At 46.3% G+C, this 461,373-nt stretch carries 398 protein-coding genes, 5 tRNA genes, 1 pseudogene and 1 other annotated feature (2 of these 405 running past the window's edge); of the genes and pseudogenes, 288 read left to right on the forward strand and 116 right to left on the reverse strand.

Annotated features, from left to right (window positions below):
• The 3 genes in view from dptH to NST38_RS05135 are tightly spaced (at most 7 nt apart) and all read left to right on the forward strand, a layout consistent with a single transcriptional unit that may run on beyond the window.
• Window positions 1–4,823: the 3' portion of a DNA phosphorothioation-dependent restriction protein DptH gene (dptH, locus tag NST38_RS05125; protein ID WP_341343828.1), read on the forward strand. 397 nt of this gene lie to the left of the window's left edge; the window shows 4,823 of its 5,220 coding nt (coding positions 398–5,220); the start codon falls outside the window, past its left edge; the stop codon is at window positions 4,821–4,823.
• A gap of 7 nt (window positions 4,824–4,830) precedes the next feature.
• On the forward strand, window positions 4,831–6,162 hold the full coding sequence (locus NST38_RS05130) for a DNA sulfur modification protein DndB (RefSeq protein ID WP_341343829.1): 1,332 nt from the start codon (window positions 4,831–4,833) through the stop codon (window positions 6,160–6,162).
• A gap of 1 nt (window position 6,163) precedes the next feature.
• Complete coding sequence (locus NST38_RS05135; protein WP_341343830.1) at window positions 6,164–7,477, forward strand: hypothetical protein; 1,314 nt, start codon at window positions 6,164–6,166, stop codon at window positions 7,475–7,477.
• Between the two features lie 53 nt (window positions 7,478–7,530).
• Here NST38_RS05135 and NST38_RS05140 read toward each other — a convergent pair whose 3' ends face one another.
• The 6 genes from NST38_RS05140 to NST38_RS05165 form a co-directional block, all read right to left on the reverse strand.
• On the reverse strand, window positions 7,531–8,664 hold the full coding sequence (locus NST38_RS05140; protein WP_341343831.1) for a cysteine desulfurase family protein: 1,134 nt from the start codon (window positions 8,662–8,664) through the stop codon (window positions 7,531–7,533).
• Window positions 8,665–8,681: 17 nt separating this feature from the next.
• Window positions 8,682–9,059: a DndE family protein gene (locus NST38_RS05145; RefSeq protein WP_341343832.1), complete on the reverse strand. Its 378-nt coding sequence runs from the start codon at window positions 9,057–9,059 to the stop codon at window positions 8,682–8,684.
• Window positions 9,056–11,062 (reverse strand): DNA sulfur modification protein DndD, encoded by a 2,007-nt coding sequence (gene dndD / locus NST38_RS05150; RefSeq protein ID WP_341343833.1) that lies wholly within the window; start codon window positions 11,060–11,062, stop codon window positions 9,056–9,058. Before dndD ends, NST38_RS05145 begins: the two co-directional genes overlap by 4 nt.
• 17 nt (window positions 11,063–11,079) lie before the next feature.
• Entirely contained in the window at window positions 11,080–12,582 is a 1,503-nt protein-coding gene (dndC, locus tag NST38_RS05155; RefSeq protein WP_127547359.1) for a DNA phosphorothioation system sulfurtransferase DndC, read from the reverse strand.
• Window positions 12,575–13,669 carry a DNA sulfur modification protein DndB gene (dndB, locus tag NST38_RS05160; RefSeq protein WP_338020314.1) on the reverse strand — a complete coding sequence of 365 codons (1,095 nt, stop codon included), beginning with the start codon at window positions 13,667–13,669 and terminating at the stop codon, window positions 12,575–12,577. Before dndB ends, dndC begins: the two co-directional genes overlap by 8 nt.
• A 194-nt stretch (window positions 13,670–13,863) precedes the next feature.
• Window positions 13,864–14,211, reverse strand: coding sequence for a helix-turn-helix domain-containing protein (locus NST38_RS05165; RefSeq protein WP_076332993.1), 348 nt, complete (start codon window positions 14,209–14,211; stop codon window positions 13,864–13,866).
• Window positions 14,212–14,404: 193 nt separating this feature from the next.
• On the opposite strand from NST38_RS05165, the gene NST38_RS05170 reads away from it, so the two are divergent.
• From NST38_RS05170 to NST38_RS05210, 9 genes are all read left to right on the forward strand, one after another.
• Complete coding sequence (locus NST38_RS05170) at window positions 14,405–14,824, forward strand: HEPN domain-containing protein (RefSeq protein WP_341343834.1); 420 nt, start codon at window positions 14,405–14,407, stop codon at window positions 14,822–14,824.
• 238 nt (window positions 14,825–15,062) lie between these two features.
• Window positions 15,063–15,242, forward strand: coding sequence for a hypothetical protein (locus NST38_RS05175; RefSeq protein ID WP_341343835.1), 180 nt, complete (start codon window positions 15,063–15,065; stop codon window positions 15,240–15,242).
• A 160-nt stretch (window positions 15,243–15,402) separates the two neighbouring features.
• Window positions 15,403–16,518, forward strand: coding sequence for a WXG100 family type VII secretion target (locus NST38_RS05180; RefSeq protein WP_339285724.1), 1,116 nt, complete (start codon window positions 15,403–15,405; stop codon window positions 16,516–16,518).
• A gap of 12 nt (window positions 16,519–16,530) precedes the next feature.
• Window positions 16,531–16,842 (forward strand): hypothetical protein, encoded by a 312-nt coding sequence (locus tag NST38_RS05185; protein ID WP_047841781.1) that lies wholly within the window; start codon window positions 16,531–16,533, stop codon window positions 16,840–16,842.
• Between the two features lie 203 nt (window positions 16,843–17,045).
• On the forward strand, window positions 17,046–17,681 hold the full coding sequence (locus NST38_RS05190; RefSeq protein WP_341343836.1) for a hypothetical protein: 636 nt from the start codon (window positions 17,046–17,048) through the stop codon (window positions 17,679–17,681).
• A gap of 207 nt (window positions 17,682–17,888) precedes the next feature.
• Window positions 17,889–18,380, forward strand: a complete 492-nt coding sequence (locus NST38_RS05195) for a hypothetical protein (RefSeq protein WP_341343837.1) — start codon at window positions 17,889–17,891, stop codon at window positions 18,378–18,380.
• A gap of 49 nt (window positions 18,381–18,429) precedes the next feature.
• Window positions 18,430–18,927: a hypothetical protein gene (locus NST38_RS05200; protein WP_047841784.1), complete on the forward strand. Its 498-nt coding sequence runs from the start codon at window positions 18,430–18,432 to the stop codon at window positions 18,925–18,927.
• A 227-nt stretch (window positions 18,928–19,154) separates the two neighbouring features.
• Window positions 19,155–19,481, forward strand: coding sequence for a nucleoside triphosphate pyrophosphohydrolase (locus NST38_RS05205; protein ID WP_047841785.1), 327 nt, complete (start codon window positions 19,155–19,157; stop codon window positions 19,479–19,481).
• Window positions 19,465–19,752 carry a hypothetical protein gene (locus NST38_RS05210; RefSeq protein ID WP_341343838.1) on the forward strand — a complete coding sequence of 96 codons (288 nt, stop codon included), beginning with the start codon at window positions 19,465–19,467 and terminating at the stop codon, window positions 19,750–19,752. The genes NST38_RS05205 and NST38_RS05210 overlap by 17 nt, the downstream gene beginning before the upstream one ends.
• On the opposite strand, the gene NST38_RS05215 is transcribed toward NST38_RS05210, so the two are convergent.
• Genes NST38_RS05215 through NST38_RS05225 form a run of 3 tightly spaced genes read right to left on the reverse strand, consistent with a single transcriptional unit; the run spans window position 19,710 to window position 22,697 of the window.
• A complete protein-coding gene (locus tag NST38_RS05215) occupies window positions 19,710–20,480 on the reverse strand; it encodes a MerR family transcriptional regulator (RefSeq protein ID WP_341343839.1) in 771 nt (256 codons plus the stop codon). The genes NST38_RS05210 and NST38_RS05215 overlap by 43 nt on opposite strands.
• Window positions 20,455–21,381 carry a DUF2268 domain-containing protein gene (locus tag NST38_RS05220; RefSeq protein ID WP_341343840.1) on the reverse strand — a complete coding sequence of 309 codons (927 nt, stop codon included), beginning with the start codon at window positions 21,379–21,381 and terminating at the stop codon, window positions 20,455–20,457. The genes NST38_RS05215 and NST38_RS05220 overlap by 26 nt, the downstream gene beginning before the upstream one ends.
• A gap of 59 nt (window positions 21,382–21,440) precedes the next feature.
• A complete protein-coding gene (locus tag NST38_RS05225; protein ID WP_341343841.1) occupies window positions 21,441–22,697 on the reverse strand; it encodes an MFS transporter in 1,257 nt (418 codons plus the stop codon).
• A gap of 276 nt (window positions 22,698–22,973) precedes the next feature.
• On the opposite strand from NST38_RS05225, the gene NST38_RS05230 reads away from it, so the two are divergent.
• Window positions 22,974–24,272, forward strand: a complete 1,299-nt coding sequence (locus tag NST38_RS05230; RefSeq protein WP_341343842.1) for a galactokinase — start codon at window positions 22,974–22,976, stop codon at window positions 24,270–24,272.
• A gap of 165 nt (window positions 24,273–24,437) precedes the next feature.
• Complete coding sequence (locus NST38_RS05235) at window positions 24,438–24,719, forward strand: hypothetical protein (protein ID WP_341343843.1); 282 nt, start codon at window positions 24,438–24,440, stop codon at window positions 24,717–24,719.
• Window positions 24,720–24,822: 103 nt separating this feature from the next.
• Here NST38_RS05235 and NST38_RS05240 read toward each other — a convergent pair whose 3' ends face one another.
• A complete protein-coding gene (locus NST38_RS05240; protein WP_341343844.1) occupies window positions 24,823–25,359 on the reverse strand; it encodes a hypothetical protein in 537 nt (178 codons plus the stop codon).
• A gap of 250 nt (window positions 25,360–25,609) precedes the next feature.
• Between NST38_RS05240 and NST38_RS05245 the strand changes: the two genes are divergently transcribed.
• Window positions 25,610–25,939 (forward strand): hypothetical protein, encoded by a 330-nt coding sequence (locus NST38_RS05245; RefSeq protein ID WP_340027393.1) that lies wholly within the window; start codon window positions 25,610–25,612, stop codon window positions 25,937–25,939.
• 90 nt (window positions 25,940–26,029) lie between these two features.
• Here the strand turns inward: NST38_RS05245 and NST38_RS05250 are convergent, their stop codons facing one another.
• Genes NST38_RS05250 through NST38_RS05260 form a run of 3 tightly spaced genes read right to left on the reverse strand, consistent with a single transcriptional unit; the run spans window position 26,030 to window position 29,785 of the window.
• On the reverse strand, window positions 26,030–27,193 hold the full coding sequence (locus NST38_RS05250) for a Ger(x)C family spore germination protein (RefSeq protein WP_341343845.1): 1,164 nt from the start codon (window positions 27,191–27,193) through the stop codon (window positions 26,030–26,032).
• Entirely contained in the window at window positions 27,190–28,692 is a 1,503-nt protein-coding gene (locus tag NST38_RS05255) for a spore germination protein (RefSeq protein WP_341343846.1), read from the reverse strand. Before NST38_RS05255 ends, NST38_RS05250 begins: the two co-directional genes overlap by 4 nt.
• Window positions 28,664–29,785, reverse strand: a complete 1,122-nt coding sequence (locus NST38_RS05260) for a GerAB/ArcD/ProY family transporter (RefSeq protein WP_341343847.1) — start codon at window positions 29,783–29,785, stop codon at window positions 28,664–28,666. The genes NST38_RS05255 and NST38_RS05260 overlap by 29 nt, the downstream gene beginning before the upstream one ends.
• Before the next feature lie 195 nt (window positions 29,786–29,980).
• On the opposite strand from NST38_RS05260, the gene NST38_RS05265 reads away from it, so the two are divergent.
• From NST38_RS05265 to NST38_RS05365, 21 genes are all read left to right on the forward strand, one after another.
• The gene (locus NST38_RS05265) at window positions 29,981–30,874 is read left to right on the forward strand and encodes an NAD(P)-dependent oxidoreductase (RefSeq protein ID WP_036606250.1); all 894 of its coding nucleotides are present in this window, start codon (window positions 29,981–29,983) and stop codon (window positions 30,872–30,874) included.
• Between the two features lie 277 nt (window positions 30,875–31,151).
• Window positions 31,152–31,883, forward strand: coding sequence for a nuclease-related domain-containing protein (locus NST38_RS05270; protein ID WP_017690394.1), 732 nt, complete (start codon window positions 31,152–31,154; stop codon window positions 31,881–31,883).
• A gap of 265 nt (window positions 31,884–32,148) precedes the next feature.
• Entirely contained in the window at window positions 32,149–33,039 is an 891-nt protein-coding gene (locus tag NST38_RS05275; RefSeq protein ID WP_101314686.1) for a hypothetical protein, read from the forward strand.
• Between the two features lie 185 nt (window positions 33,040–33,224).
• Entirely contained in the window at window positions 33,225–35,042 is a 1,818-nt protein-coding gene (locus tag NST38_RS05280) for a cache domain-containing sensor histidine kinase (protein ID WP_341343848.1), read from the forward strand.
• On the forward strand, window positions 35,039–36,103 hold the full coding sequence (locus tag NST38_RS05285; RefSeq protein ID WP_341343849.1) for a response regulator: 1,065 nt from the start codon (window positions 35,039–35,041) through the stop codon (window positions 36,101–36,103). The genes NST38_RS05280 and NST38_RS05285 overlap by 4 nt, the downstream gene beginning before the upstream one ends.
• A gap of 272 nt (window positions 36,104–36,375) precedes the next feature.
• Window positions 36,376–37,293 carry an ABC transporter permease gene (locus NST38_RS05290; protein ID WP_243391250.1) on the forward strand — a complete coding sequence of 306 codons (918 nt, stop codon included), beginning with the start codon at window positions 36,376–36,378 and terminating at the stop codon, window positions 37,291–37,293.
• Window positions 37,294–37,307: 14 nt separating this feature from the next.
• On the forward strand, window positions 37,308–38,177 hold the full coding sequence (locus NST38_RS05295; protein ID WP_036606256.1) for a carbohydrate ABC transporter permease: 870 nt from the start codon (window positions 37,308–37,310) through the stop codon (window positions 38,175–38,177).
• Window positions 38,178–38,237: 60 nt separating this feature from the next.
• Complete coding sequence (locus NST38_RS05300; protein ID WP_341343850.1) at window positions 38,238–39,893, forward strand: extracellular solute-binding protein; 1,656 nt, start codon at window positions 38,238–38,240, stop codon at window positions 39,891–39,893.
• Window positions 39,894–40,236: 343 nt separating this feature from the next.
• Window positions 40,237–40,683: a tellurite resistance TerB family protein gene (locus NST38_RS05305; RefSeq protein WP_076253393.1), complete on the forward strand. Its 447-nt coding sequence runs from the start codon at window positions 40,237–40,239 to the stop codon at window positions 40,681–40,683.
• Window positions 40,684–40,718: 35 nt separating this feature from the next.
• Complete coding sequence (locus NST38_RS05310; protein WP_036672556.1) at window positions 40,719–41,312, forward strand: TerD family protein; 594 nt, start codon at window positions 40,719–40,721, stop codon at window positions 41,310–41,312.
• Window positions 41,313–41,402: 90 nt separating this feature from the next.
• The gene (locus NST38_RS05315) at window positions 41,403–41,978 is read left to right on the forward strand and encodes a TerD family protein (protein ID WP_036606264.1); all 576 of its coding nucleotides are present in this window, start codon (window positions 41,403–41,405) and stop codon (window positions 41,976–41,978) included.
• A 93-nt stretch (window positions 41,979–42,071) separates the two neighbouring features.
• Window positions 42,072–42,653 carry a TerD family protein gene (locus tag NST38_RS05320; RefSeq protein WP_036606267.1) on the forward strand — a complete coding sequence of 194 codons (582 nt, stop codon included), beginning with the start codon at window positions 42,072–42,074 and terminating at the stop codon, window positions 42,651–42,653.
• Window positions 42,654–42,683: 30 nt separating this feature from the next.
• The gene (locus NST38_RS05325; RefSeq protein WP_076253392.1) at window positions 42,684–43,940 is read left to right on the forward strand and encodes a TerD family protein; all 1,257 of its coding nucleotides are present in this window, start codon (window positions 42,684–42,686) and stop codon (window positions 43,938–43,940) included.
• Window positions 43,941–44,149: 209 nt separating this feature from the next.
• Window positions 44,150–45,352, forward strand: coding sequence for an HpcH/HpaI aldolase/citrate lyase family protein (locus NST38_RS05330; protein ID WP_076253391.1), 1,203 nt, complete (start codon window positions 44,150–44,152; stop codon window positions 45,350–45,352).
• Window positions 45,353–45,419: 67 nt separating this feature from the next.
• Window positions 45,420–46,715, forward strand: coding sequence for a phosphoribosyltransferase family protein (locus tag NST38_RS05335; RefSeq protein ID WP_445933723.1), 1,296 nt, complete (start codon window positions 45,420–45,422; stop codon window positions 46,713–46,715).
• On the forward strand, window positions 46,712–47,863 hold the full coding sequence (locus tag NST38_RS05340; RefSeq protein WP_341343852.1) for a cysteine protease StiP family protein: 1,152 nt from the start codon (window positions 46,712–46,714) through the stop codon (window positions 47,861–47,863). Before NST38_RS05335 ends, NST38_RS05340 begins: the two co-directional genes overlap by 4 nt.
• Window positions 47,863–48,711, forward strand: coding sequence for a hydrolase (locus tag NST38_RS05345; RefSeq protein ID WP_101314728.1), 849 nt, complete (start codon window positions 47,863–47,865; stop codon window positions 48,709–48,711). Before NST38_RS05340 ends, NST38_RS05345 begins: the two co-directional genes overlap by 1 nt.
• Entirely contained in the window at window positions 48,712–49,761 is a 1,050-nt protein-coding gene (locus NST38_RS05350) for an ATP-grasp domain-containing protein (protein ID WP_101314693.1), read from the forward strand.
• A gap of 147 nt (window positions 49,762–49,908) precedes the next feature.
• Entirely contained in the window at window positions 49,909–50,661 is a 753-nt protein-coding gene (locus NST38_RS05355) for a hypothetical protein (RefSeq protein WP_036606279.1), read from the forward strand.
• Window positions 50,662–50,672: 11 nt separating this feature from the next.
• On the forward strand, window positions 50,673–51,776 hold the full coding sequence (locus tag NST38_RS05360) for a toxic anion resistance protein (RefSeq protein WP_036606281.1): 1,104 nt from the start codon (window positions 50,673–50,675) through the stop codon (window positions 51,774–51,776).
• A 138-nt stretch (window positions 51,777–51,914) separates the two neighbouring features.
• Window positions 51,915–52,481 carry a hypothetical protein gene (locus NST38_RS05365; protein WP_101314694.1) on the forward strand — a complete coding sequence of 189 codons (567 nt, stop codon included), beginning with the start codon at window positions 51,915–51,917 and terminating at the stop codon, window positions 52,479–52,481.
• A gap of 64 nt (window positions 52,482–52,545) precedes the next feature.
• Here NST38_RS05365 and NST38_RS05370 read toward each other — a convergent pair whose 3' ends face one another.
• Genes NST38_RS05370 through NST38_RS05385 form a run of 4 tightly spaced genes read right to left on the reverse strand, consistent with a single transcriptional unit; the run spans window position 52,546 to window position 55,515 of the window.
• Window positions 52,546–53,208 carry a DUF2642 domain-containing protein gene (locus NST38_RS05370; protein WP_101314695.1) on the reverse strand — a complete coding sequence of 221 codons (663 nt, stop codon included), beginning with the start codon at window positions 53,206–53,208 and terminating at the stop codon, window positions 52,546–52,548.
• A 13-nt stretch (window positions 53,209–53,221) separates the two neighbouring features.
• Window positions 53,222–54,568, reverse strand: coding sequence for an arsenic transporter (locus NST38_RS05375; protein WP_101314696.1), 1,347 nt, complete (start codon window positions 54,566–54,568; stop codon window positions 53,222–53,224).
• The gene (locus NST38_RS05380; RefSeq protein WP_161799422.1) at window positions 54,569–54,706 is read right to left on the reverse strand and encodes a hypothetical protein; all 138 of its coding nucleotides are present in this window, start codon (window positions 54,704–54,706) and stop codon (window positions 54,569–54,571) included.
• A 53-nt stretch (window positions 54,707–54,759) separates the two neighbouring features.
• Window positions 54,760–55,515: a hypothetical protein gene (locus NST38_RS05385; protein WP_101314697.1), complete on the reverse strand. Its 756-nt coding sequence runs from the start codon at window positions 55,513–55,515 to the stop codon at window positions 54,760–54,762.
• Window positions 55,516–55,859: 344 nt separating this feature from the next.
• Here NST38_RS05385 and NST38_RS05390 point away from each other — a divergent pair, with 344 nt between their 5' ends.
• The 4 genes from NST38_RS05390 (at window position 55,860) to NST38_RS05405 (ending at window position 61,395) form a co-directional block, all read left to right on the forward strand.
• Window positions 55,860–56,912, forward strand: a complete 1,053-nt coding sequence (locus NST38_RS05390; RefSeq protein WP_341343853.1) for a CotH kinase family protein — start codon at window positions 55,860–55,862, stop codon at window positions 56,910–56,912.
• Window positions 56,913–57,157: 245 nt separating this feature from the next.
• On the forward strand, window positions 57,158–58,966 hold the full coding sequence (locus tag NST38_RS05395) for an ABC transporter ATP-binding protein (RefSeq protein WP_101314699.1): 1,809 nt from the start codon (window positions 57,158–57,160) through the stop codon (window positions 58,964–58,966).
• Window positions 58,947–60,785, forward strand: coding sequence for an ABC transporter ATP-binding protein (locus NST38_RS05400; RefSeq protein ID WP_100526568.1), 1,839 nt, complete (start codon window positions 58,947–58,949; stop codon window positions 60,783–60,785). Before NST38_RS05395 ends, NST38_RS05400 begins: the two co-directional genes overlap by 20 nt.
• A 274-nt stretch (window positions 60,786–61,059) precedes the next feature.
• Window positions 61,060–61,395 (forward strand): hypothetical protein, encoded by a 336-nt coding sequence (locus tag NST38_RS05405; RefSeq protein ID WP_101314700.1) that lies wholly within the window; start codon window positions 61,060–61,062, stop codon window positions 61,393–61,395.
• A 92-nt stretch (window positions 61,396–61,487) separates the two neighbouring features.
• Here NST38_RS05405 and NST38_RS05410 read toward each other — a convergent pair whose 3' ends face one another.
• A complete protein-coding gene (locus NST38_RS05410; RefSeq protein WP_101314701.1) occupies window positions 61,488–63,092 on the reverse strand; it encodes a bifunctional metallophosphatase/5'-nucleotidase in 1,605 nt (534 codons plus the stop codon).
• A 258-nt stretch (window positions 63,093–63,350) separates the two neighbouring features.
• On the opposite strand from NST38_RS05410, the gene NST38_RS05415 reads away from it, so the two are divergent.
• The 5 genes from NST38_RS05415 to NST38_RS05435 all read left to right on the forward strand — a co-directional run bounded on the left by NST38_RS05415 (window position 63,351) and on the right by NST38_RS05435 (window position 67,553).
• The gene (locus tag NST38_RS05415; protein WP_373865020.1) at window positions 63,351–64,349 is read left to right on the forward strand and encodes a phosphate/phosphite/phosphonate ABC transporter substrate-binding protein; all 999 of its coding nucleotides are present in this window, start codon (window positions 63,351–63,353) and stop codon (window positions 64,347–64,349) included.
• A 177-nt stretch (window positions 64,350–64,526) separates the two neighbouring features.
• Entirely contained in the window at window positions 64,527–65,324 is a 798-nt protein-coding gene (gene phnC / locus NST38_RS05420) for a phosphonate ABC transporter ATP-binding protein (protein ID WP_101314702.1), read from the forward strand.
• On the forward strand, window positions 65,321–66,172 hold the full coding sequence (gene phnE, locus NST38_RS05425) for a phosphonate ABC transporter, permease protein PhnE (protein ID WP_036672541.1): 852 nt from the start codon (window positions 65,321–65,323) through the stop codon (window positions 66,170–66,172). The genes phnC and phnE (NST38_RS05425) overlap by 4 nt, the downstream gene beginning before the upstream one ends.
• Window positions 66,169–66,975 carry a phosphonate ABC transporter, permease protein PhnE gene (phnE, locus tag NST38_RS05430; protein ID WP_101314703.1) on the forward strand — a complete coding sequence of 269 codons (807 nt, stop codon included), beginning with the start codon at window positions 66,169–66,171 and terminating at the stop codon, window positions 66,973–66,975. The genes phnE (NST38_RS05425) and phnE (NST38_RS05430) overlap by 4 nt, the downstream gene beginning before the upstream one ends.
• 317 nt (window positions 66,976–67,292) lie before the next feature.
• Window positions 67,293–67,553, forward strand: coding sequence for a hypothetical protein (locus NST38_RS05435; protein WP_101314704.1), 261 nt, complete (start codon window positions 67,293–67,295; stop codon window positions 67,551–67,553).
• 96 nt (window positions 67,554–67,649) lie between these two features.
• Here NST38_RS05435 and NST38_RS05440 read toward each other — a convergent pair whose 3' ends face one another.
• Together NST38_RS05440 and NST38_RS05445 are read right to left on the reverse strand one after the other, a co-directional pair.
• Window positions 67,650–70,436 carry a DUF5689 domain-containing protein gene (locus NST38_RS05440; RefSeq protein WP_373888076.1) on the reverse strand — a complete coding sequence of 929 codons (2,787 nt, stop codon included), beginning with the start codon at window positions 70,434–70,436 and terminating at the stop codon, window positions 67,650–67,652.
• 222 nt (window positions 70,437–70,658) lie between these two features.
• Window positions 70,659–71,135 carry an RNA polymerase sigma factor gene (locus tag NST38_RS05445; protein WP_036606312.1) on the reverse strand — a complete coding sequence of 159 codons (477 nt, stop codon included), beginning with the start codon at window positions 71,133–71,135 and terminating at the stop codon, window positions 70,659–70,661.
• Window positions 71,136–71,351: 216 nt separating this feature from the next.
• On the opposite strand from NST38_RS05445, the gene NST38_RS05450 reads away from it, so the two are divergent.
• From NST38_RS05450 to NST38_RS05485, 8 genes are all read left to right on the forward strand, one after another.
• Complete coding sequence (locus NST38_RS05450; RefSeq protein ID WP_036606313.1) at window positions 71,352–72,065, forward strand: response regulator transcription factor; 714 nt, start codon at window positions 71,352–71,354, stop codon at window positions 72,063–72,065.
• Window positions 72,062–73,528 (forward strand): sensor histidine kinase, encoded by a 1,467-nt coding sequence (locus NST38_RS05455; protein WP_101314706.1) that lies wholly within the window; start codon window positions 72,062–72,064, stop codon window positions 73,526–73,528. Before NST38_RS05450 ends, NST38_RS05455 begins: the two co-directional genes overlap by 4 nt.
• Window positions 73,525–74,688, forward strand: coding sequence for a hypothetical protein (locus NST38_RS05460; RefSeq protein ID WP_101314707.1), 1,164 nt, complete (start codon window positions 73,525–73,527; stop codon window positions 74,686–74,688). Before NST38_RS05455 ends, NST38_RS05460 begins: the two co-directional genes overlap by 4 nt.
• Window positions 74,689–75,071: 383 nt before the next feature.
• A complete protein-coding gene (locus tag NST38_RS05465; RefSeq protein WP_036606319.1) occupies window positions 75,072–75,755 on the forward strand; it encodes an ABC transporter ATP-binding protein in 684 nt (227 codons plus the stop codon).
• Between the two features lie 18 nt (window positions 75,756–75,773).
• Window positions 75,774–77,144: an ABC transporter permease gene (locus NST38_RS05470; RefSeq protein WP_101314708.1), complete on the forward strand. Its 1,371-nt coding sequence runs from the start codon at window positions 75,774–75,776 to the stop codon at window positions 77,142–77,144.
• A 28-nt stretch (window positions 77,145–77,172) separates the two neighbouring features.
• Complete coding sequence (locus tag NST38_RS05475) at window positions 77,173–78,249, forward strand: efflux RND transporter periplasmic adaptor subunit (protein WP_047841820.1); 1,077 nt, start codon at window positions 77,173–77,175, stop codon at window positions 78,247–78,249.
• A gap of 568 nt (window positions 78,250–78,817) precedes the next feature.
• Complete coding sequence (locus NST38_RS05480; protein WP_180361862.1) at window positions 78,818–81,262, forward strand: glycoside hydrolase family 6 protein; 2,445 nt, start codon at window positions 78,818–78,820, stop codon at window positions 81,260–81,262.
• A 694-nt stretch (window positions 81,263–81,956) separates the two neighbouring features.
• Window positions 81,957–84,293, forward strand: a complete 2,337-nt coding sequence (locus tag NST38_RS05485; protein WP_076253498.1) for a rhamnogalacturonan lyase — start codon at window positions 81,957–81,959, stop codon at window positions 84,291–84,293.
• Window positions 84,294–84,500: 207 nt separating this feature from the next.
• Here the strand turns inward: NST38_RS05485 and NST38_RS05490 are convergent, their stop codons facing one another.
• Window positions 84,501–85,133: a histidine phosphatase family protein gene (locus tag NST38_RS05490; protein WP_076253372.1), complete on the reverse strand. Its 633-nt coding sequence runs from the start codon at window positions 85,131–85,133 to the stop codon at window positions 84,501–84,503.
• 181 nt (window positions 85,134–85,314) lie between these two features.
• Here NST38_RS05490 and NST38_RS05495 point away from each other — a divergent pair, with 181 nt between their 5' ends.
• From NST38_RS05495 to NST38_RS05535, 9 genes are all read left to right on the forward strand, one after another.
• On the forward strand, window positions 85,315–86,328 hold the full coding sequence (locus tag NST38_RS05495; protein ID WP_076253371.1) for an AraC family transcriptional regulator: 1,014 nt from the start codon (window positions 85,315–85,317) through the stop codon (window positions 86,326–86,328).
• 189 nt (window positions 86,329–86,517) lie between these two features.
• Window positions 86,518–88,023 (forward strand): alpha-glucosidase/alpha-galactosidase, encoded by a 1,506-nt coding sequence (locus tag NST38_RS05500; protein WP_076253370.1) that lies wholly within the window; start codon window positions 86,518–86,520, stop codon window positions 88,021–88,023.
• Between the two features lie 452 nt (window positions 88,024–88,475).
• Window positions 88,476–88,835: a PadR family transcriptional regulator gene (locus NST38_RS05505; RefSeq protein ID WP_076253369.1), complete on the forward strand. Its 360-nt coding sequence runs from the start codon at window positions 88,476–88,478 to the stop codon at window positions 88,833–88,835.
• Window positions 88,832–89,527 carry a permease prefix domain 1-containing protein gene (locus NST38_RS05510; RefSeq protein ID WP_076253368.1) on the forward strand — a complete coding sequence of 232 codons (696 nt, stop codon included), beginning with the start codon at window positions 88,832–88,834 and terminating at the stop codon, window positions 89,525–89,527. Before NST38_RS05505 ends, NST38_RS05510 begins: the two co-directional genes overlap by 4 nt.
• On the forward strand, window positions 89,524–90,081 hold the full coding sequence (locus NST38_RS05515) for a DUF4825 domain-containing protein (RefSeq protein ID WP_076253367.1): 558 nt from the start codon (window positions 89,524–89,526) through the stop codon (window positions 90,079–90,081). Before NST38_RS05510 ends, NST38_RS05515 begins: the two co-directional genes overlap by 4 nt.
• 132 nt (window positions 90,082–90,213) lie before the next feature.
• Window positions 90,214–90,984 (forward strand): amino acid ABC transporter substrate-binding protein, encoded by a 771-nt coding sequence (locus NST38_RS05520; protein WP_036672520.1) that lies wholly within the window; start codon window positions 90,214–90,216, stop codon window positions 90,982–90,984.
• A gap of 111 nt (window positions 90,985–91,095) precedes the next feature.
• Window positions 91,096–91,755: an amino acid ABC transporter permease gene (locus tag NST38_RS05525; protein ID WP_076253366.1), complete on the forward strand. Its 660-nt coding sequence runs from the start codon at window positions 91,096–91,098 to the stop codon at window positions 91,753–91,755.
• Between the two features lie 33 nt (window positions 91,756–91,788).
• Window positions 91,789–92,544, forward strand: coding sequence for an amino acid ABC transporter ATP-binding protein (locus NST38_RS05530; protein ID WP_076253365.1), 756 nt, complete (start codon window positions 91,789–91,791; stop codon window positions 92,542–92,544).
• 570 nt (window positions 92,545–93,114) lie between these two features.
• The gene (locus tag NST38_RS05535; RefSeq protein WP_101314709.1) at window positions 93,115–93,456 is read left to right on the forward strand and encodes a DUF4190 domain-containing protein; all 342 of its coding nucleotides are present in this window, start codon (window positions 93,115–93,117) and stop codon (window positions 93,454–93,456) included.
• A 129-nt stretch (window positions 93,457–93,585) separates the two neighbouring features.
• On the opposite strand, the gene NST38_RS05540 is transcribed toward NST38_RS05535, so the two are convergent.
• Both NST38_RS05540 and NST38_RS05545 read right to left on the reverse strand, forming a co-directional pair.
• Window positions 93,586–95,772, reverse strand: a complete 2,187-nt coding sequence (locus NST38_RS05540; RefSeq protein ID WP_076253363.1) for a YhgE/Pip domain-containing protein — start codon at window positions 95,770–95,772, stop codon at window positions 93,586–93,588.
• 77 nt (window positions 95,773–95,849) lie between these two features.
• A complete protein-coding gene (locus NST38_RS05545; protein WP_076253362.1) occupies window positions 95,850–96,431 on the reverse strand; it encodes a TetR/AcrR family transcriptional regulator in 582 nt (193 codons plus the stop codon).
• Window positions 96,432–96,736: 305 nt separating this feature from the next.
• On the opposite strand from NST38_RS05545, the gene NST38_RS05550 reads away from it, so the two are divergent.
• Window positions 96,737–97,099 carry a hypothetical protein gene (locus NST38_RS05550; protein ID WP_076253361.1) on the forward strand — a complete coding sequence of 121 codons (363 nt, stop codon included), beginning with the start codon at window positions 96,737–96,739 and terminating at the stop codon, window positions 97,097–97,099.
• Window positions 97,100–97,204: 105 nt separating this feature from the next.
• Window positions 97,205–97,717 carry a hypothetical protein gene (locus NST38_RS05555; RefSeq protein ID WP_076253360.1) on the forward strand — a complete coding sequence of 171 codons (513 nt, stop codon included), beginning with the start codon at window positions 97,205–97,207 and terminating at the stop codon, window positions 97,715–97,717.
• Window positions 97,718–97,844: 127 nt separating this feature from the next.
• Here NST38_RS05555 and NST38_RS05560 read toward each other — a convergent pair whose 3' ends face one another.
• Complete coding sequence (locus NST38_RS05560; RefSeq protein WP_036606543.1) at window positions 97,845–99,581, reverse strand: methyl-accepting chemotaxis protein; 1,737 nt, start codon at window positions 99,579–99,581, stop codon at window positions 97,845–97,847.
• Between the two features lie 457 nt (window positions 99,582–100,038).
• Here NST38_RS05560 and NST38_RS05565 point away from each other — a divergent pair, with 457 nt between their 5' ends.
• The 3 genes from NST38_RS05565 to NST38_RS05575 all read left to right on the forward strand — a co-directional run bounded on the left by NST38_RS05565 (window position 100,039) and on the right by NST38_RS05575 (window position 104,779).
• Window positions 100,039–102,039 carry a CotH kinase family protein gene (locus NST38_RS05565; RefSeq protein WP_076253359.1) on the forward strand — a complete coding sequence of 667 codons (2,001 nt, stop codon included), beginning with the start codon at window positions 100,039–100,041 and terminating at the stop codon, window positions 102,037–102,039.
• Window positions 102,040–102,410: 371 nt separating this feature from the next.
• Window positions 102,411–104,099 (forward strand): methyl-accepting chemotaxis protein, encoded by a 1,689-nt coding sequence (locus NST38_RS05570; RefSeq protein ID WP_076253358.1) that lies wholly within the window; start codon window positions 102,411–102,413, stop codon window positions 104,097–104,099.
• A 35-nt stretch (window positions 104,100–104,134) separates the two neighbouring features.
• On the forward strand, window positions 104,135–104,779 hold the full coding sequence (locus NST38_RS05575; protein ID WP_017690335.1) for a Vat family streptogramin A O-acetyltransferase: 645 nt from the start codon (window positions 104,135–104,137) through the stop codon (window positions 104,777–104,779).
• Window positions 104,780–105,110: 331 nt separating this feature from the next.
• Here the strand turns inward: NST38_RS05575 and NST38_RS05580 are convergent, their stop codons facing one another.
• Window positions 105,111–105,383: an HU family DNA-binding protein gene (locus NST38_RS05580; RefSeq protein ID WP_036606368.1), complete on the reverse strand. Its 273-nt coding sequence runs from the start codon at window positions 105,381–105,383 to the stop codon at window positions 105,111–105,113.
• Window positions 105,384–105,482: 99 nt separating this feature from the next.
• Window positions 105,483–105,683, reverse strand: coding sequence for a cold-shock protein (locus NST38_RS05585; RefSeq protein WP_017690333.1), 201 nt, complete (start codon window positions 105,681–105,683; stop codon window positions 105,483–105,485).
• Between the two features lie 168 nt (window positions 105,684–105,851).
• Here NST38_RS05585 and NST38_RS05590 point away from each other — a divergent pair, with 168 nt between their 5' ends.
• The 7 genes from NST38_RS05590 (at window position 105,852) to mglC (ending at window position 115,640) form a co-directional block, all read left to right on the forward strand.
• A complete protein-coding gene (locus NST38_RS05590; protein WP_076253357.1) occupies window positions 105,852–106,754 on the forward strand; it encodes a tyrosine-type recombinase/integrase in 903 nt (300 codons plus the stop codon).
• Window positions 106,755–107,088: 334 nt separating this feature from the next.
• Window positions 107,089–108,822, forward strand: coding sequence for a response regulator (locus tag NST38_RS05595; RefSeq protein WP_076253356.1), 1,734 nt, complete (start codon window positions 107,089–107,091; stop codon window positions 108,820–108,822).
• The gene (locus NST38_RS05600) at window positions 108,819–110,636 is read left to right on the forward strand and encodes a histidine kinase (RefSeq protein WP_143781291.1); all 1,818 of its coding nucleotides are present in this window, start codon (window positions 108,819–108,821) and stop codon (window positions 110,634–110,636) included. The genes NST38_RS05595 and NST38_RS05600 overlap by 4 nt, the downstream gene beginning before the upstream one ends.
• A complete protein-coding gene (locus NST38_RS05605) occupies window positions 110,623–111,801 on the forward strand; it encodes a substrate-binding domain-containing protein (protein WP_076253355.1) in 1,179 nt (392 codons plus the stop codon). The genes NST38_RS05600 and NST38_RS05605 overlap by 14 nt, the downstream gene beginning before the upstream one ends.
• Before the next feature lie 162 nt (window positions 111,802–111,963).
• Window positions 111,964–113,025, forward strand: coding sequence for a galactose ABC transporter substrate-binding protein (locus NST38_RS05610; RefSeq protein WP_036672480.1), 1,062 nt, complete (start codon window positions 111,964–111,966; stop codon window positions 113,023–113,025).
• Between the two features lie 74 nt (window positions 113,026–113,099).
• Complete coding sequence (locus NST38_RS05615; protein WP_076253354.1) at window positions 113,100–114,605, forward strand: sugar ABC transporter ATP-binding protein; 1,506 nt, start codon at window positions 113,100–113,102, stop codon at window positions 114,603–114,605.
• Between the two features lie 15 nt (window positions 114,606–114,620).
• Entirely contained in the window at window positions 114,621–115,640 is a 1,020-nt protein-coding gene (gene mglC / locus NST38_RS05620) for a galactose/methyl galactoside ABC transporter permease MglC (protein WP_076253353.1), read from the forward strand.
• 276 nt (window positions 115,641–115,916) lie between these two features.
• Here mglC and NST38_RS05625 read toward each other — a convergent pair whose 3' ends face one another.
• Window positions 115,917–116,252, reverse strand: coding sequence for a hypothetical protein (locus NST38_RS05625; protein WP_341343854.1), 336 nt, complete (start codon window positions 116,250–116,252; stop codon window positions 115,917–115,919).
• A gap of 274 nt (window positions 116,253–116,526) precedes the next feature.
• Between NST38_RS05625 and NST38_RS05630 the strand changes: the two genes are divergently transcribed.
• Window positions 116,527–118,083, forward strand: coding sequence for an ATP-binding protein (locus NST38_RS05630; protein WP_036606550.1), 1,557 nt, complete (start codon window positions 116,527–116,529; stop codon window positions 118,081–118,083).
• Between the two features lie 678 nt (window positions 118,084–118,761).
• On the opposite strand, the gene NST38_RS05635 is transcribed toward NST38_RS05630, so the two are convergent.
• The 7 genes from NST38_RS05635 to NST38_RS05665 form a co-directional block, all read right to left on the reverse strand.
• On the reverse strand, window positions 118,762–120,594 hold the full coding sequence (locus NST38_RS05635) for an ABC transporter ATP-binding protein (protein ID WP_341343855.1): 1,833 nt from the start codon (window positions 120,592–120,594) through the stop codon (window positions 118,762–118,764).
• The gene (locus tag NST38_RS05640) at window positions 120,587–122,371 is read right to left on the reverse strand and encodes an ABC transporter ATP-binding protein (protein ID WP_341343856.1); all 1,785 of its coding nucleotides are present in this window, start codon (window positions 122,369–122,371) and stop codon (window positions 120,587–120,589) included. The genes NST38_RS05635 and NST38_RS05640 overlap by 8 nt, the downstream gene beginning before the upstream one ends.
• Window positions 122,372–122,454: 83 nt before the next feature.
• A complete protein-coding gene (locus tag NST38_RS05645; protein ID WP_341343857.1) occupies window positions 122,455–122,889 on the reverse strand; it encodes a MarR family winged helix-turn-helix transcriptional regulator in 435 nt (144 codons plus the stop codon).
• Window positions 122,890–123,155: 266 nt separating this feature from the next.
• The gene (locus tag NST38_RS05650; protein ID WP_253506027.1) at window positions 123,156–124,103 is read right to left on the reverse strand and encodes an iron-hydroxamate ABC transporter substrate-binding protein; all 948 of its coding nucleotides are present in this window, start codon (window positions 124,101–124,103) and stop codon (window positions 123,156–123,158) included.
• 60 nt (window positions 124,104–124,163) lie between these two features.
• Window positions 124,164–125,180: a FecCD family ABC transporter permease gene (locus NST38_RS05655; protein WP_036606388.1), complete on the reverse strand. Its 1,017-nt coding sequence runs from the start codon at window positions 125,178–125,180 to the stop codon at window positions 124,164–124,166.
• A 2-nt stretch (window positions 125,181–125,182) separates the two neighbouring features.
• On the reverse strand, window positions 125,183–126,256 hold the full coding sequence (locus NST38_RS05660; RefSeq protein ID WP_081745833.1) for a FecCD family ABC transporter permease: 1,074 nt from the start codon (window positions 126,254–126,256) through the stop codon (window positions 125,183–125,185).
• A gap of 99 nt (window positions 126,257–126,355) precedes the next feature.
• Window positions 126,356–128,086, reverse strand: coding sequence for an AraC family transcriptional regulator (locus NST38_RS05665; protein WP_341343858.1), 1,731 nt, complete (start codon window positions 128,084–128,086; stop codon window positions 126,356–126,358).
• 489 nt (window positions 128,087–128,575) lie between these two features.
• Here NST38_RS05665 and NST38_RS05670 point away from each other — a divergent pair, with 489 nt between their 5' ends.
• Window positions 128,576–129,577 carry a Gfo/Idh/MocA family protein gene (locus NST38_RS05670; protein ID WP_036672452.1) on the forward strand — a complete coding sequence of 334 codons (1,002 nt, stop codon included), beginning with the start codon at window positions 128,576–128,578 and terminating at the stop codon, window positions 129,575–129,577.
• A gap of 21 nt (window positions 129,578–129,598) precedes the next feature.
• A complete protein-coding gene (locus NST38_RS05675) occupies window positions 129,599–130,222 on the forward strand; it encodes a pyroglutamyl-peptidase I (RefSeq protein WP_076253346.1) in 624 nt (207 codons plus the stop codon).
• 1,219 nt (window positions 130,223–131,441) lie between these two features.
• Here NST38_RS05675 and NST38_RS05680 read toward each other — a convergent pair.
• Both NST38_RS05680 and NST38_RS05685 read right to left on the reverse strand, forming a co-directional pair.
• Window positions 131,442–132,284, reverse strand: coding sequence for a 1,4-dihydroxy-6-naphthoate synthase (locus NST38_RS05680; RefSeq protein WP_017690309.1), 843 nt, complete (start codon window positions 132,282–132,284; stop codon window positions 131,442–131,444).
• Window positions 132,281–133,186 carry a futalosine hydrolase gene (locus NST38_RS05685; protein ID WP_076253345.1) on the reverse strand — a complete coding sequence of 302 codons (906 nt, stop codon included), beginning with the start codon at window positions 133,184–133,186 and terminating at the stop codon, window positions 132,281–132,283. Before NST38_RS05685 ends, NST38_RS05680 begins: the two co-directional genes overlap by 4 nt.
• 773 nt (window positions 133,187–133,959) lie before the next feature.
• Between NST38_RS05685 and NST38_RS05690 the strand changes: the two genes are divergently transcribed.
• The 12 genes from NST38_RS05690 to NST38_RS05745 all read left to right on the forward strand — a co-directional run bounded on the left by NST38_RS05690 (window position 133,960) and on the right by NST38_RS05745 (window position 146,352).
• On the forward strand, window positions 133,960–134,172 hold the full coding sequence (locus NST38_RS05690; protein WP_179087868.1) for a hypothetical protein: 213 nt from the start codon (window positions 133,960–133,962) through the stop codon (window positions 134,170–134,172).
• A 271-nt stretch (window positions 134,173–134,443) separates the two neighbouring features.
• A complete protein-coding gene (locus NST38_RS05695) occupies window positions 134,444–134,833 on the forward strand; it encodes a GntR family transcriptional regulator (protein ID WP_036606399.1) in 390 nt (129 codons plus the stop codon).
• Window positions 134,826–135,728, forward strand: coding sequence for an ABC transporter ATP-binding protein (locus NST38_RS05700; RefSeq protein ID WP_076251238.1), 903 nt, complete (start codon window positions 134,826–134,828; stop codon window positions 135,726–135,728). Before NST38_RS05695 ends, NST38_RS05700 begins: the two co-directional genes overlap by 8 nt.
• A complete protein-coding gene (locus tag NST38_RS05705) occupies window positions 135,703–137,730 on the forward strand; it encodes a hypothetical protein (RefSeq protein ID WP_076251240.1) in 2,028 nt (675 codons plus the stop codon). The genes NST38_RS05700 and NST38_RS05705 overlap by 26 nt, the downstream gene beginning before the upstream one ends.
• Window positions 137,731–138,016: 286 nt before the next feature.
• On the forward strand, window positions 138,017–139,120 hold the full coding sequence (locus NST38_RS05710) for a hypothetical protein (RefSeq protein ID WP_076251242.1): 1,104 nt from the start codon (window positions 138,017–138,019) through the stop codon (window positions 139,118–139,120).
• Between the two features lie 92 nt (window positions 139,121–139,212).
• Window positions 139,213–140,226: an alpha/beta hydrolase gene (locus NST38_RS05715; RefSeq protein ID WP_341343859.1), complete on the forward strand. Its 1,014-nt coding sequence runs from the start codon at window positions 139,213–139,215 to the stop codon at window positions 140,224–140,226.
• 52 nt (window positions 140,227–140,278) lie between these two features.
• A complete protein-coding gene (nikR, locus tag NST38_RS05720) occupies window positions 140,279–140,812 on the forward strand; it encodes a nickel-responsive transcriptional regulator NikR (RefSeq protein WP_076251243.1) in 534 nt (177 codons plus the stop codon).
• A gap of 291 nt (window positions 140,813–141,103) precedes the next feature.
• A complete protein-coding gene (locus NST38_RS05725; protein ID WP_076251245.1) occupies window positions 141,104–142,762 on the forward strand; it encodes an ABC transporter substrate-binding protein in 1,659 nt (552 codons plus the stop codon).
• Between the two features lie 42 nt (window positions 142,763–142,804).
• The gene (locus NST38_RS05730; RefSeq protein ID WP_076251247.1) at window positions 142,805–143,800 is read left to right on the forward strand and encodes an ABC transporter permease; all 996 of its coding nucleotides are present in this window, start codon (window positions 142,805–142,807) and stop codon (window positions 143,798–143,800) included.
• Window positions 143,797–144,798 carry an ABC transporter permease gene (locus NST38_RS05735; protein ID WP_143781246.1) on the forward strand — a complete coding sequence of 334 codons (1,002 nt, stop codon included), beginning with the start codon at window positions 143,797–143,799 and terminating at the stop codon, window positions 144,796–144,798. The genes NST38_RS05730 and NST38_RS05735 overlap by 4 nt, the downstream gene beginning before the upstream one ends.
• 2 nt (window positions 144,799–144,800) lie before the next feature.
• Entirely contained in the window at window positions 144,801–145,757 is a 957-nt protein-coding gene (locus tag NST38_RS05740) for an ABC transporter ATP-binding protein (RefSeq protein ID WP_076251249.1), read from the forward strand.
• Window positions 145,747–146,352, forward strand: a complete 606-nt coding sequence (locus tag NST38_RS05745) for an ABC transporter ATP-binding protein (protein ID WP_076251252.1) — start codon at window positions 145,747–145,749, stop codon at window positions 146,350–146,352. The genes NST38_RS05740 and NST38_RS05745 overlap by 11 nt, the downstream gene beginning before the upstream one ends.
• A 192-nt stretch (window positions 146,353–146,544) precedes the next feature.
• Here NST38_RS05745 and NST38_RS05750 read toward each other — a convergent pair whose 3' ends face one another.
• Window positions 146,545–147,738, reverse strand: a complete 1,194-nt coding sequence (locus NST38_RS05750; protein ID WP_076251253.1) for a MalY/PatB family protein — start codon at window positions 147,736–147,738, stop codon at window positions 146,545–146,547.
• A 410-nt stretch (window positions 147,739–148,148) separates the two neighbouring features.
• Between NST38_RS05750 and NST38_RS05755 the strand changes: the two genes are divergently transcribed.
• Window positions 148,149–148,838 carry a stalk domain-containing protein gene (locus NST38_RS05755; protein ID WP_076251256.1) on the forward strand — a complete coding sequence of 230 codons (690 nt, stop codon included), beginning with the start codon at window positions 148,149–148,151 and terminating at the stop codon, window positions 148,836–148,838.
• Between the two features lie 130 nt (window positions 148,839–148,968).
• On the opposite strand, the gene NST38_RS05760 is transcribed toward NST38_RS05755, so the two are convergent.
• On the reverse strand, window positions 148,969–150,978 hold the full coding sequence (locus tag NST38_RS05760; protein WP_076251258.1) for a S9 family peptidase: 2,010 nt from the start codon (window positions 150,976–150,978) through the stop codon (window positions 148,969–148,971).
• Window positions 150,979–151,483: 505 nt separating this feature from the next.
• Here NST38_RS05760 and NST38_RS05765 point away from each other — a divergent pair.
• The 6 genes from NST38_RS05765 (at window position 151,484) to NST38_RS05790 (ending at window position 155,642) form a co-directional block, all read left to right on the forward strand.
• Complete coding sequence (locus tag NST38_RS05765) at window positions 151,484–152,041, forward strand: STM3941 family protein (RefSeq protein ID WP_076251260.1); 558 nt, start codon at window positions 151,484–151,486, stop codon at window positions 152,039–152,041.
• Window positions 152,042–152,088: 47 nt separating this feature from the next.
• Window positions 152,089–152,952: an aldo/keto reductase gene (locus tag NST38_RS05770; protein WP_076251697.1), complete on the forward strand. Its 864-nt coding sequence runs from the start codon at window positions 152,089–152,091 to the stop codon at window positions 152,950–152,952.
• Window positions 152,953–153,147: 195 nt separating this feature from the next.
• Window positions 153,148–153,534 carry a GntR family transcriptional regulator gene (locus tag NST38_RS05775; protein WP_036606428.1) on the forward strand — a complete coding sequence of 129 codons (387 nt, stop codon included), beginning with the start codon at window positions 153,148–153,150 and terminating at the stop codon, window positions 153,532–153,534.
• A complete protein-coding gene (locus NST38_RS05780; RefSeq protein ID WP_076251262.1) occupies window positions 153,527–154,225 on the forward strand; it encodes an ABC transporter ATP-binding protein in 699 nt (232 codons plus the stop codon). The genes NST38_RS05775 and NST38_RS05780 overlap by 8 nt, the downstream gene beginning before the upstream one ends.
• Complete coding sequence (locus NST38_RS05785; protein WP_036672426.1) at window positions 154,222–154,962, forward strand: hypothetical protein; 741 nt, start codon at window positions 154,222–154,224, stop codon at window positions 154,960–154,962. Before NST38_RS05780 ends, NST38_RS05785 begins: the two co-directional genes overlap by 4 nt.
• A gap of 179 nt (window positions 154,963–155,141) precedes the next feature.
• Window positions 155,142–155,642, forward strand: a complete 501-nt coding sequence (locus NST38_RS05790; RefSeq protein WP_076251264.1) for a hypothetical protein — start codon at window positions 155,142–155,144, stop codon at window positions 155,640–155,642.
• Window positions 155,643–155,768: 126 nt separating this feature from the next.
• Here the strand turns inward: NST38_RS05790 and NST38_RS05795 are convergent, their stop codons facing one another.
• Both NST38_RS05795 and NST38_RS05800 read right to left on the reverse strand, forming a co-directional pair.
• Complete coding sequence (locus NST38_RS05795) at window positions 155,769–156,653, reverse strand: WYL domain-containing protein (protein WP_076251267.1); 885 nt, start codon at window positions 156,651–156,653, stop codon at window positions 155,769–155,771.
• Window positions 156,601–157,956, reverse strand: a complete 1,356-nt coding sequence (locus NST38_RS05800; protein ID WP_076251269.1) for a helix-turn-helix transcriptional regulator — start codon at window positions 157,954–157,956, stop codon at window positions 156,601–156,603. The genes NST38_RS05795 and NST38_RS05800 overlap by 53 nt, the downstream gene beginning before the upstream one ends.
• Window positions 157,957–158,301: 345 nt before the next feature.
• Between NST38_RS05800 and NST38_RS05805 the strand changes: the two genes are divergently transcribed.
• From NST38_RS05805 to NST38_RS05825, 5 genes are all read left to right on the forward strand, one after another.
• Window positions 158,302–159,795 (forward strand): TROVE domain-containing protein, encoded by a 1,494-nt coding sequence (locus NST38_RS05805; RefSeq protein WP_076251271.1) that lies wholly within the window; start codon window positions 158,302–158,304, stop codon window positions 159,793–159,795.
• Between the two features lie 26 nt (window positions 159,796–159,821).
• Window positions 159,822–160,622: a nucleotidyltransferase domain-containing protein gene (locus tag NST38_RS05810; RefSeq protein WP_076251273.1), complete on the forward strand. Its 801-nt coding sequence runs from the start codon at window positions 159,822–159,824 to the stop codon at window positions 160,620–160,622.
• 434 nt (window positions 160,623–161,056) lie between these two features.
• Entirely contained in the window at window positions 161,057–162,679 is a 1,623-nt protein-coding gene (locus tag NST38_RS05815; RefSeq protein WP_076251275.1) for a 3' terminal RNA ribose 2'-O-methyltransferase Hen1, read from the forward strand.
• Window positions 162,680–162,744: 65 nt separating this feature from the next.
• Complete coding sequence (locus NST38_RS05820) at window positions 162,745–165,354, forward strand: polynucleotide kinase-phosphatase (protein ID WP_076251700.1); 2,610 nt, start codon at window positions 162,745–162,747, stop codon at window positions 165,352–165,354.
• A 95-nt stretch (window positions 165,355–165,449) separates the two neighbouring features.
• The gene (locus NST38_RS05825; protein WP_036606441.1) at window positions 165,450–166,079 is read left to right on the forward strand and encodes a copper amine oxidase N-terminal domain-containing protein; all 630 of its coding nucleotides are present in this window, start codon (window positions 165,450–165,452) and stop codon (window positions 166,077–166,079) included.
• A gap of 131 nt (window positions 166,080–166,210) precedes the next feature.
• Here NST38_RS05825 and NST38_RS05830 read toward each other — a convergent pair whose 3' ends face one another.
• Window positions 166,211–166,603 carry a RidA family protein gene (locus NST38_RS05830; RefSeq protein ID WP_076251277.1) on the reverse strand — a complete coding sequence of 131 codons (393 nt, stop codon included), beginning with the start codon at window positions 166,601–166,603 and terminating at the stop codon, window positions 166,211–166,213.
• Window positions 166,604–166,879: 276 nt separating this feature from the next.
• Here NST38_RS05830 and NST38_RS05835 point away from each other — a divergent pair, with 276 nt between their 5' ends.
• Entirely contained in the window at window positions 166,880–167,131 is a 252-nt protein-coding gene (locus NST38_RS05835) for a hypothetical protein (RefSeq protein ID WP_076251279.1), read from the forward strand.
• A 61-nt stretch (window positions 167,132–167,192) separates the two neighbouring features.
• Here the strand turns inward: NST38_RS05835 and NST38_RS05840 are convergent, their stop codons facing one another.
• Complete coding sequence (locus NST38_RS05840) at window positions 167,193–168,113, reverse strand: AEC family transporter (RefSeq protein WP_017690279.1); 921 nt, start codon at window positions 168,111–168,113, stop codon at window positions 167,193–167,195.
• Window positions 168,114–168,234: 121 nt separating this feature from the next.
• Here NST38_RS05840 and NST38_RS05845 point away from each other — a divergent pair, with 121 nt between their 5' ends.
• From NST38_RS05845 to NST38_RS05855, 3 genes are all read left to right on the forward strand, one after another.
• Window positions 168,235–168,750 carry a mismatch-specific DNA-glycosylase gene (locus tag NST38_RS05845; protein ID WP_036672422.1) on the forward strand — a complete coding sequence of 172 codons (516 nt, stop codon included), beginning with the start codon at window positions 168,235–168,237 and terminating at the stop codon, window positions 168,748–168,750.
• 259 nt (window positions 168,751–169,009) lie between these two features.
• Entirely contained in the window at window positions 169,010–169,585 is a 576-nt protein-coding gene (locus NST38_RS05850) for an RNA polymerase sigma factor (protein WP_036606450.1), read from the forward strand.
• Window positions 169,563–171,176, forward strand: a complete 1,614-nt coding sequence (locus NST38_RS05855) for a DUF4179 domain-containing protein (RefSeq protein WP_076251281.1) — start codon at window positions 169,563–169,565, stop codon at window positions 171,174–171,176. The genes NST38_RS05850 and NST38_RS05855 overlap by 23 nt, the downstream gene beginning before the upstream one ends.
• A gap of 236 nt (window positions 171,177–171,412) precedes the next feature.
• On the opposite strand, the gene NST38_RS05860 is transcribed toward NST38_RS05855, so the two are convergent.
• Window positions 171,413–172,471 carry a LacI family DNA-binding transcriptional regulator gene (locus tag NST38_RS05860; RefSeq protein WP_076251283.1) on the reverse strand — a complete coding sequence of 353 codons (1,059 nt, stop codon included), beginning with the start codon at window positions 172,469–172,471 and terminating at the stop codon, window positions 171,413–171,415.
• 114 nt (window positions 172,472–172,585) lie between these two features.
• On the opposite strand from NST38_RS05860, the gene NST38_RS05865 reads away from it, so the two are divergent.
• Window positions 172,586–173,905, forward strand: a complete 1,320-nt coding sequence (locus NST38_RS05865; RefSeq protein ID WP_076251285.1) for a glycoside hydrolase family 125 protein — start codon at window positions 172,586–172,588, stop codon at window positions 173,903–173,905.
• A gap of 351 nt (window positions 173,906–174,256) precedes the next feature.
• Here NST38_RS05865 and NST38_RS05870 read toward each other — a convergent pair whose 3' ends face one another.
• Together NST38_RS05870 and NST38_RS05875 are read right to left on the reverse strand one after the other, a co-directional pair.
• The gene (locus tag NST38_RS05870) at window positions 174,257–175,312 is read right to left on the reverse strand and encodes a Gfo/Idh/MocA family protein (protein ID WP_076251287.1); all 1,056 of its coding nucleotides are present in this window, start codon (window positions 175,310–175,312) and stop codon (window positions 174,257–174,259) included.
• Window positions 175,313–175,360: 48 nt separating this feature from the next.
• Entirely contained in the window at window positions 175,361–176,248 is an 888-nt protein-coding gene (locus NST38_RS05875; RefSeq protein ID WP_076214488.1) for a sugar phosphate isomerase/epimerase family protein, read from the reverse strand.
• A 129-nt stretch (window positions 176,249–176,377) separates the two neighbouring features.
• Here NST38_RS05875 and NST38_RS05880 point away from each other — a divergent pair, with 129 nt between their 5' ends.
• The 3 genes from NST38_RS05880 to sigJ are packed head-to-tail and all read left to right on the forward strand — an operon-like array spanning window position 176,378 to window position 179,553.
• Window positions 176,378–177,274, forward strand: a complete 897-nt coding sequence (locus tag NST38_RS05880) for an AraC family transcriptional regulator (protein WP_076251289.1) — start codon at window positions 176,378–176,380, stop codon at window positions 177,272–177,274.
• 58 nt (window positions 177,275–177,332) lie between these two features.
• On the forward strand, window positions 177,333–178,652 hold the full coding sequence (locus NST38_RS05885) for a phytoene desaturase family protein (RefSeq protein ID WP_076251702.1): 1,320 nt from the start codon (window positions 177,333–177,335) through the stop codon (window positions 178,650–178,652).
• Complete coding sequence (gene sigJ, locus NST38_RS05890) at window positions 178,642–179,553, forward strand: RNA polymerase sigma factor SigJ (protein WP_076251291.1); 912 nt, start codon at window positions 178,642–178,644, stop codon at window positions 179,551–179,553. The genes NST38_RS05885 and sigJ overlap by 11 nt, the downstream gene beginning before the upstream one ends.
• Before the next feature lie 20 nt (window positions 179,554–179,573).
• Here sigJ and NST38_RS05895 read toward each other — a convergent pair whose 3' ends face one another.
• Window positions 179,574–180,257, reverse strand: a complete 684-nt coding sequence (locus NST38_RS05895) for a serine/threonine protein kinase (protein WP_076251293.1) — start codon at window positions 180,255–180,257, stop codon at window positions 179,574–179,576.
• Between the two features lie 512 nt (window positions 180,258–180,769).
• Here NST38_RS05895 and NST38_RS05900 point away from each other — a divergent pair.
• A complete protein-coding gene (locus tag NST38_RS05900; RefSeq protein ID WP_076251295.1) occupies window positions 180,770–181,687 on the forward strand; it encodes a PD-(D/E)XK nuclease family protein in 918 nt (305 codons plus the stop codon).
• Window positions 181,688–181,854: 167 nt separating this feature from the next.
• Here NST38_RS05900 and ald read toward each other — a convergent pair whose 3' ends face one another.
• On the reverse strand, window positions 181,855–182,988 hold the full coding sequence (gene ald, locus NST38_RS05905; protein WP_076251296.1) for an alanine dehydrogenase: 1,134 nt from the start codon (window positions 182,986–182,988) through the stop codon (window positions 181,855–181,857).
• Between the two features lie 189 nt (window positions 182,989–183,177).
• Here ald and NST38_RS05910 point away from each other — a divergent pair, with 189 nt between their 5' ends.
• Entirely contained in the window at window positions 183,178–184,848 is a 1,671-nt protein-coding gene (locus NST38_RS05910; RefSeq protein WP_076251298.1) for a PucR family transcriptional regulator, read from the forward strand.
• 59 nt (window positions 184,849–184,907) lie between these two features.
• Here the strand turns inward: NST38_RS05910 and NST38_RS05915 are convergent, their stop codons facing one another.
• Entirely contained in the window at window positions 184,908–185,198 is a 291-nt protein-coding gene (locus NST38_RS05915) for a hypothetical protein (RefSeq protein WP_133120414.1), read from the reverse strand.
• A 318-nt stretch (window positions 185,199–185,516) separates the two neighbouring features.
• On the opposite strand from NST38_RS05915, the gene NST38_RS05920 reads away from it, so the two are divergent.
• Window positions 185,517–187,586 (forward strand): nSTAND1 domain-containing NTPase, encoded by a 2,070-nt coding sequence (locus tag NST38_RS05920; protein ID WP_076251300.1) that lies wholly within the window; start codon window positions 185,517–185,519, stop codon window positions 187,584–187,586.
• Between the two features lie 46 nt (window positions 187,587–187,632).
• Here NST38_RS05920 and NST38_RS05925 read toward each other — a convergent pair whose 3' ends face one another.
• Window positions 187,633–189,342: a sigma-54 interaction domain-containing protein gene (locus NST38_RS05925; RefSeq protein WP_076251303.1), complete on the reverse strand. Its 1,710-nt coding sequence runs from the start codon at window positions 189,340–189,342 to the stop codon at window positions 187,633–187,635.
• 450 nt (window positions 189,343–189,792) lie between these two features.
• Here NST38_RS05925 and NST38_RS05930 point away from each other — a divergent pair, with 450 nt between their 5' ends.
• On the forward strand, window positions 189,793–191,346 hold the full coding sequence (locus tag NST38_RS05930) for a collagen-like triple helix repeat-containing protein (RefSeq protein WP_076251305.1): 1,554 nt from the start codon (window positions 189,793–189,795) through the stop codon (window positions 191,344–191,346).
• 225 nt (window positions 191,347–191,571) lie between these two features.
• On the opposite strand, the gene NST38_RS05935 is transcribed toward NST38_RS05930, so the two are convergent.
• Window positions 191,572–192,495 (reverse strand): proline dehydrogenase family protein, encoded by a 924-nt coding sequence (locus NST38_RS05935; RefSeq protein ID WP_076251307.1) that lies wholly within the window; start codon window positions 192,493–192,495, stop codon window positions 191,572–191,574.
• 408 nt (window positions 192,496–192,903) lie between these two features.
• Between NST38_RS05935 and pruA the strand changes: the two genes are divergently transcribed.
• Both pruA and rpoN read left to right on the forward strand, forming a co-directional pair.
• A complete protein-coding gene (pruA, locus tag NST38_RS05940) occupies window positions 192,904–194,451 on the forward strand; it encodes an L-glutamate gamma-semialdehyde dehydrogenase (protein WP_076251309.1) in 1,548 nt (515 codons plus the stop codon).
• Window positions 194,452–194,579: 128 nt separating this feature from the next.
• A complete protein-coding gene (gene rpoN, locus NST38_RS05945; protein WP_076251311.1) occupies window positions 194,580–195,884 on the forward strand; it encodes an RNA polymerase factor sigma-54 in 1,305 nt (434 codons plus the stop codon).
• A gap of 120 nt (window positions 195,885–196,004) precedes the next feature.
• Here rpoN and NST38_RS05950 read toward each other — a convergent pair whose 3' ends face one another.
• Complete coding sequence (locus NST38_RS05950; RefSeq protein ID WP_047841890.1) at window positions 196,005–197,438, reverse strand: aspartate ammonia-lyase; 1,434 nt, start codon at window positions 197,436–197,438, stop codon at window positions 196,005–196,007.
• Between the two features lie 335 nt (window positions 197,439–197,773).
• On the opposite strand from NST38_RS05950, the gene NST38_RS05955 reads away from it, so the two are divergent.
• The 3 genes from NST38_RS05955 to NST38_RS05965 all read left to right on the forward strand — a co-directional run bounded on the left by NST38_RS05955 (window position 197,774) and on the right by NST38_RS05965 (window position 201,073).
• Window positions 197,774–199,051, forward strand: coding sequence for a methyl-accepting chemotaxis protein (locus NST38_RS05955; RefSeq protein ID WP_036672371.1), 1,278 nt, complete (start codon window positions 197,774–197,776; stop codon window positions 199,049–199,051).
• A 198-nt stretch (window positions 199,052–199,249) separates the two neighbouring features.
• Entirely contained in the window at window positions 199,250–200,095 is an 846-nt protein-coding gene (locus NST38_RS05960; RefSeq protein WP_076251313.1) for a hypothetical protein, read from the forward strand.
• A 270-nt stretch (window positions 200,096–200,365) separates the two neighbouring features.
• The gene (locus NST38_RS05965; protein WP_036612085.1) at window positions 200,366–201,073 is read left to right on the forward strand and encodes a stalk domain-containing protein; all 708 of its coding nucleotides are present in this window, start codon (window positions 200,366–200,368) and stop codon (window positions 201,071–201,073) included.
• Between the two features lie 150 nt (window positions 201,074–201,223).
• Here NST38_RS05965 and NST38_RS05970 read toward each other — a convergent pair whose 3' ends face one another.
• On the reverse strand, window positions 201,224–202,198 hold the full coding sequence (locus NST38_RS05970) for a ring-cleaving dioxygenase (protein ID WP_076251315.1): 975 nt from the start codon (window positions 202,196–202,198) through the stop codon (window positions 201,224–201,226).
• A 262-nt stretch (window positions 202,199–202,460) separates the two neighbouring features.
• Between NST38_RS05970 and NST38_RS05975 the strand changes: the two genes are divergently transcribed.
• Window positions 202,461–203,222, forward strand: a complete 762-nt coding sequence (locus tag NST38_RS05975; protein WP_076251317.1) for a YwaF family protein — start codon at window positions 202,461–202,463, stop codon at window positions 203,220–203,222.
• Between the two features lie 135 nt (window positions 203,223–203,357).
• On the opposite strand, the gene NST38_RS05980 is transcribed toward NST38_RS05975, so the two are convergent.
• The 3 genes from NST38_RS05980 to NST38_RS05990 all read right to left on the reverse strand — a co-directional run bounded on the left by NST38_RS05980 (window position 203,358) and on the right by NST38_RS05990 (window position 205,768).
• Complete coding sequence (locus NST38_RS05980; RefSeq protein ID WP_036612094.1) at window positions 203,358–204,152, reverse strand: SDR family oxidoreductase; 795 nt, start codon at window positions 204,150–204,152, stop codon at window positions 203,358–203,360.
• A 208-nt stretch (window positions 204,153–204,360) separates the two neighbouring features.
• Window positions 204,361–204,624: a YqkE family protein gene (locus tag NST38_RS05985; protein ID WP_076251319.1), complete on the reverse strand. Its 264-nt coding sequence runs from the start codon at window positions 204,622–204,624 to the stop codon at window positions 204,361–204,363.
• Window positions 204,625–205,117: 493 nt separating this feature from the next.
• Window positions 205,118–205,768 (reverse strand): peptidylprolyl isomerase, encoded by a 651-nt coding sequence (locus NST38_RS05990; protein ID WP_076251321.1) that lies wholly within the window; start codon window positions 205,766–205,768, stop codon window positions 205,118–205,120.
• Window positions 205,769–206,024: 256 nt separating this feature from the next.
• Here NST38_RS05990 and NST38_RS05995 point away from each other — a divergent pair, with 256 nt between their 5' ends.
• Window positions 206,025–207,239, forward strand: a complete 1,215-nt coding sequence (locus NST38_RS05995) for an MFS transporter (RefSeq protein ID WP_036612104.1) — start codon at window positions 206,025–206,027, stop codon at window positions 207,237–207,239.
• 102 nt (window positions 207,240–207,341) lie between these two features.
• Here the strand turns inward: NST38_RS05995 and NST38_RS06000 are convergent, their stop codons facing one another.
• The 3 genes from NST38_RS06000 to NST38_RS06010 all read right to left on the reverse strand — a co-directional run bounded on the left by NST38_RS06000 (window position 207,342) and on the right by NST38_RS06010 (window position 208,228).
• Window positions 207,342–207,533 (reverse strand): hypothetical protein, encoded by a 192-nt coding sequence (locus NST38_RS06000; protein ID WP_036611535.1) that lies wholly within the window; start codon window positions 207,531–207,533, stop codon window positions 207,342–207,344.
• A 39-nt stretch (window positions 207,534–207,572) separates the two neighbouring features.
• Window positions 207,573–207,944 (reverse strand): hypothetical protein, encoded by a 372-nt coding sequence (locus NST38_RS06005; protein WP_036611534.1) that lies wholly within the window; start codon window positions 207,942–207,944, stop codon window positions 207,573–207,575.
• 122 nt (window positions 207,945–208,066) lie between these two features.
• On the reverse strand, window positions 208,067–208,228 hold the full coding sequence (locus tag NST38_RS06010; protein ID WP_017690239.1) for a hypothetical protein: 162 nt from the start codon (window positions 208,226–208,228) through the stop codon (window positions 208,067–208,069).
• Between the two features lie 144 nt (window positions 208,229–208,372).
• Between NST38_RS06010 and NST38_RS06015 the strand changes: the two genes are divergently transcribed.
• Window positions 208,373–208,654, forward strand: coding sequence for a hypothetical protein (locus tag NST38_RS06015; RefSeq protein ID WP_036611533.1), 282 nt, complete (start codon window positions 208,373–208,375; stop codon window positions 208,652–208,654).
• Window positions 208,655–208,843: 189 nt separating this feature from the next.
• Window positions 208,844–210,706, forward strand: a complete 1,863-nt coding sequence (locus NST38_RS06020; RefSeq protein WP_341343860.1) for a HAMP domain-containing sensor histidine kinase — start codon at window positions 208,844–208,846, stop codon at window positions 210,704–210,706.
• A 78-nt stretch (window positions 210,707–210,784) separates the two neighbouring features.
• Here NST38_RS06020 and NST38_RS06025 read toward each other — a convergent pair whose 3' ends face one another.
• Together NST38_RS06025 and NST38_RS06030 are read right to left on the reverse strand one after the other, a co-directional pair.
• The gene (locus tag NST38_RS06025) at window positions 210,785–211,027 is read right to left on the reverse strand and encodes an NHLP leader peptide family RiPP precursor (protein ID WP_091015589.1); all 243 of its coding nucleotides are present in this window, start codon (window positions 211,025–211,027) and stop codon (window positions 210,785–210,787) included.
• Between the two features lie 54 nt (window positions 211,028–211,081).
• Window positions 211,082–212,029, reverse strand: a complete 948-nt coding sequence (locus NST38_RS06030; RefSeq protein WP_076251325.1) for a hypothetical protein — start codon at window positions 212,027–212,029, stop codon at window positions 211,082–211,084.
• A 219-nt stretch (window positions 212,030–212,248) separates the two neighbouring features.
• Between NST38_RS06030 and NST38_RS06035 the strand changes: the two genes are divergently transcribed.
• Window positions 212,249–212,986 (forward strand): hypothetical protein, encoded by a 738-nt coding sequence (locus NST38_RS06035; protein ID WP_076251327.1) that lies wholly within the window; start codon window positions 212,249–212,251, stop codon window positions 212,984–212,986.
• A gap of 36 nt (window positions 212,987–213,022) precedes the next feature.
• Here the strand turns inward: NST38_RS06035 and NST38_RS06040 are convergent, their stop codons facing one another.
• Together NST38_RS06040 and NST38_RS06045 are read right to left on the reverse strand one after the other, a co-directional pair.
• Window positions 213,023–214,276, reverse strand: a complete 1,254-nt coding sequence (locus tag NST38_RS06040) for an acyltransferase (protein WP_076251328.1) — start codon at window positions 214,274–214,276, stop codon at window positions 213,023–213,025.
• A 138-nt stretch (window positions 214,277–214,414) separates the two neighbouring features.
• Window positions 214,415–215,410 (reverse strand): LCP family protein, encoded by a 996-nt coding sequence (locus tag NST38_RS06045; RefSeq protein ID WP_076251331.1) that lies wholly within the window; start codon window positions 215,408–215,410, stop codon window positions 214,415–214,417.
• Window positions 215,411–215,594: 184 nt separating this feature from the next.
• On the opposite strand from NST38_RS06045, the gene NST38_RS06050 reads away from it, so the two are divergent.
• From NST38_RS06050 to NST38_RS06070, 5 genes are all read left to right on the forward strand, one after another.
• The gene (locus NST38_RS06050; RefSeq protein WP_076251333.1) at window positions 215,595–216,146 is read left to right on the forward strand and encodes an undecaprenyl-diphosphatase; all 552 of its coding nucleotides are present in this window, start codon (window positions 215,595–215,597) and stop codon (window positions 216,144–216,146) included.
• A gap of 207 nt (window positions 216,147–216,353) precedes the next feature.
• Window positions 216,354–218,093: a methyl-accepting chemotaxis protein gene (locus NST38_RS06055; protein ID WP_083684457.1), complete on the forward strand. Its 1,740-nt coding sequence runs from the start codon at window positions 216,354–216,356 to the stop codon at window positions 218,091–218,093.
• 342 nt (window positions 218,094–218,435) lie between these two features.
• Window positions 218,436–221,429 (forward strand): glycoside hydrolase family 9 protein, encoded by a 2,994-nt coding sequence (locus NST38_RS06060; RefSeq protein WP_083684505.1) that lies wholly within the window; start codon window positions 218,436–218,438, stop codon window positions 221,427–221,429.
• Window positions 221,430–221,515: 86 nt separating this feature from the next.
• Window positions 221,516–224,791 carry a glycoside hydrolase family 48 protein gene (locus NST38_RS06065; protein ID WP_076251337.1) on the forward strand — a complete coding sequence of 1,092 codons (3,276 nt, stop codon included), beginning with the start codon at window positions 221,516–221,518 and terminating at the stop codon, window positions 224,789–224,791.
• A gap of 525 nt (window positions 224,792–225,316) precedes the next feature.
• On the forward strand, window positions 225,317–226,111 hold the full coding sequence (locus NST38_RS06070; RefSeq protein WP_047841902.1) for a C40 family peptidase: 795 nt from the start codon (window positions 225,317–225,319) through the stop codon (window positions 226,109–226,111).
• 120 nt (window positions 226,112–226,231) lie between these two features.
• Here the strand turns inward: NST38_RS06070 and NST38_RS06075 are convergent, their stop codons facing one another.
• A complete protein-coding gene (locus NST38_RS06075) occupies window positions 226,232–227,137 on the reverse strand; it encodes an ArsR/SmtB family transcription factor (RefSeq protein WP_076251706.1) in 906 nt (301 codons plus the stop codon).
• Window positions 227,138–227,319: 182 nt separating this feature from the next.
• On the opposite strand from NST38_RS06075, the gene arfA reads away from it, so the two are divergent.
• Window positions 227,320–228,825: an arabinosylfuranosidase ArfA gene (gene arfA / locus NST38_RS06080; protein WP_076251339.1), complete on the forward strand. Its 1,506-nt coding sequence runs from the start codon at window positions 227,320–227,322 to the stop codon at window positions 228,823–228,825.
• A gap of 530 nt (window positions 228,826–229,355) precedes the next feature.
• Here arfA and NST38_RS06085 read toward each other — a convergent pair.
• Window positions 229,356–230,108, reverse strand: a complete 753-nt coding sequence (locus NST38_RS06085) for an MBL fold metallo-hydrolase (protein ID WP_076251341.1) — start codon at window positions 230,106–230,108, stop codon at window positions 229,356–229,358.
• Window positions 230,109–230,239: 131 nt separating this feature from the next.
• Here NST38_RS06085 and NST38_RS06090 point away from each other — a divergent pair, with 131 nt between their 5' ends.
• Window positions 230,240–230,671, forward strand: coding sequence for an Lrp/AsnC family transcriptional regulator (locus tag NST38_RS06090; RefSeq protein WP_036611514.1), 432 nt, complete (start codon window positions 230,240–230,242; stop codon window positions 230,669–230,671).
• Between the two features lie 34 nt (window positions 230,672–230,705).
• On the opposite strand, the gene NST38_RS06095 is transcribed toward NST38_RS06090, so the two are convergent.
• From NST38_RS06095 to NST38_RS06105, 3 genes are all read right to left on the reverse strand, one after another.
• On the reverse strand, window positions 230,706–231,206 hold the full coding sequence (locus NST38_RS06095) for a hypothetical protein (protein ID WP_076251342.1): 501 nt from the start codon (window positions 231,204–231,206) through the stop codon (window positions 230,706–230,708).
• A gap of 104 nt (window positions 231,207–231,310) precedes the next feature.
• Window positions 231,311–233,128, reverse strand: coding sequence for an ABC transporter ATP-binding protein (locus NST38_RS06100; RefSeq protein ID WP_076251344.1), 1,818 nt, complete (start codon window positions 233,126–233,128; stop codon window positions 231,311–231,313).
• Complete coding sequence (locus NST38_RS06105) at window positions 233,121–234,863, reverse strand: ABC transporter ATP-binding protein (protein WP_076251346.1); 1,743 nt, start codon at window positions 234,861–234,863, stop codon at window positions 233,121–233,123. Before NST38_RS06105 ends, NST38_RS06100 begins: the two co-directional genes overlap by 8 nt.
• 361 nt (window positions 234,864–235,224) lie before the next feature.
• On the opposite strand from NST38_RS06105, the gene NST38_RS06110 reads away from it, so the two are divergent.
• Window positions 235,225–236,148: an S-layer homology domain-containing protein gene (locus NST38_RS06110; RefSeq protein ID WP_076251348.1), complete on the forward strand. Its 924-nt coding sequence runs from the start codon at window positions 235,225–235,227 to the stop codon at window positions 236,146–236,148.
• A gap of 451 nt (window positions 236,149–236,599) precedes the next feature.
• On the opposite strand, the gene NST38_RS06115 is transcribed toward NST38_RS06110, so the two are convergent.
• Window positions 236,600–238,114: a glycoside hydrolase family 43 protein gene (locus NST38_RS06115; protein WP_076251350.1), complete on the reverse strand. Its 1,515-nt coding sequence runs from the start codon at window positions 238,112–238,114 to the stop codon at window positions 236,600–236,602.
• A 173-nt stretch (window positions 238,115–238,287) separates the two neighbouring features.
• Between NST38_RS06115 and NST38_RS06120 the strand changes: the two genes are divergently transcribed.
• On the forward strand, window positions 238,288–239,157 hold the full coding sequence (locus NST38_RS06120) for a helix-turn-helix domain-containing protein (protein ID WP_370511424.1): 870 nt from the start codon (window positions 238,288–238,290) through the stop codon (window positions 239,155–239,157).
• A gap of 80 nt (window positions 239,158–239,237) precedes the next feature.
• Here the strand turns inward: NST38_RS06120 and NST38_RS06125 are convergent.
• The 4 genes and pseudogenes from NST38_RS06125 to NST38_RS06140 all read right to left on the reverse strand — a co-directional run bounded on the left by NST38_RS06125 (window position 239,238) and on the right by NST38_RS06140 (window position 242,521).
• Window positions 239,238–239,807 (reverse strand): annotated as a pseudogene (locus NST38_RS06125) (YdeI/OmpD-associated family protein).
• Window positions 239,808–239,818: 11 nt separating this feature from the next.
• Entirely contained in the window at window positions 239,819–240,328 is a 510-nt protein-coding gene (locus tag NST38_RS06130; RefSeq protein WP_076251353.1) for a DinB family protein, read from the reverse strand.
• 83 nt (window positions 240,329–240,411) lie between these two features.
• Window positions 240,412–241,329 carry a helix-turn-helix transcriptional regulator gene (locus NST38_RS06135; protein WP_076251355.1) on the reverse strand — a complete coding sequence of 306 codons (918 nt, stop codon included), beginning with the start codon at window positions 241,327–241,329 and terminating at the stop codon, window positions 240,412–240,414.
• Window positions 241,330–241,603: 274 nt separating this feature from the next.
• Window positions 241,604–242,521 (reverse strand): ArsR/SmtB family transcription factor, encoded by a 918-nt coding sequence (locus tag NST38_RS06140; RefSeq protein WP_076251357.1) that lies wholly within the window; start codon window positions 242,519–242,521, stop codon window positions 241,604–241,606.
• Window positions 242,522–242,918: 397 nt separating this feature from the next.
• Here NST38_RS06140 and NST38_RS06145 point away from each other — a divergent pair, with 397 nt between their 5' ends.
• The 8 genes from NST38_RS06145 to NST38_RS06180 all read left to right on the forward strand — a co-directional run bounded on the left by NST38_RS06145 (window position 242,919) and on the right by NST38_RS06180 (window position 251,895).
• Window positions 242,919–243,830: a glycoside hydrolase family 43 protein gene (locus NST38_RS06145; protein ID WP_076251708.1), complete on the forward strand. Its 912-nt coding sequence runs from the start codon at window positions 242,919–242,921 to the stop codon at window positions 243,828–243,830.
• Between the two features lie 132 nt (window positions 243,831–243,962).
• Window positions 243,963–245,303: an ABC transporter substrate-binding protein gene (locus NST38_RS06150; RefSeq protein WP_036611486.1), complete on the forward strand. Its 1,341-nt coding sequence runs from the start codon at window positions 243,963–243,965 to the stop codon at window positions 245,301–245,303.
• Window positions 245,304–245,460: 157 nt separating this feature from the next.
• The gene (locus NST38_RS06155; RefSeq protein WP_036611613.1) at window positions 245,461–246,351 is read left to right on the forward strand and encodes a carbohydrate ABC transporter permease; all 891 of its coding nucleotides are present in this window, start codon (window positions 245,461–245,463) and stop codon (window positions 246,349–246,351) included.
• A gap of 26 nt (window positions 246,352–246,377) precedes the next feature.
• Window positions 246,378–247,220 carry a carbohydrate ABC transporter permease gene (locus NST38_RS06160; RefSeq protein ID WP_036611483.1) on the forward strand — a complete coding sequence of 281 codons (843 nt, stop codon included), beginning with the start codon at window positions 246,378–246,380 and terminating at the stop codon, window positions 247,218–247,220.
• 56 nt (window positions 247,221–247,276) lie between these two features.
• Window positions 247,277–248,698, forward strand: a complete 1,422-nt coding sequence (locus tag NST38_RS06165) for an arabinan endo-1,5-alpha-L-arabinosidase (protein ID WP_076251711.1) — start codon at window positions 247,277–247,279, stop codon at window positions 248,696–248,698.
• A 629-nt stretch (window positions 248,699–249,327) separates the two neighbouring features.
• A complete protein-coding gene (locus NST38_RS06170; protein WP_076251359.1) occupies window positions 249,328–250,308 on the forward strand; it encodes a glycoside hydrolase family 43 protein in 981 nt (326 codons plus the stop codon).
• Between the two features lie 194 nt (window positions 250,309–250,502).
• On the forward strand, window positions 250,503–251,348 hold the full coding sequence (locus NST38_RS06175) for an EcsC family protein (protein WP_082218996.1): 846 nt from the start codon (window positions 250,503–250,505) through the stop codon (window positions 251,346–251,348).
• Window positions 251,349–251,406: 58 nt separating this feature from the next.
• Window positions 251,407–251,895, forward strand: a complete 489-nt coding sequence (locus tag NST38_RS06180; RefSeq protein WP_076251361.1) for a prolyl-tRNA synthetase associated domain-containing protein — start codon at window positions 251,407–251,409, stop codon at window positions 251,893–251,895.
• Window positions 251,896–252,315: 420 nt separating this feature from the next.
• Here the strand turns inward: NST38_RS06180 and NST38_RS06185 are convergent, their stop codons facing one another.
• The gene (locus NST38_RS06185; protein WP_036668794.1) at window positions 252,316–253,590 is read right to left on the reverse strand and encodes an MFS transporter; all 1,275 of its coding nucleotides are present in this window, start codon (window positions 253,588–253,590) and stop codon (window positions 252,316–252,318) included.
• A gap of 253 nt (window positions 253,591–253,843) precedes the next feature.
• On the opposite strand from NST38_RS06185, the gene NST38_RS06190 reads away from it, so the two are divergent.
• A complete protein-coding gene (locus NST38_RS06190) occupies window positions 253,844–254,047 on the forward strand; it encodes a hypothetical protein (protein WP_340936741.1) in 204 nt (67 codons plus the stop codon).
• A gap of 339 nt (window positions 254,048–254,386) precedes the next feature.
• Here the strand turns inward: NST38_RS06190 and queF are convergent, their stop codons facing one another.
• From queF to NST38_RS06220, 6 genes are all read right to left on the reverse strand, one after another.
• Window positions 254,387–254,878: a preQ(1) synthase gene (queF, locus tag NST38_RS06195; protein WP_036668798.1), complete on the reverse strand. Its 492-nt coding sequence runs from the start codon at window positions 254,876–254,878 to the stop codon at window positions 254,387–254,389.
• 148 nt (window positions 254,879–255,026) lie between these two features.
• On the reverse strand, window positions 255,027–255,800 hold the full coding sequence (queE, locus tag NST38_RS06200) for a 7-carboxy-7-deazaguanine synthase QueE (protein WP_341343861.1): 774 nt from the start codon (window positions 255,798–255,800) through the stop codon (window positions 255,027–255,029).
• Window positions 255,793–256,284: a 6-carboxytetrahydropterin synthase QueD gene (gene queD, locus NST38_RS06205; protein ID WP_341343862.1), complete on the reverse strand. Its 492-nt coding sequence runs from the start codon at window positions 256,282–256,284 to the stop codon at window positions 255,793–255,795. The genes queE and queD overlap by 8 nt, the downstream gene beginning before the upstream one ends.
• The gene (gene queC / locus NST38_RS06210; RefSeq protein ID WP_076251714.1) at window positions 256,281–256,961 is read right to left on the reverse strand and encodes a 7-cyano-7-deazaguanine synthase QueC; all 681 of its coding nucleotides are present in this window, start codon (window positions 256,959–256,961) and stop codon (window positions 256,281–256,283) included. Before queC ends, queD begins: the two co-directional genes overlap by 4 nt.
• A gap of 386 nt (window positions 256,962–257,347) precedes the next feature.
• A complete protein-coding gene (locus tag NST38_RS06215; protein ID WP_036668803.1) occupies window positions 257,348–258,052 on the reverse strand; it encodes an AIM24 family protein in 705 nt (234 codons plus the stop codon).
• An 18-nt stretch (window positions 258,053–258,070) separates the two neighbouring features.
• Entirely contained in the window at window positions 258,071–258,526 is a 456-nt protein-coding gene (locus NST38_RS06220; RefSeq protein WP_036611459.1) for a hypothetical protein, read from the reverse strand.
• A 330-nt stretch (window positions 258,527–258,856) separates the two neighbouring features.
• Here NST38_RS06220 and NST38_RS06225 point away from each other — a divergent pair, with 330 nt between their 5' ends.
• The 3 genes from NST38_RS06225 to NST38_RS06235 all read left to right on the forward strand — a co-directional run bounded on the left by NST38_RS06225 (window position 258,857) and on the right by NST38_RS06235 (window position 261,059).
• On the forward strand, window positions 258,857–259,024 hold the full coding sequence (locus NST38_RS06225; protein ID WP_017690196.1) for a hypothetical protein: 168 nt from the start codon (window positions 258,857–258,859) through the stop codon (window positions 259,022–259,024).
• A 207-nt stretch (window positions 259,025–259,231) separates the two neighbouring features.
• Window positions 259,232–259,936, forward strand: a complete 705-nt coding sequence (locus NST38_RS06230; protein WP_017690195.1) for a hypothetical protein — start codon at window positions 259,232–259,234, stop codon at window positions 259,934–259,936.
• Between the two features lie 97 nt (window positions 259,937–260,033).
• Entirely contained in the window at window positions 260,034–261,059 is a 1,026-nt protein-coding gene (locus NST38_RS06235; protein WP_083684463.1) for a helix-turn-helix transcriptional regulator, read from the forward strand.
• A gap of 57 nt (window positions 261,060–261,116) precedes the next feature.
• Here NST38_RS06235 and NST38_RS06240 read toward each other — a convergent pair whose 3' ends face one another.
• Window positions 261,117–261,788 carry a 3'-5' exonuclease gene (locus NST38_RS06240; RefSeq protein WP_017690193.1) on the reverse strand — a complete coding sequence of 224 codons (672 nt, stop codon included), beginning with the start codon at window positions 261,786–261,788 and terminating at the stop codon, window positions 261,117–261,119.
• 436 nt (window positions 261,789–262,224) lie between these two features.
• Between NST38_RS06240 and NST38_RS06245 the strand changes: the two genes are divergently transcribed.
• Both NST38_RS06245 and NST38_RS06250 read left to right on the forward strand, forming a co-directional pair.
• Window positions 262,225–264,171: an FAD-dependent oxidoreductase gene (locus NST38_RS06245; protein ID WP_256720027.1), complete on the forward strand. Its 1,947-nt coding sequence runs from the start codon at window positions 262,225–262,227 to the stop codon at window positions 264,169–264,171.
• A 368-nt stretch (window positions 264,172–264,539) separates the two neighbouring features.
• Window positions 264,540–266,324: a proline--tRNA ligase gene (locus NST38_RS06250; RefSeq protein WP_076251368.1), complete on the forward strand. Its 1,785-nt coding sequence runs from the start codon at window positions 264,540–264,542 to the stop codon at window positions 266,322–266,324.
• 599 nt (window positions 266,325–266,923) lie between these two features.
• Here NST38_RS06250 and NST38_RS06255 read toward each other — a convergent pair.
• From NST38_RS06255 to NST38_RS06265, 3 genes are all read right to left on the reverse strand, one after another.
• Window positions 266,924–268,738: a 5'-nucleotidase C-terminal domain-containing protein gene (locus NST38_RS06255; RefSeq protein ID WP_076251370.1), complete on the reverse strand. Its 1,815-nt coding sequence runs from the start codon at window positions 268,736–268,738 to the stop codon at window positions 266,924–266,926.
• A gap of 172 nt (window positions 268,739–268,910) precedes the next feature.
• Window positions 268,911–269,327 carry an ImmA/IrrE family metallo-endopeptidase gene (locus NST38_RS06260; protein WP_036668810.1) on the reverse strand — a complete coding sequence of 139 codons (417 nt, stop codon included), beginning with the start codon at window positions 269,325–269,327 and terminating at the stop codon, window positions 268,911–268,913.
• Between the two features lie 42 nt (window positions 269,328–269,369).
• On the reverse strand, window positions 269,370–269,813 hold the full coding sequence (locus tag NST38_RS06265; RefSeq protein WP_082219000.1) for a helix-turn-helix domain-containing protein: 444 nt from the start codon (window positions 269,811–269,813) through the stop codon (window positions 269,370–269,372).
• Between the two features lie 707 nt (window positions 269,814–270,520).
• On the opposite strand from NST38_RS06265, the gene NST38_RS06270 reads away from it, so the two are divergent.
• The 7 genes from NST38_RS06270 to NST38_RS06300 all read left to right on the forward strand — a co-directional run bounded on the left by NST38_RS06270 (window position 270,521) and on the right by NST38_RS06300 (window position 276,563).
• Window positions 270,521–271,003, forward strand: coding sequence for an ArpU family phage packaging/lysis transcriptional regulator (locus NST38_RS06270; RefSeq protein ID WP_017690187.1), 483 nt, complete (start codon window positions 270,521–270,523; stop codon window positions 271,001–271,003).
• A 42-nt stretch (window positions 271,004–271,045) separates the two neighbouring features.
• The gene (locus tag NST38_RS06275) at window positions 271,046–272,770 is read left to right on the forward strand and encodes a GAF domain-containing sensor histidine kinase (RefSeq protein WP_338707964.1); all 1,725 of its coding nucleotides are present in this window, start codon (window positions 271,046–271,048) and stop codon (window positions 272,768–272,770) included.
• Window positions 272,771–272,788: 18 nt separating this feature from the next.
• On the forward strand, window positions 272,789–273,523 hold the full coding sequence (locus tag NST38_RS06280; RefSeq protein WP_036611442.1) for a response regulator: 735 nt from the start codon (window positions 272,789–272,791) through the stop codon (window positions 273,521–273,523).
• Between the two features lie 187 nt (window positions 273,524–273,710).
• On the forward strand, window positions 273,711–274,286 hold the full coding sequence (locus tag NST38_RS06285; protein ID WP_036611439.1) for an NADPH-dependent FMN reductase: 576 nt from the start codon (window positions 273,711–273,713) through the stop codon (window positions 274,284–274,286).
• A 47-nt stretch (window positions 274,287–274,333) separates the two neighbouring features.
• The gene (locus tag NST38_RS06290; protein WP_036611437.1) at window positions 274,334–274,792 is read left to right on the forward strand and encodes a VOC family protein; all 459 of its coding nucleotides are present in this window, start codon (window positions 274,334–274,336) and stop codon (window positions 274,790–274,792) included.
• Complete coding sequence (locus NST38_RS06295; RefSeq protein WP_036668820.1) at window positions 274,789–275,424, forward strand: VOC family protein; 636 nt, start codon at window positions 274,789–274,791, stop codon at window positions 275,422–275,424. Before NST38_RS06290 ends, NST38_RS06295 begins: the two co-directional genes overlap by 4 nt.
• Window positions 275,425–275,603: 179 nt before the next feature.
• Window positions 275,604–276,563 (forward strand): hypothetical protein, encoded by a 960-nt coding sequence (locus NST38_RS06300; RefSeq protein WP_076251380.1) that lies wholly within the window; start codon window positions 275,604–275,606, stop codon window positions 276,561–276,563.
• A gap of 100 nt (window positions 276,564–276,663) precedes the next feature.
• Here the strand turns inward: NST38_RS06300 and NST38_RS06305 are convergent, their stop codons facing one another.
• Window positions 276,664–277,158 carry a hypothetical protein gene (locus tag NST38_RS06305; protein WP_341343863.1) on the reverse strand — a complete coding sequence of 165 codons (495 nt, stop codon included), beginning with the start codon at window positions 277,156–277,158 and terminating at the stop codon, window positions 276,664–276,666.
• Window positions 277,159–277,288: 130 nt separating this feature from the next.
• Between NST38_RS06305 and NST38_RS06310 the strand changes: the two genes are divergently transcribed.
• Together NST38_RS06310 and NST38_RS06315 are read left to right on the forward strand one after the other, a co-directional pair.
• A complete protein-coding gene (locus NST38_RS06310; RefSeq protein ID WP_341343864.1) occupies window positions 277,289–277,423 on the forward strand; it encodes a hypothetical protein in 135 nt (44 codons plus the stop codon).
• Between the two features lie 67 nt (window positions 277,424–277,490).
• Window positions 277,491–279,341 carry a DUF4127 family protein gene (locus NST38_RS06315; RefSeq protein ID WP_036611433.1) on the forward strand — a complete coding sequence of 617 codons (1,851 nt, stop codon included), beginning with the start codon at window positions 277,491–277,493 and terminating at the stop codon, window positions 279,339–279,341.
• Window positions 279,342–279,345: 4 nt separating this feature from the next.
• On the opposite strand, the gene NST38_RS06320 is transcribed toward NST38_RS06315, so the two are convergent.
• Window positions 279,346–279,690, reverse strand: coding sequence for a YfjL-like protein (locus tag NST38_RS06320; protein ID WP_036611431.1), 345 nt, complete (start codon window positions 279,688–279,690; stop codon window positions 279,346–279,348).
• Between the two features lie 434 nt (window positions 279,691–280,124).
• Between NST38_RS06320 and NST38_RS06325 the strand changes: the two genes are divergently transcribed.
• The 41 genes from NST38_RS06325 (at window position 280,125) to NST38_RS06525 (ending at window position 320,902) form a co-directional block, all read left to right on the forward strand.
• Window positions 280,125–281,048: a hypothetical protein gene (locus NST38_RS06325; protein ID WP_143781248.1), complete on the forward strand. Its 924-nt coding sequence runs from the start codon at window positions 280,125–280,127 to the stop codon at window positions 281,046–281,048.
• A 392-nt stretch (window positions 281,049–281,440) separates the two neighbouring features.
• Entirely contained in the window at window positions 281,441–281,641 is a 201-nt protein-coding gene (locus NST38_RS06330; protein ID WP_083684466.1) for a hypothetical protein, read from the forward strand.
• Complete coding sequence (locus NST38_RS06335; RefSeq protein ID WP_036611427.1) at window positions 281,641–283,104, forward strand: phage tail sheath subtilisin-like domain-containing protein; 1,464 nt, start codon at window positions 281,641–281,643, stop codon at window positions 283,102–283,104. The genes NST38_RS06330 and NST38_RS06335 overlap by 1 nt, the downstream gene beginning before the upstream one ends.
• Window positions 283,105–283,153: 49 nt before the next feature.
• Window positions 283,154–283,561 carry a phage tail tube protein gene (locus NST38_RS06340; RefSeq protein ID WP_036611426.1) on the forward strand — a complete coding sequence of 136 codons (408 nt, stop codon included), beginning with the start codon at window positions 283,154–283,156 and terminating at the stop codon, window positions 283,559–283,561.
• Between the two features lie 169 nt (window positions 283,562–283,730).
• Window positions 283,731–284,165 (forward strand): phage tail assembly chaperone, encoded by a 435-nt coding sequence (locus NST38_RS06345; RefSeq protein ID WP_017690174.1) that lies wholly within the window; start codon window positions 283,731–283,733, stop codon window positions 284,163–284,165.
• Between the two features lie 182 nt (window positions 284,166–284,347).
• On the forward strand, window positions 284,348–286,024 hold the full coding sequence (locus tag NST38_RS06350; RefSeq protein ID WP_076251386.1) for a hypothetical protein: 1,677 nt from the start codon (window positions 284,348–284,350) through the stop codon (window positions 286,022–286,024).
• Between the two features lie 56 nt (window positions 286,025–286,080).
• Window positions 286,081–286,713, forward strand: a complete 633-nt coding sequence (locus NST38_RS06355; protein ID WP_036611596.1) for a LysM peptidoglycan-binding domain-containing protein — start codon at window positions 286,081–286,083, stop codon at window positions 286,711–286,713.
• On the forward strand, window positions 286,710–287,696 hold the full coding sequence (locus tag NST38_RS06360) for an XkdQ/YqbQ family protein (RefSeq protein WP_036668838.1): 987 nt from the start codon (window positions 286,710–286,712) through the stop codon (window positions 287,694–287,696). Before NST38_RS06355 ends, NST38_RS06360 begins: the two co-directional genes overlap by 4 nt.
• On the forward strand, window positions 287,689–288,099 hold the full coding sequence (locus tag NST38_RS06365) for a hypothetical protein (protein ID WP_036668841.1): 411 nt from the start codon (window positions 287,689–287,691) through the stop codon (window positions 288,097–288,099). Before NST38_RS06360 ends, NST38_RS06365 begins: the two co-directional genes overlap by 8 nt.
• Window positions 288,092–288,547: a DUF2634 domain-containing protein gene (locus tag NST38_RS06370; protein ID WP_036668842.1), complete on the forward strand. Its 456-nt coding sequence runs from the start codon at window positions 288,092–288,094 to the stop codon at window positions 288,545–288,547. Before NST38_RS06365 ends, NST38_RS06370 begins: the two co-directional genes overlap by 8 nt.
• Before the next feature lie 4 nt (window positions 288,548–288,551).
• Window positions 288,552–289,691: a baseplate J/gp47 family protein gene (locus NST38_RS06375; RefSeq protein WP_076251391.1), complete on the forward strand. Its 1,140-nt coding sequence runs from the start codon at window positions 288,552–288,554 to the stop codon at window positions 289,689–289,691.
• Window positions 289,692–289,828: 137 nt separating this feature from the next.
• Entirely contained in the window at window positions 289,829–290,419 is a 591-nt protein-coding gene (locus NST38_RS06380; protein ID WP_036611410.1) for a YmfQ family protein, read from the forward strand.
• Entirely contained in the window at window positions 290,419–291,372 is a 954-nt protein-coding gene (locus NST38_RS06385) for a pyocin knob domain-containing protein (protein WP_036611408.1), read from the forward strand. Before NST38_RS06380 ends, NST38_RS06385 begins: the two co-directional genes overlap by 1 nt.
• A 21-nt stretch (window positions 291,373–291,393) precedes the next feature.
• On the forward strand, window positions 291,394–291,981 hold the full coding sequence (locus NST38_RS06390; RefSeq protein WP_036611405.1) for a hypothetical protein: 588 nt from the start codon (window positions 291,394–291,396) through the stop codon (window positions 291,979–291,981).
• 15 nt (window positions 291,982–291,996) lie between these two features.
• Entirely contained in the window at window positions 291,997–292,344 is a 348-nt protein-coding gene (locus tag NST38_RS06395) for a hypothetical protein (protein ID WP_076251393.1), read from the forward strand.
• Window positions 292,328–292,465 carry a hypothetical protein gene (locus NST38_RS06400; RefSeq protein WP_179087869.1) on the forward strand — a complete coding sequence of 46 codons (138 nt, stop codon included), beginning with the start codon at window positions 292,328–292,330 and terminating at the stop codon, window positions 292,463–292,465. The genes NST38_RS06395 and NST38_RS06400 overlap by 17 nt, the downstream gene beginning before the upstream one ends.
• Before the next feature lie 21 nt (window positions 292,466–292,486).
• Window positions 292,487–292,711, forward strand: coding sequence for a phage holin family protein (locus NST38_RS06405; RefSeq protein ID WP_076251394.1), 225 nt, complete (start codon window positions 292,487–292,489; stop codon window positions 292,709–292,711).
• Window positions 292,712–292,792: 81 nt separating this feature from the next.
• Window positions 292,793–293,221, forward strand: a complete 429-nt coding sequence (locus NST38_RS06410) for a phage tail terminator family protein (RefSeq protein WP_047841946.1) — start codon at window positions 292,793–292,795, stop codon at window positions 293,219–293,221.
• 127 nt (window positions 293,222–293,348) lie between these two features.
• A complete protein-coding gene (locus NST38_RS06415) occupies window positions 293,349–293,558 on the forward strand; it encodes a hypothetical protein (RefSeq protein WP_076251396.1) in 210 nt (69 codons plus the stop codon).
• Entirely contained in the window at window positions 293,558–294,874 is a 1,317-nt protein-coding gene (locus NST38_RS06420) for a phage tail sheath family protein (protein WP_076251398.1), read from the forward strand. The genes NST38_RS06415 and NST38_RS06420 overlap by 1 nt, the downstream gene beginning before the upstream one ends.
• A 1-nt stretch (window position 294,875) precedes the next feature.
• A complete protein-coding gene (locus tag NST38_RS06425) occupies window positions 294,876–295,334 on the forward strand; it encodes a phage tail tube protein (RefSeq protein ID WP_017690162.1) in 459 nt (152 codons plus the stop codon).
• A gap of 170 nt (window positions 295,335–295,504) precedes the next feature.
• Window positions 295,505–295,927, forward strand: a complete 423-nt coding sequence (locus tag NST38_RS06430; RefSeq protein ID WP_076251400.1) for a phage tail assembly chaperone — start codon at window positions 295,505–295,507, stop codon at window positions 295,925–295,927.
• Between the two features lie 201 nt (window positions 295,928–296,128).
• On the forward strand, window positions 296,129–298,102 hold the full coding sequence (locus tag NST38_RS06435; protein WP_076251402.1) for a hypothetical protein: 1,974 nt from the start codon (window positions 296,129–296,131) through the stop codon (window positions 298,100–298,102).
• Window positions 298,103–298,798, forward strand: a complete 696-nt coding sequence (locus tag NST38_RS06440; RefSeq protein WP_036668863.1) for a LysM peptidoglycan-binding domain-containing protein — start codon at window positions 298,103–298,105, stop codon at window positions 298,796–298,798.
• Window positions 298,799–298,811: 13 nt separating this feature from the next.
• Complete coding sequence (locus NST38_RS06445) at window positions 298,812–299,822, forward strand: XkdQ/YqbQ family protein (RefSeq protein WP_076251404.1); 1,011 nt, start codon at window positions 298,812–298,814, stop codon at window positions 299,820–299,822.
• Window positions 299,823–299,828: 6 nt separating this feature from the next.
• Window positions 299,829–300,086: a DUF2577 family protein gene (locus tag NST38_RS06450; protein ID WP_017690156.1), complete on the forward strand. Its 258-nt coding sequence runs from the start codon at window positions 299,829–299,831 to the stop codon at window positions 300,084–300,086.
• The gene (locus tag NST38_RS06455; protein WP_076251406.1) at window positions 300,083–300,496 is read left to right on the forward strand and encodes a DUF2634 domain-containing protein; all 414 of its coding nucleotides are present in this window, start codon (window positions 300,083–300,085) and stop codon (window positions 300,494–300,496) included. The genes NST38_RS06450 and NST38_RS06455 overlap by 4 nt, the downstream gene beginning before the upstream one ends.
• Entirely contained in the window at window positions 300,489–301,547 is a 1,059-nt protein-coding gene (locus tag NST38_RS06460; RefSeq protein ID WP_076251408.1) for a baseplate J/gp47 family protein, read from the forward strand. Before NST38_RS06455 ends, NST38_RS06460 begins: the two co-directional genes overlap by 8 nt.
• Complete coding sequence (locus NST38_RS06465; protein WP_076251410.1) at window positions 301,544–302,089, forward strand: putative phage tail protein; 546 nt, start codon at window positions 301,544–301,546, stop codon at window positions 302,087–302,089. Before NST38_RS06460 ends, NST38_RS06465 begins: the two co-directional genes overlap by 4 nt.
• The gene (locus NST38_RS06470; protein WP_076251412.1) at window positions 302,090–303,127 is read left to right on the forward strand and encodes a phage tail protein; all 1,038 of its coding nucleotides are present in this window, start codon (window positions 302,090–302,092) and stop codon (window positions 303,125–303,127) included.
• A 268-nt stretch (window positions 303,128–303,395) separates the two neighbouring features.
• Window positions 303,396–303,893: a phage holin family protein gene (locus tag NST38_RS06475; RefSeq protein WP_076251413.1), complete on the forward strand. Its 498-nt coding sequence runs from the start codon at window positions 303,396–303,398 to the stop codon at window positions 303,891–303,893.
• 251 nt (window positions 303,894–304,144) lie between these two features.
• Window positions 304,145–305,092, forward strand: a complete 948-nt coding sequence (locus NST38_RS06480; protein WP_076251415.1) for a glycoside hydrolase family 25 protein — start codon at window positions 304,145–304,147, stop codon at window positions 305,090–305,092.
• 933 nt (window positions 305,093–306,025) lie between these two features.
• Entirely contained in the window at window positions 306,026–307,672 is a 1,647-nt protein-coding gene (locus NST38_RS06485; RefSeq protein WP_076251718.1) for an ABC transporter substrate-binding protein, read from the forward strand.
• Window positions 307,673–307,880: 208 nt separating this feature from the next.
• Entirely contained in the window at window positions 307,881–308,885 is a 1,005-nt protein-coding gene (locus tag NST38_RS06490) for an ABC transporter permease (RefSeq protein WP_341343865.1), read from the forward strand.
• 230 nt (window positions 308,886–309,115) lie between these two features.
• On the forward strand, window positions 309,116–310,015 hold the full coding sequence (gene nikC, locus NST38_RS06495; protein WP_076251417.1) for a nickel transporter permease: 900 nt from the start codon (window positions 309,116–309,118) through the stop codon (window positions 310,013–310,015).
• Between the two features lie 1,159 nt (window positions 310,016–311,174).
• Complete coding sequence (htpG, locus tag NST38_RS06500; protein WP_074093900.1) at window positions 311,175–313,055, forward strand: molecular chaperone HtpG; 1,881 nt, start codon at window positions 311,175–311,177, stop codon at window positions 313,053–313,055.
• 300 nt (window positions 313,056–313,355) lie between these two features.
• Window positions 313,356–314,459 carry an IS110 family transposase gene (locus NST38_RS06505; RefSeq protein ID WP_341343866.1) on the forward strand — a complete coding sequence of 368 codons (1,104 nt, stop codon included), beginning with the start codon at window positions 313,356–313,358 and terminating at the stop codon, window positions 314,457–314,459.
• Window positions 314,460–315,110: 651 nt separating this feature from the next.
• Complete coding sequence (locus NST38_RS06510; RefSeq protein ID WP_076209597.1) at window positions 315,111–316,526, forward strand: deoxyguanosinetriphosphate triphosphohydrolase family protein; 1,416 nt, start codon at window positions 315,111–315,113, stop codon at window positions 316,524–316,526.
• 21 nt (window positions 316,527–316,547) lie between these two features.
• On the forward strand, window positions 316,548–317,573 hold the full coding sequence (locus tag NST38_RS06515; protein WP_370511426.1) for an MsnO8 family LLM class oxidoreductase: 1,026 nt from the start codon (window positions 316,548–316,550) through the stop codon (window positions 317,571–317,573).
• A gap of 298 nt (window positions 317,574–317,871) precedes the next feature.
• The gene (locus NST38_RS06520; protein WP_076251419.1) at window positions 317,872–319,584 is read left to right on the forward strand and encodes a methyl-accepting chemotaxis protein; all 1,713 of its coding nucleotides are present in this window, start codon (window positions 317,872–317,874) and stop codon (window positions 319,582–319,584) included.
• 340 nt (window positions 319,585–319,924) lie between these two features.
• Window positions 319,925–320,902, forward strand: a complete 978-nt coding sequence (locus tag NST38_RS06525; RefSeq protein ID WP_256720030.1) for a TRM11 family SAM-dependent methyltransferase — start codon at window positions 319,925–319,927, stop codon at window positions 320,900–320,902.
• A gap of 123 nt (window positions 320,903–321,025) precedes the next feature.
• On the opposite strand, the gene NST38_RS06530 is transcribed toward NST38_RS06525, so the two are convergent.
• On the reverse strand, window positions 321,026–321,982 hold the full coding sequence (locus NST38_RS06530; RefSeq protein WP_076251421.1) for a D-2-hydroxyacid dehydrogenase: 957 nt from the start codon (window positions 321,980–321,982) through the stop codon (window positions 321,026–321,028).
• A 207-nt stretch (window positions 321,983–322,189) separates the two neighbouring features.
• Between NST38_RS06530 and thpR the strand changes: the two genes are divergently transcribed.
• Both thpR and NST38_RS06540 read left to right on the forward strand, forming a co-directional pair.
• Entirely contained in the window at window positions 322,190–322,792 is a 603-nt protein-coding gene (gene thpR / locus NST38_RS06535) for an RNA 2',3'-cyclic phosphodiesterase (protein WP_076251423.1), read from the forward strand.
• 130 nt (window positions 322,793–322,922) lie between these two features.
• Entirely contained in the window at window positions 322,923–323,780 is an 858-nt protein-coding gene (locus NST38_RS06540) for a cell wall hydrolase (RefSeq protein WP_076251424.1), read from the forward strand.
• Between the two features lie 275 nt (window positions 323,781–324,055).
• On the opposite strand, the gene NST38_RS06545 is transcribed toward NST38_RS06540, so the two are convergent.
• Window positions 324,056–325,270, reverse strand: a complete 1,215-nt coding sequence (locus NST38_RS06545) for an MGDG synthase family glycosyltransferase (protein ID WP_076251426.1) — start codon at window positions 325,268–325,270, stop codon at window positions 324,056–324,058.
• A gap of 382 nt (window positions 325,271–325,652) precedes the next feature.
• Between NST38_RS06545 and NST38_RS06550 the strand changes: the two genes are divergently transcribed.
• The 4 genes from NST38_RS06550 to NST38_RS06565 all read left to right on the forward strand — a co-directional run bounded on the left by NST38_RS06550 (window position 325,653) and on the right by NST38_RS06565 (window position 334,379).
• Window positions 325,653–326,234: a TetR/AcrR family transcriptional regulator gene (locus NST38_RS06550; RefSeq protein WP_036611349.1), complete on the forward strand. Its 582-nt coding sequence runs from the start codon at window positions 325,653–325,655 to the stop codon at window positions 326,232–326,234.
• A 206-nt stretch (window positions 326,235–326,440) separates the two neighbouring features.
• On the forward strand, window positions 326,441–328,723 hold the full coding sequence (locus NST38_RS06555; RefSeq protein WP_076251724.1) for a YhgE/Pip domain-containing protein: 2,283 nt from the start codon (window positions 326,441–326,443) through the stop codon (window positions 328,721–328,723).
• Window positions 328,724–329,394: 671 nt separating this feature from the next.
• Window positions 329,395–333,993, forward strand: coding sequence for a glutamate synthase large subunit (gene gltB, locus NST38_RS06560; protein WP_076251428.1), 4,599 nt, complete (start codon window positions 329,395–329,397; stop codon window positions 333,991–333,993).
• Window positions 333,994–334,223: 230 nt separating this feature from the next.
• Window positions 334,224–334,379 carry a hypothetical protein gene (locus NST38_RS06565; RefSeq protein WP_017690128.1) on the forward strand — a complete coding sequence of 52 codons (156 nt, stop codon included), beginning with the start codon at window positions 334,224–334,226 and terminating at the stop codon, window positions 334,377–334,379.
• 97 nt (window positions 334,380–334,476) lie between these two features.
• Here the strand turns inward: NST38_RS06565 and NST38_RS06570 are convergent, their stop codons facing one another.
• Complete coding sequence (locus tag NST38_RS06570) at window positions 334,477–334,845, reverse strand: helix-turn-helix domain-containing protein (protein WP_076251429.1); 369 nt, start codon at window positions 334,843–334,845, stop codon at window positions 334,477–334,479.
• A 378-nt stretch (window positions 334,846–335,223) separates the two neighbouring features.
• On the opposite strand from NST38_RS06570, the gene NST38_RS06575 reads away from it, so the two are divergent.
• The 28 genes from NST38_RS06575 (at window position 335,224) to NST38_RS06710 (ending at window position 362,614) form a co-directional block, all read left to right on the forward strand.
• The gene (locus NST38_RS06575; protein ID WP_127551237.1) at window positions 335,224–335,628 is read left to right on the forward strand and encodes a hypothetical protein; all 405 of its coding nucleotides are present in this window, start codon (window positions 335,224–335,226) and stop codon (window positions 335,626–335,628) included.
• 155 nt (window positions 335,629–335,783) lie between these two features.
• Entirely contained in the window at window positions 335,784–336,542 is a 759-nt protein-coding gene (locus NST38_RS06580) for a tyrosine-protein phosphatase (RefSeq protein ID WP_036611338.1), read from the forward strand.
• A gap of 32 nt (window positions 336,543–336,574) precedes the next feature.
• Window positions 336,575–337,330, forward strand: a complete 756-nt coding sequence (locus NST38_RS06585) for a YveK family protein (protein ID WP_235193748.1) — start codon at window positions 336,575–336,577, stop codon at window positions 337,328–337,330.
• The gene (locus tag NST38_RS06590) at window positions 337,311–337,988 is read left to right on the forward strand and encodes a CpsD/CapB family tyrosine-protein kinase (RefSeq protein ID WP_076251431.1); all 678 of its coding nucleotides are present in this window, start codon (window positions 337,311–337,313) and stop codon (window positions 337,986–337,988) included. Before NST38_RS06585 ends, NST38_RS06590 begins: the two co-directional genes overlap by 20 nt.
• 187 nt (window positions 337,989–338,175) lie before the next feature.
• A complete protein-coding gene (gene galU, locus NST38_RS06595) occupies window positions 338,176–339,078 on the forward strand; it encodes a UTP--glucose-1-phosphate uridylyltransferase GalU (RefSeq protein ID WP_036611572.1) in 903 nt (300 codons plus the stop codon).
• Window positions 339,075–339,773 carry a sugar transferase gene (locus NST38_RS06600; RefSeq protein WP_036611331.1) on the forward strand — a complete coding sequence of 233 codons (699 nt, stop codon included), beginning with the start codon at window positions 339,075–339,077 and terminating at the stop codon, window positions 339,771–339,773. Before galU ends, NST38_RS06600 begins: the two co-directional genes overlap by 4 nt.
• Window positions 339,774–339,807: 34 nt before the next feature.
• A complete protein-coding gene (locus NST38_RS06605) occupies window positions 339,808–341,184 on the forward strand; it encodes an O-antigen ligase family protein (RefSeq protein WP_051449614.1) in 1,377 nt (458 codons plus the stop codon).
• The gene (pssD, locus tag NST38_RS06610; RefSeq protein ID WP_036668906.1) at window positions 341,181–341,639 is read left to right on the forward strand and encodes a PssD/Cps14F family polysaccharide biosynthesis glycosyltransferase; all 459 of its coding nucleotides are present in this window, start codon (window positions 341,181–341,183) and stop codon (window positions 341,637–341,639) included. The genes NST38_RS06605 and pssD overlap by 4 nt, the downstream gene beginning before the upstream one ends.
• Window positions 341,636–342,115 carry a PssE/Cps14G family polysaccharide biosynthesis glycosyltransferase gene (pssE, locus tag NST38_RS06615; RefSeq protein WP_036611327.1) on the forward strand — a complete coding sequence of 160 codons (480 nt, stop codon included), beginning with the start codon at window positions 341,636–341,638 and terminating at the stop codon, window positions 342,113–342,115. Before pssD ends, pssE begins: the two co-directional genes overlap by 4 nt.
• 38 nt (window positions 342,116–342,153) lie before the next feature.
• On the forward strand, window positions 342,154–343,221 hold the full coding sequence (locus NST38_RS06620; protein WP_076251433.1) for a glycosyltransferase family 4 protein: 1,068 nt from the start codon (window positions 342,154–342,156) through the stop codon (window positions 343,219–343,221).
• 21 nt (window positions 343,222–343,242) lie between these two features.
• Window positions 343,243–344,187, forward strand: coding sequence for a glycosyltransferase family 2 protein (locus NST38_RS06625; RefSeq protein ID WP_076251435.1), 945 nt, complete (start codon window positions 343,243–343,245; stop codon window positions 344,185–344,187).
• Between the two features lie 11 nt (window positions 344,188–344,198).
• Window positions 344,199–345,221, forward strand: coding sequence for a glycosyltransferase (locus tag NST38_RS06630; protein WP_076251437.1), 1,023 nt, complete (start codon window positions 344,199–344,201; stop codon window positions 345,219–345,221).
• Between the two features lie 46 nt (window positions 345,222–345,267).
• Complete coding sequence (locus NST38_RS06635; RefSeq protein WP_076251438.1) at window positions 345,268–346,170, forward strand: glycosyltransferase; 903 nt, start codon at window positions 345,268–345,270, stop codon at window positions 346,168–346,170.
• An 8-nt stretch (window positions 346,171–346,178) separates the two neighbouring features.
• Window positions 346,179–347,555: a lipopolysaccharide biosynthesis protein gene (locus NST38_RS06640; protein ID WP_076251440.1), complete on the forward strand. Its 1,377-nt coding sequence runs from the start codon at window positions 346,179–346,181 to the stop codon at window positions 347,553–347,555.
• On the forward strand, window positions 347,542–348,570 hold the full coding sequence (locus NST38_RS06645) for a polysaccharide pyruvyl transferase family protein (RefSeq protein ID WP_036611316.1): 1,029 nt from the start codon (window positions 347,542–347,544) through the stop codon (window positions 348,568–348,570). Before NST38_RS06640 ends, NST38_RS06645 begins: the two co-directional genes overlap by 14 nt.
• A complete protein-coding gene (locus NST38_RS06650; RefSeq protein WP_076251442.1) occupies window positions 348,567–349,949 on the forward strand; it encodes a sugar phosphate nucleotidyltransferase in 1,383 nt (460 codons plus the stop codon). The genes NST38_RS06645 and NST38_RS06650 overlap by 4 nt, the downstream gene beginning before the upstream one ends.
• 32 nt (window positions 349,950–349,981) lie before the next feature.
• Complete coding sequence (locus tag NST38_RS06655; protein ID WP_036611311.1) at window positions 349,982–351,313, forward strand: UDP-glucose dehydrogenase family protein; 1,332 nt, start codon at window positions 349,982–349,984, stop codon at window positions 351,311–351,313.
• Window positions 351,314–351,326: 13 nt separating this feature from the next.
• Window positions 351,327–352,247 (forward strand): LCP family glycopolymer transferase, encoded by a 921-nt coding sequence (locus NST38_RS06660; RefSeq protein WP_036611307.1) that lies wholly within the window; start codon window positions 351,327–351,329, stop codon window positions 352,245–352,247.
• 39 nt (window positions 352,248–352,286) lie between these two features.
• Window positions 352,287–354,428: a sialidase family protein gene (locus tag NST38_RS06665; RefSeq protein ID WP_179087870.1), complete on the forward strand. Its 2,142-nt coding sequence runs from the start codon at window positions 352,287–352,289 to the stop codon at window positions 354,426–354,428.
• 10 nt (window positions 354,429–354,438) lie between these two features.
• Entirely contained in the window at window positions 354,439–355,023 is a 585-nt protein-coding gene (locus tag NST38_RS06670) for a VanZ family protein (RefSeq protein WP_076251446.1), read from the forward strand.
• Between the two features lie 84 nt (window positions 355,024–355,107).
• Entirely contained in the window at window positions 355,108–355,629 is a 522-nt protein-coding gene (locus NST38_RS06675; RefSeq protein ID WP_036611303.1) for a hypothetical protein, read from the forward strand.
• A 251-nt stretch (window positions 355,630–355,880) separates the two neighbouring features.
• Entirely contained in the window at window positions 355,881–356,132 is a 252-nt protein-coding gene (locus NST38_RS06680) for a hypothetical protein (RefSeq protein WP_127551208.1), read from the forward strand.
• Between the two features lie 32 nt (window positions 356,133–356,164).
• Window positions 356,165–357,073, forward strand: a complete 909-nt coding sequence (locus tag NST38_RS06685; RefSeq protein WP_076251448.1) for an ABC transporter ATP-binding protein — start codon at window positions 356,165–356,167, stop codon at window positions 357,071–357,073.
• Entirely contained in the window at window positions 357,066–357,857 is a 792-nt protein-coding gene (locus tag NST38_RS06690) for an ABC transporter permease (protein ID WP_076209619.1), read from the forward strand. Before NST38_RS06685 ends, NST38_RS06690 begins: the two co-directional genes overlap by 8 nt.
• A gap of 299 nt (window positions 357,858–358,156) precedes the next feature.
• Window positions 358,157–359,230, forward strand: coding sequence for an AI-2E family transporter (locus tag NST38_RS06695; RefSeq protein WP_083684469.1), 1,074 nt, complete (start codon window positions 358,157–358,159; stop codon window positions 359,228–359,230).
• 215 nt (window positions 359,231–359,445) lie between these two features.
• Window positions 359,446–359,841: a GntR family transcriptional regulator gene (locus NST38_RS06700; protein ID WP_036611299.1), complete on the forward strand. Its 396-nt coding sequence runs from the start codon at window positions 359,446–359,448 to the stop codon at window positions 359,839–359,841.
• 24 nt (window positions 359,842–359,865) lie between these two features.
• Window positions 359,866–360,966, forward strand: a complete 1,101-nt coding sequence (locus tag NST38_RS06705) for a DUF1648 domain-containing protein (RefSeq protein WP_076251450.1) — start codon at window positions 359,866–359,868, stop codon at window positions 360,964–360,966.
• Between the two features lie 58 nt (window positions 360,967–361,024).
• Window positions 361,025–362,614: an alpha/beta hydrolase family protein gene (locus NST38_RS06710; protein WP_076251452.1), complete on the forward strand. Its 1,590-nt coding sequence runs from the start codon at window positions 361,025–361,027 to the stop codon at window positions 362,612–362,614.
• Window positions 362,615–362,732: 118 nt separating this feature from the next.
• Here NST38_RS06710 and NST38_RS06715 read toward each other — a convergent pair whose 3' ends face one another.
• Window positions 362,733–364,091, reverse strand: a complete 1,359-nt coding sequence (locus tag NST38_RS06715) for a hemolysin family protein (protein WP_036668939.1) — start codon at window positions 364,089–364,091, stop codon at window positions 362,733–362,735.
• Between the two features lie 376 nt (window positions 364,092–364,467).
• On the opposite strand from NST38_RS06715, the gene cls reads away from it, so the two are divergent.
• Together cls and NST38_RS06725 are read left to right on the forward strand one after the other, a co-directional pair.
• Complete coding sequence (gene cls, locus NST38_RS06720) at window positions 364,468–365,907, forward strand: cardiolipin synthase (protein WP_076251454.1); 1,440 nt, start codon at window positions 364,468–364,470, stop codon at window positions 365,905–365,907.
• Window positions 365,908–366,255: 348 nt separating this feature from the next.
• The gene (locus tag NST38_RS06725) at window positions 366,256–367,167 is read left to right on the forward strand and encodes a YitT family protein (RefSeq protein WP_036668942.1); all 912 of its coding nucleotides are present in this window, start codon (window positions 366,256–366,258) and stop codon (window positions 367,165–367,167) included.
• Window positions 367,168–367,222: 55 nt separating this feature from the next.
• On the opposite strand, the gene ligD is transcribed toward NST38_RS06725, so the two are convergent.
• From ligD to ku, 5 genes are all read right to left on the reverse strand, one after another.
• Window positions 367,223–368,113 carry a non-homologous end-joining DNA ligase gene (ligD, locus tag NST38_RS06730; RefSeq protein WP_076251456.1) on the reverse strand — a complete coding sequence of 297 codons (891 nt, stop codon included), beginning with the start codon at window positions 368,111–368,113 and terminating at the stop codon, window positions 367,223–367,225.
• A 71-nt stretch (window positions 368,114–368,184) separates the two neighbouring features.
• Window positions 368,185–369,135 (reverse strand): ATP-dependent DNA ligase, encoded by a 951-nt coding sequence (locus tag NST38_RS06735; RefSeq protein ID WP_076251458.1) that lies wholly within the window; start codon window positions 369,133–369,135, stop codon window positions 368,185–368,187.
• Window positions 369,136–369,170: 35 nt separating this feature from the next.
• Entirely contained in the window at window positions 369,171–370,283 is a 1,113-nt protein-coding gene (locus tag NST38_RS06740) for a GerAB/ArcD/ProY family transporter (protein WP_076251460.1), read from the reverse strand.
• 177 nt (window positions 370,284–370,460) lie between these two features.
• Window positions 370,461–371,330: a VOC family protein gene (locus NST38_RS06745; protein ID WP_076251462.1), complete on the reverse strand. Its 870-nt coding sequence runs from the start codon at window positions 371,328–371,330 to the stop codon at window positions 370,461–370,463.
• 316 nt (window positions 371,331–371,646) lie between these two features.
• A complete protein-coding gene (ku, locus tag NST38_RS06750; protein WP_076251464.1) occupies window positions 371,647–372,561 on the reverse strand; it encodes a non-homologous end joining protein Ku in 915 nt (304 codons plus the stop codon).
• 202 nt (window positions 372,562–372,763) lie between these two features.
• Here ku and NST38_RS06755 point away from each other — a divergent pair, with 202 nt between their 5' ends.
• The 8 genes from NST38_RS06755 (at window position 372,764) to NST38_RS06785 (ending at window position 379,057) form a co-directional block, all read left to right on the forward strand.
• Window positions 372,764–373,060 carry a hypothetical protein gene (locus NST38_RS06755; RefSeq protein WP_036668952.1) on the forward strand — a complete coding sequence of 99 codons (297 nt, stop codon included), beginning with the start codon at window positions 372,764–372,766 and terminating at the stop codon, window positions 373,058–373,060.
• A 4-nt stretch (window positions 373,061–373,064) separates the two neighbouring features.
• The gene (locus NST38_RS06760) at window positions 373,065–373,241 is read left to right on the forward strand and encodes an H-type small acid-soluble spore protein (RefSeq protein WP_026081228.1); all 177 of its coding nucleotides are present in this window, start codon (window positions 373,065–373,067) and stop codon (window positions 373,239–373,241) included.
• Between the two features lie 266 nt (window positions 373,242–373,507).
• Complete coding sequence (tsaE, locus tag NST38_RS06765) at window positions 373,508–373,990, forward strand: tRNA (adenosine(37)-N6)-threonylcarbamoyltransferase complex ATPase subunit type 1 TsaE (RefSeq protein ID WP_036668953.1); 483 nt, start codon at window positions 373,508–373,510, stop codon at window positions 373,988–373,990.
• A 2-nt stretch (window positions 373,991–373,992) separates the two neighbouring features.
• Window positions 373,993–374,841 carry a tRNA (adenosine(37)-N6)-threonylcarbamoyltransferase complex dimerization subunit type 1 TsaB gene (gene tsaB / locus NST38_RS06770; protein WP_036669213.1) on the forward strand — a complete coding sequence of 283 codons (849 nt, stop codon included), beginning with the start codon at window positions 373,993–373,995 and terminating at the stop codon, window positions 374,839–374,841.
• A gap of 17 nt (window positions 374,842–374,858) precedes the next feature.
• Window positions 374,859–375,380: a ribosomal protein S18-alanine N-acetyltransferase gene (gene rimI / locus NST38_RS06775; RefSeq protein ID WP_076251466.1), complete on the forward strand. Its 522-nt coding sequence runs from the start codon at window positions 374,859–374,861 to the stop codon at window positions 375,378–375,380.
• Complete coding sequence (gene tsaD, locus NST38_RS06780; protein ID WP_076251469.1) at window positions 375,377–376,432, forward strand: tRNA (adenosine(37)-N6)-threonylcarbamoyltransferase complex transferase subunit TsaD; 1,056 nt, start codon at window positions 375,377–375,379, stop codon at window positions 376,430–376,432. Before rimI ends, tsaD begins: the two co-directional genes overlap by 4 nt.
• Window positions 376,433–376,819: 387 nt before the next feature.
• Window positions 376,820–376,966: a hypothetical protein gene (locus tag NST38_RS31610; RefSeq protein WP_422395246.1), complete on the forward strand. Its 147-nt coding sequence runs from the start codon at window positions 376,820–376,822 to the stop codon at window positions 376,964–376,966.
• Window positions 376,941–377,279, forward strand: a binding site (T-box leader). It overlaps the preceding gene by 26 nt.
• A 218-nt stretch (window positions 377,280–377,497) precedes the next feature.
• Complete coding sequence (locus NST38_RS06785) at window positions 377,498–379,057, forward strand: 2-isopropylmalate synthase (protein WP_076251471.1); 1,560 nt, start codon at window positions 377,498–377,500, stop codon at window positions 379,055–379,057.
• A gap of 652 nt (window positions 379,058–379,709) precedes the next feature.
• Here the strand turns inward: NST38_RS06785 and NST38_RS06790 are convergent.
• Window positions 379,710–381,668, reverse strand: a complete 1,959-nt coding sequence (locus tag NST38_RS06790; RefSeq protein WP_076251473.1) for an ABC-F family ATP-binding cassette domain-containing protein — start codon at window positions 381,666–381,668, stop codon at window positions 379,710–379,712.
• Window positions 381,669–381,947: 279 nt separating this feature from the next.
• Between NST38_RS06790 and NST38_RS06795 the strand changes: the two genes are divergently transcribed.
• The 11 genes from NST38_RS06795 to NST38_RS06845 all read left to right on the forward strand — a co-directional run bounded on the left by NST38_RS06795 (window position 381,948) and on the right by NST38_RS06845 (window position 390,638).
• Window positions 381,948–382,586, forward strand: coding sequence for a 5-formyltetrahydrofolate cyclo-ligase (locus NST38_RS06795; RefSeq protein WP_076251475.1), 639 nt, complete (start codon window positions 381,948–381,950; stop codon window positions 382,584–382,586).
• Window positions 382,587–382,613: 27 nt separating this feature from the next.
• Window positions 382,614–383,105, forward strand: coding sequence for a cyclic pyranopterin monophosphate synthase MoaC (moaC, locus tag NST38_RS06800; protein WP_306068493.1), 492 nt, complete (start codon window positions 382,614–382,616; stop codon window positions 383,103–383,105).
• A 37-nt stretch (window positions 383,106–383,142) separates the two neighbouring features.
• Window positions 383,143–383,628: a MogA/MoaB family molybdenum cofactor biosynthesis protein gene (locus NST38_RS06805; protein ID WP_017690080.1), complete on the forward strand. Its 486-nt coding sequence runs from the start codon at window positions 383,143–383,145 to the stop codon at window positions 383,626–383,628.
• A 208-nt stretch (window positions 383,629–383,836) separates the two neighbouring features.
• The gene (gene tatA / locus NST38_RS06810; RefSeq protein ID WP_036611264.1) at window positions 383,837–384,085 is read left to right on the forward strand and encodes a twin-arginine translocase TatA/TatE family subunit; all 249 of its coding nucleotides are present in this window, start codon (window positions 383,837–383,839) and stop codon (window positions 384,083–384,085) included.
• Window positions 384,086–384,163: 78 nt separating this feature from the next.
• Window positions 384,164–384,946, forward strand: a complete 783-nt coding sequence (gene tatC / locus NST38_RS06815) for a twin-arginine translocase subunit TatC (protein WP_017690078.1) — start codon at window positions 384,164–384,166, stop codon at window positions 384,944–384,946.
• A gap of 399 nt (window positions 384,947–385,345) precedes the next feature.
• Window positions 385,346–385,627, forward strand: coding sequence for a co-chaperone GroES (groES, locus tag NST38_RS06820; protein WP_017690077.1), 282 nt, complete (start codon window positions 385,346–385,348; stop codon window positions 385,625–385,627).
• A gap of 73 nt (window positions 385,628–385,700) precedes the next feature.
• The gene (gene groL, locus NST38_RS06825; RefSeq protein ID WP_017690076.1) at window positions 385,701–387,335 is read left to right on the forward strand and encodes a chaperonin GroEL; all 1,635 of its coding nucleotides are present in this window, start codon (window positions 385,701–385,703) and stop codon (window positions 387,333–387,335) included.
• Window positions 387,336–387,636: 301 nt separating this feature from the next.
• A complete protein-coding gene (locus NST38_RS06830; RefSeq protein ID WP_076251477.1) occupies window positions 387,637–388,356 on the forward strand; it encodes a hypothetical protein in 720 nt (239 codons plus the stop codon).
• 153 nt (window positions 388,357–388,509) lie between these two features.
• Complete coding sequence (locus NST38_RS06835; protein WP_017690072.1) at window positions 388,510–388,746, forward strand: hypothetical protein; 237 nt, start codon at window positions 388,510–388,512, stop codon at window positions 388,744–388,746.
• Window positions 388,747–388,965: 219 nt separating this feature from the next.
• Window positions 388,966–390,024: a flavin-containing monooxygenase gene (locus NST38_RS06840; RefSeq protein ID WP_076251479.1), complete on the forward strand. Its 1,059-nt coding sequence runs from the start codon at window positions 388,966–388,968 to the stop codon at window positions 390,022–390,024.
• Between the two features lie 266 nt (window positions 390,025–390,290).
• Window positions 390,291–390,638: a hypothetical protein gene (locus NST38_RS06845; protein ID WP_076251481.1), complete on the forward strand. Its 348-nt coding sequence runs from the start codon at window positions 390,291–390,293 to the stop codon at window positions 390,636–390,638.
• A 282-nt stretch (window positions 390,639–390,920) separates the two neighbouring features.
• Here NST38_RS06845 and NST38_RS06850 read toward each other — a convergent pair whose 3' ends face one another.
• Both NST38_RS06850 and NST38_RS06855 read right to left on the reverse strand, forming a co-directional pair.
• Window positions 390,921–391,655 carry a hypothetical protein gene (locus NST38_RS06850; RefSeq protein WP_341343867.1) on the reverse strand — a complete coding sequence of 245 codons (735 nt, stop codon included), beginning with the start codon at window positions 391,653–391,655 and terminating at the stop codon, window positions 390,921–390,923.
• A gap of 103 nt (window positions 391,656–391,758) precedes the next feature.
• Entirely contained in the window at window positions 391,759–394,878 is a 3,120-nt protein-coding gene (locus NST38_RS06855; RefSeq protein WP_076251485.1) for a glycoside hydrolase family 2 TIM barrel-domain containing protein, read from the reverse strand.
• 93 nt (window positions 394,879–394,971) lie between these two features.
• On the opposite strand from NST38_RS06855, the gene NST38_RS06860 reads away from it, so the two are divergent.
• Window positions 394,972–395,838, forward strand: coding sequence for a helix-turn-helix transcriptional regulator (locus NST38_RS06860; RefSeq protein ID WP_256720034.1), 867 nt, complete (start codon window positions 394,972–394,974; stop codon window positions 395,836–395,838).
• 5 nt (window positions 395,839–395,843) lie between these two features.
• On the opposite strand, the gene NST38_RS06865 is transcribed toward NST38_RS06860, so the two are convergent.
• Window positions 395,844–397,898 (reverse strand): helix-turn-helix domain-containing protein, encoded by a 2,055-nt coding sequence (locus NST38_RS06865; RefSeq protein ID WP_076251489.1) that lies wholly within the window; start codon window positions 397,896–397,898, stop codon window positions 395,844–395,846.
• A gap of 495 nt (window positions 397,899–398,393) precedes the next feature.
• Between NST38_RS06865 and NST38_RS06870 the strand changes: the two genes are divergently transcribed.
• From NST38_RS06870 to NST38_RS06900, 7 genes are all read left to right on the forward strand, one after another.
• A complete protein-coding gene (locus NST38_RS06870; RefSeq protein WP_076251491.1) occupies window positions 398,394–399,614 on the forward strand; it encodes a metal-dependent hydrolase family protein in 1,221 nt (406 codons plus the stop codon).
• A gap of 61 nt (window positions 399,615–399,675) precedes the next feature.
• Window positions 399,676–400,842, forward strand: a complete 1,167-nt coding sequence (locus tag NST38_RS06875; protein ID WP_036668987.1) for a hypothetical protein — start codon at window positions 399,676–399,678, stop codon at window positions 400,840–400,842.
• Window positions 400,843–401,097: 255 nt separating this feature from the next.
• Complete coding sequence (locus tag NST38_RS06880; protein ID WP_076251493.1) at window positions 401,098–402,033, forward strand: helix-turn-helix domain-containing protein; 936 nt, start codon at window positions 401,098–401,100, stop codon at window positions 402,031–402,033.
• Window positions 402,034–402,060: 27 nt separating this feature from the next.
• Window positions 402,061–402,549 carry a DinB family protein gene (locus NST38_RS06885; protein WP_076251495.1) on the forward strand — a complete coding sequence of 163 codons (489 nt, stop codon included), beginning with the start codon at window positions 402,061–402,063 and terminating at the stop codon, window positions 402,547–402,549.
• Between the two features lie 190 nt (window positions 402,550–402,739).
• Window positions 402,740–403,027, forward strand: a complete 288-nt coding sequence (locus NST38_RS06890; RefSeq protein WP_076251496.1) for a hypothetical protein — start codon at window positions 402,740–402,742, stop codon at window positions 403,025–403,027.
• Window positions 403,028–403,212: 185 nt separating this feature from the next.
• Entirely contained in the window at window positions 403,213–403,893 is a 681-nt protein-coding gene (locus NST38_RS06895) for a hypothetical protein (protein ID WP_341343868.1), read from the forward strand.
• Between the two features lie 121 nt (window positions 403,894–404,014).
• Window positions 404,015–404,536: a GNAT family N-acetyltransferase gene (locus tag NST38_RS06900; RefSeq protein WP_083684475.1), complete on the forward strand. Its 522-nt coding sequence runs from the start codon at window positions 404,015–404,017 to the stop codon at window positions 404,534–404,536.
• Window positions 404,537–404,589: 53 nt separating this feature from the next.
• Here the strand turns inward: NST38_RS06900 and NST38_RS06905 are convergent, their stop codons facing one another.
• Window positions 404,590–404,940 carry a hypothetical protein gene (locus NST38_RS06905; protein ID WP_076251498.1) on the reverse strand — a complete coding sequence of 117 codons (351 nt, stop codon included), beginning with the start codon at window positions 404,938–404,940 and terminating at the stop codon, window positions 404,590–404,592.
• Window positions 404,941–405,377: 437 nt separating this feature from the next.
• Between NST38_RS06905 and rhaD the strand changes: the two genes are divergently transcribed.
• The 8 genes from rhaD (at window position 405,378) to NST38_RS06945 (ending at window position 419,763) form a co-directional block, all read left to right on the forward strand.
• Window positions 405,378–406,223, forward strand: coding sequence for a rhamnulose-1-phosphate aldolase (rhaD, locus tag NST38_RS06910; protein WP_076251500.1), 846 nt, complete (start codon window positions 405,378–405,380; stop codon window positions 406,221–406,223).
• 278 nt (window positions 406,224–406,501) lie between these two features.
• A complete protein-coding gene (locus NST38_RS06915; protein WP_036669004.1) occupies window positions 406,502–408,319 on the forward strand; it encodes an APC family permease in 1,818 nt (605 codons plus the stop codon).
• Between the two features lie 439 nt (window positions 408,320–408,758).
• On the forward strand, window positions 408,759–409,625 hold the full coding sequence (locus NST38_RS06920; protein WP_370511427.1) for a carbohydrate ABC transporter permease: 867 nt from the start codon (window positions 408,759–408,761) through the stop codon (window positions 409,623–409,625).
• A complete protein-coding gene (locus tag NST38_RS06925) occupies window positions 409,622–410,443 on the forward strand; it encodes a carbohydrate ABC transporter permease (RefSeq protein ID WP_036669010.1) in 822 nt (273 codons plus the stop codon). The genes NST38_RS06920 and NST38_RS06925 overlap by 4 nt, the downstream gene beginning before the upstream one ends.
• A gap of 378 nt (window positions 410,444–410,821) precedes the next feature.
• Window positions 410,822–412,180, forward strand: a complete 1,359-nt coding sequence (locus NST38_RS06930; RefSeq protein WP_143781084.1) for an ABC transporter substrate-binding protein — start codon at window positions 410,822–410,824, stop codon at window positions 412,178–412,180.
• A gap of 187 nt (window positions 412,181–412,367) precedes the next feature.
• Window positions 412,368–413,522: a copper amine oxidase N-terminal domain-containing protein gene (locus NST38_RS06935; RefSeq protein WP_076251502.1), complete on the forward strand. Its 1,155-nt coding sequence runs from the start codon at window positions 412,368–412,370 to the stop codon at window positions 413,520–413,522.
• A 571-nt stretch (window positions 413,523–414,093) separates the two neighbouring features.
• Entirely contained in the window at window positions 414,094–419,250 is a 5,157-nt protein-coding gene (locus tag NST38_RS06940; RefSeq protein WP_076251504.1) for an S-layer homology domain-containing protein, read from the forward strand.
• A 294-nt stretch (window positions 419,251–419,544) separates the two neighbouring features.
• Window positions 419,545–419,763: an immunity 17 family protein gene (locus NST38_RS06945; protein ID WP_017690054.1), complete on the forward strand. Its 219-nt coding sequence runs from the start codon at window positions 419,545–419,547 to the stop codon at window positions 419,761–419,763.
• A gap of 623 nt (window positions 419,764–420,386) precedes the next feature.
• Here NST38_RS06945 and NST38_RS06950 read toward each other — a convergent pair.
• Both NST38_RS06950 and NST38_RS06955 read right to left on the reverse strand, forming a co-directional pair.
• Complete coding sequence (locus tag NST38_RS06950) at window positions 420,387–422,975, reverse strand: glycine betaine ABC transporter substrate-binding protein (RefSeq protein WP_036611221.1); 2,589 nt, start codon at window positions 422,973–422,975, stop codon at window positions 420,387–420,389.
• A complete protein-coding gene (locus NST38_RS06955) occupies window positions 422,941–424,170 on the reverse strand; it encodes a quaternary amine ABC transporter ATP-binding protein (RefSeq protein WP_036611218.1) in 1,230 nt (409 codons plus the stop codon). Before NST38_RS06955 ends, NST38_RS06950 begins: the two co-directional genes overlap by 35 nt.
• 501 nt (window positions 424,171–424,671) lie before the next feature.
• Here NST38_RS06955 and NST38_RS06960 point away from each other — a divergent pair.
• Window positions 424,672–425,247, forward strand: coding sequence for a GbsR/MarR family transcriptional regulator (locus NST38_RS06960; RefSeq protein ID WP_036611216.1), 576 nt, complete (start codon window positions 424,672–424,674; stop codon window positions 425,245–425,247).
• Between the two features lie 127 nt (window positions 425,248–425,374).
• Here the strand turns inward: NST38_RS06960 and NST38_RS06965 are convergent, their stop codons facing one another.
• Complete coding sequence (locus NST38_RS06965; RefSeq protein ID WP_036611214.1) at window positions 425,375–427,006, reverse strand: helix-turn-helix domain-containing protein; 1,632 nt, start codon at window positions 427,004–427,006, stop codon at window positions 425,375–425,377.
• Window positions 427,007–427,193: 187 nt separating this feature from the next.
• Window positions 427,194–428,480 (reverse strand): hypothetical protein, encoded by a 1,287-nt coding sequence (locus NST38_RS06970; protein ID WP_036611212.1) that lies wholly within the window; start codon window positions 428,478–428,480, stop codon window positions 427,194–427,196.
• A 242-nt stretch (window positions 428,481–428,722) separates the two neighbouring features.
• Here NST38_RS06970 and NST38_RS06975 point away from each other — a divergent pair, with 242 nt between their 5' ends.
• The gene (locus NST38_RS06975) at window positions 428,723–429,736 is read left to right on the forward strand and encodes a Gfo/Idh/MocA family oxidoreductase (RefSeq protein ID WP_076251506.1); all 1,014 of its coding nucleotides are present in this window, start codon (window positions 428,723–428,725) and stop codon (window positions 429,734–429,736) included.
• Window positions 429,737–429,768: 32 nt separating this feature from the next.
• Entirely contained in the window at window positions 429,769–430,755 is a 987-nt protein-coding gene (locus tag NST38_RS06980) for a Gfo/Idh/MocA family protein (protein ID WP_076251731.1), read from the forward strand.
• 3 nt (window positions 430,756–430,758) lie between these two features.
• Here the strand turns inward: NST38_RS06980 and NST38_RS06985 are convergent, their stop codons facing one another.
• The 3 genes from NST38_RS06985 to NST38_RS06995 all read right to left on the reverse strand — a co-directional run bounded on the left by NST38_RS06985 (window position 430,759) and on the right by NST38_RS06995 (window position 433,421).
• Complete coding sequence (locus NST38_RS06985; protein ID WP_341343869.1) at window positions 430,759–431,553, reverse strand: MurR/RpiR family transcriptional regulator; 795 nt, start codon at window positions 431,551–431,553, stop codon at window positions 430,759–430,761.
• A gap of 136 nt (window positions 431,554–431,689) precedes the next feature.
• Complete coding sequence (locus NST38_RS06990) at window positions 431,690–432,523, reverse strand: ABC transporter permease subunit (RefSeq protein ID WP_076251509.1); 834 nt, start codon at window positions 432,521–432,523, stop codon at window positions 431,690–431,692.
• Window positions 432,516–433,421 carry an ABC transporter ATP-binding protein gene (locus NST38_RS06995; RefSeq protein WP_076251511.1) on the reverse strand — a complete coding sequence of 302 codons (906 nt, stop codon included), beginning with the start codon at window positions 433,419–433,421 and terminating at the stop codon, window positions 432,516–432,518. Before NST38_RS06995 ends, NST38_RS06990 begins: the two co-directional genes overlap by 8 nt.
• A gap of 446 nt (window positions 433,422–433,867) precedes the next feature.
• Between NST38_RS06995 and NST38_RS07000 the strand changes: the two genes are divergently transcribed.
• Entirely contained in the window at window positions 433,868–435,703 is a 1,836-nt protein-coding gene (locus tag NST38_RS07000; RefSeq protein WP_036669028.1) for an HSP90 family protein, read from the forward strand.
• A complete protein-coding gene (locus NST38_RS07005; RefSeq protein ID WP_036669030.1) occupies window positions 435,703–436,752 on the forward strand; it encodes a hypothetical protein in 1,050 nt (349 codons plus the stop codon). The genes NST38_RS07000 and NST38_RS07005 overlap by 1 nt, the downstream gene beginning before the upstream one ends.
• Before the next feature lie 153 nt (window positions 436,753–436,905).
• Here NST38_RS07005 and NST38_RS07010 read toward each other — a convergent pair whose 3' ends face one another.
• From NST38_RS07010 to NST38_RS07025, 4 genes are all read right to left on the reverse strand, one after another.
• Window positions 436,906–439,113, reverse strand: a complete 2,208-nt coding sequence (locus NST38_RS07010) for a serine hydrolase (RefSeq protein WP_076251513.1) — start codon at window positions 439,111–439,113, stop codon at window positions 436,906–436,908.
• Window positions 439,114–439,163: 50 nt separating this feature from the next.
• Window positions 439,164–439,934, reverse strand: a complete 771-nt coding sequence (locus NST38_RS07015) for a DUF3169 family protein (protein ID WP_076251515.1) — start codon at window positions 439,932–439,934, stop codon at window positions 439,164–439,166.
• 1 nt (window position 439,935) lies between these two features.
• Entirely contained in the window at window positions 439,936–440,145 is a 210-nt protein-coding gene (locus NST38_RS07020; RefSeq protein WP_017690042.1) for a helix-turn-helix transcriptional regulator, read from the reverse strand.
• A 174-nt stretch (window positions 440,146–440,319) separates the two neighbouring features.
• The gene (locus NST38_RS07025) at window positions 440,320–441,570 is read right to left on the reverse strand and encodes an MFS transporter (protein ID WP_076251517.1); all 1,251 of its coding nucleotides are present in this window, start codon (window positions 441,568–441,570) and stop codon (window positions 440,320–440,322) included.
• 123 nt (window positions 441,571–441,693) lie between these two features.
• On the opposite strand from NST38_RS07025, the gene NST38_RS07030 reads away from it, so the two are divergent.
• Window positions 441,694–443,577: an ABC transporter substrate-binding protein gene (locus NST38_RS07030; protein ID WP_076251519.1), complete on the forward strand. Its 1,884-nt coding sequence runs from the start codon at window positions 441,694–441,696 to the stop codon at window positions 443,575–443,577.
• Window positions 443,578–443,820: 243 nt separating this feature from the next.
• Here the strand turns inward: NST38_RS07030 and NST38_RS07035 are convergent, their stop codons facing one another.
• Window positions 443,821–445,314, reverse strand: a complete 1,494-nt coding sequence (locus tag NST38_RS07035; protein WP_076251520.1) for a serine hydrolase — start codon at window positions 445,312–445,314, stop codon at window positions 443,821–443,823.
• 248 nt (window positions 445,315–445,562) lie between these two features.
• Between NST38_RS07035 and NST38_RS07040 the strand changes: the two genes are divergently transcribed.
• From NST38_RS07040 to NST38_RS07065, 6 genes are all read left to right on the forward strand, one after another.
• Complete coding sequence (locus tag NST38_RS07040; RefSeq protein WP_036611189.1) at window positions 445,563–446,759, forward strand: outer membrane lipoprotein-sorting protein; 1,197 nt, start codon at window positions 445,563–445,565, stop codon at window positions 446,757–446,759.
• 394 nt (window positions 446,760–447,153) lie between these two features.
• Window positions 447,154–448,341 (forward strand): alanine racemase, encoded by a 1,188-nt coding sequence (gene alr, locus NST38_RS07045; protein ID WP_036611187.1) that lies wholly within the window; start codon window positions 447,154–447,156, stop codon window positions 448,339–448,341.
• Between the two features lie 260 nt (window positions 448,342–448,601).
• Window positions 448,602–448,883, forward strand: a complete 282-nt coding sequence (locus NST38_RS07050; protein WP_017690037.1) for a CopG family ribbon-helix-helix protein — start codon at window positions 448,602–448,604, stop codon at window positions 448,881–448,883.
• Window positions 448,884–448,886: 3 nt separating this feature from the next.
• Entirely contained in the window at window positions 448,887–449,237 is a 351-nt protein-coding gene (locus tag NST38_RS07055; protein ID WP_024630714.1) for a type II toxin-antitoxin system PemK/MazF family toxin, read from the forward strand.
• A 234-nt stretch (window positions 449,238–449,471) separates the two neighbouring features.
• Window positions 449,472–451,661, forward strand: a complete 2,190-nt coding sequence (locus tag NST38_RS07060) for an alpha-galactosidase (RefSeq protein WP_076251522.1) — start codon at window positions 449,472–449,474, stop codon at window positions 451,659–451,661.
• A gap of 463 nt (window positions 451,662–452,124) precedes the next feature.
• Window positions 452,125–454,347, forward strand: a complete 2,223-nt coding sequence (locus NST38_RS07065) for a Tex family protein (RefSeq protein ID WP_076216896.1) — start codon at window positions 452,125–452,127, stop codon at window positions 454,345–454,347.
• A gap of 180 nt (window positions 454,348–454,527) precedes the next feature.
• Here NST38_RS07065 and cmpA read toward each other — a convergent pair whose 3' ends face one another.
• Together cmpA and NST38_RS07075 are read right to left on the reverse strand one after the other, a co-directional pair.
• Window positions 454,528–454,671: a cortex morphogenetic protein CmpA gene (gene cmpA / locus NST38_RS07070; protein WP_017690033.1), complete on the reverse strand. Its 144-nt coding sequence runs from the start codon at window positions 454,669–454,671 to the stop codon at window positions 454,528–454,530.
• A 182-nt stretch (window positions 454,672–454,853) separates the two neighbouring features.
• Window positions 454,854–455,210, reverse strand: a complete 357-nt coding sequence (locus tag NST38_RS07075; protein ID WP_047842018.1) for a hypothetical protein — start codon at window positions 455,208–455,210, stop codon at window positions 454,854–454,856.
• Window positions 455,211–455,329: 119 nt separating this feature from the next.
• On the opposite strand from NST38_RS07075, the gene NST38_RS07080 reads away from it, so the two are divergent.
• From NST38_RS07080 to NST38_RS07090, 3 genes are all read left to right on the forward strand, one after another.
• Window positions 455,330–455,791 (forward strand): SprT family protein, encoded by a 462-nt coding sequence (locus tag NST38_RS07080; RefSeq protein WP_036669054.1) that lies wholly within the window; start codon window positions 455,330–455,332, stop codon window positions 455,789–455,791.
• A gap of 93 nt (window positions 455,792–455,884) precedes the next feature.
• Window positions 455,885–455,960: transfer RNA gene (locus tag NST38_RS07085), tRNA-Asn, on the forward strand.
• Between the two features lie 6 nt (window positions 455,961–455,966).
• Window positions 455,967–456,055, forward strand: a tRNA-Ser gene (locus NST38_RS07090).
• Window positions 456,056–456,277: 222 nt separating this feature from the next.
• Here the strand turns inward: NST38_RS07090 and NST38_RS07095 are convergent.
• Window positions 456,278–456,976 carry an ArsR/SmtB family transcription factor gene (locus NST38_RS07095; protein WP_076251524.1) on the reverse strand — a complete coding sequence of 233 codons (699 nt, stop codon included), beginning with the start codon at window positions 456,974–456,976 and terminating at the stop codon, window positions 456,278–456,280.
• A gap of 107 nt (window positions 456,977–457,083) precedes the next feature.
• Here NST38_RS07095 and NST38_RS07100 point away from each other — a divergent pair, with 107 nt between their 5' ends.
• Window positions 457,084–457,743, forward strand: a complete 660-nt coding sequence (locus NST38_RS07100; protein ID WP_076251526.1) for a flavin reductase family protein — start codon at window positions 457,084–457,086, stop codon at window positions 457,741–457,743.
• A gap of 93 nt (window positions 457,744–457,836) precedes the next feature.
• A complete protein-coding gene (locus tag NST38_RS07105; protein WP_017690026.1) occupies window positions 457,837–458,508 on the forward strand; it encodes an MgtC/SapB family protein in 672 nt (223 codons plus the stop codon).
• A gap of 64 nt (window positions 458,509–458,572) precedes the next feature.
• On the opposite strand, the gene NST38_RS07110 is transcribed toward NST38_RS07105, so the two are convergent.
• Entirely contained in the window at window positions 458,573–459,469 is an 897-nt protein-coding gene (locus NST38_RS07110) for a Cof-type HAD-IIB family hydrolase (RefSeq protein ID WP_036610865.1), read from the reverse strand.
• 4 nt (window positions 459,470–459,473) lie between these two features.
• Window positions 459,474–460,250, reverse strand: a complete 777-nt coding sequence (locus NST38_RS07115) for a DeoR/GlpR family DNA-binding transcription regulator (RefSeq protein ID WP_076251528.1) — start codon at window positions 460,248–460,250, stop codon at window positions 459,474–459,476.
• 306 nt (window positions 460,251–460,556) lie between these two features.
• On the opposite strand from NST38_RS07115, the gene NST38_RS07120 reads away from it, so the two are divergent.
• The 4 genes from NST38_RS07120 to NST38_RS07135 form a co-directional block, all read left to right on the forward strand.
• Window positions 460,557–460,628: transfer RNA gene (locus NST38_RS07120), tRNA-Glu, on the forward strand.
• Window positions 460,629–460,734: 106 nt separating this feature from the next.
• Window positions 460,735–460,810 (forward strand) — tRNA-Lys (locus NST38_RS07125).
• A gap of 17 nt (window positions 460,811–460,827) precedes the next feature.
• Window positions 460,828–460,910 (forward strand) — tRNA-Leu (locus tag NST38_RS07130).
• 169 nt (window positions 460,911–461,079) lie between these two features.
• Window positions 461,080–461,373 carry the 5' portion of a helix-turn-helix domain-containing protein gene (locus NST38_RS07135; protein ID WP_076251530.1) on the forward strand. The gene runs 132 nt beyond the window's last position, so 294 of the gene's 426 nt are visible here — the first part of the coding sequence; the start codon lies at window positions 461,080–461,082; the stop codon falls past the right edge of the window.

The following is a 461,373-nucleotide window of genomic DNA, read 5'->3' on the forward strand; positions in this document are numbered from 1 at the left end:
TCCACATTGATTCAATTGAAAAAGATTTGCAAGAAATGATGAAGCAAACCAATCTATCCTCAGAAGAGAAACAAATTCTTAACTTCTCAATTGAGTCAATGAAAGCCCAACAGGGACTTCATGAAAGAGTAAACTTATTTGATTACGAAAATATACTTACTGTGCTTAACAATGAGAAATTAGAAAAGCATGAATATAAAAACTTTGGACTTTTTTATGATGCCGAACTTTTTAATACGCCTAGAACTCCTAAGGAAATTAAAGAGAGACTGAAGGAAAACCATTCACTCTATAATGACGTTGAAATAGCCCATCAATATGGTTCTGCTGAAGTCAGTCTGGAGCGGCACTTTGATGATCAGGGGGTTAAGATTTTATCGGAGTCTGAAACGTGGCAGGAAGTTGATTTTGGTTCAGTACGAAGATCGAATCAAAAGAAATTAGAAGGAAAAGGTCTAGAGTATGTAGAGGTTGGTAAGAAGATGACTTTGGAAGGGTTGGAGTATTGGGAGAGAGCCGATGGCGAAACCAAGAGTAAGCAACGTAAACGAAACATTATCGTGTTCAATCCTGACCAAAAAGAAAATATCACGTTAGAATTCACATTTAATGATTTTATCAAAAATCAGTACATCAATGAAACTAAAATTAAACATTCGATACTGACGGAGCAAGCAGGCAAAAAGATCCGTGTACACTTAAAGCATGAAGTTGGACAAACTACATTTTATGGTGTGAAATACAAAACAGAGGTATCTCCAGCTTACGAATTTAGAATTACAGTGGTTGAGACACAGTCCAAGCTTCTTCAGACGATACAAACGGCCTATGCCATCACGTTATCAAAATCCAAGAGTTCGTATATTTTAATTAATTCAGATGCGGAACATTGGTTTTTCAATAAAGATGCATCAGAAATCACTCAAGTTAATTTAACAGAATCTCATAGCACATTTGAGATTACTGAGAACCAGGAATTAGAAGTATCTCGTAATGATGAGAATAATAGTGATGAAGAAATGATTTATTTTAATATTCAACTTCCTCACACAAGTATTCCATTTGCTGTGCAGGATTTAGTTGAACGTCCTGTTCCTATTGGTGGATTTAGTGTGTGGAAGCTAAAGCGTGAAAAGCAAGAACACTTTACCTATCGCATAGAGAATGAAAAGATGAAGATTGTGCAAGGCACGAGGGAGACTTATGCTCAAGGAGAATTTAAACGTAATTTAGAGAGGGAACGAAAACTCTTAGAAACCAATCATTTGTTTTTTCTAGAAGATAGTTTAGGAGAGATGGTTCCTCAAGCGATCTCAGTTTCTGAACCTTTAAAAGAGGCATACTGCGATTTATTGCGATACTTCAGGACTAACGGTTTACTCCCGAGTTTAGCATATTTTGATAAAGATTATACTGCACTAGCTCGTAACTATATAGATGTGTACTTACAGGAGCTTGAACAATTACAAAACGGACAGTCATTAAACCAGACCCAAAGAGATCTTGTTTTGATTGGAACGATTCAGAAAAATCACATAAATCCAGAATGGATATATACACCATTACATCCTCTTCATTTAGCGTACCAATTACAATTAAATCAATTGGTTGGTGATGAGTTAATAAATGATGAATTGTTGCATTCCATGAGACCTACTAATTTATTGCCGTATGTTAATTTCACTTCCAAACTCTATAAGGCAATTGAAATGATTGATTCATATGAGTGGGCTTCTTACATGGATCAAAGTTTACCAAGATTCGAGTCATCCAAAACCTTTGTGAATAAATTGGTTCAAGAAAAAATCGAAGAATTTACTGGTCATTTTGGATATCTTTTTGAATTAGATCGTCGAGCTCCGCTTAAAATTAATACGATTAATATGGGAGACTGTCAGGAAATCCTTCAAGGTCTTTTTGAATACTACAAGAAGCAACTTAAAGATAATTTGGAAAAAGGGAATCTACTCCCTATTGAAATTCACATCTATGCTGAAAAAGGAATCAACAATGTTTTTGAGGAGATGTCACAATATACAGATGCAGAAGAGATAGCCAAACAGTTCAATCTCAAATTGGAATTGGATGGATATCACGCAGAAGAATTGTTAAATGTTTTCCGAGACAAAGTGAAGTTTTATTCTAAAAATGTGGATACGGATCGGTACGAGTACAGTCATGTTACTTTCTATCAGATGAATAAAATCGAGCAGATTGCTACTAGCAATGCTTCAGAGATTATTACGGGAGTTTCCTTATTCGGACTTGTTTCAGGTATTCCTTCTGTATTCATCAACGAAGATTACAAAACGGGATTCGGAACGAGATATTATCCGACACAAGAAGCTCCACTATTGAAAATGGTACCGAAATTAAATTCTTTACTGAGAGTTGCCCGAACTCTTGATAATTACCAAGAGGATATTAATATTGTTACTGCGATCTCTGCTGATCATAAACAGCAACTAGATCAAGTCTACGATTCAGCCCATTGGGTTACTTTTATTGAGCCAAAAGTAGACCTGAGTTTTTTCAAGAATAGTGATGCTCAAAAAGAGTTGCTTGTTATTCATTACAGTGATCAATATACATCTTCTAGTGGTTTTGATGCGATCACTGTTACCAGAAGATCTAAACAATATCAGCGATTAATTAAAGAATTCCTTGGACATCAAAGGCTTTATGTAGACGATCATGTGTTGCCTCCAATTATTAATTTCTTTAATGCGATTAATGGGAATTGGCTGCTTCGTCTCTTAGCTCAGAAAAATTATTTTCCAAAGGAAAAAATCAGTATTCTTTCTGCGGTAAAACTATCCCTTGCTGCATATGCACATAGCGATATTATATGGATTCCAATATCAATGGAAGAAATTCTTAGAATTTCAGGTGGAACTGGCCTAAGACAATCTGAAGGTTTATTTTCCGCTAAAAAATTGGGTAGATTCGGTTCCTATAGTGATGATCTGTTATTGATTGGAGTCGAACCTTCTGAACAAGAGATGTTTGTTCACCTTTACCCCATTGAGGTCAAAATAGGATATAACGGTGCTAACGTGCAAGATAAAGCGATAAAACAAGTAAAAGAAACCAAGCAGCTATTAATGGAGTTCTTAACAGGAGATGAGAAGAATTTTCAAGCTGTACTATATCGTAATTTCTTTATTCAACTAGCGATTGCAAGTGCGGAGAAAATGAAGCTCTATTCAGTGTGGCCTGAACAATCATGGAGTCAAATTACGGACCATGATGTTCGCGAACGTCTTCTTAATGATAAGTATACGATTGTAGATAAGTTAGATCAGTATATTGGTCAAGGTGCAGTAATCTCATTTAAGAAGGATGTCGTATTTACCGATATCAAAATGAACGATAATGTGATGATCTATGACTATCCTGAACAGAGTGGATATGAATTCATACTCAAAAGTGTTGAAGAGATGAAGGAATATATACAGAGTAATCAAGGGGATTTGTCCCCTGAGCAATTGCTGAGTAATTTATATAATTCTTCTAAACAGTCTGGAATGACTCAGGTTACCGACCAGGTGTTACTTGTTGCTGAAACTCGTGAGCATTATGAAACAGGACTTGGTGAAGTAGCAGCTACCACGCACTTAGCTGATGATCAACCAGTTGAGTTAGAACCTGCTGGAGATTACCATAGTTCTGTGAATCATCAAGAACCGATGAAGCCGCTTGAAGTTTTGTTTGGACATAATGCAACTTCGAATGAAGAGGTTAAATGGTTTCCTACTTCAACGGATAAAATTATGCACACCAATACAGGAATCATTGGAACGATGGGAACGGGGAAAACACAATTCACGAAATCATTGATTACGCAGTTAAGTCGTAATAGCTATGATAACGTGAATCAAACTCCCATAGGTATTTTGATTTTTGATTATAAAGGTGATTATATCAAGCCTGATTTTACTGAAAAAACAAATGCTAAGGTATATAATCTATTTCATTTGCCGTTTAATCCCTTATCTTTGTATATGGCAGAACCAATAAAACCTTTATTGCCCCTTCATACAAGTAACTCTCTTACAGACACAATTGTAAGGTCTTTCAACCTTGGACAAGTTCAAGCAATTACGTTGAAGGATTTAATGATGGAGGCATACGCCAATAAAGGCATTATAAAAGGGGATCCTATGACTTGGAATTTACCCGCCCCCACTATGAGTGATATATACGAACTTTATGCTGGCAAAGAAAATTCTAAAATTGATTCCCTGTATGCGGCACTGAAAGAGCTATATGAAACCGAAGTTTTTGAAACGGATTCCTCCAAAACTATCTCATTGTTCGACATGATTGATGGGATCACGGTAATTAATTTGTCTGGATACAGTGAGAGTATTCAAAACCTTGTAGTATCCATTACACTCGATGTCTTCTACAACCAAATGCAAATGTTTGGACATAGTGCAATTGATGGAGCTTATCGTGAAATTACGCGAATGATCTTGGTTGATGAGGCGGATAATTTCCTCAGTAAAGACTTTACTTCGATTAAAAAGATTCTGAAAGAAGGAAGAGAGTACGGTGTAGGCACAATCTTATCTACACAGTTCTTGAGCCATTTTTCAACATCAGATAACGACTATGCGAATTACATTTTGACCTGGATTGTGCATAATGTGTCCGAAATGTCTGCCAAGGAAATTCGAATGGTGTTTAGCACTCAGAGTAAGTTAGAAGAGGATAATATTATGAGCCGGATTAAATCGCTTCAAAAACATTACAGTATTGTGAAGGCTGGATCAGGGCAACCGGTTTGGATGCGGGATAAGGCATTTTGGGAATTGTAATAATACCATGGAGTTGTGCTACTTAAGCACAACTCCAAATAAGAACATGAAGAGAGGGAATTATATGGGAGTAAAGCTTGATGTTGTACCTTATAAATGGAATGATCATATGTGTTATATTGGTAAAGTAAGATATAGGGAACTGGAAAGTATAGTGGATATTCGATCAGATATCTCAATGAATAGAAAGATAGATGAGAGGAGAGTAGATAAAATAAAACAGTATATTTTAAATGATATACCAGCAACATTCTTTCCGCCCACTATACTTAATAGCAAAGCTGTAATTTCATATAAAGATCAAAATGTTTTGGAAGTTAAACGGGGAAGTTTTACTGTTATTGATGGGCAACACAGAATAAAAGCAATCATTTCACTTATGAATGAAATAGGAAGTGAGCAAAAAGATTTACTGAATAGAATGGAACTTCCCATTTTTATTGTTGAGGGATTAGAGGATTATCAGCATAGAGATCTTTTTTATATGATTAATGAAACGCCAAAAAATGTAGAGAGCAATGTCTCGGAACGATTTGCTCCCAAATTGGAAAATCTGTTGGGATTAAAGTTTATCTCAAACAATAAAATATTTCTTAATTGCATAGAATGGAATGAAAAACAGTCAAGGGAGAAAATAGTATATTTACATATGACGGACTGTATTCGAGAATTAAATCTTATCTTATATCCTTTATTAAAAGATTGGTTTGATTGTGATAGGGATCTAATTTATCAAGAGGTAGGATACTATAAAATAATTGAAGAATATTGGCTTCGTTATTTCGAATTAATTAATTCTCTTGAGCCAGATGAGCAAGGTTTTTATAGGAAGAAAATCACTTTAAGAGCATTAATTGAAAACTTATCAATCAGGATAAGAGAGAGTCAAGATGAATTACAAGCAAGAGTAGAGGATAAAGAAATCCTCATGGACCAAATAAAGCGAATTATTACAATTTCATTAAATGAAATGATTAACAGAATGCCAATTAGATATGCAGGAGTGGAGAATGTCCGGAAAGATGTATATAAATCATTAAGGAATTATCTTTATTTTAATAGCTTACTCCAACCATATTCTGAACAGATAAGAGATAACCTTATCATCCAGCAGATTTTGGAAAAAATCTTCGAAGCGTTTTATGATGAGAGAAAACTTTTAACTTTATCTACCATTGGACATGTAAACGACGAACAAATATTTGAGGAATATATCACAAAAATAATAACAAATAAAGAGGGTTTCATTGAATATAATATTAACGCAATTAAAGAAATAGCAGCTACTAAACAAACAATAATGGATGAGATTTTAAGATTGAGCAGAAAGGAAGAGTGACATGCCAAAGACTAAGAAGAGTTATTTAATGGGATATAAAGAATTTCAGACAAGTCTGGTTGTTTCGTGTAAACCAGGCTATAGTGAGAAGACTTTACACGATATATTTGAGACCGGAAATTTTAATGAAGAACTTCAAGTTCTACTTGATAAAGATAGTAATATAATATTTATTACAATGTATCCGAAAGATAACAAAGAAAAGAAGTTTGATACAAATAAAAAAAGATATTTAGAGAAAATAAAAGTTGTTTGTGATTACATTTCAATTATTTATGATAACCAAACTATTGATTATATGAGAAAAATTTCTGAAAGTGTATATGTATTAGAACGTGAGTTTCGTACCTTAATAGAAATTATTTTCTTAAAGGCAAAAGGAGCAACTTGGTATAAAGATTATTTCCACAATAAGGAAAATGAAAAGAATAGAACGATTAATCGAGATAATATTTTAGATCTAATTGATAATCCACTCGATAATTTAGATTTTGTCCATTTGAAAAATTTTGTGGAAGAAAGAATACGATTTTCTAGTTCTAGCATTTCCGACAGATTGAATATTATTGAAGATGTATTGACCTCAAATAATGCGATCGGTGGCACACGGGATGACATAGATACTATGTTAGATGAGTTGAATAAAATAAAAGAGCTAACATATTCTAAAAAAACAGAACTTAAAGTTTCCGAATTGTACAAACATATCACTTCAGATCTAGCAAAAGAGTGGGGAGAGCTTTACAATTTCAGGAATCCTTGGGCTCACAATCATTGCTTGATGACAAAGAGTGATCTTGTAAAGTATGAGGATCTAGCCTCTTCAGTGTTGAAGAAAATAAGAACTGAAATAACTTTATTGAGTTTATTGAATTCAGACAAAGAATTCGTGTTAGGAAATGATAAGTTGAAACTTTCCATAGCTCATTTTCCGAGTTTAGGAACTTCATTCTGTAGAATGAAGTTGGAGTTTAACAGTAGAGGAACTCAGCATATCTTGGAAGTTCATGAAGCTACATATGTGGAGTTTTTCGAAATTGTTGGTATATTATCGAAATTCTCCGAATTCAGCGATAGCCTCGATTTAGAACATCTTAAGATGAACCCTTTTATTTTAAATAAAATTAAGGAATATGGTAATAAACTTTTCTGTGATGAGGAGTTGTTGTCAAAGATAGATGATAATCTCATAGAACTAGAGAAGTTATTGAGTGAATATGATGAGAAATATGAACTAAAGAAGTTAGAAGGAGCAATGTTCACCATGAAAAATGACGTCGATCAACTTTTGAATAAAATTTTTAAACAAAACTGATAAAAGGTCACGAGTTAGAGAATCATGAACTAATCTCTAACTCGTGACGAGAGTTACTTAATCTCACTAAATAAGTCCAATTCAGCTTCGCCTATATCAGCACTCAACGTAATTCTTATTGTCTGACGAACCTCTTCCAATGTTTTCCCAGCGGCACTTAGGACGTGGCTTGGTTTACTCGAACTGCAAGCCGAACCGGAAGAAAGTGCGATGAAGTTAGATAATTTCTTCAGCAACAACTCATTGTTTACTCCGATAAATTGAAGGCTAATTAATCCTGGAATTTTGTCGTGATTGTCGCTATTAAAAGCAATCTTGTTACCTAGATTAGTCTTAAGTAAGTCAACAAGATAGTTTTCTAATTGAGTTAGACGCTTGACGTTTTCCTCTAGCTTCTGTGATGCTAGCTCAGCAGCTTTTCCCAATCCAACAATATTGTGTACAGCCAGAGTTCCACTCCGATAGTTGTTTTCTTGTCCTCCTCCGTGAAGTAGGGGCGTTAAGCGAGTGAAAATCTCTTTAGATTGTTTCCGAATGATGGCGGCTCCGATTCCTTTGGGGCCGCCTATTTTGTGTGCTGACATAGAGAGGAATCGAATTCCACTATGCTTCCGCAAATTAACTGGTATTTTACCTATAACCTGAGTTGCGTCAGTGTGGAAGAATAAATTATTAGCTGTAAACAATTTAGAAAGTTCACCAATCGGATTCAATGACCCAATCTCATTATTTCCCCACATAAATGAAGTAAGAAGAGGCTGGAGTTGAGTAACTGTTTCTTTGACATTTTGAAGATCCACTCTTGCAAAAGTATCGACATCAAGGAACCTCGTTTTGTACCCGCGTTCACCCAAAAATTCTACTGTTTCCAGTACAGACGGATGCTCAGCAGAAGAAGTTAGCAAATAATTAGAAGAGCTACCTTTAGGACTGTAATAATCAGCTACACCTTTAATAATCATATTGTTACTTTCAGTAGCACCACTTGTAAATACAACCTCGTCTTGATCGCATCCTAATAGTTGAGCGACTTGTTCACGTGCTGTGGCTACAGCTGCTTTAGCGTTCTCTGCCAGAGAATAAAACTTACTGGATGGATTACCATATTCCTCTTGAAGATAGGGAAGCATTGCTTCCAAAACCTCAGGATGGATCTTAGTTGTGGCGCTATTATCCAGGTATAACATTGGGATCACTACTTTCGTTAGATTAACAAATTACGAATCAATTTTTCGTAATTTCCTGCGCTTTTATACTCTGAAGCCAAAGCGCGTATGCCGCGTTCCAGATGAGCGTTAAAATAAGAAGGAAAGAATTCTTCATCTGTTAATTCGCGACCAGCGGCTTGTGTAACCATTGCACGAAAGGCGTAATCAAACTCTCCTGTAACTGTGCTCCGATTCAATACAAGACCATCTGTAAAATCTTTTGTAATAGGTACAATTGGATTACTTGAGTCATTATTTCTCAGAGATAGAGCAACTGCATACCGGATCAAAATGTTGGGAGTAATACCGGTTGAGGCATGAAGTTGTGTTAGTGTCTCTTTAGCATATTTGGATGTTTTTAATGTAAAGTTCATGAATTTTGTCCCGCCTCTCTAACGATATCAAAGTAGCGGTCTTTTACTATTACTGCGCTTTCTTGAGAGGCATCATATTCTAGCGTGTAAGAACGAGCCGTAATCTCTTCAATCACATGAAACTGTTCTGACGTGATTTCAGAATCGGTTGTGAACATAAGGACTTGTTCTCCACAACGCGGGATAAAATGTTGAATAAGGGACTTTTTGTGGTCCTGGTCAAGTCTTCCCATGAGGGTATCGAATACAAACGGCAGTTTCCAACCTGAAACTCTAAACATAGCTATTATTACTGTTAACATCAGCATTTCTTTTTCACCAGCAGAAAGACGTTCTTTTGAAATTTCTTGGTTCATCAAGTTATATAGCTTTAATTCGAAAGTCGTGTGATCAATATGAATTCGTTTTATGAAATCTTTCTTACGGAAGAGTACGTCAATCATACGCACAGTTTCATTAGCAACGTCATCAAGTTTTTTACGCCATTGGCGTTCTCTAAAACGTTGACTAACTTTTAGTAATTTCTCAGTCATTTCATATGACTTTTCAGATTTATGATATTCTCGAATCTTGTCTTCTACTTTTTCTTTTTGCAGTATTTTAGCATGCAAGCTTTCAGACAGGGCTTGAATTTCAAATTCAATTTGTTCCATCATCATATTGTGTTGCTCAGCTTGTTTTGTTTTCTGTTCAATTCGTTCCAGAAGTTCTTTGAATTCGCTGGCTTGATCATTCGTTTCTAATTGAGTCCTTAATTCTTGAGATTCTTTTAACAAGATAGCATTTTCATCAAAACGGCTAACATATTCGGTTACATTAAGTGCTTGAATTTGTTTATTCAAATTATGAATCTCGCTACGCTGCTCAAACGATGCACGATGAATTAATTTGGTTTGATCGGGTTTTATTAAATTCAGTAGACCTTCAAATACAGATGTTACTTCACGTTCATCAACCTCTTTGCTTGGCCCAAGTACATTATTAAGAAGAGAAGCTAGCTTTTCTTCTACTAGTGAGTTTGCAACATAATCGTATGACTCAAATTGTTTTTCTCCATTTAGCTGATGATATACTTGTCTGAGTTGTTTCCTCGCTATAAAGAAGGGAAGAAGAGATGAGACGAAATGCCGTACATGTTCTGAATTCGTTTTGCGTTTGTTCTCAATAACGTTTATTCTAGAAACAATTTCTTGTCTTTTTTCCTGAAGTAAGCCACCGTGAATTTCGAAATCCTTTTTATCTTGTTTAATAGCATCATTCAGATTGTTTATCTCTTCTTCATGCAGCACTGTAAGCTGTTGTTTTTCGTCGATTGTTGCTTTGAGTTGATCAATCTCCATCTCGAGTTTTTCATACTGAGCAACTTCTTCTGCTGCACTGGCATTTTGCTGAGCATATTGTATTCGGTATGTGTTCAAATCCTTTTCCAAATTTACGAATAGATCCAGATTAAATAGAATCTTACCTGACTCTTTCAAGTACTCTGGAATTTTTTCTTCAGAAACAATACGCGAAATATCCTCACCATCAAAAAGGCAAAGTTCAAATAATTTTGGAGGCATTTCTTCACGTAATCGACTTTGGAAATCAGAAGTTTGTTGAGCAGATAAGAATTGATTATCACGTTTAACTGCAAAACTCTCACGAATACGATCATTTTTTATTCGCCAGCTTCTTACTAATGAATATTCATGTAATTCGAAATCCTCAGTGGAACTGTAATCAAGAGTAATCTGAAATGCGTCAGTCACATTCTCATTAATTGCTTTACGATTCAGTAATGTTCTAATTTTACGATAATAAGGTTCATTCTCAGTAACAAAACCATATGCCATAGAGCCAAATAAAACGATTCTTAAAGATTCTAGTATTGTCGTTTTACCAGCACCATTTTTCCCACCAAGTAGTATTACGTTACGGTTAGTCGTTGTACGGAAATCAAATTTATTGAGCTCTCCATAGTAAGCACCTATATTTCGGAGAGCCAGTTTTTGAATGTGCATTGATTATTTATCCACCTTTATAAATGTAAGAAATCTTGTCTGAGTGTTTTATCAAATGCCTGGAATAGTCCTCTTCTTACTTTTACACCGGAGTATTCTTTCTCAACAGATATTAATTCTTTAAGAAGGTTAAGGTTGACTCCTTCTTCTTGACAAAGAGATTCAAGATCGGTAACTTGGTCTTCTTTGAATACAGGACGATCATTTTGATGCCAATCGTAAACTATACCTGTTTCTTCTTCGACGATCAGAGGAAGTCGATCTTCCCACTGTAGGTCGTCATGCCAATATTTCCGAATCGCCTTAAGCTCTTCAAATGTGATTAATTCAACGTTAGGGTCATGCATTTGGCGAATTTCTTCTTGAGTTTGTAATAATTTTCGAAGAATTTCTTCCCGAGCTTTCATTGTGAAAGGACCGACGCCAAAACGTTTAGGAAGAGCATCTGGATTCTCATCATCAACGATTAAAATATCCAATTCCTCCACAGAAGCAAGGTTAATTTTATTTTCTTCAATATAATGCTTCATTTCAGATTTGTAGATTCTCGGATGACTCAAATCATCAGGATCTATTCCGCCTAAATTTGTTGTCAGATAGACTTCGCCATTCATACGATGTTTTTGTCTTTTCGTACGGTCTTCACGTATTTGAACAAGGAAATTTCTAAAATCATATAATGGACGTAACCAATCTACACCGTTATTAATAAATCCGCTTAACGCCTTATCTTCATTAACAACTGTACATGTCCAACACCCAAAACGACTGTTTCCACAAGAACCTGCACTTTCTTTTATCTCTTTGTCTACCACGAGAGGGCATTCACTACTTGAATCTTGATAGAGCTGAAGCAGTTCATTATTATCATCGCCCCATGGTGACTCATACTGCAATAAAAATTCCCATACATCATCAAGAGTGTAGGAGCGAATCGGAGCAAAAACAAATGCGTTTCGAAGTGTAGAGTGACGCATTAAATTTGAACCTTCTATAGTATGAGACTGCATTACTCCTGCTCTTGTAGAACTTTCGGAATCTCGAACTCCTAGTAACATAACCACTTCACCAAACTGATCTACTTTATCAAGAATGAAGCGGTTAGCAGGCTCGATTTTCAAACGATCCGTACACCATCTGAACTTTTGACGAGGAGTAGGATAACCTTTTCCAATAATAGAGGCCCAAAAGGTTTGCTCAACTTTTGGACGTACCTTGTGTGTTTCAATAGGCAAACCTACAGCGAGTGCTTTATTTTGTATGCGTCCAAGAGTTCGCGTGATTTTGTCTATAATTAAAGGAGTTTCTACTTGAGTATCTGATGAAATGACGTACACTTTTTTCTTCAGAAGAGAAGGTTCTAGCTCAGATAAGGCTTGAAAGACTAGTTGTACAACTGCCGTTGAGTCTTTTCCCCCACTGAAACCTACGACCCAAGGCTTCTCATCTGCTAAATAGACTTCTTTGACTAGTTCTTTGGCTTCAACGAACTTGCTTCCAGTATTAAATATATTAAACATCAGTAGATGTACCTTCTTTTATTTTATTTTCAATTTTCTGCTCGGCTTCTGTTAAGGGGAGCCCTAATTTAAATTTTATGAGATTTGCAGTCAATTGAATGGTCTCATTTGTCTTGTTAATACGTCCGGTTTGTCCATAAGCACGACCTAACCAATCCGCTTTATTATCGCGGCTCCAGTCGATTTTGGATAGTTCTTTTACGTACAATTCCCATTGATCTGCATGATAACGATAAAGATAGTGCCCAACTATACCAATAGCTTCGAGAAATACACCATGCGCTACAACCGAACCAATACGAAGATCTCTTGGCGAGGTTCGCTTATTGAGTACATCTTGCCATTCCAATATAGAAACACAAAGTAGAGCCCAGAACTCAGAAACAAATTTTTTCTCCGGTTCTGAGATTAACTCACCTTTGCGCTTACCTAACAGTTTACAGATCGTATTGAAAATGTGATTCAGAGCAAACAATTTAGGAGAGTTTTTGGACAACGACACTTTCTCACGATCCGTATATCGCTCCAATAAAGGAATTTCATTAATTAAACTTTTAGTGATCAAAGATAGTTGATCACGGTGATCGTATAGAATTCCGATTGAAGATGTGGTATTCACTGCATGACGATTCAAATCCGAAAACATTTGCTGAGAGCGCAGAAGTCCAAGGTCATGAAAGAATACTACGGATATTGTTTCGTCACCAAGTTCAGGCGAAATTTTGAGAGCTTCTTCAATAGCTGCACGTCTATGTTGACCGTCATTAATGAGAAATTGAGCATCTAAAGAAATATTCAAATAACCAAGATCTTTAAACTCTTCTGATTGTGGCTGGAAAATTAGCTCGCCGTTTACTGATGCAGTTAACGAAGAGAAAATATAATCTTTAGGATTCTCAAGAATATAGTTCGTAATATCCGGAATTCTTGATTTATTCATTAAACGTTGTGCACGGTGGTCGGCCGGAATTTCCTCCTCATCAAAAAGGAATATCCGAGGTATTAATTTCAATGGGCACATTACTGTATAAAAATCTCTTCCAGCTTGAATCCCGCGAATCGCTGGAAAACTATAACTGAAGTTCATAGGCATCCCCCTGTTTTACGTACGTAATAACGTAGAATGTATATTGATTTTATCGTAAGACGAACAAATGTTCAATGTCTAAATTACATAATAAAGTAAATATAGTACGTAATTACGTGAATAAAAGATGAAGGAATAATGAAAATAACGAGGTAACATTCCGGTCGTGTACGATCGGCGTGCTCCTCGTTATTTTAGTTTTTATCATAAGTATCGAAGATCTCAGTAATTATATTAAGCACCATTAAAATGTGCTTAGGTTCATGGGTTCTTAATAGAGAAATGATCTTAGTAATATTGGAATCATCCTGCGAGAGATCTTCACGCTCCTTAACGTATGTAAACAGTTCATATACACCGACATCTAAAGCGGCAGCAATCTTTTCAAGATTTTTTAAAGATATATTTCGTTCTGCTCGTTCAATAAAACCAATGTAACTTGGATTAAACCCCGCATTTTCAGCTAATGCTTCTTGAGACAGATCTCTAGATTTTCTTAGATCTCTTATTCTCGCGCCCACTAATTCTAAAAGTTCGGACATATGAACACCTCTCTTTAATTAGAAGTGTAGAGAAAGAATCATCGTTAATTAACCGATAGATAATAAGTAATTTGTATTTAAAACTACTATGTAGTAATATTTGTTTGTATCTTGCCCAAAAGTTTTAAAAAATTATGCAGAGTGTTCAAATGTAGTGTGGATTCTAAACTAAAATATTGAGGAGTTGATTACCTTGAATCACGCTTACTCCTACACGAATCGGCAGAATGATGAATTTGAATATCAACGACTTTCCCAGTATCACATCAAACTTGCTGCAATTATGCATAATCACAATCAGTTCAAAGCCTGCCTGATTCTCTGCGATTGGGCTCTAGCCTCCATGATCAAGGCGCTTTATATCCATAAGTATCATTCAGTTCATCCACCCAAGGAACTCACCATGAACGTAATCTTGCCTTTAGTGCATACGGACACTGAACCCGGATTGGATATTGCCTTGTTCATCGGTACGATGCAACATATGTCATCCCTAGCAGATTACCCACATGACCAGCCAATAGAACTGAACAACATCGAAAAGCTTCTTCAACGAACAGAAGAGATATTGGACGAGTTAACCACTCGATTGAAGGATGATTCATCAGAGTAAGATGTTTTTTTTATTGATCATATGGGTTAAATGTTTGATTTATCTGTGTTACGCTTACAAGATGACATCATCCAAATAAAGGATATATGATGCAGAGAAAACAAAGGAAGCTCTTTGCTTTGCATCTGGAAAGTAGGTGTACATTTTGAAAAGAGTGATTGCTATCGCGTTTTTTATATTATCTATATTGGAATTGGTCACTTTAATCCTAATTGGTAAAAGTATGATGAATGGGTATATGGAACCGAGTACGTTTAGAGAGATGATTACATTCCCGCTATTCGCTGCGTACCTCTCGATCTGGATGTTCTTTTCACGGCAAGAGTTTACCGGAGGACGAGTCGCGGGACAGATCAGTTTGACAGCGGCATTGTTGACTTTGTGCCCATTGGTGTGTTTATGGATTGTTTTCTATTAAATAAAGAGATTAAGAAGATTTCCTTTGAATTAGGACCTATGAAGTACGTTGTTGGAAATATTGTTATGGTGAGAAAGGAAAAATCAGGATGTTAGAAGGATGTATATACATCAAGCTTCTGCTAACATGGTAAAATCCTATTTCAAACGCGGAGAATGATATGAGTACAATTAAAGTAACACCGGAGGAGCTGCTGCATGTATCTAAACAGATCGAGCAGGGCAGGCAGCAGTTGGAAGGTATACGTAATGACCTGACTGCAAGGATCGGATTCATCCAGTCTCAGTGGGCGGGAGCAACGCAAGAACGATTTTTTTATGATTTTCAGCAGTCACGTTTTATACTGGATCGAGCACTGGAAAGTATGGTGAAGTCCTCTCAGGATCTAATGTCGATTGCCGAGAGATTCGAACAAGCGGATCAGGAACAGGTGAGCTTGGGGGCCATTGCCGGGCAGGTTGCTGCCCATAAAATGATGAACCACAATACAGGTAACATAGAGAACGAAATACGAATGGTATACAATCCTTTGTTTAGAGTTAACATGCCTGCCAGTGAAGCGGAGGATGGGATGCCAGGGCAAAAAGAGTTTGTTAAGTATTGGGAAAATGGTGGCAGTTATGAAGAAATGAGAGCTGGACCGAAGCAACCTGTGTCAAGTGGTGGGGATATATATGATGAACAGATCAGCGCATTTAAGGAAGGTCATCATCCCGTAACTGGAGAATCCATACCAGCATGGCAAGCAGCAGTTTCTATAGGAGGTCTACAGACTGCTAAGCTCGTATTGGCTTTTACTGGAATGTATAATAGGGGTTATAAGGTTCCGAAAGAAGGATTAGGATTCCCAAAAGGTATGATCGGTGGAAGAATTACAGTAAGTAATGAGAGAATTCACCATGCTTCACTTGGAGATTTTAATTCTAAAAATAGATTGATCAATGGTGGTCACGGTCAAGATAATATTAATTACTTACTTAAAAATAAGATCGCATTTAACATTACTAAAGAATATGAAAACGGTGTACGAGTTGGTAATATACCTAATCACAAAAATAAAGCAAAGCGAAGTGGAGAGGGCCAAGCATGGTTCCCTAAGGAATGGACATCGGAAGATATCAAAAAGTCAGGTGAGCATGTAGCAAATCTGCCTGAGAATAGAGTTAAGGGTGACGGTGAATGGATGTTTGGAAACTATAATAACGTTAGAGTAGGAGTGATCAAGAACGATGGACAGATCGGAACGATTACTCCAGATAACTCAAGACAACCGTGAGGAGAGTAAAACTTGGTAGACTACAGTGAAAAAGTTATCTCATTAGTAAAGAAGAGAAAAGATTTACACCCCGACGATCCAGCTATTCAAACGATATGGAATGAGATGGTAGACATTCTAAAAGAGAATGAGCAGAGCGCCATATCATTTCTAAATCAATGCGGAGAAGAAAATTTATATTGGCTGAGTGAGATATTTGAAGATCTATCTTCTGAATTCCAAAGTCCAGCATTTATAGATTGTCTCATTCAACTGCAAAAGAAGTATCCTGATCTGGATATGGAGCAGGATATAGAATATGCGATTCAATCCATTGAAGAATAATGTTAAAAACATAAGCCTATTTCAACTCCTATACGGAGTAGTCATGGGCTATTTTTATCTCCTCAATCCAATCGACTACTTTACAAAATCACCCCATCCCTTCAGTTGAAAGTATCCAAGCCCAAGAAGCTTAGGGCAGACGAAGATGATTTGTATTGGATCATAGATATAGATGGTGACTTTAACATAATTGGAGTGAGATGATGAGAGTTCAGCTTAAAGATACATTAGCATTACAAACCAATTTATCATTTGATCAAAAATATATCGTATTTGAAATAGAGTCTGCTCCTTCAGGAGATACGTATTACAGGATTGAAAATGATGCTATGCGGGTTGTTCCTTATGATTCGTCACTATTTAATGTAGTTTCAGATAAGTTAAATGGTGACTGGACTATCTTAGATAAGCCTAATCAATCATCAGCCAGATTGCCAAGAGAGATTGCATACATGACATTTTGGGAAGAGTTTTACAATGATGAACCCAAGGCTCTACGGGCGTTTAATCAATCTAAGGCTAGATTATATCTTGAAGAGTTAGATGATACCGAAATCAAAGATATTCTGGAGAGTAACAAAGAGGAAGAGATTTACTTTGTCTTAAATACGTTAATCAGGACGAAGTGTGACACGTTTACGAACGACATGATCCAGGTTGCCAAAAAGAGGCTGGAAGAAAATCGTTACTCACAGGACGACATGTTATTGGCTACATTTCAATATTTGAGTTTGTTTCAAGAAGAACATATCAATGAATTCTTTATATACTACTTGACCAACATCGAGCTTGGAAATGATGAATTAACAGAGATCGTGAGTAATTACTTTGCCTCATAACAGATATGGTGAGTGGATATGGGGCAGACCTTAAAGAATATCATCTTTGTTTTTAAGAAGAAACTTTTTGAGATGGTTACTTTTTCAGATGTAACAGGAATTTTTTTTATTGTTAATCATGATGGAGAATAAAAATGTGCTGGCAGGTAAGCAAGAATAAGATCATTGAAAGTAATCAGGAAAACATAGTTTTCAACAAATGAATAAATGGACTCTCAAGTGGGTGGCATGATGTCAAAAAGTATTTATATGAAGAACAAAGAAGAGGTGCTTGCACCGGAACTTATGGCTTATACCTTGGCCAAATTAGGTTCGTATGAATGGAATAGAACAGAGATGTATAATCCGAATAGGATCTATGAGAATCCTGCAGGTTTTTATTTTAGATTCCACAACTCTGATCAGCTTTACGAGCAATTAAAGCCTTGTATTCAGCACTTTAAGGGCAACCTTGAGTGGATGATCCATGTTAGTCCGTTAACCAATAACCAAAATTACGTTATTGAGCCGGCGGATGTACACTATGCTAAACAAACTGAGGCATATCAGGTGAATTTGGAACTTGAAGAAGTGCTTCAAGATTCATATAAAGAAATCTGTGAGCAAGCCATCCAGGACATTCCATTGTTATATAATCATATTGAGCAATGGTTCGACTTGAAACATAAACAACAATATCAACCTACAATACCGAATTAAAAACATTAGGATAGAATGAAAGAATTATATGATGTAAGAAGGTTTGGCTATGGAAAGTTTAGAAATTATTTTAATTGATTTTAACAAAAACAATCTAGATCGATTCATTAAAAATGATTTGAACATTCAGGTGGATCGGATCAAAAGTTCTCACTTTTATGATAACCGTAGTGAAAACGATATTGAATTTCAGCAAATAGAGAGCCTTGAAGAGATTCTTTCTCCTAAGGGAACGGGGAATATATTATTTTCTCAGCTTAACCTAGGTCATACCTATAACGACGTGATGATTGTATTTTCATTCGATGAGGAATTTGGAGATATCGTTATGAATTTTCCTGAAGAGGAGTTGTTCAGCGGAGAAAATTCAGAGACAACGTTAAATGCTCAGAAGTTAATAGAGTATATTCTTGATATTAAGAAGAAGTATGCAATTGAAAAAGTTAGAATCGGTTATGAACCAGCTATGGATGATGACACTTGCTTGGTCGAGATTGATAAAGAAATGATGGATACGAATGTTATTGTCTCGAAACTGTTGGCTTAAAACCCTTCTGAACCAGAGTTTGATGCAGAAAAATAGACATTAATAATGGCAGAAAGCCCATTTCAACTCGAATACGAGTTGAAATGGGTTATTTCTATCTCCTCATTCCAATCCAATTGCTTTGTAAAATCAACCCATCCCTCCCAATAGCAAGTGGTATGATGGCAAAAAGGGAGATTCTGGCGCGAGGCTCGAAGGCTCTCACAGCAGAAAGGATGTTATACCACATGCCTACATACAACAAATTGGTGCGGGACAAGATTCCGCATATTATCACATCCAGCGGTAAGGAATGCCGCACACGCATTCTGGACCCGGAGGAGTATAAGCAAGAGTTAAGAACGAAGCTGCAAGAAGAATCGGATGAGTATGTAAAAGCAGCAAGCGATCAGGAAGCGCTGGAAGAATTGGCAGACATGCTCGAAGTGATTCGGGCGCTGGCGGAGGTGCATGGTGCGAATGCGGGGCAGCTGGATAAGCTACGGGCAGACAAAGCCGAGGCGCGCGGTGGATTCCAGGAACGGGTGTATCTGATCGATGTCGACGAAGCTTAACGTTAAACTCATTATAGATAACTTGGCAGACGAACTGATTGCCCGGATGCAGCATGCATCCGGGATCTATATTATGACGTCCTTTATCATGCAGTCCGGGGTGCGGATGCTCGCGGGAGATTATTTGTATATCACTCAGCCGGAAGGACTACGGGCGCTCTGTGAGGTTGATCCACGAATTGAGACACGTTTGTGGCGAAGTATGGGTACTTCTTTTCACCCGAAAGCTTATCTGTTCGATGCCGATTGTATAGAAACCATAATCGCTTGATACAAAAACCTCAAAAAATTCTCATCGTCAAACTGATCAAAATAACCCGCATAGCGACGATCCGTCGTATAGGCTTCAGCAATACACCTCAGAATCTCAATATCACAGACCATAAACTGCTCCAGACAACTCTTCCATTTACGCACTAACGCTTGTACCTCACCAGAAGCAGGGGACAGATCCTGATGTTTCGCCAATTCCCGAAATACCTGCTCTACGTTGACCGAGAACTGCTGGTAGGCTATTTCTTGCTCTTCCGCAGACAGCTCGCTCACATTAGCTTCGAATTCCTGATATTTCTCGGTGTCTCCATAGACAAACTTTGCCTCGGATTCATATTGCTCTTGAATAGACAGAATGGAAGAGTCATCAAACAGATTAAGATGAGAGATATCCGTTCCATCCACATACTCGTCCAACTGGTCGATGATGGTTTCGAGCTTTTGTTTTCGTTGAACGAGTGTACTGCGGTGCTCTCTCAGGATTTCTTTCTGTTCGTCTTTGGAGAGTTGCATCATGGCTGCAATGTCTTTTAATGAGAAATTCATTTCTTTGAACAAGAGAATCATCTGCAGATTCCCCAGTGCCTCTTGATCATAATAGCGATAGCCGTTGTCCTCGACTTTGCTCGGTTTCAATAGATCCGTTTTATCATAATAATGTAATGCGCGTTTGGTGATGCCAGTAATCTGAATGATATCTTTAACGGTGAAATAGGGTGTCTTCATTCCAAAATTCCTTTGTTTCCGCAAGAATGACACTTGCCGGAGTGATGGTTGCTTGGGTAATCGGTGTACCTGTTTTGTTCAGATAATATTGGATTAAGTGATAACCGCAAGAATAGCCAGCCGCATAGGGCATACCTACGGGCGTGAAGTTTTGCATGATGGCAAGTTCATCGCCGTATAGATACGGATTAATTTGGTCAAAACCGGTGACATGCAGCTGGTCTTTCATCTTCGGTTTGATTACTTTATTCAAAGTCTCCATATCCGTTTTAGCTACCCAGGGGCCTAGCAACTCTTCTCCATACAGGGATGTCGCAAAGCTCTCGGCCAGCCCCTCACTAACAACCATTTCCCCAAGCGTAATCTGTGGATTCCACTGGATATATTGATACCTTACGTTATGATTGCATTCATGGGCTAACACGGATTGCATACGAGGTAGAGTATACCTATTGGGGATCAGGTTCGCAATAATATAACCCGGGATTCCACCATCTCCGCTGATGCCTTCGTTCATGGTGAGTGATGGACTGTTCTTGTCGCCTAATAAAATCGTGTATAGATATTCGGAGACCGATAGCTCAATCCCATGATCTGTAAAGGTGGATAGACTCGTACGAACAGCTTCATGACACTGTTGCCAAAATGCCTCAGACGAAATCGCTGCTAACGATTCGTTAATCTCAGGTGTGATATCTGCTGGAGCGATATTCATAAAGTTATTCATCATGATCACATCGAAGCCGTGAGGCTCTTGAGAGCGAAACGGGATCTGTTGAATGTTCCATTTGTTCATGAATGGACTCATCATTCGTTCGCGGTATAACTCCAATTTCTCATCAGGTGCAGCTTGCATGATCTCCTCATAGATTTGATCTGAACGTAACGCGGTAATCTTCATCCTTAATCTCTCCTTCATGTAAGCTTGAGATCATTATCAAGTATGACCTAACGTAACAGTCAAGCGTTGATGTTACGCTGCTGGCTCTCAGAATGATTCTGCATCTTCATTGCGAATATCAGAGCAGACAGGATATAGATCAGGCTTAACAAGAGATAAGGGAGTTGCAGCGAGAATACGCGATCGAAAGTCGTTTCACTAACCCTCACCAATAATCCGCCAAGAAGCGTACCAATGGCACTGATCCCAAAGGACAAAAAGCGAAACACACTTCCGACCCGGCCAAGCATCTCATTAGGAACGGAACGTTGCAGGATGGAGGAACGGGTAACATTGTAGACAATAATGAAAAATGCAGCACAGAAGTACAGGCCGCCTACCATATACGCATTTGTAGAAAGACCCACCACACCGTAGATCATTCCCATGCACAAAATGGAGGAAATAATCAATTGTTTTGTACTCCATCTCTTACGCATATAAGCAACAGCCTGGCTCCCTACAATGCTGCCGATTGTTGCAATGGAGATGAGGATACCAAATGCAAAAGCATCCAACTGAAGCACATCTCGTACAAAGAAAATCTGAGTAGCCAGAATGATCGAATACATCAGCGTAACGGTGACAGACAGAATGGCTAATCCGCGGAGAAAACGATCATGATAGACATATTGAATACCGGACCACATCTCACGTTTCCAATTCTTCATCGGGCGAACTTCCTTCTTGGTTGTTTCCGTATCCCCGGGGTAGAAGTTTCCCTTCAAACTGATTAAAAAAAGCAGAGCAACTACAGCCGTTACGGCGTCTATGGCAAAAGGAAATACAATATGCAGGGTTATGATAAACCCTCCCAGAGCAACGCCCAGAATATCACTTGTGATTAACTGTCCGGCGGTGAACTGCCCATTCGCTTTCTCCAATTTACTTTGATCTACAAGTTGTGGGATGACCGTCTGCACCGTACTGTCGAATACAACTCGGCTCAGGCCAATCCCAAACATGAACAGAGCTAGAATCGGAATGCTCACCCATCCTCCCCAGATGCATAACGTCAGTCCAAGCAGAAGGATCATTCGCGTAAAGCCTGCCCCAATCAGCATATGTTTGCGTGAGTAACGGTCGATGAGGACACCTACAGGAAGACTGAATAGTAGCCAGGGTAAACGAAGTGCCGTCATGGTGACAGAAGCATACAGTGTATTGCTTGTAAGGGTTGATATGAGCCAAGGAACCGCAGCGAGTGTAAGTCCATCACCCAAAAATGTAAGCGAAAATGCACCAAATAACTTGGTATAGTTCGATTTGATTTTCATCGTTCCCTCCATCAATAAGATGTAAAGCATAGCAAATTTAAGATTGGAAGATAATGTGTGTTTACTTAAACCAAATTTAAGTTATTCTAAAATGGTTTTCAATCCTATTTTTACAACAAATAACTTCACAAAACGCTTACAAACTTTCAATTCTACCCTACCTTTTCCGCTACGAAGCTGAGATAATGGGAGAGGAATAAGGCATGAAACAGACACAACAACCATGTTCACCAACAGTCTAAAAATAAAAGCTGCATATCCATAGGAGGATTATTAATGACGACACAACCATTGAATCTGATCCAATCCACGGAGGGCCAAGCGTTGCTTGCCCAAATGTATGGACAATCACAAGTAGAAGAACAGACTGCACGTTACACAAAGCTGAACGCAACGTTTGAAGAGTACTTCAGCCCGCAAGAGGGAAGCAAGTTGTTCAGCGCAGCAGGACGCAGCGAGATTGGCGGCAATCATACGGATCATAACCATGGTAAAGTGCTGGCGGGCAGCATCACGCTGGATACGATTGCAGTGGCAGCACCAACTGCGGATTCCGTTATTACGTTTTACTCAGAAGGTTATGACAAGAAATATGTAATCGATCTCACGAATCTTAAGCCAAATACGGAAGACGATGGCACAACAGCATTGATTCGCGGTATGGCTGCGGGATTTGGAGAATTCGGATATAAGGTAGGCGGCTTCCAGGCGTACCTCTCAAGTAACGTGTTTTCGGCATCTGGGGTGAGTTCCTCGGCGTCATTCGAGATGCTGATCTGTACGATTTTGAATCATTTCTATAACGATGGAGCACTGGATGTTGTGACCTTGGCCAAAATAGGTCAGTATGCGGAGAATCACTATTGGAACAAACCTTCCGGTCTGCTGGATCAGATGGCTTGTGCGTACGGCGGACTGATTGCCATTGATTTTGAGAATCCTGCACAGCCGGTTATCGAGCCTGTTCAATGGGATTTCCAACAGAACGGTTACTCATTGGTCATTGTGAATACAGGTGGTAACCACGCTGATCTGACGGAAGATTATGCTGCTGTGCCATATGAGATGAGAGCGGTTGCTCAGGCGTTGGGCAGTGAGTATGTTCGGGAAATTACTGCTGACGCCATCTATGCCAACCTCAAGAAGGTTCGTGAAGCTGCTGGGGATCGTGCCGTGCTGCGTGCGCTTCATTTCCTGGAGGAAAACAATCGTGTCGATGGTCAGGTTCAGGCGTTGCGTGATGGACGTTTTGCTGATTTCTTGAAACTGATTACGGCGTCTGGTAACTCGTCATGGAAGTGGTTGCAGAATGTATATCAGAGTGGTGCTGTGAAGGAACAAGAGATTGGCATCGCGCTGGCACTGACCGAGAATTATCTGCAAAACCTGGGTGATGGCGCTTGTCGTATTCATGGTGGTGGATTCGCAGGGGTTATTCTGACGATCCTTCCGAACGAAAAAGTAGAAGAGTATATGTCTTGGATGCACGACATGTTGGACACACCGATTATTGTCGTTAATGTGCGCGCACAGGGTGCAGTATGTCTGAATGCATTAATCGCTAACGCAGGCTAAAAGCACTCAGATAAATAGTTCTAACATGATTCAACGAAGTCCGGGCTATGCCCGGGCTTTTTGGATTGTCCATTTTTTTTTAAAACTTCAAACTTTGAAGGTCTGTAATGTGTTATTTAAGTAGTGGCTATATCTCAATAATGTACTCATGGGAGGAAGGATCAGATGATTACACCTACAGTGGCTGGTCAGGAAGAGGCTCAATTATACGAGGAGTTGCGGCGTGCGATCGATGAATTCGAAGAGGGTGAGCAGCGGCAAAAAGTTCTGAGTCGGATGGTCAGACAGCTCAGGTTCGCCAAGTGGCGTAAAGATCGGATGCGCAAGGTTGATACATACTGCCAAAAGATCAAGCCCGCGACACTTTGGATCATATTAGCCACAGGAGCACTTACGCCGGTCTTGTTATTTAGCGTGTTTATCTGGGTGTCGTTATGGGTGGAATGAAGCTGTAAAGAAGAGGGATAACAATATGAAGTTAATAAAAAGAACCGTTAACCATCGGATTATCGTATTCCGACTGTAACGATTCTCTGAACTATCTTTAGGCTTAGTGGGACATTTGCGTAGATTTATCGTCTAAAGATTGCACTTGTCCCTGAATATATTGGTGGTAATCGCGGAAGCTGCTGATGTGATGCAAGGAATCGGAATTCTCAGACTGAATCTTAATTTTACCGTCCTGAGGCAATTTTTTCATCTCAGCAATGACGGATTTGGAACCTTGGATATCACCGGACATGTCTTGAATTCGCTGTAATAATGCCGGATGTCCTTCATGTTGGAGCATTTCGGCGAGCGGGCGCATTTCCTCCAACTTTTGGCTCGACCGTTCAAGTGTGGTCATCACTTTGTCTCCATCTGTACTTGCGCTAAGCGAGACCATTCGGTGGATATGATCTTTCTCCATACGTTCAAGCGCCTCAAGATGGGAAGCTTCCAGTCGTTTGGGATCGCTCCAACTCTCTGATCGAACGGTGTCATTCTGTTGCTGGGATGCATTATTCGCAGTGCCATTACCACAGCCCCATAACAGAGATGAGCAGGTTAACACGGCTCCAACGGCGATGATACTTTTTAACCTCATGCTGTCACTCCTTCGATAATTTACTTATGGTAGTATGAGCCGTAAATTGGTAATTATGCATGTAAATAAATCGAAGAGTAGTGACTAACATAAAGGATTTTTAATTCCTATAGGAGTATTAAGGCCAATGGTTGGAGGCCTTTTCAATAATCAATAAGGAACGAAGTATTTATATTTCCATATATATACTGTAAAATCTTCTGATAAAGATATTAAGCTGAACGATACGATCAGGAAATCGGGAGGGTACATGAGTAAGAGGAAGAATGAGAAGTTGTTCAATTATTTATTGTTATTTTTAGTTTTGTATGGAATTAGTTTGTTAATTTGGCCTATAGCTCTTTTCGGACTAGGTATGTCTCTAGCTGCACCGTTTCCGCATACATACGATACTTCCCGTGATATATTAGGTGAAATTCTTTTTACATATCCTTTGGGCGTATTATTTGCAATTTTCTATTGTGGGATTAGTTACGAGAACGGAAGATTCAAAGCCCCTTACTGGGTTGTTCATGTACCATTGCTTTGGCCTGCTTCATGGAGCATAGTCGAATACTTAGGATTAACATTTGGTTTTTAAAGAAAAATGGATTTTTTCTTATCAACAAGTAAAAAACACAAACACCCCTTATCCGGCTGCATACCGGACAAGGGGTGTTTCGCGTTCTGGCTACACTTTCCTTTTATATTTCCCTGTATACGGGATGGTGAGATGGATTTTCAGATCCTTAATCGAGTCTTCCGTAAGCATCATCTTGCTCCCGTTGTTTGATAACTTACGCCAGAGCTTTGGATTTTTGCGATACAGCTTCTCCTGAAGACCGTAAATATCCACACCACGCTCAAGGCCGTGACGATAGGTCTGCATGATCTGCTCCCGCAACTTCACTTCACTAATCTGGATCATCTCCTCATAAGAGGTGGGCACCAGGTATTCGTACAGGGCGGTGAGGTAGTGGGCATCAATGTTGAACGTAACGTCTTCACCCTGAATGACAGGTTTAATTTTGATCTTTGGTAATCCTACACTGAGCGCCCCGTAGATCGTTCCATCTTTCTGCACAAGCAAGGGAGCCCGCCGCATGTCTTTGATTAACCAATGATAACCGGGAAGCTGACTGCGTGGAAAGTATTCAAAGTCATAGCCAGTCTTTTCAAAAAAGGCCCCTTCCACCAGAAACAAATCATGTTTCTTCTCATTCTCAGCCCACTGAGTATCGTTCAATGCAATACTTGGCAGATACGTCGTGGTAGCGGGATCATTATGTGTTGCAATGAGCTTAAAGCTAAGCACAGGCGGGTACAACGATTCTTCCATGTACGTGGGAAGTGGATTGTGAAGAATGCTGTCCAGTGGCGACATATTATAGATGGACGTTGCACTTAGGATTTTCTCCAGAGGCTCTCGTGTTCCGTACACCCAGGTTGTATAACGGGATTCTGGGAACCGTCCCAGCATGTCGAACACTTCTTTGATATGTTTGCTGGTCAGCACACCTTCCGCCATAACAATGGCTGTCACATGCCCCCAAGCCATGTGTAATTGAGCCGTACGGAACAGTTCGTTCAGCGCCAGACTCATAGTTTTCCCTTCGGCATGTCCGACCCATACAGGCGGTGTATCTGCACTTTTGGTTGAACTTTCACTTTTGGCGACACTGGCAAAATCCAGCGTTTGCACATACAGGTGATACATGCCGTCCTTATAATCAATCCCAAAGGCTTTGGCGTAGTCTACCTGTTGAATCTCAAAGGCACTCCAGCACCCACTCGTCATCACGCACATCGATAGGCTTAACAAACCCAGCATATATCGCCGTAACAAACGCTTCATCGTTCGTTCCCTTTCTTGCGGGGCTCCTGGGTCTCGAGATAGACGGGTCTTCGTTTACCTAACCCCTTTGGCAGTTTGAATAATGAAGCTATCGCTTGTTTGAAATGAAGCGGTGTTAACGGCGTGAGATATGGAATACCAAATGATTTGAGATCGGTCAGGTAGATGAGGAACATAATCAACGACAGGATGAACCCATAGATGCCGAGGGATGCCCCCAGGACAAAACAAAGGAACCGCAGGATCAGTACAGAACTGGTCATGACCTGATTCACAATGGTTGCTCCAGCTACGACGGTAACTGCGATGATGACAATCATGAGGGGAGAGACCATGCCAGCTCGAATGGCGGAATCTCCGATAATCAGACCTCCAACGACAGTTAATGTCTGGCCGATGGCACTTGGCAAACGTACCCCTGCCTCACGGAACAGCTCCATCAGCAGCATAATGAGAAACATCTCCATTCCCGATTCCATCGGAAGTCCCATGCGTCCAACCGAGATCGTTGCGACTAGAGGAAAGGGGATCTGATCCATATGAAAGGATGTCAGCGCAATATAAAAGCCAGGCAGGAACACGGTGATCATCAGGCCAAGAAAGCGCAGCATCCGTCCTACGTTCACAGGCAAGAAGGGAAAGCTGGCATCCTCCGGGGATTTGAGCAAAAGAAACAGATTGACTGGCCCAATGATGACGCTGGGATTGCCGTCGACAATGAGGATAAAACGTCCATTCAGGAGACATTCTGCAGCAAAGTCAGGCCTGCCCGTATAATGGGTGACGGGAAACAAAGTAATCTTCGAAGGCGACAGTAATTCTTCCAGTTCATTGGCGGTCAAGATGCGTTCGGTCTCAATCTTACGCAACCGATCCTGGACTTCTTCGATTAGCTCCGGATTGGCGATATTCTTGATATACATCAATGCCACCTTGGTTGCAGAACGTGTACCGATCAGTTCGATATTACAGGCCAGTTGGTTCGTACGCAGACGGGTGCGTATCAAGGCAACATTAACGGCAAGTGGTTCAATGAATCCATCTCTTGCCCCGCGGATCGAAACTTCGGTGGTCGATTCCTCCGGTGTCCGAGTAGGGATGTTAGATATATCAATACTCCACATGGTTTGCAGGGATGGTATACAGACTAACATATGACCTTCAAAAACACGGAGAGACATCAGTTCAGTTCCAAATGCCGGATCTTGCAGATCCATTCGGGTCCAATCCAGGCTGATGCACTTTTCAATGTCGGATGTACGGATAAAGTGTGTATTTTCATATGTTCGTCTGAGTTCAGGGAGAATAATATCGTAGATCGCTTCACTATCTACCATACCGCTGCAATAGGTCATAAGGAGTTGCATCGGAGGTTCTCCGATCATATGACTATTGATGATGACATCATCAGATCCGGCAAAAAAGGTATTCAGGTTATGCTCGTTCATTCGGAACGGTTCAACGTCAGGATTATTCTTGGGTTGGGTTGAGATCGGCACGTTTGGGAGCCTCCTTGTCCTTTTTGTGGATTAATGCGGCAATGGTTAGTATTACGGTAACGACGGATACATAGGCGAGCATGACCGGAAACTGAATATGGTCCACATAATAATCCACGTAATCAATGCGCCACCATTGCATCGCCATGAAGCTCATGATGACGGTAATGGTGAGAATCGCGATATATCGTTTCTTCGGTCTGCGGAAATTCAGCAGATCCACGATGAGATACATGGATATGGCGACCCTTGCAAAGGAACCACTAAGCCACTGATAGATGGACAAAAAATCAACGTGTTGCAGCAGCTTGCCGATATTCACAAGTTTCCATTGCTCATAGGGACTGTTCCGTTGTTTGGCTGCTTCTTCAGGACCAAACTCCACGATGGCTCCGATCGTGGGACCGATCGCCATACTGAGCATAAACACGCCAAGGATCAGAACATGCCACCAACGAATTTTGCCTTTTACTTCATGTTGGAACAACATAAGAATCCAGATTTCCATAAGCCCGGCAAGAGAGTAGATCATGCCCCGCCACACGGGACCCATACCGTTCTCCATAATCGGGAACAACAGACTGTAGTCTTTATATTTCATATTGGCGGACATTACAAAATAACCAAGCAAAATGACAAAGGGCAGCAGCAGACTGGAAGTCATCGCAATGGAGCGTATGCCTTTAGCCGCTGCCCACGCAGCAACCAGTGCTCCGCCCCCTGCCAGAACATAGGGAGGTGTGAATTGAAGATACGTGGATACGGTCCAGTTGGTTGTCTCATACAACGTATGCGTGCCAAGCGTGAATAGCAGAATAGAAGCGGAGATCCGGAAGATCCAGGAAGGGACCGCCCCGAATTCTCGCGTAATCCAATCTGTTAATCGCTGTCCACGTACTCGCCGAATGATGATATACATCATGCATAGAAACAACATGAAAAAAGGGCCAGCCGCTACGACAGACAACCATCCATCCCTGCCTGCTGCTTCGAGAATTCCTGGAATGGACAAGACATGGCAGACCAGTCCGGCACTTAATAAAATGATGGAAAAGGACAACCAAATGGTAATTTGACCTTTTTCACGACTCATGCGAATCCTCCTTTCCAATGAAGGAAGTTTCCGTTAGGTTGTACAGCATACAGGAAGTTGATTCCTTTTTCAGATTTTTTCACAGAAAGCTGCAAGCGATATGGACGGACTACGCAGAAAGCTTTAACATACAGATATAGGAATGTCGAAGACAAGCACTGAGCGAAGCATAGAGAAATAGGGAGGAAACCTGCGATGACAAATACAACGAAGGCACCTGGAGAGACAAAAGTTGGCTTTATTGGTACAGGCGTGATGGGTAAAAGCATGGCTGGGCACATCCAGCAAGCGGGATATCCGCTGCATGTGTACACGCGAACTGCTGCCAAAGCGGAAGCATTGGTGAAGGAAGGTGCCGTATGGCATGACACACCAGGCAAACTGGCTGCCGCGTGTGATGTCATCATCACAATGGTGGGGTATCCGAAAGATGTAGAGGAGATTTATCTCGGTGAGGATGGTCTCGTAGCCAATGCCAAACCGGGTTCATATCTGATTGATATGACAACATCCAGTCCGTTACTGGCTGCACGAATCTTTGAAGCTGCGGAAGCCAAAGGACTGCATGCACTGGACGCGCCTGTATCGGGCGGTGATATCGGAGCGCAGAACGCGAAGTTGTCCATTATGGTTGGTGGTAGTTCGGAGGCCTTTGAAGCTGTGCGTCCGCTGTTTGAGCAGATGGGCACCAACATTGTGTTGCAAGGCAAGGCGGGAGCCGGGCAGCATACCAAAATGTGCAACCAGATTGCCATTGCCTCTGGCATGATGGGCGTATGCGAAGCACTTGCCTATGCCAAGACGTCTGGTCTGGACGCGGAGACCGTGCTGAAGAGCATTGCTACCGGTGCAGCCGGAAGCTGGTCGCTCAGCAATCTCGGTCCGCGCATGATCGCAGGCGATTATGAGCCTGGATTCTATGTGAAACATTTTATCAAAGATATGGGAATTGCACTGGAGTCTGCAAAAGCGATGGGCATGAAAACGCCTGGGTTGGCTTTGGCCGAATCTCTGTATCAGGAAATAGCGAATAATGGTCTGGAAGAGAAGGGTACTCAGGTGCTCTACACCTATTATCTTCAGGCTTAACAACCAAGAGAACAGCAGCGTATTCTTTTTCTATTCAGGAAAGGGTTGCGCTGTTTTTTTCAATTTTGCGGTTTATTTATGCGTCTAAAGTCACGAAATTGGTTAAATGTTCATATGTACTTTACGTCTTGGAGAGATTTTGATCGTTTTCCCTTTATTTTTACCCCGCTTTATCCGACATAAGTAATAGAAGTTTACATAATGAATGTGTCAAAGGATGTTATTCCTCCTGTAATGGTCACCCGTAACCCACACTATAATAGAACGGAGCTTGCCCATGTTCAAGAAAATCCTGTCTCTGTTCAAGACACAACCAGAGCTTGCGAACCAGATTACAGCCTCCGCTTCAGCGTTACCATCCACGACAACCATTCCCCCGCGTATGGTCCGAAGTAAGCGCAAGAAAAAAGCGGAAGGGGATTGGACACGTCAGCCGGAGGAGCCTAGTACAGCAGATCAGCTGATAGGTCTTCCAAGTCAATATAAAGTGCTGAACGACCTGCTCGTTACCAATCCGAAGTCACGCTCCGGTTATTCGCAGATTGATCATGTTGTGATCGGCCCTCGGGCAATCTTTGTGATCGAAACCAGAAATCTGACGACAGGTGAGATTCGCGGTGGAAGAAGAGAGGCCAATTGGTCGGTCAGCAGCAGCCGGGTCAAAATGTACAATCCACTTATGCAGCATCGTGCACATGTGGAAGCCATCCATGCACACCTTGGAGACTACAAAAGAGTACGTCTCGTCTCTATGGTGACCTTCACCAACCGATGCCGCATCAGTGTTGATCCTGCTGTGAGGTATGTGAATTCGGATGAACTGATCATCTACGATCATGAATTGGTGGAAACGATTCAGCGCAAGACGGAACGACTTGAGACTGAGGTTCCCGAAACCGTATTTCAAGAGAAAGATATCCAGGCGATCTACGCTCTGTTATCATCGGTTAATTCCACCGATCCTCAGATTCGGTCAGAGCATATGGAGAAGGCTAAAGGGATCAAATAATTACGCTTCACAAACACTGTTGTCCATATGGGCGGCAGTGTTTTTGCGTTGCGGTGGTAGTTAATGCGCGCCTAGTAAAAGGCTTTAGACACAGGTATATCGTCGTATACAACCGGTTTTTAACTTATGATAGAATGTAGACCATATCCAATTGTGTGAATCAAGCATGTTATATGAAAGGATATTTTTGTAAGTAAGTGTTCAAGTCTTGGAGCAGAGGTTAATGGTTCTCAGGAATATACATACGATAGGGGAAGATTATACGATGAAATGGAATTATACGATAAAGACGTTCACAGTTATGCTTGGTTTGGCAGCGATTCTGACAGCTTGTGGTGGCGGAGCGAAAGAGACGTCATCGCCGGAGTCTGCTTCCGGTACAGAAGTTGCTTCATCAGAAACAAGCAGCTCGAATGCTGCCGTAACAGAAACCACAGCAACCGGTTCGAATGGGAGTGATGAGATAGGTTCAGCTACAGAAGAAGCTTCTTCAGCTGACGACGGCAAGATTGGAAAGGACTCCACATTGGAAGAGTTGAAGCAGCAGTATGCGGATAAACTTGGTTATATCCGTGTCCCTCTGAATGATTATCCGGTGCGTCGGGTCAGTGAGGCAGGTTCCAAAAATATTAATGTAGCCAATTATAGCGATGCCGTTGTGGACATGAATGCAGGGGTGCCGATTCATTCCGATTCGCAGCGGTTAATTGATGATGCCTTTCCATTTTTCACAACCGTACAAGCACCTGACGAATCTTATATAACTTGGGAAGAAGCAACCAATCTGGAGCGTGCCATGGTGAAAACACTGTTTATCGCCCGTGAAGGTCTACTGATCACTGAAGATGCGATGAAAAATAAGGATTATAGCAGTACATCGTTCCAGGATTCCAAGGATTTCTTCAGGGTCACAGCGAAATTTGAATCCATGGCACCTGTTGCACAGCATCCGCGTGACATTACGTTGAGTACGCTATACGACAAAGCACGCACGTCATGGGGCAAGCTTGCTGCGATGGACCCGGAGCAGGATGAAGCGGCGTTTGCTGAGATGTACAAGACGACGAGAACCGATGCCAATAATGCCATGGGGTTGCTTAATGTTCTGTTGTCTACGAATGAGGAAGAACGGATCAAAGAGATTTACGGGGAATAAAAATGCCGTGATCCAGAGTTAATCTGGATCATCCCGGTAACATGTCTGGATCACATGCCTTCAAACTCTGACTACCGATTGAAGCGGGGTCAGGGTTTTTCTGGTTTTTTCCAATAGGTGTATGATATGTTTTTAGGAGTAAGACATGTCCGGAATATAGGTGAGGTGTGGGAAAGATGTGGTGGATGAACTTTTGTAAACGCTTTAAATTTAAAACGAAGCTAATCTTGTTTTTATCTACCGCAACGGTCTTAATCTCCGGAATCACAGGGTTGATCACCTATCGCATCCATATCGACCTGTTCAATGAAGAGGTCAGTCGCCAGTATAGTCTTACCGCAGAGCAGATTCTTGCACGTCTGGATTCCAGGGTACACGACATGTATAAAGTCACCGATTATATCACACTGAATCCCTCCGTAAAAAATGCCATCAAAGCACAGACCTCTGGCATCTCGTCCTATGATCAGATGAAGCTAGAAGATGAACTGGATGATCAGTTGTATCAGGTAAGGCTGGATGCACCGGAGATCATGGGGCTCCGCATATATGACCTGAAGGAAAACATATTTAATCTCGGTGCCTTTGCTGGCTCATTTCAACAGATGGATCCTTCCTATCTGGCAGAGATGGTTCATAGACTGGAAGGAACGGGCGGCGAATATGGTTGGAATCGTTTGGGGCCGGATGCCTTCTTGCAGGAGGAACAATCCAATTGGATTCTGGCGGGACGATTAATGCGGTCTGTTGATCTGGAGACCTATGGCGTCATGTTAATTCTGTTTAACACCTCGTTGTTCGAATCGTATCTCAAAGATCTGCGACTGAACGAGGAAGTTGCTGTCTACTTGTTTGACGCAGATGGTGAGCTTCTATATGCCTTTCATAATCAGGATGCGGATCCACCACCACTTACCGAGCTAAGCCTAGGGGCGACGGAGATCAGGGACGAGCAGGGAACAACCCAATTGTATACGAAGCAAACGTCAGACAAAGCGGGCTTCACCCTGGTCAGCAAGGTCTCACTGGCTCAGATTCAGAACAAGGGAAAGATTATTGTAAAAGTTGCTGTGTTCTCTGCAGTAGCCAGCATATTATGCTCCTGGTTCATCATTACCGTAATTAGCGGCAGACTGTTGCGTCCACTTGCGAGTCTAGTCAACGCGATGAAAAGAGTGCGTGATGGACAGTTCGATACACGGGTACGGATCGAGACAGGGGATGAGCTCGGTTTCATCGGTGAACGATTCAATGCAATGGCTTCCCGGATTGATACGCTTATACATGAAGTGTACGAGCGCGAACTCAGTGAAAAAGAAGCTGAACTCAAAGCTATTCAGGCCCAGCTGAATCCCCATTTTCTGTATAACACCTTGAGCATGTTTTTCTGGAAGTTCTATATGCTTGGTGATGAGAAATCGGCTCGCCTGGTCACTGCCTTGTCCGAGATGCTGCAGTATACGCTGGAACCCGTGCAGCAACTGACGACCGTGCAGGATGAGATGAAGCAAATAGATCACTACCTGCAGATTCAGCAGGCCCGGTATCAGGAAGCCTTGTCGATTGAAATTGCCGTTCCTGCTGAATTGTTTCGCTGTCAGGTGATCCGACTGTTGCTTCAGCCCATCGTGGAGAATGTTTTTGTTCATGCCTTCTCGGACAAAAGGAACAACCGCCATCTGGAAATTCGTGGCTCGCGGCATACCGGGCATGAAGGAGAGCCGGATCTGCTCATCATTGAAATTTCAGATAACGGCTGCGGCATGCACGCATCGGTCATTGAACGCATTATGACGCCAGTGGCACATGCAGATGAGGAACGTCAGCACATTGGCATGCGGAGTGTACTTCGAAGAATTGAATTGATTCACGGTGAACCCTACGGTGTACAGATCGAGTCGACTGTGGGAGAGGGTACGCTAGTACGTCTTCGTTTGCCTTATCAGATCGGTGAGGACTTATGCCGGGAAATTCAGGTGACTGAGAGGAGTAGGTTCTGTTGAATGGACGTATGCTTGTAGTGGATGATGAAGCATTATTTCGTCAGGGTCTGATTCATCTGGTTCGCAATAACCCCCTCGGTTGGGAGGTCGTTGGGGAAGCGGCCGATGGAGAAGAAGCGATACAGGCTGTACACAGCTACACACCTGATCTGATCATTACGGACATCAACATGCCTGTGATGGATGGTCTAGATTTGGCTGAACGCATACACGAGAGTGGACTGGACATTATGATTATCATTTTGACAGGTTATCGTGAGTTCGAATATGCACAGCGTGCCATCCGATATGGAGCAATTGAATTTTTGTTAAAGCCGTTCTCGCTCGATGAAGCATGTCAGGTGTTACAAAAGGCACATGAACGATATCGCCGAAAACAGTCCGACATTCGGATCAGGGAACAATACAGCCAGGTGGACCGTACCGAGAGACTGCGAGAGGAACTGACTTTGTTGCTACTCCACCATCAATTCGGATCGATAATGAATCGGATCGAGATGTTGCTAGAAGAAGCGTCCGAGATGAGCTTGTCACAAGGCAAAGCGGAGATTCATATGCTTATGAAGGTCATGACGGACTTACTGGTACAACAGCTTCAGCCTCAGGAATCCAGTGGTATGGACTCAACTGCCCCAGATCCACTACTCTGGATTCATACCATACCTGAAGTCATCGCTTGGGCCAGATGTAAGAGCGAAGAGTGGGTGGATATGCTGATGCGGCTAACTCAGGAACAGCAGGATCATGTCGTTACACGTGTTATACAGTATATTGAAATGAACTATTCCAGCACATGCACGTTGCAGGCCGTGGCTGCCCATGTTCATGTGACACCCAACTACTTGAGCCATTTGTTCAAAAAAGAAACAGGACAAGGCTTCAGCCAATATGTCAGCAAGCGCCGAATTGATAAGGCGAAGCTGCTGCTGCACAGCACTCGGCAGAGCATGGCAGATATCGCGGAACTGACCGGGTTCGATAACTCCAGTTATTTTACAACCGTATTCAAACAGATGACGGGGGTATCTCCCCGCGAATATCGCAAGCAAGTAGCCAAGTGAAGTGCCCGGTAGCAATCCCCCTTGAACTGCTGCAGGGTCTCAAATTAAAGAGAAGCCTCCTCTTAATATCTGTTCGTTTCCAAGGTCAACCCCACCATGTGGGGTTATTTTTGCGTAGAAAATTATAAAAGGATCGTTAAATAACAAATGTTTACGCTTACATTTTTATCTAAAATACAACTATAGTACATCAACAGCAGAGAGGAGTGATGGATGTGAAGGGGGAACTGACCGCAGGTCCGCCGTCTGGATTACAACCGCCGGACAGTGAAATGAAGCAACGGATTCGGCAGCAGCGGCTTCGACGATTCAAGATGAATATTCCGTTAATCTTGATGTTTGTTCCGGTGATTATGTTCTACCTTACCTTTCGTTATGCACCCATCGGAGGGCTGGTCATGGCCTTTAAGGATTACAACTTCTATGATGGGCTGTGGAACAGTCCATGGGTGGGCTTTCAGCATTTTCAGACGCTGTTCAGTGATCCGCGCACGGTGGAGATTATTCGCAACACCTTGTTCCTCAGTCTGTTAAGCATCATTATCGGGTTTCCCATTCCGATTATTCTGGCCATTATGCTGAATGAAGTGCGAAATATGGCCTTTAAGCGAACGGTGCAGACGGTGGTCTATATGCCACACTTCTTTTCCTGGGTCATCATTGCGATGATGATCATGACGGTGTTCTCTTTGGAAAATGGGATCGTAAACCGCTGGGTCGAGGCCTGGACGGGAGCGCCTTATCCGTTCATGTACAACAAGGGTTCGTGGGTTGCGGTGTTTGTTGGCTCAGGGATCTGGAAAGACATGGGCTTCAATGCCATCATTTTTCTCGCGGCACTAACGACCATTGATCCGAGTCAATACGAGGCTGCACAGATGGATGGGGCCAGCAAAATGCGCCAGATCTGGCATGTCACCCTTCCGGGTATACGCTCCACCATTATTCTCCTGCTGATTCTGTCGATGGGGCGGGTGATGGAGGTCGGATTCGACCAGGTGTATATGCTTCAGAATTCCAATGTCAATGAGATAGCAGATGTAATCAGTACCTATATCTACCGCACCGGTCTTCAGGGAGCACAGTTCAGCCTGACAACGGCGATGGGATTGTTCGAATCACTGGTTGCATTTATCCTCATTTTTAGTGCAAATTATATCGCGCGGCGATTTAACGAAGGTTTGTGGTAGGGAGGGAGAACAGCATGAGAAAAACCAAAGGAGAAAAAGTCTTTTATCTAATCAATTATGTATTGTTGTCATTGGTTGCCGTCAGCTGTATCCTGCCCTTACTGAACATTGTTGCCTTGTCATTTAGTGATGCGAGAGCGGTTGTTTCAGGTCAAGTGGGGTTATGGCCCGTCGATTTCACCTGGTTCTCCTATCACAGCCTAATTACGGGAACGCCGATTCTGAATGCATTCTGGAACAGTGTGGAGATCACATTGATCGGTACAGGGCTCAGCATGGCGGTGACGATTATGGCGGCATATCCGCTGTCACGTAGACATTTTTATCACCGGCGCTTCTTTACGATGGCGATGGTGTTCACGATGATTTTTAACGGTGGACTCATCCCAACTTATTTGGTCGTGCAAAATCTCGGTCTTGTGAACAGTTACGGCGCGCTTTGGCTACCGGGTCTGGTGAGCACGTACAACATGCTGATTATGCGATCTTATTTTGAAAATCTGCCGGGGGAAGTGGACGAGGCTGCGCGCATCGATGGTTGTGGTGAACTGGGGCTTTTGTTCCGAATCGTGTTGCCATTATCCAAACCTTTGCTGGCGACTATTGCTCTCTTTTACGGCGTGGGTTACTGGAATTCGTTCATGAGTGTGATGATTTATATCAATGATACGTCCAAATACAACATGACCGTGCTCGTCCAAAATATGATTATGTCTAATCTGAATGTACAGGATTTTACCGATCCAACGATGATATCGAATCTGACCCCGGAAGGCATCCGGGCAGCAGCTGTCATTGTGATGGTCATACCCATTTTGGCAGTGTATCCGTTCTTGCAGAAGTACTTCGTTAAAGGGGTCATGCTTGGATCAATAAAAGGTTAAAGCAGGCTGTGGGTTAACCCGCATGGGTTCATAATACAGGAGAGAAAGAGGGTCTTATCTATGGCGTTAACGATGAAGGCATGGATGAAGTCGGGTCTCGTTCTGGGCTTGATCGGTGGTTTGCTGGCGGGATGTACAGGAGGTAACGGCAGCGAACAGGCGGAAGGCGAAGGCAACAGGGGGAACATCACGTCAACGATCTATGATCGGGGTGCGGTCCCAAGCGGCATGGGTACGATCGAAGATAATATGTGGTCCAAGTGGATTAACGAGAATGGCCCGGCAAATGTAAAATATACAGCAGTTCCCCGCTGGGAATCTCAGTCGAAACTTAACGTATTATTCGCTTCTGGCAGTGCACCGGATATCATTTTTGAATTCGGTACGCCGATCCGTAACACACTGTTTAATCAGAAACAGCTGATGCCGCTGGATGAGTTGATCGAGAACTCGAGTGTGGAATACAAAGCCTTGATGGAGAAATATCCCCAGCTCAAGAAGGCCGGCATCAAAAGCGATGGTAAGCTCTATGAAGTGGGACGTATGAACGAGGTGTTTCCACTAACGAGCTTTTTCATTCGGGAAGACTGGTTGGAAAAGTTGAATCTGGAGGTACCGACTAATGAGGAAGAGATGCTGGCGGTAGCCAAGGCCTTCACGGAGAATGATCCCGATGGAAACGGAGCTAAGGATACATACGGCATCGGTGGATTTCAGTTCGGCGATACAGCGGGTCTGTTTCGCTATATGTACAACGCCAACTGGGTGAATGTGGAGGACGGGGAGATGGTGGTTGGTCCCAACAACATGAAAGAAGCCACGGTATTCAAACGTGCATTATATGAAGCAGGAGTGGTGGATAAGGACTTATTGACCGACAAGGACGGGGCCAAGGCGAAGCAGGATTTCCTGAATGGCAAAATCGGTATGTACGCAGCCATGACTTCGGATTATACCGGGTTTGCAGCGAAGGAACTGGATACACTGATGCAGAATGTTCCTGAAGCCAAATTAAAGGTCATCGCTCTGCCAACCACGTCCGTAGGACAGCACACGATGGTGTGGAATAACCCGGTTCAGATGACTGCAGCTGTGAATGCACGAGCCAAAAATCCGGAAGCAGTTATGCAATATATCGATTTTCTGACCAAAATAGAGTCAGGTCGAACCTTCAAAAATGGATTTGAAAACACGCATTATACGCTGAACGATCAAGGCTGTCCGCGCATCTCGGATCAGGAGAAATATAAGCAGGAGATCAGCTGGGCAGGCGATTACGCCATGTTGTACAGCCGTCTGGAGGAAGGCAAATGCGGGTACACAGAAATGCTGTTCAGCGAAGAGATCCCATCGCAGAAGGAAGGACTTCGACTATTCAAGGAAGCGCGTGAGGTATACATGACGGATCTTCCGGTAGGAGAGGGTGTTACCCATTCAGAACATATGCCGCAGCTACCCAAGGAGCTTCAGGTGAAGTTGACCAATGTGACAACAGCGATCAACGATATCTTTACCCGTTCCATCATTGGCGGAAGCAAATATACAGTCGAACAGGCTGCAACGGAAGCACAGCAGAAGTGGGAGCAAGGCGGGGGCCCGGAGATTGAAGCATGGTACAAAGACTGGTGGGGCAAGGAAAAGGATAATGTACTAGTCTGGGATGACTTCTATGAAATTTATGAACAACAACAGGCTGATTTTGAAAAATCGGAATAAATTCACGGATTCAAATCATTCATGAAATTTATAATTTTGGTGTTGGTAGAAATAAGCGCTCTGATCCCCTGATCAGAGCCTTTTTATGTTTGGGCTTCAAATAGGGGAATATTTGCCTGAAAAATGAAGTGAATAGAAAGTTCTCGCATCTTGCTTGAAACTATATCCAGAACGATGCGTATCATAAGGTATTAATTGTTTTTTAATGTAGAAAATTGCCGTATTTCAGAGTATAGTTAAGGAATAATTTAACTTATATTCAACATGATGTAGACATGAAAGTTACTGAAAAATCTTGAAAAGAATGTACGGAACATCAGGTTGAAACTATTGGAGGTTGAGTATGAGTTCATTTAAAAGCTGGTTAAATTCAACAAAACAAGGACTTGAAGAGCAAGTCAAAAAGTTTAAAAATAAAGATTTTATGGATGCCGTGGTTGCAGGTTGTGCACTGGTTGCTTTTGCAGATGGTTCCATTGATGAAGCGGAAAAGAACAAGATGGCCGGTTATATCAACCTGAGTCAGGAATTGAAAGTATTTGATATGGCTGAAGTGATTACACGTTTTAATCATTATGTCGCGAACTTTGAGTTCTCTCCAGAGATCGGGAAGCAGGAAGCGCTGAAAGCTATTGGGAAATTCAAAGCCAAGCCAGATGTAGGACGCGTTATTGTGGGTGTATGCAGTGCGATTGGTTCAGCTGACGGCAACTTTGACGATCAGGAGAAAAGAGTCGTTGCCGAGATATGCATTGTACTTGGACTGAACCCGGGTGAATTCAATCTCTAAGTAGCTATTTTACATATGAAGGGAGGTGAAAATCAGTGGCAAGCATTAATTTGGTCAAAGGACAGAAGATTGATTTAACCAAAGGCAATGCAGGACTTACTGAGGTGATTGCTGGTCTCGGTTGGGACCCGGTAACTGCCAAAGGTTTCTTTGGAAGAAAAAAACAAGCGGATATCGATTGTGATGCATCGGCGATCATGTTGAATGAGGAAGGTAAGTTGGTCAAGGACTCCAACCTGGTTTGCTTCCACAACAAGCAAAGTGCATGTCGTTCGGTTATCCATTCTGGTGACAATCTAACAGGACAGGGAGACGGTGACGACGAACAGATCAAAATGGATCTGTCCCGTATTCCTGCTGATGTTCATAAAGTATTAATCGTTGTTAATATCTACGATTGTGTCAATCGCAAGCAAGATTTTGGCATGATTGAGAAGGCTTATATTCGTATTCTGGATGGTAAAAATTCCAGTGAGCTCGTGAAGTTCAATCTATCCGAAAACTACACAGGTTCAACGGCGTTGATCTGTGGTGAATTGTATCGTCATGGAGGCGAATGGAAATTCTCGGCAATTGGAGAGGGTTCCCATGCGGTACATATCAATGAACTCGCTCGCAGGTACTCCTAAGTACAAGATTTAACCTAAATCGACAATAATCCTGATATTCATATGTCACGATAACTACAATACACTTAAATAAGCGAGGATGATCATACGATGGCAATTAATCTCTCTAAAGGTCAAAAAATCGATCTGACTAAAACGAACCCAGGTTTGACAAAAATCACAGTAGGCTTGGGCTGGGATACCAATAAGTATGATGGCGGAAAAGACTTTGACCTGGATGTATCGGTATTCTGTGCCAATGCAAACGGTAAAGTAGAAGGCGAGAAAAACTTCATCTTCTTCAACAATCCACAAAATGAAAATGGTTCTGTTGTTCACACCGGTGACAACCGTACAGGAGATGGCGATGGTGATGATGAGCAGATCAATATCGACCTGCCTAACGTACCCGCGAATGTAGAGAAAATTGCATTCTCCATTACAATCTACGAAGCTACAGAACGTAGCCAGAACTTCGGACAAGTCTCCCGTGCTTATGTGCGAATCGTCAACGAAGCAAACAGCGAAGAACTGATTCGTTTCGACCTGGGAGAAGACTTCTCCATCGAAACAGGTGTAGTTGTTGGTGAATTGTATCGTCATAGCGGCGAGTGGAAGTTCAGTGCCATCGGTAGTGGTTACCAAGATGGATTGGTTGGATTGACACGCGACTACGGTTTGCAATAGGACGTACAGTACGACTTACAGGATGGGAAGAACCGTCTCCTGGACGGTTCTCCTTTTCATTTAATCACATATTTTGGAAAGGTGGAAAAACAAATGACGATCAGTCTTGCCAAAGGACAACGTATTGACCTGACTAAGACGAATCCGGGCCTTACCCGTGTGGTGGTTGGTTTGGGTTGGGATACAAACAAATATAGTGGTGGAGTCGACTTTGACCTGGACGCTTCGGCTTTTTTGTTGTACGAAGATGGAAAAGCCAAAGGTACGGATGACTTTGTTTTTTACAACAATCCAAGCGGCGGTGCGGGTTCAGTAACACATACTGGTGATAACCGTACGGGTGAGGGTGACGGCGATGATGAGCAAGTTGTTGTTGATTTCAGTAAAATCCCTGCGCACATTCACCGGATCGGTATTACCGTAACCATCTATGATGGAGATGGACGAGGGCAGAATTTTGGACAAGTCTCCAATGCTTTTGTTCGTGTTGTAGATGCTGCAAGTGATCGGGAAGTGCTTCGTTTCGACCTCGGAGAAGACTACTCTACCGAAACAGCTGTGGTATTCTGTGAGTTTTACCGTGCAGGTGCGGACTGGAAATTCCAGGCGGTAGGCAGCGGCTTCACTGGTGGACTATCTGCTTTATGCAAAAATTACGGGCTGGATGCACAATAACATAACTTGGCATAGAAAGGTGAATCTGCTATGGCGATTTCTGTCGTGAAAGGCCAGAAGAGTGATCTGACCAAAACCAATCCGGGCTTGTCCCGTCTAACGGTAGGCATTGGTTGGGAGGCAGCCTCGGGTGTAGAGCTGGACACATCAGCATTCCTTCTGGGTTCAGACAATAAAGTGGCTGGAGATGAGGATTTTATCTTTTATAATCAGCCCTCTACCTCGTTCATCACGTATATGGATGGTGGACAGGTTGGTGGCGAGAAGAAACAATTCGCCATTGATCTTGGCAAAATCCCTGCCCGAATTGAGAAAATCGCCTTCAGCCTGACGATTCATGACGGTGAAGCACGACGCCATCATTTTGGACAGGTTCAGCATGGTTTTCTACGGTTTGCCAATGCAGCTACAGGTCAGGAAGTAATGAGATATGATCTGGGAAGCGGTTTTACAGTGGAGACCGCGATTGTCATCGGTGAATTGTATCGTCATAACGGAGAATGGAAGTTCAATGCAATAGGATCGGGTTTTGCAGGCGGATTGAATGCACTCTGCGCTAACTTTGGTGTGGATGTGGATGGTGGATCGGACCCTGCACCAACGACTTCAACCGTTCCTCCGACAGCTGTACCGACTCCACCACCCCCGGCGCCCGCACCAGAACCGACGCCTGCTCCTGTGAATTCGATCAATTTCAGCAAAATTGAATTGAAGAAGAAGGGCGACACCATTAACCTCAAGAAAAATGCGGGGGGACTTGGTGAAATCCTGATTAACCTGAACTGGAATCAACAGGGTAGCAAAGGGTTGTTTGGTCGCAGCAAGAGTGTGGATCTGGACTTGGGCTGTCTGTTCGAGATGAAGGATGGTACACGAGATGTGATTCAGGCATTGGGACAAACGTTTGGTTCACTGAATCGTTTCCCTTATATTGCACTGGATGGGGATGACCGGACGGGATCGGTTAAGACGGGAGAGAATCTGCGGATTAATGGTGCCCGTATCTCGGAAATTGAGCGCATCTTGGTATTTACCTATATTTATGGTGGTGTGGCCAACTGGTCTCAAGTAGACGGTGTGGTAACTATCCAGCAGAAGGATGGCCCGGATATCATTGTCCGAATGAATGAATACGGGAGCCCGCTTGGCATGTGTGGCATCGCGATGTTACGCAATGTGAACAATGAGACATTCAGTATTGAACGAATCGTGCAGTTCTATAATGGGCATCAGGCGTTGGACGAGGCTCATGATTGGGGAATGCAGTGGGTTGCGGGAAGAAAGTAATCATTTGTATTTATTCAATATATAAACGCTGTATCGGTCAGCGCCATTGCAAGGATACTGTTGACCAACGTTATCCTCGATAATAGACCATCAATCCCTCCAGACTAAGGAGGGATTGGTTTTTATGCCCCGACAGCTGGAATCAACTATTGCAGATTGGCTATTGCCAAAGGTGCGAGGAGGAGACAACCCTGAAATATTTTAACTTTTTGAGTCTGGAAGAAGAAGATACTTTATTTTTCTCTTCACCCGTCTCGTTCAATCACCGGACTTCCAAAGATCTACTGGCATATGCTGTTGGGGCTGCTCTATATATGCCCGCGACGCGCACACATATCGCGGACGACATTATGAATGGTAAACATGAAGGTCTGACGACCATTATTATTGATCTGGAGGACGCTGTGGGTGACGACCAAGTAGAGTTTGCCGAGCAGTGTCTGGTACAGCATCTAACTCAACTGATGACTTATATGGAGACAGGCATGCTGAGTCAGGATCAAATGCCTCTTCTGTTTGCTCGTGTACGTTCACCACAACAGTTGGAACGTCTCATTGATACGTTGGGAGCATTGGTGTCCATGCTGACAGGCGTGGCATTGCCCAAGTTTTGTGTGGGCAATGGAAGAGCCTATTTCGACCAGATCCGCAGTTATAATCAACGGAAACCGGATCATTATCCCGTTCTCTATGGAATGCCTATATTGGAAACGGCTTCAATTATATATCGGGAGACACGTTGGGAGACCTTACTGGGCCTTCGTAACATCCTCGATGAAAATGTTGAATATGTGCTCAATGTACGCATTGGTGCGACCGATTTCTCCAGCTTGTTTGGACTACGCCGAAGCCCGGAATTGACCATATACGATATCGCCACGATCCGTGACTGCATCTCGGATATTATCAATCTGTTTGGACGAATGGACAAGCCGTATGTGATCTCAGGTCCTGTCTGGGAATATTTCAGTCAGCGGGAGCGTGTGTTCAAACCTCAATTACGACAGACTCCATTCGAAGAAACCCTGGGCAAATCAGGGCTGCATCTGAGAATGAAATATATTACGAACACAATGGATGGATTGATGCGTGAAGTCATGATGGACAAGGAAAATGGAATTGTAGGCAAAACGATCATTCATCCTTCTCATATTAAGCCCGTACAAGCGATGTACGTTGTTACACATGAGGAATATTCCGATGCCCAAGACATCATCGCCCGTAATGACGGTAGCCTGGGTGTGTTCAAAAGTAATTACTATAACAAAATGAATGAGATTAAACCACACTTGAGCTGGGCGAATCGAATTCTAATCCGATCACAAATATATGGGGTGTTACATGAACAGCAGCATTTTGTCGGGCTCTTGCCCAAGCACGAACAACAACATAACTACGTTCCCAATTCTTGATCAATTCAGTCTGAACGTTCAGGTTACACATAACCCGCTGCAACTTCCACTAGAATCTCTATTTTCCATGGCTGCACGCATCAATAAGAAACGTTCATTTCTGTTTGTAAGCAAACTGCTGGGCAAGCACATCCCGGTTAACCCGTATACCTCGCTTCTGAGTGGCGCGGCATTGGCTGTTCTGTTATATGAGCACCTGACTGAAAAGACGGAAGAGACGAAAGTTCAGGTAGCCGAGTGGAAACGGGGAATGGTCGAGGGACTGATTGATCCCCAACAAGCCCGGCAAGTGTACAACATGCTGTTGCAAGAAAGCTTGAGTTTGCCGGAAACGATTCGTTTTGTTGGTTTTGCCGAGACAGCGACAGCGCTGGGTCACAGCATGTACGAGATGTTTGCTGATCAAGCTTCCTATATTCACACCACTCGCGAATATGTTCCAGCGATGCATCCAGATATTCAATTTGAAGAAGAACATTCCCATGCGATGGCTCATCGTTGTTATGCGTTGGATCATGAAGCCTTTGCAGGAGAGGGCCCGATTGTTTTGGTGGACGACGAGATTACGACGGGCAAAACGACGTTGAATATCATTCGGGATATTCAGGCCAGATACCCCCGGAAGCAATATGTGATTGCTTCGCTGTTGGACTGGCGTACGGAAGCGGACGAACTTCGGTTTGCCGAACTGGAAGCTGAACTGGGGATTACCATTACACCGTTAAGCCTGTTGAAGGGCCGTATTGAAGTGGTGGGTACTCCACAGTTGGAACCAACACAGCAAGATGAGCAGCTATCTCATCCTGCCGTAACGCTTCAAACCTCTACCGTTGCCGATGCCTTCGATCAGCTGCACGCTACTTCGGAGGATGGTGAAGGTAAACGTAGCACAGCGAGCTACGTCCAGCATACGGGCAGGTTTGGTATGCAATCCCGTCATAATGGCGAATTGCGCCAGGAGATTAGTCGGATTGCAGAACGGCTTCGGACGCAGCGTACGGGAGAACGGACTTTGGTGATGGGAACAGGGGAGTTCATGTACATTCCGATGCGTATTGCTGCCGAGATGGGAGAAGGCGTGTTGTATCAATCCACTACCCGCAGTCCAATCCATACACATCCGGCTCCAGGATATGCTGTTCGTAGTGGTGCCGGATATGCCTCACCGGAAGACGCATCCGTTCGTAACTTTATCTATAACATCGCTCCGGGACAATATGATGAGATTTTTGTTCTGCTGGAGAGACAGATGTCCGAAGAACGAATGGAACCGATGTTGAAGGTACTGGGGCAGTTGGGGTGTGGACACATTCATATTGTATATTGCGGCTTGCCAGAGAAGACAGGGGACAACGAGCAATGAACTTAACTACACTGGAGCTAATCAGACAACGTGAGATTCCGTCTCCCGAACCGATGGGCAGTTATGCTACATCGGACGTTGTTTTCCTACTGAAGGATATCAGCCATGTGGATCTGGAAAAGGGAACGGGTGAACGGGAGCAGGCGATCCAATCCGGGGTTCATTATTCGGAGATGCTGCCCGTGGAATACCAGCCCACAGCAGAATACATCGAGCTGTTCCATCAGACGCTGGAACAATCCGCTGCAAGAATCGCACGTCATACCGCCATCGTGGCTGAGAAGATTGTAGAGCGCAGGGGACTGAATCTGGTGCTGGTATCTCTGGCTCGAGCCGGAACACCTGTGGGCATCCTGATCAAACGTTATATTGAATTGAAATACAAGGTGACGATTCCGCATTATAGCATTTCAATTATTCGTGGCAAGGGTATGGACGAGAACGCAATTTTATATATTTTACAGCAGCATGGTCTGGAAACAGCCATTCAGTTTGTAGATGGTTGGACAGGCAAAGGGGCTATTCGCAAAGTGCTGAAAGAATCCTGTGACCAAATGGAACGGACTTATGGCATAAGTCTCGATGATGATCTTGCCGTGTTGGCCGATCCGGGGCAATGCTCAGGCACCTTTGGGACAAGGGAAGATTATCTTATTCCTAGTGCTTGTCTGAATTCCACGGTATCGGGACTGGTGAGCCGTACAGTACTTCGCGATGATCTGATTGGACCGGCAGATTTTCACGGGGCCAAATGGTATCGTGAATGGTCCTCTGCGGATGTGTCGATCCAGTATGTGGATACCATCGCTCAGCATTTTCCGCAGATGATGGAACAAGTGGTGATTCGCTCGGACGACAATGCTACCAGTACTTCGGAAATCACCTGGAAAGGCTGGCAGGATATCGAGTCCATCCAGCAATCCTTTGGTATTGCGAACATCAATCTAATCAAACCTGGAATCGGAGAAACAACCCGAGTGTTATTGCGACGGGTCCCCTGGAAGATTCTTGTGGACCGTCTGGATAATCCGGATTTGCAACATATCATGATGCTCGCCAGAGACAGAAATGTGCCGGTTGAGGTATATCCGGGATTAACCTATTCCTGTTGCGGCATTATTCAATCCCTGGGAGGTGGAGGAGAATGATGATCTACGCAAGTGATCTGGACCAGACGCTGGTGTACTCCCGTCGTGCGCTCCGTATTCCCGAAAATACACCGGGACTTGTTCCCGCAGAGTGGATTAACGGCAAGTTGTCCGCTTTTATGTCAGCATATGCACTGGAGCGATTGCAGTCTTTGCCACAAGACATTGTATTTATGCCTGTGACGACACGTACCGTGGAGCAGTATCGGCGCATTCACATTTTTCAGAGCGAATGTATTCCGAAATATGCGGTGACAAGTAATGGTGGCAACATCATTGTTGACGGTCAGGTAGACGATGAATGGAATCTGCATATTCGTTCTTTGCTTCGTCAGCAGGCAGCTGCTCCCGAAGAGATCCTGGATTTATTTGACGACGTACTGAGCCCGGACTGGGTGATTAATCAACGATTGTGTGATGAGCTGTTCTTTGCATTGTTGATCGAACGTGACAAGCTTCCCATGGAGCGTATTGCGGACAAGATTCGGGTGTTAGAGACGCTGGGATGGGAGAGTTCGATTCAGGGCCGGAAGCTCTATCTGGTGCCTTCGGCCGTGAACAAACGAGCTGCAGTGGAGCATATTAGGCAACGCATTGGCGATGTGCCTGTGATTGCTTCGGGCGATTCCTTGCTGGATCGTTGTTTGCTGGACTTTGCGCAGCATGCCATTGCTCCGTCCCACGGAGAGTTACATGTGGAGAGACAGCGTGCACCTGAGCTGGTGCCATATCAATTTACGGAACAATTCGGTGCTTTTGCAGCAGATGAGATTCTCGATTACGTTCACCGTATTCATAACGATCAACAGACCCAGATAGACCATGCCGAGATAAGGGAGACCGTATAAATGAAAAAAATGAAGATTTACTTCAACCGTTGGTTCTCTGTAACGTACCATTATATGAATGCGATTCGGGACAATGAGGACGGTATGGAATTTGAGATCTACGGTACTCATCCTGATCCTGGACATATGGCATTACAGGGCTGTGATGTTGCAGAAGTTGAACCGCGTCTAACGGGCCGGGAATATGTTGATTTTTGCCTCGAATTTTGCCGTCGTCATCAGATTGATGTGTTTATTCCACGCTGGAACATGCTGGACATCAGCAGACATATCTCCCTGTTCGAAGAGATCGGTACACGGGTTATCGTATGCTCAGATACGGAATTACTGGAACAATTGATGGAGAAAGACCGGTTCTACGAATCGGTGCGTGAGAAAGGCATTATGGAGATTCCGGATTATTTCACGGTTAATAATGCCGCCCAATTCCAGCAAGCCTATGAGGCGCTGCGTGCGCGTGGACACGATGTATGCTTCAAACCATGTAATGGTGAGGGTGGTATGGGATTCCGAGTGATTAACAATGAACGTGATCCGTTGCAGGAGTTGTTCGGATACGCGCTTAACTCCATTTCGTATGAAGATGCTCTGCGTGCGTTCTCTTCTGCTCCGTCCTTTCAAAATGTCATGGTGATGGAGGTACTGGAAGGATATGAATACAGCATTGATTGTCTTTCGGATCGCAATGGGAAACTATTAACGGCTATTCCGCGTAGAAAAGAAAGAGGACGTTTGCGCTTGCTTGAAGAAAACGAGGAATTGCTGGCGATTGCCCGCAATGTGGCAGAAGTATATCGGATTCCTTATAATTTTAATATACAGATGAAATATCGCAAGGATACACCGAAGTTGCTGGAGATCAATCCGCGTATGTCGGGTGGGTTGCACATGTCTTGTCTGTCGGGCGTGAACTTCCCGTATCTGGCGGTCAAGTCTGCACTTGGCCATGATATTGGACCACTTCATCCGAAGTTTGGCATACTGGGAAGTCATATCGAACAACCATTTATAATCGACGTTCAGAAGGTAAGCGGAGTACACCACGTCTAGCTGAGAATTTCCCTCAACATTGACACCTTCTGGATGGTTTTTTTACAATACGGATGAGAGGTTATTCAAAAAGTCCATCTTCTCGGTACTGAAAATCAGACTTTTTGAATATGCACTGTATGTGTTGTTAAGGCAGGAGGACAAGTAATGTTACGGAAAACGAAGATAGGTATAGGCGCATTGGTTGGTTATGGTCTCGCGGCGATCACGAGTCCCTTTCTACCGGATGTCATCACGTGGGCAATTCCGGCACTGGCAACTGTGGTCGGAGGATTGATTCCTTCACGTTCCACGCCACGTACACAGGTCCAGGGTTCGTCATCAGCCCCTGTACCCATTACAGATATCGGAAATGAACCATCCCGCTTGAATGGTGGACAAGCACCGAGCACAGTGCCAACAGGGGCACGAGAAGCTTCTCTGGCAGAGCCCCAACCGAGTTCCACTCCCGCACAGCATGCAAGCACAGAACAAGCGAAGCCTTCCCGGACTGAACCAGATCCTGTATTTGATCCGGTGATTGAATACCTGGAAGTTCTGGAGGATATGATCATCTCCGAAGGTCAGAAGAACGAGCTGGATAATGAGATCGTGGAGAAATCATTGGCGTTGTTTGCCCGTTTGCAGCGTGTGATTCCTTCCCTTCAGGAACTAAATAACGGAGATATCAACCATACGGTGCGCAGACTTATTTTGAAAGACCTGAACGGTTTTATTAATCCATTTCTGCGTTTAAGTGGAGAAGCCAAACGCAACAATCGGCGTATGCTGCTGAATGGTCTTCGAGACGTGGATTCCAAGATATCGGATATTGTATCAACGATTGAACATAAAGACTTAATGGAGCTCCAGAACAAAGCGGAACTAATACATCAACGGTATAACAGCTCTGAATTATAGGAGGGATTGGCATGGCAACGGAATGGGCTCAGTTGAAGCAGGAAGATGAGCAACGAATTAACCAGGAAGCAACACAGCTTATTCAGAAAGTGTCCCAAAGTGATCCGGCTCATCTGGATACCTTAATGGATGATATCGGCAAGTTGGGCGTGAAAACACAAGAGAGAGCAGGACAGACTCTCAAGTTGCTTGATCGCCCAGTCAATGAATTGATGTCCGGGAACCGGGCAGAGGTATCCAACATGATCCTGAAGCTCCGTGATGAATGTGAGAGTTTGCAGCAGAGTAAAAATGTGAGTTTTGTCGGGAAGTTGTTACGTAAAAGCCCGCTGAAAAACTATGTATACCGTTATCAATCTGTTCGCACGAACATTGATGCGATCATTAACGGGTTGCGGGACGGCAAGGACAACCTGGAAGAAAGCATCGTGAATATGCGTCAATTGAAACGTTCCTCCATTCAGGAGATCTACAATCTGCAGACCAAAATCTCTTTTGGTAATCAATTGAAAGCATTGTTCGAAACCGAGATTGCCAAGCCTGAGAACGAGAATCGTAAAGCACATCTGGAGCGTGGGTTGCGCAAAGTGGTAACACGTACTCAATCCATGACAGAGATGATCATGCTGTACAATCAGGCAATCGCAGCTACCGACATCATTAATGATAACAATGACAAGCTGATTGATTCCGTTAATAATGCCATTGATAAAACAGCGAATCTGATCACCGTTTCGGCCATGATTGCGATGGCTCTCAATGATCAGGAGAAGGTCATTTCTGCTGTGGAAGCTACGAATAAGACGATTGAAGATCAATTCAAGGAGAACGCCAGATTGTTGAAGACAACGACGGAGAAAACAAATGAACTGTTGTCCAAACCGGCCATGTCTCTTGAAGCAGTCAATCAGGCGATGGGTGATCTGATGTCTGCGCTGGATCTGTCCGAGCAGTCTAATCGCCGGATTATCGAGAGCTGTAATGACTATACCAACAAGATGACAACCCTTAACGCCAAAATGAGTGATCGACTGGGTCTGGAAGGACCGAAGGCTGCTGCCATTCCGGAGAAAAACAAACCGGATTCCAGTGCATTAGGATCTTTCCTGGATTAGGGTAGGACACGCTGCATATCGTATCGAGATTGCTACATGGTTTTATTTTCTACGAGGGACGCTGAGTGCGTCTCTTTGTTTCATTTATTTGATAGAATAAAGCTAAAATCTGGGGTTATACGAAGGAGCTTGCTGAACATGCTGGACTTTTCATTCGAGATTATTGATGAGACCAAGATTAATATTCAATACAAATATGGCAGTGAGTTCTTTAACTTTAACCTGTATTATGCAAACGGGGAGTGGACGCTACATCCATTTGACGGCATACTGATCCAAAACCGTGAAATGTGCAGTCTGATTGTATCGGAGCTGCTCCGTAACAAAGATTTTCATGTCATGTTGGCTAAAGAGAAAATCATCTTATCCCAATTACGCACCAGTGTTAACCTTCAGTCCAATGAGCCAGATGAATGGGTTGCAGATCGAAGAAACGCGGATTATTCCAGTCCTGATGACGAGTTGATGGATTACATAGGGAACCACAGTTTCGAAGACATAGTACAGCTTGAGCAAGAACAGATTGAGGCCAGAGTACAGTTCTTCCAACAGATTATTCAGAGAATGTTTATGGAGGGGCTTGGACCGGAAGATGCTGATTTTATCAAAGTTCAGGCCGTGATTCGGATATATAAGGATACGTACGATCGCCTGGGCGAGTTGAATGATGACTATCGGGGTGATCGTGGACGCAGAAGATGGTAGGATGTAAAGTTGAAAAAAAGGTTCATCAGCCATAGGCAGATGAACCTTTGTGTTCTTCTGATACTCAAGGGAGATGAATGGTTTGGATATGATCGGTATGCATAATTAAAGAAGTCCCATCTGCTTCTACCAATGCAAGCAAGTGGTTGTCTGCATTCTTCAATAACCCTGCTCGGTAAGGCTTGCAACCGAGGTTGAGTACAACAAGTTCACCTATCATTTTATGAAGTTGCTGATCGAGTGTACGGGAGAGTGACATGGACGAGGGTTGCATAGGGAAATGTTGCTTACTAAGGGAGTAGGGTGTGCTGTTAGTAGGGGAAGGAATAATATACTTCAGATGATTAATGGAAACGTAGATAGAATGATATAAAGGAGAGTAGAACATAAAGTAGTCATTCATAATATTTGTAATATAACCATGCAATGTTTTCCCTCCGATGGAGATTTCACTGAATCGTCCACGGGCGTTCATCAGCATTTTGCGGTAAGAGATGTTGGTGTGATCCATCTCGGGGTCAGGTGTTGGCAAAACTATACTTGAATCATCTGCTGTGCTGACATGCATGGATTGAACATGATGAAGCGGAATATAAACAAATCGCTGATTTCCGTAGACTACAATCAGATCCTGGCCTACATCAATGATCTCACCCTGGATCGGTAGTTTACAGCCAGACAGCTCTAATTCGACGGATTTACCCAGCCAATGCGTAAGAAGTTCCACAGTATACCTCCTCTCAGTAGATTATAGACGTCCAAATATATAGTGAAATTAGACTAACAATTAGACTTATCGGTATCACAATAAAGGTAACTTTCATATACTGTTTCCAGGAGATTCGAATATGATGGGTCTTTAATATATACATCCAAATTAACGTTGCTAAGGTGCCAATAGGCGTCAGCAAGGCTCCGATATCACTTCCCAGAATATTAGCAAGATACGCAAGATGCAGTTGGGATTCACTTAGTGGAAGGTCTGTAACAGCAAAGGTCCCAATCATCACGGAGGGCAAATTGTTGAACAGATTGGAAAGCAGAGTGAGCATTAACCCCGACACAGCAATGATGCTGGCATTTCCTCCTTCTATTATCGGTTTCATCCACTGAATGATCCATGCGGTCATGCCTGCTCGGTGAAGACTATCTACAATAACATAGATGCTGAAGGCGAAGAGTAAAATGTGCCAAGGCGTTTGTGTTATCACATCTTTGAGTCCAGTCCGGGTGCGATACCAACGCACAGCGAGCATGAGAATAACACCAGTGATTGCAACTACCTCCATGGGTATACCAACTTGCTCAGCTAGAAAATATCCTGCACGGATAAATACAACGATGCCTATACAGACACGGAACAGCCACCAGTCTACTTTATTCTCGGATTCAGTCGTCTGTAGCGGATGATATCCTGAACCTGATGAAGACTGCAGGGATACAGGGAAATGATGAATAACTTTGGGAATACTTCTACGAAAATAATAGAACAGCAGTACGGTCATCACCATGATCGCAAGCATGGATGGCACAAACATCATCTGAGTATAAGTATTCAGATTTAAGCCAACCATTTGCAAAGCAATCAGATTTGCCAGATTACTAAGTCCAATTGGCGCACTGGAAGCCGTAGCGATTAGCGCACCGGAGATCAGGTAGGGTAACTGTTGATGCATTTTCAGACGAAGTATAGAACAGATTCGAATAATGATCGGAGTTGTGATCAGAATACTGCCATCATTGTTGAAGAAGATGGTCATGAGAAAACAAAGTAATAGAATTAGCCAGAACAATCGAAAGCCGGAACCTCTTGCTTTCTCAATCATATTCAAAGCGATCCAGCGAAAAAAACCGATGCTATCTAGAATAATCGACATGACAATGGTAGAGAGGATTGTTACGGCTGCACCAGATACGATCCCGAAGATTCCAACAATGTGAGCATAGCTGCTCACTCCAGTTAAAATAAGAAGAAGGGCGCCAAGCGAGGTGGGTATAGATTCATTCAATCCGCCAGGACGCCACATCAGGAAAATGACAGTGATGATAAAGACCCCGAAGGTTAACCACAACTGGTAGTCAGGCATTTACTGTGATTCACCTCCCAGGGGGAGAAGTCCTGACGAAGCCTGAAGCAGATGTTCATGGGATGGAGTGGGCCTTCCGGGTGCAACGATCCAGTAAAAAGGCACACCAATCAAGACTAATGCGACGAAGATCAACATGATAATTCCCCCCTTTAAGCTGGTAGATAACTTAAGTTGTCAGTTTATTTCAGTTACTTCTTTTTACCGCCGGATTTGTTACCACGGGATTGACTGCCTTGGTTGCCTTGATTGCCTCGCGACTTGTTGCCACCTGACTTGTTACCACCAGATTTATTGCCTTGGGATTGGTTGCCTTGAACTCGTTGCCCCTGAGAACGATTGCCTTGGTTGCTCCGTGACTTGTTGCCGCCGGACTTATTACCCTGGGATTGGTTCCCCTGAGCTGCTTGGTTCCCTTGAGAACGGTTGCCACGAGACTGGTTGCCTTGAGCCGCCTGATTACCTTGGGCTGCTTGGTTCCCTTGACTTGTATTACTACTGTTATTGTTATTGTTGTTGTTGTTCCCACCACCACGTACGAGGGATACAGATTTCACATGTTGCATCGGAATACGAACAATCTCCTGATTTTTCAAAGTCATGATCAATTGGTTCTGGTTGGCATCGGCCAGGATGCCTTCCACTTTTTCAGGTCCTCCCCGGTTAATCTGAACACGGCGGAAGCGGAGTGCTTGCATAACGCCCAAAAACGTGTTGGAAGGAATAGGATTCCCCATGGCTGCATTTCGGTTACCACCGGAACGGCCTGTATCTGTTATGCTTTTGACATGTGATTCATTAACGTAGACAATCCCTTCTTTGCAGTTCATCGCCATATAGTCCCAGCGTACGTCCGTGAGTGTACCTTGTACTGAATCAGGTCCTCCCCGGTTAATCTTAATCTCTCTTCCCAACAAACCTCTCATTCCTTGACCATTCATAGACATTGTGTTTGACCCCTTCCATGGTATAAGTTCAGATGGACAAAAATGGTGGATGTAATTATGATCCCTTCCATTCGTCATTCGTGTCTGTCTGTAGTTTAAGCATATGTGACATGCCTCTTGGAGGGACTAGCCAGTTAACTATATTTATACCATTTCAGCTATAATCTATGAAAATGATGTAAATTTATAGATTAATAACCCGGTTATTCCGCATTATGACAAGTGAATTGGGATGCGATAAGTATCAGGACTGTGCATTCGCCCGTACGACTTTCTGTGCATCTGCATAGGATGATGTAAGAGCCTACGGGCGAATCTTACAGGTACTCGAAAGGCGGATGGAAATGGCTCTACCTGTCTACCATATCAGCTTGTCTCCAACCGAATATCAACAGTTAACGTCCAATATATGGTCAGAGACGTTTGTGAACAGCACGATGCAGATGGACGGTAAGCCGTTTCCGATCCGGCTTCGATACCGTGGAGGACATACACGCGGTTATCCCAAAAAATCATTTGAGATTCGTACATCCAGCCGAACGTATCATTTTAATGCGGAGTATGATGATCCTTCGTTGTTGCGCAATGCACTTTCTTTTCGTTTTTTTGAGTCGATTCGTGTACCCGCACCGTCTACACAACACTGCGTACTCTATCTGAACGGGCAGCTTCTGGGTGTATACCTGAGGATCGAAGGAGTGAAATCCTTCTTTTTTCGCCAACGGAAAATCCCTGTGCGCAGTATCTTCTATGCGGTAAATGATCATGCTGGTTTTATGATAAATTCGAATTCCTCTTCAACAAGTACCGATCTATTGTCAGGGTACAGCTTAATTCGTGGTAAAGATGTGGATCGCACAAGGCTACGTAACTTTATTCAGCAGTTGAACATAAAGTCCAGGCTGGAATTGTTTCGTTTTTTACAGTCGAGGGTGGATACAGACAATTATTTACGCTGGTTAAGTGGAGCTGTGCTTACAGGGAACTTCGACGGATTTCATCAGAATTACACATGGTATGAGAAAATCAAAAGCGGAAAATATGGCATCCTGCCTTGGGATTATGAGGGTACTTGGGGGAGGAACTGTTATGGAACTCGAGTTGATCCCAATCTTGTTCGAATTCAGGGGTATAACAGACTTACCGGACGATTGCTGGCATTCCGCAGTTTCCGTCAACAATATAAAAAGCTGATGCGCCAGCATCTGATGAATGCTTTTACAGAGAAGCGAATTATGCCCTTGGTGAATCGGTTACACAATGAGATTCGTGAAGATGTCAACAAAGATCCTTACATGAAATGGCCCATGGATGTATTTGCAGGTGAACCGGAAAGAATTCGCGAATATGTGCTGAAACGTCGGGAGTATCTAAGTGAAAAACTACGTCAGCTGTAAGCACTTAACTAGTGTGGGGGAGGGAGACCTTCCTTTTTTTACTGCCAAAATGAAGAGAAGTTTATTGTATTGGGAAAAGTAGGGTAATAAGAATAGAAGCGGCATTGTAAAATACGCTATAATAACCATATGTGTACATAGAAATGATTACATATTGGACGCTGTGGAGAAAACAACATGTCTAATGGAGGCTCTGAGCTGGAACGTGTTATCGGTTTAGGGTGCTCCGAGCCGGAGGAATGCTTATGATCAAGCTGTTGTACTACTTGAAGAAGTACCGAGTTGCCGCGATTGCAGCCCTGGTCATGATGTTAATTGAGCTTGCGGTGGAGCTGGCTCAGCCTTATCTGATCTCCAAGATCATTGATAACGGGATTCAGCAGGGAGACCTTTCTGTCGTCTGGTTGTGGGGCGGTGTGCTGGTTGGCAGTACTGTTGTGGCTTTTGCTGCCGGAATTGCGAGTTCGTTCTTTGCATCCCATGCAAGTCTGGGGTTCGGATACGATCTGCGGGAGAAGTTGTATGAGAAAGTGCAAACGTTCTCTTATGCCGTCTTTAACCGGTTCGCGACGTCGTCCCTGATTACCCGATTAACGGGGGACGTGACCCAGGTTCAGGACACCGTCTTCATGAGTCTGCGATTCATGACACGTGTGCCCCTGGTGGTGATTGGTAGCATGATTATGGCAGTAATCGTGAACCCGAGGTTGGGTCTGCTGCTGGTTGTCATGGTGCCTGTACTGCTCATTGTTGTAGTGTGGATGATCAAAAAGGCAGCGCTGCTGTTCCGCAATGTGCAGCGCAGACTGGATGCCGTCAATGGAGTCATCCAGGAGAATCTGACAGGCATTCGGCTGATCCGTGTCTTCGTACGGATGAGCCATGAGATCGAACGCTTTGCCGGATTCAGCGGCAAGCTGATGAAAGGCACAATTTCCGCGCTGCGCTTGACGGAGACCACGATGCCGTTCATGCTGCTGATGATGAACGTTTGTATCATCGCCGTGTTATGGTTTGGACGAGTCGACATTGCCTCCGGTAATGCAACCGTGGGTGAAGTGGTCGCGGTGATTAACTATCTGCTTCGCACAATTGGTGCCATGTCTGCGTTGTCATGGATTCTGGTAACCTTCTCCAGAGCAAGCGCTTCGGCGCAAAGGCTGAATGAAGTGTTTAATACGGAGGACACGTCGGAGACTGAACAGAATAAGGCAGAATCAACGTCTGCACCATCTGCTGGATCTATGAAATCTTCGCATTTTCCGCAATCTGTATTCCCGGCGAAGAAACAGCGCGCTGTTCAGGGAGCGGTCGAATTCCGCAGTGTAGGCTTCAGTTATCCGAATAGTGAAATTACAGTACTGGATAACATCACATTTACGGCAAAAGCGGGGGAGCGTATTGCCATTATGGGAGCAACAGGCTCAGGCAAATCCTCGCTGGTACAGCTTATTCCGCGTTTATACACAGAGGATCAAGGAAAGGTACGGATTGATGGTGCCGATGCATCAGAGCTGGATCTGTCCATGCTGCGTGGTGCGATTGGTTATGTGCCTCAGGAGGTTGTCCTGTTTACCGGTTCCATCCGGGAGAATATTGCCTGGGGTCAGGAAGATGCTACCTTGGATGAGATCGTGGAAGCCGCGAAGCGCGCGCAGATCCATGAAACAATTGAGAATTTACCAAACGGTTATGATACATTGCTGGGTCAACGGGGAGTGAATCTCTCCGGTGGACAAAAGCAGCGACTTTCCATTGCACGAGCACTGGTACGTAGACCAAGAATTTTGATTCTGGACGATAGCACAAGTGCGCTGGATGTGGCTACAGAAGGCAGACTGCTCGATGCGCTGGAGGAATTGTCGTGTACCACGTTTATCATCACCCAGAAGATCAGTTCAACCACTTCGGCGGACCTGATTCTGCTGCTTGATGATGGACAACTCATTGGGCAAGGAAAACATGAAGACCTGATGGAGTCGTCAGAGCTGTATCGTCGAATCCATGAATCACAATACGGGGAGGGTGCACAGCATGTTCAAAGCATTCATTGAGCCTTTCCGTCAGCCGCCACCGCCGATTGATCCGGAGACGTTACGATCAGGCGGTGGTCGCAAACCCAAGGCACGGGCGAAGAACTGGTCAGGTACGCTAGGTCGTATCTGGACCTATCTGGCACGGCGCAAGGTTAAGCTGTCCATGGTACTGTTGATGGTGTTTGCCAGTTCCGCACTCGCTTTGCTTGGCCCTTACATGGTAGGGGTGGCCGTGGATGATTTCATCGCGGGCGAAGCCGGGGCAAGCTGGACTCGGTTTCTGATTGGATTAACCGCAGTGTATGTCTTGTTCTCTCTTACATCCTGGTTACAAAATATATGGATGATCGAAATTGCACAGGAAACCGTGTTCCGCATGCGGTATGATCTGTTCTCCCATCTGCACAAATTACCGATTCCATTCTTCGGTAAACGCCAGCAGGGGGAGATTATGAGCCGGGTGACCAATGATATCGAGAATGTCAGCGGTACGTTGAACAGCTCGGCGATCCAGATTTTCTCGAGTGTATTAACACTGCTCGGAACGTTTGGGGTTATGCTCTGGCTCAGTCCGCTACTGACCCTGCTTACCTTTATCGTTGTGCCTTTGATGGCCATCGGCATGCGTTGGATTACGCGCAGAACGGGACCGCTCTTCAAGGAGCGGCAGCGCAATCTCGGTGAACTCAACGGTTATATCGAAGAGACGTTATCCGGGCAACGGATCATTAAGGCATTCTCCCAAGAGGAGCGGGTGATTCGCGGTTTTGAGGAACGAAATACCCGCATCCGGATTTCCGGTTTCTGGGCACAGACGATCTCTGGTTTTATCCCGAAACTGATGAATGGATTGAACAACCTGAGCTTTGCGATTGTGGCGGGCATCGGTGGTATTCTGGCGATTCAGGGTTCCGTTACGGTTGGGGTGATTATTATCTTTGTGGAATATGCCCGTCAATTCACTCGTCCGCTGAATGATCTGGCGAACCAGTGGAATACGTTATTGTCCGCGATTGCGGGGGCTGAGCGTGTATTTGAGGTGCTGGACGAAGATGAGGAAGCGAAGGATGAAGGGGCAGCGATATCTCTGGACAAGGTAGAGGGAGCCGTTCGCTTTGACAAAGTATCCTTTGGATACGATGAAGGACGTAACATTTTGCATGACATCAGCTTTGAAGCCAAACCGGGGGAGATGATTGCCCTTGTCGGTCCGACCGGAGCGGGGAAAACAACATTAATTCAGCTGTTATCCCGTTTCTATGATCCAACAGGTGGCACATTAACGGTAGATGGACGCGATATGACCACCATTCGGCGTGAGAATCTGCGGTCACATATGGCATTTGTATTACAGGATTCATTTTTGTTTCAGGGTACGATTCGGGAAAATATTCGGTTTGGCCGTCTGGACGCGACGGATGAAGAGGTGGAAGCAGCCTCTCGGCTGGCGAATGCCCATTCCTTCATTGTGCGTATGAAGGATGGGTACGACAAAGTGCTCCAGGCCGATGGAAGCGGCATTAGTCAGGGGCAGAAGCAATTACTCGCCATTGCCCGGGCAATCTTGGCAGATCCATCCATACTTGTACTGGACGAAGCGACGAGCAGTATTGATACTGTTACGGAGATTAAAATCCAGGAAGGGTTGCAACGCCTGATGCAAGGCCGTACCAGCTTTGTCATTGCCCACAGGCTGAACACGATCCGTCAGGCAGACCGAATTCTGGTGCTGAAGGATGGGCAGCTACTGGAGCAAGGCTCGCATGATGCCCTGCTGGAACAAGGCGGTTTCTACAGCGAGCTGTATTACAGTCAGCTGCGTAAAAAGGCGCAATAGTCATTTTGGATAATATGGGACATGTATTAGAAAACTTGTAGGTATGTAAAATGAGCAGGGATGAGGGCACGATGCTCCTCACTTCTGCTCTTTTTGCATATTTTATTGAATAAACGTGGGAAATGGAACTGTGATTGTATGTTAAAATAAGGATATATTGGAATAGGTCCGTTTTTGGACGGTTGCCAGCGGTTTTGAAGCATGAGAATGAATTTTTACACGTATGCCTGTAGTCAGTCATGTGATGCATTAGAAGAGAGGAGGGCAATGCGGAATGGAATTCAAATTTGGGAATGCTGCTCTTCTTTTTCCCCCTTTACACATTACGATTATCGCAATCATTATTATTTTCATTCTAGTAAGGTGGAGCAAGCAGTTAGAAACAAGACGTTTTACGGTTTTCTTTTACTTTTTGATTAGTACGTTCATTACGCCAATTTATTCTCAAAGTACAACAAATGGTGTCTTTGAGCTATGGATCCCCGCAGGGTTTATTTTGGTTTTCTTTTATTTGATTCGCAGCGAAAGAAATCATCCATCTAAAATGAAAGCGAGTATCTTAGGATTTGCCATAGCCTTATATCAGTTAATTCTTCAATATGTCGGATAACGGGACAGGACAGGATAATTCAACAAGAACAAGTAAGCAATAGGTTGAAAACAAAAGAGCAGATCCTGATCACAGGACCTGCTCTTTCTCATTTAACTTTCAATAACTTTCCAGTTATTTGGCTGTTCAACCGTTAACGGTTGGTGTCTGCGAATATAATCCTCCACCAGTGCGGCCATGTCCGTGGCACCTTCGTGCAGTACCTTTTTGCCCGGATACATTGCATAATCCCCGCCGCCAGCAGCGCGGTAGCTGTTCATCACCACAGAGTACATGCCATTCATGTCCATTGGCTTGCCTTCATGTTCCAACTTCACAACTCGACTGCCAACAGGTTGGGAGATATCCAGCTCGTATTCCATGCCAGCCCACATATCGTAATTATAATGTTGAGGTTTGGGTTCTATATAAGCCGGATTAACTGCCACCTCACCAGAAGCATTCACTTCAAAGTAACGTGCCGTTTGTTCCAGTGCCTCCCGGATATCCTGACCACTCAACTCCAGCACCGTCAGAGTATTAGGATAGATGAAGTTGGATAACACGTCCCGAACGGTGATGTGACTCCCGAAACCGCGAGCTTCTTCACTCAGCATGGCGGTATTGGAGAGCTGCGCTCCAGTCGCTTCCATCTGCACTTGATGTACAAAAGCAATGAATGGATGTGCCTTGAGTCGCAGAGCCGTAGCATTGGTGATGGATAAATCCCCAGCCACCTCGCCAATGGGTTGATCAAGCCATGCTTGTGCCTCAGTTTCCAGCTCTTCCGTCAGTTTCATGACGGTTGCATTAGGTTCAACCTCATGATGTTCATCCAGAAGTAACAACCGAGCCTGCTTATCTGTAATCTGCCACTTGCCGCCCGATGATTGTTCCAACTGAAGGGATACATGCCCCGCACCATTTCCACTGAAGCCTGGCTGAATGACGGTTACACCATGAATATTAGCGGTAAGCTGACGATGCTGATGTCCGGTAAGCAACACATCGATGCCTTCGATGTCCCGACAGATGGCATAGCCTTGATTTTCTCCAGTTAACCGTTCTGCGGGCTCGCCTGTCTCCAGATCACTCTCAAATCCACCGTGATAACTGACAACCATTACATCTGGTTGTTCATGCTCATGGATATAGCTGACCCATGTACGAATCGTCTCCAAGGCATCAAGGAACTGTAAACCCTCAATATTTTTCGGGTGCTCCCAGTTCGGTATGTAGTGCGTAGTTGCGCCCAAGAGGGCTACTTTGACACCCGTAGACAAGGTTTTGATTAGATACGGAGGACCGAAGGTAGGTACATCTGGTTGCTCATCTTTTACAATATTGGCAGACAGCCAAGGGAAATTGGAAGCTTCAACTGCTCCGCGCAACAGATTCTGACCATAGTTAAACTCGTGATTGCCCATCACCGCAGCATCATAACCGAGTTCATTCAGTACCGTTATGAATGGATGCACCTCGTTTTTGGAAACCTGTGAAGCTGCATAGGAGGCCAAGGGTGATCCTTGCAGCAGATCCCCGTTATCCACCAGCATCAATTCAGGTGAACGTTCACGTTCCTTCCGAATCAGGGAAGCCAGCAGCGCAAGCCCAGCCGGGCGGTAGGCATTGGTATTGTAATGAATGGGACGGATCGCCCCGTGCAGATCACTGGTATACAGAATATCGAAGCTTGCCGTATGGTTTGTGGATGTCATTTTACAATCTCCTCTAATATATAAGTTCAGATATATGGAATTACTATAAAACGGAGAAGAATGAATAGCTTGAAGAACCGAAGTATGCGCCGTTATCTCCGATGTTCTTCCTATATCTTCAACCATAATGAGCCTATTCTAACAGATACAAGTCGCGCTGACAGCCTGACAGGAAACTTTACAAAACTCCAAATTTCGTTTCACATCGCGCTAATATTTGGCAACTATAGTAGATAAGTACTGAAAAATAGAAACTCTTTGGAGGGTGTTCGTTTGAAGAAGTCTGCTTTATTTTTACCATTGTTGATTTTGGTTCTGTTTCTGAGTGCTTGTGGGTCTAGCAGTAGTACAACAGGTTCGGCTAACGGGGATAATTCGAGTTCGAATGCATCCGGTACGTCTACGGCAGAGACAGAGAAAGCTGTCGAAGGTTATGTGCCAACTGAACTGACGGTTCAATTTGTTCCTTCCCAGAACGCAGATACGCTTGAAGCCAAAGCGAAACCGCTGGAGAAGTTGCTTGGTGACAAACTGGGCATTCCGGTAAAAGTCAGCGTATCCACCGACTACAACACAATTATTGAAGCAATGGCTTCCAACAAAGTAGACGTAGGTTTCTTGCCTCCGACAGCTTATGTACTGGCTAAAGAAAAAGGCGCTGCGCAGGTTATCTTGCAAGCACAACGTTTCGGTGTAAATGATGAGACAGGTGCTCCAACCGAAGAGTTGGCGGATTCCTATAAATCCATGTTCATTGTGAAAAAAGATTCGCCGATTCAATCCATCGAGGACCTTAAAGGTAAAAAAGTCGCTTACCAAAACGTAACGTCTTCCGCAGGTTATGTATGGCCAGCAGGTCTGTTGCTAGACAGAGGCATTGATCCATTAAAAGATGTAACACCTGTAACGTTGAAAGGTCATGACCAAGGTGTTATCGCTGTATTAAACGGTGACGTTGATGCAGCAGCTATTTTCCAAGATGCCCGCAACACGGTAGCTAAAGACTATCCGACTGTATTTGAAGATACACGAGTACTGGCGTTCACTGAGCCTATTCCTAACGATACCATTGCCGTTCGTACAGACATGAATGCAGATTGGACTGCGAAGATCAAACAAGCCTTCATCGATATCGGTAAAGATACTGAAGGTCACCAGATCATCAAAGAAATCTATACGCATGAAGGTTATGTAGAGTCCGATGATAGCAAGTTTGAGATCGTTCGTCAGTATGGCGAAAAAGTGAAAGGTGAATAATTTTGATCCAAAAGTAGTTCGGGATCTGTTCACATTGTAGTAGCTTTCTTGGATGGGAACAGCTTAATCGTAGCAATGGACAGGCCAGTTCAGCGTGATCTACGCTGCGCTGGCTTGTGCCATTATAGCAAGGACTCATGTATGGTTGATCATTATGAATGAAAGAAGGATATTGTCATGATTGAGCTTCATAACGTTACCAAAACTTACGCTAACGGCACCAAGGGCCTGGATAATATTAATCTGAAATTTGAGCAGGGTGAATTCATTGCTGTAGTGGGTCTGTCCGGTGCGGGTAAATCAACGCTCTTACGCTCCATTAACCGACTGCACGACATTAGTGAGGGCGAGATTCTGATTAACGGAAGTTCCATCACGAAGGCACAAGGCAAACGGCTGCGCATGATCAGACGTGACATCGGCATGATTTTTCAGAGCTTCAATCTGGTAAAACGGTCCAGTGTACTACGTAACGTACTCGCTGGACGGGTTGGATATCATTCCACTATGCGTACCATTATGGGTCGTTTTCCAAAAGAGGATATTGAACTGGCATTCACTGCGCTGGATCGTGTGAATATTTCGGAGAAAGCTTATTCCCGTGCAGATCAGTTGTCTGGTGGACAACAACAGCGTGTGGCTATTGCCCGTGTATTGGCACAGGAAGCAAAAATCATTCTGGCCGACGAACCGGTTGCTTCACTTGACCCACTTACAACAAAACAGGTCATGGATGACCTGAAACGCATCAATCAAGACCTTGGGATTACGACGATCGTCAATCTTCACTTTATTGATCTGGCGAGAGAGTATGCGACCCGTATTGTCGGATTGCGTGCAGGTGAGGTGGTCTTCGACGGCCCGGTAGAAGAGGCAACGGATGAGCGCTTTGCAGAAATTTACGGCAGACCAATTCTGGCTGACGAATTGCTAGACAAGCAGACTGTGCATGAGCAGGGAGAAGTTGTGGTATGAAGGGGCAGTCCAACGTTCCACTTCAGAATTCAGGCGGAGTGGGGAAGGAACCTGGTTCTAGCCCGGCTCAGGTTGTAAATCGCCCGAAACCGCCTGGGCGTACGAAACATTTGCTCACCTTAGTGATCATACTGCTCCTTCTGTGGGCCAGTGCCAAACAGACGGATGCCAGCTTCACGGAGTTGTTTGAAGGTTTTCCCAACATGCTGGATCTGCTGAAGGAGATGTTCCCGCCCCGGTGGAGTTACTTTGATAATATCGTGCAAGGCATGCTTGAAACGATTCGAATGGCCCTGATTGGGACAACCATTGGTGCGATTATTGCAATTCCAGTCTCGATTATCTGTGCCGGTAACCTGATGCCAAGTCGCTGGATCTACTATCCGGCGCGCTTTCTGTTGAACCTGATTCGGACCGTGCCGGATCTGTTGCTTGCTGCTTTGTTCGTTGCTGTGTTTGGTTTGGGGCCAATCCCCGGAATCTTGGCACTGGCTGTGTTCTCGATAGGTCTGATCGCGAAGCTGACGTATGAGACGCTGGAAACCATTGATCAGGGGCCGCTGGAAGCGATGACGGCTGTTGGTATGAACCGGATTCAGCTCATTGTATATGGCGTGGTGCCGCAACTGGCTGCCCAGTTCACATCCTATGTGCTGTATGCCTTCGAAATTAATATACGTGCTGCTGCCATTCTGGGACTGGTGGGAGCCGGAGGGATTGGACTCTACTATGAGGCAACACTTGGGTTCCTGGAGTATGACAAGACCAGCGTAATCATTCTGTTTACCCTCGTCATTGTTCTGGTCATTGATTATGTAAGTACTAAGCTGCGGGAGAAATTGCTATGATGAAAAATGAAACAAGCCGCATCCGGCCTAAACCACGGAAGAACCCGCTACGCTGGGTCATTGTGTTACTGTTAATCCTTATGTATGCCTGGGCGCTTGCCGGTGTACCGTTTACTGGTTTCAAGGAAACTGCCGCTCAGATTATGAAAGCCATTGTAGCCGGGATTTTCTCACCGGACTGGGAGTTTGTATATTTGCCTGAGGGAGAAGACCTGCTGCGCGGACTTCTAGACACGTTGGCAATCTCCGTACTAGGTACTGTAATCTCGGCCGTGCTCTGTATCCCGTTTGCCTTCTGGTCTGCCCGTAACATGAGTGGGCATCGTTCCATCTCGGGTGCAGGTAAAATGGTACTCAGCTTTATCCGCACGTTCCCTGAGATTATCATGGCCTTGTTATTCATTAAGGCAGTAGGTCCCGGATCGTTTGCAGGGGTACTCGCCCTTGGATTACACTCCATCGGCATGTTAGGCAAATTATACGCGGATGAAGTTGAAAATATCGACTATGGCCCATCTGAGGCGCTGCTTGCCTCCGGAGCCAATCGTATGCAGCAGTTGTGGTTTGCCATCCTGCCGCAGGTTATGCCTGGATTCCTGAACTATACGTTGTATCGTTTTGAGATCAATGTACGTTCCGCGACTATACTGGGTGTAATCGGAGCAGGGGGAATTGGTACACCACTGATCTTTGCATTGAGCACCCGGAACTGGCCGCGAGTAGGTATAATCCTGCTGGGTATTATCGTGATGATCACGATTATCGACCTGATCTCGGGGTATATTCGTAAGAAGCTGGTGTAGAATTAAAGTGGCGCTACGAATATATTAGATGATAAATTAAGATAAGTTGATAGCGTAAGAAGAGAGGGCTATTCGGTGCCAAAATATTGGCAAGGATAGTCTTTTTTTGTGTGTCAGACAATAAACAAAGTAGCGTTCTTGATGGTCTGCTAACGGCTGAGGAATAAGAGTATTCCAAGAATTGTATAATAATGATTGAATAATTTTCCAATTACATATAAGATTAATATGTTTCTATATAAAGGGAATTAAGGATATTAATTAATACTCTTTATAGATACCGATACAAGAAGTGAGCTTTAAAAGGAAGGTGACCTATGGAAGTATTTTATTTTATATGGATTGGGTTTATGGTACTCCTATTACTCTACAGAATGTTCTTTCAGAAGTTTAAAAAGCATAACATAGAGAATATTGGACTCAGTGCAATCCTGATCGTTTTCACGGGGAGAAGTTATCCGTATCCCCACATAAACTGGATTTTTGTCATCAGTGTTATCGCCGTGGCTGTTTATGCTGCTGTATGGAACAGTATTCTAGGTTGGAAGAAATGGAATGAGCTGGAACGTTTGAAATGAACCTAAAAAACCGAAACCATGTTACCCTGTGAATCAGGCAATGTTGGTTTCGGTTTTTTAGTTGCTTGGTTAAACGTTAGGCTTCTTTACTGAGACTTAACTAGCCAAAGGCAAAGCTTTAGTAACTTGAACCGTAATTGTCTCGGTGCTGGTTACGCCTGCAGCGTTGATCAGCTCAGCACGGTACGTGTACGTTCCGTTAGCGCGACCCGACAATTCAGTTGTAGCACTTTGGGAAGCTGGTGTTGCTGCGTTCAACGCTTGTGTATCAATCAATACATCATTCTCATAGAGACGATATTCGGTTGCATTTGTACCCCACCAGAGGTTCATGGATACGTTGTAGTTGCCGTCACCATCCCAGTTGTTTTGGGACAACGTAGCTTTGCCCGGAGCAGCATTGGTTACTTGTACCGTCAGCACGTCACTGCGTGTTGTGCCTTTGTCATTGGTCAGCTCAGCTACATAAGTATACGTGCCGTTGGCTTTGCCTGTAATGGCGGTTTTGGAGGACTGAGCCGATGGCGAAGCCGCAGTCAACTTCTGCGTATCGATCAGAACGCCATTCTCATACAGTTTGTACTCAGAACCGTTTTCACCCCACCAGAGGTTCATGCTTACGTTGTACGAACCTTCGAACAGGCCAGTGGTATATCCATTATCAGAAGAAAGCACCGGTTTACCCGGTGCTCCTGCAGCTGGAGTGGAAGGCACTTCGCCGCCACCTTGCTCTTCAGCAGGTACAAAATCATTCAAACTTCTAGGTTTCAATTGATATACATCTTTGAAAATAGCGGAAACGCCTGTGATATCGATTTTGTCACCAGCAGCATAAGGGAAGGAAGTCTCCGTCACACCTGTACGGGTGTCTACACGGATGTGTGTGCTCGTTCCATCTGCTGCTACCGCGTCGAATTCAAAAGATCCAACGGGTGTAGCACTGATGATATTCTCAATCGTTACATTTTTCAATTGAACCAGTTGACCTTGGTTCGCATCTGTAATTGCAGTAACCTCGATTGGAGTAGGTACGGAAGCCGTACCTGTTTTCTCAATCGCAACGATATCGGTAAGCTCGAACTCGCTGTTATAGATGGTTGTTGCTGCTGTTACTTTCACCTTGTCACCAGCATGGAAGCCGCTAGTGTGCTGGAATACGTAGATTCCGGCAGTTTCATCTTGAAGATAGAAGGCTTGTCCACCGAATGCACCAGGCTCTGTCGTCACAACACCTTCGATGGTTACGGTAGTGCCAGCAGCTTTGGTACGTGCTTCAGCAACTGTGATAGCTGCTGGAATCGGTCCTTCTTCTTCCGGAAGCTGTTCTGCTGGCACATTGCCAACAGTCACGGCATTGGTGATCAGGTTGCTACCATTCAGACGCAGACGCAAGCTGGCAGCGCCAGTTGTACCTGGTTTGATCCGGACGTCCAGATCTTTGATCCCGCGACCTTGGCTGTCCGAGGTTACACTGAATGTGGAGCTATACCCGTACGAAGTTGGCCAAGTACCACTTTCATTCTGGATCATGGCGACCTGTGTTCCGCCAGTCAGATAGATACCGGCACTATAACCGGATACGGTTGTGTTCGGAGCCATGTTCTCCACAACTACACGAATCTGGAAGTCTTCTGCATTCGGAAGAGTATCCTGTTTCACGAAGCTGTATGCAGCGTTCGCACTGGATGCAGGGCCACCGTAAGAACCAGCCTTGAACGTGGAACGATCGTACCACTTATATCCGGCAGCAGGTGCGGACCAAGGTTCAGCCTGTGGTTCTGTGGAAGCAGCCGGCTCTTCGAATGGCAACAGCGCTGTAGCTGTGTCCAGTTCAAGTCCGTTCACTTCAGTCAGGCTTGTGTAGTTCTCTTGTGTAGCAAGCCAGTTTACGGTGTTCACGAGCAACACGGCATCATCGGCTTCTTTAAAACCGTCATAAGTTGTTTTGCGTGTGCCTGTCTCTTCACGCAAGTATTTTGGTGATGCATCTTCTACTGGAGAGGAGTCACCGATGAAGGCAGCTTTACCTGCGCCCAGCTTGGATACAGCCACGTAAGGACCTTCTTCAATCCCGCCGCCGTTGTAGACACCTTGGTCTACCGCGTTATTCCATTTTGCGTTGGTTTTTGGCAGGTACACAATACCTTTTGCCTTTTCCGGATCGGTGATTGCAAGTGTTGAACCGGCGTGCATGGCTACAGCCGATAAGCCTTCTGTGATGCCGAAGGCTTGATCTGCCGGTACAACGATATTGGCGTTGATATCGCCAAGTGCGTTATAGCGGAAACGTACGCCGAAGTTATCGGACAACCAGTCCGAGCCGGTTACATTTTGCATCGCTTCAGAATTACGCTCATCGGTGCTCATACCTTTGGCCGGATCTTCGAATGCTCCCCGACGATAGCCGTTGATGACTTCAGAGCCATCCCAGCGGTTTTTATTACGGTCTGCATTATAGTGATCTCCAACAAAGAAGATGCTGCCGCCCGTTTCAACATATTGTTTGAGTGCTGCTTGTTCGGATGTTTTGAAAGGAATTTGAGGCTCTGCAATAACGAATACGTTATACTCTTTCAGATCATCATAGGTAAATGGAGTTGTCTTGCGAAGTTCTTTGACATAGTAACCATCATTCGCGAGTGCATTCCCGAAGTCGGAGAAACCTCCATCAATGACCCAGTCTGCAGCTCCAGCCGTTTGGCCGTGAGAGTTGTCGAACAATACTTTTTTACCTGCATTTTGGTTCACAACCTTTGCCTGGATGAACGGTGCCGGGTCTGTCGGTCCTTCCGCATGAACCGATGCATCTCCGTTCCATAATCCGACCTGAAGCGGCAAAGCCATGGACAATGCGAGGAGTGATTTTAAAACTACTCCTCGCATACCTGTTAATTTACCCAACCAAATCCCTCCCAAATATTAGTTGATTCATGAGTTCGTCCATATTCTACCACATGAAAATCTCACATAGTCATAACAATTTGTAAAAATTAACTCGATATTTGTAAAATTGGGTCTTTTGACATATCCATAGGTATTTCGGTCCCGTCATAATCCATCCAATTCTGCGTACATATTGATTTTACGCAAATAAAAAGCCATCTCTTATGAGATGACTTTGGCCCGAATTCGATTGACGGCATGGAAGACAGAGGATTTAATCATGCCTTCACTGCGATTCACCAGCTCTGCCGTTTCCTTAATGGAGTATCCATGGATGAGGCGAAGTTCTAATATTTTACGATGTTCGGTGTTGTTAATATGGGAAACAAGATCATGAACACCTTCGCTAATTTCAAGGTGGGAAGTATCGACGTGGTGGGTAGGTACCTCCAGACGGCTGTCTCGTCTGAGTGTACGGGTCCGCCTGCGGAAGCTGTCCATCGCCAGGTTACGGGCAATGCGTTTGAGATAATAGAGAATGCGATCTTCAGGGATATCCACGGTAACGTTCATTAGTCGAATGAAACAATCCTGTGCCAGATCTTCTGCATCTTGCGGTTGTTTGACAATATGGGATAGATACCTTGTGATTTCTGATTTATAGTTGATATAAGCATCATTAATTTGTGTGCTGTTCATATGATGTGAATCCCCCTTGGATACAGATCAGGCTTGGGTCCGGTCTGGTATGAGTCTCTTTATTATCCAAGTATATCGGGTGGTTGTTTCCAAAAGGTTCAGAGTTGTATCGGAGTTGTAACATTTCGTGCTTCCCTCTATTCAAGCATACCGCTTGGGATACAAAATAAAGGCAGATGAAGGAAATTCATAGAGCAGGGAGATTACGAAAGTATCATGAGACAAAAAGAGATTTTAATTATTGAGGACGAGGAGTCCATTCGCGATATTTTGTCCTATTCGTTACGTAAGGAAGGATTTGAGATCAAGGAAGCAGCTACGGGAAAAGAGGGTCTGGATCTGCTTCGGGATTCGAAGCCGGATCTGATCCTGCTGGATCTGATGCTGCCAGATATGAGCGGTTTTGATGTGTGCAGGCAACTATCTGTGAACTCCAAGATACCTGTCATCATGATCACTGCGAAGTCGGACATGCTGGACAAGGTACTTGGCATGGAGCTTGGGGCGGATGATTATATCACGAAGCCTTTTGATATCCGTGAAGTGGTTGCACGCATTCGGGCGATCTTTCGCCGGATTGATCTGATCAGCGAGACACTGGAGAATCAGTCCTATGAGGTGGTAAGGCTTGGCAAGCATATTGAGATCCGCAAGGATGAACGGGAAGTGTGGAAAGACGGGGAACGGGCAGGGCTTACGAATAAGGAATATGATCTATTGTTATTTCTCGTGACCCATCATCGTAAGGTTCATACACGTTCTGAACTGCTGGACAAGGTATGGGGATTTGATTTTGCAGGGGATACCCGAACGGTGGACATTCATGTGCAACGGATTCGCAAGAAACTGGATAGTGGTGTGCAAGGCATTTCGATGATTGAAACGGTATTCGGTGTGGGGTACAAGCTGAATATTCAGGTACAGACATGAAGTGGACGATCCAGTTCAAAATGGTGGTGTTATTCTCGGTCATTGTATTTATCGGATTCTCCGTCCTGCTGATTCTGTCCAATAAGGTAGCCCAGGAGAATATGTACCGGGAAGTGCATGAGGATATGGTGCAATCCAAAAGAAATCTGGACATTGCGCTGAATCAGTACTTTCTGATACATAACAAACGCATGAGCAGAGACTCGCTCGAAGCAGGGAGTCGCGAGCTCGCGGAGCAGATTGGATCAGCCGTTGGTGGGGAGATTATAGTATATCGCCCCGATGCTTCGCCATACGAATCTGTTGGCAGCGAGGTTAACGTTGCTAAGCGGTCTGACCATCCTGATGTGGAGGAAGCCGTACATTCCCGGATTGCTTACACCACAGTTGTGGATAAGGGTCGGGTCACAGCCAGTCTGTCCTTCCCTCTCCAGATGGATCAACAATTGATTGGAATCGTACAGATGAAGAAGGATTACACGGAATTGTTCAAACGCAACCTTCGTTTTCAAAATACAATCAAGTTTTTTGCAGCAGTTATTTTCGTATTTGTATTTATCGCATCCATCTTTATTTCCCGGAAAATTACACAACCCATCCGTGTACTCACGAAACGTTCTGCGGAAGTGGCCCAAGGAAGTCTGAATGCGGACATTCAGATTACAACCAAGGATGAGATCGGTGAACTGGCTTCAAGCTTCACCGTCATGATTGATCGGGTTCGGGAGCAGATTGATGTGATTGAGCGAGAGCGGGACGAAGTGAAGCAAGTACAGGCCAGAAGCAAAGTCTTTTTTGACAATGTGACACATGAATTGAAGACACCCTTAACGACGATTCTGGGATACGCCCAGATTTTACGGGATAACGGATTTACCGACCAGGACTTTTTTGACAAGGGCATGAATTATATCATCAAGGAAAGCCAGCGTCTCAACACGATGGTTGCGGATATTCTGGAGGTCTCGGTCTCCTCTGCGGTCATTCAGGCATACCGGTTCGAACGTATCGATATATCAGATATTATTCGTGAAGCTTGTGAGGACATGTCGATTAAGGCGAGCAAGTACAATATAGGCATTCACTATGAGCTGGAGGAACATCAGTATGTGCAGGGAGATCGGGATAAGTTGAAGGAGGTCTTCCTCAACATCCTGGATAATTCGGTCAAGTACAGTGATGTGAACTCCATTATCGAAGTACAATCCTTCAGGTTAGGTGATTCCATTGCTATTGTGATCCGTGATCAGGGGGAAGGAATCGGTGCAGAAGCGCTCCAACATGTATTTGAACCCTTTTACCAGGATAAAGGAATCAACAGGGCCGAGAAAGGCAGTGCCGGGCTGGGTTTATCTATTGTGAAGAACATCGTTGAGCGTCATGGAGGAACAGTGGAGATGAAGAGCATCATGCGGGAAGGGACACAAGTGAATATCAGTCTTCCGGGGGAAATGAACGCATGAGACATCCTGGATTTTGGCGTAAAAATCGTGACAGATTGATGCTGTCAGGGTTGTTGATCGCATTTGTCAGCGGGATTTTTGGGATTGGGAGCCTGTTCAGTCTCGGAAATCTCAAACCAAGAACGGTGATTTTGCCAAGTGAGCAGTTCAACAGCCGTCTGGCACCACCACCGAGCAGTACGATTCAGATCGAGTCGGCTACCAAGATTCCAAATAACTTTGCGATCTTTGATTTTGAAGTGTTAGACCGGAATACGATTATATTTAATCAGCCGGAATTTTCCTATTCAGGGCTCAAGCTGTCTCTTCTGCATCTGGATGATAAGGAAGTGAAGAACATTGCGGCTAATACGGATTACGGTGTAACGATCAGCCCGGATCACAAGAAAATCATTTACTCCCAGTATCGGGCAGGTCAGACGCAGAAGACAACGTATGAGTATATAATACAGAGCGGGGAACGTCGCAAGCTTCCGTACGACAACTCGTATTATCGAGTGTTTGTAGGGAACGAATCCTACATCGGTCAGGATGATCTGTTATTTAAACAAGTTGATTTGAGCCAGGGGACGAGTCATGTCATCTACACGTATGAAGAGCTGATGAGCATGTTCACAGGACCAAAACAAGGGAAAGGTTCGAGTGATACGTTTATCGTTATGGATGTGTTGCAGGTCAGTGAGGATCACCAACAGTTTTATATACTGGTGATGCTGAAAGACAAGTATGCTATCTATCGTGTATCGCTTGAGGATGAGCATGAAGTGAAGGCGTATGCTGCAATGGAGGATATTCAACAGTACAAGTTGCTGAAAAATGGTGACATGCTCATCCAGGGAACGATGAATAAGGTACAGGGGCTGTATCGGTATCATGCAGCAGAGGAGCAGTATGATCTGTTATTACAAGGTTCGATCTGGAGTTTCGATCTGGATGCAGATGAATCCCGAATAGCTTACTTTTTCCCGATGGACAGTCAGAATCAGAAAAATGAGTTGCATGTTGCCTACCTGAATGACAGCAAGATTTCGTCGGATACGGTGATCTATCGCAATATTGATAACTTCATCAGTCTGAAATGGAATGACGATGAATTATTTGCTGTAAGCAGCTCAGTGGATAAAAGTGAAATGTACCGCTTTAGTTTCAGAGCCTGGTAAGCTGCGGAAGGTATACGAATATAAGGCCTTGGTCTGATGGAGCGATAGCTGCTCTGTGGACAAGGTCTTTTTGTTATGACATGTTACAAGTTGGATACAACTCCGGCCAGCCCGGATACATCTCCACCCTATAATGATAAGGGAATGTGCTACACGAATCTATACATACAAGTTCAAAAAAACTGGTTTTCAGTACCGAGAAGATGGGATGAAGCTAGAAATGGAGTAGCAGAGCGTAGGGAAAACTACGTGAGCAACGGACATTTCGGCTGAATTCTATATTCGATGTTGATGATGTCATTAGACATCCTTCGTAATCAAAAGCGGGTTTTTTTGAACAACCTCTGTACATATTTAGCAAGTAGAAAGGAAGACATGTAGCAATGCTTCAAGTTGAACAATTATCCCACTCGTTCCGCAATGGCCAGGGAACTGTGCCGGTGCTTCAGGATATCAACCTGACGATTGGAGAAGGCAAGATGGTAGCCCTGCTGGGCAGTTCTGGTTCGGGTAAATCCACACTGCTGAATCTGATGGCGGGGCTGATGAAACCGGATCAGGGCAAGATTCTAATTGCGGGACAAGATATTGTACGTTTCAGTGAAAATCGCCTGGCTGAGTTCAGGCGCAGTCATATCGGGTTTATTTTTCAATCCTATGAATTGCTGTCCAATCTTACGATCCGGGAAAATGTAGAGTTACCCTTGGTGTTTATGGGGATAAGCCCTTCGAAACGCAAAGCTAAAGCATTAAAGCTGTTGGAACAGGTTGGACTGGGTGAAAAAACAAAATTGTTCCCGTCCCAGTTGTCGGGCGGTCAACAACAACGTGTCAGTATTGCACGTTCGCTCATTACCGAACCCTCGGTGATCTTTGCAGATGAGCCAACGGGAAATTTGGATACCGAGACGGAGGAAGAGATTATTGCGATTTTGCAGCAGCTTAACCGGGATATGAATACAACCTTTGTCATTGTGACACATGAAGCAGAGGTCGCGGAGCAGATGCAAGTTGTGCTTACACTGCAACATGGAATATTGGTTGAAGAGGCTGTAAGGGAAGTTTGAGGCAAAAGGAGAGGAAATGTGAGAATACGGGATGTAGCACGTATGGCCTGGGGACAGATCATTCGTAGAAAAATGGTCACGCTGCTGTGTATGATGGGGCTGTCCATCGGTTCTGCCGCCATGATCATTGCACTTAGTGTGGGGCAGTCTGTACAGACCTATAGCGAGAAAACATTAAACGACAATTACAAGATGGATGAAATTACGATTACGCCTAATGAGGGCATTCGTACCGGCAACGGCAAGGGGAATGGTCAGACATCGAAGTTTGAACGGGGAGCATTGACGTTGGAAAAGATTCAGATTATCCAAAGACTTCCCCATGTGGTTGCCGTGGCTCCCATGTTAAAGCTGGATTCGCTGGAAATGGTGCTTTCGGATGGTCGCAGCACGTATGTTGAGGTCATTGGTACCCAGCTGGAGACCCTGGGCGGGTTTGGATACAAGTATGCTGAGGGACGTGGGGCAGAGGATGGTCGTATGGCGGTAACCAGTTATGGGGCTGCATTTGGACTCGTGGACCCCAAAGTAACTCAGAAGTTATTTGAGCAGTTGAATGCTGATCCATATAACAATGAGCTTTTGGAGCAGTTTACGGAAATGTCTGCGAAGCAGGATCAGTTGGTTCAGCAGCTGGTTCAGTTCCGATATGAAGATTATGCGAATGCGAGCAAAACCAAAATGAGTGGTTCTATACGCGTGTCTGGAGAACTGATGAAGCCTTCCAACATGGATGATATGAGCGCTCAAAACGATAAAAAAGTATATCTGCCGCTCGATACAGCTCGTGCATTGCAGGATGAGCTTGGATTACAGCAGGCCGACAGCAGTGCGGCCAAGCATCTTAACTCGGCTCTGGTCAAGGTTGAGGACAAACGTTATGTATCCCAGGTGGAAGAACAGATTAAAAAGCTGACGTTAAACACACAGAGTAATCTGTTCCAGGAGGAAGCGATGGCAGGTCAATTGGCGATGTACCAAAAAGCGGCATTGGGGATCGGTGGTTTTATCATGCTGCTGGCCTCATTATCCATTATTGTAGCGATGATTATGTCTACGCATCAGCGTCGTAAACAGATCGGTGTGATGAAGGTGCTGGGCGCAAATCTGTGGCAGATCCGTCAGATGTTTATTACGGAAGCAGCGATGCTTGGATTAATGGGCGGCGTGGCTGGTGTGGGGATTGCCTTTGCTGCCCTCGGCGGGGTGAACAGTCTGCTGGCGAGTCAGATGGCAGATCAGATGAATGGTCCGATGACCGTCGTTATTCAGCAGTCGGCTCTGCCACTTGGCATCGTTTTTGCTATTCTGGTTGGCATTGTATCAGGTATATATCCGGCAATCAGCGCATCTCGGACCAATGCATTAACTGTGATCAAATCAATGTAATTTTATCAGCGAAAGGGAAATTGGGCACATGAAGAAATGGATTAAAATCATCATCACTGTTGTACTTTTGGCAGGTGCAGGATACTGGCTGTATGAAAAGTACAAGCCAAAACCGGAGGCACCTATAGAGATTCCGCCCCCGATTACCTTTGATGTGACACAGGAAACAATGACGCAAACGATACAGGTGAAGGGGAAATCCGTATACACCGATCAGACGGATATCTTTGCTCCGTATGCTTCCAACATCAAGCAGTGGCATGTGAAAAGTGGTGAGCAGGTGAGCAAAGGTGATATCCTGTTTACCCTCGATACTTCCACGTTACAAACGGAAGTAGAACAGTTGCAGAGTGATCTGGAGAAAGCTCAGCTGGAAAACAAGATGAATCAGGTTACCCTGGATCAGGCGAATATGAGTGAGTCCCTTGGCGTGACGGAAGAGGAGCGCAAGAAGGCATTTGCAGATCGGGAAGGTAAACGCCTGACGAATGAATTGAATCAAAAAGCGCTGGTCCTCAAGGAGAAGGAGATACAGAAAAAGCAGGCAGTTATAAGTAAGTCTGTTGTGTATGCTTCCGCTTCCGGTATATTTCAGATGAATGAAGAGGATAGCAAGACACGTGCGGTGACGGAAGGACAGCTGATCGGGTCCATTACAAACATCAGCAAACTGAAATTTATGACGATTGTTGGTGAGGAAGAAATGTTCAGGCTCAAGGTGGGCATGCCGGTTAAGGTGCGAATGACAGCGCAGAAAGACCTGCAATTCACCGGGAAGGTAAGTAAGGTGTCCAAATTCGCCCGCAAGAGTACCGATACGGACCTCAAGCAAGCTTCACAGTTTGACGTGGTCATTGATCTGAAGCCGGACGCCAGAATGTATGGAGGCGTGAGTCTGGAAGGCGATATCGAGACGATGCGGAAGGATAAAGTGACGGTAGTGTCCAGTCTCGCGATCATGCGGGATCAGACCGAGCCTTACGTACTGTTAGACAAGGGCAATGGACAAACAGAGCCGCTGACGATCCAGGCTGGAATGGAATCGGGGGACAAGACGGAAGTGGTTAGTGGCTTGAAACCGGGAGACATTGTCGTTTTGCCTTAGATGTAGAATATAAGAACAAGGCATATATGTAATGATTAGCTAGACGAACGGTTAATTCGGCATTGAAAAACACGAGGTTCATTGTGGCAGATTGCCACGATGGACCTCGTGTGTCTTTTGGAGCAAGGGATGTCCAGATTCCTGCCTGAATTATGGAAAAAAATATAATTAAATTTATATAATTCAATTTACAGTAAAATTTACATGTCGTATAATCAGAACATAAGGAGGTGACACCGAACATCATGTTTGTAGATGGATAGGCGAAGGCCTTTTTTTTAACCGTTTGAAGAAAGCGCTTACCCAATTTAGGATTCAGACATCCCATAAGTCATTGTTCACACTTCTTCATGTCTAACACACGTTCAACCACACCCACCATATTATACTCATTCACATGATTCGCCCTCACACACCATTTGTTTGCTCAAGATTCCAGTGATACAACCATTTCTTTTGGAGGTGATACAACCAACTCATCCGAACGTTCTCTTCGTGCTAAGCATCATAATGACACAGAGGATCAGACATGAGTACAACCCAATCTAACTAAAGGAAAGGTGGAACTATGAAGACTAAATTGAAAACCAAATCGAGAGGTAAGAAGATCCTGCGCAAAGGTGTAAAACAAATGCTTGCAGCAACGCTGCTCGCGGCGGGGATTTTCCCTGGACTGTCTCCAGGCTTGACTCAGGCGGCTGAAGCACATGTGGATAATCCATTTGTAGGGGCAACCGCGTATCTGAACGAGGACTATTCAGCTCTCGTGGATACGTCCATTGCATTGACCAACGATGCGTCGTTGAAGGCCAAGATGGAGACGGTCAAATCGTATCCAACCGCAGTATGGGTTGACCGGATTGCTGCAATCTATGGCGGGACGGACAACGCTGGTCGCAAAAGTGTAGAGCAACATCTTGATGCCGTTCTCGCTCAAAAGAAACCGGGTACGCCTATAACGGCTTCATTTGTTATCTATAACTTGCCTGGACGGGATTGTCATGCACTCGCATCGAATGGTGAGCTTCCACTAACACAGGCGGCACTGCAGACATATAAAACGGATTATATTGATGTGCTCGCAGATATCTTCGCAGATCCGAAGTATCAGGATATTCGCATTATTGCTGTCATTGAACCGGACAGTCTGCCTAACCTCGTGACCAACCTGAGTACACCAGCTTGTGGTCAAGCCAGCTCAACAGGTATCTATGAGGCGGGTGTGAAGTATGCATTGGACAAGCTGCACGCCATTCCTAATGTGTACAACTATCTGGATATCGGCCACTCCGGCTGGCTTGGATGGGATAACAACCGTTCTGCAGCAGTCGCGCTGTATACAAGTGTTGTGCAAGGGACAGCCGCAGGTCTGAGCAGTGCAGATGGCTTCATTACAAATACAGCAAACACTACACCGCTGGGGGAGCCGAACCTGTCTAACCCTGATCTCAATATCGGTGGACAACCGATTAAATCTGCCAAGTTTTATGAGTGGAATCCTTATTTTGACGAAACCGATTTCACTGCTGCGCTGTATGCCGATTTCGTACAAGCTGGCTGGCCAAGCAGCACAGGTTTCCTGATTGATACTAGCCGGAATGGGTGGGGCGGGGTAGACCGTCCAGCATCTGCTACGGGCAGCAACATCAACGATTATGTGAACTCCGGACGTGTAGATCGCCGGGAGCATCGGGGGAACTGGTGTAATGCCAGTGGCGCAGGTATTGGTGAAGCACCTAAGGCTGCACCAGGACCAGCGCATCTGGATGCTTATGTATGGGTGAAACCTCCGGGTGAATCCGATGGCTCCAGCTCCGAAATTCCGAATAACGAAGGCAAAGGTTTTGACCGGATGTGTGATCCAACCTTCACAACTCGGGATGGTGTATTAACAGGTGCGTTGCCTAATGCTCCGGTATCGGGTCACTGGTTCCATGATCAATTCGTGGCACTGGTGAAAAACGCATTCCCTGTACTTCCTGCAAGTAACGGTGGAGGTAATCCTCCGGGCGGAACAACAGCTCCGGCAGCACCAGCAGCATTGACAGCTTCTGCCGGTAACGCTCAGGTCTCCTTGACGTGGACTGCTTCCACAGGGGCTACAAGTTATAGTGTGAAGCGGGCACTGAGTGCATCAGGTCCATTCACAACAGTTGCAGCTAATGTAAGTGGAACATCTTACAGCAACACCGGTCTGATCAATGGTACAACCTATTATTATGTGGTAACGGCAACAAATGCAGTAGGTGAAAGTGTTAACTCTGCAACAGCAACAGCTACACCTGTTGCAGGTGTAACGGCGCCAGCTGCACCGACTGCTCTCACAGCAACTGCAGGCAATGCACAGGTGAGCCTGACGTGGACCGCTTCTATAGGTGCAACAAGTTATGATGTGAAACGCGCACTGAGTGCAACAGGTCCGTTCACAACGATCGCGGCGAATGTGAGTGGTACGTCCTACACCAACACTGCCCTGACGAACGGCACAACGTATCATTATGTGGTAAGTGCAGTGAATGCAGCAGGGCAAAGTGCCAATTCCGCTGTAGCTTCCGCGACACCTCAAAGTGTCGTTGTACCAACGAGTGATCTTGTCGTGCAATATCGTGCTGGAGATACCAATGCTCAAGATAGCCAGATCAAACCGTATTTCAACATCAAAAACCTGGGCAGTACTGCTGTGAATCTGAGTGATCTGAAGATCCGGTATTACTTCTCCAAAGAAGGCTCGGCTGCGATGGATTCTGCCATCGATTACGCTCAAGTTGGCGGAGCCAATATCCAGCGGACTTTCACAGACTCGTATGTAGAGCTGAGCTTCACATCTGCCGCTGGCAGCATTCAGGCTGGTGGACAGACTGGAGACATCCAGCTTCGCATGTACAAAACAGACTGGTCCAACTTTGACGAGACTAATGACTATTCCTTCGATCCAACGAAAACATCCTACCAGGATTGGAACAAGGTAACACTCCACCAAGGTGGAAACCTGGTATGGGGTATTGAGCCTTAAACTTTAATTGTAACTGTCTTAACCGCGATCCTCTGTGTGTTAGAGGATTGCGGTTTTTTGCTATGCATTACAAGGAGTCATTCTAGATTGAAGTTCTTGATCAACTGAGGAACGTAGTGGAGGGGACGAAATCGATTCTGAAGAAGCGAAGCTGAAAGCTTTCTGCAAGAAAGCTACTTCGTAAGCATCATCTCGCCTTTATCAACGGATTTTTCCCTTGGAAAGGGGATGGAAGAAAATCCGGGGATAACAGCGATCATAAGGACGATTCGTAACCGGAACGGATAACCCTCAGAGTTGCAAGTACTTATTTCCTAAATGACTCCTAAAAACACTGATTATTAATCGTTTTGGACGGATATTTGCCTAGGGTCTGGCAGACAGGATGTCTATAATAGAACCCGATGGGCGGGATCACCTCGCTCGGATTGGAAAGAGAATGGAAGGGGGACCGAACTCTGGTAGTCGGGCAAGCTGATTTCTCTTTTTTAATTTTGTAAGCGTAATCATTGCGGGTTGAAACCTTCTTTCGAAGAAGGCCTCTATGAATTATCGAACGTCTAATCATCATCGATGTGTACAAGCGTTACCCATTCTGTCTCAAGGAGCGTGAAGGTGGATGAACTCAGGAACAACAGCGCCGGTACATAAGGGATCGGTGTCAGGTCGGCAATCAGGTCGCAGAAAGGCTCGTATGCCACTTGCAGCCAAGGTGCTCTCTTCGGCACTTAGCGTAGCTTTGCTCATTGGAGGAACGGCTGGCGTTACGGGAGCGGAAGCTTCGAACGGTAATGGGGCGACGGAGGCTGGCCTGCAATCACATAAGGGGGGCAGTCACGTGAAAGAGATTCAACTGGAATATCTGAATCGGGGTTTGGTGGCTGCATCGACATCTGAAGGTGTTTTTCTCAGTTGGAGATTGCTTGGTGACGAGGCCACAGGGTATAGCGACAAAGGGCTGACAGGTACGGACTTTAACGTCTATCGTGATGGTAAAAAGATCGCTACCGTCACCGACAGCACCAACTATGTAGATACCGCGGGCAAATCGTCTTCCCGTTATGAAGTGGCAGCGGTGAACAAGAAGGGCAAGGAGAGCAAACGCAGTGCATCAGTCAAACCTTGGGCGAACGGGTATGTGGACATTCCACTGCAAAAACCCGCCGATGGTGTGACGCCTGCGGGAGAAGCTTATACGTATTCCGCCAATGACATGAGCGTGGGTGATGTGGATGGGGATGGTCAGTATGAGTTTTTCGTCAAATGGGATCCTTCCAACGCCAAGGACGTATCGCAAAAAGGGTACACCGGTAAAACCTACATTGATGCTTACACCCTGGACGGTCAGTTGTTGTACCGGATCGATCTTGGGGTCAATATCCGTGCAGGTGCTCATTATACACAGATGCTAGTTTACGATTTTGACGGAGATGGCAAGGCCGAGATGATGTTCAAGACCGCTCCGGGCACGAAGATTATCAAATATAACAAAAAAGGAAAAGTGACATCCGAGAAGTACATTACACTTCCGAAGCAGGATCGCAAGGCAGGGTACTCGAATGAAGATGATTATCGTTTAAGTGCGGATGGTTACTACGATCACGTGGTGGATATGTTCAGAAACTGGCATAAACACGATGAGGTTGTGAAGGGGAACTGGCCTGCGACATTGGAAGAGGCTTTTGGAATTGAGAAAAAATATAACTACCCATTATCTCAGCAAGATGCGGAGAGTCTGGCCGACTACTTCATTGATGTGTACGCAGTAGAGCGCAGTAACCGCAATGAGCTGCGCAAGTTTGAAGGTTTTATTGTGGATGGACCGGAGTATGTTACGGTATTTGAAGGTAAATCAGGCAAAGAGCTGGAGACCATTCCATATGAACCCGAGCGTCATGATGATGGTCTGATGTGGGGCGATTATGCCATGGCACGGATTGAACCGGGGAATCGGGTGGACCGTTTCCTGGCAGGCGTGGCGTATCTGGACGGCAAGAAACCGTCTGCAATCTTTGCACGCGGATACTATACACGTTCAACGATGGTTGCCTACAATTGGGACGGCAAGAAGCTGAAAAAGGAATGGAAAGTGGACAGCGGCTGGACGCCAATGAAGAACCCATTCAATGACGGACCGCATGGTGTGGATGGCACAGATCCGCAGTATGGTTCCATCACCACTCAAGGTGCACACTATTTCAGTGTGGCGGATGTGGATGGAGACGGCAAACAGGAGATTATCTATGGCTCCGCTACAATTGATCATGACGGCAGCGTGCTGTACAGCTCCACAGACCTGATGCCAGCCGAGAGTGCTGCACCGGGAACGATTGCCCGTCTGGGTCATGGGGACGCACTTCATGTGGCAGATATTGACCCGGATCGTCCGGGACTTGAGATTTTTATGGTACACGAGGGTGGGCCTTGGGCGCCATATGGTTATTCCCTGCGTGATGCGAAGACCGGAGAAGTAATCTATGGTGGGTACACGGGGAAAGATACCGGTCGCGGCATGGTGGGTGATGTTGATCCGACTCGGCGTGGACTTGAGACATGGGCTGTAGGTTTGTGGACAGCTAAGGGTGAGAAAATCAGTGATCAGATGCCGGGAACGAATATGAATATTCGTTGGTCTGCCGATATGACGACACAGATCGTTGAAGGTGCCATCGACGTCACACCTACAATCAAAGACTGGAATCGTGGCACGTTGCTGACGGCAACAGGCACACTGACCAACAATCACACCAAAGGTACACCTTCTCTCGTAGCTGATATCTTCGGGGATTGGAGAGAAGAGATGCTGGTGAGAACCACCGACAGTTCAGCGATTCGTATCTATCTGAGTACCGAGAAGACAGACCGCAAGCTGTACACGCTGATGCATGATGCGATGTATCGTGTGGGCATTGCCGGACAGAACAGTGGATACAACCAGCCGTCCTATCCGTCCTTCTACATGGCATCGGATATGGACTGGTCCAAAGTAACGCTGCCTAAGTTCTACACACCAGGTAAGGGCGGAAAGTAAGCAGGCCGGAGTAATAATAGCTAGCAATAGCAACATAACATGTGTTCATGATCAGGCTGTAACGTAAGGAAGCATCAGTTTTTAAGAGTTAGTATTAAAGCTTAGAAGCTCTGGAATCCCCATGTGTCTCGGCACATGGAGGTTTCAGAGCTTTTTTTACATTAGGATCTGCGAAATAGAGCTTGGTGTGTTCCAATCCATTAGAATTTACGTCACTCCATTTTCATAATTGGAGTCTAGATGCACGGTAGAAGCGAACGCTCCAATCGTGTGGTTACCTTGATCATGGATCAAGGTGGTGATGGAGCACTCGGGAATAAGTTGGTTCTGCATAGCTATAAAATCGGAATGCCAGACGTTAAGCTCGCCCTCGGTAAAGGTTTGCACCAGAAAATCAGTAATGAGTCCACCATGTGCAACCACAATAATGTTACTGTTCTCTGGCTCTTCATTAGCTAATTCGGTTAGGAGGGAGGCCAGCCGTTCACCAGCCTGTTTGGCCGAGTCACCCACGGGTGGAATGTAATCTGGGTCAGACGTACATCGATCCCACATCGCAATGAATTCTTCGAATGACTGATCCGGGCAATCGCCCCAATTGGCACGTTCGCGCAGGCGAGGATCTTCGGTTGTATGGGAATGGGTGTGGCGGGCAATCATGTTGGCGGTTTCTTGGGCTCGTCGAAGTGGGCTGGTAAGGATTTTAGTAACGGGAAAGGTAGCTCTGGCAAAATGAAGTGCTGTGGCTTCGGCTTGTAAAACCCCTTCGGAAGTGAGGGAGACATCACCGATTCTTCGTTCTTTGAGACCATGTCTCACCAAATGAAAGGTGGTACTCATGATTGGAAACCTCCTTAGTTATAGACAGTTCACATAAATGATTAGATGATAAACTAATTATATATTCATCTAATTAAATATTGCAATGAGGCTTTTAAGCAAGACAGTTTATATTCAACCTATAGAATTGCTACAATGGAGAAAAGTGAGGATCGATCGTTGAAGGAATGGAGGTATCGACATGAGCATAACAAAGCCTTGGACAGGAAGCCTGTATCAGGAGGGTTTGCGAACAGAGGATTGCGGGCCGCGATTTTACGCGTACTACTACAAGCAATGGGACAACTATCGTATGTCCTATCACAATCATGATTCGACAGAGATCATGTATATTATTTCGGGAATGTGCCGGGTGGATGTGCAGATGCCGGATGGGAGTTCAGAGCAGGCCGTTTTGAAAAAAGGGCAGTTCATTATGCTAGATGCAGGTGTCCCGCACCGTTTGCTGGTGGAAGATGGCGTGCCTTGCCGGATGCTTAATGTGGAGTTTGCATTCTCAAACTCGCCTACTGGACAGCTATCCATCCGCCAGCTCGCTTTGGAAGAGGAAGAAGTCCACACTCTACTCACTAATGCTTCGCCATATCTGGTACTGCCTGACCCGGAAGAAGTGTATCACATTATGAAAAGTCTGGTGTTGGAACTCGACCAGCGCGGTCTGCAGGAGCAAGGAAGGTCGTCTTTACCGATAGGAGTTATTCCTACAGAGGAAAGGGCACAACATCGCGAAGCCCGGAATCTGTCGTCTCCTGAACAGGGTATGCTGGTGCGTACGCTGTTTATCCAGTTGCTGGTTCGTGTTGCACGTCTGCGCGGAGAAATGAGCCGGAGTGCGCCAGATCAGGCGGAACTGTACGTCAAACGAACCATTGAATTCATGCATCACAATATGGATCGCAACATTCAGATGAAGGATATTGCGGCAGCCGTCAATCTGCATCCAGGCTATTTACATCGTATTTTTCGTCAGCACACGCAGCGCACACCTACCGACTACCTGACGATGCTTCGCATGGAGAAGGCCAAGATGCTGCTTCAGCAGACGAATATTCCTATTTCGGAAATCTCCGACTATGTTGGAGTAGGCAGTCGTCAGTATTTTCATATGTTATTCAAGAAGACGACGGGCATGACTCCGGTCGAATTTCGCTCCTCTATGGAACGACATGTTAGTCAGTACCCGTCGGATGAATGAGCCGATTGCAGTTATTTTCGAATACATATCGATTATTGGAGCTAGCGCGTAAAAGTTAGGATTTTTGACAACAAGATCTTGAACAGGTCATGATTTTGATAACGCTTCCCTATAAGCGGTTGGTACAATGATTTCATGAAGAGAGTCATTAACCGAAGCGAAAGATTCGGATTAAGGGAGGACATAGGGATGTCTTTTAAAGTGGCGTTTATCGGGGCAGGAAGTATCGGATTTACACGGGGATTGTTAAGGGATTTGCTCACGGTACCCGAGTTTAACAACATCGAGATTGCGTTCTGCGATATTAACCAGCACAATCTGGACATGGTGACGGAGCTGTGTCAGCGGGATATCCGTGAGAATGGATTGAATATTCAGATTCAGCCGACAACAGATCGTAAAGAAGCATTGAAAGATGCGAAGTATGTACTGTGTACGATTCGTGTTGGGGGACTGGAAGCATTTGCAACAGATGTAGATATTCCACTGAAATATGGGGTAGACCAATGTGTCGGCGATACGCTGTGTGCAGGCGGCATTATGTACGGACAACGGGGAATCGCCGAGATGCTGGACATCTGTAAGGATATTCGTGAACAGAGCGCACCCGACGTGCTGCTCTTGAACTATTCCAATCCGATGGCGATGCTGACATGGGCTTGCAACAAGTACGGTGGTGTACGGACGATCGGACTGTGTCATGGCGTACAGCATGGTCATCATCAGATTGCGGAAGCTTTCGGATTGAAAAAGAGTGAAGTGGATATTGTCTGTGCCGGCATCAACCATCAGACCTGGTATATTCAGGCTTCTCATGAAGGTAAAGACCTTACAGGTGACCTGCTCGAAGCCTTCGAGAAACATCCGGAGTATAGCCGTACTGAGAAAGTGCGGATCGATATGCTACGCCGGTTCGGATATTACAGTACAGAATCGAATGGTCATCTGAGTGAATATGTGCCGTGGTACCGCAAACGTCCGGAAGAGATCAACGAATGGATCGACCTGGGCAACTGGATCAACGGAGAGACGGGTGGATATTTGCGGGTATGTACCGAGGGGCGCAACTGGTTTGAAACTGATTTTCCAAACTGGATGAAGGATGAACCGATGCAATTCATTCCGGAAAAACGGGGCGAGGAGCACGGTTCATACATTATTGAAGGGCTGGAGACGGGACGTGTCTATCGTGGACATTTCAATACCGTTAATAATGGAGTAATCTCCAACCTTCCGGACGATGCGATTATTGAGGCACCGGGATATGTGGATCGCAACGGCATCTCTATGCCACATGTAGGCGATCTGCCCCTTGGCCCGGCTGCGGTATGTAATGTGAGTATTTCCGTGCAACGGCTCGCGGTTGAAGCTGCGGTGAACGGAGATGACAAATTACTTCGTCAGGCGTTCATGATGGACCCGCTCGTGGGTGCCGTATGTAATCCAAAAGAAATCTGGCAGATGGTCGACGAGATGCTCGTTGCACAGGCCGAGTGGTTGCCGCAGTACGGAGATGCGATTGCAGCTGCAGAAGCAAGACTTGCTGCAGGTGACCTTATTCCAACAATGGAATATGAAGGAGCGGCAAGACTCAAGGTGAAAACGGTGGAAGAAATGAAACAGGATCGCGATGCTGCGAACAAAAATGCGGGGGAATCGGATAAAGGGAAAGATCGCGAGAAAGTGCAGCAATAGATAAAAATGCGTATGGGCCTCTCCAAAATTGGAGGGGCCCTGTTTGTTTTTATTTTTTTTCCACACCACGGATAACAAAGGCAAAAGAGGTATCACCCAAGGAAACCTGCGAATTTTGAGAGGAAGTCCAGCGGGCAAAGGCTCCATAATAATGAGTACCTTTTTCCTGCGCTAACTGGAATGAACCTTCTCGCAAAGAGTTGAGGGTGAGGCAGTTTTGTTTGTACCATGACTTGGAGTAGGATTACAGCCGGATAATATCAGCAAAGTTGAAAGAAATACCAATGTGGTCAATGTTCTTATCGTATTGAAGAATTTTATTTGCAAGAGAGGAATGTTGCTAGTGTTACTCTTGCGATGCATATTTACCATGTGATACATACTACCTTTACAGACATAGTAATGTGTCTTATAGTATACACAGGACGGAAGAAAGTCGGTGAAACTCGTAGATGGATGTGCAAGTGATTAACAGTGATCTGATTCGGGGCAATATTGACCCCATCATTCTGAGTGTACTTATACCCGCAGATAACTATGGCTACAGCATTATTAAGGAGATCTATCGCAAGAGCGGAGAGCAGTTTGAATTGAAGGAACCTACGCTTTATTCCAGTTTGAAGAGGCTGGAGAAGAGTGGATATGTGGAGTCCTACTGGGGGGAAGAGACGCAGGGAGGACGACGCAAATATTACCGAATTACAACGCAAGGCCTTAAAGCCTATAGAGAGCAGGTTCATGCTTGGCAAGCAGCCAAGGCACTGATTGATTGCATGATTGTCACTGGAGAAAAAGGAGATGAAGACCTATGAGATTGGAAGCTCGCATCACTCGTCATGTGAATCGTTTGTTCGCTCACGCACAAGATACATTAGACAATCGAGAATTAAAAGAAGAGATTCACAGCAATCTCGCTGCGCGGATTGAAGATTATATCTCGCAGGGTATGAGTGAAGAGAAGGCGTTCCAGACCGCCATTCAGCATATCGCTGGTATGGATGAAGTGATGAGTGACCATCGAAGGGTACAACGTGTTCCTTACTGGACAGCGTTGTTTCAGTCTGCTCTGATTTACAGCCTCATAGCCTGGATCATTACCATTCCAATGAGAGTGCTGATGCAAGGCTCCGCCATAAACAATCTGCTTATGATCGTGAGTCTCATTGTTGGTGGCATGTATATATTGTATCTGTTGATCAACAAGACGAACGATTCTGCAACTTCCGTGAAAACCACGGTTATTCGAATCCCTGCCTTAGTGCAGTGGAATCGCAGAATATGGTGGTTGTGGGCGGTATTAATACTCGTACTATGGGGAACGCAGGCAGCATTGCGATTCGGAAGCAACATCTGGTTTAATCGACCCATTCAGGTGGATGGACCCTATCAGTTTGCAGTGATCGTCATTGCCTTTGCCATCCCATTACTAAGTGTTATTATTCCTTTGGTTGTGCATCGCGCGTATCGGATCGTTAGTAAGTATGAAGTGAGTGATGCGTTATGAGAATTAGAAACATATGGATTATAACACTTGTTGTGTTGGGCATCATTGGCTTAGTGATTGTTGAAGGTTTCGTTAATCCGAAGATCGAGGCGAAACAGGCTCGGTACGAGGAAGAGCAGCAGAATCCGCTGACACATGATTTTGCCGCTTTAGCCAAATATCGCAGTCCCTACATGGGTGATAATTCAAACCTTAGTCATCTGAATCAGGCTTTACCTTTACGTGAAAGATTGAATGGTTACCAACTGTACCCGGAGACGTTCACGGTCCAAGTGAATTATAGCTTGGATACGCGTGGGATGGATGCAGAGGAACTTGAGCGGATACTTGTATATAATGCGGTTGCGAACTTTGTTATGATCGATAATCTGGAGCAGATCGTCTACCAGTTTGAGAATACCAGCCATACCTTACGTCGTGAATCTGCCCAACAATGGACAGGTACGGAATTAAAGGAGCTTCAGAACCCGGAGCTATGGAATTCGACTGTACGCGAGAAGCTGGTGGAACCGGCACAAGTGAAAGAGGTTTTTTCACAGATTGTTGACAATTAAGCTGCATGAAATAGAAGGAAATAGGCAAGAGACTCGACTCTTCTCCCATGCTATGTTATTATAAATCTCTGATAACGTGGTAACGAACTAAAGCGTTTGGGTTTTGGTTATAGACTTGGAGGGGTTCGAGAGATGAGAAAAAAAGCGATTTTACTATTATTCATTAGTATATGTGTATTGATTGTGGCTGGTTGTTCCAGTTCCGCAAGCAAAGACGATAACACGATTGTTGTAGGAATTGATGACAAGTTTGCTCCAATGGGTTTCCGGGACGAGCAAAATGAAATTGTTGGTTTTGATATTGATTACGCAAGAGCTGCAGCGGAGAAAATGGGTAAAGAAATCACATTCCAGCCGATCGACTGGTCTTCCAAAGAGTCAGAGCTGAACAGTGGCCGGATCGACATGATCTGGAACGGGTACACCATTACGGATGAGCGTAAAGAGAAAGTACTCTTCACGAAGCCGTATCTGGAAAACAGTCAAGTAGCTATTACCTTGGCAGACTCGCCAATCACAAAGCTGGATGAACTTGATGGTAAAAATGTGGGATTGCAGGCGCTGTCCTCCGCGGCAGATGCATTGGCAGCAAGTCCTCTGAAGGATAAAGTGAAAGCTTCTGAATTTAAGGATAACGTGCTTGCACTGACGGATCTGAAGACAAAACGTCTGGATGCGGTCATCATTGATGAAGTGGTAGCTAGATACTACATGTCCAAAGAAGAGGGAACATTCAAACTGCTGGATGAATCTCTTGCACCGGAACAATATGGCATTGGTATCAAAAAGGGAAATGAAGAGCTTCTGAATCAGCTACAAAAAGCGCTGGATGAGCTGAATGCAGACGGAACAGCGGCTAAAATCTCCACCCAATGGTTGGGTGAAGATAAGGTTCTGAAATAAGCAGGTTACACACCTGATATATAGTTAGAACAAAACGGACCCCGTATTCCATGCTGGAGCGATTTATGCCCCAGAGGAATGCGGGGTTAACAGATTAGAGGAGACAAAACAATGAGTTGGGATTATTTATCGACCATTTTAAAACCTATGCTAGAGGGTGCGCAGACCACCATTTTCATGTTCTTGCTAGCGATCGTGTTATCTGTACCGCTTGGGTTTGCGGTCACGCTTGCGATGAGAAGCCAGATTAAACCACTGGCATGGATTGCCCATACGTATGTATATGTGATGAGAGGAACACCGCTACTGCTCCAAATTCTATTCTTCTGCTTCGGTTTACCGTTGCTTCCGGTGATTGGAGAGTATCTGGTGTTTGATCGTTTTGTTGCAGCGGGGATTGCGTTCATCCTAAACTATGCGGCGTACTTCGCTGAAATCTTCAGGGGCGGACTGCTTTCCATTGATAAGGGACAACATGAGGCAGCGAAGGTACTGGGGTTAACAAAGTGGCAAACGATGACTAAAGTCATTATTCCTCAGATGATTCGTGTAGTATTGCCCGCAACGGCCAATGAATCCATTACGCTCATCAAGGATACGGCACTGCTCTATGCCGTGGCTGTACCTGAGCTGTTGTATTACGCCCAAGCGGCGGTAAATCGCGACTTACAGCTGACACCTTTCTTCGTGGCGGCGGTTATGTATCTGCTCATGACACTCGTACTCACCGTGCTGTTCAAGGCACTGGAGAAGCGGTTTTCATTTGAATAAATTAAATCTGATCAATCAAAGGACTGTCTGCATATGACACATATAATAGAAGTAAATCAGTTGAGAAAATCATTCGGTGCACTTGATGTACTGAAACAGGTATCCTTCAACGTGGAACCAGGCGAAGTGATTGCCGTGATCGGGCCTTCGGGTTCGGGGAAAAGTACGATGCTGCGCAGCCTGATTCATCTGGAGGATATTTCGGGCGGAACGATTCGCATTCAGGATCAGACGTTGGTTGATAATGGCCGTTACGCGGGTGCCGCAGATATTCGCAAGATGACGGATCGTATGGGTATGGTATTCCAGCATTTCAACTTGTTCCCGCATCTGACCGTACAAGATAATCTGGAACTTGCACCGAAAACTTTGAAAAAAGAAAGCTCAAGCGTCATTCGGTACCGCAGTCTGGAATTACTCGGCAAAGTAGGGCTGTCGGACAAGGCTGATGTCTATCCAGCCAATCTGTCCGGTGGACAGAAACAGCGTGTTGCCATTGCTCGGGCACTGATGATGCAACCGGACATCCTCCTGTTCGATGAGCCGACATCGGCACTTGATCCGGAGCTGACCGGGGAAGTGCTGCGTGTCATCAAACAACTTGCACAGGAAAATATGACCATGATGATTGTCACGCATGAGATGGGCTTCGCCCGTGATGTTGCGGATCGCGTATTCTTCATGGATAACGGGGAAATCGCAGAGGCGGGACCGCCAGAACAAATCTTCGGCAATCCAAAGCTTGCACGTACTCGGACATTTTTGCAGCGGGTGGAAGTGGAAAGATAGAAGAAACTTCAAATCTAAGAAATGTTGAAAGAACGCAATCCTATGAGTAATAAGGGAGTGCGTTCTTTTTTTTGAAAGTAATAGCTTATGTCCAAAGGTATATGTTCCAGATAATCAGTACAAGGGTCAAAAAGATATAAGTTACTACATTCCAACGTGTTCGAATTCGATAAGTGGTGTAACTCATGATTCCAAACAAAACAATACTAAAACATAGTACAGCTACATTATTTCGATAAAGAGCAATAGGTAGAAGCATCACAATCATAAGTATGTTCATTACTTTATCGATTTTTATCTGAGTTAATCCCCCAATGTAATCTAGAAAAGTACTACCATAATAATATCTATATGTTAGAGGTATTCATGATTTGTATCATCACACGGATAAACGGTTCTTAAACTCATATCCTTGAAGTACAATTTATAAGCTTATGGATGTAGGTATATGTCCAGGGATGATGGGAATAAAATAAATCTAATATCAATTCATAATTAACATAATGTGGATATTATTTTTCCTAATAATCGATTATAATGAACATACTTAATAAACAGGGAGGATTTACCTTGGAACATCGCGAAAATGATGTTGATCGTTATTATAACGACACATTGCCACCACCGCCTTATGTAGTACCAAAGACCAATAGTAAGTCAATTGTATCACTAGTTTTGGGAATTCTGTCCGTCACGATTCCTTACGTGGGAATTTTAATCGGAATCGCCGCAATTATATTTGCATCTTTAGCCTTCAAAGAGATCAGAGTTCGCATGGAGCAAGGAAAAGGGTTAGCGATTGCTGGCCTTGTCTGTGGAATCATAGGTACAGCCATTTATGTATTACTTATTTTGCTCGTACTATTGTTTAGTTTCGCTATCTCAAGTTCTGAAATTTATTCTACATACTAGAAATATGAAGTTAGCAAACTTAGATTGTATCTAAAACTAGAAAAGCAAAGGCGTACTTTAACTCACACCTCTTGTTATCTAGAAGAGGGTGGGGCTTAGGTACATGCCTTTGCTTTTTAATTTACGAATTTACAGGGGAAGTGCGACTTCACTGCTGACGTCTGCGTTCTCCGTGGTGCGATGCATCAGGAAATAAGTTAAGGTTCCTCCAAGCCCAATCACGGCGAATATGCACAGAATACCAATCTGATCCCAAGTTACACCGAACTGTCCACTTGAGATGACTGCTTTATAACCTGTTACCGAATAGGTCATAGGCAGCCATGGATTGAATACTTTCAGCCAATTTGGAATCAGTTCGAGCGGGAAGGTGCCTGCGCTGGTGGTGAGCTGGAAGATCAGCATCAGAATGGCAAGGAAACGACCCGGATTTTCCAGCCAAGTTACCAGTGCCTGAATGATGTACATGAAGCTTAGGCTGGTAACAAAGCTGAATAAGAGGAACAATGGAACGCTCTGAACATCCAGACCCAAGCCGTATAAGACCAGCCATGAAGCAAGCAGGGACTGCGCTGCACTCATGAGTGTGAAAGCCAGCGTTTTACTCACAAAACGATTCCAGCCACTTGCCTCACTAACTGTGCTGCCACGTGTGGGTACAACCAGTGTGGCAATCAATGCGCCGACAAATAGCCCGAGTGACAGGAAGTATGGCGAGAATCCTGTACCGTAGTTAGGTACCTCATTATATTTATGTTCATCGACCTGAACAGGCTCTGCATACATGGTTACCAGCTCATCCGTCTTTTTCACACTGCCCGTCTGCTCAGCCGCTTCATTCAACTTGGTGGCAAGTTCACCAGAGCCATCTGTTAACTTAAGCGTACCTTCTTTTAATTGACCAGCACCGTTATCGAGCTTATGTGAGCCATCTGCAAGGGTTGAGATGCCGTCTGAGAACTGGCTTACACCCGCAACCAACTTGCCTGCACCAGCATTCAATTGACCTGAACCATCCGCAAGTTTGGCTCCTCCAGCGGTTGCTTCGGATAATTTGGAATTGAACTGTTGTAGACCAGTCGCAAGCTTTTCTTGTCCGGCGGATAACTGCGCAGCTCCTTGTACCAGTTGCTGTTCACCCTGCACTAACTGAGTGCTGCCTTGATGCAGTTGCTGTTGTGCAGCGTACAGGTTTTGACTGCCTGCAACCAATTGCTGCCCGCCCTGATACACCTGTTCGCTGCCTGCCGCTACGGCCTGACTGGCTGCCAGGAGTTGCTGGACAACAGGACTTGCGGCAAGCTCGGGACTCGCTTCGGCCAATTGAGCAAGACCTTGCGCAACAGCCTTAGCACCCTCGCTAACTTTGCCACTGCCCTCAACAGAACTTTGCAGCCCAGCAGTCAGTTTTGCACTGCCTTCCTCGGAAGCCGCCAGTCCTGCATCCAGCTTGGCTGCACCTTCTTGAGCGGATTGAATCCCTGCCTGTAACTGTTTTCCACCCGCTTCAGCCTGCAATGCACCGTTACCAAGCTTCGTGCCTGCTGTCGCCAATTGGGACAATCCATTGGACAGGGCACTCGCGCCAGTATGAAGATCATCTGTGCCTTGGGCGAGAGTGGACGTACCTTCTTTTAATGTAACTACGCCCGTTTCGAGCTTATCGGTTCCTGCGGCCAGTTTGGACAGGTTCTCTTTTAATGTAGCAGCACCCTTATCCAGCTTGATCGCGCCATCACGGATCTGACCTGCGCCATCCCCGGCATCCGCCAAACCGCCAGAGATTTTTTCGACCTGATCCAATAACGTTTCGGTATACGATTCTGTGACTTTGGCAGCGACTTTGGAACGAATTTGTTTGACCGCCGTGCCGCCAATCTGACCTGCGAGGAAGTTGTATCCTTCATTGGGTTCGTAGATCAGGTCTGCCGGCTCAGGGTGCTTATCCATCAGGGTTGTTGCTTTGGTGGAAAAGTCCTCCGGAATCACAATCGTCATATAATACGTGTTGTCTTGCATACCTTGTTCTGCTTGTTCACGAGTCACGAATTGCCAGTCGAAATCATCACTTTTTTTCAATTCATCGACCAGATTCTGACCGACCTCGAGGGATTTGTCGTTGTAGACTGCCCCCTGATCCGTGTTGACCACAGCCACAGGTAACTCGTTCATTTTGCCATACGGGTCCCAGAATGCGTTCAGGAACAGGCCACTATACAATACCGGAATGAACAGTACAACGAGGATCGGAATAAATACTTTTGGTTTCTTGAAGGCGGACTTCAGATCCTGCCCAAATACGTGGAATGATTTCATCATGTTCTCTCCCTATCCTTACGCTAATCCGTTTGTTCTATCTCTATTATGTTTTGAATCAAGTGATACACCTTTCTCTATGTGGTGGGGGATAAGCCATTCTTGAGAAAGAGGCCCACAAAATCCTTGATCTGATCTTTGTGCAACGTAGGATGCGCTTTGTTCCAATCTGAGGTTAAGGTGACATACAGCTTTAGCAGGACAAAAGAAACCAGCATGGGATCGTCTCTGCGAATCTGCTCTAATTCCATGGCACGGCTCACCTGACGCTCCAGATATTCAAGAATGGCTGTCTCCACTTTCTGCAAACCTTCCTTGGCCTGTGGCGTACCGAACTCGTTGACCTCCTGAAAGAGTTTGATCAACAGCTCATGTTCCTCCCGATACTCCAGCAAAGAATCCATACTCATATGCACGTTATCCAGAAAGGAGTTCTCTTCCTTCACAGTCTGCTCTGTAATCTGTCTCATATCCGCAATGATCGAGCGCAGAATCTCGCTAAACAGTTCTTCTTTATTTTCGAAAAAAGTATAGATCGTTCCCTTGCCCACATTGGCAAGTCTCGCAACCTGCTCCATCGTTGTGGCCTTGTAGCCAAACAGGGCAAAGGATTTCTCGGCAGAATCCATCACCTGTTGCCTTCGATCTATCGTTTTCATCGCATATGCACCTCCTTATATGTTGAAAGGTAATGGGTAAGGTAAGTTATCTAATGACCAATTTACTATTTCGGTCATCTGGTCGTTAACAACTGTAGCACTTGAACGGGGAAGGTGGATGTGATCTTTGTCATAATGTGGGCTGGGGGATGAAAACAATAAATGAGTAGAGGAAGTACGGATGAGGAGTTACTATAATATGGAAAAGTGCTAAATATATCAGTTATAGAGTTGAATAGCTATAATAGCAAAGGGTGGCGAAGAAACAGTAAATATTAAAATAAAGCAAAGAATGAGGAGTACGTATGGAACACGTTTTATGGACGATCTATCTTGGATTACTTGGCACAGCATCACTCTCGTATCTTATTAAAGGAAAGTATAAGTCGAAACTTAGCAAAATCGATTTTGTCGTATCCGTTATTACATGGATAGGGTTGCTAGGATATGTAACGGAAACAGCTATTTTAAATCCTTCTTTGTGGAAATTTATTACTGTGGCAGCGTTGTTATGGGATGTATTATTCGCAATGCTTTTAAAGGATAACGAAGGGGAAGAGATTTTGGATGGATTACCAATTATGACGAGGAGAGTTTGGATGTTGATAACTTTAGTTATCGCGATTGGACCTCTATACTATGGGCTGTTTAGATATGCTTTCTCTTAAGCGGAGAACTTTTTTTATATTTTATTAACAATGTAACTTAATGGTACAATTCTGCGTCCAAAATCTAAGAGCCAAATTATATATTAGAATGAGAGGAGGTCTACCTTGAAATATTTCTCCTACATCCTGATGATGTGTCTTGTCCTACTCGGTTGTTCCGATTCATCATTGGAAAGCAACGATACAGCAGACCGGATTCAAAGAGAGGGACAGACGATGACGGCAACCAGACAATTGGGTGATTATGAACTCCGATTAAGTGTCCAACAATCTGGTGATCACGACTTCACTTTTCAACCGGGAATAAGGTATAGAGGACAAGATGTCAACCACGAGATTTTCCATTCGAAACAGCTTTTTGATATCGATCTGCAAATGGATGGCAAGACGCTTCTCCCGCCGAGGTCGAGTACCAGTGAAGAATTGGTAACGAAATTAACGAAAGATAGCTGGTATTCAGAAAAAGTTGAAATAACCCTTACACCGGAGCAGGTTCAATATATATCGAATAGTGAGGCCGATCTTATTCTTAATGCTGGATTTCGATCCGAACAATCCGGCTACAATGATGAGAAAAAGATGATGATAAGAGCAGAAGAAATACTGTCTGTTAAATGATACCGGGAAGGTATAGAACCTACCCACCTAAGTTGGTAACAACAAAAAAACCAAGGCTTTGAGTGTAGTCACTCATGAGCCTTGGTTTTTACTGTGTCGTATTACTTTTATCTATATCCTATTAATTCTATTCTGCACGTACTTTAAAGAATGAGATCAGTTCTTGCAGTTGCTCGGATACAACTGAGAGCTCATCGGAGGCACTCACAATGGCTGCCATGGAGGCTTCCTGCTCATCAATTGACTGCTCAATTTGTTTACTGCTGCTTGCTGCCTTGCTGACATTGGCAGACAGTTCATCGGCCGTAGCAGACATTTCCTGTGTGCTTGCCGAGATTTCTTCAGTAGAACTGGAGATATCCTGAATCTGGTTTGCAACTTTATTCGTAGCAGTCAGAATATTCTCGAAGAATACACCAGTCTCTTGGGTAACTTCCAAGCCTTTGGTAACTTCCTTGGAACCCAACTGCATCGCTTCGGAAGACTGCATGATATCCCGTTGAATTTCTTCAATTAACTGTCGAATTTGCTTCGCTGATTCCTGCGATTGCTCTGCCAGATTACGTACCTCACCTGCAACCACCGCAAAACCTCTTCCTTCTTCACCTGCGCGGGCTGCCTCGATTGAAGCGTTAAGTGCAAGCAAGTTGGTTTGTCCAGCAATCTCCGTAATCACGTTAACAATGTTGCTAATCTGGTTCGAGTTATTTTCCAAAGACTGAATCGAATTTGACGTATTTTGCACCGCACCGGAGATCAGGCGCATCTGCTCAATGACTTGTTGCATCACCACATTACCTGTGCTGGAGCGCTGCTCCATGCTGAGTGCTTCATCTGCCACATCGGCTGAGCTACTGGCGATCGTCTGCACTACCGTTGACATCTCTGTCATGGCACGTGCGTTCTCCACAGTGGCTTTGTCTTGTGACACCAGTCCAGTAGATATTTCTCGAATATTGGTGCTGATGGATTGAATGTTCACATTATTTTTCTCGGAAATGCCCAGTAGTTGTTTGGAAGATTCCGAGAGGTGATGTGAAGCATTCTGTACTTTATAGATGGTTGTATTGAAGCGATGGATCATCGCATTGAACTTCTCGTTGATGATACCCAGATCATCTCGCCCGGTATCGATGGTTACGTCCAGATTACCCGTGCTGACTTCTTCGATACCTTTCATCAGATTGCGGATCGGAAGCAACGTTCTTTTCAGCAAAATGAATTGCAATACCATGAACAGGATCAGGAAACCGATCAGGAACATCAAACCGTACGTAAGCAGTTTGTTCAGGCCTTTTGGAACGGCACTTGCATCTACATCGAAGTAAAGAGCAGCATACATGGAGCCGTCTGCGTTATTAATCGGATAGATCAGAGTGGTCCAGGTTCCGTACTCATCCGTGTAGAAATCACTGAAGGCAGGTTTTCCGTCCTTTTTCATCTGTTCCAGCACTACGACGTTATTCTGAGGCAGCGGGTACATGGCACCTGCGGGTAGATTACCTTCCTCGAATGGTTCCAACAGATTCGTTGGAATCGCGATGATGGACGTTCCGTTTCCTTGCTCAAGTTCTGAACCAAAAATGTACGCTTGCGCGATGTTTGGATAGAATTCATGGATGGAATCGAGATAAGTTTTCATTTCCAGCTGTACAGGACCGGAGTAGCTTTTTTCCTTAGCCGCTTCTGCCACTTTGGCAGTGTCGAGATCATCGTACCATTTCTGGGTGATGACGGTAGCCTGGTCGTGCAACTGTTCAACCAAGATATTTTTTTGCAATTGATACGCGGCAGTAATCAGAATTACACCGATCAACATGATGCTGCCGAATGAAATCACCAAATTTTTGATGAAGAAAGGCATGGTACTCCAGCGAAGCTTATTAAACAAGATGGTTCACTCCTTCTACGATTGTGACGAAGGACTTATCCTGGGTGTTGTACACGCTATGTAATTGTTGACTTAAAAACTGTGAAATCGTCCCTAAATATCCTGTCTGATCACATTCTCTTTTGTTTCTGAAAGCTTTTCGTAATGGGTTTTGCTATTCACGTATATGAACTCCAGGTAAGTTCTACTCTTCAGATATATCGTTATATAGGCATATTAATATTAGATATTTGCAACAAAATAGGACTTATGAACCGGTTCCAAGGTTATAATTGCGCTTTTTTTCATTATATTTCTTGTATATCCATGAAAATTTCATAGTGATACATATCATCCTTGATCGCGTTTAAGATTCACTAAAGGTTCGTCCCCTACCATGGTTACATAAGCCTCGGTTGCTTAACAGAAACCAAGAAGGAGGATTCATCATTTGAATATTTTATTACGAAAAGTTGCAGTAACGGCATTGTCCGTGACGATGGTAACGACATCTTTTGGTCTGATTGCAAGTCCGAATGCGGCATTTGCAGCAGAGAGTACAGCGACAACCACGAGTGCAGGCGTGACGCAAGCTTATGAATCGTTGTTTCAGACGGATAACGTCATTGATGTGAATGTAACGATTGATGATGCAGACTGGAAGAGCATGCTCGAAAGTCCGCTGGATAAGGATTATAAGAATGTTAGTGTGGAAGTGGATGGTAACAAGCTGGACAATGTCGGTTTCTCCACCAAGGGTAATCTGACCCTGAAAGCCGTATCTTCAATGGAAGATTCAGACCGTTACAGCTTCAGACTGAAGTTTGATAAATACGATAAAACACAAACCCTGCTTGGTCTTGATAAAATGGTTCTGAACAATAACTATGCCGATCCATCATACATGCGTGAAGTTCTTCATTATGAAGCACTGCGGAGTATTGGCATGGATGTACCAATGACGAACTATGTTAATCTGTACGTTAACGGCGAGCTGGTTGGTTTCTATACTGGCGTTGAAGCAGTGGATGATAGCTATCTGGAGCGCAATTACGGTGAGGATTACGAAGAAGGCGTCCTCTATGATACGGATGAGAAGAGTTATCTTCAATATGAAGAGGGCAGTGACTACAGTACAATCACCAAAGACTTGGGTACGGATAAGGACAAAGCCAAACTCAAAACCTTCATCCAAACGCTGAACGAGATGCCAGAAGGTGAAAAAGGCGATATTGAAAGTGTACTGGACGTAGATTCAGCACTTCAATATATTGCAGGCAACCTGGTTTTTGGCAACTATGACAGTTATAACGGCCACAAAGGACACAACTACATGCTCTACAGTGATGCCGCTGGCAAGTTCACCGTTGTTCCTTGGGACTTTAACATGTCCTTCAACGGGTACTCGGGTGGAGGCGGACGTGGCACAACAACCGGATCAACCACGACCAACACCAACGCAACAAACGTATCTGTGGACGAGCCCGTACTGGGCATTAGCATGAAAAATGTACCGATGATTAATAACCTGCTTGCTGTGCCGGAGTATAAAGAAAAATATTTGAGCTACGTCAATGAACTGACAGACTATATGGAAGGCATTCAGGATCGTATCACTAACCTTGCCGATGAGATTCTTCCTTATGTGGAAGCAGATCCAACGAAGTTTTATACGACAGAACAGTTTGAATCCAACATCGCTTATTCTGCAAATGCAGACGCGGCAGGTGGTATGGGCGGTACACCACCAGAAGGATTTGAGGGAATGACACGACCTGAAGGCATGGAAGGAATGACGCCGCCTGAAGGTTTCGAAGGAATGACACCTCCAGATGGTACAACACCTCCAACTCAGCAGGGTACTGCAACTGGAAACGGTACAACAGATGCAACAACGGGTACAGATAATACCCAGACACGCCCCGGTGGTAACTTTGGCGGTGGGGGCGAAGGCATGGGCTCCATGGCAGCCGGGTCACTGACGACATTTGCACTGAACCGTCTTGCGAATCTGCAAGAGCAACTTGGACGTGAAGTAACGCCTTTGCCTGAGACTTCGGAAGAGACAGGCTCGAACACCTCATCCGGAACAACCGACAAAACCATTACCGTAACTCTCGATGGTAAATTGATCACATTCCCGGATCAGGACCCACTGCAGCAAAGTGGCCGAGTAATGGTACCTGTGAACGCAATCCTCCAAGCACTAGGTGCAGAAGTGACTTGGGACAAAATGGCGAAGACGGTAACAGCTGTACTGAATTACCAGACCCTTGTGCTCAAGATTGGAAGCAGCACCGCAACCGTAAATGGAGAGACACTCGAAATTGATGCACCAGCGATCATTCAAAACAGTCGCACACTTGTGCCTGTACGCTTCATCTCAGAAGGACTGGGACTTACCGTGGACTGGGATCAAACCGCTGCACAAGTAAGCCTTACATCCAAATAAGAATTATCTCCTGCAGATCAACGTTGTTGTATGGAAAATAAAAAAAGGGATTCGATGGTCAGATCGAATCCCTTTTTGTTCTGCTTTTTGAGGTTAGACGGAGCGAACATCCAGCAAAATCCGGCCTCGTCCATGTCTGGCCTCACTTTTGGCATGCGCTTGATTCGCTTCACTCAAAGAACATTCTTACATGATTACGGATAATTCGTAAAATATTAGGTTTCAACAAGTTATTTTTGTGATAAAAGTCACTGAAATATTATAAATATTGTGATCACTCCTACCGATAAGACTATAGTGATATTCGAAACGGAATCGAAATTGGCTTGAATATCCCCACAATTACATAGGGAAAAGGGTGGCTCACACACATGCGAAGCATGAGCATCGGTACCAAAATCAGTTTGATCGTTATCAGTATATTTATCGTCTTCTCTTCAGCCGTGGCGGTAAGTGTAATCCTGGAGATGAGGCAGGGGATCACGACATTTGCTACAGAGAAGGCAAAGCGCGATTTGGAGATGGCGAATAGTATCATTACATATAAGCATCCAGGAGATTGGGCCATTAAGGATGGACAATTATTCAAGGGAGATACCGCGCTGGAAGGCAACTTTGAACTGGTGGATGAGATTGGAGAAGCTTCTGGTGACACGGTGACGATCTTCCGAGGTGACGAACGTGTTGCAACAAATGTCATGGTGGACGGAAAGCGTGCTGTTGGCACGAAGGTATCGGACGAGGTCGCCCAGACCGTTTTGCAGCAAGGGGAAAAATACTTCGGTGAAGCCGTGGTTGTGGGTCAGAAATATCAGACGGCCTATGAACCAATCAAGAACGCATCCGGAGAGATTATCGGAATTTTCTATGTTGGCGCTTCTCAATCGTTAATTGATGTGATTATCTCCTCGTTCCTCAAGACATTCCTGATCGTATTCCTTCTTGCAATGTTGGTCGCAATTACCCTGATCCTGCTGTACGTTCGCAGGGTGAGAGTAAGAATCGAACGGGTATCCGTAGCGATTAAACGTGCGGGGACGGGCGATTTCACACAGCCAGTTGTGGACAACGTCCAAGACGAGATTGGTATGCTGGGCATGGGATACAATGAGATGAGAAGTAATCTCCAGGTCATCATTCAAGGAGGACTTCAAGCTGCGGAGAAAGCAGAGCATTCGACCGGGCTGCTACTGAAGATTGCGGACCAAACGTCCAAAGAATCGGCGCAGATTGCATCCTCCGTTGAACAAGTCGCACAAGGAGCCGAGAGTCAGACAATTAGTACGGAAGAAAATCTGCAGGCCATGGAAGAAGTGGCGATAGCCGTACAACGCATGGCGGACAAGGCCTCCAGCATCTCGGACGCTGCTTTGTATTCACGCAAACAGGCAGAAACCGGAGGTGAAGCGGTGCAACTTACCGTTCAGCAGATGTCTACCATTGAATCTTCCGTTACCACAACAGATGAAGTCATTCGTATGCTGGAAGGGAAGTCGGCACAGATTAGCCAGATGGTTTCCGCCATTCATGAGATTGCAAATCAAACGAATCTGCTTGCCCTCAATGCATCCATTGAAGCAGCAAGAGCAGGGGAGCAGGGCAGAGGATTTGCCGTCGTATCTACCGAGGTTCGTAAACTGGCTGAACAAGCCGGACACTCTTCAGATCGTATTGAAGAACTGGTCGAAGCCATGGAACAAGATATGCAGCAATCGCTATCGGCCATGTCCAGAGTGAAGGACGAAGTACAGAAAGGACTGCGATTGACCCGGGAAACGGAGCAAAACCTCAGCCTGATCCGGGATACAAACCTGCGTATGGCTACAGAGATTGAGGACATGGCTGCGACAAGTGAAGAGATGTCCGCAGGCGTGGAACAGATCGTGGCTTCTGTGCATGAGATCGCTCGCCATGCGCAGACGGCTAGTACCAATTCACAACAGGCTGCCGATTCTGTCCATGAACAGCTCAAGTCGGTAGAGCAGATCAAGGCATCTGCGGCTATTTTGTCTGATGTGTCGACAGAGTTGCAGACCTCACTTAGTCCGTTTAAGATTTAAGATCTGTTACAATAGGGAAAAGGAGGGACTACAATATGGCCCCTGATAAAACAAAACTTTTCCCGAATGAGAATATCCGTACGGTATGTTACATTCAAAACCTGCCGCCGCGTTCCAACGTGGACATCGGTGATTATACGTATTATAGTGACAACACAAATCCGCCAGAGCAATTCTATGACCGGATACAGCATCATTATGACTTTATTGGTGATCGCCTGGTCATTGGCAATTTCTGTGCAATTGCGGAAGGTGTGACATTCATTATGAATGGCGCGAATCATCGGATGGAGGGTATGACCACGTATCCGTTCAACATTTTTGGTGGAGGATGGGAGCGTGTGACACCTACACTGGAACAACTTCCATATAAGGGTGACACGGTACTGGGGAACGATGTATGGCTTGGACAAAATGTTACGATCATGCCTGGTATCACGATTGGAGACGGGGCAATCGTTGCCTCCAATTCAACCGTTGTTAAGGACATTGAACCCTATACGATTGTTGGTGGTAATCCAGCCAAGACTGTTAAAAAGCGTTTTGACGAAGAGACGATTGCACTGCTGCTGGAATTGAAGTGGTGGGATCAGGATGAGGAATGGCTGGATACGCATTTGGAACGTCTTGTCTCTACATATGATCTACAGATCTTGCGCGAACTTCTGAACAGCAAATAGGATGGATGTGCATTGTGCTTAAAAGACAAAAAAAGCTGGTTCCTGATGGAGCCGGCTTCCAAGCAAATCAGGCCCTGGACCGTTTTGAGCGGATCAGGGCCTCTTGTTGTCCAAGATGAAATGTTAATTTAACGGGTGGGTGGTCGTAGGGTACAATCAGACTTTGTTGATGGGGGCTTCAAATGAGTGTGATTTTCTGTATGATCCGAGTTTGTCTGTTTGCCTGAATAAAAGTTAATGATATCATCAACGGTAGTAAACACGACATTTAAATCCATATTATCATTGTGTGTTTGAATAAAAACCTCTTTTCAATAAGTTGTTGCGTTGTTTAATTTAAAGCTTCTTTCATGCTTAAGCCTGCTGTGAATACAGGAACTTTACCTGCAGGTAGTTGAATTTCTTTGCCTGTTTTCCGGCTTCTTCCCGTTCTTGCCTCACGCTTCTGCACTTCAAATTTCCCGAATCCGACCAGTTGAACTTCTTTGCCTTCTTTGAGAGCTTCGAGAATCGAGTCCAGTACAACGGTTACAGCTTTTTCAGCATTCTTCTTGGAGAAACCGCCAGCCTTAGCTACTTCTGTGATCAATTGTTCTTTATCCATGGGGAATACCTCGCTTTCAATCTTGGGATGTGGAAACTTTGCTGTGACACATATGTGTAAATAAAAAGCTGCCTTATTAATAAGGCAGCTTTCATATAATTAAAGTTTAGTAACGTTCTCAGCTTGTGGTCCACGGTTACCTTGAGTTACTTCAAATTGAACGCGTTGACCTTCGTCCAAAGATTTGTAACCTTCACCTTGAATTGCACTGAAATGAACGAATACATCTGTTCCTTCTTCAGTTTCGATAAAGCCGAATCCTTTATCCGCGTTGAACCATTTCACTGTACCTGTTTGCATGTGATTCCTCCAAAAAATAAGTTTTTAGCCGATCATTATGACGAGTATAATTTAAAATTGACACTCACCTGGTGCATTTAAACCACGAACTTGATGTCCGCTAATGTATCGATTAATATGATAATACCATGTCCGCTAATATAAGTCAAGATTTGGAGGTATTTTCTAATGAATCAGTCATCAGGGGTTTCGGTGCAGCGGGAACCGACAGTAGAGGAATTCATACATATGCTTGCTAATGAGGGTGAATTGCATCCCAAAACCGTGAAGGAATATACAAGTGATCTGAAACATTTTATCGAATGGTACAAGGAAAGCACCATGCTCAGCGAAGAGTTCTCACTGCAAATTGAAGATGTGGATACATCCACTTTAGTCAGTTATCGTGAAGATGCTCACCAAGTTATGTTATTGAAACCAGCCACCATTAACCGGAGATTGATAACGCTGAAGCGTTTTTTCAAATGGGCTGTCTTGGAATCCAGGCTCAGTCATGACCCTTCCAAACCATTAAAATTCATTCCGGAAGACAAAGTAAGTCCACGTCGAATGACATTGGAAGAAGAGCAGGCATTCCTCGCGGCAGTGGAGTATGGTAATTCCCTTCGTGATCAGACCATCCTCACCCTTATGTTTCACACAGGCTTGCGAACGATGGAGGTATGCAACCTCAAGCCTCATGATATCGAAATTGGTAGACGAAGCGGTCACCTGACAGTGAGCGCAGATAAACGCAACGTGCAACGTAAGATCCCTCTGAATATGCAGTGTGTTGTTATGTTGAATCAGTACTTATCTGATCTTGCTACCGATCGTGCGTACCTTTTTCCCTCAGAGAAGACAAATGATCGTTTAACGGAGAGAGCACTGCGCCACCTGATTAAAAAAGTAATGATAACAGCAGGGCTGGAAGGACTGAGTTCACACGACCTGCGTCATCGTTTTGGCTACGCCATGGCTGAGCATACGCCACTGCACCGTTTGGCCGAGATAATGGGACACACCAACCCAGATACAACAATGATTTATTTTAAAGCATTAAGTACGAATCATCGTAAAGAACAAGAATGAAGACTGAATTATAGTCAGAATCAAAACACCTCTTATTAGAAGTACTTCGAAATTTTCCGTGTTTGTATTACTTTAACCTACCTTTAGCATTCATATACGATCCTTCACATTTCACTTAGGCACTGCCCGACAGGGTTGCCTTACCTCTATTAAAGAAAGCGATTACATATCTCTGATAATATTGTATATTATGATGGCAACCTTGGAACAGATCAACATGAGCCTTTGCATTTTGGTTCAATTCGGTGAGCAATAAGAAATCAAATGATTCACAATGCTACATATATATTCGTTGATAGGGCTAAGGCCGTCATCAAAAGGGAGGAATCCAAACGTGTACCGGGTACTGCTGGTGGATGATGAAGAAGATGTGCGTGAAGGACTTGTTGTAGAGGTCGATTGGGAAGCGCTCGATCTGCGGATAGTCGGTTTGGCTGAGAATGGGCGGGAAGCATTGGAGATGGCGGAGAGGGTAGAGCCGGACATTGTGGTGACGGATATCAGCATGCCATTCATGAATGGTCTGGAACTCGCTCAAAGATTGAGGAAACGTAATCCACTCGTGAAGGTGGTCATTTTGACTGGATATGATGAATTTGATTATGCGAGGCAAGCCATCTCGTTAAGTGTGGATGAATATCTGCTGAAGCCGTTCTCGGCAGGGCATCTCACCGAACTGCTCACAAGATTGCGCGCCCAGATGGCGTCTGAAGTGGCTGAGCGTGAAGATGTACAGCAGCTGCGTGAGCACTATCATACCAGTTTGCCTTTATTACAGGCAGATCTGATGGCGACCTTGCTCCATCGACAGAAATCCTCAACATATATTCATAGTAAAGCCAAACAATGCGGATTGGATCTGACAGGGGAACGCTATGGGGTGTCTGTATTGACACTGCATATGGATGGAGATGTGCAGAAGGAGAAACCTGAGGGAGGATTCAGCGAGCCCCCACAGCGACATAACAAAACAACATCCGAGGTAGCGGACCAGTCTGAGATATTCGTTCCCGGAGGTTCCTTGCGTCAATCTGAGGATGCTGAACTGAAACGCTTTGCGGCACTTAACATTGCGGCAGAAGTTTGGGCGGAGCATGGGGCTGGTCATGCCTTTATGCATCAGGAGACGATTGTTCTGCTCTATGTGGATCGTACGGGCGGTACAGATGGAGCGAAGCGGCAACAGAAGGCATTGGAAAATGTGATGCGCAGCATCAACCACTATTTACGTATCCCGGCTACGGTGGGCTCTGGTCAGATTGTGGATACACTCGCGGATGTGAATCATGCCTATGAAGATGCCCTGCTGGCATTGGATTATCGACTTGTGCCCGGGACGGATTCAATTATATACATCGCGGACGTGGAGCGACAGACAGCGGGCAAACTGCGGTTCGACGAGTTGAAGCAGCAGACGCTGACACGTTGCCTTAAGGCGGGTACACAAGCGGAGCTGGAGGAAGCACTTGCGATCATTTTCCGGGAAATTACAGTGGAACACGGGCGAAGTGATATTCAGCTCTATTTAATTGAAGTATTAACAACAGTGTGGAAGGCAGCACAGGCATCAGGGGAAGCGATGGAGGACATCTTTGGTGCAGGGTTCCAGTTGTATGCGGATTTGTTCCGACTGCCGGGACTCACTGAGGCACAGAAGAAGGTACAGGAGGTCTGTCTACTCGTGCAACATCGCATTGCGAGCGGACGGCAGCATGTATACAAGGATATTGTCGAGCAGGCGTTGGTCTTCACGAAAGAGCATTATGCCGACCCGGACCTATCTATTCAGAAGGTGTGCGGACATTTGCATATCAGCTCCGGTTATTTTTGTGGCATTTTCAAAAAAGAAGTACAACTTACCTTCCTGCAGTACCTGATGCAGATCCGAATGGAGGCAGCGCGTGAGCTGCTTCGCTCGACCGAGCTGAAGTCGTTTGAGATTGCGGAGCAGGTTGGCTTTGCCGAACCCAATTACTTCAGTTTTTGTTTCAAAAAACATATTGGCATCTCGCCCAAAGAATATCGTAAACAGGCTTCCCAGGCGGCAAGTGAAGGTTCGATCCGATGAATTTCTTGTCCAGATGGGTGAAGTCCATGGGACCTCAATTACGCTCTCGTCTGCGTTCGTCCAGAGTCAGCAGTATCCGGTTTATTATTACATGGTCCTTTTCCGTCTTCATCGTCTTGGTGCTAACTATCATGGCGATGCTTCTGCATGACAAGTTCACGCAGGCTGCCGAGCGAAGTGCGGAACTCACGACGAGACAGATTGTGGATCAGGTCAGTTATAACCTGGAGGATTACGTCCGTAGTATGTCTCATCTGTACCGTGCCATTGAGGAACACATGCTGCGTGACGGGACATGGGAAGGGGAACTGGTGGACAAACAGCTTGACACACTGCTCAGCAGTCGTGAAGATATCATCTCGATTACTCTGCTTGATTCCACGGGGAAATTGCTCAAGAACCGACCTACAGCCGAATTAAAAACCAGCGCCCATGTGACACAGCAAGGGTGGTTTCAGTCTGCGCTTCGTGTGCCGGATCACCTGAGTTTCTCGTTACCTCATATTCAGAACATGTACACAGGCCCATATAAATGGGTCGTTTCCATGAGCAAAGGCATAACGATACGGCAAAATGGTCAGGATCGGCAGGTTATCCTGCTGGTCGATATCAATTTCAAACAGATGGATGAACTGAGCCGTCGGGTCAGTCTGGGGCAACGAGGATACGTGTATATCATCGATGAGAGTGCGGGCAATATCGTGTACCATCCGCAGCAACAATTGATGTATATGGGACTCAAAAGCGAGAATATCGAACAGGCTTTGGTGGCTTCCGGCAGTTACGAAGATGAAGCAGATGGGCAGAAAAGGCTGAATACCGTAAAGTCCGTTGCCAATATCGGGTGGAAAATCGTCGGTGTTGCTTATTTGGATGAGATTATGACAACGCGTCAGGAAGTGAACGGATATCTCATTCGTGTATTGGTCGTTGTACTGGTACTGGTCATTCTTGTCTCGCTGTTCTTATCCTCCAGTCTGACTCGCCCGATTCGGCGAATGGAACGTAAAATGAAGGCCGTAGAGCGCGGGGATTTCAACGTGGAGTTGCCTATTGAAGGGCCGCTGGAGGTGGAACGTCTATCTCGTCGCTTTAATCTGATGGTCAATAAAATTCGCACCCTGATGGATGAGATCATCCATGAGCAGGAACAGAAGCGGCGTCTGGAGCTGGAAGCCTTGCAGGCCCAGATCAATCCACATTTTTTATATAATACTCTGAATTCAGTAGTGCGCATGGTAGGCATGAGTCGCAATGAAGAAGTGATTACGATGATCACGTCTCTCTCTCGCCTATTCCGCATCAGTCTTAGTCAAGGCAAAACGATTATCACGATCAGGGAAGAGCTGGAGCATGCGCAGCATTATTTGACGATTCAGCAGATGAGGTTCAAGCGCAAATTCAACTTTACGATTAAGGTAGATGATACGCTTCTGGATTGCCTGACATTAAAGCTGGTGCTCCAGCCCCTGATTGAGAACGCCATTGTTCATGGCATCGAGTACCACATGGACGAAGGAAGTATTGAGGTCGATGTTTATCGTGAGGACAACAAGCTGGTGTTTCGCATTACAGATAATGGGGTCGGCATGACGGAAGAACAGATGTCGGGATTATTAAGTGGTCGTCCTGTGGTCAAAAGTGGTGCAGGCTCCGGCGTAGCGGTGCGCAATGTGCATGACCGAATCCGGCTCTATTATGGGGAGGGCTTCGGACTTGAATTTGCGAGTGAGTTGGAAGAAGGCACCACGGTCTGGGTTCGGATTCCCATTCAATGGCAGCAGAAGGAGGGCGAGCCTGATGACAGACAATAAGGAGAATAGGAACGATATCCACAGCCACAGAGTTGTAGGGTCATACATTCGTACGTTTTGGAAAAAGGTTGCTGCGAGCTTCCCTGGAATCCGGAAACGTCGGTTAGTAACCCTGACAGTTGCAAGCTGCTGTCTGCTCATATGCAGCGCCTGTGGCTTATCGAGTCCCGATGCTACGGCAGTACCGCCACGTATTGCGCTCATTACGCCAGCTGGGACAGGGGAACTTGCGGAAGCTATCCGGCTTGGCGCCGAAGCGGCTGCCAAAGAGAACGGAGCCGAACTGATTACTGTGGAAGCATACCCTTCCGATGGTGATATATACACGCCTGCCATTCTGGACTCTGCTGGAAGTCAGATGCAGGTCAAACAGGCAAATATCAACAGCCATACGTTGTCTCGCAGTGCGCGAGAGCAGGCTCAAGTGGAGGCCGCCGCATTGGCTCTGAAGCAGGGGGCTTCAGCTCTATTGGTTGATCCCCTAAGTGAGAAGGCACTTAGTGACATCATTCAGGAGGCACAGACAACAAATTCCGAGGGAACCATTGTTCCTGTCATCGTGCTTAACGATGAATTCCCCGTGAAAGGCATCACCAGTTTCATCTCGATGGATAATGTTGAGGCGGGAAGACAGGCCGGCCAGGCTATGGCGGAGCTTCTGGAAGGGAAAGGGCATGTGGCTTTATTGGGCCCCGATCCTCTTAATTCTGGTCTGATTCAGAGAGAGCAGGGAGTTATGGAAGCCTTGGTACAGTATCCTGATATTCAAGTGGAACCCAAATCGATATGTAATACACGGGATGGGTGTTGGCAGACTGCGAAGCAATTGCTGGACCAGCAGGAGGTGGATGGCTTCATTACTCTTCAGGAACCGGCTTCTCTGGGGGCAGCTGATGAACTGAATCGACGCAAATCTGCGGACAAGGTAAGGATTGTTGGATTTGGCAGTGAACAACAGCAACTGGAGCAATTGCAAGAAGGAGTCTTTGATCATCTCATCGTCCAGAATGGATACAGTGCAGGTTATCTGGGATTGAATCAAGCCGTTGCGCGGCTGAACAATCAACAGGTGCAAGCGAGAGTGTTACTTGAGACCAAGCTGGTTAGTACAGACAATATGTTCTGGATGGATAACCAGAAGCTGTTGTTTCCTTTTGTACAATGAACGATTGTTGGAACGAATGCTGAATGAAGAAATGAAGGTGTGTGTTAACTTGAGGAAGATTTCGATAGAACAGGTGAAGATATTGTATTCGAATTTAATGTAAACCCTTTCATAATAAAGACATCGGTGAAGCCGAATGAACTTGGGGGAGGTCATTAGGATATGAAGAAAACATGGATGACACTGTTGATTACGGCATGTATGGTTGTGGCGGCGGGGTGTAGCAGCGGCGGAGACAGCGCAGGTGGAAGTACGGGAACAGATACAGGAGGCCAGACAGCAGCCGGTACGGAAACGCCCAAGATTGGTGTTGCCATCTACAAATTTGATGATACATTCATGACGGGTGTACGTAATGCGATGACCGCAGCAGCGGAAGGCATTGCGACCCTGGATATCGTAGATAGCCAGAATGCACAGCCGACCCAGAATGAGAAAGTGGATCTGTTTGTGTCCAAGAAATACAATGCAATGGCTGTGAACCCGGTTGACCGGACGGCGGCAGGTGTCATCATTGACAAGGCCAAGGCAGCGAACATTCCAGTGGTATTTCTCAACCGTGAGCCAGTGGCGGAAGATATGAATAAGTGGGATAAAGTGTACTACGTAGGAGCAAAAGCGGAGGAGTCCGGTACGATCTCCGGACAGCTGATTGTGGATTACTGGAAAGCACATCCGGAAGCTGACAAAAACGGCGATGGCAAACTGCAATACGTCATGCTGAAAGGGGAACCGGGTCACCAGGATGCAGAGCTTCGAACCAAATATTCGGTTCAGGCGATCCAGGATGCCGGTATCGAAGTGGAAGCACTGGCGGAAGACACGGCGATGTGGGACCGGGTGAAAGGTCAGGAGAAAATGCAGGCATTCCTGGCTTCGCATGGTGACAAGATCGAAGCTGTTCTCGCAAACAATGATGACATGGCCTTGGGAGCCATTGAGGCATTGAAAGCAGCCGGATACTTCAAAGATGGCAAATCCATGCCGGTTGTAGGTGTGGATGCAACAGCTCCAGCCATTCAGGCTCTACAGGATGGCACGATGCTGGGTACGGTGCTTAATGATGCCAAGAATCAGGGTGCGGCCACGGTGGCACTGGCTTCCGTACTTGCTAAAGGTGAGACACCAACAAAGGAAAATACCAAATACGATATTACAGATGGTAAATACGTCTGGATTGCATACAAAAAGATTACAAAAGACAACATCGCCGACGCCCAATAACAGCACGAGACAGGGACGTCCGACATTCGGGTAGCGTCCCTTTTTTGCCGGTCATATGGAAGGGAGGAACCAAGATGGAGTCACCTTACCTGCTGGAGATGAATGGAGTTTCCAAAGCATTTCCGGGTGTGCAGGCACTAAGTCAGGTCACATTGAAAGTGAAACCGGGGACGGTTCACGCCTTGATGGGAGAGAATGGAGCGGGGAAATCCACACTTATGAAATGTCTGTTCGGCATGTATCGCCCCGATGAAGGAACGATACGTATCGAAGGAAAGGATGTGGATATTCCGAATTCCAAAGCGGCACTTCAGCAAGGCATATCCATGATTCATCAGGAGCTGAACCCGGTCCCGCATCGTCCGGTGATGGAGAATATATGGCTGGGGCGTTTTCCGATGAGGGGAATACTGGTGGATGAGAAACGGATGTATACTGATACGCTGGCGCTGTTCAAGGACTTGAACCTTGATATTGATCCGAAGGCTCAGGCGGGGACACTGTCTGTCTCCAAGATTCAATCCATGGAAATTGTCAAGGCGGTCTCTTTTCAATCCAAAGTCATCGTCATGGATGAGCCCACTTCTTCCCTGACAGGCAAGGAAGTGGATCAGCTCTTTGCCATTATTGATGAACTGCGCAGTCGCGGCGTGTCTATTATCTATATTTCACACAAGATGGAGGAGATCCTGACGATCTCGGATGAAGTGACGATCATGCGTGATGGTTTCGTTGTCGGGACATGGGATGCTGCTGATCTAACGACAGATCTGATCATTACGCGTATGGTTGGCCGTGATCTGGACGAACGTTTCCCGGAACGGACGAACGTACCCGGTGAAGTGATATTAAAAGCCGAGGGTCTGACATCAAGCCAGTCCAAATCGTTTTGTGATGTATCCTTTGAGCTGCGAAAAGGTGAAGTGCTTGGCATTGGCGGCTTGGTTGGAGCACAGCGGACAGAACTGATTGAGTCCTTGTTTGGACTGCGCGGACTCGCTTCAGGTACGATTTCGATTCATGGGCGCAAGGTGAAGATTAATTCCCCCGCAGCAGCGAAGCGTCATAACATTGCGTTGCTCACGGAAGAACGAAGGGTTACAGGGATATTCCCTGTGTTGTCGGTGTATGAGAACACGATCATTGCCAGTCTGGGACGCTACCGAAATCGAATGGGCTTGCTGGACGAGAAAAAGGGCCGCGAAGAGGCACGTGAGCAGACGCAGAAGTTCAGAACCAAAACGCCTTCGGTTAACACGCTGATTCGAAACCTGTCTGGCGGTAATCAGCAGAAAGTTCTGCTGGCCCGCTGGTTATTGACCGACCCCGAGATACTCCTGCTGGATGAACCGACACGTGGAATCGATGTAGGGGCCAAGTTTGAGATTTACACCATTATTACGGAACTGGCTCGTCAGGGCAAAAGCATTATCATGATTAGCTCAGAGATGCCTGAGCTTCTGGGTATGTCGGATCGCATTATGGTGATGAGCGAAGGGCGTCTCACCGGAATCGTGGACGGGGCCGAGGCAACCGAGCAGGATATTATGAGGCTGGCCGCGCAGCAGCGGATGGCTTAGTCAGGAGGGAAACAGATGAACACACAGATGATCAATCAAGTGAAACAATATGTAACACAGCGCGCCATCTTTATCGTACTGATCCTGCTCATTATTGGTATTGCGATTGCTGATCCGAATTTTCTGGCCTTCTCCACACTGCGGGACATCTTACAGCAGTCCTCCACACGGGCCATTATTGCGCTCGGTGCAGCCTTTATCCTTGTCACGGGCGGGGTCGATCTATCCGCTGGACGGGTGGTTGGTCTGACAGCGGTTGTATCGGCATCGATGTTGCAAATTGATGAATATGCCAATCGCTTCTTCCCCGATCTGCCGCAGTTATGGGTGGGTCTGCCGATCCTTGTCGGGATTACCGCGGGTCTATTCGTGGGATTGGTAAATGGACTGATTGTCGCCAAATTACATGTGCCCCCATTTATCGCAACGCTGGGCACAATGGTTGCTGTGTACGGACTGAACTCCATTTATTTTGATACGGAACCCAACCAGTCACAGCCGATCGGAGGATTGAGACCCGATTTTACGGTTATTGGCTCTGGATACATTGATCTGGGCGGGGGTTATTCCATCCCGTATATTGTCCTCATTGCTATTGCGGTGGCATTAGTCTGCTGGGTGATCTTTAACAAAACACGTCTCGGTAAAAACATGTACGCGATTGGTGGCAACATTCAGGCAGCGCATGTATCCGGGATTCATGTGGCTCGCAACCTGGTGACGCTGTATGCCATTGCGGGTGCACTGTATGGTTTGGGTGGTGTGCTTGAGGCAGCACGCACAGGTGGAGCAACAAACAATTACGGTAACATGTATGAACTGGATGCAATTGCCGCATGTGTGGTAGGCGGCGTATCAACGGCAGGAGGTATTGGAACGGTACCCGGGGTTATGGCGGGTGTGCTGATCTTCGGGGTCATCAACTATGGTCTAACGTTTATCGGTGTAAGTCCATACTGGCAGTTAATTATCAAAGGATTGATCATTGTTGCTGCGGTGGCTTTTGATATCCGTAAGTATATGGCGAAGAAATAAGATGAGCCTCAAGAGGTTACATCAGTCACTCCGCTGACAGAACAACCTTCTGATCGCTGTTATCCCCAGATTTTTTGATTCCCTTCTAAAGAAGTGAAAATCCGGGGATAGCATATGCTTCCGATGCAGCTTTCTTTCAGAAAGCTTTTAGGCGAACGCTCCGCTTCTTCAGGTTATTTCTGTCCTCTACGTTATCGTGTAAACAATTTGTTCATCTTATATGGTAAAGCAGCAAAGAAGCCAGCCCTCGGGATATAGAGAGCTGGCTTTAATTGTTTAACCATTGACCATCCAATCGATAACGGGGATAACTGGTCCAATGATGCATAAGAGCAACATAAATCCGGCGACGTTATAAGATACACTTGTACCGAAATGCGCACGATATTTTTTGGCGATCAAAAAGGCTGGAATCCAGAAGAGGGCTGCTACTACAAAAGGAATGTGAAGTCCTTGAGTTCCGTTGCTATAAATAGGTATGTTTATTAAGTTGAAAAGATAATGACTGATCATAAAATTTGTTGTGCCCCATTGGAAATTAAAGGCGAGACCCATCAATAGTACGAGTAGAGAGAGCGTTCCGAGGCCCAGTGGTTTTCGTTGTGTTGTCATGTGATATCCTCCATAAGAAAGTATTTATCCTAAATTAATCCATTAATGTATTGTACCACAATATTGATCTATGCGAAGAGGAATTGTTTCACTTTTGTTGATTACAATTACATCATATGTCCTATTGCCTTCATAATTTATACATTCGTGCGAATTTGGCGAGCCTCCACTAATCGACAACATCAGCTAATCATAATCGATATAATACATGTACATAAGTTATTTGATGTGAGTTTTATGTCAAAGGGGGCGAGGCTGTTTGCTTAGTTACACGATGAAAATGGTGATATTCCCGCTAGGTTGTCTGCTTGTCATTCTGTCCTCTTATGTTCTCAGGCTTACCCCTAATATGGCAATAATGTCACTTTCGGCGACATTATTGGTAGCAAGTATTTATGGGGAGAGACGATATCCTGTGCTGCGAAAATTTCAGTGGATTTTTCTCGGGATATTCCACTATTTCAGTGAACTGAACTGGTGCAACATGCTGTATTATATGCTCATTATTTCAATGATCCAGGACAAACCAAGGTTGACGCAGACCTTGCCGATTTCGTTGCTGCTTATGCTGCAATATACGTTGATTCGGCTTTCGTATGTGCCTGTAGATACATATGCTTTGCTGGTTTCGTTATTTGACCTGTTAACCTCGGTTGTTATCATTTTTTTGTACCATACCTTAATCAACAGTGAGGTCGAGAAGCGTAGGCTTCGGGAAAAAAATCGGTTCCTGACCCTGCATGATCCGCTTACCGGACTGTTGAATTACGAAGGTTACATGGAGGTGTTACATAAGACAGTAGAAGAGCAACGGTCTTTTTTGCTTGTCCTTCTGAACGTCAATAACTTTAGCGGCTTTAAAAAAGAGTCAGAAGATCCTTGGTGTACGGTAATCACAGGTACAGGCCAGATGATCAGCAATCATTTCACCGAGGCCTATGGCATATCCCGGTATGCAGGAGACCGATTTGCGGTCGTTTTGCCAGAGATACAGGATGTGGAAGAACGAATGTCGTCACTACTATCCGTGCAACTTCAAGGACTCCAGGTAAGCTACAGCATCTCCCTGTACCCGGAAATGTCGGATTCGTTGCAGCACTTTATGACGGTAGCCGAGGATAGGCTGCTTCAACAACAGCGCAGCAAATGGCTGAAAAATGAAGAAGAAGTATTTCGTTCCGAGAGACTAAGGGCTGTAGGTGAACTGGCCGCGGGTATGGCTCACGAAATTCGGAACCCGCTTACCGCAATTCGGGGATTCCTGCAGCTGTCCCGTGGACAAGCGTTTAATATCGCGCCATGGTATGAAGTGATTATGGGTGAGGTGACAAGAGTAACCGATCTGACGGCTGAATTTTTGCAGTTTTCCAAACCACATGCGAATCACATGAAGCCTGAACATTTGGGTCACTGCCTTGAACGAGTGATGTCTTTGACCGAGTCAGATGCGGCATCCCGAGGGCATCAAATTACGCTTGAAATGACTAATGAGCCAGTTGTGATCATCATGGATCGAGATAAAATTGTGCAGGTATTGATCAATCTGATTCGTAACGCTTTTGAAGCAATGACAGACCCTGGTGAGGTCCATATGGATTTGTTGCAGGACGGAGACGCAGTGCTCATTTCAATTACAGATACAGGAAGCGGCATTCCGGAAAATTCGCTATCCACCATCTTTAATCCATTTTATACAACCAAAGAAGAAGGTACGGGACTGGGACTTGCGCTCTGCCAGAAAATCGTTCAGGATCACAATGGTAAGATTACCGTCCATAGTGAAATGGGGGTTGGTTCCACCTTCACGCTTCATCTGCCAATGGAGACGTAAATCATATAACTTACCAGAGATAGCAATTAAGTAGTCATTAGACAAAAACATAAAAACGCCGCATGGGTCCAGAAGAACCCCGTGCGGCGTTTAATATTTCGATTAATAAAGTTAATGTGTGGAGACCACATCGGTTCCGATCATTTTAGATATATAAGAGTGTGTCTGCAAATTCAAGTAAGCGATATGATGATGGAGGTCAGCGTATAAAAGTCTGAAGTTCAAGCCGGTTGATCCTGGCGAATGGGTAGTCGATTTTCTAAGGAACATAGGACGTCTTATTTGGCCTTCAAGTCCTTACTTTAATTTGTAAGAAACTTCAGACACGTTATTTCCCAACATCCCATGAAAAAACGCTGAAAATGGCTGTTTATTTGGATATAACGTGTCTCAGGTTCTTTAGATTTCTGAGGGAGCTTCAAAAGCTTGAATAAGGCGCCTCAGATTCGTTAGTTTACGCTCTTGCTCTGTTCCAACCGCGAGCTGGACGATGTCCTCAAGCCCGCCCGGCACGGAGTGGAGCTTTTCATTTGGAATAGATTAAATCCACTTTTGTGGCATATTGATCGCTTGTTCGCACGCGAAGGACATGTTCTCCCACATTCAGGATACAGCACATTCGCTTGCTCCGTACGCGCTAAGGTCCACTTCGGCATGGATTAACTTTGCAGAGTCGCTTTAGTTCGACTTATTGAGCTGTCCCTGATGTAACTGATAGTAGAATCCTTGTTGCTTCATCAACTCATCATGGTTGCCCCGTTCAGCGATCTGTCCATCATCAATGACGAGAATCTGATCGGCTTCACGAATCGTGCTCAGTCTGTGGGCGATGACAAAGCTGGTACGGTCTTTCATTAAAGTGCGCATCGCTTCCTGAATGTGCATCTCCGTGCGCGTATCAATGCTACTCGTTGCTTCATCCAGAATAAGAATGGCCGGATCAGCCAGAATTGCCCGGGCAATGGTCAGCAGTTGTCGTTGTCCCTGACTCAGGTTGCTTCCCCCGGAAATGATGGGGGTGTCGTAACCTTGTGACAGTTTGCGGATGAACGAATGTGCATTCGCCAGCTCAGCCGCTTGCCTGATCTGTTCATCGGTTGCGTCGGGCTTGCCGTAGGCGAGATTGTCGCGAATGGTACCCGAGAACAGGTAGGCATCCTGAAGTACAATGCCGAGTTGCCGACGGAGTTGATCCTTCTCCAGTTCCGAGATGTTACATCCATCGATGGTAATCCGTCCGCCTGTAATCTCGTAGAAACGGGGTAACAGGTTGATAATGGTCGTTTTGCCTGCGCCGGTGGGTCCAACAAGTGCAATCATCTCACCAGGTTTTGCAGTAAAACTGACCTTCTTCAAAATCTCTCGCTCCGCACTGTATCCGAAAGAGACGTCTTCAAATACCACTTTACCTTGAATCTGGTCCAGTTGTTTCTTCTGTTCCTCTACGTATTCGCTAGGCGTATCCATAATGTGAAACACACGTTCAGCACCTGCAATTGCAGCCTGAATCAGATTGTACTGATTGGCAAGATCGTTGAGCGGCCGCTCAATCTGGCGGGAGTAAGCGAGAAAGCTGACGATCAGTCCGATGGACGTCATTTCATGATAAGCCATCCATCCACCTACAGAAGCGAGTATGGCAAACCCGATATTATTCATCACGTTCATCGTAGGTCCAACCAAACCCGAAACGGTCTGGGCCTGTGTGCTGGATGTACGCAGTTTCTCGTTCAAATTCTCAAAATGTTGATGTGCCTGATCCTGACGGTTATAAGCCGCTACGACTTTTTGTCCAGCAATGGTTTCCTGAGCATACCCATTAAGCTCACCAAGTAATTTCTGCTGGGCGGTGAAGTGTTTGCGTGTTCTTGACGCGATCAGGCGAGTGGCGATGGTAATCAAGGGTACAGTCACCAGACTGAGCAGGGTAAGCCGTACATCAAGTGCAAACATGATTGACAAGGAGCCAACGAGCAGGATGGCACTGGACATCAATTGAGTTACGCTTTGATTCAGCGTTGTAGATACGTTATCGATATCATTGGTCGCCCGGCTCATGAGATCCCCGCTTTGATTTTTATCAAAAAAATGGATAGGCAGCTCTTGCAGTCGGGAGAACAACGCATGTCGCAGATCTTTAACGGTCAGTTGGGACACACCAATCATGACATAGGATTGAGCCCACATCAGGAGTGAGCCAAGGACATAAACACTCAGCAAGAGGAGACATTCCTTCAGTAAACCCGCGGTTACCTTGGGCACGATATGTTCGTTAACGGCGCGGCCGAGAAGATAGGGTCCTGCCAGATTGAGCAGTGTTCCAAGAGCCGTCAGCACCAATGCAGCGATAACTCCTTTGCGATGACGCCCCATGTACGACCATACCCGGATTAGGGCATGGCGAGCATTTTTCGCTCGGATTTTGGGAACAGGTCCTCTTCCCGCTGGTCCGGGTCTTCCGATGGGAGGCACGACCGTTTGTTGTATGGAGGAAGATGCAGGTTTAGCCAAATTGAACATCCTCCTTCCGTTGCTGCGAAAAATAGATGGCTTGATAGTGTGATGAATGAGCTATAAGGTCATCATGTGTGCCTCTGGCAACGATCTGTCCTTCATCAATAACATATATACAGTCTGCATCCTTCACGGAGGAGATCCGCTGTGCAATCAAAAAGGTCGTGCTGTCTTTCATCAAGGATTGTAAAGCCTTCTGAATGCTCGCTTCCGTGCGCAAATCCACAGCACTGGTGCTGTCATCCAGAATCAGCACTTCCGGTCGCATGATCAGGGCGCGTGCAATGGAAATCCGCTGTTTCTGTCCACCGGACAGATTGACCCCGCGCTGACCCAGCTCCGTGTCATACCCATCTTTCAGTTTCATAATAAAATCATCCGCTGCCGCAGCTTGTGCCGCAGCACGCAATTCAGCATCCGTTGCACCGGGCCGGCCGAAGCAAATGTTATCCCGGATGCTGCCGCTGAACAGGATGGATTCCTGTAGCACAATGGACACACGGCTGCGAAGATCCTGAAGATCCCAGTGGCGAACGTTCACTCCATTCACGAGTACTTCACCCTGCGAAGCATCGTATAGACGGGGAATCAGCTGCACCAGCGAGGTTTTGCCTGAACCTGTTGAACCGATCAGGGCCACTTTCTCACCCGGGCGAGCCTTCAGGTTAATGTCAGTGAGTGCATGGTCTCCGTCATAACGGAAAGATACGTCTCTGAACTCCACTTGACCGCCTGTGTGGGAGGGAAGAGAAGACGTTTGGTTTCGGGACTGATCACGAGTAGACGGGGATGACTGTACATTCCCGGAGTTATCGGTTCCCGATTGAATATCCGGCTGTGTATGTAACACCTCGTTGATCCGTGTAGCTGATACCTTGGCGCGGGAGAAACTCATCATCATCATGCCGATCGACGTGAGGGACGAGAGTACAACCGTGACATAGTTGATAAAAGCAATCAGATCTCCGGCAGCAATATCGCCTCCCACTACCTGGAAACCTCCGAACCACAGCACCGCTACAATGGTAGCGTTCAGCATCAGGCTGAGCACGGGTGCATTCAGTGTGACGATACGCCAGGCTTTGACGGCGGTTGTAGTGTAATCTTCGTTGGATTGCTTGAACCGTTTTTTCTCCAGACGTGCACGTGCAAATGCTTTGACGACACGAATGCCGGCAAGATTCTCCTGAAGCACAGCGTTGACCTGATCAAGCTTGCTCTGCACACTGGCGAACAGCGGATAGGAAGCTTTTATCAGAATAAATAAAATAATAAACAGTACCGGCACAGTGGCAATAAGAATCAAAGCCAGTTTCACACTGATCGTAAATGCCATGATGATACTACCGATGATTAGCATTGGTGAACGGATAAACATCCGCAGCAGCATCTGTACAAAGGTCTGCATCTGGGTAATGTCACTGGTCAGACGAGTGATCAGAGATCCTTCCTGAAACGTATCCAGATTGCGGAAGGAGAAGGTTTGAATATGGTCAAACAGTTCCTGGCGCAGATCCGTGCCGTATCCAACGGCAGCTTTGCTTGAATAGAGTGTACAGCCTGCGCCGCCAACCCAGCCGATTAACGCAACAAGTAGCATGATCAGACCTATAGTCACGATATGGGGCAGATTCCCTGCAAGTACACCATCATCCACGATGCTGGACATCAGCTTGGGCTGGAGCAGGTCCATGGTAACCTCAAGTACCATGAGCAGCGGGGCGACGATTGCCGCCGACTTATACGGGGTCAAGAATCGTTTTAACGTGCACAATAGGGAATCACCTCAATCTTCATAGCATAAGTGAATCAATTTCATAATACCTTTAGCTGCTTCAATCGCGAATCTGCATCACCTCAGGATTCACGCAGGTTTTGAAGCATACGCTGTGCAAGTGCAGACATGATCTTGGATTCTTCCGGTGTAAAATCTTTCTGGGCTTGCTGTTCCAACTCCTGAATCACTTCTCTCAATTCTTGTAGCGCGGAGCGCCCCTGATCCGTCAGGTATACCCGCAGACTGCGCAGATCCTTCGGGTCTGCTTCACGTCTCACATAACCGGATGATTCCATACGCTTGAGCATGACGGTTACCGTTGCGGGACTGCGCTGAAGTTGTTCGGCCAGGTTTTTCTGGGATTGGCCATCTTCCCGTTCAAGCTGGAACAGCAAAGGGGGCTGCCCCGGGTATAACTCGGGGTAGTTCACAAGTTTCTCATGAACCTTGTAGCGTTTCAGTTTCACCAGTTCGGATAGCTGGCCCATTAACCGATCATTTTGGACTGGGTTCATATCATCCGCTCCGTTCATATCCTTTTAGTTAGTCGACTAACTAAATCTTAAGTTCGATTTGACATATCGTCAAGTGAATACAAGTCGTTAATTTTGGATTAAAGGTATCTCCAGGTCGATTGGCTGGAAAGTAAACAAGTAAAATAGATAAGAAAAAAACAAAAACCTCTACTTTGAGCGAAAGAGAGCATGATAACTAACTCTGTTCCGGTCTCTAAGAGAGGTTTTTTGGTATTGTCACACGTTAAGTGTGGAGTGTAAGAAAATTATTTTTTGGAGAACATTTCTTTGGCTTCATCCATGGCCATTTTATTACCGATAGATGAGTAATCCAGCCAAGGCTGTGCACCAATCGGGTAGACATGGCCGGCTTTGACTGCTTTCAGGCCTTGCCAGATCGGATTGTTTTGCAGCTCCTTGAACATGGTCTGGGCTTCATCATCCGAATTCACAACTACAAAGATCGCATCTGCATCATAGTCCGGCAATATTTCACGGGAGACGACTTGATACGGTTTAGTCGAATCGATATCAGTGATCCCTTTGGCAGGAGTCAGACCGAGATCCTCATACAAAATGGGACCCATGGGACGGCGTGTACTGAATACACGTAATTCTTTAGCAGTGACACGGATTGCCATCACAGTCCCATCACCAATCGTATCATGAATCAGAGATTTCACTTCTTCCGTTTCGGTTGCGTAGTCCTGAATGTATTGCTCGGCTTCCTTCTCGCGATTCACAAGTTTGCCAATGTCTTTCAGATGGTCGCGCCATGTACCGTCATCCAGATTGAAGACATGCACCGGAGCAATTTTTTCGAATTTGGCAATATCACCACCGGAGAATTCTTCGTCCAGATAGATCACATCGGGTTTCAGGGCAAGCAAAGCTTCCATATCCGGGTCTTTAACCGGACCAAGTGGCGTTGTATTTTGAAGTTGATCAGCAACATGGGACAGGAAACCTTTGGCTTCGCCACCGATAACGGAACCAACCGGAGTAATGCCAAGAGACAGCAGATCATTGGTCAGATGGATCGACATGGAGGCAATACGTTGCTCTCCCGAACTTGCACTGTTGTCTTGATTCTTGGTTGAAGTATCCGTGGACGAACCACCAGAAGCAGATGATGAATTATTGGTCGTTCCACAGGCTGCAAGCACAAGCACCAGACAGATACTCATGACAAGCATAAGATTTTTCTTTAACATGGGTAGTCACATTCTCCTTGAACATCTCTTGGATGTCTTTATTGTTTTTTGAAAAAAAGATCACTTGCTTCGTACTAACAGGTACAAAAAGTAAGGTGCACCAATCGCAGCAACCACCACGCCTGCCGGAATGGCATTAGGCTGAAAGATCGTTCGCCCGATCGTATCGGCGGTCACCAGAATAACCATCCCGATGAGCCCGGCAGCAGGGATCAGATGCCGATGCATCGGACCGACAAGCCTGCGCGCCAGATGTGGTGCCGCCAGACCGATAAAGCCGATCCCACCAGCCATCGATACACTGACGGCAGACAAGGCCACGGCGCAGAGCAGCAAAATAACACGCTGGGATCGAACAGGTGTCCCGATACTGGTTGCGGCAGCATCACCAAGGTTGAAGGCATCTAGTGTTTTGGATCGACTCCAAATATAAGAAATACATAACACGACCCAAGGAAGCAATGCTTGCACATGAATCCAATCCCGACCCCAGACGCTTCCTGCCAACCAGCGAGCGGCAAACGAATAGGTGTCTTCATCCAGACGCAGGGATAGGTAGAGTGTCAACGCATGGAACCCGGCCGCTACCGCGATTCCCACCAGAATCAGCTTAATGGGTGATACGCCATTGTGCCGATCATAAGATAACAGCATGATGATCAGGGCGGCGGCAACACTGCCTGCAAAAGCAAACAACGGAATCAGCAAGGCCACAGAGCCATCCATCGTAAAGGAGAGACTAACAAACACCATTAGTCCAAATGCAGCCCCTGCATGTAATCCCAGAATGCCCGGGTCCGCCAATGGATTGCGGGTGATCCCTTGCAAGGCTGCTCCGGCAATACCAAGTCCCGCTCCGGCCAGTACAGTTACCAGGATGCGAGGCAGTCGGTAATCAAACAGTACAATCTGATCATCCGAACTGCCATTACCAAACAAAGTCTGTAATACAGCCGCTGGGGAGAGACGAATGGTTCCTGTGTTCAGGCTGATCACAATAACGGCAATGGCGATGCAGAGCAGCGTGATACTGACCACTATCGAACGTTTACCTCGTGAAGGTGTATTAAAATTCATCGCTACAAGGCCCTCCTTTCTTTACGGGCCAGATAGAGGAAGAAAGGTACACCGACAAAAGCGACCATAATGCCTACCGCGAGCTCCTCGGGCGGGTTCACGATGCGTGAGCCCAGATCGGCGAGCACCAGTAAAATCGCTCCAAGCAGAGAAGACATCGGAATGATGAGTCGATAATCCACACCCACCAGTTTGCGGGAGATATGAGGGATGACAAGTCCGACAAATCCAATCGAGCCTACTGCCGACACGGACACACCAGCCAGCACAACAACCGCTGCGAGGGCGAGAAACCTCGTCCAGCGCAAGTTGATCCCAAGATTAATCGCTACTTCTTCACCGAGTGACATAAGGGATACACGCCGGGCGAGTGGCATGATCAGTACCAGCGTCACGAGCAGCACGGGAAGAATTAACTTCAGATGCCGCCATTCTATTCCGCCAAAACCACCCGCATACCAGAAGGCCAGATCCTGACTCAGGTCAAAATAAATGGCAACACCTGTGCTTAGCGAGGTTAACATGGCTGCAATAACCGCTCCGGCAACGGTCAGTCTGATGGAATTCAGACCACCAGGTGCTGCCATTCCAAGCAGGAAGATAAGCAGTGTGCCCAGAACAGCCCCCACGAATGATAAAAACATAATCCAGCCGTATGGCAGTCCGGGCCAAAAGGCAAAGCTCAGTGCTACGACAAAAGTGGCTCCAGCATTAATGCCCAGAATGCCCGTGTCTGCCAGCGGATTACGCGTAATGCCTTGCATTAAAGCTCCTGCAACGGCAAAAGCAGCGCCGATAATAACCGCGGCAAGGACACGAGGCAGCCGCAGCTCATGAATAATCTGATGTGGTGTCAAAGCTGGGTTGTACTGAAATATGGCAGCCCATACGGTTTCCAGAGTTAGTCCTTTGGCACCTAAAGAGATTGCGACAAACATACTTAGCAGCAGTATGGCTATGGCAGACAAAAACGTCAGCCCAACGGTCACTGCAGATTTTCTTGAATTAGACGGACGATGTGGCAGTCCCGGATGTTGAATACGGGTCACTCCTTTGGTACCAACAACGTATTTCATTGTTATTGATTATCATTATCAATTAGTGATCATTATAGAATCTTAATTCAGGCCCGTACATGGCATAAATTAAGATTTTGGAGATGGACATTTTTTAGATTACAAAAGTGAAGGTTTGTTCGTCAACATAGAGAGCGCTTCATCGAGCTGGATGTTGATGGAATATGGAGCATATACGACCCATGAGTTCCAGTCGATGAGATGTACACGTCCGTTTTTTACCGCAGGATGGCTGTTCCACAGTGGATTCGAAGCCATCTCTTTCAACAGTGTTGCCTTTTCATGCATAGAATTAATCGCCAGTACCAGCACATCTGCCTCCAGTCCGTCCCATTCTCCTGGTGTAAAGGGCAGCCAGTTGAATCCAACGCCGGGAGATTTGCCAGCCAGTTCGGTCTGAATGCGCTGAGGAGCGGCAAGTTGCAAGGTTCGATAAAAGACATGTCCAAAGTTCCGATGGCTGTACATCCGTGGACCTTTAGGCGTTAACGTGCCAACGGCAACGGTAATGTTCCCGACCAATTCCTTGATTTTTTTGCGTGCACGCTCTGCCTTGCGTTCATGTCGATCCAGCCAATCTGTCGCTGCTTGGGTACGATCCACAATGGATGCAATCTGATGCAGATGACCAAAGACGTCTGTCTGGTTCCAGGGAATTGTGATGATGGGGGCGACATCGCCAATATGCTCCATTGCTTTGGCAGCTGCATTGTCCTTGGTCAGAATCAATTTAGGATTCACATCCAGGAAAGCCTGACGTCCCTGTTCCCAAGGTTCATAGGCGTGGAAGGGCAGCGTCAGCGATTTGGGCATATGAGGAAGATGGCCTTGGATCTGAGCTGCGCATGGCGTGATGCCAAGTGTCATCAGGTGGTCCGTGTATGGATAGGAGAGCGACACGATATTCCGGTGGACCTGCTTCGAATAGGAAGTTGGCGCATAACCGGCATGGTTTCGGAAACGTCGGCTGAAATAAAATTCGTCACGGTAACCCACTTTACGAGCCACATCACGGATACGCAGATCGGAAGTGAGCAGCAATTCCTTGGCCCGGTTCATACGCAGATGAGTGATGTACTCAATCGGATTTTTCTGCATGCGGCTCTTGAATAGCTGCGAGTAATAGGACGGGTGCATGTCAGCCAGTTCAGCCAGCTTCTCCAGCTTGATCTCGTGCATATAGTTTTCGCGCATGTATTGCAGGGTGGACCTGAGCCACTGTTCGGGTTCATCCTGCCCAGCCCCCACGTCAGTCTGGTCTTCTTGAGGCCAGAGCATATGTAACAGTTCCGTCAGGAAGAGCTGTGCTTTCAAGCCCCTTTCCAAACCTTCATTGCTTAATTGTGTAAGCTGTGCGGCAATGCGCTGTATACCGTAAAATGGGCCCTGAATCCAGCCTGTAACAGGTGAACTGAGCTCACGTTCGTAGATTCGTCTGGCTTTTGTTTTCTCCGTAGCCCGATACATATCAAAGTGAATGATATACAGTTCAATATCATGTTCTTCATCACTAAACAGTTCAATTGCAGTTCCTGGTAGGGACAGACAAGCTGATTTGCGAACCACCTGAGATTTGATTCCATTCATGATCAGTTGGCCTGTGAATTTGTGCATGTATATGAAGGTATGATGAGCTAACTCAGTTGTGGACCAGCGCCATTTCTCACGGGTTATAATATGTTCTGCCTGACGAAGTTCGATCAGGGTATCATTCAAGAATGTATCCAGGTCTGCTCGGATTGAGGATTCCTTTTCTGAATTGGGACTCGTCTGCTGATGTAACGTGTATGGATTCATGCCGCTGTGGGCGGTACCGGGGATGGTAGTCATGTTGCTATGCGACCTCCTCTCTTTGGAACAGTTTAGGTAATAATTGAATCTGGAACGTACCATATTTTCTCGGACATAAAGGTCTATCTTAAACGTCTATTGATGCGTTTTGCATGATGTAGTGAATACTGGCTGCCTTGTCAAAAGCACGTTTGCAGTATAGCCAGATGTTTTATGAATAGCACAGGGGATATGATCCCGTTATCAGATGTGATCGATAGTTTAACCAGATTGTCGCTAGTTACAAGTATGTTTACGGACAAGACTTCTTGGCCCTAGTCTGCTGATAATCTTAGCAAATCTACTGGAGAATTGAAATGTACACAGATATGTTCGAGGCCCTGATGAGCTTGAAGTCTATTGAAAGCACATAATCGAAATCGTTTTCTGACGTAAGCGTTTCTTTTTGGTAAAATAAAGGGGATAACATGTTGGCCTGATCTGAATCATGAACCTTTTCAACTCAAATTGCAGTAGGGAGGCTTTAATATGACAGAAGTAGTGGGACGGGACAAAGTACGCTGGGGCATTATGGGCACGGGATGGATTGCATCCCAGTTTGCAAGGGATTTGGAGCATGCGGGAAACGCTGTGAAAGCAGCGGTAGGTTCACGGACAGCGGGAAGTGCGGAGAAGTTTGCAGCTGAATATGGTTTTGCACGCGCTTACGGTTCTTATGATGAAATGCTGCAAGATCCTGAGGTAGATATTATCTATGTGGCAACACCTCACCCTGTGCATAAGGAGAATGTAATGGCTTGTCTGGAGGCAGGCAAGGCGGTGCTATGTGAAAAGCCGTTTACGATGAACGCGCGTCAGTTGGAGCAACTGGTGGAGACGGCACGGGAGCGTAACCTTTTCCTGATGGAAGGGATGTGGACACGCTTTTTGCCACCGATCGCTCAAGCCAGAGCCTGGATTGCAGAAGGACGAATCGGTGAAGTACGTTTGCTCCAGGCAGATTTTGGATTCCGTGTCGGCTGGGAGCCGGAAGGAAGATTGCTTAATCCGGATCTGGGTGGGGGAGCGTTGCTGGATGCAGGGGTGTACCCGATCTCATTCGCATCGATGATCTTTGGCGAGCAGCCCCAGCATGTATGGAGTACGGCCAATATCGGTGAGACGGGTGTGGACGAGCAATTTTCCGTGTTGTTGTCCTATTCCGAGGGACGTTCTGCATCACTGAGTGCTGCCATTCGTCTGAACCTTAGCAATGAAGCGGTCATATACGGTACGGAAGGCAAGATTCGTCTTCCTTTATTCTTGGCGGGTAAAGAAGCCTATCTGCATGTGAATGGTCAGGACGAGCCGGAGAAGTTCACGGATGATCGAACATGTATTGGTTATGCTTTTGAGGCAGAAGAAGCGGGACGTTGTATCCTCGAAGGTCGGACGGAGAGCAACACCATTAAACTGGACGAATCCTTGGAAATCATGAAGCTGATGGACACGATTCGGGGCCAGTGGGGATTACGTTACAAATCGGAGTAAACAGACAGGAGCTGACGTATGATGGTGAAGATTCTGATATCCGGGTTTAAACCTTTTGGCGGGGATGCGGTGAATCCGACGGGGGCATTAATGGATGCTCTTGCAAACGAAGTGATCGAGGGTGCTGAGCTAAAAACAGTACTGTTGCCCGTGCACTTTGATGAATGTGCAGACCTGCTAATCGCAGAGATGGAAGCCTATCGGCCAGATGTCGTCATCGCCTGTGGGCTGGCCAAGGGCAGAACATCTATCACACCGGAGCGGATCGCCGTGAATGTCAAAGACATTCCGCCAGGCTCCTACGCGGATAACCAAGGACAGCGTCCTGTGGACGAGCCAATTGTAGACGGCAGCCCGGACGGCTTGTTTGCCACTTTGCCCATACGTGCCATGGTGAAGGACATGTCCGCAGCAGGTATTCCCGCTACCGTGTCCAATACAGCAGGTACATATATCTGCAACAACACAATGTACAGGGTACTGGATTATATTCGAGTAGGGCAGCTTCCGATCCGTGCAGGATTTGTACACTTTCCCGCCTCAACAGAGATGGCTGTGTTGCAGCCTTCCGTCCCTTCGCTGCCTATTCCCATGATGCTGGATGCACTGCGGATTATGATTCGTACGGTTGTGGCTAATTCGTAGGGGATGGTTGCGATTGTTCGGCTGCGGTTGCAGGAGAACGTAGGCGAGGGTTAGATTCGTAGACCGCTGTTGTGAGAGGGAGAGCAGTGGGGTGGATGATGGAGTACAGTAGGGTTCAAGATGACTTGGAGAGCGTGTAGTTGCATGGTTTTTGTCTGCTTCGATCTTGGGTTGAGCAGAGTGTTAGATATGAGTATAAATATGAAGTTGAATATAAAGTGAAAAAAAGAGCTGTCCCATCGTCATAAGTCTGACGTTAGGGGACAGCTCTTTCTATTTCGTGTGTCATGTGTCATGGGTAGTGTAGTCCAACATGGTTAGTGAGGTCACTAGTTTGCAGCAAAGAATCTTGATGAAAGTTTTTTGCCTAGTTAAAAATTAGACTCTAAAACCGCAAACCGCAAACCGCAAACCGCAAACCCGAAACCCGGTAAGGCTTATATAACTTTTGCTGGAAAGTAGGGAATCAGCTAAATAGGTACAGGGGAGTTTAAAAGACGGACTCCGATTCGTGCCCTCCTGAATACGACCTTTACTACCCCTAAGTAACTAAGCTCTTAAGAAACAAGACGCAAGGACACCAGCATCACCCTGGCTAGCTAAGTGGTTTGTATCCACGAAAACCCCGAATAGACTTCTACGAAGCTTACTCCTCAGAACACCTTGGAACGGACTCAAACGAACCGAGCACACGCTATTCCAGGAAAATCTGCACATACCAATTTCTAACGAATCGTAGGATCGTTATTGGGTGGAATGAAGCGAATTTGTTGGTGATATGACCGATTGCTAACTGAATAGAGTGTCTGGGATTCGTTAGAATTTTCGTAGCATGATATTTGGCTAAATAAGGTGCACTGGGTTCGTAAGAGAAAAAAACTGCGAATTTGTAGCACCCTAAGTCTACTTTTACAAACCACTTAAATTTCGAATCCCCGAATAGGCTTCAACGAAGCTTGCTCCTCAGAGCGTCTTGGAACGGACTCTAACGAACCGAGCACACGCTATTCGCCGAAAATCCGCACATATCAATTTTTAACGAATCGTAGAAGTGTTATTGTGCGAAATTAAGCGAGTATGTCGACGATATGAACGAATTCTAGCCGAATACGGTGTCTGAGATTCTTTAGAATTCTCATACCACGTTATTCGGCTAAATAAGATGTGCTGTGTTCTTTAGATATAGAGCGAAGAGAAACTAACTCAAATTAAATCAAAGTTAGATTCGCAACAGATCAAGGTCGAACTCGGGAACGAGTCCTTCTTTCATGGCACGGCCAAGCAGTGCAGTGATTGCACCGTAACCATCATCGCCCAGATTGGCGCTGAATTCATTAACATACAGGCCGATATGCTGTGCAGCTACGTCAGGGTCCATTTCTTGGGCATGTTCCATAACGTATGCTCTCGACTCATCCGGGTGCGCCCATGCATATTCAACCGAGGCGCGTGCCCATCCGGCGAGGGCATGAGCATCCATGTTGCGACGTGCGATGATCGCTCCAAGCGGGATCGGAAGGCCTGTGTCGCTTTCCCACCAGTTCCCGAGATCTGTCATTAGTTTGAGATCATAGTTCTGGTACGTGAAGCGTGCTTCATGGATAACAAGTCCGGCATCGATTTTGCCGTCTCGAACAGCAGGCATGATCTGGTCGAATGGCATGACCACAATCTCGCCTACACCGCCAGGAACATTTTGCGCTGCCCACAAACGGAATAATAGATATGCTGTCGAGCGTTCACTTGGCACAGCAACCCGTCGTCCAGACAGATAGGCTGGATCGGTCGTGCCATTTGCGGTCAGAACCAACGGACCACATCCTCTGCCGAGTGCGCCTCCAGCAGGAAGCAGAGCATAGTCAGATAACACGTATGGCAGTGCTGCATAAGATATTTTCATCACTTCAGGTGTGTCGGGGCCATCTGGATTTGCCGCCAGACCATTGGTAATATCAATATCAGCATAACGGACATCCAGCTTAGGTGCGCCTGGGATCAACCCGTGCACCCACGCGTGAAAGATAAATGTATCGTTTGGACAAGGGGAAAATGCAATTTTCATGATGTAATAACCTCCCGTAAAATGGAACTTGCAGCCTGAAGCGCATCGAGGGCATCCTTGATGCGCCAAGCGTCGCGGTCGCGTGGACCGACCGCGTTGGATATGGCCCGCAGTTCGAGTGCTGGCACGCCGAACTGCTGGGCAGCTGTTGCCACGCCGAAGCCTTCCATGCCTTCGGCGGCGGCATCCGGCACGCGGCGCAATAGCTCCGCAGCCGTCTCCGCTGTTCCGGTCGCCGTGGACACGGTGACCGCAGTGCCTCCGCTGACAGCGAGCCCGGCCCGCTGCAGCTCATGGCGCAGGCGAGCGGCAAACTCCGTGTCCGCCGCCACAATGGACGAGCCGAATCCGAGCTCGTCCACACTAAGGAAGCCGTCTGGCGTCTGCGAGCCCAGATCGGCAGCAACCATGGCGTCGGCTACCACGAGGGAGCCGACGTCTGCCCGGCCGGGGAACCCACCGCCGATGCCGGCACTGATCACCAGCATGTAGGCTGGTGATCTACCGGTCCCGGCAAGGGGCCCCGGCCCATCGGATGTGGCAGATGTCTGTGCCACATCCGATGGGCTTGGCGCAGTGGAACCCTGCGCCAACGCCCTAGTGCTTGCAGCCGCTACGGCATATGCCAATGTAGCGGCTGTTCCTGCTGCGGCCGAGGCTGGGCCAACGCCCGCAGCGATGACGTCAAATCGTTCCGCGGCCGTGTCTCCCAAACCACGGAGGACCGCATCTTTTTCCGCATCAACCGCGGTTACAATTAACACACGTTGTGATGAATTTGCTTGTACCGGACTAGTATCTGAAGTCGTTGTTGCCCCGCTTAATTCTCCCTGTTGGTCACTAGTCTCGAATGAGGCGTTCGCTTTAATATTCTGATCTTTATCCTGTCTATGTTCATTCATCTCGGATTCTCCTTATGAGGTATTAGAAGTGTAACATATGCCTCCATAGTATCTTTCTTACAGCAAGCTTCTAGTTACACTTCTTAGGGTTACTACTTACTTCTATATTTTCGTGTAAATGTATAGTTCAGCTTATATAAATGGAATTCGGGCATATATTTGTCCACTACAAAAGGACATTTATCTTCATTTTGTCTTTCAAAGAGTGGACACTTTTTTTAAAAAGATACTATATCCATCCAGAAATATGAAACACTACATATAGATGTTTTCAGATATAAAATTAAAAATGATCTATATGTAGAATATCAATTCCGAAGTGCTTTCTCATCTCCGTGTCCACCCTTTGAAAGACATATCTACAATATGTATGCTCAGTGCGGACAGCACGAGTTGGCCCTCCAAACGAACAGATAAACGATTGAAAAGGCTGGAGTCTGCCCGACCCATTCAACGCGAATGATATATAGACCTTCGGATATTTAGACCAACAAGCCAAATGAATAACGGGCCCACTCTACACTCGACCACTGCATAGTAGCTTATTTGTGCAAACCCGAATTTAAAGCAAATACAAAGTCTCGCTAACTCTAATTTAGCTGCCTACTGTATGGCCTACCGTTTGTGCAGACAATAGATCTATAACGCGAGACAACCCAACCCAACCCAACCCAACCCAACCCAACCCAACCCAACCCAACCCAACCCAACTAACGCATAACAGACCTAACAATCAATCAGGTTAAACGCGCACAAAAAGTAACAAAGATATAGTGATTATTGAACAATATTTCATCTCCATCATAACGGAAGGGGAAAGACCTGAACAACCTTTGCATGTAATTCTGTCAAAAGCAATCAAGCAAAGGTTGCGGGTAGCCGTATCACTTCGAGTAGCCACATCTAGCCACATCGCTTCAGATAACCGTTTTGCCTCACCTCATGTGAACGCCACCCTGATCGTGCCGCGTCCTAAGCCGGAATGAACCTGCTTTCCCAAATTATATATGTCATTTAAACCATATAACCTATCTTTATTAACGTACTCCCAATAAAACAAGAAGTCAAAGTCAACGGTTGACAATTCGATTTAACTGTATTAATAATAGTAGTACAGTTAATACACCTAAGAGTTGAATACGTACAGCTGTACAGCTTAGGTAATGCCTTTTTACAGCCAGATAACTACACATACACCTCAGATACAGTCATTTAAACCCATAGGTTATTCACACATTTACAGAAAGGAGGTGCGGGATGTTCGAATTAGATGTACGCAGCCGTAAGGCGATCTACGAGCAACTAGTGGACAAAGTCAAAGAAATGATCGTATACGGTATTCTAAAGCCCGACGAGCAGCTTCCTTCCGTTCGTGCGTTATCCACGCAGCTGACCGTGAATCCAAATACGATTCAGAAAGCGTATCGTGAGCTTGAACGTGAAGGTTACATTTATTCTTTGCAGGGAAAAGGGAGCTTCGTATCATCGTCAGTGGAACATCCGAATGAAGCCATGAGAGATGAGATCAGAGAGTCTCTGGTGAAGTTGATTGCAGAAGCTTCGTATTCCGGTTTGACCAAAGCGGATATGACGCTTTTGTTTGAGGAAGCGATGGCCCGTATAGAGAAGGAGGAGCCTCATGATTGAGCTGAATCAAGTCGTCAAAGCATTTGAACAGGAAAAGGCAGTGGATGGCGTAACGATGCACATACATAAGGGGTCGATCTATGGTTTGCTCGGTTCCAACGGGGCAGGCAAGACATCGCTGCTCAAAATGATGGCTGGCATTTACCGTCAGGACAGCGGGACTGTTCGTATCGAAGATAATGAGATTTATGAAAATATGGATCTCAAAGGCCGTACAATTTTTATGGCCGATTCGCCGTACTTTTTCCCGCAATCTTCAATAACTCAGATGGCTGCATTTTATCGTTCGGTATATCCGCGCTGGAATGAGGAACGGTTCAAGCAACTGGCTACCGTGTTCAAACTGGATGTAAAACGCAAGTTACATCGTATGTCCAAAGGCATGCGCCGTCAGGCAGCCGTATGGCTGGGACTTAGCTGTATGCCTGAAGTGCTACTGATGGATGAGCCGATTGACGGCCTTGACCCGGTCATGCGCCAGCAGATCAAAAACTTGCTGTTCCAGGAAGCAGCTGAGCGTCAAGTAACTATTGTTATCTCGTCTCACAATTTACGTGAGATCGAAGATCTGTGTGACCATGTGGCGATTATGCACAAAGGCCGAATTATTGTAGAGAAGGATCTCGATGATCTGAAGGCCGATACGCATAAAATCCAGGTTGCTTTCCGCCACCCGGACCATGCGAAAGCCATGGATGAGCAGATTGATATTTTACATGAAGAGAAACGGGGAAGTGTATCCCTGTACATTGTCAAAGGCAACCGACAACAGGTAACGGATCAATTCCGTATACATGATCCGTATCTGCTGGATATACTGCCTTTGACGCTCGAAGAAATCTTTATTTACGAAATGGAGGACGCAGGATATGATATTCAACCGATTGTTCTGTAACCGGGGCATCCTGATCCAAAATTTCAGACAGCATGGATGGATAGGCGTTTTATTTCTCATCACATTGTTGTTCTCACTTCCGTTATATATCGCTACCGAGTACAGGGATGTGCCACAGCAGATTATAAGTTTGTTTCAGGCCAATGGTGAAGTGCAGATTCTGTTCGCTATCACACTGCCCGTAGCGGCTGGAATCTTTCTTTTTCGGTACATTCAATCTGGTGCACCTTCGGATCTGTTCCATAGTTTGCCGTTACGTCGTAAACATCTATTAACGGTGAATCTGTTGACCGGATTTGTCATGATCCTGATTCCAATCTGGATTACAACTGCGATTACCGGCTGGGTATGGGCGGTACTGGATCAACCTGCGTTTCTGTTTGATGGCAGTACAATCTGGATGTGGGGCTTGAGCATGAGTATCTACTCGCTGTTTATGTTCATGCTAACTGTGGCAGTGGGCATGTGTATTGGTCAATCTGTATTGCAGGGACTCACCGTGTACGCACTCGTCTTGTTACCTGTTGTCGTATGGTTCATTATGTCACTTCATCTCCAGCATTATTTGCTCGGATATGCTTTTGAAGAAGTGGGCTTTAATGCGGAGAAACTCTCACTTGTCCTGCGTGTGGGTTCGATCAGTAACCTCCCTGTAATCCGTCAGGAGTTAATTATCTATGCGATATTTGCAATCCTGTTTATTCCTCTAACCTATGTACTTTATGCGAAGAGACAGGTTGAATCTGCTACCCAAGCAGTTACGTTTAAGCTTATAAAACCTATATTTCGCTTTGGATTGATGTTTACATTGGTTCTGATTGGCGGAGGTTACTTTACAATGATTGCTCCAAGAGGATCAGCTGGATGGGGAATCTTCGGATATATCCTCGGCGGAATTGTAGGTTATATCGTTGCCGAGATGATTATTCGCAAAACATGGCTGATCTGGAGCAGCAGGCTGCTACCCAAGCTGATTCTATATGGTATCATCGCTGGTCTGATACTGTACGTACCTATTGCCGACTGGAATGGATACGCCGCTCGAGTGCCTGAAATGAGCAAGGTGAACAGTATCAAGCTTGGTGGGGAGAGTTATACCTACAGTAACGGTGTCAGTCAGAAAAAGGACGATGCTCACCTCTATTCTAATGATCCGGAATACATGGGGGCAGTTATCGCTCTTCATCAAAAAATTGTGAATTCCGATCTTCCTTTACTGGATGATCCGATTAATACAGGTATGCGTAATGATGAGTCTATATTAATTAACTACAAGCTGGATAACGGCAAAGTGATGAAACGTAAATACTACATTCCAGAAGCCGAATTCCATCAGGAATTAAAGGCTCTGAAACAGTCCCAGGATTACAAAAGAGTCGCCTTTGAAACGTATAAGCTGGATGAAGATGCGTTAAGTTTCGGTATTCGTTCTGCCATAAGTTCATACCGGAAGGTTTATATTAGCAATCCGGAGCAAGTCCGTGAGTTCAAAGCATTGTTGAAACAGGACATTTTTGATCAGACCTATGAAGAACAGCGCTCCCCGTGGCAGTCGTTTGCTTACGCGGAGATGAATCAGGACTCTACTTCGAAAGATCCATTTCAACCGAGGGAGATGTGGAATTTTGAGATCAAACCTAGCTATGATCGGGTATTGGCTTGGCTGAAGGAGAACAAGTTATACGACCAGTTGCTTGTCCAGGCAGATGAGATTGTCTCCGCTCAGTTTGCGAAGCAGGAGATTAACAGTCCGGGTTCGCTTCAGTGGACTACTCCGCAGCCAGAATATATCGATGGAAATCTAAGTGGTAACAAACAGATAGCGACTAAAAACAAAGAAATCATTAGTGATTTGCTCAAACGTCAACGGTCTGGTTATCTAACAGAGAAAGATACCATTTATCAGATCAAGTTGAATGTAACTCGTGGCGAGAACATCTATATGATACTGAAAGAAGAGGATCTGACCGAGGAAATGAAAGCTATTTTGGTCAATCAATAAGCTGGGCTGTATCAGTTGTTAACTATAAGCGGGAAGGGTTCTCCCGTTGATCGAAAGTTTTATTCAACCAGTGAAACCAGATTTACTTGACCAGACACAGTGAATGGAATATATTAGAAAAAGGAAAAGTTCGAGTGACTCGTTCAATCGAATCTCATATGGAACGGCTTATGAGGGAAGCACCCGTAAGAGCAGGCAAATGCCTGACTTGCGGGTGCTTTTTTGTTGTTCGTTGATTTCGTTGGCTATTCTGCTAAATATTTTAGAAGAAAGGGTGTAGAGACGCATGCAAACAGAAGCATGGAAGGAAACGATAAATGAACAGGAGGCCATGGTATGTTGTTCCCTATTGGAACGATCAAGCTCTCATAACTTCATAGAACATCACGGTTTAGTAGAAGAGAAGAAGGGGCGACAGCATATCGAAGATATATCTACAGAAGAAATAGCTTTAATGGAGACGAGTGACATACTATTCCCTTCTCCAGTAGCAGGTAGCCATAGTCACATGAAGGAACAAAGTAACGTCCGGCGTCGTCAATTGCCATTGTTGACTCATCTTATTTTCGGATCACGCCTGCTTATAGGGCTTGTGATTCTGTTCAGCGCAGGCACGATGTATTTTGCTTCTTCAGTAGAGGCTGCTGGCATAGATCTTGGCGTAACAGCGCAAAAAGCATGGGATTCCGTTTTGAACAAAGCCGACGCACAAACCAAGTTAACGTTGAAGCAAGCGTACGATAAAGTGGGAAACTGGAAGACACAAGAGCAGGCTTGGGAACAAAAAATAAAGACACTTCATGCCGCCAATACCGCGCAATTGGAGCGATTACGTGTAGAAATAAGACAAATCGATGATGCGAAGGTCGCAGCTCTAGCTGAAAAGGTAAAGCAAACCCAAGCCCGATATGAACCACTATTCGCCCTCTATAGTTCAGTGAATAGACAGTTGGATGCAGCCAAAGCCATCAAAAATAAGGAATGGAGTGCAGCAATCCGCACTCAGGCAGAGACGTTGAGACCCGTTGTGAAACTTGCCAGAGAAGCCATCCGGATCAAGAAAAAGGAACTTGCTGAAGCACGTAAACGGAAGAGCGCTGAAATAAAACGTTTACGAGCTATGCTAGCAGGGGCCGACTCCGCGAAGAAACAGATTCAAACGGCTAAAAAACAGGCGAGTCTGGCAAAAGAACGATATTCCAACGCTCTACAACAGTTCAAACAGAGTACAAAGCAAAGCCAAACGTCACGTGTACTCAGCTCATTGAACGCCTTGGCGTCTGCAGCAGAGAAGTGGGCAGGCACAAAACAAAATATCTACACACTGGAGCAAAAAGTGTCCACTACATATGTGAAAGTCAGACAGGAAATCGCCAAGAGACCCAAATAAGAGGAAACCCGGTCCTCTCTGCAACGTACACAACTTTAGATGTAAAGACGCTTCGATGATGATGGAACGAGGTGGAGCTATTGCAGTCCAAGTTGGAAACGAAACGTACGGGGGCAAAAGGTTTTAAACGTAAACGTTACTGGATTCCCAGCGTTGTACTAATTTTGATCATAGGTTTTATTGGGATTGGTACACAATGGACACCCAAAATAACGGTATTTTTATTACAATCATTAATTGAAACTGCTAATCCAGACACAAATAGCAAGGACACTACGCTCTCGGATGGGATAACTCGTGTTGCGGATGTACCCTATGCAGACGAAGGGCGTAATGACAGTACGCTGGATATCTATTATCCTTCCGTAACATCGGAACCTTTGCCTGTTGTGTTGTGGGTTCATGGTGGTGGATGGGTCTTGGGTGACAAAAAGGATATCGCAGATTATGCCGTACAATTAGCCAAACAGGGTTACGTTGTGGTCAGTATGAATTATGCGCTCGCACCGGATACGAAATATCCCATTCCCGTGATCCAGACGAATCAGGCTTTGACTTACGTGAAGAACCATGTCAGTGAGTATCAGGGTGACCCGGAAAACATATTTCTCGCAGGCAATTCGGCAGGTGCCCAGATTGCAAGTCAGACTGCGGCAGTGGTGACCAATCCATCTCTGGCTAAACTGATGAATATAACGCCAGCCGCCCAGCCGGAAGAGTTGCGTGGGGTTCTGCTATTCTGTGGTCCATACAATCTAAGCACGGTAGCCAATACAAGCTTTCCACTCATACGGACATTTCTCTGGTCATATACGGGAGTCAAAACATTCGAAGACTATCCACGTCTGCATGAAATGTCGACCGTGCTTCAGGCTACAGCAGCGTACCCGCCTGCATTTATTACCTCAGGCAATGATGACCCGTTGACCAGTCAATCGATTGAGCTGGCACAAGTATTGAAGCGCCTTGATGTTGAGGTGGAAACCTTGTTTTTCTCGAACTCATCAGAGAAGCTGGGACATGATTATCAATTTAATCTGGAGAGTGACGCTGGACAACAGGCGATACATTCGGCAGTACGATTCATGCAACAGTATAGTCGATGAGCAGACAAGTCTGTGGTACACTCGAAGCAAATGAGGGCGCAGGAGGAGAAGTATGGCAGATAAAGAAGATTTGACCCGGTTCGGGGTGGCTTTTCCTACACCTCTAATTGAGCAGTTTGACCAGTATATTGAGGAACAGGGATACAAAAACCGATCGGAGGCTTTCCGTGATCTTGTTCGCAAAACATTACTTCAACCTTCTGTATTACAATCCGACCAGGATGTGGCAGGCACCATTGTGATGGTCTACGATCACCATATCAGTGATCTTCCCATTCGTTTGATGGAGCTGCAGCACGAGGCGCATCATGACATCATTTCCAATATGCACGTGCACCTGAACCATGACCAATGCCTGGAGGTAATTGCCGTACGGGGTAACCTGGGACGATTGCGTCATTTGCATCAACAGATCCAGGTACAAAAAGGTGTTTTGTATGCGGAGCTGTCCGTGACTTATGTAGATGAACTCAACAAACTGGCTCATGCTCAGAGTCGTCAGGAGGGCAATCCGGATCAAAGTCTGGATCACAATCAAGGTGCGGGTCAGCATGGTCACAGCCATCATCATCGCTCTACGGAGTAAGACAAATACGAATACGAGTGTAATTTCTATGAAAATATAACAAATCTAAAAAACAGACTATTGGTTAGATGCCAACTGTCTGTTTTTTTTGTTTGTTATAATACCTGACTTTATAGAACGCTACAAATGCTCGGTTATACAACTTTTTATTTATTAATTCTGAAATATGAAAAAATATGGATTACGAAGTTAACTTTGTTGACATATGATTTGTATTTTGTGCTACAATTTCTCTAAAAAGTAACACGAAATAAGTGAGTGCAGCGCATATTTAGAGGGGGAACGACCAGAATGGGCAGATTTTCATGGAGATGGGGAAAACGAAAAGGTAGAACAGGATTAGGCATCTTGCTTGTATGTTCCATTGGTTTATCGGGTTGTGCACAGGGGGCTGAGCCAACAGTTTCATCAGCAGAGAATGGACAGTCAGGAACAACCTCAACCAAAGACGAATTGGTGCTGGCCGTTGGCACGGAGCCGGAAGGTGGGTTTGATCCAACAACCGGATGGGGGCAATATGGGTCACCACTTTTCCAGAGTACCTTGCTGAAGAGGGATGCCAAGCTACAACTGGTTAACGATCTGGCTACCGCATATTCAGTTAGTGAAGATGGGCTGACCTGGACGGTTACACTTCGGAACGATGTAAAATTCTCTGATGGGGAGGCACTTACGGCTGAAGATGTAAAATTTACGTTTGATACGGCTGCCCAGAGTGGGTCTGTGATTGATTTGACGAATATGGCTGATGTGAAGGCACCTGATGATAGCACGGTCATATTTACACTGAAGTCGCCGCAGTCGACATTCATCAGTCTGCTGACGACACTTGGCATTGTACCTGAACACGCCTATGGTGCCGATTATGCGGAACATCCGGTCGGTTCGGGACCATACAAGCTGGTTCAGTGGGACAAAGGACAACAGGCTATCGTTGAAGCCAATGAAGAATATTACGGTAACAAGTCTGCATTCCACAAACTCACCTTCCTCTATCTGGATGAAGATGCAGCCTACGCCGCTGCACAGGCAGGTACAGTGGATATCGCTGCTATCCCGGCAGCGTTTAGCAAACAACAGGTGAATGGCATGACATTAGAGGCCGTGAAAACCGTAGATAACCGGGGCATCATGTTCCCCATGCAGCCTGCTGGTGCCAAGTCGGGCGAGGGTCTTCCCGCAGGGAATGATGTGACATCTGATCTGGCGATTCGCCGAGCGGTGAACGTTGTGATTGATCGTGAGGCTTTGGTTGAGGGCGTACTGGAAGGGTACGGTCGTCCAGCGTATTCCGTCAGTGATGATCTGCCTTGGAGCAATGCAGAAGCTGTATTTACGGATGCCAATCTCGAAGAAGCGAAGCGCATTCTGGCATCTGGTGGCTGGGTGGATGCGGATGGTGATGGTATCGTTGAGAAAAACGGCGTTAAGGCCGAGTTCAATCTGCTTTATTTTGCAGGTGATTTAACAAGACAATCTCTGGCGTTAGCTACTGCGGATATGGTTGCCCAGGCGGGAATTAAAATCAATGTTGAAGGCAAAAGCCGTGAAGAGACAAAAAAGATGGCTTACTCCAACGCAGTATTGTTTGGGTGGGGCAGTCATGATCCACTGGAGACGTATAACCTCTATAGCAGTACCCACAAGGGAGAAGGATATTACAATGTAGGACTGTACAGTAATCCTGTCGTGGATTCATGGATGGAGAAGGCTCTTCAGGCCACAAGTGAGGAAGAGGCATTGCCGTTCTGGCAGAAAGCAGAATGGGATGGAACAACAGGTTTCAGTTATCAGGGTGATGCGCCATGGGCATGGCTCGTAAATATAGATCATCTGTATCTGGTTACGAATGGACTGAACATTGGTGAGCAGCAGATCCATCCTCATGGTCACGGCTGGCCGGTGACAACCAATCTGGAGGAATGGTCCTGGGATAACAGCGCGAAATAAGAAGCATAACAGTAGCTTTAGCCTGAATTGGGGAGAGATTGGATGACAGGCAGGAATGGATGGGCGAGATTTGTTGGTTTTAAAATGTTGCGACTTGTATCTCTATTGGTTGGAGTCAGTGTGTTGTCTTTTATATTAATGCAATTCTCTCCTGTTGATCCAATCGAAGCCTACATTGGTGGAGACATGATCAGGGTAAGCGCCGAACAGCGCAGTTTAATCGAAGAACGTTGGGGATTGAATGAATCTCCCGTGGAACGATTACTAACCTGGGGACAAACGCTGATTCAGGGAGATCTGGGGACATCAATGATTTACAGACAACCTGTAGCGGATATTATCCAGGAACGATTCATGAATTCTGTCGCACTTATGGCTGTAGCTTGGATATTATCCGGCATCATTGGTTTCACTCTTGGTGTAGTTGCCGCCATGAGACGGGATTCGAAGCTGGATCGCCTGATCTGTTGGTATTGTTATACGCTGGCTTCCACGCCAGTATTCTGGATTGCGCTGTTGCTGCTGATGGTATTTGGTGTGTGGCTTGGATGGCTTCCGGTTGGGCTTGGAGTACCCGCCGGGATGTCAGCTGATCAGGTCACATGGGGAGATCGGGCTATTCATATGATTCTGCCAGCGTTGACCCTCAGTTTGACTGGGGTAGCTTCTATTGCTTTGCATACCCGGCAGAAGCTCACGGATGTGCTCGAGTCAGATTATATTCTGTTTGCGAGAGCGCGAGGTGAGCGTGGATTTCAGCTGTTCCGTCGACATGGGTTCAGACATGTTGTTTTGCCAGCCATCACGCTGCAGTTTGCTTCGTTCAGTGAACTGTTTGGTGGGGCTGTGCTTGCAGAACAGGTTTTTTCATACCCCGGCCTTGGTCAGGCGACGGTTCAGGCGGGGTTACGCGGTGATGTTCCACTGCTGCTTGGACTTGTGATGTGCAGTGCGATTTTTGTTTTCACAGGTAATATGGTTGCCGACATTCTGTATCGCTTGATTGATCCACGGATGAAGGAGGAGCTGATGTCATGAAGCAGACGGTAGAACGCTCCTCCGAGCAGACGACAGAAACAGCCAAAATACAGAAAGTGAAAACTGCGAATCAAGAGGTACGGTATAACATTAATACCGGGTCTCTACAAGCTGGGAATGGAACAGGAACCTCACGCCCATCGAGAAAAGATTATACGGCTGCCAGAGACCAAAATTTCCGCAACCCTCGCCAAAGAGCGGTGATCTGGGGAAGCCTCGCGGTGATCTGGATTGCCGTTGTGTGGTTGACGGGCAGGCTGCTTCCGGCTGATTCTACGCTGACTTCACTAATGGATCGGAATTTGGCTCCAACCTGGGCGCATCCATTTGGCACAGATTGGCTCGGAAGAGATATGTTCATGCGTACGTTAAAAGGATTGGCAACCAGCATTCAAGTGGGATTGCTTGCTGCATGTGGTGGCGGATTGATCGCACTGCTATTGGGTTTGGCTGCCGCTTCAAGCAAGGCTGCTGACCGGGTAATCTCATGGATTATCGACCTGTTCCTGAGTGTACCTCATCTGGTATCGCTAGTTATGCTGGCCTTTGTATTCGGTGGAGGTCTGGCAGGAGTGGCGGCAGCGATTGCGCTGACGCATTGGCCGAATCTGGCCCGGATTGTAAGAGCGGAGATGATTCAACTGAAATCCGCAGAATACATTCAGGTTTCACACAAGTTGGGCCAATCGAGGTTACAGATTGCGATGCAACATATGTTGCCACATCTGGTCCCGCAGCTGTTCGTTGGCGTACTGCTAATCTTTCCCCATGCGATTCTGCATGAGGCAGCCATTACGTTTCTGGGGCTGGGGTTGTCCCCGCAACAACCGGCAATTGGAATTATTTTGTCAGAGTCGATGAGATATTTATCTGCAGGCATGTGGTGGCTCGCTTTTTTCCCGGGACTAGCATTGTTGCTGGTTGTTCGTGCGTTTGATGTATTGGGCAACAGTCTGAAGACATTGACGGGTACAGGTAGTTCAAGGGAGGTGAGGTAAATATGGCTCTTCTTGATATTGAGGGAGTGTCGGTGTCATTTCGGCGCGCTCGTGGTTGGTTTGGGCACGAACAGACTTATGTCATTCAGAATCTGGATCTTTCCATAAACGAAGGCGAGATCGTGGCTGTTGTAGGCGCAAGCGGATCGGGTAAAAGTGTGCTGGCGCAGGCCATTATGGGTATTCTACCTGCCAATGCCAGGTTGGAGGGGCGTATTAGCTATAGTGGCGAGCCTTTGACCCCGGAGCGGCAGCTTCATCTGCGTGGTGATGAACTGATGTTGATTCCACAATCCGTCAGTTATTTGGACCCGTTGATGAAGGTGGGGAGGCAAGTTCAGCCGGTAACCCGAGATTTGGGAAGGAAGAGTCGCTTCATAGCTCGATCCCACTTGAAAAAGACGGAGCAGGAGCTGACGGATCGTTATCATCTTCCTCAAGGAACAGCCGGGAAATACCCGTTTGAGTTGTCCGGAGGTATGGCAAGGCGGGTGTTGATGGCGACAGCGACCTCAGGTCAGCCCAAGCTGATCATTGCAGATGAGCCGACACCAGGTATTCATCCCGAAGTACTGGCCGAGACGATGAGGCAATTTCGCGAGCTTGCAAATGAAGGCGTAGGTATCCTGTGGATCACCCATGATATCACGACAGCCCTGACGGCAGCGGATCGCATCGCTGTATTTTATGCGGGTACCAATGTAGAGACGGCGCAGGTGGATGATTTTAAAGGGAATGGAGAACGTCTGCGTCATCCATATACAAAAGCGCTCTGGAATGCGTTGCCGCAGAACGGATTTCAGCCACTCCCAGGCTCCCAGCCGTTGGCAGGTCAAGAGATCACGACAGGATGTTCATTTGCTCCCCGATGTAGCGTAGCAACCGTTGCATGTACCCGCGAACGTCCAGAGCTTCGTAAGGTACGGGGCGGAGAAGTGAGGTGTTTCCATGTCACTTGAAGCACGGGACGTGAGTTACCGTTACGATCCGAAATCGTGGGTGTTCCAGCAGATGAATATGCAGGTGAAACAAGGCGAAGTCGTTGGCTTGTGGGGACCAAGTGGCTGTGGGAAAACAAGTCTTGGACGCATCCTTGCAGGATATGCCGAACCTGTGGCAGGACAAGTACTTCTGGATGGGAACCCACTCCCACGTACAGGAGTATGTCCGGTTCAGCTGGTATTCCAGCATCCGGAGAAAGCTGTGAATCCACGCTGGCGAATGCGCCGCGTATTGCAGGAGGCGTCTGTGCAGGATAAACAGTTGCTCGAAGCTTTGGGTATTCAGCAGACCTGGTTGGACCGTAGGCCGACTGAATTATCCGGTGGAGAACTGCAACGTTTCTGTGTGGCGCGGGCGCTTGGCACAGCGACACGTTATGTGATCGCAGATGAGATGACAACGATGCTGGATGCAATCACTCAGGCACAGATATGGCATACCGTGATGGAAGTGGCTCGCCAGCGTGATCTGGGGCTATTGATCATAAGCCATGATCGGGATTTGTTGAACAGGTTGTGCGACAGAATTACACCGATGCCGATATCGATGTGACTGTAATTTTAATTATGTTTTGAATAAATAAAATGATCGAATACAAATGGGGTGCCCTTTGTGAAGTCATTGACCATGAATATGAGTCATGGACTTGACTACGGGGCACCCCTTTTTCTATCTTGACAAATATTCACCATTTAACAAACAGTACACGTTTTGTTCGCAACGTACATAGATGTAACTGACAGCTTATTTGCCCGACACATTGCTTAACAACACAGATAACCTGCGCATCGCCTCTTCAACCGTGGAACGTGGACAGGCTACATTAATGCGCATGAACCCTGTGCCCTCTGTTCCAAAGAAGCTCCCGTCATTGAAAGCAAGCCCTGCTTCATGAAGAAGCATATTGCATAGTTGTGCATGTGGGATATTCAGCTCCCGGAAATCCATCCATAACAGATAGGTCGCTTCGGGCAGATGCATCTTAATCTGAGGCATATGTTCCGCAACATATTGCTGTACATACGCCATATTTCCACGGATATAGGCAAGGCACTCATCCAGCCATTCCTCGGCATCATTGTAAGCAGCTTCGGTTGCGACAGCCCCCAGTGTGCTGATATTGGCAAGTCCCATCGTTTTTACACCCTGCGCGAACGATTCCCGTAACTTAGCATTGGGGATAATGATGTTGGATGTGCAGAGGCCAGGAATGTTGAACGTTTTGCTTGGAGCCGTACAGATGATACTTAGATCAGAGACGGCGTCCGAGATCAGGGTCAGTGGTGTATGAGTTCCGCGCTGATGAACAAGATCGGCATGGATTTCATCTGAAACCATCAGTACGTTGTATTGCAGACACAATGACGTAAGCCCTTCAAGCTCTTCACGAGTCCATACCCGTCCAACCGGGTTATGAGGACTGCACAGAATCAGCATTTTGACCCGACCGGTCTGCAAGCTGGATTCCAGTTGTTCCAGATCCATCGTGTAATGACCGTTATTCTCTACCAAAGGATTGGTGATCAGTTCACGGCCCTGACCACGTACTACTTCATAGAAGGGAGCATACACCGGGGTTTGGATGACCACTGCATCTCCCGGCCCCGTGAATCGTTGTACAGCAATGCTGAGTGCGGGCACAATACCTGGAGTGAATACAATCCAGTCATCGTTAATCTTCCAGTTGTGGCGCCGTTCCATCCAGCCTGCAACAGCTGCATGATACGCTTCAGTCCGTACTGTATAACCAAAAATCCCGTGCTCCATCCGTGTTTGCAGGGCCTGAATGACGGATGGTGGAGCAGCAAAATCCATATCGGCCACCCACATCGGAAGCGCATCAGCAGCACCGAATATATCCTCAAGCGCATCCCATTTTTCTGATCCGGTAGAGATCCGGTTAATAGACTGGTCAAATGTACTGGTATTGTTATTCATCGTATTTAATCCCCCTTGAGTTCCGTTCCTTCGACCACAAATCGACAAATAATTATCTAATACATTGGTTAATTTCGCAACTGTTGTGCATGTATGATTAGCTTCATATGTATGGTCCGGAATTCAGGACTTTATTCATATAAGAACAACTTAACGAGCGAGAGTACAGCGGGAATACGACAAAGACTATTTTTGTACGCCCTTGGTCCTGTTTTGTTCATATATTATTTACAACCTCTTGTCAGATGCTATTATATTGCTAACATTCGGTGGAACAACGGGCTGTTATCCGAATAAGCTCGTACCCATACATGATGAGCATAACTACATGAGTCTTTCGCGTACATCGAGCGATCGCTTGAATCGTATTATGCATAAGGCTGACATTTGAACTCAGGAGGCGTTTAGGGATGAAAAGCAAAAAGTGGTTGATTGCTGCGGGTGTGTTTGGCATGGTGTTAACCGGATCGGCAGGTGTATATGCAGGTACACAACTGGAGACAATCAAAGCTTATCTGAACCATGGGCTCGCCATCGAAGTGAACGGACAGAAATTTACACCGACAGGTGACCAGGGCAAAAAGCTTGCGCCAATTACATATCAAGGCAGTACATATCTCCCCGTTCGTTCGATTGCAGATGCGTTGAAGACCGAAGTGAAGTATGATTCCCAAAACAATAAAGTAAGCATCGGCTCTTCAAGCTCTTCTGGTGGGTCAACATCCACAGGCAACAGCGGAACGACATCACCATCTACAGGTACGAACTCACAGGCGGCAGGTGTGAAGTCCAAGTATCTGCCAGCAGATTTCCCATTACCGAAGGATGCGAAGGCAACAAGTCTCATTGAGAACATAATGGATGGTGATAAAAAAGTAGTGCTCACGTACACAACCAAAGAAACGTTGCTAACCGTTGGAACATCCTACAAAGACTACTACCAGACCAAAAATTTGAGTCAGAACACTCAGGATATACAGGCAGACGGCTTCAGCATCGTGGGTCGTGAAGATGGCAAATATGCCGTGACCATCACAGGTTCGGTGTCTGCAACCAACAAGGATCTGAATGAAATCACCGTAGTGTGGGGCGAAGAGTAATCCTTCCTTCTATAAAAGGTGAACAGCAAAAGCCGCCCGTTGAAATCATAACAGATTTCATTGGACGGCTTTTAGGGTTGAATCCATATCTGGTTCTATACTCTGAATTAATAGTCTAAATATTAGTCCGTTACAGGTACTCGTTGAACCATCCGGCAATATGCTCCAAACGGCGTACCCTCAAGTGAGGGTGACCTCCACGGGACAACTCGTGGTTTGCCCCTGGGAAACGAACAAGTCTTGTGGTCTGCTTGCGCCGTTTTAATGCAATGAACAACTGCTCGGCTTGTTCAATTGGACACCGCAGATCCTGTTCGCCATGCAAAATGAGCAGCGGAGTACTGACGTTTCCGACATAAGCGAGCGGGGAATGTTTCCATAGTTTTTCCGTGTCATCCCACGCGTTACCGCCAATCTGGTCTTCCGTGAAGAAATATCCAATGTCACTTACACCGTAGAAGGATAGCCAATTGGAGATGGAACGCTGGGTAACAGCCGCCTTAAAGCGGTCCGTGTGTCCAACAATCCAGTTGGTCATGAAGCCACCATAACTGCCCCCGGTTACGCCCAATCGTGATTCATCGATAAACTCATACTGGGACAGGGCATAATCCACACTCTCCATGAGATCGCGATAATCGCCACCGCCATAATCTCCGCGACAGGCGTCTACAAACTGCTGCCCGTATCCGAGGCCACCGCGTGGATTGATATACACAACAGCGTAGCCTTGTGCGGCGAGAATTTGGAACTCGTGCATAAACGTAAAACCATACATCATGTGCGGGCCGCCATGAATCTCCAGAATGGTCGGGATTTTGACCCCGTCGACCATGCCATGAGGTTTCATGATCCATCCTTGCAGTCGCAGGCCATCTGAGGAATTAAACCAGAAGGTCTCAGGTGTACTAAGGTGGATCTCATCCTCAAGCTGTGGATTGCTACGGGTGAGCTGAATCGGTTCTACCTCAGGATCTTCCGGTTGTTCATATATATATAGATCACCAGGATTTAGTGTATCGGCTACAGCGGCAACGATCTGCCCGTTTTCCAACTCGGCAAATTGATAAATCTCCCGTTCGTCAGGCCATATATAGTCGGCACTGCTGCCGTCTCGAGCGAATTTGGCGATGCGTACACTACCATGGATAGTCGCCAGACAGAAGATTGAAGAACCATCCCTGCTGAATACTGGCCCCGTGGTTGTCAGATGTGATCGCATGTCGCCAACAATGCTGTGATTCAACTGTACGTCCCAATCGGTGCTCAGACATACGAGTTCACCACCTGATATTGGAAGGGTGTACAACTTCACAAGCGTGGCATTTCCATAGGAACGGTCACTGGCGAGCAGTGCAAGAGATTGTCCATCCGGCGCAAAGGCCAGTCGGCTGAACGTATACCCTTCCGGGGTCAACTGCTGCACATCCGATCCGTCTGCCTTGGCAAGGTACACATGATTAGTCAGGGTGTAATCATTATGCTCCTCGCCTTCTTCAGGCATCTGCGCAATCCAAGCGATGGATGTTCCGTCCGGGGACCAAGCGTAGTCTCCAACGTCATAATGACCTGTAGTTACAGGGAGTGGTTCCACATCGATCGGTGCGAGAGCGAAGAGGTGGGAACGTCGACCGTTCCATAATCCGCTGGCATCTGATTTCATGCGAATCCGGTCTACGACATGTTCTTGCAGCAGTTTGGGTTTATCGTCTATAGGATCTGTATGTTCTGATTCTTCATTTCCGCTCATATCCACGGATGATTTCGCAAGTATGGTATGACCATCCGGTGACCAGAGCAGAGAACTGACGCCATGTTTCAGGTGACTGATTTGCTGTGCTTCTCCGCCATCTGATGCGATAATCCAAACTTGGGATTTCCCATCAACCTCTCTTAAAAAGGCAAGCTGAGACCCATCGGGCGACCAGGCAGGGGAATGATCCTTCTCACCAGAGGTAAAGGGCCTGTCCTTCTGACTCCCCAGATGCAGCAGTCTCAGGTGAGAACAATAACCGTCACGTGCTTCATTCGTTTTCCGGCTTACATATACCAGTTGTCCGCCTTGAGGGGACGGAGTTGGATCATTAACCCATGTAATCTGATAAAGATCTTCCGATGTTATGCCGCGCTGACTCATCATTGTTTGTCCTCCCACCATGAATTAGAATTGGTTAATTTCCTAACCTTTCCATTTATATTAACGGAAAGCTAGGGACAGGACAATAAGGGTGACAACGGAGGGGACAGAAATAACCTGAAGAAGCGGAGCGTTCGCCTAAAAGCTTTCTGAAAGAAAGCTGCATCGGAAGCATAGGCTATCCCCGGATTTTCACTTTGAAAAAGTGGAATCGAAAAATCTGGGGATAACAGCGATCGGAAGGTTGTTCTGTCATCGGAGTGACCCATGCAAACATTCTTTAGTTCAATTCATATAGGTGTGTTAAAGGATTTGCTCGAAGGATGACGAATCCTAATGTTGAATAAGCGCAGAAATGACGAAAAATGGTCTTAATTCAATGTTTAACATTGGTTAATTTGGTTTAATGTACAATGCAATTCCTGTTCTACATTCAGGTATTTGGTTCATAACCATTCGTTTATATAGAACTTGTATGATTCAGTCGCAATGGAGGAGGAACGTCACGTTGAGCACATCCTATCAGCAGCATGTGGAATATCCAAACCGGAAACGAATGGCGTGGCTCACGGCAGGGGCAGCACTTTTTGTGGCAGCCGGATTTTTTTTGATTTTTGATCGTTCTTCAGTTACGAATGATTCCATCCTTTCGGATGTGATTGGACTTCTATCCATTTTGTTTTTCGGGCTATGTTTCTGTTACAGTCTGGTAAAGATGATCAAGAAGGAACCTTCTTTTGTAATCGATGAGGATGGGTTTGTGGATGCATCTTCTTATACCGCAGGAGGAGCCGTGGCCTGGAGAGACGTTGAGAATATTTTTATGTATGAATTAATGGGACAGAAAATGATCGGGGTCAAGTTGCGGGACGAGAAAGCCTTTCTGGATCGCCAGAACGGGATGAAACGCAAATTGATGACGGTCAACAGCAATATGGTCGATGCAACCATCAGCGTTGCCCAAAGTAGCCTCACAGTGCCACTGGATCAATTGTATATCATGATGATGAGCCACTGGAGACATGTGAGTGATAACATGATTTATGATTCGTATAATCGTCGTTAGAGAGGTCACAATGTCCATAGAGTCTTCAGAATGGAGGAATATAGATGATGCATGGTAATCAAACACGCACGATTCTACTTCCGGATGGAACTGCCCTGCCTGCGATAGGACAAGGCACATGGAACATGGGAGAGAAACAATCCAGCCAGCAAGAAGAAGTACGCGCACTGCGTTCCGGTATTGAACTGGGAATGACCGTGATTGATACGGCGGAGATGTATGCAGAAGGTGGGGCAGAGGTTGTTACGGGAAAGGCCATCTCGGGCCATCGTGATGAAGTTTTTCTCGTATCCAAAGTGTATCCCCATCATGCGGATCGCAATCAGATGATTACGGCCTGTGAACGTAGTCTTAAGCGCTTAGGAACAGATCGCCTGGATCTGTATCTGCTCCACTGGCGAGGGGGAGTACCACTCGAAGAGACGGTTGAGGCTTTGGAACAATTAAAGCAATCCGGTAAAATCCTTCGCTGGGGTGTATCGAATCTGGATACAAGGGATATGCAGGAGTTATGGAGTCTGCCGGAGGGGTCTCAGTGCATGGTGAATCAGGTGCTCTACCATGCAGCTTCGCGTGGTATCGAACATGATCTGCTTCCCTGGATGCGGGAACGGAGCGTTCCTGTAATGGCGTATTGTCCACTGGCACAGGGTGGCAGACTTCGAAGTGAATTGTTGGAGCATCCAGTCATTCAGAAGATTGCGCAGGATCGAGGAGTTACGACTTCGCAGATCGCATTAGCCTGGGTGATCAGGGATGGAGATGTACTGGCGATTCCGAAGGCGGTACAGCTGAATCATGTGGCAGACAATGCAACAGCAGTGAATATCGTTTTGACACAAGAGGAACTCGCCCGTTTGGATGAGGCATTCCCTGCACCTAAAGGCAAAGTACCTCTAGATATCGTGTAAAATAGATAACAATACGATTAATAAAGTTATGCAGAGCAGATCTTCACGATCTGCTCTTTTTTTTGTCTGGATATCGATAGCAGAAGCTTGCCCATCAATTGAGCGAATATATATTTTAACAAATGGGCTTTACAACACTATTTCACTAGTGTACTATGTAACTAACACACCAGTACAGAGAGGAGCGAGAGCTTTGTGACTATAGAATTTGATAACAATTTACCAATCTATCTGCAGATCATGCAGTACATCAAAAGACAGATTGTAACCGGGACACTTCAGGCAGGTGACAAAATTCCTTCGGTTCGTGAACTGGCGGCTGAACTACAGATCAATCCAAATACAGTACAACGGACATTTCAGGAGCTTGAGCGGGAAGAAGTGGTCGAAACCAAACGGGGCTTAGGCAGATATGTGACCAGTGAGGAGCGGAAGATTATGACGATCAAAAAAGAGATGGCCGGTGAATTGCTGGAACGCTTTCTGACCGGAATGCAGGAACTGGGGATCGAAGAGCAGGATATCTTATCCATCGTAGCCGATGCCGTTGCGGAAGGAAAGGGAGGAACAACGCATGAGTAACATCCTTGAACTGAACCAGATCAATAAGACATATGGCAATAAGAAAGCGCTCAGTAATATTACATTGGATATTGCTCCAGGACGAATCGTAGGTCTGCTGGGTAGCAACGGTAGTGGAAAAAGTACGCTCATGAAGCTGGTTGCAGGTTTGTTGCATCCGAGTAGCGGAACGATTCAAGTCATAGGTAAGCCTGTTGGGCTGGAGACGAAGGCGTTGGTTTCATTTATGCCGGATCGCCCATTAACCGAGAAGTGGATGAGAGTGCGGGATGCGATTGCGTACTATCGCGATTTCTATGCTGATTTTGATGAAGAGAAGGCGCGGGAGATGCTGGACTTCATGAACCTTGTCGAGAGTGACCGGGTACGGCATCTGTCGAAAGGGATGAATGAACGACTACAACTAACACTGGCACTTTCTCGTAAGGCTCGTCTGTATTTGCTGGATGAACCGATTGGCGGAGTAGATCCGGTTGCGCGTGGCAAGATTCTGGATGCGATCGTCAAATTCTATGATGAAGACAGCAGTCTGATCATCTCCACGCATCTTGTGAATGATATCGAACGGATTTTTGATGAAGTTGTCTTTATTCGCGAGGGTGAGCTGGTGATGCGGGAAGAAGTGGAAACGCTCCGTCTGAAATATGGGAAAAGTGTGGATGAGATGTTCAAGGAGGTCTATGCGGAATGATGACATTATTGAAGTATGACTTTAGAAGGAACTGGAATACACTGCTGGCTGGGCTAGTTATTTTGATTATCGCTCAAGTGGGGCTTTCCCTTTTCGTGTCTGAGGTCACAGGGATTGTGCTTGGCATTATGGGTTATGTTGGAGTAGGTGTGGCTATTTATGTGAAAATGATCAAAACATACACGTCCAATATCCGCTCTTATAATCGCCGTCTGTTACCCGTAACGGGCCTATCACATGTGTTGTCTCCTTTGATCTTTGGACTACTTTGCGGGTTGGGGTTAGTCATTATATTCGCGACTCATGCCTACATCTATATCTCAATGAAGCTACGAATGAACATGGCTACCAATATTGATCTTTCGGGTCTGCATGTTTCGGATTATATTAGTTTGTTGCTGTTTAGCGCATGGGTTATGGTATTCATGACCGTCATTATCTTCCTTTCGATCTCGATTGCAGGCAGCTTCCGTTGGAGAACGGGGCCATGGATTGGAATCGTTGCATTCTTTGTCCTCGTTAATCTGCTTGGCTGGTTGGAAAATATCATTACGACAGGACGTTTCAGTCCAAATGAGATGTTCCGGTATACGGAAGAAAGTACAGGTATTGCAATCACAGCCAATGGTGTACTATGGTCGGACGGCATGTGGGGAAGCATTGTATTTGAAGTCATTGTGGCGGTCATCTTGGTATGGGCTACCATTTACTTGAACAACAAAAAAGTCGAAGTTTGATGACAGGATAATTTGAACGTGATGCGAGCAACCAGAGTTGCTCGTTTTTTGCATCCAGTAATAATCCACTTTTTGAATCCATTACCATTAATTATACGTATATATAAATATATTGTGTGCTCGATGCGAGATTAGTTTAAAGAGAACAAAAGGATATGTAAGCGAAAGGAGGAAGCGTTATGGAATTATACTTCAGGGATAACTTTTTTAACGCAGGTTACACCGAGATTATGAATCCGAACCAGGAACAGGCCGGGCATCTGGATTTGAAAAGTGTCTTTGGTTCTTCGCTTGATGTATCGGATAACACGGGATTGGTCTGCAGCGGCAAATTTCGCATGTTAACGAATCGTTGGGATATCACTGCAGCAGATGGGAGACATCTGGGTGTGCTTCGGGCCAGGTTCAGTTTCTTTAACAAAAAGTATGAATATGATGCGGGATCACGCGGTACGTATGATGTGTCTGCCCCAGCATTTTCGCAGGAATATGATATAAGTGGCAGTGGTGGCCGCATCGTGGCCAGTTTCCGTCGCACCAGCGGCTGGTTTAGTTCAGGGGCATTTGTATTAGATAACCAGTCGGAACAACTGGACACGTATGAATTAATTGCAGTGGTCATGGGCGTGCACGCGATTAACAAAAGACGGAACTCGGCTGCCAGCAGTGGTGGAACCTAGTTTAGGCGCATGTATAGCAAAAAGGTTTGGATGAGATCATCCAGACCTTTTTTTCGTATATGGATATGGATATGGATATGGATTTGGCTTTTGAGCAATAGTTATGGTTAACCCACTCTTACAAAATCATTGACCATCGGCTTTCGCAAGAGAGCCTTCCTCGCGTTGGGGGTGCTGAACTTCATTGGAGTGTTTGGGATGCATAACAGAATCTGTCTCTGCATAACGGGCCAATGCCTTGGCAGCTGTCTCGGACATTCGCTCCCGCAGCACTGTGTGGTCAGCGATTCGAACCCGTTTGCCTAGAAAACGCATCTTGGATAAGACATAATCCATCTCATTCCGCGGAACGGTCAGCTCGATTCGATACGTCTGCTCGGCTTCCAGGTACTCGACCTGTTTCTCGAAGCAGGAGAAGGCATAGAGGATGCGGGATAACTCCTGATTGAACTCAGGCAGAACCTCGATGGTGATGGTCGTTTTGCGCTTCTCCGTAATTGCGGCAATTCGAGCAGTGTAACTCGAAGCGGTATCCGGTTCAACCTGCTGGGCTTCCACGGTAACGATGCTGTGCAGTTTGGTGGACATGAGTTTGTCGAAGCGAGGCGCGTACCAGAGCACGTACCATTCTTTTTTTACCATGGAATACTCCAGTTTATACGGGAAGCCGAATTCATCCTGGCTTGTGCGTCCATTGCGGACGCGGCCTGTCATTCGAAATCCCTGATGATGCAGAATGATTAGCCGTAACTGTCGAAGTAGTGGGTGAGAGACACTGTTTTCTTCGCTTTTGGCTTTTTCAGTCAGGTAATCTTGAAGGTGCAGGTCCTGCTCACCATTCAGCATGTTGTACATTTTATCCAACGTTACAGCGCTTAGCGCTTCTCTCGCAGCAGGGTGATTCAGCATCATGCGAAGCCAGGCCCGTTCCTGTGAGGTCCAGGTGAACAGTCCGGTTTCATTCAGTCGTGTCATCATCTGGTAATTGAACATCTTCTCGAACAGGTTCATAATATTCCGCAATCTCCTTCCATTCCTTGATCATCTCCTGGCGTAGTCTCTGAGGTGCGATTATTTCACAGCTGGAGCCAAAACTCCGTAACCACGGTTTGATCTCGGTGGTACCGTTGACCTGAATTTCATAGAGAAAGGTATGATCCGTTTCGGGTATAATTTTGCCCCATTGACCTTGCAGACGAACCCGATCCAGAATGAAGTTGCGCTGACCACGCTCCGGGTGGAAAAAGCGTGCTTGAACCGTCACAGTATTCCCCGTATCCACGAGCCAACTGTAGCGACTAATGTCGGTCCACTGCTGCTTCAACTCGAGCATGTATTCCTCTTCGACTGACTCCTCTTCCTCCAGTTGGGTTATACCTTCCATGCGGAATTTCACAAAGCCACGGCGGCCCTGATATCCAATGACATACCAACGACCATACTGATGGTCATAGATCACTTCAAGGGGCACGATCCGGTTGGATCGACCATCTGCTTCCCGTTCAAAACGTGGATTCGTATTCTGTGAACTGTAGCTGGATGGTTTTTTCGGTGAATAGTATATGAACTGCACACGCTTGCGCTGACGAATCGCACCAAGCAGTGTGTAGAGATGCGCTTCATCCAGGATACGAGAATAATAGTGATACTTGTAGATATAGGGTTCGGTAGCTTCTTCTTGCGGGAAACTTGCCGTAATGGCTTTTTTTAAACTGTCCCGCAATAAGTACCCCTGTACGGAAGGAACTTGGGTGTTCGCCATCATATCCACAAAATCATACAACTCCAGCTGTTCCACCACTGTTAATTCGGTAAGGACGTCCTGTTGTAAAGCATATCGATACGGTCTGCCACCGGGCTCTTTTCGAATAACCCCAACCTCTTCCAAATACTTCAGGTCGGAGCGAATGGTTTTCTCGTCAGGTAACGCCAGATCCTCCGGCAGATCAGCACAGCAGGCGTCCAGCAGTTCCATTGCGGTTAAGGCTTTATGTTGTAAGGTATGTAAAAGAACAGAAAGACGCTGAACTTCAGTCTCTTTCATCGACTTGGCGCGGAAGAGAAAGAGCAGCATTGGCTCTGCCGACTCCCCGTATTGGAAGCGGACGAGATCTGCCATTTCCCGGCCTGCTTCGGCACTTGAGCGTTGGTCGGCGACGGTCTGCATGATTTCTTTTAATCTGCGATTGGTTTTATCAAAGGTATGTACGGATATGCCAAGCCGCTCGGCATATTGTTTGCGGTTATATGCACCGCTTGTTAGGGATAACATGCGTAAGAACTGAATTTCTTTGTCAAAACTCTCTCTTGCCATGAACATTCACTCCTCGTTATCCCTTCATTGTAGCAGGATGAGCGGAAGGTTTCATTTTAAACTTATGAAGGTCGTCATACTTTTACCATGTTCGCGTGTAGATGTGTGAGGCATAATGAGGTTGTGAAGCGGGGCAGCAACAAGCGCTGTGGATCAAGGTTCCGAGGCGCCAGGGAGGGTTACTTCGACTGTTAATCGACCAGGTCATTGGTTCGAATCCAATCGCCGCCGTACATGGCGGTGTAGCTCAGCGGTAGAGCGGGTATTATACCTTCCCACCTTTTTCCTCGGAACATTTTATTATGAAAGAACAGCAAATAGACTCACACCGGGAGGTCATGAGTGATGAGCAGAGCAAAACAATTATTTAATCAACCTCAACCAACGACACGTAATCATGGGGGCTACGGAGCCTATGAGCGATTGGTGGAGGAACAATATATACAGATGTTGATGACCAATACATTGAACAATACTTTTTATGCAGATACCCAGCAACTGATGGACGATGCGATGGTCAGTCATCAGGAGATGGCTGAGGTCGATGCAGGGTTTATGGCGCGGGCGCTGGTCTATGCTCGTAATGAAGGTTTGATGCGGTTACAGCCTCTATACGGGCTGGCACTGCTGTCCAAAGTGGACCCGGATCAGTTTGCGAAGATATTCTCCAAGGTGGTACAGACACCGGCTGATTTGGCCGATTTTCTGACCATTCTGAGAGGATTGGGTCGGGGGCAGGGCGGCCGAGCGGTGAAACGTCAGGTAAGTCAATTTTTGAACGGCATTACTGAATATTGGGCGATCAAATACAACGGGCGTGGGCGTGGATACAGTCTGGGCGATATGATCGCTACAGCACATCCCAAGCCGATAGATCTGAAGCAGCAAGCCTTATTCCGTTATTTGCGCGGGCATGAGGTGGATCTTACGGAACTACCGCAGTTGCAGGCGCTTGAAAAGCTGAAAGCTACTCCAAACCCGGCAAGCCGGATGCATCTGATCGAGAAAGGTAAACTGCCGTATTCGGTGGTCACCTCGATCATGCAACCGACACGTACGGTGTGGGAGGCGTTAATGTCACAGATGCCTACTTTTGCGTTGCTGCGCCATCTGAATGCAATGGATCGTGCGGGAGTTTTTGAAAAATCGAAAAATATCGATTACGTAACAGGTCGTCTAACGGATGCAGAAGCCCTGCGTAAGTCGCGCATCTTACCATTCCGATTCGCCAGTGCATATGAAATGATTGCGAGGGAAGAGCTGCGGGATGCTTTGCGACAAGCGGTAGAGATATCCATTGGCAACCTACCAACGCTGCCGGGAAGAACGGCTATTTTCCTGGATCGCTCCGGTTCCATGCAAGGGGATTATTTACGGATTGGTTCGGTGCTGGCACTGGCGCTTTATAAACAAACAAGAGGTAACGCACTGTTCTGGTTATTCGACCATATGGTTGAGGATGCTCGTCCCAAGATGGATGAGAGCATCCTTTCCCAAGCTCACCTTATTCGCGCACAAGGTGGAACAGACACCGGTCGACCGGTGCGGGAACTTCGGGATATCGGAGAAAAAGTGGATCAGATCATTATGATCACCGATGAACAGCAGAATGAAGGCAGCCCGTTATATGCTGAGCTTGAGCGATATCGGCGGATGATGAATCCGGAGTTGAAGGCATTTATTGTGGATATAGCACCTTATCGGCAGGCCATGGTACCGCCACGGGATGGCAAAACCTTTTACATCTACGGTTGGAGTGAAACGGTATTGACGTATATTGCTGAGACTGTAGCAGGATATGATACACTCGCGAACCGAGTGAGAGAGATAGAGATTTAAATTGGGGAATTTGGAGGCAACTGACGATGACCTATGTTGATGAAGAAATGAAAGATACGATCAAACAACAGCTCAAACAGATTGAACAGGAGGAGCAGGTACAGATCATCTATGCCTGTGAATCGGGCAGTCGGGCGTGGGGGTTTCCTTCCCAGGACAGTGATTATGATGTGCGTTTTCTGTATGTAAGACCGCTGGAGTGGTACTTGTCGATTGAGGATAAAAGGGATGTGATCGAACGCCCAATTAGTGACCAGCTCGATATCAATGGGTGGGATCTGCGCAAGGCGTTGAAGCTGTTTCGCAAATCAAATCCACCACTGCTGGAATGGTTGCAATCCCCGATTCAGTATGATGAACAGTATAACGTGGCACAGCATATCCGTGCACTGTCGCCTTTGACCTTCTCGCCCAAGTCCTGTATGTATCATTATCTCAATATGGCAAAGGGTAATTTTCGAGATTATTTACAAGGTGAGCAAGTGAGGATTAAAAAGTACTTCTATGTTCTTCGACCATTACTAGCTTGTGGCTGGATCGAACGTCATGCTGCGATGCCACCGATGGCATTTGAAGAGCTGATTCAAGAACTTGTACCTGCGACTACACCGCTATATACGGAGATTCATGAGTTACTACGCCGGAAAAAGGCGGGCGAGGAACTGGATCTGGAGCCGCAGCTGCCCGCAATACAGGCTTTTTTGGCGGAGAAGATCGAGCATTTTGAACGACTGGCTGGCCAGATGGAGAATGAGCAAATTATTGAATTTGAAGATTTGGACCGGATTTTCCGTTTGGCATTACAAGAGGTGTGGGGGAACAATTAGGACGTTTCTTCTCACCCAGGCAAGCGATTCGATGATGAATGTCCGCGTCCGAACGTTTTATAGTCCAGGTCGGCTGGCTGATTGTGACGAATTGCAATTGCTAGGGAGAGTATGTTCTAAGGAACACAGGACGTCTTATGTTGCCTCAAGGGTGATTTCTTAAAATGTAAGGAACATGGGACACGTTATTTTCCGAAAAAGTCGGATAAAAGGATAGAAAAAGGCGGTTTATCTCCATATAGCGTGACTGGGGTTTGTTAGGTTTCCGAGGGTGCTTCTCATCATGAAATAAGGCGCCAGCGATTCGTTAGCGCTCCATCATGTACTTGTGCTGCTCTGGCTCCGGGACGTTTAAGAACGCTTGGGCTTTCAGCAGGTTTGCAAGAAACGCACTAGTGCGTGACGACATTTTTTATATATAAGGAGGAGAATTGATGCATCTGATCTTGAAAGCAAGCGGCGCTGACGCGGGGGTTGTATCCCATTTGTTAGCGAAGAATCCGTTGAATATATATGACCGCGTAGACAAAGGTGTGCGTGTTAGAATGGTGTACACTGCGGCTACAGAGAACGAAACAGAAGTACTGATTCATGCCGAGCCTGATCCTGTGGATCTGGTCAGAGGTACACCTGATGGATATGACATAACGCAATATATTAACGATCGTGAGTTCGTGACCAGCAGTCTGTTCTGCTCCTACATACGTGCGGCGCTCGGGACGGCCTTGAATGGTAAGCCGAAGGAAGACTATGTGCAGTGGGTGAATCATGCCTTTGAACTGGAACTGAAATTTGGCCCAGTGGCTTCCGATCTGCCCGATAAGGTTGTGGAGGAATTATTCTCGCCATTAGGATACGCCGTTTCGGTGGAGCGTGGAGAACTATCGTATTCATTTGATCTGAAAAATAAAAGCACGGTTCGCCATATCATCCTGCGTGGACGTAATACGGTACAACATGCACTGCGTCAGCTTTTTCTACTGATTCCAGTGCTGGATAATTACAAACATTATTTCATCAGTGAAGATGAGATCGATAAAATCAAACGGTATGGTGAAGGGTGGCTGGATGCTCACCCACTGAAAGAACTCATTGTGAAGCGTACGTTGCGTTTTGCCGAACTGATTCGGCAGTATGAGCGTCAAGAGGGTACTTTGACTGTGTCCTTTGGACAGGAGAGAGGAATATCTCAAGTCTTGGATACGGTTATTCAGGAGAATAAAGCAGGGCATCAGGAAGAAGGAGAACAAGAGCACCTGGGGTCCGAGTCCGATAGCGATGAGAAGCAACTGAATGCAGATTCTAGAGGTCCAGGTGAATGTACGGATGCAGATGTAGATACAGAGATAGAAGATGGTAATGCAAAGATTGCTGATGTAGATACAGGTACAGGTACAGCTGGAGGAGATGGCGGGCAATATGAACAATCTGAACCTCCTGTGCGGTTAAACGAGTTGCGTTATCGTGCGATTACAGATGTGGTTGAAGCGTTGCCAGTCAAACGGCTTATTGTTGATATGGGAGCGGGTGAAGGCAAGCTGTCTGCTCGTTTGGCATACATTCCCGATGTGGAGGCCATTCTGGCCGTTGAACCTTCAGGGCAGTCGCGGCTCCGGGCTATGGAGCGCTTCGCGAAGCTGGAGGGTCGTTCTGGAGTGGTGGCTATGCCGGAGCCAATCATCGGTTCACTGTTTTATTTTGACGAGCAGATGCAAAACCAGGACGTTATGATTCTGTGCGAAGTGATTGAGCATATCGAGGAATATCGTCTGAACGGAATTATGGATACAATCATGAACGAATATCAGCCAGAAGTGCTGCTGGTCACTACGCCAAACAAGGAATATAACGAAGTGTATGCAATGGAGCAGGAAAGCTTCCGCCACCATGATCATCGCTTTGAGTGGACTCGTGCGGAGCTGGCTTCCCGGTGTGAGGAATGGACGCAGCACGGGAACTATGGCTATGAAATTAAGGGTATCGGTGAGCATGTAGAGGGCTATGGACATCCTACCCAACTGGTCATTTTTGAACGGAGAAAGGAGAGTCTATCATGAGTGGAAAAACGGGTTCTAGCGAAACAGCTAGTGTGGGCAGAGGACAGCAGGATCGGAAAAATGAGATGAAGGAAAGACAGCGGGAGATCCGTCTGCCCTATGCAGGTATCGTCGTTCTTGTTGGCCCGTCCAACAGTGGCAAAAGTACGATGTTGGATCGTCTCGTTGCAGAAAGCGTCATTCGCCGCACAGAAGCCGTCTCGTCAGATCAATTCCGCATGCTGGTTGGAGATGATGAGTATGTGGATTGGAAAAATCGACCCCGCAGCGAAGCGGATGTGATCTATGCGGAGTATCAGCAAGTATCGGCCAAAGCATTTGAAGCGATGGAGGCGATGCTGGCAACCCGCTGCCGTCTGAACAAGTTGACCTGGGTGGATGCGACACATCTTTATCCCGAGGATCGCGAGCGCCTGATTCAGGTGGCAAGAAAGGCTCATGTGCCTGTGATTGCTGTGGTGCTGGATATCCCTGAAAAAGAGCTGCTGGAACGTGATGCCCAGCGGGAGTATCCGCGTGGACGTCAACGGGTGAAACAACAGGTGCAGCAGTTCAAGCGCACATTGCGCTCGATCCGTGAGGATGGCTTCGATGCCAGTTATGTGCTGAAGCAGCCGGATGAGATTACGTTTGTCCGCACATCCAATCCGCTGGTGACCGACATGGGTGCAGGTATTGATATCATCGGAGATATTCATGGTTGTTACGATGAAATGATGGAATTAATCGTGCGTCTCGGGTATGTGGACGAGGATGGGAGTGGCCTGTACCGTCACCCTGAAGGACGCAAATTGGTCTCCGTTGGTGACGTAACGAGCCGTGGGCCAGAATCTTTAAAATGTCTGTTGTTCTGGCAACGTCATTGTGCCGCCGAGCTCGCCTACATGATTGACAGTAATCACGGCTGGAAGATCGCGCGTTATCTGGATGGTCGTGACGTTACGTTGAGTCATGGTGACGAACGGGTGGAGATGGAATTGCTACAGTTTGAGCGGGAGCAAGGCCAAGAGACAGCAAAGCGAGTACGTGCAGAGCTTAGGGCATTTCTGCTTGATGCACCATCTCATCTGGTCTTTTCCCGGAATGGGGTAAGACAAGTGGTTGTAGCACACGCGGGAATTCGAGATCATTTTATCGGAAAACAGTCCAAACGCATTCAGGATTACTGCCGATATGGCGATGTGGAGGGTACGGATGAGCAGGGTCGGCCTGTGCGCAAGGATTGGTACGTGGATCACAATTCGGGTGAATGCATCGTCTGGGGACATGATCCCCGTCCATATCCTACGATTGTGAATGATACGGTCAACATTGATCAAGGTGTCGTTTTTGGTGGCATGCTCACTGCTTGGCGAATGCCAGAACGTGAGGCAGTCAGTGTTCCGGCGAAGCAGGATTATGCGAGGGATCCGGATAGTCCATTAAAGCGCTGGGAACAGCGGCGTTTTGCTCCGCCCAACATACGTAAGTTCAAGGAGGGTTTCACGGTTCAGACAGCATCCAAACTTGATGTGTCTGTGCACGGTGAGGTGGCGAAGACGGCGATTGATACATTTTCCCATTATACTGTGCCGCTGGAAGAACTGCTCTACATCCCGCCTACGATGAGTCCGCCGCCGGGTGTCTGTTCTGTAGAGGGATATCTGGAGCATCCACAGGATGCGTTCCAATATTATCGCTCACAGGGCGTTACCCGTATGGTTGCCGAGAAAAAACACATGGGCAGCCGGGCCATTTTACTTCTTTTCCGCGATGAGCAAGCTGCGGTGCAGCGAGTGGGCCGACCGATGCTGGGGAACATTGTGACCCGGACGGGCCGATCCTTTTTTGACCCTTCGACAGAGCAAGATGTGCTTTCCAGATTACATGCGGACTTGACCGTAGACGGTTATTTTGAGCGTCATCAGACGGAGTTTGTATTGCTCGATGCGGAGATTGTACCTTGGAATCTGAAGGCGCGTGAGCTGATTGCTTCACAATATGCACATGTGGCTGAAGCTTCCATGATGGATCGCTCTACGGTGCTGGACAAACTGCGCGAAGCTCAAGCAGCAGGTCGTAACGTAGAGGAGTGGTTGCAGGAAACAGTAGGTAAACTCACTAATGCCGAAACGTTCCGCGATGTATTCCAGAAATACTGCTGGGATGTGGATGATATCGGGGACATTCGGATTGCGCCGTTCCATACACTTGCACATAGCACGGGAGCATTTTGGGAGCAAACACATGAATGGCATATGGAACAAAACCGTGAGTTCGCCCGTATGTCGACCTTGGTGATGGAGACGGAATATCGCGTGATCGCAAGTGAGGCAGATGACGCGGATGTCATTCGTTGGTGGGATGAGATTACAGCGGAAGGACATGAAGGCATTGTCATCAAACCTGAAACGTTCCGCGCCTGGAATAACAACAAAATGATTCAACCTGCGATTAAAGTACGAGGACGTGCATATTTGCACATCATCTATGGGATGGATTACCTGGCACCCGAGAATTTGTCCCGACTTCGTAAACGCAAAACATCCAAAAAAGAACGTCACGCCTTAATGGAGAGTGCTTTGGGCATGGAGGGTATTGAGCGCTTTATACGCAGAGAGCCAGTGGAACGAATTCATGAATGCGTGCTGGCGACGCTTTCGCTGGAGTCAGAGCGAGTAGACCCGCGTTTGTAAACTGTTATGTGAAAATAAATTTTGTTATTAACCTATATTGTATGGGTAATTATGGTGTGATACTCTGGCCAAACTAATTGCTGGAGGTTATCCGTATGCGTATCAAATTAATAAGCAGTTTGCTTGCCATTTTTATGATTTTTGCTACTGTTGCATCTGCCCATCCGGGAAGAACAGATGCAAATGGGGGACATACCTGTCGAACCAACTGTGCAAAATGGGGGCTGAAACAAGGGGAATATCATTATCACAACGGAGGTTCTTCTTCGAGTTCCAAATCTTCCTCTTCAAGTTCATCCAGTTCAGGAAGTACCAAGAAAAGTAATAAGTCTTCAACGGCAACCCAAAAGAAAGCCACTCCTAAACCAGAATATATCAAGTCTGCTATTCAGGTGAAGGTGAATGGTTCCAAGGTTATTTTCACCGAGTCTCCAATTATAATGAATAACACGAATCTCGTACCTCTGCGTGAGATGGCCAAAGCAATGAAAGCCAAAACGTCTTGGGACAGTAAGACTCAGACCATTACCGTTACCAAAGACAAGTACAAGCTAATCTTTACCTTGGGCAGTAAAAAGGTGAAGGTTAACGGGAAAGAAGTCACCCTACAGGCAGCACCCAAAGAAATTAAGGGAACGACGTACATTCCCCTCAGAGTTTTGGTAGAAGGGCTTGGGGCATCCCTCACTTCTTCTGGTAATACGCTGACGGTGAAAGTCAAATAATAAGAATAAGAATTCATAAAGAAGCAGGTTCGGAGTTTATCCGACCTGCTTTTTTTTGTATATGAACTTCGTTAAAGCGAAACCTCATCAGGCCATTTTACTTGGCGCTGCAACTTTTGACATGACCCGGATCAGTCGGTATGAGCAACGGCGCGAATCTCAATCAGTTGATGAGGGAAGGCCAGACAAGATGTCCCAACCATCGTAACAGCCGGACGATGAGTACCAATGTACTCTTTATACACAGCAACACATGGCTCAAGATGCTCCTGCGGGTGAACCAAAAAAATCTCCAGTTCAGCAATGTTCGACTTGGTCACGTTAAATCCTGCGAGCACGCGATCCAAGTTATCCAATGTCTGGCGGACCTGTGCTTCAATATCATCGACACCAATAAACGTCCCCTGCATATCATGCGAAAATTGACCTGCAATGTAGATCGTACCGTTAATGCTGTATCCCTGAGCAACGCTGAATGCCTCTTCCCACGGGACCCCGTGGCTATATATTTGAGCTGTAGTCATAAGTTTCTCTCCTTTGAAAATTCAAGATATGGTTAGTATAAACGGAGAAAAACGACTTGGGCAGTACGCACTTTCATGACAGTGACTATCCATTGGGATAGTGTAAACACGGTGTTTGTGAGCCTAACGACTCATTTCAGAGAATCTTTATATCAGGATATTTAATTTAGGTATAACTAACTTAAGTCCTATATCCTTCCACTAGAATCTGGGTAATAATTATAATAGGCAAGTGATTAATGGAATCTCATAACGTAACGATAGGGGGTAACCTGTATGGCATCTGTGATTCTGCTGGTGAAACAGACGGAGGACGATGAGAAGGTTATTTATCGCTTCGGACCGAATGAGCGAAAGATGGGGCTCATTGAGATGAATAAGATTAAGGAAAGTGTGAAGGAACTGGAACCTGTCCAGGTGGATGGGGTAAGCCCGAGTTTTTTCTTTAACCGAGCCGCGCAGCGACTGGTACGATGTTTATTCAGGGAAGGCGGCAAGTTCCCGGAACGAACGACGTTTGAATCATAGTCTTAGCACCGCAAAAATAAGTCCACAACCCTGCTCATGGGTCATGGACTTATTTTTCGTTTCAGAACGTTTTGGCATAAGAAATCAGTGCTGTTATCGTGATGATGTTAAGCAACGTTGAGATTAGCACCGTCTGGGCTGCAAAATCTGGTTCGTTATCGTATTCTTCTGCGAGAATGGATGCATTGACACCCGTCGGCATACCGGAAGCGATAATAAGTGCCTGTGCAGCGATACCTTCCAACCCAAGCAGTAGCACAATTGAAATCCCGATAGCCGGGCCAATCAGAAGACGCAAAAATGTGCTAATATACACATCAAGGCGATACAGTTGAATTGGATATTTTACAATCTGTGCCCCGAGTGTCAGAAGCGCCACGGCAACCATACTTTGCTGCGCATAGGTCAGTGGCATGGACAGGAACGTAGGCAAGGGAACCTTCCACATGTGTAACAGAATCCCCAGCAAGAGCGCATATGGAACAGGCATTTTAAGAAATCCAATAATCACAGCACGGTAATTACCTTTGAGCTTCGCGCCCTGAATGGACAACACGCCATAGGTAAATGTCAGTAATGCCTGCAAAGACATGACCAGTGCCTGAATGGAAGAGGCGAGTGGATCGCCGCGGAATACCAGTGCATTGATGGGCAGTCCATAGTTGCCTGCGTTATCCAGCATAATACTGTTGTTGAAAGCAGCCTTCATGCCTTTATTCATCCGAAGCGAGCGCGCAAATACAGAACCTACAATATAGAGAATCAATACATATATCGCGTAAAAGAGTGTCACGGTCCCAAGCAGTTCGCCCGACATATCCGAGTGGTACATGCTCATAAAGACGGCTGCGGGGGTAATACAATAGAAATTGATTTTGGCGAGTGTGTACAAGTCCAGCTTGAACACCTTTTGCATCCATGACCCCACGGCGATCAGGAGAAAGACGGGCAGGACGACTTCAAGCATGATGTCTGCAATCATTAGTTCAGCTTCCTTTTTCATGAAAATTTCAATCCGATTTCGAAAATGCTTTGCTCATTATATCATTTTATACACAACCGAATGTGGGAATAGGCTAAAAAAGATCAGGAGGGGTTGCATCATGATTCCAGATCATCTGGATGTTGGTTTATCGATATTGTTTATTGGTTTCAATCCGAGCATTACTTCTGGAGAGACAGGTCATCATTATGCTTACAAAGGAAACCGGTTCTGGCGCATCCTTGAACGGTCGGGGTTAACCCCGCGTTTATACGATGCACAGGAGGATGGAGAGTTGCTGAAGCTGGGATATGGATTCACGAATATTGTGGCCCGTCCCACCAGAGGTATGGAGGATATTACGAAGGAAGAGTACGCAGAAGGACGACAGATTTTACGGCAAAAGCTGGAGGAATACCGACCGGACATCGCCTGTTTTGTCGGAAAAGGAGTGTACACCCAGTACAGCAAGCGTACCAAAGTGCAATGGGGATTCCAGGACGACCCGGTCGTCAAGGAAATTCAGGAGTTCGTCGCTCCGTCGTCCAGTGGACTCGTGCGCATGTCGATGGATGAGATTGTGGCGATCTATTCCCAGCTTGCTGATTTTGTTGCGGAGAAGAACAGGGAAGATTAAGAGGCAAGTAAGGCAGGAAAGGTAAGATAGCAGGAAGAGGCTACCACGGAATGTGTGATTCGGGTTGCCATAAAGTTCACCACCAAACCTGTAGAGAATGTGCAGCGGCAATTACAGAATGTTGGTACGCAGAGTTCACCCAGTCGGCTTTGGCGATAAGGGCGAATTCTTTTTTTTGGATAAAGTGAGAGGTTTCGGGAACGGCTTCCGTCTATATAGTACAGAACCATGCATGGAAGCTGTGGAGAAGGGGGATTACATGAATCAACAGATACCGGAGGAGGAGCTTATTCAGCGTATTGTTGCAGGGGATAAGCAGTTGTTCTCCGTGCTAGTGGATCGATATAAAAATAAAGTCTACGGCATTATGCGCGGAATGGGCGCGAGTCATCCGGATGCACAGGATCTCGCTCAGGATACGTTTATTCGTATCTATCGTTATCTCCCGTCGCGGCGGGAGGGAAGCAGTTTCTCGTCGTGGGTATACACCATTGCGGTGAATCGGATGCGGGATTTTATACGGGAAAAGAAACCCGTCATGTCTCCGGTCGATCAAGGGATCGAACCTGTCAGTAATGAAACACCGGAAAAACGTGTGCTACATAAGGAGATGCAGCGTGAAATATACCGCCAGCTCGAACAATTACCTGAATCGTATCGTCTGGTGTTATTACTGAAGTACACAAACGAGTTGAGCTATGAAGAGATTGCAGACATTACAGGCATGAGTTCAACCAAAGTACGAAACGCCCTTTATCGCGGGAAAAAAACGCTGAGGAAGCAAATGGAACGCAAAGGAGGTTTAGCTACGTATGAAGCCTATTTCAAAGGATGAGGATCGGTTGTGGGAGGAGCACTTGTATCGTGAGGAGCCGGATGCGGATTTCACGCTTAAGGTCATGCAGAAGCTGGATGGCGTGTCCATGGAGCGTGACGAAGCTGAAAGTCCATGGTCGAGAAAGGTACCCAAGACAAGATGGATATACCGTACGGGGATTGTGGCTGCGGCTGTGCTCCTGTTTGGAGGAGGTGCATGGCTGGCTTGGGATCGGACAGGTGCACCGGAGCAGCCGGTAGTGAGCGCTGTAGATCTTGTTCCACTGCCTAATATTTCCGTGCCGGAAGCGCTACGCTATTCCAGTTTGGCTGATGATTACAAACGTCTTAAACCCCATGGACTAGTGGTGAATCCGAATTTACTTATTGAAGATCAAGGATACAAGCTCAAGATTGAAGATGTGCTGGTGGATCGTTCTCAGATTGTAATGAGGCTGCAACAAACAGCACCTGATGGAACCGGAATGTCAATTTTATATCCTGAAATGGGAAGAATTCATGTCACTGATGAAACAGGAAGAGAGGTTGCGACCCTTGCAAGGGATACCAGAATAAGCAGTGGCTCTCTTGACAAATTTGTATTTCAGTTTCACAAAGATATCCCTGATCAGGTGCTCGTGCGTGGAGAATTAGGACATTTAAAAGTAGGGTTGTTCTATAATTTTGTGACAGAGTCATATGAGGAAAGAGACGTTACAGTGGATTGGAGTTTTGAATTCAGCGTTGATATGACCAAAGCCAAATCATTGGCTGTTGAAAATTCTATGGATAACACATATACGACGCCAGAAGGACTAAAGCTTGATATGACACAGCTTGTACGCACGCCAAACGGAACCCGGCTTGACCTGAATGTGAGTCTGGATGATGAACTTCGTGCCAAAGTTGATGAGAATTGGGCGAGCTATATGAGTATCATCTACCATCTTGAGATTCCTGAAACAAATGAATATCGAATTTTCAATGGAATAAGACCAGATGCCCGTCAAGCCAAGTTCCAGCTCCAAGATCAGAGTGACTTGAGGAACGGTGGGCCGTTGAAGTTGTCAGAGACATGGGACCCTGCGTTGGTAACGGTAGATGCGAAGAACATTCGCTTTGTTCTGGATGGTTACACCCTGCCGGTGAAAGAAGAGAAATCAGTGGAAGTTGATCTGAATAAGAGGCGTAAGGACACGAATTTTTATACTTTTGCACAATTTGAACAGCTTGGAGATAAAATATTATTCTATGATTTTGAGTACGAGCCACTGATGGAATCGTATGATCCTCCGAAGATTGATGTAAAGGAAGGGTATTCACTAGTTCTGAAGGGGAGTGGGACGTTCCGAAATGCTTTCATGGGTGATCGCTGGGTTGCAGTAGATTCGGATGGAAAAGAGTATCCTGTTGAAGTGAACGGTTATCCGGATCAACCTAATAATAACGGTGAATACGTTGAAGATGATCTGCAATTAAAAATTCGGGGGTTTAACGAAGAAAAGGGTACAAAATTCACTTTGAAAAGAACCGTAGTCAATAGAGAGTATCGCGATGTGAATTGGGAAGTGGATCTTCCGTCGTACAGTAGCCTGCCTTGGCTGAAATAACCAGTAGTACAATTCTTAGACATGAAGTAAATGAAGCTTCGAATGGATGATATAAGGATGGGTGGATGAATCAGTAGATTTAAGTGTGAATGTACAGGAATATAAGGATATAAGCCTAATATACGAAAGAGGCCCTGCATAATGGTATGCGGGGCCTCTTTCATATGTACCAGACTCACGGGACAGCAAGTACCTAACGAATTCATCTTCAGAAAAGAGTGGTTACCTTTTCCAAATTATGCCGATTCCCTTGGAATCAACGTAGTCGATAACATAACCGTCTCTTTCGGCGTCCCCGGTCGTTCGATCCGGCGCTGTAAAGCTTCCACCGCACGTTGTCCAAGCTCCTCTTTGCATAGGTTAACCGTGGTCAGTGGTGGGGAGGACGTAACGGCAGAATGTACATTGTCGATACCGATGACAAGGCAATCTTTAGGCGTGGAGATGCCCATCTCCTGTAATTTATGCATCCATTGCAAAGCGATATCATCATTAACACCAATCCAGGCATCGGGACGTTTGTCATCTGGCATGTTTTGAATGGCGGTAGCCAATTGGTTAACCCATTCCCCGTTCTCATACGGAATATTCCATTCTCTAAAGCTGGTCGTATGACTGGTGTCCACATGGAAATGGTTCAGAGCCAACTCAATCCCGATTTTCCGCTGGGCGAAACTCGCAGCACGACCATCATCTGTGATGAGGCCGATCCGTCGGCAATTCATAGACATTAGATATCTAGCCACGGTGATGCCAGCTTCCAGATTATCATGGCTGATCGTATCACAATTCAGCAGGGGCTCCTGATGATCTACCAGAATAATAGGACGGCCTGTCTGAGAGAGTCTTTGCAGAACCGTATGAGGGAAAGCCCCCATGACAATAATCCCGGCACAACGTTCCCAGTCCAAGTGAGGAGCAATGGCTTTTTCGGGAGAGGTGTTCTCGTCCGTCACTCCGAGTGAGGGAGATACAATGGCATGATGCCAACCACGCTCATTACAGGCGGAGATCATGCCAGACAGAACACGTTGCCAGTAGTGGGGTTCACCGCGGTTGAGCTGATTCATGCATATGAGAGCAAAAGGTGGATCGGACGGATCTGCATGGTTTGCGGCAGGAATATTGTTAGCACCTGGAGTACTTTGGCGATATCCTAAAGCACGAGCAAGTTCCAGAACTCGTGCGCGTGTTGCTTCACTGACACCCGTCTTGCCACTGAGTGCGCGGGAGACGGCATATTTGGATAATCCGAGCTGGTCAGCCAGCGTCTGAATGGATACTTTGCGTGACATATCATTACTCCTTCATTTGACGATCATCTTCTGACACAGTACACTTACAAATAATAATGTTATTATAATTTATCATAACAAAAATAACAATAGAATTCAAAGGAGACGACATCCATGGAACAGTTCAGATTACCGAAAATCCCTATGCCACAACTGGAATTGCCACAAGCTGTGCAGGATATTCTGACTGAGGCGGACGAGCGTTTGCAACATCGACCGAGATTGCTGGCTCAGTTTCGCAATTGTTTTCCGAATACACTGGAAACGACCACGAAGCTACTAGATGATGGGACAACCTTTGTGATTACAGGGGATATTCCCGCCATGTGGTTAAGGGATTCCGTAGAGCAGGTCATGCATTATGTTCCGCTTGCGAAGGATGACGAGAAGTTGCAACGTATCATTGGGGGGCTGATCAAACGGCATACATTTTATGCTGATATGGATATCTATGCTAATGCGTTCAATGAAACAGCGAATGGATGGCATTGGGATGCCAATGATGAGACGGAGATGTCACCCTGGGTGTGGGAACGGAAGTTTGAATTGGATTCCCTCTGTTTCTCCATGAAGCTGGCTTATACATATTGGCGGGAGACGGAACTCACGGATATATTTGACGAGCGCTTCAAGAAAGTGATGGAGAATATCGTACAACTATGGGAGACGGAGCAGCATCACGCAGAGCAATCACCTTACCAGTTCATGCGGCGCAATTGTCCTGCCCATGATACGCTGCGTAATGAAGGATTGGGTATGCCGGTGAATTATACGGGGATGATCTGGTCCGGATTTCGTCCGAGTGATGATGCCTGTGATTTTCATTATAATATTCCGGCGAACATGTTCGCTGCGGTAACCTTGCGCCAGATGGGGGAGATCGCGAAGTGGGTGTTCCGGGATGAGCAGCTGGTGAGTCAAATGGCTCGTTTGGAAGAAGAAATACGACATGGCATTTCCCTGTACGGTACTTACCGTCATCCGGAGTATGGACAGATATATGCTTATGAGACGGACGGTTACGGCAACTTTTGTCTAATGGATGATGCGGGCACACCTGGACTGATGTCTATACCGTATATGGAGTATGCTTCGATTGAAGACAGGGTATATCAAAACACTCGTCGATTTATTTTGAGCAAAGAAAACCCGTTCTACTATGAAGGGAAGGTAGCCAAAGGTATAGGTAGCCCCCACACCCCTCCAGGATACATCTGGCACATGGCGCTATCCATGCAGGGTCTGACCGCAGACAATGACGAGGAAATGCTGGCGATGATTGAATTACTGGAGAACACGGATGCAGGTACTGGATATATGCATGAGGGTTTCCACGCCGATGATCCAAACACGTTCACCAGACCATGGTTTGCCTGGTCCAACAGCCTGTTCTCGCAGTTGGTGTATAAGGCAATGAAAAGAGGAATTCTATAAAATGATGAAAGTTCCAAAAAAATTGCTCACTGCTCGCGAAGCAGCCGTTCCGGTTACGAATCGTTCTTTCGATCGCTGTTATCCCCGGATTTCCTGATCGACTTTTGTAAAGTCGAAATCCGGGGATAAGCGTATGCTTCCGATGCAGCTTTCTTTCAGAAAGCTTTTAGGCGAACACTTTGCTTCTTCAGAATCGATTTCGTTCCCTGCACTACTTTTGCTATTTGGATTGACAATTTTTTTGTGACAACATTTTTGGAACTAGGAGAGTAAGTAAAAAAATAAGAAAGCCCAAACTGCTAAACTTTTGCAGTTTGGGCTTTCTTTAATATGAAATATACAGGCGCTTCGCTATGTGTTTTTTAGTAGATCGGCGATGAAGACTTTCTGGCCTGTGCGTGCGCTTTCCAGTGATGCGAGGACCATGGCCATGCTGAACTGGTTATCGCTGCAATCGGTCTCAGGCAGTCGGCCGGATTCCAGTGCGGCGAACATGTCTTCGAGACAGCCGTGATGACCTGTTTTGTCCATGACAGGCAGTTCCGCTTCAATCCGCTCACTTGGCTGGAAAAAGGATGGTTTGCCGTCAGCATCCAGGCTTTGCGCAGCAACTACTTCAGCATAGATGTCATCATGACCATCCCAGATGGCGGTTCCTTTTTCACCGATTACGCGCCAGCTTGCTTCCCATGATGTGGGTACACCTTCTGCGCACCAAGATCCGCGATAGTTGAATACGGACCCGTCAGACATCTCAAATATACATAACGCCATCGCATTGCCCCGATACCAGGAACCTGGAGGGTTGAACTCATGGCAGTACACCGATACTGGGTTGGCTCCGAGAATATACCGTGCCTGATCAAACGTATGTATCGCCATATCGAGCAGCAGCGGACTATCCATCAGATCACGGAATCCGCCGAAGTGTGGCCCGAGGAAAAAGTCGGCTCCTGCGTAACCTACCTGCCCTATAGCTCCGCCGGAAATGAGGTGCTGGTAGGCGCGGATACGCGGATCAAAACGGCGATTCTGCATGACGGCTTGAATGTGTCCTGTGCTGCGAGCGGTTTGCACAATATCTGTGCAGTCGGAGAAGGACTCTGCCAGTGGTTTCTCGCCAAATACGTGACATCCTTCCTTCAGCGCCGTCATGGCAATGCCGTAATGACTCGCCGGAATTGTGACATCAAATACGATATTTGCACCAGTCGTTTGAATGGCTTCACGGATATCGGTGAACGTAGGGCAGGTGAGGCCGTGTCTTGCAGCAAAAGCAGTGGCTGTCTGTTCATACAGATCGACCAACCCAACGATTTCCGTATCCGGCCTTTGCAAGGCATAGTCCGCCCACGTGTTTGCCATGGCACCGCAGCCAGCAATAATTACCCGATAAGGATGAGTCATGTTCTCATCTCCTTCGCATGGATTGTGTTATACAGCTCGCATGGTTTCCTATACCGGATTGGGCACAAAATCGCCGCCGCGGCATTGTTTCAAATATCGTAATGCATGCACCTGTCCGGTCATTTCGAGTTCATCTTTGTAGACGGGATCATGCCAGCCTTCAATGTCAATCGTACCCTGATAACCGTTCTGGCGCAGAATGGTGATAATGTCTGCCCAGTTGTTATCCCCGAAGCCGGGTGTGCGGTGCCAGACAAATTCACGTGGGCCATGCACGCCGTATTCCTTGACAATATCCCAGGCAATCGTGGCATCTTTGCCATGTACGTGGAAGACTTTATGTGCCCATTTGCGCAGCTGTGGAATAGGATCAATCAGGCTGGACATTTGATGGCAAGGCTCCCACTCCAGCCCAACATTTTCATCTGGAACAGCATCAAACATCATCTCCCAGGCCGTCGGGTTATGGGCAATGTTCCAGTCGCCTGTCTGCCAGGTGCCGCCCATATCACAGTTTTCAAAAGCAATGCGTACACCCCGGTCTGCTGCCCTACGTGCCAGTTCACCAAATACTTCCTTGAACCGGGGGATGGACTCGTTAATGGGTTGATCGGTTAGACGTCCGGTAAACCCGGAGACGATATCTGCACCGAAGAGCTGTGCGTGATCGATCACTCGCTCCCAGCTTGCCAGTGTATCGGCGTTGTCTCCGGCTCCAGTTAGCGGGTTACCAAATACACTCACCGCGGAGATGACAATACCTTGTTCGTCCACGATTTCACGGACACGTTTGGCTGTCTCTGCCAAGTCCAGGTCACCAGTTGTTTGCCAGAAGGTCAGGTTAAATGATTCGAAGCCATGTTGCATGATCTGCGGGATAACGCGGACGGCGTCCTGCCCGCCTACAAGGGTACCGATGCGTAATGATTTATTCATGGTTGTATTTCACTCCAATATTGGCTTATAGTACTTCGTGACACACTCATTATAGCCGTGGATTAACGGGATGGCTCTAAACAATCTTGTGTAATAATAGTCGGATCTTGTGAAGAGGGGGAAGAAGTCGTGCTGGATCTGAAAGCGCTTCACGAAAATACCCGAATTGACCATAAATCACATCCATTTCAGCTGTTCCAAAATCGGTGTTCAGATATGAAAGCTGAAGAATGCATTTTGTATTTGCATTGGCATGAACATTTTGAGCTGATTATCATGCGCAAGGGCAGTGCGCTGTTTCATATTGATAGCAAACCTTATGTGGTTCGAGCAGGTGAGGTCATCATCATTCCTGGAGGTACATTGCATGTCGGATATGCTCTGGATGAGGGGGATGTGCATTATGATTCCGTTGTGGTCAACCGTGCACTGTTCCATGATTTCACTCATGATCCTGTGCATGAGCAATATGTCGCGCCGTATTTGGAAGGAAGAGTGAGATTTCCGGTCAAACCGGCAGAGGAAAATACAGCCTGCACAGGCTATTATTCTTTGCTGAATGAAGCTGTGGAGGAAATGGCGTTACAGCCCCCGGCTTATCAGCTCGTGGTGAAATCCAAGCTGCATGCCTTGTTCACCCTGCTTGCGCGAACCTTTATGCCGCAGCAACTACCGGATAAAACGGTCGGATCGTATTTTCCAAACCGTGAACGTTTCAAACAGTTAATTGCACAGGTTGAAGCGGACCCCACAGGCAAGATGTCTGTTACGGAAGCGGCAAGTCATGTGGGATTAAATGCGTATCACTTCTGCAAAATGTTCAAAAAGCTGACCGGACGTACCTTTGTGGAATACGTGAACGGGTGTAGGATGAGTGAGGCAGAGCAGCTGCTGCAAGGCAGTAGTCTGACCATTACAGAGATCGCCGCCAGAGTCGGCTGCGACAATGCCAACTATTTTACGAAGTTATATAAACAGTACAAGGGAGTAACTCCTTCTGGGGGGCGAATGAAGAAGCAAGTCTGAGTCACAAAAGTCCGCTGCTCATCGTCATGTATGCATTAAGCGGAGGGGATTGATGTACATGACAGAGCATCATAATGAGCCAGTATGGGATATTATCATCATTGGAGCAGGCATTGCCGGTTTGACCGCCTCGATTTATCTGGCCCGTGCAGGAAAGACTGTGCTGTTGCTCGACAAAGGGGTACAGCTCGGAGGACGCGCTATCTCAAATGAGATTGCGGGAGCACGCGTAAACTTGGGGGCTCATGCTCTCAGTAAAGCAGCGTTACCCATTCTCCATGAGGTAGGCGTCACACCTATCGGATCAGTACCGAAACCGCCAGATACATTGGTGTTTGAAGGAACAAACGGCGGGAATAAGACAATTTCCCTAGCACAGCTCTTGCTCGGATCGTATTTGAAATGGAGAGAGAAGTGCCAGCTTCTTCGGTTCTACAGTTCTCTCCGAAAGGTAGATACATCCGTTTTGCATAACGTTAGTTTGCAGACTTACCTGGAAACCCTGGTATCCAGTCCACGTGTACGTAGTGTCGTATTTGCGCTTGTTCGTTTGAGCACCTATTGCGATGCTCCTGATCAGGTAAGTGCTGGCGCCGTCATTGAACAACTCAAACAGAACCAAGTATTGTATATAGATGGAGGTTGGCAATTCCTCGTTATTTGGCTCACAGAACAAGCTCAGCAGGCGGGTGTATCCATCCGCACAAGCTCGGTCGTACGAGAAATTGCCGGAAGTTATCCTCAGATGATGGTTTCCTTAAAAGATGGTTCACAGTTGACGACTCGCAACGTCTTATCAACGGCTGGCCCATTGGATACTTTAGCTCTGCTTAATCCTGCTCTTTCACCCATTGAAGCCAAACTGTATCACAAGTTAACTCCTGTTCGAGCCGCATGTCTGGATCTCGTCGTGTCCGGGATGCCTCAACCGAAAACAAAATTTGTTTTAGGCGTAAATCATCCTTGGTACTACTCCAACCATTCCGCCGCGGCCTCCTTATCAGAGAACCCTGTATATGAAGTTGTGCATGTGATGAAGTATTTGTCGGAATCATCAAAATCGGATCCAAGGCAGGATGAAGACGAACTAAAGGGCTTTCTCGATTTGATTCAGCCGGGGTGGCGCGAGCATATCATTAAGCAGCGGTTTCTTCCACGAATGCTTGTCTCACATGGCAGTGTCACAGCTGAGAACGGAGGTCTCTCGGGTAGACCTGGATCTGAGATCACAGGAAGACCGGGGCTCTATGTTGCTGGCGATTGGGTAGGGGATGAAGGGATGCTGATTAATGCCTCTCTGGCGAGCGCAAAGCGGGCTGCTCAAATGATAATAGAAGGTAGAGGAATAGATAAGGAAGGAATACATTATGGAGATTGAATTGGTATACAGGACATATAGACCCCTTCTTCTTTCTATCGCATATCGTATGCTGGGATCTGTCATTCATGCTGAGGATGTGGTTCAGGACGCATTTGTAACAGTACAGCAGCAAGGTATTCATAAAGAGGGTAGCTCTGTTCGGAACCTGAAAGCATACTTATGCAAAATGGTAACTAACCGTTGTCTCGATTACTTGAAATCAACACGTAAAAAAAGGGAACTATACGTCGGGACATGGCTACCGGAACCTCTGGTGCAAAATTATAAGGCTGCTCGAGAATCAGTATCAGCCGTGGAACATGATCCACTTCAAACGATTGAACTGGAAGATACGATTTCGTACGCCTTCCTGGTCATGCTTGATCGGCTAACCCCAATTGAGCGCGCGGTATTTATTCTGCGAGAAGCTTTTGAATTTGATTATGGCGATATAGCAGACTTCTTGAACAAGACGGAGGTCGGCTGCCGGAAAATATACAGTCGTCTTAAACGTAAAATCCAGGACGAGCCGGAAGTCGAGTTGACTCCCAGCGTTCAGTCCGAGCAGCTTGCGTTTCGTTTCCTCCAAGCCACGTCGAGTGGAGACATGGGAGGACTCTTAAAAATGCTTTCCCACGATGTCGCCTTGTACAGTGATGGTGGTGGTAAAGTTGTGGCAGCAATTAAACCCGTTACATCAAGCCAGCGGGTGCTGGCGTTCATTCAAGGGCTCTTATCCAAAGGGGACAGCGCTGGTATTGTACGTCTGGTCAAGGTCAATGGACAACTAGGATTTGTATTAAGCAGCCCCTCTGAGGCATTCCCGACTGTGGTCAGCCTAGCTTTTAGAAACGATTGTGTTGAGCGGATCTATATCTTGCGTAACCCGGATAAGCTGCAACATCTGAATTTAGGTTAAAGTGAAGTCAATTTGGATACTCATTTCATAAATCTGGAGAATAGACGATTGGCTTTCTTGGCGAGGTCGTCCATTTTGACGTTGGCATGATCGAACTGATTGTATCCCCATTTGATCGTTTGCAGCATGCGTGGAGATATGGGCGTTCCTTTGATCCGTGGATAGATGTTGTGATAGGCCCAGACCAGATGCTCCCAGCGATTGTCATTGCCGTCCTGGATATACTCGGATACGTCAATCACTTTCCCGCGTCCATCCTGAAGTATTACATTTTTCAGATGAATGTCGCGAGGGTTCAACCCGCGGCTGCGAACGGCTTCTCGCGCTGCGTCCACATCGAGCATCACCTGCTCGGGGACGGGGATTCCTTTTTCCAAACATTCCAGCAGCGTATCCCCGGGTTCAAAACTGATCACAAGTACATTCCGGCCACTGCCGAAATAGGTAGGGAAGTATGGCAGACCTTTGAGCTGCTCGTATACCTGTTTTTCATTTTCGAGTTTGTCCAAGGCATGATCCGAGTACATCTTGAGGGCATACTGCGGCAAGCCGTCATACGTAAATACAGCCGCATCCGTACCTGTGCCAATGCAATTCAATCCTTCTACATCGCCGATGATGTTCACGAGCTCATTCCGGTCGCTTCCGATGACTTGGATCTGTTGTAATGCTTCTTCCGCCTGGAACCAATCCGGTCGATTCATGGGTGGTGCCTCCTTTTAGGATATGCCTGTACAATTTTTTTTCATATAATCATTTTCTAACGAACCGAGTAAGTCTTATTTCGCGTAAATCGGCAGATCTGAAAATGTAACGAATCAGAGACACGCTATTGGCTCATTTGCTTGCAGTAAACATGTTCTACAACCGAATAAGACTAATTAGCTTGTCTGGGGTTCGTTTAAGTTCCGTAAAACCTCATGATCCGCGTGATAAGGTGTGTGAGATTCGTTAGCGCCGGGCCAGCACTGGCTTCGGGCTAGACCGTACTAACATCCCGGTCCTGAATTCGTGCCCTCTATAGAGTATATTATGCGTTCTGCTCCGCAATTTCATCTTTTGGTGATGTTACTATATAAACGATACGGATCGAATCGGAAACGGTTGCGTCAGAAGAAAATAACGGAAGCGCGCTTGCGACAAGGTTGCCCGGGCTTTATACTGTGAGCATTAAGGGATCTCATGCAGATCCGGCATACAGAAAGGCAGATTACTTATGGCACAATACCCGCAGTGGTCTTATTCGCAGTCGCGGGCGAGTATGTTCGATGAGTGCCTGCGCAAATATTATTATCATTATTACGGTGCCCATAACGGCTGGAAGACAGACTCTGCTGATGAGATGCAGGTTCGTCTGTACCGTCTGAAGCAGCTCAGCAATCTGTATCTTGTCTTCGGGGATCTCGCACATCGGATGTGTGAGTCGGCGGTACGCAGCAGGGAAGAGGGCAAAGATAAACCGCGTGAACACTTCCTGGAACAGACGATACGCAAGCTGCTGAATCAGGCGTATGTGGAATCCATGGACACGGATCAGTGGCGACTGAACCCCAAGAATCGCACGATGCTGTCCGAGATCTATTACGGGGATGACACGTTGAATGATCGGATCGCCACGATTAAGGAACGGGCTTCGGCCTGTGTCGGTAACCTGTACCAGACGCTTACGTGGGAGGACTTGTCCCGAGCAAGTACGGACATTCTGGAGATCGAGAAATGGGATACCATGATGCTGCACGATACACGTGTGTATGTGAAGATGGATTTATTGTATCGACGCAGTAACGGCAATATTGTCATTGTGGACTGGAAGACGGGCAAGGAAGATGACTTCTCCGATCAGCTAATGCTGTACGCATCCTATGTGAGAGAACACTACCGGGTTCCCTTGGAGCAGATTGAGCTGCGAGTGGAGTACCTGTTAACCGGAAAACACCGGGAGTTTACAGCGACAGAAGAGGATATCCGGAAGGTAGAGGAGAACGTGGGTCGTTACATTGAGGAGATGCGATCCTGCGTGGAGGATGAGTATTACAACCGTCCCAAGGACGTCACCTACTTCACAGCGATGCCATCACACCGGTCCTGCCGGGATTGCAACTTCCGCGAAGTGTGCAGTGAGCGAGCAGTCTGAAGTGCCAAAAACCGGAAAAACCTAAGGCCTTATACCCACCAACAAGCTATCCTATATGTGAAAAAAAACAAGAAGCGCAAGCCGGGAACATCATCTGCCCGACTTGCGCTTCTATTGCATTCCACAGGCCTGGCGACAAGGCGCCGGGTGGAACGATCATATCAAGATTACTGGACAGCGGCGGTATTCTCCAGCGCCTGACCCGCAGGAACATAGGCATGCCCGAGATCCCGGGCAACCGCCTCATACGTGATGTGTCCATTCAGCACGTTAACCGCGCTGCGAATGGACGAACTGCCGCGAATCGCGGCGGCTGCACCGTGGTTGGCCAGCTGCAGCGCATAAGGCATGGTGGCGTTGGTCAGCGCCACCGTGGAAGTACGCGGCACGGCGCCCGGCATGTTCGCCACCGCGTAGTGCACGACGCCATGTTTCACATAGGTCGGTTCATCGTGGGTTGTGATATGATCAATGGTCTCAACGATCCCGCCCTGATCAATCGCCACATCCACAATGACCGAGCCCGGTGCCATCGTCTTAACCACTTGCTCGCTGACAAGTGTTGGCGCCTTGGCGCCCGGAATCAGCACCGCACAGATCAACAGATCTGCCGACGCAACAGCTGTTGCAATGTTGGACGGGCTAGATACTAGTGTGTGGATCTGATTGCCAAAGATATCATCCAACTGCCGCAGACGATTCAGATTCAGGTCAAGGATGGTCACATCGGCGCCAAGACCAATAGCAATTTTGGCTGCATTTGTTCCCACCGTTCCGCCACCAATAATGACCACTTTCCCCCGACTGACGCCGGGTACACCTGACAACAGAATGCCCTTGCCACCTTCTGTTTTCTCCAGTAGCTGTGCTCCGATCTGGGAGGCCATGCGGCCTGCAACTTCACTCATAGGGGTGAGCAGGGGGAGAGCGCTGTTGACCTCCAACGTCTCATACGCAATAGCCGTTACCCGACTCTTTATAAGGGCTTTGGCAAGCTCCGGTTCCGCTGCGAGGTGCAGGTAGGTGAACAGAATCAGTCCCGGACGAAAATATCCATATTCACTGGCAAGTGGTTCTTTCACCTTGATGATCATATCGGCTTCGGTCCACACGGACTTGGCATCAATCCGAATCTCGGCGCCCGCAGTTTGATATTCATGATCCGTGAATCCACTGCCGATCCCCGCGCCTTGTTCAATCAGTACTTGGTGACCGGCTCTGATGAAATCAGCAGCCCCGGCCGGAGTCATTGCTACACGATTCTCATTATTCTTGATTTCTTTGGGAATTCCGATTCTCATCACCATGCACCTCGTCCATTTATTGGTTGTTAGCTTATACTACAAGTTTATGACTTGAATAATCGTTTTGCACCTTACTTGATGTCTAATTTTTAGGGATCGAACTCAACATATTGTCGAAAAAGACTGTTCAGGACATTTGTCCATGGATTATAATGTAAGAAAAAATAACACGAAGAGGGATCGCCATTGCGAAATGACCGTGTGTTTACGATCAAAGATATCCTTGCACGTCCGGTATTTGGCCGAGCACGACTAGCGGCAGGGAAGGATGGAGTGAACCGTCAGGTTGGCTGGGTTCATGTATTGGAGATTACCAATGTATCTCCATTCGTAAGCCCCCATGATCTTATTTTATCCACTGGACTGTGGCTTCAATCGGAAGAAGGGCGCGAAGAGTATCTGCTTCAGCTCATTGGCAGTGAGGCAGCCGGGCTGTGTGTGGAGTTTGGTACCAGCATATACGGGATCCCGGAAGAACTGATTGAACTGGCGGACAGACACCAGTTTCCGCTGATCGTATTTGAGCAACCGGTCCGTTTTGTCGAGATTACACAGGATATTCACTCACTGCTCATTAATCATCAGCACCAACTGTTGAAAAGTCTGGAAGCCTACTCCCGCCAGCTTCAGCAGCGTACATTACAGAGTACGGACATGTCTGCTGTGCTGAACCTGTTGCATGAATACGCTGCAAAACCGGTGGTGTACATCTCGTCTATGGAGCCGGGTAGCTTTGTGCCCGAACTTGCTCCAGAGATGGAGCAAGCAATCTATACCTGGTATGAACAGGAGGTAGAACATCTGGATCTGAATGATTCGGATACTGAATTATGGTTCCACATAGACGAAGAGAAGGCTCTGTTGTGTCATCCGGTCGTCTGTTTTGGCCAGGTATTTTCGGCTGTAGGCATGATTGTGCATCCCGCAGCTCCAGTCGAATATCTCAAGCTGTTGCTCGACTATTCAGCGAAGGCAGCGGCAGCGCTCACGCTTCGCTCCCAGTTTCTTGAAGAGAAGATGGTCCGCAATCAGAACGAGCTGATCCAGGATCTGATGAATGGCAACATCCATCAGGAGGAGCAGGCCCAGACCCGAATGGGACTTCGTTTGCTGGTGAAGGGACAGTACTGGTTTGCGGGAGGGGTCATCGAGATTGAGCATCGATTGAAGGGTACGGGCCGGGAGAGGATGGAAGCGAATCATCAGGATGTGCTTGTCCTGCTTCGTTCCCTGCTCAAGAAGAACAATCTGCCTAGCCTGATTATGCTGAAGAACAACCAGGTATATCTGTGCTGTGCGAAGGAAGCGGTAACGGCCGCTGCACGTCATCAACTGCTGCGATTGCTGGAAGGAATCGCCCTGGATGTGAAGCGGTTTGCCAGCCGCAACTTGAACCAGGTTATGATTCATGTAGGATTTGGCAAGTTTCGCAGCCGTTTGACCAGTCTGCCGGAGAGCCTTCAGGAGGCCTATCAGGTGATCGAAGTTTCGAGATCGGTAGATTCGATGGAACATGTTCACTTTTACGAACGTATGGGTATATATCAAATGTTAAAGGCATTACCCCAATCCTTCCTGCAACCCTTTGTCCAGGATCACCTGGGTATGTTGATTGAACATGACCAAACGCATCACCTGCGATTGGTAGAGACGTTGGATGCCTACTTGCAGAACTTTGGTTCCAAACGGGATGCGGCCGCCCAGTTATTTATTCATCGGCAAACGTTGTACAACAGACTGGAGAAGCTGGAAGAACTGATGGGTCCAGGTTACATGGATCAAGGGAGAAGAATCTGTCTGGAGATGGCGCTGCTCGCGCACGTGATGATTGAGAATGGACAGTGGCAATCCTCTTGATGAGGTGAAAGGGATGCAACACAGACTGTGCACCCATCTTACACTACCTTGAGCACAGTCTAGCAGTTTTTACTAATCCGCCGGGTGTGTCGTAATGAAGTAGGCAGGCGTTGCAGAGTGGAAGTGGAGCGTCGGCCACGATAAAGCTTCGTTTGACCGGAGGAAGGTGCCAGTGATAATGAAGAAGGAGCAGCCAGCCGATACGGGGGTGACGACCGGTCGGGACGTCCTTCCTGTCCTGCTTCATTGTCCTCCATTGAAATGCCACTTTGGTGCAGCCATTCATTAAGTCGTTTAGGATTGATTCCAAGTTGTCCGCTCAGATTACAGATATCGAGGTTTATTCTCACACAAATCCGCCTTTCCTGGAATATCGGGCTGGTAGTAGGGTATGAAAGGGAAGCATGAATTCGAGATCGGTAAATGCTCATGTACATGTTGGCTGTGCTTGATTGGCGGAATGATCCATTATGTTAAGAAGTAGCGCGAAGGGGTCTATGTATACCTTGTAAGAACGTTTCCATGTCCGCTGTTTTGAATATTTACTATAAATTGGCTTTTAACAAGATTCTATCACTTCACATGCAATTGCGCGTCTCAATATAGTCTCAATTTTGTGAGAGAAAAAAGTATATTAAAAGTACCAGTATCTAGTACGGAGGACATATATGGGAAACAGTAGTGAGGCTCAATACGACAAATATGTTGAGGATGGCAAACGTTTCATTGGTCGAACCAAGGAACTGACGACACTGGAGCGGTGGTTCAATCATCCGGAAGCGCCACTGACCATATTTTCAATTACGGGTATGGGAGGCATCGGTAAATCTTCTTTGCTTTCAGAGATGTTATCCGTATCTCGTGATCAAGGTGCGACGGCAATATGGATGGATGGCCGATCATGCGGCGCAACGCCTTCCGTTTTTATGGAATATTTGTCCTCTACTTTGGAGTTGGAAACACTGGATAATGACGGATATCCGCGACCACTGAGCTTGCTGAAAGACACTTCGGTCGAGAAGCGATTGGTCCTGGCAGTGGATAATTATGAAGAACTCGCACTGCTGGAAAGTTGGTTCATGGAAGTCTTCATATCCAAACTTCCGTTAAGAGGGATACTTGTCATTCTGGCATCACGCCCAGAACTTGCATCCGCCTGGCGGACACATCCCCGATTGCATCAGCGGTTTGTACAGATGCAGCTTCAACATTTTACCGTCGAAGAGATTTCGGAGTATATCTCGGTTGCGGGCTCTCTGAATCAGGGGATGGCAGGTACTATTACGAGAATGACCGATGGACATCCGCTGGGTTTGGCGCTTGCTGTGGAAGCTGCGGATCAGAGACGGAATCTTCCCCATGCCGAATGGGCTGAACTGTCGCATATGATTAGTGCCCGATTGCTGTTGGAACTGACGATTCCTCGTCTGCATCCCATGGTGGAGGTGTTAACCCTGCTTGGAACAGCAAATCAGGAATTGTTATCATCTGTACTGGATATGACTGTGACCCAAGAAGAGTACCACATGCTGAGACAGATGTCGTTTATTCGTTCCGGCCCGGATGGTCTTGCCCTGCATGACATGGGCAGGGTGCATCTGCTACGGGATTTGCGCCAACGTGAGCCGCATCGGTTGCAGACGATGCGTATCCAAATCGCGAAGTTGCTTAAACCGCTACATGAACAGGCAGGTTCGCATGAGCGCCGCCAGATTGCCCGGAAGATGTTGTTGCTCTGTCAGGAGTCCATGCTTCAATTCCGCAAGTACGCGGATGTGTCCCGTGATTCCTTGTTCTCCCCTCTTGAAACGATGAAACAAGAGGATCTGCCTTCGCTGCACAGGCTGTTACAACAATGGTGTGAGTACAGCGTGGCACCAGATCAGGCCGTGTTCTATGGCCCGTTCCTGGATGAGCTGGCGCACCGTTATCCCGAAGGGATCGTATTGATGCGTGACCAGCTTGGAGAGCCGATCGCCATGTTCATTACAGTGCTAGTACATAGGGAAAGTAGCGGTCTGCTACTGAAGCATTTTCCAAATGAGATGAATGAATGCTTCACACCACAGGAGCTTGGCAATGATCCGGATCAAAGTGATACTCACTTTGCTTTGCTGGCTGCGGCAAGAGATGACGTGCCTGGTTACACACGAGAAGAACTGGTGGGGTATATGGCACTGGACCGACTGTCTCTGTTGGGTGATGGTGCGAGAGTGATATTGATTGCAACGAATCCTCATCTGAAGTTGTTCCTGCTGAGTATTGGCTTTCAGATGCGGAGAACCCGAACCCGTGCTTGTGACAGATATGAGGACCCGGCAGATGTGCTTGATTTGGATTTGCGTAGTGGGCAATTCGGAGCGTGGGTTATGTCCCTGCTTGATCCTGAATGGCAAGATGATCGGATACAGCCAGGAACAACGGTGCGGGAGCGGACATCCTGGTCGGAACAGGAGGTTCGCAAGATGCTGGGGCACCTTCGTTCTCCAGGAGAATTGCATGAATATGCTGGCAGGGTTGCAGGAGCAAGGGATGGGATCCAGTTACAGCTGTATGTCATGGATCTGTTGGAGGGCAGAGTGCATGGCCTATCTCCACAGGATCAGATGCTGTTATACGCAGCCTACTGGACGCATGCTGGCAATCCAACTGCCGCAGCCCAGACGTGTTCCATGAGTCGGGCGACATTTTATCGCCATCTCAGAACAGCGCTGACTCGCTTGGCGCGGATTTTGTAGGGTTCTATTCATTCATATACCGATAATAACGACAAGAAGAGGCTGGTCATAGACCAAGCCTCTTCATGCGATTATAGAGCGTTGCCCTGGAGATGCCAAGTTGCTTGGCCAGTGTTCGTTTGTTACCACTTGCTGCTTTCAGATATTGAATTAGAAGTTGCGCTTCATAGGTGTCCAATTTTTGCTGGTAGGTAACACCGGAGACAAGTTCGGAATCATCCGAAGGTTCTGTTTCGTCCACATTTGCAACCGTTCGAGGTTCTTGTTCTGCTCCCGCCGAATCCTGACGTTGCTGATATTCGTTGTTGGCATGTGAATGGATTCCGGATGCCAGTTGAATTTCGGACTGTTCTTGCATGGTGAGGGAAGTGAGGGTATCGGGCAGATATTCCTGCTTCACCTCACCATCTGTCGTCAGAATGGTCAGGCGTTCGATCACATTTCGTAATTCACGCACATTGCCTGGCCAATCATATTGGAACAGCAACTTGAACACTTCAGGTGGAACCAACTCAATATGACGGTTATAGAGCAATGAGAATTCTTGAAGGAACGTCTGGGTTAATTCATATATATCTTCCTTGCGCATACGCAGAGGGGGGATGACAAGGTTAATGACATTCAGCCGATAGTAGAGATCTTCTCGGAATTGATTACGGGCAATCATACTCATTAGATTCTGGTTGGTTGCTGCGATAATCCGGCAGTCGGCCTGCTTCATACGCGTTCCCCCCACAGGAAAGTAACTCTTCTCCTGCAACACCCGAAGCAGTTTCACTTGCAATTCCAATGGCATCTCACCGATCTCATCCAGAAAAAGAGTACCCCCTTCGGCAAGCTCAATCTTGCCCTTTTTGCCTTTGGGATTTGCTCCGGAGAAGGCGCCTTTTTCGTAGCCGAATAACTCACTTTCGAACAAGGAAGCAGGGATTGCCCCACAGTTAATAGCGGTGAACGGTGCACTCTGCAATTCACGGAGATCATGAATGGCTTTGGCGAATAACTCCTTGCCTGTGCCGCTCTCCCCGAGAATAAGTACGGTTGCTGAGGTGGTACTGATCTTGCGAATGGTCTCCATGCACTGCTTGATGACCGGGCTGCTGCCCTTGATTCTGGCAAATGGATCTAATTCGGGACGTAGCCGAGCAACGGCTTTTTCCAGATGTTGAACTTTGGATGTCATATGTAATAGTTCCTGATGTAATCGGATTTCGGTTGTTATATCCACTTCGGCAGCAACTGCACCCACAATATGTCCATCCAGTTGGACAGGACGAGCATTAATCAGCGCGAAGAGGTCGGGCCGTGGCTGATGCTGTTTGCGGTAGACCGTTTCGCCGGTATACAACGTTTTGAGAGACTGTAGCCGATCTGGAGGGAAAAAGTCCGCTGCGGGTTGTCCGATGATGTCTTTTTTGCTGATCGAAAAAACATGCTCCGCGCCAGTTGTCCAGTAGGCCACTTTGGCATCTTCATTAATTAATGTCAGAGCTGAACCCGCTGTCTCCAGTGTGGTCTCAAAATAAGCTTCTATTAGGCGATGCGCATGCATCATGGCATGCAAAACATCGGATACGGCGATATATCCCAATAGGGGTCCATCATCCTGAATGAATAAATAAGAAGATGTGTTGAATAAGCAGAAGGCATCTACCAACGATGTTGAGGACGGAATGGTAAGTGTGGAGAGGTCTTTATCCAGAATATCCATATCCGTACGCAATAAAGACATTAATTCTGGAAGTAAATGTTTCATCGATATCACCTCAGTTAGAACATAACTTTTGGAAACGACTTCTTTACACGAGTTACATACAAGTAATCTACATATGAAATGACTGGAGAATGATGGTTACCCATATTATAACTTTCCAAATGAGGTGTGTATATATTTTTTGACATGAAGCATACATGTTGTCGGCACAGAGGAGATCGATGTTGAATTTTCATTTCTGATATTTCCTTTTACTATTATTTTAAGGAATTAATGCTAATTTGTATGAGCCCTTCAGTAATTTAAAGTGAGGGTTGAGTTATTAAAAATGACATTTGAGTTACCTTATTAAGCTGTGATTTCTCAATCTGTTACACGGCAGTTGAGGTGATTATTCATATAGAACATGAATTGTCCACACCATTAAGAAACTTCTGAATAATGCTATATGAAGGCCATCCGCATGAAGAAGAACCAAAGGAGGGTGATGAAATGGCCATTCTATCAACTGGGCCCATTGAGAATAATATTTCAGGAATAACGGGGATCCGACCAACTCAATCCGTTACGGTCAAAATCGATAACCGGAATGCGACAGAAATGTTCACGGTGCTTCTTCGGGGCTATTACCTTAATGGAGTCAGAACATTATATGTAGAAGAACTGCTCAATGTATCACCTAATCAGGTCATCACCAAAGTTTATAATGGGAATTTTGATGCTTTTGAGTTTGTATTTTCAACCTCAGACACGGCTGCTGAAGAAGCACAAATATCCGTATGGGGTAAAAATGCCGCAGGCGAATTAGTTGCGGCTCACCGATTGGTATCCCAAGAGTTATTGGGAGAAACGCTTAGCACAACGGGTGTAACTGGAGCCACGGGAGTAACGGGAAGCACCGGGTCTACCGGAGTGACAGGAGCCACGGGCGTAACTGGAGCAACGGGAAGCACTGGAGCTACTGGAGTGACAGGAGCGACGGGCGTTACGGGAGCAACGGGAAGTACCGGGGCTACCGGAGTGACAGGAGCCACGGGCGTTACGGGAGCAACGGGAAGTACCGGGGCTACCGGAGTAACAGGAGCCACGGGCATTACGGGGGTAACGGGAAGTACCGGAGCTACTGGAGTAACAGGAGCCACGGGCATTTCTGGAGTAACGGGAAGTACCGGAGCTACTGGAGTAACAGGAGCCACGGGCATTTCTGGAGTAACGGGAAGCACCGGGGTTACCGGAGTGACAGGAGCCACGGGCATTACGGGAGCAACGGGAAGTACCGGGGCCACAGGAGTGACAGGAGTAACGGGAAGCACCGGGACTACCGGAGTAACAGGAGCCACGGGCATTTCTGGAGTAACGGGAAGCACCGGGGCTACCGGAGTAACAGGAGCCACGGGCGTTACGGGAGCAACTGGAGGCACCGGAGCTACTGGAGTAACAGGAGCCACGGGTATTACGGGAGTAACAGGAGGCACCGGAGCTACTGGAGTGACAGGAGCCACGGGCATTTCTGGAGCAACGGGAAGCACCGGGGCCACCGGAGTGACAGGAGCCACGGGCGTTACGGGAGCAACCGGAAGCAGCGGGGCCACCGGAACAACAGGTGTCACTGGAGCAACTGGTACAGCAGGGCAAGGGTTGTCCTCGTACGCCTACATTTTTAATACATCAGCTCAAACTGTAGCTATTGAAGCGGATGTAATCTTCGACAGCAACGCAAATCTTACCGGTATTACTCACACGGCCAATACCGCTGCGATTATTATTGGTAATGCCGGGGACTATGCGGTGTTTTTCAACGTTGCAGGTGTGCAGGCAAACCAATTCACCCTTTATCAAAACGGAGCCCCTGTAGGTGGCAGTGTCTATGGTTCAGGAGCTGGCACTCAACCGAATCCAGGCATGGTCATTATTACGGCTGCTCCCGGTGATGTGCTGACATTACGGAACCATTCCAGCGCATCAGCTGTTGGTCTGCAAACACTAGCAGGTGGAACACAGACCAATGCCAATGCCTCTATCCTTATTCAACAATTAAGTAGTTAAACTTTTCGAGTTTATAATTTTGATTAATAAATGGGTGTGTCCAGAAAAATAGACATTTAAAATTGGGGATGCTAATTTTTTAGACATTAAGAGAAGAACCGGAGAAAAGGAAAGTTGAATGCTCTGGTAAAGTGTTCGTACAGAAAAAACCATGTGCCAAGAAAGAAAGAGGCAACATGGTTTTCTTTTGTCTTTTTCATATATATTGATCCAGCTGGAAAATAACTATCGGAACATATTCTTAACGACCATCCAGAGATTAGCCGGTTTTTCGGCTAAACGACGGGTATAGTACGGATACCACATAGTGCCATAAGGTACGTAACAGCGAATGCGATAGCCTTCTTTGGCGAGACGTTCCTGTTCGCTCATGCGCAGACCATATAACATCTGAAATTCAAAGGCATCCGGCGAGATTCCCCGATCCTTGGCGTATTGTTTCGTCCAGTTAATGATGTGATCATCATGCGAGGCAACCGCAGTGTACACACCCTGATCGAGGTGATTACGAATCATCGTTTTGAATTGATGAATGACTTCAGAAGTATTCTGATAGGCGACTGATCCGGGTTCTTTGTAAGCACCTTTAACCAGTCGAAGCCGGATGCCTTCCCGAATCATATCACGCGTATCTTCTTCGGTGCGATGCAGGTAGGCTTGCAATACTGTGCCTGTATTATGCAGTCCTTCCGAGTGCAGTCTTCGGACAATATCCAGCGTTGCTTGAGTAAATGGACTATCCTCCATATCAATTCGGACAAATAGATCATGCAATTTGGCTTGTGTGGCAACGGTACGGATATTTCGATAACCCTCTTCCGGGTCAAGTGCGAGGCCCATCTGGGTTGGTTTTAGCGAGACGTTGGAGTCTACGCCTTCACGTGCAATGCCTTCTACCAGGCGTACATACTCATCCCTGTACAATGCCGCTTCGCTCAGGCGGGTGATGCCTTCGCCCAGATGATCGAGTGTAGCCATAATGCCTTTATTATTGAGTATGTGGATCTCTTCGAGAGCTTCTTCCAAGGTGTTTCCTGCAATAAATTTGCCTGCCAGCTTCTTACCATATCTAATGGACAGGTTCTCTACAGCTTTGTTGCCTGCCACGGTTAATAAGGTTTTGCGATATATTTCCGTTCCCACACTCATTTTCGTTTCCTCCTTCAGCATTGTGCTAACTTAATTCAAGCAAGAAACGTGCCAGATTTGGCGATGGTCTACTATTTTTCATGAAAATTATCTATTTAAATTGGACTAAACATTTACACAAAACGGAGAGGACAGAAAGAACCTGAAGAAGCGGAGCGCTCGCCTTTATCCCCGGATTTTCCCTCTATAAAAAGGAATCAAAAAATCTGGGGATAACAGCGATCGGAAGGTTATTCTGTCATCGGAGTGGCCCGTGTGAATTTTCTTTAGTTAAATTTAACGAGAAAAATATTTCAATCCCAACCGGAGTTGGCACGGATTTTGCTACATATATTTGGTGATGAGTAACATGCAAAATAATTCAGGCGAGCAGCCAGCGAATCCCACATCCTGAAGGAGGAATCATTGATGAATATCCCTTTTGTTAACGAACCATTCACACCCTTTGCAGTCCAGGCGAACCAGGAAGCATTTGAAGACGCACTTCGTCAGGTAGAAGCTGAACTTGGGCAGGAATACCCGATTATTATTGGTGGGCAAAAAATAACAAGCAGCCGCACGTTAACTTCCGTGAACCCCGCAGCCAAGAATCAAGTCGTCGGAACGATCCATCAGGCAGATCAGGAATTGGCCGAAAAGGCCATTCAGACAGCAGCGGAGACATTCCACACATGGAAACATACTGACCCGAATGAACGGGCTCGTTATCTATACAAAGCAGCTGCCATTATGCGCCGTCGCAAGCATGAATTCTCCGCATGGATGGTTTATGAAGCCGGCAAGACTTGGCCTGAAGCCGATGCGGATACAGCGGAAGCCATTGATTTTATGGAATTCTATGCACGGGATATGCAGCGACTGAGTGAACCGCAGCCTCTCGTGCGGATTGCAGGGGAAGATAATGAGCTGAGTTATATACCGCTGGGTGTTGGTGTTGTTATTCCACCTTGGAACTTCCCGCTGGCGATTATGGCAGGCATGACTTCGGCTGCACTGGTATCTGGCAACACAGTGGTCTTGAAGCCTGCCAGCACAACTCCGGTGATTGCCGCCAAGTTTATGGAGCTGCTCGCAGAAGTTGGTCTGCCGGATGGCGTTGTGAACTTTTTACCAGGACCAGGCAGTGAAGTGGGCGATTATCTCGTGGATCATGCGCTTACCCGTTTTATCAGCTTCACCGGTTCCCGAGATGTGGGACTGCGAATTAATGAACGTGCAGCACGAACAGCTCCAGGTCAGAAGTGGATCAAACGGGTTATTGCAGAGATGGGCGGCAAGGATTCCATCGTAGTAGACAGTGACAGTGATCTGGAACTCGCGGCAGAGTCCATTACCGCTTCGGCATTTGGTTTCTCAGGACAGAAATGTTCGGCGTGTTCCCGTGCCATTATTCATAAGGATGTATATGATGAAGTATTGCAAAAAGTGATTGAACGGACACAGAAACTGACGATGGGTAGTCCACTTGAAGTTGGCAGTCAAGTTGGGCCGGTTATCGATGACAAGGCATATGCAAAGATCACGGAATATATTGAAATCGGCAAGGGTGAGGGGCGTCTTGTGCACGGTGGCGGTACAGGGAACGTTGAAGGTTATTTCATTGAACCAACCATAATTGCCGATGTGGACCCAAAAGCCCGGATTGCTCAGGATGAAATTTTTGGACCTGTGCTTGCGTTCATCAAAGCAGAATCTTTCCAGGATGCATTGGATATCGCCAATAATACAGACTATGGCCTGACTGGCGCGGTGATCTCACGTAATCGTGAACATCTGGAACAGGCAAGACGCGAATACTTTGCGGGTAATCTGTATTTCAACCGGAAATGTACCGGAGCACTGGTAGGCACACATCCATTTGGCGGATTTAACATGTCAGGCACGGATTCCAAGGCAGGTGGAAGAGACTATCTGCTGCTGTTTACCCAGGCGAAGCTGGTATCGGAGAAATATTAGACAGAAACCCATGATCCGATTAAAAACTTCTTACATTCACTTGAATAATATGCTATTATCCCTGCAAATCCTTTTGTTCGTATAAGAAACACAGATGCTTATTGCCGAAGGCATAAGGAGGGTAACGGATGTTAGGTGTTCAGTTGGTACAGGAACAACGTATTCGGCTGTCCATCACGCCGGAGATGAAACAATCCTTTCATTTGCTAACCATGTCTGGCCAGGATCTGACCCGTTACTTGCTGGACGCAGCGGAGGAAAATCCAGTACTTGAACTGGAAGAACAAGCTGCGCCCCTCGCCCGGATTCCGCGGCGAATGGATCAGCGCAGGTATGATTCCTATGACCCGTTGCTTCAGGCCAAAGGTGCCGAACCTACTCTGGAACAATTGCTGATTGCGCAAATTCGAGTAATGACAATTCCAGACGAATTGGAAAATATGGCCGTATATTTGGCAGGGTGCGTTAATGATGATGGTTATCTGACGGTTGAACTGGCAGAGGTGCAAGCAACACTTGAGCTTCCGATGAGCAAGATTGCAGCGGGACTGGAGCTTCTCCAATCGCTGGACCCTGCTGGTGTAGGGGCGCGGAATCTGCAAGAATGTCTGTTGCTCCAGATTAGACGTGATCCATCAGCAGCGCTGAATGCGGAGTGGATGGTGGAAGCGGGAATGGAAGCACTGGTTCCTTTTCACCCAGGTAGAACAGGGAGACGATTAGGCATGACTTCGCAGGAAGCTCAGATTGCCTATGACTATATTACACGTCTCGATCCCAAGCCCTGTCGATCGATCGGATGTACGGAACGGCCACATTACATTATTCCGGATGCCATTGTCGGGTTGCGTAACGGTGAGGTCCATTATAGTCTGCATGCAGCAGGTAACCCTCGTGTATCGATGAATGAAGCATGCTTCCGCTGGATCAGGGAAGAGGCTCCGGACACAATCTGGTCTACCCGCGTGGCAGAGGCGAGGGCTATTATTCGGAGTGTACACTTGCGGCGCAGGACTTTAGTGCGTGTGCTGGCGGCAGTGATGGAAGAGCAGAAGCACTTTTTGGTCAAAGGCCCATCCGCGCTAAAACCACTCAATCTGGCTGTTATTGCAGAGAAGATTGGCATGCATGAATCAACGGTAAGTCGTGCGGTGAACGGTAAATACATTGAGACACCACATGGTGTATATGAACTCAGGGCTTTTTTTGCCTCGGGAATCAGTACAACGTCAGGGGATAAAACATCAGCATCAGCGGTGAAACGCAGATTAAAAGAAATCATTCGCACGGAGCAGGCTCAGCGTCCATACTCGGATAGTCATTTGGCCACACTGCTCGCCGAGGAGGGGATTGTCATCTCCCGCAGAACGGTTGCCAAGTACAGGGAGGAACTTCAGATTCTGCCTTCCCTTGAGCGTAAACGGTGGGCTTAATCGAATAGCTGGCGTCTTATCATCTCTGAATACAAGAACCCCCGCAAACCGGATGAACGGTCTGCGAGGGTTCTTGTTAATTATTTGTGTTTGGGTTGCTGCATCAGTTTTCCTGATTACCTACAAACGTTCCATATTACGCAGGAAGTGTTCTCCGGCAATCCCTGGTGTAGTCATCTGTTCCGGATGAAGAATCTCTTCCAGTTCTTCCGGTGTCAGCAATCCGCGTTCCAAAATAATCTCTTGCAAGGAAAGTCCAGTCTTGAGCGCTTCCTTCACGATGGAAGCTGCCACATTATAACCCAAGTGCGGGTTCAACGCCGTAACCATACTGAAACTTTGGTTCATGATTAATTCGCAGCGCTCACGGTTAGCTTCCATCTCTTCAACGGCATAACGCGTGAAAACATCGATGCCGTTATTCATGATTTTCAGCGATTGCAGCAAGTTGAACGCAATAACTGGGCCCATGACATTCAGCTCGAATTGACCGGCTTCACATGCCATACAGATCGTATGATCGTTCCCCATCACCTGGAAGGATACCTGGTTAATGACTTCCGCCATAACGGGGTTGACTTTACCCGGCATAATGGACGAACCTGGCTGACGCGGTGGCAGGCGCAATTCATTGAATCCTGCACGCGGGCCTGAAGCCATCAAGCGAATGTCATTACAGATTTTGGAAAGGCTAACCGCACATACCTTCAGCGCCGCTGAAAGTTCCAGATAGGCATCTGTGTTCTGGGTTGCATCCACGAGATCCTCAGCTGTTTGTAGTGGTAGTCCGGTAACAGCTGACAGGTGCTCTGTAACCTTGACGATATATTCGGGTTTGGCATTGAGTCCTGTACCTACCGCAGTTGCACCCATGTTAATGGTAAGCAAGCGGCGATTGGCGAATTCAAGACGCTCAATATCCCGTCCGATGACACGGGCATAAGCTCCGAATTCTTGTCCAAGGCGAATAGGTACGGCATCCTGAAGATGGGTACGGCCAACCTTGACCACATCGTTGAATTCCACTTCTTTTTTACGGAACGCATCCTGTAGTCTTCTCATGGTAGCGAGTAACGTCTCCGACAGTTGGTACGCCGCAATGCGCAGTGCTGTAGGAACCACGTCATTAGTAGATTGGGACATGTTCACATGATTATTGGGATTGCAATGGAAGTAGTCTCCCTTGCTTTTGGTTAACAGTTCCAGCCCGCGGTTGGCCAAAATTTCGTTCATATTCATATTCATGGAGGTGCCTGCACCGCCCTGAATGGAGTCTACAATAAAATGATCCAGATGATGGCCTTTCATCATTTCTTCAGCTGCCATGACGATCACATCGCCAATCTTGCTCGGCAGCATCTTCAACTCCATGTTGGTAATCGCTGCTGCCTTCTTCACCGCAGCCAGAGCCGTGATCAGCTCCCGGTGTACCGGAACGCCGGTAATCGGGAAGTTTTCCACGGCCCGTACCGTCTGAATTCCGTAATAAGCATAAGCCGGGATTTCTTTTTCACCGATAAAATCTTTCTCCGTCCGTGTGGACATAGTAGACATCTCGTTCGCCTCCAGTGGCATCAATAAAAATAGTTCGGCTTCAGCGTTGCTGAAGCGCACTCAGTATATCATTTAAGCAAAATGGATGCCAATCTAAATCATTTGGCCTCTTGTGCCGATAATAAATAAAATTAGGGATATTAAATGGAATATTATTCAATTTTTAAGAAAGGGAGGAGTGGCCAAGCTTGTCTTATACATTATGCGCTATATGGTAGAGAAGTCATGCATGAACGGCAAGTATGAGGGGAAATAGAACGTTTTCAGTGATGTATATCACATGAAATTTGGTACTTGATTGGTAAAATAGGAAAAAAGGACTACGGGGTGTGCACATGAAATGGACTTTAGGAGCAAAGACTGTCGCAGGTCTGGTACTGATTTCGATTATTACCTACGGAACTAGCGGCTTTTTTATATTTTTTGTCAAAGACTGGGTTACGTTAGATATTCCGAATTGGGTATACATATCGATTATCCTGATCATGGGAGTATGCTGGAACGGGATTCTGGGATGGTTTGCCTCACGCTGGCTGACTCGTCCAATCGTTCACCTGTCCCGGGCTGCACAGCAGGTTTCAGCGGGAGATCTGACAACCGAGATTCCGCAGCGACGCACGCAGGATGAACTTACTGTATTATATGATGCTTTTCGCGCAATGGTTTCTAACCTTCGAAGCATTGTAAATGATATTGCAGACAGTACAAGAACGACTTCACAGAACGCACAGTCTCTGAGTGAAGCAATTACCCAGGCCGCCGAACAGATCGAGATGATGTCGGATGCGGTGGATCATATTGCGGTAGGCGTAGAAGAGCAGAAGGTCACTTCCCATCAATCTCTGATCACTGCGGATGAGATGCTGAACGATTTCCAGCGTATGCATAGCCAGTCCATGGATATGACAGAGATGTCCGGTCAGATGGAACGATCGGTGGATCATACCAAACAGACTTTCTCATCGTTGATGAAAGGGATGGACGAGCTGGCCGAGTCGCACAATCGTTCCCGCGACATTATGCTGTTGCTGGAGAAGGAAGCCTCCGATATCGAGGTAATTACCCAGTCTGTCAAAAACATCGCAGAGGAAACAGGGTTACTTGCCCTGAATGCTTCCATTGAGGCTGCACGAGCTGGCGAAGAGGGTTCTGGTTTTGCAGTCGTGGCGCAGCAGATCCGCAAGCTGGCAGACGAAAGTAAGGAATCGGTACACCGTATTAATGAGCTGATTAGTCGTGTGCAAGAGCGGATCAGGGAGACAGCCCAACTGTCTCATGAGCAGCATGGTCTCGTGGTTAATGAATCGGAGCGGACCGTCTCTGTGGATCAGACGTTGCATGAACTGACAGGAACAGTGGAAGTATTTATGAAGGGTGCGCATGATATCGGTTCCAAGATTGCAGAACAGACCGGTCGCGTGGAGCAAACGCACGGTCATGTGAAGAAAATCCAGGGGAAAGCCGGATCGTTCTCGGATGAGGCGAGACGAATTATGGATGCCGCACACGAAGAGACAGCCATCATGGAGGAGATTTCATCTTCGGCTGAAGAACTGAGACAATTAACCGATCGGTTATTGGACAAAACCAAAGCATTCCGGATGCAGCCTTAAGCTGTGTTCGGGATTTTTTTTGTTTTTGGAGAACAGTTTTGGCATGATAATTTGCTTATTCTGGTTAAAGCCGAACGTTCTTTCGTGAAAACGAAAATTTGTAAAGATTATTTTATGAAAGATTAACAAATTCGCAACTTGCAGGCGATAAATGAAGATATAATAGGATTATCACAACAGATAAAGGAGCCCAGTATATTGAAAACTTGGACAGGTATCCTGCTGATGATTATTCTGGCGGTAGCTACGATTAGTACAACTTCGGCTGCCAGAACCATGAATGAATCGCAAAAACAGCTTAACATAGATGATCAATCCAGCCAGACCGAAGTGGTCGAGGCTTCCAATATAGATAAACTGCATGACACAGCGAAGACAACACAGGAATCCATTCCCGTGAAAGAGGAATACGTTTCGGTAGCTCCAGAGAATGAGAAGGTCAGATTATACCCTATGAAAGTTGAGGGTTCAGGATATATATATAACGGAATGATTTTGGAAGTGGACGGCAAAGTGCAAGAATTTAGTGATTGGCAGGGAGAAGGCGGGTCTTACAAACCCGAAGTGCACGAGCTGGATCTGAATGGAGACGGCCAGAAAGAAATTATCGTTTTGTACACGGAAGGTCATGGAACAGGTATTTATTTGGGACAAGCACGTATCATTAATCCGGTAACGCTGGAAGAGATGAAGATGCAATCTCTGGATGAGATTGCGAAACAGCATGTGAAGTCAAAAGTTACAGTTAGATCAGACCGTGTGGATGTTGATGTCTCCGTTGATGGCGTTCAAACAGAACCTTTACGGATCGAGGAAGATACGAGTGGCGGCGTATATAACGAAGAGTTGGGATTCGGTGGAGTTACCTATTACAGTGTAGAGGATGGCCAGCTTGTCGTATCAGCAGCAGGATCTTACGGTGCGGCTTTATATGCGGGTGATCTGACATTCACTTATGAGTATCAAGATGGCGAGTGGAAGGCCGTAGATTTGAAGTACAGCATGGAAGTGTATGAAGAAGAATATTATGAATCTTTTGATTGATATCAACCTGTTGATATCATAGTGCATCGGGAATTGAATGTTCTCAAGTGTCAAGTTAAGTGAACATCTGACAAGAATATCTTCCTTACTCCGTATACGGACAGTGGGAAACAGGGCGAGGCTGAAAAAAAAATGGGGACATACAGCCTCGTTTTGTGCTGCCCTGAAATAGGCAATGTGTACTAAAAATGCAGTAAACAATTGACATTATCACTTTAGTCGTTTAAATGTATAAAGGACAAATCATTTTAACATTCAGGAGGGATTTTGATGAAGAAAAAAGTTGTACTGGGTTTGATGGTAGGCACATTAACAATTGGGATCGGAACAGGTGCACTCGCAGCAACAGGACTGGAACAGATTAAAGCCTATCTGAACAGCAAGATTACGCTAAAAATGAATGGTGCCACGGTGACAGCCAAAGATGCCAATGGTAAAACAGTGTTGCCTATCACTTACAACGGAACGACTTATTTGCCTGTGCGTGCTGTGGGATCTTTGCTTGGGACAGAGATCACTTATGACAGTGCAACTTCATCCGTCCTGATTGGCGGAACGAATGGATCTGCGCCCGTAACCAACGGAAAAGTAACGCTGAGTGCACTTGGAACATCCGTACTGGGATCTACCGCTTGGCACACCAAAGATCCTAAGGATACCACATATAAAGGCAAGGATTACAAGGATGTTTATCTGCATAATGATCCTACGAAACAGGGGGATGATATCCAGATTAATACGGGTAAAAAGTATTCTTCTCTGCACTTGGAACTTGCCGCGCTGAAAGGAAATCAGGAGATTCATATCTATGATCAGGATCTCGCGACACTCAAAAAGTTCAATATCACTCCAGAAAGCGGTATGATGAGTCTAGATGTGGATGTTAAAGGTACAGACGCTGTCTATGTAGAGATTGTATCTGAAGATCCGGGTTCAGCTCTGTTTGTACCGCTCACAACATCGTATCTGACGAAGTAAAACACAATCTGCAAGTTTGCGACCTTACAGAAGGGGCAAGGCAAGCATAAACATAAAAAAACGATGATTCAGTAGGCGATTCCTGAACCGTATCCGGTATTCAGAGCTGCCTGGTGAACATCGTTTTTTATTTTCTTTTTGTTACGAATATTAACGAATGACGGTATCCAGCGGTTTGAGATTGGCTTCAATCTCGGCGCGGCGACCTTCAAGGAATGGAGGCAAAGCAAGCGATTCACCCAGATGCTCCAATTCTTCGTCTGTATCAAATCCCGGACCATCGGTTGCAAGTTCGAACAGAATCCCGTTTGCTTCACGGAAATATAGGGAGCGGAAGTAGAAGCGATCTACAAAACCGGAGTTAGGGAATTGGAAGTTACGAACCCGTTCCACCCACTGTTTCAGTTCTTCTTCGTTATCCACACGGAACGCAACGTGGTGTACGCTACCACGTCCAGGACGCTCTTGGGCAAGGTCATTCCGTTCCTCAACATGCACCTCGGAGCCGCTGCCACCTTCACCGGATTCAAAAACGAGTACATCAGGTTGACCTGGAGTAAAGGCAGGATAACTTCCTTTAGCTCTGAAACCGAGCAGTTCGGTAAGAACCGGAGCGGTAAGGGAAGCATCTTTTACCGTAAGATGGATAGGGCCAAGACCTACAATGCCATACTCGGCAGGCACAGGGCTCTGATCCCATGGTTTACCACCAGCGACACCTGTATTGTTTTCATCCGAGACCAGAATCAGACGTTGACCTTCAAAGTCTGTGAACGAGAGCGTGGCACGACCACCCCGTTCAACAATCTCTCCATGTGGGACTTCGAATTCGTCAAAACGCTGCTGCCAGTAAGTCAGTGCTGCATCACTTGGAACGCGCAGTGACGTGCCAGATATACTGTTCACGCCTTCACGAGTCTGTCCGGCCATCGGAATCTCGAAGAAGGTAAGTTCGGTACCCGGATTGCCTTTCTCATCGCCATAGAAGAGATGGTAGACGGACACGTCATCCTGGTTGACTGTTTTTTTAATGAGGCGCAGACCCATGATGTTGGTGTAGAAACGATAGTTCTGATCGGCATGTGCTGTTAGAGCGGATACGTGGTGAAGTCCTTTGATTTGCATAATAATTCCTCCTAGATGAAATGGGATAGTGTAAATGTTCAGTTGAACGTTTGTTAAGTGCGGTATATTGTATTTCGATTAAGAAAGTTACTAACTTTTCGTTTGTTTTGGTTCTGAATTTATCTTAACATAAAGATATTTAAATTACAATGCTTATTTAGAATTCCAACTGGACAGCACTTTCATTCAATGGCAAAATGAAAAAGTTAACATTAAAGAGAGATACTGTTGGTGAAATCCTTGTAAAGGAGAGAAGAGATGCATGGCGTATCCACCATGGCTGGACCCTTATGATGCAGAGCCGTTTATCCTGTTCTCCACTTCACATATCGTTTCAATTAGCGTAATTACAGCATTGATTGTACTGATGTTTTTGCTTCGACACCATCTTCGATCATGGTCAGAGAGGGCACGCCGCATACTGCGGATTGTTCTGGCTTGTATCATGTTTGCCTCCGAAATCGTGCTGCAGCTCTGGTATGTGTATGGAGGGATATGGAGCCTGCAGACGTCACTGCCACTCGAACTATGCAGTCTGTCTCTGCTATTATCGGCGTTGTTACTACTGACACGCAGTCGACTGTTGCATACTGCACTGCTGTTTGCAGGCATTGCCGGAGCCCTTATGGCGATCCTGACTCCTAATCTGGGTTATGGTTATGCACATTTTCGATTTATTCAATTTTTCGTTGCTCATGCCTGCATTATTCTGGCTTTACTCTACATGACCTGGGTAGAACAGCTGCGACCTAGCTGGAGATCTGTAGCAGGTTCGATGATATTTGTGAATGTGGCAGCACTAATTGTATACATTGTAGATGTCATGCTTGACGCGAATTATATGTTTTTGAGACACAAGCCGAGTACACCCTCGGTGCTGGATATGCTAGGTCCGTATCCCATGTACATCCTTGGGGAAGAGATACTTGCGCTAGTTTTGTTCTCGCTAATGTACATTTTGCTCTTTGCCATTCCAGATCGGTTGAAGCATCGTGTGAAAAAAGGTAAAAGCTCCGCGGTATAGGGATAATCCTTGTAGTTGCGTCTGCGCCGTATTATAAACTCTTTATAAATAAAATATCCCGCAGTAACCTGACTGGATCAGGTCGCTTGCGGGATGTTTGGGCGTTGTCCCTGAATGGGGCCAGCTTTTATATGTTTATCCACGGAGCAGAGATTCCGCACCATCCACGTAGATTCGTGTACCTGTAACATGAGAGGCTTCATCGGAAGCGAGGAACAGAACGAGGTTCGCCACTTGCTTCGACGTTCCAGGTTCGCCCTTGAGCGGATGTTCGTGACCCTCAGGGAATTCAACAGGAATCTGTACTTCTTTCAGATCATCCGACGGGTAGGTGTTATCATCAATGTTGGTATCGATGGCTCCCGGGCAAACGGCATTTACACGGATCTTATAACGAGCCAGCTCCAGTGCAGCCATCTTGGTAAATGCAGTTTGTCCCGCTTTGCTGGAAGCGTATGCAGAGAAACCAATCCCTGAGAAGACCCGGTTACCGTTGATGGAACTAGTGATAATGATGCTGCCGCCATGTTCTTTCAGATGAGGAATAGCATATTTGACGGTTGCGAAGGTTCCGCGCATATTGATCTCCATCGTCTGGTCCCAGTCCTCAATTTCCATCGTTTCAATCGGGGCCATCGTTCCGTTAATGCCGGCATTCGCAAATATGATATCCAGTTTACCCGCTTCAGCCGCAGCCTGATTGATTGCCTTCTGCACATTATCCGGTTTGGAGATATCACATTCGATCACATACGCTTCTCCGCCAGCCTTTTCAATCGTCTGCTTGGTTTCCTCCGCATTTTCGGGTGTGCGATCCAGCATGTACACTTTGGCCCCATGTTCGGCGAATCGAATAGCAGTAGCCTGACCAATACCCGATCCACCTCCGGTTACAATCGCCACTTTGCCTTCCAAACGTTGTTCTGTCATCTCTGATCCCTCCATGAGTTAGATTATCGTTGTACGCTCTACTTCTAACATACCCGGCTCAAGACGCGTGAATCATATGTGTATATATCAAAAAGAACAGGACCGCAACGCGGCCCTGTTCTGTGAGCAGATCATCTTCATGATCTGTCTGCTGTAATATTATTTTGGCATGTGAATGGTAGGAAACACCCTCAGGTCATGCCCTGGTTTACTTATGTTTCTTCCAGTCCATTGCACTGTTATTGAGCAAATATTCGAAATCGTTATCTCGGCGCTTCTGCTCCGCTTGGCGAGCTTCTTCTGCCTGCTGACGTTCCTGCTCTTTAAGAGCCGCTTCGGTAGCCTTTGCCTCATCCGCCTGAGCTTTCAGCTTCTCCAGCACATCACTGCTAAGCAGATCCTTCAGTGTTGTGGGTTTATCCTGTGCTACTGCTGCTTTGGGAGCAGGAGTGCGTTTTTTGGATTTTGCCATAGGAAAATCTCCTTTCCAAACATGAATCAGGTTCCATTTATCGTACAGTAGTCATAGTATATCAGGTTCCCGTAAAGCATTCCATGAATCTGCGGAACAAAAGCAGGAAAACGAGGGTTGCGTGACGAATGAAAACGGGTATAAAATCATATACTATTACCGATACTGCGACTATTCCCTGGAGAAAGGAGTCGTTGTTCGTGGAAGTAAACCGTGGTTTACTGAAAGGGCTTGCATGGGGCGTTGCCTTTAGCTGCCCGTTATGGATTGCGATTATCGGCTGGTTACGTTTGATGGGATGGATGTATTGAGGATGATACCGGAAGAGGTCATTTTTTATAAAGTCATATATGTAACCGTTATCATTAAAATCAATAAATAAAGCTCTGCCTTGCGAGATACGCACAGGACAGAGCTTTTGTTTGTTTTGCAGTTCATTAACTCATTAACGAGATATAAAAATGAGGTTTCATCTGTTTGGCTAAGCTGCTGATTAAGGCACTTTTACCGGCTCTGGATACTCCAGACCATGGGTGTCTACCGTAACTTTTTTCATGACCTGATCGGTATCGGGTTTGTCCTTGATTTTGCTTATTTTCTGAGCTGCAATACCATCAACGACTTCTAAACCTTCGGTTACTTTACCAAAGGAAGCATAGGCATTATCAAGATGATCCGCGTCAGCTAACATGATGAAGAACTGAGAACCAGCGGAATCCAAATTATCTCCGCGTGCCATGGAAATGACTCCGCGGGTATGATTCAGGTGATTTTTGTGACCGTTGGATGTAAATTCACCCTTAATGGCATACCCTGGGCCACCTCGACCATTACCGTCTGGATCTCCGCCCTGAATCATGAAACCTGGAATAACACGGTGAAAGATTGTGCCATCATAGAAACCCTGATTCGCTAGTGAAATAAAGTTGTTCACCGTATTGGGCGCAATTTCCGGATATAGCTCAATGACGATCTTCTGTCCATCTGCCATTTCAATAGTAGCTACCGGATTGGGACCCGTTGGTTCAACTGGAGCTGGTGTTTCTGTAGCGCCACTCGAAGGGCGTCCACAACCACTAATGACGATAAGCAGCATCGCGAGAACCAGCGAAACCACTGTGTTTTTTTTCCACCGTAAAGACATGAAAACGTTCCTCCTTGCATCTCTGCATTATATATTTTCTCCAAATCCTATTTGGATATTTACCCAACTATCATACCGTTTTTGTGGACAGGATGGCAATGTAATACATGTGTTTGTGGTGAACAAGGGATGGCCTTCATGGAATGATGGGTGTAAAATAAGGAAAATGCTTCCGCATCGGTGACGTACGGGTCTGTGCCGTCCGCTCCAATACACGGCAGTCCCGGCGTCAGTAACGGAAAGGGCGTGCGGGTATATGAACTTCTCGTGGAAGCGCAATCTGGTCATATTGTGGATTGGTGTATTTTTTTGCAGCACCGCGTATTCGATCTCGATTCCATTTCTGCCCCTGTTTCTAAGTGCTGACTTGGGGGTTCGTGATCACCTGGAGTTATGGTCAGGACTGGCATTTGGCATTACGTTTCTTGCGAGTGCACTCGTGTCTCCGTTCTGGGGATCACTGGCTGACAAATACGGACGCAAGCCCATGCTGATCCGGTCGGGATACAGCCTTGCCGTCTTGTATTTAATCAATTATTTCGTGCAGGACCCGTATTCACTGATTGTTGTTCGATTGTTTCAGGGTCTGCTTGCAGGGTTTGTTCCAGCAGCGATTGCTCTGGTAGGTACGAATACACCTGAAGAGAAGACTGGTTATGCACTTGGTATTATGTCCACTGCAGGAGCCACGGGTGGTATTATCGGACCGTTAATTGGTGGCGTGGTGAGTCATTATTATGGGAACCGGAATGCATTTTTGTTTTCGGCTATTGTTGTGTTAGTCTCCGCGATCATCGCAACCTTCTGGGTAAAAGAAGAGAACTTCAACCGGAACAAAGCGCGTTCCCACGTCATGGATGACATTCGTGAAGCAAGAGCGAATCGTTTGTTTATGACGGTGCTTGGCATGATGGGCATATGTACGTTCTCCGTCATGATTCTGGAGCCATTATTGACGGTCTATGTGATGGAGATGGGCGTTCAGCCGGATCGTGCCTCACTCAGCTCGGGTATTATTTTCTCAGCGGTGGGGGTAGCAACAGTTATTATGGCACCGCGTTGGGGCAAGATTGGTTCAAGGATTGGATACGGTAAAGTGTTGATCATTGGACTTGTTGGTGGGGCTGTAGGGAATCTTCTGCAGTTCTTTACAACAGGATATATCGCATTCGGCATTTTACGATTTGTGTATGGTTTATTCTTTGCCGCTGTATTTCCGGCAATTAACGCCATGATTGTGCAGGCTACCGCATCAAGTTTCCGGGGCAGGGCTTTTAGTCTGAATCAATCCGCTGCCCAGATCGGGACGATGGCGGGACCGATTATTGGTGGTGTACTTGGGGGCTGGCTGCCGATACGCTGGATATTTATTATTAATGGAGTGGCATTGATCATCACTGCGATGGTAGCGAAGTGGTCAGGATTGGATCACAAACTGCCAGTGGCAAGTAAGGTTTCCGCTAAGCGATGATGCTAAATCACCAAGAGTACGTGAACTTACAGGTAACAAAAAAGATGACGCTGTGAAATTACAGACGTCATCTTTTTTAAGTCTACTACGGATCTATATAAGTTAGTCATCCGAAGAGGGCTTACGAGAAGCCTTCTCTTTGGGAATGGCATGTTCGACCGCATCACGTTGATCCTCATCCTCAAGTGCTTCGGGGAAGGAGTCCTCAGTGAACAGTCCGAAGTCCGGGTCAATATCCCGTTCGGTCACGAGATTATCCGGTTCATGCACATGCTTTTGGCGATCTTCCTTCATCGTGTATGCACCTCCTCATTCAGGATGTCATAACAGCTGTTAATGTCGCGGTGGAATGTCGTTCTCTGGTTTAGCATCCGCACCAGCACCATTAAGCAAGTCGGTACCATGCAACGCATCCGGATCGGGTGCAGCAGGATCAACCGGACTGTTCGGTTGCAGAAGATCTGCATCCGGTACAGATTCCAGCGGTGTCTCAGCCAAACGTGAATCCAATTCCGGCTCATCCACAGCGGTTGCGGCTACGGGTGCCAGATCCGAATCTTCCGTAACAATCCGTCTGCCGGAAACTTCATCAAAGGTATCCATATCGCCTTCCGGGACTTCCGTCTCTGGTGGAATATCGCGGGACCTCTGATAACGGTCATAATAGCGGTCGCTCTCTTCGTTACTAATTGGTTTGTCAGACATGAGTAACACTTCCTTTCATTGTCGGTTGTCCAAATGCTTCTTACCCCGTAGTTACCCAAAGCGCTAGTATTGTAATCTTGCACAGGTTATTATCTCCGGGTGTTCGCTACGATATGAATGCCTTAGAATTTGGGGAATACATATTTAACCAAGAAGTATAAGAATCCGAAAAAGATAATGATATATGCGGCATATTTAATAAATGTGGAAGCGACCATACTTGAATCCGATTTATGCTGAACATCCTTATGTTCTACCTCAACCGTACGATGGGGCTCATTCATTGTAATCATCTCCTTAGCGTGTTTGTTTGCTTTGAGAAACCATTACACCCGGAGCAAAGGATTGAATCGCAGCCACCGTTTTTACAGCTTTTCCTGTTTTGCCTATGTTATGATGAAGCTTGAATATGTAAGGGAGGGATTCATGTGGACTGGTATACACTGGGTAATATGATCACACGCATCCGTATCGGGCAAAAGGCGTCCACACCCGGGTTCTCCCGTACCGTCATCCGTCGTCCGGATGGTTTGTTTTGGGTAGGCGGTATATGGTCCGGGCAAGTTGTCCAGTTGCGGGATTTCCTTTTTTCCGACATATGGACCATCTATGATGATGAGGAGACAGAGCAGTGGCTTGAATTTCGCAGTCAAGTTGAACAGAAAGAACGGGAAATGATAGTGAACCAGTTCGAAGACTTGCGTGATTAATCGGATAACTTTAACAATAAAATGGAAATAAGACTATAAATCGACTTAAATGTGAAATTTCATTTTATCTCAAGAAGGTGACGTGACAAACGGTGGCGAATGATAAATGAGAGAATCTAAGATAGGGAAAATTAGAACTTTGAGGTGCTGTGAATGAAAAATGTGCCCAAAGCTATCGTCATCTTATGGATGAGTGTATTGATTATTCTAGGCATGCCACATGGGATAGTCTTTGCAACTACAGGAGCGGTTCAGCAACCTGTATCCATTACAGGATGGGAAGTAAAATGGGGGAACGTTGACGACCAAGGATTCATCAGTGAGGTTAAGGGAGCAGACGAGATATGGGAAAAGCAGGGCAGCGATAAGTTAGAGTATAGCAATACGGATCGATCGAATTCTTTATGGACTCGCCTGACCATCCCTGAGTTGAGTGAGGAAAGTTCAGCCATTCGATTTGAGAACATTAAAGGCAATCATATTGTTGTTTATCTGGAAGACCGCAAGGTCTACGAGAACTATCATTACAATTATGATAATAATGCGGTGTTGCTGCCCTTATCCAGCCAAAATTCAGGTGACACGCTCTATGTATGGTCGCAAAATGAAAAAGGCCGTCTGGGGATACAAGGTACTGTTCAGGTTGGACCTTATGCCGCGTTACAGGAGAAATATATTCATAACGGACTTATTGATGTAATTTTGGGCGCGACCTTTGTGTTCACAGCGATTACGATGCTGAGTTGTACGTTCTTCCTTGGCAAATTCCATAAGGGATTATGGATCTCGCTATGCATTGTGATGGGTTCCATCGGCACGATGATCATCACGTACTCGCAATTTTTGTATACGTTCTATCAGGTATATGGTGACCTGTATTCCGTAGTCTTTGATCTGGCGATGCTGCTGGGTATGCCAGCGCTATGTTATTTTTTTGAACAGATAATCGGGCCAGGACTGCATGGAATCTTCACCAAACTGCGAAAAATACTATTCATATATTCAGTTATCGCTGTGTTCTCTCTATTTATCTATGTGACTTCAGGTGGGCAATGGGAGATCCTCTACAATCTGCTCGTACAGCGTGTGGTTGGCATTGTGCTGGTCATTCTGCTGACAATCCTGTTGGTTGGTACCATCGCCAAAGCGCTGCAACGAAATCGGGAAGCTATGCTGCTTGCAACGGGATTCGGTACATTTGCCTTGATCAGTGTGGCTGAACTGTTGTGGTATTATCAGCGGAGTGGGACGTATCATCTGTTATGGTGGAAATGGTCCATGGTTGCATTTGTGATCTCGTTGATTGCCATTCTCGGAAGTCGCTTTGCCGAAAAACATACTAAAGTTCTAGAGTATTCCAAGGAACTGGAGCTGTTCAACAATGAGTTGCAGCGATCCGAAAAAATGGAGATTATTAGTGAATTGGCCGCTTCCGTTGCCCATGAAGTACGTAATCCACTTCAGGTGACAAGAGGGTTCTTGCAACTTATGACGGAACAGGAAGACAACAAAAATAAGGGGTATGTGCGAATTGCACTGGAAGAACTTGATCGGGCTTCGGGCATCATAACGGATTTTCTTACCTTTGCCAAACCTGAGTTTGATCATATTATCTCGCTCAATATCTCGGATGAATTCAATCATATTGAAGGCATTCTTGTGCCGATGGCTAATCTGGAAGGTGGTAAAATCACCACTGACATTCCGCCAGATCTATATATTCGAGGCAATTCCTCGAAGTTTAAGCAGGCTTTTATCAATATTATTAAGAACAGTATTGAAGCTCTGCAGGGACAAGGTCAGATTGATATCTGGGCGTACAAGCAGGATGGAATGATTAAGGTGCATGTCAGGGATAACGGAGAAGGAATGGACGAGGAAGCACTCTCCCGGTTGGGCGAGCCTTATTTCTCCAATAAAATCAAAGGCACAGGCCTCGGCATGATGGTGACATTCCGAATTGTTGAAGCGATGCAAGGACAGATCAGCTTTACAAGCACCAAAGGGGTAGGAACAGAAGCGGTTGTATCTTTTGTCGAGTTCGTCGATTGACGAACTCACAGAAGGATACAGCGGCTTTTTTTTGTTCCTACCCCTAATTTCTTACACTACAAGATTAGCTCACCCGAATTAACTTCTCCAAGGTCCGCAATTCACATCATAATTTACTTTGGAAGGATTGGGAGGTATGACAAGCACATAGTCATTCTGCTGCTCCTCAACAGTACGTACCTGAATGTGCTCCGGAATTACGATGCCGAACGCTTCACGAAGCGCCTGCTTCGGATTGGAGTGCAATTGTTGTCTGAAGTGCTCGTCAGTCCAAGCCTTTTCAATAATATCCTCATGCAACGTTTTCTCTGATACCATCATCGTCAACATTCCCTTCATATTTAAAATTAAACTAAATCAGCTTAGTCCTTATGCTCAGAATCCCAACTGTTGCTCGCTAATCCAGTGATGAAACCCACCTTGGAGGAGCTGTTTCTTCCGTTGTGTAATGTCCTGAACAGCTTGTACTAAAGTGTTGCATAAATAAGAATTAAACGCCTCAAGATGCGATATTCCTAAGTTAGACGATATTAGTGTACGATTATAGTGATAAGCAATGTCTACGTAAGAGTTCATGAGTTGTGTATTGTATACATTGTCATGTATACGTTCGCTTAAAGGATGAACTGGATAGTTGTGATTCAGTGCTGCGGATATGTGGGAGAGGTAGCTGTTGTAGTTTCCATGCACAGCATCTTGTTGAGTGTCTGTGAAGTCATCGGTCATCTGGAGTGTCATGAGTGTGATGTTGATGGCAGAACACACCGGGATGATCCGGTCGGACTGATTCAGCAGAAGCAGTGCACCAGTAGCTCCAATGAGGAGAGGGGCAGCCTTTTGCGCAATCAACAAGGGATTCTGTTGGAAATAATCAATGGAATGCTCACCCGTAACACTCACGGCCCAATCCACTACATATTGTCTGAAATAGACCCAGAACGTGGAGGAAGGATTGAATAATACCGAGTAAGATTGAAGTGCATCCATGTAATATAGATTACCAAGAGATAACTTCAATGTGGCATTCTCCGGTTGTTCATCCATCACGTCGTCCTGATTCAGAAAATATAACATATGGATGAGACAGGCTGTACTTAATTGGTGTGCTTTCTCTGGGGGTAGTTTATCTGAGTGTTGCATCCAAAGTGGAGTGATGTACCCGATGTAGCTGTGTCCCGAATCTCGTAACAGCGGATTAACCGAACGAAGCTGCTCTAATGCATGTCCTGACAAGGGTTCGGGATATTCCCGTACGAGTTGTTCCGCTGAAGCAAACACGACCTCCAGATCGGATCTAAACGGATCTAACCAATCTTTCCGCATTATTACATATCGTCCTTCCTGCGATAAGGTGACTAAGGACTGTTCGACTAGATCATGAAGTTACATTTAGTATAGCGGAAATAAACTGAAAAAAATAGGATTTTTTGTGATCAATTGTGAGAAAAATGATGACTTTTTGTATTTTATGGCATAAAAAAGTGGATTTTAGGCTCAAACTAGGAAGGCACAGGATTTCGACATCGGAAAGGCGGCAGAAAAATGAATTTGAAATGGAAAACATGGATGGCAGCCGGATTGGCAGCCGTAGTTATAACAGCAGCAACAGGACATGTGGCATTTGCTGATCCAGCCGTTCGTGCAGAGCAACATGATGATGCGTCAAAAGCTTCTTCCTCCGGCAAACCAGCGAAGCCATGCATGCAGGCAGGACACGGTCTGTTCATGATTGGTGAGACGGCAGACTTGCTTGGGATTGGACTTCGGGATCTGAAAGAACAGATGGAACTTGGCAAGACGTTGTCCCAGATTGCGAAAGAGCGTAAGGGACTTAGTGAGGAGCAGTTATTGCAGAAGTTGAAGCCTACACTGGCACAGCGTTTGGATCAAGCTGTGGAAGAAGGTTGTCTCACCAAGGAACAAGCTGCAGCCACGAAGGCAGACATGGATACCAAGTTGAAAAAGGTCATTAATACACCGCTGCGTGATTTGCGGCGTGAATTTGCCCACCATGGCAAACGTTCCATGGTAGATAAGGGCGAAATTGCCCGGTTTATTGGAGTGACCCCTGCTCAACTGCACGAGCAGCTTCAGGGAGGGAAATCCCTGGCTGAGATTGCTCAGGCAAAAGGCATTAGCGAAACGCAGCTGGTGGACAAGCTGAAGGAACAATTAACGGGTGATTTGAAGATATTTGTGAATCAGAAGGGCAACGTGCATCCAGCCCCGGGTCCCCAGGAACCTGTTCCTGGAAGATCAACTTCGAGCGAAGTAAAATAAAGAAGAGCGTCTCCATAAGGGGACGCTCTTCTTGCTTCATAATGTCTCACGCGTTCCCCGACTGTGAGCGGGAATAGGTGAGGGGCTTGGCTGGGGTGAGTTTCTCTTATCCGCATTAACAGATGAATTAGGTACAGAACGTGGTTTGCGCATTAACCCTACGGTGAAACGTGAGCCAGGAAGCTTGGACAGCGCCCAACTGATTGCAAGAGCAATACCAACGGTTACAAGGAACGATAGCAACGTTACAGGCAGATGCCATCCACTGAGTTGAAGCGGTCTGGTGACATAAGCGATCGCGTAGATCACCAGTGCATGAACCAGATATCCACCAAATGAATAACGGCCAATCCAGGCTAAGAGGCGCTGAAACCATGTATCTTTGCCCCGCATCAGTACAAGGAAACCATACATCATAAACATCTGAGCCATAATGATCAGGAATGTGGTTGGTTTCAGATAGGTGGAGATATTCAGATTAACAACATCCCCGGACCCACGCAGCACATCGTAACCAAGCCATATATACATCCCTATAAACAGACAGATCGTCCATGGCAGGATCTTTGTGGTCCAACTCCTCCAGCTATCCACTGACCAGGCACACACGGCACCCAGTAAAAAGTAAAACCAGTACATCACCCATGAATAGGAGCGATATTGCAGCAACGTTGACCAAGGCTCAGACATGGATTCTGTCCAGCCCCCCATATTATAGTAGGACCATTGCATAAGCAGGGCATATAGTACTGCTGCAAAGAGAATTAGTCCGATAATGACTTGCATGGGCGTGAAACGTGAGGTGTTCTGGATACGTCTCTGAATGGCTTTTGCTCCTGTCCAGAACAGGGGGAACAGAATATAGAACTGAAACACCATAATAACAAACCAGAGATGATACCCCGTCTGTGGTATAAACAGTTCACGAATCAGACTGCGAAAATCCGGTATGCCTGCAAGCCAGAACGCGGGGGTGAAGATACGGACAGAAAGCCAGTAGATCAGTGTCCATACGACAAACGGCATATAGATATCGCCAAATCGCTTTCGAATGAAGCGAGGATAGTCCGGTTTGGTGTTACGATGATGGTAAAACAACATTGCACCCGATAGAAATACAAACGTTGGCGTACCAAATCGGGTCAGATGATAAATCATGGTCAGCATAATGGAATCCGGTTGTTCAATATCAGCGCGATAGATATACTCAGCGATACTATGCTGCATGACGATTGCCAGAAAGGCAATGCCCCGCAGTTCGGTCCATTCCGTTATTCGCGGTTTTTTCACATTGTAATCCTCCCTCCAGGAACCGGAGTTCATCATATAAGGGTACCCGTTAAACATTAAGACTGCATTAAATGGAGAAAATAGGTACAAAAAAGACGGCTTTGGCCGTCTTTTCTATTGATATATCTCATGCTTGTTTTAGTTCTGTTCCTCTGATGATGGAATCTCTGAGGACGCGGCATCTTCTTCAAACAGTTTCTGAATGTAGGACTGGAGTTTGGTCACATCAACACCCAGTACCTGAGCTGAGCCGACCAGTTCATTGGTGAGTAGTTTGTTCGGTGGAATCTGCTGCTGATCGATATCGTTCACATGAATATCGAAGCCGAGTGATGCGAGTTTTAACATCTGGGTTGGACTGAGGTCTGTCTCAATGTAGGGAGCGATGGCTTCCAGGATATCCGGGATTTTGAAGAGTGACGTAGTGCTCTGCATTTTCTTGGCCAGCTCGGTCATGAAGATCCGCTGCCGTTCGGTGCGCGTAAAATCCGAGGTGGCATCATGCCGGAACCGAACATATTGCAGAGCGGTTTTGCCGTCCATATGCTGCAATCCTTTTTTTAAGTCAATGTCGTACATATGTTTATCTGCTTTACTGGTGTAATACATGTCTTTCTCCACATCGATCTCAATACCGCCTACCGCATCAACGAGTGCCATGAAACCTGTAAAGTCTGTGTAGACATAATGCTGAATGGGAATACCGAGCAGATCACTGACGGTTTGTTTGGTCAGCTCCGCACCCCCGTAGGAAAAGGCTGCATTAAGTCTGCTTTTGCCATGCCCGGGAATGGCGACATAGGTATCACGCAGTACGGAGAATAGATGGGCTTTCTTGGTGACCGGATCAATGGAAGCGACCATGACCGAGTCCGAGCGTCCTGCATCGTCGCCTCTTGAGTCTCCACCAAGGAGCAGAATGTTCACCCGTTCTTGGCCCTCCCATCTGGGAATCGTTGTCGTTGGTGTGTCTGAATCGCTGTCTGTGCCGGAAGAGGACGAGTTGGATGAAGTCCCGGAAGCCGTGGAGATGCTATTGGCAAAATGAACAATCGAATATCCGTAATATACAACGACACCTGTAATCGCAAGTGCCAGGGTCAGGGCTGTACCCCATAACCATTTTTTAAGCATAATCTTCACCTTTCTATGATTGAACTGATATGTAACCCAAACTAGTTTAACAAAAAGAAAGCAAAATGTCCTCTTTGATTTCGTAACTTCGGTCAATGTGAGGAATGTTTGACAAATAGTTAGTGTATATTTATTATGTAAAAAATAATCTTGTTTTGTGTAATGGGGGTATTAAAAGCCAGTTATGAATCAATCACTATTTAATTGGATTAATCAGTTTGCAGACCAAATACCGTTTCTGGACTGGTTTATGATCACATCATCCGAGTATGCGGTTTGGGTCATGATTGCACTGCTCGTTATCGTATGGTTTCTCGGCGATCCATCGAAACAACGAATTGTTTTTTATGCCTGTGTGGCTTCCATTGTAGCGCTAGTTCTGGCCAAATGGGGGATATCACCAGCGGTCGGTCACCCAAGACCTTTTGTAGAAGGGACTGTGCATCAGCTGGTTGCCCATGTACCTGATCCTTCTTTTCCAAGTAAACATGCTTCCTTTGTATTTGCTCTAGCGGCTGCTTCATTCTTTATTGGACGTCGCTTCGGGTCATGGATGTTGTTACTCGCTGTGTTGACAGGGGTGTCGCGTGTATATGTTGGTGTGCATTATCCAGGAGATATTCTGGGAGGATTCATTCTCGGAAGTCTGCTTAGTGTGGTTCTGATTACAACCCGCAATTATACCAAGTCGATTCCCGACTTCTTCATTAACATACACCGACGTGTTTTTCGTTAGCTTTTGAAAGCAATGTCTAGTGAAGTTTTGGTAGTTTAGTTTATTGAAAGAAGTCTCTTATCTCTGGTTCTGCCAAAGATGGGAGACTTTTTTTGTGTTATGTTCGAAGTTACATGAAATTTACAGAAATTGAATTCTAACATATACAATTCACGACGATAGGTGACGATATATTATAAATATGTATTATTTTGAGGAGTGGGACACATGGAAGACACGCGGGGGAATAAGTTGGGGATATTGAAGTTAACGATTCGAGGCAAGTTACTGACTGGTTTTCTCATAGTCGTGGCTCTGTTGATTGTTGTAAGCGTTTATGCGTTAATACAGATCCATAATATGTCTGGTAAAGCCAATGATGTGGATCAGACCTGGATGCCGAGTGTAAGCCTGCTAGGTATGATGAATGGTGATGTTTCGGATGTAGAGCGGTTGGCGCTGGCCATTATCGTTGAACAGGACGAAGACGAAAACGTCAAGTTAAATGAAGCGTTACAGCTGCTTCTTACCAAGATTGAAGATGAGCGCAAACAGTTGCAAACGTACTTTGTAGGCAACGAAGCAGCGCTTAAGCTGTATAATGAAGATTTCAGTACGAACTATGATGCATATCTGGCTAAAATGCCCGCATTCATCGAAATGGGTCTGAAAAACGATTATGCGGGAGCAAGCAGACTTCATACTGAGGCCTACCCAATGTGGTATACAGCAAACGACACCCTTGCCAAGTTAATTACCTTGGGCAATGAAGGATCGGATGCAGCAACGAATGATTCTGTCGAGTTGGCGGAGAATACATTTAATGTGATTTTGGCAGTGACGATTTTTGCATTCCTGATCGCCGTGTTCATTGCATTCTTCATTGCAAGCATCATCTCACGTCCAATCAAAAAGATGAATGAAGCGGCCATGGCTATTGCCAATGGTGATCTGACGGGTGAGACGATTGTGCTCAAGAACAAAGACGAATTGGGAACGCTCGCGGCTTCCTTCAATACCATGAGTGGTAATTTGCGCTCCATGATTGAATCGGTATCGATGACTTCCGAACAGGTAGCAGCTTCATCGGAAGAGCTTCTTGCAAGTGCAGAGCAGAATACTCAAGCCTCGGAACAGATTTCCGAAACGGTTGAGGAACTGGCCGTGGGCACGTCAGATCAAGTTGATATTGTGAAGCGCTCTTCACAGGCGATGAATGAGATGGCTCTCGGATCAGAGCAGATTGCCGAGCTTGCTCAGAGTGTATCCGTATCTGCTGTAGATGCGGCGAATCAATCTTCCGAAGGAAATATGATTATTCAGCAAGCGGTTGAACAGATGGGTTCTGTTCGAAATTCCATTGCTTCGCTTACTGAATTGGTTACAGGGCTGGGGGAACGTTCAGCAGAGATTGGAACCATTACCGAGGTAATCAACAACATTGCCCGGCAGACCAATCTGCTTGCACTGAATGCAGCCATTGAAGCCGCACGAGCAGGAGAGCACGGACGTGGTTTCGCCGTAGTTGCGGGAGAAGTGCGTAAGTTGGCTGAGGAATCTTCTACATCTGCGCAAAGAATTACGGATCTCGTTCAATTGATTCAGAAAGATACGGATCATGCTGTTCAGGCAGTGAAAGTGAACAGCAGTGAGACAGAAGCAGGAATCGAGATGGTTACTGCGGCAGGACAAGCCTTCGAGCAGATCTCGGATGCGGTCAACAAAGTAGCGGGTGAAATCCAGGAAGTATCTGCAGGTTCAGAGGAAATGTCGGCCAGTACAACTGAGGTTGTAGGATATGTAAGTCAAATCTCCAACATTGCCGGAGAGGCAGCGGGCGGGGTTCATAATGTATCTGCCGCAACTCAGCAGCAGTTGGCTTCGATGGAAGAGATTGCATCATCCGCAGGTTCATTATCCAAAATGGCCGAAGAACTGCAGGAGCAGATTAACAAGTTCAAAGTGTAACTAAGAGATGTTCTGTGATATCTAGGGTGTACAGAAACATACTGACAGGATGGTCAGAATGCCATTCGATTTGTACTGCTGATGATAACAAGGGCGAGAAGCTGTTTCTCTAACGCGCATATGCGTTAGAGAAACAGCTTTTTTTGTCACATGACGCAGAGCAGGTCACAACAATGTTATTTCAGAAGTCACCAACGCTTATATAGCTGGTGAAACAAACGGCTATAATGGTAATTAATGGTGGAACTTACACTGAAATACACCATGGGAAGGAGCGATATAAACTTGCAGTCCAGAGTAATGCATACGGAATATTGATGAAGAGGAGATGAATAGTTGAACATGAAGGGGAGCTGGTGGAGACGAGTCGCTATGATCGCGTTATCGGCAGGATTACTGGCAGGGAGTTTATCGATGGGCACAGGAATTCGTAAGGCGGATGCGGCCGCTGGAAATCAGAACTATGCTGAAGCACTGCAAAAGGCCATTTACTTCTATGAGGCACAGCGCTCGGGTCCGTTGCCAGCGAGTAATCGGGTCGAATGGCGTGGTAATTCGGGCATGCAGGATGGAGCTGATGTAGGTGTTGATCTGACCGGAGGATGGTATGATGCCGGAGATCACGTGAAGTTTGGTTTTCCGATGGCTGCTTCCGCAACGATGCTCGCCTGGTCTGTCGTGGAATACAGTGACGGATATGAACAGGCCGGACAACTGGAGGAGATCAAGGATAATATCCGATGGGCGACCGACTATTTTATGAAAGCGCATACGAAACCAAATGAATTATGGGGACAAGTGGGGGCAGGTAATACCGACCATGCCTGGTGGGGACCCGCAGAAGTCATGCAGATGAACCGTCCTTCGTTCAAGATTGATGCTTCATGCCCGGGCAGTGATCTGGCGGCAGAAACGGCTGCAGCGCTGGCAGCGTCATCGATTGTATTTGCAGATGATGATCCGGCATATTCGGCCAGACTGCTTCAACATGCGAAAGAGCTGTACAACTTCGCAGATACATATCGGGGGGAATACACCGATTGTATCACTGATGCTGCAGCGTTTTATAATTCGTGGACAGGATACGAAGACGAGTTGGCATGGGGTGGCGCATGGCTTTATTTAGCTACTAATGATAGCGCTTACTTGTCCAAAGCCATTGCAGCTACGGACCGGTGGTCTTCTAGCGGAGGCTCAGCCAATTGGCCTTATACCTGGACACAAGGTTGGGACAGTAAACATTATGGTGCCCAGATTCTGCTTGCCCGTATTACGTCCAGTTTGAACATGCCGGAGGCGACAAGATTTATTCAGTCGACTGAGCGCAATCTGGATTATTGGACGGTTGGAGTCAATGGGACACGAGTCAAGTATACGCCAGGAGGTCTGGCGTGGCTGGATCAGTGGGGATCGCTCCGATATGCAGCGAATGCATCCTTTATTTCTTTTGTATACTCCGACTGGGTCAGTGATCCTGTGAAAAAGTCAAGATATCAGGATTTTGCTGTCTCACAGATGAATTATATTCTGGGCGATAATCCGCGTCAGAGCAGTTATGTGGTCGGATATGGGCAAAATGCACCTCAACATCCGCATCATCGGACCGCTCACAGTTCATGGCTGAATAACGAAGATATCCCGGCTAACCATCGCCACATTCTGTATGGTGCCATGGTCGGTGGCCCGAATGCATCGGATGGATATACCGATGATATCGGGGATTACGTGAGCAATGAGGTCGCAACCGATTACAATGCTGGTTTTACCGGCGCACTGGCAAAGATGAATTTGCTATTTGGTCAGAATCATCAGCCCCTGGCGAACTTCCCTGCACCTGAGGTGAAGGGAGATGAGTTCTTTGTGGAGGCTGCGATCAAATCATCAGGTGCCAATTATACGGAAATCAGAGCACAGCTTAATAATCGTTCCGCTTGGCCTGCCCGAATGGGAGATCAACTTTCTTTTAAGTATTTCCTGGATCTGAGTGAAGTGTATGCTGCCGGACGTACGGTATCGGACGTGCAAGTGACAACCTCCTATACGGAGGGGGCGACGGTATCCCAACCAGTTGTGGTGAATGCAGCCCAGCATATCTATGCCATTACGGCGAACTTCGGTAATACCAAGATCTATCCAGGTGGGGAAGGAAATTATCGTAAAGAAGTACAGTTCCGCATTACAGGCCCACAGGGTGCATGGAATGCCAGCAATGATCATTCGTTCCAGACGCTGACCACAGGCACTCCTGTGAAGAGCATATACCTTCCAGTCTATGATGCAGGTGTGAAGGTGTATGGACAGGAGCCTGGTGTTACACCAGTCACTGTCCCAGCCGCACCCGCTGGCGTGCAGGCTGTAGCGGGAAGCAGTCAGGTTAACCTGACCTGGGCCGCTGTATCCGGGGCCGAATCGTATACGGTGAAGCGCTCCGAGGTGAGTGGAGGACCATATACAACTGTTGCAACAGGGGTTAATGGATTGACCTACACAAACACGGGACTGACCAACGGGACGGCTTATTATTATGTAGTGACTGCTGTGAATTCAGCAGGGGAATCATCGGGTTCTGTACAGGTGTCGGCTACCCCGCAAGCAGCTTCGACGGTGCCGGGAGCACTGACTTTAAGTGGGGCAGCTGGTAATGCGCAGTCGGTCCTGACATGGACAGCAGCCTCGGGCGCGTCTAGCTATAAGGTACAACGTTCGGTGGCAGGTGGGGCATATGCAGATGTGGCAACCGGATTGTCCGTGTTGACTTACACCGATACAACAGCGCTGAATGGCACCACGTACAATTACCGGATTGCAGCCGTGAATGCGAACGGACAGACACTGTCCAATGTCCTGGCACTAACGCCTTCTGCACCTCCGGTGACGACCGGTACACTCGAAGTGCAGTACCGCAGCGGAGGGTCAGGGAATTCAAGTAATGCGGCGACTCCGCAGTTCAACGTGAAGAATACCGGAACACAGGCGATTGATCTCAGTACCGTGAAGATCCGATATTATTTCACCAAGGATGGTGCGGATCAAATGACCTTCTGGTGTGATTATGCCGAGATGGGCACGGCCAATGTTGAAGGTACATTTGTCGCAGTGAATCCGGCGAAGGGTACCGCAGATACGTATCTGGAGATTAGCTTCAAGTCCGGAGCAGGCAGTTTGGCCGCTGGAGCAGAGACCGGCGTGATTCAAGCACGCTTTTCCAAAAATAACTGGAGCAATTTCGATCTAAGTAATGATTATTCCTATGATGCTTCCAAGACGGCTTTTGCCGCATGGAACAAGGTAACCGGGTATCAGGGAAACACCAAAGTATGGGGCTTGGAGCCGTAACTGGCTGAATCATAAGCAGAAGAGCAGCATGGACAGACCAACAGCAATTATATTCAATTTCCACTATTCCAGGGAGGTATATATTAATGTTGAAATCAGCTGCGAAAAAAAGTTTAACAGCCATGCTGGCGGGAACCGTCATGTTGACCGGATACACCGGACTCTGGGCAGGGCCGCAAACAGCACATGCCGCAGATCAGGCCATCGAGATTCAGGCAGACAGCATTAATGAAGCCCGGTTTTTGCAATTATATGATCAGTTGAAAGATCCGGCGAACGGATATTTTTCGCCAGAGGGTCTACCGTATCATTCCATTGAGACCCTGTTGAGTGAGGCCCCGGATTATGGTCATATGACGACGTCAGAGGCATACAGTTACTGGCTGTGGTTGGAAACTATGTATGGCCACTACACGGGAGACTGGTCCCAACTGGAAGCAGCTTGGGACAGTATGGAGAAATACATTATCCCGGTCAACGAAGGTGACGGCAAGGAAGAGCAGCCTACGATGAGCTCATACAACCCGAACAGCCCTGCTACGTATGCAGCGGAAAAACCTTTTCCTGATCAATATCCATCGCCACTTAATGGTCAATATGCAGCGGGTAAAGACCCGATTGATGCTGAACTTAAGGCGACCTATGGTAACAATCAGACCTATCTCATGCACTGGCTGGTCGATGTGGATGACTGGTATGGATATGGAAACCTGTTGAATCCATCACATACGGCTACCTATGTGAACACGTTCCAGCGTGGGGAGCAGGAGTCTGTGTGGGAAGCCATTCCGCATCCATCTCAGGATGATAAATCTTTTGGTAAGGCAAACGAAGGCTTCATGAGCTTGTTCACAAAGGAAACTCAGGTACCGTCAGCGCAATGGCGTTACACAAACGCAACGGATGCCGATGCACGTGCAGTACAGGTGCTGTATTGGGCGAAGGAGATGGGATACAACAATCCGGAATATCTGGATAAAGCGAAGAAGATGGGGGACTATCTGCGCTACGGCATGTATGATAAATACTTCCAGAAAATTGGGAGTGCAAAGAACGGTACACCAACTCCGGGTACAGGCAAGGATTCCAACATGTATCTCATGGCTTGGTATACGTCTTGGGGAGGTGGCTTGGGTCAAGGTGGGGATTGGGCTTGGCGCATTGGAGCGAGCCATACCCATCAGGCTTATCAAAACCCGGTTGCAGCGTATGCTTTGTCTGATCCGGCTGGCGGCTTGATTCCGGAATCAGCAACAGCGAAGGCAGATTGGAATGCGACGTTGAAACGTCAGTTGGAATTCTACACTTGGCTACAATCCCATGAAGGAGCCATCGGCGGGGGAGCAACGAACAGTCTGGATGGTTCATACAAAGCCTATCCGGCAGGCGTAAGTACATTCTATGACATGGCTTATCAGGAGGCACCTGTATATCGTGATCCGGATTCCAACACCTGGTTTGGATTCCAGGCATGGCCGCTGGAGCGTGTAGCCGAGATGTATTATATTCTTGCGGAGAGCGGGGACTTGACCTCTGAGAACTTCCAGATGGCCAAGAAGGTAATCACGAAGTGGATCGACTGGAGTAAGGATTATGTATTTGTAGGTGAGCGTCCGGTGACGGATGCGCAAGGGTATTATCTGAATTCGGCTGGACAGCGCATTTTGGGAGGAACTAATGTTCAGGTAGCAACAACGCCGGCGCCGGGAGAGTTCTGGATTCCGGGTGGTCAGGAATGGCAGGGTCAACCGGACAAGTGGAATGGATTCAGTTCGTTTACGGAAAATCCGAACTTCCGTGTAACGACCAAAGATCCAGTGCAGGACACAGGAGTTCTGGGAAGTTACGTTAAAGCTCTGACCTTCTTCGCAGCCGGAACACAGGCAGAGAACGGTACACTTAGCGCGGAAGGCCAAGAAGCCAAGGATCTGGCTGAGGCTCTGTTGAATACAGCTTGGGATTACAATGATGGTGTGGGGATTGTTACAGAAGAAGAACGTAAAGACTACTTCCGCTTCTTTGCCAAAGAGATCTATATCCCGGCGAACTGGTCTGGAACCTTTGGTCAAGGCAATACAATTCCAGGTACAGCAGGTGTACCTTCCGATCCGGCAAAAGGTGGCAATGGCGTATACATTGGATACTCCGATCTGCGTCCAGCTATCAAGCAAGATCCGGCATGGGCTTACCTGGATAATATGTACAAAACGTCATATAACACAACCACGAAACAGTGGGAAAACGGTGCACCTACCTTTACGTATCACCGGTTCTGGTCACAGGTGGATATGGCTACAGCGTACGGCGAGTATGATCGTCTCCTCGGAGATTCGAATAGTCCGGAAGTGGAAGTACCCGCTGCTCCTGCTGGCGTAACAGCAACTGGAGGAAGTGAGCAAGTGGTTCTGAATTGGAACGCAGCCGCTGGTGCAGCCTCGTATACTGTGAAACGTGCAGCGGTGAATGGTGGTCCTTATACGTCTGTAGCGACAGGGGTTACAGGATCAACATTCACGGATACAGGCTTGACCAACGGCACAACGTATTATTATGTCATCACTGCGGTGAATGCCGTAGGTGAGTCTGCACCGTCGACACAGGCATCTGCAACGCCACTCGCAGGTACCGTTGTGCCAGGCGTATTCAACCTCACTGGAACGGCTGGCGATGCCCAGGCGATACTGACATGGACCGCATCAACTGGAGCAGCGAGTTATAAGGTACAACGTTCGGTAGGCACCGGAGCATATGCTGATCTGGCAACAGGTTTGACCGCACTGACGTATACCGACGCTACAGCGGTGAATGGTACGGCTTATAATTATAGAGTCGTAGCCATTAATACGAGTGGTCAGACGAATTCAAATGTATTGGTGTTGACCCCATTGGCACCTCCAGTTACAACGGGAACACTTGAAGTACAATACCGTAATGGAAGTTCAGGGGCTTCGGTCAATGCGATTACTCCACAATTTAATGTGAAGAATACAAGTACAACTGCTGTGGACTTGAGCAAAGTGAAGGTCCGGTATTATTTCACCAAGGATAGTGCCGCTGATCTGAGCTTCTGGTGTGATTATGCGCAGATTGGCAGTGGTAACGTGGAAGGGCATTTTGTTTCGATAGATCCGGCCAAGGGCACGGCAGATACGTATCTGGAGATTGGATTCAAAGCGGGTGCCGGCAGTTTGGCCGCGGGTGCCGAAACCGGAATCATCCAGGGACGTTTCTCGAAAAACAACTGGACGAATTTTGATCAAACGAATGATTATTCCTTTGATTCTACCCAATCGGCCTTCAGTGCCTGGACAAAAGTGACGGCTTATCAGGATGGCGCCAAGGTATGGGGAATTGAACCTTAAATGAGTTGATCGACCGATTGTAGAGTGATGTTACTCATCATACAGGTTAAGCCGGGGAGGAATCCCTGGCTTTTCTTGTTTTATGGAAAGCAAAAATGAAATTCGAAATAATCACCGGAAACTGCTGATAAATCGATCCGTATTGAGTCTGGAGGCAAAAATGTGAATTCGGTGAACGGTAATCGGCAAATGAATCATAGTAATGTTTACCATATTTGCGATTTTAATCATTAAAATATAGGTCATATGGCATATACCCTGAATGAGAAACGACCTAACTCTTTTATCGCGGTAAAATGAAGCATATCAAATAGTTACAATAATTTAACCTTTCAAAAAGAAGGGATCAGCAGTGAATTTTTCCAGCAGATTATGGACACACCCTGATACTTAGTGCTCAAGTTCGCCTATATCAATACAGGACTTTCGACTGATGAACGTTATGGATAGCCCGTTTACAATGGGGCAAGCCCGGGAGAACCAAGCCAGGTTAAAATTCTGTAACATCAGGGGGAACTCGACATCATGAACTGGAAAAAAACGATTATTACGGCAAGTGTCACAGCAACGATGCTGATGGGAAGTCTGACGACAGGAGCACTAACGGCACAGGTATCGGCAGCTGCTGTTAACAATTCACAAGTAAAAGTAATTTGGGGCGTAAACCTACGCACAACACCTTCTTCTTCTGCGAAGATTGTTCGCTTGGTCGCTAAAGGGGAAACGGTAACGGTGCTTCAGCAATCCGGTTCGGATTGGTATAAGATTAAGGATTCTGCTAACCGGACAGGCTACATATCTTCTTCATCCAAATACACACAAGCGATTAGTGGCGGCACAAGCGGATCGGGTTCGAATAGTGGTACATCGGTGACCGGCAATGCATCTGTAGAAAAAGTGATTGCAGCCGGAATGAAATATTTGGGAACACCTTATGAGTTCGGAGCCAGTCGTAACAGCACAGCTACTTTTGACTGTTCCAGCTTTGTACGCCAGGCCTTCATTGATGCACTGGGCATCAAGCTTCCAGCGGATTCCCGCAAACAGGGAGACTATGTAAAAGCCAAGGGTACAGTTCAGACGAACTGGAAAAACCTGAAACGCGGCGATCTGATGTATTTCATGTCGTATAAAGGCAGCTCTGCATCATCGTATTCGGGCGTGAATAAATCTAGCGCAACCATTACGCACACAGGGATTTACCTGGGCAACGGCAAGGTATTACATACGTATTCCAACGCTGGCGGTGGTGTAACAACTAGTGATATCTCCGGCAAACACTGGGAGTATCGCTTCCTGTTTGGTGGCAGTGCGCTGTAAGTTAGAACAAGAACTTTCTTAAATAATCTACGCATGTTCATATGCATACAAAACACCTCTCATTCTGCCTTTGACAGGCGACTGGGAGGTGTTTTGGTGTTATTTATTATTTTGAAGAACTCAATCGTGATAGTACAGCCGGAACAGGATATCCTGATTGTAGTTGCCGAATCCCTCGCCATATAAGGTAAGCCCGCCCACATGCTGAGCATCTTCCTCCACCGAAAGACGAAGAGTCCATTGGTTGCGTTCGACCGGGATATCTGCGAGTGTAATGTCGGATAGATGTTGTCCATCAATAAACGTACCCTCATTGGTAATTCGCAGTACCTTGAGCATGCCGTACTGATTGACACTGTCACTCCACCATTCCGGGGTGAACATGCCACGTCCGTTGCCTGAATCTCCAGGGCTTGTCCATTCCCCTAATCGGATGCCATTCAGCATGAATGTAATATCCGAGGGCCAATTCGGATTCACCGAAGGGGCTTCTGATCCGATCTCAAGGGACAATTCAATGGCATTGATATGCTGTCCGGATAAGATATAGTTTGGAATTTTGTACTCCACAAATCCACGGCCAAACCACAGAATATGGGCATGCATCCGCTCGGGGTCAAGAAAATAACGAGGGTCATCATACTGACCGATAACATGATTGGACGTAGCCAGACCACATGTCGGATAGACGTCAAAGTGGGTGTAGTGTCCCACAGGGACGGAAACCTCATGGAGCTTGCGGGCTGTCCCGCTTTCTTGGGGCATGGAGATGCCAATCCAGTCTACAGCAAGGCTGTTCATTTTATGTGTGCCGCCGTCTTTGCGTATCATTTTGGACTGAATAATGCCCACATCCTGAAGTTTGCGGACATGCATGGTCACGATGGCACTACTCAGACCCAGTGAAGCAGCAAGGTCTTTCACATTCATCGGACTCTCTGCAACAAGGCGGATGATCTGTAGACGGACTTCACTGGCAAGTGCTTCATATAGGGGTAGCCATTCGGCATCGGTATTTGCTCTGATCACAGTTGTTCCTCCATTTTATCTGTATAGAATTAAGTTAAACATAAATTCAGTAAAAAGAATAACATTTTGCAAAATTCAGGTTGAAATTAAGACTATAATCGATTTTAATATAAATATGAACGTTGATCCATAGAATATCAATTAATTTTTATATTAATCTTAGGGAGTTGAAATTCATTATGGAAAAAGCAAAAATGACGGTAGATAAAGATTTTACTATTGGTGTAGTGGATAAGCGATTGTACGGATCATTTATTGAGCATTTGGGACGTGCAGTCTATGGCGGGATTTACGAGCCGGGGCATCCATCAGCGAATGAACAGGGTTTCCGCACTGATGTGCTGGAGATGGTCAAAGAGTTGAATGTACCGATTGTACGTTATCCTGGAGGTAATTTTGTATCCGGTTACAATTGGGAAGATTCGGTTGGACCTGTGTCAGAACGCAAACGCAGACTGGAACTGGCCTGGAGAACGATTGAGACCAATGAATTTGGCTTCAACGAATTCGTGGACTGGGCAAAACAGGCTAATTCTGAAGTGATGATGGCGGTCAATCTGGGAACACGGGGTACGGATGCAGCTCGCAACATTGTAGAGTACAGCAACCATCCGGAAGGTTCGTACTATAGTGATCTTCGCATCAAGCATGGATACAAGCAGCCACATGCGATCAAAACATGGTGTCTGGGCAACGAGATGGATGGTCCTTGGCAGATTGGTCACAAAACGGCAGATGAGTATGGACGGTTAGCCGTTGAAGCGGCAAAAGTCATGAAGTGGACGGATCCGACGATTGAGCTGGTAGCCTGCGGAAGTTCGAATCTGAATATGCCATCGTTCCCGGAATGGGAAGCAACGGTGCTGGATCATACGTATGATCACGTGGAGTATCTGTCCTTGCATCAATACTACGGCAATCAAGAGCAAGATACGCCAACGTTCCTGGCACGCTCGCTTGAAATGGATCGTTTTATCGATACCGTGAAGGCGACTTGTGATTATATCAAAGCGAAGAAACGTAGCAAAAAGACGATGTATCTGTCCTTCGATGAGTGGAATGTATGGTATCACTCCAATGAAAATGATTCGAAGATGGACCCTTGGCAGATTGCTCCGCCACAGCTGGAGGATATCTACAATCATGAGGATGCGCTGCTTGTTGGTTGTATGTTGATCAGTATGCTCAAACATGCGGATCGGGTTAAAATGGCCTGTCTGGCACAACTCGTTAACGTGATTGCGCCGATCATGACAGATACGGGTGGTGGTTCATGGAGACAGACAATCTTCTATCCATTCATGCATACGTCCCTCTTCGGGCGTGGAACAGCATTGGTGCCATTGATCCAGTCTCCAAAATACGATACAAAACAAATCACAGATGTACCTTATCTGGAAGCTATTGCGGTTCATAACGAAGAGCAGGGTGAAGTGACTGTATTTGCAGTCAACCGTCATCTGGAAGAATCCCTTCCGCTCGAGGTGGACCTGCGCAGCTTCGGGAAGTGTACCGTGATCGAGCATATCGTGCTGGAAAGTGATGATCTCAAAGCATCTAATACGGCAGCACAACCAAACCGCGTTGCTCCTCATAATCGCGGGGGTGCAGTTGTATCTGATACTCTGATTACGGCGAGCTTGGCAAAAGCATCATGGAACGTGATCCGTTTGAAATTGCAGTAATGGATTAGCATAAAGGGATGGGACACGTGGGAGCGCAATGGCAGGCTTGATGCCTGAGAGGGAAGCCAGCGGCTCAGAGGATCAGCGTGTTCCTTCAATCAAAAAAGCTGGGTGCGAGTTCATCGCATCCAGCTTTTTCCGTTGTATTTTATAGGGAAAGGGAAGGCATGGGGGACATGAGTGATGATGTGGCAGACAAGATAGCATATGAGTTAGGTAATGGTGTGTGTTGAAAATGAAGTGCAAAGTCCTGTCATACGCATACGCGCTAACGAACCTGGGACACCTTATTGTGCCGATTATCGTTATAGTAGATATTTAACGAATCTGAGACACGGTATCCTGGCAAAATGATGGATAAATCTCGGTAAAAGCATGCCCAGAGCGGAAATAACATGTCTAGGATTCGTTAGGATATCAGATTAGCTGAAAACAGACTAATAACGTGTGCTGAGTTCGTTACAATCCACCCACCTGTGTGAAAAGTTTATTTCTCTTCCGCTTTGATTCAGCGTAGCTTCCGCTTCAATTTAAAACTCAAAACTTTCGCCATCACGTGGAATGAGCACCTGACCATCCATCTGCTCGGATGCCAGATAAGTCGCAAGATCCGTACGAGACATCACACAATGGTTAATCGCATCCATGTGCACAGCGATGACATGAGCAGATGGCGCATGGCGCTTCACGGCGACAACGTCAGGCCCGTCCATCGTAATGGGATCACCCTCCACGAAGCGTGCACCTCCGGCATTCACGATAATGACTTCAGGCGTATATTGGCGGATGGCCTCAGCAGGTTCTTCACACCAGATGGTATCCCCCGCAATATAGGTGACAGGTTCTCCATCTGCTTCAAGTACGAAACCGGACACCTTGCCCATACGTTCACCGATTTCACCTGTGCCATGATGCCCGGATGTACGGGCGAATCGGACAGAGTGATGCTCATGTTTTTCATCTACAGCTGTTACATTTGTGAATCCAGCCTCCAGAAATACATTCTCGTCCCCAGGCTGGCAGATCAGGGGAATGTCTTTGCCAAGTTGTTTCGCCGCGGCTTCATCCCAGTGGTCCACATGGGTGTGTGTCACGATCAACAGATCCGGATTCAGATAATCCGTTTCGAGTTCAGGCAGACCGACTCTCGGGTTACGTAGCTCATTCGGTGTGTTCGGGAATGCAGGCATGACTTCAGCATCCATCAGCATCGGATCAACGAGAATGTTCAGCCCTCCGTATTCCAGCCACAGTGTAGCATTGCGAATCAATTGGATTTTCATTATATTTGCACTCCTTCGAGTTGTTTAATAGTATTACCCTATATGGTATACAACCCGTTTAACGGCGTACATAACATGATGAATGGAATTAGGCCACGCTAATTTCACCGTGAAAGGATTGCTGAAGCAAGATGAATGAAATGATAGATGACACGGATATACGTATTTTGCAGATTCTGATTCAGGATGCCAAACGTTCTCACAAAGAGATCGGTGAAGAGGTTCATCTCACGGGACAGGCGGTTGGTGCAAGAGTGCGCAAGCTGCAAGATCTGGGTGTAATAGAAGGGTACACGGTAAAATGGAACCCGGAACGCCTTGGCCTCGGCCTACAGGCCTTTGTCACAGTTTTCTTGAACTCCGGCGACAGACATGCCGCCTTTCGTACATTCATTGCTGAACGTGAGGACATCGTTGAAGTCCATCGCGTCAGCGGAGAAGGCTGCTATCTGATGAGAGTGCAGACTGGCACCACAGAGCAGCTTGGCCAACTGCTTGAAGCATTACTGCCCTACGGCAATTACAAAGTCAGCCTGTCCATAGGTGTAGAGAAATCACAGTGATGTGTGGGGAGCTTGTCCTCATCCATCCCGGTACTCAACGATCCTGTTTCTGTTCCTGCAAAGTCTCCTGAAGCAAAGTCACAGCCTGGTTCAGCTCTTTTTTGCTCAGCAGATGATCTGTCTGAATATGAGACCGTGTGCCGTCCTTTAAGTACAGGACAAACATGGGAGAAGCGGACAGGAGCCACTTGCTGCGGGCAGGTGAGGCGAGTTCGACTTTGCGAATCTGGCTCCAAGCAATCTTACGTTTGCCCGTGCTTAACGCATCATCATCCCAGGATAACAACACGGCAGGGGTCTTGGTTAGTCGTGACACAAACATGAAGAACAGCGGTCCGATCAACCACATACCCAGCACGGCTGCAATGGAATAGTATATTGTCTCCAGTCTTTCGGCTTGTCCGTCCACGATGATCCATAATAAGCTCACGCACAAGAGAAGGAAAAGGAAGCATAGACTTCCCTTCCATAGAGCTGTGCTGCGTTGGTAACGAATCTGCTGATGGTCACGCTTGGGTGTTTCGGGTTGTTGCATAGATGTTCCTCCTAATTAACAATGCTGATCGATATGCCAAACGTGCCGCCTGCATGAGCAGAGCGGCATGTTCAACGTTCTGTATTTACTATAACTCAGGTTCATTACCCTGATATAGCTGAATTTTTACCTGCATCACGCGCATGGGTGTACAAGTCTGCATATACACCGTTGGCTGCAATTAGTTCCTGGTGCGGTCCTTCCTCCACAATCTCACCATTCTCCATCACCAGAATTCGATCGGCATGCATCACTGTGGACAGGCGATGAGCAATGACAATGGTGGTGCGTCCCTGGGATACCGATTCCAACGCCTGCTGAACAAGCTGTTCCGTGTGTGAGTCCAGATTGGCGGTTGCCTCATCCAGGATGAGTACTCGGGGCTGGAACACCACGATTCGGGCAAATGAAATCAACTGCCGCTCCCCAGCGGATAGTCCGCTTCCGCGTTCGGATAGATGTGTATCATATCCGTGAGGCAAACGTGAAATCATCGCATGTGCTCCGACAAACCGGCAGGCCTCAATCGCCTGCTCTCGCGTAATATCCTCACGAAACATCCTCACATTATCAATAATGGAACCGGAGAACAGGAAGGGTTCCTGTTGAATCAGACCCACGATCCGATGAAGCTTAGCCTGCGGCAGATGCCGGATATCAGTACCATCAATCTCGATACTGCCCTTGTCTACATCATAGAAGCGATTGAGCAGGGAGATCAGTGTGCTTTTTCCAGCGCCTGTTGTGCCTACAATACCTACCATTTCACCCGGATAGAGGTGCAGGTTCATCTGTTGGATCAAGGGCCGGTCTGCCCGATAACCAAACGACACATCGTTAAAATCAATCTGGCCCATCACATTTTGTGGTTCCAGCGAGGAGGCCATCACGGGTTTGGGATCGGCAACTTCAGGTCGTGTATTCAGAATGTTCCAGATGCGATCCATCGAAACGGTAGTAGACTGGAATGTATTCCATTGCATCGTAATCTGGTTAATCGGTTGAAAGAACTGACGAATATAGCTGATAAACGCATACAATACCCCGACTTGCAGGGACTCACCAAGTACGGCGCGACCTCCAAGCCAGACCATCATAACCAGTGCCGCATTACCAAGGATATCAAACGTCCGGTTGAAGATAACATTGGAGCGGGCTTGAGCAATGTTGGCTTTCAGGTGAAGTGCGTTCTGTTCCGAGAAACGTTTCTTCTGTTCTTCCTCTTGGTGAAAAGCCTGAATCAGGAACATGCCGGACAGGTTCTCCGCCGTAAATGCGATCAGACGGGAAAGACGCGTACGGGCATTTTGATAAGCTTTTCGCAGTCGACTACGGAATAACACTGCAATTACCGCAATAACAGGCAGAACGATCAGGGAGTATGTCGCCAGCACAGGATCAAGTTGGAACATAAAAACGATAATGAGCACCAGCATCATACCATCCCGAATCAGACTGAGCAGTACTTGAGTGAAAAAGCTGCTGATGGTCTCCGTATCACTGGATACGTTTGTAACCAGACTGCCGATATGAAAACGGTCAAAGAAGGACATGGACATCTTGGAAATATGCTTGAACAGGTCCTTTCTGATCCGGGATACAATGTTCTGACCCACATGCTGCAACAGATTATTCTGGATATAGGTGAAAATAAAACTGATGACAGCCAGCCCAAGAAAGATGGCTGCGAGCTGAACGAGAAAGCCCACACTGGTCTGGCCCACGGCCAGATGATCATCGATGGCGATCTTCACCAGATAGGGTTGCAGCAGATCTGCCGATATGCCAAGCAGTGAGCAGAAGAAGATACCGGCAAAAGCCCATTTATGCGGTTTGGCGTATGCCATCATGGCCTTAAACGAAGTTCGTTTACTCTGATCGGCCTCTGCATCTGGGTGAAGTTCAGCGTTAGTGTTAGACATGGTGTAATCCCTCCTCCTGCAAACGGTAGGTGGCCGCATATAACCCCTTGGCAGCCATCAACTGCGCATGTGTTCCCTGTTCAGCGACTCGCCCTTCATCCAGAACGATAATATCGTCCGCATGACGGACCGCGCTGATGCGATGAGAGATGATTAATGTAGTCTTGCCCTTGCCGATCTCACGCAGGCTACGCAGAATACCACTCTCGGTGACAGCATCAACCGCGCTCATGCTGTCATCCAGAATAAGTAACTGTGCTTGTTTGATCAGTCCTCTTGCAAGACTGGTTCGCTGACGCTGTCCACCAGACAAGGTGAGTCCACGTTCGCCAAGCAGTGTATCGAAGCGATCAGGAAAACGGACAATATTATCATAGATCATGGCTTGCCGTGCACTATGTTCCACTGTATCCAGCGATACTTCCCGGTCGCTAAATGCGATGTTATCTCGGATGGTGGTACTAAACAGGAATCCATCCTGAGGGACATAGGCGATGCGTGATCTTAGACTTTCCAGCGACAACTGCCGAATATCGGTACCATTGATGCGAATCGTTCCTTCAGGTGGTTCATATGTACGCAGCAATAGCTTAACGAGGGTACTTTTACCCGAGCCGGTCTTGCCTACAATACCGACCGTTCGCCCGGCACGGATATGGAGTTGAATGTTTTGGAGAGCAGGAGATGAACTGCCAGGATAGGAGAAGGTTAGATTCTCCATGGTGATATCTTGTACGGTTTGGAGCGATGTGGCTTCAGGAAGTTCACGCACATCCGCTACTTCGCTGAGCAGGTCATTCACCCGCTCCAGTGATGCGCCTGAGCGCTGAACGGTATTAATAACATTGCCGATCTGTTGAAGCGGTCCCATAATAATGCGCAGATATAAGGTTAAGGCGACAAAACTCCCGAGTGTAATAGAATTCTGCATGGTCATAATACCTCCGACAAGCAGAGAAACGACCAATGAGATGGCTCCCAGCAGCGGGAGCAAAGCCTGAAACAACGAAGACAGACGAACCAGACGAAGCTGCTTGCTCTTGATTGCATCGACGGTAGTTCCAAAGCGCGCACGAGCACTGTCTTCGATTGCAAATGTCTTGGTTACGCGAATGCCACCCAGCTGCTCTTCCGCAGATTCCGTCATGGTAGCAAGAGCTTCCTGCACGTCGCGAGAGCGCTTGCGAATCCGCGGACCAAAAAACACGACCAGAAATGGAATCGCCAGCAAAGGAACAACACTAATTAGAATGAGCGTCAACGGAATCCCGCTAAGCAGCATCATGACAATGCAGGACACCAGCAGGAAGGTGGCGTTGGTCATGAGTGTCACACCATTGGATATCGCTTCACGTACGGAAGTCACGTCATTCATGACATAACTGAGCAGTTTTCCGTTCCCCTGTTTGGAGAAATAATGTTCGCTAAGTTCGGAAAACTTACTGAATATACGCTCACGCGTCATGAATTCGAAGCGTCGACCGAGCTTCATAATCATGAATTGCCCAGTACCGAACAGCAGATTATACCCGATGGCAATAGCCAGAAGGGACAGGCTGTACCTTACGACCGTCTGCATCTGAAGAGAGTTCTGCATCAACTGATCCGTGAAGCTGCCGAGTATGCGGGGCAGGGATGCTTGCCCGACATTGGAGGCAATAATCAGAAGAACAGCAACCAGATAAACAGGCCAGTTCGACACAACATAACCGCGAAGTAATCCTTTCTTGGACATAAGCGTTGTTCTCCTTTTGTTATAGGTGAAGTCAGTTCAGGCAGGTGGAGTCAAGAAAAGGGCCGACACCTGTTATTAGCGCGTCGTGCCCTCTTACTGTATGCGATCCAGTTCGTTGTTTATCCGTCATCCGATAGATTTCTCTATTCTTATTTTTGCGCTAATCCGATGGGATGTCAACGAAGCCAGTTAGCAATAGCAGGTGGCCCCGATTAGTGACAGCGGAGAAGAGTTCTATGTCGTGTTCTCCTGTTGTATCCACCAGATGTCGAAATTACTGAAACATTTTCTAGGGATGCCCCGTCTGTAGGAATGAAGAGGTTAAAAATAGGCTTTACTAATCATATGGAGGTGCCAGGAAATGAAACATAAAAAAGGATTGGCCGCAACACTTGCGCTCTGCGTTTCTTTGACAGCAGGAGGTGCATCGGTATTTGCTTTCACAGATGTGAAGGATGAAGGTCAGAAGTCGGTTGTGGATTCATTGAAATCAAAAGGCATTGTTAACGGAGTAACAGCGGATCTGTTCCGTCCAGATCTTGCATTGTCCGAGCCACAGGGTGTTCAACTGATTGTGAATGCATTTGGTCTGAAAAATGAATTTGCGGAAGCATCCGCTCAGAATAAAATCAGTCCGGATACGTGGTATGCCGATGCGGTGCAGGCCGCTACTCAGAATGGACTGTCCATTCCGGTTGAAGTGAACCCGCAGGGCAAGATGACGCGTGAACTGTTTGTCATTTTGCTGAATGAAGGGATTAACACAACCGGGAATTATCCGGTCATCATGAAGTATAATCTTGTTAAGGACGAAAATAAAATCGGTAAGGACGCCATATCTGCAGTCCAGAACCTGCTGAACATGAACATCATTGAACTGGATAAGGACGGGAATTTCCGTCCAGATCAGTCGCTTACCCGTATGGAGGCTGCAAGCATGATCTTCAATGCACTTGAATTTGTGGATAAACACGGCAATGGCGGCTCGACAGAGCCAGCTCCAACCAATCCAGGTGAAGGCCAACAAGCGATTGTACCTGAAGTAACAACGACGAAGGTTGATGACAAAACAACCAAAGTTAAACTCAGTGCTGAAATGCCGCACCCTGGTTATGGATTGAAGATTGATGATGTGAAATTGGAGAAGGATGGACGCGCCATCGTGCTCTATTCCATTATTCAACCTGATCCAGACATGATGTATCCAATGGTTATCACAAATGTGACTGCAGAAACCGATATCCCAACAGGGTATACAGCAGAAGCTCAACCTTCTGGTAAGTAAATTATTCTTTGAGATATCAAACTTGCGCTAAGCACAACGTCAATGAACAGAATATAGCTTAACTTAAAAACCCACCCTTCATGCGTACATGGAGGGTGGGTTTTCGTTGATGGAGAGGACGACACCAATAACCAAGATCCAACTGATGCAAGGTGAGATATGCTAACGAACTCAGCGCACCTTATTTGGACGTTTATAGTGGTTATGCAATTCTAACGAACTTGAGACGCGTTATTCCCGCAAATAAGACTGGAAACAACAGAGAAAGCATCTAATAGGCAGGAATAACGCTTCTACGATTCGTTAAAAATCCCAATCAGTTAAATAGCGTCGAATAACGTGTGCTGGGTTCGTTAGACTTTCCTGATTCACGACGCTTCTGCGAAAGGTAAATTAGTGAGAGGTTACATAGTACGAACCTGATCGAAAGGTATTGGATCTTGCGGTTTGATTATTCGTCCAGAGGTTCATAGTCAAACCAATCGAAACTTGCAGGCGTACACTCCCCCGATGGAGCATAAGCGTACATGGCGATCATCACACCTGTGAAACCACTTGCCACTTCCGTAGATAACAGATGTGTTTCTCCTGAACCCACTTCGATGGCATCGGATGAACCTTGCTGATAGAGGAACGTGAAGTGGTTACGGTCAGCCTTGATTTGTAATACAACCGGCCCCGGGTCACAGTCAAGCACCTGTTCGGTTCGCAGAGAGCCGACGGTTCGCCGCAATACGATTTTTTTCTGCCCATCGACCTGTGTTACAGCCAAATCGTAATGATATTTATCATTCATAAATACGGTTAATCCAGCTTCCTCACCGCTCGCACTTGGTTCATAATGCAGCTCGGCCGCCATTTCGCATAAGAAATGGCTCAAGCGACGTCCGACAAAGGCTGGATTTCCTCCATCATCGAGTGAAACCGGCTGACCCCGCAGGATGAGTTGCCCGGGATTTTCAGTGAGCGTCCAACTACCCGGAGCCGGATTACGTAAGAAGATCCAGTTCATGCCTAATGATGGTTCGTCAAAATGATCCCGTATAGCCCGAGGTGACCAAGGATGCTCAGGCAATGAAGGTCCGGTCATCTCTGGTTCAATATGTCCGTCCACACCGATTATCAGCCAACCGGTGTCCGTCCAAGTGACAGGTGCCAGGAACGTTTCGCGTCCCAGATGGTGCCGCATAGGGTAACCTGCTGGACGAATGCCCAGACATACGGCCCACCAGCTTCCATCCTGGATCTGGACAAGGTCTGCATGACCGGTTGCATGAATGCTGGATTTCATGCTCCGATTGGACAGAATCGGATTATGAGGACACGGATCAAATGGACCGTATGGCTCTGTGCTCCGAGCAATGGTCTCCATATGACCATACTCGGTTCCACCTTCGGCGATCATGAGATAGTAGAGGCCGTTTATTTTATACATGTGTGGAGCTTCGGGGGCTGCTCCTCCGGTTCCAGTCCAGATCAATCGGCTATCGGTTAGTCTGGCTCCGGTCGTGATGTCTATCTCGCACTGATAAATGCCCTCGCCTTCAACGCCGTTACAGGCCGTTTGAAAATACACACGTCCATCATCATCAAAGAGAAAAGAGGGATCAATGCCGCCCTGATCAACAAAAATCGGAGCAGACCATGGTCCCTCGGGCAGGGCACTACGCACATAAAAATTTCCGCCGCCGCTGACATTGGTTGTTGTCATGTAGAACCAGCCATCATGGTACCGGAGTGTTGGGGCGAAAATGCCGCCAGAACTGCCCGCGTTCGCTAGAGGGAGTTGCTCAGTTGTTGTGAGGACATGGCCGATCTGTCGCCAGTTCACAAGGTCTTTGCTGTGGAAGATGGGTACACCAGGGAAATATTCAAAGGTACTGGTTACCAGATAATAGTCTTCATCTACACGGCAGATACTTGGATCTGGGTAAAACCCCGGAATCACCGGATTGGTATATTTCATCATGTTATGCTCCTATTCATTTCGAGAGTTTAATATGAATCTGAAAGTGAACGTATGAAATGTATCCTTGCTACAAGGGGAATTATATCGTCTTTAATCATTTCCAACCTTGATTTTTCGGTCCTCGAATAGCATGATATAGACATTCAACCCAACATGGTTTGCGGAGGGGAATGCTTTTGAGTAATGCATATTTGAGATGGTTTACTTCAGATCAACAGTTTCCATTTTTCATTCAGTATGGTGGACACGACCAAGACATGGAACTTCATAATCATGTGGACTTTACGGAACTTGTCATTGTTCTGAGTGGTCATGCAACCCATGTGGTGAACACCGAGGAATTTTTTATTAAAAAAGGGAACGCATTTGTGATTAATGGCGACACTCATCATGCGTATAAAGACCCTCATGATTTTAGGATCTGTAACATTATGTTCAGTCCCGAAATGCTTGCTTCGGCTGGGCCCGATCTGAGAAAATCTAACGGCTTCCAGGCGCTGTTTGTTTTGGAACCGTTTTATCGTAATATTCACTCCTTTCCGAGTAAATTGGCGTTATCCATTTCCAGTCTGGAGTATGTAGAATCACTGATATCGTTCATGATTGAAGAGTATCAGAGTAAACAGCAAGGGTATCAGACGATGTTGATCTCACGTCTTACGGAGATGGTTGTTTATTTGTCGAGGCAATATGATACGCAGGAGAAAGGGATCGAAGGTAATAATCTGATGCATCTGGCAAATGCCATTTCATTTATTGAAGATCATTATCTGGAGCCACTGTCGCTAGAGGATATTGCGGGGAAGTCGAATATCTCAATAAGGCATCTGAATCGGATTTTTCGATCCTATTATCAGATGACCCCGATCTCTTATCTGCAAAAGTTGCGTCTGGAGAAGGCATGTCATTTGTTGAAAAACGGGAATCTGTCCATCACGGAAATTTCGTATGAATGTGGATTTAACGACAGTAATTATTTCACCCGCCAGTTTAAGAAAGCTTTTGGCAAGTCTCCAAAAACATACAGGCAGACTCATTAATACATGACCGAATATAAAACACCAAAACAGGGCCTCCTCATATGGAGGTCCTGTCTGCTGTCTCAGGGAAAAGGGGGAGTTCAATAGTTCAAGAGCCGTCCGTTGTCATGCCACTGACCGTACATTTTATTTTCCTTTGTGTTGGTTATGAACTTATTCAATCTGCTCTGGAATAATGCTGGCTGATTCTTAACACTTTGGATCGTATCGATCCGAACGTTTTGATACAGGGTAGGAAAGGACATGAAATTTGCATAAACCTGATGATCTTATTTCAGCCTCTGTTCGATCACACCATCAATTATGAAAGCATTTGGCTCCATAACAGGAAGAACCTTTCTACCCTCGTCATGCATGAAGCCCAACTTTTCAAGACGACGGACACGTTCCTTGTTCAATTCAGTCCATGAGCTGCGTTTACTTCTAGGAGATAATCTCTGTGCTAATTGAGTCTCGGATATTTTCTTTTTGACTCCATCGATCCAGCCAAAGCACAGCGACTCCTCAACCACGTCCAAATACAGCAGGGTATTTGGCACGGGTTTTATGCTTATCATTACCCAGCAAGATTTCTCGACTTTTCCACGCGTATGCAACCAATTTCTCAATTCATCCCTCGACGTCATGGGGATACAATTTACATTTTCCATCCGATTGTCAACTATACTTGAGCCGGTTCCTGATACCAAAAGAGTGAATAGTCATTCATGATGGAGGCATACCCCAATTGACGCAGCATGGTAGAAACATTGCCTCGATGATAGGTTCCGTGGTTAACCACATGGATTACGATGTCCGATAAGCTGGTTTCGCGAACTCCTGCAAATGGATTATCGAGTAGAATGGTTTGCTCCAGATCAGCTTGGCCTCGTAACCACTCACTGTATTGTGCCGACAGGTCGGTAAAACATTGGATGTACTCATCCACAGAACCGTGAATTTCACTATTGAGTGGTATGCATGCTTGCAGTGCCTCGGGCATCCCGGTGCCAGTTAACACCAGATACCACATCTTATCCACTGTATAGATATGGCTGAGTGCGTGAGCAATGGTTGGATATGAACTGTTCACTTCCTGACTCAGGACAGAGGAGGGCAGTTCCTTGATTCTGCCCAGGATGGTTTGATTGGCCCATGCGTGGTAGTTATACATTTGTTCCGGATGATTCATTGATGATCGTCTCCTTTAATTTGGCGATGGATTAGATGAACTTACTGAGATGATTATAAAAAAAGAAGTATGACAACAGCGTGTCATACTTCTTCATAGAGCTTAAGTGCGTTTCGAAGTTGTTCTTTCAGAATGTCTCTTAATTCAATCGGTTCAAGTACCTCGGCGCCACTGCCTAAACTAAGTAGAAACGACCATAACCACTTGGCTTGTAACGGTTGATGAACCGAGATACGCATTGTCATACTTCCATCCTCGTGAAATTGCTTATCTGCCTGTTGAAAATGATCCATGGCTTCCGCGAGCGCTTCCGGGTTCACCCGAAATACCACATCACTTACCTGATCTTGCCATGATGGATCTGAGACAACCGTCTCTTGGGGAAGCTCAAGGTGGGGTTGGAAGTGTTCCGATGTCAGTTGCACGTTCATCATCCGGGACAGTCGGAACTCGCGATAATCCTGCCGTGTCTGGCAAAATCCATATATATACCAATTACGATATTTAAAATGAAGTCTTACCGGTTCCAGATGGCGGGGGGTATGTTCATTTTTCGTATTGATGTAGTCAAAACGGACAACCTGATGATCCGTAATACCTTTACGCAGATGAGGAAGGGCATCAGGTTCTGTTCGACGTGTCTCCAGATCCACCGAGAGACTTGAGGTTTGATGCTCCGGTCCAATCGTTTGCAGACGTTCAATCGTGCCTTGTGCACGTGCATCTTCGAATACTGTGGACAGACTGCTCAGGACCGTGATCAGGGAATCCACATCATAAGAACCAAGCAAGCTTTTATCCATCTTGTATCCGTCCATCATGCCATAGCCGCCTTTGAGTCCCTGATGGGAGACGACCGGGAAGCCGGCGGCACAGATTACATCAATATCCCGATAGATCGTTCTTGGGGACACCTGAAACTCTTCAGCCAAGGTGGAAGCAGACAATACTTCGTGGTTCAGTAGTTTATATATGATTGAGATTAATCGCTCCAATTTCAAAAGGTATCCCCGCCCGTTATTCCATTTTGTCTTTATAGGCCATTATTATATCACGCCAGGGTAAACAACATGGAGGATTACAGAGGGGCTATAGGAGTCATATCATCCAGTATGTTTTGTTCCAACATGATAGGACAAGTTCTTAGGCGAGAGCAAACAAAAAAGAGTGCTGGATAGCACCCTTTCGAAGACACATGATTGTTGTTGTGTTGAACAGTTACGTTAGCAGATCGGTCGAACTTAATTAATATCGAGTGAATAGTCAGAGCCGGCTCTACTCTTCTTGCACGTTATAGAGAACCCGAGCGAGCAGATTCTGTCCATAGTTTCCGAAGTTTTTACCAAAGATCGTTAAGCCCCGTTTGTTCAAAGGTTCGTCCGTAACCGCAATGCGGAAGTGAATATCGCTTTTGTAATCCAGCCTAATCTGGTCCAACGTCACGTCCGAGATGCGGCATCCGTCGATATAGCTGCCTTCCTGTGTAATCCGGATCAGCTTCAGCATGCCGTACTGATTCAAGTGCGGAGGCCACCATTCCGGATTAAAGGTACCGCGTGTATTGCCAAAATCCCCCGGACTTGTCCAGCAGCCAATCTCAATCCCATTGACATAGAAGTAAATATCCGAAGGGTAATTGTCACAAAAGCCAGGGGCCTCCGATCCCAGTTCCATCGACAACTGAATTTCGCTAAAGGACTGATTGGGTTTGAGATAGTTTGGAATCCGATATTCCAGATAACCTTCAGCCAGCCAGATCATCTCCGCATCAATTCGCAGTGGATCAGCAAAGTACCGCGGATCATCGAACTCTCCAACAATGCTGTCCCGGGTAGCGAGACCACATGTAGGTGCGGCCTGATAATCGCTATAATGACCGACCTGAATTTCCACCTCATAACGATTGTTAATCTCTTGTGAACGCAGATCAACCATCAATTTTTCCTCATTGAGATAACATATCTTCTGAATTCCATGTTTGCCAACGGCGGTGTTGATCTCGATCAATCCGCTCTCTTCAAGCTTCTTGATATGCATCGTGATGGCGCCATTGCTCAGTCCCAGCTTGGTTGCAAGATCATTGAGATTAAGACTTTGGTTCTTGGCCAGCAGCTCGATGATCTGAATCCGGATTTCCGAACTGAGCGCTTTGAAGATATTCACACCCGACATCAGATCTTTAATATAAATCATAGGTGGATTTCCTTTCCCCGTTCTGAACAAAGTCTTCGACACAGACATTTGCACATTTATATGTTTTATTTCAGATAATTATAAATCATTCCCTCATGGAAGGGAAGGGTGGAGAAATAGAAGCCAAAACCCTTGTATATAGCGCAAATACGAAAATATAATCTATATTTTGTCCACTAATCCGGTTAAAATAAGTGTTAATCAGTTCACATATATTTGAAATATACCATTGAAATGTCATGTAACCGCTTTTATAATCCTATTATACCTAAATTGATTCAATACTTCATGAACCTAATTAACCATTTGAACAGGAAAGGTGGAGTTCAGTTTGGAAAAGTTAAGCAATGTGAAGAGGTTTAAGTGGAAACGGTTGGCGTTACCGGCATTACTTGTGATGGTATTACTGCTGGCAGGTCAGTCAAAAGCTTTGGCGGCATTCTGGAATCTGACCGGAGATACCGCTGTTCATGATCCGTCGATTATCAAAGAGGGCAATTCCTGGTACACCTTTTCAACCGGCCCGGGCATTCAAGTATTGAAATCCGATAATGGATCGTCCTGGTATCGTGTTCCACAGATCTTCTTAAGTAAGCCATCCTGGTGGGCTTCTGCCGTTCCGGGACAAAGCGGATTGGATGTATGGGCACCGGATGTAGAGCAGTATAACGGAAAAGTATGGCTCTATTATTCAATCTCCACCTTTGGCTCCAATCGGTCTGCGATTGGTCTTGCGTCTGCGAATAGCATTGGAGCAGGGCAGTGGAAGGACGAAGGATTGGTGCTTCAAACCACGACCGCCAATAATTATAATGCCATTGATCCAAATCTGGTCATTGATGCTTCAGGCAATCCATGGCTGGCCTTTGGTTCTTTCTGGAGTGGCCTGAAGATTGTCAAGCTGGACAAAAACACGATGAAACCGACGGGAAGTATAACTTCCATTGCTGCGCGCCCGAATAACGGAGGTGCTATTGAAGGACCAAGTATTGTATATCGTGGCGGCTACTATTACCTGTTTGCTTCCATCGATTCTTGCTGCCAAGGGGTGAACAGTACCTACAAAATGGTCTATGGACGTTCGACCAGTATAACAGGCCCTTATGTGGACAAAAACGGAGTTAATATGCTGAATGGTGGCGGAACGATATTGGATACAGGCAATGTAAAATGGAAAGGTCCAGGTGGTCAGGACGTGTACAACGGCAATGTCATCGCAAGACATGCCTATGATGCAGAGGATAATGGCAATCCGAAATTGCTGATTAATGACTTGCTTTGGGACTCGAGTGGCTGGCCGAAATATTGATTTATTTTATATAAATATAAAATGTTTTATAAAAGTGTTGACTAAAGTGATCTGGATTTGATAAATTTAACAACAGAAATCTTATTTCATCCAATTGAATACGGTTACAAGTCCAGATCAGGAGGGGTTCAGATGGTAAAGAAAAAGAATTGGGTCACATTTATGCTTCTTATGCTGGTAAGTGCGCTGGTACTCGCAGGTTGCGGAGGAAGCAGCGGTGCAAGTGGGGACAAGGAGTTAACGTTTATGTTCCGCGGCGGTACTGATGAGCAGAAAGCATACCAAGCGGTGGTCAAGAAATTCGAAGAAGATCATCCGGGTGTGAAAGTCAAAATTATCGTAACGGCTGCGGATCAATATGCAACCAAGCTAAGAGCGGCAATTACAGGCAACAGCTTGCCTGACGTATTTTATATCAATCCGGGTGACGTGAAAGCGTATGTGAACAGCAATGTGCTGATGAACCTCACTTCGTATATTGAAAACAATCCGGATGTTGATCTCGATAATATCTGGAAATACGGCGTGGACCTGTATCGTTATGACGGCCAAATGGCAGGTCAAGGTGATATCTACGGTATGCCGAAGGATCTGGGGCCATTTGCACTGGGCTACAACAAAACGTTGTTTGAAAAAGAGGGCATCCCACTCCCTGACAAGGATAAACCATACACATGGGAAGAGTTCATCAAGGTGAACCAGCAAGCGACCAAGGATACCAATGGAGATGGTAAACCGGATGTATACGGTACTGGATTCAACGTACAGTGGGCACTGCAATCCTTTGTATGGAGTAACGGTGGGGATTGGTTGGATGAGACCAAAACAAAAGTAACGATTGATGATCCAAAATTCGCTGAAGCACTGCAATTCTTCGCGGATATGCAGAACGTATACAAAATTACACCTTCCATTGAGGAAGCGCAAACATTGGATACGTATCAACGCTGGATGAAAGGTGAAATGGCTTTCTTCCCTGTAGGCCCATGGGATATGAGTACATTTGAGAAATTGCCTTTCGATTATGATTTGCTGCCATTCCCTGCGGGATCAACTGGCAAATCGGCAACGTGGATCGGATCTCTGGGAATCGGAGTATCCGCGAAAACGAAACATCCAGAAGAAGCAGCAGCATTGGTGAACTACCTTACGGCTTCGAAGGAAGGCATGCAACAACTGGTAGATGCCAAGGTACAAATTCCGAACTTGCTTGATATGGCAGACGAGTGGGCCAAAGATACATCCACGAAACCAGCCAACAAACAGGAATTCATTGATATTGTTGAAGATTACGGCCGGGCTCTGCCAGGTAACTACACGTACAATGCGGAATGGTATGACCTGTTCTTCACGGACATCCAGCCGGTATTGGATGGCAAGATTACAGCCGCAGACTATGTGAAGCAGCAACAACCGAAAATGCAAAAACTGCTCGACAAAGCGGTAGAACAAGAAAAGAAATCTCAGAAATAGTAGATAGGAAAGGGTGATGCCGGCAGCCTGCAATCATGCTGCTGGCATCATTCGTATTGGAACTTATTGGATTCCATACGGGCATGTGGCATTCGTTGATCGACAAGGTTCAATCGAAGAATGCCACATGCTGATACTAGAAACAGGGGTGAACGCCGTGATTACGAAATCGAGTTTGTATCGCAAAGAGATGCTGTACGGATATCTGTTTATTTTACCTCCGATTCTTGGATTGCTGATCTTTGTCATGTTCCCGTTCCTCTACTCCCTTTATGGTTCCTTTACGGATTGGGACGGACTGGGACAGATGAACTTTATCGGTTTGGCCAACTTCAAGGATTTGCTCACGGATGACCTCTTTTACAAAGCGATGTTTAATACATTCTTCCTGATGCTTGGTATTCCAATTGGATTGTTGCTCGCATTATTGCTGGCAATGGGTCTGAATCGTAAAATTCCCGGCACGACGACATTCCGTGTGATCTATTACATTCCGGTTATTTCTTCCCTCGCTGCGGTGTCCATCATGTGGAACTGGGCGTACAACGGGGATTACGGTCTGGTGAACCAGTTCCTTGACCTGTTTGGGATTAAAGGTCCTAACTGGCTAGCGAACAAAGACACGGTTAAACCGGCTTTGATTATTATGACGGTGTGGAAAGGCTTGGGATACACGATGTTGTTGTACCTGGCAGCACTGCAAAGTGTATCACGTACATACTACGAGGCGGCTGAGCTGGATGGAGCGAACGGGTTCCAAATCTTCCGCAATATCACCTGGCCTATGGTGAAGCCAGTTACCTTTTTCCTCATTGTTACAAATATCATTGGCGGTTCCCAGATCTTCACCGAGATGAACATTATGACACCTACGGGTGGTCCTGAATACTCTTCGGCATCAATCGTTTTCTACATCTGGCAGAAAGCCTTCAGTAACTTGCAGATGGGTTATGCCTCAGCGATGGCCATGATTCTTGGTATTTTCATTTTTGTCATTACCCTGGTGCAATTCAAAATGAACGAAAAATCAGCCTATGATGGGGATTGATTGTCAAGGAAAGGAGTGAACCGGAGATGTCTTACAGTCAAAAGAGGAAATTAACGAACTCTATCATCTTTATCGTACTCGCGATTGGTGCGATTGCGATGATTGCACCACTGATCTGGATGTTGTCCACTTCATTGAAGGAGAAGCAGGATGTGTTCGCGCTTCCGCCTGTGTGGATACCTGAAGTATTCCAATTTGGAAAGTATAAAGAAATCTGGGAAGCCGGTCCCCTACTCAGCGGGATCAAAAACAGCCTCATCGTTGCGGTGAGTGTAACGGTGGTGGGTACGTTTACGTCCAGTATCGCTGCCTTTGCTTTTGCCAAATTAAGATTCCCGCACAAAAACAAACTGTTTCTCGCGTTGCTGGCATCCATGATGATTCCTTATCCAACAGTCATGATCCCGCAATTCATCATGTTTGCAAAGCTGGGCTGGGTGGATACGCTGTTACCACTGATTGTTCCTGGCCTGTTCGGTAACGTAATCATGATCTTCTTCCTGCGCCAGTACCTGCTTAGTGTACCTGATGCAATTATTGAGGCGGCCAAAATCGATGGAAGTTCCTACTTCCGGCTGTACTCCAGTATTACGTTTCCGCTTATCAAACCGGCGATTGCTGCACAGCTGATTCTCTGGTTCATGGGCATCTGGAACGATTATCTGGCACCGATTATTTATCTGAATTCACCAGAGAAGCAGACGTTACAGCTCGTTATAGCAAACTTTAATGCCACGTATGCGATTCAAACCGATTACCCGCTTATTATGGCGGCGTCGATTGTGGCTCTGTTACCTGTATTAATCATCTTCCTGATCTTCCAGAAACAGATTATTGAGTCGGTTGCGATTTCGGGAGTGAAGGGATGAACCAGCGGAAGAAATTCCGACGGTGGTCGAATTCAGGAAAAGGAGTGGTTGCTTCCATGTTGTTATTGTTGGTTGTTGGAGCTGCGGGTTGTTCGGGAGAAGGAGCAGGAGAAACGGTGTCCCGTCCCGTCTTTCCTGAAGCTCCTCAAGATACTCAGTTGTATGACACTTCCATTTTGGACGATGAATCACGCTGGACGGTGAACAATGCGCATGATCCGGCCATTATCAAAACAGACCAGGGATACTACGTCTATTCCACAGATGTTCGTGTAGCAGGAGAAGCGAAACCCGGTGTCATGGTACGTAAATCAGATGATCTGATTAACTGGACATGGGTAGGTCAGGCTCTGCCCGGGATTCCGCAAGAAGCGCTGGACTGGACGGGTGCGGTCAATCTGTGGGCACCGGATGTGATTCAGGCTGGTGATACCTATCGGATGTATTATTCGGCTTCTTCTTTTGGCAGTACCCAGTCGGCTATTGGTCTTCAGACATCCTCATCTCCCGAAGGTCCATGGACAGATGAAGGGCTGGTTGTGCAAACTTCTGCGAATGAACAGGACAAATTAAATGCCATTGATGCTAATCCCATCGTAGATGCCGAGGGTAATTCGTGGATGGTATATGGTTCATTCTTTGACGGCATCTACATTGCGCCACTTGATCCCGACACCGGGAAATTCAAGGAAGAGGGTTATGGTACTCGCATTGCTGCTCGGGATCGTGCTACCGAAGAAGGTGCAGTCGAAGGTCCATACATTGTGTATAACCCGGAGTTCAAAAAGTATTATCTGTTTGTCTCCTATGATTCCTTGTTCGAAGATTATAACGTGCGGGTTGCGCGTGCTGATTCAATCACAGGACCGTACACGGACATAAACGGCAATAACATGCTGGATACAGAGTATCTGCCGCAATATGAGATCGGCACCAAAATTCTCGGCGGTTATCGCTTCACAGAAGGCGAGGGCTGGGTTGCGCCCGGACATAACTCCGTTCTGAAGGACGGAGGCGATTATTACATCGTGCATCATGCACGGGGCGAGACGGATAAAAACTGGCCATATCTGCATGTACGCAAAATGTTATGGACCAAGGACGGCTGGCCTGTCGTTTCACCTGAACGTTATGCAGGTGAGGCAGCACAGGACATTCCAAAGTCCATGATTGCCGGGGAGTGGGAAGGCATGGCGCTTGATCCGTCCGTAGACGGGCAGATTCAAGCCGTGCCTTATACCCTAACAAGCAACGGTAAAATTAAAAGCGAAAAAGGTTCAGGAACCTGGACATTTGATGACAAACAAACACTGACGTTGAAGTGGAAAGAAAGCCCATGGGGCGGAGCCTCCACGGAAGAGCTGCAACTGCTGCCGTCCTGGGACTGGGAACGAAGCCAGCCCGCGCTGGTGGTGACAGGCCTGGATGACCACGGCGTGGCGGTCTGGGGCAAGCAGATTAGCGCAGCGGAGGAGTAAGGGGGCGAGCAGCGAGCGCGGAAAGAGCGAGCTACTGCTCTGATGGTGCATAAGCAGTGAGGGGGAGGAAGGAGCCGCAGGAGCGAGTTTGGCATCCGATTTCAACCGCCAAGAGCGGTGATAAAAAGAAATCGGAGGACAAGAGAGCACCAAGGCCCTACCACTCCCGAACGTCCGCTGTGCATGACAAAGTTGGCATGTTAAGGTGCGCTAACGCCAAGGTGTTGCAGCTTTTAGACACTTAAGATTCATCTGTGCTGGCCTATGTCTGAGGCCAATCATGCACTAAATATGGGGAGAGTTGACCCTGCGAAGCGGTCGACCCCATAAGATCGAGCCAACAAAAAAGGCTCGAAGTGAGGTTGTAACCCGGCGAGCGTGGTAAGAGCGAGCTACCGCTCCGAGGGTGCACAAGCAGTGAGGGGGAGGAAGGAGCCGCAGGAGCGAGTTTGGCATCCGATTTCAACCGCCAAGAGTGGTGGAAAGAGAAATCGGAGGACAAGAGAGCACCAAGGCCCTGCCACCCCCGAACGTCCGCTGTGCACCACCCCAAAAGGGTTTTCGCTTTTTCGCCATTGGGTTACATCCCCAACTACGAGCCAAACAACATTTGAAAGGGGAGCATTCCCATGACTGATTCCATTACATTTACTAATCCCATCCTGGAGCAGCGCGCTGATCCATGGGTGTACCGTCATACAGACGGTTACTATTATTTCTCCGCATCCGTACCAGCCTTTGACCGAATCGAAATCCGGCGAGCAGAGACGTTGGAAGAGTTAAGAGATGCTGAGCCAGTAACGGCTTGGACGAAGCGTGACACAGGGCCAATGAGTGCCAACATCTGGGCACCGGAGATTCATTTTATCGATGGCAAATGGTACATACATTACGCTGCGGCTCACACCAGTGAGACCAACGAAGGTCTGTTCGATCACCGGATGTATGTTCTGGAGAACGATTCCGCGAATCCACTCGAAGGAGAGTGGGAAGAAAAGGGACAGATACACACCCGGTGGGAATCATTTGCGCTGGATGCAACAACCTTTGAACATAAGGGAATCCGCTATCTGGTCTGGGCACAGAAAGATCCTGATATTGTGGGCAACTCCAACCTGTACATTGCCGAAATGGAGAACCCATGGACGCTACGCGGCGAACAGGTTATGATCTCTACGCCAGAGTATGATTGGGAGATCATCGGCTTTAAGGTCAATGAAGGAGCAGCCGTGATGCATCGGAATGGGCGTTTGTTCATCGGCTACTCGGCCAGCGCGACTGATTACAATTATTGTATGGGTCTGCTCACTGCAGATGAAAATGCCGACTTGCTTGATCCGGCCAGCTGGGTGAAATCACCCGAGCCGGTATTCCAGACTTGTGAAGCGAACGGCCAATACGGTCCGGGCCATAACAGCTTTACGGTGTCACCGGATGGCAAGACCGATATTCTGATTTATCATGCGCGTAATTACAAAGACATCGAGGGTGATCCCTTGTATGATCCGAACCGCCATGCCCGTGCTCAAGTGATTCATTGGCGTGAAGATGGCACACCTGATTTCGGTGTTCCGGTCCCAGATGGCAGCGCAGTAGCAGAAGCAAAATAAGAGGTAGTGAAACCTTAATATGAGAGCCCTTAGTTAGCGAGTGATGCTGATTAAGGGCTCTTCTGTGTGTGAACGATAAGATAGAGTGGCCTGAACATAAGTGTCCTGGACACAAAACAAAGCAACCACAACGATGATTTCTGCGTATGAGAGAGATACAGATTACGATGCAGAACCTATTAGGAGGATCACATATGGATTCACGCGAGACGTTGGACAAGGAACTTGAACAGATTTTGAAATGGGAGAAACAACAGAAAGACTTGTTTATTTGGGATAAAATCGGGCGTTTGCCCTTTGCGATGTTGGATAAAGTGATGCCTAAAGCGCTGAAACAGAAGATCGGAGATTCCCTGAACGACGTGGGTCAGTATGTGCAGAATGGGGGCAAGTTCCTCGTACAGAAGAAAAAAGTAGCCAAGCTGTTGCAAGAGGAAGCCGGGAGGTCCGGTTATTCCATGATGGATACGACCTATCGTCTGGAGCAGGAATCTGAAGCGGAGGGGACAGCAAAGATTCATAGTGTAGAGAATCTGCCACTTCAGGTGCTGGACCGGGTGGCCGATAACATCACAGAGAGTCGAACCAAGTTTGCCGCGGCTCAGGGAGCAGCTACAGGGTTTGGTGGCATTGTAACCATAGCAGCAGATATTCCGATGGTGATGGGGCTTTCTCTGAAGGTACTGCAAGAGATGGCTCTATGTTATGGTTATGATCCGGATGAACCGCTGGAGCGCATCTTCATTGTCAAATGTCTGCAATTCTCTTCCGCTGATATTGTAGGTAAGAAAGCGATCATTGAAGAACTGGCCGCTTACGATGATCCCGACAAACCCATTGAAGTAGTATCGCAGATGCAGGGATGGCGGGAAGTGTTTAACTCCTACAGTGAATCTTTTGGCTGGAAGAAGCTGTTCCAACTTGTTCCAATTGCCGGCATGGTGTTTGGTTCGGTGAGCAACAAAAATACAATTCGAGATGTCGCTGAAGCAGGCAAAATGTTGTACAAAAAACGGCTGATCCTTCAGCGTTTGAAGTAATATTACAGAAGAAGTCATATTATAGAAGAATATTTATATTGAAAGAGATGAATTTGATATGTTAAACAAACAGGGTTTCTATGATCTTTTAGATCGCAATAATATCGTTTACGAAAGTATTGAACATCCCGCAGTATACACGATGGAGGAAATATTCTCTTATCAGATTCCGCATACAGAACATATCGTTAAAAATCTGTTTCTGCGTGATGACAAGAAGCGCAACTATTATCTGGTGACGATTGCTGGGACAAAGTCCGTCGATTTGAGAAGTTTAAGCGAAAAGATACCTAGCCGCAAATTAAGTTTTGCCAGTGAAAAGGATTTGTTGGAATTCCTCGGATTGGAAAAAGGGCACGTCAACCCTATGGGGGTTCTCAATAATATTCAGAAAAACGTGACCGTAGTTTTTGACAAGGATTTAGTTGGTCAGAAAATTGGAATTCATCCCATGGAAAATACGGCGACGGTATTCCTTGAATTTGAAGATGTGAAGGAACTGATAACGGCTCAAGGTAGCAACGTTGTCATGTGTGACGTGGAATAAACGGTTGAAGCTAAATACGAGAACAACAAATATAAAAAAGGGTTCCTGCCAGTCTGTGAATACAGAGTTGGCAAGAACCCTTTTGTTATGGTTCAAACATTTTATATAGACTGCAAATGTAGGTGACTAAAGTGAAATCTAACGAACTCAGCAGACGCTACTGGGCGATATTTCACTAATCCCGATTTCTAAAGAATCTCAGACACGTTATTTCTGCATTTCACACGCACATTCCAAGGTTTTCGGCCTTTTTCTCGGGAATAGCGTTCCTCAGATTCTTTAGATTGCGAAATCGGCAGTATTCGTTCAAATAAGTGCTGTCAGGTTCGTTAGCGCAAGATAACGTCTTATAAGGGCAATGCTGCACGTAAGGATTGGATCTAATATAGAATAAAAAGTGGGCACCTATTGATGTATTTTTTACTCTTCACTACCGTTTTCTTTCGCCCAGATATTGAGTAATTTATCGGATGGAAGCAGGAACGTGAAGATCCCGAGCAGGGGCAGGAAGCTGCACATCTGCATTACGGGTGATACACCGAAAACGTCAATCCAGTTGCCCAGCACGAGTGCGCCCAGACCTCCCATACCAAATGCCAGACCAGTAATTAGACCGGAAACCGTTCCGATTTTGCCCGGAATCAGCATTTGCGCGTATACAACAGTAACCGAGAAGCTGGATAACATGATAAAACCAATAATGGTTAGCAGTACGCCTGTCCAGAACAGATTCGCATAGGGCAGCAACAGAGCCAGTGGAGCAGCTCCAGCCATGGACAGGAAGATCAGGTTACGTTTGCCGAATCGGTCCGCCAAGGGGCCTCCGAAGAACGTACCAAGTGCTCCAGCAGCCAGGAACAAGAAGATATAGATCTGCGCGTCTTCTGTGGACAATCCAAAAGTATCTTTCAGATTAAACGCATAGAAGCTGCCAATGGAAGCGATATACCAGGAACGAACAAAGACAAGCAAGATCAATAGCGTAATGGCGGCAGTAATCTTTTTGCGCAAAGCAGGATTGGGTGCACGACGGGCAGCAGCCTGTCTACGCAGGTATCCTCCCGATTGCAGCATACGTCCATACCAACGGGCAATGTAGATCTGAACTGCAATTCCCATGGCAGCAATGCCTGTAAATCCAATGGCACCGAACAGTCCAAACGGGATAAAGATCCAGCGTGTAAGCAATGGGGCAAGGGATTGCCCAGCGTTACCACCAACCTGGAAGATGGACTGTGCCAGTCCACGGCGTTGACCAGCAGCCATATGGGATACCCGTGAACCTTCCGGATGGAAAGCGGCGGAACCTAGACCGACAAAGATAACGGAGATCAGGACAGCCATATAACTGTCAGCGAAAGCCAACAGCAACATGCCGGTAAATGTAAAACCCATGCCAATGGGCAGGATAGATGGTGTCGGTTTTTTATCAGCAAACCAGCCTACGACAGGCTGCATAATGGATGCGGTAAAGTTAATAGCAAATGAGATCCATCCGATCTGAGTATACGTGAGATGCATGGAATCTTTCAAAATCGGAAAAATGGCTGGAATAACCGACTGGATCGAATCATTGAAGAGATGAACCAAACTGATGGCAATGAGTATCCGGTAAACGGTGCTTTGGGCATCCGATCCGGGTGGGGCTTTCGAACGCGCTGTGGCGTCCTTGGTTAAAGTGGATTGAGTAGACATGTACAATTCTCCTTTGGTCGCGGTCACGAGGGATCAGCGCCTGATGTTGTAATATATGCGTGTAAGCATATTGTTACATAATAGGATAGATTGATTGGACCGACAAGGGGAACAAGGGAAAACGTTGATGAATTGAACTCTATTTCCGAGGTGTTTATTAATAGCATTACATTTACAAAATAAACGTATTACTTTAGCATCTACTGTAAGAAGACCCATATTTATGTGTAAGAAGGATAGAGGAGGGATGGATATGAAATCCTTATCACCTTATGAATCCGCCAAACGTGAGTTGGTGATGACTATTTTGTATATGGCTGTAATAACGTTTCAGGCTATATATGTTTCCCCAGCATCTTTGTCTGTGGCTATCGTCATATTTATCATTTTTCAATCGATTGGTGTGATGATGTTGAGACATTACATTAAAAAAATCAAAGCACTAAAGGAGGATTAGTCTACTTGAATGCGCTGCGATCCCATTGTATTGAGAGACTGAGTTTCTAAAGGTTTATACTAAAAAGCCGAACTTCTTAAGCTATATAAGCTGAATTAATCATTTACACGATAACGGAGAGGGCAGAAAAAACCTGAAAAAGCGAAGCGTTCGCCTTTATCCCCGGATTTTCCCTTTTAGAAAAGGGAATGTAAAAAAATCTGGGGATAACAGCGATTGGAAGGTTGTTCTGTCATCGTAGTGTTCAGTGTAAATAATCTTTAGTTCAACTTATATAGCAGAGTTCGGCTTTTGGCACTCTATGATTCTATCTTATACAGAATAGATGAACCTAACGATTTAACGATTATCAATCGTCTCCGGATACATATCATGATTCATCATGCGGTGGTCGGCCATCTGCTCGTACTTTGTTCCCGGCTTACCATAGTTCGTATACGGGTCAATGGAGATGCCGCCGCGCGGTGTGAATTTGCCCCATACTTCGATGTAGCGGGGGTCCATCAGCTTGATCAGGTCGTTCATGATGATATTCACACAATCCTCGTGGAAATCACCATGGTTGCGGAAGCTGAACAGGTACAGCTTGAGTGATTTACTCTCGACCATTTTCACATCCGGAATGTAGCTGATATAGATCGTTGCAAAGTCCGGCTGACCCGTAATCGGGCACAGACTAGTGAACTCCGGGCAGTTGAATTTCACAAAATAATCGCGGTACGGATGTTTGTTATCAAAGTTCTCCAAGATTCCCGGATCATATTCAAACGTATATTTTACGTTCTGGTTGCCCAGCAACGTCACATCTTGCATTTCATCAGGTTGTCTCATCAGTTATTAAACGCTCCTTGTTTCCGTCAAAGCCCGAAGCCTCGCGGTATATATAAATAGGCAATTTTGCCTGAATGATTCTCTTCAATGTCTGGGGCATTTCGCCCTCATCCTTACATCATGCCGCCCATTCCACCCATACTGCCCATCACACGCCGCGTTTGTTGCCCCATACCAGCGTATGAAGCTGTGGAAGCACACGAACGTTGTTCAGGTCATCGGAGGCACTGACTTGGTCAATCAGCCACTCATAACGAGCAAGCAGTGAGGACGCCAGATCTGGCGTATCGGCGGAAGTCACATCCGGGTTCCCGGTCTGTAAAAATAAATCCGTGCCCGGATACCGCGCATGCACACGGCGGGCATAGTCCATGTCTGTCTCATCGAAGATCACGATCTTCAGACTATGACTTCGTTCTACCGGGCCAGCGGCCAGCCGTTCGATCAGATCATCCAGCACGGCCCAATCGGTGTCCATGCCGGAGCTGGGTGGCTTAGGCGAGACAGTGACTTCGTCAATGTCCGTCAGCCAAGGCTGCCAGCGGGAGCCCTGCGTCTCTACCGCAGTGCGGATGCCGTTCTCCCGCAGCAGGGCAACCAATCCGCCCAGCGAAGCGAGCAGGGCGGGATTACCGCCAGAGATAGTAACATGGGAGAAACGGGTGCCGCCAACGCGGCGCAATTCTTCCCATACATCCTCTGGCGTAATCATTCGAATCTGTTCCTTGCCACTGCCGTCCCAGGTAAAGGCCGAGTCGCACCAGGAGCAGCGATAATCGCAGCCGGCGGTACGAACAAACATCGTTTTTTGTCCGATGACCATGCCTTCGCCTTGAACCGTCGGACCAAAAATCTCCATCACGGGAATACGAGCCTCTTTGCGAGATCCCGTCTCATTCACCTGCTGTGTCACACTACTCATCGATCATCCACTCCCGTCTCGCTTCCGCGTAACTGGTTGGTGTCTCGAAGAGTTGGACAAACTCTGTCCGCCCACCATCGGTCAGCCCGGCATAGGGTTCCGTCTGGAGCGCATGTTCCATCTGTTCGAACAGCCAAACGACCATATTCTCGGCTGTTGTATTCATTAAAGGAAGTGTCTCGTTAAGGTACTGATGATCGAGATATCCCTCAATTTGAGTTTTCCATATATCTTTGATATGTCCAAAATCAACTGTCAGCCCGGTTTCACCCGGATAACCGCTGATGCCAAAAATAACTTTATACGTATGACCGTGTAAGTTCTTGCACTTGCCTTCATAACAATGCAGGTGATGTGCTGCGTCAAAGGTGAATTCTTTGCTTACAAGCACACGTTTGCGGTGGTAGCGCAGCTGGGTGGGCAGAATATCTTCTCCGATGCGTTGCAGATGCTCTACAATACGGAATGTTCCAGGCTCTCTCATCGTACATCCACTCCCGCCGATTCAGCAGCAGTACGTTGCTGTACATAGCGATCCAGTCCGGCTTTGCGCAGTTTGCAAGCGGGGCAATCTCCGCATCCATCGCCGATCACGCCGTTATAACAGGTCAGAGTACGCTCACGGACATAATCAAAAGCACCAAGGTCATCGGCCATCTTCCACGTTTGGGCTTTGTCCAGCCACATGAGCGGGGTGTGAATGACAAATGGATAGTCCATGGACAGGTTAAGCGTCACATTCATCGACTTCACAAATGAATCCCGGCAATCCGGGTATCCGCTGAAATCCGTCTCGCATACACCTGTAACCAGGTGACGTGCTCCTTTTTGCTTGGCCATAATGGCTGCAAAACTAAGGAACAGTAGATTCCGTCCATCCACAAATGTACTTGGCAGTTCGCCTTCTTCATGCGTAATCTCGACATCCGTGCGAGTGAGCGCATTGGGGGCAAGCTGATTTAACAGACTCATATCGAGTACCGTTTGCTGTACGCCCAGATCACGTGCGATCTCTGTTGCACATTCAATCTCTAACTTGTGGCGCTGACCATAATCAAACGTAACGACCTCTACTTCGGCAAACTGTTGTTTGGCCCAGAACAGACACGTGGTACTATCCTGACCGCCGCTGAATACAACGACTGCTTTTTCTTCGTTCAACATAAAAAAACCTCTCTATCTTCTTGAGATCAAACCATGCACATAGGCATAGAGTGTCGGAAGAACAGAGAAGTTCATGAACTGGCATCCATCAAAAAACACACCTTCTCAATAACCGCTTCAAAAAAGCAGGCAAGAGTAAGTGTCCTTAGTTTTTTACGTACATGATTGCATGGTGACCGCAACGTGTACGCAAGACTTATACTGACCACCACATGGTCAAGTCTTATAGAGGGAGTTCGCGAACCTCTCCCATGCCATAGACATGGATTTTCTTCTTCAATTGTCTGAACCATTATAACATGAAACGGTGTGGTGACCACCCCACTGGAGCATAGTGGCAGATAATCGGTCGGCTCCATCAACTAACAGCTTATTTGATCAGTTTATTTGATCAATACATTGCCGAAAGGGATCACTTCTTTCAGAATTCGTTTGAACAGTCCCTCATCGTTAAGATCTTGTTCCAAGCGGTGATTCTCACGTCCAGCCTGAAAGAGTACAGATCCATGTCCTGTCATCTTCCAATGATAATTCATATGCTGACTGGCAAGGTTGTTACCATATACGGTGAGTTCCAGATGTGCATTTTCAGGATAGGCAATAATGCTACCAGCATCCACATAGAGTGGCGCTGTTGGGTGAAGTTCCTGTTGGCAGACCTGACCTTGAGTGAGCAATCCGATTTTGCCTTTGCCGGAAAATTTCATTTTCACTGCATCACGGGTGATCAGCATGTTTTTGATTTTCTGGATTTTGGTATGCATGGTTACACCATCAGAGTAGAAGAACAGGTGGCGGAAGTCATAGAGCAGATCACTGTCCTCCGTGAGCTCCACTTCCTTCATCGTGAATCCGGGAGGCAGGGCAGCCACAAATTGGCAAGGTCCGGTGATTTCGGATTTAATCAGCTTTTTTTTGCGATATATGCCCGTGATATTCATGAATTTATCATTGCGACTCCCACTTGGACCGCGGAAGGCCACAATTTGCTGCGGATGCAAAATATGAAGGCGGTCATCTTTAATCAGTGAAAATGTGACGACTTGTCCTGCTCCGCCTGCTTCAGCATTGTTCAGGTGTATGTTCATGCAGTTGCTCCTGTTCTTTTATACTCGGCCGGAACGGCGACGCATTCCCCAGCGCATCACACGAATCAGAACAAAGTAACCCAATATGAGAGAAACGACAGTGATGATCGTCGTCTGAATTCGTTTGGTGGTAGCTGCTTTGGCATTCTGGTCGTCCTGTAATTTACTTACCATTTCAGTTAGTTTCTGGTTCTGAGCCAGCAGTTGTTCGTTCTGGGTCTTAAATGCTTCGACATTGGCCTGGGCTTGTCCCAACTGAGCAGACGTTTGATTTAATTGCTCCATCGTTTGCTTATAACTTTCCTGCAGAGCGTTCACTTCTCCGGGCAATTCGGAGACTCGCTCCCATCCGCTGTATATATCCGTAAAAATATTGGCACTGGCTGCACTTACTGTCGAAGCGATCGAAACGGTAAATAGAATGCATGTGGTGAATAACACCCGAATGAAATAACCCTGAATGGATTTTGGCATCGTTAACACCTCTTTCTTCGGTTAGATAGATCAATCGCCGAATTCGTCGTCTATTGTTGAAATACGGCTCTTACATTATACGTCAAAACCGGGACGATGGGTTCAAGATGATATCGTTTTATTACCCGAAATATATAAAATTATTTAGGAACAGGGTTGTTTAGCTTACAAATCTGAGGGGTAATAGAACGATAGGCAAGCATACCGGACCGTTTTACAGATCTTTTACTTCAGTTCCGGGTGCATGCTATTCACAAATGCGCAATTTAATGAAAGATACCAATATATCCGATTGAATATAAGATCGTGAACATGAAGGAGTAGAAACATATGTACACAACAGATCAGAACACATCAACCAAAACAATTATGATCACTGTTAATGGAGAGCCAGTAGGGCGTAAGCTGGTCATTGACAGTGTCACCTATGCACCGGTAAACGAAGCAGATGGTGTACAATATTTACACAAAATGGGAATCGATCATCCTACTGTTTAATTTGGGACTTGTCATAGATAAGTGATTGATAAGCTTGGCATAGTGCCAGGCTTTTTCGTCGTTTATTGTCGTATTGAGACGGATTTAGGGATATAAAACTAATATATTGGAAAAATTTAATGAGAACATGTGTTCCGTGACAATATAGTGTCCATTCACCCTGATAACTTAGAAGATAATACACATAAATCGGGGGAGAGACTACCAGTGAACTCAGTCTTTGAAGTATCTTATTCGTGGAATAAAGAGGCCATACCGACAGGGGGAGCCGACCCCGTATATATGATGGTAGAGTGGCGTAACGGTGCCCCTGCCAAAAGACTTAGGAAAATAGCACCCAAAATTGTATCAAGAGATTTGGAACTTTTGCTCAAACCGGAATATGGAGTACAGCTAAAAGGCATTTATGGATGTCGTTCCAAAGAAACGGATATTGGCTGGTTATTGAGGCTTGGGGATATGTACAAGGGAGAAAGTAAACAAATTTTGCTTGAATTCGTCATGGGACCCCGTGTATCAGGAAAAGCTGCCGTATGTTCAGCCTATTGGAGCACAAGGAAGTTGAAGCAAAGTCAACGTGTATTGTTACGAAGAGAACAGCTGTATATTCAGTACACCAGTCATCTGGGCATGCTGCGACAGCCGGAAGATCCCAAGGTGGAGAAGACGATCAAATTAAGTGAAACCGTGCCCCTGATCAAACAAGCCCTGCGCGCCTACGAAAGAGGCCGGGTTCAAGAGGGAAGTAATATGTTACGTCGTCATGCTGATGCCTTGTTAATTGAAGCTGCGCGGAAGCAAGATCTGGACTATTACGCGGAAGCCGAGATCGTTGAAAAGTTGCGTTATCACTATGAGATCACGTTTACAACAGGATATCATGATCGTGAAAAAAAGATATTAGGGGAATAGGGTTGATTTCAGGTGGTAACGGTATAGAGAGAGTCTACATATTTGAAGGTGAAGTTTAGGAGAAGGTCGAATGTATGTATCAATATCATATTAAACAATGGATGGAGTTGTATCAAATTTATTGAAACAACATCGTGGAGGGTCCGGCAAAATGACAGACCGACTAATCCGATTAATGCGCATTATAACGCTGGTGCAGGCGAAGCCAGGCATACTGGCACGTGAGCTCGCCCAGCGATGCGAGACGACGGAAAGGACGATATACCGCGACATGGAGGCCCTCAGTGCAATGCATATCCCGATCGCCAATATGGGACACGGGCAAGGGTACATGTTTATCAGCCAATTTGCCATGTATCCGCTAAATTGGTCTGATGAAGAAGCCCAAGCCTTCATGCATCTTGCTGAAGTTATGGAGAATATTCGTCCTTTGCTGAAACCTGCTTTTGAGAGCGCTTATGAGAAAGTGGTTGCTGCGAGTCAGAAAAACAAAACAGAACGAGTGGAATGGTCGGAGCAAATTAGTGGATTGTTCAAAGCGGGATTGCCCGCATGGCAAAATGAAAACAACGATTCGCAGAATCAATCCATGATTACCCTGCTTCAGGCTGGCATTTCACAGAACACCATTGAAGGGGAGTATCTGTCTCAAGGTAAAAAAGGGATCGTACGTATAGATCCTTACTGTCTTATCCCTCGTGAATACAGATTTGAGCTGTTAGGGTATTGTCACCTGTCGGAGAAACTTCGAATATTTCAGGTGAGCCGGCTGCAAAAGATACGAATATTGCCACGCACGTTTCGCAAAGAGGATTATCTGATGCAATCGCACTTCCGCATTCCTTGGGCATACGAGGGAAGTACGGAGTGGACTGCGTTCAAAATTCGATTTGCACCCCATGCTGTGGAGCGTGTGATGCAGGAGCAATTTTTTTTACGACCCATCCTAACCATTGAACCGGAAGGTAGCCTGTTATTTGAAGCCATATTAAGTGATGTTGACGAATTTCTTGTATGGATATCTAAATATGGACCTGATGCGGAAATTCTCGAACCGGAGATCTGCCGCATCAAGATGAAAGAACGTCTAAACTATTGGCAACAAATGTACAATAAAAGTTGAGATTAGAATGCCACCTATCCTAAGCCAAAACACGATTAAGTACTGTGCTGTGGACGGTTACTCTTTGGTTTTGAAAAGGCTTGCCAGATTGCCAAATGGGGATTCTTTTTCTTCATCTTCTGTGGAGCTGGAATAAACAACCTTGGATGTAATGCCCTCATCATCGGCTGCACAGTTGTTTTCCAGAGTGAAACGGTCAAATTGATGCATAAACACCTTGGCTGTATTGATGGCATCATCCAAGGCACGATGCTGGGTACCATCAAATTCAATTCCGCAGATTTCAAGAGCCTGAGCGAGTCCGAGTTGACGGAACTTACCTTCTTTACGAACGGTGCGGGACCATTGTTGCTGGAGATCGTTATGATTGGTGATCCAGGCCACATCAAGTTGATGGGTGCGACAATGAGAGATCAGTTTGCTGCGGTCATCGGGTCCCCAGGAACACATGTAATAGGGGTCACTTCCCATCCAGGCGATGAATTGATTCAGTGCTGCCGGAAAAAGAGGGGCTGCATCAATATCTTTCTGTGTGATACCTGTAAACTGAATCGTGTCAGTGGAAAGAACAGACTTATTGGAAGGACGAACATACGTATGGAACGTATCCGTTACGACCAATCCATCCGCACTTTCCGTAACTTTAACGGCACCGATATCAATAATTTCAGAAGAATAGCGAGTATTGCGGCTTACCGTGAATTCAAGATCATATATGATATATGGCATAGGACAAGCTCCTTTATCGATTAATACCTGTGATAGATTTCTATTCCTCTATATTACAGGGAACGTGCTGCCATGTCAGCCATCGCCAGAGAATTCATTGTAGTCAGGATGAACGGACAGTCTGAGTGTTTAATGGTCTTTCTAATGCATTTCCGGTTTTGGTAAGTCTTTACTTCGCCAAAAGTGGTCGTTATAATGAGGAAAGTTAGGGACTTTTCCTATGTTTTGTTTGTATTTATGGCAACATAAAAGTAGAATTTTACGTCTTATTATCAGAACTTCCTAACACCGTTTGAAGTGTTGGGGAGTTTTTTATTATTTATAGCATACTCATGTAGGAAAGGAGAAAAAGTTAGTCGGTTGTTGGTATAACATAGGAAAACTACTTCACGAGTTAGTATTATTGAATTTCAAGTACATATGGAGGTTTGTTTCTTTGATTAGTAGAAAATTGAAAATAACAACAATTATAGCCAGTGTGTTTATTGTTTTAATGAGCGCTGCATATGGTGCATTCTATATTTGGAACAAGAATTATAAATTTAATAATAATTATGTATGGCAGCCTTTGGAGGACGTGCAATCTACACTAAACCTGAAAGATTCCTATAACGTTATTGTAGCTGGAACGGATCCGGAAGGTATTACTGCTGCCTTATCAGCTGCTCGTAATGGGATGCGTGTATTGCTGGTGGAAGCAAGAGATCGCAACATGTTGGGAGGATTGTTGACCGAGGGAGGTCTTAATACGCTGGATCTAAATTATTCCCCTGAACAACCGCAGTTATTGAGTAGTTTGCGGCAGCCTGACTTTTTGAACAAAGGTATCTTCCAGGAATGGTTTGACCAGATCGAGGGTAGTTCATTTGATCCCAATACAGCGGCTAACATTTTCTATCGGATGGTTCGTTCTGAACCTAATATTGACCTGTTGATGAATGTTAAGGAATTAGTCCCCCTTACTGAACAATCTACGGGAGATCACACGACAATAACGGGTATGAGCATAACTAAAGAAGATGGAACAACTGTTCAGATCTCAACCCGCTCTATCATTGATGCAACGCAAGATGCGGATATTGCAGCCGCTGCAGGAGTTCCATACTCCATAGGTAGACAAGATATTGGAGATGGTAAATCGAAAATGGTGTCTACGCTTGTATTCAAGTTAAGCGGTGTTACTGATGAGGTATGGCAAAAGTTTAGGGAAAGAGAGGGAACCGGGGTTGATAAGATGAGTGCTTGGGGGTACGGTGATGCTCGAAAATATGAATCCTCCAATCCACAACATATTAAGATTCGCAGTCTGAATATCGGAAGACAAAATGATGATACAATCTTGATTAATACGATGCAAATCTTTGGGGTAGATCCGTTAGATCCGATATCTGTGAAAAAAGGTCTGGAAATCGGGCGTAAAGAAGCCCCACTAATTGTTGATTTTCTGAAGGAAAATTATGATGAATTTGCAGGGCTACAATATGCTGGAACAGCGAACGAACTTTACGTGAGGGAATCACGTCATATCTATGGCGAGTACCGATTAACATTAGCTGATGTCATGGAAAATCGTGATCATTGGGATGCCATTGGATACGGCTCATACGATATTGATATTCAGAGCACGAGTGTTGGAAATCCCGGCACGATTATGTTGAGTCCGATTCAATATGGTGTACCCTTTCGCTCGCTTGTACCGCTAAAGGTTGATGGTTTGCTCGTCGTTGGACGTGCAGCAAGTTTTGATACAATCCCACACGGTAGTGCAAGAGTTGTCCCACTGGGAATGGCAGAGGGAGAAGCAGCAGGAGCGGCGGTCAAGCTGGCATATATCCATAAGGAGTCCTTCCGCGAACTCTCAACTTCCGAAGAGCGAGCATCTGAATTACGTAAGATGCTGGAGAATCAGGGGATGGATCTGAAAGTACATCGTTTCGAACAGCCTGATTATATGGAGCATAAGGATTACAAGGGATTGCTGGCTGCAGCGAGTATGTATATGACTTCAGGCAATTATAATAACGATGGTTGGGAACTGGATAAAGGAATGAATCCAGAACGATTTTTAAGTAAATTGAAAAGAATGCAAGCGATGTTTCCAGAAGCCTACACAGGCAGTGCCGACCAAGCTCTAGCAAATATGGAGAATGCCGTAACCCTACCTTTAACGTTGGATCAGGCTGCGTATATGTTATGTCTGGCAATGGGATCTTCAGAAACGGAAACTTCACTTGAACAGGCACTTGCTCATTTGCAAACACAAAACTTTATAAGTGCCGACACGCTTGCTGGCATTGCTGACAAGAACAATCTTACAAATGGGGATGCGTTTATGCTCATTCGTGATGTAGTGGAGTATTATTCAGGAGTTGTATTCGACTAATTGGTTGACAATTACTTGTAAATGAACTAATGTGGTCAAAAATGATAACAGCGTTATAACGAGGACATGATTGTGCAAGCCAGCTTCAACAGAGAGGGAACAGTGTGGTGCAAGGTTCCTGTAGCTGCTTCATAAATTCCTACCTCGCGAGCTGCGGAAGAGAATGCCCCTACAGGGTTGCAACCTCCGCCGGCAGGGCCCGTTATGCCCCGTAGGACTGCATGTTACAGATCGCAAAGGTTGCGAACGGATTAATTTGCAGTTAAATAAGGGTGGTACCACGACACATTCGTCCCTTGACGGATGTGTCTTTTTGCTGTTTATGCGCCGTATTTAATAACAAAAAGGAAGATTAGGAGTGTGTTATGATGCGTCAAAGTGAAATGCTTGTCCCAACATTACGTGAAGCGCCAGCGGAGGCAGATGCAGCGGGACATCGCTGGTTACTGCGTTCCGGTATGATTCGCCAACTGGCAGCAGGGATATACAGTTACCTGCCCCTTGGACGGCGTATATTGTTAAATGTTGAACGGATCGTTCGTGAAGAGATGGATCGTGCTGGATGTCAGGAAGTGTTACTGCCGATTATGCAGCCTGCGGAGTTGTGGGAAGAATCCGGAAGATACACACAGTATGGTCCCGAATTGATGCGTCTGAAGGATCGTCATGCACGGGAATTTGCTCTTGGACCAACACATGAGGAAGTCGTAACCGCTTTAGCGCGGGACGAGGTGAGTTCGTATCGTAAGCTGCCATTCACCCTGTACCAGATCGGAACCAAGTTCCGGGATGAGCGCCGTCCTCGATTTGGATTGCTGCGTGGACGTGAGTTCATCATGAAGGATGCGTACTCTTTTGCTTCGGACTGGAAAGAGCTTGATCGGACTTATCAGGCGATGAACACGGCGTATAGTCGCATTCTGGAGCGTTGTGGTCTGGACTATATCCGTGTTGAGGCTGACGCAGGAACGATTGGCGGTCAAGGAGAAACACATGAGTTCATGGCACTTGCTGATGTGGGTGAGGACACAATTGTAACCTGCAAACATTGTGGATATGCTGCAAATCTGGAGAAAGCGGGTTATCAGACTTCTGGAGATATGGAGAAAAAAGAAGGAAGCTTGGAAGTTCCAGCTGATTCTGCGAATGCAGACTCCGCGCTTCAAACGGATCAACATTCAGGAGTGGAAACCGTAGTACGTATCTCGACACCTGGCGTTCGTACGATCGCAGAGTTAACCACTTTTGTGGGCAAAGGTGCTGAACATATGATCAAAACGCTGCTTTATGTGGCGGATGGTCAGCTCGTCGCTGCGCTTGTGCGTGGAGATCATGAACTGAATGACATCGCATTGAAGCAGGTGTTGGGGGCAGAGGAACTGATCCTTGCAGACGATGCAGCCATTGCGGCTCATCCAAATCTGAAGGTAGGATTCCTGGGTCCGATTGGACTGAATCTGCCGATGGTGGTGGACGCTGACGTGGCAGTGATGAAGAGTGCAATTACAGGAGCCAATGAAGTGGATGAGCATGTTTCCGGCGTACGCCCAGGCATTGATTTTGCATTGGAGCGAGTAGAACGAATCCGCTTTGCTGCGGAAGGGGATGCTTGTCCAACATGTGGATCACCACTTGTGTTTACCAAAGGCATCGAGGTTGGCCATATTTTCAAATTGGGGACGAAATATAGTGATGCTATGGGCGCTTCATTCCTGGATCGTAATGGTCGCCAGTGTGCGCCAGTCATGGGATGTTACGGCATTGGCGTATCCCGCCTGATGGCCGCTATAGCTGAGCAATATGCAGGAGATGAGGGCATTCGTTGGCCTGCCGCTGTTGCGCCTTATGATGTGCATCTGATTACAGTAAGTTGGAAGGATGAGCAGCAGCGTAAGCTCACTCTCGAACTGGAACAACAATTGATCGATGGCGGTTACACGGTATTGGTTGATGACCGGGATGAACGTCCAGGTGTGAAATTCAAGGATGCGGAGCTGATCGGATTGCCTGTGCAGATCGTTATTGGCCGAGGAGCAGCCGAAGGACAGGTCGAACTGGGATCACACGCACTTGCAGCAACAGGTGAATCGAAACGAATCGGGTTGACTGCACAGGAAGCTGTGCTTTATGTGAAGGAACAGCTCACTTCCTAAATTCAGGGATTCGTTAATTATATGAGTTCATATAATAGTACCGAATATGATGCGGTAGCTGATTTTGATTGCTGAAATTCCAATCTGAGCATGAAAAAGAGGGCTATAGGCATGTAATTTGGCAGGATTTTATGAGTGATATCATACGAAATAACTATATTTGGATAGTTGTATTTAGTATACAAATGCTTTTATGATTAAGGATCTGAAGATGATCATACGCAGGCGGATTTATGTGCAAGTATGCAATTTTGAGAAGATAGAGATGTCGAAATAAAAGTACAATAACCGCATGAACACGGTAATTCCGGAGAGTTTTTATATAGTTCGGTGTGGAAGGCACATGATGAACTTGGTCCGTAAAGGCCTGGCTGGGATTTATTTTTGCCTCAGATGATTGTCAGGATCAGCAGGATATGTCCACAGGAAATGTTCAAGTATCTGATGTGGATTGATGTTAAAGAACAGAGATACAAAAGGGTGTCCCCTCAACCAGTAATCTGGCTTTGGGGACACCCTTTTGGTTATGACAAGATAGATTCGTAATGTTGTTGCACCATATAAGCGATCATGCCTATATGCACTTTGCTTTGCTGAGCTTAAGAAGCTGCAGGCAATTTCAATTGTTGACCTGGATAAATCCAGTGTGGATTTTTAATATTGTTCAGCTTCTGCAATGCCTGCCAAGTTGTGCCGTATTGTTTGGAGATAGAGTACAGGGAATCTCCGGATTTCACAACATGCAGTTTGGCTGGAGCTGGTTTGCTTGGTGTTGGTTTAGACGGTTTTTCCGGTTTTGGTGTTTCCGGTTTTGGTGTTTCTGGTTTTGGCTTGGTTGGAGCTGGTGTTTCTGTTGCCGGAGTTTCCGGCTCTACTGCAGGTTTTACCGCTTCACTGATCCGACCATCTGTTTTGATGTCTACAGCGCCAAGCTTTTGCATGTAATTGATCAATGCTTCGTCCAGCGCGCCGTACATACCCGTAGTTGGATATTTGGCAAACATGGTGTATTCGTCACCACCAACAGCTGTGAAATCATTGGTTGCCAGTGTATACGTTGCTTCCGGATCAAGGGCTTTATCGCCCACGGTTACGGAATGTACACGGCTACCTTCTGCAGCGGAAGTATCGATTTTGAACTTGATACCAGATACTTGCGGGAATCCACCGCTTGGTTCCGGGTAGGAAGCTACACCGACTTCAAGGGCTGCCAGAATATCGGACCCTTTCACTTCAAGCGTTACCACTTGATTACCAAAAGGAAGCACTGTGATGATATCACCTTTGGTTACGATCCCTTTTTCGATGGAAGCACGGATACCACCACCGTTAGTCAGTGCAATATCGGCTTTGCTGACATCACGAATGGCATCTGCAAGCAGGTCACCCAGGTTAGTTTCACCTGCACGTACCTGTTCACGTTTACCATCCAGCAGAATAGCTGTATTGGCTACTTCTTCTTTCAAGATAGGTTCTTGTTCTTTTTGAATGGAGTTTACGAGAGTCGCGACTTTCTCATTTGGTTTGATGTCTTTTGCTTCCGTTTCATCAATTAATGTTGCTTGTTTCTTCGTTACTTTACCACCATCTACCCATAGATCGATGACACCTACGTAGTTAGTGTATTCTCCTGCACTTGCAATCAATGTTCCGTTATCGGATACAAGTCCATCTTGCAGTACAGTATGGCTGTGACCATCGATGAATACGTCGATGCCAGGAACTTCTTTAACAACTTTAAAGCTAGTATCCGTGCTGGATGCATCTTGTCCAAGGTGTCCCAATACCACAACAACATCTACTTTGCTGCGGATTTCGTTTACCAGAACTTTAGCTTCTGCAGATGGATCTGTAATATCAAGACCTTCTACGTTTTTAGGATTCGTTTTGTACAACGTTTCCGGTGTAGTCAAAGCGATGATACCAATCTTCACGCCATCCACCTCTTTAATGAGGTAAGGATCGAAGAGACGTGTTCCGTCTTTTTTCTTCACGTTGGCACTCAGCATGGGGAAGTTCATCATGTCCGCCAGTTCGATCAGGCGATCTGAACCATAGTTGAATTCGTGGTTACCCGGTACGATGGCTTGGTATCCCATTTCATTCATGACTTTTACGATGCTCTCACCATTCACGAGAGTGGCAAATGTTGTACCATGTACAGCATCTCCAGCATCAAGCAAGAGTGTGTTCGGGTTTTCGCTACGATATTTGTCAGCGATTCCAGCTACTTTGGCAAAACCCATAGCAGGTGAAGATTCAACTGCACGGGCATGCGTATCATTCGTATGTAGAATGGTAATGTGTTTACCTGTGCCCGGAGTGGTATCCGTTGCAGCCGCGGCAATACCTACACTGCCAAACAGCAAACAGACCGTTAGCAGAAGTGAAACGTAATTCTTCCAGATTTTCATATGAATCCGAAACCTCCCCAATTAATAATCTACTTGAGCGTTTACACAGCTCACGTAGTATTTTAACAGACTATTATTAGGAAATCTCGCGAATTACGTAAAAATAAGTAACCTGAAAGTGACATGTAATTCTGCTGTTGGAAAATATAATCTTCGGAAAGAACATATGTTCTTAAAGTGTGTAAAAAAAATGCTGCGCTTCACGCGGCAGTCCGGTACGCAAACAAAATTTCTCCAAAGATTCATCCGGTTCAGGCATCACTCCGGAGGTCAGCAATTGAATGGCAAAACGGTTAGCCTGTCTTTCCAGCTTGCCTGGAGCAAAATAGGAATGTTCCTCCAGAAAGAATCGATTAATCCCTTTATGAAGTCGGTCATGACCAAGCTCATGGGCGCACACGAACCGCTGCCATTCCGGCGGCAAATCATTGTGTATGACGATAAACCTGCGCCGGAGCTTACGAAAGTACATTCCCTTGGTGGACTTCCCCAAATTGGTGAAACGAATCTGTATTCCAACCGCGCGGGCAATGCTGAACGGGCAGTTGGTCCGGTGTTTTCGAATCAGCTTTGTTACGATGTCATCCATATGATCTCACCTGCTGCCTTATTAAATTCAGTGGGTCATGCCTCATGGGCGATTGTCCGATTCGTCTGTCTTTTTGCGTTTGTTCATCTGTTTGGCTTCCCAGAACAGACCTGTCAGCACATCCTTGATTCGTTTCTTGTCCTCTTCATCGAGTGGAATGCCGTCAAACATCAGATCATCATCGTCTTCCAGCATCTTTTTGAAATCACGACGGTCTTTGTATGTAGCCCATTCCGGTACGTCCTGAAGTTCAGCAGCACTCCCTGGTTCAATATAACCAGCCTGCTTCATCATCTCTGTATAGGGCACCGAGAGTGCATCTGAAATCTTGCGGATGGTCGCTGGTTTTGGTACACCCCGGACTCCATTCTCAATACGTGAAATCTGTGAGTTGCTTATTCCGGCTGCTTCGGCGAGCTGATTGATGCTGTATCCCTGTTGCTCGCGCAGTTGTTTCATATAAGGACCAAAAGCGTGCTCCACAATTATGCCAACTCCTTTGATTCGTACAAGTGCTTGAGTTATAAAGAAGACAGTTGGATGGGGGGGAGGTAGATGTGCGTTCTATGCGCCGTTCCGGATTCGGATCGTTCTTTTGATCGCTGTTATCCCCAGATTTCCTATTTCCCTCTCTAAAGGGAGAAATCCGGGGATAAAGGCGAACGCTTCGCTTCTACAGAATCGATTCCGTCTCCTTCACTGCGTATGCGCGTGATACACACCTAAGTCCCTTCCCTAAAAATCTCAGTGGCTTCTTTATAAAAATCAAATGACTTGTACGGAAGTTCATTAATTAAACAGTACTATAACGTATATATACCATTAGGTAAAGAGATATGAAACAATTATGCCAAAAGGCATAGGAAATGAGAGCGAAGGTTTTATTTTATCGTCAAAACGAACCAAAATGAAGGTTTACTCCGATCTCCAGAAAGTGGTATCCTCAAATAGAAATACGAACACTATACGAACAAAATGTAAAGTTGAGGCGGAGCGTGTATTTTGTAATCACCTTCTGAAAAGTGGAATTCCCCGGATTATAGCGGTTTGGAGTGATTCCAAAAGGCAACAGGGGGAAATTTAAAAAATGTCGTTACTTTTTTGGAGAACTGGACAACTCTATGAATAAGAGCGTTTTGTCATCGACTATTAGAAATTTATTTTATAAAGAATACTAAAGGAGGAAGATAAATATGGAATTGATGCTGCCCGAATTGGACCGACGCAAAACGCAAACAGCTGTTGAAGCTGCGCTGGAAAAATACCGAATCTATAAAACCATTGCATTTGAAGAACGAGAGGTTATGGTGACGGCAAGTTATGCCGAGCGTTTCCACGGTGCAACCAATGTGACAGGGGATTCCACGGCGAGAACGGCGATCTACAATGTGGACGTGCAGCGCGCGCGTCAAGCATACTGCGATACGATTGATTTTGTTGTGTCCCGGCTGAGTGAAAAGGAACGTGTACTCGTCTGTGAACGATATCTGAAAGACGATGATGTGTTTGACTATAAAGTGTATAACCATGTGTTTGATCCGCCTGTCAGCAAGGATACGTATACGAAGATTCGTACACGTGCTTTCTACAAAATGGCGCTGGCTCTGTCAGATCGAGGTCTGATTAATATGGAGCCTTTGTCTGTGTCCCGCAAAGAGCGACAGAAGCTGGGCTGAGTGAGCGATTGAAGAAGTTGATCCTTTAATATCCAAGGTGGATTGGTTACAATAGTTGAACAAACCACAGTTGGTACAGCCAAAGGAGAGAATTCTGCGATGTCGGAAGAAGTCGGAATGCAGGAAATGGTCACGTTGAAGATAATCGCGGAAACGCTCAATACGTCCAATGATCTGAACTTAATGCTGGATACCGTGGTCGGCAAATTACTGGAGTTGACCGGATTAACGGCAGGCTGGATGTTTCTGATTAATGAACGTGGAGACTATACCTGTGTTTCGGATTATAATCTGCCCCCGGCATTACTGCGTAAAGATAAAGAGCCCATGCGAACGGGTACCTGCTGGTGTGTGAACCGCTTTAAGGACGGTCAGCTCAATCATGCGGTCAACATCATTAACTGTAAACGGCTGGAGGATGCGGTGGAATTCCGATGGGGAGATACTCATGATATTACCCACCATGCAACCGTTCCATTAAGGTCAGGGGAGAAGATGCTCGGCCTGCTCAACGTGGCTGCGCCAGCCAAGGAACATTTCAGCGACAGTGAACTGGCACTTTTACAGGGCGTGGCGTACCAGATTGGTAGTGCGGTAGAACGGATGAGATTGTATCGTGCGGAGCAGCGAAGAGCTGATCTGTATGCCAAGCTGGGAGAGTTCAGCACGGCTTTGGGTCTTGCAGTGAACGAGTGCAGCAATTCTGATGCTTTTTGTTTAAAAGTTGTACAGCTGCTTGGGCAGCATTATGATTGGCCTTTTGCTACAATCATTCAGCAGAAAAATGGATTGTTCGTTGTGCAGGCAGCCTATGCAGATGATAAGGTTCGAGCGTTATCAAGTACTCCGTTATCTTCAGAAGTGACGAGCCACATTAACCATATAATCAATAGTCATCGTGTAACATCTTTGTCTGGGACAGAGATCGCTGAGATATTTACCCTGTGCAAGCCTGACCAGACTGCGAATTCCATTGCCTTGGGAATTGCTGCTCCACTTCCGTACCATACGCCAGGGGAAACGGGAATTCTGGTGATCGGAATAGGAACATCAGGTCCTGCGCAGGCAGACCGTGAAGTGCTGGAGGCATTGGCTGAACATATTGCGGCCTCATGGGAGAGTCTGAAGCTGGCGGAGAATCGCCGCGAACTTGCACGAATGGAAGAGAGAAACCGGTTGGCTCGCGATCTGCATGATTCGGTTAATCAGATTTTATTTTCACTATCGTTAACGGCTAAAGGCGCGGAAAGTATGTTATCCAGCTCGGAACAGTTGCACCCGGCAGCGGAAGCGATGAAGGATATTCGGGCTTTGTCTCAGGAGGCTCTCAAGGAAATGCGTGCATTGATTATGCAGCTCCGTCCCGCGGGACTGGAAGCAGGGCTGCTCCATGCGCTACAGGAATACGGTACCAGCCAGGGGCTTCAAGTGGTGATGAACCGGACGGGAATGCGGTCTTTACCGCGTAATATAGAAGAAGCATTGTGGCGAATCGGGCAGGAAGCGCTGAATAATGTAAGAAAACACGCGGATGTTCCTTCTGCTGAGGTCACCCTCAAGTTAAGTGATCATGAAGTGGTGTTCACCATCACAGATCAGGGAAAAGGTGGTGCGAACAGGCCAAAAGCGTCGTCTGGAAGCTCCCTTGGCCTGTCCATTATGAAGGAACGGGCTCAATCGCTCGGTGGCAGCTTAGAAATAGTGAGTTATTCCCGCAAGGGAACGACAATAACGGCAGTCATTCCACTTCCGTTCGAATCTGTATAAAGTCAGGGGGAAGAAGAGATGCCGATTACGATTTTGCTCGCAGACGATCATGCGATGGTGAGACGGGGGCTGCACGTTTTTTTGACGACACAGCAGGACATGAAGGTTGTGGGCGAAGCATCGAACGGACAGGAAGCACTGGCTCAGGCGGAAGCGTTAAAACCTGACGTGGTATTAATGGATCTGCATATGCCGATCATGGACGGAATTGAAACAGCCAGAAGGCTGCGCACGTTATTGCCAGCAACGCGAATCATTGTGCTCACCTCGTTTTCGGATCAGGATCATGTCGTTCCTGCTGTTCGCGCAGGGGTGAAAGGATATCTGCTCAAGGATATTGAACCGGAGGATCTGGCCGTAGCCATTCGTAATGTGCATGCAGGTCAGGTGGAATTGCATCCCGCCGCAGCAGGTCAATTGATGCATGTGATGGCTTCATCCGATTGGTCTATAAATGAACAGCAACCACAGGATATACCGACAGATCAGTCAGCAGACAGTCAACATCAGGAGCCAAAGCAGAAGGGTAAATCAACTGAAGCGTCTCTTGGCGGACTGGATATGCTCACTCGCCGTGAACAAGAAGTCTTGGGGCTGATTGCTCAAGGATTGAGCAACAAGGAAATTGCAGTTCAATTGGTCATCACCGAAAAAACGGTCAAAACACATGTCAGTCATCTGCTCGACAAACTGGGACTGGCGGATCGGACGCAAGCGGCTCTTCATGCCGTAAGAAATGGCTGGGTCGTGTGACCAATTCCGACATATGTTCATACTTAAGTCGTATAAACTCAACCTAAAGGTTGAGTTTTTTGGCATTTCAAGTTAAGTCTATCTGCTGACGATTTGGATGCAAAAGAAAGGTAAGATAAGAGTAGAAATAACAGATCGGTTGAAACATGAGAGTTTGAATTATTAAAAAACCAAGGAGAGTGACTTTATGAATATCGTTATTTTGGCAGGCAGTAATCGGAACAATGCAACCAGTACACGTCTGGGAGAGTATGCTGTGGAGATTATTCGAGGTCAGGGACATCAGGCCAGCCTGTTTGATCTGTATCAGACACCACTCCCATTCTATGCACCAGATGAAAAACAAGCGGATCATGAACATCTGGCAGATCTGAATACACGTATGCTCGCGGCTGATGCGATCATCTTGTCTACACCAGAGTATCACGGCAGTATTAGCGGTGTGCTCAAAAATGCATTGGATCACCTGAGTCAGGCTCATTTCAGCGGCAAGCCCGTCCTGTCCATCAGCTCCTCTGGTGGAGCGGTGGGGGTAAGTTCACTTTTACAACTGCAAGCGATTGTTCGCAATCTGCATGGCATTAATGCCCAGGAGTGGATATCCATTGGTGGTGCGCAACGCAGACGATTTGAAGCGACATTTGACGGATACGAGGAGTATGAAGGCAGTCAGGATATAGAGGACCGGGTGCAGCGGGTCATTGGATCGTTTTTAAATCTGGCCCAGACGTTAACGAATGCGCGGAATTCTACCATGAGTTGAGAACCAAGGAAGATGAAAAATCGGAAAAGGAAAAGAGGTTGAGCATTATGATTACAGGCATATTTGAAACACATTTAAACGTGACGGATCTGGAGAGATCCCATCATTTCTATGAAACGGTCCTGGGTTTACCTCATGCCTACGGGCAGAAAGAACGTGGGAACTCCTTCTACTGGATTGGTGGAAAAGGCAATGCCATGCTGGGATTGTGGCAAAAGGAACCTTCCGAGGTGAAACGTCAGCACTTTGCTTTTCATGTATCTCTGGAGGATATGAAACATGCGGTGGCTCACTTGGAGAACAAAGGGATCAAGACACAGAACTTCCTGAATGATGATATCGGTGAACTGTACGTCTTTGGCTGGATGCCTGCGGTATCTGTATATTTTAACGATCCGGATGGTCATATGCTTGAATTCATCGCCATGCTCCCGGATGAAGCGAAGCCTGAACTTGGCATGGTGCCGTGGAGTCAGTGGGAGGAGATGCAGGAGAAGACCGTATGATGATTGAAGAATTACAGTTATATACAACACGGCTGGAGGACCTCAAGCATTTTTATCGTGATACGTTGGGAATGGAGGTCTCCAATGCCACGGATCAGGCCTTCAACCTGCAGGTTGGAGGGACAAAGATGATTTTCAAACCGTGTGAAACAGATCGTGAGCCCTTTTATCATGTGGCCTGGTCGATTCCGACGAATCGGTTCAAGGAAGCGAAGCAGTGGGCTGCATCACGTGTTGTTTTAAGCAGAGAAGGAGATCGGGATGAGACGTACTCTACTAATTGGAACTCTCATTCTCTCTATTTCGAAGATCCAGCAGGCAATATTATTGAGCTGATTGCTCATCATCGTATTCCGAACGAGAGTGACCATGACTTCTCGACTCAAGATATATTACAGGTGTGTGAAGTTGGACTGGTGACGGAGGATGTTCTGTCTACGGTGAATGAGCTTCAGCAGATTGGACTCACGAGCTGGGGTGAGGTTAGTGATACCTTTGCTCCTGTAGGAGATGTGCACGGTCTGTTTATTGTGGTGAGGAAGGATCGGACATGGTTTTTCTCCAAGCAAAAAGCACAGATCTATCCGTTGGAAGTATCCATCCTTGGCGTGGGCAAGCTTCGAATTGGCTAAACTTTGCATTCCGGGGCAAAACGGGCATATGTGGAGCATTTCCATCATGTTATAGAAGTAAACGCTTTATTTATTAATTAGGATATATAAGTTGAACTAAATTTACACGATAACGGAGAGGACAGATCTTAGTTCAACTTATATAGTTTCTCTGATGGGTTTACATATGATGAAGGGTGGTGGCAAGCTTGGATCGACGTTTGTTGGAAGAAGGACTAGCGATTATCGTTTCCAGTCGGGAACGTACAGGAGATCTGTGGCACGCCCATTATGGGGCGGGTGCGATTGCGGCATATTTTTGGTTACGGGAAAATCGTCTCACTGCCCTTGCCGCCGGCAGTGTTACGGCCGAAGCAAAAGCCATGCTTCGCCAGCATGGAATCAGCCCTGGTCAGACCTCTCCGATTGTTGAAATGATGCCCAGGGAAGATGCCGAAGCGCGTATTACGGACGCATTGGATCGAACGATTGGAGAACTGCACTGGGTTGGACACCAGGCCATCTACGGGGCAATCAGTCTGAAAGCCATTCGTGAACTGGATGGATGGGGCACTACGGAGGATATTAGTCGGCTGGTTGAACTGATCGATTCATTCGATCGAACCATCCCAGGAAGATCCTGGATGAACACAACGATGAAAGAAATTCGAAGTCTGAAGCCGGAGAAAAGCGATGGTTTCCCCGAGATTGAAGATCCAATTCAGTTGTCACGTTTGATTTTGGATGAACTTGGGGCGTTCCAGACCATCTATCACGCGGAAGCGCATCATGATCTAATCGGTCATATGCTCACCTACGGACATGCGCTTAACATATTATATGAATTGGGTTATGCGGCATTATTCCACAAAGGCATTCCGCCTTTCCTTACCATGGTGAAGGCACTACGCTTAAGCCGAGATGTGGATATTGAACAGGAGATGCCGACATTGCAATCACCCGTAGACCTGCTGCCACTAGAACGGGCGGAACGATCAGTGGCGCTCCCTCATGAACTGGAATATTGGCTCACCGACAGACGTTCCCGTGACTGGAACGGAGGTCATGTATTTAAATTCCCGTTCAGTTTCTATCATCATGCCAAGAACGGGGAACCTATACCGGAAACATGGGAGAATTTTCGTTATATCATCGCGTGAGATAAAACATACATTTCAGAAGGGGTGTCCGACATGACGGACACCCCTTCTAGGCATTATTCTGGTCTACCGAATTGTAGGGTAGGCATCCTGTACCTTTTTAACGGGGCCAAATTTCAAGGATAAAAAGGATCAGCATGACTCTGGACACCAGCATGTATGGTGATTTTCGTATGGGCTGACGCGCTGCCCATATTCCCCAGGAACTCATAAGTGCAATACTCCCCCAGAACATCCATAAGGAGATGCCTTCGGGTGTAAATAGAAAGGACAGCTTGGGCAGTCCCCTGTTGCCAGCCCCAAGAAGAACAGTGGTCATATAGACGAGGATAAGGAAAAACAACTCGAAGAGCAGGGTTTGCAGCCAGAAATAATAGATGTTGAACACTCGTAGCATGATGACTGTGATCAGGATAAACAGGATACCAACGGATAAGAATGTTGCCGCGGTCCATCCAATGAGAGATGTTGTTACAACATCTGTTTCCTGATATAAGATGTACATCGCCAACGCATACATAGCGGGACCCGCCATATAACTGGTGACAGCAATCCAAAGATAGAATAAATACCTCTTTTTCATGGTTATATCCATTCTTTATTGTTCGTAGGATTTGAAAGCTACTTATGTCATATAAACATCATCAGGATGGGTTTGGTTGGACTATCAATAGGAGTTTTCTCCAAGAAATCGGCATTTAACCGCCATAGAGACAACTACATTCATGCGTATTTCATCCCGATTACCATCAGCGCGAGTGGGAAAAGGCAGTAAAATGGTATTATCGGATCAGCAGCAAGGAAGACATACCGACAGCTCATACGCTAACGTACAGCCGGCCATGGGGCCGGTTTTTTAATTCGGTGATTGCATCCTTGCCCTGATCGGGTATTAAAGACTAAACAGATAACAGGAGGCTACGTGATATGAAAACAGTATTGTATGTTCCACTCGATGATCGTCCAGCGAATCTGGATGATGTGATTGTGCAAGGGAAAGCATCCGGTATCCATATCGTTACACCGAACCTGAGTGATATTAAGAATCGTCTCGACTCGGAGAAAACCGTAGATGGCACAACGCTGCTCGGCACCTCCACGCCGGTTTATGGCAAACCGTCCAAGATTCACGACTTTATTCTGAAACATGCTGCCAAGGTCGACGGATTCATAATCTCATCCGATATGCTCGCTTATGGCGGTCTGATTGGCAGTCGTCAGCTCCGTGAAGATGGAGGAGGCGCCTATCCAGAATACGATGATGAAACGACGCGTTTGCTGGATGTGATTCGTGTGATCAAGCAGAAATATCCACGCAAACCCGTATTTGTAATGGATACCATCATGCGTTTGGCTACAACCTCGTTTGCAGATGGCTTGGCGCTTGATGCATATAATGAGTCCCGTGCGTTGATGCAGCAGCCACGTCAGACAAACACTGAGTTTGAGGATATTATCGAAGGTTATAACCTGTCCCCGGATGGAGTGGAATATGGGACAACGACCTATTTTGATAAAGAACAGTATTACAATACAAGACAGCATAAATTCAAAACCAATCTGTACATTCTGGATCAGCTGGCTCGCACAGGTTATATCGATTTCCTCGCGGTTGGAGTCGACGATGCCAACACGCAGGGTGTTCAGATCAATGAAATCAAATATGTAGAAGCGCGGATCAATGAATGGCTGGGTGGAACCAATGGGCAAAATCCGGATCGTGCTATCATCTTGCCGGATGCAGATGGTTTGGGGCACGCTTTGGTCGCTCGCATGGCTAACCAGTTGTTCCGAGGCGGGGCGAGGACACGTTACGCAGTGAAATATTTTGGTCCTCACGGAAACTCCATCATTAACACGTATGAATACATGGATGTACACGAGAATGTGGTTCGTCATGTGGATATTGTAGGTGGTGTGCTTGTAGCGGATTCGGCATATCCTGAACCGGAGGTGGTGACGGATGTGGGTGCTGGCTTGGAAAATGAACAGCTAGTGGCTGTAGCAGCCGATCAAGTTGTCCCGTTTGACATGACCTCCGAACTGGATCGTATGACCAAGGGTCATCCGGGAAATTCCGGAGAGAACACAGGCATCGACATTGAGATTATCGCCATTACGGCTCTGGATCAGGTGCAGGCTGCGTTGGAGCAATTGACGCTGAATGGGGAGCAAGGTCTGCCTTCGGTGTTGATTGATTTTGTGGGTAAAGGACCAGCCAATGTTGATGTTGCCGAAGCATTGCTCAACAGTCCATATACCGGACGGGTTCTGGGTTATAGTGCATGGAATACACCAGGTAACAAGATCGGTATTGCTGTAGGTATGGGGCAGTCGAGGTACGCATTGATCACAACAGAGAAGCATGAGCATAAGTTGCGAGATGCTATGAATGCGCATGGCTCGCTGTTGTTTAAGCGTTTTCTGAAGGATTATTACTACAAAGCGGTAGCGATTGCGGACATCCGCACATATTCCCGAGCTCATGCGCTTTATACCAACGTGGCTACCCTTTCGGATCAAAATATGTTGCTGTTCAACTCGGAGGAAGACTATGCCCATTTGCAAACATTGCTCCGTGACTTGATGCAAACTTACACAACGGCACTTGCGAATAAAACAGCCTTCCAGACAGGTAATGTGGCGATTAAGCAGATCTGTAATGACGAATTGTCCTATGCGACGTATGGCAGTGCGCTGCTGGAATATGGAAATCCCGATTTCATCTGGGGCCGTGCATTTGAGATTACGTTGAACCCGCAAGTTACGCTGAACTAAACTGTTATCTTACCATGGGCTCCTCATGTTTGGGATCATCACTGGTATGACTGTACTGCTTAATCTCGCCGTTGTTGAAAATGACATATTGGTACTTCGCTTCGAGTTCATCCGCGAATGTTACTGAGGCACCGTAAGGTGCTTCAGAACTTTTTGAGGAGTAATTACCTTGTACTTCGATAAGCTGTTCGGGTGAGTAACCTTTCTGTTCAATCAGGTAAGTGGTTACCTGTTGTTCAGCATCATTTTTCTTGAGCGGATTACCAAGCAGTCCGAAGTAAGCCCAGCAGGATATCCCGAGTATAAATGCTAAGATGACAAGTGAAGTGATCTTGAATGTTTTACTCATAGGTATTTCTCCTTCTTTTACGTAAGCCACAATGAATTAGATAATAAAATATTAATATATTTGGATAAATTTATCAATTAATTGATCTTAAAGCTTACTTAGGTATTCTTTAAAATGATGATTCCATAATCGTCTTTTTTCCACCCGAACGTCTCCCTTAATCGCACCGAAGTCGTACGGAACACCATCCGCGCTAGGGATGAAAGGGTGTAAGATTGTATTATCGGATCAATAACAAGGGACGCACCGAAAGCACATACGCTAATGTACAGACCGGCCAGGTGGCCGGTCTTTTTGATGCGGTGAATGTAGTCCCGGTACTGGTTCGATAGCAATACAGACTCTGAGTTAAAAGGGGGAGTCTACTGCTGCTGCACTGTCGCTGCATCGTGTGGGCAGATCTCAAACTTGCAGCCAAAGGGGGCGAAATGAATGTGTCTATGAGAAATGAGATTAACACTGACATGAGCACCAGTAAAATGAGTACGCTCATTAAAAAAACGCTGAAACAGAAGCTCGCGGTACTTGTTCCAGATTGGGGCGGTCGTGTGCTGGATGTACCTGGGCCAGGCGAAGTGTTGGCTGGGCCTTGTGCCGTGGCTGCGTTTGCCGAAGAGGTGCCGAAGTCTGCTTGGACGGGATATCGAAGGATTATTAAAATCTCACCATACGCTCGTCCGGAAGATGGTGGCGCTGAAAAGGTAGAAGCTTGGTCAGCTGATCTAATCGAAGGGTTGCATCAAGTAAGGCTGGTGGATGAAGCAGGTGAGGCCTTCACTTGCATCTATTTGGGTTCTTCAGATAGTGACCGGGTGGATGCAGGGTCTGGCATGGTTACGCGGAGTCTGCGGTTCGGAGTGTATGTTCCCGAAGACTCGGGAGTCGTCCTCGCTGAAACAGGGGACGCGTGGTTAGCTGCGCTTCAAGACTGGACACAGTCGGAACTTGGTTCGGGCTTCTCGGTATATGGGGATGTCTGGCCCGGTGGATACGATATGCCGTCTGTGTTATGGCGATTGGCCGGATGCAGCACTTCTGTCGCGGGGACTTCTACATTGGAGGTTCGACAACAGTGGATTGGGCATGTGCTCACCGATCATTCGGTGCTAACACGCCAGACTGTTACTCGGTTGGTAGAGCAACTTGCAGTGCAATCTCGTCTTGCCGTCACTGAAACGGGTGGCGAAGAGCACGAAGGTAACACGCGATATATCACAGTGGATGAAGTCACAGCAGATCTGCAGACCGATGCGTATCTGAATGGACAGATTCGTCTGACACTACAGCAGCGGATTCGCCGTCCGGGTACGAATGTACCTTTGATTCGTGAGATTCACCATAGCAAAGGTATGGAGTAAACGTTAGTCGAGAGGAACCTTCTATTAGAGGTTGTTCAAAAAGCCCGCTTTTGATTACAAAGGATGCCTAACGGCATCATCAGCATCGAATATGGAATTCAGCCGAAAAAGCATATGCTTACGATGATTGTTTCCTTCTGAAACATGTAGTTGCTCACGTAGTTTTCCATACGCTCTGCTACTCCATTTCTAACTTCATCCCATCTTCTCGGTACTGAAAACCGATCTTTTTGAACATGCACTTTTAAGAGTGGTTCCAGATTATAGCTTTGAAATGATAGATGTGGCTTCAATATTATAGCTTCATATTCATAGGATCAAAAATTCATAGATCAAGCTTAAAGATCATCGTTTCACGAAATTAGTAGTCCAACAAATGAGGTGAGATGGCAATGGCAAGCTCAGTGAAAAAAAGCAAACAGACAGCCCCGCGGTGTACACGGGCAGAATTGATGAATCATGCAGAAGCCCTCTTTGCCGTTAAGGCAGAGGTGCTGTACGGTGCGCTGTACGAAGCGGCGCAAGAGACGTTTTCCATTGAAGAAACGCAAGAACGAATTAACCAATTTATGAAAGCGAAGGTGAAGGGATAATGGCAGGTGGAAATTGGGAGCAAACGAATCGTCCGGTCCTTCCGGGCTTATATATGAATTTTCAGGCGGCAGCCTCCTCGGCCATTCAGGCAGGTACGCGGGGAACGGTCGTGGTACCAATCAAGGCCAACTGGGGTCCTGTGGGGACTTTTGTTGAAGTAGGGAGCGAAGCGGCGATTGAACGTATCTATGCGGCGAATGTGCTGGATAACGGTACGGCTTATACTTCCTTGAAGCTCGCCCTGTTGGGTGGGCCGAAGAAGTTGCTCGCTTATCGGGTAGCAAGTGCTGCGGCCAAAGCAGCCACGCTTACTTTGAAGGACAGCAGTGATGCCAATGTTCTGCAACTGGATGCGAAGTATCCGGGAGATCGTGCAAATAGATTCTACGTCACCATCCAGCCAGGTGTGATTGATAATACGAAGCATGAAGTGCGCCTTTTTGAAGGCAACCGGATGTTGTATGCGCTCCTGACAGCGGATATTACAGCAGCTTCTCTGGCAAAAGAGATCAACGCGGATGAACAAAATGTCTGGTTAACGGCTCAGGCGATTGGCGATGATGCAGGTGTAGTTGCAACAATTGCGGGTGCGGCATTCAAAGGCGGCGTAAGTGGCAACGATGACCTGACCAATGCAGAGTACATTGCTGTACAGGGCGCGCTGGAAGGGGAGCAATTCGACGTCTTGGCTTTGGATCAGGCGGCTGATGCACCTCTGCTTGCGAGTTTTGCGGCATGGGTGAAACGTGTGCGTAGTGAAGGTAAACCGGTGGTGGCTGTATTTGGCGGTTCCTCAGCGGATGACACTTCTGCTACAGCAGCACAAAAAGCGGCAGCACGTTCGCTTGCGCTCAACCATGAAGGTGTGATTAATGTCGGTACAGGCGTACGCCTTGGAGATGCATTCTACAGCTCGGCGGAAACATCCGCCTATGTTGCAGGTCTGATCGCCGGACAACGTCTGAACCAATCCACAACCTATGCAGCTACTCCGTTCGATGATGTGACACGTCGCTGGACGCGTGCAGAACAGGAGCAGGCGGTACAGAATGGCGTATTTATTTTCTTCCATGATGGACGCCAGGTGAAAGCACTTCGTGGTGTAAACACACTGGTAACGCCAGCCGCTGGACAGAATAATGCGTGGAAAAAAATCCGTTCCATTCGTGTTTTGGATGCGATCAACACGGATTTGCAGCGCTCCGCGGAAGATACGTATATCGGTAAAGTGAACAATACTGAAGAGGGTCGTCAAGCACTGATTAGTGCCATGAAGGCCTATTTGGCGTTGCTCGCACAGAGTAATGTGATTGAAGCTGACGGTTACGATGTCATTCTTGATCCGGCGTATTATGGCACTGCTCCAGTTCTCAAACCGGAAGCGGATCAGGTATTCCTGCAATGGAACGTGAAGCTGACGGATGTGATGGAGCAGTTGTTTGGCACATTTTACGTGCAATAAGGTTGTGTGAAAGGAAAACGCGATTTTTTAATTTTAAGGAGGAAAATATATGTTGGATGCGTCAAGAGTAATTCTCGGTACCCATGGTCAGTTGCATATCGATGGTGTGTGGCAGACAAACATTAACAAGTTGGAAGCGAGTGTGGAGATTGAAAAGCGTGAGCTGAACCTGGTCGGTAACGACTGGAAGGTGCACAAAAACGGCGCGAAAAAAGGAACAGGCACGATGACGGGCTACAAAGTCACTTCCGATATGATCCAGCGCGGCTTCACCAAATTCGAGATTATTTCCAAGCTGAACGACCCAGAATCATATGGACATGAGAGTGTATTGCTGAGAGGTTGCATGGTGGACAAAATCCAGCTTGCCAACTGGACAGCGGGTGAGGAAGTACCGGAGGAAACGGGCTTTACATTTGAAGGATTTGAATTGCTGAATCCAATTGTGGCGAACTAAACTTTGAATTAGCCACGTGATTGAGCTAGTTTGCTCAAGCGTGATTGCATAGTTACTTCGTATCATATGGACACCAATGCGGGCCGAGATGATCTCGGTCTCTTTGTTGTCTCTACAGGCTTGGAAGATGGCATAAATCATATGTGAGATAAGAAGGAGATAACGCCCGATGAGTATGAATGAAAATATGTCCGAAGAACAGATTTTGGATCAGTTGTTTGAAGCAGCAGAACGTTTGCCAGAGGAGAACGTGCGCATTCAGCGTCTGGATCTGTTGTTGACCTTGCGTGGACTGACGTCCTCCAAAGTGGATCACATTCGCGAACGCTGTACGATTCGTAAAACGACCAAAGGCCGCACCGAGGAAAAGGTGGATACCGAAACGTTTAACGCGCTGCTCATTTCTGAAGCAACGGTGAAATTGAAAGTCCGCAGCCTGGAATTGTCCGGCTGGGGAGACACCCGTATTACCGGTCGCATGAAGTTGTCCGGTGGAGAACAGGCGGTTCGCCGCATGCTGCTCGCGGGTGAATTGGATGCCGTAGGTGATAAAGTGCTGGAGCTGTCCGGCTTTGGTGTGGAGATTGAAGACCTAAAAAACTGATTCACTCCGGCGGGATGACCACGTTCCTGTATCACATGTGGGTACGTCATCATCTCCGGCCCGGAGAGTTCTGGTCTTTGCCACGCGGGGAGCGCTCGCTGTTAATTGCGTTCTCAGAAGAGGAAATGTCAGCGATAACTTCGCAAATGAATCGATAACGAAAAAGGGCAGGAGGTGAAGAAATGGCAGAAATGATTGTAGGTCTATCCAAATCTAATGCAGAAATGCGGACAACCCTTCGTTATCTGGATCAGATTCAGCGTTCTACGGAACGTCTGGGCAGAGTTCGTTATCAGAGTCTGATTAAGGTGAACAATGAACTGAGAACGACTGGACGCAGGTTAGAGCATATTTATAGTATGGCTGTGCGAATCAGCAGGCTGCGTATTACACCGACGGTTGATCTGGTTGACCGTGCTACTCCGGCATTAAATGGTTTGTTGAGAAAAATGAAGCAAATCCGATCTAAGATGTTGAATGCTACAGCTAGTGTGCAGCTCAAAGTCAGCCACCAGATTTCAGATGTATCCGTTAATGTGAATTCACAGCCACTGATCGATGCTTTGAATACAAATACCCAATCTATTAATATGCTGAGTACCAAGCTAGACTCTATCAATATTGGAGCGGCACCAGCGGCCGAAGCGAAACCTAAAACTTTTTTGCAGAAGATGAAAGGTATGTTTGATCGTGGGAAATCAATCTCATCTGGTGTGGGGAAAGTCTTTGATGCAAGAAATAGTGGGAAGAAGCTATGGAAAGAAATCACAACACCTTCCACACCGGGGAATAAATTGAAAAAGGCGTTCAAGGTTACAAAACGTGGGGCAAAATTTGTGAATGATTTCTCGTCCGCAGGGTCCGATTTGATCGGTGGATTCGATGGATTGTGGGGCGATGTAAAAGGTCTCTTTGGTGGAGGTGGAAGCGGAAGTGGGGCAGGAGGCAGTGGTGGGTCTGGCATCATAAGCAAGCTTGGTGGCAACCTCGTTAAAGGAGCGGGAAAATTGTTCGCACCACTCCGTATGTATAACAATATTAAAGAACTTGCAAGCGCCCCACCTGAGGATCGTGCCCGTGCTGTGGGTTCGGTTGCTGGTAACGCAGTAGGAACAGCTATTGGTACCGTACTTGGCAGTGTAATTCCAATTCCGGTGGTTGGGAACATGCTGGGCGGTTCAATAGGCGGTTGGCTGGGTGAAAAGGCAGGCGGTTGGCTTGGTGACAAGGTAGGTGGATTCCTAAAAAACAACGCGGAAGACATCTCAAAAGTAGCAAAATTTGCTTCTGAGGGAGCGAGTTACGTGGCGGAGAAAACGACGAATTTGTTCAATGGGGTTGCAGGTTTTTTTGGTTTCGGTTCTAAAAAGGAAGAGCAGACCGCCCCAGCCGCAGCGGTCATAACGTCACCCTCAACACCTGTAGCAACGCAGACACCACCCCCTCCACCGATAGCACCTCAGATGCCGCCTCCATACAGGCCGGCAGTTCTATCGATCACCGGTCCAGAAGCCTACATGAACAATCGATTTGGTTCACCGACGGCTGCGGGTCTTATGGGAACAAGTGTGATGCAATCCCAAGCGGTAGCAATGAATAACGCGGGTCAACCCAATGAGAAAGCTTCGCCGCTCACAGTGCGTATTTCCGAAGAACAGATGAGCAGTCTGGCAGGTTACCTTAAGGATTTCAAAACGGAAACGACGAACCAGATTGCTGTGAATATTGCACCGGGTACGGTACAAGTGACCGTTCGGGAGAACGCTATTGATTATGACGCAGTTTCTCATCAGGTGGGGCAACGTATCTCTGATGAGTTCCGCCGCGCGATGCAAAATCGCAAAACAATTATGGCCTAAGCAGAAAGGAGGCCGCAGATATGTCTGTACTTGAAGATAAAGTTGGTCCTAACAAAATGTCATTTACGTTGAAGGATGGCAATACTCCATTTCAATTTCCGGTAAACCCTGAAGAAGTTAATATTTCCAGATCTAAGGGATATGAAACGGTCAATATGTTGGAGCATGGCGAGTTTGATTTTGCACAAGGGGAGAAGGTGAAGGAGATCACCTTCTCTTCTTTTTTTCCGAAACGATATGATCCGTCCTATTGCATGGATGAAAAATATTTTCTGGATCCACGCGTGGCGATGAATGTGTTGAACACTTTTCTCATCTCCAAAAAGCCGCTGCGTTTCATCATTTCAGAGACGGGCGTGAACGTGCCTGTTTTTATTGTTTCGCTTAATTCGAGCTTTCGTGGGGGGGAGACAGGGGATATTTATTTCGACCTGACCCTACGCACATGGCGGGATTCCAAGGTGGAGAAGGTGGGCTCTGCGGCATCCGCGAGCAAGTCAGGTTCGCGTACCGATTTGAAAAAGAACAGCAAGACCTACACCGTCAAATCTGGCGACTCCCTGTCCAAAATAGCAAAGCTTGAGCTGGGTAGCAGTTCCAAATGGAACGAGATCTACAAGCTCAACGCAAAGATCATCGGGAGTGATCCGAACCGGATCAAGCCCGGACAAAAGCTGGTGATGCCATGACCTACAAGGTCATTGTCGACGACAAATACGACATCACCAAGTTGGTGGAGACGATTACGCTGAAGGACTCGCTTGACCAGATTGCCTATCAGGCTAACATCCGGCTGGCGGTGTCTGCATCTTCCGGTCTGCCTTCGATCTCACCGGGCATGGCGGTGCGGATTAGCGGGGTTCCTTTTGGCGAAAAATCCATGGTTCATCTGCTGCATCCTGCGGTCATCTGGGAGGTGGAAAGCTCGAACAGCGGCACTAAGCGGCTATCTCTCACGGTGTACGACCGAATGATATATCTGGAAAAATCAGAGGACGAGTTCCTGTTGCCTAAGGATCAGACCGCTACGCAACGACTCAAAACCTACGCCAAAGAGTGGAAGATTCCATACGCTACATTGCCAGAAACCAAGACAAAGCTGGGAAAAGCCGTGTATCGGTCACAGACGATCTTCTCGATGATGTTTGCCGATCTGAAAGAAACGGCGAAGTCCGGCGGGGAAATGTACCATCCACGGATGACGCCCGGTGGGTTGCAGCTCTTCCAGGTTGGAAGTAATGCAAAGGTGTATGAACTTGATCGACTAATTGATCTGACCCAGATGCGTACGCTCGAAGGGGCGGTCACCAAGGTTAAGGTGATGGCAGCGTCGGAGTCTGGCAGTGGCAAAGAAGTTCCTTCCAAAGTGCTCGCGATTGAGCAGGATAATGTGGAAGAACTGGGCACATTGCAAAAGCTGATCGAGGACGATCAGGTGAAATCCACAACCGCCGCGAAAAAACTGGCTAAAAGTCATCTGACGGGTATTCAGGAGACCTTTACGATATCAGCACCGGATATCAATACGATTCGCGCCGGGGACGCAGTGTTGTTAAAAGGGCTGAAGCTAATCGTCATGTCGGTTAGCCGTGATCTATCTGCCGGACCTGGAACGATGACGTTGGAACTGGGGACGGCTGAGCTGGTGAAAAGGAGGTATTACCTTGAATAAAGATGATCCGTATGGGCATTTTGCCGACGTCATGCGGGGTGCGATGAGTACACATTCTCGTCAGGCTGTGAGCGGGCTGGGCGCGGTATTGGGTACGATGACCTCGTCCGGCGTGAAGCTGGATGATTTCAAGCACGAAGTGCAGGACTATCTCGTGGCCGAGTTGCCGGGCACGCTTGGACTGCCGGAGCGCGAGGCTGCTGGCGCGATTTCGGGTATACCTGACGTGGCAAACGGCGGAACAACGGGCACGGGACGGTTTCTATTGCAAGAAGAGGAAGTGGAAGAAACGGTGTTGTCTCTTGGCAAAGGTCTGAAAGCCGGAGATCGCGTACTGGCGATGCGAGTGAATGGCGGTAACGACATTGTGGTGCTGTGTAAGGTGGTGAGTGCGCATGCCTAGTTTGTTCCCGGAAACGGGTGTGGTCTGGGGAGATGAGGAGGATCTGTCGGGGGCGGTTTCGGAAGAGGTACGCTTTGGACGGAGCTGGCGATTCGATTACGATGCAGGGGATTTTGTACTGACCCCAAGTGGTAAAGTCGCTGCGGCTGGTGGGCATGAAGCCTGGGTACAGTGGTGCATTAAGGCCGTGAAAACGCCAAGATACAGACATGTGATCTATTCCCGAAACTACGGTTCGGAGCTGGAGGATCTGGTGGGTCAGGGTGACAGCCGGGGTGTGATGGAAAGTGAGATTACCCGGATGGTGACGGAAACGTTGCTGGCTGATCCGCGCACGGAATCGGTAGACCAGTTCACGTTTGATTGGAATCGGGAGCAGTGCATGTTCTCGTGCCGGGTGGCGAGTGTGCAGGAAGAGATGTTTATTCTGGAAAGTGAGGTGATCTGACGGGATGGCTGAGATTCCGCGTTATTTGGAGGACCAGACGGAGGAACAGATTATGCAGCGTATGCTGGATCGTCTGCCCGCGGATCTGGATAAGTCGGAAGGATCGTTTCTGTGGGATGCGGAGGCTCCGGTTGCGTTTATGCTGTCTGAGGCTGCATTGTGGGCACAGGAGTTACTTCGGCGGGGGTTTGCAAGTACGGCTGCGAGCAGTGATCCGAATTTTCGTTCGGAAGAGCTGGATCTGCGGGCAGGAGAGCATGGCATTACGCGGCGGGCTGCGGTAGTTGCACAAGGTTCGGTTAGATTCGTGGGTACGCCGGGCAAGGTGATTCCTGCGGGAACGGTCGTGGCTACACTCGCGGATGAAGTATCTGCTGAAGCTTCGCTCGAATATGAAACGGTGGGGCGTTTGGAATTGGATGCAGAGGGCTCCGGGGTGGTAGGTGTGCGAGCGCTTGTTGCCGGAAAAGAGAGCAATGTGCCTGCGGGCACGGTAACTGTGCTGTCTACACCTGTAAGTGGCGTGACTTCTGTCACGAACGTTGATGTGATCAAAGGCGGTGCGGATATTGAGGCCGATACGGCATTGTTGGAACGCTTTTATGCCAAAGTCCGCAACCAAGGGACAAGCGGCAACAAAGCACAATATGTGCAATGGGCCAGTGAAGTGCCAGGTGTTGGTGCAACGCGTGTGATTCCGTTATGGCAGGGGCCAGGCACGGTGGGATTGTATCTGCTTGACACGGACAAACGTGCTGCAGGTACTGATCTGGTGGCGGCTGTGCAGAAGTACGTCGATCCTACGCAGGATGGACAGGGTGAAGGTGTTGCCCCGGCGGGGCCAGTGGTGTCCGTGATGCCCGCCGAGGAAGTGCCAATGAACATTCAGGTGAAGTTGACGTTGGCAAGTGATGCGACATTGGCCGATGTACGGTCATTGATCGAACGCGGGGTGACCGCGTATTTGAAACAGTTGGCTTTTGCCGATCCGCTCGTTCGTTACACCCGTATTGCCGCGATTCTATTGGACATTCCGCCCATTATCGACTATTCGGAGCTGACCGTGAACGGTGTGAGTGACCAGAATATCGAGATGACCGCGAGTCAGGTCGCCGTGCTGGGGGCGGTGGATGTGCATGAGTAGTGTTGGGCAGATGGTGGATGAGGAAGTAGTTAGGGAATGTAGAGACCGAGGAAGATTGGGAGAAATACGCCGATCTGGGTTGGATCTGGTGAGCGAGACGCTCCATATTGATGTGCAAGGAAGGGAGGGGACAGGGCATGAGTGCTCCTTCTATTGTAGATGTTGGACTAACGAGTGAGAAAGGGCGGGAATTGTTCTCGTATTTGCCAAGGTACTATGAGACTTCTCGTGTAATGCAGGCCGATATGCAGGCCAAAGGCACCGAGATGGATCTGTTGTACCAGGCGTTGGATGAGACGCTGGAGCAGTTTTTTGTCCGCACGGCGACGTGGGGGCTGGACTTCTGGGAACAGGAGCTTGGCATTGAGACAGATCGTCTCAAACCTCTGGAGCAGCGGCGTGCGGTGGTGGAGTCGAAGTTGCGCGGGGCAGGAAAGTTTTCGTGCAGGCAGGTTGCGAATGTGGCTGAGGCGTATGCCGGGGGCAAGGTGGATGTAACTTTTCAGTCGGAAGCGTGGAGTTTTACAGTAAGCTTTGTGGATACGCTGGGCATTCCGCCTAATATCGATGACCTCAAACGGGCGATTGAAGAATTGAAACCGGCCCATATGGCCGTGGAATATGAGTATCGTTATCTGGTCTGGGATGATCTGGACAAGCGACAAAAAACGTGGGATGAACTGGATGCCGCGTCCTTGACGTGGAATGAACTGGAGGTGTGGGCGTAATGCCACAAGAAACGGATCGATTGAAGTTACCTCTACCTTTGGGGAACGAGAATGTGACCCGGGAGAGTATTAATGGAATTTTTGAAAAGATTGATGCTGGTGTTGCGACGCAGGCGGATTTGGATACGCTTCGTGAAGCGGTGAGTCAGATGGATATTCCTGATGCGTCTTTGACGCAGAAAGGGAAGGTGCAATTGTCGAATAAGACGGATGGCTCGTCTGAGACGGTGGCGGCGACGGAGAAGGCGGTAAGGGATGCGTTGACAGCAGCTAAAGCAGCAAGCTTGTTGCGTACAGGCGGAGCTATGACAGGACGATTGATTATGAATCAGTGGGGAACGTTTTCTGGCTCTTCAAATGGTTCGGTGTTGTACGGTAGTAACTGTTTTCTTGATGGGAATACATTCAAGTACGAAAACAATCATTCTAACTTAGGCGCTCGTGGTATTTACATGCGGTATTCAGGCGCTGTTGCGACGGAAGTTTACATGTTTGATACAGGCCCGGTCGCAACCACAGCAGGAGCGGTTTTCACGCCAAATTTGGCTCGAATTGTTCACATGGGGGACTTGTTCCAAAAGCACAAATTAACGGCTGATGATGGAAAAAACCAATCATTAGCGGCAGGAACTGACCTTAACTCTGTGGTGGTTAATGGACAGTATAATGGCTATAACTTAGTAAATTCGCCCTTACCGACAAATGCCGACGGATGGTGGTGGTACGTTGAAGTTCAATGCCACACAAATGGAAACGGGTATGTACTCCAAAGGGCTAGTCGGCTCAACGGTGGGGTACAAACTTTGTATCAAAGAACCAGAGAAAATAACACTTGGTCGCCTTGGAGTCCCGATCTTTTTCAGGCTGTGGCTGATGCTAAAAACAGGCATATTATCTCGTCTGTAGCGCCTTCTGGCGGCAATGACGGTGACATCTGGTATCAATACTCATGATAGAGGGGAGGAGCATAATGCATGGCTTTAGGCATTAAGGTTGGCGGGACTTGGAAAACGCCTAATAAGTTATCAGTCAAGGTCTCAGGGAATTGGCGGGCTGTCCAACAAATTTATGCGAAAGCCGGGGGAGTATGGCGACCCATTTGGTCAATCGCACCGACTATGCGTAAGGGTTACGTATGGGGTAGCAATTCATATGTGGTCAAACAATCGGACCATGTCGAATGCTACGCATATAACTCAAGCACGGGCGGCGGCGAGGCAGCTGTGGTGACAAACATACCAGTGGATTTAACTGGCGTTTCTTATGTGGTGTTCGATTACGCTCTAGAAGGTTCATCTGACATCCAATCGGACGGAATCTTTATTGCTTCCTCTTCGCAGATGGGTGGAGCTGGAACATTTGACGCTCGAACGTATCGTGGTTCACTGACGACAAGGACTACAGTCAGCTTAAGCGTGTCCAGTCTGTCCGGGCCCTACTATTTGCGGGCGCACGCTTCAAACAACGGCGGCGTAGCCGTATGGAAACGTGTGCGTCTTTACCGCATCTTGCTGGACAGCAAAGAGATTTGGAACGCCAGTGCGGGCGGATCTTACGTCTAATAAGGAGGCGCGATCATGTCCGATTACAATTATGTGCAATACTACGAGGAAACCGGTAACGTTGTGACCATCTCGACGACAGAACCACCAGCGTCGGATGTGTACGCGGTGGCCAAAACGGAGAAGGACAAGCCGGGCGACGAGTTCACATACACCATAACGGTATTGAATGTAGATATTGAAAAGAGGATTATTGATTCAGACTATTCAGTCCTGAACAACCCGAAGGCGGCGCGGCTTCTTGCTGACAATGCCGCATTGAAAGAGGAAAAACGCCCAGCTGAAAACTGCAGTAGCAGAACTGACTATGATGATCGCTGCAGGTCAGGCATGAGGGGGATAAGCGATGACATCTACATCTAACAGCGGACTGGTCAAAGTTTGGGTCAGTTTGGTCATGACCGGCACGTATAAACTGGAACAGGTACTTAATCTATATAACCTTAAAGCAGTCGTGTCGGATGTTATTAACGCAACAGCATAAGCGCCGCAAGGCGTTTTTATTATGTCCTCTGGAGCGGTCAGGAGGCTTTTCCTATTACAAAGAAGGGTTTGCGGCGGCAGCCATGACAGGCACACCAATAGTAACACTGGATTATTCGGTATCACACGTAAGATGCGCTCGCCTTTTTATATCGCAAATGAGTTGTTGTCCATTATTGAAAATGGAGGCAAACTGGGTGCACCGATTAAGTCTCTCACAGGATCAGCTCTGAACGTATATTTATAACACGTAAGATCGGATGCTAGTCCTTATTAAATAGGAGACCTGACTTAATTTCAGTTCTCACCAATAAAAAGGAGGTGAACCATGACCACAAACCAACTAACCACTGCCATCGCAAACACGCTCACACAACATTTCCCTAACATTCCGATCCACTCAGCATCAGTAGGTGGAAACTCGACTCCTGCCGAAAAAGGCATCACCTACCGCCTGCTATCGGCCCAACTTACCCGCGAACGCAGCGATCGCTTCGTGCAATCTCACGCCTTTGAAATCCGGTGGCTCGATCCAAACGATATCCCAGCCACCCTACCGGACGAGTTGTTCGAAGCATTGGAGACCATCGACGTGGAGGGCACGCCCTATCGCGCAACGGAACTGCGTTGGGAGACGGAGAACGATAATCCACGAATGCTGGTGTACTACACCATGCGAACCACCAAAGTGTCGGAGTCCGCCACTACCATGCAACAACTGGAACAGCGACCTACCGCACTTAAGGCCACAAGATAATAACTATATTAGTTCAACATAACGATGGTTATCCTGTCCTTGTAGTGGTCAGTATAGCTATTTTTTTATTGAACTTAACTAACTGAATGAGGGGATCAGTATGAAAGGAATAGGAGGCGCATTGGCGATGTTTACGAAAAAGGAACAGGATCTTAAAAAAACAGAAACTCCACAGAAAAACAACCACAAATACAGCAAAGCACAGTTCTCCGAATCCCAGCAACTCAGCTTTATCGAGAAAGACATTTTGGCAGCAGTTCTGCTGGAACAACAAACATACACCTTACAAGAAGCACAGCAACACATCCAACAATTTATGAATGGGGAGGCACAATAATGGCTGGAGGAACATGGACGACACAAAACAAGGTACGCCCCGGCGTATATATGAATTTTGCATCAGAGGGCTCATTGCCGGGTACGGTAGGAGAGCGAGGAACGGTGGCTTTGGCCCTTCCATTGTCGTGGGGGCAAACAGGCTCAATCCTGACGGTACAAGCAGGTGAAGATGTACAAGCCAAATTGGGCTATGACTGGACAGCACCTCAATTACTGCTGATTCGTGAAGCTTTGAAACGTGCGCAGACCTTGCTTCTTTACCGACTCAATGCAGGGACCAAAGCCAAGGCAACCTTGGACAAACTGACAGTGACAGCCCAACACGGCGGCGTACGTGGTAATGATCTGGCTGTTGTAATCTCCACCAATATCAATGAACCGGAACAATTGGATGTCTCCACTTTGCTTGCGGGTAAAGAAGTGGACAAACAAACTTCGTCCACCATCGAAGCTCTGGAATCCAACGCATACGTTACATTTACTGGTGAAGGGGCACTCACAGCTACAGCATCACTTCCACTAACAGGTGGATTGGATGGCACAGCAACGAACCAAGAGCATTCCGATTTCCTGACCAAGCTGGAAGTACTGGATTTTAACACGGTCGGTCTGATTTCAGACGATGCCACACTCAAGTCAGTCTACACAGCCTACATCAAGCGCTTACGTGATACTGAGGGTAAGAAAGTGCAACTGGTTCTGTCCGATTATCCGGCTGCAGATCATGAAGGCATTATCAGTGTCAGTAATGGTGTTGTGCTCGCAGATGGTACGGTCCTGTCACCAAAACAAACCGTAGCATGGACTGCCGGTGCAACAGCGGGTGCTAACCTGAATGAATCTCTGACGTTCCGTGCGTATGACGATGCCGTGGATGTGAACGGACGGCTGACACATACCGAGACAGAGGCGGCACTGCAGAGCGGCGAGTTTGTCTTTACCGCGAGCAGCAACCGCGCGGTGGTGGAGCAGGATGTAAATACGTTCCGTTCGGTGACACCGGATAAGGCACGTCATTTTGCCAAAAACCGTGTGGTGCGTGTACTCGATGGCATCGCTAACGATATGAAACGGATTTTCGAGTCCTATTACATCGGCAAGGTGAACAACAACGAAGATGGGCGCAGCCTGTTCCGTTCCCAATGTGTTACTTACCTCAAGCAGCTTCAGGATATTGGGGCGATTCAAAATTTTGATTCCAAAACAGATATCACTGTTGCTCCGGGCAATGAAACCGACAGTATTCTGATCGAGATTCAGGTCCAACCTGTGGATTCCGTTGAAAAAGTATATATGAAAGTGAAGGTGGTTTAAGATGGCATTTTTGAAAGCAAGTGACACGATCTCCGGCCAGGAAGGCCGCGCATACGCAACGATTAACGGACAGACGGAAGAAATGTTCTATGTGAAGACGCTGGAAGCAACGGTGGAGAAACAAAAAGCAGAGGTCAAAACCTTGGGCCGCCGCGGCGTACAGCACAAAGCAACCGGTTGGTCCGGTTCGGGTTCCATGACAATCTTTTATACCACTTCCCGTTTCCGCGAGCTGATGCTCCAGTACATGCAGAATGGTGTGGACACGTACTTCGACATTGAAGTGACCAACGAAGATCCTTCGTCTACGATTGGCAAACAGACGGTGACCCTCAAAGGCGTCAACCTCGACAGTGTAATCATGGCATCTCTGGATACCGAGGCGGAGGCATTGGAGGAAGAAGTGAGCTTTACCTTTGAAGATGTCGATATGCCTGTATCGTTCAATTTACCGAAGTAATTTATCGTGAAATCCTAATTCTTTAAGATTCATAAAGAGTATAAATTAACAGTGGGTTTGTAAAAGAAACCTGTTCAACTTGCCTGTGTTACGGGCTATTTGGCGTGTCAAAATATTGTTCTTCGCCGCTTCGTGCGGCGGGGGACCTAACTTTAGAGGAGGAACAATACATGAGTGGACTGAGTATGTTTTTTGCCCAAAATGCAGCAACAGATACAACGGAGGAGTTTACCGTATCCCCCCGATTTAAAGATGAGAAAGGTGAGCCCGTTGCCTGGAAACTGCGCAGCATGACTGAGGACGAAAACCAGGAATGCCGCAAGGCAGCTACCCGCAAAATTAAGGGCAAGAACGGTGTCTACACACCCGACATCGATGCGAATGATTACATGGCTCGTCTGATGACGGCAAGTGTCGTTTATCCCGATTTGAAAAACGCAGAACTCCAACGTTCATATGGCGTGATGGGGGCGGAATCGCTTTTGCGGAAAATGCTGTTGCCTGGGGAATTTGCTTCGCTTGGTGAACAGGTCCAGAAGCTGAACGGCTTCAATCAGGATATGAACGAACTGGTGGATGACGTAAAAAACTAATTATAGAGGGCGATTCTGAAGCCAATCTGGCTTATTACGCTCTCCATGAATTAAACATTTTGCCGCATCAGCTAATGGCCTTCTCCATGCGAGAACGAGCAGCGATCTATGCAATGATCTCCATCCGGGTGGAGGAAGAGAAGAAAGAACGGGCCAAAAATCGCACCCGGAAGAAATAAAAAGGAAAGGAGGGAGAAATGAATGTATGCCATGTTTGCAAGACTGTACCTTACTTCAACACGTATAGTAACGCAATTTCAACAATTACCTGCTGCTATAAGTACCATGTTTAATTCTGCTCGACTGAACAGTATTGCAATGGCATCCAAATTGCTACAGGGCGTATCCGAGGAACAAGCCAAAGTGAACGCCGCTTTTGCAGAAGGAGCCGGGCGTGTAAGAGCCTGGATCAGCATGATGAAATCAGCAGGACAAGCGGTTCTTGTTCCAGCAGCACAAGAAGAGGATCTGAAGCATCGCTATATGGCTGCTACGGGTGACGATGCTCAGGGGGAGATGATCTTCAATCGCTACCGTGCGGAAGCTTTCAAGAGCGGACAGAATGTTACGGATGCTTTGAAAGGCACACTATCTCTTATTCCGTATGCACAGAATACCGACCAAGTTGATCAACTGAGGGATATGACTAAACGGTTGAGCTTGCTTTCTCCAGATGGAAAAAGTATGTCAGATGCATCCAGTGCCTTGGTTGCTGCCATGAACGGAAACAATGGTGAACTCGCCAATTCTTTTAACATTCCTGTTGGAGCACTAAGCGGAGCGGGTCTGCAGCAAACTATCGATTCATCCAATTTGGATGAGTTTATACAAAAGCTTGATGTCATTTTGCAAAAGCAAGGCTATACCCAACAGGCTTTTGACACCATGCTGGATTCACCCTTGCAGAAGTGGAATGCACTGGTGAATCAGTTTAATGGGGTTCTCGGCCAGATTGGACAGGTAGCTCTTGTTGCCTTGACGCCTCTACTAGATCGATTAAATGAGGCATTTGCCAATGGTGAATTCACTGGCATTATTGAATGGCTTAGCAATGCATTTACGGTTGCGGCAAACGCGCTGACGATGCTGGTAAATGGCATTCTGTATATAGCAAGTGTGATCCAACAAAACTGGGATATTATTCAGCCGATCCTTATGGCGCTTGCGCTTGTGGCTCTGGCTTTGGTCATTATCCAAGTTTACAGTTTGGTTACAGCCTGGTTATTACTGAATTTGCCTATTCTGCTCGTCATTGCTGCCATCGCAGCTGTTATCGGTATTTTAAGCATGATGGGAATATCGGGAACTGAGATTTTGGGAGCAATTATCGGTACATTTATGCTGCTTGGAGAAATGGTAAGGGTTGTGATTGCCACGATGTGGAATCGATTTGCTATATTCGCAGAGTTCATAGCCAATGTCTTCAAAGACCCATTCTATGCATTCCAAAAATTGCTTTACGATTTGGGAATGTTCGGGATGCAGATATTTTACAATCTTATTGTAGGAATTGAGGACTTTCTGGGCAAAGCGATGGGGGCAATTGGGAAGGTAGCTTCCTTTATTAATGATATCTTTGGTACAAATTTAGCTGTCATGTCCGAAGCCGATATCAACATTGCTAGTAAAAACGTCAAGGGTTGGATGGATACATTGAAATCATTTGAGCCACAGAGTGACAAAGATGTATTCCACATGAATCGAATGGACGGAGAATTCGATCCAAAGGTTTCTGACAAGGGACAAGATGCAGCAAAAAAACTATTATCAAAAATACCTTCTCTGCCTGATCCAAATTCCAAAGAAACAAAATTACCCGGAAACTTCGGCGGCTCAACTCCAAAAACACCTTCCATGCCATCGATGCCAACTGCACCTGCTCCCACCGTTGTTCCCAACAGCAACATGAGTAACATTAACAAAATTAACAATATCGGACAGGTGGACAAGATCGGTGACGTGGAGGGCACAGTGGATGTGACCAGCGAGGACTTGAAACTGATGCGTGAGCTTGCCGAGATGCAGGCTATTCAACGATTTGTTAGTCTGACGCCAACCGTTCAGGTCACCACAGGGGATATCAACAGCGGACATGACGTGGATAGCATCATCAGCAAAATCACCGATGGACTGAACAGTCAGATCGTCTCCAGTGCGCAGGGGGTGTATGGATAAGTGGAATATTATATTCAACTAAGCTTCAATAACCGCTCTGAATACATGTTTTTCCCGGTGACACCTGAGAGCATTGAGTTTTCGGATTCGGGAGACGGTAGTACGTTTAATGTGAGCGCTTTGGGTGAAATTAACGTGATCAAATCGCCGAAGCTGCGTGAAGTCAGTTTCAGCGGGATTTTTCCGGCAGACTACAGCCCGTATCATCTGAACTACGATGCAAGACATCCGGCAATTCAGAAGCAGTTTTACCGTGATCCTTATGAATATGTGAAAAAGATCATCCGTTGGATGCAGACGGGTAGACCCGTCAGATTGTTCTTTTCCAGTGCAAGGTACACCATTAATATGGCTGTTTCCATTGAGAGCTTTGACTGGAAGGAGACTGCGGGTACGGTGGGGGATATCCAGTATGATATCAAGCTGAAGCAGTTCATTTTTTATGCCGCCAAAAAAGTAGTGCCACTCAAGGACAGCAAGGATACGGCTGCTTCGAAAACAAAAACCAAAGCCTCCCGGCCCAATGAAAAAATCCAGCCCAAGACTGTCACACTCAAAGCCGGAGACTCCTTGTGGTCTGTAGCTAAAGCCCATCTGGGAGATGGATCTCGCTGGAAAGAGTTGCAAAAGCTGAATAGCATCAAAGATGCACAACTGAAGAAGCTGCCGATTGGACTTGTGATCAAGCTTCCGTGAAAGGAGAGGGAATATGCAAGAGCAGATCAGGCTGGATGATAAGCTGGCAAACATGAAGGAACGGTTATTGCTGGATGACAAGCAGGGCAACATCTGGGACATTAGCGAAATTGCCGGTGACATTACGTACAAAACCTCCCGCATCGGCAAGCCTTCCTCTCTGGAATTCACGTTGATCAAGGGCAGTCTGTACCAAAATAAGAAATTTACCTATGAGAATGGATATGTCGTGAAATATATCAGCAACGAGGTAGGCATATTTTACGGATATATCTTCTCGGTGGATAACGGCAAGGACGAAAGTGTCAAAATCAAAGCCTACGACCAGACTCGATATCTAACCGCGAATCAGACGTACAAGTTCGTGAACGCAACCGCTACGGATGTGATCAAACGAATTGCCACCGACTTTCAGTTGAAGGTGGGCGAGCTGATCCAGCCGAAATATGTTATTCCGCGCATGTTGTTTGATAACAAAAAGCTGATCGACATGATCTGTGAGGCGCTCGACCGAACGCTGATCTATGGTGGCAAAAACTATATCTTCTACGATGATTTCGGCAAGCTGGTGCTTCGGGATGTGGAAGAGATGCCTTACGGCTTTGTCATTGGGGATAACAGTCTGCTCACAGATTACAGCTATACAAGGTCTATTGATGACCAGACGTATAACAAAATCAAGCTGTATCGGGATAACAAGGATACGGGAAAAAGAGAAACGTTTGTTCATCAGGATTCAGGCAGCATCCGTCAATGGGGGCTGCTTTTTTTGTACCAAAAAGCGGATGATGGCCTGAACGAAGGACAGATTGATGACATGCTGAAAACTCTGATGACCCTTCGCAATCGTGAGACGCAGACATTGAAAGTGGATGCACTTGGTGATTTCAAGGTGAGGGCAGGCAGTTTTGTCAACATCCAGATCGATGAACTGAAGATTAATCAATATTTTCTGGTAGACGAATGTACGCATAAGGTACAGGGAGGCGTGCACACGATGTCGCTGGATTTGAAGGTGGTGTAACGATAAATGATGCTGGACGTGATTAAAAAGGCGGCGGTGGCCGCTGTAGATGCCAAGTCTCCCGTTCAGGTAATGTACGGAAGCGTGACAAACACTCAGCCTCTGGAGATCACCGTTGAACAACGGCTGGCATTGGCTGAGCCTTTTCTGGTACTGCCGGAATCCGTAGTGAACAAAACTTGGACCGTGGGTGACCATGTTTTGTTGTTACGTGTTCAAGGTGGAGACAGCTTTGTTGTGCTGGATCGGCTGGTGAATCCATGATTCCACAGGGTGCGCAGATTAGCGCAGAAGATCAGGAAGAAGCTACTGTGCTTCCGAGTCTAACTTATGTATTTCAAGCTTCGGGACAACGAATTGGAAGATTGCAACTGGATGGAAAAGATGCGGTAAAACAGGCGGTGTATAAAGCGTTGTCCACACGCCGCTACGAGCATCTAATCTATTCCTCGGATTATGGTATGGAATGGTCCTGGGAAGGAATGGCCGGGAGATCCATGGTTGAATCGGAACTGGAACGCTGGATTCGCGAAGCGTTGCTTCCAGATGATCGCATTTCGGATGTAACCGAGTTCGATTTTGTCCACGAGGCTGACGGGGTACGAGTTTCGTTTACCGTGGAAACGGATTTTGGAAGCTTCAGGGAGGAGACGGAGGTGAACATGGATGTATGAAGAGCAGACGTTTGAAGTTATTTTAAACCGAATGCTGGATAGGGTACCAGATGGTGTGGATAAACGTGAAGGCAGCATTATCTATGATGCACTTGCGCCAGCGGCAGTGGAAATGGCTCAGATGTATATCGAGCTGGATGTGAACGCCAATCTGAAGTTTGCAGATACAGCCTCTGGAGAGTACTTGGATCGCGCGGTGGCTTGGTCTGGTATTAGTCGGAAAGCGGCCACGAAGGCACGTTGGGTTGGGAGTTTTCGGGATAACGAAGGTAAGCCTGTTGAAGTTCCTTTGGAGAGTCGTTTTTCTACGGGGGATCGGGTGTACGTTATTGTGGAGCGCATCGCGGCAGGACGATATGTGTTGGAGTGTGAAGTCGCGGGAGCGGAAGGTAATGAATATACGGGGGCGCTGCTGCCCATCGATTATATTGCTGGCCTGACGACAGCTGAATTGACACAGTTGCTGGTTCCTGGCGAAGACGAGGAAACGGATCAGGCCTTATATGATCGCTATCAGGACAAAGTTTCCCGTCCGGTCACGAGTGCGAACAAATATCAGTATGAGTTATGGGCACGGGAAAACTCCGGTGTGGGCAAAGCAAAGGCTTTTCCACTGTGGGCCGGGCCGGGTACAGTCAAAGTGGCATTGTTGAATAATGAAATGCAAACACCTGCTGAGGCGGTCATTGAGGCGGTGCAGGAATATATCGATCCAACTCAGGATGGAATGGGTGAAGGTGCTGCTCCAATCGGACCCGTGGTCACAGTAGTGGGAGCGCAAGAGATACCTATTGATGTTGAGGTGCAGGTCACGCTTGCTTCTGGTTCAACGTACGAGGGAGTGAAGACACTGATTGAAACGGGAGTTACGGCGTATCTGAAAGAACTGGCTTTTGCGGATCCGTTGGTTCGTTGGACACGTATTGCCAATGTCATTCTGGATATCCCGCCCGTGATCGATTATAGCGATCTGCTGGTGAATGGTGGTATGTCCAATCTGGAGATCGCTCCCGGCGCAGTAGCTGTTCTTGGGACGGTGAAGGTGACATGAGTAAAACAGAGGTGTTAATGACTCTTTTGCCCCCATTGTATGAAAATGTGCTTGAGATGCAGCTTCTCACGGAGACCGAAGGTGTAGAGCTGGACAAGCTTACGGTGGGTTTGGAAAGTGTGCTGGATCAATTCTACCCAGAGTCTGCGACCTGGGCACTGGAACGTTATGAGCGAGATTTGCAGATTCCGACGAATCAAGCCAAGCCAGATGACCAGCGGAGATCCGTAATCATTTCCAAAATGCGCGGTAGCGGCAAAGTCGCTGGCTCCATGCTCAAGAACGTGGCGCAGGCCTACGAAAGTGGCGGAATTGATGTATCCGTTTTGCCCGAGGAATACTTGATCCGAATTCGCTTCATCGACACATGGGGCTTGCCACCCAATCTGGATGATCTGAAGGCAGCGATTGAGGATATCAAACCGGCACATATGACCGTGGACTACCGTCTGCGGTATTTGACGATTGCGGAAGTTGAAAGCATGACGCTGGAGGAGATCGAACAGACAGGGCAGGATAAATTTGCAGGAGGTGGAGCATAGATGAATGAACCAAAAACACCAAACTTGGGATTGAATAAGATTGACCGTTCCACGCCATCGACGACCTATTTTGATCTGGATAAATATTTGGATCAGAACTGGGAGAAGGTTGATGAGGGTGTAGCGACTAAGCAAGATTTAGAGGAACTTCGTGAAGCGATAGAGGAGATAGATGTTCCTGATGCGTCTTTGACGCAGAAAGGGAAGGTTCAGTTGTCTAGTAAGACGGATGGCACGTCCGAGACGGTGGCGGCAACGGAGAAGGCGGTTAGGGATGCGAGGATTGCTACAAATTATGCAATTGATGTTCATGCCGACTCAATAGTTAATAGTTCGGAAACGCATGGCTTGCGAATCAAAGCTGGAAAGATGGAATATTATAATGGAATCATATGGACTCCAGTGGCTGCAGGTCCAACGACATCTACTGAAAACTTGACATATTATGTTAATTCTAGTACAGGATATGATGGTAATACAGGCTTATCTCCTGCCCAGGCTTTCAAAACTATAGCTAAGGCTATTTCAATCCTACCTGAAGTTATAAACCACAGAGTTTATGTAAGAGTGAATAAAGGAAACTATCCGGAGCAGATTATAATATCTGGAAAGTCAGGTATAGGTAGAATTTATTTGAACGCTTCCAACGAAGTGACAATAGGCAGCTGCTATTTAAATAATTGCTCAGTCGAAGTCGAGATATACGGATTTGATGTAATCAACACTCGAGGCACTTCTTTTCAAATTGAACTATGTAAATATGTACGGTTGAGCAATTGTAAATTTGAACAGGCAACTAGTGATACTGGTATTGGTGTTTTCATACGCAGTGCTTCTAATGTAGCCCTTATTGAAAATAAAATTAGCAACAAATATTATGCGCTATATGTGGATTTAATTAGCCATGTGTATGCTGAGAAAAACACAGGTAGTAATAACTATCTAGCTTTGTATGTCGTTGGTGGATCCGTAGTATCAAAATCAGATTCACAGCTACAAGGTTCGGAACTTACTTTTGGTGGTGGGGTAATTCGATGAAGTTTTTAAGTAGTTCAATTTCAGTTTCAATATTGGTTTCGAATTGTGACAGAGAGGAAAAACATAATTATGTATTAGGAAGTAGAAACCTTTTTTAGGGATTATTTATAAGTTAATTTTTGTATTGTAAAGTTGATAGATTATATTATACTTAACTTTTATTTTGAACAGGGAAGTACTGTTTGGGTTGTTTAATTGGAAACTTTGCTTGTTACGTTTGAGAGAAGAAGAATACTAAAGAAACTTAAAGATTAATTGAGGTGAAACCATGGAACGATGGGATACCCTATGGAAATGGGGAATTGCACTCATGAGCAGCTCGGTAACCTACTTCTTCGGAGGCTGGACAGGCGTGCTCGGTGTATTACTCGTATTCGTCATCCTCGACTACCTAACTGGTATCGCGGCGGCGGGTATGAGTGGGAAATTAGAAAGTAACGTAGGCATGTTCGGCATCGCACGAAAGGTATTTATATTTGCAATGGTATCGGTGGCTCATTTGGTGGACGGTGTTCTGGGAGACGGACATTTGTTCAGGGATGCGGTCGCCTTTTTTTATATCGCAAATGAGTTATTGTCCATTATCGAAAACGGGGGCAAGTTGGGCGCTCCGATTCCGCCTGTGATTAGACAGGCAATTGAAGTGCTCAAGGGCAAAGGGGGAACCGGGGAACTCCCCGGTAACTTCTCACCGAGGGACAAAGACTCTTTTTCACAGGTAGATCCGGACGACATCGATTCACGGACTGGAGATAGTAAGAAGTAATGCGACTATAGCAAGCTAGCACTTGAAAATACACATAACTCAACCCATCAGGGACACGCACACAAGCAACCCCTTATCCAACCGCATTAACTATAGGAGCATTTTGCATCAATCCAGAGAGTGACATCCAATCAGCAATGTATAGATCAGAATGCTCTAATCTGTCTATACTTGTACCCGGGAACGCTTGAATCGAATGATGTAAAATGCTGATACAAACGGCAATTTGCCGCATAAAGGGTGTGAGAAACATGCAAACGAGGAGTTCAGGCAACACACAGGGCATTGACGTCTCCCGATACCAGGGGAATATTGACTGGTCCCAAGTAAAGACAAGTGGCATGACATTTGTATTCATCAAGGCAACCGAGGGACAGACATATACCGATCCGAATTATCAGAAAAATGTAACCGGTGCACTTGCTGCGGGTATGCTGGTCGGAACGTATCATTTCTTCCGTGCGACATCTACCGATGGTGCCAAGGCAGAAGCGGCACATTACGCCAATACACTTAACAAAGTTGGAGGCGCGAAAGCGTTACAACTTCCACCCGTCATGGACTACGAGAACAACCCTGGCAACCTGAGCAAAGCGCAGATGAATACAGTTGCCAAAGCTTTTTTAACTGAATTACAACGTCTGACAGGTGTAAAACCGATCATATACACGGGCAATTCATTTGCCGGTAATTTTGACACATCACTCAGCTCATACGATCTGTGGATCGCGCGTTACAGCAACACCCGTGTACCGGACGACCAGCTGGCATGGAAGCGTTGGACGTTCTGGCAGTATACGGATTCGGGCAAAGTGAATGGCATTAGTGGGAACGTGGATATGAATGAATTCGAGGGAACAGCGGCACAGCTCAGAGCAAGATACGCAGCAGTAACTCCAAAACCACCGGAGCCATCCAATCCGACGAATCCAAGTCATCCGAATCCACCAACCGAACCACCGAAAGGGGGCGAACCGATGACAGCCGAAGAGAAAGCAGCGTTTGATGCGCTCAAATCCCAGGTCGACAAACTGCAGGCGCGTCAGCAGATGGAAGTTCCAGTATGGGCGAAGGCAGCTGTGGATGCAGCACTAGCATATGACACCAAAAATCCATTGTTCAGCATCGATAATGGGGCAAGTTATGATTTTTACCGTTTTATTACCGTAATGCATCGCAGAGGTTTGTTTAAAAAGTGAGCTGATTCTTAGCAAATTAAAATGTTGATCTGATCTGAATGTGGATTGAGTGGAGAAGGAACACGAGACGCTTTTTGTCGAACTGTGTTCCTTTTTTGTGTTTTGTGTAAGTGATATTAACGCATATAATAAAGTTGAATACTTATGTCTGTAAATCGCTTGTCTAATTGATTAATGTGATGTAAAGTAAGTTACACGAAATTGTTTTTCACCACAGTTTATTTACACAATCCTCCTCATCATGACAAAACCATAACATATGAAGTTATTGTAATGTCTCCCTGTTGTACAATCCAACATCTCAAGATGACTCGTTCATACATTTTACACATCCAATCTGCAAGAGAAAGCCACCGATTTAACAACTTACAGGATTCATCAAACAACCTAGCCTATGTTGAGTTTCTTTCATCCGTATTGCTAACGAACGATAACGATACCTAATCCGGTCTCCACACTCCATGCTCAACACGACACGCTCAAGGAACAGACTTTATTGCGTAGCCAGCAGCGTAGTATCCATATGCCCATCAGTATTTTTAATCTACCAACTTAAACCTGCTCTTATCAGTTCATACCCACTCACTGTTGCTTATTGACCTTAGTTCAAATAAAACGCAACAATTTCATTCAATTTCATAGATTCATCTCACAAGATACATTGTTGAACGGTTTCTTTTTCTATAAAAGTAATCAAACAACGTCCTCAATCCTGTGCACGATGATCTGATATTTACCTGTACTCCATACGTATCCCATGCTGTTTTTACATTTCATCCATGCCGTACTTTTCCCAGAACATTAATTCAGGTATCGCAGGCATCTAAAGCCTTTTATATGATACATAGCACCAAACCAATTGCCAACATTAGAGATCTTTCATGCCAGCATCACACACATTATGAGACAGGGAAGGGTGTTGTACGTATGCGAATGAGAAAAAAATGGATGTCCGGTGTTCTAACCATGGCCTTGAGTACCGTATTGGTGTTGTCCGGTTGTTCCAGTAACGAGAGTGGAGAGTCTACTCCTGCTCCGGCGGAAGGAACCGACCCTCCAACCGAAACGGTAGCACAGGATACGATGATTATGGGCCGTGGTGGGGATTCCGTAGCACTCGACCCGGCGATTGTAACAGATGGGGAGTCGCTGAAGATTGGGCATCAGGTGTTTGATTCGTTGCTGGACTACAAGGAAGGCGGAACAGAGGTCATTCCTGGGCTAGCGGAGAGCTGGGAGATTTCGGCAGATGGACTCAAGTATGTCTTTAAGCTGAAGTCCGGTGTGAAATTCCATGATGGAACTGACTTCAACGCAGAGGCTGTTGTGTTCAACTTCAACCGCTGGGGTGATCCGGCGAGTGAATATAAATTCGAGGGCGATTCCTTCGATTATTACGACTCCATGTTTGGTCCAGAGGACGGACGTGTGATCAAGGAAGTGAAGGCGACGGACGAAACTACGGTGGAGTTCACATTGAACCAGCCACAAGCCCCTTTCCTGCAAAATATTGCGATGACGCCATTTGGCATTGCCAGCCCAACCGCGATTCAGGAGAAAAAAGAAAACTTCAAGAGCGAGCCTGTGGGCACCGGCCCATTTGTATTCAAAGAGTGGAAGCGTAACGACTCCATCACCCTGGAGAAAAACGCGGATTACTGGAAAGAAGGACTGCCAAAGCTGAACAAAGTGATCGTGCGTTCCATTCCGGATAATACCGCTCGCTTCAATGCCCTGCAAAACGGCGAGATTGATGTCATGGAAGACCTGAACCCGGACGATCTGTCCATTCTTGAGGGCAACAGCGAGTTACAGAAGATCGAGCGTCCACCGTTCAACGTGGCGTATATCGGCTTTAACTTTAAGAAGAAACCATTTGATAATGTGAAAGTCAGACAAGCCCTTAATCATGCGGTGAACAAGCAGGCCCTTATTGATGCGTTCTTTGCTGGGCAAGCTGAACCTGCTGTGAACCCGATGCCGCCAACGCTGTGGGGATACAACGATACCATTGAGGATTACCCATATGATCTGGAAAAAGCAAAAGCTTTACTGGCCGAAGCTGGCTTCCCTGACGGATTGCCTGATCCAGTAACCTTCTATGCAATGCCGGTATCCCGCCCGTATATGCCTGATGGCAAAAAGGTGGCCGAGGCGATCCAGGCCGATTTTGAGAAAATCGGAGTGACCGTCACCATCGAATCACCGGAGTGGGCAACGTATCTCGAAGATACAAAGGCCGGGGAGAAGGACGACATTTACATGCTCGGCTGGACAGGTGACAATGGTGACCCAGATAACTTCCTGTATACACTGCTGGATAAAGATGCCATTCCAAGCAACAACCGCAGTTATTATGTAAACGAAGAGTTGCATGTGTTGCTGACGGATGCGCAGAAAGAAACAGATCAGGAGAAACGTGCGGAGCTTTACAAACAAGCGCAGGCAATTATCAAGGAAGACGCACCGTGGATTCCTCTGGTACACACGACGCCAATTCTGGCGGGTAAAGCAAACCTGAAAGGTTTCGTTCCTTCTCCACTGGGCACCGAATCCTATGCCGGTGCTTATTTCGAGTAAGCTGTAAGCTGAACTTATCCATTTCAGGATAACTGCGATCTGAAGATGGCACTACAGTTCGGAGTGATTACGTTTTAATTCTTTCTTACAAAGCGCTGGTTAGACGAAATGCTTGGCAGAACCCACATCCGGACGTAACTATCCAAAGCATGCGTTTCTGCCGGCGCTTTTTATTTTTGCACGATATGTCGAAGGCAGGTGAACAGGATTGAACAGCTATATTGTCAAACGTGTGCTTGTGTTGCTGCCCGTACTGCTGGGCATGACTCTGATTGTCTTTTCCATCATCCACGCCATTCCGGGTGACCCGGCTGAGACCATACTTGGGCAAAAAGCAACCGAACAATCCAAGCAGGCCCTTCGTGACCAGCTCGGTCTGGATAAACCTTGGTTCCAGCAATATTTCGCCTACTTGGGCGATTTGCTCAAAGGTGACCTTGGAACATCCATCCGCACCAAGGTGCCTATTGCCCAGGAAATTGTGCCTTATCTGACAGCAACCCTTGAATTAACGATGGCAAGTATGTTGTTTGCTGTCATTATTGGGGTGAATGCCGGGATTGTCAGTGCATGGAAGCACAACTCCTGGTTTGATTATTGCTGTATGGTCATTGCTTTGGTGGGTGTATCCATGCCGATCTTCTGGCTCGGTCTGATGGAACAATGGTTGTTCGCGAACAAGTTGCAGTGGCTGCCATCCATTGGACGCATGAATGCGCGTGATCCGGTGGAAGCCATTACGGGCTTGTATGTGCTGGATACGATGATTGCTGGACAATGGAATCAGTTGTGGACTGTAACGAAACATTTTATTCTGCCAAGTGTTGCACTGGGAACGATTCCAATGGCTGTTATTGCCCGGATGACCCGTTCCAGCATGCTGGAAGTGATGAGTTCCGATTACATTCGTACAGCAAAGGCGAAGGGACTGGGTCCGTTTTTTGTCGTATATGGACATGCGCTCAAAAATGCGTTTATTCCCGTCCTCACGGTTATCGGCATCCAGACTGGGTCATTGCTCGGAGGTGCGGTGTTGACCGAAACGATCTTTGCCTGGCCGGGCGTGGGACGTTATATATATGAAGCGATTAGTTCGCGGGACTATCCGGTGATCCAGAGTGGCATTCTGATCGTGGCGTTCTTTTTCGTGGTGATCAATCTGATTGTAGATTTGCTCTATGCCGTGTTTGATCCTCGTATTAGTTATAAATAGGGACTCCATAAAGAACCAAGCTGCAGAAGCGAAGCTAAAAGCTTTCTAAAAGAAAGCTACATCGGAAGCATAGGCTGCGCATGTATCACCGGATTTTCACCTTTAAATAGGTGGATCAATATAATCTGGGGATAACAGCGATCAGAAGATGGTACTGCGATTGCAGTGCTTGAGTGTAATAGAACGCGCTGATCTTTTGTTATATTCATATCCAAGAAAGGAGACACCGCATGGCCAAATTATCGACCAATACCGGATCATCCATTGACGCTGCGTCGGCTAGCACATCCGGTCCATGGCGGGAAGCGTGGAGAACGTTTCGGAGAAATCGGCTTGCGCTTGCAGGTCTGATTATTATCGTATTTTTTATCCTGTTGGCCTTCCTTGCGCCATACATCGCACCTTACGATTACAAGGAACAGGTGCTGGTGGATCGGCTTCAGGCCCCTTCGGCAGAGCATTGGTTTGGTACTGATGATCTGGGGCGTGACGTGTTTTCCAGAGTGCTGCATGGGGCGCGTATTTCCTTGTGGGTGGGCTTTTTCTCCGTCATTGGTTCCATTATCGCGGGTACGCTGCTTGGTCTCATTGCCGGATTTTATGGAAGATGGGCGGACATGCTTATCTCGCGTTTATTTGATATCTTGCTCGCCTTTCCGGGGATTTTGCTGGCCATCGCCATTGTGGCGATATTGGGCCCGTCTTTGCAAAATGCACTGCTCGCCATCGCCATCGTGAACATCCCGACCTACGGAAGATTGGTGCGTTCACGGGTACTCAGCTTGAGACAGGAGGAATTCATTACGTCGGCACGGACACTTGGAGCTGGCAATGGGCGAATCTTGTTTCGCCACATCTTGCCCAACAGCCTTACTCCGCTGATTGTGCAGGGTACACTTGGAATTGGGACTGCGATCATCGAAGCTGCTGCACTCGGATTTCTAGGCATGGGTGCACAACCACCCGACCCGGAATGGGGGAAAATGCTGTCGGACTCCCGTCAGTTTATACAAAAAGCACCGTGGACACTGATCTTCCCCGGAGTTTCCATTATGTTGACCGTTCTCGGCTTCAACCTAATGGGCGATGGCCTGCGCGACACCCTTGATCCGAAAATGGCCAAAAAGTAGAATTATCAAACTCAAACCGTAACGCCATCTTTTGCTTCAACTCTAACGAACTCGGGAGACCTTATTTTACGATTTCCAGCCAATTTCCCAGTCTAACGAATCTCAGACGCTCTATTTTGTGAAAAACCTGCCGAAAGTCTCAAAAGTTTGGCTAAAGTCGAGAAATAGCGTGATTGCGATTCATTAGCTTACGAAATCCTCCTAAAAAGGCCAATTAACGTCTCTGAGATTCGTTAGCGCGTGACTGTCATACTGCTCAAGACATTCAAGCAACCACAATACCAAGATACCAACAACCAACATACCAAAGTACCCATACAACATACATCAGTCTCAACACAGTAAGGCCGAGGATACTCCAAGGTACATTAGACGGGAATGTTTTGATACTAGCCGCTATATCCACAGAGACAATAAAATCTTTCCCCATGCCGGTTCGAACTTTGGTTCGAGGCGGCTTTTGTTTTACCTGCGGGATTACTGTAAAATGATTGGTGATGTGCAAAAGTTGAAGGGTTATTCGATCTTTTAGTTAAAATAACCGCCTACGTATTGACACCCAATTTTCCCATATGTTATATAAAAGGAAGGGTTTAGCACTCCGATCATCAGAGTGCTAACAGATGATGTTTTTACTATAAGCTTACATATGGAATGATTCTGTTTTTGAAAATAGATATTGAACCTGAGTAGAACATGCGAAGCCAAGGTATGCAACAGACTTGAAGCTGCATTCCACGTCTAAGAAATATCACTTCATTGATATTCTCTATCCTAAAAAATCAGTCGCTGATCAAATGCAAAAGTAGTTCAGGGGACGAAATCGATTTGGAGGAAGCAGAGCGTTCGCCTAAAAGCTTTCTGAAAGAAAGCTGCTACGGAAGCATATGCTATCACCGGATTTCTCCCTTTTAAAAAGGGAATCAAAGAAATACGGGGATAACAGCGATCCGAAAAACGATTCGTAACCGGAACGGCTACATTGCAGAACGTCGTGCACTTATTTTTACGATGAGCCAGTTAGAAGTGAATCACAATATCTGTGGACTAGAGCGATCAAAGGTTTTTGAGTCTACTAATGGCCGCAGGATTATCTCAGTTACTTTCTATTTTCAATCAAATCATTCGATATCCCAATTTGAAAGGAGTCCAACCACTCATGGCTAAAAAAGAATTCCAGGCAGAATCCAAACGTTTGCTGGATATGATGATCAACTCCATTTACACCCAAAGAGAAATCTTTTTGAGAGAATTGATCTCCAACTCCAGTGACGCCATTGATAAAATTTATTACAGAGCACTTACGGACGATTCGCTCGTTTTCAACAAAGAGGACTACTTCATCAAGCTTACGATTGACAAAGAAAACCGCACGCTCACACTGACAGATACCGGTATTGGTATGACGCAGGAAGAGCTAGAGAATAATCTGGGGGTTATCGCGAAGAGTGGTTCCCTGGCGTTCAAGAAAGAAAATGAAGCAAAAGACGGCCACAACATCATTGGACAATTCGGGGTTGGTTTCTACTCGGCATTTATGGTGGCGGACAAGCTGACCGTAACAAGTAAAACGCTGGGCAGCGACGAGGCTTGGAAATGGGAGTCCGAAGGCGCGGATGGTTACACAATCACACCAGCAGAGAAAGATTCCGTAGGTACGGAAATCGTCCTGACGATCAAAGAAAATACCGAAGAAGATTCGTATGATGAATTTTTGGAAGAGTACCGCCTGAGATCCATCATCAAGAAGTACTCCGACTTCATTCGCTACCCAATCAAGATGGATGTAACAGGTCAACGTCCGAAAGAGGGCACGGAGAACGAGTTCGAGGAATACCAAGAAGAACAAACCGTGAACAGCATGGTGCCGATCTGGCGTAAAAATAAAAGCGAACTGACCGAAGAAGACTACAATAACTTCTATATGGAAAAACGCTACGGTTTTGACAAACCGCTTAAACACTTGCATATTAGCGCAGATGGCGCTGTGGTATACAATGCAATCCTGTTCATTCCGGAAAATACGCCGTTTGATTATTATACGAAAGAGTATGAAAAAGGCCTTGAGTTATACTCCAACGGTGTATTGATCATGGATAAATGCGGGGATCTGTTGCCGGATTACTTTGGATTTGTCAAAGGTATGGTGGATTCGGAAGACCTGTCTCTGAACATTTCCCGTGAGATGTTGCAACATGACCGTCAGCTTAGCCTGATCGCGAAGAACATTAAGAACAAAATCAAGAGCCAACTGCAAAGCCTATTGAAGGACGAGCGAGAGAACTACGAGAAGTTCTACCAAGCGTTTGGTCGTCAATTGAAATATGGTGTATACAGCGACTATGGTGTGAACAAGGATACTTTGCAGGATCTGCTGTTGTTCACGTCTTCCAAAGAGAGCAAACTCGTGAGCCTGGACGAATACGTCTCCAGAATGCCGGAAGATCAGAAGTACATCTACTATGCATCTGGTGAGTCCATTAGCCGTATTGAGAAGCTGCCACAGATCGAGGGTGTTCTTGAGAAAGGGTACGAAGTATTGTACTTTACTGATGACATCGACGAGTTCGCAATCAAGATGATCACGAACTACAAGGAGAAAGAATTCAAATCCATCTCCAGTGGTGACCTGGGTATCGAAGATAGCGCAGACAAAGAAGAAACGGACGCTCAAGACAACGACAACAAAGAGTTGTTTGAAGCGATGCAAGCTCAATTAGCGGGTAAAGTCAAAGCCGTTAAAGCTTCCAAACGTCTCAGAAGTCACCCGGTATGTTTGTCCACCGAAGGTGAATTGACGATTGAAATGGAGAAAATCCTGAAAGCTATGCCGAACAGCGAAAACGTACAAGCAGACAAAGTGCTCGAAATCAACGTAAATCACGATGTCTTCAAATCGTTGAAAGACGCTTTCGCGCAGGATCAGGAAAAACTGAACCTCTACACTAGCCTGCTGTACCATCAGGCATTGCTAATTGAGGGACTGCCAATTCAAGATCCAGTAGAGTTCACCAACGATATCTGTAAGGTTATGGTGTAATACCGTTACACCCACCATCTCCACCCCGACAGGGCGTTTCAGTCCTGTCGGTTTTTCGTATTGTCAGGTTAGCCAGTAATTACTGGTTGGCCTTTTTTTGTGGTCGTTTTACGATGGGGGAAGCCGGGAGAACGTGGCGGTTTTAGGGGCTAGGACCTCGTAACAAAAACAGTTCTCCCACGACCTCCAAAAGACCATGTTTGGGCTGGTAGGGGCAGTTGACCCCGTATAACAAGCGAAGCTATGGGTTTGGAACCATCGTGGAAAGGACCGGCGAAACGAAAGATAAGGAGTGAGGGCATGGAACCTGTTGTTGGTGTAGATGTCGCTAAAGGTTCAAGTGTGATACAGGCGTTTCAAAAACGAAATGAGCCCGTTGGTAAAGCTATCGTCATTGAGCATGTTGCGAGTGGATTCGAACAATTCACGGAGATGTTAGGGGCCCTTCAAGCCGAAACGGGTGTTGCTCCAGTGGTTGTTTTGGAGGCGACTGGGCATTACCATCGTGCCTTGGTGTCCTGTCTGAATCGGAGTGGCTACACCTACTACATTGTGAATCCCTTGCAATCCAAGCGAGCGAAGGGAACGCAGTTACGCAAAGTTAAAACAGATGCTGCAGATGCTTGGCATCTGGCAGAGATGTACTATCGCGGCGACGTGAAGCCGCATCGAAATTGGGATGAGACGTTTACAGAGCTACAGCATTTGACTCGGCAGCATGAGTTTGTCACGGGAATCTTTGTGCAGGCGAAGCTGAACAGCAGAGCCTTGCTGGAGCAAGTTTTTCCGACGTATGAGCAGATATTTTACAATGTGTTTTCAACAACATCATTGACGGTGCTGTCTCATTGTTTGGAGGGAAGTGTGACGAATTGGAATGAAGTCATTCAGGGTAATTCGGGACGATCCCATTCCAAGCGATGGACCAATGAAAAAGCGAGAAAACTGGAGGAAGTACTGGATGAATGGAGAGAAATTCGGCGTAGCCCCGCTCAAAGCAAGGCACTGCTCGGAATGGTCTCTTTATTGTTGACGATGATTCGGCAACTGGAGGAACTCGAAAAACAAATGGAGGAACTTGCAGAAAATCTGCCTGAAGTCGGACTGGTGAGAAGTATCCCGGGAATTGGAACGAAACTGGCCGCAGCCATTGTAGCTGAACTAGGTGATGTGAAACAGTTTAGTGATGCGAAGCAACTTGTAGCGTTTGCGGGCCTTGACCCAGGGATTTTCAGTTCAGGAAAGTTCACAGCGACAAGTACACGAATTACGAAACGAGGCTCTAAAAGGCTCAGACGTTCACTATATTTAGCGGTGCAATGTGGAATGCGAAAGAATGCGAATGCAAGAATCCGTTCGTACTACGAGAAAAAAAGAAACGAGGGCAAGCCCTACCAAGTGTAATCCATATTTAACCAAAACCTCCATACCCGTGGAGGTTATTCGTGTTGGTCGGAAAAAGTATACCACGAAAAGAGAACTCATCCAACCAGAAATGCTTGACAAACATTAGCTGGTTTTTGTTTTTTACCCACAACGGGTAGGAGTGGGGGAGGCAGACCATCATTGCAGCGATCGATGAACATCGTAATGAAATTCTTTAGCCTTTCAAAGTTTTGAAGAATTCTCCCTTTATAGAGAATAGGGAATGTAATGACTTTGGGAGTGAATCAAACAGCAAAAGTAGTGAAGGGGACGGAATCGATTCTGAAGAAGCGAAGCGCTCGCCTTTGTCTCCGGGTTTTTCCCTTAATAAAGGGAATTCAGAAAACCTGGAGACAACAGCGATCATAAGAACGATCCGTCACCGGAACGGCCACGCAAACTGTATAAGTCACTTTTTTTGTCATAAGTCACGATAGTGTGAGTTCAATATGAATCATTGTCATTTAGATGCACGGATGATAGTCTGGCAGGGTATAATAAGAGAAGATGACTGTTCATCACAAGTTGATGTAAGAAGAGATGACAATCGCAGACAGGTTTTACTTTTCGAAACCACAGATGTTGTGTATAATCACTCAAAATAGAGACAGTCGGCTAGGAGTGATCCCCATGCAATGGAACGATCTGAGAGAACATAGACAATATCCTGAATTAACCAAATTGGATGGATCTCGTGCAGCGTATGAACGAGACTATTCGAGACTCATTCATTCACCGACCTTCCGTCGGTTACAGGGCAAATCGCAGGTGTTTGGCGCAGGAACGGGTGATTATTATCGTACTCGCTTGACCCATTCACTGGAGGTGGCACAGATTGCACGAGAGGCTGCCCGAAGTTTGATTCGCCGTTTTCCCGAGGTAGACTGGGACCGCGCGGATAACCCCGGCCTTATTATTGATTCAGAAGTGGTGGAGTGCGCTGCAATCGCACATGACTTCGGTCACCCACCGTTTGGACATAAAGGTGAAGAAGTATTGGATGGTATTCTGGATGACCTCATTAACACCGAGGCTAAGAAAATCATGAAAAAAAGCCGCAGCGCCAAAGTTCCCAAGGTCGAGTCCGAAGTCCGTGCCGAGTTAAAACGGAAATACGAGCATTTTGAAGGCAATGCGCACAACTTCCGTCTCATTATGCACTTGGAGAAACGTGAAGATATCGACGGACTGAATCTGTCTGATGCGGTATTACTAGGGATAAACAAGTATCCATACCCTGGGACAGAGAGTAAAAAAGGCATGTATCATCATGAGTGGCAATATATTCGGGAGATCCGTGATCGCTGGAACGTGCCGGCAGGCAAGAAGACGCTGGAAGCACAGCTGATGGACCTTTGCGACGATATTGCGTACTCCTCACATGACCTGGAGGATGGCATCAAAGCAGGAAAAATTGAAGTACATGAGCATTTCCTGCAAGATCCGCATGTGAATCGACTGATTGTGGATAAGATTACAACGCTGGAGGATCTGTTCTGGAACGGATGGACCCGAGAAGCGATTGGGCAAAAGGTAGAAGAGGTCCTCGCTTCGTTCCTGCGCATCTGGAATGAGAAGATGCCGTTCTGCGAGCATGATTACTCGCGTACCCGTCGTGAGGTGAAGGCCTACTGGGTGAGCTTTTTTGTAGGCAGCCTGGGCGTTATTGACGACGGCGACTGGAAGAAGGTAACTTTTGTCCGTGAAGGGGCTGAAGACCTCGATATGCTGCGTACGGTGAGTGTGCTCAAGAGTTTTGCCTGGGTAACCATGATTCGTGACCTGCGTGTGCAGCGGCTACAGAAGCGCAGTGAGTGGATGATTAAGCGATTATGGGATGCATTCCTCGATCCGGAAACGTCCAAATCCATTATTCCATCCGACTGGCTGCAGCGATATGAGAAGGATCAAGCCAAAGCCCAGCCGATCTGGACTTGGGAACACATGGTGATCGATTATATCGCAGGAATGACGGATGCATTTGCCGAGAAAATATATAATGAACTCTACGGTCTGAAGGTGGGTTCGATCTACGATCTGGATTAAAATTAACCGATATAAAGGGAGATGGGACGCGTGGCTAAGCGAATGAGTGAGACGTTCAGTCTGGGCGTACTTGACCTTGTGCCAAGGTTAAACGATGCCACAGCGGAACAGGCACTTCAACAATCGGTGACACTTGCGCAACATGCCGAGGCTTGGGGATACGCCCGATACTGGACGTCAGAGCATCATGATATGGCTGAACTGGCATCGGCCTCTCCCGAAGTACTGTTATCGCACATCGGAGCAAGGACAACAACGATCCAACTTGGCTCTGGTGCGGTCTTGTTGCCGCATTATAGCCCACTCAAGGTTGCGGAGTCGTTCCGCCTGCTGGCTGCGCTCTATCCGGGGCGCATCGAGCTTGGGCTCGGACGTGCTCCTGGCGGTGGACCTCATGCCACGATGGCACTCAGTGGCAATTACTTGCAGCATGTGTCCAAGCTGCCTGAATCACTCGCAGCACTCACAGAACTGCTCGAAGACCGCTACATGTACGAGGATCATCCCGTGACAGCTCGTCCGATTCCCAAGCTTCCGTTATCACTCTGGATGCTGGGAACTAACGTGAAGAGTGCAGAATTTGCGGCACGGTTTGGCATGGGATATGTCTTTGGCCAATTCATGAGTGATGCCGATGGTACAGAGGCTGTAAGGCGATACCGAGAAGGATTTATGCCTAGTGCAACGATGAAGGAGCCTGAGGTTATGGTGGCAGTGAGCGTATTGTGTGCCAAGTCAGAGACGGATGCTTTGGACTGGAGTCGTGACATGGCGGAGAGGCGCAAGCTGGATGGGAAAGAACATTCAACTGAGCCGAATTCAAGTGGTACCGCGGTCTCTAATACAAATGATGAAGCCGTTAGTGATCAAAATGAATCGGTACGGCACTATGCAGGTACGCCTGAGCAGGTATGGGCTCGATTAAAAGAGGTGAGTCGAAGGCTGGATACGGAAAGGTTGCTTCTGATTACGGCAGGACCAGATTATGAGCGCAGGTTGGATTCATATCGATTGCTGGCTGAGCATAAGACGGCAATACTGAACTAGGCTGATCATTTTATGATGTTAGCCGTTGAAATCCGAACAAACCGAAGAGCTGCAGATCGGGACTTTACCGTATGCTGCAGCTCTTCGGTTTGGACTTTGTCAAGATTCAACAATTTTTTACAAAACCAAGCATCTTAATGACAAAATAATGTTATAATACTTTACGTCTATTTTCCTATCGATATTTCCTATCGATATAATATAGAGAAGTTCTTTTGACAAGAGGTCAAAAGAAGGGGAAAACAATGACATAAGCACCTGAATTCGGGATGACCGAAGAGGTCAAGGGGGAAATCATATGTTCAGCAGATTCAAGATCAAGAGTATCGGTCTGCGTATCAGCATCGCGTTCTACTTGTTAATCCTCTGTTTAATTATTTTGAGTGTCACGATTGTCACCCGGATGAATTCAATTGAAACCAACACGAATGAAATTACGAACAATTGGATGCCATCAATCCAGCAAATTAACCGGTTAAATTATACCACAGAGCATGTCCTGTCGCTGAGTTATCGTCACTTTGACGCGGATGAAACAGACAAGGCATTTTTGTCAGAAGAGCGTACCAAGTATATTCGTGAAACGACGCAGGCGATTAAAATCTATGATCAGCAGGAGAAGTCTGCGGAAGAGCTCGAACACTGGAATGCGTTCAAGAACAAATGGGAAGCGTATCTCAAGATTAATACGCAATCGATCAAGCTGAGTGATGAGGGTCAGACACAGCTGGCGAAGGAAGTAGCTGATAAAGGTGCTGATTCCTTTGACACCATGCAAGTCGATCTTGATTATCTTGTGGAATACAATCAGGAACAATCCAATCTTGCGGCAGCCCAAACGATCAGATCAGTGCAAGATGGTAGATTAATCATCATAATTGGTGTTCTTGTCATGATTGCCATTACAGCGATCAGCATTCCGATTATTCGTTCACAGGTCGTGAAACCACTGCTACGTGTCATTAGTGCGGTGAAACTGATTGCAGAAGGCCAATTGAATGTTCAGGACATACATACCAAACATGAGGATGAAGTTGGTGTTCTGGCCAAAGCAGTGAATGACATGAAAGGTAACCTGACTTCCATGGTTCTGAGCGTCAGAAGAATTGCGGAAGCTGTTAATCTACAAAGTGGGGAACTGGCAATATCCTCAGAAGAGGTTAAGATTGGTAGTCGCCAGATTGCTGTGACCATGGAAGAGTCAGCCAAGGCCGCTGAGAGCCAGGCAGAGACAGCCGTGGAATCAGCCCGTACGGTTGAAGTGTTGAATGATCACATTCAGAATCATACGGAACAAGGTAGCCAGCTACGCGTCATGTCGGATCTTGTACTGGAGCAAGGCTTGAATGGTCGCAAGGTGATGGAACAATCCGTGCAGCAGATGCAACAGATTTCCGGTTCGGTCTCTGCTTCCATGAACAAGATGGAACGGTTGAATCGTAAAAATGAAGATATTTCCAAGCTGGTTCAAGTCATTCATGACATTGCACGCCAAACCAATCTGCTGGCATTAAATGCCTCCATTGAGGCAGCACGCGCGGGAGAGAGTGGACGCGGGTTCGCTGTAGTGGCATCAGAAGTGCGGAAGTTATCTGAGGCTGTGCAGACTTCGGTTGAAGAGATCACGGCGATTACCGAGGATATTCAGCAGGAGTCACAAGGGGTGGTTGCGGAATTACGTACGAACGTTCAGGAGACCGAACTGGGTCAGGAACATGTGCTTACTTCAGGTCAACTCTTCCGTACAATTAACGAATCGGTGGAAGGCATGGTTGGTGTCATCGGCACTATGACAGATGGTCTCGCAGGCATGCAGGAAGCAAGCGGACGAATGAATGATTTTAGTCAGCAGATTTCCGCTGTTTCGGAACAATCGGCAGCGAGTGTGGAAGAAGTTTCTGCATCGGCGGAAGAGCAAGTAAGTTCCATGGAGACGATTAGCGGCAACATTCAAAGTCTGAAAGAATTATCGGAAGATTTGCTTACATCCATTGAAAAATTAAAAATATAACCTTCTTCTTATAATAGAAGAAGCTGGAATCATGCAGGCGGCTAATGGTGAGAAATCAGTATGATATATGAGCTGTTGGCCTATAACGTTTACTGGCAAGGACGATTAGATTTCCAATGTTATAATCTCAAAATAAAGTAAGGCGTTCCTCAACAATGGGAACACCTTATTTTTTTCTGTCCAAATAGATACGTGCAAGGAAATGGATAGTTGTCTAGGAGCCTAACATTGTATACAATGACTACCTGAAGCAAACGTATGAGTCGTATTTGATATGTCTTCAATGAGCTTACTATTTATATAGAAGAAACATGATTAATGAAGGAAGGAGAGGGGAATTTTGCCTGAAGAAACACTTGGTATGTACGCTACTTCTGGGAAACACCTCTACACCTTTGCTTGCCACGAGAACGAGCAAGGATTATGCATGCTGGAGCTGACTACGCTGCTTGAACCGAGTTCGGAGATCCGTATGGATATGGGGTCGTATGTGTGGTCTGAACGATGTATTCCACCTGGACGCAGTCCTTTTATCCACGGCAGACTAGACGTGATCGGCGAAGGGGAGACTGTGATGGATCTGCTTCCTCTTGCCAAAAATATTCACCTGTTGCCAGATGAGACATTCAAGGTAGTTTGTCTAAAAGAAGGGGATCAAGCCCCTGATTATGCACAGTCTCGTCAACTGGAAAAAGAAGTTGGCATGTGCATTAAAGGCAAGGCACAGATGAAACAACCTAAGGTGACTTTCGGCCTAATCCGAACAGGAGAAAAATGGATCTTGGGCCAGTGGACAGAAGCGGATCGATCATGGCAGATTCATCGGCAGAAGCCGCAAAATTACTCAACTGGATTTGGCATCACGCTTGCGAGAGCGCTGGTTAACATTGCTGTTCCGAGAGTAGAAAACCATCGGTTGCTTGATCCATGCTGTGGTATGGGAACGGTTGTGATTGAGGCTTTATCCATGGGAATTGATGCAAAAGGTAACGATCTCAATCCGCTGGCTGTCCGAGGTGCGCGAATCAATCTGCCGCATTATGGATATGATTCAGATCGAATCACACTGGGGGATATGAATGAACTGCAAGATTTGTATGATGCGGCAATTCTGGACATGCCCTATAATCTCTGCTCTGTACTTCCGGATGCTGAGCAACGAGCCATGCTGGAGAGTTTGCGCAGATTGGCAAAACGGGCGGTGATTGTTTCCACAGAGTGGGTAGAAGAGCACTTGTTGGAAGCGGGATGGACTGTAAAAGAGTACCGAACAGTACACAAAGGCACGTTTATACGTCATATTTGGCTGTGTATGTAAGCGTGAAAAAACAAAAACTCTACCTCTGAGGAAATTTCCAGAGGTAGAGTTTTTTACTGTGTACATTTCAATTGATATCGTTGATCTAATTTGCACAATATTGCATGGGAACGGGTGTTTGTGTTAATATTTATGACTATAATCCACAAGGTTCACTGGCAGGGTATCGCCAGCGACGTAAGCTTCCAGATTTTTGACGAAAATATCGACTGCTCGATCCGCGTATTGCTCTGTACTTCCTGCGATATGAGGCGTAATTAACACGTTCTCCATGCCCCATAGCGGGTGGTCTGCAGGAAGAGGTTCTTCTTCGAACACATCGAGTGCGGCGAAGGCAACTTGGCCGTTTTGGAGTGCATTCAGCAAGGCTTCCGTTTTCACACTGGGGCCACGGCCTACATTGACAAAGCAGGCACCGGATCGGAACTGCTCAAATGCAGTTTGATCATATATATGTTTGGTTTCATCAGTTAGCGGTAAAATGTTAATTACATAATCGCCCTGGCTCAAGGCTTCATGTAAACCGGTCATGTCGTACATTTGGTCCACATTGGGGACATCCTTACCTGAGCGGCGAACTCCGATCGTGCGCATGCCGAGTGCTTTAAGAATACGGGCTGTTTCCGTACCGATCTCACCTACACCAACGATGACCGCTGTTTTGCCATGCAGTTCCGGCAGTGGTTTGGCAGGAGCTTTCCATTCGGCCTGCTGTTGATGCAGCATAGCTTGTCTCAGCCAGCGACTATGGGATAACATCATGCCCAGAATAATTTCGGTGATTGGAATCGCGTGAACTCCATTTGCACTGGTGACCTGAACGTTCTTTTGTTGCAAATCTGCGAAGGGGAGATTGTCCACACCAGCAGACCAGACCTGAACCCATTTCAACAGGCTGTCCTGTTTCAATGCATGTTCTGTGACGAGTGGGGACCAGCCGAGAATAATCTCAGCTTCTTTCAACTCAGCGGGGTCCAATTCCTTGGCTTTTCCGAATTTCAGGGTGTATCCCGGTGCAGCATTCTGAATGCGTTGTTGCTGTTCTTCGGATAGAGATGGAAAACATACAATTTTACCCATAATGTGTGGTCCTCCTGAGATAAATAGTTTGATGAGTTTGATGATTAAAGTGTATCAGATTTGGTGTTGGATGTGCATTAAGGTGGGAAATGCAGGAATCTAGCCTTATTTGCAAATGGTTATATTTGTGTCACTCTATACTTACCCAACTTGAAACGATATGTATAGTTATGAAATAATAGAGCGAACTTTAGAGAGGTGTAGGCAATGAATAACCAATCACATCAGGATCATTCATCCCGACGGGAAAGATTGTTTGTAGCCATTCGTCTTCCTGTTGCTGTTCAGCAGTCTCTTCAGATGGATGCGAGGCTTGTACAGAACAAGCTAGATTTTCGTAAATGGACAGATCATAGAGATTATCATATAACCTTGCAATTTCTGGGGGATACATTAGTTAGTGACATCGGGCACCTGCGAAAAGCACTGCGCTCAGCAGCAAGCGGATTTCAGCCGTTTGAACTTCAGCTTTCCGACTGGGGCACATTTGGACTTGAAGAAGCACCTAAGGTACTTTGGAAAGGTGTTAGCGGAGAGATAGAGCACTTGTTTTCATTGCAAAAACAAATCGTGCAGGCGACTTCGCCCCTGGGGTATGAAGCTGAATTAAGACCTTATGCTCCCCACATTACCATTGCCAGAAAATATCTGGGACAGCTTCCAGGTAATGAAAATAAAGGGATATCTGGAGTTCTTCCGGAACATTCCACAGGTGTTAATTCATGGATGGTGGAGGACATTGAACTTTATGTGACAAGGCTGGGACAATCGCCAATGTATGAGGTCGTGGATACGTTCACTTTTTCCTGATAATCATTTTTATGCCATAAAATCACATTGACATAACGTTTATCCCTATGTAATATTAGCCATCGTTATTCAAATTCTTTTTTTTGGGTTACTTAGTTAAGGGAATTGTTTCGACAGGAGGAATCTTCGAATGAACATTATAAGCAAAAATCGTTGGGTAGCACCGATGTTATCAGTGCTGCTTGTATGTATAGTGGGGGTAAATGTCGTTCAGGCGACGGGGAAGTGGAATGAAGCTAGTGATAGTAAACAGATGACCGAACTTGCGGCTTCTGGGCAAAATAACCAAACATCTACGCAAGAAGAGAGGCGCATGATGGAAGATGGGACAAGTCTGTCCTCTAATCTGTCTGCCCAAACTGTAGCGTGGACTGAATCTCTGCCAGCGAAGAACTGGCTTACGACTGCTCAAGAAGAGCAGGAATTGCAAGAAGCCAAGGCCAAGAACAAAGCTAGAGCGGTAGCTGCGGCCAAAGCCAAAAAAGAAGCTGCACTGAAATTGGCCAAAGTGAAACGTGCCAAAGAAGTCGCTGCTGTAACAACTCCCCCCAAAAAACTATACTTTACACGGACCAAACTTCTGAACCAGGAAGAGTCGAAACTTGCAACCTGGTCATACAGTGTGTCCGATAAAGAACTGCATCTGCTGCAAAAAATCGTCATGGCAGAAGCGGAAGGTGAACCGTACGAAGGCAAAGTGGCAGTTGCCAATGTTGTCTTAAACCGGCTGCGGTCAGCCAATTTTCCCGATACCATTTACAAGGTCATCTATCAGAAATCCCAGTTTAGTCCTGTAGCGAACGGACGTATGAAACGTGTGGTTCCCAACGAGGACAGCATCAAAGCAGTGAATGCTGCGTTGAACGGGAAGAAGGAAGTTGCCGATGATACGTATTATTTCTTATCATTGACGCTTGCTGACGATCTGACAGTTGCTCGCTCGCAGAAAAAAGTAAAAACGATCGGTCATCATACTTTTTACAAGTAATTGACCCGTAAATTCTGCAAACAGGCAGGGTAGTTAACTGTGTGTGCATCACACCGCCCTTGAAAAAGCCTGAATCGTAGTTTTATTTCGTTATTTAAAAATATCGATATACTCTAAATTACCCTTTTTTCTGCCAAATCATACGGTGGAATGAGTGAAAATAAAAGAAGGTTCCCTTCCAAAAATTCGGAAGGGAACCTTCTTTGTATATCGTGGGCAATTGTCTTGTCCCCAATAACACCTCGTCAGAGCTGTTCTATAGGTCCATAGAGGCGTCAGAATGGTATTCTGGTACCTGACAAGGACGTGGCAGTAATTCCGGCTGTGAAGCGCTCCAGGGAGGTTGTTGTGACTTCGGCTGTCGTCGGAAACAATAAGTCATGAACAGCTTGAGCACAGCACTTCGGATCATAGACCGAATGGTTACCAGAAATATGCGCTACGTTCAGCGGGCTTTCAGTTTGAGTAGATGCCTGCTCCACTAGTTGTCTGAAACGATTGGTGATCACGTCCGCAGAGTGAATGACCTGGCCGTATCCGGCTTGTACAAAGTATTCACAGTTCTCTTCCTCTTGACCTGCAATCGGGGGAATAAACAACATCGGTAGACCCTTGGCCAGCGCTTCAGTGCAGGTCATGCCACCTGGCTTCGTAATCAGCACATCGGATACATCCATCAGTTTGCTTACTTCCCGTGTGTATCCCAGAATACGAATATTCGGATGCTGGAAGCAAGGCATTTCCTTCATTTTTGCGATCATTTTTTCATTGCTTCCTAGACAGAAGATCAATTGAACACGATCTGCCCAAGACGTGAGAGCTTTCATATGATCCTCATCAAACGAAAGTCCCCATCCGCCACCCATAAGTAGCGCTGTAGGCATGTTCTGAAGCCCCATCTCTTCCCGTAGCTTCACCTTATCTCCTGCTTCCCAGAAGTCTGGATGCACAGGGATTCCCGTGATCTGAATATGGGAGGGATCGACACCCCGGATCTCAAGCAATGCTTTGACCTGAGGGGTAGAGACCAGATATTTGTTCACTTCCGGATTAATCCATGTTCCGTGCACGTCATAATCCGTCACAACCGTATAGAGCGGGATATTCAGACCCTGGCGTTTGAGCCGGGAGATGACAGCATTCGGAAAAGGATGGGTACAGATCACCGCATCGGGTTTCAGTTGGGATACGACCTGTGCCGTCTGTGTATAGAAAATTCGGTGCAACGCCAGCTTGGTAAAACCATTTAATGATTTATTGTACTGTGTGCGGTACAACAGGCTGACCAGTTTGGGTTGAACCGATAGTGTCTTTCGATATGCAGAGAAAATTAGTGGAGCTACCGTTGGGTTCAAAAATTTGCCTAGTTCAATGACACGACTGTGAACATGTGGACTGACTTTTTTGATGCCATGTGCCAGCGCATGAGCGGCCTGAGTGTGACCGGTACCGAAACCTTCCGATAATAAGAGCACTCTTGGTTTTCGCATGAGTTCACCTTTATTCATAAGTTTTAATTCAAAAAGAAGATTTTCATTGTTTATTCTAGCTATGGAATGCGTTACTACATGAATATACATTGAAGCACAAAATCATGTTTCTTCTATGAATATTTACACCATATATCATACAATGAGACAACTTAAACTTCATTATATACACGTATTATCTGAGTCATCTTACACTATAGACGACGACAGAAGGAGTTTCCACTGCATTTAGGTTAAAAAATATTAACACAATTTTTAAAATGTTAGGGTTGCAATCTGTTTTCGAAGGTGGTATTGTAGTTTTTGACCGAATGACTGAATTGTATTTTTGGTCATTTATGTAGAGCGATTGAACAATGAATGTGATTAAAGGAGGGATTAGATGGCTCCGATTGACAGGAGACAGCAGGTTATTCATGCAGCAGCCCAGTCGTTTGCCATGTTTGGATACAAAGCAACGACGATGGATCAGGTCGCCAAGATTGCGAACGTTGGCAAAGGAACGATCTATACGTTTTTCACCAATAAGGAACAATTGTTTGATCAGATCCTGGTAGAAGTGATTCAGGAAATGAAAAACATCGCGCATCGTGAAGTACATCAGGAAAGTGCATTTTTCGATAATCTGTTTCGGGTACTGGATGCCTTGTTGGAGTTTCGTCGTGATCACGATCTGCTCGTTAAGTTATCTCAGGAGCTGAAGGACTTTGGAACGCTGCAGGCCAAGGAAGGTTTGGACAAGGTGGAGAAAGTAATCTCCGACTTTCTGGCTAAGGAGCTTGAGAAAGCAAAAGACAATGGAGAGATTCGAGATTGTGATCCGCAAGTCGTCGCATTTATGATGATTCGCCTGTATATTGCACTCACCTCAGACTGGAGCAAACAACATCAACCGCTGAGCAAAGAGGAAATCAAGACTTACTTTCGCCTTTTCTTAATGGAAGGAATTGCTGCTGTAACGTAATCCGAATTTAATCTACTATAATATAAGGATTTTCACGCGTATCAAGCAGGGAGGCTTGTCGGAAGACAGGTTGTTTTTTTGTCCTAAAGTGACCGTTTGAGGAAAGTGGTCACTTCGTGTTTCAGTATGTTTTCTGGAATGCGACATTGTATTTCATTATGGTTATTCCTGCTCATGGAGCAGAGAGATTAAGGGGAGAAAATGACATGAAATCTTTATCCGTGTTTTTCAAGGATGTGGGATCGGCCGTGAGAAACCCGAAGGTGTTGATCCCTGTTATCGCAATTATGTTTATACCGATCCTGTATAGTGGCATCTATCTGGCGGCCTATTGGGACCCGTATGGTCATGTGGATGAGATGCCGGTTGCCGTTGTTAATCTGGACAAAGGCGCTGAGTTGGAGGGCAAATCCCTCCATGTAGGTAGTGATCTGGTGGATGAGTTGAAGAAAAATGCCGATTTTAAATGGGATTTTGTCAGTGCCAGTCAAGCCAAAGAAGGCATGAATAATGACAAATATTATATGCAAATTACGATTCCGGAGAACTTCTCATCTCAAGCAACAACATTGCTCGATGACAAGCCGGAGCCGGCTGATCTGATCTATGAACCGAATGGCAATTATAGCTTTGTCGGTGCACAGATCGGTAAGACCGCTATTAAGGACCTGAAAGCAAAAGTCTCAGCCAAAGTAACGGAATCCTATGCAGAGACATTGCTCGACAAGTTCTCCGAAGTATCGGATGGCTTGGCTGAGGCAGGCGATGGGGCGGGTGAACTGAATACCGGCGCAGGCAAACTGGATGATGGTGCTGTTAAGCTCAAGGATAACCTGGCGAAGCTTGCATCCGGAACGCTTGAACTTCAGGAAGGACTTTCTCCATTAAGTGATGGTGTTAACGCGTTGCACACAGGGGCAACCAAGCTTGAAAGTGGAACATCAAATCTTGTATCCGGTTTGCAACAGCTTCAGGCAGCCGCATCGAGCCAGCTTCAGAGCGGAGCAGATCAGTTGAAGGATGGCAGCGCCAAGTTGGAAACCGGACTCCAGTCTTCACTGGATGGCACAAGTAAGTTGCAGGCTGGCCTGAAATCTTCAGAACAGGGCAGTGCGAAGCTGGCGGATGGTCTGCAAAGTGCAGTTCAGGGCAGCGGTACACTGGCAACAGGCCTGCAATCGGCTGTAGATGGCAGTTCCAAGGTTGCTGATGGTGCACAGGGCGTAGCCGCCGGATTGAAACAGCTTGCTGCATCGAACCCCGAACTGGCTGAAAATGCGGATGTACAGAAGCTGCTTGTGGCAAGTGAGGCTGTTGCTGGCGGCAGTGCACAATTGCATGAGAGCGAGCAGAAGCTGGCGCAAGGTGCAGATCAGCTGCATCAGGGTAACCAGCAACTGGCTGCGGGTGCAGCCGAGCTTCATGGAGGTCAGGAGCAACTTCTGGCTGGTGCGAACCAACTGGTGGATGGTCAGAAGCAATTGCTGGCTGGTGCCGGGCAGCTTAGTCAAGGAGGCGCGAAACTCTCCGATGGTCTGAAGCAGTTCAGCGGCAAATTGGGTGATGCTGCAAGTGGCGGTACATTGCTTGCAGATGGTGCCAAGCAGCTGGGCTCAGGAACAACAGCTTTGCAAACGGGTGTAGGTAAACTCAGTGGTGGCGTTAGTTCACTAACCGATGGTTCCAAGCAATTGGGTGATGGTGCGGGCAAACTGGCTGACGGCCTTACTGAGCTAAAAGATGGCTCGAGTGAATTGGAAACCAAGCTGAATGATGCCGCACAGAAAACATCCGAAGTTAAGAAAACGGATGATGTAGTGAACATGTTCGCTGAACCGGTAAACTCCTCGGAGAATACAGCAGAGAACGTGAGCAATTATGGTACAGGATTGACACCGTTCTTCCTGTCGATCGGTCTGTTTGTGGGATCGTTGATTTCCACGATTGTATTGAAAATGCGGGAAACGTCCGTACCTGGTGCAACAGGCTGGAATCGTTTTGTCAGCCGGACACTGGTATTTGGGTCCGTAAGTATTTTCCAATCAGTTATCGTGGCAAGTTTCATGTTATATGGTCTTGGACTGGAGACGCACAGCGTAGGGCTGTTCTACCTGTTTACCATTATTACGGGGCTGACCTTCATGTTGATTGTTCAGGCACTTGTAACCTGGCTGGATCTGCCTGGACGTTATGTTGTCATTCTGCTGCTGGTCTTCCAGCTTGCGGCTAGTGCAGGAACCTTCCCGGTAGAACTGATTCCATCGTGGCTTCAGGCATTTAGCCCTTGGTTGCCAATGACACACAGCATTATGGGCTTCAAAGCCGTGGTATCGAGTGGTAATCTGGATGTGATGTGGCATCAGGCAGGTATTCTTAGCATCTATGCAGGTGTATCCATTCTGCTGACGCTTGCTTACTTTCTCTGGAATGGCAGACGTCCGAAAAAAGAAGTCGAACAGGCTGATTCTAGTCAAGTTGTGACGGCATAAGTCGAACCTGATCTTAAGCAGGGTCATATTTTTGAAAAAAACTTTATTTTCTTGTAGTGAAATTATGCAATATAGTAGTCAAATAGTGCAAATAGCCTGTGACCCCAAATAGGGGTTGCAGGCTATTTTGTATACAAATGCATAGAGAAGTAAAGTTTCGCTGGCTTAAGCAGTGAAAATTTGGTGGAATTATGGATAAACGTAGGCGGCACATGGAACGATTTTCTTCTGTCAGCAATTTAATTCAGTTGTACTCTGGCTTAAAAAGTGTATAATTATTCGAAAAAGAGATGAATTTAAACGTCACTACTGTAAAGCTGTACTGCAAAACATTTCTTATCAGAGGTATTAAAAAGTTTAAATTGCGCTGATGTTAGGTCGGTGTTAAAATAATAGAACTATATCAAAAAAACGTCGCTCCATTTCAGTAGCCGTGCCAGCGGCTGCGTGTTGATTTATACAGGCTGTTTGCCGGATCGTCCGGATCAGCTCATCTCATTTAATGGCTTCTGCCCAATAGCAGGCATTATTTTTGACAGTCTCATGCTGTCACCTCTTCTATCTAGCAGGCTCTATCGCAAGCGAAAGGCCAGCTCCTCCCGTTTCATTGTTGCCTGTTGCCTATGTTCTTGATCTTTCCGAAATACTTCATTATAGAAAGGTTGCGTTCCATGAGACACATCGGATTACCTCCAAAACAGGGTCTGTATGACCCGCAGTTCGAAAAAGACGCATGCGGAATGGGTTTTGTTGCCAACATCAAAGGAGTACCTTCACACGATATCGTTAGTCAGGCACTGACCATGCTCAGTAACATGGAACACCGTGGAGGACAGGGAAGTGAGCCGAATTCCGGTGACGGAGCAGGTATCCTGATTCAGATTCCACATCGCTTTTTTGCAGAGGAAGCGAAACGCCTTGGTTTTGCATTGCCTGAACAGGGATTCTATGGCGTAGGAATGTTGTTCCTTTCCCAGGACCCTGCCATTCGCAGTGCGCATGAAGAGAGCCTTAAGAAGATTATTGAAGAAGAAGGTCAGACGTTCCTGGGTTTCCGGGATGTTCCTACTTTTGATGAAATGCTTGGCCGTTCTGCGCTTGCAGCAAAACCTTATGTACGTCAGGTGTTTATTGGAAGATCCGCAGATGTGAAGGATGAGCTTGGATTCGAGCGTAAGCTGTATGTTATTCGCAGATGCGCTGAGCTGGCTATTCGTTATTCGGCAGATGAAGCAGAAGGTGGTTCGTTCTACCTTCCGAGCATGTCTTGTCGCAAAATTGTATATAAAGGCATGCTGACAACTGAACAAGTTGGCGGGTTCTATCTGGATCTGCAGGAAGAACTCGTGGAATCGGCCATTGGACTTGTGCATTCCCGTTTCAGTACCAACACCTTCCCCAGCTGGGAACGTGCCCACCCGTATCGTTTCATGATCCACAACGGTGAGATCAATACGATGCGTGGTAACGTGAACTGGATGCATGCACGGCAATCCTTGTTCGAGAGCGAGTTGTTTGGTAACGACATCGCGAAAGTAAAACCGGTTATCAATCCGGACGGTTCGGATACAGCCATGTTTGATAACACGCTGGAGTTCCTGTATCTGAGTGGTCGTTCCCTGCCACACGTGGCGATGATGATGGTTCCTGAACCTTGGAGCACAGATGAGGACATGGACCCTGCCAAAAAAGCATTTTATGAATATCACAGCACGATGATGGAGCCTTGGGATGGACCAGCAGCAATGGCCTTTACAGATGGTTTGCAAATTGGTGCAACACTTGACCGTAATGGATTGCGTCCAGCTCGTTATTATGTAACCAAGGATGACCGTATTATCCTGTCCTCCGAAGTTGGGGTACTTGATATTGCGCCGGAAGAGATCCTGTACAAAGATCGTCTGCGTCCAGGTCGGATGTTGCTTGTGGATACACAAGAAGGCCGCATCATCGCGGATGAGGAAGTAAAAGCAATCATTGCAGCCGAGAATCCGTATCAGGATTGGCTTGATGAGCATTTGATGGATCTGAGCGAGTTGCCGGACGCACCGGAACTTCCTGATCCAAAACATGATAACGTGACCCAGCTTCAGCTCGCTTATGGTTATACATTTGAAGAACTACGTAAAATCCTGGAGCCGATGGCAACAACAGGTATGGAAGCTACGGGTTCGATGGGTTATGATGCACCGCTGGCTGTGCTGTCCGATCGTCCACAGCGTCTGTACAACTACTTTAAACAGATGTTCGCCCAGGTAACCAACCCGCCAATCGATGCAATCCGTGAAGAGATTGTAACGTCTACGGCAACAACCATTGGTCCTGAGCGCAACTTGCTGAACCCTGAACCGGAGAGTTGTCGCCAGATCCGTCTGGATACACCGGTATTGTCTAATGAAGACTTTGCGAAGATTCGCCATGTGCGTCGCCCAGGCTTCCGCTCCATGACGATTCCAATCTTCTTCACCGCTGCGGAAGGGGCAGAAGGACTTCGCAAAGCGATGGATTTGCTCTTCGAAGCTGCAGATCGTGTCATCGACAAAGGTCATAACATTCTGATCCTGTCTGACCGCGGTGTGGACGCAGAGAATGCTGCCATTCCTGCATTGCTTGCTGTAGCAGGTCTGCATCACCATCTGATTCGCCAGGGAACCAGAACCAAAGTCAGCATTATGCTTGAATCGGCAGAACCGCGTGATATTCACCACTACGCGTTGCTGCTGGGTTATGGTGTAAGTGCGGTGAACCCTTATCTGGCCTTTGAAACGCTGGATGACATGATTCAGCAAGGATTGCTGCGTGGTATCTCGCATGAGAAAGCAGTGAAAAACTACATTAAAGCAGCTACCAAAGGCGTTACTAAAGTGTTGTCCAAAATGGGGATTTCTACGATTCAATCGTATCGTGGAGCTCAAATCTTCGAAGCGGTAGGTCTGAAATCAGACTTCGTTGACCGTTACTTTACCTGGACACCTTCCCGTATCGGTGGAATTGGGTTGGAAGAAGTGGCAGCCGAAGCGTTGACACATCATAACCGTGCCTTTACGGAAAAAGACGGTAACGATAAAGTATTGGATTCCGGTGGGGATTATCAATGGCGTAACGACGGAGAAGAGCATCTGTTCAATCCGCAAACCATTCATACCCTGCAACATGCGGTACGCACTGGGGATTACAAGCTGTATAAAAAATATTCCAAACTTGTGCAAGGTGAGAATGATCAATTGTTGACCATTCGCTCCATGCTGAAGCTGAAACCGGTAGGAGCTTCCATTCCACTCGAAGAAGTTGAATCCGTAGAAGATATCATGCGTCGATTCAAAACAGGTGCAATGTCCTTCGGTTCGATCAGTAAAGAGGCGCATGAAGATCTTGCCATCGCTATGAACCGTGTTGGAGGTAAATCCAATACCGGTGAAGGTGGAGAAGACCCGGCTCGCTTCATTAAAGATAGCAACGGGGATTCCCGTCGTAGTGCGATTAAACAGGTAGCATCCGGACGTTTTGGTGTTACATCCAACTACTTGGTTAATGCCGACGAGATTCAGATTAAAATGGCTCAGGGAGCTAAACCAGGTGAAGGCGGACAGCTGCCAGGACGTAAAGTGTATCCTTGGGTTGCTGAAGTTCGTGGATCTACACCGGGTGTAGGTCTGATCTCGCCACCACCGCATCACGATATCTACTCAATCGAAGATCTGGCAGAGTTGATCTATGACTTGAAAAATGCCAATCCGCGTGCTGAGATTAACGTGAAGCTGGTATCGGAAGTGGGTGTGGGTACCATCGCAGCTGGTGTAGCCAAAGGCCGTGCCGATATTATCCTTGTCAGCGGTTATGACGGTGGTACAGGTGCATCGCCGCAAGGTTCGATTCGCCACGCAGGTATGCCTTGGGAACTAGGTCTTGCAGAGACACATCAAACGTTGATGTTGAACAATCTGCGTGACCGTGTTGTCCTCGAAACAGATGGCAAAATGCTTAACGGCCGTGACCTGGCGATTGCTGCCTTGCTAGGAGCAGAAGAGTATGGATTCTCTACGGCACCGCTCGTTGCACTTGGCTGTATCATGATGCGTGTCTGTCAGATGGATACCTGTCCGGTTGGTGTAGCGACACAGAATCCGGAATTGCGTAAAAATTATATGGGTGATCCAGCTCATGTGGTTAACTTCATGCGATTTGTTGCTGAAGATGTGCGTGAGATCATGGCTGATCTTGGTTTCCGTACTATTCAGGAGATGGTCGGACGTACAGATTGCCTCGAAACGGTAGAAGCCGTAGATCACTGGAAGAAAAAAGGTGTGGATCTGTCTGTATTGCTGCACGTGCCTGAAATGCCGGAAGGTTCTGCACGTTACCGTACACAGCATCAGAATCACCAATTGGAAGAAACGCTGGATATGCAACAATTGTTGCCACTGGCACAGGCTGCTATTGAATCCAGTCAACCGGTTGAAGCGGTGCTTCCAATTACAAACGTTAACCGTGCAGTAGGTACCATTTTGGGTAGTGAGATCACACGCAAATATGGACTCGCAGGATTGCCTGAAGATACGGTTAAATTTAAGTTTGTCGGCTCTGCCGGACAAAGCTTTGGGGCCTTTGTACCTAAAGGTATGACCTTGACCGTTGAAGGGGATTCCAATGACTACGTAGGTAAAGGACTGTCCGGAGGTAAACTGATCGTGATGCCTTCTCCGAAAGCAACGTTTGAGGCGGAAGATAACATCATTATTGGTAATACGGCTCTCTACGGAGCAACAAGCGGTGAAGCGTATATCCGTGGTATTGCGGGTGAGCGATTTGCTGTACGTAACTCGGGCGCCAAAGTAGTTGTTGAAGGTGTAGGCGACCATGGTTGTGAGTATATGACAGGTGGACGTGTCGTTGTACTGGGCGATACAGGTCGTAACTTTGCAGCAGGGATGTCCGGAGGTATTGCCTATGTGTATGATCCGGAAGGCACATTCCTGAAACGTTGTAATCTGGAAATGGTTCTTTTGGAGCGTATCGAAGATGTGGCAGAAAGTGCAGATCTGCGAGGCATGATTCAACGTCATGTTGCCAACACAGGAAGTGCTGTCGGTCAGCGCGTTCTGGATAACTGGCAAGATGCGCTGAATCAGTTCGTTCGGGTTATTCCGAAGGACTTCAAACGTATGACAGAACAGATCGAACGGATTCAGGCAACAGGTTTGACTGGAGAAGCAGCGCTGCTTGCAGCGTTTGAAGCGAATATGCGTGAACTTGCACGTGCTGGAGGTTAATAACTTCCTTGTTCAAAGTTATAAGTGCATGAACAGGTTGTATTAAGAATAATAGGAGCAATATGGTTGCCATTCCGGCACCATATTGCTCCTATTTTGCTTTCGACAAAATTAGAACCCCATCAAAAAACGTTATCGCCATGAGACGACAACATCGAGGAACTTTCTCAAGTATAATAAGGCTAGTTTTGGAGGGCAGGGAAAGTATAAAGATAAGAGAGGTTAGCGGAATGAATATGAAGCATCCAAACAGGGACGATCGTAGGCCGACAGGTAAACAAGTCGAAGCAACCCAGATGGACATCATGAAGGTGTTACTGCAATGCGGAATCGACCCGGAGCGTTGGAACCATTTCGTATCCTCCGTCAACAACAAGCGTCCTTGACACAATAGACAAGCATGGAATGAAAGGGAATTAAGACACAAAAAAAGCCCAGAAGCCAGAGAGGTTATCTCTCGGGAACTGGGTCCTCTTTTCGGGTTTAGTCCATGCTGCGTTCCATTCGGACAAATGCAATAAAACGACGTGCCTCTTCTTCTGTTAAAGACTTCCCATCAATCATCAGATCGAAGCGTTCTAACACTTCTTTGTCCGATAACTCCAAGGTATCCACGAAATCACGTACGTCTTCATCCATCACGACATCACTTTGCTTTGTACGTCCTATAAGATAATCGATAGACACCTCAAAGATGTCAGCAAGTCTCGTTAACACTTCGAAATCCGGTTTACGTCGATTCTTCTCGTAGTGGGAGAGAGCAGCTCTTGTAATATGAATGGAGCTCGCAAGTTCTTCTTGAGTAAGTCCCCGCTGTTCCCGTAATTCTGCAATGCGATTTCCGTAGCTCATAAGCTATTTCCCCCTGAACGACATCAAATATATATTGAAACAATCCTGAGCCAAGTGTTTGATCAGGGCAGCTTTCCTGCAAAAGAGTAACTCCTCATGTGTTTCCTTTAACCCATTTCCATTTGTAAATAGGTCTGTCTAAGGACATCTCAAATTGTCGTAAATCAAAAGAACCATGTCCAAATACCGCTTGACATGATACGTATTGTATCGTAAATTGGACGTATGGAGTTACAAAATGTATCATTTGGAATATTTTAAGTATCTCCTTGTTGCCTGGACCATATACCTGTGAGAAGGAAGTGGAGGCAGTCCATGTAGGCTAATCCATTCTAAAGGAATGAAACCATGTATTCAATAATTCAGGAATGGGCTGATATGAAATTAAATGTCCATATGTACATTCAGGAGTTTCATGGGAAAATGGTAGACCGCAAAAGACGCCCTGTTCTGTTACTTGGAATGGACACTCAAGCAATCACCTTCCTGAGCGACCTGAACTTGCCGGTATCATCAGAAATGCTCATTGGTTTGGATGTTGAAGATCAACATGTATGTGTACGACTTCACGCAAGGTTGCAATGGAAACAGCCCTTCGGAGAGCTCACAATGTATCATTCAAACTTGCATATTCAGCACGAACAGAAACTATATATAACTGGACAGTTAAACACAATGCTTACTGAAGTTCAGTTTCCCGCGGTTTCCCGTTTTCAGTATGAAAAGGCAACAGAACAAAAGGCTCTGCAGGAACCCTATCATTACATTGATTTCACCATATAATTCCAAGTCGATTCTTAACAATTTCTGAACAAAACATGTACTTAACGCCATTTTACTATATTTCATAGCGTTATGCATTAGTTCTTTAACACCAAAAGCATTTGCGCAATGAATAAAGGGGCGAGGGGGCTCATACTATTTCAGGAAGTTTGGATATGGTTGAAATGCACTGCCACATATTATCCGGCCTAGATGATGGTCCTGTTCGAATGGAGCAGTCCGTTGCGATGGCTGAGAAGGCGGCAGCCTCAGGAATTACCTCCATTATTGCTACTCCGCATCACCTGAACGGGCAATACAACAATGAACCGATGGTGGTCAATCAGGCCGTGAACCTGCTCCATGCAGAACTTCGCAAACGTAACATTCGCCTGGAGATCCGTCCCGGACAGGAGATCAGGGTGCATGACAACCTGATTGGAGACTTATATGCAGGAAAGTGCTGCACACTCGCCGGAAGTCGTTACATGTTGCTGGAACTGCCCTTTGGTCATATTCCCTCACAGTTCCCCAGGATACTGCATGAATTACGAATAGCGGGAATTACCCCTATTATTGCTCATCCGGAACGTAATCGTGTCATTTTGAAGAAGCCAAAGTTGTTGGCTGATTACTTGAGTCAAGGCGGACTATGTCAGCTCACAGCTCAATCTTTCACTGGGCTTTTCGGACGGAAAGTTCGGCAGTGGTGTTTTCATTTTTGCAAAGAAAACGGGTTTCATTTCATTTCATCAGATGCACATGATACGTGCAAAAGGACATTTGCCATAAGTGAAGGAGAGCGGGCCATCGAGCGTCGATTTGGAGCTGAAGCCGTTAAGCGGCTGGCAGAGAATGCGTCGCACATTCTATCAAATTCGTGTCTGGTCACAGAACGCTGGAAACCTCGCAAATGGCTACTGTCCATCTGGTAGTTACATAGGATAGATCACAACGTATAGGAGGAATGAAAGTGGAACTGAAAGGATATTTTCGACTCTTACAAAAGAAACTGTGGTTGATTGTTGCAATTGCTTTGATAGCCGGTGTGGGTGCAGGGGTTAAAAGCATTTTCTTCACCCAGCCCATCTATGAGGCAAGTTCCAAACTGATCGTGAACCAGACCTCTAACGTTCAAGGCCAGGCGATGATGGACTTCAGCATGATTCAAACCAATATCAAACTCATTAACTCATACAGAGAAATCATTAAATCTTCCGCCATTATGGATAAAGTCGCTACCACGTATCCGGACCTAGGCTTAACCTCTGCTCAGCTCATGAATAGCACTTCCGTCTCTACAGCCAGCGAATCCCAAGTGATGAGCATAACTGTACAAGGGACTACCTACGAAAAAGCCGCAAAAACGGTCAATGCCATCTCCAACGTGTTCCAATCTCAAATCCCCCTAATCATGAAAATCGATAATGTGGCTATCCTCAGTGAAGCAAAAGTGGATAGTAACGCATCTCCAATCAATATGAAAACCACATTAAGCATCATTGTCAGTCTGTTCGCAGGTCTTGTGCTCGCCATTGCACTTGTATTCCTGATGGATTATCTGGATGACACATTCAAATCCGAAACTGAGCTTGAAAAAGAGCTGGGCCTACCTGTGCTTACAGTGATATCCAAAATGAAAAAAGACGATCTGAAAAATACGAAAAATTACGTATCTCAACAGAAAGTGGGGGATGGCAAATATGTCGCGGCTAACCAATGAAAATAACAGTCTGGTGACCTATTTTAACTCCAAATCTCAGATCTCGGAGGGATACCGTAAATTACGGACGAACATCCAGTTCTCCTCAATCGACAGTCATATCAAAAAAATCATGGTGGCTTCCGCTGAATCCGGCGAAGGCAAGACCACAACGATTAGCAACCTGGCGGTAACCTATGCCCAGGAAGGCAAAAAAGTTCTGCTGATCGATGCGGATCTGCGTAATCCTTCTTTGCACCAGGTGTTTTCTGTACCGAATCATATCGGTCTGAGTAGTGTGCTGTCTAATCAGTACAGTGTGGAAGACGTGCTTAGAGAGAGTTATATCGACAATCTCCAATTGTTCACTTCTGGCCCAATTCCGCCGAACCCTTCCGAGATGATCGGTTCCAACCGGATGAAAAGGCTGATTGAGAAGTTAGAGGATCATTATGATGTCATCATGTTTGATACACCGCCGGTGCTTGCAGTAACGGATGCACTCATTGTGAGTTCGCTGTGTGATGGTGTGCTGCTGGTCGTGAACTCGGGCAAGGTCAAGAAGGAACTGGTGAAGAAGACCAAGGCTGCTCTGGAGCATGTGAATGCACGAATCCTGGGCGCAATCCTGAACAATATCAAAAACGCTGCAGTTCCGGTGGGCTACGGAGAGAAGTAAACCTTCCATCCAATGCTCCCAAGTAAACAGGTAATGTCTACTGCACCTTTATCACTGTAGGCACTCGGTCATGCTGTGGGTTCAATGAACCTTAGACGTTAATCGTCGAAGGTATGACGTGAGGACGGGTTAGATGCCCTGGTTCAACTTTTATCAAACTAAAAAAAAAGAGGATAGGGTGGTATTTATGAAAAAAGTGAGAAAAGCAATCATTCCTGCAGCTGGACTAGGTACACGATTTTTGCCAGCCACAAAAGCGATGCCCAAAGAAATGCTCCCTATTGTGGACAAACCAACTATACAGTATATCGTTGAGGAAGCCATTGCCTCTGGAATCGAAGACATCATCATCGTAACGGGTAAAGGGAAGCGGGCAATTGAAGATCATTTCGACAACGCTTTTGAACTGGAGCACAACTTGCTGGAAAAAGGGAAACTGGGCTTGCTTGAAGAGGTCCGCAAATCCTCTAACGTGGATATCCACTACATAAGACAAAAAGAGGCCAAAGGACTTGGTCATGCTGTCTGGTGTGCACGTAACTTTATCGGTGACGAACCTTTTGCCGTGTTGCTCGGAGATGACATCGTCGTATCGGAAGTTCCGTGCACCAAACAATTGATCGATCAATATGATCAGGTTCAACATTCCATTGTTGGCGTACAAACCGTACTGGCTGAACAAACAGACAGATACGGCATTGTGGACCCGCTTCAATCGGATGGCCGTTTGACAGAGGTTCTCAGATTCGTAGAGAAACCTGCCCAAGGCACAGCGCCATCCAACCTGGCGATTATGGGGAGATACGTACTGAGTCCAGAGATTTTCGAACATCTGGAGCAACAAGAGATTGGTCAAGGGGGAGAGATTCAATTAACAGATGCGATTCAGCGCTTAAATGAGACACAAGGAGTGTATGCTTACGATTTCGAGGGAGTACGTTATGACGTGGGCGAGAAACTGGGATTCATTTTGACAACCATCGACTTCGCTCTGCAAAAACAGGAACTTAGAATTCCAATGCTGCAAGCTCTGCAACAGATTCTGGAAAAAGAGTCGGTAGAACATGTAGCCGGGGGGGAGTTTGAATGAGTCCATCTCCCCAATCGAAGGAAGCGGAGATTGTTATGGACCCAAGTCTGGGGTACAATGCATCAACGATGTCAGGACAAAATGCGGATAAAGTGTATCTATTTATGAAAAGAATGCTCGATTTGCTGGGTTCTTTCATAGGTTTGATCATTTTGTGCCCCTTGTTTGCGGTCATCGGATTACTGATCAAAATCGAGGCCCCGCAGGGGTCTGTTTTTTTTCGTCAGGTACGAGTAGGACAGAATGGGAAAGAGTTTCATATGTACAAATTCAGGTCGATGGTTGCGAATGCAGAAGATCTGCTGGAACAGCTGATTGATCAGAATGAAGTGAACGGGAATATGTTCAAAATGAAAAATGATCCCCGCATTACCCGGATTGGCAAGTTCATTCGGAAAACCAGTCTGGATGAGCTGCCTCAGTTGTGGAACGTGTTCAGAGGAGAGATGAGTCTCGTTGGACCCAGACCGGCTCTGCCCAGAGAAGTGAAGAACTACACTTCCTATGACAGACAACGTCTTCAGATGATCCCGGGATGTACGGGATTATGGCAAGTCAGCGGACGAAATAGTGTTGGTTTTGAGGAAATGGTGGAGCTGGATCTGACGTATGCCCGTGAGCGCAGCATGATGGTGGATATCAAAATTATCTTCAGAACGTTCAAGGTGCTGGTAGGTTCGAAGGATGCGTTTTGAAACACGATTCTGGCTTTGAGGTGGCATAGCAGATATGCAAAAGACCGGTATACTTGCTGCATTAAATATGAAGTCGTTTAATATCATTCTTTTTTCGCTGGTAATTGTCTTCGCAGCAATCTATCTTCCGCTAGTCTCGGTTGTTGCACTCATAGCTGTGATTCTGCTGGGCGTTTATATTAAACAGCCCAGCTGGATTTTTATGATTCTCATCGTAAGTTTTTCATTATCCATTGATAAAATATTTAGCATTCATCTGGCAGGACTGGATTCGCTGTCCTTCTACAAGCTGGCGATTCTGGGTTTTGTCGTCTCTCTTTTTCTACGCTTTGGTATTCGCAAAGAGTTGATATATCCTGCACTGGCGATTGGTTTTTTATTTGTGGAGAGTTATTTTCTATCTGATCTGCCCAGTAAGGTTAGTCCGCTCGATCCATTCAAGGCCTTTCTAGGAGTCATTGTTCCTTTTTTGTTGCTGATGCCCCATTTTTCAAGAGAGATCAGTCAACGAATTATACGTGTACTCGCATGGTTGCCGCTGTTCAGTCTGGCTGGTGGTTATATTCTGCAACTCGCCGGCATATTGTCCATTACTAACCTGGAGATGTCGGGTGTAACCCGGTTACAGGGAGCTAACATCGCCGCGCATCTGGCCATGTTGTGTTTTATCTCCATCTGCGTCTGTCTGATTCAGATCAAGCAAGGGCATCAGGTTGTTCTGTATTACATGCTTACCTTGACACATCTGGTCATTCTGGTCCAGACGGGAACAAGGGGGCCGCTTATTGCGCTTATTCCGATTATTCTGGTCTACCTCTTTGATCAACTGAAAGCCTTCATCAAAGGCAGAGTCAGTGCCATTATTCCTCTCATTCTGTTTGTTGTCGCTGTGGCCTATATGGTGATTGCGCAGTGGGACAATTATGAGATGAGGTCAGAGAGCAAAGGCTTGTCGGGAAGGGATGTAGCCTGGAATTATTTTATTGGCAAAGCAAATGAGTATCCGATATTTGGACGTGGACTCGGCTCAACTCTTGTAGCGAATGATGGAAGTATCTTTTCCGGCTTCGTTGTTCCACATAATGAATACATTCGTTTTTATTATGATGGCGGGTTAGTTGGAGCCATCCTGTTGTTTCTATCGCTGCTGCTGGTGTTTCGGGCTGTTTACTTCCGATTGGGCGGCATGATCCGGTTGTATTTTGCCGGTATGATTATCGGTTTCCTGACCTATTCCTTTTTTGACAATACCCTGTCCACGGTTCATCTGATTGCTCCATTCTGTATCTTCCTGAACGCGTTATATGCTACGGGAAAAGGAGTTCATTCCAAGTCAGGGGCTGAAGCAGAAGTGGATATACAGATACAGCGAGCCAAGGACGTATCCTTTTCAAAGGAGATTAGAACATGAAGGTCTGTTTGATCAGTTCTACAGGCGGTCATTTTGATGAATTAACCAAAATTATTCCTGCGGTTGAAGAACATGATTATTTCCTGATTACCGAGAAGAATAAAAGCAGAAAAGTAGAATCGTCTCAGGGCAAAGTATACTTCTTAATGCAGCAAGAGCGTAAAAATGCGATGTTCTTGCTAATCTTTGTGGCTAATATTATCAAATCGTTCTTTCTATATCTGCGTGAGCGTCCAAAGGTGATCATTACAACAGGGGCGGGAGCCACATATCCTTTTTGCCTTATCGGTAAAATCTTCGGCGCCAAGCTGATCTACATCGAAAGTTATGCCAAAATCTATTCCTCTAGCGCAACCGGGAGATTGATGTACAAAATCTCGGATGAGTTCTTCATCCAATGGGAAACGTTGCAGGATAGCTATCCCAATGCGAAGTACAGGGGGGCTTTATTTTGATATTTGCAATCGTTGGAACCCAGCGTTTTCCCTTCAATCGGATGTTTGAGCTTATTGATGAGGCGATTGAAGCAGGAATTATTGAAGAAGAGGTTGTTGCCCAATCCGGATATACCGAGTATCAGCCGCGGAATTTCACTGTGATTCCTTTCCTCACGCAGGAAGAGATGAATGAATATGTGGAGCGCAGCAGATGCATTATTTCTCATGCGGGTGTTGGCTCCATTACAAATTGTCTTGAACGCGGCAAGCCCGTTATTGTCATTCCACGCCGGAAAGAATGGGGCGAACATGTGGATGACCATCAGCTTGAGATTTCCAAGGTTTTTCAGGATAACGGCTATGTGGCCGTCGCGGAGAGTCAGGCTGAATTACAAAAACTGGTTCCTTGCATAGAAGAGCTGACGTTCCAGCCTTATGTGAGAAAACAGTCTGATCTGATTTCATCCATCAAAAATTACGTGAATAGTCTGTAAGAGGTATGAAGATTAACCATGAAAAAAAGGAGTCTATCATGAAACCAAAAGTATTGGTTGTTGGATCATCCTTGAAGGATATGGGCGGAATTGTGAGTGTCATCAAAAACATTGAGGATTCCTCCATCTCGGAAATGTATGCCATGCAGCGGGTCGAAACGTATATCACGGGCAGCGTGTTCTCACGGCTGCTTATTTTTATACGGGGATTCATGCAATTCTGGATGAAGTTGTACACGTTCAAGCCGGATATCGTGCATATTCATATGGCAAACAACGGGAGCTTTTATCGGAAGTCTCTATTTCTGCTAACCGCACGAAAGTTGTTTCGAAAGTCAGTTATTCTGCATATTCATGCGGCCAGCTTTGATGATTTCTACAATCAATTTGCTCTGCAGCGCAAGTATTGTCACTACATTCTGAATCAGGCAGACAAGTTGATTGTCTTGTCCCAGACGTGGAAAGAATACTTTGCTACGATTGTGCCGGAGACAGCCATTGAGGTTCTTTATAACGGGGTCTTTGTCAAAGAACCGTTTGTAAGAGAACAACAAACAGCCGTTAATGCTCTCTTCATGGGCAGACTGGGTGAGCGAAAAGGAGTCTACGATCTGCTTCAGTCCATTCAGCAATTGAAGGCTTTAGGCGTTACAGCCACCTTTAATCTGGCAGGGGATGGCGAAATCGAAGAAGTCAAAGCAATCGTGCAGAAGTATGGAATAGAGGATCGTGTCAATGTACTCGGCTGGATTAACGGAGAGCAAAAGGAAAAACTGATGCGGGAAGCGGATATACTGGTCCTGCCATCTTATCATGAGGGATTACCTATGGCCATACTTGAAGCAATGAATTGTGGCTTGCCCATTATATCGACCACCGTCGGAGGCATCCCCGAAGTGATTACATCCGGTCATAATGGGCTGTTAATCGAGCCGGGAGATGTGCACGGGCTGACATCAGCGCTGGAATATCTCATCACGGATGAAGAGGTTAGAGCAAGAATGGGTTCACATAACAGAGAGATTATATCGGATAAGTTCGATATGAATCTTCTCGTAGGCAGATTATCAGGAATATATGATGCACTTCAAGTGAAGGTATCCTAGTGAACAGGAAAAGGTGATGAAATGAACCCCTTGGTATCTTGCATCATTACGACCCATAACCGGGCCGAGTTATTGAAAAATGCGTTGAGAAGTGTACGTGAGCAAACACATCCGTATCTGGAGATTTTCATTGTGGATGATGGTTCAGAAGATCAGACGCCAGAGATCTGTCAGGCTTGGACCCGGGAAGATTCACGGATTCGGTACATTAGGGTTCCATATCCCAAAGGAGCCAACCATGCACGGAATGTAGGGATATCCCAAGCCAATGGCAAGTACATTGCCTTCCTGGATGATGATGATGAATGGATGCCTGACAAAATAAAAACCCAGGCGGAAGTGCTGGAACGAACAAAGGAATCATTCACCTTTTGCAGCAAGTATCTCGCATACACGAATGAGCAGCATCAGGTGGTCAAACGGAAATTGTCGGTGGAACCTCGCGATGTTATTCGGTATGAGGATCTGCTTACATTCAACTGGATTGGGGAAACGTCCAAAATCATGGTACTCACCTCACTGGCCCGTGAAGTTCGATTCGATGAGAATCTGACATCCGCTCAGGATTATGACTTTTATCTGCGCATATTGAAACGAGGCTACATCGCCGTGAATGTGAAAGAACCGCTGGTGGATATCAACATCCATAGTGGTCCACGAATTTCAACCTCTACAACGGCCAAGTACAAGGGCCAACGCAAGATTATTTTGAAATACTACAATGACATGTCCAAGGAACAGAAGCGCCGTCAGTTACACCATTATCGAATGCTTGAATGGTCGAGAAATACACTTCGCAATAATGTTTATTTGAAAAAAGCACTGTCGCTGTACCCTTGGTGGAAAGATTGGGTGCTGCTCAAGCGTAATACCAAAATTATGATGCAAGGATTTTTAATGAGATTTCATGCAAGGCGCGCAGTTGGAACGTATACAGAGGAACCTGTGCGAATGAAACTAAAGTAAGAGGTGCCTGGATGGAAAATCCGACGGTGTATATGCTGCCCAAGATGATTGAAAACAATAAATTCAATGAACTGTTATCCGATTCCATTGAGAACAAGGGATGGGAAGTGAAACAGTTTACCAAAAGAGATCTAATCAAACTGAAAAAAAATGATGTGTTGCATTTTCATTGGCCCAGCTTCTATTACAGGGGTTCTTCCGTGCTGACAACAGTGATCAAGTCCATTCTATATGTATTGATGATTTGTTTTGCACGCTTGCGCGGGGCCAAATTGTTCTGGACGGTGCACAACATCTGGCCACACAACAGCGGCAAGACGCGATTCGATTATTGGATGAGAAAAATACTGGTCCAAAATTGCTCCAAGCTGATTGTCATGGGTAAACCCTTGATCTCGGAAATCTGTTCGACGTTTGGGATTGATTCCAGCCGGATCGAGGTTATACCACATGGACATTATAAGGGAGTGTATCAGGGAAAAGGCGTGAATATCCGCTCCCGGTTTGGCATCCCGGAGGAGAGTTATGTGTATGCGTTCTTCGGTCAGGTGTCGCCGTACAAGGGAGTGGATGATTTGCTGGAGGCATTCAAGGATCTGGATTCCGAACAAGCCCATCTGTTGATTGCTGGTAAAAAGGTAAAGGATTATGACCTTGGAGATGAATTTCTCAAGAGTGGACATATTCATACTCATTTTCATTTCATCGAAGATGATGAATATTCGGATTATTTTGATGCAGTCGATTCAATCATTCTTCCATACAAGCAAATTGCGACTTCTGGCAGTGCAATTCTGGCATTGACCTTCTGTAAACCGGTGGTGGCACCACGGATTGGCTTGTTGGAGGAATATCTGCCTGAAGATTGTGCCGTGCTCTACGAACCTTCGGATCCGGATGGATTGCTCAAGGCAATGAATATGATCCGGTTAAAACAATCGGAGTTTCAGGAAGGCAGTGGTTTTGTCAAAGCGTTGGAGCGGCTGGATTGGCCAGTGATTGCCCAAAGGACACTTACTCTGTACTCCAGTTAGTGCAGATGAACGGGTGGACCTAATTGAAAAATATGGGGATGAAATGATGAAGGTAACCGTCGCGATCTGTACGTATAACCGTGCTCATGATGCGGTAGAGGCTATACGAAGTGCAATACAACAGAATTACGCAAGCAGCGACTATGAGATCATACTCATTGATAACAATTCAAAAGACAACACACGGGAAGTCGTGCTTCAAACCATCTTGCATCATGAGAACCATTCGATCCGTTATGTGTTGGAAGAAAAGCAAGGCTTGTCTGTCGCCCGTAACCGGGCCATTCACGAGGCGCGCGGCCAGTATATCCTTTTCCTTGACGATGATGCCTTTGCTTGCAGGGACTGGATTCACCAGATCGTTAGTGTGTTTGAGATGAATGAAAATATCGGTTGTGTTGGTGGCAAGATTGATCCGATCTGGGAAGTACCTGAGCCAATGTGGATTCCACCGGAGAACAGGTCGCTATTCACCATTCTGGATTTTGCAGATGAAGTCACTGAAATGAAAAGTCCTTATATTCCATTTGGTGCAAATGTGGCTTTTCGTTTATCTGTCTTTGATCAACTGGCTCCCTTCCGTGAAGATCTTGGAAGAGTGGGGAATAATCTTCTCTCCAGTGAAGAGAGTGAGTTAATTGCAAGAATACGGACAAAGTTCAAGGTATATTACACGCCATACGGCGCGGTACAACATAAAGTAGCCAAAGAGCGAACGACAAAGAACTGGTTTCTGCGCCGAATCTATTGGCAAGGTGTGAGTGATGCCATTCGTGATCAGGATCGTGGTGTTGTGCGTACGGCCAAACATGGCATCAAGCTTGCACAGGGGATCACAACCTCACTGATCTACATTTATAATTCAGATCGGTTCACACGTCAGCTTGCTAAAGTATGTTACCGAAACGGCATGATTGTTGGGTCGCTTCGTCAAAACAGTAAGGGATGAGGATCGCTATGGCGCAAGTTGCACTTCGCAAAGTATTCAGAGGAAACGGCTTAATGAGTGCCATATTTCAGACAAGTGGGACCAATCTGCTCGTCATGACACTGACGATGCTGTCTTCCATTTTGACGTCACGCATGTTCGGGGTAGAGGGAAAGGGTGCGTTTTCGGCCATTCTATTCTGGCCTGCGCTCTTAACCGGATTGGTCGGATTCGGACTACCCACTTCTATCATTTATAACATCAAACAGAGCGCAACCGAGAAGAGTGCACAGTATGTTCGGTTAAGCTTTCTTTTTCAAGTTCCGGTGTGCATCATCATTGGTATTGTGGCCTGGTTTGGATTACCTTTCTGGCTCTCCAGCTTTCCGCCGGAGGTCGTGCAGATATCGAGATGGTATACGATTGCAACCGTTCCTGTACTTATTGTCATCAATCTCATATCAGCCCTCTCGCAGAGTCGGGAGAAATTCGCTGTATATAATGGTATCCGGTTAATGATCCCCCTGTTTAATGTAGGCGGGCTTTTTGTGTTATGGGGCCTGGGCATGCTGAGCATTCAGCTCGCGGCTGCGATCTATTTTGTAACCAGCTTCTCCGTGGTGGCGTGGGCTATCTATGCCAACCGTAATGAATTAAGACTGAGATGGTTCAAGGATCGGGTGGACCAGAGTTCGGCCAAGAAACTTTTTGGTTATGGCAGCAAGGTGTATGGTGTTGAATTGTTAGGAACGCTGTATACCCAGTTTGATAAAATCATTATTTTGGCTTTGCTCACCCCGCGTGATTTTGGACTGTATTCCGTCGTATTTGCGTTATCCCGAATCTACAATGCGGTTCAGACGGCCATTAGCAATGTTGTTTTTCCAAAAGTGACTGGATTGCCCCAAGAGCAGATTATTCGAACAGTTGGCAGAGCCTTCCGCATCTCGCTCATGGTCATGATGATCATTGTAATACCCACCATGTTTGTGGGGAACTACCTGATGGGTCTTCTGTTTGGCTCCGAATTTTTGGAAGCGAGCGTAGCATTTTATATTTTGGCTGTGGAATGCATTATTGGTGGTGGCTCCTGGATTCTGGCATCCGCATTTAATGCACTTGGTCGGCCTGGACTTGTGATGATCAGACAGCTCATTGCACTCTCGGTGACGGTGGCTTTGTTCTTTGTATTCACCCCGCTGTGGGGGCTCAACGGAATTGCAATTGCTTTATTGATCGGGTCCATTGTACGAATGGTGGTTACTGTGGCTGCGATGAAGATTGTATTTAAGGTGAAGTTTGCCGCCATGTTCTATGACAAGGAAGATCTGACGTTTCTCTATGAACGGTTAAATAAAAAAAGAAGAAGAGTCACCCAAGGAGGAGATGGAGATGCTGGGCACTAACAATATTCATCCAATGGAAGAGTTGAAGGGACATTTACGTCAGATTTTGAAGGTCATTCCACCGCGTACCGAAATCTATTATTTGGATTACCCGGTGCATAGCAATGGTGGCGACTTGTTGATTATGAAAGGTACTGAGGCTTTCTTCCGGGACAATGATATTCATGTACGTGCCAGATACAGCATTCTGGATTGCCCTTTATCCCTCAAGGTTCCGGAAGGTATCACGATTGTGTTGCACGGGGGAGGTAACTTTGGTGATCTGTATCCTGCCCATCAGAAATTGAGAGAACGAATGATTGCCCAACATCCGAATCACCGGATTGTCATTCTGCCACAGACGATGTTTTACAAGAGTGATATTGAATTGAAAAAGACAGCCCAAGTATTCAATCGTCATAAGGATGTACACTTTTTTGTCCGGGACACCTTATCTTATGAGATAGCCAGTAAAGAATTTCAACAAACCAATGTGTATCTATCCCCGGATATGGCGCATCAGTTGTGGCCTTTGAAGTCCAAGAGCAAGCCTACCGCAGAGATGTTGTATTTCTTTCGTAAAGACATTGAGAAAACTCAGAATCAGGTGCATTACGAATCCGTCAGTGGACCTAAGGCCACGTTTAAAGACTGGGAGACATTGTACAACCGGGTAGACCGGAAGATCATTCGCATGATTACATCCCGGTTGAAGTCAGGGAAAGGTAGCTCTTTCGCCCGCTGGTTGTGGTACAAATACTCTGATCGGATGGTACATACGGCCATTAAGGAATTCAATCAATACCGAACCATCACGACATCCCGTCTGCATGGACATATTCTGGCCTGTCTCCTGGATCAACCGAACATCCTGCTGGATAATTCATACGGCAAAAACTCGAATTATTATGCAGCTTGGACCAAGAGCAATCCGGCAGGCAGACTGGAGTCCAATCAGACCAGCACATATAACAAGCCAACCGAGACAGGCAAGGGAGCAAGTACGGTTGTGTTGTCGGATGGTGCAGCCCTATGAGAAGTATTCTGTTATCCGGCGGTTCTGGCAAACGTCTCTGGCCGTTATCCAACGATTCCAGATCCAAGCAATTTCTTAAAGTTCTTCATGGGCCAGAGGGAAGTCCGGAATCCATGGTACAGCGGGTATGGCGACAGCTGAATCATGCCGGACTTGCATCAGAGGCGCTTATTGCGACCAGTTTGCCACAGGTGGAGATTCTGACTTCTCAGCTGGGAGACGATGTGAGACTGGTTGTGGAGCCTGAGCGCAGAGATACGTTTCCTGCGATTGCGCTGGCAGTCTCCTATCTGTATTCCGTAGAGAGTGTGAGTCTGAATGAGACAATTGCAGTGTTGCCTGTGGATCCCTTTGTTGAAAAAGAATTCTTCGAAGTGCTGGCAACCTTACCGGAGATGCTTGATAAGTCTGGTGCTGATCTGGCCTTGATGGGAGTTGTGCCGACATACCCGTCAGAGAAGTACGGATACATCATTCCGCAATTCCTATCTTCCAGTGAAAATAACAATGAATACGTGAATGTAGCGAAGTTCCAGGAAAAACCCTGCGAATCCGATGCGGTCCTCATGATTGAGCAGGCCGCATTATGGAATTGCGGGGTTTTTGCTTTTAAACTTGGTTATTTGATTAATCTGCTCATTGAGATGGAACTGCCGATCCAGTATGACGAGATGCTGAAGCAATACGAAAGATTGAACAAGATCAGTTTTGATTACCAGGTTGTCGAGAAGGCAAATCAGATTATCGCTATTCCGTATAACGGCTTCTGGAAAGATCTAGGCACGTGGAACACACTTACGGAAGAGATGGGAAGCTCGGTAGTAGGAAAAGGGTGGATTACGGGAGATTCCCTGAATACCCACCTGGTCAATGAATTGAACATTCCGGTTGCCATATTGGGCTTGTCAGATGTGGTGGTTGCCGTGAGTCCGGATGGCATTCTGGTCAGTGACAAAGAAGCCAGCCCACGGATCAAGGAAATCTTGAAGAATGAGGATCAACGCCCCATGTATGAGGAGCGTAGGTGGGGTTGCTACCGGGTTCTGGATTATACAAGAAACGAAGCTGGCGGCGAGGTTCTCACCAAACGAATCTGCATCAGTGCCGGGAAAAACCTGAGTTATCAATACCATTTGCTTCGCAATGAGGTATGGACGGTTGTATCGGGAACAGGGGAATTGATTCTGGATGGGCAGAGCCGAATGATCGGGCAAGGAGATACAGTGATCATTGACCGGAGTATGTTTCATTCCGTCAGAGCCGTTACGGAACTGGAGATCATTGAAGTACAGATCGGCAGCCAGCTGATTGAGGAAGATATCGTTAGAGTGTCTACCGAATGGCAGGACATTGTTCAGACATATGTGAAGCACGCGTAACCAACACATTAGAACATGGGGGAGATTATGGAATGAATATTACGGTGATTGGCACAGGGTATGTGGGTTTGGTATCGGGCGTATGTTTTTCGGAACTGGGAAATAACGTGATCTGTGTCGACAACAATGTGGAAAAAGTGAATATGTTAATGGACGGTCATGTTCCGATCTATGAACCGGGTCTGAAGGATATCATGAATGCCAATATGAAAGCAGGAAGGCTGTCCTTCACCACCAACATTCAGGATGCTATCAGTCGTTCGGATATCATCATTATCGCGGTGGGTACGCCATCCCTGCCTAATGGCGAAGCAAATCTGAGCTTTATTGAGCTTGTCGCGCGAGAAATAGGTTCTTATATGGATAATTATAAAATAATAATGACTAAAAGCACTGTTCCTGTCGGAACTAACGATCGTATTCAGGAATGGATCAGCAGTTTGACGAATCATCCATTCGACATGGCATCGGTACCGGAGTTCCTGCGAGAAGGTACCGCTGTCCAGGATACGCTCTATCCTGACCGGATAGTCATTGGGACACATAGTGAGCGGGCAGTCGCCACGTTGAAAGAGCTGCATCAGCCATTAACCGATCAGATTATTGTTACGGATATTCGCTCGGCCGAAATGATTAAATATGCATCCAACGCTTTCCTGGCAACCAAGATCTCATTTATCAACGAAATCTCTAACATCTGTGAAAAAGTAGGAGCAGATGTCAGCCGTGTTGCCGAAGGCATGGGCTATGACAGACGAATCGGTGCCTCCTTTCTCAAGGCAGGCATTGGTTACGGAGGTTCCTGTTTCCCTAAGGATACACAAGCTCTGATTCAAATTGCAGGTAATGTGGATTATGACTTCAAACTGCTGAAGTCCGTGGTGGAAGTGAACAAAGATCAACGCTTCAACATCATTCGTAAACTGGAAGATGCACTAGGCTCACTCGAAGGGAAGGAGATTGCCATCTGGGGGCTTGCTTTCAAACCAGATACCGATGACGTTCGTGATGCTCCGGCGATTGAGATCATTCAACGTTTGCTTGAGCAGGGAGCGGTGATTCGGGCATATGACCCCATCGCTACCGAGAACTTCCGCAAAGAGGTGGATTCCCCATCCATTACGTGGGAAGAGCGTGCCATGAAAGCGGCGGAAGGTGCTGATGCACTCTGTGTTCTGACGGAATGGAAAGAGTTCATGGAGGTTAATCTGACTGATTTGGCAGCGCATATGAATCAACCCATCCTGATTGATGGAAGAAACATCTACGGAGAAGATCAGATTAAAGATACGTCCTTTCAATACTACTCCGTTGGTCGTCCAGGTCTAACCAATATCGATGGAAGAAAAACGGCAGTCATCTGACGGAGGCCATAACATGAGACGCGGGATCAAAATAACATTAGGTGCCATTTCCCTTGTTGCAGTTGTCATGATTGGATATTCTGTGTATCTGTATTCGCATGTTAAATCAGCGGCGGATCAAATGTATGAACCCCGGGAACCCATCAAGCAGGTATCTATTGTAGACCAGCGGGGTGGGGGAGATTTCCCTGTGGACATGGAGAATGAAGAACCTTTTAATGCTTTGATTATGGGTGTGGATGAACGTTCCAATGATCGGGGGCGCTCCGACACCATGATTGTATTAAGTGTTAATCCTGCGAAACAATCCGCACTTATGTTTAACATTCCCCGAGATACCAGAACGAATATTGTTGGTCACGGCACGGAGGATAAGATCAACCATGCCTATGCTTTTGGGGGCGTTAACATGTCTGTGCAGACCGTGGAACAATTGCTCAACGTTCCCATACATTACTACATGAAAGTGAATATGGAGGGCTTTGCACAAGTCATCGACATGGTGGGTGGAGTGGATGTGAATAACCCGTTTGCATTTGACTATGAGGGTTACCGGTTCGAGCAAGGGAATATTCATCTGGATGGTGAAGCTGCTTTGGGATTTTCGCGGATGCGTTATGATGATCCGAAGGGAGATCTCGGGCGGAATGACCGCCAGCGGGAGATCATCAAACAAGTGCTGAAGAATACGGTTCAGGTATCCAACGTGTTGCAACTGGAGACGTTGCTGGACGAAGTCAGTGCTCACGTCAGAACCGACGTTACCTTTGATGAGATGAAGCAGATGTTCTCCAATTATCGTTCGGTACTGGATCATATTGAATCCGTTGAGATTAAAGGCACGGGCAAGAAAATAGACGGAGTGTATTACTATATCGTGGAACAATCGGAACGAGACAGGATACATCAGATGATTGAAGAACATTCAAAATGATCGGATAGGGCGGTGAACCAGATGCGTATCTCCAGGCTAATGAAATTGTCCCTGATTGTGCTACTAATGTATATGCTCATGATACCGGCAAGTACAAATTATGTTCAATCAGCTCAAAACTATCAATGGAAGAATATACCTATTGGTGGTGGGGGGTACGTTACAGGCGTGGTTATTCATCCGACTGAGCCTGATCTGGTTTACGCTCGAACTGACGTTGGAGGAGTATATCGGTTGGATGCAGCTTCAGGAGATTGGGTCCCACTACTGGATCATTTTGGAGATGAGGACAGCAATCTGTACGGCGTGGATGGAATTGCGCTGGATCAGCAAAACCCCAATGTCGTGTATATCGCTGCTGGGAAGTACGGGAACGTGGGGCCGAGTGATATTCTGAAATCCACAGATCGGGGAGAGACCTGGATTCGAACCGGACTTAATCTTCGTAATGAATCAAATGGAAATATCCATCGAGCCATGGGAGAGAGCATCGCGGTTAATCCCACGAACTCCAATTACCTGCACGTGGGTACACGATATGATGGATTGTACACTTCCAGTGATGGTGCAGCCACGTGGAGCAAGGTATGGGATGTACCTAGCGGGCTATCTGGTGAGGGAATTCGAAGTGTAGCTTATGGATTGAATCCGGTGACGAAGCAAGGTCAAGTTGTGTATGCGGGGGTTCGCGGCATTGGTGTGTATAGCAAAGCACCAAGAAGCAATGGGCAGACCACTTGGCAACTTACCGGGAGAAGTCCCGAATATCCTGCACGTATGACTGTGGCGAAGAACGGGACGTTGTATGTGACCACGGATAATCAGGGCGTCTACAAGTTCAATGGTGTGCAGTGGACAAATATAACACCCAGCTCCAGTTACTCATCTTATTATGGAATCACGATTGATCCCAATAATGATAATCACATCCTGACAGCCGTTCGAACAGGCGGAGATAATCTGCCACTGTATCGTTCCGTTAATGGCGGACAGAGTTGGACAACAGTGAGCAAAACGCTGGTATCCAAACCGTCCTGGTGGACACCCAACATGTTTTTCTCAGCCACATCCAGTATCAAGTTTGATCCACATAATCCGGGCACCGTATACGCTACAGACTGGTTTGGCGTGTACAAGACGGAAAATATCAATGGTACCAATGGATTGACTGGCAATACAGCGAGTACTTGGGAAGCCATTACCGATGGTCATGAAGAAGTCGTCGCACTCACGGCATCCACACCACCTCAGGGTGTTTCATTCTTTAGTGGTTTAACGGATCAAGTCGGATTTAGACATGAAAATGTAACCGATGTTCCTCTTAATAAAATCCCGCTCTCAGGTATGCGAGAAATTGTGAGTATTGACTATCACGAGGCAAATCCGAATTACATGATATTTCTGGGAAGCAGTGACTGGTATGGTACCACCACACGTTTATTTGTCTCTTCCAATAACGGAGTTACGGTAACTCCAATGAATGTTCCGGCTGGCTCCAAACTGGGGAGGGTCGCCTACTCGGCCATCAATCCAAATGTAATTGTTTATTACCCCCAGACCGGTAATCCGGTCAGAAGCACGAATCGTGGCGCAACATGGCAAAATATGAATGGTGCCCCTTTTCAGGCCATCGGGGGGAATATGGTCTTTGCCTATAATCATCCACTGGCTGCGGATCGCATCAATGGATATAAATTTTATATGTATGCTGCTGGTTATCTGTATCGGTCTACGGATGCAGGTGCAAACTGGTCCAAAGCGAATACGGTTCGCCTTCCGATTAATACGGATATCAATACAAGCTTCATTAAAGTCGAGGCTGCACCTGGCGTGGCGAATAATGTATGGGTGAGTCTGGGAACCGATGGATTATATGCATCAACGAACTCGGGAAATACATTTTCCAAGATCCAGGGTGTGCAGAATTCCAAATTATTTGCCTTTGGTAAAGCTCAGCCCGGCAGATTGGTTCCAGCTGTCTATGTATATGGCACCGTAAATAACGTGCATGGATTCTTCCGTTCCGATGATATGGGGGTAACCTGGAATAATATAGGTCCTTTAGGTAATGGAATCGGGCTGGGCAATGAACCGCAAATTATGGCGGCAGACCGTCAAATCTATGGTCAGGTATATGTAGGTACAAATGGCAGAGGCATGTATGTTGGATCAATAGAATAACGAGAGAGATATGAAAGTGGTGAAGATCAAAATGATGGAGGAGGGCTCCGGGCGCACGAGACAAAAGCATGTACGAAGAACGTACGGATTTCTCATTGCTCTGCTGTTGATTGTGATCTGGATTCTGGTCATCTGGTCCATGTCCACGCAATCCTCTCAACAGCAAGACATTCAGCCTTGGCTTCATAAATGGTCTCAAAAATTGCACATCGGTTTTACACTTCCCGATGTGCAATTCACTTACGGGGAGTATGAGTATTCGCTGAAGCAACGGCCGTATGATTTTGCAGAGTTCATCTTTCGCAAGAGTGCGCACTTATTTGTATACGCTGTGCTCGCCGTGCTTGTGTACGGCGGGCTGCGGTACAGAAGAACATCCCTTGTGACGAGTATCGTTTCTGCTCTGGCTGTGGTACTTATCATCGCATCCATTGATGAGTATATTCAGCAGTTCAGCCCGGACCGGACAAGCTCGATACGTGATGTTGGAGTAGACTTGCTCGGCGGCTGCTGTGGGATTGCCATATATGCAGGACTTCAGTCCATGATCCGAAGGATCAGAAAAGGAAAGCGTACTTCCATTCACAGCGAGTGATTTCCCAGGAAATTAGATGTATCGTTCAACTTCTACTTGTCTGCCATCCATCATAAGTATGGAGTAGGACAAGGAGGACTGGACATGCTGCGAAGAAGGAACCGGAATGCTTTGCTCAAAAAGATCGGGTTCATCGCGATCATTGTATTATTGCTGTGGTTGATTGCCAGAACCATTCCGTATCTGTTTCAGGCAGATACATCGGATGAAGCTGCTGCTGTTGCCGAAGAGTTTTACAAATATGAGCAGACGGGTGACTTCGGCAGTTCATGGGAACTCTTTCATCCCCTGATGAAAGAGCGGTTTCCCAAGAGTGCTTACGTACAGAACAGAGCACATATATTTATGCAGCACTTTGGCGTGGAAACGTTTGAGCTGGAGATGGAAAAGCCGGAGCGCGAGTTCGATGTAACCGTGATCGATGGCGTTAAGCCATTTTCTGAAGCCTACAGAATCCGGGTCACCCAGAAGTACTCAGGTACCTTTGGCCAATTCGATATTGTGCAGACCTGTTATCTGGTAGAGGATGGCGATGAGTGGACCTTACTTTGGTATTATCCAAATCAGAAAAACGAGGATACCTCGCAGGTCGACAATAGTGACTGATCAGGAAATAATATTAACCCATACATTGAACCGAATTGTATCATTTACCTCACATGAGGCTCCATAAATGCGAGACTTTTGTCGCATTTATGGAGCTTTTTTTGCGTTTTGCTTGTTTTTATGGCTGCAAAGCCTTGACATTAGTCCCGGTGTCAAGTAAATTACGAGATAGATACAAAATGTATCAATTTTCAGCGTCTAACGACAAATAACAAGGACTTCTAAGCTCCTTGTGAGGGGAAGGAATATCATTGATCGAAACGGGCCGCTTTTACTGTGTCAGTTGTGGGATGATTGTGTCGGTCACTAGAAGCTCTGTCGAAATGAAGGAAGAGGGCAATGGAGGCAATCACGTATTTCGCACCGGATTCTACCGGAGTGAAATGCCGCTTGGATGCTGTGAAGCGTGTGTAGTTGAAGCGAAACGTCAGGGGAAATCCCAGTTTGCGGGACAATATACTAAAGATTATGATACACTATGTGCATATGAGAAACGGGCATGAATGATGTGCTCGTCCATGAAGGAGGGGATTGAATGCAGCAGGAGCCGGTCGTCCGGATTCAGGGCGTCAGCAAGATCATATCCTCCCGATCATTGGTCAGCGACCTGACTCTGGATATTTCTCCGGGGCAGGTTTTTGGTTTTTTAGGACCTAATGGCGCGGGAAAAACAACGACGATTCGAATGATGGTTGGACTGATGTCCATCAGTAAAGGTGACATTTTCATCTCGGGACACAGTGTAAAGAATGAATTTGAGAAGGCGGTAGCCCAGGTAGGAGCTATTGTGGAAAATCCGGAAATGTACAAGTTTCTGACCGGGTACCAAAATCTCGTTCACTTTGCTCGCATGTCGCCGGGAGTTACGAAGGAACGTATTGCGGAAACAATTGAGCGTGTGGGGCTCACAGCTCGTATTCACGATAAGGTCAAAACCTATTCACTGGGCATGCGCCAGCGTCTGGGTGTCGCGCAAGCGATATTACATAAACCGAAGCTGCTTGTACTGGATGAGCCGACCAATGGTCTGGACCCACAGGGTATACGGGAACTGAGAGATTATTTGCGTCAGCTCACCCAAGAGGAAGGCATTACGGTCTTTGTATCCAGTCATCTGCTGTCAGAGATGGAACTGATGTGTGATACGGTTGCCATCATCCAGAATGGCAAGTTGATCGATGTAAGAAACCTTCGGGCTGAAGCAGGTTCGGATGCATTAATCGAAGTTGCTTTTGAGCTGAATGATGCAGATCGTGCTTCGGATCTGATTCAGGGTGCTGTCGTACAGGGCAATGTCCTGGTGATGCGGGTGTCTCGTGAGCAGATTCCGGATATCAATGCCAAGCTGGTTAGCGAAGGGTTTCAGGTGTACGGTATTCGTAACGTGACTCACACCCTGGAAGAACAATTCTTGCAAGTTACTGGGGGTGGAGGCATTGGGTAGTTTTGGTAATCTGATATTGAACGAGAATATGAAAATTTTCCGTCGTCCCCGTACCTGGATCATGTTATCAATTCTGGCGCTGATCTCGCTATTAATGCCAGTGTTACTGCGAGAAGGCATGGGGTCCAATGAAGTTTTGTACTGGGAAGCGGCTGTAACGACCATCCAGGTTACATTTTTCCTGAACACGATCTTTTGTGTCGTGATTGCAGCGGAATCGGTCGCAGGCGAATTTACCTGGGGAACCATTAAGCTATTGCTGATCCGTCCATGGTCACGAAGCAAAGTTCTTGCTTCCAAATATCTGACCGTCGTTGGCTTCAGTATTGTCAGTACATTGCTGGTCATCGCGATGGCCATGCTGATGTCTTATATCCTTTTCTCCCATGATGCTCCGGGAGGAAGCAGTAGTCCGGCTACGAATGCTCTGACGTTATGGGGATATTTGTACGTTGATCTGTTCATTACGCTTGCGATTGCCTTTATGGTGTCCTCCGTATTTCGTTCAGGTGCACTTGCGATTGGATTATCCCTGTTCATTATGTTCTCACAGAGTATCTTCTCACTCATATTCAATCCGGTCCGTTATGAGTGGGCCAAGTATGTTCTATTCAACAACATGGATCTTAGCAAATACATGACCTCCGGGGCGGATTTTGCGCTAATGGGTGGTCCAAGTGCAGGAATGACACTGGGTTTCTCCATTGCAGTTCTGGCGGTGTATTACGTTATTTTCATGGTGATTTCCTGGGTTGTATTCAGCAAGAGAGATGTGGCAGGCTAACGCCTGCTTCTTTTTTTTGCTCCAATGTTTGTTTTGGAAAGAAAATAAGTGTATATTCAGCATCGCCTGTGGCATGACTGTCATTTAAGGGTACTTAGTATCAGTAGCGTTTTTCATAATTCGAATTTCACCGCTCACAGGTACAAGATATAGACGAATAGGATCATTTCGATCTCTATCTTGCTGATTGGAAGACGCTCAGGGGATTTATGAAAAAAGCTCTCATAAGTAAATGACTAGATATACATATGAACGCCGCAGTCACTTTGGCAGAGCAGCGCATGGAGGGATCACGTTTCTTGATAAATAACAAGTTCTATCGCATATGCACAGCGATTATTCTGCTGCTTCTCATCGTGTATCTGGGGGAAAAAGTGAACTTTATTTTCAGCCCCCTGACCTCACTGATTCACATCATCATCATTCCGCTGCTGATTGCTGGTTTCTTCTATTATCTGCTGCGCCCGCTCGTCGATTATATGGAAAGGCATAAGATCAAACGTGCATTGTCAGTTCTAATTATTTATGTCGTAATTGCACTAATACTTGCAGGTTTTAGTGTGCTCGTATGGCCTTCCCTGCGTGAACAATTGATGAATTTCGTGGAGAATGCTCCAGCGTTGGTCACTTCACTCAGCGATCAGTTGAATGCACTTGAAAGGAGCAATGTTGTATCCAGATACCTGCCTGATGATTCCAATCTATTCTCACGATTATCCGATGTTCTGAGCCAAGGGATCACTCAGGTAACCAATTATGTCTCCGGGTTATTCTCCGTGGTATCCAATCTGGTTATTATTCTGGCAACGTTCCCGATCATGTTGTATTACATGCTTAAGGAAGGCAGCAAGTTTGGAACGAATCTAACCTTATTGTTGCCAAGACATTATCGGAAGGATGGGGAAGAAACCGTCCATGAGATCGATGAAGCACTAAGCAACTATATTGTTGGCCGGGTTATTGTTAATGTAGCCTTGGGGATCCTGATGTACATCGGTTTTCTCATCTTAGGTTTGCCTTACGCATTGCTGCTGACGGTTGTATCGATTATTCTGAACTTCATCCCTTATGTGGGTGCTTTGCTGGCAGCTATTCCAGTTGTCATTGTTGCGTTTATCGAATCACCTTCGATGGCGATCTGGTCACTGGTCATCATTGTAATCGCACAGCAAATTCAGGATAACCTGATCTCACCGTATGTCTATGGCAAACAGCTCGATATTCATCCACTGACTACCGTTATCCTTTTGCTCGTGGGTGCTGACCTGGGAAATATCTTGGGTATGATCATCGTGATTCCCCTATATATGATTCTGAAAATTATAGTTCGCAAAATCCATTATCGGATTGTCGAAGATAAGACTGAAACTTAAATGGAATTTGAAATACAACGCTATCATGTGTGCCACTACTAATGTTTGTTATTGAATCACATCGATAAGCTCATCAGGATAAGCCGCATATCAATGGTGAAGGGGCAAGCAAGTTTGCCCTCGCCATTGGTATGCGGCTTTTTTTATACATATTGCTCACTCATGTTATACCTGTTATACTTGATATATAACAGACAACAAAAGAAGGTGAGCCCTTGATTATTCAACTGGATATGCAATCCGAACTTCCCATCTATTCGCAACTTGTTTATCAAATTATTGAAGGTATTGCTAGTGGTGAGTTACAGCTAGGTGAGGCGTTACCTTCGGTTCGGAATTTGGCCGCAGATATCGGTGTTAACCTTCACACCGTCAATAAGGCTTATACACTACTCAAGCAAGATGGATACATTCTGGTTCATAGACAAAAGGGAGTTGTAGTGAACCCTGATGGAATGCCTGGTTTAACGGATGATTTTTTGAAAAAGCAGCAAAGAGAATTAAGACCGATTATTGCGGAAGCGATCTGTCGTGGAATGACTAAAGAAGAATTATCTGCAGTGTTAGACCAAATGTATGATGATGTGAAGATGGGTCACAACAAAGAATAATGGAATCAAGGGAGTGTGTTATGTATGCAGCTATTTAGTATATTACCTATCATTTTAATCTTTGCTCCATTAGCCTTACTTCTATCCTTTACACCATATCTGACAAGGGAAACCATTAGCTTTGGGGTTACGGTAAGTCAATATAATTACTACACACCCATCTTACGTAAGCTAAGAAGTACGTTTGCTACAGTAAGTCTGATCGGAAACGGGATGATTATACTTGTCTGTCTGTATTTTCTCCGATCTGCTCATGCAGATTCTACCGCAATGATTACCGGTGTTAGCACAATGATATTTATTGTGTACTGGGCAGCGCTACACATCTTATTTTATTTCAAGATGAAAAAGATAAAAGGAACACTTACAACTGTAGAAGCACCTCAAAGAGTGAAAATCGATACCACCTTCCGCCAAAATAGACTCACCTATTCCAACTATTGGTTTCTCATTCACATGGCTATTATTGCAGCCGTTGCGATCATTTCGATCCTGAATTATAAGGCACTACCTAACGTCATTCCAATAAAATATGATCTTCAGGGCCATGTCACTTCCAGTGTGCCTAAAACTTACCTCTCGGTACTGGCTATTAATCTTGTACAGCTAGGAATCATTGCACTTATGATGTTGGTTAACTGGAGTATTAAATCAAGCAAACAACAGCTTACTACGTCTAATCCGGGCCAATTTGCTGCTAAAAATATTCAATTCCGCCGTAAATGGTCCCTATTTACGCTTGTAACAGGCTTACTTCTTACCATCTTATTTTCCTTCATTCAGATCAATATGTTCGTCCCTAATCTGGTCTTGTTAACAGTTATTAGCTTCATCACTCCTGTGGTGATCGTGTTAGGTGTTGTATGGCTGTCTCTCACAGGCAGACAAGGCGGTGGCAAAATTCGTAATCAACAAGAGGATCACGAACGATCTAAGGAGCAGCCTGTGAATGACGATGATTATTGGAAGCTTGGGTTTATTTACTTCAATGCCAATGATCCTTCTTTAACCATAGAAAAGCGTTATGGAATAGGCTGGACAATTAACTTCGCTCGTCCACTATCTTGGGTCCTGTTGTTATTCATCATTGCTATTGTTGTTATAAGCATAGTCCTGAGCCAATAAATGCTCATAATGCTATGCATATAATAGATGAAATTAATTATTAGGAGGAGTTATTACAATGAGCAATTGGAAAAAGCTATTACTTTCTCTTACTTTCGTAGGTCTCATCCTTCCGGTAACATCCATCTCAGAAGCTGCTGAAAAATCCGCTGGTAGTGAAAATCTTGTTCCTATTCGTGAGATTGCAGAAAAGAATGGGGCAGAGGTATCTTGGCAACAAAAGACAGGAGAAATCACAATACGAAAAAGTGAGCTTACGATTGTAGTTAAGGTAGGAGAGAAACAGGCGATGGTAAATGGGCAAGCCATATCCTTAGACAATCCTGTTCAGTTAACGAAAGGAACTACCTATATGGATGGGGCATTTCTTTCCGAGACGCTGAAGGCAGCACCTGAGGATATATTCATTTCCCTTATTCGTGAGGGCGATGGCAAGGAGGCTGTCAAGTATGTTCATACCTCTGTGAGTGGAGTGTTGTCACCCACGTTGTTGAGTCAGCTGTGGGGAGCTTTAGAAGGACAAAATGGCAAAATTACAAGTGAAGCCATAGCTAAGCATGTAGAAAATAATACAGTGCATCGCAATGTTACCTATACGTTCAAAACAGAGCTAACTCGTTTAAATATTACGGTCAGAATGAATCATAACGGACTTGTGGATGATTTGCATATTGCCGCCGCTACGCCAGATGTGTATCAAAAACCAAGCTACGACGACCCATCTACCTATACAGAACAAGACATTACGGTTGGTCAGGGTGATTTAGCTTTGCCAGGGACATTAACTTTGCCCAAGGGAGAGGGACCTTTCCCTGTTGTCATTCTGGTACACGGATCTGGGCCTAGCAATCAAGATGTTGCCATTGGTGGTGCAAAGCCGTTTCGCGATCTTGCGGTAGGTTTAGCTTCACAAGGAGTTGCTGTATTAAGATACGATAAGGTCACGTATGAGCATACCTATAAGGTGGCTTCACAGCCTAAATTTACATTAAAACAAGAGAGCGTAGATCAGGTAAACGATGCAGTGGAATTGCTTAAAAAGAATGCACATATTGATTCTACAGCGATTTTTGTAGCTGGACATAGTCAAGGCGGGTTTGCAATGCCGTTAATCATTGCTGAGGATAAGCAAAATGATATTGCAGGAAGTATTTTACTTGCTGCACCAAGTAGTAGCTTTGCGGATGTGCTTACCGAGCAGCAGGACGAATTGGTAGAGCGGATGAAGCAGCTTGGTTTAGACACGGATGTCATTCAAGGGCAAGCTGATTTTTATAAAAATGTGGCTGCGATGGTTAAAGATCCAAAATATTCTGTAGATCATCTTCCTGAGGCGTTTCCACTTCAACCTGCTTATTGGTGGTTTGAGCAGAGAGATTATGTGCCTGCGGAACTGGCTAAAACACAAAATACACCTATGCTTGTTATACAAGGCGAAAACGATGTGCAAGTGTCTATGAATCAATTCCAAACCTGGAAATCGTCTCTTCAAGGTCATTCCAATGTAACGTACAATAGCTATCCAAAGGTAAATCATCTTTTATCCAGCTATGATGGACTTTCGATCGGTCAAGAGTACGCTGAGCCATCTAATGTCTCCAAAGCCATTATCGATGATATTGCGAAGTGGGTATTAAAATCAAACTAAAAATGGGAGTTCCATTCTTGGGTTGAATGATAACATGGAGAAGTGACGGATGGGGCGAGATATAAGTAAGAAGAGCACTTACCGATGTAGGCAAGTGCTCTTTTTTTACAAATTTGCTTTATTTAGACCAATTGGACTCTTTCTCGTCTTCATCGGTATAATCAGACATGGTCAGTGGTTCCTTGGGAACAACGGCCACTTTGTAGAACCGATTTTTGTCTTTTTCCAGCAAAACAAAGATTAGATTCTCGAACTCATATTCTTCCTGTTCGTTCATCTCGGGACGATGGCTGTAGAGCCATCCACCAATGGTGTCCCACTCATCTGCATCCAGGCTGGACATAAACATGTCGTTCACCTTGGATAAGGAAACCTTGCCATCCATAATGACATAGTTCTCATTGATGACTTGAATATCTTCCACTTCGTCTGCGTCGAACTCGTCGCGAATCTCACCAACAATCTGCTCAAGCACATCCTCGATGGTTACAATTCCGGAAGTTCCTCCATATTCGTCGACAAGCACGGCGATATGTACGCCATCCTTCTGCATTTTCTTGAGCAAGTCCTTCACAGGAGTTGTTTCGTGAACAGCCGATACAGGCTGAATCAGGGAGGATAGATCAACAGGTTCATCGTTTCCGTAAAGTTCCAGGAAGAATTGTTTCGTATTAATGATACCGATGATATCGTCTTTACTCTCATTCACTACTGGAAAACGTGTATATTGTTCTTCACGAATGATCTCCAGGTTTTCCTCGTTTGTTCTATTCACATAAAGGCAGACCATATCGGTCCGGGGTACCATGATTTCTTTGGCTAACATCTCATCAAAAGCAAAGATCCGGCTTACGTAACCGAATTCGGCTTGGTTGATTTTACCACTTTCAAAGCTTTCATTAATGATGATCTGCAACTCTTCTTCGGAGTGTGCATCTTCATGTTCAGAAGCAGGTTTGATTCCGAACAGTTTCACCAGTTGATTCGCTGAGCCGTTTAACAGCCAGATAAAAGGATACATAATTCGGTTAAACCAGATGATAGGTGTAGACGTCAGCAGTGCAACAGTCTCGGCTTTCCGGATTGCAATCGTTTTTGGAGCGAGTTCACCAACCACAACATGCAGATACGTGATGGAAGCAAACGCGATTACAAATGATAAGAATGAAGAAACCGCCTCAGGAATTTGCAAGCTTTCAAACACAGGGTGGAGAATCTTCTCTACCGTTGGTTCACCCAGCCAGCCCAGTCCCAGAGATGTGATCGTGATTCCAAGCTGGCAGGCAGACAAATATCCGTCCAGATTGGCAACGGCTTGTTTAACAGCCAGCGCACGCTTGTTTCCTTCTGCAATCATTTGATCGATCCGGCTCGGACGAACCCGTACCAGAGCGAATTCCACTGCAACAAAAAACGCCGAAAGTCCTATCAAAAAAGCAACCAATACTAAATTTAACGCATACCTCTCACTTTCCATTCACTGCTCTTCTCCTTTAGGTAATAAGTTTTTAACGATTATTATATCTAATTTTACGTAAGAAGACCACCTCAAGACAAAGAAATGAGGAAGAGTCTGGAAGGTGAAATGAGCAGATTGGCGTCACAATGCGAATCTGCTCCATCATTAAACTGATATGTAGAAGGTAACACAGTCAGAATATACAATGAACGAAGTACAAATTTGAATTTCCAGAATCAAGTATTCCGTCTGCTTATGTAAAGTTTTATCTAAGCAAACGTTACGAATAGGGGGTACATTGGGTATCTATGATTAGCTGTATACATAATCGTCAAAGATGTGTAGGTGAGAGAAAGGCAAGGCCATGAAGCTTGCCACTTGAGGAGGAAGCCGAATGTTCTGGCTGGTCATTATATTACTCGTATTTATTTTCCAGGCAGCCACAATTCTTTTACTGGAATTTCGTAATCCGGCTAAAGCTGTGGCTTGGCTGTTTATTTTGTTCTGCGTGCCTTTGATCGGTTTTGTGGTGTACTATTTCGTGGCGCAGGACTATAACAAACGAAAAAAACTCCGCAAGGGTGGATCGCGCATCTTCCGTGAAATGAAGGAAACGATCTGGGAACAAGCCCACATCATTGGAGATGTCGAACAGATGCCTGGCGATCGTTTCAGCCACCAGCATCGATTGTTTAACCTGTTATCCCATCTGTCGGAGAGCCCGATTACAGGTTGTAACCACAGTACGGTGCTCACAAATGGTGAAGAGGCGTTTGCGGCAATGCTGAGGGAAATGGAAAAAGCAAAGCACCATCTGCATGTGGAATTTTACATTTTCCGTGATGATGTCATCAGCACCAAGTTTCAGGATGTCATGATTCGCAAGGCTCAGGAGGGCGTGAAGGTTCGGTTTATTTGTGACGGTCTCGGCAGTCACAAGATGAGCTGGAGTTTTATCCGCAAACTGCAAGATGCAGGTGTGGAGTTTCATTATTTTCTACCGCCACTGATTGCAACGATTGACCGAAGAGTCAACTACCGGAATCACCGTAAAATTGTTGTTGTGGATGGACAGGTTGGTTTCGTAGGTGGCATCAATGTAGGCGATGATTATCTTGGACAATATCCGGAGATCGGTTTTTGGCGGGATACACATGTGCAGATTGAGGGAGATGCCGTATATTTCCTGCAAAGTACATTCCTGAACGACTGGAAATTGGCTTCCGGTGAGCGAATTACCGAACCCCAACTTGCGGAATTATTTCCACCCCATATCTGTAGCGGGGAAGAACGAATTCAGATTCTGGCCAGTGGGCCGGATCAGGACTGGGATGCCATTCAGGAAATGTGTTTTGGGGCCATTTCGGTAGCTTGTGAACGGATATACATTACCACACCTTATTTTATCCCTGATCCTGCCCTGTATGAGGCACTCAAAACAGCTGCTGTCAGTGGCGTTGATGTGAAAATTATCATTCCATATCAATCCGATTCAAAGCTTGTTCATTTGGCATCCCTTTCATATGTAGAGGAACTTCTGCGAGCAGGTGTTGAGTTCTTCCAATATCGCAAAGGTTTTGTACATGCCAAAGTGATGATTGTGGATGAGTTGCTTGCAACGGTAGGCACGGCCAATATGGATATGCGCAGTTTTTTTTGCAATTTTGAGTTAACGGCTGTCCTGTTCGAGTCCTCTCCGATTCGTCGTTTGATCACTGACTTTGAACGTGATCTCGGGGAATGCAGTCAGATCGATGGGGAGTTATTTCAGAAGCGTTCACGACGGCAAAAAGCCGCAGAAATGCTTTCTCGGATGCTTTCACCGCTTCTTTAGCCGATTTAGGGCAGATTTCTGAAGATAAGTTCACTTTTTGTGAATTTATCTTCTTTTTGCTAAGTATTTTGCGCAAATTTGATCTTTTATGATATAATAGATATATAAATCATGTCTTGGCGAAGGAGGGGAGTCTGCGGGAAAACAGGCTCCCTTTTGCTCTCTTTTGAAAGTGCAAACCGGGATGAATAACATTTTGAATCCATTTTATATCGCCTTTAGATGCTTGCGCTGTATAGCCGGGGCACATATAGAACGCAGTTTGCTGTTCTCCATATGTAGATTCACCCTGAGTATTTAAATGATTTATAAAATGGATTCACACACTGATTTAACGGGGGGGATACCATGTCCAATGTAACGGTGAAAGAACTAACAGCCAAGCAAGCTGACCGCGGGGTCAAAAGCTCGGTGTTTACATTAAAGCTGCTGCAACGTATTGTGATGATTCTGATCGGTGCTGCACTAATGGCTGTATCGCTTGAAGTGTTTCTCGTACCGAATGGTGTTATTGATGGTGGGATTACGGGGATTTCAATTATGGTGTCAGAACTTACACATCTGCCACTCGGAGTGTTCCTGACCTTGCTCAACTTGCCTTTCCTGATTCTGGGTTACAAGCAGATTGGTAAAACATTTGCGTTATCCACGCTGCTGGGGATCGTGGTCATGTCCATCGGGACATCATTATTGCACCATGTGCCTGCATTAACACCAGGGGAGCCTTTGCTCGGAGCTGTATTTGGCGGATTGATCCTGGGTGTGGGTGTTGGACTTGTCATTCGGTCTGGCGGTTCACTGGATGGTACGGAGATTGTGGCGATCTTGCTTAGTGAGAAGTCACCTTTGTCTGTAGGACAGATCGTATTGTTCATTAACGTGTTTATTTTTGCAGGTGCAGGATTTGTATTCGGCTGGCCGAATGCCCTGTATTCCATGATTGCATATTATATTGCGATGAAGATGATTGATATTGTGAATGAAGGACTTGACCAGTCCAAATCGGTATGGATCATTAGTGAGAAATATCGTGATATCGGTTCAGCCCTGACAGACCGTCTTGGTCGTGGTGTAACTTTCCTGGATGGAGAGGGCGGATTCAGCGGCGACGAGAAAAAGATCATTTTTGTCGTGATTACCCGTTTGGAAGAAGCGAAGCTGAAGACCATCGTTGAAGATTGGGACCCGCAAGCCTTTGTGGCTATCGGTAACATTCATGACGTGAAGGGCGGACGTTTCAAGAAAAAAGGTATCCATTAGCGATTGATATATACATGAATGATAATAGCCGACACCCTTGTGATGAGGGAGTCGGCTATTTTTTCTTCAAATGTTTGAGAATGAGCTCTACCGGTTGGGGTTCAACAGCTGCGATTAAATCACCGGTTTGGTTCAAACGTTCAATAATGTTCATCAGATGATAATCCTGGATGGAGACGTTGCTTCTAACCTCATCCCAGGTAAGGGGTGTAGAGACAGTGGCACCTGATTTGGCACGTGGTGTATAGGGAGCGGCAAGGGTCTTGCCTCCATAATGCTGGAGATAGTCAAAATAAATGCGGTCTCCACGGTCCTTTTTAAGTCGTTCCAGTGTGAACAGATCCGGGTGCTTCTGAGTGACATATTTGCCGACGAAATAACCAACCTCTCTCAATTCATCAAAGGTTACACCTTGCACAATGGGAACGATGATCTGAACTCCTGTTGCGCCCGAAGTTTTGGGAATGGACCTCAGACCAAGGGAAGTCAGGGTTTCGCCAACGATGAGTGCAGCTTGCATGATCCGCGGTTCATGTTCCTGAGAAGGGTCCAGATCAATCATCCATTCACTGGGCAGATGGCTTCCCACAGTATGCAGAGAAGGATGAAATTCAAGTGCAGCCAGATTACCAAGCCATAACAATTCGGGAAGTCCATTCATGACCACATATCGGATGCCGTCGTGAACTTCAGTGCGCACATAATCTGGTACGGGCTCAGGGGCATTCTTTTGATAGAAAAATGTTCCTCCAGCGCCGTGGGGATACCTTATCGTGGTGAGAAGTCGATTGCTCGTATACGTGAGCAGATAAGGAGCCAGAGCGGCCAGCTTTTGCAAATAGATGGCTTTGGTAACACCCGCTTCCGGCCATAAGAGCTTGTCCGGGTTGGTGACCGTCAGCTCAGTGCCTTCTATTATGATGGTTCCTTGGATCTTAGGGGCCATACAGGACACCTCCTATTGTGTAATGAGTCTTTGAATCACTAGGCTGAAACACGAGTGGTGCGATCTTCTCCTCATTGAAGAAGCTGGTTCGCCAGACAATCCTCACGGGTTACATCCGCGAAGGTCTGAATACTGGGATGGCGCAGAGTGTGATGATGAGTCAGCTCCATATATTGCACTTTGACTCCTATTCGCGGTTCCACCCAGGTGGTCTCTGCACTGCGCTCGGGTACATTATGGAATGGTCTGTCCTGCCTGATCAGAGGCTCGACTTGATGTGTGAGTTCCCGCCACGTATTGGAGTTCAGTTTGCCAGTCCCAACATGACCAATATAGACAAAATCAGGCCCGTCATATACACCGACCGCAACTGCATTCACAATACCGCTCCGGTACGTGACTCCCCCGATCATGGCATATACGTCATGCATGATTTTGACCTTCTGCCAGCGCTGATCCTTGCCCTGTATGCCATAACTGCTGGTGAGATCCTTGCAGACAATGCCTTCCATCTGATGTTGTCTCATGACCGTAAGCAGGGAAGCGGCATCAAGTGTATTGGTGACCTCCTGAACATGGGGAGCGGTGTTAAGGACCTCGTGCAACAGGCGCTGTCGATCCGCCAAAGGCTGATCCGTCACCCATTTCCCCTCATAGAACAGGATATCAAATACCATATATGTGACCGGAATCTGATGTATGGCTTGGGCGATACCTTCGGGTCTGCTCATCCGATCCCGCCGCAGAACATGATAAAACGAAGGTTTTCCGGTGTCTGGGTCCAGCGCAATAACTTCTCCATCCAAGATATAGGAGGAGCCTGAGCATAGATTGCGAGGTGTTACCAGCTCGGGATACTGTGCGGTTCGATCATGTAATCTGCGATTCACCAGACGCAGCTCCTGCCCGTCCTCATAGGCAAGCATACGGACTCCATCCCACTTGATCTGGGCAATCCATTGCGGCCCTGTGGGCAAAGTATCTCTGGATATGGGTTCGAACGGAATCAGCGGTTTGAACATGGGGAACTCCTCTCTCGTACACCAATTAGCTCAGGTTAATTCGGAATTTTACTATATTTTTTGAAGCGGGACTTCATATGATGCACCAGAATGAGCAGTAACGGAAGTGCTATACCACAGGTCAGATCCCAATCAATCCAATAGGGAATAACGACCTTGAGATAAAAGTTCTCGTTTGGAGAGATTAGAATAGACATGGCGAGAATAAGCATGGCACCCGGCAGGATCAGCGAACGGTTACTGGACAAGCGAAACAGGTGAGCGACGCCCAGGACAAAACCGTAAAAGAACAGAGCGGCTTTGAAGAAAACAGCGATAATCCAGACCGATGCTATGAAAGCTTCGATGCGTTGCATAAAGTTTCCGATATTGATCTTCTGTGAAAGGTTGAATGAAGCGAACCAGTGATGCTGGGTCATCCATGGTCCCATAACGAGCAGACACATACTTAGCGTCAGCGTGAGTAACAATCCGCCAATCATCCCTGCTAACAGAATGTCCTTCTCCAGATGGGGCTCATTTTTAGTGTAGGGAAAAAGCATCATGAAGATGCACAACTCGCAGTAGGGATATGTGAGTACAGCAACAAAACCTTTGAATGGATCAAGAAACCCTTGTGCCAGCACAGGTTGGATGTTGGCCAAACGTATATGGGGGATTAGACACACCGTCAGAATAAGTAGAAACAACACGATCAGAGGAAGAAAGACCTCAGCAGTTTTACCAATGCTCTCCAGACCCGACAGAAGCCCCCAGACAAGCGAACACATAAAAACCAAATGCAGAATCAGTAATGGAGATTCCGGCAAGATCTGAGTAGACATAAAATCGCCAATCTCCCTAATGAACGTTGAGGTACTGATCAGGAAATAAAAGAGATAAAAAGAGCCAAACAAGGTTCCGATCCAGGGTCCCAGTGTTCGAAGAGCATTTTGAATCAGATTCAACCGGGGATGCAGTTTGTAGGCAACTAGCATAATGAAGAGTATTCCCAAGCCCCCTGCGACTCCCAATAAGGCTGATAACCAGGCATCCTGATGAGCGTAGGATGTGATCATGGAAGGGAAGACCAGAATCTGCTCCCCAATGGTGCACAGGAACATGAGTGAAGCGAGCTGTCTAACAGTCAAACGTCCCTTTTCGATCATGAGGTATCTCCTTAACATATCTTGTCTATGTATTGGTTAGAATGCACCAATTGTGCCAGTTTTATAAAAGCCAACTCAAAAAGCCCGGGTAACTGATCTCTCTGTGATGTAGAGAAATCAGTTACCCGGGCTTAATAAAATGAGGTTAAGCAAGCATATTGTAACGCCTAAACTAAATCAGTTCGCAGTTGTCAGACGTATACGAATATTTTGTGGGTCTACCGTAAACCAGGTACCCTCCACTTGGGTAACGACTGCACCGGATTGACGCAATTGTTCAAGTGCCTGATCCAATTGTTCCTGTGTGGCGTACACAATGGTGAAGTAGTCAATTCCTGTAGCGTTATCTGGATTAACAGGTGCGTTCACTCCCGCCCAGATATTAAGTCCCAGATGATGATGATAGCCACCTGCGGATACAAAGAGTGCTGACATGTTGGCGAAGTTACCCACGATATCAAAACCGAGTATGCCGGTGTAATAGTTGCGTGCTTCTTCCAGGCTTCGGACGTGGAAATGTACATGACCAATAACGGTGCCAGCAGGCAGGCCCTGCCAAGGTTCATTCTCCGAGATGGCAAACAGGCTTTCCGCATCAACAGGATCACTTGCCATCACGTAGTTATTGTCGCTATCCCGTTTCCAGGTATCACGTGCACGGTCGGCATAGATCTCAATCCCGTTCTGATCGGGATCGGAGATATAGAAGGCTTCGCTGACCAAGTGATCGCCTTGGCCGATATCGATACCGGATGCAGCCAGATTACGAAGAGCAAGACCCAGGGACTTGCGGTCAGGCAGCAGGATGGCGAAATGATACAAGCCAGCGTGTGAGCGTTCCGGCAGGGTAATTCCATCCGTGAGCTCTTCCAATCGCAGCAGGGACTGTTTTCCGTCGGCTGTCAACGTGGCCACTTTGCCACTACGCTCCAGTAATTTTAATCCAACCACTTCGGTATAGAACTTAATTGAACGGTCTAGGTTCATAATTCGCAGACTCACTTCACCCAGATGGGTTGTGGCAGGGATTTGATATGTTGTATTCATGATTGTTTCCTCCTGATAATAGATAATATGGGTGCTCGTTTAATTGTGTATATGCGTTGAAAACGGATTATTTAATTGCATACTGTTGAAGTAGAATTACAGGGTGACTGTATATTCATAAATAAGTTACTTTTCATAAGTTAATATAAAATATAAATCAGCTTTCGTCAATTGTATTTTGCAATTATAACTGGAGTTTTAGTGGAATGAATTGTTCCAATAGTTCTGTAAAACAAAAAAATCCGACTGTAAAGCCGGACTTGAGTTGAACGCATTACACACGCATATAACGGAATCGGTCTTGCCTTAGCGACATTCAAACTTTTGGTTTGGTTGTCGCCTTTTTTCTTTTGGCTGGTGCAGCAGGTGTATCGGATTCTCCTCCGGCAACCGCTTGAGCAGGCGTTTTTCGCGGTGCACGTTTCTTAGGCTTGGCCGTTGTTGTCCCAGGGTCAGCCGGAATAGGCTTCACGGCCTCGATACTTGCCTGCAAGGCAGCCATTAAATCCATCACATTGGCTTCAGGTTTGGCTGGAGCAATCTTGATTTCTTCACCTGCCACTTTGTGCTGGATAAGATCCAGCAGTTTGCTGCGATAGTCATCGGTGTATTTACCGGGTTCAAAAGGTGTGGACAATTGATCAATCAGCAACTTTGCCATCGTGAGTTCCTTTTCATTTACGTTCTGCACTTCCGGCAAGTTGGGCACCTGGGAGACAGGACGAATCTCGTCCGGATAGAAAATCGTCTCCATGGAGAGGCAATCTTCCAGCACGCGTATGGCAGCCAGGCTGCTCTTCGAGCGAATGGAGATTTTGGCGATGCCAATTTTGCCGGTATCCCGCATTGCGTTCATCAACAGCTGGTAAGCATTTCCACCAGCCTGATCGGGCGATAGGTAATATGTTTTCTGGAAATAGATCGGATCAATCTCAGTCAAGTCGACAAAATCCAGTATGGTAATGGTTTTGCTGGTGGAATCATTTAACGCTTCCAATTCATCTTTCTCGAAGAGAACAAACTTTCCTTTTTCATATTCATAGCCTTTGGTGATCTCTTCCCACTTCACATCCACTTCACAGGAGGGACATTGACGAACATAAGCGAGCGGGCTGCCGCAGACTTTATGGATGTAGCGCATCGAGATGTCTTTGTCTTCGGTAGCCGAGAACATTTTGACAGGGACATGCACAAGGCCAAAACTGATTGCACCTTTCCAGACGGTATGCATAGATCGGCTCCTTTCATTGAGGTACCTTTATATTTAATAGTATGGGCATCTGGCGCGAGGGATAATCGTCTTGTAGACGAACGAATTCGTATGGTTCGGCGAGACTCGGGGATGATAACAGAAACATGTTTGGATTCCGACAGGAAGACGAGCATGGAATTAGGTAGTTATTCTCGCAGCACATATGCCGGGAGGTGCAATATTGAAGAATAGACGTGATGAGGAAGAAGCACACAAGCATGCATTTTCTCCGTACCCTCTTGCTGAAGCCGAAAGTGCTGAAGAATTCTATACACCTGCTACAGCTGTAAACTGGGAAGCGGTCACTTCGGAAGAATTGCCCCTTGATCGTGAGTCGTTCATGCTCGACATTGATCGGATGGTGAATGAAGGGTTAGGCGGGGGACAGGTTACGGAAGATAACGGTTATATTGGTGAAAGTACAACAGATAGCATGGTTCGAGAGTCACATGATGATCCGGAAGGGGAGTATGAATAAGATGATGGATGCAAAGCGCGCCAAAGCGATCTATGATTCGAAGGATACCATTGCCGTTACGCTGGAGGGAGATCCAGTCTGGATCGAGAATGTGGATGAAGCCAATGGCATGGCAACCGTTCAGGTTGGCAGCAGGCCGGGAAATACCCAGACGGTTCGTGTGGATCGTTTGGAGGAGTAGATACAAGTAGCATATCGTTATTGAGGAATTCGAGAATAAATAAAAGCTCAAATATATGCATAACACGGCCGGTACCGAGAGGTGCCGGTTTTTGGTTTTTCCTAATAGGTGTCTGAAACTTCGAAGGAAGCAAGTTTTGAGACACGTCTAATAATGCACGTTATATTTCCGCTCGCCTCCTTGGATGTTGCGGGGGAAGAAAGGGACCGATATAATAAGGTTCAAAGTGAACTCAGGCGGCTGGACCGCCAAAGGTGGGGCGAATATTGAATCAGACGCACGAGCAGTGGGTGTATCAATCCCATGGCATTGCAGATACAGAAGCACTCGCTTCCGCACTCGCCAGACAGGCAAACGCCGGCATGGTGATTGCTTTGGATGGTGATCTGGGGGCGGGAAAAACGGCATTTTCACAGAAATTTGCCTGGCATTTGGGTGTACGTGATGTGGTAAGCAGTCCCACATTCACGCTAATCAAGGAGTACGAAGGGCGTCTGCCTTTATATCACATGGATGTATATCGCATATCGCTGGAAGAAGCGGATGAGCTTGGACTTGATGAATATTTCTATGGAGCCGGAGTCAGTCTGGTGGAGTGGTCGAGTATAATTCCCGAATTGCTGCCGCAAGAGCACTTGCATGTGCAGATTGAAACAACGGGCCTGGAGGATCGAACGATTACACTGGATGGGTACGGCGAGACTTATGCAGCCATATGCCGACAGTTCAGACAGAATGGAGTCAAATGATGATGGAAGATTTACAAAAAGAGCCGCGTCAGCGGTTTTTGGCGTTGGATACATCCACCGCAGTGATGGCAGCTGCGATGATGGAAGATCATGCGCTTCTGGAAGAACGCAATGAACGGGCTGAGCGTAACCATTCGGTACACGTCGTACCGGTGATGGAGCAGCTGCTGGCCGCCAGCAACACACAGCCTGGGCAACTTGACGGCATTGCCGTTGGCGTTGGCCCAGGCTCGTACACGGGCATCCGCATTGCGGTGACCGCGGCGAAGACACTGGCCTGGGCGTGGGACATCCCCGTAGCCGGGGTGTCCAGCCTTCAGGCCATCGCCTGGGGCGGCTGGCACAGCGGCCTTGCCACCAAGGCGGAAGCTGCGGCAGAAGATGCCGCAGCAGGGGCTGGCGGAACGCCATCCGCGGACCAGGGCAGCACAGGTGCTGCCCCAGTCCACTGGATCGTTCCGCTTGTGGATGCACGGCGCGGTCAAGCGTGCACCGCGCTGTTTGCCTCCGCCGGGAGCGATGCGCCCCGGCGTCTGGCGCCTGATGCCATCCGCAAGATGGACGGATGGCTGGAAGCTCTCGCCGCCCGCATGGCGGAGGCGGCGCCGGAAGAGCGGCCCGTAGCCGTCTGGATCGTCGGCGAGACGGGCCCTCATGCTGCGGCAGCGGCGGAGCTTCGCTGCCCCGCAGGAACGGCGCTCCAGCTCGTACCTTATGAGCTGGAAGGCCGCTGGGTTGGGCGCCTTGGCGCCGCCGCGCTGCTTGCAGGTCAGCGTGATGACGTGCATGCGCTGGTGCCGAACTACACCCAGCTGTCTGAAGCGGAAGCCAATCTGCTGCGCAAAGGCTGAAGGGGGAGGGGAAGCAGATGGACAATGTGGCGAATAATAAGCAGGAAGCAACGCTTCAGTTCAGGTTCATGACACTCGCGGATATTCCCGATGTGATGGAGATTGAACATGAGGCCTTTACCCTGCCCTGGACGGAAGAAGCATTTCAAAATGAATTGACACACAATCATTTTGCTAAATATATGGTGATGGAATTAGATGGAAAGGCCATTGGCTATGCAGGTATGTGGACAATCATGGATGAAGCCCATATTACCAATATTGCAGTCAGAGGCGCGTACCGTGGACGCAAGCTTGGTGAAAAGTTACTGGATGAATTAATGAGCACAGCGGCTTATCTCGGGATGGAACGAATGACGCTGGAGGTCAGAGTCTCGAACAGCATTGCTCAGCGTTTATATCAGAAAAAAGGGTTTGAATCGGCGGGTCTTCGTAAAGGATATTACTCCGATAATGGGGAAGATGCGATGATTATGTGGGCGAACTTGCCGTCTGCAGGCCGGAGCGGCGAAGAGGAAGGAAGCGTACTGGATTCATGAACGAAATTAATGAAAAAATAAATTCTGCACCATCCTACATTTTGGCGGTGGAGACAAGCTGTGATGAAACATCGGTAGCAGTAGTCAAAGATGGACGGGAAGTGCTGTCCAATCTGATCTCAAGTCAGATCGAGACCCATAAGGCATTTGGTGGTGTTGTACCTGAAGTGGCTTCACGCAAACACGTTGAAGTCATTACGTTGATGCTGGAACAGGCGATCGAACAGTCCGGCATTCGTCCGCGTGATCTAAGTGCAATTGCCGTGACGCAAGGTCCTGGACTGGTCGGGGCATTGCTGGTAGGAATCGTTGCAGCCAAAACGCTGGCGATGGCTCTGGGCAAACCGCTCATTGGCACACATCATATTGCGGGGCATATCTATGCCAACCGACTTACTCATGAACTGCAATATCCAGCGATGGCACTGGTCGTATCTGGTGGACATACAGAACTCGTGCATATGGAATTCGAGGGTAAGTTCAAACTGATTGGTCGTACACGTGATGATGCTGTAGGCGAAGCGTATGACAAAGTAGCACGTGCACTGGGTTGTCCTTATCCGGGAGGCCCGCATGTGGACCGGATGGCGTCTGAAGCGGAGGATGTAGTGCCATTACCACGGGTATGGCTGGAAGCAGGTTCGTACGATTTCAGTCTCAGTGGTCTGAAGTCTGCTGTACTGAATGTGCTCAACCAGGCCAAAATGCGCGGAGAAACCTTGGAGCCGTCTGCGGTTGCACGTGGTTTCCAGGAAGCTGTTGTTGAAGTGTTGGTGGAGAAAGCCGTTAGAGCAGTTCGTGAATATGGTTCACGTCAACTGTTATTATGTGGTGGTGTTGCAGCTAACCGTGGGTTACGCTCGGCATTACAGGAGCGATGCACGAAGGAAGGGCTTGAACTGTTAATCCCGCCAATGGAATATTGTACGGATAATGCGGCCATGATAGGAGCAGCTGCGTATCTTAAATGGCAGCGGGGAGAAATTGCTGAATTTGATGCGAAGGCAGATCCGGGACTTTCTCTGGAGGAATGGTCCGTTCAGTCCTTATAGCAAACAGTTTGAGATTAAGAGTTGACAGCAGGGATGTAAAGAATGTATATTTAGTTACAAATTTAAACAGGAATTCAGATTCCTGAACTGATAAACGCGATGAACAGGAATAGTAAGGTTATTCCCGGTCTTAGAGAGCTGCGGTATGGTGCAACGCAGTCGAAGGAAACCTGAAACTCACCTGGAAGCGGAACGATGGAACACGGTGACTCCCTGGGAGAATCCGAAGGCCGATCATGGCCCAAAGTACATGGTTACGGGTTGCCTCCGTGAATGGGCCGTTGTCGGTAGAATCGTTGTTACAAGGATCAACTGACGATAACTGAGGGGGCTTTCAGGCTGCTTCAAGTGATCCGGATATGCGAAAGCATTCAGGGGTTGTCTTGAATGAACAGGAAGGAAGTCAACAAGAGTGGTACCGCGAAGGTGAACAGCCTGTCGTCTCTTGCATTATTGCATGAGGTGGCAGGCTTTTTTGATTTTCAAAATAATGAAGTTAGGTCATATTATAAATGTGATGAACGGGAGCAGTAGAATGATAAAGCGCTCAGAGAGCTGCGGGGTGGTGCGACGCAGTGGCTGGAATCATTCGAATCTCGCCCGGGAACGGAGTTGTGGAAGCGTGGGGACGATATCAATCGCCCAGTTGTCCTGATGGACAACAACATGTGTTACACAGCAACGGTTAACCCCCGTTATAGGGTGTTTCTCCGAGTGCGAGTAGTGTCGTGCGTGCACGCACATCCAGCGGATTTCGGAGACGACGAGGTGGATGGAGTCCGGCGCAAGCCTGGCCCATCAAGCGAGAGTGGTACCGCGGAGGGGATAATAACCCGCCGTCTCTTATATGAGATGGCGGGTTATTTGTATTTGCTGCCGGCAGCAGGGTGGGCATGGGAAGAACCATATGGAGATTGAGAATCAGAAGGTCAGGGTGTAAGTCGACGTACACTCTGTCATGAAGGTAAGCAGGATATACAACGAACGAGTAATGAACATTGAACAACAAGTATAGGCACTAAACATTCAACAGGATTTATAAAAATTTGATGGAGGTTGATGAATATGACAACAACTAATAACAAACGCATGATTGAGATTTTTGATACAACGCTGCGTGATGGAGAACAGGCACCGGGAGCAAGTCTGCAGCCCGAGCAAAAGATTGAACTGGCACACCAACTGGCTTCTCTGGGTATCGACGTCATTGAGCCTGGATTCCCGATCTCCAGTCCAGGTGAGTTCGCGGCGGTTCAGGCGATTTCGAGACAGTTGCAGAACGTGGAGATCTGTGGATTCGCGCGTGCGGTCAAAGGTGATATCGATGCAGCTGTTCAAGCAACAGCGGATGCAGCACGGCGCCGAATTCACCTGTTTATCTCTTCTTCGGATATTCATATTGAGCATCAACTGCGCCGTCCGCGCAGTGAAGTGGTGGCTACCGCTCGTGAGATGGTATCTTATGCACGCCAGTTCACGGACATCGTAGAGTTCACAGCGATGGACGCTGCCCGTACCAAGATGGACGATCTGATTGAAATGGTTGAAGTCGCCATTGAAGCTGGAGCGACCATTATTAATCTGCCGGATACGGTCGGATATGCCCTGCCACATGAGTATGGCGAGATGTTCCGCCGGGTGCGTGAGGGTGCAAGAGGCGGCGATCAGGTTCGCTATAGTGCTCACTGTCACAATGATCTGGGCCTGGCCGTAGCCAATAGCTTGGCTGCGATTGCCAATGGTGCTTCTCAGATTGAAGTGACCATTAATGGTATCGGAGAACGGACAGGGAACTGTGCACTGGAAGAGCTGATTATGGCGCTGGAGACTCGGGGAGACGCAATTGGTGCAACGACGAACATTAAGCTGAATCAGCTGTATGAGACTTCACGTCAGATTAGCCGTGCGATGCACTTCCCGATTGCGTACAACAAACCAGTGGTGGGACGTAATGCATTCCAGCATGAATCCGGCATCCATCAGGATGGTCTGCTGAAGAATCGGAGCACCTATGAGATTATGGACCCGGAAGCGCTGGGTATCCCACGCAGCATGATTATTTTGGGGAAACACTCCGGTCGTCACGCCCTGAAGGATCGGGTTCGCAAATACGGTTTTGAGCCGGATGAGCAACAGATGGAGCAATTGTATGAGGTGTTCAAAGAAACCGCAGACCAGCAAAAAGTGGTCAGTGACGACCAGTTATTACAGATGGTTAGCCAGACCATGAATATTCCTGCACAGGACTATGAACTGGTTGAATTGCAGGTGACGGCGGGCAGTATGACGGATCGAATGGCCGCCGTTCGCATTCGCACAAGCGCTGGAGAACAATCTTACTCCGCTGTTGGCGGTGGACCCGTGGATGCAACCATCCGTGCGATTGGTCAGAGCATTTCCGATGATATTGCATTTGTAGATATGGAGATGCATGCCTTGAGTGGTGGAGAGGGTGCAAGTGCAGAAGCTGTAATTACCGTGGAGCGTGCAGGACGTGAGTTCCGGGGAACAGCAACACATAATGATATCGTCATGGCTGCCGGTTTGGCGTATGTAGCGGCTTGTAATGCTGCTGGGCTGAAGGCCGAGTCTTCCGAACATCATGAACAAGAAGCACATGCGTAAAACATCTTTTGCCAGATCGCATCTACAGCGGCAATAGTAGCAATTGCAATTCGATGTAAATATGCATGGCATATAGTAAATAAATGACGGGCAGGCCTTGAACGACAAAGGTCTGCTTTTGTCTTATTATGGAGGTGCATTGAGGAGTGGAAGGATGCATTTGTCAAGGTGTGACTATAGTTATCCACATATCCAGTGTAATTTGTGGGTAACTATCCCAAAGCCAAACCAGCATAGTTTTCGAAACGAAAAGGGTTTAGGGGATAGAATGACTCCTTACTATCCACAAAGTTGTGGATAAAGTGGATAACTTGGTGGATAAATATGGTTTTTGTGTGAAAAAGGCTATTCTACCGCTGTATAATTAAGCTTATTAATGTGCTTGCTATCTTGCTTTCTTGTGGATAAGTGTGAGGGACAGGGGGATGAAAATATTTCTCTCCATTCGAGTAAATTTGACAAAAGTCAAAACAGCTCCCCTAACCTCCGTATGTTAGAGTTCAATCTCAAGGAACATAAAGAAGATAAGGTGCATAGCTTCTATACGCATCCTCAACAAACAAAAAGCTGATCCCAATAAGGAATCAGCCGGTGGTATAACTATACTTGCATGGAGCCGATCAAGCCATGTTCTGAGTCTGTACTATTCGTACTATTCCATAGCTAGTTCTTCCCAGTCCTCGTATGCCTTGGTGAGTTCTGCTTTGTGTTCCTCCGATTGTTGCTGGAGTTCTTGCAGCTTCATATAATCCTGATAGATTTCAGGCAGAGCCATCTGTGCCTCAAGTTCGGTAATCTTTGTTTCCAACTCTGCAATCTGTTGTTCCAGAGCTTCCTGCTTGCGTTGTCGGTTGCGCTCTTCACGCTTCGCCTGTTTTTCCGCTTCGAATGAAGCCGCTCCGGATTTTTCGGTTGTGGCTGTGTTCAAATCGGATCTGGACGAGTTCTTGGACGAAGCCTGACGTGCCTCAGCAGCTTCACGTGCGATGTCCTCAAGCTCCTGTTTTTTCTCCACATAATCATCGTAATTACCGAGATATTGCTCTGTGCCGCCTGGATGAAGTTCAACAATGCGTTCAGCCATTTTGTTGAGGAAGTACCGGTCATGGGAGATGAACAGCAGGGTGCCTTCATAATCCATTAATGCCGCTTCCAGCACTTCTTTGGCAAACAGGTCGAGATGGTTCGTAGGCTCATCCAGAATGAGCATGTTGGCTTCCTTCAGCATCAGCTTGGAGAGAGACACACGTGCCTTCTCACCGCCGCTGAGGGAGGAGATTTTCTTGAGCACATCGTCACCGCTGAACAAAAAGTTCCCCAGTACGGTTCGAATGCGTGCTTCTTCCATCCCGGGATAGGCACTCCACAGTTCTTCCAGAACCGTGTTGGACGGATTGAGTCCAGTCTGTTCCTGATCATAATAGCCAATCTGCACTTTTGTTCCCCATTGGATCTCCCCGCTTACCGGACGTAAACTTCCCGTAAGACACTTCAGCATGGTGGATTTACCAATACCGTTTGGTCCAATCAGAGCAACCGTTTCCCCGCGTCGCAGATCGAAGGATACGTTGCGGAACAATGGAGAAGCCTCGTCATAAGCGACAGACAGCTGATCCACTCGAAGCACTTCCTTGCCTGACATAACGGCGGTTTCGAAGGAAAAATGGGCTTTTTTCAAATCTCCCATCGGTTTATCAAGCCGCTCCATTTTGTCGAGGGCTTTGCGCCGGCTTTGCGCCCGTTTGGTCGTCGAAGCACGTACAATGTTTTTCTGAACAAAATCTTCCATCTTGGAGATTTCGCCTTGCTGTTTCTCATATTGCTTCATCTGAGTTTCATATTCGGCAGCTTTGAGCTCCATATAACGGCTGTAATTGCCCGTATATTTTTTGGAGCGGTGACGTTCGATCTCAACGATGGTTGTTACAAGTCGATCAAGGAAGTACCGGTCATGGGATACCACGAGCAGTGCGCCTGAATAACCTCTCAGATAATCTTCCAACCAAGTAAGGGTGGCGATATCGAGATAGTTGGTAGGCTCGTCCAGCATGAGCAGATCAGGTGCCTGAAGCAAAATACGAGCAAGCGCAAGGCGTGTCTTCTGCCCGCCGCTTAGAGTAGCAATGGGAGTGTCTGGCGAAAATTCGCCGAATCCCATCCCGTGCAGTACGCTGCGAATGCGGGTTTCCATCTCATAACCGCCATGGTCCTTGAACCAGTCGGAGCGTTTCGCATAACGTTCCAGCAGGTCAGCATACTTTTTCTCGTCTTCCATCTGGGCAGGGTCGGCAATATCACGTTCCATCTGACGCAAATCAGCTTCAGCCTGTGTCAGGTGAGCGAAGACGTTCATCATTTCTTCCCAGATGTTACGGTCGGATTGCAGCCCGCTGTTCTGAGCGAGGTAACCGAGCGTCGTTTCTTTGGACTTGAAAATCTGTCCTCCGTCATAGGACATTTCACCGGCTACAATTTTGAGCAAAGTGGATTTCCCGGCACCGTTTACACCAACGAGGCCGATGCGCTCGCGTTCTAATATTTGTAAGTTCACGCCGTCCAGGATTGGATCGACACCAAAACGTTTGATAATTCCGGATACTTGCAGCAGCATAAAATTAAGTTCCTCCATAGGTCCAGTTCTTGATATGACAACTATATCCCAGTTTACATGAAATACAGAGCAATTGCACCGATTGGGAACGCATGGGGCATGTAGTCTTTTTGATCAATCAATGATAAACTGAAAGAAGGCATGTTATTACATGAGGATTTTGCAGAAAATGAATCATTTTAACCATTTCAACAAGATGACAACTGGTCATAACATATAAATTGTTTTTAATGAGAGCTTTTTTCTACCTTCCCTATCAACAGGAGGTTATTCAAGGATATGCAGGATCATGCGGAACTGAAAAGTCAGCTTCGATCCAGACTAAGACAGAGTCGTGATCTGATGGATGCAAGCATGCATCAGCAGGCGATGACTAAGATTAATGCTGGAGTGAAGCGGGAGCTGGAGCGCCTTAGACAGGCCAAGAGCAAGGTTGTGAACAAACCACTCGTCATATTCAGTTATCTGTCCTATGGAAGCGAAGCGTCCACAGCTTTTCTGTTTCAAGAGGGCTGGAATCATGGAGATGTGATGTTTGCACCAAAAGTGTTGGCGAATCCACCTCGAATGGAGCTACGGCGAGTGACCGGAGAACAAGATCTGGAGCCAGGCATATGGGGGATACCCGAACCTAAGGATTCCTGTGAAGTCCTGACGCCTGATGATTGGCCGGATATCGATCTCGTATTGGTACCGGGGCTTGGTTATGATCTCCACGGCGGGCGTATTGGTTATGGTGGCGGTTATTATGATCGTTTTGCCGAGATGCTTGCAGCAACATGTGTGATGACGGGCAAGAAACCGTTGATGGCTGCGATGGTATTGCCGGGTCAGTTACAAGAGGAGATCCCGATGGACCTGCTCGATCTGCGGATTGATCTGTTGATAACAACCGAAGGTATATTACATATCGAATAAAGGGTTGTGATGTGATTGAGTTCAGAAGTGAACAACGGCCAGGCTTCGGGTGGCAAACTGACCCATTTTAATGAACAGGGGCGGGCCCGGATGGTTGATATTTCAGGTAAGGAAATTACCGTACGTACGGCTGTGGCCGTAACCAAAGTGACGATGAATCCAGATACACTGGAAGCGATTCGGGAGGGCCGAATCGGCAAAGGTGATGTTCTGGCTGTGGCTCAGATTGCCGGGATTCAAGGCGCGAAGAAAACGTCGGACTGGATTCCGATGTGCCATCCACTGGCACTGACGGGTGTGGATATTCGTTTTCATGATAACGGAGTGGATGAATTACACATCGAAGTTACTGTCAAAACCGAAGGCAAAACGGGTGTTGAGATGGAGGCGCTCACGGCTGCCTCAGCTGCAGCACTGACGGTCTATGACATGTGCAAGGCCATGCAAAAAGATATGATTATCGGTCCAACCATGCTGAATTCCAAGAGTGGTGGCAAAAACGGTGATTACAGCCGATAGGCAATATTTATTTTCATAGAGGAGAAGGGTGATCTTTATGGTGTGGAGAACAGCAATCCTGACAGCCAGTGACAAAGGAGCCCGCGGGGAACGTGAGGATACGAGTGCACAAGTCATTCGGGAGCTGGTGGAAGAAGAGCTGGGTGGTCAAATCGTGGAGTACCGTATCGTTCCGGATGAACCCGATGAGATTATTGCGGCTTTGATTGAGATGACGGATTATTTTCACGCCGATCTGGTGCTGACTACCGGTGGCACGGAGCTGGCCATTCGTGATATTACTCCGGAAGCGACCCGGCGCGTAATTGAGCGGGAAGTTCCCGGGATGGCAGAGGCCATGCGGTACAGTGTAATGAGCAAAAACCGTTCTGCAATGCTGTTCCGCGGGGTATGTGGCATTCGTGGACGCACGCTGATTGTGAATCTGCCAGGTACACCAAAGGGTGTGCATGAACATCTGGCTGCCATTATGGATCAGCTTCCGGAAGCGCTGCTGATGGTTACGGGTCAGTTCAAGCAATAATTGAGCACGGACTTTGGGGCAAGATATCCGATTAGCCATGACCGTTGTTAGACTGTTCTAGTGACATCTCTTATTTGTGAATTTTGCGGGTTATGTAAGTGGTTACATCTATGGTATGATGGGCTTAAATTAAGAACGCAGCAGAGACATCTATGAACATCTGGCCGAGTATGCGCATCTTCGAAGCTTGAGACGAGGAGGAATATCAATGTTAAGTTCCATTGGACCTACGGGTTTTATTTTGCTGGCCGTGATTGCATTGTTGTTGTTTGGACCCAACAAACTTCCGGAACTGGGACGTGCAGTTGGGCGTACCTTCCGTGAATTCAAAGAGGGCGCTCGCGAGATTATCTCTGAGGATGACTCGTCCAATCGCAAAGAGCAGGAGAAGGCGAAACCGCTGGCGGCTGAGAGCACACCTGCAGACAAGCCTGCTGATAAACGCCTGCCGGAATAATCTTGACGGCAATGAAAGAGAAATCCCTTCCTGCCGGAAGGGTTTTGTATTTTAAGCTGGCAATAATGGGGGGCAGGCATGACGCAGCAAATGGAAGAAATGTCGATTACGGAACATCTGAGTGAGCTGCGCAAGCGGCTGATCTATGTACTAAGCATTTTTGTGCTGGGACTGATTGCAGGATTTTTTGTGGCGGACCCGGTATACCAATATTTGACCAAGGCAGAGTCGGCAAAAGGTTTTGTATTACATGCCTTCTCGTTCTGGGACGGGATTGGCATCTATATGAAGATTGCAGGGTTGTTCTCACTTATTATTACACTGCCGTTTACGGTGTATCAGATCTGGAAGTTTGTTAGTCCAGGGCTAAAGCCGCGCGAGCGAAAAGCAACGCTGAAGTATGTGCCCTATGTGTTTCTTTTATTTCTGACAGGTATGGCTTTCTCGTATTATGTTATTTTTCCCATGGCACTCGCCTTCACAACAGCGATTACGGAGAAGATGGGGCTTGTGGAGACCTACGGGATGAAACAGTATTTCAGCTTCCTGTTTGGCATTGTGTTGCCTGTGTCCCTGTTATTTGAACTTCCTTTACTTATTATGTTTCTGACAGGACTGCGGATTCTGAATCCAATTCGTCTTCGCAAGATGCGCAGAGTCTCTTATTTTGTTCTGATCTTCATTGCAGTGGTCATTACACCTCCAGACTTTATTTCCGACCTTCTGGTGATGATTCCCTTGCTCTTGTTATATGAGATCAGTGTGTTATTATCCGCAATCGTATATCGCAAGCAGCTTGCAGCCGATGAAGAGATCGAATCCCGCTACGTTCGTGCCGAGGATAAGAAACATGCGGGCTGAATGAGGATAAGCTGTAATGTGCCCGGAAAAGACGGTATGTTCTTATCCGGGCTATTTCTGTAGACTGCCGACAACACGACAGGACAAGCAGGCATATTATGTCCAACAATGGATACAATGGGGAAGGGACTGTCTGTTAACGTTGCAGAAGGGTTAAACAATTTCGTAGAATAAGATTAGTGAATTGCAACATAGAACCAGGCACAGCGGGTGTAATTTGGCTATGTTTGTGTAAATTCAACGTAAATTCTCGCAGGAATTCGTCAAAAGGACTTGAAATCATGCTTCAAGTTGAGTATCATAAAGTTGGTTGTTAGCACTGAACACTGTCGAGTGCTAATACATATGGCTACAACCTACAATGTAACGTTATATAATTTCAAAAGGAGGCTATTTTTCATGATCAGACCTTTAGGTGAACGCGTATTGGTAGAACCACTGGAGCAAGAACAAACAACTTCTTTCGGGATCGTACTCCCGGACTCCGCCAAAGAAAAACCGCAAGAGGGTAGAATCATTGCAGTTGGTGCTGGAGTATTGAAAGACGGCGTACGTGTAGCTCTGGAAGTGAAAGAAGGAGATCGCGTTATTTTCTCCAAATATGCCGGTACAGAAATCAAATTCGAAGGTAAAGAATATTTGATTATGAAAGAAAGCGATATTCACGCGATTCTCGACTAATTCAAATTTAATCGGATAACCGAACCATATAGCACTACCATTTTCCAACAAAAACTAGGGAGGTTTTCTTAACATGGCTAAAGACATTAAATTCAGTGAAGACGCTCGTCGCTCCATGCTTCGTGGTGTGGACGCATTGGCTAATGCAGTAAAAGTAACACTCGGTCCTAAAGGCCGCAACGTGGTTCTGGAGAAAAAATTCGGAAGCCCGCTCATCACTAACGATGGTGTAACCATTGCTAAAGAAATCGAACTGGAAGATGCATTCGAGAACATGGGTGCACAACTGGTTAAAGAAGTAGCAACAAAAACCAACGATGTTGCCGGTGACGGTACTACAACAGCAACTGTATTGGCGCAAGCGCTGATCACAGAAGGTCTGAAAAACGTAACTGCAGGCGCTAGCCCAATCGGTATCCGTAAAGGGATCGACAAAGCGGTTAAAGCTGCGGTTGCTGAATTGCAATCCATCTCCAAACCAATTGATTCCAAACAATCCATCGCACAAGTTGCAGCAATCTCTGCAGCTGACGAAGAAGTAGGCGAACTGATCGCTGAAGCTATGGAAAAAGTGGGTAAAGATGGCGTTATCACTGTAGAAGAATCCAAAGGATTCGCTACAGAGCTTGAAGTGGTTGAAGGTATGCAATTCGACCGTGGATACATCTCTCCTTACATGATCACTGATACGGACAAAATGGAAGCTGTTTTGGACAATCCGTACATCTTGATCACAGACAAAAAAATCTCCAGCACGCAAGACATCTTGCCATTGCTTGAGAAAATCGTTCAACAAGGCAAACCGCTGGTATTGATCGCTGAAGATATCGAAGGCGAAGCACTGGCTATGCTGGTTGTGAACAAATTGCGTGGTACATTCAATGCTGTAGCTGTTAAAGCTCCGGGATTCGGTGACCGTCGTAAAGCCATGCTGCAAGACATCGCTGCCCTCACTGGTGGCCAATTGATCACGGAAGAACTGGGTCTGGACCTGAAATCCGCTGTTGTGGAACAACTGGGTACAGCTCGTCAAATCCGCGTAACTAAAGAAAACACAATCATCGTTGACGGTGCTGGTAACAAATCCGATATCGATGCACGTGTTAGCCAAATCCGTACACAATTGGAAGAAACAACTTCCGAGTTCGACAAAGAGAAACTGCAAGAGCGTCTGGCTAAATTGTCCGGCGGTGTAGCAGTAATCAAAGTTGGTGCGGCTACTGAAACAGAATTGAAAGAACGCAAACTTCGCATCGAAGATGCCCTGAACGCAACTCGCGCTGCGGTTGAAGAAGGTATCGTATCCGGTGGTGGTACAGCGCTCATGAACGTATATAGCGCGGTTGCGGCTGTAGCTCTGTCCGGTGACGAGCAAACAGGCGTAAACATCGTCCTGCGTGCTCTGGAAGCACCAATCCGTACAATCGCAGCTAACGCTGGCGAAGAAGGTTCCGTAATCGTGGAACGTCTGAAAAAAGAACAAACTGGCGTAGGCTTCAACGCTGCAACTGGCGAGTGGGTTAACATGATCGAAGCTGGTATCGTTGACCCTGCGAAAGTAACTCGTTATGCATTGCAAAACGCTGCTTCCGTAGCAGCAATGTTCTTGACTACTGAAGCAGTTATCGCTGACAAACCAGAACCAGCAGGTGCTGGTGGCGGAATGCCTGATATGGGCGGTATGGGTGGAATGGGCGGCATGATGTAATAAAGGTGTAAAAACCTTTATTACATCATGTGCCTGGCAGAGTGAATTCTCGTTACGATGTGACAAGAATTTGTGAAGCAGTCACTGTTACAAATTATAAAGAATATAAAGAATATAACCACCATGTCTTAATGAACTCATTAAGGCATGGTGGTTTATTGTAATAATGCAATAATATTCTTATAGAATGATATAGTTTTACATAAGTGTCTCAATAACCTGAAAATCTTTTTTAGTGCTTTACTTTTAAGTTTGTCCTATATAAGGAATACAAAATATGCTAAATTGACGTGGAGATTATATGATTATCAAAAATTTAATAAGCTATTACGAAGAGAATGTTTCAGATTATGGATTGGTTTACAAGTACATACCGTATCTTCGTCGTTTGATTTCTTTAATTGGGCTTGCTTATGTGATTACAGCAGTTTTAATGATTATTGGTCTAATTCACAAAATGATAAGTAGTAATATCCATTATTGGTTATTTATACCTTTTATAGTTGTTTTTGTGGCTATTATATGTGTAACAAAATTCCAAGAATCTAAAATTACCAAAATTTTAAATAATAATTATCAAATATTTCTCGATCCAATGGAAGGCTGGAAAAATCAAGAATACAAAGAGAAGCAACATGGACTCTTAGTGGGCTACTTGAAACGAAATAAATTATATGAAAAACAAAAAATTGAATACCTTATAGATCGGATCAATGAACTTAGTTTAAGAAAATATCCACCACTACTAGCACCTAGTATAGTAGTAGCATTCATTTTGCCGCTCTGGAACCATTTAATTCCTATAATATATAAGTATATTTTTTTAGGATCAACTTTATGGAAAGTGGTTTTTATGCTTTTATTAGTATTATCAGTCTTTATATCTATATTTTTCACAGGGATAATTAATCTTTTGTTACATAAGTTTAAAGATACAGTGTGGTCCAAAATATTTAGGAACGAAAATACAAAGAGGAAGGAGATCAATGAGATTCTACATGATATTTATTTAAGTTTATAAAATACTGGAGATCATTTATTAAAATTTTTGAATATTTAAATTAGATATAGTGCTTTGAATAGGAAGCTCTAAGACTAAAACTTTGCTTCGATGATTTCGTATGTACTGTGATACATAGAGAGCTTATCAGTAACGACTTGAGGAGGAAATGATTTGAGAAAGGGTACAAAGTGGACATTATGGATTCTGGGCTTGATGCTCGCTGCAATTTTTATCAACTTCTTTATGAATCTATATAGCTTTGCTTATGCACTGATTACTGTGCTTATACTTGCCTTTATGGGGTGGGGATTCTTAGCAAAGTTAAAGAATGACGTTCGGCAGCATGAAGATTACCATAGAAGAGAGCATCAGTCTGCGAACGATGACATCGATAGATACACCAGGTAGAATTCAACCAACCTATCGTACTTAGCACGTAGCATACATGAGAAGTTATAAGAAACTTGCACTGAAATGATTAAAAGGCTCCCGTGAGGGAGTCTTTTTAATGGCTGATCTTGTAAAAGGAAGTAGTGATGTTTTCTTCTATTGCTAAACAAATAGTTGTTAAGTAAAATAAACATATGAACAAGTGCTCATATATTAATTCATAAAACGATATTGGGGATGATACATATGTACGATGTATTGGTTATCGGTGCTGGGCAAGCAGGCTTGGCAACAGGTTACTATCTTCAGCAGTCAGGGTTAACCTTTTTAATCGTTGACGCTGCCTCACTTGTCGGGGAATCTTGGCGTAAACGGTACGATTCCTTACATCTTTTTACCCCACGAATGTATGATGGGTTACCGGGAATGCCTCTTAGTGGAAATGAAAATAGCCTGCCAAGCAAAGATGAAATTGCAGATTATTTTGAAAACTATGCTAAACAAATGGAGCTTCCAATAAAGTTAAACTGTGAAATCTCCCGTCTCTCGAAGCAAGATGAGGTGTACTATGCTGAAACCAATGATGGAACGATTGAAGCGCGCAATATTATCGTTGCCACGGGGCCTTTCCAGACCAAAAATGTTCCTCATTTTGCGAAAGCATTATCCGAGCATGTGATTCAGCTTCACTCATCAGAATATAAAAATATCTCTCAATTGCTTCCTGGAACAACAGTAGTTGTAGGCGGAGGGAATTCAGGTGCCCAAATCGCCGTAGAGTTGACATCAGATGAACAACAAACCGTATACATATCCATAGCTCGAAATATTACCTTTAGGCCTTTGCATATTAATAAACGAAGTATATTCTGGTATTTTGAAAAGCTCGGAATATTACGTGCAAGTGCAGATCGTATGGTTGGAAAATGGTTGAGAAATCAGCCTGAGTACGTATATGGCTATGAGTTAAAAGAATTGATGACCCAGGGAAAAGTTAACCTGCGCCCACGTGCCATTAATGCAATAGATGACCGCATCCTATATGAGGATGGTAGTGAGACACGAATAGACAATATTATCTGGGCGACTGGGTTTAAGCGAAACGATAGTTGGATCGATATCAATACTGCTATTGATGCCCAAGGTGTAATTATACACAAGAGAGGCGTATCACCGGTTGCTGGACTGTACTTTTTAGGGCTACCTTGGCAAACATCTCGGGGTTCAGCACTGTTGGGATGGGTTAAATACGATGCTCAGAAAATCGTTAATCATATCAAAGGTAAGACACATTAAACTATATAAATTGAACTAATCATTTACACGATAACGGAGAGGACAGAAAAAACCTGAAAAAGCAAAGCGTTCGCCTTTATCCACGGATTTTCCCCTTCGGAAAAGGAATCAAAAAAATATGGGGATAACAGCGATTGGAAGGTTATTCTGTCATCGTAGTGTCTGTGTAAATAACTTTAGTTCAACTTATATAGATTAGATATCAGGGATGATTAGCAAATATCATAACTCACATTTTTGGGTATATTCCTAAAAGGAGGGATTTTATGAAATTATTTAAATTGCCATTGATTCTTTGTACTATATTACTTTTAGCTATTTTGTCAGCTTGTGATGCCGATGATAGGTTACACGGAAAGAGCGATAACTGGGATGTTTCTCTACAGAGATCAACAGGGAGCTATAGTATTACTTATATAGGTGATGAAAAGCGTATAAAGGATTTTGTGTTTGACCTTACCGGCAATAATATAGAACAACAGGGGAAAGCGCTTGAAGAACAAGGGGTACCATTCAGTATGTCGGGAACGGCTACTGAGACGGAGAAAACGAAAGATCCAATTACCTTTAAAATGAGTTGGAACAATCAAAGCGAGATTGTAACTTTTGAGTAACTCTCGCATGCGGGAGGTGTTCATCATTGGACTTATGGCAACTATTAATCACCTGGATAGGCATTGTTTGTTGGATTGTCACTTACAAAGATAAGATCAGTAAATGGATACTGTACCCAGTATCACTTTTTTGTATAGTGATCACTTTAATTTTTTGACTTACTAATCAATAAAATAGGAAAATGTTAGATCAGAGACTGTGACTACTGAATTATCCAAAAAAAGTACATATCACACGATAGGCCGTTCCTTCATGGAGCGGCCTTTTTGCACAATCGCATCTTATCTCGCAACAGTTATTTCAAAAGTAGAGTGCTCAGAATCCTGTACGCTGAAGCGATATTCCAATCCATTTCGAACTGTCGCTCCATTAAAATCAGACTGATTCACATCACGACCCAATAGACCGATATCCTGGATGACATCTTGTGCATCGTTATACGTGTACTCACTATTAGTTGTGAGAATGAGTGTAGCGATAGCAGTTAGAAAAATTCCACCTGTTGGTTCGCTCGTATCACCAGTTGCGTACAACCTGACTTCCTGTATGCTCTCATCTGCATTCACTGCACCAACCAAACGCAACTCGTCATTGAATACATACTCGAAAGTGTCAGTGCCCTGCTCGGAAGAGTCTTGTATATTCAAGCGGGTAATACTCAACCCATTCAGTCGGTATTTGCCTACGGCGCCATTAAACTTGTTTTTAAATTCTTCGGTAGTCATGTGGAGGCCAGAAAGTTTAATCTGGGATGAAGGGGTCTGATCTATTTCAGACTGAGTAGAGTTCGAAGATAAAGTCAGCATCCCATACAAGCCTATTGAAGCAATCGCAAAACAGGCCGTTGTCAGAAAAATAAATCTGATCGGCAACCTATTACCTTTGCGAATAGACAAGATCATCCCAACAACAAATCCCAAAAAAGCGATAAAGCCAAAAATGAAGAGAGTGGTAAACAGATATTGCAAATTCTCACCTCGTAATAGAGTAATAGCTGGTACAAATCTTTCTTGCACCTCATTCATTATAATGTTCCCATGACAAAGTTCAAACTCCCACTACTCACTGCCCCAACAAAAAAAGCACTGCCGGCATGCTGCCAGCAGTGCTTGCTTGATGTTATACAGGTCTTACTGTAAAGGTGAAGTGATACGCGCGGTTGGCTGGCAAGGTGTATTCGACATGGGTACGTGCGCTCCAGCTGTCATCTCCGCCAACACCCATTTGTTTGTAATTGATGCGGGCGACAGTCTGTGTGCTCTGAGGTAATTTGTACACATGGTCGTTTGCTTCCAGTTCTTCCGGTGTCCACGGCAACGCATTAATTTCAAAGGGTATAGTGGCTTCAACATGAAGGCCAAGCTGACCATCTGCTGACGTAATTTCTGCAAAGCGTACATCCGTTTTGTTACCACACTCTTGTGGCTTCAGATATGGAACAAATTGATCTCGAACCGCACCTGTGTAATAACCGAGACGTGCACTGGTCAGACGGTCTGCATAATTATCATGCGGGCCTCTGCCGTACCAAGAGATTGTATCCAAGCGGTTATTCAGTTGTAGCAGCATACCAAATTCCGGTAGATCAGGTAAGCCTACGCCTGGAATAAGGGTTTGACTGATTTCCAATACACCATCCGCATCAATTCGGTATGTGATGGACAGCGTACATCCCGGATGTTGATCCCACGTATAATCGGTCGTTACAAGAATACCTTGTTCGTCTGCATGGTGCTCAAAGCGAATTAATCTGCTGGTAGCGTGAGCATCTCTCCAGAAGGCAGAACGCTCATTCAGGCGGTTCCCCATATCATTGTCTGTCATGGCTCTCCAAAAATTCGGCCGGACAGGTGCGAGCAATTGCTCCTGATTGTTAATCTGATAGGATGTTAACGCGCCAGTGGCTGGATTGAAGCTCAACGTGACTTGGCCTGTAGTCACTTTCAATTCATCTTGCAGATCCTGCACCTGCGGCGCATTGTCTTGTCCTTGACGTATCGGTTGGATTGGACGCAATCTCGGAGATACCACGAACTGATCCCAGGCAATCTCATGACCTACTCCTGCCCATTTGGTTGCCACTTTGGTAACCAGAGATACAGTCAGCACCGCTTCCTGGAACAGATCGGAAGATGGCGTATAAGGGATTCGGACTTCAACCGATTCGCCAGGAGGTACCGCGATATCCAATGTACCGTTCTCTACAGATTTGCCATCGTGAGTTACTGTCCATACGAGCGAATATTCGCTCAGATCCGTGAACAGGAACTGGTTTTTGATGCGCAGCAGGCCGTCTTTGACATCAACGGTTTCCATACGAACGTTCTGATAACATTTCTTCACTTCTTCCAGCTTCGGTGTAACCGTCTTATCCGCCAGAATCAATCCGTTCCCGCAGAAATTGCCATCATGAGGAGATTCACCGAAATCGCCACCATAAGCAAAATATTCTACACCGTCTGCCGTAGTGGTACGAATGGACTGATCAACCCAGTCCCAGATGAATGCACCCTGCAACACATCATATTTATCGAACAAATCCCAATACAGATGCAGACCTCCACAAGAATTACCCATGGCATGGCTGTATTCGCAGATAATATAAGGTTTCTTCGGTCCCTTCATGCGCGCGTATTGCTCCACATCTTGTGGGCTGATATACATCGTTGATTCAATATCACTTGCCGAATCGGAAGGGCGATAATGGTAGGTACCTTCATAATGAACGAGTCGTGTTGGATCGACCTGCTTCAGATAATCGTACATGGCAATGAAGTTATCGCCGCCGAAGGATTCATTGCCAAGGGACCAGATGATAACGGACGCATGGTTTTTGTCCCGCTGGAACATCGAGTTACAGCGATCTATTACGTTATTACGCCATTCCGGTTTGCTCGCGGGAATATTGTTTTCATTCATTTCCTTTTGCCCATATTCCCAGGTGCCGTGAGTCTCCAGATTCGTTTCGTCAATGACATAAAGGCCATATTCATCACACAGTTCGTACCAGAGAGACTGATTCGGATAATGGGATGTGCGCACGGCGTTAACGTTATAGGACTTCATCAACTCGATGTCACGGATCATGTCTTCCCGCCCAATGGCTCGACCCTTATCCGGGGAAAATTCATGACGATTCACGCCTTTGAACACAATGCGTTTGCCATTGATTTGCATCAGGCCGTCCTTCAGTTCAAACTTGCGGAATCCGATCCGGCTACGGACTGCTTCCAGTGTTTCGCCTGATTCGTCCTGAATGGACAGCACAAGTGTATACAGGTTAGGGGACTCAGCGCTCCATAGTAGCGGCTTCATAACCTCTGCTGACAACTGGAATGAAAGTTCATCCTCGCCCTGGAAAGTAACGGCCGCAGTAAGTGGTTGCTTCAGCACTGTCTGCTGTTGTGCATCATAGAGCTGCGCCTGAACGGACAATCCGGCAGGGGTCTGCGCGGCATTATGATTAAATAATTTCAAATCCAGCAGTAGCTCCGCATCCTGATACGCGTCATCCAGTTCAGTACGAACAAAGAAATCGGCGATCTGAACCGGTGAAGGTGAATGCAGGTATACACCACGGAAGATGCCGCTTAACCGCCAGAAATCCTGATTCTCCAGCCAGCTCGCATCACACCAGCGATATACCTCCACAGCGAGCTTGTTCTCACCTTCCGTTAGATACGAAGTGATATCAAATTCTGCGGGCGTGAACGTATCTTCGCTATAACCGACCAGCTCCCCGTTCACCCATACATAAAAGGCAGATTCAACGCCCTCAAAATGAAGCAGGACAGGCCGGTCTTTCCAGTCTGCAGGAACAGTAAACGTGCGGATGTACGAACCCACCGGATTATAAGTTGTTGGTGCAAATGGTGGCTTCAATTCAGGCTCACGCTCGACCCACGGATACGTCATATTTGTATAGTGGGGATAATCGTACCCTTGTAGCTGCCAGTTGGAAGGAACAGCGATCTCGTCCCAGTCACTGGCATCATAGTTGTTCTCATAAAAGGATGTAATCCGTTGCTCCGGTGTCTCCGCGAAGGCAAACTTCCATTGACCATTCAGTGATTCGTACCATGGCGATGCGCTGGAATCATTGGACAATGCTTCTGTTATAGATGGAAACGCTACCATAGAAGCATGTGCCGGTAGACGGTTTACTTGAAAAGTCTCGGGATTATTGTTCCATTCCGGGTATCCATTTGCCGGAGGGGTGTGTACCAGTTTCTTTCGCATAACAGCAACTCCTTCTGAAATGTTATAATATTGTCATTATAGAATTGAATTGATACTTAGAGAATAAAGAATATTGCCCATATATATCACAATATGAAACTAACGATGAAGAAAGTGGTGTACTGGATGGATACCCGGATTTTTTTTGGTAAAACAGAAGAAGCTGCTCGCCTGCCGATCTATATGACCACGGTTGGTTACTGGGAACACCAATATGAAACTGAGCGTCCAGAGGGATTCCCGGATTATCAGATCCACCAGATTATTCATGGTCAGGGGAGACTGATTATACAAGAGGACGAGTATATCGTCGGACCGGGTGACGTTTTCTTTCTGTATCCCGATGTTCCGCATCGATATATGCCCATCAGTGACCGTTGGGAACTGGCTTGGGTCTCGTTTCAGGGGAGAGAGGCTAGCCAGTTATTATCTTATGCGGGGATAACCGGTTCACGCGTATGCAGACTCAGGACAGCAACGCTGCTACGTGGCCTGGAGCAACTTCTGGTTAGAGGAGAGAATGGCGGTGATACGGATTACGCAGATTACGATGTGGAGTGTTCCAAACAATTATATGCCCTGCTGCTGGATCTGAAGCCACTACTCATCGCATCCGCCAATTATAATGATGAACTGGAGCGCTTGAAGCCTGTGCTGCGTTATATCGCAGAGCATCTGGATCGTTCGTTTTCGCTGAAAGAACTGGCCGATGTGGCTGTGGTATCTCCCCAATATTTGTGCAGGCTGTTTCAGAGGGCACTCCACACCAGACCTGTATTTTACGTGAACCAAGAACGGATCAATCGGAGCAAACAACTCATGTTCAGTGAGAGAGAGCTTCGAATATATGAAGTGGCTGATCGGGTGGGTTACGAGAATGCCAGTTATTTCTGTGCGATGTTCAAAAGGCATACAGGCATGAGTCCAGAGCGTTTTCGCAAACTGCACGGACTGAATTGATGGAGTTACAATTTTAGTGCTCCACTCGCGGTAGGAGCAACAGAGTACACTTCACTTAAATGACATGCCAGATACACCTTCATCCAACCCTCGGAATCGTTCAGATCAACACCTAGAATCTCCTCTATTTTGCGCAGGCGCAGATACAACGTATTGGTATGAATGTGCAGACGTTCGGCTGTGGCTTGCACAGATCGATTCGCGGCAATGTAGGTTTTGAGTGTGAGTTCAAGCTCTCCTGATTTTTGCTGTTGAAGAGGGGACAGAATTTCGTGAATGTAGTTCTCGATATCGGAAGGTTCCTGGTTCAGAAACAAGCGATTGATCCCGATTTCTTCGTAGAGCATCAGGCCCGCTTTGTTTTGTTTCAGCAGAAAGGACAACGAGCGTGTAGCCTCGTCATTGCTTTTGGACACATACTCAAGCCCTTGATAAAGTCCACCGATACCAATGGATAGGGCAGGAGTCTTAGAGGTGGTCCATTTCTCCACAGCCGTTTCCAGCCTGCTGATGATCCAGTGTCTGACCTTGGGCTCGGATGCAGCAGCCAGAATCGTAATTTTGTGATGTGCGCTGAACAATAGATGTTCGCGGGTGCCCAGCTCCTTTTCGATAAATCCAATCAACTTGCGCACCCAATTTTCAGTTGTTTTCATATCGGGATGTTCCCCATAGAGCTGCAATTGAGCGACGAACAAGGACTGATGGGCTGGCAACTGAAAGCTGGAAAGTCGTGCCTCCAACTGCTGTGGTTCTCTATATTGCACGAGATCGCTGAAGAAATCATGGTTTTTCCGATAGGACATCTCGGTGAGTGAGTAGGTATTCACCATCTCCAGCATCACAATAGCTCCGCCTTGTTCCAAAATCACATGATCCAACTGACCTAACGGATGATCTAATTGGATGGCAAAACAGCCAAGCACCAGAGATCCGTTCACAATGGGATAGAGGTAATAATCGCTATGATCCGTTCCACCGGATAAGGTGATGGGGTTAAACTGACTGTCCAGAGCGGTATAGATATCGAGCTCACTTAGCAAGACACTTTCCGGGATGAGCGGGTACCAGTCATTTCTCGCCATGTCCACATAATAGGTGGGAAGTTTCAGCATCGACCCAACCGTCTCAATGATATGTCCGAGGCTCACATGTTCAATGGAAAGTGCCGTGAATTGATTATGAATTTCATTGCGGCTAACGAGATATCGGTTCGTTTCCAGCAGTTCTGAATACATGGTGGCGTTGGAGATGGCAATGGCTGCCTGATCCGCAAATCCCTGCATCACATTCAGATCATGTGGGGCAAATCGTCTGTTTTGTTCAAATTGGTATACCAGCATTACACCGATTTTGTGAGTATTCATTGTCACGGGAACGGCGATAAGTCCTTTTGCCATAATACCGTCAGGCAGTGAACTTACAATGATATCCGCATTCTCCTGACTAACATTGCCCATATCTTTAAAGGCATCATCCGGTGTGCTATACATTCGGCCAATGCCTTCCTCGTATACTTTTCCCGTAATGCCCTCATCCAGCTCGCCCTGATATTGATACACGCTATCCTGAAAACCGACTTTGGCTCTAGGAATCATCTTGCCAGAGTCCGGATCAACCATCATGAACAGTCCGCAGGAAAGGGAGGGGATGACATGGAGCGCATTCTCCATGATTTTGAGTAACAAATCGTTCAGCTCCAGGGAACAGGTCAGCTCCCGCAGTCCGGTCAACCATCGATCATTGTGTGCACGTTCCTTCTCAATCTGTTGCTTCAGCAGTCCTTCCCGAATCAAAGACTCCAGACGTTCACTCTGTAGCAGGGTAAGTTGCTTCTGGGTATCGATAACCACACGAATGTTGATGTTAGACAAAAAAACAAACGTATACCTGAGAATCTTCCAGGATGACTCAATCTGTTCTTGATCTGTATATTCAGGTAACTCTCCTTCACGCAGCCAGTTATTCCACTGGAAATCATATTCATCCTTGATCCAGATTCCGTACGGAACAGACCCAAAGACTTGAACCATAAATGAGCGAACCGCTTCATGAATCATAGCAAACGTACTCCTTTCGTGTTCACATGGCAAAATGCTTACATATATAACATGATCTTCACCATGCTGTGTGATTTATATTTGTATTGTGTATATCACCATAATTAATATTAGAATGCTGTTGCTATCAACAATGACATTATACATTTGCAACTTATATAATGTCATTAACTTTAACACGATACAATTTCATCGTAGTACAACAGTAGAGCTGTAAATCGAACAGATATACGTAATATTTAAGTTCAACTTAACTTTTTACACGAGAACGGAGAGGACAGAAATAACGTGAAGAAGCAAAGCGTTCGCCTAAAAGCTTTCGCAAGAAAGCTACTTCGGAAGCATACGCTATCCCCGGATTTTCCCTTTGGAGAAGGGAATCAAAAAAAATCTGGGGATAACAGCGATCGGAAGGTTATTCTGTCATCGGAGTGGTCAGTGTAAATATTCTTTAGTTGAACTTACAATCAAGTCTGAAAATGAGGTGGAGTACAGATGAGTCAAATTACTGCTTTTGTAGGTGCATTGTTGATTGATGGACAAGGTGGAGAACCTGTTTCCGATAGTGTGGTCCTGGTTGAGAACGGGAAATTCATAGCAGCGGGTGCAAAAGCAACCGTTCCAATTCCGGAAAATGCCGAGCTTGTTGATGTAACAGGCAAAACGGTGATGCCCGGATTAATCGATGCCCATGTCCATGTACACGGGGCCAAAAATCTGAATATGGCTGCGGTGGCGCTGGAAGCCAATGAACTCCAGATGGGGAGAGCACTTCAGGATCTGCCGAAGCTGATCAACGCCGGATTCACAACCGTCAGGGATGTCGGTAGCCATGTTGCTGTATACATTCGCGATCTGATCAAGGAAGGTGTGGTGAAGGGGCCGCGGATTAAAACTTCCCGTCATATGCTCTCTCAGACGGGTGGACATGCAGATATCCATATGATTCCAACGGAACTGAATATCTTCACCGTGTGTGACGGGGTTCCGGAAGTCATTAAGGCAACACGCACGCAGTTCCGTGAAGGGGCGGATTTCATTAAAGTGTGCTCCACAGGCGGGGTACTTTCGGAGAAAGATGACCCTCGCTGGTCGCAATTCCGCATGGATGAGCTGAAGGCGATCGTGTATGAAGCGGAAGCGGTACAGTCTTATGTGGCTGCACATGCGCAAGGTACACAGGGGATCAAAAATGCGTTGGAAGCGGGCGTACGCACCATTGAACACGGGATCTACATTGATGAAGAAGGCATTGGCATGATGCTGGATCAAAAGGCGGTTCTGGTGCCAACGCTGGCCATTGTACATCGGATCATCAAAGAAGGGCATAAATACGGTGTTCCCGAATTTGGTATCCGCAAAGCCAAAAGTGTATATCAGGAGCATATTGAGAACATGATTATCGCGCGTAAGGCAGGCGTAACCATTGCAGTAGGGACAGACTTCTGCACGTGTGCACCTGTTGAGCATGGCGGGAATGCACTCGAACTTCGATTGCTTGTTGAAGATGTTGGATTTACGCCGATGGAAGCGATCGTAGCCGCAACAAGAGATGCGGCGAGAGCGATGCAGATGGAAGCGGAGATCGGTACGATTGAACCTGGCAAAGCTGCTGATCTGCTGGTATTGAATGTGAATCCGTTGACGGATATTGGACTGCTCGAAAACATAGAGAATATCGAACAGGTCTATTTATCGGGTGAGCGCTTGAAATAAGAAAGATGGTTCTACGTGTACTGAACTGCACTGACAACATAGAGAATGGGGAGAAGCCACCATGTTTAGTCAACCGATATATATCGCCACAGTATTGCTAGTTATTTTAGCTATAGGGGAACTGGTTTCGATCTGGTCCAAAGCGCGAATTCCTTCCTTGCTTGTTATTCTGATCGGATATTTGCTGCTGAACTGGGCGGGGTTATTTCCTAAAGGAGTGGTATCCAGCTCTGCTCTGACGGCGTTCGGGGCTCTCATGGTGGCTCCGCTGATTGTACACATGGGGACATTAATACCGCTGAAATTAATACGTTCCCAATATAAAGCAATACTGATCTCATTGTTCGCATCACTCACGGCGACAGGTCTTATCCTGTTAATCGTATCACCGTTCTATGGTTATCCTACGGCTGTTGCCGGATCAAGTCCGGTTGTTGGTGGCATTATCTCTTATCTGATCACAACCACGAAGTTGCAGGAGATGAATCTGGGTCATCTGATTACAATTCCGGCTGTTATTCTGGGTATTCATTCCCTCGTGGGGATGCCGATTGCAACCAATATGTTGCGCAGATATGCGTTGAAACTGCAGAAGCAGGGCGCTTTTGAGAACAAGGTTGCAGGGGAAGGCCACGTGAACATTAAAGAAGCGAATGCCAAAACATTCCTTCCGCAGCGATTCCAGACCGCACCTATTCTGCTGTTGCTCTTGTTCATTATGGGTAGTCTCTCCATTTATCTAGGTAATGTAACCGGACTTAGCTACAGTATCTGGGCTCTGTTGCTCGGGGTTCTCGGACATCTGATCGGACTGTTCCCATCTCGTATTCTGGATAAAGCAAGTACATCGGGAATTGCCATGATAGGTCTGATCGTAGTCGTTATGACAAGTATGGAGTCGATCACTTTTGATGCGGTGGTTAGTTCCATTATTCCAGTGTTGTTCATTATCGCAATCGGTGTAATTGGGGTGCTGATCGGTGGATTTGTTGGCTCCAAGTTGTTCAAATGGGACCCGCTCAAAGGTCTGCCTGTGGCACTGACTGCACTATTCGGTTTTCCGGGGGACTACATTATCTGTGAGGAAGTAAGCCGTTCAGTTGGACGTGATGAAAATGAACGCAAAGCCATCCTCGATGAGATTTTAACGCCAATGCTGGTAGGTGGATTCACAACGGTCACAACAGCATCCGTGTTAATTGCGTCCATACTGATCAAGACACTTTAAGAGGTTGTCAAAAACGGTCTTTTTGAACACTCACTATAAGAAAAATTGATGTTCTTTTCATCCCAATTTCAGTTTCCATTAAGGTTGGGAAGGTAAGATAAGTCTTGTAAACCCCTTCTCGTGTTAAATAGATGTGTGACTGGCCCTATCGGATTGTCCTCCGGTAGGGCACTTTTTTTCTTCATTTCTGCGGTTGGTGGTATGATAGATGAATACATAATGTGTAACCAACTCTAGTGACCGGAGGATGGAATTGTGGATCACAGTTTGCACCCGTTGTTTAAGCCTATTCAGATGAATGGAACGTACCCTAACAGTTATTATGTTGAGAAAGTACCTGCTACTGGTCTGATGGCTTATGTGGCCTGTTATTGGGAATCAGGATCTCTTCCGAACACACATGCGGATGTTGCTAAGAGAGAAGGTCCAGAGCGATCGATGACGACAGTACCTGCCCGGGTATTACCGGATGGTTGCACGGACATGCTGATTACATACGACCCGGTCTGTTCAAAGCACTCCTATGCTTACTGTGGCAATTATACACAGCCATTCGCTGTACCTGAGCCAGCCGATGATGGTTCCCCTGCTGGAGACTACACCTTTGGTGTCCGGTTCTTCCCGGGTGGAGCGCATGTCTTCCATGGCATGCCTCTGGAGTGGTTTACGGATAAGCGAATTGCACTTCAGGAATGTTGGCCGGAGAAGCTGAACGGGCTTCAGGAACGGATGGCCGAAACGAATCATTTTGCAGAGCGAGTAGAGGTTATGAATGCGTACTTGAGTCCGTTGCCCGTGCAGGCAAGCACATCGGAGAACAATGTGATGAAAAACGTGCTGCACCGCATCTTTATCGATGGGGGACGTATGAGTGTCCAAGAGCTGGCGATGCGTGAAGTGATCAGTGAGCGGCAGCTGCATCGAAAGTTCTCGGAGTGGGTCGGAATCAGTCCCAAACGGTTCAGTGAGGTGGTTCGTTTTCATCGTGTGTTGAGTGATATTCATCAAGGGAACACGGCAGACTGGGCAATGCTTGCCCAGAATCATGGATTTTTTGACCAAGCCCATCTAATTCGGCAATTTCGCAAGTTTTATGGAGAGACTCCGCTGACGGCAGCCAGGGAGCATGGCAGAATGTTGTCCGATTTGTACAATAGATCTGTAGCACCTTCGGTTATACTGAAGTCGTGAGAATAAAAGATAAGGGAGACATCATATATGAATGGAACATTGCAGATTCGGGATCACTTGTTAAATGAATTGGAAACAGGCGTACGGACGGGGGCTTCGTTAATTCGCTTGATCCGTTCGGAGGATTGGTCGTATCGTCCACAGGAGAATATGCGTTCATTGGTGGAGCTAGTGCATCATTTTATCCAGATTACCGCATCGGATCTTGCCATTATGCAGGAAAAAGGTGAAGCTGAGGTTGGGCTGGTAGAGAATAGCCTGTCGGGGATTGAGGATATCGAGAAGCTTGAAGCAACATTATGGAGCAATTTCGAATCCTACAAAGCCTATATCAAAGGATTGAGCGAAGACGACTTTTTAAATCGTTCAACAAAAGCTTTTTATATGGAACATGGTCACTTGCAGGTTCAATGGCAGATTGAAATGGTAACGCATGTATTCCATCACCGTTCGCAGCTGTATAACTATCTCAAGCAGCAGGGCCATGAACTGAACTTTTTCATGCTGTATGCGTAATTAAACCTGTAATATTAAAGTAAGCTTAGTTGGCTCCACCGGATGGTCCGGTGGGGCTTTTTTTGCGTACATTCGTCTATCAATCTATGGAGTCTATCAAAATTGGACATTATGACCCTGGTAATTCACCGTTGCTTTAATAGATTTCAAGCATAGAATACCGTATCAAAGCAAAAAGGAGGTGATTTCAATGGCCATCCTTTTACCGATACAAAATTACAACCTTCCTGCCGGAGCAGGCAAGTCCTACTACGAAAACCTGGCAGGAGGCACAAATGCCAGCGCTACAGTGAACAACGCTGGACCTTTTCCGGTATCTCTCGTGATCACACGTGTTAATGCACCAGTAGTCACTTACGTTGTTCCTGTAAACAGCAGCCTTACCATTTCTGCAGGTGGAGTTCTGGTGTTTGCCTTGTTAGCTAACCTTGGAGGCGCAGCTTCCGGAACAATTCAATTCGCCGTAGCAGATTTGTAATTGATGTGGACTGGATTGGAATGGCCTCTGTCGGACATCTTGTCGGCAGGGGTCTTCTTTTTTTTATGTGGAACCTTCTGGATTGAAAGTGATATTATACTAGAGTCTTATTATTTGATTAATAGGTTGTTATAAGAATGAATTTCTTATACAGCGAGAGAAAGGGAGATTTGATGTTTAGAAAGATGTTCATCTATATTATGGGGGTAAGCTTAGGATTGTCTGTAATTCTGTTACCACATGTTGCTCAGGCTGCGAGTGAGTTGGCTACTCTGGAGTATGGCAACGGGGCTACATATTATGGAGAGATCAAAAATGGAAAACCTCACGGGAATGGAACCATGACCTGGGGGAAAACCAAAACTTACAAAGGAAGCTGGGCACAGGGAAAACGTTCGGGACATGGTGTTTATAAAGTTATAACACGCAGTGAGGACAGAATTACAGAGTCCAAGTATGATGGGAACTGGAAGAATGACAAGAAAGATGGTAAAGGTAAACTTCATGTTAACGAAATAGCTTTGACTGGATATATGCTGGAATCGCGAATCCAAACAGGGACATTTGCAAAAGATCAGTGGATTGCAGGCTATGATGTACGAAATGGGGAATATGATCCGCCATATTCGTTTCTTTACAAAGATTCGAAATTGAGATTTGAAATCTTAGGGTATGCCGGAGACATTTGGAATGATTTGAAGAGTGGTTATATATTCTCATTTACATATAAAAAGGGAAAAGTATATAAACATATTGGTGTTGGAGAAGAGTATATTTCCAAGCAATTCAGCTCTTTTATAAAAAGTGTAGAGAAAGAGATCAAGCCTCACATCAATCAATTTGAGAAATTGGCTAAGCAATTATAAGTGTTATTACAAGGGATGAACATGTACACAGATTATAAATGTTGTTTATCCTGACGGTCATTCGATTAATTTAAGGTATAGGCGGCACGCAGATTGGTGTTGGCATACAGGAGGTTAGTGGATGATGAACAGAACAATCTTATTTGAAACGGAACGGTTGGAATGTGCGACTTGGAACGAAGGAGATCGTGCGCTGGCGTTTGCATTGTGGGGCGATCATGAGGTTGCCAAATGGATTAGCAGCAAGGGATTTCTGAGCGAGGATGAAGTAGAAGCGCGATTGACACAGGAGATTCAAAGGCAGAAGGAAGCGGGGGTGCAATATTGGCCCCTTTTTGAGAAAGAGTCGGAGGTGTTTGTCGGTTGTTGTGGCCTGCGTCCGTATTCTCCAGAAGAGGATATGTATGAACTGGGATTCCATCTAACCCGGGATCACTGGGGCAAAGGGTATGCCCAGGAAGCGGCGCGGGCGGTAATTGGTTATGCCTTTGACACAATGAATGTGAAGGCACTGTTTGCCGGGCATCATCCGGATAATGAAGTGTCACGTCACATCTTGATTAAGCTGGGATTTGAGTATACTGGTGATGAACGTTATGAACCGACAGGAAAGATGCATCCATCATATGTGCTGCGAAAATAAGAAACCCCCGACCAATGAAGGACAGGGATTGAGGGCATCTGGTTTCCTCTTTTTTATAGAACAAGTTCATTCGAAACAATACGATGTGCGGTGACGATTTGCCCAGTGCTGTCTTTTCCCCACACTGAAATTTCAGTTAATGCAGCTGCGCCCCCACCCGTTGTGAATACATATTCGTATCCATCCAGGTTGGCATAGTAGGTTTGAGAGAAGACTTGCCCGGGGGTCAGATTAACGGATTGCAGCACATATAAGGTCCTCGTTCCATTCAGGAAATAACCTTCAATGAGTACATTGGACGTATTGATGGAATCGGTGTTGACCATTTTGATGGTGACCTGTTGTGTAGGCCTGCTGCCACCGGAGAGGTTGTTCTCGATCGGGCCTGTAGAAAGGACTGCCATAGGTCCAACTCCTTTTTTATGAATGACTTTTTCTGAGAAAAGCTAGAATAGCATATGTTAGAATCCACAAAAGCGTTTGGACAAGGAGATATATGTACTGAATGAGAAGGAGGGACTGAATCTTCTGTCCCAAGGAGATAAATGTTTTCATGCTTTTTTTATTTCACTTTCAGCTTCTATTAAGGTAGCAGAGGTAAGATAAGTCTTGTAAACCCCTTCTCGTGTTAAATAGATGTGTGACTGACCCCGCCGGGCGCCGGTGGGGTATTTTTTTGTTTTATTTTCAAATAAACAAAACTAAACAAATATAAATAAAAGGTTATTTCTGTGTTTGTTATTGACTATCAAAGATAAACAAAGGTATAATGAATGTGAAAAAAGGAACTTACTATGTACGTGGCAAGCCATATTATTTTCAATATAAGGAGAGATTGATCATGAACGTGACCCTTACCAATGAAACAACGCAGGCTGCAGGTTTCCATATCCCATTCGTCCGTGAGATGGCTGAGATTACACAACATATGTGGAAAAATGGCTGGGATGAGCGCAATGGCGGTAATGTCAGCTATCTGCTGGAGGAAGAGGAAGTTGCCCAATATATCGATATCCATCATGTGATTCGCAAGATCAAACCGGCATTTTCGGTGCATGAGCTGGCAGGCAAGTATTTTATCGTGACCGCATCGGGCAAATATTTCAAAAATGTACTCGCTGATCCGGAGAGTAATCTAGGGTTGCTGCGTGTATCGCAGGATGGACAGGAGCTGGAAGTACTCTGGGGATTGAAGTCCGGGGCGAATCCAACAAGTGAGTTGCCTACACATTTCATGAGCCATATCGAACGTTTGAAATTGGACCCGAACCACCGGGTTGTCATGCACAACCATGCCACTCATGTATTGGCTATGACGTTTATCCACGAATTGGATGAAGCAAAATTCACGAAAACGCTGTGGCAGATGTGCACGGAGTGTGTGGTTGTATTCCCGGATGGGATCGGCATTATTCCATGGATGATTCCTGGATCAAACGAGATTGGTCGCGAAACGGCTGAGAAAATGAAAGAATACCACGCGGTCATCTGGCCGCAACATGGCATCTTTGGAACAGGAACAACGATTGACGAGGCATTTGGTCTGATTGAGACGATTGAGAAGGCAGCCCAGGTGTTTATGCTGGTTGCCGGTCACGAGATCCGGCAGAGAATTACGGATGAGCAGCTGACCACACTGGCACAAGCGTTTGGTGTTACTCCTCGTCCCGGAATTCTGGGCAGTTAAGGAAAGCTGTATTGTTTTATAGTCAACGCATAGATCAAGGAAGTGGTCTTGGGTTCATTGAACCAAAGGCCATTTCCTTTTTTTTGACGAACAATCGTCATTTTGGTTCAAAAAAGTTCAAATTGCTGAACAAGAATGGCTTTGTTATCGATTATTGAATCGTAGAATGCATTATCACGCGCTGGCGAAATTCGGGTGAAATGACGTATTGTCAACGGCTCTGCGATTTTGCATAATAACAATGCTTCACAGATGAGAGACGGAAGGAAGTTATGATCATGCTTGGCAAAATGAAGAGAATCTTAATAGGCAAGCCCATGAAATCGGCTGAACTGGATGGAGAAAAATTGGGGAAATGGAAGGCACTCGCCATCCTGTCCTCGGATGCCCTATCGTCCGTTGCCTACGGTACGGAACAGATTTTGCTGGTGCTCGTTGCGGCCGGATTCGCCGCCCTGTGGTACTCTGTTCCGATTTCCATCGCCGTGCTGGGATTACTCGTCATTTTAATTTTTTCCTATCGCCAGACGATATTTGCTTATCCAACAGGGGGCGGCGCTTATATCGTAGCCAAGGATAACCTGGGTACAACATCCAGTCTGATTGCCGGAGGATCTCTGCTGGTCGATTATATTCTGACCGTTGCGGTAAGTTCGTCGGCAGGGACGGATGCGATTACGTCGGCTTTTCCTATGCTGCATGACTACAGTGTTGTGATTGCTCTGATTATGATTGTTTTTCTAACCATTATGAATTTGCGGGGAGTGACGGAGTCAGCGTCTGTGCTGGCGATCCCCATTTATCTATTTATCTTTTCGATTGCGGTTCTGATTATCTCGGGTGGAATCAAATTTCTTGCCGGGGGGATGGAAGCAGCTGCACCTGAATTCGGAACAAGTCTATCCCATGTGAGTATGTTTCTGTTATTGAAAGCATTCAGCTCCGGTTGTTCGGCCTTGACTGGTGTGGAAGCGGTAAGTAACGCGATCCCGAACTTCAAGCAGCCTGCCGAGAAAAATGCCGCGGGTACATTACTGCTCATGGGTTGTATATTGGGAGCCATGTTCATCGGCATCACCTTATTGGCTTATGGGTACGGAGTGAAGCCTGATCCCAAAGCAACGGTCATTTCCCAGATTGCTGAAGCGACGTTTGGCAGGGGCACGATGTATTTTATCATCCAAGGTGTAACGGCACTGATCTTGTTCCTCGCAGCCAACACAGCTTATTCGGCTTTTCCGCTGTTATCCTTCATGATGGCAAAGGATAAATACATGCCGCATGCATTTATGGTCAGAGGAGACCGCCTTGGTTTCTCAAACGGGATCATTTTCCTCAGTGTGATGTCTGCGCTGCTGGTGGTCGGGTTCAAAGGGAATACGGAAAGCCTGATTCCGCTCTACGCGGTTGGGGTGTTCATTCCATTTACCCTGTCACAGCTCGGTATGATGATTCGCTGGATCAAAGTCAAGCCGTCTGGCTGGCAGATGAAGTTGCTGGTCAATACCGTCGGTATGCTGACTACATTATCGATTACCCTGATCTTTATTTTCACCAAGTTCACACAGACATGGGTCATCTTTATCTTTTTGCCGCTCGTTGTTTATGTGTTCATGCGTATTCACCGTCATTATTGCAACATCGCCGATGAGCTACGTATTGATATTCAGGTCGATAAGCCAGCCAAAAAAGGCAATACGATAGTCATTCCTGTTGCGGGCATTACCCGGGTCGTTATGAATACGATCAGTTACGCCCAGACGATGTCGGATCATGTGGTCGCGCTGTACATTGGCTTCGATGATGAGGCGATACGCAAGATGGAGCAGAAGTGGGAAGAATGGAATCCAGGTGTTCGTCTGGTCGTGATCAAATCGAGATACCGTAGCATTATGGGGCCGCTGAAGAAATTCATTGATACAGTAGAGTGGAAAACGGCTGAGACCGATCACATCACCATTCTGATTCCGCAATTCATCACTAAGCACTGGTGGCAAAATGTACTGCACAACCAGACCAGCTTCATGATCCGGGCTTATCTGATTAATTACAAAGACGTGATTGTCACCACGGTGCCATATCATCTTAATCGTTAACTCGAACGGTTAATCGCTTCACCTCGTTTGGAAGATTTACAGATTATTGTAAAATGAGTCGCTTTTATTAATAGACAAACGTTCATATTCCATTTACACATCAAACCGCAGGGACATCTCCAAACAGGGGAGTTCTTGCGGTTTTTTGTCATGAAATCCGGTTTGGATACCGCTTTCGAATGGATGCACATTTCCGTAAAGTCCCTTGTCCATGATTAACGTTACGTTGATTCAGAATGAATTTTGCTGTGACATTCGACTCTTACACTAGATAACGTGGTGCTGAAGTTGATCTAACATTTCACACACACTGAATGCGTGAAACAAGGGGGAAGAAAATCCGATGAGTGAGCTTGATAACCGGATCAGCTTGCCCGCCGCCAAACGGCGCGTATCCGGTACGAGTGCGCGCCGGACAGCCTCGCTGCGTGTGCAGCGAATGCGGGAGAATCTGCTGGCCTATGGTTTCCTGGCACCATCGCTGCTTTTGTTTGCAGTGTTTCTGTTTTACCCGATGTTTAAGTCCGTGTACCTGAGTCTGCATTCCACAGATCCGACGGGGCAGATTGCGGCTTATGTAGGACTGGATAACTTCAAGGCCGTGTTTCAATCAGGACTGTTTATGCAAGGTATGAAAGTGACGTTACTATTTGTGCTGTTTACAGTCCCCACAGGTATGTTGGCTGCTCTGATTCTGGCTGCACTGACCCACAACCGGTTCAAGGGAATGCGTGTGTTCCAATTTGTATTCTCTCTGCCCGTGGTGTTATCCGTTGGTTCGTCAGCGGTGATCTGGAAGTTTCTATTCCATCCGACCCTGGGCATGCTGAATTATCTGCTTGGCAAAGTAGGTATGGATCCAATTCCCTGGCTTACCAGCCCGGATTGGGCATTGATCTCAATTTCCATCATGACAATCTGGATGAACCTTGGATTCAACTACATTATTCTATCCAGTGGTTTGGCGGGCATCCCGGATGAGATCTACGAGAGCGCCAAGATTGACGGTGCAGGACCATTGCTGACGTTTCGCAAAATTTCGATGCCGCTACTGTCACCAACGTTATTCTTTGTCACGGTCGTATCGATCATTGGTGCTTTTCAATCGTTCGGTCAGATCAACATTCTAACCCGGGGTGGCCCGATGGACAGTACAAATGTTTTTGTATATTCCATCTATCAGGAAGCCTTTGTTAATTTCCGCTTTGGAACAGGTAGTGCGCAGGCACTGATTCTGTTCGTGGTGATTATGCTGCTGACCCTGATCCAGTTCAAATGGGTAGAAAGGAAAGTGCATTACCAATGAGTGCGACATGGACCAAAACGCTGTTGTATGTATTACTGACGATCTGTGCAGCACTTGTGTTGTATCCGGTGATGTACACCTTTTTCATGGCCGTCATGACGCCGGAAGATGCGAGTGCTTATCCGCCGCATATCATTCCAAATTCAATCGATCTGTCCAACTTTAGCGAAGTATTTGATATTGTTCCGATCGGTCGATTTATCGGCAATACCTTTCTTGTCGCAGGACTGACAACGCTTGGTCAATTGATTACAGCGAGTATGGCAGCCTATGCTTTTGCAAAAATGCAGTTCAAAGGCAAAAACGTCATCTTCAGCATGTTTGTCGCAACGATGATGATTCCATGGGAAGTGACGATGATCCCCAACTACCTGACGGTTCGCAGTTGGGGCTGGCTAGATAGTTACCAGGGGCTTACCGTGCCGTTTCTGGCAACGGCGTTTGGTACATTCCTGCTAAGACAGTTCTTCATGCAGCTACCCAAGGAATTGTTCGAGGCGGCGAGGATCGACGGTTGTGGTCATATTCGCTATTTCATATCGCATGTCTTGCCTTTGTCCCGTCCGGCACTTGGAACACTGGCAATCTATTCATTCCTTAGCATGTACAATTCGTATCTCTGGCCGCTGCTGGTGACAAACACACCGGAAATGAGAACCGCACAGATCGGAATCTCGATGCTGGAGTTCCAGGAATCCACAGCGTGGAATCTTGTATTTGCCGGAACAGCCATGGTCATTCTACCATCCTTACTGTTATTGATCTTCGGGTTGAAACAGCTTGTCCGCGGAATGGCCGCAGGCGCGCTAAAGGGGTAGGAAGAGAAAGTTTTACAACTATTTAATTGAAGTGGAAGCTCTGAAGGTTTTGATCTAAAGATTTTAATTTAGAGGTTTTGAATTAAACCTTGTATCTTCTTACAAGGTCCACGGTTTGGATACCAGGAGCGAATAAAATGAGGCTCGTGCTTCAAATAAAATGTTGAAATGAACGACGGTAGTAGTGGAGGGGACGAAATCGATTCTGAAGAAGCAAAGCGTTCGCCTTTATCCCCGGATTTTCCCCTTTGAGAGGGGGAATGAGAAAAATCCGGGAATAACAGCGATCAAAAGAACGATTCGTAACCGTAACGGCCACACCGCATCATCCCCAAGATTTTATTGTACGCGAGCCATATAAAAGGAGAGCGATTTCGTTTGAAAAAAAGAGGAACATTCGCATTAATGCTGGCTGCACTCATGTTGGTCATTTCCGCTTGCGGAACAAAAGCTGAAACAAGTAGCCCGGCAAGTGGAGCACAAGCAGAAGCGGCCGCAGCTGAAACGACACAATTGACGTGGTGGCATTCCATGTCTGGCGCTGGGGAGAAAGCCATTAACCAACTCGCTTCCGATTTTAACGCTAGCCATCCCGACATTCAGGTGAAACCCATCTATCAAGGGAAGTACGATGAAAGTCTGAACAAACTCAAAGCATCCATGGGCTCAGACAGCGGTCCAGACATTATCCAAGTCTATGAGATTGGTAGCAAGTTCATGATCGATTCGGGCATGATTACGCCAGTACAACAGTTCATCGACAAGGATCAGTTCGACCTGTCCCAACTGGAGCCAAACATCATCCGATACTACACCATCGATGGCAAATTGAACGCCATGCCGTTTAACACATCCAACCCGATCTTGTATTACAACAAGGATATGTTCAAAGCAGCAGGTCTGGACCCGGAGAACCCGCCGAAGACGTATGAAGAGTTTGAGCAAGCAGCAAAAGCACTGGCGAAAGACGGTAAGCCAGGTGCATCCATGGCGATCTACGGCTGGTTCATGGAACAGTTCTTTGCAAACCAGAATGCAGATTATGTAAACAATGGAAACGGAAGAAATGAAGCAGCTACAGAGTCTCTGCTGAACTCCGAAGCTGGAGTGAAGACTTTAACGTGGTGGAAAAAGATGATTGATGAGAAGACCCTCTCCAATCTGGGACGTAGCACAGACGATACAACAGCAGCATTTACCGCTCAGCAAATCGGTATGACTCTTGATTCCACAGCTGGCCTGCGTAAAATCGTAGAAGGTTCAGGTGGCAAGTTTGAACTGGGAACAGGCTTCCTGCCTCGTCCAGCGGATGCCAAAGAAGGCGGCGTTGTAGTGGGTGGAGCGAGCTTGTACATCATGAATAACAAATCGGAAGCGCAACAGCAAGCGGCGTGGGAATTCATCAAGTACTTGGCTACACCAGAGGTACAAGCGAACTGGAGTGTTGCGACAGGATACTTCCCTATTACGACAGCAGCCTACAATGAGCAAGTATTAAAGGATAATATGGCGAAGTACCCGCAATTCCAGACAGCAGTCGATCAATTGCACGCTTCCGCCGATTCGACAGCAACATCAGGGGCATTAATGGGTGTATTCCCGGAAGCCAGACAACTTGTCGAAGGAGCGATTGAAACGGTCCTGAATGGACAAGGTACACCACAGGAAGCACTGGATGCAGCAGCTAAACAAATTACAGACAAGATTGCACAATATAACAGCACGGTGAAGAAATAATTTAATTCATATCCATGTTGAATGCAGTGATTAAGCTGCATTCAATTTTTTTGTTTTACTAAAGAGAAAGACTAACATTTTTTGTTAATGATTCCGAAAATAGAATAGGAAGCTGAAAGGGGTATCCCAATACATGGATTCATGAAAAGCAATGGACAATATTAAAAATAAGAAGGAGTACAAGTGAATGAAAAGAGTAACGGTTCTAATGATGGCATTTATGTTGTTGTTTGTTTCAAGTGTTTATGCGGAGGAACTTAAAGTTAAAGATATTGAACTCATCCCTAATACTTCAGTTTCGGTCGGTGGTAAGATTAATCTTAATATAGTTGTTGTGTATGATGACGAAAATTCAATACATAGCGATAACGATCCATACTACAGAAGAAATACAGGTCTTACAAAAACAGATTATACGATAAGTGAACCTCATATACTTCAAGTGCTGAGCACTGGGATGGTAAAGGTAATAGGTGTAGGTTCTTCAACAATTACTGTTAAAGTCGAAAATGTTGAAAGATCAGTTACTATTTCAGGTAGTTTGGATGAAGCAATTGATGGAGGATACATAAAAAATGGTGTGACTCTTGTTCCGATGAAAGAGGTATTTAAGGCACTGGGAGGGAGTGTTAGTTACATTGCTCAACAGGACGCCTTCGAGATTAAAGTTGGTTCTACCAAACTAACTCTCCCGAAAACGGGAACAAAAGCAACGTTAAATGGAGAGCGATTAACTCTCAAGTCCCCGTTGCTTGTTCAAAATGGCGTAACTTTGTTTCCTGCTTCTGTTCTCTCAGATGCTCTGGATGGAACTGTGACTTATAACTCTAAAGCTAAGCAGATGCAAGTATCCATTGGTAAAGGTAAAATGACTATTAATATTGAACAACCTCAAAAACAAAACAGTGTAACAGGAACAACTCCAACAAAAGGGAAACTTTATGCTGTGCCAGCTACTGGAGATATGAAAGGGTGGAGCATTCTCAAGGGTCATCCTTACGAAAAAAGCATCCGTGTGTACTTCAAAATCAATGGGTCAAATGTACAAATATATACTAAGGATATAAGGAAGGTAGATCTGAATAAAAAAGTAACATGGACCGATTTAGAGGGGAAAAAACACACAAATACGGTAAAACAGTTGTATACTGTTTTTGGGGAATTAAGTAATGAATATACTAGTGACATACTATATAAAATGTTTGGAAAAACATATTCAGACTGGATCGGGTCAACTTCACTGAATGCAGATCGATACGTTGACCAATACTTGGAGCAACAAGGATTAATTGAACCCTATGGAAGTAATATTACTTTGACACCAGACACAGAAGTGTATTGAAAACCGTCTGTAACATTTCGAAAAAGTGAAATTAGTATCATTTTTCATATTTTGTATTATCCCACAAGAAAGTCTCTGAGAGTAATTGGAGATGTTCTTGTGGTTTTTTTTTAACATTCTATTAACTCATACTGATTTTGCGCTTAATAGTTCTCTTTTATACTCAGTTAATGTTGTGATCTAAAGTGATCCGTACATATCGTTTTATCATGTGAAAATGCATGTCTCAAGACTCAGGTTTTAGTGGGTTTAAAGAAATGAGTACTGTTACTAAATGTCGAATTCGTATATATATTCAGTATAAATGTCAATTTAATTGACGTTAAGTAACCGTATATCTAACATTTATATAACTTTAATAGGCTTAATAACGTGTTTTTAGTTAAAAGTTAGTACTATTTATTCATTATTATGAGGTTAGTTTAGAAAATGTGATATGAGTGTTCTGTTTTCTTTCATAACGAAGAAATATTGTTTACACAAGTCTGTTATTCAGTTATCTTATATTTGAACTAATGTACAAGCTGGCTGAACAAATGATTGCCAAGTTGAAAACATGGGGGTAGGACGAATGAACAACAAGCAAGTGAAACGTTGGGCACAAGGGTTTCTGGTTTTCGTTCTTGTCGTTACAGGTGCGGCACCAATAGGTGGATTAAGTAGCACCGCATATGCTGATGAGGAAAGTGTAGTAACGGAAGAGCCGCACACAAGTGATCAGGAGACTTCCATACCGAATACTGTCCCAACTGAAGAATCGTCAGACCTGGAGGGGACAGAGTCACCAACTAACGAAGATGGTGATTTTGATGGAACTGAAAGTGAAGAACCAGCTGAGACGGATAACTCAGAAGTACAGGAAGCAGACGAGACTGGAATCATATCCATTGCTGATGCGAGAGTCCTTGCACCAAATACAAATGTAGCCGTTTCAGGTGTCGTAACGTACAGTGAACTCTCCGGAGAATTCACGAATTATTATATTCAAGACGAAGAAGCTGGCATTGTAGTCCGAGCGAAAAATCAAGTTGACGTGGGGGATCGCATTGAAGTGTATGGTCCAATTACCCACTACAGCGGACTCGTCCAGATCGAGAAGGATAAGTCAGGTTTTTCCGAAGGATACATGAAGGTCACTGAGCAAAATATAACACTCCCCGAACCCAAAAATATGGTGTCTACAGACTTTGTCAGACCAGCAGACCAAAGTAATAAAGGTCCGGGAGAAAAGTATGAGGGAATGTTTGTCGAAGTAAGAGATATTCAGGTAACAAGGGGCAGTAGTTCGACGTTTTACGCTACGGATAGTCATGGTGCTGAGATGACGATTTATGCCAAAAACTCTCCTACCGCGCTAACTGTTGGCAAAACCTACGAATATGTGCAGGGTGTTCTGACCTTCAACAGTAATTACGGATTAGAGCTTTTGCCTAGAACAGCCGCAGATGTTGTAGAAAACAGCCTGTCTGTGATGACAAGTGTTCCATCTGGAGGGATTCCCCGAAACAATGAAGTCACATTAACCTCTCCAACCAAGGATGCAATTGTACATTACACAACGGATAATAGAGAGCCTACTTCTTCTTCCACCGTGTATAGTAGTCCAATAGTGATTGATCAAGACACTGTAATTAAGGCTGTTGCCATTCTTAATGGACAATCCAGTGCAGTGTACACCTTTACGTATCAAGTACTTCCTGATAAAGAAAACGTACGTATCCATGATATTCAGGGCGCAGGACATACCTCTGTTTTTAACGGATACGATGTTAAGGATATCGAAGGTATTGTTACCTCTGTCAGTACAAGCAGTTTTTACATGCAAGAGCTTCGGGATGAGATGGACGATGATAACCGGACATCCGAAGCCATTCAGGTTTATAAACCGAGTCATGGAGTTATCGTTGGCAACCAGGTGAAGGTATCCGGCAAAGTTACGGAATATGGGGCGGTTAACGAATTAACCACCACGCAAATTACGGCGAATACCATTGTCAAAGTGTTAGAAAAAGTTGATCTACCGGTACCTGTGAAGTTGGGTGTCAATGGACGTGTCATTCCAACTGTCATTGACTCAGACTCTTTTGCAGAATTTAATCCCGAGACGGATGCTATAGACTTTTTTGAAAGTTTGGAAGGCATGCGTGTTGAACTGGAAAAGCCTGAAATTATAGGTCCTTATTCCAGTCAACCGGGTCTGGCCGTTGTTGTGGATAATGGTGAGAATAATCCACTTCGCACACCAAACGGTGGTGTCATTCTGACCGATAACAAGAAAGATATGAATGAGAGTGATCTCAATCCGCAGCGTCTATTTATCGGCAAGAAACCTTCCAAAGCAGTAAAAACAGGCGATAAGTTGGATGGGAATGTAATCGGAGTAATGACATACTCTAGCGGCAATTTCAAGGTGAGTCCTGAAGGGAATTTACCAGCAGTTATCCCGGGAGAAACGAAACAAGCGACTACTTCCATTGAACAAGCGGCAGATAAACTGACCATTGCTACGTTTAATGTGGAGAACTTCAGCAAAAAAGATTCAACACGAGCCAATAAAATCGGTAAAATCATCGTGGATAATCTGAACACGCCAGATATCATTGGCATCATGGAAGTTCAGGATAACGATGGCGATGCCGACACGGGCACAACAGCGTCCAATGAGAGTTTTCAGACGCTAATTGATGCAATCAAAACGAACAACGGACCAACATATCGATATAGTGAGATTTCTCCGGAAAATAACAAGGATGGCGGGGCACCTGGTGCCAATATTCGTGTAGGGTTTCTTTATCAGCCGAACCGTGTATCGTTGGCTAATGGTATCGGAAAAGGAAATGCTACGACAGCGATCACAGTCAAAGCTGACGGCAGTCTCTCCAATAATCCAGGTCGTATTGCACCAGGGGACGATGCGTTCGCCAGCTCTCGCAAACCGCTCGCTGCTGAATTCGAATTCAATGGTGAACGTGTAGTGGTGATTGCCAATCACTTCAATTCGAAAGGTGGAGACCTGAAACCTTTTGGAAGCATACAGCCTGCAACTCGAAGCAGTGAAGTTCAACGTGCGAAGCAAGCTGCGTTGGTGAATGGGTTTGTGAAAGAGTTACTGAACAAAGACCCTGAGGTGAATGTCGCCGTTCTCGGTGATTTTAATGACTTCCAATTCTCGAATACCTTGAACATTGTTGAAGGTAATGAACTGGACAATCTGGTAAACGAACTACCAGAGAATCAGCGTTACTCCTACATCTATGACGGAAACTCTCAGACACTGGATCACATTCTGGTGAGTAAAAACCTGACTGAGACAGCAGCCATCGAAGTGGTACATGTGAATGCCGATTTTGAGACAGCAGATGGACGAGTGAGTGACCATGATCCACTGCTTGCACAATTGAGTATTGGAGATCCAGTGGAAGAAGGGGACTTCAACCTGCGCGTACTGCACACGAATGATACGCATGCGCATCTGGATAACATCCCGCGCCGAGTAACGGCAATTAAGGAATCACGTAATGATAGTACCCTGGTGCTGGATGCAGGGGATGTATTCTCTGGTACATTGTACTTCAATCTGTTTAATGGTCTGGCTGATCTGGAGTTCATGAACATGATCGGATATGATGCGATGACCTTTGGTAATCATGAGTTTGATAAAGGTCCAAGCGTACTGAAAGCATTTATTGAAAAAGCAGAGTTCCCGTTTGTGAGTGCTAATATTGATTATTCAAAGGATGCGAGTTTGAGCGGTTTGTACAACAATAGCATCGGTGATCCGGGTGAGAAAGCTGAAATCTATCCGGCGATTATTACGGAAGTGAATGGTGAGCGAGTCGGTATTTTCGGATTAACGACACCGGACACGGTATCTCTTTCTTCACCAGGAGATGACTTGAAGTTTGCGGATTACAAGGCAAGTGCACAAGCAACTGTACGAATGCTGCAAAATGAAGGTATCAATAAAATTATTGCTTTGACTCACCTGGGCTACTCAGAGGATCTCAAATTGGCAGAAGCTGTAGAAGGGATCGATATTGTAGTAGGTGGTCATTCACACACCATTCTGAACGCACCAGTTTTGGTGGATACCCATGCGGACCCAACTTTGGTTGTGCAGACTGGGGAATATGACGTTTCTCTTGGTCAATTGGATGTTACGTTTGATGAAGCCGGTGTATTGAAGAAGTGGAACGGCAAATTGCTGAGTCTAGATGCCAAAGATGCTAACGGCCAATTCATCTATGCTGATGATGTGGAAGCCGCAAACAAGCTGAAAGAATATGCGCCTCAGTTGGAACAGTTCAAGAAAACTATTATCGGTAGAACAAATGTCTTCCTGGATGGAGAACGGGGCACTGTGCGGAAACAGGAAACCAATTTAGGAAACCTGATGACAGACGGTATGCTGGAGAAAGTGAAATCCATTGTACAGGAAAATGACGTCAAAGGATACGTAGCGATCCAGAACGGCGGTGGCATTCGTGCTTCATTCCAGACAGGTGATATTACGCTGGGTAATCTCCTGACTGTGATGCCGTTCGGTAATAACCTGTCTGCGTTGAAAATGACAGGCAAGGAAATCACAGCCGCGCTGGAAAATGGCGTTAGTGGTGTGGAAACGGGAGAAGGGCGCTTCCCACAAGTGGCAGGCATGCGTTTCTACTACGATTCCACGAAACCAGGCGAGAAAATTGATGCAACGACCAATACCGTGACCCAAGTGGGTCAACGTGTGGTCAAAGTTCAGATTAAGAATGCAGATGGTACGTACTCGGATATCGATCCGAACGGGTACTATATCGTCGCTACCAATTCATTCATGGCTAACGGCGGAGACTTCTATCGTGCTATGAGAACAGCGAAAGATGATAATCGATTCTACGAATTAAATCTGGTCGATTATGAAATCTTCCATGAACATCTAGACCGTGTAGGTAATGTGAATCAAGTGACGGAAGGACGCAGCACGGATCTGAAAGGTACGCCACTTCCGGGGGACGGAAATGGAAGCAATCCTGGTAATGGTGGCGGCAATAATGGAAGTAATCCGGGCAGTGGTAACAGTGGTGGAGGGTCTACAACACCTACTCCGCCTGTAACTCCAACCACACCAACCAATCCTACAAACCCAACTACGCCAACTGTTCCGGGTAATGGAGGAAACCCTAATCCAACTACTCCGGTCGTAGACCTGAAGGACATCGGAAATCACTGGGCGGCGGCTGCCATTGGACAGGCCATTTCCCGGGGAATTGTGAACGGATATCAGGATGGTAATTTCCGTCCGAATGCACCAGCCACACGCGCCGAATTCATTGTTATGTTGGGCAGAGCATTTGAACTTCCAGCCAGCAACAAGGCATTGACGTTTAAGGATGCTGCCGGGATACCTGCATGGGCACAATCCTTTATTGCTCAGGCAGTGGATCTAGGCATCATTAGTGGGTATACGGATGATACGTTCCGTTCATCGGGCAAAGTATCACGGGTAGAGATGACAGTTATGCTTGTCAGAGCACTCGGCCTCCCGGTACAGTCGAATCCGGCACTGACTTTCGCAGACGCAGATAAAGTACCGGCGTGGGCTGTTCCATATATCGCTGCTGCATATGATGCAGGACTGGTGAAGGGAACAGGGAAAAATATGTTTAACCCCCTCGCTGAAGCAACACGTGCTGAAGTGGTAACCTTGTTATTGTCAGCAAGCGAGTTGCAAAAACAATAAAACGCATGATACAGACGGTTTAAAACAGCTTGCAGACTTCCATCTGCAAGCTGTTTTTTTCTAGGGCGTGTCTGAAAACTCCGAAGGAAGTAGATTTTGCCGAATTTTCGTTCCAAGCAAGGAAGTTTTCTGCAGGCGTGCCGGGGCACGTCAAGGGAAAGGGACGCAGCAGGGTGCGAAAAGGCGGTGAAAGATGCACTTCAGCGAGTTTTGAGATACGCCCAATTAATGCCTGTTAATTTTCACCAAGTGAAGGTATAGTAGACAGGATTATATTGAAGGAGTGTTGACGAGATGCAAGATCAACCCGTTTTAATCGCACTATTTGCCATAGCGGCAGGAATTTTTAGTTTGCTTGGTGGTATCAACAATTGGGACTGGTTTATGAAGAGTTTTAGAGCAGGGATTTTTGTAAAGACTATTGGACGGCAGGGCGCAAGAGTGGTATATGGTATTCTCGGTGTAGTCATGATTGCCATTGGTGTACTATTGTTGCTGATTGGTAAAGTGTAGGATAGAAAACAAAAGAGAAGAGAAGAATTTGCAGATCCTGAGTACATAATTCAGTTTCACAGCCTTTAATGTAGAAGGTAACGATTAGTACGTTTAGCTTTATGCTTGAGATTTTCGAAGTTAGTTAGGATGTGGAGATTAGCTTTTTAAAATGTCTTGAAGCCCAAGCCTTTATACCCTGGGGAAAGGGAGACCATTTTCTAAGGAACTCAGGACGCCTTATTTCGCCTTTAGCTCTTCTTTTTACAAAGTAAGGAATATCAGACACGTTATTTTCTGGAATCCCCGACAAAAACACAGCAAACGACTGTTTTATTCTGATATAGCGTGTCTCAGATTCTTTAGATTTCTGGAATCACTTCATATCCTTGAATAAGACGTCTCCGATTCGTTAGCGCTTGTATTTGCTCTGCTCTAACCGTGAGTGAGTATTCTACTCCTGATCCTATCCAGAGCGAAGCTTTTCATTAAAAGGGAGAAAATTCACTTTAACGGCACTTCAGGTACATTCAGGCTTTGATTAGGTTTGAAGACATTCCCAAGTAAAAGTTACACTCAAAAAGACCACCGAAAAATACCGGTGGTCTTTTTACCAAATTTAGGTTTATTCATCTCGATCTGGTTTAATTATCTTTTAAGTCTTCAACAGAGTTGATATCCATGTAAGTTGGAACAACAAGTCCTTGTTTGACTCCTGTCATGCTGACAGCGATATCTTCAATCTGGTCACCATATGTCTCCCAGTAGTCCCCATGTGTAAGCGGGAGCCAAACGGCTGGAGAAGCATCTATATCACCTGCCGCCAAGCCTGCCCACATGGGGCCAGCTTCGACTTGCAGTGCTTTGACTGTGTAACCCAGATCCGTCTCAAGCACATACTTCATCAGGTTGGTACTCGCAATTTCAGAGTCCCATGCAACATAACCGAGACGTAAATTGTCACCTTTAACCGGGGTTAACCCCTTGGTCCATTCTTCAATTTGGTCCGGATGTTTTTCTGCATAAGTCTTGGCAGCTTCTTCAGGCGAAACGCCCTTTTGAATGTCTACCATGATTTCACTCATTTGATCTGCAGTCCAATAAAAACGAGAGAAGAACTCATAGGCAACGGGATGATCTTCTTTGATTCCCTTACGTCCAACCGTGTGAACTTCCTCTGCATCGCCGAAAATTAAGTCGGGATCATCCAAATACTTCAGATCATACTGATTGAACATCCAGTGCGGAGTCCAACCCGTAACGATGATGGGTTCTTCATTTTTATAAGCTTTGTCCAATGATGCAGTCATTGCTGCTCCAGAACCTTCAATCAGATTCCAGTTAGACAATTCATAATGTTTAATGGCGTTTGCTGTGGCCTTCATCAGACCTGCACCCGGGTCAATACCAACAATCTGGTGATTAACCTCTTCGCCCACATTAGCACTTGCCGATGGAGTGGAAGAAGCTGCACCTGTCTCCAGATCTGCAATCGAATTGACTTCAGTCATGTACTTAGGAACCACGAGGCCTGTACGTACACCTGTCATATTAGCCCCCAGATCGTCCACCTGGTCTTTGTAACGTTCCCAGTAGTCTGCGTGTGTCAATGGCAGCCAAGCTGCTGGAGAGGCATCTACGTCGCCTGAGGCAACACCCGTCCACATTGGTCCGGCTTCGACTTGCAGAGCGTTAACTTTATAACCCAATTTGTTTTCCATCACATATTTTAGCAAGTTCGTACTTGCGATTTCGGAATCCCAAGCCACATAGCTGAGTTTGAATGCATCACCGTTCACTGGAGTCAGACCTTTGGTCCACTCAGCAATCTGATCGGCATGTTTCTCAGCATAAGCTTTAGCTGCTTCTTCTGCGGATGTGCCATCTTGGATAGCAGTCATCATTTCACCCATTTCATCCGATGTCCATTGGAAACGGGACAGGAATTCAAACGCAACAGGGTGATCTTCTTTCAGACCTTTACGGGCGATGGTGTGAATTTCTTCAGCATCACCGAAAGATTTTTCTGGATCTTCCAGATATTTCAGATCATATTTGTTGAACATCCAGTGCGGAGTCCAACCTGTAATAATGATTGGATCTTCATTTTTGATCGCTTTGTCCAGCGTGGCCGTCATGGCTGCACCAGAGCCTTCAATCAGAGTCCAGTCAGTTAATTTATAGTCTTCGATCGCTTTTGCAGCAGACTTCATGATACCAGCCCCTGGATCGATACCAATAATCTGATAGTTCACTTCTTGACCTACAGCATTGGCTGCTGAATTGTTGCCACCAGCCGAAGTTGTGCCACCAACGAAGTATTGTGAGAAACCAGCTACAAGCACAAGGAATGTTGCCGCAGCAGTGATCCATGCTTTTTGCTTGGCTGTAATGCGTGAGGTCTTTTTGCGACCTGGCATAAATACATTTTGTGTAAAACGGTCCAGTACAATCGCGAGTACAACAACGGCCAGACCGGCTTCGAAACCTTTACCGATTTGAAGCTGTGTTACAGCACGATAGACTTCCGCACCAATACCTTGTGCACCAATCATGGATGCAATAACAACCATGGACAGTGATAGCATGATGGTCTGGTTAATACCGGACATCACGGTAGGCAAAGCGAGTGGAAGCTGTACTTTGAACAACTTTTGCATGGAAGTTGAGCCGAATGCATCAGCTGCTTCAACCAATTCGCCAGATACCTGTCTGATACCGAGGTGAGTCAGACGAATCGTTGGCGGAATGGCAAATATAACAGAAGCGATAACACCTGGAACGACACCTAGACTAAAGAATGTGACCGCAGGCAGCAAGTAGACAAATGCAGGCATCGTCTGCATGAAGTCAAGCAGCGGTGTAATGATACGCGCCGCAGTTTTACTGTATGCGAGCCAGATTCCGACAGGTACACCAAGCAGGATCGAAACCAATCCTGAAGTGATAACCAGGCCGAGTGTGTCCATCGATTGGGACCAGTATCCCAAGTTATCTACGAGCAAGAACCCGATAACCGTAAATAGTGTCAGTGGGAGTCGTCCTACGAGGAACGCAAGAACACCCAATATGGCAATGAACAGGAGTGGATGGGGCAGCATGAACAGCCCGGAGAAGAATCCAACTACTGCCTGAATAACAATAGAGATTACATTAAACAATCCGGAGAGCGAGGAGCTCATCCAGTCAACGATGGATTCAATCCACGATGCTAGTGGTATTTTGGGAATCATTCTCAAGTTCCTCCTTTACTGCAACTTCACCGCTAAGTGCACCCAGCAGGGCACCGCGGACGATAACACCTTGCAGACGGCCATTCTCACCAACAACAGCGAGCGGCACATGGGCTGAACTTACAATCTCGAACAATTCATGAATCAGGGTTTCAGGCGACACCGTCGGCCCGTCCGTGATCAGAATGTCATTTAATACTTTATTTTCGCGCATTGCACGGGTTGCATCTTCTGCAGTAATGACACCAAGCAGCTTCTTCGAACGGTCAATGACAAACAGATTAGAGACACCATTTTCGCGCATGAGTTCGAGGGCTACCCGAGGACCGCGGTCAAGTGTGATTGTCTCAGGGCGACGCATGACGTGAGCGGCAGTGAGGACCTTGGACAGATCCACGTCTTCGACGAAGCGGGCCACATATGAGTTGGCCGGTTGAATCATGATTTCTTCCGGTGTACCGATCTGCACAACTGCGCCGTCTTTCATGAGGGCAATACGATCGCCGATGCGCAGCGCTTCGTCCAAGTCATGGGTAATGAAAATAATGGTCTTTTTCATTTTATCCTGAAGCTCGATCAACTCATCTTGCATATCACGGCGAATCAATGGATCAAGTGCACTGAAGGCTTCATCCATCAGTAGTACTTCCGGGTCATTGGCAAGTGCACGCGCCAAGCCGACACGTTGCTGCATCCCGCCACTGAGTTCATCTGGCATTTTGTCTTCCCAGCCCTTAAGGCCAACCAGCTCAAGTGAGGTTTTTGCCTTCTCCCGGCGTACTTCCTTATCTACTTTTTGTATTTCCAATCCATACTCCACATTATCAAGAACGGTACGGTGCGGGAACAACGCAAACTTCTGGAAGACCATGCTAATCGTTTTCCGGCGCACTTCGCGCAATTGTTCTTTGTTCATCTTGCGTAGATCCTTACCATGGACCAGAATTTCTCCGGATGTTGGTTCAATCAGACGATTGAACATCCGAACCAGTGTGGACTTACCACTCCCGGACAGTCCCATAATAACGAAAATCTCGCCTTCCTTAATGTCCATGTTGACCCGGTTGACACCAACCGTTATCTGTTTTTCTTTGGCCAACTTTTCTTTACCCCAACCTTGCTCCAGTAATTGCAGACCTTGCTCGGTTTGGGGTCCAAACAATTTACTTACGTTTTTCACTTCAAGTATGGTCATGTTTTCACCCCTTCTGATGTGTTGTGCACTTCGAACGGCTTTCAGCATCCATAAGCCCATACACTTATGCGCCCAGCCACGAAATCCGGTAATTGTTGCTTCGCTTCCCGTCTTTCTGGGTAACGTTTTTAAGTCTAACAATACTTAACCAGTATATCAACCGAATAAACAGTACATAATGTTTGTACAGTAAAAACTGTACAAAGTTTTTCGTCCAAATACTCCGTCATTCTCCTTATTCTGGCTAATAAGGCAGCTTTACATTTGACATTGCTTTTCCTACAATAGAAAATGAGCTGAATTGAAGCTGAATTTTTTGGTTAAAAGATAGTCATAGGCAATTGTAGCCTGGTAAAGTTCCCATTTTCATACATTGGGTGAATGAAAGCCCTCTGGCATATATGATGTCCGGCCGAGTGCTTTCCCATGTAAGCAGGACTTTTAAAGTGTTGCAATTATTTCGCCAAAGACTGTGGAATGTTCAGAATGGAGGTTGCAAGCATGGGCTTGGACCATTTACAAGAGGAACAGCAGGCAACCGTGCTGAAGATTCGTAAGCGCGTCATTGAAGCCATTGGACGTAATATGGATCTTTACGGCGTTACGCTGTCGACGGGACACTTATATGGATTGCTATTTTTTGCAGACAAACCAATGACCCTTGACGATATGGGACGGGAAATGGAAATGAGCAAAACGAGTATGAGTACAGGTGTACGAACACTGCTGGATTTGAAAATGGTAAATAAAGTGTGGAGCAAGGGCTCCAGAAAAGACCTATATGAAGTGGAATATGACTGGCATCAGACGTTTACGGATTATTTTGCGATTAAATGGAGAAAAGCCGTGGAGAGTAACCTTCAGATTCTACGCAAATCAATTGAAGAACTGAATCGGTTAGTCGAAGGTCTGGATGAGCAGGCAGACGCTGAACTTATCCACATTCTGATGGAAGACAAACACAAAGTTTTGCAAGCGGAAGCATATTACAAATGGTTGGATCGGTTGATTGATACCATGGAAAATGAAGAGATATACAAGCTTGTTCCGAAGGAAGAGATCAAGGAACATTCATAATTACATGCAAAGGGCCCTTTCCGTTATAGGAGAGGGCCCTTTGGCCTGTGCAATATCTTACTGAATTATAATGAAGGAACACGATGTAAAAGATAATCTTGCCCATCGTATCGACCTATGTTCACATCTAATGTCCGATCAGACCTGCCTGAGGAAAGACTACAGACTGCTGAGTAATCTGTTCCAGTTCGTTCAGAATCTGCAACCGGCCACCCGGGGTCCAGCATAACCGTTGCCAGTTCGAAATATCGTGAACGTTACCATACAATACAGCAGGAGATCGATTCCATGATGCCGTTTGTTTCATGCGTCGGAACACCTTTTCACTGACAGGCTGAAGCGAAGCACGATGGATCAACAGGTAATCCGTGTCCAGCACAGGGATACTATCCGCTGCATACTCATTTCTGGAACTTTCGGGAGATACAAGCTGAGCAGGCTGAAGTCCCAATTCAGCATACAACAAGTGATTTAATGGATGCTCGCCAGTCCCTTGTACGCGAATGGACTGATTCGTAACCTCCATCAGAGCCAACCGTTTTTGTCCGAAATAGGGTTGCAGGTTCAGGCTTGCTTCAAGCTTGCGAAACTCAAGTTCTTTGAAATTCAGCAACGCTTGTTTCTCACGTCCGACCAGTTCGGCTATGCGAATATGGTTCTCTTTCCAGTCATCAGTGGACTCCAAGATGATGGTGGGTGCAATACTTTTCAGGCGATCATAATAGGGCTTGTGGTAAAAGTCACCGATGATCAAGTCTGGCTTTGCCTGCCGAAGTTGATCGAATTGTCTGGTTAATCGGCGTTCTTGTTCATATTCATCCGATTCTCGGTCAAACACACCTTCACCTTCCAGCACAGCTACCGGGCGCAGTCCAAGCGAGGCCAAGTTCTCATGGAATCCCATAATGGATGCTGTAGCTACGCGAAGTTGATCTCTTTTCATATATATGCTGGGAGCAATCCCCAAGGTTTGTTTGAACTTGCGGCTAAAATAATACTCATTACCATAGCCGACAGATACCGCGACGTCTTTGAGGATACAGGATTCCTCTGTCAGCTGTTTTTTGGCTTCGTTTATACGTAAACGATTCAGGTAATCGGTCGGTGACATGCCTTTGGCCTTCTTGAAACTGCGTGAATAAGAGCTGGGGGTGAGTCCAGCAATCTTGGCAAGCTGATCCATGCTGATTCCTTCACTCATGTAACGTCGCATATACATAATGCTGCGTTCCAAGGCAGGATCCACTTTCTCATGATTGGCTTCCAGCCGGTTCTCCGAGAGAAACTGCAGCAGCTCATGCAGTTGGCTATGTATGCTGATAAAATGATCCGGTTGAAGACCGCGATAGGTTTCATACAGTTGTTCCAAACGTAATACAGCCTGCTGCTCATGACGAACCAGCAACCTGCCTGTCTGCCAATCCAGCGGGAAGGCGGGTGATGAGGTCATTTTCCATTCACCGCGCACTTGCTGCAAACAAACCGTATCCATGCTTACCAATATACATTCGGTAACGTTCGAGCGTGCAGCGGCCTCGATGGTTGTTCCTGGCTTCAGTACAAACAAGCTGCCCGCTTGCGCCGTGTAGACTGTATCATTCAGGACCAGAACACCGTCTCCTTGCAAAATAAGACATAGCATGGGCCGTGACACCGTCTTGCCTTGCACACGGAAATTCTCCCCACGACGCACACGGCACATGGAGGAGAGGAGCGGTAGAGATGAGGTTTCAGCAATGAAGGGAAACTGTTCAGTCATACGGACCATCCTTTTGTCTTATTTTTCTTAATGATAACAATTATCATTCTCATATGGAAGATATTTTTGAAAAATAGTTTTCGACAACCAAAAAAGGACTACCAAGAGCCGTTATGGCTACAAGGTAATCCTTTTTGTTATGGACAAGTCCGTTGAATAGGCTATACGCCTGAATCAATAGGATATGTTAGTACGGTGTCACCAATAGAATATTGTCGAGGAATACGTCACTCATAACTTTTTTCCCTGTTCCACCGGTTTGCACGTGATACAAGCGATATTGATCTTTGGCATTGATGTAGAAGAGGCCCGCAACATCATCTCTGATATGGAATGCATCCCATTCGTCCCCGGTAAGTTTCGTTACCTTGAGAGCTGTATTGACCGAATAGAGTCCGTTGTTGCCCGAGATGTATGCTGCCGTAGATGTACCATTGGTCAATTGATTCGCCACATACGTTACATTTGTCAGGTTCAGGTTGGCAGACTTGGTCACTTTGTTGCCCGAGACCGTTTTGGCATAAGCCTTTTTGTCTGCATCAATAAGGACAACCTTGTCTGTACCTAAGGCACTTACTTCACGAACGCTTTTGTTATGAAGCTGAAGTGTTTTGGCTGAAGTGGTTAACGCAAACGCTTTGCCTTTGGCATAATTGTAATCCTTATTGCTGTCTAGAACGATTCCTTTGTTATACACGTAAAGATTGTTTCCCCAACCACCGGAATATACAGCATTCACATCCAGTTTGGCTTTGGGATTAACCGCGGTTGCTTTGCCAGTGTTGTATTTCACCTTATACATGACAACAGCATTGGTGGAGTAAAACTCCTCGTAGGGGTCTGTATTTACCATCAGTTGCAGTTCGTTTTTGGCTTGATTCGTAAAATAACGTCCTTCCACTGCGCCTGCGGCAATCCGCTGCACAGCTCCAGCACCGTTGGACGTTTTGGACACGATCCACGTGTTTCCATTAACCAACGCATTATAGTAGGCACGCCCTTTGGTTATCAGGAGGAAAGGGAAGTCGGTATCAGCCTTGTCAGCAATCTTGGTGACAGCTGAAGCGTCACTATTGCCATTCGCGCGATAAATGGTACCTGTAGCATCCAGATAATAGATGAATCCGTTATCCGTATAATAGCTGAGTACATCTGTAGCAAATGTCTCCGCCGCATCGCTGGACCCGTCATTCGGAACCCGAAGCAGGGTTGTGGAAGAAGCAGTCTGCGTGTAGTAGAGGTAAGAGCCTGCCTCGAGCAAGTCCACACCTTGGAAATCAATTAATACTTCTGTTGTATTGCTGCCATCCGCGGATACTTTGTACAAAACTCCGTCGGACTCATAATACACTGTGGATTGGCTGAGTGAAGCTGCCTGGGCTGAGGTTCCACCTCCCAATGTCACTGCTGCAATGATTGCAAATAACAGCAATGTACAGATGGTGCGTTGTACGTATGTATACCTTGTTTTCATTCGTTCATCGTCCCCTTCGTTCTTCTATATGTACGTCGTTAATTCCTTATGTTATATCGGTAAACTATGGAAGATATGTTAGCTCTCAAACATGAAAAAAAGAAGAAATGAAATTGAATTTCATAGTCATTCAAACCTGAAATCAAATTGCGCATGATGCTGCCAATCCCGTCCCAAAGTATTCTCCGCCTGACTTGATCGTGATAACATTACACTCAACCAGAGCAGAGGAGTGAGCGATCATGGTAATGAATGTGGCGATCATCGGATTTGGGAATGCAGTGGTGAATTATCATTTGCCTTATCTGGACAAAAAAGAAAACATCAAGGTGAAGACGATATACCGTCGCGAGGAAGATCGGGTTGGCGACACAGAGCGTGAATCACTTTATCCCGAGATTACTTTTACGACGAATATCGAAGACATATTGCAGGATAATGAGATTGAATTGATTGTTGTTGCCACCCATGTGGATAGCCATGTAGAGTACGCCAAGCTGGCATTGGAACACGGGAAACATGTGCTCGTGGAGAAACCTTTTGCCTCCACTTCTGCGGAAGCCAAAGATATCTTTGAACTAGCCAATCGTAAAAATCTCATCGCCATGGCAAATCAAAATCGCAGATTTGATGGTGATTTCCTGACATTGAAGAAAGTGATTGAGAGCGGCAAACTGGGGAATATTGTTGAAATCCAGTCCCACTATGATTATTTTCACCCACAGTACACCAGAAGTGGATTTGGATTGCTGCATGGCTTGGCCGTGCATACGATCGATCAGTTAATCTCCATCTATGGCGTAGCTGACCGTATTGATTATGATGTTCGGAGTTTGATCGCGCCGGGTGAATCTGATGATTACATCGATATTGATTTTCGATATGGAAGAATGAAGGCCACGATTAAGTGCAGCCTGCTTGTGAAGATCGAGCATCCAAAATTCATTGTCCACGGGGATCGAGGGAGCTTTGTTAAATATAGCAGTGGGCATCAAACGAAAAATGGAGATGGGCGAACCAGGGTATCCATTGAAGCTGAACCGGAGGATAACTGGGGTACGATTAGTTATGTGGACGATGAGGGAACATCACATACGGAGAAAGTTCCTTCGGAAGCAACAGACTATGGCATTTTATATGATCAACTGCTTCAAGCCATTCGACATAACGGTGATAAACCGGTCAAGGATGAAGAGGTTTTATATGTATTGGATATTTTACATGACGGAATCGAAGCAGCGAAGAGAGCCAACTGACAAACAACCAACGACAGGAGCGAAACGATATGATGAATATAGCAACGATTGGTACAGGGTCCATTGTGGATGCCATTTTGTCTGCGATCAATGAGCTGGAAGATGTTACGTGTACAGCGATGTACTCCCGGAAGAGAGAGACAGCACAGGAGCTTGCGGGTAAGTATGGGGTCGATACCATCTATACGGACCTGGAATCCCTATTTTCAGATACAAATGTAGATCTCGTATATATTGCTTCACCAAACAGCATGCATTACGAACAGGCCTATCAGGCACTTCAACATGGCAAACATGTCGTCTGCGAAAAACCGTTCACGTCCACGCTTGAGGAAGCAGAAACGCTGATTGCACTTGCAAAAGAAAAGAATCTGTTGCTGTTTGAAGCCATCTCCAACATTCATCTGCCCAATATTAAAGTCATACAGGAGCAACTACCAAAGCTTGGTCCGATCAAACTCATCCAGTGTAACTACAGTCAATACTCGCGCAAATACAATGATCTGCTTGCAGGGGAAACGCCGAACGTATTCAATCCACATTTCTCTGGTGGCGCGCTGATGGATATCAATATTTATAATCTGCATCTGGTCATGAATCTGTTTGGCAGTCCGAATACCGTATCGTATACCGCGAACCAGCATGCAAACGGCATTGATACGTCAGGTGTAGTGGTTCTTAAGTATCCGGAGTTTATTGCGGAATGTGTAGGTGCCAAAGACACAAACAGCATGAACTTTGTGCTCATTCAGGGGGAGAAAGGTTATCTTCAGGTTGTGGGAGGAGCAAACGGTTGCCGGGAGATCAAGCTTCAGATCGGGAATGAGCCTGCTGAGGCGTATAATGCGCAGACCAAATCCAATTGGCTGTACTATGAGTGGGAAGCGTTCAGGGACATCCATGCAAATGGGGATCACAAACGGTGTTACGAACTGCTCGAACACAGCCAGTCTGTAATGAGTGTACTTATGAGTGCACGTAAGGATGCCGGGATTGTATTTGCAGCAGATCAACGGTAATCGTTAATACGTGTCGCTAATACTTCCCATGTACAACATGTCGAAAATGTAGAGTACCGAGACCATCGAAGACATTTTGGACAGTCTTAACTGTTCATTGTATCCGTAAGCCAGCAGCGTTTCATCACAATGTCTGGACAGGGTTGAATGGTTGTTGCCCGTGATTGCGATGACTTTCATCTGTTTGTTGCTCAGCACTTTGGCGGCTTCAATCATGGATTGGTTCTCACCTGTGTGCGATATAACAAAAGAGAGCGTCAGGCTATTGGGATTCATCGTGTTCAAGTAATGCATGTTCGGACTATTGTGAGCAATCGCAGATATGCCGAGTTCATTCCACTTGGCACAAGCCTGTTGAGCCAGATAATAATTCATATCACTGCCATAGACATCAATGCGTACGGATTCTTTGACCCAGTTCGCGATTCGTAGCAAAACAGGAGCATTTAACATCCGGCGGGTATCATCCAGCGCTTGCTGGTACAGGTAAGGAACCGAGTCGATGGCAGCCAGCACGTTGCCTTGATCTGCAATTACATGATCCTGCGTCTGCAACGCGGAAGGTATCTGTTGATATTCAAGAGCAAGTTTTAACTGAAAGTCTGGGTACCCCTTGGTACCCAGCTTTTTGCATAGGCGAACAATGGTGGAAGAGCTTGTATAGGTCTGCTGAGCCAGTTCATGGGCTGTAGAATCAAATACAACTTCGGGGTTACTCAGGATATAGTCCACAATATGTTTCTCCTGTGCCGTTAATTGTGAAGCATATTTTAATTTTTGAAGTAGTTTGGATTCCATACAGTTGTTCCATTCCTCTCTAAAATCATCCCATAGCATATATCTCCACATCATAACCTGCGTTTATTTATTTCTCAATCTGTATAGCGGAGCGACAGTGTAGATTGTTGAATTTCGTCGCTACACTCCACATCATTCAGATCTGACTTTCCGCCAGTTGCTGACGACTATTCCACGACGTGACCAGATGAAGAAGAACCACACTTATGAGCAGGAGCGCTGCTCCAATCATGAGTAACATCCAAGGACCAATCAGCAGCATGCCACTGGCTTGACCAGCGACTAAGGCGATGAGGGGAAGGACAATTAATCCGCCGAGCTGATAGGCTTCCTGGAATCCACGGACCTTGGCCGAGATCAGGACGTTCAATAAAATGACCATAAGACTGCAAGCGGGAACAACCCACACGACAAGTATTATCCAGTTCAGATTGGGAAACATCAACGTTCCAAACATGGGGTACATCAGAATATTGGCAATGATTCCATAGATCAGGAAAGTAACCCAGGATAATAGAATGGAAGGGATCAGGGCAGCTAGCACTTTGCCTTTAAAAAGAGTGTCCATGCTGATCGGTGTGAACAACAATCCTTCCAGCGTCTTGCGTTCCTTCTCACCAGCGAAACTATTGGCCGTCAGAATACTGGAGGCCATTACCGGAATGATGAGAAACAAGGGAGCGAACATATACATGGCTAAGTAATAGACAATACGATGATTATCTGTAGGCATGGAAGCAAGCTGAGGAATCTGTCCACCATGGGTTAACGCATCCAATGATTCGAGTAGAAAGCTGATGTTGCCCAGAGAACGAAGTTCCATTCTGGAGGCCGCCCACAGGAGAGCAGATGGCATAATGATTCCGATAATCAGTGGAACGATCAACATGGGCAACCAGAGCTGAACGCTGGCTGTGACGGACCGAATATCTTTACGTACCAGTGCACGTATGGCTTGGCGGTTATTCATGGTGGTGTGCCTCCCTTATGGCAAAATAGATACTTTCCAGATCACTGCCCGTGATGCGGGCCTGATAGACTTGACCATGCTCCGTTAATTGCCTTAGCAGTAATGGAATATCTTCACGCGATGTAAGCTGAAATAATGCTTGATGTGCGGAGATTATTTCAGGTGTAAAGTCGGTTGCCGTGTGCCATCCATCGGGTATGTCGGCTTCTACTTCGAGTTTCGGAGTGGACAGGTACCGGCTAACAATCTCCTGTTCCGTGCCTTCCTCCACGATGCGCCCCTTTTCCATGAAAATATAATGATCACAGACGGCTGACAGTTGGGACAGCACATGGGATGAGACCAGGATTGTCATCTTTTCTTCCTTATTTAACTGACGGATAATGCGTAGCACCATCTGAATTCCATCCGGATCCAGGCCATTGGTGGGCTCATCCAGAAACAGGATGGAAGGACGGTGCAAGAGTACTCGTGCAAGGCCCAAGCGTTTCTTCATGCCTGTACTATAGGTGCCGACTTTTCGATGCTGATAATCCTGCAACTCGAACAGAGTTACAAGCTCGTCGATTCGTTTCTTGGCATGCTTCAGGCCAAAAACATCTGCGAAGAAAGTCAGATTGTCACGCCCGCTCATATTTTCATATAATCCACTTTGCTCGGTAAGAGTGCCACACATGGCCAGTACTTTCTCCGCCTCACGAGCGGTGTCCAATCCGTTAATGGTTACCTGTCCACCGGAAGCGCCCAAGACTCCATTCATGATACGGATCAGTGTGGTTTTGCCCGAACCGTTGGGTCCAATCAACCCGGTGACACTGCCTTGTTCAACTGTAAAACTGACATCATGCAGTGCTTGATGCACTTTGAATTGCTTGGATATGTTGCGTACTTCGATCATGTATATTCACCGTCCGATCTGAGTTTGGAGATTATACGTGTGGTAGGCTGATATCGTTCAAATGGACGACAAAAAAGATCTATTCCTCCTTCAATAGTCCCGAATGTAAGATGCACATTTACCCTGAAGGCTGTCTGAAATCGGGTCTCAGGTTTGTTTTCACTCTGCCTTGTAACATGTATCCTTATTTTAGGGTAGAACATCCGTTTCATTGCTATTCATAACGTGGTAATGGAAGATAAGGCCTTACGTCTCATGAATGCCTGAAATATGCATATAACGCCGGTCTTGGTTATCCAGGGCCGGCTTGACGTGATGTTTTGGCGTGCCTGTCACGGGGAACGTCTGTTTCTAACGATTACATAATGAATTCGTCTAACACATCCATATGAATACATCGTATGGGTACATATTGTGTATTGGACGTAGAGGAAGGTGAGTGAGTCATGACAGCATCCAATGAATATCGTTTTCAAGTGAACCTGAGCGGGATGATCCAGATTTTATCCAACCATCTATATAGCAGTCCTAAAGTGTTCTTGCGCGAACTGATGCAGAATGCGACGGATGCGATTACCGCACGAACGGAGGCGGAGCCAGGGTATCAGGGTGAAGTTCGTGTTGAACTGACGGGAACAGGTGAGCAATTGACCATGATGGTGGAGGACAACGGCATCGGCTTGACCGAAGCTGACATCCATGAATTCCTAGCGATGATTGGACAATCCTCGAAGAGGGGGCAGCAAGCGCTGCTGGATGGAGAGACTTCGTTTATCGGGCGTTTCGGGATTGGGTTGTTATCCTGTTTCATGGTGAGTCACGAAATTGTCATGCTGACGCAATCCGCGAAGGGCGGCCCTTCGATGGAGTGGCGGGGCAAGCCGGATGGCACCTATACGATTCGACAATTGGACACACAGCTGTCCCCGGGGACCAAAGTATATCTGCGTTGCACACCGGACGCGGCGCACTACTTTGAACCGGATTATGTGAAAGAAGCTCTGTTCTATTACGGAGCATTATTGCCGTATCCGGTCACGCTGTATCATGACGGCGTGCAACATGTGGTGAATAGCGAGACACCGATCTGGCTGATGGACCCTGCACTCGCACGTTCACGCAGATCAGAGGTATTGGCATTTGGTGAACGTCTGCTTGGTGAGCAGTTCCAAGACTTCATTCCGTTGACGACAGCTTCAGGCCGTACCGGAGGTATTGCTTTTGTACTGCCACACGCGGTTAATCTGAATGCCAAGCGTTCTCACCGGGTTTACCTGAAGCGAATGCTGATTTCGGAGAAGGCTGAGAACATTTTGCCAGAGTGGGCTTTCTTCGTGAAATGCCTGATCTGGACAGATGAGCTTCAACCGACGGCATCACGAGAACATTTTTATGAAAATGAAAAGCTGGAGGAAGTTCGCTCCGAACTCGGAGACGCACTTCGCAAGGGACTGGCCGACATGGCTGAGAGCCAGACAGAACGGCTACAGAAGCTGATTCGTCTGCATGCTCTGTCCATGAAGGCACTGGCTGTGCAGGATCAAGCATTCTACGCGATGATTCATCGCTGGCTGCCTTTTGAGAGTACGAGGGGGCACCGTGAACTTGGTGAGCTGATCGATGAAGGAGAGACGTTGTATTTCACGTCCTCTGTTGATGAGTACCGTCAGATTCATCATGTGGCATCCGCACAATCGATGCTGGTGATTAATGGTGGTTACATCTATGACAGCGAGTTGATGGCGACACTGCCGATGACCGTGCACAACGTACACACGGAGCGGCTACAGCCGGATCAGGTCTCGATGAGTTTCACCGATGTGCCACCCGCTGAGCGTAATCAGTATTATGATGCATTGCGACTGGCCGATTCTGCCTTACAGCGCTTCCGCTGTCGGGCTGAGGTGAAAGGTTTTAAGCCATCGGATCTGCCAGTGTTGTTCACACTGTCTCAGGAATCCTCAACCCTGCGTGCGCTTGAAAAAGCAAGCGAGGAGAGCACGGAATTGTTCTCGTCTGTTCTGGGTTCATTGTCTTCTAGTATGAGTTCAGCAGGGTACTCAACCTTATATTTGAACGTGAGTAATCCGATCATTCAGCGGGTACTGACATCACCGGATGACCAGATGACGCCGATTGCCATCGAAATGTTATACGTCAATGCACTGATGATGGGGCATTATGCCATGAGCAAGCAGGAGCTTGAAGTGTTAAATCAGGGCATTGTTCGTTTTATTGATTGGGGTTTGCGTGCCAATACAGATCGTAAGGGAGATGCCTGATGAAGACAGAGATGGATTTTGAAGAACTGATGGACGAGGCCTATGGTTTGCCCAATGGTCCGGCGAAGCTTGGTATGCTGGAGGAAGCGGCAAGAGTTGCCGATGTGAACGGCATGGAGGAAGAGGCATATGAAGCAAGATCGGAGATTGTGGAGACAGCAACATTCTGTGGTTATCCGATGAAAGCGCTGATTGCTTTTTCCTGGCAGCTGGGCAAGTTCGACCAACAGCCCGAAGAATATGATGAAGAAACGTTAATGTGGTCGTACAAATGGATATTGGGCAAGATGCCCGACTTTCCGGAAATATCACGCGAGAAGATCCTGGAGCTGTTGGAGGATTTCGGACGGCGTTTCAAGTCCTACGGTTACAGCGAACGCTCCTACTGGTATTATCGGTTCCGGATCTTTATGGATTTTGGGGAGCTGGAGGAAGCGGGACGCAGTTATGATCGATTCAGAACGATGGATCGTGACTTTATGAGTGACTGCGAAGCCTGTGAGCAGGATGAGATTATGCGATATTTCTTGTTAAAAGAAGACGATGAGAAGGTGTTGGAGGCGGCACAGCCTATCCTGAAAGGGCGTATGAGCTGTGCAGAGATTCCGCATCTGACTTTGTCTGAAATTTTGATGCCGTTATATCGGTTGGGACGGACTGCGGAAGCAGATAAACATCAGACCAAGGGATATCGCCTGATTAAAGGCCAGAACGATTTTGTGCAGAGTTTTGCGGAGCAGATGGATTATCTCACACGTACGAACCCGGCAAAAGGCATTGATGTGCTGGAGGAAACACTGGTGTTTGCTGCTGATCATGAAGATCCTTACGCCAAAATGTTGTTTTATGCCAGAGCAGCATCGTTGCTTCGCCGCTGGGTGGAAGAATCTCCAGAATACCGATTGCGTCTGCCAGCATCCTTCCCGTATGAAGGCGATCCGGGCGACCTGCTCAAGCTGGCCGATTACTTTGCGGAGCATGCTCAGACCGCTGCAGCCAAGTTTGATCAGCGCAACGGGAACCTCCATGTATCTTCGTTGATCGAATAGAGACGGATATAACTCATTAACCGATCGCTATAATAAGTTATGAAAAGTAACGAAACAGGCTTGTTCGAGAAGGATCGTATCCTTCTGAACAAGCCTGTTTTTTTCTTGCATCATAAGCATGATCAATCTAATCGGTATGAAGATATTTTATTTTTATTGTGCTGATGTTGCAGAAGGGACCGTTACTGGTACAGGAACCGGCGCAGTTTCAGATGTCTCATCTGCAGGCTCAGCTCCTTCGGCAGGTTCTGCTTGTGGTTGTTGAGCTGCCATCAGTTCAGCGACGATTTGATCTGTTGGTTGGGTAAGCAGCGCATACATGATCGCAGCCTCTTCCTGACGAATCAGAGGTTTGCGGGAAAGGAAATCAACAGAACCATCCTCCATTACCTTCACCTCGGGTCCATGGATACCAAGCTTCGCCATCATCTGAATGGCTGGTACAGCCCATGCATCTGTGTGCCCCGCAAGTTTCACATCATTGAACAGTTCGCTAGGATATTGTAGTTGCATAATTCTCCACATCATGACCATTGCTTCCTGTCGGATAATCACTTGATCCGGCTTAAATTGCTGTTCGTCCGTGCCAGTAATCATACCCAACTCATATCCGAGTTGAATATATCCGGCTGCTGCATGATCTGCCCAGTCGGTGCCAGCAGGAGGCGTAGTTTTGCTGGGCTTCAATCCACTCAGTTTAAGGGTGTTCTCAATAAATTCAGCTCGTGTCACACCTGTTTTTGGTTGGAAAGACTTGTTGCCATCATTCTCATAATATCCAAGAGATTGTATGGCATAGATGGCTTCGGCATAAGGACTGTTCTCACGAACATCCCGGAAGCCCATAGGCTTTTGACCTTTTTTCTCATAACCCATAGGGTTGAGGTAAGGTTCTTTCATGTATGTGGTTCCATCTGCATATTCTTTGAATGCTGTGAATTGACCAGTCAATTCATCTTTGAAGAGATTATCTTCCACCTGAATCAGGTTGCGTTGACCCAGGAATACATCGTTAATGCTCAGTTGTCCTGGCTTATCCCCGCCACCTTTCAAGGAACTTACAATCGTGCTAAGTCGAAGATCTGCGTACAATCCGGTGAAGCGTTGCAGCTCAGCTGCGGATTGCGGCGTGTATTCCTTGAACTGTACAGGCTCTGCATATTCCGGGAAGAAGCTCTGGATGAATGCAGGGTAGAACAGGTTACGAAGTGCTCCATTTTGATTATACGTCAGGAAAACGCCTGTATTTTGCTCGGGAATAAGGAAGAGATAAGAGCTGAATCCGCTCAGGTCGCCTCCTTTTGTAATAACTTTTGGACTACTTCCTGCTCCGGGAAGCTGAAATGCAGCTTCGAATCCATACGTCGTGTTTGGTAACAGTGGATGAATGGAAGAACGGTACTGTTCCATACTTTTTACCGTGGATTCCTTGAAAATTCGCTTGTTGTCCTTCACGCCATCATTCAGGAACGCAATCATGAACTTCCCGATGTCCTCAGCGGTAGACAACATGCCACCTTGAGGCATAGGTGTTGGAGCGATGGTGTACAGATCAAGCGGATTGTGTGCCGCATCATAGCCAGTAGCCAGCTGCTTTTGGAACTTTTTGTCCAGCATGAAACTGCTGTTATCCATTCCCAGCGGTTTGAAGATATGTTGTTGCATGTAGGATTCAAAGGGTTCGCCGCTTACATTTTCAACAATCATACCAAGCAGCAAAAACGAGAAATTATCGTACATGTAGGTGCTACCAGGCTCTCGAACGACAGGAGGCATATGTTGCTTTGCGTAATCCTCCATCGCTATGTACTTGTCAAAATCAGTATGGATGTCTTCCTGCTGGGGATCACGGATCTCGAATCCGGTCGTGTGTGTGAGCAGGTTCTCCACAGTTACAGGTTTGTCAAAAGGATTATCGAATTCGAGCCCTTTCACATAGGTCTGAAAATCAGCTTGCAGATCAACCTTGCCTTGCTCCACTAGCTGCATTACAGCAGCTGACGTGAACGTTTTGGATACAGAGGCTACACGGAAGGCCGTATTTTTCGGATCGATCGCTGTTTTACTCTCCACATCGGAGAAGCCATATCCTTTTTCCGCCAGAACTTTGCCATCTTTCACAACAACAACGGAGGCTCCCACATAATGGGGTTTTGCCTCAGGTGAATCGAAGAATGAATCCAGAAAAGCTGTAGCCGATTCAGTTGTCAGCGCTTTCGTCTTTCCTTGTTCAGCAGCTACTGGAGTCGCGGTCTCCGCCTGAACTGCGGGTACCCACAGACTGAGAGACAGAACCGCAGCCATAAAAGCTCCTGTTAGGGAGGTGAACCTGAAACGGGTCTTTCGTTTGGATAAATGCATGCAAACACTCCTTTATGAAAATATTTACAAAATAGTTACCTACCCATGTATTACTGATTACTCGCACGATAGGTTTCACGATAATAGATTCCAATGTTGGCAATCCAGATTACAGAGAGCATCACAATTGGGAATGGAGCAAAGGTAAAGAGCATCGAATATAGAACCATAGAGACCATTCCAACACCAAGAAGTACATTCATCATCTGAAAAGAACGATAGGCTGCGCGATAGACAATCCATTTCTCGCCTTCATCCAGCTTCTCAAAATGATCCTTCTTCATGTTGCGCGAGTTCAGATCCAGAGTGCGCTCAGGATAATAACGGTTGTATCGCTTCACAGTCAGAGTTTGCACGACCACAACGATGATAATAGAGATACATGAAGCAACAAAATTCAAGAGGTTGAACAGTTCTGGAGAATTCGGCATGGTTCGGTTGGATGCATACAAGGATAAAGCAAGTGCTGCCCAGGTAAACGTAAGAATAACGCTGAATCCGCTGAGGATCATCGCTTTTCCGAGGGAGCGCTCTGCTGGAGAGATGAGTGAATCGGAATCTCCATAAGCATCATCTTCCATGGGAGGGACAGATGGCGTGCGGGAGAGACTGAAGATGTTCCACACCGTCATAACTACCACAAGAGCCGCCAGGATTGCGAATAAAAGATCATAATCATAATACACGGACAGCGTCCAGTTCAAGTCAGAAGGGAGTTTACTCACTCCGCTAGCTCCGAGAAAACCAACTACAGCGCCACCGGCTGCATACAAGGGAAGACGCAACCGCTTTTTAATGGACGAGGATGATGAATTTTTCATTTTAATCTCCACCTTTCAGTTCAAAGATTTTTTCGACAGGTTCACGAAATACATGTGCTATTTTTAGTGCCAGAACGACCGACGGAGAGTAATCTCCACGCTCAATCAGGGCAATGGTTTGACGGGATGCACCAATGAGTTTGGCCAGTTCTGCTTGGGATAGCCGGTCTCTGGCTCGTAACTCCCGAACGTGATTGTGTAATTCTTCCACTTGCTCACCTCCATGAACCCAATGTACATGATATTTGACTAAATGTAAACTATAATATACAAAATGTTAAAGATAATTTACTTATAAACGTTGATAGTGGACATGAAAAAGAGAGCCAGTTGGGCTCCCTAGGATGATTATCTTGTTTTCAGAAAAGTTTCCAGAAAAGTGAAATCAAGATGCATCTGCACACGGCAGATGTTGATTCTGATCCTCTGCCTTCCGAAGTAACATTCGGAAAAAGACGAGCGCTCCAAGCCCCATCAGGATATACAGACCAGCCATCGCATAGGAGGGCAGAAAGGCTCCAATGGTTAATCCGAGACTGCCGAGAAGGGCAGCAGCGTTGTAACTCAACCCGTCAGCAGCCATATAGGCAGCACGGTCCGAATCTGGAATCATGCCCGCGAGCATGACCTGACGAACAGGGGCGTACATCAATTCTCCAATGGTTAGCAATATAGCGGATGAGATGAGTAACCAGGCCCAGTTGCTGAAAGCAAGTACGGTGAAACCTGCGGTATAGAGGAGCATACCAACAGTCATAATAGATCGGGACTGGAAGCGACCTATCCATCTGGTGAATGGAATGGCAACCAAGGCAACCATTACGGTGTTGATGACCATGATCAGGCTGAACATATGCAGACCTGAGATATCTGAGCCGAACAGTTGGGCGGTGAATTCATTTTTTAGACGAACAGCGATGTATTTATCCAACTGAAATTCCAGGGAGACTGCAAGTACAGTGGCCGTGAAAAATATCATGAAACGTTTGTCCTGAAAGACCGCCCCGTACGTTTTCAATATGTTCTTCTGGATGGGAGCCTCACCACAATCTAATGCACGTTTATCCATTGTTTCACGAATCATAAAGATCAAAATAAACAGGGTAGCTAGGCTTTCAAGGCATACCAGACTGAACAATAGGAAACGAAATGATTCGAAAAATAGCCCGCCCATCAGTGCACCAAAAGTTATAGCAACGTTTGTTGTCCAATATTGCAACCCATATACATAATGACGTTCATGTTCACTGCTCACGTCGACAATCATAGCATTAGCAATCGGCACGGTGATCCCTGAACTGAGACTGCTGAGCAGAAACATGAGGCAAGTGACAATGATCGAATCCATCCACGGCGAATTGGCGATGGCCAAGCAAAATAGAGCCACTACCTGCAGAGTTTGTGCAATCACCATCAATTTCTTCCGTCCAATCCGGTCAGACCAATATCCTGCCCACAATCCCACAATCATGGAAGCCACAATATTGACCGTCAGCAATAACCCCGCCAAACCTGCGCCAATCTGAATACTCAGATAGATCGCCATGAATGGAATGATGGACTTCTGGGTCAGATCGGTGAAAAAATCAGTAATGATACGTATCCTGATGTTCGGGTGCAAATCGGCGTATTTCATAAGTCGTTTTTCTTCCTTCCCACTGGTCATGTTGATGTTACTGAGTATAATGGAGGAAAACCTGAAGAAAAACTGTAGAAGCATCCGGATGGATTTCGTATTTTAGCAGAAGGTAGGGCATATATGGACGTATCAGAACATTACATTCAACTGCGATTAAACTTTCCACATGTGCATGATGAACAAGAATTATATACAACAGTAGGTGAACTTGCCGATCTATTATGTTGTACCATGCGCAATATGAACCTCATTATGAACAAATTCAAGGAGAATGGATGGGTCAGGTGGAACCCGCAGCGCGGAAGAGGCAAAAAATCGATGCTGGTATTTTGTGTCCCGTTGCTTGAAGTGGCGCGTGAACGATTTGACCATCTCCTGGATGGGAACAGGATGGAGGACGCCTATGAACTGGCCGCCACCTTACCAATTACGATGAGAGAACATCTGATGCAGCAAATGCAGCATCAATTTGGTCTGCGTTCGAATGGAGGGGACAGAGGACGAGTGGATACATTGCGGATTCCACGGAATATCCCTTTTAAGACATTGGATCCCACGCAGACGGCCATGTGGGGAGAAGTTTTTATTGTTGCGGAGGTTTTTGATCGTTTGGTTCGTTATAATGCTGAACACCAGGTCTGTGAACCGATTCTGGCTGTGGCATGGGAGAGTCATTCAGAGGGGAGCGAATGGATTTTTTATCTGCACAAAGGTATACCCTTTCATCATGGCAGAATATTGGATTCAGAGGACGTGAAGTTTACCTTTGATCGCATTATCTCTGACAATAGTAACCCGTGCAGGCCTCTGTTTGGATCTATTGAGCGCATAGAGACGTTGGACGAATTGACTGTACGTTTTGTGTTAAACAAGCCTAACTTCATGTTCCCGGATCTGATGAGCAGTATGTCTGCATCGATCTTGCCGAGAGATGTGGAGATGAATCCGCTCCATCCGATTGGAACAGGACCTTATCGGTTGACACGTCATGATTCCAAGCTGCTTGTGTTGGAAGTATTCCCTTCCTACTTCCAAGGTCGAGCCTATATTGACCGCGTTGAAATATGGCAACTTCCCCATTCTGGGAGGGTGGAGTCCGTCATCAAGCATAATATATTTCCGGATGCGGAGCCTCGTGCCGTGCAGCATGAGATGCAGGGTGGCATGTATATGACGTTTAATATGCAAAAGGAAGGGCCGCAGCATGATGTGAATTTTCGCCGGGCTGTTCAACAGCTATTGAATGCGCAAGAGTTGTCGCAAGCGCTCGGAAGCACGAACACGCAGGCTGCTTATAGTCTGATTCGAGGACGAGTACAGCAACCTTTAAAGGTGGGTTCAGATCAAGGGGAGCCATGGAAACAGCAATCGGAACAAATAGAATGTTCGGTCACACCTGTACCTGAACTTTCCGTGGAGACCTCACTGGCGCGGGCCTCAGCATTATTGCGTCATAGCTCTTATCAAGGGCAGAGTTTAAGTCTGTGGGTGGAAGAAGGCGAGAAGATGGAGGCAGATATGGTCTGGTTTGCAGAGAGAAGTAAACAGATTGGCCTACATATCAACATTATGCCGGGAGATCCGATCCATGCAGTCTATCAAGATGGGTTCGGGGATTGTGATCTGATCTATACAGGAGAAATCTTCAATGATCATGTCGTGCTGAGTCTCGTGACGATGTACACCTTCCAGAACACGTTATTCCTGATTGCGATGAATGATTACTGGAGACATGAACTGGAACAGGAATGTGGACGAGTGGTCATGATCCAGGAACCTGCGGAGCGGTTGAATAGATTGATTCGGCTAGAAGATCGACTGATTCGGGAGGCATTGCTTCTGCCCACATACAGCTTCAAGGAAGAACACGCCCATCATGATTCACTGAGAGATTATCGTCTTGCGGGGTATGGTCTGCCTGATCTGCGCAGATTGTGGGTGAAGAGAAGCCCTGGGGCCACTGAAGAGGATACGAGTTATCCAGTGTATATTCCGTTGTGGTAGGATTAGCTGCCACAACGGAAATGAATCAGGCGTTTTCTATATAAATTGAACTAAACATTTATACAAAACGGAGAGGACAGAAATAACCTGAGGAAGCAGAGCGTTCGCCTTTATCCCCGGATTTTCACTTTATGAAAAGAAATCAAAAAAATCTGGGGATAACAGCGATCAGAAGGTTGTTCTGTCATCGGAGTGACCAGTGTAAATATATTCATTAGTTCAATTTATATAGGTTCAGATCATTTACGAAACCCTGATGAATTCAATAGGCTTTGAACCCGGTTCAAGCAACAAAGGAATGGAGATGGATTGAGCAGCTTCTGAAGATTCATTGAGGGTAAACGTATACGTGATCTTCAGACCGAATAACACAAATTCGACGGAAAACGTATCTTTCCCCGTGTATTCCATGGGCATTTCAATGGCGTTAAAGGTTGCTTGCAACCCGTCCGTTGTCTCTTGAATCGACATCTCGCCATAACCAGGATGCGTGTAAATACCCGCATAAGCGGTGTAAGGGCGATCACAAGGTATGATGTGAGGTTCTTCAATATTTTCCTCAACGGCAGTGTCTGCTTGAATAGGCACTTCCAGAGGATTCTCCGGATTAGCCTCCGTTTCTGTTGATTCTTTCCCCATTAATTTTCTCAATTTGAAACTCCAATTGACGGGTTCTAATCCAAGCAGTCGGTCCATGATACGAAAAGCAACCGTATAGGGAATTATACTTCCGTTGGTATTACTCAGAACCACGATTCCAATCTGCTCCTCTGGCAAAAAGGCAACTTGTGATGCAAAGCCATCAATAGCCCCACCATGATGAATCATGGCATGTCCACGATAAGGCTCAATCATCCAACCCAGACCATATGTACTCATAGGCAGTTCTTGGCTTATAAACGGCGAATCACTGGGCATCTGAGGACTATGCATAATCTTCATCTGTTCCTTAGATATCAATGACGTTCCTTCCCATTGACCTTGATGCAACTGGAATTGAAGCCATGCAATCATATCGATTAGATTGCTGTTAATGGAACCAGCAGGTCCTATGGCATCAATGGCTCGAAAAGGTATTCTCGTATTCTGACCATCCTTCTCCATATAAGGGTAAGCATAGTCAGGCTGAAGTTGCATTTTTTCAACAGAGAACAGACTTGAGTTCATACCCAGCGGATTAAATAGAGTCTTCTGAACCATCTGCTCCCACGAAGTTTCATTGAGCTGTCCAACCAGATAACCTGCCGTCATGTACATCAGGTTCTGATACTGCCATTTGTTTCGGAAATCCTGATTTGGCTCCAGATACTGTAATGTTCGAACAAGTTCTTCTCTTGTACGCGGGGAGTTGTACCATACCAACTCATGCCTTGGAAGACCGGAACGATGACACAGCATGTCGCGGATAGTTATACGTTCTGTTGCGATCGGATCAAACATCTTGAAGTCTTTCATATACGACTTCACAGGGGTATCCCAGTCGAGTATCCCCTGATCCACAAGCAGAGCAGCGGTTGCTGCGGTAAAGGCTTTGGTACTTGAACCGATGGCAAACAACGTATTAGGGGTAACTTTAAGTTTGGATTCCATGTCACGATAACCGTAGCCCTTTTGCCAGATGACTTCATCCTTATGGATCACAGCCACCGCTGTGCCGACACCATTCCATAATTGAAGCTGCTCGTCGATGAATTCATCCATTCCTTCCAGTGATGTGCTAAGCTTTGTTGTCGTCATACCTTTTCCTCCTAATATCCAATAAAAAGAATAATCTCCTACAATTCACTATGCCTTTTCTGGATAAAGTTAACATCCTCCCTGAGACTGATTTTGCGTAGCAATGCCGTATTAACGGACTTCACCGATTGCTTGTCAAACTAGTCCGCATATATCGAACAAGTCCCTCATAACATGTACTAATCAAGTAGGGATTCTGCTGCAAGCACAATCCTGAAGTGAAAACATGTGCTAAAGGGGATGATGTCATGCGCCGAATATCATGGATGCTTGCCATGGTATTGGTCTTATCGGTCTTGCTTGCCGCCTGCGGGAAGAAGGATGCGGCAGCTGTGGTCAAAGATCTGAACGAAGTCGTAGGAGAGATGGAAAGTTACCAGGGGGCAGGCGTGATGACGCTGCATACCGGAGATACGCCGCAGCAGTACAAGGTCGAGGTATGGCATCAGAAGCCTTCCTATTATCGTATTGCGTTAACGAATGCAAAAAAGGATGTAACACAGATTGTACTGCGTAACGATGAAGGCGTGTTTGTTTTGACACCGAGCCAGAACAAAAGCTTCCGTTTTCAGAGCAATTGGCCAGATAATCAAGGACAGGTATATCTCTATGAAACATTGATTCGGAGCATTACGGGGGATACAACCCGTCAGTTTGCGGATGAGAAGGAGAGCTATGTTTTTGATGTAGCTGCCAATTATAATACACATGCACTCGTCAGACAGAAGATCTGGCTGAACAAAAGTGATTACGCACCGAAACAGGTTGAGGTATCCGACTCCAATGCCAATGTGGTCGTGGATGTGAAGTTTGATTCCTTCAAATTTGGTGCTGCATTTGAGAAAGACGCCTTTGACATGCAACGTAACATGACAGCAGCTACAAAAGAGGGCGGCCAAACAGGAACGGATTCTGGTGTAACTCCTGCGGAGCAAACAGGTGAGGGCGGTAAAGAACCTGCCAATCCTCAGACTGCGCCTGAACCTGATGGAGCCGTTACTGATGGACAGTCGGGTGTAGGTGGTGACACAGAGCAGCAAGGTACAGAAGGTGCTACAACAGGTCAGGAAGGCGAAAAGCCGACACTTGCAGAACCGGAAGGGGCAGACAGCTTCGGCGTGATTCAGCCGACCTATGCGCCGGAAGGCGTGCAGCTCAAGGACGATCAGATTCTGGAAGAAGCGGGAGACTATTCGGTTATGCTTCGTTATGAAGGAACATATAATTACACGATATTCGAAGCCAGACCACAGGATCGAGCTGTATCACTTGCTCCATCCAGTGTAGTAGATCTTGGATTCACACTGGGGATGATCAGCGGAGATGCATTGAAGACTCTGACATGGATGACAGATGGCATAGAATATCGGATCACCAGTGCCGACCTGCCTCAGAACGAAATGGTACGCATTGCAACATCGATGCAGGAAGAGTCAGGCAAATGATTTTTGAACAAATGAACGAATAGTAGCATAAACATAAGGAATGCTAAGAAGCATCGGAGACCTGTTCTCCGGTGCTTTGCTTTGATGTAAGAAAGGTATTCATTTAGCGCTGTTTTTCTTACCCGTTACACTCAATAAAGCAAAATGCGCTTCTACGCAGAGGGAACCGGGTAAATAATCGATATAAGCAGATTTTGCTTGGGTGAAAAGTGGGATTTTGCCCTGCTAATCTCGCTTATCGGTCTTCTTCTGTGTTCGCATTTGTTCTTCAAAAGGCGCACCTTACATCTGTTTTTGGATGCGAAACTTCGGTTCATTTGACAGTCACATGCTGGAGCATTACGATGGAGTCTGACGTGAGCCGGATTAAGATGATTAGAGAAGGTGACTTAACGTGCAAGGACAATATCGGCCGACCCAAGCGGAGATCAATTTGGATCATTTGTGTACTAACGTAGAAGCTTTCCGCGAGGCATTGCCTCAGGGCATGAAATTCCTCGCCTGTGTGAAGGCCAATGCCTATGGACATGGAGCGGTGGAGACGGCTAGGGAACTGGAACGAGTGGGTGTGGATTACTTAAGTGTGGCTTTTCTTGACGAAGCTCTAGAACTGCGACAACATGGGATTACGATTCCAATCCTGGTACTGGGATATACGCCGCCTGAAGGGATCGCTGTTGCATGGCAACATGATGTGACCGTCACACTGTTCAGCAGGGAAGTGCTTGACGCCATTCGACATCTGGATGCGAGCACATTCGCTAACCAACTGAAGGTTCATATTAAAATCGACAGCGGCATGGGCCGATTAGGTCTGTTGCCTGGCGATGAGGCATTGGCTTTCATTCAGGAAGTAGCTTCGCTCAATCAGGTGATGCTGGAAGGTATGTTTACCCATTTTGCCAGAGCAGATGAAGAAGACAAAACCTATACACTGGAGCAGTATAGACGGTTCCAAAGCGTAGTTCATGCGCTCAGGGATCAGGGATGTTCCATCCCGATTATACATACGGCGAACAGCGCCGCTGCCATTGATACACCGGAATTGTCCTATGACATGGTACGTGTGGGAATAAGCCTGTACGGACTGTATCCTTCGGCTGAGGTGAATCATCAGGTGGTGAAGCTGTCCCCGGTATTGACGCTGAAGACAAAAGCGGTTCTGGTCAAAACACTGCCACCCCATTGGGGGATCAGTTACGGAACCCGTTATTTTACGCAAGGTTACGAACGAATAGCGACCCTGCCGATCGGATATGCAGACGGATTCTCCAGAATGCTGACAGGTAAAGCAGAAGTGCTTGTACGCGGACGCCGCGTCCCTGTCGTCGGTACAATCTGCATGGATCAGTGTATGGTGTCGTTACAATCTTTCGCGGAAGAGGCGGAAGAAATTCAAGTCGGCGAAGAGGTTGTCCTCATCGGTCATCAGTCTGGTGGCGTAATAACCGCAGACGAGGTGGCATCTCAGCTCGGTACGATTGCTTATGAAGTGATCTGCATGATGGCGCACCGCATTCCGCGGGTATATACCCGCGGGGGAGCAACAGTCGCCAGAATCAATCCACTTTTGACATCCTGACAGGTAAACTGGACGTCATTCCCAATAAACTTTTTTTCAGAACAGAAGGAAAACTGTCGGAGCATCTCGAATTATGTATGACGGTAAGGATTTAATTCCTGAATTGAGATGTTTGGTCTGTACGAATATTGTTCCCCGTGTTTATAATGGAGTACAGCATACTTGATATACTCGGGGCATATATATTCCTTTGTATAAAAGTTCTGGAAAAACGTAATACTGGTTCACAATGGCGAAAGGTTTGTGGGGGTGGAAGAAAGGTGGCCAACTTGCAGAACACCAAGCGGATCATGATCAGTTTACCTGATTATCTTTTGCAGGAAGTGGATGGCATCGTAGCGCTGGAGAATTCCAACCGCAGCGAATTGATTAGGCAGGCTATGAAGCTGTATTTAACGGAGCGTAAGAAACGTTACATCCGTGAAACGATGCAGCGAGGGTACATGGAGATGGCAAAAATTAATCTGACCATGGCATCCGAAGCCTTTCATGCGGAGGAAGATGCGGACAGCACTCTGGACCGCTTAGTTAGCGGGGTGTAGACATTGATCGTAAAACGTGGTGACGTTTTTTTTGCGGATCTTTCTCCCGTTGTCGGTTCCGAGCAAGGTGGAGTCAGGCCGGTTCTGGTGATCCAGAATGATATCGGCAACCGGTTTAGTCCAACTTGTATTGTGGCGGCTATCACCGCCCAAATCCAGAAGGCAAAGCTGCCAACGCATGTTGAAATTGATGCGGCGGCACACGGCTTTGACCGGGACTCGGTTATTTTGCTCGAACAAATACGGACGATTGATAAACAGAGGCTGACTGACAAGATTACCCATCTGGACGAGGAGACCATGAAATTGGTCAACGAAGCCTTACAGATCAGCCTTGGTTTAATCGATTTTTAGGCAGCAACCAGCGTCTTGTACGCTGCCCTGCCGTCCGTTGGCAATGGATGTTCCTGTAAGGGAACACACTGAATTCAGACTGTAACCAAAAGAGCGTATGACATCCTTCGGGCTGTTATGCGCTCTTTTGATTAAAGCTTGATGAAAGCGTAGAACATTGGCGATCTTTTCGCTATAATGAAACCTGAGAAACCGTTTACCCGAAAGACCTATATATAGAGGTGGAGGAGACATATGAGCATTTACATCAATCAGGAGAAACTTCAATTTCATTTACAGACCCGCGAGGCCAGTTACGTATTTCAGGTACTGCCTTCAGGATATTTGGTGCATTTGTACTATGGCAAAAAATTACGCGACACCGATCTGAGCTGGCTGCATGTTCGTACAGAACGAGCGTCCTTTAGTCCTAACCCGGTGCCAGAGGATCGTACGATCTCATTCGATACGTTACCAGTGGAATTGCCAGTGTATGGCACGAGTGATTTCCGTAATCCGGCAATCCAATTGGAACTTGAGAATGGCTCAACGGTTTCGGAGTTTACGTATACAGGCCATCGATTAGTCAAAGGAAAGACAGCGCTTACTGGACTGCCAGCAACGTATGTTGAATCCGATGATGAAGCGGAGACGCTGGTTATTGAGTTGGAAGACCGCGTTGCTGGTATCAAGATCGAGCTTTCTTATACAGCCTTTACAGCATTTAATGCGATTACACGCTCCATGCGTATCGTTAATGAGAGCGCTACCTCAGTGAATGTGGTGCGTGCGCTCAGTTCTTCTGTTGATTTCCCGCATGCTGATTATGAATTGTTGCAATTATCAGGTGCATGGACACGGGAACGTGATATCGTTCGCAGACCACTTGCGTCAGGACTACAAGGGATTGAGAGCCGTCGCGGTTCAAGCAGTCACCAGCAGAATCCATTTATTGCGCTGATGACACCTGGCACGGATGAAGACCAAGGTGAAGTTTACGGATTCAGTCTCGTCTATAGTGGCAGCTTCACCGCACAGGCTGAAGTGGATCAGTTCCACACCACCCGTGTATCACTCGGGATCAACCCGTTCGAGTTCAGCTGGAAGCTGGATCCACAGGAAGCGTTCCAGACACCTGAGACGGTTATGGTATATTCGGATGCAGGTCTGGATGGTATGTCTCAGTCCTACCACGAATTGTATCGGGAGCGTCTTGCGCGTGGTAAGTTCCGCAATGCGGAACGTCCGGTTCTGGTCAATAACTGGGAAGCAACCTACTTTGGATTCAATGCAGATAAGATTGAACAGATCGCTCGTGCTGGACAGAAGCTGGGTATTGAGCTGTTTGTCTTGGATGATGGCTGGTTTGGACACCGGGACAGTGACAACTCCTCGCTGGGCGACTGGATTGTAGATAAGAACAAATTGCCACAGGGACTGGATGATCTGGCTAACCGCGTAACAGGTCTGGATATGCAGTTTGGATTGTGGTTTGAGCCTGAGATGATCTCACCAGACAGTGAGCTGTATCGTGCGCATCCGGACTGGTGTCTGCATGTGCCTGATCGTCGCCGGACAGAAGGGCGTCAACAACTGGTACTCGACTTCTCTCGTCAGGATGTACGTGATGAGATTGTACGCATGTTAACAGACGTACTTGGTTCTGCACCAATCACTTATGTGAAATGGGACATGAACCGCAATATGACGGAAGTGGGTTCTGCGTTGCTTCCGGCAGATAGACAGCGTGAGACAGCGCATCGTTACATGCTGGGGCTGTATGACGTTATGGAACGAATCACTTCGGCGTTCCCGAACATTCTGTTCGAAAGTTGTTCAGGTGGTGGTGGCCGCTTCGATCCAGGTATGCTGTATTACATGCCACAGACGTGGACAAGTGATAACACGGATGCTATATCCCGTCTTCGGATTCAATACGGTACGAGTCTTGTGTACCCGGTGAGTTCCATGGGATCGCATATCTCAGCGGTACCGAATCATCAAGTCAACCGGATCACTTCGCTTGAGATTCGGGGACATGTTGCGATGTCGGGCAACTTTGGGTACGAGCTGGACCTGACAAAATTCACGGAGGAAGAGAACGACATCGTGAAAGCCCAGGTTGAGCTGTACAAGGAGATTCGTGGAACGGTTCAATATGGAACATTCCGCCGTTTGCTCAGTCCGTTTGAAGGCAATGAGACGGCGTGGATGTTTATTGCACCGGACGGAAGCAAAGCTGTTGTATTCTACTTCCGTGTGCTCTCTGAGCCCAATGCGCCACTTCAGCGCCTGAAGCTGAAAGGATTGGACCCTAATGCGGATTACCGTCTGAAAGGCGGATCAGAGACCTTTACCGGTGATGCCCTCATGTATGGCGGTATTTCGGTAGGCAGCACATCAGGAGACTATCTGAGCGAAATGTTCCGGTTCGAGCGCGTCTAGATAAGTGAACTGCATTTTATTTACATGGATACTCCGATGACAGAACAACCTTCCAATCGCTGTTATCCCCAGATTTTTTGATTCCCTTTTCTCAAAGGGAAAATCCGGAGATAAAGGCGAACGCTTCGCTTTTTCAGGTTTTTTCTGTCCTCTCCGTTATCGTGTAAATGAGCAGTTTCACTTATTAGATTGCTATTGTATTTAAAGTTTTAAGTAAGGAAGGACCGAGGAGCGTCGTGATGACGATTTTCGGTCTTTTTTTGACGTAATGGGGAAGGCTGGAGGATGACATCATTCTGTCAGAACTTGTATGCTTGCGGATTGATGGAAATCTGGACGTGATTCTGTGATAATATAGGGTAGAGTGGAAGAAACAAATGGTTCAACTATACTGTAATTACAGCAGCAAAGCTGCCCTGAAATGATTGTAACGAACGATTCAGGAAGGAAAGAGGGATTTATTTTGTCTGAACAGGAAACGGTTCTGGAACCCAATGAAGAAACAATAAAGGCAGAACGCCATGAACGAATCATCAAACAGGTAGCCAAGGAACTGTCACTGTCCTTGAAGCAGGTCCGCACAACGTCGGAGCTTCTGGACGAAGGCAATACGATTCCATTTATCGCCCGCTACCGTAAAGAAATGACTGGAGAGCTGGATGAGAACCAGCTGCGATCGATTGAAGAACGCATTGTTTATCTGCGCAATCTTGAGGATCGCAAATTGGAAGTCATCCGTATTATAGAGGAACAGGGCAAACTGACCGGAGAACTGAAGCAATCCATTACGCAAGCTGTGAAGCTGCAGGAAGTGGAAGATCTGTATCGACCTTACCGTCAGAAGCGGAAAACGCGTGCCAGTGTGGCCAAGGAAAAAGGTCTTGAGCCCCTTGCTGTATGGATCTGGGGTCAACCCAAACAAGGAGATGCACTCCAGGAAGCTGCGAAATATATCAATGCTGAACTGGGTGTAGAAGATGCGGAGGCAGCGCTTCAGGGAGCCAAAGACATTCTCGCGGAGAACATCGCAGATGATGCTGCCATTCGTGCCTGGATTCGTCGGTACACCTTGGATCACGGCATGCTGACTTCTGAAGCGAAGGATGCTCAAGAGGAGTCCGTGTACGAGAATTATTATGATTACCGCGAATTAGCCAAAAAAATGCCTCCACACCGTATTCTCGCAATTAATCGCGGTGAACGTGAGAGTATTCTGAAAGTCGGCCTGGACGTACAGGCAGAACCGGCCCATCGCCATATGGAAGGACAGATCATTCGTGGTGCTTCTGCCGTGCAGGATATCCTGCGTGATGTGATTGAAGATGCATACAAGCGGCTGATTGCGCCTTCCATCGAGCGAGAAGTTCGGGGAGAACTTACGGAAAAAGGTGAAAATCAGGCCATATCGGTATTCTCGGCCAATCTGCGTAACCTGTTGCTTCAACCGCCGATTCACGGCAAACGTGTGCTGGGTGTCGATCCGGCCTATCGTACCGGTTGTAAACTGGCTGTAGTAGATGATACGGGCAAACTGCTGGAAGTGGCTGTGACCTACCCAACGCCACCACACAACAAGAAACGTGAAGCTGCCGAAGTATTCCATCGGATGATCAAGCAATATGATATCGGACTAATCGTCATTGGTAATGGTACCGGATCACGTGAGACAGAGCAATTTGTTGCCGAGATCATTCAGGAGAACGGTGATGAAAGTCTTGTGTATCTGATTGTTAACGAAGCAGGCGCGAGTGTATATTCTGCATCCAAGCTGGCCCAGGAAGAATTCCCTGATCTGGATGTTGCGGAGCGCAGTGCAGCTTCCATTGCTCGCCGGGTACAAGACCCGCTGGCGGAGTTGGTTAAGATTGATCCAAAAGCCATTGGCGTGGGTCAATATCAGCATGACGTATCCCAGAAGATTCTCGAAGAAAGCCTGAAGGCTGTCGTGGAATCCGCAGTTAACCATGTGGGTGTGGATGTGAATACAGCATCACCTTCGTTGCTGTCATATGTTGCCGGAGTTAACGCTACGATTGCCAAAAACATTGTGAAGTACCGTGAAGAAAATGGCCGGTTTACGAACCGCCGTCAGCTTCAGAAGGTGCCACGTCTGGGTGCCAAAACCTATGAGCAGTGCGTAGGATTTATGCGTATTGGTGAGGGAGAGAACCCGCTGGACCGTACACCTATTCACCCTGAGTCTTACAAGGTAGTGGATCAGCTGTTCAAGGAGCTTCAGGTTGCACTGGACAAGCTGGGCAGCAAGGAACTGTCGGTATTACTGTCAGAGCAACAGCCAGAACAATTGGCTGTGAAACTGGACGTAGGTGTGCCTACATTGCGTGACATTCTGGACAGCTTGCAGCGTCCGGGGCGTGACCCGCGTGAAGAAATGCCGTTGCCAATCTTCCGTACAGATGTATTGAAAATTGAGGATCTGGTGGAAGGCATGGAGCTGCAAGGTACGGTTCGGAACGTTATTGATTTTGGTGCCTTTGTTGATATTGGGATCAAGAGTGATGGGCTTGTCCATATTTCACAGCTCAGCAATGGGTATGTTAAACATCCGATGGACGTTGTGTCTGTCGGGGATAATGTAACGGTCTGGGTTATGAGTGTGGATACCAAAAAAGGCCGTGTCGGCCTGACGATGAAGAAGCCTGCTTCTGCGCAACAGTCTTCTTAAATAGTAGGATTGGAGAACAGCCTTCCCTAACCAGGAAGGCTGTTTGTTGTCGACAGTAATAGTCCCGTTATCCGTTCTAATTCCTCTAGTAAGTACGGTGGGCAATATGTGCATTTTCTTAAAGTGCGTGTTCAAAAGGCCATCCTTCGTAATCCAATGCAGACTTTTATGAACTACCTCTTAAAGTTCGTTCTCCGCGCTGCGTGGTGTGCCATTTGCTGGTTTGTTACGATAAAAGAACCAGCATTCGTTCAGCAACTTGATTTGCCGGCTGTCCTTTTTGTGAAATGCACGCATCAGTTGATTGCAAAGCCATTGAGGCAAGGGTATCTCCTCCTCTTGCATAATTCATCTGTACGTTAGCATATGTGGCAATAGCCTGGACTGTGCGGGATAAGTGGAGGCCTCCGGCAAATCAATCTTGTTCACTCAAAAAAAAGCACAAATCCCAATTCAGGGAGATGTGCTTTTTGTTCTCATCATTATAAAATGATAACTGTGGTGAATTAGAGAGCTTCCATCTCTTCTTCATACCATTGTTCCAATTGGGCCTGAAGAGCTCGGATTTCGGTAAGCAGAGAAATCAAGGGATAATGGCTTTCACGTAATACTGCAAAAGATTCTTCAAGCGCATTGATATAATCAAGGCCACCGATGATAGTAAGATTTTCGTTTAGGAGATCGAGGCTGTCACATTCGGCGATCGCCCAAGGCAGGACAGGGACATCTGCTGCAGTGAGTTTATCAATTTCCTTGTGCAGGCGCAGGTTGAGCGCACTGAGTTGATAGGCGTAATCTGCGGGCATTTCCACGAACTGCAAGTGTTGTTCCTGCTGCAGGATGACATAGCGCATTGTAGGCATAACGAGTAATAATCTCCCCTCATACATTCTACTTGACAGTGTAGCCTACGAAACGGTTAAAATTCAAGTATTATACCGGAAAAACAAATGCTCCGAGGGGGTGCAAGGAGAGGATATCGATGGAAAATGAGGAATTGCAACAATGGATTGAACAGGTATCACTGGATCATTTCGGAGTGCCGTTCACCCATGAAGCGTTGTTTAACAGTCGCCTGACCACGACGGGTGGGCGTTATATGCTTAAAAGTCACCGGATTGAGATCAATCCGCATCAACTCGAAGCCTATGGGCGAGATGAGGTTGAGAAAATCATCAAGCATGAGCTGTGTCACTATCATCTGCATATTCGTGGGCGCGGCTATCAGCATCGTGACCCGGAATTCAAGGCTTTATTGCAGAAGGTAGGCGGCTCGCGTTACTGCCAATCGCTTCCTGACGGCAAAGGCAGAAAGCCGTTGCCATATCGTTATAAGCTGGTGTGCAAGAGCTGTGGTACGGAATATTTGCGCAAACGGAAAATAGATCCGAAGCGTTACCGTTGTGGTCGTTGTGCGGGAAAACTGGGGCTTCAGAATATCTGATGTGCGTTTCGTTCAATGTATTAAAGAAAGTGATGGAAGGGATGTTGACTTGGATTATTAATCATGGTAGATTAATCTTATTCAAGTTAATTTTCCCTGATAGCTCAGTTGGTAGAGCACTCGACTGTTAATCGAGTTGTCACAGGTTCGAGCCCTGTTCGGGGAGCCATTTCTTGGAGAGATACCCAAGTGGCTATAAGGGGACCCTCTGCTAAGGGGTTAGACTGCGTAAGCGGTGCGAGGGTTCGAATCCCTCTCTCTCCGTTCTGAATTAAACTTCTCTGCAAAGGGATGAGAACCCTAAAGGTTCATCGGAGCATAAGCTTCGTTAGCAATACTTCGCAGTCTCGAACGAAGTGAGAGTACTCCTCTTTCTCCGTTCTGATTGCACAAAAAATCCTCTTCACATTAGACCGGTTAACGGTCAGTGTGAAGGGGATTTTTTGCGTTTACTGATCTTTGCTTATCCCTGGTGTACGCTTCAGCCTAAAGTGAAATGCTCAACATCTCGTATAAACCTTTCTTGCCTGCTTCCGTTACTTCGACAGAGCGACTTCCTGTTTTTTGACGAATCCAGTCCAGTTCCGCTAACCGATGTCTGAGTTGTTCCCCAAGCATACCTGAGAGATGATGACGGCGTTCGCTCCAATCCAGACATTTGCGAGCGATGGCACGGCGTGATCCCGGCTTCATCTGAAGTTCAATTCCAAACGTAGTGAACCACTGTATTCCTTTCTCTGTAACTTGATAATCTTTGCTGTGTGCCTCTTCGGGCTCTGAAAGATACCCCTTCTGTACTAAGGCTTCACAGAGCGAGATTCCCAATTTCCCGGCCAGATGACCATAACAGGTCCGTGCATGACTCAGTTGTTGAAGCTGATCGGATTGTTTGAGAGAGCGGATCTGTACAGGCGGGGCAATACTGGCCATGCTTTCAATCAGATTAGCAATTTCTTTGTTTGCAAGACGGTAGTATCGATGGCGTCCTTGTTGTTCAACTTCGAGTAATCCTCCCTCTACGAGTTTAGCTAGATGGCTGCTTGCCGTCTGGGGAGTGACACTTGCCATATGAGCAAGCTCTCCTGCAGGCAACGCACGGCCATCCAGTAAGGATGACAGAAAAATAGCGCGGCTTGGATCAGCGATTAACGACGCAATAACAGTAATATTCGGATATACATTCATACTTCGATCATACCTGAACTATTACTGTATTACAATCGAGTTGTATCGTCCCATAGGGGTCAGATTGAGCTTATAAATTATTGGAATGGGAACAGGAGAGGTACAGGATGAAAAAGATAACGAAACAGGACTTTGCTACAGAGCAGTTGTCCGCGAGTCCAGAAGTGATTCAACATGAGACGATTAATCCCAGTATTTTATATTATGGTACGCCTGTAGTGCTGCTAAGCACATTAAATGAGGATGGATCAACCAACCTGTCACCATTATCCTCGTCTTGGGCACTGGGGGATTGTCTGGTTCTCGGTCTAGGGACACACGGCAAAGCCTATGAAAATCTGAGTCGACACCCGGAGTGTGTAATTAATCTGCCGGATGCGACCATGTGGAAACAGGTTGAGGCATTGGGTCGTTATACGGGAGTCACCCCGGTTCCTGAGGAGAAAAGGAAGATGGGCTATGAATATTGTCATGATAAATTCACTGTAGCTGGACTGACATCTGAATGCTCGGTTCAGGTGGCTCCAGATAAAATAGTTGAATGTCCGCTCCAGGTTGAAGCAGCTGTACAACACATACGTATTCCCGAACATACACCGTTCATGGCGATTGTTGAAGTGAAAGCGTTGAAGGTGCACGCACACACCAGACTAATATCTGGACCGAACAAAATTAATCCGGAGGAATGGCATCCGCTGATATATAATTTCAGACATTATTTCGGATTGGGCAAGAGACAAGGGGAAAATTTCCGGGCAGAGAATTGACCTGAGTAGAAGTTCTTTATTAGTCATGTAAAGATTGGGTAATAGTAAAGATAGACTCATGTAAGCATATACATAATGAAAGAGGTGATGTGCATGGAAGTGGAATATTTGATGCGTGTACTCATAGCTGGAATATGTGGTGTGCTAATCGGATATGAGCGCAAGAATCGAATGAAAGAAGCGGGAATCCGTACTCATTTTGTGGTCGCCGTTGGTGCTGCCCTGATGATGATTGTATCGAAATACGGATTCCAGGATCAGGCTGGCTGGGACAATCTGTCTCTTGACCCTTCAAGGATCGCTGCACAAGTTGTTAGCGGTGTGGGGTTCATTGGAGCGGGCATGATCTTCACACAGCGGCACACGGTCAGGGGATTGACCACAGCGGCTGGCATATGGGCTACGGCAGGCATGGGACTTGCTGTGGGTTCAGGTCTGTATTGGACGGGTGCGGGCGTGACACTGCTTATTGTCGTGGCACAGATGTTACTGCATAGACCTACACGCTGGCTGGTATCCGCTCGAACAGAGACGTTAACCATCCATCTGCAAAATGAGGGAGAGGCCCTGAAGACTGTTTTGGCACTGCTGGGACAGGAGAAGATCTCGGTCATCGGATTTAAGACTGAACAGCAAACAAGCACAGACTCCGTGGAAGAGACTGTGCTTGAGTTCACGTTGCAACTACCGGGTTCATACCGGGGCGAGCAACTGATTATTTTGTTACAGGACGTGCCTCACGTTCGATCTGCGGAGTTAAAATGAAGAGAACCTGCATGGATCAACAGGTGATCATGCAGGTTCAGTACTTAATTCAGTATGGGTCCAATTACTGACCTTCTCCGACAATCGTTTCTGGACGGGATACCGGTTTACCTTCAAGCAGGCACTCGATGGCATGGGCAACACCGTGTTCCACATTGGTCAGCGTTATGGCTTTGGCTAATGCCTGGATTTCGGGTTCGCCATTACCCATGGCGATGCCGAGTCCTGCCATTTTTAACATGGAGACATCGTTGAAGTTATCGCCGATCGCTACTGTATCTTCCATGGAGATGTTCAGGTGAGCCGCCAGTTTGGTGAGGGCATTACCTTTGGATACGTCCGGGTGCTGCATTTCGAAGTTATGCTCAAAGGATACAACCATAGCGACATCGGATCGGGAAGCGAAGTATTCTCGTCCTGTTTTTACTTTGTCCGGATTCATGGAGAAGGCCATAATGTTATAGATGTAGGCTTCTGCCGGAATTTCGAGATGGCTGTTTACGCGGTGGTAGTCTTTTTTGTCATAGTGTTTCTTGATGGAGCGAATCATGCGTGCAATGTCCTCACCAGGGTTCGAACCAAGAACACGTTCCATCTCGGCGAGCAAGGTCTCATGACTGCTACGCGGGGCATAGATGCCTTGTTGCGTTGAAGCCTCATAATAGACATCATGATCTTCCAGCCACTGCATGACGGAAGCTGCTGTGTCACGCTCGAGCGGAAGATGGAATAGACGTTCACCGTCTGCGTCATGAATTGTCGCTCCGTTGGAGCCGATAATCGGGGTTTTGATTCCGCCTTCGCGGCTGATGGTCACAACATCGGAATAGACACGTCCTGTTGCAATGGTAACTTTCATACCGGATTGCTGGGCCTTTTGGATGGCTGCGGCATTCTCCGGGCTAATCTGGCTATCTATGTTCAACAAAGTTCCATCTAAATCTGTGGCAAATAATTTCATATATTTACAACTCCTTATCATCTGTTGGTTCAGGAATGAGAATCTCAACCTGTTGTTCGGCTAGAAAAACAAGCCATTCTTTGGTTGGCCATTGATCCGTAATCAATACATCCACCAATGACCAGTCGGCAAAACGATAACCATAACGTCTATCAAACTTGGATTGATCTGCAAGAACGACAACTTTCTTGGCAGCTTTCATCATTTGGTGTTTAATTTTCCCTTCCTCTTCGGAAGCACTGAAGCCATCCATGGTGATACCGCCAATTCCGATAAAGGCTTTATCTACATAATAGTGGGAGAGGGTCTCGATAACAGAGGTACCGTAGACATAACGTTGTTCCTTATCTACTTTGCCTCCGAGCAAACGAATCTGGACAGCAGTGTGATTGGAGAGAAGATCAGCGGAATGAATCGAATTGGTAATGACGGTACAGGATTTGCCGTCTAAGTTCTCAGCACAGGCCTGCACAGTCGTGGAAGAGTCCAAAATAATGATCTCGCCTTGCCTTACAATGGCCGCAGCGAGTTTGCCGATGGCTCTCTTTTCCTCAGATACATCGAGTAAACGGTCTTTGTAGGATCTGAATTCTTGCGGAGGAGGGGGGAGAATCGCGCCGCCACGTGTTCGGATAATGGCATCCTGTTCCTCAAGCTTAATCAGATCCCTGCGTGCAGTATCCCGTGATACATCAAACAAGGCGACAATATCATCGGCTGAGATGCGATTGTGTTTGCGTAGATGTTCAACAATGAGCTGCATTCGTTCTTCTTGAAACAAACATGTCACCTCCGAGTGTATGGATGACCGTACTTATACTGATACTTTAATTATAAGTATTCTTAATGTGATTTGCAATATTATAAGTGAACGTAAGTTTTTATAAGTGTTTTGATGGGTGGTTTACATTGTTCCTGCACGGGGATGACATTGGCATGAACGGGAGGTGGCTAATAACGGGGCTCAGAAGAACAGTATGCAATGGACAAAAAGGCTTGAAAAATAAATTTCAAAAAAAGTATTGCAAGTTCAAATTGTCCTGTGGTATACTCATTCTTGTCGCCAAGAAAGACAACTTGTTATTAAGGCCCGTTGGTCAAGGGGTTAAGACACCTCCCTTTCACGGAGGTAACAGGGGTTCGAATCCCCTACGGGTCATATCTTCACCACCTCATGAGATCTACATTTTCGATGAGTAATCCTCAAAGTCATTGCTCTTATAGACAAGAATGAAGCATGGCACATCCGGTGAAGTTTACAGCAAGAGCCATTAGCTCAGTTGGTAGAGCACCTGACTTTTAATCAGGGTGTCGAAGGTTCGAGCCCTTCATGGCTCACCATTTTTACAATTGAATATGCGGTCGTGGTGGAATGGCAGACACGCTATCTTGAGGGGGTAGTGGGTGTATACCCGTGGAGGTTCGAGTCCTCTCGACCGCATCACAGCAACAACATAAGATAGACTTCTATGATCATTCATGGGAGTCTATCTTTGTGTTATACGATATACCTCATCCTGTTCCAGGCATATAAAGGCTGAGCATTCAGGAATAATGTGGTATAATTCAAGCAGATGAGTTGATTATTACGGTTGGAAGGCGGTTCTTGTATGCAGTCGATCTATGAGCGAATTGAACACCTGATTGCCGAACGAGGAATGACCAAGAAGGCTTTCTGCCAACAGCTGAAGATTAGCACAGGCAATCTGGGTGATTGGAAACGTGGCAAGTCTATTCCGAGTACGAATAAGTTAATTGAGATTGCTTCGTTTTTTGATGTGAGCCTCGACTGGCTCATGATTGGACGTCCATCGAAAGAAGCGATGGTGCGGGAAAAACGGGAGGATTATTTTTTTGACGTTTTGCGGCAATTGAATTGCCAAGAAAGTGAATTATCGACTGTG

This window comes from Paenibacillus sp. FSL H8-0104 (assembly GCF_038050215.1).
Classification (GTDB): domain Bacteria; phylum Bacillota; class Bacilli; order Paenibacillales; family Paenibacillaceae; genus Paenibacillus; species Paenibacillus amylolyticus.

Excerpts from the sequence above, each read along its gene's own strand:
- NST38_RS05130 (WP_341343829.1), top strand. The coding sequence starts at position 4,831 with ATGGAGTTGTGCTACTTAAGCACAACTCCAAATAAGAACATGAAGAGA.
- NST38_RS05135 (WP_341343830.1), top strand. The coding sequence starts at position 6,164 with ATGCCAAAGACTAAGAAGAGTTATTTAATGGGATATAAAGAATTTCAG.
- NST38_RS05140 (WP_341343831.1), bottom strand. The coding sequence starts at position 8,664 with ATGTTATACCTGGATAATAGCGCCACAACTAAGATCCATCCTGAGGTT.
- NST38_RS05145 (WP_341343832.1), bottom strand. The coding sequence starts at position 9,059 with ATGAACTTTACATTAAAAACATCCAAATATGCTAAAGAGACACTAACA.
- dndD (WP_341343833.1), bottom strand. The coding sequence starts at position 11,062 with ATGCACATTCAAAAACTGGCTCTCCGAAATATAGGTGCTTACTATGGA.
- dndC (WP_127547359.1), bottom strand. The coding sequence starts at position 12,582 with ATGTTTAATATATTTAATACTGGAAGCAAGTTCGTTGAAGCCAAAGAA.
- dndB (WP_338020314.1), bottom strand. The coding sequence starts at position 13,669 with ATGAACTTCAGTTATAGTTTTCCAGCGATTCGCGGGATTCAAGCTGGA.
- NST38_RS05165 (WP_076332993.1), bottom strand. The coding sequence starts at position 14,211 with ATGTCCGAACTTTTAGAATTAGTGGGCGCGAGAATAAGAGATCTAAGA.
- NST38_RS05175 (WP_341343835.1), top strand. The coding sequence starts at position 15,063 with ATGGAACCGAGTACGTTTAGAGAGATGATTACATTCCCGCTATTCGCT.
- NST38_RS05180 (WP_339285724.1), top strand. The coding sequence starts at position 15,403 with ATGAGTACAATTAAAGTAACACCGGAGGAGCTGCTGCATGTATCTAAA.
- NST38_RS05190 (WP_341343836.1), top strand. The coding sequence starts at position 17,046 with ATGAGAGTTCAGCTTAAAGATACATTAGCATTACAAACCAATTTATCA.
- NST38_RS05195 (WP_341343837.1), top strand. The coding sequence starts at position 17,889 with ATGGACTCTCAAGTGGGTGGCATGATGTCAAAAAGTATTTATATGAAG.
- NST38_RS05200 (WP_047841784.1), top strand. The coding sequence starts at position 18,430 with ATGGAAAGTTTAGAAATTATTTTAATTGATTTTAACAAAAACAATCTA.
- NST38_RS05205 (WP_047841785.1), top strand. The coding sequence starts at position 19,155 with ATGCCTACATACAACAAATTGGTGCGGGACAAGATTCCGCATATTATC.
- NST38_RS05210 (WP_341343838.1), top strand. The coding sequence starts at position 19,465 with ATGTCGACGAAGCTTAACGTTAAACTCATTATAGATAACTTGGCAGAC.
- NST38_RS05215 (WP_341343839.1), bottom strand. The coding sequence starts at position 20,480 with ATGAAGACACCCTATTTCACCGTTAAAGATATCATTCAGATTACTGGC.
- NST38_RS05220 (WP_341343840.1), bottom strand. The coding sequence starts at position 21,381 with ATGAAGATTACCGCGTTACGTTCAGATCAAATCTATGAGGAGATCATG.
- NST38_RS05225 (WP_341343841.1), bottom strand. The coding sequence starts at position 22,697 with ATGAAAATCAAATCGAACTATACCAAGTTATTTGGTGCATTTTCGCTT.
- NST38_RS05230 (WP_341343842.1), top strand. The coding sequence starts at position 22,974 with ATGACGACACAACCATTGAATCTGATCCAATCCACGGAGGGCCAAGCG.
- NST38_RS05235 (WP_341343843.1), top strand. The coding sequence starts at position 24,438 with ATGATTACACCTACAGTGGCTGGTCAGGAAGAGGCTCAATTATACGAG.
- NST38_RS05240 (WP_341343844.1), bottom strand. The coding sequence starts at position 25,359 with ATGAGGTTAAAAAGTATCATCGCCGTTGGAGCCGTGTTAACCTGCTCA.
- NST38_RS05245 (WP_340027393.1), top strand. The coding sequence starts at position 25,610 with ATGAGTAAGAGGAAGAATGAGAAGTTGTTCAATTATTTATTGTTATTT.
- NST38_RS05250 (WP_341343845.1), bottom strand. The coding sequence starts at position 27,193 with ATGAAGCGTTTGTTACGGCGATATATGCTGGGTTTGTTAAGCCTATCG.
- NST38_RS05260 (WP_341343847.1), bottom strand. The coding sequence starts at position 29,785 with ATGAGTCGTGAAAAAGGTCAAATTACCATTTGGTTGTCCTTTTCCATC.
- NST38_RS05265 (WP_036606250.1), top strand. The coding sequence starts at position 29,981 with ATGACAAATACAACGAAGGCACCTGGAGAGACAAAAGTTGGCTTTATT.
- NST38_RS05270 (WP_017690394.1), top strand. The coding sequence starts at position 31,152 with ATGTTCAAGAAAATCCTGTCTCTGTTCAAGACACAACCAGAGCTTGCG.
- NST38_RS05275 (WP_101314686.1), top strand. The coding sequence starts at position 32,149 with ATGAAATGGAATTATACGATAAAGACGTTCACAGTTATGCTTGGTTTG.
- NST38_RS05280 (WP_341343848.1), top strand. The coding sequence starts at position 33,225 with ATGAACTTTTGTAAACGCTTTAAATTTAAAACGAAGCTAATCTTGTTT.
- NST38_RS05290 (WP_243391250.1), top strand. The coding sequence starts at position 36,376 with ATGAAGCAACGGATTCGGCAGCAGCGGCTTCGACGATTCAAGATGAAT.
- NST38_RS05295 (WP_036606256.1), top strand. The coding sequence starts at position 37,308 with ATGAGAAAAACCAAAGGAGAAAAAGTCTTTTATCTAATCAATTATGTA.
- NST38_RS05300 (WP_341343850.1), top strand. The coding sequence starts at position 38,238 with ATGGCGTTAACGATGAAGGCATGGATGAAGTCGGGTCTCGTTCTGGGC.
- NST38_RS05305 (WP_076253393.1), top strand. The coding sequence starts at position 40,237 with ATGAGTTCATTTAAAAGCTGGTTAAATTCAACAAAACAAGGACTTGAA.
- NST38_RS05315 (WP_036606264.1), top strand. The coding sequence starts at position 41,403 with ATGGCAATTAATCTCTCTAAAGGTCAAAAAATCGATCTGACTAAAACG.
- NST38_RS05320 (WP_036606267.1), top strand. The coding sequence starts at position 42,072 with ATGACGATCAGTCTTGCCAAAGGACAACGTATTGACCTGACTAAGACG.
- NST38_RS05325 (WP_076253392.1), top strand. The coding sequence starts at position 42,684 with ATGGCGATTTCTGTCGTGAAAGGCCAGAAGAGTGATCTGACCAAAACC.
- NST38_RS05335 (WP_445933723.1), top strand. The coding sequence starts at position 45,420 with ATGGCTGCACGCATCAATAAGAAACGTTCATTTCTGTTTGTAAGCAAA.
- NST38_RS05340 (WP_341343852.1), top strand. The coding sequence starts at position 46,712 with ATGAACTTAACTACACTGGAGCTAATCAGACAACGTGAGATTCCGTCT.
- NST38_RS05345 (WP_101314728.1), top strand. The coding sequence starts at position 47,863 with ATGATCTACGCAAGTGATCTGGACCAGACGCTGGTGTACTCCCGTCGT.
- NST38_RS05350 (WP_101314693.1), top strand. The coding sequence starts at position 48,712 with ATGAAAAAAATGAAGATTTACTTCAACCGTTGGTTCTCTGTAACGTAC.
- NST38_RS05355 (WP_036606279.1), top strand. The coding sequence starts at position 49,909 with ATGTTACGGAAAACGAAGATAGGTATAGGCGCATTGGTTGGTTATGGT.
- NST38_RS05360 (WP_036606281.1), top strand. The coding sequence starts at position 50,673 with ATGGCAACGGAATGGGCTCAGTTGAAGCAGGAAGATGAGCAACGAATT.
- NST38_RS05365 (WP_101314694.1), top strand. The coding sequence starts at position 51,915 with ATGCTGGACTTTTCATTCGAGATTATTGATGAGACCAAGATTAATATT.
- NST38_RS05375 (WP_101314696.1), bottom strand. The coding sequence starts at position 54,568 with ATGCCTGACTACCAGTTGTGGTTAACCTTCGGGGTCTTTATCATCACT.
- NST38_RS05380 (WP_161799422.1), bottom strand. The coding sequence starts at position 54,706 with ATGTTGATCTTCGTCGCATTAGTCTTGATTGGTGTGCCTTTTTACTGG.
- NST38_RS05385 (WP_101314697.1), bottom strand. The coding sequence starts at position 55,515 with ATGTCTATGAATGGTCAAGGAATGAGAGGTTTGTTGGGAAGAGAGATT.
- NST38_RS05390 (WP_341343853.1), top strand. The coding sequence starts at position 55,860 with ATGGCTCTACCTGTCTACCATATCAGCTTGTCTCCAACCGAATATCAA.
- NST38_RS05395 (WP_101314699.1), top strand. The coding sequence starts at position 57,158 with ATGATCAAGCTGTTGTACTACTTGAAGAAGTACCGAGTTGCCGCGATT.
- NST38_RS05400 (WP_100526568.1), top strand. The coding sequence starts at position 58,947 with ATGTTCAAAGCATTCATTGAGCCTTTCCGTCAGCCGCCACCGCCGATT.
- NST38_RS05405 (WP_101314700.1), top strand. The coding sequence starts at position 61,060 with ATGGAATTCAAATTTGGGAATGCTGCTCTTCTTTTTCCCCCTTTACAC.
- NST38_RS05410 (WP_101314701.1), bottom strand. The coding sequence starts at position 63,092 with ATGACATCCACAAACCATACGGCAAGCTTCGATATTCTGTATACCAGT.
- phnC (WP_101314702.1), top strand. The coding sequence starts at position 64,527 with ATGATTGAGCTTCATAACGTTACCAAAACTTACGCTAACGGCACCAAG.
- phnE (WP_036672541.1), top strand. The coding sequence starts at position 65,321 with ATGAAGGGGCAGTCCAACGTTCCACTTCAGAATTCAGGCGGAGTGGGG.
- phnE (WP_101314703.1), top strand. The coding sequence starts at position 66,169 with ATGATGAAAAATGAAACAAGCCGCATCCGGCCTAAACCACGGAAGAAC.
- NST38_RS05435 (WP_101314704.1), top strand. The coding sequence starts at position 67,293 with ATGGAAGTATTTTATTTTATATGGATTGGGTTTATGGTACTCCTATTA.
- NST38_RS05440 (WP_373888076.1), bottom strand. The coding sequence starts at position 70,436 with ATGCGAGGAGTAGTTTTAAAATCACTCCTCGCATTGTCCATGGCTTTG.
- NST38_RS05445 (WP_036606312.1), bottom strand. The coding sequence starts at position 71,135 with ATGAACAGCACACAAATTAATGATGCTTATATCAACTATAAATCAGAA.
- NST38_RS05450 (WP_036606313.1), top strand. The coding sequence starts at position 71,352 with ATGAGACAAAAAGAGATTTTAATTATTGAGGACGAGGAGTCCATTCGC.
- NST38_RS05455 (WP_101314706.1), top strand. The coding sequence starts at position 72,062 with ATGAAGTGGACGATCCAGTTCAAAATGGTGGTGTTATTCTCGGTCATT.
- NST38_RS05460 (WP_101314707.1), top strand. The coding sequence starts at position 73,525 with ATGAGACATCCTGGATTTTGGCGTAAAAATCGTGACAGATTGATGCTG.
- NST38_RS05465 (WP_036606319.1), top strand. The coding sequence starts at position 75,072 with ATGCTTCAAGTTGAACAATTATCCCACTCGTTCCGCAATGGCCAGGGA.
- NST38_RS05475 (WP_047841820.1), top strand. The coding sequence starts at position 77,173 with ATGAAGAAATGGATTAAAATCATCATCACTGTTGTACTTTTGGCAGGT.
- NST38_RS05480 (WP_180361862.1), top strand. The coding sequence starts at position 78,818 with ATGAAGACTAAATTGAAAACCAAATCGAGAGGTAAGAAGATCCTGCGC.
- NST38_RS05485 (WP_076253498.1), top strand. The coding sequence starts at position 81,957 with ATGCCACTTGCAGCCAAGGTGCTCTCTTCGGCACTTAGCGTAGCTTTG.
- NST38_RS05490 (WP_076253372.1), bottom strand. The coding sequence starts at position 85,133 with ATGAGTACCACCTTTCATTTGGTGAGACATGGTCTCAAAGAACGAAGA.
- NST38_RS05495 (WP_076253371.1), top strand. The coding sequence starts at position 85,315 with ATGAGCATAACAAAGCCTTGGACAGGAAGCCTGTATCAGGAGGGTTTG.
- NST38_RS05500 (WP_076253370.1), top strand. The coding sequence starts at position 86,518 with ATGTCTTTTAAAGTGGCGTTTATCGGGGCAGGAAGTATCGGATTTACA.
- NST38_RS05505 (WP_076253369.1), top strand. The coding sequence starts at position 88,476 with ATGGATGTGCAAGTGATTAACAGTGATCTGATTCGGGGCAATATTGAC.
- NST38_RS05510 (WP_076253368.1), top strand. The coding sequence starts at position 88,832 with ATGAGATTGGAAGCTCGCATCACTCGTCATGTGAATCGTTTGTTCGCT.
- NST38_RS05515 (WP_076253367.1), top strand. The coding sequence starts at position 89,524 with ATGAGAATTAGAAACATATGGATTATAACACTTGTTGTGTTGGGCATC.
- NST38_RS05520 (WP_036672520.1), top strand. The coding sequence starts at position 90,214 with ATGAGAAAAAAAGCGATTTTACTATTATTCATTAGTATATGTGTATTG.
- NST38_RS05525 (WP_076253366.1), top strand. The coding sequence starts at position 91,096 with ATGAGTTGGGATTATTTATCGACCATTTTAAAACCTATGCTAGAGGGT.
- NST38_RS05530 (WP_076253365.1), top strand. The coding sequence starts at position 91,789 with ATGACACATATAATAGAAGTAAATCAGTTGAGAAAATCATTCGGTGCA.
- NST38_RS05540 (WP_076253363.1), bottom strand. The coding sequence starts at position 95,772 with ATGAAATCATTCCACGTATTTGGGCAGGATCTGAAGTCCGCCTTCAAG.
- NST38_RS05545 (WP_076253362.1), bottom strand. The coding sequence starts at position 96,431 with ATGAAAACGATAGATCGAAGGCAACAGGTGATGGATTCTGCCGAGAAA.
- NST38_RS05550 (WP_076253361.1), top strand. The coding sequence starts at position 96,737 with ATGGAACACGTTTTATGGACGATCTATCTTGGATTACTTGGCACAGCA.
- NST38_RS05560 (WP_036606543.1), bottom strand. The coding sequence starts at position 99,581 with ATGCCTTTCTTCATCAAAAATTTGGTGATTTCATTCGGCAGCATCATG.
- NST38_RS05570 (WP_076253358.1), top strand. The coding sequence starts at position 102,411 with ATGCGAAGCATGAGCATCGGTACCAAAATCAGTTTGATCGTTATCAGT.
- NST38_RS05575 (WP_017690335.1), top strand. The coding sequence starts at position 104,135 with ATGGCCCCTGATAAAACAAAACTTTTCCCGAATGAGAATATCCGTACG.
- NST38_RS05580 (WP_036606368.1), bottom strand. The coding sequence starts at position 105,383 with ATGGATAAAGAACAATTGATCACAGAAGTAGCTAAGGCTGGCGGTTTC.
- NST38_RS05585 (WP_017690333.1), bottom strand. The coding sequence starts at position 105,683 with ATGCAAACAGGTACAGTGAAATGGTTCAACGCGGATAAAGGATTCGGC.
- NST38_RS05590 (WP_076253357.1), top strand. The coding sequence starts at position 105,852 with ATGAATCAGTCATCAGGGGTTTCGGTGCAGCGGGAACCGACAGTAGAG.
- NST38_RS05600 (WP_143781291.1), top strand. The coding sequence starts at position 108,819 with ATGAATTTCTTGTCCAGATGGGTGAAGTCCATGGGACCTCAATTACGC.
- NST38_RS05605 (WP_076253355.1), top strand. The coding sequence starts at position 110,623 with ATGACAGACAATAAGGAGAATAGGAACGATATCCACAGCCACAGAGTT.
- NST38_RS05610 (WP_036672480.1), top strand. The coding sequence starts at position 111,964 with ATGAAGAAAACATGGATGACACTGTTGATTACGGCATGTATGGTTGTG.
- NST38_RS05615 (WP_076253354.1), top strand. The coding sequence starts at position 113,100 with ATGGAGTCACCTTACCTGCTGGAGATGAATGGAGTTTCCAAAGCATTT.
- mglC (WP_076253353.1), top strand. The coding sequence starts at position 114,621 with ATGAACACACAGATGATCAATCAAGTGAAACAATATGTAACACAGCGC.
- NST38_RS05625 (WP_341343854.1), bottom strand. The coding sequence starts at position 116,252 with ATGACAACACAACGAAAACCACTGGGCCTCGGAACGCTCTCTCTACTC.
- NST38_RS05630 (WP_036606550.1), top strand. The coding sequence starts at position 116,527 with ATGAAAATGGTGATATTCCCGCTAGGTTGTCTGCTTGTCATTCTGTCC.
- NST38_RS05645 (WP_341343857.1), bottom strand. The coding sequence starts at position 122,889 with ATGAACCCAGTCCAAAATGATCGGTTAATGGGCCAGCTATCCGAACTG.
- NST38_RS05650 (WP_253506027.1), bottom strand. The coding sequence starts at position 124,103 with ATGTTAAAGAAAAATCTTATGCTTGTCATGAGTATCTGTCTGGTGCTT.
- NST38_RS05655 (WP_036606388.1), bottom strand. The coding sequence starts at position 125,180 with ATGAATTTTAATACACCTTCACGAGGTAAACGTTCGATAGTGGTCAGT.
- NST38_RS05660 (WP_081745833.1), bottom strand. The coding sequence starts at position 126,256 with ATGAAATACGTTGTTGGTACCAAAGGAGTGACCCGTATTCAACATCCG.
- NST38_RS05665 (WP_341343858.1), bottom strand. The coding sequence starts at position 128,086 with ATGACTACCATCCCCGGTACCGCCCACAGCGGCATGAATCCATACACG.
- NST38_RS05670 (WP_036672452.1), top strand. The coding sequence starts at position 128,576 with ATGACAGAAGTAGTGGGACGGGACAAAGTACGCTGGGGCATTATGGGC.
- NST38_RS05675 (WP_076253346.1), top strand. The coding sequence starts at position 129,599 with ATGGTGAAGATTCTGATATCCGGGTTTAAACCTTTTGGCGGGGATGCG.
- NST38_RS05680 (WP_017690309.1), bottom strand. The coding sequence starts at position 132,284 with ATGAAAATTGCATTTTCCCCTTGTCCAAACGATACATTTATCTTTCAC.
- NST38_RS05685 (WP_076253345.1), bottom strand. The coding sequence starts at position 133,186 with ATGAATGAACATAGACAGGATAAAGATCAGAATATTAAAGCGAACGCC.
- NST38_RS05695 (WP_036606399.1), top strand. The coding sequence starts at position 134,444 with ATGTTCGAATTAGATGTACGCAGCCGTAAGGCGATCTACGAGCAACTA.
- NST38_RS05700 (WP_076251238.1), top strand. The coding sequence starts at position 134,826 with ATGATTGAGCTGAATCAAGTCGTCAAAGCATTTGAACAGGAAAAGGCA.
- NST38_RS05705 (WP_076251240.1), top strand. The coding sequence starts at position 135,703 with ATGATATTCAACCGATTGTTCTGTAACCGGGGCATCCTGATCCAAAAT.
- NST38_RS05710 (WP_076251242.1), top strand. The coding sequence starts at position 138,017 with ATGCAAACAGAAGCATGGAAGGAAACGATAAATGAACAGGAGGCCATG.
- nikR (WP_076251243.1), top strand. The coding sequence starts at position 140,279 with ATGGCAGATAAAGAAGATTTGACCCGGTTCGGGGTGGCTTTTCCTACA.
- NST38_RS05725 (WP_076251245.1), top strand. The coding sequence starts at position 141,104 with ATGGGCAGATTTTCATGGAGATGGGGAAAACGAAAAGGTAGAACAGGA.
- NST38_RS05730 (WP_076251247.1), top strand. The coding sequence starts at position 142,805 with ATGACAGGCAGGAATGGATGGGCGAGATTTGTTGGTTTTAAAATGTTG.
- NST38_RS05735 (WP_143781246.1), top strand. The coding sequence starts at position 143,797 with ATGAAGCAGACGGTAGAACGCTCCTCCGAGCAGACGACAGAAACAGCC.
- NST38_RS05740 (WP_076251249.1), top strand. The coding sequence starts at position 144,801 with ATGGCTCTTCTTGATATTGAGGGAGTGTCGGTGTCATTTCGGCGCGCT.
- NST38_RS05745 (WP_076251252.1), top strand. The coding sequence starts at position 145,747 with ATGTCACTTGAAGCACGGGACGTGAGTTACCGTTACGATCCGAAATCG.
- NST38_RS05750 (WP_076251253.1), bottom strand. The coding sequence starts at position 147,738 with ATGAATAACAATACCAGTACATTTGACCAGTCTATTAACCGGATCTCT.
- NST38_RS05755 (WP_076251256.1), top strand. The coding sequence starts at position 148,149 with ATGAAAAGCAAAAAGTGGTTGATTGCTGCGGGTGTGTTTGGCATGGTG.
- NST38_RS05760 (WP_076251258.1), bottom strand. The coding sequence starts at position 150,978 with ATGATGAGTCAGCGCGGCATAACATCGGAAGATCTTTATCAGATTACA.
- NST38_RS05770 (WP_076251697.1), top strand. The coding sequence starts at position 152,089 with ATGCATGGTAATCAAACACGCACGATTCTACTTCCGGATGGAACTGCC.
- NST38_RS05780 (WP_076251262.1), top strand. The coding sequence starts at position 153,527 with ATGAGTAACATCCTTGAACTGAACCAGATCAATAAGACATATGGCAAT.
- NST38_RS05785 (WP_036672426.1), top strand. The coding sequence starts at position 154,222 with ATGATGACATTATTGAAGTATGACTTTAGAAGGAACTGGAATACACTG.
- NST38_RS05790 (WP_076251264.1), top strand. The coding sequence starts at position 155,142 with ATGGAATTATACTTCAGGGATAACTTTTTTAACGCAGGTTACACCGAG.
- NST38_RS05795 (WP_076251267.1), bottom strand. The coding sequence starts at position 156,653 with ATGAACCTGTTCGAGAAGATGTTCAATTACCAGATGATGACACGACTG.
- NST38_RS05800 (WP_076251269.1), bottom strand. The coding sequence starts at position 157,956 with ATGGCAAGAGAGAGTTTTGACAAAGAAATTCAGTTCTTACGCATGTTA.
- NST38_RS05805 (WP_076251271.1), top strand. The coding sequence starts at position 158,302 with ATGAGCAGAGCAAAACAATTATTTAATCAACCTCAACCAACGACACGT.
- NST38_RS05810 (WP_076251273.1), top strand. The coding sequence starts at position 159,822 with ATGACCTATGTTGATGAAGAAATGAAAGATACGATCAAACAACAGCTC.
- NST38_RS05815 (WP_076251275.1), top strand. The coding sequence starts at position 161,057 with ATGCATCTGATCTTGAAAGCAAGCGGCGCTGACGCGGGGGTTGTATCC.
- NST38_RS05820 (WP_076251700.1), top strand. The coding sequence starts at position 162,745 with ATGAAGGAAAGACAGCGGGAGATCCGTCTGCCCTATGCAGGTATCGTC.
- NST38_RS05825 (WP_036606441.1), top strand. The coding sequence starts at position 165,450 with ATGCGTATCAAATTAATAAGCAGTTTGCTTGCCATTTTTATGATTTTT.
- NST38_RS05830 (WP_076251277.1), bottom strand. The coding sequence starts at position 166,603 with ATGACTACAGCTCAAATATATAGCCACGGGGTCCCGTGGGAAGAGGCA.
- NST38_RS05835 (WP_076251279.1), top strand. The coding sequence starts at position 166,880 with ATGGCATCTGTGATTCTGCTGGTGAAACAGACGGAGGACGATGAGAAG.
- NST38_RS05840 (WP_017690279.1), bottom strand. The coding sequence starts at position 168,113 with ATGATTGCAGACATCATGCTTGAAGTCGTCCTGCCCGTCTTTCTCCTG.
- NST38_RS05845 (WP_036672422.1), top strand. The coding sequence starts at position 168,235 with ATGATTCCAGATCATCTGGATGTTGGTTTATCGATATTGTTTATTGGT.
- NST38_RS05850 (WP_036606450.1), top strand. The coding sequence starts at position 169,010 with ATGAATCAACAGATACCGGAGGAGGAGCTTATTCAGCGTATTGTTGCA.
- NST38_RS05855 (WP_076251281.1), top strand. The coding sequence starts at position 169,563 with ATGAAGCCTATTTCAAAGGATGAGGATCGGTTGTGGGAGGAGCACTTG.
- NST38_RS05860 (WP_076251283.1), bottom strand. The coding sequence starts at position 172,471 with ATGTCACGCAAAGTATCCATTCAGACGCTGGCTGACCAGCTCGGATTA.
- NST38_RS05865 (WP_076251285.1), top strand. The coding sequence starts at position 172,586 with ATGGAACAGTTCAGATTACCGAAAATCCCTATGCCACAACTGGAATTG.
- NST38_RS05870 (WP_076251287.1), bottom strand. The coding sequence starts at position 175,312 with ATGACTCATCCTTATCGGGTAATTATTGCTGGCTGCGGTGCCATGGCA.
- NST38_RS05875 (WP_076214488.1), bottom strand. The coding sequence starts at position 176,248 with ATGAATAAATCATTACGCATCGGTACCCTTGTAGGCGGGCAGGACGCC.
- NST38_RS05885 (WP_076251702.1), top strand. The coding sequence starts at position 177,333 with ATGACAGAGCATCATAATGAGCCAGTATGGGATATTATCATCATTGGA.
- sigJ (WP_076251291.1), top strand. The coding sequence starts at position 178,642 with ATGGAGATTGAATTGGTATACAGGACATATAGACCCCTTCTTCTTTCT.
- NST38_RS05895 (WP_076251293.1), bottom strand. The coding sequence starts at position 180,257 with ATGAATCGACCGGATTGGTTCCAGGCGGAAGAAGCATTACAACAGATC.
- NST38_RS05900 (WP_076251295.1), top strand. The coding sequence starts at position 180,770 with ATGGCACAATACCCGCAGTGGTCTTATTCGCAGTCGCGGGCGAGTATG.
- ald (WP_076251296.1), bottom strand. The coding sequence starts at position 182,988 with ATGAGAATCGGAATTCCCAAAGAAATCAAGAATAATGAGAATCGTGTA.
- NST38_RS05920 (WP_076251300.1), top strand. The coding sequence starts at position 185,517 with ATGGGAAACAGTAGTGAGGCTCAATACGACAAATATGTTGAGGATGGC.
- NST38_RS05925 (WP_076251303.1), bottom strand. The coding sequence starts at position 189,342 with ATGAAACATTTACTTCCAGAATTAATGTCTTTATTGCGTACGGATATG.
- NST38_RS05930 (WP_076251305.1), top strand. The coding sequence starts at position 189,793 with ATGGCCATTCTATCAACTGGGCCCATTGAGAATAATATTTCAGGAATA.
- NST38_RS05935 (WP_076251307.1), bottom strand. The coding sequence starts at position 192,495 with ATGAGTGTGGGAACGGAAATATATCGCAAAACCTTATTAACCGTGGCA.
- pruA (WP_076251309.1), top strand. The coding sequence starts at position 192,904 with ATGAATATCCCTTTTGTTAACGAACCATTCACACCCTTTGCAGTCCAG.
- rpoN (WP_076251311.1), top strand. The coding sequence starts at position 194,580 with ATGTTAGGTGTTCAGTTGGTACAGGAACAACGTATTCGGCTGTCCATC.
- NST38_RS05950 (WP_047841890.1), bottom strand. The coding sequence starts at position 197,438 with ATGTCTACTATGTCCACACGGACGGAGAAAGATTTTATCGGTGAAAAA.
- NST38_RS05955 (WP_036672371.1), top strand. The coding sequence starts at position 197,774 with ATGAAATGGACTTTAGGAGCAAAGACTGTCGCAGGTCTGGTACTGATT.
- NST38_RS05965 (WP_036612085.1), top strand. The coding sequence starts at position 200,366 with ATGAAGAAAAAAGTTGTACTGGGTTTGATGGTAGGCACATTAACAATT.
- NST38_RS05970 (WP_076251315.1), bottom strand. The coding sequence starts at position 202,198 with ATGCAAATCAAAGGACTTCACCACGTATCCGCTCTAACAGCACATGCC.
- NST38_RS05975 (WP_076251317.1), top strand. The coding sequence starts at position 202,461 with ATGGCGTATCCACCATGGCTGGACCCTTATGATGCAGAGCCGTTTATC.
- NST38_RS05980 (WP_036612094.1), bottom strand. The coding sequence starts at position 204,152 with ATGACAGAACAACGTTTGGAAGGCAAAGTGGCGATTGTAACCGGAGGT.
- NST38_RS05985 (WP_076251319.1), bottom strand. The coding sequence starts at position 204,624 with ATGGCAAAATCCAAAAAACGCACTCCTGCTCCCAAAGCAGCAGTAGCA.
- NST38_RS05990 (WP_076251321.1), bottom strand. The coding sequence starts at position 205,768 with ATGTCTTTACGGTGGAAAAAAAACACAGTGGTTTCGCTGGTTCTCGCG.
- NST38_RS05995 (WP_036612104.1), top strand. The coding sequence starts at position 206,025 with ATGAACTTCTCGTGGAAGCGCAATCTGGTCATATTGTGGATTGGTGTA.
- NST38_RS06000 (WP_036611535.1), bottom strand. The coding sequence starts at position 207,533 with ATGAAGGAAGATCGCCAAAAGCATGTGCATGAACCGGATAATCTCGTG.
- NST38_RS06005 (WP_036611534.1), bottom strand. The coding sequence starts at position 207,944 with ATGTCTGACAAACCAATTAGTAACGAAGAGAGCGACCGCTATTATGAC.
- NST38_RS06010 (WP_017690239.1), bottom strand. The coding sequence starts at position 208,228 with ATGAATGAGCCCCATCGTACGGTTGAGGTAGAACATAAGGATGTTCAG.
- NST38_RS06020 (WP_341343860.1), top strand. The coding sequence starts at position 208,844 with ATGAGTGTATTGATTATTCTAGGCATGCCACATGGGATAGTCTTTGCA.
- NST38_RS06025 (WP_091015589.1), bottom strand. The coding sequence starts at position 211,027 with ATGATGGTATCAGAGAAAACGTTGCATGAGGATATTATTGAAAAGGCT.
- NST38_RS06030 (WP_076251325.1), bottom strand. The coding sequence starts at position 212,029 with ATGCGGAAAGATTGGTTAGATCCGTTTAGATCCGATCTGGAGGTCGTG.
- NST38_RS06035 (WP_076251327.1), top strand. The coding sequence starts at position 212,249 with ATGAATTTGAAATGGAAAACATGGATGGCAGCCGGATTGGCAGCCGTA.
- NST38_RS06045 (WP_076251331.1), bottom strand. The coding sequence starts at position 215,410 with ATGCTTAAAAAATGGTTATGGGGTACAGCCCTGACCCTGGCACTTGCG.
- NST38_RS06050 (WP_076251333.1), top strand. The coding sequence starts at position 215,595 with ATGAATCAATCACTATTTAATTGGATTAATCAGTTTGCAGACCAAATA.
- NST38_RS06055 (WP_083684457.1), top strand. The coding sequence starts at position 216,354 with ATGGAAGACACGCGGGGGAATAAGTTGGGGATATTGAAGTTAACGATT.
- NST38_RS06060 (WP_083684505.1), top strand. The coding sequence starts at position 218,436 with ATGAAGGGGAGCTGGTGGAGACGAGTCGCTATGATCGCGTTATCGGCA.
- NST38_RS06065 (WP_076251337.1), top strand. The coding sequence starts at position 221,516 with ATGTTGAAATCAGCTGCGAAAAAAAGTTTAACAGCCATGCTGGCGGGA.
- NST38_RS06070 (WP_047841902.1), top strand. The coding sequence starts at position 225,317 with ATGAACTGGAAAAAAACGATTATTACGGCAAGTGTCACAGCAACGATG.
- arfA (WP_076251339.1), top strand. The coding sequence starts at position 227,320 with ATGGAAAAAGCAAAAATGACGGTAGATAAAGATTTTACTATTGGTGTA.
- NST38_RS06085 (WP_076251341.1), bottom strand. The coding sequence starts at position 230,108 with ATGAAAATCCAATTGATTCGCAATGCTACACTGTGGCTGGAATACGGA.
- NST38_RS06090 (WP_036611514.1), top strand. The coding sequence starts at position 230,240 with ATGAATGAAATGATAGATGACACGGATATACGTATTTTGCAGATTCTG.
- NST38_RS06095 (WP_076251342.1), bottom strand. The coding sequence starts at position 231,206 with ATGCAACAACCCGAAACACCCAAGCGTGACCATCAGCAGATTCGTTAC.
- NST38_RS06100 (WP_076251344.1), bottom strand. The coding sequence starts at position 233,128 with ATGTCTAACACTAACGCTGAACTTCACCCAGATGCAGAGGCCGATCAG.
- NST38_RS06105 (WP_076251346.1), bottom strand. The coding sequence starts at position 234,863 with ATGTCCAAGAAAGGATTACTTCGCGGTTATGTTGTGTCGAACTGGCCT.
- NST38_RS06110 (WP_076251348.1), top strand. The coding sequence starts at position 235,225 with ATGAAACATAAAAAAGGATTGGCCGCAACACTTGCGCTCTGCGTTTCT.
- NST38_RS06115 (WP_076251350.1), bottom strand. The coding sequence starts at position 238,114 with ATGAAATATACCAATCCGGTGATTCCGGGGTTTTACCCAGATCCAAGT.
- NST38_RS06120 (WP_370511424.1), top strand. The coding sequence starts at position 238,288 with ATGCTTTTGAGTAATGCATATTTGAGATGGTTTACTTCAGATCAACAG.
- NST38_RS06130 (WP_076251353.1), bottom strand. The coding sequence starts at position 240,328 with ATGAATCATCCGGAACAAATGTATAACTACCACGCATGGGCCAATCAA.
- NST38_RS06140 (WP_076251357.1), bottom strand. The coding sequence starts at position 242,521 with ATGATTTATATTAAAGATCTGATGTCGGGTGTGAATATCTTCAAAGCG.
- NST38_RS06145 (WP_076251708.1), top strand. The coding sequence starts at position 242,919 with ATGGTATTACTGCTGGCAGGTCAGTCAAAAGCTTTGGCGGCATTCTGG.
- NST38_RS06150 (WP_036611486.1), top strand. The coding sequence starts at position 243,963 with ATGGTAAAGAAAAAGAATTGGGTCACATTTATGCTTCTTATGCTGGTA.
- NST38_RS06160 (WP_036611483.1), top strand. The coding sequence starts at position 246,378 with ATGTCTTACAGTCAAAAGAGGAAATTAACGAACTCTATCATCTTTATC.
- NST38_RS06165 (WP_076251711.1), top strand. The coding sequence starts at position 247,277 with ATGTTGTTATTGTTGGTTGTTGGAGCTGCGGGTTGTTCGGGAGAAGGA.
- NST38_RS06170 (WP_076251359.1), top strand. The coding sequence starts at position 249,328 with ATGACTGATTCCATTACATTTACTAATCCCATCCTGGAGCAGCGCGCT.
- NST38_RS06175 (WP_082218996.1), top strand. The coding sequence starts at position 250,503 with ATGGATTCACGCGAGACGTTGGACAAGGAACTTGAACAGATTTTGAAA.
- NST38_RS06180 (WP_076251361.1), top strand. The coding sequence starts at position 251,407 with ATGTTAAACAAACAGGGTTTCTATGATCTTTTAGATCGCAATAATATC.
- NST38_RS06185 (WP_036668794.1), bottom strand. The coding sequence starts at position 253,590 with ATGTCTACTCAATCCACTTTAACCAAGGACGCCACAGCGCGTTCGAAA.
- NST38_RS06190 (WP_340936741.1), top strand. The coding sequence starts at position 253,844 with ATGAAATCCTTATCACCTTATGAATCCGCCAAACGTGAGTTGGTGATG.
- queF (WP_036668798.1), bottom strand. The coding sequence starts at position 254,878 with ATGAGACAACCTGATGAAATGCAAGATGTGACGTTGCTGGGCAACCAG.
- queE (WP_341343861.1), bottom strand. The coding sequence starts at position 255,800 with ATGAGTAGTGTGACACAGCAGGTGAATGAGACGGGATCTCGCAAAGAG.
- queD (WP_341343862.1), bottom strand. The coding sequence starts at position 256,284 with ATGAGAGAGCCTGGAACATTCCGTATTGTAGAGCATCTGCAACGCATC.
- NST38_RS06215 (WP_036668803.1), bottom strand. The coding sequence starts at position 258,052 with ATGAACATACACCTGAACAATGCTGAAGCAGGCGGAGCAGGACAAGTC.
- NST38_RS06220 (WP_036611459.1), bottom strand. The coding sequence starts at position 258,526 with ATGCCAAAATCCATTCAGGGTTATTTCATTCGGGTGTTATTCACCACA.
- NST38_RS06225 (WP_017690196.1), top strand. The coding sequence starts at position 258,857 with ATGTACACAACAGATCAGAACACATCAACCAAAACAATTATGATCACT.
- NST38_RS06235 (WP_083684463.1), top strand. The coding sequence starts at position 260,034 with ATGGATGGAGTTGTATCAAATTTATTGAAACAACATCGTGGAGGGTCC.
- NST38_RS06240 (WP_017690193.1), bottom strand. The coding sequence starts at position 261,788 with ATGCCATATATCATATATGATCTTGAATTCACGGTAAGCCGCAATACT.
- NST38_RS06250 (WP_076251368.1), top strand. The coding sequence starts at position 264,540 with ATGCGTCAAAGTGAAATGCTTGTCCCAACATTACGTGAAGCGCCAGCG.
- NST38_RS06255 (WP_076251370.1), bottom strand. The coding sequence starts at position 268,738 with ATGAAAATCTGGAAGAATTACGTTTCACTTCTGCTAACGGTCTGTTTG.
- NST38_RS06260 (WP_036668810.1), bottom strand. The coding sequence starts at position 269,327 with ATGGATGACATCGTAACAAAGCTGATTCGAAAACACCGGACCAACTGC.
- NST38_RS06270 (WP_017690187.1), top strand. The coding sequence starts at position 270,521 with ATGGAATTGATGCTGCCCGAATTGGACCGACGCAAAACGCAAACAGCT.
- NST38_RS06280 (WP_036611442.1), top strand. The coding sequence starts at position 272,789 with ATGCCGATTACGATTTTGCTCGCAGACGATCATGCGATGGTGAGACGG.
- NST38_RS06285 (WP_036611439.1), top strand. The coding sequence starts at position 273,711 with ATGAATATCGTTATTTTGGCAGGCAGTAATCGGAACAATGCAACCAGT.
- NST38_RS06290 (WP_036611437.1), top strand. The coding sequence starts at position 274,334 with ATGATTACAGGCATATTTGAAACACATTTAAACGTGACGGATCTGGAG.
- NST38_RS06295 (WP_036668820.1), top strand. The coding sequence starts at position 274,789 with ATGATGATTGAAGAATTACAGTTATATACAACACGGCTGGAGGACCTC.
- NST38_RS06305 (WP_341343863.1), bottom strand. The coding sequence starts at position 277,158 with ATGGATATAACCATGAAAAAGAGGTATTTATTCTATCTTTGGATTGCT.
- NST38_RS06310 (WP_341343864.1), top strand. The coding sequence starts at position 277,289 with ATGCGTATTTCATCCCGATTACCATCAGCGCGAGTGGGAAAAGGCAGT.
- NST38_RS06315 (WP_036611433.1), top strand. The coding sequence starts at position 277,491 with ATGAAAACAGTATTGTATGTTCCACTCGATGATCGTCCAGCGAATCTG.
- NST38_RS06320 (WP_036611431.1), bottom strand. The coding sequence starts at position 279,690 with ATGAGTAAAACATTCAAGATCACTTCACTTGTCATCTTAGCATTTATA.
- NST38_RS06330 (WP_083684466.1), top strand. The coding sequence starts at position 281,441 with ATGGCAAGCTCAGTGAAAAAAAGCAAACAGACAGCCCCGCGGTGTACA.
- NST38_RS06335 (WP_036611427.1), top strand. The coding sequence starts at position 281,641 with ATGGCAGGTGGAAATTGGGAGCAAACGAATCGTCCGGTCCTTCCGGGC.
- NST38_RS06340 (WP_036611426.1), top strand. The coding sequence starts at position 283,154 with ATGTTGGATGCGTCAAGAGTAATTCTCGGTACCCATGGTCAGTTGCAT.
- NST38_RS06345 (WP_017690174.1), top strand. The coding sequence starts at position 283,731 with ATGAGTATGAATGAAAATATGTCCGAAGAACAGATTTTGGATCAGTTG.
- NST38_RS06350 (WP_076251386.1), top strand. The coding sequence starts at position 284,348 with ATGGCAGAAATGATTGTAGGTCTATCCAAATCTAATGCAGAAATGCGG.
- NST38_RS06355 (WP_036611596.1), top strand. The coding sequence starts at position 286,081 with ATGTCATTTACGTTGAAGGATGGCAATACTCCATTTCAATTTCCGGTA.
- NST38_RS06360 (WP_036668838.1), top strand. The coding sequence starts at position 286,710 with ATGACCTACAAGGTCATTGTCGACGACAAATACGACATCACCAAGTTG.
- NST38_RS06370 (WP_036668842.1), top strand. The coding sequence starts at position 288,092 with ATGCCTAGTTTGTTCCCGGAAACGGGTGTGGTCTGGGGAGATGAGGAG.
- NST38_RS06375 (WP_076251391.1), top strand. The coding sequence starts at position 288,552 with ATGGCTGAGATTCCGCGTTATTTGGAGGACCAGACGGAGGAACAGATT.
- NST38_RS06380 (WP_036611410.1), top strand. The coding sequence starts at position 289,829 with ATGAGTGCTCCTTCTATTGTAGATGTTGGACTAACGAGTGAGAAAGGG.
- NST38_RS06385 (WP_036611408.1), top strand. The coding sequence starts at position 290,419 with ATGCCACAAGAAACGGATCGATTGAAGTTACCTCTACCTTTGGGGAAC.
- NST38_RS06390 (WP_036611405.1), top strand. The coding sequence starts at position 291,394 with ATGGCTTTAGGCATTAAGGTTGGCGGGACTTGGAAAACGCCTAATAAG.
- NST38_RS06395 (WP_076251393.1), top strand. The coding sequence starts at position 291,997 with ATGTCCGATTACAATTATGTGCAATACTACGAGGAAACCGGTAACGTT.
- NST38_RS06400 (WP_179087869.1), top strand. The coding sequence starts at position 292,328 with ATGACATCTACATCTAACAGCGGACTGGTCAAAGTTTGGGTCAGTTTG.
- NST38_RS06405 (WP_076251394.1), top strand. The coding sequence starts at position 292,487 with ATGTCCTCTGGAGCGGTCAGGAGGCTTTTCCTATTACAAAGAAGGGTT.
- NST38_RS06410 (WP_047841946.1), top strand. The coding sequence starts at position 292,793 with ATGACCACAAACCAACTAACCACTGCCATCGCAAACACGCTCACACAA.
- NST38_RS06415 (WP_076251396.1), top strand. The coding sequence starts at position 293,349 with ATGTTTACGAAAAAGGAACAGGATCTTAAAAAAACAGAAACTCCACAG.
- NST38_RS06420 (WP_076251398.1), top strand. The coding sequence starts at position 293,558 with ATGGCTGGAGGAACATGGACGACACAAAACAAGGTACGCCCCGGCGTA.
- NST38_RS06425 (WP_017690162.1), top strand. The coding sequence starts at position 294,876 with ATGGCATTTTTGAAAGCAAGTGACACGATCTCCGGCCAGGAAGGCCGC.
- NST38_RS06430 (WP_076251400.1), top strand. The coding sequence starts at position 295,505 with ATGAGTGGACTGAGTATGTTTTTTGCCCAAAATGCAGCAACAGATACA.
- NST38_RS06435 (WP_076251402.1), top strand. The coding sequence starts at position 296,129 with ATGTATGCCATGTTTGCAAGACTGTACCTTACTTCAACACGTATAGTA.
- NST38_RS06445 (WP_076251404.1), top strand. The coding sequence starts at position 298,812 with ATGCAAGAGCAGATCAGGCTGGATGATAAGCTGGCAAACATGAAGGAA.
- NST38_RS06450 (WP_017690156.1), top strand. The coding sequence starts at position 299,829 with ATGATGCTGGACGTGATTAAAAAGGCGGCGGTGGCCGCTGTAGATGCC.
- NST38_RS06455 (WP_076251406.1), top strand. The coding sequence starts at position 300,083 with ATGATTCCACAGGGTGCGCAGATTAGCGCAGAAGATCAGGAAGAAGCT.
- NST38_RS06460 (WP_076251408.1), top strand. The coding sequence starts at position 300,489 with ATGTATGAAGAGCAGACGTTTGAAGTTATTTTAAACCGAATGCTGGAT.
- NST38_RS06465 (WP_076251410.1), top strand. The coding sequence starts at position 301,544 with ATGAGTAAAACAGAGGTGTTAATGACTCTTTTGCCCCCATTGTATGAA.
- NST38_RS06470 (WP_076251412.1), top strand. The coding sequence starts at position 302,090 with ATGAATGAACCAAAAACACCAAACTTGGGATTGAATAAGATTGACCGT.
- NST38_RS06475 (WP_076251413.1), top strand. The coding sequence starts at position 303,396 with ATGGAACGATGGGATACCCTATGGAAATGGGGAATTGCACTCATGAGC.
- NST38_RS06480 (WP_076251415.1), top strand. The coding sequence starts at position 304,145 with ATGCAAACGAGGAGTTCAGGCAACACACAGGGCATTGACGTCTCCCGA.
- NST38_RS06485 (WP_076251718.1), top strand. The coding sequence starts at position 306,026 with ATGAGAAAAAAATGGATGTCCGGTGTTCTAACCATGGCCTTGAGTACC.
- nikC (WP_076251417.1), top strand. The coding sequence starts at position 309,116 with ATGGCCAAATTATCGACCAATACCGGATCATCCATTGACGCTGCGTCG.
- htpG (WP_074093900.1), top strand. The coding sequence starts at position 311,175 with ATGGCTAAAAAAGAATTCCAGGCAGAATCCAAACGTTTGCTGGATATG.
- NST38_RS06505 (WP_341343866.1), top strand. The coding sequence starts at position 313,356 with ATGGAACCTGTTGTTGGTGTAGATGTCGCTAAAGGTTCAAGTGTGATA.
- NST38_RS06510 (WP_076209597.1), top strand. The coding sequence starts at position 315,111 with ATGCAATGGAACGATCTGAGAGAACATAGACAATATCCTGAATTAACC.
- NST38_RS06515 (WP_370511426.1), top strand. The coding sequence starts at position 316,548 with ATGGGACGCGTGGCTAAGCGAATGAGTGAGACGTTCAGTCTGGGCGTA.
- NST38_RS06520 (WP_076251419.1), top strand. The coding sequence starts at position 317,872 with ATGTTCAGCAGATTCAAGATCAAGAGTATCGGTCTGCGTATCAGCATC.
- NST38_RS06530 (WP_076251421.1), bottom strand. The coding sequence starts at position 321,982 with ATGGGTAAAATTGTATGTTTTCCATCTCTATCCGAAGAACAGCAACAA.
- thpR (WP_076251423.1), top strand. The coding sequence starts at position 322,190 with ATGAATAACCAATCACATCAGGATCATTCATCCCGACGGGAAAGATTG.
- NST38_RS06540 (WP_076251424.1), top strand. The coding sequence starts at position 322,923 with ATGAACATTATAAGCAAAAATCGTTGGGTAGCACCGATGTTATCAGTG.
- NST38_RS06545 (WP_076251426.1), bottom strand. The coding sequence starts at position 325,270 with ATGCGAAAACCAAGAGTGCTCTTATTATCGGAAGGTTTCGGTACCGGT.
- NST38_RS06550 (WP_036611349.1), top strand. The coding sequence starts at position 325,653 with ATGGCTCCGATTGACAGGAGACAGCAGGTTATTCATGCAGCAGCCCAG.
- NST38_RS06555 (WP_076251724.1), top strand. The coding sequence starts at position 326,441 with ATGAAATCTTTATCCGTGTTTTTCAAGGATGTGGGATCGGCCGTGAGA.
- gltB (WP_076251428.1), top strand. The coding sequence starts at position 329,395 with ATGAGACACATCGGATTACCTCCAAAACAGGGTCTGTATGACCCGCAG.
- NST38_RS06565 (WP_017690128.1), top strand. The coding sequence starts at position 334,224 with ATGAATATGAAGCATCCAAACAGGGACGATCGTAGGCCGACAGGTAAA.
- NST38_RS06570 (WP_076251429.1), bottom strand. The coding sequence starts at position 334,845 with ATGAGCTACGGAAATCGCATTGCAGAATTACGGGAACAGCGGGGACTT.
- NST38_RS06575 (WP_127551237.1), top strand. The coding sequence starts at position 335,224 with ATGAAATTAAATGTCCATATGTACATTCAGGAGTTTCATGGGAAAATG.
- NST38_RS06580 (WP_036611338.1), top strand. The coding sequence starts at position 335,784 with ATGGTTGAAATGCACTGCCACATATTATCCGGCCTAGATGATGGTCCT.
- NST38_RS06585 (WP_235193748.1), top strand. The coding sequence starts at position 336,575 with ATGAAAGTGGAACTGAAAGGATATTTTCGACTCTTACAAAAGAAACTG.
- NST38_RS06590 (WP_076251431.1), top strand. The coding sequence starts at position 337,311 with ATGTCGCGGCTAACCAATGAAAATAACAGTCTGGTGACCTATTTTAAC.
- galU (WP_036611572.1), top strand. The coding sequence starts at position 338,176 with ATGAAAAAAGTGAGAAAAGCAATCATTCCTGCAGCTGGACTAGGTACA.
- NST38_RS06600 (WP_036611331.1), top strand. The coding sequence starts at position 339,075 with ATGAGTCCATCTCCCCAATCGAAGGAAGCGGAGATTGTTATGGACCCA.
- NST38_RS06605 (WP_051449614.1), top strand. The coding sequence starts at position 339,808 with ATGCAAAAGACCGGTATACTTGCTGCATTAAATATGAAGTCGTTTAAT.
- pssD (WP_036668906.1), top strand. The coding sequence starts at position 341,181 with ATGAAGGTCTGTTTGATCAGTTCTACAGGCGGTCATTTTGATGAATTA.
- NST38_RS06620 (WP_076251433.1), top strand. The coding sequence starts at position 342,154 with ATGAAACCAAAAGTATTGGTTGTTGGATCATCCTTGAAGGATATGGGC.
- NST38_RS06625 (WP_076251435.1), top strand. The coding sequence starts at position 343,243 with ATGAACCCCTTGGTATCTTGCATCATTACGACCCATAACCGGGCCGAG.
- NST38_RS06630 (WP_076251437.1), top strand. The coding sequence starts at position 344,199 with ATGGAAAATCCGACGGTGTATATGCTGCCCAAGATGATTGAAAACAAT.
- NST38_RS06635 (WP_076251438.1), top strand. The coding sequence starts at position 345,268 with ATGAAGGTAACCGTCGCGATCTGTACGTATAACCGTGCTCATGATGCG.
- NST38_RS06640 (WP_076251440.1), top strand. The coding sequence starts at position 346,179 with ATGGCGCAAGTTGCACTTCGCAAAGTATTCAGAGGAAACGGCTTAATG.
- NST38_RS06645 (WP_036611316.1), top strand. The coding sequence starts at position 347,542 with ATGCTGGGCACTAACAATATTCATCCAATGGAAGAGTTGAAGGGACAT.
- NST38_RS06650 (WP_076251442.1), top strand. The coding sequence starts at position 348,567 with ATGAGAAGTATTCTGTTATCCGGCGGTTCTGGCAAACGTCTCTGGCCG.
- NST38_RS06655 (WP_036611311.1), top strand. The coding sequence starts at position 349,982 with ATGAATATTACGGTGATTGGCACAGGGTATGTGGGTTTGGTATCGGGC.
- NST38_RS06660 (WP_036611307.1), top strand. The coding sequence starts at position 351,327 with ATGAGACGCGGGATCAAAATAACATTAGGTGCCATTTCCCTTGTTGCA.
- NST38_RS06665 (WP_179087870.1), top strand. The coding sequence starts at position 352,287 with ATGAAATTGTCCCTGATTGTGCTACTAATGTATATGCTCATGATACCG.
- NST38_RS06670 (WP_076251446.1), top strand. The coding sequence starts at position 354,439 with ATGAAAGTGGTGAAGATCAAAATGATGGAGGAGGGCTCCGGGCGCACG.
- NST38_RS06675 (WP_036611303.1), top strand. The coding sequence starts at position 355,108 with ATGCTGCGAAGAAGGAACCGGAATGCTTTGCTCAAAAAGATCGGGTTC.
- NST38_RS06685 (WP_076251448.1), top strand. The coding sequence starts at position 356,165 with ATGCAGCAGGAGCCGGTCGTCCGGATTCAGGGCGTCAGCAAGATCATA.
- NST38_RS06705 (WP_076251450.1), top strand. The coding sequence starts at position 359,866 with ATGCAGCTATTTAGTATATTACCTATCATTTTAATCTTTGCTCCATTA.
- NST38_RS06710 (WP_076251452.1), top strand. The coding sequence starts at position 361,025 with ATGAGCAATTGGAAAAAGCTATTACTTTCTCTTACTTTCGTAGGTCTC.
- NST38_RS06715 (WP_036668939.1), bottom strand. The coding sequence starts at position 364,091 with ATGGAAAGTGAGAGGTATGCGTTAAATTTAGTATTGGTTGCTTTTTTG.
- cls (WP_076251454.1), top strand. The coding sequence starts at position 364,468 with ATGTTCTGGCTGGTCATTATATTACTCGTATTTATTTTCCAGGCAGCC.
- NST38_RS06725 (WP_036668942.1), top strand. The coding sequence starts at position 366,256 with ATGTCCAATGTAACGGTGAAAGAACTAACAGCCAAGCAAGCTGACCGC.
- ligD (WP_076251456.1), bottom strand. The coding sequence starts at position 368,113 with ATGGCCCCTAAGATCCAAGGAACCATCATAATAGAAGGCACTGAGCTG.
- NST38_RS06735 (WP_076251458.1), bottom strand. The coding sequence starts at position 369,135 with ATGTTCAAACCGCTGATTCCGTTCGAACCCATATCCAGAGATACTTTG.
- NST38_RS06740 (WP_076251460.1), bottom strand. The coding sequence starts at position 370,283 with ATGATCGAAAAGGGACGTTTGACTGTTAGACAGCTCGCTTCACTCATG.
- NST38_RS06745 (WP_076251462.1), bottom strand. The coding sequence starts at position 371,330 with ATGAATACAACATATCAAATCCCTGCCACAACCCATCTGGGTGAAGTG.
- ku (WP_076251464.1), bottom strand. The coding sequence starts at position 372,561 with ATGCATACCGTCTGGAAAGGTGCAATCAGTTTTGGCCTTGTGCATGTC.
- NST38_RS06760 (WP_026081228.1), top strand. The coding sequence starts at position 373,065 with ATGGATGCAAAGCGCGCCAAAGCGATCTATGATTCGAAGGATACCATT.
- tsaB (WP_036669213.1), top strand. The coding sequence starts at position 373,993 with ATGGAAGATTTACAAAAAGAGCCGCGTCAGCGGTTTTTGGCGTTGGAT.
- rimI (WP_076251466.1), top strand. The coding sequence starts at position 374,859 with ATGGACAATGTGGCGAATAATAAGCAGGAAGCAACGCTTCAGTTCAGG.
- tsaD (WP_076251469.1), top strand. The coding sequence starts at position 375,377 with ATGAACGAAATTAATGAAAAAATAAATTCTGCACCATCCTACATTTTG.
- NST38_RS31610 (WP_422395246.1), top strand. The coding sequence starts at position 376,820 with ATGAACAGGAAGGAAGTCAACAAGAGTGGTACCGCGAAGGTGAACAGC.
- NST38_RS06785 (WP_076251471.1), top strand. The coding sequence starts at position 377,498 with ATGACAACAACTAATAACAAACGCATGATTGAGATTTTTGATACAACG.
- NST38_RS06790 (WP_076251473.1), bottom strand. The coding sequence starts at position 381,668 with ATGCTGCTGCAAGTATCCGGAATTATCAAACGTTTTGGTGTCGATCCA.
- NST38_RS06795 (WP_076251475.1), top strand. The coding sequence starts at position 381,948 with ATGCAGGATCATGCGGAACTGAAAAGTCAGCTTCGATCCAGACTAAGA.
- NST38_RS06805 (WP_017690080.1), top strand. The coding sequence starts at position 383,143 with ATGGTGTGGAGAACAGCAATCCTGACAGCCAGTGACAAAGGAGCCCGC.
- tatA (WP_036611264.1), top strand. The coding sequence starts at position 383,837 with ATGTTAAGTTCCATTGGACCTACGGGTTTTATTTTGCTGGCCGTGATT.
- tatC (WP_017690078.1), top strand. The coding sequence starts at position 384,164 with ATGACGCAGCAAATGGAAGAAATGTCGATTACGGAACATCTGAGTGAG.
- groES (WP_017690077.1), top strand. The coding sequence starts at position 385,346 with ATGATCAGACCTTTAGGTGAACGCGTATTGGTAGAACCACTGGAGCAA.
- groL (WP_017690076.1), top strand. The coding sequence starts at position 385,701 with ATGGCTAAAGACATTAAATTCAGTGAAGACGCTCGTCGCTCCATGCTT.
- NST38_RS06830 (WP_076251477.1), top strand. The coding sequence starts at position 387,637 with ATGATTATCAAAAATTTAATAAGCTATTACGAAGAGAATGTTTCAGAT.
- NST38_RS06840 (WP_076251479.1), top strand. The coding sequence starts at position 388,966 with ATGATACATATGTACGATGTATTGGTTATCGGTGCTGGGCAAGCAGGC.
- NST38_RS06845 (WP_076251481.1), top strand. The coding sequence starts at position 390,291 with ATGAAATTATTTAAATTGCCATTGATTCTTTGTACTATATTACTTTTA.
- NST38_RS06855 (WP_076251485.1), bottom strand. The coding sequence starts at position 394,878 with ATGCGAAAGAAACTGGTACACACCCCTCCGGCAAATGGATACCCGGAA.
- NST38_RS06860 (WP_256720034.1), top strand. The coding sequence starts at position 394,972 with ATGAAACTAACGATGAAGAAAGTGGTGTACTGGATGGATACCCGGATT.
- NST38_RS06865 (WP_076251489.1), bottom strand. The coding sequence starts at position 397,898 with ATGATTCATGAAGCGGTTCGCTCATTTATGGTTCAAGTCTTTGGGTCT.
- NST38_RS06870 (WP_076251491.1), top strand. The coding sequence starts at position 398,394 with ATGAGTCAAATTACTGCTTTTGTAGGTGCATTGTTGATTGATGGACAA.
- NST38_RS06875 (WP_036668987.1), top strand. The coding sequence starts at position 399,676 with ATGTTTAGTCAACCGATATATATCGCCACAGTATTGCTAGTTATTTTA.
- NST38_RS06885 (WP_076251495.1), top strand. The coding sequence starts at position 402,061 with ATGAATGGAACATTGCAGATTCGGGATCACTTGTTAAATGAATTGGAA.
- NST38_RS06890 (WP_076251496.1), top strand. The coding sequence starts at position 402,740 with ATGGCCATCCTTTTACCGATACAAAATTACAACCTTCCTGCCGGAGCA.
- NST38_RS06895 (WP_341343868.1), top strand. The coding sequence starts at position 403,213 with ATGTTCATCTATATTATGGGGGTAAGCTTAGGATTGTCTGTAATTCTG.
- NST38_RS06900 (WP_083684475.1), top strand. The coding sequence starts at position 404,015 with ATGATGAACAGAACAATCTTATTTGAAACGGAACGGTTGGAATGTGCG.
- NST38_RS06905 (WP_076251498.1), bottom strand. The coding sequence starts at position 404,940 with ATGGCAGTCCTTTCTACAGGCCCGATCGAGAACAACCTCTCCGGTGGC.
- rhaD (WP_076251500.1), top strand. The coding sequence starts at position 405,378 with ATGAACGTGACCCTTACCAATGAAACAACGCAGGCTGCAGGTTTCCAT.
- NST38_RS06915 (WP_036669004.1), top strand. The coding sequence starts at position 406,502 with ATGCTTGGCAAAATGAAGAGAATCTTAATAGGCAAGCCCATGAAATCG.
- NST38_RS06920 (WP_370511427.1), top strand. The coding sequence starts at position 408,759 with ATGCGGGAGAATCTGCTGGCCTATGGTTTCCTGGCACCATCGCTGCTT.
- NST38_RS06925 (WP_036669010.1), top strand. The coding sequence starts at position 409,622 with ATGAGTGCGACATGGACCAAAACGCTGTTGTATGTATTACTGACGATC.
- NST38_RS06935 (WP_076251502.1), top strand. The coding sequence starts at position 412,368 with ATGAAAAGAGTAACGGTTCTAATGATGGCATTTATGTTGTTGTTTGTT.
- NST38_RS06940 (WP_076251504.1), top strand. The coding sequence starts at position 414,094 with ATGAACAACAAGCAAGTGAAACGTTGGGCACAAGGGTTTCTGGTTTTC.
- NST38_RS06945 (WP_017690054.1), top strand. The coding sequence starts at position 419,545 with ATGCAAGATCAACCCGTTTTAATCGCACTATTTGCCATAGCGGCAGGA.
- NST38_RS06950 (WP_036611221.1), bottom strand. The coding sequence starts at position 422,975 with ATGATTCCCAAAATACCACTAGCATCGTGGATTGAATCCATCGTTGAC.
- NST38_RS06955 (WP_036611218.1), bottom strand. The coding sequence starts at position 424,170 with ATGACCATACTTGAAGTGAAAAACGTAAGTAAATTGTTTGGACCCCAA.
- NST38_RS06960 (WP_036611216.1), top strand. The coding sequence starts at position 424,672 with ATGGGCTTGGACCATTTACAAGAGGAACAGCAGGCAACCGTGCTGAAG.
- NST38_RS06965 (WP_036611214.1), bottom strand. The coding sequence starts at position 427,006 with ATGACTGAACAGTTTCCCTTCATTGCTGAAACCTCATCTCTACCGCTC.
- NST38_RS06970 (WP_036611212.1), bottom strand. The coding sequence starts at position 428,480 with ATGAAAACAAGGTATACATACGTACAACGCACCATCTGTACATTGCTG.
- NST38_RS06975 (WP_076251506.1), top strand. The coding sequence starts at position 428,723 with ATGGTAATGAATGTGGCGATCATCGGATTTGGGAATGCAGTGGTGAAT.
- NST38_RS06980 (WP_076251731.1), top strand. The coding sequence starts at position 429,769 with ATGAATATAGCAACGATTGGTACAGGGTCCATTGTGGATGCCATTTTG.
- NST38_RS06985 (WP_341343869.1), bottom strand. The coding sequence starts at position 431,553 with ATGGAATCCAAACTACTTCAAAAATTAAAATATGCTTCACAATTAACG.
- NST38_RS06990 (WP_076251509.1), bottom strand. The coding sequence starts at position 432,523 with ATGAATAACCGCCAAGCCATACGTGCACTGGTACGTAAAGATATTCGG.
- NST38_RS06995 (WP_076251511.1), bottom strand. The coding sequence starts at position 433,421 with ATGATCGAAGTACGCAACATATCCAAGCAATTCAAAGTGCATCAAGCA.
- NST38_RS07000 (WP_036669028.1), top strand. The coding sequence starts at position 433,868 with ATGACAGCATCCAATGAATATCGTTTTCAAGTGAACCTGAGCGGGATG.
- NST38_RS07005 (WP_036669030.1), top strand. The coding sequence starts at position 435,703 with ATGAAGACAGAGATGGATTTTGAAGAACTGATGGACGAGGCCTATGGT.
- NST38_RS07010 (WP_076251513.1), bottom strand. The coding sequence starts at position 439,113 with ATGCATTTATCCAAACGAAAGACCCGTTTCAGGTTCACCTCCCTAACA.
- NST38_RS07015 (WP_076251515.1), bottom strand. The coding sequence starts at position 439,934 with ATGAAAAATTCATCATCCTCGTCCATTAAAAAGCGGTTGCGTCTTCCC.
- NST38_RS07025 (WP_076251517.1), bottom strand. The coding sequence starts at position 441,570 with ATGAAATACGCCGATTTGCACCCGAACATCAGGATACGTATCATTACT.
- NST38_RS07030 (WP_076251519.1), top strand. The coding sequence starts at position 441,694 with ATGGACGTATCAGAACATTACATTCAACTGCGATTAAACTTTCCACAT.
- NST38_RS07035 (WP_076251520.1), bottom strand. The coding sequence starts at position 445,314 with ATGACGACAACAAAGCTTAGCACATCACTGGAAGGAATGGATGAATTC.
- NST38_RS07040 (WP_036611189.1), top strand. The coding sequence starts at position 445,563 with ATGCGCCGAATATCATGGATGCTTGCCATGGTATTGGTCTTATCGGTC.
- NST38_RS07060 (WP_076251522.1), top strand. The coding sequence starts at position 449,472 with ATGAGCATTTACATCAATCAGGAGAAACTTCAATTTCATTTACAGACC.
- NST38_RS07075 (WP_047842018.1), bottom strand. The coding sequence starts at position 455,210 with ATGCCTACAATGCGCTATGTCATCCTGCAGCAGGAACAACACTTGCAG.
- NST38_RS07080 (WP_036669054.1), top strand. The coding sequence starts at position 455,330 with ATGGAAAATGAGGAATTGCAACAATGGATTGAACAGGTATCACTGGAT.
- NST38_RS07095 (WP_076251524.1), bottom strand. The coding sequence starts at position 456,976 with ATGAATGTATATCCGAATATTACTGTTATTGCGTCGTTAATCGCTGAT.
- NST38_RS07100 (WP_076251526.1), top strand. The coding sequence starts at position 457,084 with ATGAAAAAGATAACGAAACAGGACTTTGCTACAGAGCAGTTGTCCGCG.
- NST38_RS07105 (WP_017690026.1), top strand. The coding sequence starts at position 457,837 with ATGGAAGTGGAATATTTGATGCGTGTACTCATAGCTGGAATATGTGGT.
- NST38_RS07110 (WP_036610865.1), bottom strand. The coding sequence starts at position 459,469 with ATGAAATTATTTGCCACAGATTTAGATGGAACTTTGTTGAACATAGAT.